Source organism: Bradyrhizobium ontarionense, assembly GCF_021088345.1.
GTDB lineage: Bacteria > Pseudomonadota > Alphaproteobacteria > Rhizobiales > Xanthobacteraceae > Bradyrhizobium > Bradyrhizobium ontarionense.
In genome coordinates this window covers 862,545-1,319,827 of sequence record NZ_CP088156.1, presented here as the reverse complement: position 1 = coordinate 1,319,827, position 457,283 = coordinate 862,545, and the positions used below count along the sequence as shown (strand labels likewise).

The 457,283-nt window shown below is 64.9% G+C and carries 418 protein-coding genes, 7 tRNA genes and 2 pseudogenes (2 of these 427 cut by a window edge); 199 read left to right on the top strand and 228 right to left on the bottom strand.

What is annotated here, in order from left to right; all coding sequences use genetic code 11:
• Together LQG66_RS05855 and LQG66_RS05850 are read right to left on the bottom strand one after the other, a co-directional pair.
• A protein-coding gene (locus LQG66_RS05855; RefSeq protein WP_231327705.1) for an HWE histidine kinase domain-containing protein crosses the window boundary here: on the bottom strand, positions 1-1,048 show its 5' portion. It extends 446 nt beyond the left edge of the window; only the first 1,048 of its 1,494 coding nucleotides appear in the window; its start codon is at positions 1,046-1,048; its stop codon lies beyond the left edge, outside the window.
• 14 nt (positions 1,049-1,062) lie between these two features.
• Positions 1,063-7,359: a HAMP domain-containing protein gene (locus tag LQG66_RS05850; RefSeq protein WP_425601292.1), complete on the bottom strand. Its 6,297-nt coding sequence runs from the start codon at positions 7,357-7,359 to the stop codon at positions 1,063-1,065.
• A 703-nt stretch (positions 7,360-8,062) separates the two neighbouring features.
• On the opposite strand from LQG66_RS05850, the gene LQG66_RS05845 reads away from it, so the two are divergent.
• Both LQG66_RS05845 and LQG66_RS37235 read left to right on the top strand, forming a co-directional pair.
• Positions 8,063-8,257, top strand: a complete 195-nt coding sequence (locus tag LQG66_RS05845) for a hypothetical protein (protein ID WP_231324364.1) — start codon at positions 8,063-8,065, stop codon at positions 8,255-8,257.
• Between the two features lie 23 nt (positions 8,258-8,280).
• Positions 8,281-8,412: a hypothetical protein gene (locus tag LQG66_RS37235; protein ID WP_256460606.1), complete on the top strand. Its 132-nt coding sequence runs from the start codon at positions 8,281-8,283 to the stop codon at positions 8,410-8,412.
• Positions 8,413-8,427: 15 nt separating this feature from the next.
• Here LQG66_RS37235 and LQG66_RS05840 read toward each other — a convergent pair whose 3' ends face one another.
• Positions 8,428-9,441 (bottom strand): SDR family oxidoreductase, encoded by a 1,014-nt coding sequence (locus LQG66_RS05840; RefSeq protein ID WP_305879314.1) that lies wholly within the window; start codon positions 9,439-9,441, stop codon positions 8,428-8,430.
• Between the two features lie 458 nt (positions 9,442-9,899).
• On the opposite strand from LQG66_RS05840, the gene LQG66_RS05835 reads away from it, so the two are divergent.
• On the top strand, positions 9,900-10,268 hold the full coding sequence (locus tag LQG66_RS05835; protein ID WP_231324362.1) for a PRC-barrel domain-containing protein: 369 nt from the start codon (positions 9,900-9,902) through the stop codon (positions 10,266-10,268).
• Between the two features lie 156 nt (positions 10,269-10,424).
• Here LQG66_RS05835 and LQG66_RS05830 read toward each other — a convergent pair whose 3' ends face one another.
• Together LQG66_RS05830 and LQG66_RS05825 are read right to left on the bottom strand one after the other, a co-directional pair.
• Complete coding sequence (locus LQG66_RS05830; RefSeq protein WP_231324361.1) at positions 10,425-10,694, bottom strand: hypothetical protein; 270 nt, start codon at positions 10,692-10,694, stop codon at positions 10,425-10,427.
• Positions 10,695-10,973: 279 nt separating this feature from the next.
• Positions 10,974-11,129, bottom strand: coding sequence for a hypothetical protein (locus LQG66_RS05825; protein ID WP_231324360.1), 156 nt, complete (start codon positions 11,127-11,129; stop codon positions 10,974-10,976).
• A 1,689-nt stretch (positions 11,130-12,818) separates the two neighbouring features.
• Between LQG66_RS05825 and LQG66_RS05820 the strand changes: the two genes are divergently transcribed.
• Both LQG66_RS05820 and LQG66_RS05815 read left to right on the top strand, forming a co-directional pair.
• Positions 12,819-13,292: a hypothetical protein gene (locus tag LQG66_RS05820; protein ID WP_231324359.1), complete on the top strand. Its 474-nt coding sequence runs from the start codon at positions 12,819-12,821 to the stop codon at positions 13,290-13,292.
• Positions 13,293-13,386: 94 nt separating this feature from the next.
• Positions 13,387-13,659, top strand: a complete 273-nt coding sequence (locus LQG66_RS05815) for a hypothetical protein (protein ID WP_231324358.1) — start codon at positions 13,387-13,389, stop codon at positions 13,657-13,659.
• Between the two features lie 54 nt (positions 13,660-13,713).
• Here the strand turns inward: LQG66_RS05815 and LQG66_RS05810 are convergent, their stop codons facing one another.
• Positions 13,714-13,875: a hypothetical protein gene (locus LQG66_RS05810; protein ID WP_231324357.1), complete on the bottom strand. Its 162-nt coding sequence runs from the start codon at positions 13,873-13,875 to the stop codon at positions 13,714-13,716.
• A 389-nt stretch (positions 13,876-14,264) separates the two neighbouring features.
• Here LQG66_RS05810 and LQG66_RS05805 point away from each other — a divergent pair, with 389 nt between their 5' ends.
• Complete coding sequence (locus LQG66_RS05805; protein WP_231324356.1) at positions 14,265-14,459, top strand: hypothetical protein; 195 nt, start codon at positions 14,265-14,267, stop codon at positions 14,457-14,459.
• A 74-nt stretch (positions 14,460-14,533) separates the two neighbouring features.
• Here the strand turns inward: LQG66_RS05805 and LQG66_RS05800 are convergent, their stop codons facing one another.
• Both LQG66_RS05800 and LQG66_RS05795 read right to left on the bottom strand, forming a co-directional pair.
• Positions 14,534-15,241 carry an FkbM family methyltransferase gene (locus LQG66_RS05800; RefSeq protein WP_231327703.1) on the bottom strand — a complete coding sequence of 236 codons (708 nt, stop codon included), beginning with the start codon at positions 15,239-15,241 and terminating at the stop codon, positions 14,534-14,536.
• Positions 15,242-15,413: 172 nt separating this feature from the next.
• A tRNA-Arg gene (locus tag LQG66_RS05795) sits at positions 15,414-15,490 on the bottom strand.
• Between the two features lie 445 nt (positions 15,491-15,935).
• On the opposite strand from LQG66_RS05795, the gene LQG66_RS05790 reads away from it, so the two are divergent.
• The 6 genes from LQG66_RS05790 to LQG66_RS05765 all read left to right on the top strand — a co-directional run bounded on the left by LQG66_RS05790 (position 15,936) and on the right by LQG66_RS05765 (position 27,184).
• Complete coding sequence (locus LQG66_RS05790) at positions 15,936-21,164, top strand: alpha-2-macroglobulin family protein (RefSeq protein WP_231324355.1); 5,229 nt, start codon at positions 15,936-15,938, stop codon at positions 21,162-21,164.
• A gap of 218 nt (positions 21,165-21,382) precedes the next feature.
• The gene (gene pbpC, locus LQG66_RS05785) at positions 21,383-23,428 is read left to right on the top strand and encodes a penicillin-binding protein 1C (protein WP_425601291.1); all 2,046 of its coding nucleotides are present in this window, start codon (positions 21,383-21,385) and stop codon (positions 23,426-23,428) included.
• 51 nt (positions 23,429-23,479) lie between these two features.
• A complete protein-coding gene (locus LQG66_RS05780) occupies positions 23,480-25,222 on the top strand; it encodes an ArnT family glycosyltransferase (RefSeq protein ID WP_231324353.1) in 1,743 nt (580 codons plus the stop codon).
• Complete coding sequence (locus LQG66_RS05775) at positions 25,223-26,014, top strand: phosphatase PAP2 family protein (RefSeq protein WP_231324352.1); 792 nt, start codon at positions 25,223-25,225, stop codon at positions 26,012-26,014.
• Positions 26,015-26,108: 94 nt separating this feature from the next.
• Entirely contained in the window at positions 26,109-26,846 is a 738-nt protein-coding gene (locus LQG66_RS05770) for a glycosyltransferase family 2 protein (RefSeq protein ID WP_231324351.1), read from the top strand.
• On the top strand, positions 26,846-27,184 hold the full coding sequence (locus LQG66_RS05765; protein WP_231324350.1) for a lipid-A-disaccharide synthase N-terminal domain-containing protein: 339 nt from the start codon (positions 26,846-26,848) through the stop codon (positions 27,182-27,184). The genes LQG66_RS05770 and LQG66_RS05765 overlap by 1 nt, the downstream gene beginning before the upstream one ends.
• Positions 27,185-27,426: 242 nt before the next feature.
• Here LQG66_RS05765 and LQG66_RS05760 read toward each other — a convergent pair whose 3' ends face one another.
• Both LQG66_RS05760 and metC read right to left on the bottom strand, forming a co-directional pair.
• On the bottom strand, positions 27,427-29,115 hold the full coding sequence (locus LQG66_RS05760) for a Na/Pi cotransporter family protein (protein WP_231324349.1): 1,689 nt from the start codon (positions 29,113-29,115) through the stop codon (positions 27,427-27,429).
• Between the two features lie 123 nt (positions 29,116-29,238).
• Positions 29,239-30,432, bottom strand: a complete 1,194-nt coding sequence (gene metC, locus LQG66_RS05755; RefSeq protein ID WP_231324348.1) for a cystathionine beta-lyase — start codon at positions 30,430-30,432, stop codon at positions 29,239-29,241.
• Between the two features lie 313 nt (positions 30,433-30,745).
• Between metC and LQG66_RS05750 the strand changes: the two genes are divergently transcribed.
• From LQG66_RS05750 to LQG66_RS05735, 4 genes are read left to right on the top strand one after another with little or no spacing between them, the layout of a single operon-like run.
• Positions 30,746-31,762 (top strand): amino acid ABC transporter substrate-binding protein, encoded by a 1,017-nt coding sequence (locus tag LQG66_RS05750; protein ID WP_231324346.1) that lies wholly within the window; start codon positions 30,746-30,748, stop codon positions 31,760-31,762.
• A gap of 27 nt (positions 31,763-31,789) precedes the next feature.
• Positions 31,790-32,995 (top strand): amino acid ABC transporter permease, encoded by a 1,206-nt coding sequence (locus tag LQG66_RS05745; protein WP_231324344.1) that lies wholly within the window; start codon positions 31,790-31,792, stop codon positions 32,993-32,995.
• Positions 32,996-33,008: 13 nt separating this feature from the next.
• On the top strand, positions 33,009-34,529 hold the full coding sequence (locus tag LQG66_RS05740; RefSeq protein ID WP_231324341.1) for an amino acid ABC transporter permease: 1,521 nt from the start codon (positions 33,009-33,011) through the stop codon (positions 34,527-34,529).
• 11 nt (positions 34,530-34,540) lie between these two features.
• Positions 34,541-35,284 carry an amino acid ABC transporter ATP-binding protein gene (locus LQG66_RS05735; protein ID WP_231324338.1) on the top strand — a complete coding sequence of 248 codons (744 nt, stop codon included), beginning with the start codon at positions 34,541-34,543 and terminating at the stop codon, positions 35,282-35,284.
• Positions 35,285-35,373: 89 nt separating this feature from the next.
• Here LQG66_RS05735 and LQG66_RS05730 read toward each other — a convergent pair whose 3' ends face one another.
• From LQG66_RS05730 to LQG66_RS05715, 4 genes are all read right to left on the bottom strand, one after another.
• On the bottom strand, positions 35,374-36,408 hold the full coding sequence (locus tag LQG66_RS05730) for a cysteine synthase A (protein ID WP_231324336.1): 1,035 nt from the start codon (positions 36,406-36,408) through the stop codon (positions 35,374-35,376).
• An 81-nt stretch (positions 36,409-36,489) separates the two neighbouring features.
• On the bottom strand, positions 36,490-37,722 hold the full coding sequence (locus tag LQG66_RS05725; RefSeq protein ID WP_231324334.1) for an SAM-dependent methyltransferase: 1,233 nt from the start codon (positions 37,720-37,722) through the stop codon (positions 36,490-36,492).
• Positions 37,723-37,831: 109 nt separating this feature from the next.
• Positions 37,832-38,677 carry a DUF1365 domain-containing protein gene (locus LQG66_RS05720; protein WP_231324332.1) on the bottom strand — a complete coding sequence of 282 codons (846 nt, stop codon included), beginning with the start codon at positions 38,675-38,677 and terminating at the stop codon, positions 37,832-37,834.
• Positions 38,678-38,684: 7 nt separating this feature from the next.
• A complete protein-coding gene (locus tag LQG66_RS05715) occupies positions 38,685-39,995 on the bottom strand; it encodes an NAD(P)/FAD-dependent oxidoreductase (protein ID WP_231324330.1) in 1,311 nt (436 codons plus the stop codon).
• Between the two features lie 299 nt (positions 39,996-40,294).
• Here LQG66_RS05715 and LQG66_RS05710 point away from each other — a divergent pair, with 299 nt between their 5' ends.
• The 6 genes from LQG66_RS05710 to LQG66_RS05685 are packed head-to-tail and all read left to right on the top strand — an operon-like array spanning position 40,295 to position 50,484.
• Positions 40,295-41,818, top strand: a complete 1,524-nt coding sequence (locus LQG66_RS05710; protein ID WP_231324328.1) for an efflux transporter outer membrane subunit — start codon at positions 40,295-40,297, stop codon at positions 41,816-41,818.
• On the top strand, positions 41,808-43,208 hold the full coding sequence (locus LQG66_RS05705; protein ID WP_231324326.1) for an efflux RND transporter periplasmic adaptor subunit: 1,401 nt from the start codon (positions 41,808-41,810) through the stop codon (positions 43,206-43,208). The genes LQG66_RS05710 and LQG66_RS05705 overlap by 11 nt, the downstream gene beginning before the upstream one ends.
• Before the next feature lie 30 nt (positions 43,209-43,238).
• Positions 43,239-46,367 carry an efflux RND transporter permease subunit gene (locus LQG66_RS05700; RefSeq protein ID WP_231324324.1) on the top strand — a complete coding sequence of 1,043 codons (3,129 nt, stop codon included), beginning with the start codon at positions 43,239-43,241 and terminating at the stop codon, positions 46,365-46,367.
• Positions 46,367-49,471, top strand: coding sequence for an efflux RND transporter permease subunit (locus LQG66_RS05695; RefSeq protein WP_231324322.1), 3,105 nt, complete (start codon positions 46,367-46,369; stop codon positions 49,469-49,471). The genes LQG66_RS05700 and LQG66_RS05695 overlap by 1 nt, the downstream gene beginning before the upstream one ends.
• A 39-nt stretch (positions 49,472-49,510) precedes the next feature.
• Positions 49,511-50,254, top strand: a complete 744-nt coding sequence (locus LQG66_RS05690; protein WP_231324319.1) for a tRNA-uridine aminocarboxypropyltransferase — start codon at positions 49,511-49,513, stop codon at positions 50,252-50,254.
• A gap of 50 nt (positions 50,255-50,304) precedes the next feature.
• Positions 50,305-50,484 carry a hypothetical protein gene (locus LQG66_RS05685; protein ID WP_231324317.1) on the top strand — a complete coding sequence of 60 codons (180 nt, stop codon included), beginning with the start codon at positions 50,305-50,307 and terminating at the stop codon, positions 50,482-50,484.
• 53 nt (positions 50,485-50,537) lie between these two features.
• Here the strand turns inward: LQG66_RS05685 and LQG66_RS05680 are convergent.
• Positions 50,538-50,611, bottom strand: a tRNA-Cys gene (locus LQG66_RS05680).
• A gap of 487 nt (positions 50,612-51,098) precedes the next feature.
• On the opposite strand from LQG66_RS05680, the gene LQG66_RS05675 reads away from it, so the two are divergent.
• Both LQG66_RS05675 and LQG66_RS05670 read left to right on the top strand, forming a co-directional pair.
• Positions 51,099-51,677: a QcrA and Rieske domain-containing protein gene (locus LQG66_RS05675; protein WP_231324315.1), complete on the top strand. Its 579-nt coding sequence runs from the start codon at positions 51,099-51,101 to the stop codon at positions 51,675-51,677.
• 93 nt (positions 51,678-51,770) lie between these two features.
• On the top strand, positions 51,771-53,528 hold the full coding sequence (locus LQG66_RS05670; protein ID WP_231324313.1) for a methanol/ethanol family PQQ-dependent dehydrogenase: 1,758 nt from the start codon (positions 51,771-51,773) through the stop codon (positions 53,526-53,528).
• A 230-nt stretch (positions 53,529-53,758) separates the two neighbouring features.
• Here LQG66_RS05670 and LQG66_RS05665 read toward each other — a convergent pair whose 3' ends face one another.
• The 6 genes from LQG66_RS05665 to LQG66_RS05640 form a co-directional block, all read right to left on the bottom strand.
• Positions 53,759-53,938, bottom strand: a complete 180-nt coding sequence (locus tag LQG66_RS05665) for a hypothetical protein (RefSeq protein ID WP_231324311.1) — start codon at positions 53,936-53,938, stop codon at positions 53,759-53,761.
• 223 nt (positions 53,939-54,161) lie between these two features.
• Positions 54,162-54,578, bottom strand: a complete 417-nt coding sequence (locus LQG66_RS05660) for a response regulator (RefSeq protein ID WP_231324309.1) — start codon at positions 54,576-54,578, stop codon at positions 54,162-54,164.
• Positions 54,557-55,021 (bottom strand): response regulator, encoded by a 465-nt coding sequence (locus LQG66_RS05655; RefSeq protein ID WP_231324307.1) that lies wholly within the window; start codon positions 55,019-55,021, stop codon positions 54,557-54,559. The genes LQG66_RS05660 and LQG66_RS05655 overlap by 22 nt, the downstream gene beginning before the upstream one ends.
• A 216-nt stretch (positions 55,022-55,237) precedes the next feature.
• Positions 55,238-56,083, bottom strand: coding sequence for an EamA family transporter (locus tag LQG66_RS05650; protein WP_231324305.1), 846 nt, complete (start codon positions 56,081-56,083; stop codon positions 55,238-55,240).
• A 4-nt stretch (positions 56,084-56,087) separates the two neighbouring features.
• Positions 56,088-56,591, bottom strand: coding sequence for an NUDIX domain-containing protein (locus tag LQG66_RS05645; RefSeq protein WP_231324302.1), 504 nt, complete (start codon positions 56,589-56,591; stop codon positions 56,088-56,090).
• Positions 56,592-56,810: 219 nt separating this feature from the next.
• A tRNA-Asn gene (locus tag LQG66_RS05640) sits at positions 56,811-56,885 on the bottom strand.
• Positions 56,886-57,142: 257 nt separating this feature from the next.
• Between LQG66_RS05640 and LQG66_RS05635 the strand changes: the two genes are divergently transcribed.
• The 5 genes from LQG66_RS05635 to LQG66_RS05615 all read left to right on the top strand — a co-directional run bounded on the left by LQG66_RS05635 (position 57,143) and on the right by LQG66_RS05615 (position 64,127).
• Entirely contained in the window at positions 57,143-57,328 is a 186-nt protein-coding gene (locus tag LQG66_RS05635; RefSeq protein ID WP_231324300.1) for a hypothetical protein, read from the top strand.
• A 147-nt stretch (positions 57,329-57,475) separates the two neighbouring features.
• The gene (locus LQG66_RS05630; RefSeq protein WP_231327702.1) at positions 57,476-58,141 is read left to right on the top strand and encodes a protein-L-isoaspartate O-methyltransferase family protein; all 666 of its coding nucleotides are present in this window, start codon (positions 57,476-57,478) and stop codon (positions 58,139-58,141) included.
• Between the two features lie 285 nt (positions 58,142-58,426).
• Positions 58,427-59,812 (top strand): TolC family outer membrane protein, encoded by a 1,386-nt coding sequence (locus LQG66_RS05625; RefSeq protein ID WP_231324298.1) that lies wholly within the window; start codon positions 58,427-58,429, stop codon positions 59,810-59,812.
• Positions 59,813-60,196: 384 nt separating this feature from the next.
• Positions 60,197-60,952, top strand: a complete 756-nt coding sequence (locus LQG66_RS05620) for a PopZ family protein (protein WP_231324296.1) — start codon at positions 60,197-60,199, stop codon at positions 60,950-60,952.
• Positions 60,953-61,259: 307 nt separating this feature from the next.
• Complete coding sequence (locus LQG66_RS05615) at positions 61,260-64,127, top strand: valine--tRNA ligase (RefSeq protein ID WP_231324293.1); 2,868 nt, start codon at positions 61,260-61,262, stop codon at positions 64,125-64,127.
• 70 nt (positions 64,128-64,197) lie between these two features.
• On the opposite strand, the gene LQG66_RS05610 is transcribed toward LQG66_RS05615, so the two are convergent.
• A complete protein-coding gene (locus LQG66_RS05610; RefSeq protein WP_256460605.1) occupies positions 64,198-64,833 on the bottom strand; it encodes a DNA-3-methyladenine glycosylase in 636 nt (211 codons plus the stop codon).
• A 135-nt stretch (positions 64,834-64,968) separates the two neighbouring features.
• Here LQG66_RS05610 and lipA point away from each other — a divergent pair, with 135 nt between their 5' ends.
• Both lipA and LQG66_RS05600 read left to right on the top strand, forming a co-directional pair.
• Positions 64,969-65,928 carry a lipoyl synthase gene (lipA, locus tag LQG66_RS05605; RefSeq protein ID WP_231324291.1) on the top strand — a complete coding sequence of 320 codons (960 nt, stop codon included), beginning with the start codon at positions 64,969-64,971 and terminating at the stop codon, positions 65,926-65,928.
• Between the two features lie 10 nt (positions 65,929-65,938).
• On the top strand, positions 65,939-66,412 hold the full coding sequence (locus LQG66_RS05600) for a type II toxin-antitoxin system RatA family toxin (protein WP_231324288.1): 474 nt from the start codon (positions 65,939-65,941) through the stop codon (positions 66,410-66,412).
• Positions 66,413-66,793: 381 nt separating this feature from the next.
• On the opposite strand, the gene LQG66_RS05595 is transcribed toward LQG66_RS05600, so the two are convergent.
• The 4 genes from LQG66_RS05595 to LQG66_RS05580 form a co-directional block, all read right to left on the bottom strand.
• On the bottom strand, positions 66,794-68,059 hold the full coding sequence (locus LQG66_RS05595; protein ID WP_231324286.1) for a methyl-accepting chemotaxis protein: 1,266 nt from the start codon (positions 68,057-68,059) through the stop codon (positions 66,794-66,796).
• Between the two features lie 770 nt (positions 68,060-68,829).
• Entirely contained in the window at positions 68,830-69,063 is a 234-nt protein-coding gene (locus LQG66_RS05590) for a hypothetical protein (RefSeq protein WP_231324283.1), read from the bottom strand.
• Positions 69,060-69,380, bottom strand: coding sequence for a hypothetical protein (locus LQG66_RS05585; protein ID WP_231324281.1), 321 nt, complete (start codon positions 69,378-69,380; stop codon positions 69,060-69,062). The genes LQG66_RS05590 and LQG66_RS05585 overlap by 4 nt, the downstream gene beginning before the upstream one ends.
• Positions 69,381-69,402: 22 nt before the next feature.
• Positions 69,403-70,374, bottom strand: coding sequence for an alpha/beta hydrolase family protein (locus LQG66_RS05580; RefSeq protein WP_231324279.1), 972 nt, complete (start codon positions 70,372-70,374; stop codon positions 69,403-69,405).
• Positions 70,375-70,915: 541 nt separating this feature from the next.
• On the opposite strand from LQG66_RS05580, the gene LQG66_RS05575 reads away from it, so the two are divergent.
• Positions 70,916-71,353, top strand: a complete 438-nt coding sequence (locus tag LQG66_RS05575) for a hypothetical protein (RefSeq protein ID WP_231324277.1) — start codon at positions 70,916-70,918, stop codon at positions 71,351-71,353.
• A gap of 273 nt (positions 71,354-71,626) precedes the next feature.
• On the opposite strand, the gene LQG66_RS05570 is transcribed toward LQG66_RS05575, so the two are convergent.
• From LQG66_RS05570 to LQG66_RS05555, 4 genes are all read right to left on the bottom strand, one after another.
• Positions 71,627-72,688 carry a hypothetical protein gene (locus LQG66_RS05570; protein ID WP_231324275.1) on the bottom strand — a complete coding sequence of 354 codons (1,062 nt, stop codon included), beginning with the start codon at positions 72,686-72,688 and terminating at the stop codon, positions 71,627-71,629.
• Between the two features lie 599 nt (positions 72,689-73,287).
• Positions 73,288-73,665 carry a hypothetical protein gene (locus LQG66_RS05565; RefSeq protein ID WP_231324274.1) on the bottom strand — a complete coding sequence of 126 codons (378 nt, stop codon included), beginning with the start codon at positions 73,663-73,665 and terminating at the stop codon, positions 73,288-73,290.
• A 166-nt stretch (positions 73,666-73,831) separates the two neighbouring features.
• Positions 73,832-74,443: a CinA family protein gene (locus LQG66_RS05560; RefSeq protein WP_231324273.1), complete on the bottom strand. Its 612-nt coding sequence runs from the start codon at positions 74,441-74,443 to the stop codon at positions 73,832-73,834.
• A gap of 438 nt (positions 74,444-74,881) precedes the next feature.
• Positions 74,882-76,063, bottom strand: a complete 1,182-nt coding sequence (locus tag LQG66_RS05555) for a bifunctional 2-C-methyl-D-erythritol 4-phosphate cytidylyltransferase/2-C-methyl-D-erythritol 2,4-cyclodiphosphate synthase (protein WP_231324272.1) — start codon at positions 76,061-76,063, stop codon at positions 74,882-74,884.
• Positions 76,064-76,526: 463 nt separating this feature from the next.
• Between LQG66_RS05555 and dusB the strand changes: the two genes are divergently transcribed.
• The 5 genes from dusB to LQG66_RS05530 all read left to right on the top strand — a co-directional run bounded on the left by dusB (position 76,527) and on the right by LQG66_RS05530 (position 82,807).
• Complete coding sequence (dusB, locus tag LQG66_RS05550) at positions 76,527-77,480, top strand: tRNA dihydrouridine synthase DusB (RefSeq protein ID WP_231327700.1); 954 nt, start codon at positions 76,527-76,529, stop codon at positions 77,478-77,480.
• Positions 77,477-78,664: a two-component system sensor histidine kinase NtrB gene (locus LQG66_RS05545; protein ID WP_231324271.1), complete on the top strand. Its 1,188-nt coding sequence runs from the start codon at positions 77,477-77,479 to the stop codon at positions 78,662-78,664. The genes dusB and LQG66_RS05545 overlap by 4 nt, the downstream gene beginning before the upstream one ends.
• Before the next feature lie 9 nt (positions 78,665-78,673).
• On the top strand, positions 78,674-80,116 hold the full coding sequence (gene ntrC, locus LQG66_RS05540; protein ID WP_231324270.1) for a nitrogen regulation protein NR(I): 1,443 nt from the start codon (positions 78,674-78,676) through the stop codon (positions 80,114-80,116).
• A gap of 445 nt (positions 80,117-80,561) precedes the next feature.
• A complete protein-coding gene (locus LQG66_RS05535; RefSeq protein WP_231324269.1) occupies positions 80,562-81,881 on the top strand; it encodes an MFS transporter in 1,320 nt (439 codons plus the stop codon).
• Positions 81,878-82,807: an amidohydrolase family protein gene (locus tag LQG66_RS05530; protein ID WP_231324268.1), complete on the top strand. Its 930-nt coding sequence runs from the start codon at positions 81,878-81,880 to the stop codon at positions 82,805-82,807. The genes LQG66_RS05535 and LQG66_RS05530 overlap by 4 nt, the downstream gene beginning before the upstream one ends.
• A gap of 14 nt (positions 82,808-82,821) precedes the next feature.
• On the opposite strand, the gene LQG66_RS05525 is transcribed toward LQG66_RS05530, so the two are convergent.
• From LQG66_RS05525 to LQG66_RS05510, 4 genes are read right to left on the bottom strand one after another with little or no spacing between them, the layout of a single operon-like run.
• Positions 82,822-83,742: an SMP-30/gluconolactonase/LRE family protein gene (locus LQG66_RS05525; RefSeq protein ID WP_231324267.1), complete on the bottom strand. Its 921-nt coding sequence runs from the start codon at positions 83,740-83,742 to the stop codon at positions 82,822-82,824.
• The gene (locus LQG66_RS05520; RefSeq protein WP_231324266.1) at positions 83,739-84,680 is read right to left on the bottom strand and encodes an amidohydrolase family protein; all 942 of its coding nucleotides are present in this window, start codon (positions 84,678-84,680) and stop codon (positions 83,739-83,741) included. The genes LQG66_RS05525 and LQG66_RS05520 overlap by 4 nt, the downstream gene beginning before the upstream one ends.
• A 1-nt stretch (position 84,681) precedes the next feature.
• Complete coding sequence (locus tag LQG66_RS05515) at positions 84,682-86,019, bottom strand: MFS transporter (RefSeq protein WP_231324265.1); 1,338 nt, start codon at positions 86,017-86,019, stop codon at positions 84,682-84,684.
• Positions 86,020-86,051: 32 nt separating this feature from the next.
• Positions 86,052-87,032, bottom strand: a complete 981-nt coding sequence (locus tag LQG66_RS05510) for a hydroxyacid dehydrogenase (protein ID WP_231324264.1) — start codon at positions 87,030-87,032, stop codon at positions 86,052-86,054.
• A 235-nt stretch (positions 87,033-87,267) separates the two neighbouring features.
• On the opposite strand from LQG66_RS05510, the gene LQG66_RS05505 reads away from it, so the two are divergent.
• The 6 genes from LQG66_RS05505 (at position 87,268) to hflX (ending at position 94,705) form a co-directional block, all read left to right on the top strand.
• A complete protein-coding gene (locus tag LQG66_RS05505) occupies positions 87,268-87,948 on the top strand; it encodes an RraA family protein (RefSeq protein WP_231327699.1) in 681 nt (226 codons plus the stop codon).
• Between the two features lie 91 nt (positions 87,949-88,039).
• Positions 88,040-88,759 (top strand): IclR family transcriptional regulator, encoded by a 720-nt coding sequence (locus LQG66_RS05500; protein ID WP_231324263.1) that lies wholly within the window; start codon positions 88,040-88,042, stop codon positions 88,757-88,759.
• 288 nt (positions 88,760-89,047) lie between these two features.
• On the top strand, positions 89,048-91,387 hold the full coding sequence (locus LQG66_RS05495) for a sensor histidine kinase NtrY-like (protein ID WP_231324262.1): 2,340 nt from the start codon (positions 89,048-89,050) through the stop codon (positions 91,385-91,387).
• Between the two features lie 17 nt (positions 91,388-91,404).
• Positions 91,405-92,775, top strand: coding sequence for a nitrogen assimilation response regulator NtrX (gene ntrX, locus LQG66_RS05490; RefSeq protein ID WP_231324261.1), 1,371 nt, complete (start codon positions 91,405-91,407; stop codon positions 92,773-92,775).
• Between the two features lie 274 nt (positions 92,776-93,049).
• Positions 93,050-93,298 (top strand): RNA chaperone Hfq, encoded by a 249-nt coding sequence (hfq, locus tag LQG66_RS05485; protein WP_006613906.1) that lies wholly within the window; start codon positions 93,050-93,052, stop codon positions 93,296-93,298.
• 27 nt (positions 93,299-93,325) lie between these two features.
• Positions 93,326-94,705 (top strand): GTPase HflX, encoded by a 1,380-nt coding sequence (gene hflX / locus LQG66_RS05480; protein WP_231324260.1) that lies wholly within the window; start codon positions 93,326-93,328, stop codon positions 94,703-94,705.
• A 119-nt stretch (positions 94,706-94,824) separates the two neighbouring features.
• On the opposite strand, the gene LQG66_RS05475 is transcribed toward hflX, so the two are convergent.
• Positions 94,825-95,205 (bottom strand): winged helix-turn-helix transcriptional regulator, encoded by a 381-nt coding sequence (locus LQG66_RS05475; protein WP_231324259.1) that lies wholly within the window; start codon positions 95,203-95,205, stop codon positions 94,825-94,827.
• Positions 95,206-95,349: 144 nt separating this feature from the next.
• Here LQG66_RS05475 and LQG66_RS05470 point away from each other — a divergent pair, with 144 nt between their 5' ends.
• Complete coding sequence (locus LQG66_RS05470) at positions 95,350-95,736, top strand: DoxX family protein (protein ID WP_231324258.1); 387 nt, start codon at positions 95,350-95,352, stop codon at positions 95,734-95,736.
• A 91-nt stretch (positions 95,737-95,827) separates the two neighbouring features.
• Complete coding sequence (locus LQG66_RS05465; protein ID WP_231324256.1) at positions 95,828-96,211, top strand: MAPEG family protein; 384 nt, start codon at positions 95,828-95,830, stop codon at positions 96,209-96,211.
• A 68-nt stretch (positions 96,212-96,279) separates the two neighbouring features.
• Here the strand turns inward: LQG66_RS05465 and LQG66_RS05460 are convergent, their stop codons facing one another.
• Genes LQG66_RS05460 through LQG66_RS05450 form a run of 3 tightly spaced genes read right to left on the bottom strand, consistent with a single transcriptional unit; the run spans position 96,280 to position 101,109 of the window.
• Positions 96,280-98,046 carry a thiamine pyrophosphate-requiring protein gene (locus LQG66_RS05460; protein WP_231327698.1) on the bottom strand — a complete coding sequence of 589 codons (1,767 nt, stop codon included), beginning with the start codon at positions 98,044-98,046 and terminating at the stop codon, positions 96,280-96,282.
• Positions 98,030-99,715 carry an FAD-dependent oxidoreductase gene (locus tag LQG66_RS05455; protein ID WP_231324254.1) on the bottom strand — a complete coding sequence of 562 codons (1,686 nt, stop codon included), beginning with the start codon at positions 99,713-99,715 and terminating at the stop codon, positions 98,030-98,032. Before LQG66_RS05455 ends, LQG66_RS05460 begins: the two co-directional genes overlap by 17 nt.
• Positions 99,716-99,735: 20 nt before the next feature.
• Positions 99,736-101,109 carry an MFS transporter gene (locus tag LQG66_RS05450; protein ID WP_231324252.1) on the bottom strand — a complete coding sequence of 458 codons (1,374 nt, stop codon included), beginning with the start codon at positions 101,107-101,109 and terminating at the stop codon, positions 99,736-99,738.
• Positions 101,110-101,235: 126 nt separating this feature from the next.
• Between LQG66_RS05450 and LQG66_RS05445 the strand changes: the two genes are divergently transcribed.
• Positions 101,236-102,138 carry a LysR family transcriptional regulator gene (locus LQG66_RS05445; RefSeq protein ID WP_231324250.1) on the top strand — a complete coding sequence of 301 codons (903 nt, stop codon included), beginning with the start codon at positions 101,236-101,238 and terminating at the stop codon, positions 102,136-102,138.
• 23 nt (positions 102,139-102,161) lie between these two features.
• On the opposite strand, the gene mazG is transcribed toward LQG66_RS05445, so the two are convergent.
• On the bottom strand, positions 102,162-102,980 hold the full coding sequence (gene mazG, locus LQG66_RS05440) for a nucleoside triphosphate pyrophosphohydrolase (protein ID WP_231324247.1): 819 nt from the start codon (positions 102,978-102,980) through the stop codon (positions 102,162-102,164).
• A 131-nt stretch (positions 102,981-103,111) separates the two neighbouring features.
• Here mazG and queC point away from each other — a divergent pair, with 131 nt between their 5' ends.
• A complete protein-coding gene (queC, locus tag LQG66_RS05435; RefSeq protein ID WP_231324245.1) occupies positions 103,112-103,828 on the top strand; it encodes a 7-cyano-7-deazaguanine synthase QueC in 717 nt (238 codons plus the stop codon).
• 61 nt (positions 103,829-103,889) lie between these two features.
• On the opposite strand, the gene LQG66_RS05430 is transcribed toward queC, so the two are convergent.
• From LQG66_RS05430 to nthA, 4 genes are all read right to left on the bottom strand, one after another.
• Positions 103,890-104,633, bottom strand: a complete 744-nt coding sequence (locus LQG66_RS05430; protein WP_231324243.1) for a hypothetical protein — start codon at positions 104,631-104,633, stop codon at positions 103,890-103,892.
• A gap of 192 nt (positions 104,634-104,825) precedes the next feature.
• Positions 104,826-105,215 carry a nitrile hydratase accessory protein gene (locus LQG66_RS05425; RefSeq protein ID WP_231324241.1) on the bottom strand — a complete coding sequence of 130 codons (390 nt, stop codon included), beginning with the start codon at positions 105,213-105,215 and terminating at the stop codon, positions 104,826-104,828.
• On the bottom strand, positions 105,212-105,871 hold the full coding sequence (gene nthB, locus LQG66_RS05420) for a nitrile hydratase subunit beta (protein ID WP_231324238.1): 660 nt from the start codon (positions 105,869-105,871) through the stop codon (positions 105,212-105,214). Before nthB ends, LQG66_RS05425 begins: the two co-directional genes overlap by 4 nt.
• Positions 105,871-106,506, bottom strand: a complete 636-nt coding sequence (gene nthA / locus LQG66_RS05415) for a nitrile hydratase subunit alpha (protein WP_231327697.1) — start codon at positions 106,504-106,506, stop codon at positions 105,871-105,873. The genes nthB and nthA overlap by 1 nt, the downstream gene beginning before the upstream one ends.
• A 207-nt stretch (positions 106,507-106,713) precedes the next feature.
• Between nthA and LQG66_RS05410 the strand changes: the two genes are divergently transcribed.
• From LQG66_RS05410 to LQG66_RS05400, 3 genes are all read left to right on the top strand, one after another.
• Positions 106,714-108,174 carry a GH1 family beta-glucosidase gene (locus tag LQG66_RS05410; RefSeq protein ID WP_231324236.1) on the top strand — a complete coding sequence of 487 codons (1,461 nt, stop codon included), beginning with the start codon at positions 106,714-106,716 and terminating at the stop codon, positions 108,172-108,174.
• Positions 108,175-108,272: 98 nt separating this feature from the next.
• Entirely contained in the window at positions 108,273-109,385 is a 1,113-nt protein-coding gene (locus LQG66_RS05405; protein ID WP_231324234.1) for a S1/P1 nuclease, read from the top strand.
• Between the two features lie 271 nt (positions 109,386-109,656).
• Entirely contained in the window at positions 109,657-110,562 is a 906-nt protein-coding gene (locus tag LQG66_RS05400) for a hypothetical protein (RefSeq protein ID WP_231324232.1), read from the top strand.
• Positions 110,563-110,606: 44 nt separating this feature from the next.
• Here LQG66_RS05400 and LQG66_RS05395 read toward each other — a convergent pair whose 3' ends face one another.
• On the bottom strand, positions 110,607-111,431 hold the full coding sequence (locus tag LQG66_RS05395; RefSeq protein WP_231324230.1) for a hypothetical protein: 825 nt from the start codon (positions 111,429-111,431) through the stop codon (positions 110,607-110,609).
• 252 nt (positions 111,432-111,683) lie between these two features.
• Between LQG66_RS05395 and LQG66_RS05390 the strand changes: the two genes are divergently transcribed.
• The 7 genes from LQG66_RS05390 to LQG66_RS05360 all read left to right on the top strand — a co-directional run bounded on the left by LQG66_RS05390 (position 111,684) and on the right by LQG66_RS05360 (position 120,572).
• Entirely contained in the window at positions 111,684-112,613 is a 930-nt protein-coding gene (locus LQG66_RS05390) for a DUF2167 domain-containing protein (RefSeq protein WP_231324227.1), read from the top strand.
• Positions 112,610-113,335: a site-2 protease family protein gene (locus LQG66_RS05385; RefSeq protein ID WP_231324225.1), complete on the top strand. Its 726-nt coding sequence runs from the start codon at positions 112,610-112,612 to the stop codon at positions 113,333-113,335. The genes LQG66_RS05390 and LQG66_RS05385 overlap by 4 nt, the downstream gene beginning before the upstream one ends.
• 382 nt (positions 113,336-113,717) lie before the next feature.
• Positions 113,718-115,697 carry an alkaline phosphatase family protein gene (locus LQG66_RS05380; protein WP_231324223.1) on the top strand — a complete coding sequence of 660 codons (1,980 nt, stop codon included), beginning with the start codon at positions 113,718-113,720 and terminating at the stop codon, positions 115,695-115,697.
• Positions 115,698-115,980: 283 nt separating this feature from the next.
• Entirely contained in the window at positions 115,981-117,213 is a 1,233-nt protein-coding gene (locus LQG66_RS05375; RefSeq protein ID WP_231324221.1) for an ABC transporter substrate-binding protein, read from the top strand.
• A gap of 73 nt (positions 117,214-117,286) precedes the next feature.
• Positions 117,287-118,162 carry a branched-chain amino acid ABC transporter permease gene (locus tag LQG66_RS05370; RefSeq protein ID WP_231324219.1) on the top strand — a complete coding sequence of 292 codons (876 nt, stop codon included), beginning with the start codon at positions 117,287-117,289 and terminating at the stop codon, positions 118,160-118,162.
• 2 nt (positions 118,163-118,164) lie between these two features.
• A complete protein-coding gene (locus tag LQG66_RS05365) occupies positions 118,165-119,094 on the top strand; it encodes a branched-chain amino acid ABC transporter permease (protein ID WP_231324217.1) in 930 nt (309 codons plus the stop codon).
• A complete protein-coding gene (locus tag LQG66_RS05360) occupies positions 119,091-120,572 on the top strand; it encodes an ATP-binding cassette domain-containing protein (RefSeq protein ID WP_231324214.1) in 1,482 nt (493 codons plus the stop codon). Before LQG66_RS05365 ends, LQG66_RS05360 begins: the two co-directional genes overlap by 4 nt.
• 57 nt (positions 120,573-120,629) lie before the next feature.
• On the opposite strand, the gene LQG66_RS05355 is transcribed toward LQG66_RS05360, so the two are convergent.
• Positions 120,630-121,469, bottom strand: a complete 840-nt coding sequence (locus LQG66_RS05355) for a hypothetical protein (protein WP_231324212.1) — start codon at positions 121,467-121,469, stop codon at positions 120,630-120,632.
• 458 nt (positions 121,470-121,927) lie between these two features.
• Between LQG66_RS05355 and LQG66_RS05350 the strand changes: the two genes are divergently transcribed.
• The 3 genes from LQG66_RS05350 to LQG66_RS05340 are packed head-to-tail and all read left to right on the top strand — an operon-like array spanning position 121,928 to position 126,546.
• Complete coding sequence (locus LQG66_RS05350; RefSeq protein WP_231324210.1) at positions 121,928-122,956, top strand: TRAP transporter substrate-binding protein; 1,029 nt, start codon at positions 121,928-121,930, stop codon at positions 122,954-122,956.
• 31 nt (positions 122,957-122,987) lie between these two features.
• The gene (locus LQG66_RS05345; protein WP_231324208.1) at positions 122,988-124,874 is read left to right on the top strand and encodes a TRAP transporter large permease; all 1,887 of its coding nucleotides are present in this window, start codon (positions 122,988-122,990) and stop codon (positions 124,872-124,874) included.
• A 28-nt stretch (positions 124,875-124,902) separates the two neighbouring features.
• Positions 124,903-126,546, top strand: coding sequence for an acyl-CoA synthetase (locus LQG66_RS05340; protein WP_231324206.1), 1,644 nt, complete (start codon positions 124,903-124,905; stop codon positions 126,544-126,546).
• A gap of 429 nt (positions 126,547-126,975) precedes the next feature.
• On the opposite strand, the gene LQG66_RS05335 is transcribed toward LQG66_RS05340, so the two are convergent.
• The 7 genes from LQG66_RS05335 to LQG66_RS05305 all read right to left on the bottom strand — a co-directional run bounded on the left by LQG66_RS05335 (position 126,976) and on the right by LQG66_RS05305 (position 134,569).
• A complete protein-coding gene (locus LQG66_RS05335) occupies positions 126,976-127,614 on the bottom strand; it encodes an antibiotic biosynthesis monooxygenase family protein (RefSeq protein ID WP_231324204.1) in 639 nt (212 codons plus the stop codon).
• A 203-nt stretch (positions 127,615-127,817) separates the two neighbouring features.
• A complete protein-coding gene (locus LQG66_RS05330) occupies positions 127,818-128,615 on the bottom strand; it encodes an MBL fold metallo-hydrolase (RefSeq protein WP_231324202.1) in 798 nt (265 codons plus the stop codon).
• A complete protein-coding gene (locus tag LQG66_RS05325; protein ID WP_231324200.1) occupies positions 128,612-129,403 on the bottom strand; it encodes a TatD family hydrolase in 792 nt (263 codons plus the stop codon). Before LQG66_RS05325 ends, LQG66_RS05330 begins: the two co-directional genes overlap by 4 nt.
• Positions 129,403-131,517, bottom strand: coding sequence for a methionine--tRNA ligase (metG, locus tag LQG66_RS05320; RefSeq protein ID WP_231324198.1), 2,115 nt, complete (start codon positions 131,515-131,517; stop codon positions 129,403-129,405). Before metG ends, LQG66_RS05325 begins: the two co-directional genes overlap by 1 nt.
• Positions 131,518-131,587: 70 nt before the next feature.
• Positions 131,588-132,628 (bottom strand): DNA polymerase III subunit delta', encoded by a 1,041-nt coding sequence (locus LQG66_RS05315; protein WP_231324196.1) that lies wholly within the window; start codon positions 132,626-132,628, stop codon positions 131,588-131,590.
• Positions 132,625-133,305 carry a dTMP kinase gene (gene tmk / locus LQG66_RS05310; protein ID WP_231324194.1) on the bottom strand — a complete coding sequence of 227 codons (681 nt, stop codon included), beginning with the start codon at positions 133,303-133,305 and terminating at the stop codon, positions 132,625-132,627. Before tmk ends, LQG66_RS05315 begins: the two co-directional genes overlap by 4 nt.
• A gap of 4 nt (positions 133,306-133,309) precedes the next feature.
• Complete coding sequence (locus LQG66_RS05305; RefSeq protein WP_231324191.1) at positions 133,310-134,569, bottom strand: D-alanyl-D-alanine carboxypeptidase family protein; 1,260 nt, start codon at positions 134,567-134,569, stop codon at positions 133,310-133,312.
• Positions 134,570-134,736: 167 nt separating this feature from the next.
• Here LQG66_RS05305 and LQG66_RS05300 point away from each other — a divergent pair, with 167 nt between their 5' ends.
• Positions 134,737-135,693 (top strand): alpha/beta fold hydrolase, encoded by a 957-nt coding sequence (locus LQG66_RS05300; protein ID WP_231324189.1) that lies wholly within the window; start codon positions 134,737-134,739, stop codon positions 135,691-135,693.
• A gap of 8 nt (positions 135,694-135,701) precedes the next feature.
• Here the strand turns inward: LQG66_RS05300 and LQG66_RS05295 are convergent, their stop codons facing one another.
• The 4 genes from LQG66_RS05295 to LQG66_RS05280 form a co-directional block, all read right to left on the bottom strand.
• Positions 135,702-136,178, bottom strand: a complete 477-nt coding sequence (locus LQG66_RS05295; RefSeq protein ID WP_231324187.1) for a GNAT family N-acetyltransferase — start codon at positions 136,176-136,178, stop codon at positions 135,702-135,704.
• Positions 136,179-136,239: 61 nt separating this feature from the next.
• Positions 136,240-136,788 (bottom strand): phage tail protein, encoded by a 549-nt coding sequence (locus LQG66_RS05290; protein WP_231324185.1) that lies wholly within the window; start codon positions 136,786-136,788, stop codon positions 136,240-136,242.
• A gap of 63 nt (positions 136,789-136,851) precedes the next feature.
• The gene (locus tag LQG66_RS05285; protein ID WP_231324183.1) at positions 136,852-137,379 is read right to left on the bottom strand and encodes a phage tail protein; all 528 of its coding nucleotides are present in this window, start codon (positions 137,377-137,379) and stop codon (positions 136,852-136,854) included.
• Between the two features lie 130 nt (positions 137,380-137,509).
• The gene (locus tag LQG66_RS05280) at positions 137,510-138,052 is read right to left on the bottom strand and encodes a phage tail protein (RefSeq protein WP_231324181.1); all 543 of its coding nucleotides are present in this window, start codon (positions 138,050-138,052) and stop codon (positions 137,510-137,512) included.
• Positions 138,053-138,594: 542 nt separating this feature from the next.
• Here LQG66_RS05280 and LQG66_RS05275 point away from each other — a divergent pair.
• Complete coding sequence (locus LQG66_RS05275) at positions 138,595-144,117, top strand: IPT/TIG domain-containing protein (protein WP_425601328.1); 5,523 nt, start codon at positions 138,595-138,597, stop codon at positions 144,115-144,117.
• A 76-nt stretch (positions 144,118-144,193) separates the two neighbouring features.
• On the opposite strand, the gene LQG66_RS05270 is transcribed toward LQG66_RS05275, so the two are convergent.
• Complete coding sequence (locus LQG66_RS05270; protein ID WP_231324177.1) at positions 144,194-145,114, bottom strand: septal ring lytic transglycosylase RlpA family protein; 921 nt, start codon at positions 145,112-145,114, stop codon at positions 144,194-144,196.
• Positions 145,115-146,054: 940 nt separating this feature from the next.
• On the opposite strand from LQG66_RS05270, the gene LQG66_RS05265 reads away from it, so the two are divergent.
• Positions 146,055-146,144, top strand: a tRNA-Ser gene (locus LQG66_RS05265).
• 391 nt (positions 146,145-146,535) lie between these two features.
• Here the strand turns inward: LQG66_RS05265 and LQG66_RS05260 are convergent.
• The 6 genes from LQG66_RS05260 to LQG66_RS05235 form a co-directional block, all read right to left on the bottom strand.
• A complete protein-coding gene (locus LQG66_RS05260; protein ID WP_256460632.1) occupies positions 146,536-147,912 on the bottom strand; it encodes an FGGY-family carbohydrate kinase in 1,377 nt (458 codons plus the stop codon).
• 76 nt (positions 147,913-147,988) lie between these two features.
• Entirely contained in the window at positions 147,989-149,095 is a 1,107-nt protein-coding gene (locus LQG66_RS05255; RefSeq protein WP_425601327.1) for an autoinducer 2 ABC transporter substrate-binding protein, read from the bottom strand.
• A 74-nt stretch (positions 149,096-149,169) separates the two neighbouring features.
• Complete coding sequence (locus LQG66_RS05250; RefSeq protein WP_231324127.1) at positions 149,170-150,150, bottom strand: ABC transporter permease; 981 nt, start codon at positions 150,148-150,150, stop codon at positions 149,170-149,172.
• Positions 150,151-150,155: 5 nt separating this feature from the next.
• Positions 150,156-151,145: an ABC transporter permease gene (locus LQG66_RS05245; protein ID WP_231324125.1), complete on the bottom strand. Its 990-nt coding sequence runs from the start codon at positions 151,143-151,145 to the stop codon at positions 150,156-150,158.
• A complete protein-coding gene (locus LQG66_RS05240) occupies positions 151,142-152,698 on the bottom strand; it encodes a sugar ABC transporter ATP-binding protein (protein WP_231324123.1) in 1,557 nt (518 codons plus the stop codon). Before LQG66_RS05240 ends, LQG66_RS05245 begins: the two co-directional genes overlap by 4 nt.
• Entirely contained in the window at positions 152,695-153,507 is an 813-nt protein-coding gene (locus LQG66_RS05235) for a DeoR/GlpR family DNA-binding transcription regulator (protein WP_231324121.1), read from the bottom strand. The genes LQG66_RS05240 and LQG66_RS05235 overlap by 4 nt, the downstream gene beginning before the upstream one ends.
• Positions 153,508-153,688: 181 nt before the next feature.
• Here LQG66_RS05235 and LQG66_RS05230 point away from each other — a divergent pair, with 181 nt between their 5' ends.
• Entirely contained in the window at positions 153,689-155,785 is a 2,097-nt protein-coding gene (locus tag LQG66_RS05230; RefSeq protein WP_231324119.1) for a bifunctional rhamnulose-1-phosphate aldolase/short-chain dehydrogenase, read from the top strand.
• A gap of 24 nt (positions 155,786-155,809) precedes the next feature.
• Positions 155,810-157,105: an L-rhamnose catabolism isomerase gene (gene rhaI, locus LQG66_RS05225; RefSeq protein WP_231324117.1), complete on the top strand. Its 1,296-nt coding sequence runs from the start codon at positions 155,810-155,812 to the stop codon at positions 157,103-157,105.
• 90 nt (positions 157,106-157,195) lie between these two features.
• On the opposite strand, the gene LQG66_RS05220 is transcribed toward rhaI, so the two are convergent.
• The 5 genes and pseudogenes from LQG66_RS05220 to LQG66_RS05205 form a co-directional block, all read right to left on the bottom strand.
• Positions 157,196-157,918, bottom strand: a complete 723-nt coding sequence (locus LQG66_RS05220; RefSeq protein ID WP_231324115.1) for a FecR family protein — start codon at positions 157,916-157,918, stop codon at positions 157,196-157,198.
• Positions 157,919-158,011: 93 nt separating this feature from the next.
• A pseudogene (locus tag LQG66_RS37385) lies at positions 158,012-158,116 on the bottom strand (FecR/PupR family sigma factor regulator); the annotation flags it as partial.
• Positions 158,100-158,519: a TonB system transport protein ExbD gene (exbD, locus tag LQG66_RS05215; protein WP_231324114.1), complete on the bottom strand. Its 420-nt coding sequence runs from the start codon at positions 158,517-158,519 to the stop codon at positions 158,100-158,102. The gene exbD and the pseudogene LQG66_RS37385, both read right to left, overlap by 17 nt.
• A gap of 4 nt (positions 158,520-158,523) precedes the next feature.
• The gene (gene exbB / locus LQG66_RS05210; RefSeq protein ID WP_231324112.1) at positions 158,524-159,510 is read right to left on the bottom strand and encodes a tonB-system energizer ExbB; all 987 of its coding nucleotides are present in this window, start codon (positions 159,508-159,510) and stop codon (positions 158,524-158,526) included.
• A gap of 427 nt (positions 159,511-159,937) precedes the next feature.
• Positions 159,938-160,600, bottom strand: coding sequence for a TetR/AcrR family transcriptional regulator (locus LQG66_RS05205; RefSeq protein ID WP_231324110.1), 663 nt, complete (start codon positions 160,598-160,600; stop codon positions 159,938-159,940).
• Between the two features lie 113 nt (positions 160,601-160,713).
• Here LQG66_RS05205 and LQG66_RS37380 point away from each other — a divergent pair, with 113 nt between their 5' ends.
• Positions 160,714-161,160 (top strand): DUF6130 family protein, encoded by a 447-nt coding sequence (locus LQG66_RS37380; RefSeq protein WP_425601290.1) that lies wholly within the window; start codon positions 160,714-160,716, stop codon positions 161,158-161,160.
• Between the two features lie 110 nt (positions 161,161-161,270).
• Here the strand turns inward: LQG66_RS37380 and LQG66_RS05195 are convergent, their stop codons facing one another.
• The 3 genes from LQG66_RS05195 to LQG66_RS05185 are packed head-to-tail and all read right to left on the bottom strand — an operon-like array spanning position 161,271 to position 165,234.
• Complete coding sequence (locus LQG66_RS05195; RefSeq protein WP_231324106.1) at positions 161,271-161,702, bottom strand: RidA family protein; 432 nt, start codon at positions 161,700-161,702, stop codon at positions 161,271-161,273.
• A gap of 9 nt (positions 161,703-161,711) precedes the next feature.
• The gene (locus LQG66_RS05190; protein WP_231324104.1) at positions 161,712-162,899 is read right to left on the bottom strand and encodes an acyl-CoA dehydrogenase family protein; all 1,188 of its coding nucleotides are present in this window, start codon (positions 162,897-162,899) and stop codon (positions 161,712-161,714) included.
• Positions 162,900-162,915: 16 nt separating this feature from the next.
• Positions 162,916-165,234, bottom strand: a complete 2,319-nt coding sequence (locus tag LQG66_RS05185; RefSeq protein ID WP_231324102.1) for a bifunctional salicylyl-CoA 5-hydroxylase/oxidoreductase — start codon at positions 165,232-165,234, stop codon at positions 162,916-162,918.
• 290 nt (positions 165,235-165,524) lie between these two features.
• Here LQG66_RS05185 and LQG66_RS05180 point away from each other — a divergent pair, with 290 nt between their 5' ends.
• Positions 165,525-166,031, top strand: coding sequence for a MarR family winged helix-turn-helix transcriptional regulator (locus tag LQG66_RS05180; protein ID WP_231324100.1), 507 nt, complete (start codon positions 165,525-165,527; stop codon positions 166,029-166,031).
• Between the two features lie 13 nt (positions 166,032-166,044).
• Here the strand turns inward: LQG66_RS05180 and LQG66_RS05175 are convergent, their stop codons facing one another.
• From LQG66_RS05175 to LQG66_RS05145, 7 genes are read right to left on the bottom strand one after another with little or no spacing between them, the layout of a single operon-like run.
• Positions 166,045-167,703 carry an ATP-dependent acyl-CoA ligase gene (locus LQG66_RS05175; RefSeq protein ID WP_231324098.1) on the bottom strand — a complete coding sequence of 553 codons (1,659 nt, stop codon included), beginning with the start codon at positions 167,701-167,703 and terminating at the stop codon, positions 166,045-166,047.
• 15 nt (positions 167,704-167,718) lie between these two features.
• On the bottom strand, positions 167,719-168,876 hold the full coding sequence (locus tag LQG66_RS05170; protein WP_231324096.1) for an ABC transporter substrate-binding protein: 1,158 nt from the start codon (positions 168,874-168,876) through the stop codon (positions 167,719-167,721).
• Positions 168,877-168,933: 57 nt separating this feature from the next.
• On the bottom strand, positions 168,934-169,716 hold the full coding sequence (locus LQG66_RS05165; protein ID WP_231324094.1) for a cyclase family protein: 783 nt from the start codon (positions 169,714-169,716) through the stop codon (positions 168,934-168,936).
• 34 nt (positions 169,717-169,750) lie between these two features.
• A complete protein-coding gene (locus LQG66_RS05160) occupies positions 169,751-170,992 on the bottom strand; it encodes an SDR family NAD(P)-dependent oxidoreductase (protein ID WP_231324092.1) in 1,242 nt (413 codons plus the stop codon).
• A complete protein-coding gene (locus LQG66_RS05155) occupies positions 170,989-172,167 on the bottom strand; it encodes a thiolase family protein (RefSeq protein WP_231324090.1) in 1,179 nt (392 codons plus the stop codon). Before LQG66_RS05155 ends, LQG66_RS05160 begins: the two co-directional genes overlap by 4 nt.
• A 25-nt stretch (positions 172,168-172,192) precedes the next feature.
• Positions 172,193-172,621, bottom strand: a complete 429-nt coding sequence (locus tag LQG66_RS05150) for an organic hydroperoxide resistance protein (protein ID WP_345778933.1) — start codon at positions 172,619-172,621, stop codon at positions 172,193-172,195.
• A gap of 21 nt (positions 172,622-172,642) precedes the next feature.
• Entirely contained in the window at positions 172,643-173,434 is a 792-nt protein-coding gene (locus LQG66_RS05145; RefSeq protein ID WP_231324088.1) for an aspartate/glutamate racemase family protein, read from the bottom strand.
• Between the two features lie 629 nt (positions 173,435-174,063).
• Here LQG66_RS05145 and LQG66_RS05140 point away from each other — a divergent pair.
• The 4 genes from LQG66_RS05140 to LQG66_RS05125 are packed head-to-tail and all read left to right on the top strand — an operon-like array spanning position 174,064 to position 178,774.
• Positions 174,064-175,212, top strand: a complete 1,149-nt coding sequence (locus tag LQG66_RS05140) for an ABC transporter substrate-binding protein (protein ID WP_231324086.1) — start codon at positions 174,064-174,066, stop codon at positions 175,210-175,212.
• Positions 175,213-175,254: 42 nt separating this feature from the next.
• The gene (locus LQG66_RS05135; protein WP_231324084.1) at positions 175,255-176,298 is read left to right on the top strand and encodes a branched-chain amino acid ABC transporter permease; all 1,044 of its coding nucleotides are present in this window, start codon (positions 175,255-175,257) and stop codon (positions 176,296-176,298) included.
• Entirely contained in the window at positions 176,295-178,064 is a 1,770-nt protein-coding gene (locus tag LQG66_RS05130) for a branched-chain amino acid ABC transporter ATP-binding protein/permease (RefSeq protein ID WP_231324082.1), read from the top strand. The genes LQG66_RS05135 and LQG66_RS05130 overlap by 4 nt, the downstream gene beginning before the upstream one ends.
• On the top strand, positions 178,061-178,774 hold the full coding sequence (locus LQG66_RS05125; protein WP_231324080.1) for an ABC transporter ATP-binding protein: 714 nt from the start codon (positions 178,061-178,063) through the stop codon (positions 178,772-178,774). Before LQG66_RS05130 ends, LQG66_RS05125 begins: the two co-directional genes overlap by 4 nt.
• Before the next feature lie 6 nt (positions 178,775-178,780).
• On the opposite strand, the gene LQG66_RS05120 is transcribed toward LQG66_RS05125, so the two are convergent.
• Genes LQG66_RS05120 through LQG66_RS05100 form a run of 5 tightly spaced genes read right to left on the bottom strand, consistent with a single transcriptional unit; the run spans position 178,781 to position 183,062 of the window.
• A complete protein-coding gene (locus LQG66_RS05120; protein ID WP_231324078.1) occupies positions 178,781-179,491 on the bottom strand; it encodes a hypothetical protein in 711 nt (236 codons plus the stop codon).
• Positions 179,488-179,925 carry an acyl-CoA thioesterase gene (locus LQG66_RS05115; protein WP_231324076.1) on the bottom strand — a complete coding sequence of 146 codons (438 nt, stop codon included), beginning with the start codon at positions 179,923-179,925 and terminating at the stop codon, positions 179,488-179,490. Before LQG66_RS05115 ends, LQG66_RS05120 begins: the two co-directional genes overlap by 4 nt.
• Positions 179,925-180,833, bottom strand: a complete 909-nt coding sequence (locus tag LQG66_RS05110) for a fumarylacetoacetate hydrolase family protein (RefSeq protein WP_231324074.1) — start codon at positions 180,831-180,833, stop codon at positions 179,925-179,927. Before LQG66_RS05110 ends, LQG66_RS05115 begins: the two co-directional genes overlap by 1 nt.
• Before the next feature lie 38 nt (positions 180,834-180,871).
• The gene (locus LQG66_RS05105; protein WP_231324072.1) at positions 180,872-181,978 is read right to left on the bottom strand and encodes a cupin domain-containing protein; all 1,107 of its coding nucleotides are present in this window, start codon (positions 181,976-181,978) and stop codon (positions 180,872-180,874) included.
• A gap of 55 nt (positions 181,979-182,033) precedes the next feature.
• Complete coding sequence (locus LQG66_RS05100; RefSeq protein ID WP_231324069.1) at positions 182,034-183,062, bottom strand: carbon-nitrogen hydrolase family protein; 1,029 nt, start codon at positions 183,060-183,062, stop codon at positions 182,034-182,036.
• 127 nt (positions 183,063-183,189) lie between these two features.
• Between LQG66_RS05100 and LQG66_RS05095 the strand changes: the two genes are divergently transcribed.
• The 4 genes from LQG66_RS05095 (at position 183,190) to LQG66_RS05080 (ending at position 188,043) form a co-directional block, all read left to right on the top strand.
• On the top strand, positions 183,190-185,349 hold the full coding sequence (locus LQG66_RS05095) for a thiamine pyrophosphate-dependent enzyme (RefSeq protein WP_231324067.1): 2,160 nt from the start codon (positions 183,190-183,192) through the stop codon (positions 185,347-185,349).
• Complete coding sequence (locus tag LQG66_RS05090; protein WP_231324065.1) at positions 185,346-186,911, top strand: indolepyruvate oxidoreductase subunit beta family protein; 1,566 nt, start codon at positions 185,346-185,348, stop codon at positions 186,909-186,911. Before LQG66_RS05095 ends, LQG66_RS05090 begins: the two co-directional genes overlap by 4 nt.
• 155 nt (positions 186,912-187,066) lie before the next feature.
• Positions 187,067-187,561: a MarR family winged helix-turn-helix transcriptional regulator gene (locus LQG66_RS05085; RefSeq protein ID WP_231324063.1), complete on the top strand. Its 495-nt coding sequence runs from the start codon at positions 187,067-187,069 to the stop codon at positions 187,559-187,561.
• A complete protein-coding gene (locus LQG66_RS05080; protein ID WP_231324061.1) occupies positions 187,561-188,043 on the top strand; it encodes a MarR family winged helix-turn-helix transcriptional regulator in 483 nt (160 codons plus the stop codon). The genes LQG66_RS05085 and LQG66_RS05080 overlap by 1 nt, the downstream gene beginning before the upstream one ends.
• Before the next feature lie 10 nt (positions 188,044-188,053).
• Here LQG66_RS05080 and LQG66_RS05075 read toward each other — a convergent pair whose 3' ends face one another.
• The 7 genes from LQG66_RS05075 to LQG66_RS05045 all read right to left on the bottom strand — a co-directional run bounded on the left by LQG66_RS05075 (position 188,054) and on the right by LQG66_RS05045 (position 196,226).
• Complete coding sequence (locus LQG66_RS05075; RefSeq protein ID WP_231324059.1) at positions 188,054-188,782, bottom strand: SDR family NAD(P)-dependent oxidoreductase; 729 nt, start codon at positions 188,780-188,782, stop codon at positions 188,054-188,056.
• A 20-nt stretch (positions 188,783-188,802) separates the two neighbouring features.
• Positions 188,803-190,419 carry an ATP-dependent acyl-CoA ligase gene (locus tag LQG66_RS05070; protein ID WP_231324056.1) on the bottom strand — a complete coding sequence of 539 codons (1,617 nt, stop codon included), beginning with the start codon at positions 190,417-190,419 and terminating at the stop codon, positions 188,803-188,805.
• A gap of 7 nt (positions 190,420-190,426) precedes the next feature.
• Positions 190,427-190,903: an aromatic-ring-hydroxylating dioxygenase subunit beta gene (locus LQG66_RS05065; protein WP_231324054.1), complete on the bottom strand. Its 477-nt coding sequence runs from the start codon at positions 190,901-190,903 to the stop codon at positions 190,427-190,429.
• Complete coding sequence (locus tag LQG66_RS05060; RefSeq protein ID WP_231324051.1) at positions 190,900-192,240, bottom strand: aromatic ring-hydroxylating dioxygenase subunit alpha; 1,341 nt, start codon at positions 192,238-192,240, stop codon at positions 190,900-190,902. Before LQG66_RS05060 ends, LQG66_RS05065 begins: the two co-directional genes overlap by 4 nt.
• 16 nt (positions 192,241-192,256) lie before the next feature.
• Positions 192,257-193,207, bottom strand: coding sequence for a PDR/VanB family oxidoreductase (locus LQG66_RS05055; protein WP_231324049.1), 951 nt, complete (start codon positions 193,205-193,207; stop codon positions 192,257-192,259).
• A 587-nt stretch (positions 193,208-193,794) separates the two neighbouring features.
• Positions 193,795-195,033 carry a hypothetical protein gene (locus tag LQG66_RS05050; protein ID WP_231324047.1) on the bottom strand — a complete coding sequence of 413 codons (1,239 nt, stop codon included), beginning with the start codon at positions 195,031-195,033 and terminating at the stop codon, positions 193,795-193,797.
• 461 nt (positions 195,034-195,494) lie between these two features.
• Complete coding sequence (locus tag LQG66_RS05045) at positions 195,495-196,226, bottom strand: Spy/CpxP family protein refolding chaperone (RefSeq protein ID WP_425601289.1); 732 nt, start codon at positions 196,224-196,226, stop codon at positions 195,495-195,497.
• Between the two features lie 404 nt (positions 196,227-196,630).
• Between LQG66_RS05045 and LQG66_RS05040 the strand changes: the two genes are divergently transcribed.
• From LQG66_RS05040 to LQG66_RS05015, 6 genes are all read left to right on the top strand, one after another.
• Positions 196,631-197,971, top strand: coding sequence for an ABC transporter substrate-binding protein (locus LQG66_RS05040; RefSeq protein WP_231324045.1), 1,341 nt, complete (start codon positions 196,631-196,633; stop codon positions 197,969-197,971).
• 123 nt (positions 197,972-198,094) lie between these two features.
• Positions 198,095-199,033: a carbohydrate ABC transporter permease gene (locus LQG66_RS05035; protein WP_231324043.1), complete on the top strand. Its 939-nt coding sequence runs from the start codon at positions 198,095-198,097 to the stop codon at positions 199,031-199,033.
• Positions 199,033-199,944, top strand: a complete 912-nt coding sequence (locus tag LQG66_RS05030) for a carbohydrate ABC transporter permease (RefSeq protein ID WP_231324041.1) — start codon at positions 199,033-199,035, stop codon at positions 199,942-199,944. Before LQG66_RS05035 ends, LQG66_RS05030 begins: the two co-directional genes overlap by 1 nt.
• A 14-nt stretch (positions 199,945-199,958) precedes the next feature.
• Positions 199,959-201,059 (top strand): ABC transporter ATP-binding protein, encoded by a 1,101-nt coding sequence (locus tag LQG66_RS05025; RefSeq protein ID WP_231324038.1) that lies wholly within the window; start codon positions 199,959-199,961, stop codon positions 201,057-201,059.
• Positions 201,060-201,094: 35 nt separating this feature from the next.
• Positions 201,095-202,093, top strand: a complete 999-nt coding sequence (locus LQG66_RS05020) for a hydroxyacid dehydrogenase (RefSeq protein WP_231324036.1) — start codon at positions 201,095-201,097, stop codon at positions 202,091-202,093.
• Positions 202,094-202,307: 214 nt separating this feature from the next.
• Complete coding sequence (locus tag LQG66_RS05015; protein WP_231324034.1) at positions 202,308-202,709, top strand: hypothetical protein; 402 nt, start codon at positions 202,308-202,310, stop codon at positions 202,707-202,709.
• A 162-nt stretch (positions 202,710-202,871) separates the two neighbouring features.
• Here LQG66_RS05015 and LQG66_RS05010 read toward each other — a convergent pair whose 3' ends face one another.
• Positions 202,872-203,372, bottom strand: coding sequence for a DUF1993 domain-containing protein (locus tag LQG66_RS05010; RefSeq protein ID WP_231327694.1), 501 nt, complete (start codon positions 203,370-203,372; stop codon positions 202,872-202,874).
• Positions 203,373-203,489: 117 nt separating this feature from the next.
• Here LQG66_RS05010 and LQG66_RS05005 point away from each other — a divergent pair, with 117 nt between their 5' ends.
• From LQG66_RS05005 to LQG66_RS04985, 5 genes are all read left to right on the top strand, one after another.
• Positions 203,490-204,281, top strand: a complete 792-nt coding sequence (locus LQG66_RS05005) for a transporter substrate-binding domain-containing protein (RefSeq protein WP_231324032.1) — start codon at positions 203,490-203,492, stop codon at positions 204,279-204,281.
• Between the two features lie 92 nt (positions 204,282-204,373).
• Positions 204,374-204,817 carry a hypothetical protein gene (locus LQG66_RS05000; protein WP_231324030.1) on the top strand — a complete coding sequence of 148 codons (444 nt, stop codon included), beginning with the start codon at positions 204,374-204,376 and terminating at the stop codon, positions 204,815-204,817.
• A 177-nt stretch (positions 204,818-204,994) separates the two neighbouring features.
• Entirely contained in the window at positions 204,995-205,567 is a 573-nt protein-coding gene (locus LQG66_RS04995; protein WP_231324028.1) for an Ada metal-binding domain-containing protein, read from the top strand.
• 16 nt (positions 205,568-205,583) lie between these two features.
• On the top strand, positions 205,584-206,054 hold the full coding sequence (locus tag LQG66_RS04990) for a PaaI family thioesterase (RefSeq protein WP_231324026.1): 471 nt from the start codon (positions 205,584-205,586) through the stop codon (positions 206,052-206,054).
• Between the two features lie 812 nt (positions 206,055-206,866).
• Positions 206,867-209,113: a hypothetical protein gene (locus tag LQG66_RS04985; RefSeq protein WP_231324024.1), complete on the top strand. Its 2,247-nt coding sequence runs from the start codon at positions 206,867-206,869 to the stop codon at positions 209,111-209,113.
• Positions 209,114-210,305: 1,192 nt separating this feature from the next.
• On the opposite strand, the gene LQG66_RS04980 is transcribed toward LQG66_RS04985, so the two are convergent.
• Entirely contained in the window at positions 210,306-211,325 is a 1,020-nt protein-coding gene (locus LQG66_RS04980) for a 1-aminocyclopropane-1-carboxylate deaminase (protein WP_231324022.1), read from the bottom strand.
• Between the two features lie 162 nt (positions 211,326-211,487).
• Here LQG66_RS04980 and LQG66_RS04975 point away from each other — a divergent pair, with 162 nt between their 5' ends.
• Positions 211,488-211,964, top strand: coding sequence for an Lrp/AsnC family transcriptional regulator (locus LQG66_RS04975; protein WP_231324020.1), 477 nt, complete (start codon positions 211,488-211,490; stop codon positions 211,962-211,964).
• A 91-nt stretch (positions 211,965-212,055) separates the two neighbouring features.
• A complete protein-coding gene (locus LQG66_RS04970; RefSeq protein ID WP_231324018.1) occupies positions 212,056-212,931 on the top strand; it encodes a DUF2147 domain-containing protein in 876 nt (291 codons plus the stop codon).
• Positions 212,932-213,014: 83 nt separating this feature from the next.
• Here LQG66_RS04970 and LQG66_RS04965 read toward each other — a convergent pair whose 3' ends face one another.
• Both LQG66_RS04965 and LQG66_RS04960 read right to left on the bottom strand, forming a co-directional pair.
• Positions 213,015-213,422, bottom strand: a complete 408-nt coding sequence (locus LQG66_RS04965; protein WP_231324016.1) for a (R)-mandelonitrile lyase — start codon at positions 213,420-213,422, stop codon at positions 213,015-213,017.
• A gap of 54 nt (positions 213,423-213,476) precedes the next feature.
• Positions 213,477-214,175: a ribonuclease activity regulator RraA gene (locus LQG66_RS04960; protein ID WP_231324014.1), complete on the bottom strand. Its 699-nt coding sequence runs from the start codon at positions 214,173-214,175 to the stop codon at positions 213,477-213,479.
• Positions 214,176-214,421: 246 nt separating this feature from the next.
• On the opposite strand from LQG66_RS04960, the gene pxpB reads away from it, so the two are divergent.
• From pxpB to LQG66_RS04945, 3 genes are read left to right on the top strand one after another with little or no spacing between them, the layout of a single operon-like run.
• On the top strand, positions 214,422-215,153 hold the full coding sequence (gene pxpB / locus LQG66_RS04955) for a 5-oxoprolinase subunit PxpB (protein WP_231324012.1): 732 nt from the start codon (positions 214,422-214,424) through the stop codon (positions 215,151-215,153).
• A complete protein-coding gene (locus tag LQG66_RS04950) occupies positions 215,150-216,184 on the top strand; it encodes a 5-oxoprolinase subunit C family protein (protein ID WP_231324010.1) in 1,035 nt (344 codons plus the stop codon). The genes pxpB and LQG66_RS04950 overlap by 4 nt, the downstream gene beginning before the upstream one ends.
• Positions 216,185-216,233: 49 nt before the next feature.
• Entirely contained in the window at positions 216,234-217,007 is a 774-nt protein-coding gene (locus tag LQG66_RS04945; protein ID WP_231324008.1) for a LamB/YcsF family protein, read from the top strand.
• Here LQG66_RS04945 and LQG66_RS04940 read toward each other — a convergent pair whose 3' ends face one another.
• The 5 genes from LQG66_RS04940 to LQG66_RS04920 form a co-directional block, all read right to left on the bottom strand.
• Entirely contained in the window at positions 217,008-217,160 is a 153-nt protein-coding gene (locus tag LQG66_RS04940; protein WP_231324006.1) for a hypothetical protein, read from the bottom strand.
• 159 nt (positions 217,161-217,319) lie between these two features.
• Entirely contained in the window at positions 217,320-218,927 is a 1,608-nt protein-coding gene (locus tag LQG66_RS04935; RefSeq protein WP_231324004.1) for a sulfite reductase subunit alpha, read from the bottom strand.
• Complete coding sequence (locus tag LQG66_RS04930; RefSeq protein WP_231324002.1) at positions 218,924-220,711, bottom strand: NirA family protein; 1,788 nt, start codon at positions 220,709-220,711, stop codon at positions 218,924-218,926. The genes LQG66_RS04935 and LQG66_RS04930 overlap by 4 nt, the downstream gene beginning before the upstream one ends.
• Before the next feature lie 341 nt (positions 220,712-221,052).
• Positions 221,053-222,207 carry a CmpA/NrtA family ABC transporter substrate-binding protein gene (locus tag LQG66_RS04925; RefSeq protein WP_231324000.1) on the bottom strand — a complete coding sequence of 385 codons (1,155 nt, stop codon included), beginning with the start codon at positions 222,205-222,207 and terminating at the stop codon, positions 221,053-221,055.
• Entirely contained in the window at positions 222,204-222,794 is a 591-nt protein-coding gene (locus tag LQG66_RS04920; RefSeq protein WP_231323998.1) for an ANTAR domain-containing response regulator, read from the bottom strand. Before LQG66_RS04920 ends, LQG66_RS04925 begins: the two co-directional genes overlap by 4 nt.
• 116 nt (positions 222,795-222,910) lie before the next feature.
• Between LQG66_RS04920 and rimO the strand changes: the two genes are divergently transcribed.
• Complete coding sequence (gene rimO, locus LQG66_RS04915; RefSeq protein ID WP_231323996.1) at positions 222,911-224,236, top strand: 30S ribosomal protein S12 methylthiotransferase RimO; 1,326 nt, start codon at positions 222,911-222,913, stop codon at positions 224,234-224,236.
• Positions 224,237-224,249: 13 nt separating this feature from the next.
• On the opposite strand, the gene LQG66_RS04910 is transcribed toward rimO, so the two are convergent.
• Positions 224,250-225,377, bottom strand: coding sequence for a DUF2336 domain-containing protein (locus LQG66_RS04910; RefSeq protein WP_231323994.1), 1,128 nt, complete (start codon positions 225,375-225,377; stop codon positions 224,250-224,252).
• A gap of 421 nt (positions 225,378-225,798) precedes the next feature.
• Here LQG66_RS04910 and LQG66_RS04905 point away from each other — a divergent pair, with 421 nt between their 5' ends.
• On the top strand, positions 225,799-226,995 hold the full coding sequence (locus tag LQG66_RS04905) for an acetylornithine transaminase (protein ID WP_231323992.1): 1,197 nt from the start codon (positions 225,799-225,801) through the stop codon (positions 226,993-226,995).
• A gap of 31 nt (positions 226,996-227,026) precedes the next feature.
• Here LQG66_RS04905 and LQG66_RS04900 read toward each other — a convergent pair whose 3' ends face one another.
• Positions 227,027-228,013, bottom strand: a complete 987-nt coding sequence (locus LQG66_RS04900) for an LLM class flavin-dependent oxidoreductase (RefSeq protein WP_231323990.1) — start codon at positions 228,011-228,013, stop codon at positions 227,027-227,029.
• Positions 228,014-228,277: 264 nt separating this feature from the next.
• On the opposite strand from LQG66_RS04900, the gene LQG66_RS04895 reads away from it, so the two are divergent.
• Both LQG66_RS04895 and LQG66_RS04890 read left to right on the top strand, forming a co-directional pair.
• A complete protein-coding gene (locus LQG66_RS04895; protein WP_231323987.1) occupies positions 228,278-228,559 on the top strand; it encodes a hypothetical protein in 282 nt (93 codons plus the stop codon).
• A gap of 121 nt (positions 228,560-228,680) precedes the next feature.
• Positions 228,681-229,433 carry a hypothetical protein gene (locus tag LQG66_RS04890; protein WP_231323985.1) on the top strand — a complete coding sequence of 251 codons (753 nt, stop codon included), beginning with the start codon at positions 228,681-228,683 and terminating at the stop codon, positions 229,431-229,433.
• A gap of 44 nt (positions 229,434-229,477) precedes the next feature.
• Here LQG66_RS04890 and LQG66_RS04885 read toward each other — a convergent pair whose 3' ends face one another.
• From LQG66_RS04885 to pcsA, 3 genes are all read right to left on the bottom strand, one after another.
• Positions 229,478-230,452, bottom strand: a complete 975-nt coding sequence (locus LQG66_RS04885) for a quinone oxidoreductase family protein (protein ID WP_231323983.1) — start codon at positions 230,450-230,452, stop codon at positions 229,478-229,480.
• Between the two features lie 177 nt (positions 230,453-230,629).
• Positions 230,630-231,355, bottom strand: coding sequence for a TerC family protein (locus tag LQG66_RS04880; RefSeq protein WP_231323981.1), 726 nt, complete (start codon positions 231,353-231,355; stop codon positions 230,630-230,632).
• The gene (gene pcsA / locus LQG66_RS04875) at positions 231,352-232,086 is read right to left on the bottom strand and encodes a phosphatidylcholine synthase (RefSeq protein WP_231323979.1); all 735 of its coding nucleotides are present in this window, start codon (positions 232,084-232,086) and stop codon (positions 231,352-231,354) included. Before pcsA ends, LQG66_RS04880 begins: the two co-directional genes overlap by 4 nt.
• 117 nt (positions 232,087-232,203) lie before the next feature.
• Between pcsA and LQG66_RS04870 the strand changes: the two genes are divergently transcribed.
• Positions 232,204-233,403 carry a UbiH/UbiF family hydroxylase gene (locus LQG66_RS04870; protein ID WP_231323976.1) on the top strand — a complete coding sequence of 400 codons (1,200 nt, stop codon included), beginning with the start codon at positions 232,204-232,206 and terminating at the stop codon, positions 233,401-233,403.
• Between the two features lie 6 nt (positions 233,404-233,409).
• On the opposite strand, the gene LQG66_RS04865 is transcribed toward LQG66_RS04870, so the two are convergent.
• Positions 233,410-234,363 (bottom strand): AEC family transporter, encoded by a 954-nt coding sequence (locus tag LQG66_RS04865; protein ID WP_231323974.1) that lies wholly within the window; start codon positions 234,361-234,363, stop codon positions 233,410-233,412.
• A 129-nt stretch (positions 234,364-234,492) separates the two neighbouring features.
• Between LQG66_RS04865 and hspQ the strand changes: the two genes are divergently transcribed.
• On the top strand, positions 234,493-234,825 hold the full coding sequence (gene hspQ, locus LQG66_RS04860) for a heat shock protein HspQ (RefSeq protein ID WP_172108970.1): 333 nt from the start codon (positions 234,493-234,495) through the stop codon (positions 234,823-234,825).
• A gap of 112 nt (positions 234,826-234,937) precedes the next feature.
• Here the strand turns inward: hspQ and LQG66_RS04855 are convergent, their stop codons facing one another.
• Positions 234,938-235,723, bottom strand: a complete 786-nt coding sequence (locus LQG66_RS04855; protein ID WP_231323972.1) for an invasion associated locus B family protein — start codon at positions 235,721-235,723, stop codon at positions 234,938-234,940.
• A 261-nt stretch (positions 235,724-235,984) separates the two neighbouring features.
• Between LQG66_RS04855 and LQG66_RS04850 the strand changes: the two genes are divergently transcribed.
• The 3 genes from LQG66_RS04850 (at position 235,985) to LQG66_RS04840 (ending at position 240,730) form a co-directional block, all read left to right on the top strand.
• Entirely contained in the window at positions 235,985-237,811 is a 1,827-nt protein-coding gene (locus tag LQG66_RS04850) for an extracellular solute-binding protein (protein ID WP_231327693.1), read from the top strand.
• A gap of 51 nt (positions 237,812-237,862) precedes the next feature.
• Positions 237,863-239,371: an AMP-binding protein gene (locus LQG66_RS04845; RefSeq protein ID WP_231323970.1), complete on the top strand. Its 1,509-nt coding sequence runs from the start codon at positions 237,863-237,865 to the stop codon at positions 239,369-239,371.
• Positions 239,372-239,497: 126 nt separating this feature from the next.
• The gene (locus LQG66_RS04840) at positions 239,498-240,730 is read left to right on the top strand and encodes a GGDEF domain-containing protein (protein ID WP_231323968.1); all 1,233 of its coding nucleotides are present in this window, start codon (positions 239,498-239,500) and stop codon (positions 240,728-240,730) included.
• Positions 240,731-241,252: 522 nt separating this feature from the next.
• Here the strand turns inward: LQG66_RS04840 and mfd are convergent.
• Positions 241,253-244,768, bottom strand: a complete 3,516-nt coding sequence (gene mfd / locus LQG66_RS04835; protein WP_231323966.1) for a transcription-repair coupling factor — start codon at positions 244,766-244,768, stop codon at positions 241,253-241,255.
• Positions 244,768-245,055, bottom strand: coding sequence for a succinate dehydrogenase assembly factor 2 (locus tag LQG66_RS04830; RefSeq protein WP_231323964.1), 288 nt, complete (start codon positions 245,053-245,055; stop codon positions 244,768-244,770). Before LQG66_RS04830 ends, mfd begins: the two co-directional genes overlap by 1 nt.
• Positions 245,056-245,252: 197 nt before the next feature.
• Between LQG66_RS04830 and recG the strand changes: the two genes are divergently transcribed.
• Positions 245,253-247,355 carry an ATP-dependent DNA helicase RecG gene (recG, locus tag LQG66_RS04825; protein ID WP_231323962.1) on the top strand — a complete coding sequence of 701 codons (2,103 nt, stop codon included), beginning with the start codon at positions 245,253-245,255 and terminating at the stop codon, positions 247,353-247,355.
• Between the two features lie 213 nt (positions 247,356-247,568).
• Here the strand turns inward: recG and LQG66_RS04820 are convergent, their stop codons facing one another.
• Positions 247,569-248,423, bottom strand: a complete 855-nt coding sequence (locus LQG66_RS04820) for an NAD(P)-dependent oxidoreductase (protein WP_256460631.1) — start codon at positions 248,421-248,423, stop codon at positions 247,569-247,571.
• Positions 248,424-248,571: 148 nt separating this feature from the next.
• The gene (locus tag LQG66_RS04815; RefSeq protein ID WP_231323960.1) at positions 248,572-250,449 is read right to left on the bottom strand and encodes an autotransporter domain-containing protein; all 1,878 of its coding nucleotides are present in this window, start codon (positions 250,447-250,449) and stop codon (positions 248,572-248,574) included.
• A gap of 278 nt (positions 250,450-250,727) precedes the next feature.
• On the opposite strand from LQG66_RS04815, the gene LQG66_RS04810 reads away from it, so the two are divergent.
• A complete protein-coding gene (locus tag LQG66_RS04810) occupies positions 250,728-251,108 on the top strand; it encodes a VOC family protein (RefSeq protein ID WP_231323958.1) in 381 nt (126 codons plus the stop codon).
• Here LQG66_RS04810 and LQG66_RS04805 read toward each other — a convergent pair.
• The 3 genes from LQG66_RS04805 to glmS form a co-directional block, all read right to left on the bottom strand.
• Entirely contained in the window at positions 251,105-251,902 is a 798-nt protein-coding gene (locus LQG66_RS04805) for a DUF502 domain-containing protein (protein WP_231323956.1), read from the bottom strand. The genes LQG66_RS04810 and LQG66_RS04805 overlap by 4 nt on opposite strands.
• Positions 251,903-252,096: 194 nt before the next feature.
• Entirely contained in the window at positions 252,097-252,711 is a 615-nt protein-coding gene (locus tag LQG66_RS04800) for a LysE family translocator (protein WP_231323954.1), read from the bottom strand.
• A 116-nt stretch (positions 252,712-252,827) separates the two neighbouring features.
• On the bottom strand, positions 252,828-254,654 hold the full coding sequence (gene glmS, locus LQG66_RS04795; protein ID WP_231323952.1) for a glutamine--fructose-6-phosphate transaminase (isomerizing): 1,827 nt from the start codon (positions 254,652-254,654) through the stop codon (positions 252,828-252,830).
• A gap of 230 nt (positions 254,655-254,884) precedes the next feature.
• Here glmS and LQG66_RS04790 point away from each other — a divergent pair, with 230 nt between their 5' ends.
• On the top strand, positions 254,885-255,112 hold the full coding sequence (locus tag LQG66_RS04790) for a hypothetical protein (RefSeq protein ID WP_231323950.1): 228 nt from the start codon (positions 254,885-254,887) through the stop codon (positions 255,110-255,112).
• Between the two features lie 22 nt (positions 255,113-255,134).
• On the opposite strand, the gene LQG66_RS04785 is transcribed toward LQG66_RS04790, so the two are convergent.
• Together LQG66_RS04785 and glmU are read right to left on the bottom strand one after the other, a co-directional pair.
• Entirely contained in the window at positions 255,135-255,326 is a 192-nt protein-coding gene (locus tag LQG66_RS04785; RefSeq protein WP_231323948.1) for a hypothetical protein, read from the bottom strand.
• Between the two features lie 22 nt (positions 255,327-255,348).
• Positions 255,349-256,695 carry a bifunctional UDP-N-acetylglucosamine diphosphorylase/glucosamine-1-phosphate N-acetyltransferase GlmU gene (glmU, locus tag LQG66_RS04780; protein ID WP_231323946.1) on the bottom strand — a complete coding sequence of 449 codons (1,347 nt, stop codon included), beginning with the start codon at positions 256,693-256,695 and terminating at the stop codon, positions 255,349-255,351.
• A gap of 147 nt (positions 256,696-256,842) precedes the next feature.
• On the opposite strand from glmU, the gene LQG66_RS04775 reads away from it, so the two are divergent.
• Both LQG66_RS04775 and LQG66_RS04770 read left to right on the top strand, forming a co-directional pair.
• Positions 256,843-258,174, top strand: a complete 1,332-nt coding sequence (locus tag LQG66_RS04775) for a hypothetical protein (RefSeq protein WP_231323944.1) — start codon at positions 256,843-256,845, stop codon at positions 258,172-258,174.
• Between the two features lie 107 nt (positions 258,175-258,281).
• On the top strand, positions 258,282-258,662 hold the full coding sequence (locus LQG66_RS04770) for a hypothetical protein (RefSeq protein ID WP_231323941.1): 381 nt from the start codon (positions 258,282-258,284) through the stop codon (positions 258,660-258,662).
• On the opposite strand, the gene LQG66_RS04765 is transcribed toward LQG66_RS04770, so the two are convergent.
• Positions 258,622-260,178, bottom strand: coding sequence for a glycoside hydrolase family 17 protein (locus LQG66_RS04765; RefSeq protein WP_231327691.1), 1,557 nt, complete (start codon positions 260,176-260,178; stop codon positions 258,622-258,624). The genes LQG66_RS04770 and LQG66_RS04765 overlap by 41 nt on opposite strands.
• Before the next feature lie 452 nt (positions 260,179-260,630).
• On the opposite strand from LQG66_RS04765, the gene LQG66_RS04760 reads away from it, so the two are divergent.
• From LQG66_RS04760 to LQG66_RS04740, 5 genes are all read left to right on the top strand, one after another.
• Positions 260,631-261,212, top strand: a complete 582-nt coding sequence (locus LQG66_RS04760) for a beta-1-3, beta-1-6-glucan biosynthesis protein (RefSeq protein WP_231323939.1) — start codon at positions 260,631-260,633, stop codon at positions 261,210-261,212.
• Positions 261,213-261,569: 357 nt separating this feature from the next.
• On the top strand, positions 261,570-264,281 hold the full coding sequence (locus tag LQG66_RS04755) for a glycosyltransferase (RefSeq protein ID WP_231323937.1): 2,712 nt from the start codon (positions 261,570-261,572) through the stop codon (positions 264,279-264,281).
• 608 nt (positions 264,282-264,889) lie between these two features.
• Positions 264,890-264,965: transfer RNA gene (locus tag LQG66_RS04750), tRNA-Lys, on the top strand.
• A 380-nt stretch (positions 264,966-265,345) separates the two neighbouring features.
• The gene (locus LQG66_RS04745) at positions 265,346-266,191 is read left to right on the top strand and encodes an Ntn hydrolase family protein (protein WP_231323935.1); all 846 of its coding nucleotides are present in this window, start codon (positions 265,346-265,348) and stop codon (positions 266,189-266,191) included.
• On the top strand, positions 266,181-266,375 hold the full coding sequence (locus LQG66_RS04740; RefSeq protein WP_231323933.1) for a hypothetical protein: 195 nt from the start codon (positions 266,181-266,183) through the stop codon (positions 266,373-266,375). The genes LQG66_RS04745 and LQG66_RS04740 overlap by 11 nt, the downstream gene beginning before the upstream one ends.
• 316 nt (positions 266,376-266,691) lie before the next feature.
• Here the strand turns inward: LQG66_RS04740 and LQG66_RS04735 are convergent, their stop codons facing one another.
• Positions 266,692-267,114 (bottom strand): hypothetical protein, encoded by a 423-nt coding sequence (locus tag LQG66_RS04735; RefSeq protein ID WP_231323931.1) that lies wholly within the window; start codon positions 267,112-267,114, stop codon positions 266,692-266,694.
• A 648-nt stretch (positions 267,115-267,762) separates the two neighbouring features.
• On the opposite strand from LQG66_RS04735, the gene LQG66_RS04730 reads away from it, so the two are divergent.
• The gene (locus tag LQG66_RS04730) at positions 267,763-268,446 is read left to right on the top strand and encodes a hypothetical protein (protein WP_231323929.1); all 684 of its coding nucleotides are present in this window, start codon (positions 267,763-267,765) and stop codon (positions 268,444-268,446) included.
• Between the two features lie 167 nt (positions 268,447-268,613).
• Here LQG66_RS04730 and LQG66_RS04725 read toward each other — a convergent pair whose 3' ends face one another.
• The 3 genes from LQG66_RS04725 to LQG66_RS04715 form a co-directional block, all read right to left on the bottom strand.
• Positions 268,614-269,078 (bottom strand): hypothetical protein, encoded by a 465-nt coding sequence (locus LQG66_RS04725; RefSeq protein ID WP_231323926.1) that lies wholly within the window; start codon positions 269,076-269,078, stop codon positions 268,614-268,616.
• Positions 269,079-269,389: 311 nt separating this feature from the next.
• Positions 269,390-269,695, bottom strand: a complete 306-nt coding sequence (locus LQG66_RS04720; RefSeq protein WP_231323924.1) for a hypothetical protein — start codon at positions 269,693-269,695, stop codon at positions 269,390-269,392.
• Positions 269,696-270,791: 1,096 nt separating this feature from the next.
• On the bottom strand, positions 270,792-272,429 hold the full coding sequence (locus LQG66_RS04715) for an isocitrate lyase (RefSeq protein WP_231323922.1): 1,638 nt from the start codon (positions 272,427-272,429) through the stop codon (positions 270,792-270,794).
• Positions 272,430-272,573: 144 nt separating this feature from the next.
• Here LQG66_RS04715 and LQG66_RS04710 point away from each other — a divergent pair, with 144 nt between their 5' ends.
• The 6 genes from LQG66_RS04710 to LQG66_RS04685 all read left to right on the top strand — a co-directional run bounded on the left by LQG66_RS04710 (position 272,574) and on the right by LQG66_RS04685 (position 277,971).
• Positions 272,574-274,049, top strand: a complete 1,476-nt coding sequence (locus LQG66_RS04710) for a helix-turn-helix domain-containing protein (protein ID WP_231323920.1) — start codon at positions 272,574-272,576, stop codon at positions 274,047-274,049.
• 43 nt (positions 274,050-274,092) lie between these two features.
• A complete protein-coding gene (locus tag LQG66_RS04705) occupies positions 274,093-274,704 on the top strand; it encodes a LysE family translocator (RefSeq protein WP_231323917.1) in 612 nt (203 codons plus the stop codon).
• A gap of 573 nt (positions 274,705-275,277) precedes the next feature.
• On the top strand, positions 275,278-275,688 hold the full coding sequence (locus LQG66_RS04700; protein WP_425601288.1) for a hypothetical protein: 411 nt from the start codon (positions 275,278-275,280) through the stop codon (positions 275,686-275,688).
• Positions 275,689-275,814: 126 nt separating this feature from the next.
• Positions 275,815-276,804 (top strand): glycerophosphodiester phosphodiesterase family protein, encoded by a 990-nt coding sequence (locus LQG66_RS04695; protein ID WP_231323915.1) that lies wholly within the window; start codon positions 275,815-275,817, stop codon positions 276,802-276,804.
• A 194-nt stretch (positions 276,805-276,998) separates the two neighbouring features.
• Positions 276,999-277,412 (top strand): response regulator, encoded by a 414-nt coding sequence (locus tag LQG66_RS04690; protein WP_231323913.1) that lies wholly within the window; start codon positions 276,999-277,001, stop codon positions 277,410-277,412.
• Positions 277,413-277,548: 136 nt separating this feature from the next.
• Complete coding sequence (locus LQG66_RS04685; RefSeq protein ID WP_231323911.1) at positions 277,549-277,971, top strand: group II truncated hemoglobin; 423 nt, start codon at positions 277,549-277,551, stop codon at positions 277,969-277,971.
• 11 nt (positions 277,972-277,982) lie between these two features.
• Here LQG66_RS04685 and LQG66_RS04680 read toward each other — a convergent pair whose 3' ends face one another.
• The 5 genes from LQG66_RS04680 to LQG66_RS04660 form a co-directional block, all read right to left on the bottom strand.
• Positions 277,983-278,177 (bottom strand): hypothetical protein, encoded by a 195-nt coding sequence (locus tag LQG66_RS04680; RefSeq protein ID WP_231323908.1) that lies wholly within the window; start codon positions 278,175-278,177, stop codon positions 277,983-277,985.
• Positions 278,178-278,235: 58 nt separating this feature from the next.
• Positions 278,236-278,622: an NUDIX hydrolase gene (locus LQG66_RS04675; RefSeq protein WP_231323906.1), complete on the bottom strand. Its 387-nt coding sequence runs from the start codon at positions 278,620-278,622 to the stop codon at positions 278,236-278,238.
• A 194-nt stretch (positions 278,623-278,816) separates the two neighbouring features.
• Positions 278,817-279,677 (bottom strand): hypothetical protein, encoded by an 861-nt coding sequence (locus LQG66_RS04670; protein WP_231323904.1) that lies wholly within the window; start codon positions 279,675-279,677, stop codon positions 278,817-278,819.
• 265 nt (positions 279,678-279,942) lie between these two features.
• Entirely contained in the window at positions 279,943-280,119 is a 177-nt protein-coding gene (locus LQG66_RS04665; RefSeq protein ID WP_231323902.1) for a hypothetical protein, read from the bottom strand.
• A 12-nt stretch (positions 280,120-280,131) separates the two neighbouring features.
• A complete protein-coding gene (locus tag LQG66_RS04660) occupies positions 280,132-280,377 on the bottom strand; it encodes a hypothetical protein (protein WP_231323900.1) in 246 nt (81 codons plus the stop codon).
• A gap of 308 nt (positions 280,378-280,685) precedes the next feature.
• Here LQG66_RS04660 and LQG66_RS04655 point away from each other — a divergent pair, with 308 nt between their 5' ends.
• The gene (locus tag LQG66_RS04655; protein ID WP_231323898.1) at positions 280,686-281,039 is read left to right on the top strand and encodes a DUF6481 family protein; all 354 of its coding nucleotides are present in this window, start codon (positions 280,686-280,688) and stop codon (positions 281,037-281,039) included.
• Between the two features lie 127 nt (positions 281,040-281,166).
• Here the strand turns inward: LQG66_RS04655 and LQG66_RS04650 are convergent, their stop codons facing one another.
• A complete protein-coding gene (locus LQG66_RS04650) occupies positions 281,167-281,415 on the bottom strand; it encodes a pentapeptide MXKDX repeat protein (protein ID WP_231323896.1) in 249 nt (82 codons plus the stop codon).
• Positions 281,416-281,770: 355 nt separating this feature from the next.
• Here LQG66_RS04650 and LQG66_RS04645 point away from each other — a divergent pair, with 355 nt between their 5' ends.
• The 3 genes from LQG66_RS04645 to LQG66_RS04635 are packed head-to-tail and all read left to right on the top strand — an operon-like array spanning position 281,771 to position 284,697.
• Positions 281,771-282,793: a TRAP transporter substrate-binding protein gene (locus LQG66_RS04645; RefSeq protein ID WP_231323894.1), complete on the top strand. Its 1,023-nt coding sequence runs from the start codon at positions 281,771-281,773 to the stop codon at positions 282,791-282,793.
• 3 nt (positions 282,794-282,796) lie between these two features.
• Positions 282,797-283,342 (top strand): TRAP transporter small permease, encoded by a 546-nt coding sequence (locus tag LQG66_RS04640; protein WP_231323892.1) that lies wholly within the window; start codon positions 282,797-282,799, stop codon positions 283,340-283,342.
• Entirely contained in the window at positions 283,339-284,697 is a 1,359-nt protein-coding gene (locus LQG66_RS04635) for a TRAP transporter large permease (protein ID WP_231323890.1), read from the top strand. The genes LQG66_RS04640 and LQG66_RS04635 overlap by 4 nt, the downstream gene beginning before the upstream one ends.
• A 51-nt stretch (positions 284,698-284,748) precedes the next feature.
• Here LQG66_RS04635 and LQG66_RS04630 read toward each other — a convergent pair whose 3' ends face one another.
• From LQG66_RS04630 to LQG66_RS04620, 3 genes are read right to left on the bottom strand one after another with little or no spacing between them, the layout of a single operon-like run.
• Positions 284,749-285,660, bottom strand: a complete 912-nt coding sequence (locus LQG66_RS04630) for a hydroxymethylglutaryl-CoA lyase (RefSeq protein WP_231323887.1) — start codon at positions 285,658-285,660, stop codon at positions 284,749-284,751.
• A 22-nt stretch (positions 285,661-285,682) separates the two neighbouring features.
• The gene (locus tag LQG66_RS04625; RefSeq protein ID WP_231323885.1) at positions 285,683-287,689 is read right to left on the bottom strand and encodes an acetyl/propionyl/methylcrotonyl-CoA carboxylase subunit alpha; all 2,007 of its coding nucleotides are present in this window, start codon (positions 287,687-287,689) and stop codon (positions 285,683-285,685) included.
• Positions 287,690-287,691: 2 nt separating this feature from the next.
• Positions 287,692-289,299 (bottom strand): carboxyl transferase domain-containing protein, encoded by a 1,608-nt coding sequence (locus LQG66_RS04620; protein ID WP_231323883.1) that lies wholly within the window; start codon positions 289,297-289,299, stop codon positions 287,692-287,694.
• Between the two features lie 349 nt (positions 289,300-289,648).
• Here LQG66_RS04620 and LQG66_RS04615 point away from each other — a divergent pair, with 349 nt between their 5' ends.
• A complete protein-coding gene (locus LQG66_RS04615; protein ID WP_231323880.1) occupies positions 289,649-290,293 on the top strand; it encodes a TetR/AcrR family transcriptional regulator in 645 nt (214 codons plus the stop codon).
• A gap of 15 nt (positions 290,294-290,308) precedes the next feature.
• On the top strand, positions 290,309-290,794 hold the full coding sequence (locus LQG66_RS04610; RefSeq protein WP_231323878.1) for an Lrp/AsnC family transcriptional regulator: 486 nt from the start codon (positions 290,309-290,311) through the stop codon (positions 290,792-290,794).
• 65 nt (positions 290,795-290,859) lie between these two features.
• On the opposite strand, the gene LQG66_RS04605 is transcribed toward LQG66_RS04610, so the two are convergent.
• Positions 290,860-291,165 carry an ETC complex I subunit gene (locus tag LQG66_RS04605; RefSeq protein WP_231323875.1) on the bottom strand — a complete coding sequence of 102 codons (306 nt, stop codon included), beginning with the start codon at positions 291,163-291,165 and terminating at the stop codon, positions 290,860-290,862.
• A 222-nt stretch (positions 291,166-291,387) separates the two neighbouring features.
• On the opposite strand from LQG66_RS04605, the gene LQG66_RS04600 reads away from it, so the two are divergent.
• Complete coding sequence (locus LQG66_RS04600) at positions 291,388-292,530, top strand: OpgC domain-containing protein (RefSeq protein WP_231323873.1); 1,143 nt, start codon at positions 291,388-291,390, stop codon at positions 292,528-292,530.
• 174 nt (positions 292,531-292,704) lie between these two features.
• Positions 292,705-293,109: a translational machinery protein gene (locus tag LQG66_RS04595; protein ID WP_231323871.1), complete on the top strand. Its 405-nt coding sequence runs from the start codon at positions 292,705-292,707 to the stop codon at positions 293,107-293,109.
• A gap of 471 nt (positions 293,110-293,580) precedes the next feature.
• Here LQG66_RS04595 and LQG66_RS04590 read toward each other — a convergent pair whose 3' ends face one another.
• Complete coding sequence (locus LQG66_RS04590) at positions 293,581-294,576, bottom strand: hypothetical protein (RefSeq protein ID WP_231323869.1); 996 nt, start codon at positions 294,574-294,576, stop codon at positions 293,581-293,583.
• An 83-nt stretch (positions 294,577-294,659) separates the two neighbouring features.
• Between LQG66_RS04590 and LQG66_RS04585 the strand changes: the two genes are divergently transcribed.
• Complete coding sequence (locus LQG66_RS04585; RefSeq protein WP_231323867.1) at positions 294,660-295,220, top strand: hypothetical protein; 561 nt, start codon at positions 294,660-294,662, stop codon at positions 295,218-295,220.
• A 6-nt stretch (positions 295,221-295,226) separates the two neighbouring features.
• A complete protein-coding gene (locus LQG66_RS04580) occupies positions 295,227-295,664 on the top strand; it encodes a hypothetical protein (RefSeq protein WP_231323865.1) in 438 nt (145 codons plus the stop codon).
• A 64-nt stretch (positions 295,665-295,728) separates the two neighbouring features.
• Here LQG66_RS04580 and LQG66_RS04575 read toward each other — a convergent pair.
• From LQG66_RS04575 to LQG66_RS04565, 3 genes are all read right to left on the bottom strand, one after another.
• Positions 295,729-295,805, bottom strand: a tRNA-Pro gene (locus LQG66_RS04575).
• A 158-nt stretch (positions 295,806-295,963) separates the two neighbouring features.
• Positions 295,964-296,617, bottom strand: coding sequence for a cold-shock protein (locus LQG66_RS04570; RefSeq protein ID WP_231327689.1), 654 nt, complete (start codon positions 296,615-296,617; stop codon positions 295,964-295,966).
• A 200-nt stretch (positions 296,618-296,817) separates the two neighbouring features.
• Positions 296,818-297,579: an SIR2 family NAD-dependent protein deacylase gene (locus LQG66_RS04565; RefSeq protein ID WP_231323863.1), complete on the bottom strand. Its 762-nt coding sequence runs from the start codon at positions 297,577-297,579 to the stop codon at positions 296,818-296,820.
• Between the two features lie 369 nt (positions 297,580-297,948).
• Here LQG66_RS04565 and LQG66_RS04560 point away from each other — a divergent pair, with 369 nt between their 5' ends.
• On the top strand, positions 297,949-298,113 hold the full coding sequence (locus LQG66_RS04560) for a hypothetical protein (RefSeq protein ID WP_231323861.1): 165 nt from the start codon (positions 297,949-297,951) through the stop codon (positions 298,111-298,113).
• Positions 298,114-298,225: 112 nt separating this feature from the next.
• On the opposite strand, the gene LQG66_RS04555 is transcribed toward LQG66_RS04560, so the two are convergent.
• Positions 298,226-298,507 (bottom strand): hypothetical protein, encoded by a 282-nt coding sequence (locus LQG66_RS04555; RefSeq protein ID WP_231323859.1) that lies wholly within the window; start codon positions 298,505-298,507, stop codon positions 298,226-298,228.
• 54 nt (positions 298,508-298,561) lie between these two features.
• Here LQG66_RS04555 and LQG66_RS04550 point away from each other — a divergent pair, with 54 nt between their 5' ends.
• Positions 298,562-298,789 carry a hypothetical protein gene (locus LQG66_RS04550; RefSeq protein ID WP_231323856.1) on the top strand — a complete coding sequence of 76 codons (228 nt, stop codon included), beginning with the start codon at positions 298,562-298,564 and terminating at the stop codon, positions 298,787-298,789.
• A 431-nt stretch (positions 298,790-299,220) separates the two neighbouring features.
• Here the strand turns inward: LQG66_RS04550 and LQG66_RS04545 are convergent, their stop codons facing one another.
• Positions 299,221-299,523, bottom strand: a complete 303-nt coding sequence (locus LQG66_RS04545) for an HU family DNA-binding protein (protein WP_231323854.1) — start codon at positions 299,521-299,523, stop codon at positions 299,221-299,223.
• 588 nt (positions 299,524-300,111) lie between these two features.
• Here LQG66_RS04545 and LQG66_RS04540 point away from each other — a divergent pair.
• Both LQG66_RS04540 and LQG66_RS04535 read left to right on the top strand, forming a co-directional pair.
• On the top strand, positions 300,112-300,564 hold the full coding sequence (locus tag LQG66_RS04540; RefSeq protein ID WP_231323852.1) for a VOC family protein: 453 nt from the start codon (positions 300,112-300,114) through the stop codon (positions 300,562-300,564).
• A 274-nt stretch (positions 300,565-300,838) separates the two neighbouring features.
• Entirely contained in the window at positions 300,839-301,480 is a 642-nt protein-coding gene (locus tag LQG66_RS04535) for a glutathione S-transferase family protein (protein WP_231323850.1), read from the top strand.
• 13 nt (positions 301,481-301,493) lie between these two features.
• On the opposite strand, the gene LQG66_RS04530 is transcribed toward LQG66_RS04535, so the two are convergent.
• The 4 genes from LQG66_RS04530 to LQG66_RS04515 all read right to left on the bottom strand — a co-directional run bounded on the left by LQG66_RS04530 (position 301,494) and on the right by LQG66_RS04515 (position 302,883).
• Positions 301,494-301,748, bottom strand: coding sequence for a porin (locus tag LQG66_RS04530; RefSeq protein WP_231323848.1), 255 nt, complete (start codon positions 301,746-301,748; stop codon positions 301,494-301,496).
• 84 nt (positions 301,749-301,832) lie between these two features.
• Positions 301,833-302,090, bottom strand: coding sequence for a PilZ domain-containing protein (locus LQG66_RS04525; protein WP_231323846.1), 258 nt, complete (start codon positions 302,088-302,090; stop codon positions 301,833-301,835).
• 170 nt (positions 302,091-302,260) lie between these two features.
• Positions 302,261-302,335 (bottom strand) — tRNA-Glu (locus LQG66_RS04520).
• Positions 302,336-302,550: 215 nt separating this feature from the next.
• Positions 302,551-302,883 carry a monooxygenase system ferredoxin subunit gene (locus LQG66_RS04515; protein WP_345778953.1) on the bottom strand — a complete coding sequence of 111 codons (333 nt, stop codon included), beginning with the start codon at positions 302,881-302,883 and terminating at the stop codon, positions 302,551-302,553.
• 222 nt (positions 302,884-303,105) lie between these two features.
• On the opposite strand from LQG66_RS04515, the gene LQG66_RS04510 reads away from it, so the two are divergent.
• A complete protein-coding gene (locus LQG66_RS04510; protein WP_231323841.1) occupies positions 303,106-303,858 on the top strand; it encodes a hypothetical protein in 753 nt (250 codons plus the stop codon).
• A 267-nt stretch (positions 303,859-304,125) separates the two neighbouring features.
• On the opposite strand, the gene LQG66_RS04505 is transcribed toward LQG66_RS04510, so the two are convergent.
• The 6 genes from LQG66_RS04505 to LQG66_RS04480 all read right to left on the bottom strand — a co-directional run bounded on the left by LQG66_RS04505 (position 304,126) and on the right by LQG66_RS04480 (position 308,762).
• The gene (locus tag LQG66_RS04505; protein WP_425601287.1) at positions 304,126-304,299 is read right to left on the bottom strand and encodes a hypothetical protein; all 174 of its coding nucleotides are present in this window, start codon (positions 304,297-304,299) and stop codon (positions 304,126-304,128) included.
• Between the two features lie 124 nt (positions 304,300-304,423).
• The gene (locus LQG66_RS04500; protein ID WP_231323836.1) at positions 304,424-305,002 is read right to left on the bottom strand and encodes a hemerythrin domain-containing protein; all 579 of its coding nucleotides are present in this window, start codon (positions 305,000-305,002) and stop codon (positions 304,424-304,426) included.
• 146 nt (positions 305,003-305,148) lie between these two features.
• Positions 305,149-306,378, bottom strand: a complete 1,230-nt coding sequence (gene hemA, locus LQG66_RS04495; protein WP_231323834.1) for a 5-aminolevulinate synthase — start codon at positions 306,376-306,378, stop codon at positions 305,149-305,151.
• Positions 306,379-306,541: 163 nt separating this feature from the next.
• Positions 306,542-307,123, bottom strand: a complete 582-nt coding sequence (locus tag LQG66_RS04490) for a peroxidase-related enzyme (protein ID WP_231323832.1) — start codon at positions 307,121-307,123, stop codon at positions 306,542-306,544.
• The gene (locus LQG66_RS04485; protein ID WP_231323830.1) at positions 307,120-307,605 is read right to left on the bottom strand and encodes a CMD domain-containing protein; all 486 of its coding nucleotides are present in this window, start codon (positions 307,603-307,605) and stop codon (positions 307,120-307,122) included. Before LQG66_RS04485 ends, LQG66_RS04490 begins: the two co-directional genes overlap by 4 nt.
• Positions 307,602-308,762: a PLP-dependent cysteine synthase family protein gene (locus LQG66_RS04480; protein ID WP_231323828.1), complete on the bottom strand. Its 1,161-nt coding sequence runs from the start codon at positions 308,760-308,762 to the stop codon at positions 307,602-307,604. The genes LQG66_RS04485 and LQG66_RS04480 overlap by 4 nt, the downstream gene beginning before the upstream one ends.
• Positions 308,763-308,889: 127 nt before the next feature.
• On the opposite strand from LQG66_RS04480, the gene LQG66_RS04475 reads away from it, so the two are divergent.
• The 4 genes from LQG66_RS04475 to LQG66_RS04460 all read left to right on the top strand — a co-directional run bounded on the left by LQG66_RS04475 (position 308,890) and on the right by LQG66_RS04460 (position 313,130).
• On the top strand, positions 308,890-309,867 hold the full coding sequence (locus LQG66_RS04475; RefSeq protein WP_231327688.1) for a LysR family transcriptional regulator: 978 nt from the start codon (positions 308,890-308,892) through the stop codon (positions 309,865-309,867).
• Positions 309,867-311,345, top strand: coding sequence for an NAD(P)-binding domain-containing protein (locus LQG66_RS04470; RefSeq protein WP_231327687.1), 1,479 nt, complete (start codon positions 309,867-309,869; stop codon positions 311,343-311,345). Before LQG66_RS04475 ends, LQG66_RS04470 begins: the two co-directional genes overlap by 1 nt.
• Positions 311,346-311,375: 30 nt before the next feature.
• Positions 311,376-312,680 carry a citrate-proton symporter gene (locus tag LQG66_RS04465; protein WP_231323826.1) on the top strand — a complete coding sequence of 435 codons (1,305 nt, stop codon included), beginning with the start codon at positions 311,376-311,378 and terminating at the stop codon, positions 312,678-312,680.
• Positions 312,681-312,890: 210 nt separating this feature from the next.
• Positions 312,891-313,130, top strand: a complete 240-nt coding sequence (locus LQG66_RS04460; protein ID WP_231323824.1) for a hypothetical protein — start codon at positions 312,891-312,893, stop codon at positions 313,128-313,130.
• A gap of 15 nt (positions 313,131-313,145) precedes the next feature.
• Here the strand turns inward: LQG66_RS04460 and LQG66_RS04455 are convergent, their stop codons facing one another.
• Both LQG66_RS04455 and LQG66_RS04450 read right to left on the bottom strand, forming a co-directional pair.
• On the bottom strand, positions 313,146-313,403 hold the full coding sequence (locus tag LQG66_RS04455; RefSeq protein WP_231323822.1) for a hypothetical protein: 258 nt from the start codon (positions 313,401-313,403) through the stop codon (positions 313,146-313,148).
• Positions 313,400-313,891 carry an RNA polymerase sigma factor gene (locus LQG66_RS04450; protein ID WP_231323820.1) on the bottom strand — a complete coding sequence of 164 codons (492 nt, stop codon included), beginning with the start codon at positions 313,889-313,891 and terminating at the stop codon, positions 313,400-313,402. Before LQG66_RS04450 ends, LQG66_RS04455 begins: the two co-directional genes overlap by 4 nt.
• Positions 313,892-314,120: 229 nt before the next feature.
• On the opposite strand from LQG66_RS04450, the gene LQG66_RS04445 reads away from it, so the two are divergent.
• From LQG66_RS04445 to LQG66_RS04430, 4 genes are all read left to right on the top strand, one after another.
• Entirely contained in the window at positions 314,121-314,987 is an 867-nt protein-coding gene (locus LQG66_RS04445; RefSeq protein ID WP_231323818.1) for a protein-L-isoaspartate O-methyltransferase family protein, read from the top strand.
• A gap of 389 nt (positions 314,988-315,376) precedes the next feature.
• A complete protein-coding gene (locus LQG66_RS04440; protein WP_231323816.1) occupies positions 315,377-316,405 on the top strand; it encodes a PrsW family glutamic-type intramembrane protease in 1,029 nt (342 codons plus the stop codon).
• 138 nt (positions 316,406-316,543) lie between these two features.
• Positions 316,544-317,131 carry an HdeD family acid-resistance protein gene (locus tag LQG66_RS04435; protein ID WP_231323814.1) on the top strand — a complete coding sequence of 196 codons (588 nt, stop codon included), beginning with the start codon at positions 316,544-316,546 and terminating at the stop codon, positions 317,129-317,131.
• A gap of 231 nt (positions 317,132-317,362) precedes the next feature.
• Positions 317,363-318,448, top strand: a complete 1,086-nt coding sequence (locus LQG66_RS04430; RefSeq protein ID WP_256460604.1) for a 3-deoxy-7-phosphoheptulonate synthase — start codon at positions 317,363-317,365, stop codon at positions 318,446-318,448.
• A gap of 54 nt (positions 318,449-318,502) precedes the next feature.
• Here LQG66_RS04430 and LQG66_RS04425 read toward each other — a convergent pair whose 3' ends face one another.
• The 3 genes from LQG66_RS04425 to epmA are packed head-to-tail and all read right to left on the bottom strand — an operon-like array spanning position 318,503 to position 320,928.
• Positions 318,503-318,760, bottom strand: coding sequence for a hypothetical protein (locus LQG66_RS04425; protein WP_231323812.1), 258 nt, complete (start codon positions 318,758-318,760; stop codon positions 318,503-318,505).
• Positions 318,761-318,796: 36 nt separating this feature from the next.
• The gene (locus LQG66_RS04420) at positions 318,797-319,879 is read right to left on the bottom strand and encodes a lysine-2,3-aminomutase-like protein (protein ID WP_231323810.1); all 1,083 of its coding nucleotides are present in this window, start codon (positions 319,877-319,879) and stop codon (positions 318,797-318,799) included.
• The gene (gene epmA / locus LQG66_RS04415) at positions 319,876-320,928 is read right to left on the bottom strand and encodes an EF-P lysine aminoacylase EpmA (protein ID WP_231323808.1); all 1,053 of its coding nucleotides are present in this window, start codon (positions 320,926-320,928) and stop codon (positions 319,876-319,878) included. Before epmA ends, LQG66_RS04420 begins: the two co-directional genes overlap by 4 nt.
• 150 nt (positions 320,929-321,078) lie before the next feature.
• Here epmA and efp point away from each other — a divergent pair, with 150 nt between their 5' ends.
• The 4 genes from efp (at position 321,079) to LQG66_RS04395 (ending at position 324,733) form a co-directional block, all read left to right on the top strand.
• On the top strand, positions 321,079-321,645 hold the full coding sequence (efp, locus tag LQG66_RS04410; protein ID WP_231323805.1) for an elongation factor P: 567 nt from the start codon (positions 321,079-321,081) through the stop codon (positions 321,643-321,645).
• A gap of 118 nt (positions 321,646-321,763) precedes the next feature.
• The gene (locus LQG66_RS04405; RefSeq protein ID WP_231327685.1) at positions 321,764-323,365 is read left to right on the top strand and encodes a M23 family metallopeptidase; all 1,602 of its coding nucleotides are present in this window, start codon (positions 321,764-321,766) and stop codon (positions 323,363-323,365) included.
• 161 nt (positions 323,366-323,526) lie between these two features.
• A complete protein-coding gene (locus LQG66_RS04400) occupies positions 323,527-323,706 on the top strand; it encodes a hypothetical protein (RefSeq protein ID WP_231323803.1) in 180 nt (59 codons plus the stop codon).
• A gap of 319 nt (positions 323,707-324,025) precedes the next feature.
• On the top strand, positions 324,026-324,733 hold the full coding sequence (locus LQG66_RS04395; protein ID WP_231323801.1) for an outer membrane protein: 708 nt from the start codon (positions 324,026-324,028) through the stop codon (positions 324,731-324,733).
• Between the two features lie 54 nt (positions 324,734-324,787).
• Here the strand turns inward: LQG66_RS04395 and LQG66_RS04390 are convergent, their stop codons facing one another.
• Entirely contained in the window at positions 324,788-324,970 is a 183-nt protein-coding gene (locus LQG66_RS04390; protein WP_231323799.1) for a hypothetical protein, read from the bottom strand.
• A gap of 60 nt (positions 324,971-325,030) precedes the next feature.
• Entirely contained in the window at positions 325,031-325,507 is a 477-nt protein-coding gene (locus LQG66_RS04385; RefSeq protein WP_231323797.1) for a carboxymuconolactone decarboxylase family protein, read from the bottom strand.
• 53 nt (positions 325,508-325,560) lie between these two features.
• On the opposite strand from LQG66_RS04385, the gene LQG66_RS04380 reads away from it, so the two are divergent.
• Positions 325,561-326,124 carry a MarR family winged helix-turn-helix transcriptional regulator gene (locus tag LQG66_RS04380; protein WP_231323795.1) on the top strand — a complete coding sequence of 188 codons (564 nt, stop codon included), beginning with the start codon at positions 325,561-325,563 and terminating at the stop codon, positions 326,122-326,124.
• 49 nt (positions 326,125-326,173) lie between these two features.
• On the top strand, positions 326,174-327,394 hold the full coding sequence (locus LQG66_RS04375) for a lytic murein transglycosylase (RefSeq protein ID WP_231323793.1): 1,221 nt from the start codon (positions 326,174-326,176) through the stop codon (positions 327,392-327,394).
• Positions 327,395-327,576: 182 nt separating this feature from the next.
• Here the strand turns inward: LQG66_RS04375 and LQG66_RS04370 are convergent, their stop codons facing one another.
• Entirely contained in the window at positions 327,577-328,392 is an 816-nt protein-coding gene (locus tag LQG66_RS04370) for an NYN domain-containing protein (RefSeq protein ID WP_231323791.1), read from the bottom strand.
• Between the two features lie 472 nt (positions 328,393-328,864).
• Here LQG66_RS04370 and LQG66_RS04365 point away from each other — a divergent pair, with 472 nt between their 5' ends.
• Positions 328,865-329,914, top strand: a complete 1,050-nt coding sequence (locus LQG66_RS04365) for a hypothetical protein (RefSeq protein WP_231323789.1) — start codon at positions 328,865-328,867, stop codon at positions 329,912-329,914.
• 176 nt (positions 329,915-330,090) lie between these two features.
• Positions 330,091-330,492, top strand: a complete 402-nt coding sequence (locus tag LQG66_RS04360; protein ID WP_231323787.1) for a hypothetical protein — start codon at positions 330,091-330,093, stop codon at positions 330,490-330,492.
• A gap of 37 nt (positions 330,493-330,529) precedes the next feature.
• On the opposite strand, the gene LQG66_RS04355 is transcribed toward LQG66_RS04360, so the two are convergent.
• The 4 genes from LQG66_RS04355 to recJ form a co-directional block, all read right to left on the bottom strand.
• Positions 330,530-331,060 (bottom strand): 2'-5' RNA ligase family protein, encoded by a 531-nt coding sequence (locus LQG66_RS04355; RefSeq protein WP_231323785.1) that lies wholly within the window; start codon positions 331,058-331,060, stop codon positions 330,530-330,532.
• An 11-nt stretch (positions 331,061-331,071) separates the two neighbouring features.
• Entirely contained in the window at positions 331,072-332,079 is a 1,008-nt protein-coding gene (locus tag LQG66_RS04350) for a serine hydrolase domain-containing protein (protein ID WP_231323783.1), read from the bottom strand.
• Between the two features lie 126 nt (positions 332,080-332,205).
• Positions 332,206-332,679 (bottom strand): hypothetical protein, encoded by a 474-nt coding sequence (locus LQG66_RS04345; RefSeq protein ID WP_231323781.1) that lies wholly within the window; start codon positions 332,677-332,679, stop codon positions 332,206-332,208.
• A gap of 797 nt (positions 332,680-333,476) precedes the next feature.
• Entirely contained in the window at positions 333,477-335,318 is a 1,842-nt protein-coding gene (recJ, locus tag LQG66_RS04340) for a single-stranded-DNA-specific exonuclease RecJ (RefSeq protein ID WP_231323779.1), read from the bottom strand.
• Positions 335,319-335,616: 298 nt separating this feature from the next.
• On the opposite strand from recJ, the gene LQG66_RS04335 reads away from it, so the two are divergent.
• Positions 335,617-336,705, top strand: coding sequence for a methyl-accepting chemotaxis protein (locus tag LQG66_RS04335; RefSeq protein ID WP_231323777.1), 1,089 nt, complete (start codon positions 335,617-335,619; stop codon positions 336,703-336,705).
• 10 nt (positions 336,706-336,715) lie between these two features.
• Here the strand turns inward: LQG66_RS04335 and LQG66_RS04330 are convergent, their stop codons facing one another.
• The 5 genes from LQG66_RS04330 to LQG66_RS04310 all read right to left on the bottom strand — a co-directional run bounded on the left by LQG66_RS04330 (position 336,716) and on the right by LQG66_RS04310 (position 341,734).
• Positions 336,716-337,435, bottom strand: coding sequence for a haloacid dehalogenase type II (locus LQG66_RS04330; protein WP_231323775.1), 720 nt, complete (start codon positions 337,433-337,435; stop codon positions 336,716-336,718).
• Between the two features lie 15 nt (positions 337,436-337,450).
• Complete coding sequence (gene glpX, locus LQG66_RS04325) at positions 337,451-338,452, bottom strand: class II fructose-bisphosphatase (protein WP_231323772.1); 1,002 nt, start codon at positions 338,450-338,452, stop codon at positions 337,451-337,453.
• A 204-nt stretch (positions 338,453-338,656) separates the two neighbouring features.
• Positions 338,657-339,976: a homoserine dehydrogenase gene (locus LQG66_RS04320; RefSeq protein WP_231323770.1), complete on the bottom strand. Its 1,320-nt coding sequence runs from the start codon at positions 339,974-339,976 to the stop codon at positions 338,657-338,659.
• Positions 339,977-340,012: 36 nt separating this feature from the next.
• Positions 340,013-341,233 carry an LL-diaminopimelate aminotransferase gene (locus LQG66_RS04315; RefSeq protein WP_231323767.1) on the bottom strand — a complete coding sequence of 407 codons (1,221 nt, stop codon included), beginning with the start codon at positions 341,231-341,233 and terminating at the stop codon, positions 340,013-340,015.
• A 207-nt stretch (positions 341,234-341,440) separates the two neighbouring features.
• Entirely contained in the window at positions 341,441-341,734 is a 294-nt protein-coding gene (locus LQG66_RS04310; protein WP_231323765.1) for a hypothetical protein, read from the bottom strand.
• Between the two features lie 247 nt (positions 341,735-341,981).
• Between LQG66_RS04310 and LQG66_RS04305 the strand changes: the two genes are divergently transcribed.
• Entirely contained in the window at positions 341,982-343,787 is a 1,806-nt protein-coding gene (locus LQG66_RS04305) for a PHA/PHB synthase family protein (RefSeq protein WP_231323763.1), read from the top strand.
• A gap of 74 nt (positions 343,788-343,861) precedes the next feature.
• Positions 343,862-344,260: an MAPEG family protein gene (locus LQG66_RS04300; RefSeq protein ID WP_231323761.1), complete on the top strand. Its 399-nt coding sequence runs from the start codon at positions 343,862-343,864 to the stop codon at positions 344,258-344,260.
• Between the two features lie 63 nt (positions 344,261-344,323).
• On the opposite strand, the gene LQG66_RS04295 is transcribed toward LQG66_RS04300, so the two are convergent.
• The 6 genes from LQG66_RS04295 to LQG66_RS04270 are packed head-to-tail and all read right to left on the bottom strand — an operon-like array spanning position 344,324 to position 350,187.
• On the bottom strand, positions 344,324-345,373 hold the full coding sequence (locus LQG66_RS04295; protein WP_231323759.1) for a LacI family DNA-binding transcriptional regulator: 1,050 nt from the start codon (positions 345,371-345,373) through the stop codon (positions 344,324-344,326).
• Positions 345,370-346,014 (bottom strand): ThuA domain-containing protein, encoded by a 645-nt coding sequence (locus LQG66_RS04290; protein ID WP_231323756.1) that lies wholly within the window; start codon positions 346,012-346,014, stop codon positions 345,370-345,372. The genes LQG66_RS04295 and LQG66_RS04290 overlap by 4 nt, the downstream gene beginning before the upstream one ends.
• Positions 346,015-346,024: 10 nt before the next feature.
• The gene (locus LQG66_RS04285; protein ID WP_231323755.1) at positions 346,025-347,122 is read right to left on the bottom strand and encodes a Gfo/Idh/MocA family protein; all 1,098 of its coding nucleotides are present in this window, start codon (positions 347,120-347,122) and stop codon (positions 346,025-346,027) included.
• 21 nt (positions 347,123-347,143) lie between these two features.
• A complete protein-coding gene (locus LQG66_RS04280) occupies positions 347,144-347,992 on the bottom strand; it encodes a carbohydrate ABC transporter permease (RefSeq protein WP_231323753.1) in 849 nt (282 codons plus the stop codon).
• Positions 347,985-348,926: a carbohydrate ABC transporter permease gene (locus LQG66_RS04275; RefSeq protein ID WP_231323751.1), complete on the bottom strand. Its 942-nt coding sequence runs from the start codon at positions 348,924-348,926 to the stop codon at positions 347,985-347,987. The genes LQG66_RS04280 and LQG66_RS04275 overlap by 8 nt, the downstream gene beginning before the upstream one ends.
• Position 348,927: 1 nt before the next feature.
• The gene (locus tag LQG66_RS04270; protein ID WP_231323749.1) at positions 348,928-350,187 is read right to left on the bottom strand and encodes an ABC transporter substrate-binding protein; all 1,260 of its coding nucleotides are present in this window, start codon (positions 350,185-350,187) and stop codon (positions 348,928-348,930) included.
• Positions 350,188-350,350: 163 nt separating this feature from the next.
• Between LQG66_RS04270 and LQG66_RS04265 the strand changes: the two genes are divergently transcribed.
• Positions 350,351-351,109, top strand: coding sequence for an SDR family NAD(P)-dependent oxidoreductase (locus tag LQG66_RS04265; protein WP_231323747.1), 759 nt, complete (start codon positions 350,351-350,353; stop codon positions 351,107-351,109).
• A gap of 111 nt (positions 351,110-351,220) precedes the next feature.
• On the opposite strand, the gene LQG66_RS04260 is transcribed toward LQG66_RS04265, so the two are convergent.
• From LQG66_RS04260 to LQG66_RS04230, 7 genes are all read right to left on the bottom strand, one after another.
• Positions 351,221-352,348 carry an RNA ligase gene (locus tag LQG66_RS04260; protein WP_231323745.1) on the bottom strand — a complete coding sequence of 376 codons (1,128 nt, stop codon included), beginning with the start codon at positions 352,346-352,348 and terminating at the stop codon, positions 351,221-351,223.
• Positions 352,349-352,388: 40 nt separating this feature from the next.
• Positions 352,389-353,615 (bottom strand): threonine ammonia-lyase, encoded by a 1,227-nt coding sequence (locus LQG66_RS04255; RefSeq protein WP_231323743.1) that lies wholly within the window; start codon positions 353,613-353,615, stop codon positions 352,389-352,391.
• Between the two features lie 120 nt (positions 353,616-353,735).
• Complete coding sequence (argC, locus tag LQG66_RS04250; protein ID WP_231323740.1) at positions 353,736-354,728, bottom strand: N-acetyl-gamma-glutamyl-phosphate reductase; 993 nt, start codon at positions 354,726-354,728, stop codon at positions 353,736-353,738.
• Positions 354,729-354,738: 10 nt separating this feature from the next.
• A complete protein-coding gene (locus LQG66_RS04245) occupies positions 354,739-355,389 on the bottom strand; it encodes an FMN-binding negative transcriptional regulator (protein WP_231323738.1) in 651 nt (216 codons plus the stop codon).
• Between the two features lie 239 nt (positions 355,390-355,628).
• Positions 355,629-356,084: a hypothetical protein gene (locus LQG66_RS04240; protein WP_231323736.1), complete on the bottom strand. Its 456-nt coding sequence runs from the start codon at positions 356,082-356,084 to the stop codon at positions 355,629-355,631.
• Between the two features lie 14 nt (positions 356,085-356,098).
• Positions 356,099-356,389, bottom strand: coding sequence for a hypothetical protein (locus LQG66_RS04235; RefSeq protein ID WP_231323734.1), 291 nt, complete (start codon positions 356,387-356,389; stop codon positions 356,099-356,101).
• A 323-nt stretch (positions 356,390-356,712) separates the two neighbouring features.
• Positions 356,713-357,243 (bottom strand): DedA family protein, encoded by a 531-nt coding sequence (locus LQG66_RS04230; RefSeq protein ID WP_231327684.1) that lies wholly within the window; start codon positions 357,241-357,243, stop codon positions 356,713-356,715.
• Positions 357,244-357,502: 259 nt separating this feature from the next.
• Between LQG66_RS04230 and parE the strand changes: the two genes are divergently transcribed.
• The 4 genes from parE (at position 357,503) to LQG66_RS04210 (ending at position 361,747) form a co-directional block, all read left to right on the top strand.
• Positions 357,503-359,566 (top strand): DNA topoisomerase IV subunit B, encoded by a 2,064-nt coding sequence (parE, locus tag LQG66_RS04225; protein WP_231323732.1) that lies wholly within the window; start codon positions 357,503-357,505, stop codon positions 359,564-359,566.
• A gap of 232 nt (positions 359,567-359,798) precedes the next feature.
• Positions 359,799-360,578, top strand: a complete 780-nt coding sequence (locus LQG66_RS04220; protein ID WP_231323730.1) for an outer membrane protein — start codon at positions 359,799-359,801, stop codon at positions 360,576-360,578.
• Between the two features lie 186 nt (positions 360,579-360,764).
• Positions 360,765-360,950: a hypothetical protein gene (locus tag LQG66_RS04215; RefSeq protein ID WP_231323728.1), complete on the top strand. Its 186-nt coding sequence runs from the start codon at positions 360,765-360,767 to the stop codon at positions 360,948-360,950.
• A 29-nt stretch (positions 360,951-360,979) separates the two neighbouring features.
• Positions 360,980-361,747 carry an SDR family NAD(P)-dependent oxidoreductase gene (locus LQG66_RS04210; RefSeq protein WP_231323726.1) on the top strand — a complete coding sequence of 256 codons (768 nt, stop codon included), beginning with the start codon at positions 360,980-360,982 and terminating at the stop codon, positions 361,745-361,747.
• A gap of 9 nt (positions 361,748-361,756) precedes the next feature.
• Here LQG66_RS04210 and LQG66_RS04205 read toward each other — a convergent pair whose 3' ends face one another.
• Positions 361,757-363,256 carry a caspase family protein gene (locus tag LQG66_RS04205; RefSeq protein ID WP_425601286.1) on the bottom strand — a complete coding sequence of 500 codons (1,500 nt, stop codon included), beginning with the start codon at positions 363,254-363,256 and terminating at the stop codon, positions 361,757-361,759.
• Between the two features lie 513 nt (positions 363,257-363,769).
• Between LQG66_RS04205 and LQG66_RS04200 the strand changes: the two genes are divergently transcribed.
• Both LQG66_RS04200 and LQG66_RS04195 read left to right on the top strand, forming a co-directional pair.
• Positions 363,770-365,200: a DEAD/DEAH box helicase gene (locus LQG66_RS04200; RefSeq protein ID WP_231323722.1), complete on the top strand. Its 1,431-nt coding sequence runs from the start codon at positions 363,770-363,772 to the stop codon at positions 365,198-365,200.
• 382 nt (positions 365,201-365,582) lie between these two features.
• Positions 365,583-366,650, top strand: coding sequence for a GGDEF domain-containing protein (locus LQG66_RS04195; RefSeq protein WP_231323720.1), 1,068 nt, complete (start codon positions 365,583-365,585; stop codon positions 366,648-366,650).
• A gap of 20 nt (positions 366,651-366,670) precedes the next feature.
• Here the strand turns inward: LQG66_RS04195 and LQG66_RS04190 are convergent, their stop codons facing one another.
• The gene (locus tag LQG66_RS04190; RefSeq protein WP_231323718.1) at positions 366,671-367,231 is read right to left on the bottom strand and encodes a TfoX/Sxy family protein; all 561 of its coding nucleotides are present in this window, start codon (positions 367,229-367,231) and stop codon (positions 366,671-366,673) included.
• A 127-nt stretch (positions 367,232-367,358) separates the two neighbouring features.
• On the opposite strand from LQG66_RS04190, the gene LQG66_RS04185 reads away from it, so the two are divergent.
• Complete coding sequence (locus tag LQG66_RS04185; RefSeq protein ID WP_231323716.1) at positions 367,359-367,832, top strand: hypothetical protein; 474 nt, start codon at positions 367,359-367,361, stop codon at positions 367,830-367,832.
• A 123-nt stretch (positions 367,833-367,955) separates the two neighbouring features.
• Here LQG66_RS04185 and LQG66_RS04180 read toward each other — a convergent pair whose 3' ends face one another.
• From LQG66_RS04180 to LQG66_RS04150, 7 genes are all read right to left on the bottom strand, one after another.
• Positions 367,956-368,360 carry a HesB/IscA family protein gene (locus tag LQG66_RS04180; protein WP_231323714.1) on the bottom strand — a complete coding sequence of 135 codons (405 nt, stop codon included), beginning with the start codon at positions 368,358-368,360 and terminating at the stop codon, positions 367,956-367,958.
• Between the two features lie 61 nt (positions 368,361-368,421).
• Complete coding sequence (locus LQG66_RS04175; protein WP_231323712.1) at positions 368,422-368,793, bottom strand: SUF system Fe-S cluster assembly protein; 372 nt, start codon at positions 368,791-368,793, stop codon at positions 368,422-368,424.
• The gene (locus LQG66_RS04170; protein WP_231323710.1) at positions 368,790-370,037 is read right to left on the bottom strand and encodes a cysteine desulfurase; all 1,248 of its coding nucleotides are present in this window, start codon (positions 370,035-370,037) and stop codon (positions 368,790-368,792) included. The genes LQG66_RS04175 and LQG66_RS04170 overlap by 4 nt, the downstream gene beginning before the upstream one ends.
• Positions 370,034-371,356, bottom strand: coding sequence for a Fe-S cluster assembly protein SufD (sufD, locus tag LQG66_RS04165; RefSeq protein WP_231323708.1), 1,323 nt, complete (start codon positions 371,354-371,356; stop codon positions 370,034-370,036). Before sufD ends, LQG66_RS04170 begins: the two co-directional genes overlap by 4 nt.
• A gap of 20 nt (positions 371,357-371,376) precedes the next feature.
• Complete coding sequence (gene sufC, locus LQG66_RS04160) at positions 371,377-372,129, bottom strand: Fe-S cluster assembly ATPase SufC (protein WP_231323706.1); 753 nt, start codon at positions 372,127-372,129, stop codon at positions 371,377-371,379.
• A gap of 127 nt (positions 372,130-372,256) precedes the next feature.
• Positions 372,257-373,753 (bottom strand): Fe-S cluster assembly protein SufB, encoded by a 1,497-nt coding sequence (gene sufB, locus LQG66_RS04155; RefSeq protein ID WP_231323704.1) that lies wholly within the window; start codon positions 373,751-373,753, stop codon positions 372,257-372,259.
• An 84-nt stretch (positions 373,754-373,837) separates the two neighbouring features.
• On the bottom strand, positions 373,838-375,001 hold the full coding sequence (locus LQG66_RS04150) for a cysteine desulfurase family protein (protein WP_231323702.1): 1,164 nt from the start codon (positions 374,999-375,001) through the stop codon (positions 373,838-373,840).
• Between the two features lie 212 nt (positions 375,002-375,213).
• Between LQG66_RS04150 and LQG66_RS04145 the strand changes: the two genes are divergently transcribed.
• Positions 375,214-376,044, top strand: a complete 831-nt coding sequence (locus LQG66_RS04145; RefSeq protein ID WP_231323700.1) for a LytTR family DNA-binding domain-containing protein — start codon at positions 375,214-375,216, stop codon at positions 376,042-376,044.
• 329 nt (positions 376,045-376,373) lie between these two features.
• A complete protein-coding gene (locus LQG66_RS04140) occupies positions 376,374-377,021 on the top strand; it encodes an alpha/beta hydrolase (protein ID WP_231323698.1) in 648 nt (215 codons plus the stop codon).
• Between the two features lie 196 nt (positions 377,022-377,217).
• Here the strand turns inward: LQG66_RS04140 and LQG66_RS04135 are convergent.
• Positions 377,218-377,895 (bottom strand): annotated as a pseudogene (locus tag LQG66_RS04135) (glutathione S-transferase family protein).
• 82 nt (positions 377,896-377,977) lie between these two features.
• A complete protein-coding gene (locus LQG66_RS04130) occupies positions 377,978-379,081 on the bottom strand; it encodes an anhydro-N-acetylmuramic acid kinase (protein ID WP_231323696.1) in 1,104 nt (367 codons plus the stop codon).
• Positions 379,082-379,278: 197 nt separating this feature from the next.
• Here LQG66_RS04130 and tyrS point away from each other — a divergent pair, with 197 nt between their 5' ends.
• Together tyrS and LQG66_RS04120 are read left to right on the top strand one after the other, a co-directional pair.
• On the top strand, positions 379,279-380,532 hold the full coding sequence (gene tyrS / locus LQG66_RS04125) for a tyrosine--tRNA ligase (RefSeq protein ID WP_231323694.1): 1,254 nt from the start codon (positions 379,279-379,281) through the stop codon (positions 380,530-380,532).
• Between the two features lie 56 nt (positions 380,533-380,588).
• Positions 380,589-381,857: an MFS transporter gene (locus tag LQG66_RS04120; protein ID WP_231323692.1), complete on the top strand. Its 1,269-nt coding sequence runs from the start codon at positions 380,589-380,591 to the stop codon at positions 381,855-381,857.
• A gap of 132 nt (positions 381,858-381,989) precedes the next feature.
• Here the strand turns inward: LQG66_RS04120 and LQG66_RS04115 are convergent, their stop codons facing one another.
• Together LQG66_RS04115 and LQG66_RS04110 are read right to left on the bottom strand one after the other, a co-directional pair.
• Positions 381,990-384,746 (bottom strand): autotransporter outer membrane beta-barrel domain-containing protein, encoded by a 2,757-nt coding sequence (locus LQG66_RS04115; RefSeq protein ID WP_231323690.1) that lies wholly within the window; start codon positions 384,744-384,746, stop codon positions 381,990-381,992.
• Positions 384,747-384,966: 220 nt separating this feature from the next.
• The gene (locus LQG66_RS04110; protein ID WP_425601285.1) at positions 384,967-388,671 is read right to left on the bottom strand and encodes a YhdP family protein; all 3,705 of its coding nucleotides are present in this window, start codon (positions 388,669-388,671) and stop codon (positions 384,967-384,969) included.
• A gap of 522 nt (positions 388,672-389,193) precedes the next feature.
• Here LQG66_RS04110 and LQG66_RS04105 point away from each other — a divergent pair.
• The 4 genes from LQG66_RS04105 to LQG66_RS04090 all read left to right on the top strand — a co-directional run bounded on the left by LQG66_RS04105 (position 389,194) and on the right by LQG66_RS04090 (position 394,401).
• Positions 389,194-389,940, top strand: coding sequence for a peroxiredoxin (locus LQG66_RS04105; RefSeq protein ID WP_231323688.1), 747 nt, complete (start codon positions 389,194-389,196; stop codon positions 389,938-389,940).
• 104 nt (positions 389,941-390,044) lie between these two features.
• On the top strand, positions 390,045-391,409 hold the full coding sequence (locus LQG66_RS04100; RefSeq protein ID WP_231323686.1) for a M23 family metallopeptidase: 1,365 nt from the start codon (positions 390,045-390,047) through the stop codon (positions 391,407-391,409).
• A 179-nt stretch (positions 391,410-391,588) separates the two neighbouring features.
• Positions 391,589-391,930 (top strand): DUF2946 family protein, encoded by a 342-nt coding sequence (locus LQG66_RS04095; protein ID WP_231323684.1) that lies wholly within the window; start codon positions 391,589-391,591, stop codon positions 391,928-391,930.
• Positions 391,931-392,106: 176 nt separating this feature from the next.
• On the top strand, positions 392,107-394,401 hold the full coding sequence (locus LQG66_RS04090) for a TonB-dependent receptor (protein WP_231323682.1): 2,295 nt from the start codon (positions 392,107-392,109) through the stop codon (positions 394,399-394,401).
• A gap of 67 nt (positions 394,402-394,468) precedes the next feature.
• Here LQG66_RS04090 and LQG66_RS04085 read toward each other — a convergent pair whose 3' ends face one another.
• A complete protein-coding gene (locus LQG66_RS04085) occupies positions 394,469-395,635 on the bottom strand; it encodes a trans-sulfuration enzyme family protein (RefSeq protein WP_231323680.1) in 1,167 nt (388 codons plus the stop codon).
• 124 nt (positions 395,636-395,759) lie between these two features.
• Positions 395,760-396,896 carry a pyridoxal phosphate-dependent aminotransferase gene (locus tag LQG66_RS04080; RefSeq protein ID WP_231323677.1) on the bottom strand — a complete coding sequence of 379 codons (1,137 nt, stop codon included), beginning with the start codon at positions 396,894-396,896 and terminating at the stop codon, positions 395,760-395,762.
• Positions 396,897-397,007: 111 nt separating this feature from the next.
• Between LQG66_RS04080 and LQG66_RS04075 the strand changes: the two genes are divergently transcribed.
• On the top strand, positions 397,008-398,444 hold the full coding sequence (locus LQG66_RS04075) for an aminotransferase-like domain-containing protein (RefSeq protein WP_231323675.1): 1,437 nt from the start codon (positions 397,008-397,010) through the stop codon (positions 398,442-398,444).
• 351 nt (positions 398,445-398,795) lie between these two features.
• Here LQG66_RS04075 and LQG66_RS04070 read toward each other — a convergent pair whose 3' ends face one another.
• On the bottom strand, positions 398,796-401,984 hold the full coding sequence (locus tag LQG66_RS04070; protein ID WP_231323673.1) for a tetratricopeptide repeat protein: 3,189 nt from the start codon (positions 401,982-401,984) through the stop codon (positions 398,796-398,798).
• A 475-nt stretch (positions 401,985-402,459) separates the two neighbouring features.
• Positions 402,460-403,662, bottom strand: a complete 1,203-nt coding sequence (locus tag LQG66_RS04065; RefSeq protein WP_231323671.1) for a LysM peptidoglycan-binding domain-containing protein — start codon at positions 403,660-403,662, stop codon at positions 402,460-402,462.
• Between the two features lie 193 nt (positions 403,663-403,855).
• Here LQG66_RS04065 and LQG66_RS04060 point away from each other — a divergent pair, with 193 nt between their 5' ends.
• Entirely contained in the window at positions 403,856-405,676 is a 1,821-nt protein-coding gene (locus LQG66_RS04060; protein WP_231323668.1) for a protein kinase domain-containing protein, read from the top strand.
• A gap of 633 nt (positions 405,677-406,309) precedes the next feature.
• Here LQG66_RS04060 and LQG66_RS04055 read toward each other — a convergent pair.
• From LQG66_RS04055 to LQG66_RS04035, 5 genes are all read right to left on the bottom strand, one after another.
• The gene (locus tag LQG66_RS04055) at positions 406,310-407,128 is read right to left on the bottom strand and encodes a DNA adenine methylase (protein WP_231323666.1); all 819 of its coding nucleotides are present in this window, start codon (positions 407,126-407,128) and stop codon (positions 406,310-406,312) included.
• 164 nt (positions 407,129-407,292) lie between these two features.
• The gene (locus tag LQG66_RS04050) at positions 407,293-408,063 is read right to left on the bottom strand and encodes a phage head morphogenesis protein (RefSeq protein WP_231323664.1); all 771 of its coding nucleotides are present in this window, start codon (positions 408,061-408,063) and stop codon (positions 407,293-407,295) included.
• A complete protein-coding gene (locus tag LQG66_RS04045) occupies positions 408,056-409,663 on the bottom strand; it encodes a DUF935 domain-containing protein (protein ID WP_231323662.1) in 1,608 nt (535 codons plus the stop codon). Before LQG66_RS04045 ends, LQG66_RS04050 begins: the two co-directional genes overlap by 8 nt.
• Positions 409,663-411,315: a terminase large subunit domain-containing protein gene (locus LQG66_RS04040; protein ID WP_231323659.1), complete on the bottom strand. Its 1,653-nt coding sequence runs from the start codon at positions 411,313-411,315 to the stop codon at positions 409,663-409,665. The genes LQG66_RS04045 and LQG66_RS04040 overlap by 1 nt, the downstream gene beginning before the upstream one ends.
• Complete coding sequence (locus tag LQG66_RS04035; protein ID WP_231323657.1) at positions 411,312-411,695, bottom strand: hypothetical protein; 384 nt, start codon at positions 411,693-411,695, stop codon at positions 411,312-411,314. The genes LQG66_RS04040 and LQG66_RS04035 overlap by 4 nt, the downstream gene beginning before the upstream one ends.
• Before the next feature lie 55 nt (positions 411,696-411,750).
• Between LQG66_RS04035 and LQG66_RS04030 the strand changes: the two genes are divergently transcribed.
• Positions 411,751-412,476: a hypothetical protein gene (locus LQG66_RS04030; protein ID WP_231323655.1), complete on the top strand. Its 726-nt coding sequence runs from the start codon at positions 411,751-411,753 to the stop codon at positions 412,474-412,476.
• Here LQG66_RS04030 and LQG66_RS04025 read toward each other — a convergent pair.
• The 25 genes from LQG66_RS04025 to LQG66_RS03905 all read right to left on the bottom strand — a co-directional run bounded on the left by LQG66_RS04025 (position 412,473) and on the right by LQG66_RS03905 (position 425,918).
• Positions 412,473-413,090 carry a DUF3486 family protein gene (locus LQG66_RS04025; RefSeq protein WP_231323653.1) on the bottom strand — a complete coding sequence of 206 codons (618 nt, stop codon included), beginning with the start codon at positions 413,088-413,090 and terminating at the stop codon, positions 412,473-412,475. The two genes, LQG66_RS04030 and LQG66_RS04025, sit on opposite strands and share 4 nt — an antisense overlap.
• 6 nt (positions 413,091-413,096) lie before the next feature.
• Positions 413,097-413,393: a VpaChn25_0724 family phage protein gene (locus LQG66_RS04020; protein ID WP_231323651.1), complete on the bottom strand. Its 297-nt coding sequence runs from the start codon at positions 413,391-413,393 to the stop codon at positions 413,097-413,099.
• Positions 413,393-413,773 carry a DUF2730 family protein gene (locus LQG66_RS04015; protein WP_231323650.1) on the bottom strand — a complete coding sequence of 127 codons (381 nt, stop codon included), beginning with the start codon at positions 413,771-413,773 and terminating at the stop codon, positions 413,393-413,395. Before LQG66_RS04015 ends, LQG66_RS04020 begins: the two co-directional genes overlap by 1 nt.
• A gap of 3 nt (positions 413,774-413,776) precedes the next feature.
• The gene (locus LQG66_RS04010; protein WP_231323648.1) at positions 413,777-413,962 is read right to left on the bottom strand and encodes a hypothetical protein; all 186 of its coding nucleotides are present in this window, start codon (positions 413,960-413,962) and stop codon (positions 413,777-413,779) included.
• On the bottom strand, positions 413,916-414,494 hold the full coding sequence (locus LQG66_RS04005; RefSeq protein ID WP_231323646.1) for a hypothetical protein: 579 nt from the start codon (positions 414,492-414,494) through the stop codon (positions 413,916-413,918). The genes LQG66_RS04010 and LQG66_RS04005 overlap by 47 nt, the downstream gene beginning before the upstream one ends.
• The gene (locus LQG66_RS04000) at positions 414,491-415,372 is read right to left on the bottom strand and encodes a glycoside hydrolase family 108 protein (protein WP_231323644.1); all 882 of its coding nucleotides are present in this window, start codon (positions 415,370-415,372) and stop codon (positions 414,491-414,493) included. The genes LQG66_RS04005 and LQG66_RS04000 overlap by 4 nt, the downstream gene beginning before the upstream one ends.
• A complete protein-coding gene (locus LQG66_RS03995; protein WP_231323642.1) occupies positions 415,369-415,530 on the bottom strand; it encodes a hypothetical protein in 162 nt (53 codons plus the stop codon). The genes LQG66_RS04000 and LQG66_RS03995 overlap by 4 nt, the downstream gene beginning before the upstream one ends.
• Before the next feature lie 130 nt (positions 415,531-415,660).
• On the bottom strand, positions 415,661-416,086 hold the full coding sequence (locus LQG66_RS03990) for a helix-turn-helix domain-containing protein (RefSeq protein ID WP_231323639.1): 426 nt from the start codon (positions 416,084-416,086) through the stop codon (positions 415,661-415,663).
• A complete protein-coding gene (locus LQG66_RS03985) occupies positions 416,083-416,349 on the bottom strand; it encodes a hypothetical protein (RefSeq protein WP_231323637.1) in 267 nt (88 codons plus the stop codon). Before LQG66_RS03985 ends, LQG66_RS03990 begins: the two co-directional genes overlap by 4 nt.
• Positions 416,350-416,358: 9 nt before the next feature.
• Entirely contained in the window at positions 416,359-416,919 is a 561-nt protein-coding gene (locus LQG66_RS03980; RefSeq protein ID WP_231323635.1) for a GcrA family cell cycle regulator, read from the bottom strand.
• Positions 416,920-416,959: 40 nt separating this feature from the next.
• Complete coding sequence (locus LQG66_RS03975; protein WP_231323633.1) at positions 416,960-417,364, bottom strand: hypothetical protein; 405 nt, start codon at positions 417,362-417,364, stop codon at positions 416,960-416,962.
• Positions 417,365-417,366: 2 nt separating this feature from the next.
• Positions 417,367-418,071, bottom strand: a complete 705-nt coding sequence (locus LQG66_RS03970) for a regulatory protein GemA (protein WP_231323631.1) — start codon at positions 418,069-418,071, stop codon at positions 417,367-417,369.
• Positions 418,071-418,406: a hypothetical protein gene (locus tag LQG66_RS03965; protein WP_231323629.1), complete on the bottom strand. Its 336-nt coding sequence runs from the start codon at positions 418,404-418,406 to the stop codon at positions 418,071-418,073. Before LQG66_RS03965 ends, LQG66_RS03970 begins: the two co-directional genes overlap by 1 nt.
• 143 nt (positions 418,407-418,549) lie before the next feature.
• Complete coding sequence (locus LQG66_RS03960; RefSeq protein ID WP_231323627.1) at positions 418,550-418,924, bottom strand: LexA family protein; 375 nt, start codon at positions 418,922-418,924, stop codon at positions 418,550-418,552.
• On the bottom strand, positions 418,921-419,490 hold the full coding sequence (locus LQG66_RS03955) for a host-nuclease inhibitor Gam family protein (protein WP_231323625.1): 570 nt from the start codon (positions 419,488-419,490) through the stop codon (positions 418,921-418,923). The genes LQG66_RS03960 and LQG66_RS03955 overlap by 4 nt, the downstream gene beginning before the upstream one ends.
• 6 nt (positions 419,491-419,496) lie before the next feature.
• Positions 419,497-419,823 (bottom strand): hypothetical protein, encoded by a 327-nt coding sequence (locus LQG66_RS03950; protein ID WP_231323623.1) that lies wholly within the window; start codon positions 419,821-419,823, stop codon positions 419,497-419,499.
• The gene (locus tag LQG66_RS03945) at positions 419,820-420,095 is read right to left on the bottom strand and encodes a hypothetical protein (RefSeq protein WP_231323621.1); all 276 of its coding nucleotides are present in this window, start codon (positions 420,093-420,095) and stop codon (positions 419,820-419,822) included. The genes LQG66_RS03950 and LQG66_RS03945 overlap by 4 nt, the downstream gene beginning before the upstream one ends.
• On the bottom strand, positions 420,092-420,484 hold the full coding sequence (locus tag LQG66_RS03940) for a transcriptional regulator (protein WP_231323619.1): 393 nt from the start codon (positions 420,482-420,484) through the stop codon (positions 420,092-420,094). The genes LQG66_RS03945 and LQG66_RS03940 overlap by 4 nt, the downstream gene beginning before the upstream one ends.
• Positions 420,481-421,107: a hypothetical protein gene (locus tag LQG66_RS03935; protein ID WP_231323617.1), complete on the bottom strand. Its 627-nt coding sequence runs from the start codon at positions 421,105-421,107 to the stop codon at positions 420,481-420,483. Before LQG66_RS03935 ends, LQG66_RS03940 begins: the two co-directional genes overlap by 4 nt.
• A 2-nt stretch (positions 421,108-421,109) precedes the next feature.
• Entirely contained in the window at positions 421,110-421,898 is a 789-nt protein-coding gene (locus LQG66_RS03930) for an AAA family ATPase (protein WP_231323615.1), read from the bottom strand.
• Between the two features lie 36 nt (positions 421,899-421,934).
• On the bottom strand, positions 421,935-424,085 hold the full coding sequence (locus LQG66_RS03925; RefSeq protein ID WP_231323613.1) for a Mu transposase C-terminal domain-containing protein: 2,151 nt from the start codon (positions 424,083-424,085) through the stop codon (positions 421,935-421,937).
• 18 nt (positions 424,086-424,103) lie between these two features.
• The gene (locus LQG66_RS03920) at positions 424,104-424,625 is read right to left on the bottom strand and encodes a hypothetical protein (protein WP_231323611.1); all 522 of its coding nucleotides are present in this window, start codon (positions 424,623-424,625) and stop codon (positions 424,104-424,106) included.
• A 32-nt stretch (positions 424,626-424,657) separates the two neighbouring features.
• Entirely contained in the window at positions 424,658-425,101 is a 444-nt protein-coding gene (locus LQG66_RS03915) for a hypothetical protein (RefSeq protein WP_231323609.1), read from the bottom strand.
• Positions 425,102-425,260: 159 nt separating this feature from the next.
• Positions 425,261-425,470: a hypothetical protein gene (locus tag LQG66_RS03910; protein ID WP_231323607.1), complete on the bottom strand. Its 210-nt coding sequence runs from the start codon at positions 425,468-425,470 to the stop codon at positions 425,261-425,263.
• 193 nt (positions 425,471-425,663) lie between these two features.
• Positions 425,664-425,918, bottom strand: a complete 255-nt coding sequence (locus LQG66_RS03905; RefSeq protein WP_231323605.1) for a helix-turn-helix transcriptional regulator — start codon at positions 425,916-425,918, stop codon at positions 425,664-425,666.
• Between the two features lie 63 nt (positions 425,919-425,981).
• On the opposite strand from LQG66_RS03905, the gene LQG66_RS03900 reads away from it, so the two are divergent.
• Together LQG66_RS03900 and LQG66_RS03895 are read left to right on the top strand one after the other, a co-directional pair.
• Complete coding sequence (locus LQG66_RS03900; protein WP_231323603.1) at positions 425,982-426,629, top strand: LexA family transcriptional regulator; 648 nt, start codon at positions 425,982-425,984, stop codon at positions 426,627-426,629.
• Positions 426,626-427,105 (top strand): hypothetical protein, encoded by a 480-nt coding sequence (locus tag LQG66_RS03895; RefSeq protein ID WP_231323601.1) that lies wholly within the window; start codon positions 426,626-426,628, stop codon positions 427,103-427,105. Before LQG66_RS03900 ends, LQG66_RS03895 begins: the two co-directional genes overlap by 4 nt.
• 272 nt (positions 427,106-427,377) lie before the next feature.
• On the opposite strand, the gene LQG66_RS03890 is transcribed toward LQG66_RS03895, so the two are convergent.
• Positions 427,378-427,590 carry a hypothetical protein gene (locus LQG66_RS03890; protein WP_231323599.1) on the bottom strand — a complete coding sequence of 71 codons (213 nt, stop codon included), beginning with the start codon at positions 427,588-427,590 and terminating at the stop codon, positions 427,378-427,380.
• 10 nt (positions 427,591-427,600) lie between these two features.
• The gene (locus LQG66_RS03885; RefSeq protein ID WP_231323597.1) at positions 427,601-428,896 is read right to left on the bottom strand and encodes a hypothetical protein; all 1,296 of its coding nucleotides are present in this window, start codon (positions 428,894-428,896) and stop codon (positions 427,601-427,603) included.
• 202 nt (positions 428,897-429,098) lie between these two features.
• Between LQG66_RS03885 and LQG66_RS03880 the strand changes: the two genes are divergently transcribed.
• The 23 genes from LQG66_RS03880 (at position 429,099) to LQG66_RS03775 (ending at position 446,895) form a co-directional block, all read left to right on the top strand.
• Positions 429,099-430,091 carry a phage protease gene (locus LQG66_RS03880; RefSeq protein ID WP_231323595.1) on the top strand — a complete coding sequence of 331 codons (993 nt, stop codon included), beginning with the start codon at positions 429,099-429,101 and terminating at the stop codon, positions 430,089-430,091.
• A 40-nt stretch (positions 430,092-430,131) separates the two neighbouring features.
• A complete protein-coding gene (locus LQG66_RS03875) occupies positions 430,132-430,554 on the top strand; it encodes a hypothetical protein (RefSeq protein ID WP_231323593.1) in 423 nt (140 codons plus the stop codon).
• Between the two features lie 59 nt (positions 430,555-430,613).
• Complete coding sequence (locus tag LQG66_RS03870) at positions 430,614-431,519, top strand: Mu-like prophage major head subunit gpT family protein (protein WP_231323591.1); 906 nt, start codon at positions 430,614-430,616, stop codon at positions 431,517-431,519.
• Between the two features lie 11 nt (positions 431,520-431,530).
• Positions 431,531-432,016 carry a hypothetical protein gene (locus tag LQG66_RS03865; RefSeq protein WP_231323589.1) on the top strand — a complete coding sequence of 162 codons (486 nt, stop codon included), beginning with the start codon at positions 431,531-431,533 and terminating at the stop codon, positions 432,014-432,016.
• Complete coding sequence (locus LQG66_RS03860) at positions 432,013-432,312, top strand: hypothetical protein (RefSeq protein WP_231323587.1); 300 nt, start codon at positions 432,013-432,015, stop codon at positions 432,310-432,312. The genes LQG66_RS03865 and LQG66_RS03860 overlap by 4 nt, the downstream gene beginning before the upstream one ends.
• A gap of 129 nt (positions 432,313-432,441) precedes the next feature.
• Positions 432,442-433,209, top strand: coding sequence for a hypothetical protein (locus tag LQG66_RS03855; protein ID WP_231323585.1), 768 nt, complete (start codon positions 432,442-432,444; stop codon positions 433,207-433,209).
• 7 nt (positions 433,210-433,216) lie between these two features.
• Positions 433,217-433,342: a hypothetical protein gene (locus tag LQG66_RS37230; RefSeq protein ID WP_256460603.1), complete on the top strand. Its 126-nt coding sequence runs from the start codon at positions 433,217-433,219 to the stop codon at positions 433,340-433,342.
• A 28-nt stretch (positions 433,343-433,370) separates the two neighbouring features.
• Positions 433,371-433,799, top strand: coding sequence for a gp436 family protein (locus tag LQG66_RS03850; protein WP_231323583.1), 429 nt, complete (start codon positions 433,371-433,373; stop codon positions 433,797-433,799).
• Positions 433,799-434,356, top strand: a complete 558-nt coding sequence (locus LQG66_RS03845; RefSeq protein WP_231323581.1) for a phage virion morphogenesis protein — start codon at positions 433,799-433,801, stop codon at positions 434,354-434,356. The genes LQG66_RS03850 and LQG66_RS03845 overlap by 1 nt, the downstream gene beginning before the upstream one ends.
• The gene (locus LQG66_RS03840; RefSeq protein WP_231323578.1) at positions 434,353-434,796 is read left to right on the top strand and encodes a phage tail terminator protein; all 444 of its coding nucleotides are present in this window, start codon (positions 434,353-434,355) and stop codon (positions 434,794-434,796) included. Before LQG66_RS03845 ends, LQG66_RS03840 begins: the two co-directional genes overlap by 4 nt.
• Positions 434,793-434,948 (top strand): hypothetical protein, encoded by a 156-nt coding sequence (locus tag LQG66_RS03835; protein ID WP_231323576.1) that lies wholly within the window; start codon positions 434,793-434,795, stop codon positions 434,946-434,948. The genes LQG66_RS03840 and LQG66_RS03835 overlap by 4 nt, the downstream gene beginning before the upstream one ends.
• 3 nt (positions 434,949-434,951) lie before the next feature.
• A complete protein-coding gene (locus tag LQG66_RS03830) occupies positions 434,952-435,884 on the top strand; it encodes a phage tail tube protein (RefSeq protein WP_231323574.1) in 933 nt (310 codons plus the stop codon).
• 64 nt (positions 435,885-435,948) lie between these two features.
• Entirely contained in the window at positions 435,949-436,278 is a 330-nt protein-coding gene (locus LQG66_RS03825) for a hypothetical protein (RefSeq protein ID WP_231323572.1), read from the top strand.
• A gap of 65 nt (positions 436,279-436,343) precedes the next feature.
• Positions 436,344-436,718 carry a DUF1799 domain-containing protein gene (locus LQG66_RS03820; protein WP_231323570.1) on the top strand — a complete coding sequence of 125 codons (375 nt, stop codon included), beginning with the start codon at positions 436,344-436,346 and terminating at the stop codon, positions 436,716-436,718.
• Positions 436,718-439,048, top strand: a complete 2,331-nt coding sequence (locus LQG66_RS03815) for a hypothetical protein (RefSeq protein ID WP_231323568.1) — start codon at positions 436,718-436,720, stop codon at positions 439,046-439,048. Before LQG66_RS03820 ends, LQG66_RS03815 begins: the two co-directional genes overlap by 1 nt.
• On the top strand, positions 439,048-439,680 hold the full coding sequence (locus LQG66_RS03810) for a hypothetical protein (RefSeq protein WP_231323566.1): 633 nt from the start codon (positions 439,048-439,050) through the stop codon (positions 439,678-439,680). The genes LQG66_RS03815 and LQG66_RS03810 overlap by 1 nt, the downstream gene beginning before the upstream one ends.
• Complete coding sequence (locus LQG66_RS03805; RefSeq protein WP_231323564.1) at positions 439,677-440,348, top strand: hypothetical protein; 672 nt, start codon at positions 439,677-439,679, stop codon at positions 440,346-440,348. Before LQG66_RS03810 ends, LQG66_RS03805 begins: the two co-directional genes overlap by 4 nt.
• Before the next feature lie 125 nt (positions 440,349-440,473).
• On the top strand, positions 440,474-440,827 hold the full coding sequence (locus LQG66_RS03800) for a GNAT family N-acetyltransferase (protein ID WP_231323562.1): 354 nt from the start codon (positions 440,474-440,476) through the stop codon (positions 440,825-440,827).
• A 1-nt stretch (position 440,828) separates the two neighbouring features.
• Positions 440,829-443,777 carry a phage tail protein gene (locus tag LQG66_RS03795; protein ID WP_231323560.1) on the top strand — a complete coding sequence of 983 codons (2,949 nt, stop codon included), beginning with the start codon at positions 440,829-440,831 and terminating at the stop codon, positions 443,775-443,777.
• Positions 443,774-444,805 (top strand): hypothetical protein, encoded by a 1,032-nt coding sequence (locus LQG66_RS03790; protein ID WP_231323558.1) that lies wholly within the window; start codon positions 443,774-443,776, stop codon positions 444,803-444,805. Before LQG66_RS03795 ends, LQG66_RS03790 begins: the two co-directional genes overlap by 4 nt.
• On the top strand, positions 444,802-445,032 hold the full coding sequence (locus LQG66_RS03785) for a hyaluronate lyase N-terminal domain-containing protein (RefSeq protein ID WP_231323556.1): 231 nt from the start codon (positions 444,802-444,804) through the stop codon (positions 445,030-445,032). Before LQG66_RS03790 ends, LQG66_RS03785 begins: the two co-directional genes overlap by 4 nt.
• Before the next feature lie 44 nt (positions 445,033-445,076).
• Positions 445,077-445,460, top strand: a complete 384-nt coding sequence (locus tag LQG66_RS03780; protein ID WP_231323554.1) for a hypothetical protein — start codon at positions 445,077-445,079, stop codon at positions 445,458-445,460.
• A 1-nt stretch (position 445,461) separates the two neighbouring features.
• The gene (locus LQG66_RS03775) at positions 445,462-446,895 is read left to right on the top strand and encodes a hypothetical protein (protein ID WP_231323552.1); all 1,434 of its coding nucleotides are present in this window, start codon (positions 445,462-445,464) and stop codon (positions 446,893-446,895) included.
• 6 nt (positions 446,896-446,901) lie between these two features.
• On the opposite strand, the gene LQG66_RS03770 is transcribed toward LQG66_RS03775, so the two are convergent.
• Positions 446,902-448,950 (bottom strand): acyltransferase family protein, encoded by a 2,049-nt coding sequence (locus LQG66_RS03770; protein ID WP_231323550.1) that lies wholly within the window; start codon positions 448,948-448,950, stop codon positions 446,902-446,904.
• Between the two features lie 629 nt (positions 448,951-449,579).
• On the opposite strand from LQG66_RS03770, the gene LQG66_RS03765 reads away from it, so the two are divergent.
• Positions 449,580-451,730, top strand: a complete 2,151-nt coding sequence (locus LQG66_RS03765) for a methyl-accepting chemotaxis protein (RefSeq protein ID WP_231323548.1) — start codon at positions 449,580-449,582, stop codon at positions 451,728-451,730.
• A gap of 12 nt (positions 451,731-451,742) precedes the next feature.
• Here the strand turns inward: LQG66_RS03765 and LQG66_RS03760 are convergent, their stop codons facing one another.
• Entirely contained in the window at positions 451,743-452,264 is a 522-nt protein-coding gene (locus LQG66_RS03760) for a DUF3124 domain-containing protein (RefSeq protein WP_231323546.1), read from the bottom strand.
• A 64-nt stretch (positions 452,265-452,328) separates the two neighbouring features.
• On the opposite strand from LQG66_RS03760, the gene LQG66_RS03755 reads away from it, so the two are divergent.
• From LQG66_RS03755 to LQG66_RS03745, 3 genes are all read left to right on the top strand, one after another.
• Entirely contained in the window at positions 452,329-454,056 is a 1,728-nt protein-coding gene (locus LQG66_RS03755) for a cation:proton antiporter (RefSeq protein WP_231323544.1), read from the top strand.
• Positions 454,057-454,124: 68 nt separating this feature from the next.
• Complete coding sequence (gene upp, locus LQG66_RS03750; protein WP_231323542.1) at positions 454,125-454,760, top strand: uracil phosphoribosyltransferase; 636 nt, start codon at positions 454,125-454,127, stop codon at positions 454,758-454,760.
• Positions 454,761-454,770: 10 nt separating this feature from the next.
• Complete coding sequence (locus tag LQG66_RS03745) at positions 454,771-456,927, top strand: carbamoyltransferase C-terminal domain-containing protein (RefSeq protein WP_231323540.1); 2,157 nt, start codon at positions 454,771-454,773, stop codon at positions 456,925-456,927.
• Between the two features lies 1 nt (position 456,928).
• Here LQG66_RS03745 and LQG66_RS03740 read toward each other — a convergent pair whose 3' ends face one another.
• Positions 456,929-457,283 carry the 3' end of a DMT family transporter gene (locus LQG66_RS03740; protein WP_425601326.1) on the bottom strand. Its footprint extends 569 nt past the window's final position, so the window shows 355 of its 924 coding nt (coding positions 570-924); its start codon lies off the right edge, out of view; it ends in the stop codon at positions 456,929-456,931.

The following is a 457,283-nucleotide window of genomic DNA, read 5'->3' as shown; positions in this document are numbered from 1 at the left end:
GCCTGCTCATCTCCGCGCCCTGCCAGCTTGAAAGCGACAGGATCGTATGAACGCGGGCCAGCGCGCTGATGCGGCCTTCCACCGCGCTGACATAGGCTTTCACACTGTCGGCTTTGGTCAGCCTCACGATCGATTGGGCGAGCGTCAGCGCGTTCTTGGCGCGATGATCGACCTCGCGGGTCAACAGATTCTGACGTTCCTCGGCGCGCTTGCGTTCGGTGATGTCGATGGTGACGCCGCTGACGCGGATGACGCGGCCGGCCTTGTCCTTGGTGGCCGCCGCCGTGCCGACGCACCAGCGCTCCTCTCCATCGGGACGATGGATTCGGAACTCGGCTTCGTACGAGGTCATACCGCGGCCGAACTCGGCGACCACTTGGCGTGCGCGCTCCGTATCATCCGGATGCAGCAGAGCCATGATGTTCACGGAGTTGAGTTCGAAGCTCTGCGGTGTGACGCCGAAGATGCGATACTGACCCTCGTCCCACATCCAGTCGCCATTGGCGCCGTCCCAGTCCCACGATCCCATCTTGCCGGCCGCAATCGCCATGCTCCGCCGCTGCTCGCTTTCGACGAGCTGGGCCGTCGATCGCTCGAGTTCTGCCGTGCGCGCGCGGACTCGGTTCTCAAGCTCCAGGTTCAAATGCTCCAGCTCCCGCGTCTTGCGATAGAGCTCGGCGAAGACCTTGATCTTCGCGCGCAGCACCTCGGGCACGACGGGAACGGGCACGTAGTCCACCGCACCCATCTCATAGCCGCGCAGCCGGTCGAAATCGCTGACTTGAACCGCTGAAATGAAGATGATTGCGATCTTCTGGAACCTTGGATGCTCACGGATCATTTGCGCAAGCTCGAAGCCGTCGAGCTCGGGCATGCAGACGTCGACGAGGATCACCGCGATCTCGTTCTTCAGCAGGATCTCCAGTGCTTCGCGGCCTGAGGTCGCGACCACGAGAGTCTCGCCGAGTTCCTTCAGGATGACTTCATAGGCCAGCAGCTTCGCCGGCTGGTCGTCGACCAGGAGAATGTTGACCTTCTCATGTTCCATCATGATCAACCGTTTCAGCGGTGCAGCCACATGCGAATCGCAAGGAGCAGCTGCTCGGTGTTGACGGGTTTTGCTAGATAGTCGGATGCGCCAGCTTCGAGGCACTTCTCGCGGTCTCCCTTCATGGCCTTCGCGGTCAACGCGATGATGGGGAGCCGGACGAACGTCGGATTTTGACGGATGACGCCGATGGTCTGGTAACCATCCATCTGCGGCATCATGATGTCCATCAACACGATCGCAATCTCCGGATTGCTCTGCACGAGCTCGATGGCTTCACGGCCCGTGGTGGCGGTCAGCACCTTCATGCCGCGGCGCTCCAGCACGCTCGACAGCGCAAAGATGTTGCGCGCGTCGTCGTCCACGAGCAGCACCGTCTTGCTGATCAGATCCTCGTCGGAACTGTTCAGCTTCTCCAGCATGCGCTGCTTCTCGACCGGCAGTTCCGTGATCACGCGATGCAGGAACAATGAGGTCTCGTCGAGCAGCCGTTCGGGCGACTCCACACCTTTGACGACGATGCTGCGTGCCATCGTATGGAGTTCCGCGTCCTCCTCAGCTGACAATTCACGTCCGGTGAAGACGACCACCGGAACGCCCGCCAACGTTTCGTCGGAGCGCAACTGATCGAGGACGTCGAAACCGCTCATGTCGGGCAGACGGAGGTCGAGCACGACGCAATCGCAAGGCGCGCTGCGCAACGCGTCGAGTGCGTCCGCGCCGGTGCCGGCTTCGACGATCTCGATGTCGTCGTGATCGAGCAACTGGCGGATGCTCAGCTGTTCGGCTGCGTTGTCCTCCACGATCAGCAGCCGCTTGCGCCGCGGCTTGGCGTATTCCTTGATCTGCGACAGGGCGGCGCTGACGCCTTCCGTCGTCGTGGGCTTGCTGACGAAGGAGAAGGCGCCACGCGCCAGCGCATGCTGGCGGTCTTCGTCCAGCGTGATGATCTGCACCGGGATATGCCGCGTCAGCGGATTGTGCTTGAGCTGGCTAAGGACCGTCCAGCCGAGCATGTCGGGCAGGAAGACGTCCAATGAGATCGCGGCTGGTTGATATTGCTTGGCCAGTTCGAGCGCTTCCGCGCCGCGGGCGGCAACCAGGACCTTGAATCCCTTGTCGCGCGCGAGGTCGATCAGCACGCGGGCGTAGTGGGGATCGTCCTCGACGATCAGAAGGATCGTATCACCCGGTTCGAGATCGAGCCGATCATCCGCCAGCTGCTCGACGACGCGCTCGGGTGCCGTGGTCTGCTGCAGGACAGGGGTCTGGACGTAGGGAACAGCCGGTGTTGGGCTGACGCGCGGTGTTGTCGCGGGACCCGAATATTTGAGCGGCAGGTACAGCGTGAAAGTGCTGCCCTTGCCCGGCGCGCTCTTGAGATGGATCTCTCCGCCCAGGAGGCTGGCGAGCTCGCGGCTGATCGCAAGGCCGAGACCGGTGCCTCCATATTTGCGGCTCGTGCCCGCGTCGGCCTGCTGAAATGCCTCGAAGATCAGTTTCTGCTTGTCCTGGGGAATGCCGATACCGGTGTCGGAAACTTCGAATGCGATCACGGCCGGTGCTGTGTTGAGCACGGGATGCTCGGTGCTCCAGCCGCCAAGTGCGGCGGATACTTTCAGGCGAACGCCGCCCTCGGCGGTAAACTTGAACGCATTCGAGAGCAGGTTCTTCAGGACCTGCTGCAGGCGCTTCGAATCCGTGACGATGCTCCGCGCGAGGCTCGGATCGACATCGATGTTGAAGGAGACCAGGCGATTTTCGGCCTCGTGCCGGAACGGCCGTCCGACCGTCTCCAGGAGGTTGGCGGTGAGGATTTCCTCGGCATCGACGGTCACCGTGCCGGATTCGATCTTGGAAAGATCGAGAATGTCGCTGATCAGGTTGAGCAGATCGGTGCCGGCGCCATGAATGGTGCGGGCAAATTCGACCTGCTTGACCGTGAGGTTGCCGTCGGGATTCTCGGTGAGCTGCTGACCCAGGATCAGGATGCTGTTGAGCGGCGTACGCAGCTCGTGCGACATGTTGGCCAGGAATTCGGACTTGTACTTCGACGTCAGCGCGAGCTCGGTCGCCTTCTCTTCGAGCGCGCGACGGGCCTGTTCGATCTCCTGGTTCTTGCGTTCGACCTCGACGTTGCGCTCGGCGAGCTGCTGCGCCTTCTGTTCGAGCTGCTCGTTGGTCTGCTGCAGCTCGCGCTGTTGCGCCTGCAGCTCGGCGGCGAGCTGCTGCGACTGCTTCAAGAGACCTTCGGTCTGCATCGTGGCCTCGATCGAATTGAGCACGATGCCGATCGAGTCGGTCAGCTGTTCGAGAAACGTCATCTGTGACGTCGTGAACGGGCTCAGCGACGCCAGCTCGATCATCGCCTTGACCTGGTTCTCGAACAGCACCGGGAGCACGACGATGTTTTTCGGGACGGCGCGCAGCAGGGCGGAGCCGACCGGAATCACATCGGATGGGATCTCGGACACCAGCCGCTGGCGCTTGTCGATCACGCATTGTCCGATCAGTCCCTCGCCGAACTGGACGAACTGGCGGTGCGGGTAGACGCCGTCATCTGCATAGGAGGCGAGCAGGCGCAGCTGCGGCGTGTGCTCGGTGTCGACCTGGTAGATCACGCCACGGTGCGCGTTCACCAGCGGCGTCAATTCGGTGAGGAGCAGGCGGCCGACGGTGGTCAGGTCGCGCTGGCCCTGGAGCATGTTGGTGAACTTGGCAAGGTTGGTCTTGAGCCAGTCCTGCTCGGTGTTGAGGTCGGTCGTGAGCCTCAGATTGGTGATCATGGTGTTGATGTTGTCTTTGAGCTCGGCCACTTCGCCGCGCGCATCGACCTGAATGGAGCGGGTGAGGTCGCCCTTGGTTACGGCGGTCGCGACCTCTGCGATGGCGCGGACCTGGGACGTCAGATTGGCGGCCAGCAGGTTGACGTTGCCCGTCAAATCCTTCCAGGTACCGGATGCGCCGGGAACATTGGCCTGGCCGCCGAGACGGCCCTCGACGCCGACCTCGCGCGCGACGCTGGTGACCTGGTCGGCGAAGGTCGCGAGCGTTTCGGTCATGTTGTTGATGGTTTCCGCAAGGGCGGCGACCTCGCCCTTCGACTTCACCGTCAGGTTCTGCTTGAGATCGCCGTTGGCCACGGCGGTCACGACCTTGACGATGCCGCGAACCTGTTCGGTGAGATTGGCGGCCATGAAGTTCACGGTATCGGTGAGGTCCTTCCAGGTGCCGGCGACGCCCGGGACCTGCGCCTGGCCGCCGAGCTTGCCCTCGGTGCCGACCTCGCGCGCGACGCGGGTCACTTCGCCGGCGAAGGCGTTGAGCTGATCGACCATCGTATTGATGGTGTTCTTCAGCTCCAGGATCTCGCCCTTCACGTCGACGGTGATCTTGCGGGAGAGATCGCCGCGGGCCACCGCCGTCGTCACCTCGGCGATGTTGCGCACCTGCGTGGTCAGGTTGGCCGCGAGCAGGTTGACGTTGTCGGTCAGGTCCTTCCAAGTGCCGCCGACGCCGGGCACGACCGCCTGGCCACCGAGGCGGCCTTCGGTGCCGACCTCACGCGCGACGCGCGTGACTTCGGCTGCGAAGGAGCGGAGCTGCTCGACCATCGTGTTCAGGGTGTCCTTGAGCAGCAGGATCTCGCCGCGCACGTCCACCGTGATCTTCTTCGACAGGTCGCCGCCGGCGATGGCGGTCGCGACCTCGGCGATGTTGCGGACCTGCGCGGTCAGGTTCGAGGCCATGAAGTTGACGCTGTCGGTGAGGTCCTTCCAGGTTCCGGCCACTTCGGGCACCTGGGCCTGACCACCGAGCTTGCCTTCGGTGCCGACCTCGCGGGCCACCCGGGTGACCTCGGACGCGAAGGCGTTGAGCTGGTCGACCATCGTGTTGATGGTGTTTTTCAGCTCCAGGATCTCGCCCTTCACGTCGACGGTGATCTTGCGCGAGAGATCGCCGCGCGCCACCGCCGTCGTCACCTCGGCGATGTTGCGGACCTGGGCAGTCAAATTGCCAGCCATCGAGTTGACGCTGTCGGTGAGGTCCTTCCAGGTGCCGGCGACGCCGGGCACGTTGGCCTGGCCGCCGAGCCGGCCTTCGGTGCCGACCTCGCGCGCGACGCGCGTCACTTCGCCGGCGAAGCGGTTGAGCTGATCCACCATCGTGTTCAGCGTTTCCTTCAGGCTCAGAATCTCGCCGCGCACGTCGACCGTGATCTTGCGCGACAGGTCGCCGCCGGCAATGGCTGTCGCCACCTCGGCAATATTGCGGACCTGGGCGGTCAGGTTGCCGGCCATCGAGTTGACGCTGTCAGTGAGGTCCTTCCAGGTGCCGGCGACGCCCGGCACCTCGGCCTGGCCGCCGAGCTTGCCGTCGGTACCGACCTCGCGGGCCACGCGCGTGACCTCGCCGGCAAAGGCGTTGAGCTGGTCGACCATCGTGTTCAGTGTTTCCTTCAGCTGAAGGATCTCGCCGGACACGTTGACCGTGATCTTCTTCGACAGGTCGCCCTTGGCGACCGCGGTTGCGACCTCGGCGATGTTGCGAACCTGACCAGTCAGGTTCGAGGCCATCGAGTTGACGCTGTCGGTGAGGTCCTTCCAGGTGCCGGCGACGCCGCGCACCATCGCCTGGCCGCCGAGCTTGCCCTCGGTGCCGACTTCGCGCGCGACGCGGGTCACCTCGCCGGCGAAGGCGTTGAGCTGGTCGACCATCGTGTTGATGGTGTCCTTCAGCTCGAGGATTTCGCCGCGGACGTCGACGGTGATCTTCTTGGACAGGTCGCCATTGGCGACCGCGGTGGTCACGTCGGCGATGTTGCGGACCTGCGCCGTCAGGTTCGAGGCCATCGAGTTGACGCTCTCGGTCAAGTCCTTCCAGGTGCCGGCCACACCCAGCACGTTGGCCTGGCCGCCGAGCCGGCCTTCGGTGCCGACCTCGCGCGCGACGCGCGTGACCTCGCCGGCAAAGGCGTTGAGCTGGTCGACCATCGTGTTCAGCGTTTCCTTCAGCTGAAGGATCTCGCCAGAGACGTTGACCGTGATCTTCTTCGACAGGTCGCCGCTTGCGATCGCGGTGGCGACATCGGCGATGTTGCGCACCTGGGCCGTGAGGTTCGACGCCATGAAGTTGACGTTGTCGGTGAGATCCTTCCAGGTGCCGGCGACGCCGGGCACCTGGGCCTGGCCGCCGAGCTTGCCTTCGGTGCCGACCTCGCGCGCCACGCGCGTCACCTCGGATGCGAAGGCGTTGAGCTGGTCGACCATCGTATTGATGGTGTCCTTCAGCTCCAGGATCTCGCCGCGCACGTCGACGGTGATCTTGCGCGAGAGATCGCCGCGGGCCACCGCCGTGGTGACGTTGGCGATGTTGCGGACCTGGGCCGTCAGGTTGCCACACATCGCGTTGACGGAGTCGGTGAGATCCTTCCAGGTGCCGGCGACGCCGGGAACGATGGCCTGGCCGCCGAGCTTGCCATCGGTCCCGACCTCGCGCGCCACGCGCGTCACCTCGGAGGCGAACGAGCGCAGCTGATCGACCATCGTGTTGATGGCTTCCTTCAGTTGCAGGATTTCGCCGCGGACGTCGACCGTGATCTTCTTCGAGAGGTCGCCATTGGCAACCGCGATCGTCACCTCCGCGATGTTGCGGACCTGGCCGGTGAGGTTGTTGGCCATGGAGTTGACGCTCTCGGTCAGGTCCTTCCAGACGCCCGTCACCTCCGGAACCTGAGCCTGGCCGCCGAGCTTGCCCTCGGTGCCGACCTCGCGCGCCACGCGCGTGACTTCCGAAGTGAAAACGCTCAGCTGCTTGATCATCGTGTTGACGATGTTGGCAGACTGCAGGAATTCGCCCCCCAGCGGCCGGCCATCGACGTCGAGCTTCACGGTCTGCAGCAGATCGCCCTGGGCCACCGCGGCGACGGCGCGCGTCACCTCGCGCGTCGGCCATAGAAGGTCATCAATCAGGGTGTTGACGGAACTCTCCATATCAGCCCACGAGCCGCTCGCGATGCCGAATCTCACGCGCTGACGCGTCTTGCCTTCCCGGCCGACGACCTGGCCGACAAGTTCGAGCTGCTGGGCCATCCGCTCATTGGCTGCGATGATCTCATTGAAGGTATCCGCGATCTTGCCGTCGATACCAAGATAGTCGCCGCCCATGCGTACGGAGAAATCGCCGGATCGCATTGCCTGCAGGGCCCGGAGCAGGTCCTGGCTGGCATCGGGTATCTCAGTTCCGTTCCCGTGACGGCTGAGGCCTTGCCGTATCGGCGACGGACCGGCAGCGGAATCGAGATCGCTCATAAAGTTCCCCCGAGGCAGAACGTCCGCCGGCAAGAATCCGAGACTCAAAGACCTGCGGCAATAGAAGCTGCGGCAATTATTCAAATCAAGCCGGATGCCGATTTCTGCGGCGAATGGAACCGGCCTTCACTGGCACGAGCACATCAACTCCATCCCGGCCTAAACGTTTCAAATTTTTCGTCCCCCAGACGAGCGGGCCGATCGTGCACTCGGAACCGGGGGGATCCCAGAGGTTATTTAATAAGGATGAACTCACGAAAAGACCATTTCCTTCACTCTTCCGGGCAATGCGGCGCAGCGGGCGCCGTGACCGGCGACCCCCGCCGCAAGCTCCGCAAATCCGCGGTCGGCGCCGACGATCGAGGCCGCCAGCGGAAATCCGAGCGGCGGCGGCACTCGTCCTCCGGAGGCCGGGACGATAATGGAGACCAGGGCAGGGACGAGATACCGGGAAGCAGCGCGTCAGACCGCTTGAAGAGCAGAACCGTGGCGGGCGCTGAAGAGCTCCCGGTCTTTCATTTGGTCTGTCGGCGGCTCCACCTCGGATCGCGAGGAGGCCGGGTGGCCAGGACGGTTTCATAACTACCTAGATGCGTAGGATGGCTGGTCGACACCGGCTGTCCTGCAGTTCCGGCCCAAACATGGCACATTAATATCGTGTAACGCGGTTGCGGCGTCCTGTTGCGGCCACCAGCTAATTTCAATGAAACAGTCAGATCTTTTCAGAGAAAACGCGGACAACTGTCTCCAACTCGCTCAGCGAGCGGAGGGCGAGCCGGCCTTGAGGCGCTATGAGCGCATGGCCCAGAGCTGGAGCGCGCTGGCGCTCCAGCAGGATTGGCTCGACGGCGAAGTCACGCCGGTCGCGGACCGGAAGGTGGATTCTTTGCAAGAGTAATCTTTCGAATGGAGGACTTTTCCATGGCCCCTCGTACGGTGCTCATTGCGCTGCTGACCGCCTTCAGCGTTGCTTCGGCGGTCGCCGCATTTACGACGATCCGCCAGGTGCATACCGAAGCCTATTCGCTTCCGCAGCCGGTCACGCGCATCTGAGCCCAAAGGGCAGCCTCACGGCTGCCCGGACCCACCGGATGATCCATTGACCTGTCCGTTCGCGTAGCTTGCATCCGCTGCAGCCAGCTGAACGTAGATGGATCCGAGCTCTGCCGGCTGGCCGGGGCGGCCGAGCGGAGTCTGACCGCCGAATTTCTCGAGCTTCTCCATGGTTGCGCCGCCGGAGACCTGGAGCGGCGTCCAGATCGGTCCCGGAGCGACGGCGTTGACGCGAATGCCTTTCGGCCCGAGCTGCTTGGCCAGCGACTTCACGTAGTTCATGGTCGCGGCCTTGGTCTGCGCGTAATCATACAGGTCTGGTGATGGATCGTAGGCCTGCTCGGACGATGTGCCGATAATGACGGACCCGGGCTTGAGGTGCGGCAGAGCGGCCTTGATGATCCAGAACGGCGCATAGATGTTGGTCTTCATCGTCGCGTCGAAATCCTCCGATGAAACGTCCAGGATCGATTGACGGGCCTGTTGCCGGGCCGCATTGTTGACGACGATATCGAGTCCACCGAGCGCTTCAACGGCCCGTTGTACGAGCTGCCGGCAAAAGCCCTCGTCGCGGAGATCGCCGGGAAGCGCAACCGCCTTCCGGCCCTCGGCCTTGATCAATGCGACCACCTCCTGTGCGTCCGGCTCCTCCGTCGGGTAGTAGTTGATGGCGACATCCGCTCCTTCCCGCGCATAGGCGATGGCAGCGGCGCGCCCCATTCCGGAATCGCCACCGGTGATCAGCGCCTTGCGTCCGGCGAGGCGACCCGAACCTCTGTAGCTGGTTTCGCCATGGTCGGGCCGAGGAGACATCTTGCTGGCGAGCCCGGGCCAGGGCTGAGACTGCCGTTCGAACGGCGGCTTCGGAAATTTGTCGGTGGGATCGACGAGTTGTTCGGTCGTCATGGAATCACCAGCCATTGTCTCACGTCCTTTCGCCGTTGCAGGGGCCAACGAGGCAGCCGCCAGCGTTGCAGTGCCTCCGACCATCTGACGGCGGGACATCGACGTCGTGCGATCGTCTGCCATGCTGTCTCTCCTCTTGAGGTTCTCCTTAACGGTCGGCGCCCACCAACGTTTCTTTGGGACGGCTCAAACGGGCGTGTTGTTCTCGGCGGCGCGATCGGCTCTGCGGCGTGTCGGCTCAGCAACGGAACGAACGGGCGCTGCTGGCGTCGTCCCGATCGAACCCCATTGGCGTCGGCGCTATCCGGCGCGACGCACGCCGTGGATCACAATCGAAGGGAACCCCGATGGCGAAGCAGGATCATGGGATCGTCAAGAATGGACGCGGCGAGGATCAGCCCGCCGATAAGGACCGTGCGCAGCAGGCGGATCAGAGCACATCCGGGGATGCACCGTCCCGGGAAGCGACTGGCCATCCCGAGCACGACCGCAAGCGGTCGGAGTCCGATTGAGAGTGTGGGCTGTGGGAACGGCGGGCAGCGGCCGAACGTTGCCAATCGTCTAGCGCAACGGAGGCTCACATGACATCGATGCTCGATGAGCAGGAATATGGCAACCTGATCGGCAGCGACAAGGTTGAAGGCACCGCGGTCTACGGCGCCGATGACACCAAGATCGGCACTATCGAACGCGTGATGATCGACAAGCTGAGCGGCCGAGTTTCCTACGCCGTTCTCGGCTTTGGCGGCTTTCTCGGAATGGGCAATGATCACTACCCGCTTCCGTGGCAATCCTTGAAGTACGACACCCGTCTCGGCGGATATGTCACCGGAGTGACCGAGACTCAGCTGCGTGCTGCGCCGAAATATTCCGATGAGCGCGAATGGGATTGGGGAGATCTCGCCACCGGACGCAAGGTGAACGATTATTACGGCGTTCCCGTCGCCTGACGCGATTTGATTCGTCGTCAGTTCATTGCACGAAGCCGCGGGCCGCGGTGCGCGACCGGCCTTTGGCTTGCGGCGACGCACCCGCAAGCGCGGTGCGGCGCCCGGTCATTGAGACCATGCCGGACGATCGAGACCGTGTCGGGCGAGAGGCGGGCGTCAGGCGGCCGGCGTCTGGATGTCGGCCGCTGATCCCGCCATCATGCTCCGCCGGCTCGACAGCCAGATCGGAATCTCGCGGTAGCAGGTGCCCTTCTCGTTCATTTCGGCAATCGTCCACCGGCTCGGATGCCGTTCCTTGCCGACGAAGATCCAGTCATCGGCCGCCGGCGGCGGCTCGTTGGGCCGCGTCCTCAGCCATGCCGAACGGGCTCCCGTCGGCAAGCGGTCCTGCTTCATCTGATAGAGATCATACACTGGCGAACGCATGACGCTACTCGTCCTCAAAACCCCAATTCCTCACACCCTCAGCGTGTCGCGTCGTCGCGGCGGAATTGTGGGAGCAGCGCGGCCAGGCTGTGCAAAGACTGCAGCAAGCCTGTGATGGCGAGCGTCTGCCACATTCATCGCGTGACGCGCGTATCGGGGCGCGTCTTGCAGAGGCGGCGCGCGGAGCCCTGCGAAGGGCCCGCGAGCCGGAAGACCGACGAGCTACCAATGCGTCGATCAGTGAAGAGCCCGCCGACTTCGACCGGCGGGCTTTCCTAATCAGAAGAAGGCATAGCTGAGATCGAGGCCATATGTGGCGTGAAGAATGAAGCCAAACGCCGTGGCGCCGCAGAGCATCAGGATCGTCCGCAGCTTCTCGGAGTCGAAGCGGGTCGCTTCGAGATGGGTCGGGAGAGCCTTTGTAAGTGTTGTCATTGTGGACCTCTGTACGCGAAACGAAGACGGAGATTTAGCGATGAAAAGTATAGGTCGGCTTTTTAGAACCGGAGTCCGGGAGGTAGTTATTTAGGGCCCCAGACGAGTTCTAATTGTGAAAGAGGAACCCAGCATCGTGCAGTTTTTGGGGCAAAGTTAAGGAAAGTAAATGATCGGTAAATTAAATCTCAGGTTGATGATAGTTGCGCCGAAGTATTGTTGCACGTCTTGGCTGTTGAATGAAGTTGCCAGGTTGTTGAAACCGGCTGCCGCACGTTTTTAAGCTTAACTTCCTGCAGATCAGGGCTTGCAGCTCTTTGTCGCTCGCGACAAGGCCGTTGCAACGACTGTCTCGCAGGCGTCGGCGAGGCGGTTGTAAAGGCAACTCCAAGTATAGGTCCGGGCCATCGCGGCCTCGGCCGATATGTGGCGAGAGATTAACGCTTGTGGCGCCGCTGCCCTGGAGTCGCCGGTATCATTGCCATGACTGGTATCATATGAATGACGGCAACGGAAGTCGGCCGGTCGATTCTCGTTGTGGATGCGCATGTCAAACAACGGCCGCACAATCATCGACGCTGCCACGCGCTCACGCCTCGCGACGCGCCAATTTCGGACGTCGACGTGACGGGCGCGCGTCGGGCGATCGTCGACGTTCTCGCGGCACGCCGTGCCCGAGTGATGGCGTTCGAATGGCCCTCTTTGGAAGAGAGGGCGCAGGGAAGGCCGGGTATCCGCTGACACCCGCGGCCCCCGTGCGGAAAGATTGCACGGGGCAGGAACCACAGGTGTAGCCGGATGCTCCGGCCTTCCCCGCGCGATGGTTTTGACGGTTTATACGTACTCTCCCCGGGGACCGGCTGTTTTGCCCCCGTGACCGGCGGATCATCATCACCACCGGCTTGGCATCAGCATCGGGATGCCAGGACCATACGACTTCACCGGCGCATCGGGCTGTTCGTCCGCATGACCAGCATGCTGCAACCCGCTGCGCCCACCACATCCCGCACCCAACGCTCGTGACGATCGCGATGCGCCCCTCTGCTGCGAGGCGGGACGCAGCCAGAGAAACACGAATTCTGTAAAAACGAAACAGGAATATTTTTGCGCGCAGGACTGGACAGGCCAAATCACGTTGAGCGCATTCGCGAAATCAGTTTTCGCGCGCAGACCGTTTTGGTCGGCCGGCGCGGCTCGCGAAGCGAACGAAGCGGCGACGTCGCAGGGGGATTTGGTCGACGGGCATTTTTCGGTCGCGGGTCGCTTTGCGCTTCGTACGCCGCAGCGCGCGCCGCCGTCTCTGGAGGTGCGTGGGCTTCAACGATTGCCGCGCCCTTGCAGCTCAATGCCTCGGACAAGCCGGGGAGCAACTTCAGGAATCGAAATCAGTCCCGCGCTTGCGCTGAACCTCGCGTCGGGGCCGGCCGAGCAGGGCCGCTACGTCAGCGCTGGAGCGGGAGCGCGCCGGTGGCGGCTGACCACGACCGCGTCAGGCTTGGCAGGACCTGGTTGGGCAGGACCGGGGTTGGGTAGGACTGGCGTGCCGCCCGGACGCGGAAATGCTGTCGGCCGTGAACCTTGCGGCGATGATGCGCGTTCTCTTCGGCTGATGTCCGGGGGGACTGCCTTCGCACGGCCGTGAAGGCCGGTTAGCCTCGCATCTTTCCCAAGCCGTTCGGGACGACAGACATGAACTCGATCATCAAGGCTGTGGCGCTGATCGCCGGCGTGAACTGCTGGAGCGCTGCCGCGCAGGCTGAGCCGGCGCGCTGGACCACCTACAGGATCCCGGAGACCGGAACCTCGGTCGACATTCCCGCCTCGATCTTCAGCGAGACGGCGGGGCGCCCCGACGGCTACGGCCGACGCTTCGAGGGCGCCGACGGGCGCGCCAATCTGACCGTGCAATCGACGCGCAACGACGCGGGTGACTCTCCGGCACGGTTCCTCGCCAAGAAGAACCCGCCGCCGAACATCCAATACAAGCGCGTCACGTCGCGCTTCTTCGCCGTGTCGAGCTACAGGGGCGACTATGTCTGGTACAACCGCTGCAACTTCGCCGGCGGCTACGTGCACTGCGTGCTGATCAACTATCCCAAGGCCTGGGAGCGCGACTGGGACGGCATCGTGACCCGCATCAGCCTGTCGTTGAACCGGAGCTGAGCGGGGAGCCGACATGCTCTGCGGCTTGGTGCCCGGCTCCTGCAGCCGATCGACCGCCACCGGTCCGTTTGATCCACCTCAATGATACCGTCGGGTGCCGTTGCATAAGCTGTGGTTTCAGTTCAGCCGCTGCTTGCAACCGGGCTTGTCGTTCATGGCCGCCGCGCAGTTCACCGTCAGGGCCGAGAGCGCCAGCGCGATGGCCACCATCAGGTGTAGCAGCGCGCAGGACGCGCTGCTCACGGCCAACACCTACCTGCGCCTCGGGGCCGCCTGCGTCAGCATCGAGACGCCGGGCGGCCAGAGCATGAGCCCAGACCGGTTCGACGCCCTGATCAACGAGACAAGGGGACACAGCGGCCTGTGACGCCCGGTGCCCCGCGCCCGGCCGGCAATGACAGCGTGGTCAGGACGCCACGGGTCAGGACGAGGATGCTTCGATGGCGTCGTCGCGCCGTGCCTGATGCCGGGACGCGTCCTCGATGTAAGGTCCGTAAAGCACGTCCTGCCGCCGCTGATAGATGGTGACGAGGGCGACGGCGGCAATGAAACAGATTGCGGTCAAAACAGCCAATTCGAACATGTCAAAGCTCCATCGCCACGACGTGGCGCATGAAGGCGCGGGCGTCAAACGCAAGCGGCAGTTAAGCTGAACAGGAAAGCTTAACGCGGGGCCGGGCACTGCGCCAGCGCGGCTATCACTGCGCGGCGGTCCGGTGATCCTGATCGAGCTCCGGAAACATCGCCTGGTAGCTCAGGCAATAGGACTCGAAGATGAAGCTCAGCAGCGCGGACATCGGTAACTCCCACCGGTCGGTTTGATGGTCGGACCGTGCCGGAGGACTGTTTCAGGACGTCTTCGTGTGGCATGGGAAATGGTTTCACGCGGTGCGCGGCAGGTTTCACCCGGCGAACGCGGGTGTCTGCGGGACGACCGGTAATCGCGGCATCCAAGGCCGATGGAGGGGGGGGGTGATCCGGAGGCCGTCGTCGAAGCAGATCGAGGCTGCCGCGCGCGTCCTGTTCGAGGCGGGGCGGCATCATCATTGGTGGGCGCCATATCGAAGGACGTATGACGAGATGGCGGCGACCGATCCGATCGGCAAAGAGGAGTTCGACGGTCTCGTCGAGCAGATGTTGTTGGCGGCTGCGGCGACGGGAGATTAGGAGTTCATTAGAATGCAGCCCAGCTCTCCGTTGGTCTCGGGCGGGGCGCCGTGCCGGATCAAGACCTTCAGCTGTCAGGACGTTCGCGCGTCCATGCTCCGGAAAATGAAGTTGTTGCAGTAGTCCTTCCGCTTCCAGAACCATTCGCCGTCGGCTCGCTGGTGAACGTCCGGATCGAATGCGGACAGCGGAAGCAGCTTGCCGCGGCTCAGGAACTCGCCCTGATAGCCAAGACCGAGCAGGAGTGAAAAGGTCTCTTTGACCCGGTCGAGCGTCGCGAGGCGGCGATCGCATTCGACGATGATCAGAGGCCGGCATCGGCGCAAGGTGCGCTCGGCACCGCGCAGCACGTCCAGCTCCGCGCCCTCGACATCGATCTTGATCGCGGAGACGGTCCCGGTCTCCGGGAGATAGTCGTCCAAGCAGATGGTCTGCACCTCGATCGCCTTGGAATTTTCGGCGGGTTCGAGAAGCGAGGCGCCTGGCTGATGACCCTCGGGAACGAACAGCGTCTTCGTGCTGGACGACGAATAGACCGCCCGTGGCTCGACCACCACGTTATCCAGGGAGAACCGGCGGCAGAGCCGCGTCAGGCCTTCGGCCAGATCCGGCTGCGGCTCGAACGCGATGACGCGCCCCGGCGCAGACCATCGCGCCAGCCAATAGAGAAAGCTGCCCTTGTTGGCGCCGACGTCGCAGACGATGTCGCCGCGCCGGATATGCCGCCGTAACTCAGAAAGCTCGGTCTTGTGATCGCGGAATCTGGACCGCAGGATCCTCACCAAGAACCGAGACGCCTCACGCTTCGCCAATCCAGCCCCCCAACGGCACCATGACCCCTCGCCCGGCAGACGAAGGCGAGCAGCCTTGGGCGGCAACAGCCTGTCGTTTACGGTAACGAATGGACATGAACAAGCGGCGCGGCGGCAAGATGACAAACCGGGCGGTGACGACTGGCGATCCCAGCAGGACTCGAACCTGCAACCCGCGGAGTAGAAATCCGCTACTCTATCCAGTTGAGCTATGGGACCGTGGTCGCGCGAGAAACGTCACGGGTATGAACGTTACGGGATGACCGCCCCGGGCGAAGCCGGTCGGCGGCCATCCTTACCACGGGTCATATGAAAAATCTTCCGTTTCGCCAAGAGCGGCCGAACCGGATGTGGATCCGGCGCGACCAAGCGGAGGCGGAGGAGGGCTGATGGCCTCCTTCGCGCGTCGGCGGCGCCGGATGAACGGTTGCCGCGGCCTTTGCCGGTATGCCATGTCCTGTGAATTGCCGTTGATGAACAGATTTTCCGGCTGCGCGCACCTGCCGATGGCAGCCCCGGTGACCGGCCGTCATCCGGCCTCATGCAACCTCTGCCATCAGTCCGTCACCATTTCGCGTCCATTCTCGCCACGAATCGGCCAAACACGGGCATCGTTCCCGGTGTCCCGAGGGGCCGTTCAAAGAACCGTCCAAGGAGCCCTCGCATGATCGGTCTGGTTCGCGCCGCCACCATCTGCGCCATCATGGCGCTCGGCCTCGTCTCCTCCGCCGGTTCGGCGCATGCCGCCGACAAGGCGTTCAAGCGCGACGACCTGGCTGACGCCGCGATCAAGCTGGAGGCACAGATCAAGACCGAAGCGGGAGCGGTCAACAAGCCGCTCGCGACCTTGCGCACCGATGCCGATGCGGCGCTCCGTCGCAACGACATGCGCACCGGCCTGCAGATCCTGGGGCAGATCGCGACCGCGGCGCCCGATGATTCCGGCAACTGGCTGCGGCTGGCGCGCACCGTGCTCACCCAGATCAGGCCGTTCAATGCCTCGGAGCAGACCTTCCTGCTGGAGCGGGCCTCGACCGCGGCCTACATCGCCTACCAGCGCGCCGGCAATGCCGGCGAGGAGGCCGAAGCGCTGGCCCTGCTGGGCAAGACCATGGCCGAGCGCAAGCTGTGGCGCCCGGCGCTCGATACGCTCAGGATGTCGCTCGACCTGCGCGAGGTCGCCGACGTCCGTGGGCAATATGAACGGATGCGCGACGAGCATGGCTTCAAGCTGCTCGACTACACCGTCGATTCCGACTCCGCGAGCCCGCGCGCCTGCTTCCAGTTCTCCGAGGATCTCGCCAAGCGTACCGACTTCGCGCCGTTCGTGGCGCAGGCCGGCACCGACAAGCCGGCGCTGACGTCGGAGGACAAGCAGCTCTGCGTCGAGGGCCTCAAGCACGGCGAGCGCTACAACATCAATTTGCGCGCCGGCCTGCCGTCAGGGGTCAAGGAGACGCTGCCGAAATCGGCCGAGTTCAACATCTATGTCCGCGACCGCAAGCCGTTCGTGCGCTTCACCGGCAAGGCCTATGTGCTGCCGCGCACCGGGCAGAAGGGCATTCCGCTGGTCAGCGTCAATACGCCCGCGGTCAACATCAATGTGTTCCGGATCGGCGACCGCAACCTGATCAACACGGTCATCGAGAGCGACTTCCAGCGGCCGCTGTCGAGCTACCAGCTCAGCGATCTCGGCAACGAGCGCGGCATGAAGGTCTGGACCGGCGAGCTGTCGACCGCGATGACCCTGAACCAGGACGTCACCACCGCATTCCCGGTCGACCAGGCGCTCAGCGACATGCAGCCCGGCGTCTACGTGATGACGGCGGCGCCCAAGGGACCGACCAGCGGCAGCGACGAGGACAGCGGCCAGCTCGCCACGCAATGGTTCATCGTCTCCGATCTCGGCGTCGCTGCGTTCTCCGGCAATGACGGCATCCATGTGTTCGTCAATTCGCTCGCGTCCACCGATCCGGTGGCGCGCGCCGAGGTCCGGCTGGTGGCGCGCAACAACGAGATCCTGGCGACACGCAAGACCGACGAGGCCGGGCACGCGCTGTTCGAGACGGGGCTCGCGCGCGGCGAGGGCGGCTTGTCGCCGGCCATGCTGACGGTGTCCGGCGAGAAGACCGACTACGCCTTCCTCAGCCTGAAGACGACGGCGTTCGACCTGTCGGACCGCGGCGTCGCCGGCCGCGAGGCGCCGGCCGGGCCGGACGCTTTCGTCTATTCGGAGCGCGGCGTCTACCGCTCGAGCGAGACAGTCTATCTCACCGCGCTGCTGCGCGACGGCAAGGGCAACGCCATGACCGGCACGCCGCTGACGCTCGTCGTCGAGCGCCCCGACGGAGTCGAGTTCCGCCGTGCCGTGCTGCCGGACCAGGGCGGCGGCGGGCGTTCGTTGAGCGTGGCGCTGAATTCGGCGGTCCCGACCGGGACCTACCGCGTGCGCGCCTTCACCGACCCGAAGGGGGCGGCGGTCGGCGAGACCACCTTCATGGTCGAGGACTACGTTCCCGAGCGGCTGGAATTCGACCTGAGTTCCAAGGACAAGCAGATCAAAGCTGAGACTCCAGTGGAGGTGAAGGTCGACGGCCATTTCCTCTATGGCGCGCCGGCCTCCGGCCTGCAGCTCGAAGGCGACCTGCTGGTCACCACGGCGTCCGAGCGGCCGGGCTTCCCGGGCTATCAGTTCGGCGTCGCCGACGCCGAGAGCGCCTCCAACGAGCGCACCCCGATCGAGGGCATGCCCGAGACCGACGACAAGGGCGCCGCGACCTTCCCCGTGAGTCTCGCCAAGCCGCCATCCTCGACCCGCCCGCAGGAGGCGCAGATCTTCGTGCGCCTGGCCGAGACCGGCGGCCGTGCCGTCGAGCGCAAGCTGGTGCTCCCCGTGGCGCCCAGCGTGGCGCAGATCGGCATCAAGCCGTCGTTCTCCGGCAGAAGCGTCGGCGAGGGCGACAAGGCCGAGTTCGACATCGTGTTCGTCTCGCCGGAAGGCAAGACGCTAGCGCGCAATGGGCTGCGCTATGAACTCCTCAAGATCGAGTCGCGCTATCAGTGGTACCGGCAGAATTCCTATTGGGAATATGAGCCGGTGAAGTCGACACGCCGCGTCGGTGATGGCGACGTCACGATCGCGGCCAGCAAGCCGGCGCGGCTGAGCTTCCAGCCGGAAGCCGGGCGCTACCGGCTCGACGTGAAGTCGGCGGATGCCGACGGTCCGGTGACGTCGTTGCAGTTCGATGTCGGCTGGTACACCGACGGTAGCGCCGATACGCCGGACCTCTTGGAGACATCGCTCGACAAGCCGCAATATCAGTCGGGCGACACCATGGTGGTGACGGTCAATGCGCGCACCGCCGGCAAGCTCACCGTCAACGTGCTCGGCGACCGGCTGCTGACGACGCAGACCACGGAGGTCAAGGAAGGCACCAACCAGGTCAGGCTGGCGGTCGGCAAGGACTGGGGCACCGGCGCCTATGTCGTCACCACCTTGCGCCGTCCGCTCGATGCCGCCGCGCAGCGCATGCCCGGCCGCGCGCTCGGCGTCGCCTGGTTCGGCATCGACAAGTCCGCTCGCACGCTTAATGTCGCGCTGACGCCACCGGCGCTGGTGCGTCCGGGCTCGGCACTGAAGATCCCGGTCAAGATCGGCGGACTCAATCCCGGCGAAGACGCCAAGATCGTGATCGCGGCGGTGGATGTCGGCATTCTCAATCTCACCAACTACAAGCCGCCGGCGCCGGACGACTATTATCTCGGCCAGCGCCAGCTCTCCGCGGAGATCCGCGATCTCTACGGCCAGCTGATCGACGGCATGCAGGGCTCGCGCGGCCAGATCCGCTCCGGCGGCGATAGCGGCGGCGCCGAGCTGCAGGGCTCGCCGCCGACCCAGAAGCCGCTCGCGCTGTATTCCGGCATCGTCACCGTCGGTCCGGACGGCACGGCGGAGGTCGCGTTCGACATTCCGGAGTTTGCAGGGACAGCGCGGGTGATGGCGGTGGCGTGGAGCGCCACCAAGCTCGGCCGCGCCAATATCGACGTCACCGTGCGCGATCCGGTGGTGCTGACGGCGACCCTGCCGCGCTTCCTGCTATCAGGCGATCGCGGCACGCTGTCGTTCGACGTCGACAACGTCGAGGGCGCGCCCGGCGACTATGTCGTCAGCGTCAAGGCCAGCGACCCGGTCAAGGTGTCCGGCAATGCGTCCGTGACGATGAAGCTCGCAGCCAAGCAGCGGGCGTCGTCGACCCTGCCGCTGGAGGCGAGCGGCACCGGCACGGCGCAGCTCGATGTCGACATCAAGGGCCCGAACGGAGTGACGCTGGCGCGGCACTATCAGCTCGACGTCAAGCCGGCCACGCAAGTGCTGGCGCGGCGCTCGATCCGGACGCTGGCGAAGGGCGAAAGCCTGACGCTGACGTCGGACATGTTCTCCGATCTCGTGGCCGGCACCGGCACGGTGTCGCTGTCGGCGGGGCTGTCGACCGCGCTCGATGCGGCGACCATCCTGAAGGCGCTCGACCGCTATCCCTATGGCTGCTCGGAGCAGATCACGAGCCGCGCCATGCCGTTGCTCTACGTCAACGAACTCGCGGCCGGCGCGCATCTGGCGATGGATACCGAGGTCGACCAGCGCATCCGCGACTCCATCGACCGGTTGCTGGCGCGGCAGGGCTCGAACGGCTCGTTCGGGCTGTGGTCGGCCGGCGGCGAGGATCCCTGGCTCGATGCCTATGTCACGGACTTCCTGACCCGCGCCCGCGAGAAGGGCTTTGCGGTGCCGGACGTGCTGTTCAAGAGTGCACTCGACCGCGTCAGGAACTCGGTGGTCAATGCCGCCGAGCCGGAGAAGACCGGCGGCCGCGATCTCGCCTACGGCCTCTACGTGCTGGCGCGTAATGGCGCGGCGCCGATCGGCGATCTGCGCTATCTCGCCGACACCAAGCTCGGCAACCTCGCCACGCCGATCGCCAAGGCGCAGCTCGCCGCGGCGCTGGCGCTGGTCGGCGACCGCGCCCGCGCCGAACGGGTCTATGCGGCGGCGGCCGACAGCCTCGCGCCAAAACCGGTGCTGGTGTTCGGCCGCACCGACTACGGCTCCGACCTGCGTGACGCGGCGGCGTTGGTGTCGCTGGCGGGCGAGGGCAACGCGCCGCGGGCGACCTTGACGCAGGCGGTGGCGCGCGTCGAGGCCGCACGCGGGCTGACGCCGTATACATCCACGCAGGAGAATGCGTGGATGGTGCTGGCGGCGCGCGCGCTCGCCAAGGAGACCTTGACGATCGACGTCAACGGCCAATCCGTGAAGACCGCGCTGTACCGCAGCTACAAGGCTGCGGAGCTTTCGGGCCAGCCGCTCAAGATCACCAACACCGGCGATGCCCCGGTGCAGGCGGTGGTCTCGGTGTCCGGCTCGCCGCTGACGCCGGAGCCGGCGGCGTCCAACGGCTTCAAGATCGAGCGCAGCTACTACACGCTCGACGGCAAGCCGGCCGACATCAAGACTGCGAAGCAGAACGACCGTTTCGCCGTGGTGCTGAAGGTCACCGAGGCCAAGCCGGAGTACGGCCACATCATGGTGTCGGACTATCTGCCTGCGGGGCTCGAGATCGACAATCCGCATCTGGTGTCATCGGGCGACAGCGGCACCTTGGACTGGATCGAGGACGGCCAGGAGCCGGTCAATACCGAATTCCGCGATGACCGCTTCACGGCCGCACTAGACCGTGCCGCGGATTCCAAGGCGGTGTTCACGGTCGCCTATGTCGTGCGCGCGGTGTCGCCCGGCAAATACGTGCTGCCGCAGGCCTATGTCGAGGACATGTATAATCCCTCGCGCTACGGCCGCACCGGCACCGGCTCGGTGGAGGTCCGCGCGGCGAAATGAGCGAGGGTGAGACGAGCGGTAATGGACGCATGACGGAGTCACAAACTCCGTCGTCATGGCCGGGCTTGACCCGCCTGCGCGGCCGAAGCCGCTTCGGCGCGGCGAAGGCCCGGCCATCCACGGCCGCACGCGAGGACGACGTGGATGCCCGGGACAAGCCCGGGCATGACGAGAGGAGAGGGCGCGTCGCAAAACGTGTAGCTGCGATTGCGCTCCTTATGATCGTCTTCCTGGCGACCGCCCTCACCGCCTGGACCATCTCGCTCGGCCCGTTGCCGCTGCAACAGGCCAAGGCGGTCTCGACCACGGTGGTCGACCGCCACGGCAAGCTGTTGCGCGCCTATGCGATGGCCGACGGGCGCTGGCGGCTGCCGGTCCATGCGAACAAGGACGTCGATCCGACCTATCTGAAGCTGCTGCTGGCCTATGAGGACCAGCGCTTTTACGACCATCACGGCGTCGATCCGCGCGCGCTGGCGCGGGCCGCCGTCCAGCTCGGCGCGCACGGCCACATCGTGTCGGGCGGCTCGACCATCACGATGCAGCTGGCGCGCCTGCTCGAGCCGCGAGCCCAGCGCTCGCTGCAGGCCAAGCTGCGCCAGATCGTACGCGCGATCGAGCTCGAGCGTCGCATGAGCAAGGACGAGATCCTCGATCTGTATCTCACGCTCGCGCCCTACGGCGGCAATCTCGAAGGCATCCGCTCAGCCTCGATCGCCTATTTCGGCAAGGAGCCGAAACGGCTGTCGCTGGCCGAGGCCGCGTTGCTGGTGGCGCTGCCGCAATCGCCTGAAACGCGCCGGCTCGACCGCCACCCCGAAGCCGCGCGCCGGGGCCGCGACCGTGTGCTCGATCGCATGGTGTCGGAGAACGTGATCTCGGCCGATGACGCCGCGCAGGCCAAAGCCCAAGCCGTGCCGGCGCTGCGCAAGCCGATGCCGATCCTGGCGCCGCATGCCGCCGACCAGGCCACCTCGCTGGTGAAAGATCAGCCGGTCATCCAGCTCACGCTCGACGCCACCCTGCAGAAAGTACTGGAGCCGCTGGCGCGCGATCGTGCCATCGCGTTGGGTCCGAACATCTCGGTCGGCATCATCGTCGTCGACAATGACAGCGGCGACGTGCTCGCCCATGTCGGCTCGGCGGATTATTTCGACGAGAGGCGGGCCGGGCAGGTCGACATGACCCGCGCCGTGCGCTCGCCGGGCTCGACGCTGAAGCCGTTCATCTATGGCCTCGCCTTCGAGGATGGCTTCGTGCATCCGGAGAGCCTGATCGAGGACCGCCCGGTGCGATTCGGCTCCTACGCGCCGGAGAATTTCGACATGACGTTCCAGGGCACGGTGCCGGTGCGCAAGGCGCTGCAGTTGTCGCTGAACGTGCCGGCGATCGTGCTGCTGGATCGCGTCGGCGCCAGCCGGCTGTCGTCGCGGCTGAAGCAGGCCGGCGCCAATCTGGTGCTGCCGAAGGACGAGGCGCCGGGTCTCGCCATGGGGCTCGGCGGCGTCGGCGTGACCTTACAGGACCTCGCGCAGCTCTATGCCGGCTTTCCGCGGCTCGGCACCACGAGGCGCTTGCGTGAGATCATGGCCGGTGACGGCGCGCAGGAAGAAGCACGCGAGCCGATGCGGCTGATGGATTCCGCGGCCGCCTGGCAGGTCGGCAACGTGCTGCTGGGCACGCCGCCGCCCGAAAACGCGGCGCGCAACCGGATCGCGTTCAAGACCGGCACCAGCTACGGCTATCGCGACGCCTGGTCGGTCGGCTTCGACGGCCGGGTGACGATCGGCGTCTGGGTCGGCCGCCCCGACGGCGCACCCGTGCCGGGCCTGATTGGGCGTGTCGCGGCCGCGCCGATCCTGTTCGACGCATTCGCCCGCGGCGGCAAGCTGCCGGCGGCGCTGCCGAAGCCGCCCAAAGGGGCGCTGGTCGCCAGCAATTCAAAGTTGCCGTTGCCGTTGCGCCGGTTCCGTCCACTCGGTGAGTTGGTGCGGACGGGCGCGGAGCAGGCGCCGCACATCCAGTTTCCCCTGAACGGGTCTCACATCGACGTCGATCGCGCGGCTGGCCTCGAGGCTGCCGCGATGCCGGTGAAAGTGTCGGGCGGCGTGCTGCCGCTCACCATGCTGGTCAACGGATTGCCTGTCGGCGAGATCGACAGCCGGCGCCAGCGGCTGATCGATCCGCCCGGGCCGGGCTTTGCCCGCCTCACCGTGATCGATGCCACGGGCGCAGCGGACACAGTTGTGGTCAGAATCCAGTGACCGTTCGCTAAGCGGTTGTCGACATGGCGGTTTCAGCGTATTCGGAACCCCATGGTCGAGACCTATGCCCGCCCCCGTTTTGGAGAGCCGCGCGAGCCGAAGAACCTGGTCAATCCGGGCAATCGGCTGGTGCGGATGATCGATGCCGTCACCGTCAGCCACGCCAGGGCCGTCGCATTCCTGCTGGTGTGCGGGCTGCTTTTGTTCCTGCCGGGCTTCTTCACGATTCCCGCCATTGACCGTGACGAGGCGCGCTTCGCCCAGGCCACCAAGCAGATGGTCGAGAGCGGCGATTACGTCGACATCCGCTTCCAGGACGACGTGCGCTACAAGAAGCCGGCCGGCATCTACTGGTTGCAATCGGCTGCGGTCGAGACCGCGTCCGCGCTCGGACTGCCGCGCGCGCAGCTGCGCATCTGGGTCTATCGCATTCCGTCGCTGATCGGCGCGATCGGCGCGGTGCTGCTGACCTATTGGACTGCACTCGCCTTCGTCACGCGGCGCGGCGCGGTATTCGCGGCGCTGCTGATGTGCTGCTCGGTGCTGCTCGGCGCCGAAGCGCGGCTCGCCAAGACCGACGCGATGCTGCTGTTCACGGTCGTAGCGGCGATGGGCGCGCTGGCGCGCGTCTATCTGTCCTGGCAGCGCGGCGAGGATCCGGAACATCCGCCGTGGGGACCGCCGGCGATCTTCTGGACGGCCTTGGCCGTCAGCATCCTGATCAAGGGCCCGCTGATCCTGATGCCTGCGGGGCTCGCGATCATATCCCTCGCGATCATGGACCGCGGTGCGAGCTGGCTGTGGCGCCTGCGCCCCCTGTGGGGCCTGATGTGGATGCTGGTGCTGGTGCTGCCCTGGTTCGTGCTGATTTTCCTCCGCGCCGGCGATGCCTTCTTTGCCGATTCCGTCGGTGGCGACATGCTCGCGAAGATCGGGGCGCAGGAGTCCCACGGCGCGCCGCCGGGTCTCTATCTGCTGTTGTTCTTCGTCACCTTCTGGCCCGGCGCGCCGCTGGCCGTGATGGCCGCCCCGGCCGTGTGGCGCGCGCGCCGCGAGCCGGGCGCGCAGTTCCTGCTGGCGTGGCTGGTGCCGTCCTGGATCGTGTTCGAGGCCGCGCTGACCAAGCTGCCGCACTACGTGCTGCCGCTATATCCGGCGATCGCGATTCTCACGGTTGGCGCGCTGGAACGGCGCGTGCTGTCGCGGTCCTGGCTGCAGCGCGGTGCGGCCTGGTGGTTTGCGATTCCCGCCATCACCTCGGTCGTTGCGGTGATCGGAGCCATCATCGTGACGCACCAGCCGGTGTTCCTGGCCTGGCCGTTCGTGGCGGCGTCGCTGATCTTCGGCCTGTTCGCGTGGTGGCTCTATGACGACAGCCGTGCCGAGCGCTCGCTGCTGAATGCCGCAGTGGCGGCGATGTTTCTTGCCTTCGTGGTCTACGGCGCCGTGCTGCCGGCGCTGACGCCGCTGTTCCCGAGCGCCGAGATTGCGCGCGCGCTGCGCAATGTCGTCTGCGTCGGGCCAAAGGCGGCTGCGGCCGGCTTCCACGAACCGAGTCTCGTCTTCATGGCGGGCACCTCGACCCAGCTCACCGATGGTTCGGGTGCTGCGGATTTCCTCAGCCAGGGAACATGCCGCTTCGCCCTGGTCGAGCAGCGCACCGAACGCGCCTTCGTGCAGCGGGCCGAGGCCATCGGCCTGCGCTACAACGTCGCCAGGCGGATCGACGGCTATAACATCTCGCAGGGCCGTCCGGTCTCGATCGCGATCTACCGTTCGGAGGGCACCGAATAGATGTCGGCCCCGGACAGTTCCTCGTCACCTTCAGGTTACTTCTCCCAGCTCGCACTGGTGGGGAAATTCTCACTTGGCCGGCTGGTGCGCCGGCCGCAGACGGCGCCTGACACCGCGACCTGGCCACGTCAGTCGCGCCAGCTGCTCCTGCTCGGCGCGATCGGTCTATGCACGATCCTGGTGCTGATGTTCGCGGTCGATGCCTACGAGATCGGGCTGATGCCGGCCCGCGGCACGCCGGGCTTGTGGCCCTGGCGCATCGTCACCGACTTCGGCCAGGATCAATACGTGCTGGGTGTCCTGGCCACTGCCGTCATCCTGACGATCCTGATCGCACCGCTGTGGCCGGAAGCCTCGCGCAGTCGCCTGCTCAATTTCGCGACCCACGTTCAGTATTTCTTCTTCGCGGTGCTGACGTCCGTGCTTGCCGCGCAGGTGCTGAAATACATCATCGGACGCGGACGTCCGTTCGTGGGCGGTGAAGCGAACGCCTTCAACTTCGTCCCGTTCAACGGCACGCCGGCCTATTTCAGCATGCCCTCGGCGCATGCGGTGACGGCGTTCGGGCTGGCCTTCGCGGTCGCCGCAGTCTGGCCGCGGCTGCGCGTTCCGATGTATATCTACGCCGTTGCCATCGCCGTCAGCAGGCTCGTGCTGCTGGCGCATCATCCGAGCGATGTGGTCGCGGGAGCCGTGGTGGGATTGGCCTGCGCCATGCTCGTCCGCTATTGGTTCGCAGCACGGCGGCTCGGCTTTCGCATCGGCAAGGACGGCCGAATCGTACCGCGCTAAAGGGGTTGATAGCCGGCCCCAAGCCCCATAAGAAGCCTCCGCCGGAGCACCCCGGGGCGGGAACCGGTCCGATCACGCCCTCACGAGTATCATTTTGTCGACCGAAACCCCCGTTGCCGTGTCCATCGTCGTTCCCGTACGCAACGAGGCCGGCAATATCACGCCCCTGATTGTCGAGATCGCAGCCGCGCTCGATGGTCTCTGGTCGTATGAGATCATCTACGTCAATGACGGCTCGACCGACGACACCGCGGCGCGACTCGCGGAGGAGATGGCGCGGCGGCCGAACCTGCGGGTCCTGCGGCATGAAAGATCGACGGGACAATCGGCGGCGGTCCGAAGCGGCATCCGCGCCGCGCACGGCGCTGTTGTTGCGACCCTCGACGGCGACGGACAGAACAACCCGGCCTTTCTTCCCGACCTCATCGCTGCCCTCGAAAAGGGCGGTGCCCGTGTCGGTCTGGTGGCCGGACAGCGAGTCGGCCGCAAGGACACCGGCTTCAAGAAGCTGCAGTCGCGGTTCGCCAACAGGATCCGCAATGCGGTGCTGCATGATGGGACGCGCGACACCGGCTGCGGCCTCAAGGCGGTTCGCCGCGACGTGTTCCTGATGATGCCGTATTTCGATGGTCTGCACCGCTTTCTGCCGGCGCTGGTGCGGCGTGAGGGATACGACATCGCCTATATCGACGTGATCGACCGTCCCCGCCATTCGGGCGTGTCGAATTACGGATTCTTCGACCGGCTCTGGATCGGGATCATGGATCTCGCCGGTGTGTGGTGGCTGATCCGCCGCAAGAAGCCGACGCCGATCGCGATCGAGGTGAAGTGATGCTGATTCAGTTCGGGCAGGCGCTCAACAACTATCTGTACGACATTTTCATCGCGAAGTTCGATTTCTGGCTCGTGTTCGGCCTCGCCGCGCAGCTCGCCTTCGCGGCCCGCTTCCTGGTGCAATGGATCGCGAGCGAGCGGGCCGGCAAGAGCGTGGTCCCGCTCGCGTTCTGGTTCTTCTCCATCGGTGGCGGGCTGATGACCCTGATCTACGGCCTCGTCAAGCGCGAGCCGGTCATCATCTTCGGCCAGCTCCTGTCGAACATCATCTACGTCCGCAATCTCATGCTGATCTTCAAGAGCCGTCAGCAGGGATCGCAGACGCTGAGCAACTGATCCGACCGCTGGGTCCTCAGACGATCATTCGCGCGTCATAGTCACCGTCATTCCGGGGCAAGGCCGCAGGCCTTGAACCCGGAATCTCGATATTGTCTTGCGTCCATTCTAAACAATGTCGAGATTCCGGGTTCAATCGCCAACGTGCAGCCGCTTCGCGTCTGCGCATTGGCGATTGCCCCGGAATGACGGCGATTTTGATGCAGCAAGAGTAAACAGGCGAGTAGGCTGCGCGTGCTTAGCTAGCGCGGCAGTGGATGTGCCTCAGACGCGGGCAGCGTGGCGATGGCGCTGTCGGCCGTCTCGCGGCGGGGCGCGATCTGGCCCGCTGCATCGAGCACGGGATAGGCGACCGAGCAGATGTGCGAATGGATCCGCCTGAGATCGCGCAGCACGTCGAGATGCAGCGAGGTCGTTTCGAGCGTCTCGGAGCGGCCCTCGCGCAGGCGTTCCAGATGCCGCTCGGTGGCACCGAGCTCGGCATTGCGGAGCTCGGCCTTCTGATCCAGCAGACGGTGAGCCTGCTGGGCGTTGCCTGACATGAAGATGCCGAAGGCGATGCGCAGCGCCTCCATGATCTGGCGGTGGAACGCCTGCAGATCCTCGGCGCCCTCAGTCGAGAACTGGAACCTGCGCTTGATCTTCTTGGTCGCAAGCTCGCTCAGGTTCTTGTCGATGATGTCGCCGATATGCTCGAGGTTGATGGCGAAGGAGATGATCTCCATCGCGCGCTTGCCCTCCCGTTCGTCCAGGCTGCCGCGCGTCAGCTTGGTGATGTAGAGCTTGATGGCCTCGTCGAGCCTGTCGACGATGTTGTCCGCGCGCGAGACCTGGTCGACGAGACCGCGATCATTGGTCATCATCGCGGTCATCACGTTGCGCAACATGGTCTCGACCTGATCGCCCATGCGCAGCGCCTCGCGCGCCGCATCGGCGAGCGCCAGCGATGGGGTTTCCAGCGCGGTCTCGTCGAGGTAGCGCGGCTTGGCCGGATCGATCTCGGCCGGGCGATCCGGGAACAGTCTCGTCAGCAGCTTCTCCATGCCGCCAAGCAGGCCGATGAAGACCAGCGCCGTTCCGATGTTGAAGGCCATGTGGAACTGCGCGGTGAGCTTCGACAGGTCGGGCTGCCACAGTTGCAACTGCGCCGCGAGCGGATGCAGGAATGGCGCGATCAGGGCCACGCCGATGATGCGGTTCAGGAGATTGCCGACCGGCAGCCGGTAGCTCGCCGGATTGTCGCGGCGGGCACCTTCGAACACCGGATTGAGGGCGCTGCCGAGATTGGCGCCGAGCACCAGCGCCATCGCCGCCTCGGCCGAAATGAAATGCGCGTAGGCGAGCGACATCACCAGCAGCACGCTGGCGACGCTGGAGTGCACGATCCATGTCACCGCCGCGCCGAAGATGACGCACAGCGTCACATCGGCCGTGATGGCCTGCATGAACACGCGCATGGCCGGCGCGTCCTCGGCCGGGGCCAAGGTGTCGAGCAGGATGTGCAGTGACAGCAGCATCAGCCCGAGGCCGATCGACACCCGGCCGAGGTCCTTGATCCGTGACCGCGGACCGCTGCGGAACGCCACCAGTCCGAGCACGAACAGGACCGGCGCGACGGCGGCGACATTGAACGACAGCACCTGGACGATCAGCGTGGTGCCGATATTGGCGCCGAGCATGATGGCGAGTGCGGGGACCAGGCTGACCAGGCCTTCCGCAGCGAAGGAGGTGGTGATCAGGGCGGTCGCCGTGCTGCTCTGCAGCAGCGCCGTGAGGCCCAGTCCGGCAACAAGCGCACTGAACCGGTTTCGCAGCGCCCGCGACAGCAGCAGCCGGAGATCCGGGCCAAAGGCGCGCAGGATGCCGCTGTGGACCATGTGAAGGCCCCACAACAGCAACGCCACGCCGCCCATCAGATCGAGCAGAACCATGATTTCCGTTCGTTTCCACTTCCGTTCACAGGAAGGCTACGCCCAAACGGCTTGGGATCAACGACATTCTGTCGGCTCCGCCTGCCTGATCGGGAGGCGTTTTGCCTGCCGCTGCGGACGGGCTCAGGCCGCGTTGAAGGCCGCAAAGCCGCGATCGAGATCGGTCTTGAGATCCTCGACGTTCTCGAGCCCGATGTGCAGGCGCAGGGTGGGGCCGCCCGGTGCCCAGCTGGTGGCGGTGCGGTAGCTCGCGCAGTCGAACGGAATCGCGAGGCTTTCGAAGCCGCCCCAGGAATAGCCCATGCCGAACAGCGTCAGCGCGTCGAGCATCGCATCCACTGCGGCTTGCGGCTTCGGCTGCAGCACGATGCTGAACAGGCCGGAGGCGCCGGTGAAATCGCGCTTCCAGATGGCATGCCCTGGATGGCTTTCCAGCGCCGGATGCAGGACCTGGATGACCTCCGGGCGGGCTGCGAGCCAGCGCGCCATCTCGACGCCGGACCGATGATGCTGGGCCAGGCGCACACCGAGGGTCCGCACGCCGCGCAGAGCCAGGAACACATCGTCCGGACCGGCGCAGACGCCGAGCAGCCGGATGCCTTCGACGATCAGCGGCCAGGCCTTCGCATTGGCCGAAATCGTCCCGAACATGATGTCGGAATGGCCACCGATATATTTGGTGGCGGCCTGCATGCTGATGTCGACGCCCTGATCCAGGGAGCGGTGATAGAGCGGCGTGGCCCACGTGTTGTCGTCGATCACGAGTGCGCCATGGGCATGCGCGACGGCCGCGATCGCCGGGATGTCCGGCATCTCGAAGGACTGCGATCCGGGCGCCTCGACAACCACCGCGCGTGTATTCGGCTTGAGCAGTTGCTCAATTCCTGTGCCGATCAATGGATCAAAATAGGTCGTCTCGACCCCATAGCGCGCCAGCATACCGTTGCAGAAATTGCGGGTCGGACGATAGACGCTGTCGCAGACCAGGAGGTGATCGCCGGCCTTGAGCACCGACAGCAGCGTCGTCGAGATCGCCCCGAGACCCGACGGCGCGATGCCGACACCGGCGCATTGCGGACCTTCGAGCGCCATCAGCGCCTGCTGCAGCGCCTTGGTGGTCGGGGTGCCGTGACGGCCGTACTGGAATTCACCGCGGTGCGCGTGCAGGTCCTCGGCGGTGGGGTACAGAACGGTCGAGCCATGAACGACCGGAGGATTCACGAATCCGTGCTGCGCCTTCGTATCCCTGCCCCCGGTGATCAGCCGTGTCTCGACGTTTTGTCGCACCGCCGCAGCGGGGTCGTTCGATGATGCCATTCGCGTGTCTTTTCTCTTTTCAGGCTGCCAAAGCTCAAATCGGGCAGGACTGCGGTCGTTAATAACAGAATGCAGAACAGGGCCGTCAACCCCTTGACCCGGACAGCCAGTCGTTCTGTGATGCTGGCGCAATTCGATCGCTGCACGTTGAGGGGCTTGTCGCGATTTCCGCTCCATTCTGCATGCACGGCTTTGTTGTGCATGGCGGGCGCCATATTGTTGGTATGGCGTTTGCAATGGCGGATTCAGGTCGGCCCACCCACGCGCGGAGATTTCATCGCTCCCCAAGGAACGACCTCGAAAGGCTGTGCTTATGAAACGCGTCACTCTTGCTCTTACTCTTGCTCTCGCCCCGGTCCTGGCGAGCGTCGGCGCTCAGGCCGAGACGCTCAAGACCGTCAAGGATCGCGGCATGGTCGCCTGCGGCGTCAGCCAGGGCCTTCCTGGCTTCTCGTCGCCTGACGACAAGGGCAATTGGACCGGGCTCGACGTCGACGTCTGCCGCGCCATCGCGGCTGCGATCTTCAACGATCCGACCAAGGTCAAGTTCGTGCCGCTGTCCGCCAAGGATCGCTTCACCGCGCTGCAATCCGGTGAAATCGACGTGCTGTCCCGCAACACGACGTGGACGCTGTCGCGCGATACCTCGCTGGGCGCCAATTTCGCCGGCGTGACCTATTATGACGGCCAGGGCTTCATGGTGAAGAAGGCCCTCAAAGTGAATTCCGCGCTTGAGCTGAACAGCGCTTCGGTCTGCGTGCAGACCGGCACAACGACCGAGCAGAATCTCGCCGACTACTTCAAGGCCAACAAGATGAAGTACGAGGTGATCGCGTTCGCCGGCCAAGACGAGACGATAAAGGCCTACGAATCCGGCCGCTGCGACGTGTTCACCACTGACGTCTCGGGCCTCTACGCCGAGCGGCTGAAGCTCGCCAATCCGGCCGATCACGTGGTGCTGCCCGAGGTGATCTCGAAGGAGCCGCTGGGCCCCATGGTCCGCCACGGCGACGATCAGTGGTTCGACATCGTGAAGTGGACCTTGTTCGGGCTGGTGACGGCCGAGGAGCTCGGCGTGACCCAGGCGAACGTCGACGAGATGGCCAAGTCCGACAAGCCGGAGTTCAAGCGCGCCTTTGGCACCGACGGCAATCTCGGCGAGCAGCTCGGCCTCACCAAGGATTGGTTCTCCCGCATCGTCAAGGCGGTCGGAAATTACGGCGAGATGTATGACCGCAACGTCGGCGCCGGCTCCAAGCTGCAGATCGCGCGCGGTCTGAACCAGCTCTGGAACAAGGGCGGTCTGCAATACGCGCCGCCGATCCGCTGATACCTGCACCATAGCGGGGCTGCGGCGATGAGCATCGAAGCGAGGTTACCGCCTCCGCAATACGCGCTTCGGCTGAAGCGCGTATTGGGGGGGAAGGCAGGATGGAACGGCATCATCCTGCAAATCCTGTTCGTCGCAGCCCTGGCGTGGTTTGGCTACGAGATCGTGGCCAACGTGCGTACCAATCTCGCGGCACAACGCATCACCTCGGGCTTCGGGTTCCTGAACAATACGGCCGGATTCGACGTCAACCAGACCCTCATCAGCTATTCCGGGTCGGACAGCTACACCCGGGTGCTGATCGTCGGCATTCTGAACACGTTGCTGGTCTCCGTGATCGGCATCGTGCTGGCGACGATCCTCGGCCTGATGATCGCCTTGGGGCGTCTGTCTCCCAACGGGCTCCTGTCCAGGGTTGCCGGCACCTATGTCGAGCTCATCCGCAACCTGCCGCTGCTGTTCCAGATCACGTTCTGGTATCTCGCGGTGCTGGCTGCTCTGCCGGGCCCACGGCAGAGCATCTCGGTGGCCTCGACCTTCTATCTCAATAATCGCGGCTTTATCGTTCCGCGTCCGGTCGAAGAGCCCGGCCTGATGCCGTTCCTGATCGCGCTCGGCGTTGCGATCGTAGCTTGCATCGGCCTGCGCTACTATGCGCGGCGCGAACTGTTCGTGCGCGGGCATGCGATGCGGATCTGGCCCTATGTGCTCGGTCTGCTGATCGGGCTGCCGGTGATGTCGATGCTGGTGTTCGGGGCGCCGGTGGTCTTCGAGGTCCCGGTACTGAAGGGCTTCAACTTCGCCGGCGGCTCGCGCATCATTCCCGAATTCGTCGCGCTGACCCTGGCGCTGTCGATGTACACGGCCTCCTTCATTGCCGAGGTCGTGCGCGGCGGCATTCTCTCGGTCCACAAGGGGCAGATGGAGGCGGGCCTCTCGCTCGGCCTCAGCCGCGGTACGGTGCTGCGGCTCATCGTGGTGCCGCAAGCGCTGCGCGTCATCCTGCCGCCTTTGACCAATCAGTATCTGAATCTGACCAAGAACTCATCGCTCGCGGTCGCCATTGGCTATCCTGATCTGGTGTCGGTGTTCGCGGGAACGACGATGAGCCAGACCGGTCAGGCCATCGAGATCATCGGGATTACGATGGGCGTCTATCTGGCGCTGTCGCTGATCACGAGCGCGATCATGAGCTTCTATAGCTGGCGGCTCGGCAAGAGGCTTGGCGCATGAAGAGACTTGGCGCATGACCGACATCACGGCTTCCAACTTCATCCGTCAGGACCTGGCGGGCGAGCGGCCCGCGCCGATCAAGACCACCGGCTTCGTGGGCTTCGTCCGCACCCAGCTCTTGAACTCACCGACCAACGTTCTGCTGACGCTGCTCAGCGCGCTTCTGATCTGGTTCACGGTGATCCCCGCGCTGCAGTTCCTGCTGGTCGACGCGGTCTGGGTCGGCAAGGACCGCGAGGCGTGCCTGGCGCAGAATGCCGGTCATCCGGTCGGGGCGTGCTGGCCCTACATCACCGCGAAGTTCAACCAGCTCATGTACGGCTTCTATCCCGAGGCCGAACGCTGGCGGGTCGACCTGACCTACGTCCTGTCGGTGGTGCTGCTGGTGCCGCTGCTGATCCCGCGGCTGCCAGCCAAGGGGCTGAACGCCGGGATCTTCTTCTTCGCTCTCCCGGTGGTCGCGTTCTTCCTGTTGTACGGCGGCGGCCTGGAGGGCTTCGGCGTGAGCTGGACCGCCAGCGCGCTGTCGGTGTTCACCGACAGCATTGATACCGCCGGCAATGCGCTCGTTCGTGCCGGCGCGAACGTGCCGGTCGTCGGCATGCTGTTCTGGCTGCTCGGCAAGCTCGTCGTGCTGATCGGAACGGTCGCCTCGCTGGTGATCTGGCCGCTGCTTTGGATTCGCGATCAACTGCAGGCGTCGCATCAACCGGTCTGGATCGATCTCGCACTCACCGCAATCGTGGTCACGGGTTTGGTATTTTTTCTCGGCGGCGGGGCGCGGGCGCTGCGGACCGTGGTCGGCACCGCCGCGACCTTCGTCGGCATCGCCATCGTGATTGCGATCATGGGCCTGGATCGGCACGGTCTTGCCATCGTCGACACACGGCTGTGGGGCGGCATGCTCGTGACGCTAGTCGTCTCGGTGATCGGCATCGTCGCGTCAATGCCGATCGGGATCGCCCTGGCGCTCGGCCGTCGCTCGACGATCCCGCTGATCCGCTTCTTCTCGATCGCCTTCATCGAGCTGGTGCGCGGCGTGCCGCTGATCACCGTACTGTTCTTCGCGACCTACATGCTGCCGTTGTTCCTGCCCGGCAACATGCGCATCGACGGCCTGGTGCGGGCACTGGTCGGCGTCGCGCTGTTCTCCGGCGCCTACATGGCGGAGGTGATCCGCGGCGGCCTGCAGGCCATTCCGCGCGGTCAGGGGGAGGCGGCGAGCGCGCTCGGCCTGTCCTGGTGGAAGACCACATCGTTCATCGTGCTGCCGCAGGCGCTGCGCCACGTCATTCCCGGCATCGTTAACAGCTTCATCTCGCTGTTCAAGGATACCTCGCTGGTGTCGATCGTGGCGCTGTTCGACCTGCTCGGCAGCCTGAAGGCATCGTTGGCCGATCCGGTCTGGGCGACGCCGACCACGGCATTCACCGGCTTCGCCTTCACCGGGATGATCTACTTCGCCTTCTGCTTCGGCATGTCACGCTACTCCCTGCTGGTCGAGCGCCGTTTGAACGCGCACCGGCGCAATTGAGCATGAGAACCATGACTGCAAATTCGATCGTCGGGATTTCCGGCCTCAACAAATGGTATGGCGAATTCCACGTGCTGCGGGACATCAACCTGTCCGTCGGCAAGGGCGAGCGCATCGTGATCTGCGGGCCCTCGGGCTCGGGCAAGTCGACCCTGATCCGCTGCATCAACGCGCTGGAGGAGTTCCAGGAGGGCGAGATCAATGTCGATGGCATCGATCTCGGTCCGACCCTCAAACGGGTCGACGAGGTCCGCCGTGAGGTCGGCATGGTGTTCCAGAGCTTCAACCTGTTTCCGCATCTGACCGTGCTGGAGAACTGCACCTTGGCCCCAATCTGGGTGCGCAACATTCCCCAGAAGGACGCTGAGGCGGCCGCGATGAAGTACCTGGAGCGGGTCAAGATCCCGCACCAGGCGCACAAATATCCGGGGCAGATGTCGGGCGGTCAGCAGCAGCGCGTCGCGATCGCGCGCGCGCTGACGATGAGCCCCAAGGTCATGCTGTTCGACGAGCCGACCTCGGCGCTCGATCCGGAGATGGTGAAGGAGGTGCTCGACACCATGGTCGATCTCGCCCAGGAGGGCATGACGATGCTCGTCGTGACCCACGAGATGGGCTTCGCGCGCGAGGTCGCCAACCGCGTGGTGTTCATGGATGCCGGGCAGATCATCGAATCGAACACGCCACAGGAGTTCTTCGCCAACCCGCAGCATGCGCGCAGCAAGCTGTTCCTGAGCCAGATCCTGCGGCATTGATGGGTGAGCGAATAGGGAGTTGCGAATAGCGAATAGAGGGGTTTGCTGGCCTACTCGCTACTCGCTACTCGCTACTCGCTACTCGCACCTCAAACGAATGGCGGCTTGATGCCGCTGCGCCGCTCCAGCCAAGCCGGGACGGGCAGGTTTTTCGATCGCATGAACTCGGGGTTGTACAGCTTCGACTGATAGCGATTGCCGGAGTCGCACAGGATCGTCACGATCGTATGGCCGGGGCCGAGCTGCTTTGCCAGCTGCACTGCGCCGGCGACGTTGACGCCGGTCGATCCGCCCAGGCACAGGCCCTCGTGCTGCAGCAGATCGTAGATCGTATTGACGGCGTCCTCGTCCGAGACCAGGAACGCGTCGTCGACCTTCGCGGTCTCGATAACCGGCGTCACGCGGCCGATCCCGATGCCTTCCGTGATGGAATCGCCGGGCGTGGATTTGACGACGCCGTTCTTGAACCATTCGTACATCGCAAAGCCGTGCGGATCGGCACAGGCGGTGACGATGTCCTTGTTCTTTTCCTTCAGATAGCGACTGGTGCCGGCGAGCGTGCCGCCGGTGCCGACCGCGCAGATGAAGCCGTCGACCTTGCCGCCGGTCTGGTCCCAGATCTCCGGGCCGGTCGATTCGTAGTGCGCCTTGGCGTTGTCGAGATTGTTCCACTGATCAGCGAACAGCACGCCGTTGGGCTCGGTCTTGCGCAGCTCGTCCGCGAGCCTACGGCCGACATGCGCATAGTTGTTGGGATTGCTGAACGGCAGCGCCGGCACCTCGACCAGCTCGGCGCCGCAGAGCCGCAGCGTGTCCTTCTTCTCCTGGCTCTGGGTCTCCGGGATCACGATCAGCGTGCGATAGCCGCGCGCAGCTGCGACCACGGCGAGCCCGATGCCGGTATTGCCGGCGGTGGCTTCCACCACGAGGCCGCCCGGCTTGAGGTCGCCGCGCTTCTCGGCCTCGAGGATCATCCACTTGCCGGCGCGATCCTTGACCGACTGGCCGGGGTTCATGAACTCGGCCTTGCCGAGAATGGTGCAGCCCGTCGCTTCCGAGGCGTGCTTGAGCTTGATCAGGGGCGTGTTGCCGATCGCCGCGACGACGTCATTATGAATGGTCATGTTGCAGATACCGTAGGAGTTTCCTCAGCCAGACTTAAGAGGACCCTAGCCTGATATCCAGGGGAGCGTAAGCCGCCCGCGTCACGACCCTGACTTGGCGAAAACGACCTGCCTGACGTCGATGTTCCCCGAGAGGAAACCTGCTTCGCAGTAGGACAGATAGTATTCCCACAGCCGTCGGAAGCGTTCGTCGAATCCTGAGGGCGTGAGGTTCGGCCAGGCTGCGCGGAAATTGTCCCTCCAGATCGCGAGCGTCTTGGCATAATCCTCCCCGAAGATGCGCTCGCGGATGACGGGCATTCCAAACCGTTCGCCGAACGATTTGAGAATTTGCGGAGTCGGCAGCATGCCGCCGGGGAAGACATAGCGCTGAATGAAGTCGACTTCGCGCCGATAATGCTGGAACAGGTTGTCCTGGATGGTAATCGCCTGGACGCCAACGAGGCCGCCGGGCTTGAGGCGATCTCGCAATTGCGAGAAATATTTTGGCCAGAACTCTTCGCCGACCGCCTCGATCATCTCGATGGAGGCGATGCGGTCGTAGCGGTCGCGCTCATCGCGATAATCCTGCAGCCGGATCTCGACCTTCTCGGCGAGCCCGGCCTCGTGAATGCGGCGCTGCGCGAAGTCGCGTTGCTGCTCGCTGATCGTCAGCCCGACGACCTTGGCGCCGAACGTCTTGGCGACGTATTCGGCGAAGCCGCCCCAGCCGCAACCGATCTCGAGCAGCGTCTGCCCCGGCTTGAGATCGATCGCCTCGGCGAGCCGCTTGTACTTGTTGGTCTGCGCGGCGGTCAGGTCCGTGGTGTGCTCCTCGAACAGCGCCGAAGAGTAGGTCATGCTCGAATCGAGCCAGGCCGAGTAGAACGCGTTGCCGATGTCGTAATGGGCATAGATGTTGCGCCGCGCCTGTCGCCTAGTATTGCGGTTGAACCAGTGCCGCACCAGCTGGGCAAACCGGATGAGCGGCTTGTCCTCCAGCATCGATTGCAGGAGGTGCTGGTTGACGCAGAACAGATAGAGAAACTGCGTCAGGTCGGGCGTGTCCCAGTCGCCGTTCAGATAGGCCTCGGCGATGCCGATGTCGCCGCCGTTGATCAGGCGTGATGCGAAGCCGTAATTGGCCAGGATCATCGCGGCCGCCGGTCCCGGCTCGGCGCCGCCGAGCCGGATGACGCGACCGTCCGGCAGGGTGACGTCGAGCGTGCCTTTCCTCAATCGGGAGCCGAAACCCAGGGCCAGCCGGGGCAGGCGGGGCAGATCGGCAAGCACCTTGTCGATGTTGTCAGGAGTGACAGGAATTACGTCCGGCATGGCAGGTCCATTCACGCAAACGGCTCGGCGTCCAAGTCCCCGTTCGGTGGCCGCTCGGGCACCCGTTTGGGGTCGGATGACTGGAACAGAGCGCACCGACCCTTTCCGGTCAGTGCCGTGATATATAAGCGTGGCTGTCGTTTCCCGCCAAGCCGGTATCGGTTCCAGGGCTGGCGGTGATTGCGCCGCGGGGGACGAGGCGGGCGCCCTTGGCCCAGAGCCGCAGCGCCTCCCAATGGATGGCCGCAAAGATCTTGAGGGTGACAAGCGGAAGCGAGACGAAAGCCGCGAGCAGGGAACGCGAGGTCAGGGCGCGTCGGCGGCCGAAGAAGGTCGCGGCGAGCAGCGGGCCATCGGCGCCGGTTTCGAGAATCCGCAACCTCACATTGTCCCCTGGAGGCGTGACCCGGAAATGGTAGCGCATCGCCATGTCGATGAACGGGGACACGTAGAAGGTCTTGTCCTGCGCCTGGCGCAATCCGGCTTCCGTCAGTTCACCCGGCCCGACCGGCAGCACGTAGGGCTTGATCTCGCCGAAGGTGTTGCTGACCTCGTAGATCATGAGCGTCAGGGTGCCGTCGCCGCGATAGCAGAAATACACCGACAGCGGATTGAACACGTAGCCCAGCAGTCGCGGATAGCACAGCAGCAGGACGCGTCCATCCGCGAGATCGATGCCGTGTTCTGCCGCACGGGCCTGGACATAGGCGAGCAGCGAGGAGCCGTCGCGCCGGCCATGGTCGGTCTCGTGGAAGGTGTAGAGCGCGCGGCGGTTGACCCCGAACAGCGGTGATTGCCGGTCCGCCTCGCCAAGCCGGCCGAGATCGATCAGCAGGCTCATCACGCGATACTGGAAACGGTGGGCGGCGGGTCGCATGCGGGCATGCATGACCTCGCCGACATAGAGCGAGGCGGCTGCCGTCCGATTCTCTTGTCCCGGTTTGTCCGTGTCCATGTCGCGCCTATTCCGCGGCTTCGGCGAGCGCTGGCGGCGCCCGCCACGGCACGCCGGCACCGAGCGCCTCGGCAACCGCCAGCCCCGAGCGGAGGCCGTCCTCGTGGAAACCATAGCCGGTCCAGGCCCCGCAGAACCAGGTGTGGCGGCGTCCCTGAATGTCCGACAGACGCTTCTGCGCTGCGAAGGCTGCGGCCGTGTATTGCGGGTGCTCGCAGACATATTTGCCGAAGGTGAGCTCCGGGTCCGGCGCGAACGGCGGGTTGAGACTGACGAACAGCGGCTTGTCGTCGTCGATACCCTGCAGGTTGTTCATCCAATAGGTCACCGCGACATCGTTCATGGGAGCGCCCTCGCGCTGCCAGCGCAGGAAATTCCAGGAGGCCCAGGCGCGGTGCCGCTTCGGCATCAGCCTGCTGTCGCGATGCAGATAGATCGTGTTGGGGGAATATTTGATCGCGCCGAGCACCTCGCGCTCCTGCTCGTCCGCATCGTCCAGCATCGACAGGGCCTGATCGCTGTGCGCGGCGATCACGACGTGGTCGTAGTTGTCGCTGCGGCCGCTACTGTCCTGGACGATCACACCATGCGCCGTGCGCTCGATGTTCGTCACGGCGCTGCCGAGCCGCATCTGGTTGCGATAGGCCGATGTCAGCTTCTCGACGTAGCGGCGACTGCCGCCCTTCACCGTGCGCCAGACCGGGCGGTCGTACTGCAGCAGACGATGGTTGCTGAAGAAGGCGACGAAGTTCTCGGCCGGGAAGTCGAGCATCTCTGCGGCCGGGGCCGACCAGATCGCGGCGCCCATCGGGGCGAGATAGTCGGTGAGGAGCCGGGGCGCGAAATGGTTGCGGCGGAAATAGTCCCTCAGCGTGAGTCCCTCGAGGCGGCCGGCCTTGAAGTCGGCGAAGCTCTGTTGATTGAAGGTGAGGATGTCGCGCAGCATCCAGAGGTAGGACGTCGACAGCAGGTTGCTCGGCTGCGCGAACAGTCCCTTGGCCGTGTCGAGCCAGGTGTGGCCGCCGCCTTTCCACTCGAAGCGGCCGGCATCGGCCGTGACCGCGAAGCTCATGCTGCTTTCGACCGTCTCCACCCCAAGATGATCGAACAGGGCCGTGAGCTCCGGATAATTGAGCTCATTGTAGACGATGAAGCCGATGTCGACCGCGATGGGCGTCCCTTCGTAGTCGATCGTCACTGTGTGGCTATGACCACCCGGGCGAAGTTCGCGCTCGTACACGGTGATGGGATAACGCTTCGACAAGGACCAGGCTGCGGCATTGCCCGCAATACCCGTTCCGATCACCGCAACTCGCATGAATGCCCCCCTGTAGACGATGGTCAAGTTACGGGGCGCCCGCGAAAGGGTTTCAGACCGCGTTCCCTGCGTCACACCGCCGCTCAAAACGCCGATTGACAGATGAAATCTTGGTAAGATTGCCGCATGGGCCGTGAGCTCCTGCGCGTGCAGAAACCCGCTGAATTACGGAGGATTCGTCGATTTTGCCGCATATATCGAGGCCCTCGCGAGGCGGGGATAGGGCTGGCGCAGGACTGTCCGGCGCCGTGACCTGCGGCTAGTATGATTCCCAAGAATTACAGGGAAGCATCACGCCAGTGTCCAACGTGCCGATCGCCGTCGACGAGCCTTGCCGCGCGTCCGCTGACACGCGGAGCCTCGCGGGGAAGCGGGGGAGCCGGGCGTCGGTCGGCCTGCAGCGCTTCGCGCGATGGCTGGCTGCGATCGGATTGGCGGCGAGCTCGGCCGGCTGCCTCCTGACCCAGGACATTCCCGATCCCGCCCTCGACATCCCCAGACGCTACAAGGCGGCCTCCGGCGCTGATACGGCCGTGCCGCCGAGCCTGGACTGGTGGCGGGGCTTCGGCTCGCGCGAGCTGACCCAGCTCATGGAAGAAGCGCAGAGCGTCAATCTCGATATCGCCGCAGCCGTGGCGCGGTTCAGGCAGGCCGACGCCCTGGCGCGGCAGGCCGGTGCGGCGCTGCTGCCCAGTTTGTCGGCCACCGGCCAGGAAACCTATTCGCGCACGTCCGGCTCGAGCTCGAGCGGGCTCACCAACGGCGGTCGCGAGGTGGTCAATTATCAGGCCTCGCTATCCGCCAGCTATCAGCTCGATTTCTTCGGCCAGAATCGCGATGCGCTGCAGGCCGCCGAGGAGACCGCGGTCGCCAACCGCTTCGACCGCGACGTCACCCAGCTGACGACCCTGGCCACCGTCGCCAATGCCTATTTCCAGGTGCTGGCGGCGCAGGATCGCCTGCGTACCGCCGAGCGCAATATCGCCAGCGCCACCCGCGTGCTCGATGCCATCCGCGAGCGTCAGAAGGCCGGCACCGGCAACGACCTCGACGTTGCCCAGCAGGAGAGCGTGCTCGCCAATCAAAAGGCGGCGGTGCCGCCGCTGCGCCAGACGCTCGACCAGAATCGCAACGCTCTCGCCGTGCTGGTGTCGCGACCGCCCGAGAGCGTTCGCGTCGCCGGCGGCTCGCTGGACGACATCAGGACGCCGCGCGTGACGCCGGGGCTGCCGTCCGAGATCCTGACCCAGCGGCCGGACATCCGCCGGCAGGAGGCGGAGCTCGCATCCGCGACCGCCAATGTCGGCAGCGCGCGGGCGCAGTTCTTCCCAAGCATTCAGCTGACGGGGAATGGCGGCTATCAGAGCTCGGCCCTGGTGTCGCTGTTTCAGCCGCACGCGGCCTTCTTCAGCCTCGCCGGCAGCCTGACCCAGCCCATCTTTGACGGCGGCCGGATCCTGGGTAATTTCGAGAACGCGAGGGCACGTCAGGACGAACTGCTGCAGACCTACCGCAAGACGGTGATCCAGGCCTTCACCGACGTCGACAATGCGCTGTTCTCGATCAAGCAGACGACGCTCAGGCTGCAGCTGCAGCGGCAGGTCGTGACCGCTTCCCGCCGCGCATTCCAGCTGTCCGAGCAGCAGTTGCGAGCCGGAACTGCCGACATCGTGACCGTCCTGAATACGCAATTGACGCTGTTTCAAGCCGAGGACGCGCTATGGCAGGCCCAGCTCGCGCGCCTGCAGGCGATCGTGAGCCTGTACCAGGCGTTGGGGGGCGGCTGGGAACCGCGCATGGAGAAATCGGCCGATGCTCTTTAAACCCGATGAGAAGGGGGCAGGGACGGCGAAGCGCGCGCGATCGGGCTTCGGCCGCCGCTTGGTGTCGATCACGCTCACGCTCGTGATCCTGGGCGGCCTCGGTTACATCGGCTGGACTGCGATGCAGCAGAAGCAGCAGAACAATCGCCTCGCACGTCCAGACCTGCCGGTCCCGGTGCTCGCCGCCACGCCTGTCATCAAGGACGTGCCGGTCTATCTCGACGGTGTCGGCGCGGTCCGCGCGCTCAATACCGTCACCGTTCGATCGCAGGTCGACGGCAAGCTGATGGCCATCAATTTCGTCGAGGGCCAGGACGTCAAGAAGGGCGACGTGCTCGCCGAGATCGATCCGGCGATCTATCAGGCCCAATACGACCAGGCCGTCGCCAAGAAGGCGCAGGACGAGGCCCAGCTCGCCAACCAGAAGCTCGATCTCGCTCGCTACGAGCAGCTCGCGGTCAGCAATGCCGGCTCCAAGCAGCAGGCCGATACGCAACGCGCCGTCGTGGCGCAGCAGCAGGCGCTGATCAAGGCCGACCAGGCTGCCATCGACAATGCGGCAGCGACCTTGAGCTACACCAAGGTCGTAGCCCCGATCTCGGGCCGTGCCGGTCTGCGCCAGGTCGACCAGGGCAACATCATCCACGCCTCCGACGCCACCGGCCTTGTCGTCATCACCCAGCTGCAGCCGATCGCCGTGCAATTCAGCCTGCCACAGCAGCAGATCATGCGGGTCAATGCCGCGGCCGGCAAGGGACCGCTTGCCGTCGACGTGTTCGGCAATGACGGTGTGACCGTGATCGACACCGGCACGCTGAAGGGCATCGACAACCAGGTCGATCAAACGACCGGCACGTTGAAGCTGAAGGCCGAATTCCCCAATGCCAAGTTTCAGCTCTGGCCCGGCCAGTTCGTCAACGTCCGCCTCAAGGTCGAGACTTTGTCGCAGGCGACCACGGTGCCGACGTCCGCCGTGCAGCGCGGGCCCGCGGGCACTTTCAGCTACGTGATCGGCGAAGGCGACATCGCCTCGGCGCATCCCGTCACAGTCGTCCAGCAGAACGAGATGGAGGCGGTGATTGCGAGCGGGTTGAGCCCTTCGGACCGGGTGGTGACGACCGGCTTTGCCAATCTCGCCGACGGCGTCAAAGTGGTCGTTGGCCGAGCCGAGCAGACCCCGCAGGCCGATCTGGCGCCGCGCAAGCGCGGCCGCAATCCGCAAGGCAAGGATCAGGCGAAGGAGAGTGGCGCGGCGCAGGAGGGCGGACCGAAGGACGGCGAGCGTCGCCGGCGTCCGCAAGGTGAGGGCCAGAACGGACAGCAGACCGCTCCGGGCAGCACACCGCAGGGGAGTGGCGAGTCGGGTCGTGGCGCGAAAGCGCAGCCGTGACATGAGCGAGAGATTGACGAGCAGGTCGTGATGAGCGTCTCCGAACCCTTCATCCGCCGTCCCATCGCAACGTCGCTGCTCGGCGTCGCGCTCCTGATGGGCGGCCTGCTCGGCTATCTCGCGCTGCCGGTCTCGGCCCTGCCGCAGGTCGACTTCCCGACCGTGCAGGTGACAACCCAGCTGCCGGGGGCGAGCCCCGACGTCATCGCCTCGCTGATCACCGCACCACTCGAGCGCCAGCTCGGTCAGATCCCGTCGCTCTCGGCCATGAACTCGACGAGCTCGTTCGGCGTCAGCCAGATCTCGCTGCAGTTCGATCTTGGCCGCGACATCGACGGCGCCACGCAGGACGTGCAGGCGGCGATCAATGCCGCCGCCGGCGTCTTGCCGAAGTCGCTGCCCTATCCGCCGACTTACGCCAAGGTCAATCCGGCGGATGCCCCGGTGATGACGCTCGCTCTGACCTCGGACACGATCTCGCTGCGCGCGATGAGCGACTTGGCCGACACGATCATGGCGCAGCGGCTGAGCCAGGTCGCCGGCGTCGGCCGCGTGTCGGTGCTCGGCGGCCTCAAGCCGGCGGTACGCGTGCAGGCCGATCTGGCCCGGCTCGCCGCCTATGGCATCTCGATGGAGGATCTGCGCAACGCGATTGCGGGGGCCAACGTCTCCGGCCCCAAGGGCTCGCTGGACGGTGCGCAGCAGGCCTATCTGATCACGGCCAACGACCAGATCGCCGCCGCCGACGCCTACAGACCGATCATCATCGCCTACCGCAACGGCTCGCCGGTCACGATCGGCGACGTCGCCACGATCGTGGACGGGCTCGAGAACGACCGCACCGGCGGCTGGTACCAGGGCGTCCCCGCCGTCGTCCTCGACATTCAGCGCCAGCCGGGCGCCAACGTCATCGAGGTTGTCAAGCAGATCCGCGCCGAGATCCCCAAGCTGCAACGGACGATTCCGGCCGGCGTGAAACTCGCCATCGTCAGCGACCGCACCATCACGATCCGCGCCTCGGTCCACGACGTGCAGTTCACGCTGGTGCTGAGCGTGGTGCTGGTGACACTGGTGGTGCTGCTGTTCCTGCGCTCGCTGCGCGCCACGATCATCGCCGGCGTGGCGCTGCCCTTGTCGCTGATCACGAGCTTCGGCGTGATGTATTTCGCCGGCTTCAGCCTCGACAATCTGTCGCTGATGGCGCTGACCATCGGCACCGGCTTCGTCGTCGACGACGCCATCGTCATGATCGAGAACATCGTGCGCCACATGGAGAATGGCGACAGCGCGATGAATGCCTCGCTGCGCGGCGCGCGCGAGATCGGCTTCACGGTGATCTCGCTGACGGTGTCACTGATCGCGGTGTTCATTCCGCTCCTGTTCATGTCCGGACTGGTCGGCCGCATGTTCCGCGAATTCGCGTTGACGCTAACGATCGCGGTGGTCACGTCGGCGGTGGTGTCGCTGACGCTGACGCCGATGATGTGCTCGCGGCTGTTGAAGCATGCCAGCGAGGAGTGGGTGCTGCCGGGGCTGAATGCGGTCAGCCGCTTCATCGACCGCACGGTCGCGCTCTATCAACGCAGCCTGCTCTGGGTGCTGGAGCGCCAGACCGAGACGCTCGTCGTGACCTTCGCGACGCTGGCGGCGACGCTGGCGCTCTACGTTGTCGCACCGAAGGGCTTCCTGCCGCTGCAGGACACCGGCTCGATCACGGCGGTGACCGAGGCCGGGCCCGATGTTTCGTTCGCCGAAATGAAGAAGCGCCAGGCGGATGTGGCCGCTGCGATCCAGGCCGATCCTGACGTGGTCGGCGTCGTCTCGGTGATCGGCGCCGGATCGGTCAACCCAACCACCAATGTCGGCCGTCTCGTGATGACGTTGAAGCCGCTCGGCGAGCGGCAAGACGGCGTTGCTGAGGTCATCGACCGGCTGAAGCAGAAGACGTCCGGCGTGCCCGGCATGACCGTGTATTTCCAGCCGGTCCAGGACGTGCAGATCTCGACCCAGGCGAGCCGCTCGCAGTACCAGTACACGCTGACCGGCGCCGATGCCGCCGAGGTGTCGAAATGGGCAAGCCAGCTGGTGGCGGAGATGCGGCGCGATCCGTTGTTCCGCGACGTCTCGTCCGAGGCCCAGGAAGGCGGCCTGCGCGCCGAGCTGACGATCGACCGTCAGCGCGCCGGCCAGCTCGGCGTCAGCCTGCAGGGCGTCACCGATACGCTGAACGACGCCTTCGCGCAGCGCCAGATCTCGACGATCTACGGCCAGGCCAATCAGTACCGCGTGGTGCTGGAAGCGCTGCCGATGTACCAGCGCGATCCCTCGATCCTGTCGAAGCTCTATCTGCCGGGGGCAGGCGGCCAGGTCCCGCTGTCGGCGGTGGCGACCCTGAAGCGCACCACGGCGCCGCTCGCGATCTCGCATCAGGCGCAATTTCCTGCCGTGGCGCTCAGCTTCAACCTGGCGCCGGGCGTCGCGCTGAGCGAGGCGGTCGATGCGCTTCGCGCCACCGAAAATCGCATCGGCATGCCCGGCAGCATCCTCGGCGTCTACTCTGGCGATGCGGCTGAGTTCGCCAAGTCGCTGGCCGGCCAGCCCTGGCTGATTCTGGCCGCCATCGTCACGATCTACATCGTGCTGGGCGTGCTCTACGAGAGCTACATTCATCCGATCACGATCCTGTCGACGCTGCCGTCGGCGGGCGTCGGCGCCATCCTGGCGCTGATGCTGTTCGGCCAGGATCTCTCGGTGATCGGGCTGATCGGCATCATCCTGCTGATGGGCATCGTCAAGAAGAACGCGATCATGATGATCGACTTCGCGCTCGAGGCCGAACGGCACGAGAGCCGCACGCCCTATGACGCGATCGTGCAGGCCTGTCTCTTGCGTTTCCGGCCGATCATGATGACCACGCTCGCCGCGTTGTTCGGCGCGCTGCCGCTGGCGATCGAGAGCGGCACCGGCTCGGAGCTGCGCTTCCCGCTCGGCATCTCCATCATCGGCGGCCTGCTGCTCAGCCAGCTGCTGACGCTGTATACGACGCCGGTGATCTATCTGGCGCTCGACCGCATCAATCGCCGCATGGAGCGCGCACTGCCACCGGCGCCTGACCTGCCATCACCGCCGATCGCCGGTGCGACCGAAGGCATCCAGTGATGTTTTCGATCTCCGAGCCGTTCATTCGCAGACCGGTCGGCACCACGCTGCTCTCGATCGGCCTGTTCCTGGTCGGCATCGTCGCCTACATCTTCCTTCCCGTCGCGCCGGTGCCAAACGTCGATTTCCCGTCGATCTTCGTCTCGGCATCGCGTCCCGGCGCCGATCCCTCCGTCATGGCAGGTACGGTCGCAGCTCCCCTGGAGCGGCGGCTCGGCGAGATCGCCGGCGTCGACCAGATCACCTCGACGAGTTCGCTCGGCACGACCAATATCCAGATCCAGTTCACGATCGGCCGCGACATCGACAAGGCCGCGCGCGACGTCCAGGCCGCCATCAATGCGTCGCTGTCGGACCTTCCGAGCGACCTGCCGGCTTTGCCGCGCTTCCGTAAGGCGAACACGGCTGCGGCTCCGGTGTTCGTGCTGGCCTTGACCTCGAAGACGATGACGTCGAGCGCGATGTACGACGTCGCTGACACCGTGCTCGCGCAGCGCCTGTTCCAGGTGCCCGGCGTCGGCAATGTCACGGTGAGCGGCGCCGATCAGCCGGCGGTGCGCATCGCGCTCAATCCTGTCTCGCTCGCCAATGCGGGGATTTCGACCGACGACATCAGAACGGCCATCATCAACGCCAATCCGATCGGGCCGGTCGGCATCTTCGAAGGTGGACGGCAGAGCGAGACCATCGCCATCAATCGGCAGATGCGGACCGCGGCTGAATTCCGCGACATCCTGATCAAGAGCAATAATGGCAGCTTCGTCCGGCTGTCGGATGTCGCCGATGTCGAGGACTCCGTGCGCAACGTGCGCTCGATCGCCTGGTTCAACAAGCAGCCGGCGGTGCTGATCCAGATCGCCAAGCAGGGCGATGCCAACGTGATCGAGACCGTCGATCGCGTGAAGGCGCTTATCCCCGAGCTCAAACAGTGGATTCCGGTCGGCATCGAGATCTCGACCCTGGTCGACCGGACCGGGACGATCAGGGCCTCGGTCGAGGACATGCAGTGGACCTTGCTCGCGACCGCCGTGCTGGTCATGCTCGTGGTGTTCGTATTCCTGCGCCGCTTGGTGCCGACGGTCGCGGCGGGCGTCTCGGTGCCGCTGGCGCTGGCGGGCACTTGTGCTGCGATGTGGCTCGCGGGGTTCTCGATCGACAATCTGTCACTGATGGCGCTGGCGATTTCCGTCGGCTTCGTCGTCGACGACGCCATCGTCATGATTGAGAACATGTACCGCAATCTCGAGCACGGCCTGCCGCCGATGCGGGCCGCGCTCGACGGCGCGCGCCAGATCGGCTTCACGGTGCTGTCGATCAGCCTGTCTCTGGTCGCGGCCTTCGTGCCGCTGATCTTCATGGACGGCGTGATCGGGCGTCTGCTGCGCGAGTTCTCGCTGACGCTGACCTTTGCGATCGTGGTCTCGACCGTTGTGTCGCTGACGGTGACGCCGATGATCTGCGCGCACTACATCAAGGAGGCGATCTCCGATCGCGCCACCTGGTTCGACCGCATCGTCGAAGGCACGCTGTCGCGCATGGTCCGCTTCTACGCCTGGACCTTGCGGGGCGTGCTGGTCTTTCCGTTCCTGACGCTGATCGTGTTCTTCGCCACCATCGCGCTGACGGTCACGCTCTACATCAAGGTTCCCAAGGGCTATTTTCCGACCGACGATTCCGGCTTCATCATCGGTGCGACCCGCGCCTCCGCCGACATCTCGTTCCAGTCGATGCTGGGGCTGCAGCAGCGGCTCGCCGACATCGTCATGGCTGATCCGGCCGTGGCCGGGATCGGCTCGACGATCGGCGGCGGGGGCGGGCCGGGCGGCGCGACGTCGAACCGCGGCACCATGTTCATCAATCTCAAGCCGCCGGCGGAGCGGGACGGCGTCTCGACCCAGCTCGTGATCGACCGTCTCCGGCGCAGCCTGGCAATGGTGCCGGGCATCCGGCTGTTCATGTTTGCCGCGCAGGATGTCCGCGCCGGCGGCCGCCAGAGCGATTCCGACTATCAGTACACGCTGAGCAGCCCCGATCTGGATCTCCTGCAGAAGTGGGCGCCCATCGTCGCCAAGCGGATGGAGACGGTGGAGGGCATCACCGACATTTCGAGCGACCGCGATCCCGGCGGACTGCAGCTCGCGCTCACGATCGACCGCCAGAAGGCGGCGAGCCTCGGCGTCCGTGTCCAGGACATCGACAATGCCCTCAATAACGCCTTCGCGCAGCGCCAGATCTCGATCGTCTACAGCCAGCGCAACCAGTACATGGTGGTGCTGGAGATCGATCCGAAATTCCAGACCGACCCCTCGAACCTCGAACGCATCTACGTCGCCGGGGCAGGGGACGCGCAGATCCCGCTGTCGACGCTGGTCAAGGCCGAGCGCGGCCTGTCGCCGCTCGCCGTGTTCCACTCGCAGTCGTTCCCTTCGACCACCGTCTCGTTCAACCTGCTGCCCGACGTGCCGCTGCAGGCCGCGACGGCCAACATCCAGCGCGCCGTTGACGAATTGCACATGCCCGAGGGCATCCGCGGCAGCTTCGACGGCAACGCCGGCGACTTCAACAAGAGCAGCGGCCGCCAGCCGCTCCTGATTTTGTTTGCGCTGGTTGCGATGTATATCGTGCTCGGCGTGCTCTATGAGAGCCTGGCGCATCCGCTGACCATCATCTCGACCCTGCCGTCGGCGGGGCTCGGCGCGCTCCTCGCTTTGCAAGTGACAGATACGCCGCTGACCGTGATCGCCTTCGTCGGCATCATCCTGCTGATCGGCATCGTCAAGAAGAACGGCATCATGCTGGTCGACTTCGCGCTCGAGGCCGAGCGCCAGCGCGGCATGTCCTCGGCCGACGCGATCTTCGAAGCCTGCCGGGTGCGCTTCCGTCCGATCCTGATGACGACACTCGCCGCGCTGTTTGCCGGTCTGCCGCTGGTGATCGCGACCGGTCCCGGCACCGAGCTGCGCCGGCCGCTCGGCATCACCATCATTGGCGGCCTCCTGGTGTCGCAGATCCTCACTCTCTACACCACGCCGGTGATCTATCTCCTGATCGACCGGCTGCGTCGCCGCTCGGCGCCGGCGCCGCTGGCAGCTCCGGCCGAATGAGCCGTTGTCGCGCTGTCCGCGGGCGCGTATAGCCGCGCCATGTCCGACCTGCCACACGACCACCCGCCGCCCGCCGCTGAGGCGCCTCCCGACTGCCCGCGCTGCCAGAAGCCGCTGCCTTTGTGCATCTGTGACAGCGTGACGCCGCTCGAGAGCCGGCTGGGGCTCCTGATCCTGCAGCACCCGCAGGAGCAGGACCGCGCGCTCGGCACCGCTCGGCTCGCCGCGCAGCATTTCAAGAATGCAGTGGTCAAGGTCGGGCTGTCCTGGCCGAGCCTTGCCAAGGCGCTGGGACGGCCGGTTGCCGATCCCGCGCGCTGGGCGATTCTCTATCTCGGCTCAGCCAAGGCGGCCGATCTGGATCCCGAGAGCGAGGTAGTCGCGCTGACCCGCAAGGGCGAAGTGGCCGACAACCAGCGCGCCATCCTCAAGTCCATCGAGGGCGTGATCCTGCTCGATGGCACCTGGAGCCAGGCCAAGGCGCTGTGGTGGCGCAATCCCTGGATGCTGAAATGCCAGCGCGTGATCCTCGGGCCGCGCCAGCCCTCGCGCTACGGCCGGCTGCGCCGGGAACCGCGGCGGGACGGGCTGTCGACGATCGAGGCGGCGGGCATGCTGATGGCGGCGCTGGAGCGTCGACCGGAAATTGCCTCCGCCCTCGATGCGAGCTTCGAGCGCATGCTGACGCGGTATCGGGAGGTGGAGCAGGAGCAGCCGGAACTCACGCCGCGGCCGAAACCGCGCCCGAAAGCAGATTGGCGCAGCCGTAAACGCCGGAGTTAGGAACTCTGGGTACGCTTCTTGCATTGCAGCATGGCACAAGGATGCGAGCTATGCAGAACGCTGAGAAGTCGAACGTGGTGCAGTTTCGGGATTATGCGAGCCGGCGAGTCAGCCGCACGGGAGCCGAGCCATCGGCAAACTCTGTTGCGGCGGGGCAGCAGGGCGCCATTCTGGCATGGCCGCGCGGCCAGGCGCTCTATCCCGGCGGGATCGACGACCTGCCGATCTAGGCCAGCCAGAACGCCCGGCGCCGTCGGTGGTCCAACTGCTTGATTTGATTGAGTGGAGGCCACGACCAGAATTGAACTGGTGTAAACGGTTTTGCAGACCGCTGCGTAACCACTCCGCCACGTGGCCCCTGTGTGCGGAGCATTATAGGCAATCCCGCGCTTAGGCAACCTCTCTCGTTGGCGCTGCACACCAGCCGCGGATTGGCCTGAAACCTCCGTGCGCGGGGTCAGTTCCGCCGTGCCCGAAGCTCTCTGCCCAAGCCGCCACCGACGATTCGGACTCCTCGATACGGACCCGAGCTTGTCCTCGTGGAGTTGCGCGGCCAGACCCCCCGCATGGAGAGCACGAGGATCCATGGTTGCCACAGGACGCGGTCGTCTGAACACACAACGGCGCGTTCGTGCTGGACGGATGAGACGGACCATCGAATCGGCTGTTGCACCAGCGATGACGCGCAGCAGCGACGATATTTGAAAACACCGCGGCGAAAACACGCCGTGCGCCTTGATTTCGACGGGTTGCGTTTTTCTAATAATTCTACGTTAAGGTGCGCTGCGGGGGCAGCGAGCTGCACAGCAGCATTCACATACAAGATCACACGCGAAGACGTCTCATGGACGATCATCCGACACGTCGCTCGGTGGTTTTCGGCACGCTTACAGCCTGCGCGTCGGTCGCGGTCGCCGCGGCGGCTGACGACGATGATCCACGCAAGGAAAAGCAGCCGCAGAAGGGCGATCTGCTCGTGTTCTCGGAAGGGGAACGCGAAGGACAGACGATCACGCCCGCCGATCTGAAGATCGGCGAGCCGCCCGTTCATGCATGGCCGAAGGATCCGGCGAACGCCATCGTGCGTGACGGGTCACGACTGAACGAGGTGCTGATCGTCAGGCTCGATCCGAACGAGTTCGACGAGGACACGCGTCCGCGCGCAGTAGAGGGCATCGTCGCCTACTCGGCGATCTGCTCGCATGCGGGATGCCCGGTGACGGCCTGGATCAAGGCCACGGAGGGCAACGACGATGTCTTCAAATGCATGTGCCACAACTCTGAATACGACCCGAGGCGTGGGGCCCAGGTCGTGTTCGGTCCCGCGCCGCGGCGGCTCGCTGCGCTTCCCCTCGTGATCAAGGACGGCGAGCTGGCGATTGCTGCACCTTTCATCGGAAAGGTGGGTGGCCAGCAGGGCTGATGAGATCTCGTGTGCCTATCGGAACTCGCGTCGTCACGACAACTGTCACGACAAGTATTGAAGCGAAAAAACGTAAGCAGGGGAGGTTTGTCCATGACCATCAAGTCCACAACCGTCACGTCGAAGACCGTCAAGCAATGGCTGTTGTCGAGCTCCGTCGCGCTCACCTGTCTCGCCGCCCCCGCCGCCATCGCCGGGCCGATCGAGAGCTACAGTTCCGTCACCAGCGCGCGGCTGGAGAATCCGGAGCCCGGCAACTGGATGCTCTATCGCCGGACCTATGATGGCCAGGGCTACAGCCCGCTCGATCAGATCAACACGACCAACGTCAAGAACCTGGTGCCGGCATGGACCTTCGCCACCGGCGTAGTCGAGGGGCATGAGGCTCCGCCGCTGGTCAACAACGGCGTCATGTTCATCACGACGCCGATGGGGCAGGTGATCGCGCTCAATGCCAAGACCGGTGATCAGTACTGGCGCTACAAGCGGGAGCTGCCAGAGGATCTGTTCCAACTGCATCCGACCAATCGCGGCGTCGGCCTGTGGCAGGACAAGCTCTATCTCGCCACCACAGACGATCATCTGGTGGCGCTCGACGCCAAGACCGGCAAGGTGCTGTGGGACAAGAAGGTCCAGGACTACAAGAAGGGACAGTATCTCACGCTGATGCCGCTCATCGTCGACGGCAAGGTGATGGTCGGCGGTTCGGGCGGAGAGTTCGGCGTGCGCGGCTATGTCGCGGCGTACGACGCCGAGGACGGCAAGGAGCTCTGGCGCACCTTCACGATCCCTGCCGAGGGCGAGCCGGGGCATGACACCTGGAGCGGCGATGACTGGAAGTCCGGTGGCGGATCGGCCTGGATGACCGGCACCTACGACAAGGACACCAAGACGGTCTACTGGGGTGTCGGCAATGCGGCGCCCTGGCCCGGCGGGATGCATCCCGGCGACAATCTCTACACCAGCTCGGTGATTGCGCTCGATCCGGCGACGGGCAAGATCAAGACGCATTTCCAGTATCACCAGAACGATTCCTGGGACTGGGACGAGGTCGATGCGCCGATGCTGGTCGATCTGCAGCGCGACGGCCGCAGCTTCAAGAGCCTGATCCATCCCGGCCGCGACGCGATCTTCTGGGTGCTGGAACGCACGCCGGAGCGCATCAACTACGTCAGCGGCTGGAATTTCGTCCACACCGACGTCTGGAAGGGCATTGAGCCGGAGACCGGACGGCCGATCGTCGATCCCGCGCACAAGCCGACGCTCGGCAAGCGGGTCGATTTCTGTCCGTCGCTCTGGGGCGGCAAGGACTGGCCCTCCGCCGCCTACAGCCAGAAGACACGCTTCGTCTACGTGCCGGCGAACGAGAATTTCTGTGGGGGCTTCACCGGTGAGAAGCTGCCGCTCGTTCCAGGACAATTGTGGCTCGGCACGAAGGCCGAGGACATCGGGCTGACGGTGCGGCCCGGCGCGGATCATTTCGGCGAACTGCAGGCCTGGGATCCTGCATCAGGCAAGAAGGTCTGGTCGCACAATTTCCCGAAGTCGCAGCTGTTCGGCTCGGTGACGGCCACGGCCGGCGATCTCGTTCTGGTCGGCGGTACCAACGACCGGATGTTCCGGGCGTTCCACGCCAAGACGGGAGAGCTACTGTGGGAGCAGAAGACGAATTCGGGAATCATGGGTATGCCGGTCGCCTATGAGGTCGACGGCGTCCAGTACATTGCAGTGCAGTCAGGCTGGGGCGTCGACGCGCAACGTATCCAGGATGCCCTTGCGAAGGGCAACACCGGTGTTGAGGACAACGTCCCGCAAGGCGGCGTCGTCTGGGTGTTCGCAGTCAAGCAATAGGCGGCATCCTTCGGTGTGGCGGCGGTCTTGTACCGTCGCCGCACGGAGCGAACACCAGCATCAGGCGGAGGTTTCGTCCGTTTTGTAGGCGAGCGCGGTGACGACACGAGCCTGCCTGAGCCCAGCCAGGCGGTTCAGGGCGTTTCCGTCAGGGCGTCTCCGTATCGGCGCGAGCGGCGGATCGGGTCTTGGCAAACCAACTTTGGCCGCACGCGAATCGCGCAAACGAATCAGCAGGCAGCAAACCATCCGTCAGGGAATGGCAGCAGCGGCCAAGCGCCAAGGTTGTCGTTGGCGGCCTTGGGGAAATTCAGAATCGAGAACATGCGGGCCATGGAATCAGTCTCGGGCTCGGGCGCAATAGCCGTTCTTACAACGTCCAGCAACAATTCGTATTCGGCTTCGCTCATCGTGCCCTCGCGCAAACTGCGAGCCACGATCGCAAAACTCCACTTTGTCCAAATTGAGCGGATCGCTCAAATTGTAGCGATCCGGGACGAAAGACCTAATTGGTTACCGCTGTCTTTCGCTTCTGCGAAAATAGCCAGGTCTGCGAGGTCGGCTTGTGAACGACGTCACATTCCCGATGACTTATATCGCCTCGATGTCTCTGTCATCGATCTCACCACCGGATCACTGCCGGAGCATCGTCGCAACGGCGAGGGAATCCGCGTCGTGAGGGAGAATGTCCCGCATCAACTGCGCGAGGTCGCGCGGTTTGAACGGCTTCGCCAACCGATGAAGGCCGCTCACCTTGGCGGACAGTCCCAGGAAATCGGGTGTCCCGCGCCCGGACTCCAGCACCAGGCCCGACATCAGAACGATCGGCATGTTCGGCCGGGCTGCGCGTGCCGCCCGGATGACGTCATTGCCGTCCATGTCAGCGAGGTTGAGATCGATCAGCGCGGCAGCAAAATCACCGCGGGTTACCGCATCCATCGCCAACCGGCCGTCCGTTACCGCCGTGACCGCGTAGCCTTCGCGGACCAGAAGATGCTGGATCACGCAGCAGACGCCGACTTCGTCATCTACGACAAGGATGTTCGCCATGAGGCCCTCCGCACGGATGCTGGCGTGGAGCGGGGTTGCCGGGCCTCGGCAAGGAGGCGTTGCCTGACCTCGATCGCACGATCTACCGCTTCGAGCAGGTCGAGGATGTCGAAAGGCTTCTGCAGTGCCGCCGTGGCGCCGAGCTTGATCGCCATCCCGAGGAAATCGGGGGCTCCCTGCTTCTTGTCGGTGAATGCGTAACCGGAGATCGCAACGAACGGTACCGTGACATCAATCTTGATCAGTTCACGGATAGTCGCGATCCCATCCATGCCCGGCATGAACATATCGATGACAACGGCATCGAATGAAACGCTGCCAATCAGCCGGATACCGGTAGGTCCGTCCGGCGCAAGAAAAACGCAGAACCGCTTCTTCTTCAGCAATGTTTCCAGCGCAGCGCGCGTGGCATGATCATCATCAATAATCAGGACAGTAGGCACGGGCCACCTCAGTATCAGCGGAACTGAAGGACGCTCACGCTACAAACACAGTGCTTCAAGACTCAGAATGGCAAACTAATTGACACTGAATTAGTTATCTTAAATTTGCAACCAGCAGTTTTATCGGAATCTTTCGCCGTTTGTTGCGCGAGTGGACGTCAATGCACAATGCGATGAACATGGAACTATGATCGCCCGCCGTGAAGTGCGGCCGCTTCAGGCAGCCCGCAGCATCGCGATCAGCACGAGACCGGCAGCCACCAGCGCGGCGCAACCCAGGCGCCATGTGGTTGCGCGTTCGCCGAGAAAGAAGATTCCGATCACAGTCGCAAAGAGAACGCTGCATTCGCGGAAGGCCACGACATTCGCGATCGGATTCCGACTCAGAGCCCAAAGGAAGACGGTGAATGAGGCCAGGCCCAGAACGCCGGCGATGAGCACCGGAATGAAGGCTTCGCGCATATCTGACAGGATGGCTGCACCGCGGTGTGTCGCCGCGACGATGAAGAAGAAGAGGCTGTCGAGCACGACCATCCAGGCGGTGAACGAAGCCCATCCTTCCGCCTGTCGGGTGCCTGCGGCGTCGATGACTGCATAGGCGGCAACCATTGCCGCGGCAAAGATCGCAGCCCAGAAGGCGCGGCGGTCGATCGGACCATGCCTGCGGTCGCGGGCCAAGCCGAGAATGCCGAGGACGACGACGGCGATGCCGATGAACTGTGCCGGCTGAGGCAACTGCTGCAGTCCCACATAGGCAAACAGCGTTGCGAACAGCGGCACCGTGCCCCGGGCGATCGGATAGGAACGCCCAAGTTCGGACGAGCGGTAGGCGATTGCGAGGCTTGCCTTGTATCCTGCGTGCAAGACCAGCGACACGAGGATGATGGGCCAGGTGGATGGTGCCGGGACTGGAACCATGAGCAAAAAGGGCAGCGTGAGCACGCTGCTCACCAGACCCATGCCTGCCAGGATCGACAGACCGCTGCCGGTCTTGACGATCGCGTGCCAGCTTGCATGGAGCAGACCGGCGATCAGCATGAGACTCGCGGCGACGGGGTCCAACGGATCAGCTCTCGGGCCGCCAACCCGCCGCAGCGAAGTAGGGCGCGGGGTCATGATTGAAAGCCTGCCGCGAGATGATTCGGCTCGACGGCGATAACTCGAGCCGTTCCCACTCAAACCGGTCGACGAAGCGCAGGCTCGCGATCTCATCTCCGTCGGGGACGAGCGCGCCGCCAACGAGGGCGGCTTCGAACGCGATCACCGTATAGTAGGTCAGATCGCCATTGGGATAACGGACGAGGAACTCAGGCCCGCCAAAAACGCCGAGCAGGCGCTGTGGCCGAACCAGCAGACCAGTCTCCTCGAAGCATTCGCGCGTGGCTGCGTCGGCCGGGTGCTCGTTTGGATCGATGGCGCCGCCGGGCAGCGTCCACAAGCCCGTTTCGGCGTCGCGCCCGAGCAGGATGCATCCCTGGTCGTCGAACAACGAGATCGAGACCGCCGTGGTGGCCAGCAGATCGTGGCCGATCTTGCTGCGGACGGCTCTGAGATGATCGGAAATGGGCATCGCGGTTCGTCGCTCGCAAGAGGTGGGCCTCGCTTGCCCGAGCACTCATGCGCCGTCAAGGCGGGCAGCCGCGTGCGTCCCATCCGGCCGGGACGCCCGTGAACGGCGGGATTCGCGACGTCGATATGGCCACATCCGCAGCCAACCGGTCTGCGCCAAACGTTCAGAGGCGAAATTGATGGGTGTTGGAGAAGAAGAACCATTCGGCATGGGCCAGAATGGCTCCCCGGGCTGGATTCGAACCAGCGACCATTCGATTAACAGTCGAATGCTCTACCGCTGAGCTACCGAGGAACAGGCGAAGCAATGTTCGCGAGCGGGCAGCGTATAACAAAGCCTTTTCGCCTTGCATAGAACCAAATCGCGTCCTCGCGACGATTGCCCACATATGGGTAAAATCGAAGGAGATCATGCACTTATTCTGTCTTTGAACGCTTGATGGGCAATCGTCGCCCACAATTGGATGACAGGAATTTCACTAGAATGAGGGCAATTGGCCGGGGATAGTCGGCAGGAACTCGCCAGCGCCGGACGTCATGGAGTGTTTTCAGATGTCAAACACCATCATCCAGTTCACGCAAAGCGTCTCAGCCCCATCCTTGATTCCCGATCAGGTCGACCGTCTCTCCGATGACGAATGTCTCAACCGTCTGGTCAACGCTGTGACCCGGGGTGATTCCGAGCACCTGGACGAACTCGCGCAGCTGATCGGCCGTCTGGTTGTGGTGATCGAGTAATCCGTTTCGGCGCATCGACGTCTCCGGGGAGCGCATCGGTGCATTGCGGCGCATCCGTTTGAACCGCGTGTTGCGTTTTCGGAAGCCTTGTACCAAAAGATGACGCAGATCGTTCGCGGTCCATCCGCTTTGCATGCAGGTCTGCTCATGTCTTCCTTCGCGACGGCGCGCCAGAAAATGGTCGATGGTCAGGTACGCACCAACGACGTCACCGATCAGCGTGTGCTGGATGCGATGCTGACCGTGCCCCGGGAAGCCTATGTCCCGTCGGATCGACGGGCGCTGGCCTACCTTGACCTGGACCTCGATGTTGCGGAGGCAGGTTCTGCGAAGCGCTTTCTGATCAAGCCGATGCTGATTGGCAAGTTGCTGCAGGCCGCCGAGATCAAGTCGACCGATAGCGTGCTGATCGTCGGGTGCGCGACAGGTTATCTCGCCGCGCTTGCGGCAAAGCTTGCCGGTAGCGTGACGGCGACCGAGGTTGATTCTGGCTTGGAAGGGCGGGCCAAGCAGTCGCTGGCCGGCGTTGAAGGCTGCCCGGTTACGATTCGCGTCGCGCCGGCCGTGCAGGGCGATCCGGCCGACGGGCGCTTCGACGTGATTCTCCTGAACGGGGCTACCGAGATCGCCGTGGACGGCCTTTGTCGCCAGCTCAAGGAGGGCGGCCGGCTGGTCGGCGTTTTCGCGAAGACCAGGCCCGCCCGCGCCATGATCTTTACGCGATCGCATGATGATATCGGCAGCAGGGTCCTGTTCGATGCTGCGGCACCGGTTCTTCCCGGTCTCGAGCAGGTTCCTGAGTTCGTTTTTTAGATCGCCTGCACGACGTTCTTCGTGGACTCACGGGACTGCGCGGTGATTCCGTAGCGCAGTAAGGTCTCGTCGAGTCGTCTTCGCGGCTGCAGGTCGGCAAAATTCTGTTTCAAATCAGAAGTGTGGCCCGGATGCTGCACGTTGACAGTTTTCCGCACGAGTTCCAGGCTAGGGTAGTTCCGTTGCGCTTTCATGGGGAATAAGGTGCGAGGCGCGCGGGAGTCTCTTCAACAGGTTACGGCCCGGCTCTGGCGTTCGAGCCGGTAACAAATGAATGGAACAGGGATGTTTGGGGTGAAGCTCGTCACCGCAGCGGCGGCTGCGGTCCTCGTGATGGCTTGTGCAGGCCCGATGCCTGCGCTGGCCGACACGATCGAGGCTGCGCTGGTTCGCGCCTATCAGAACAATCCGCAGCTGAACGCGCAGCGGGCTCTCGTTCGCTCGACTGACGAAGGCGTGCCGCAGGCTCTTTCGGGATATCGGCCGAAGGTCAACCTCACTGCGACGGCGGGCTATCAGTATCAGGATGCGCAAGCCGCGCCAGCTACTCCGGGAGCCCACGGTGTGCAGAGGCCGCGAAGCGTCGGACTGAACGTGACGCAGACGCTCTACAACGGTCAGCAGACCGCGAACGGCGTTCGGAAGGCAGAGGCGCAAGTCTCGGGACAGCGCGAAGCGTTGCGCGTGCTCGAGCAGACCGTGCTGTTTCAGGCTGCCCAGATCTACATGGACTACCTGCGCGACTCTGCGATCGTCGAGGTTCAGCGCAGCAACACCCGCGTGCTCGAACAGACGCTCAAGCAGACCCGCGATCGCTTCAATGTCGGCGAGGTGACTCGAACCGACGTGGCCCAGTCGGAGGCGCAGCTGGCAGCCGGCCGTACCCAGCAGTTGACGGCCGAATCCAACTTGACGACCACCCGTTCGAATTTCCGTCGCATCATCGGCAACGATCCGGAGAACTTGGCTCCGGGTGCGCCGGTCGATCGTTTCCTGCCCTCGACATTGCAGCAGGCGATCAGCACCGCCCTGACCGAAAATCCGAACGTCACATCCGCGATGTACGGGATCGATGTCCAACATCTGCAGGTCAAGATTCAGGAAGGCGCTCTGCTGCCAACCGTCACAGTTCAGGCCTCGGCCCAGCAGTCCTACGAACAGAGCCTCACAGCCTATCGCTCGTTCGGTGCGTCTGCCGTAGCGCAGCTCACCGTCCCCATCTATCAGGGGGGAGCTGAGTACGCGCTGATCCGGGCGTCGAAAGAAAGCCTGGCTCAGCAGCGCCTCAACCTCGAAACCACGCGTGACCAGGCTCGCTCCGATCTGGTGTCCGCTTGGGGCAATCTGCTCGCCGGCAAGGCCCAGGTGGCGTCGGCCCAGGCGCAGGTCTCGGCCTCGGAGATCGCGCTCAACGGCGTGCGGGAAGAGGCCAAGGCGGGACAGCGTACGACCCTTGACGTGCTCAACGCCCAGCAGGCGCTGGTCAATGCGCGGGTGTCGCTGGTGACCGCGCAGCATGACCGCGTGGTCGCGTCCTACAACGTGCTGCAGCGCGTCGGCCGGCTGTCACCGCAGGTGCTGAACCTGTCGACGACCACCTACGATCCGACCGTGCACTACCAGCAGGTCCGCGACAGCTGGGTCGGCGTGCGCACGCCAGACGGTCGCTAGTCGAATCTTAACTAACCTCGGTCTCAATCCCTCGGCCATTGGCCGAGGGATTTTGCGTTGTGGCGCATGTTCCGGTTGTGGGGGATGGGTGACGCTTCTCCGTTGAAATCCGTGCTCCACCTGCTTGGCGGCTGGCGTTGCTTGCATTCTTGTTGCCATGACATAGCCTCAAAATGGCCGCGGAACGATTCGCAGTGCGTCGGATGTTGTTCTAAGAATAGTCTCCGATCTGGTCAGTATCGTTCCGTTGTTTTGTATCGATCAGGCCTCGTCTGGAGACAAAGTCGGCATGTCCGAAGAGAAGTCCGAGCCGCTTGGATCCGGCACCCGGGGCAGTTGCGCTGAGACGACGCGTGCGGTGGCGTCGCTGATTTGGAGTCGGAAATGACGCAGCCTGCGAAGGTCCAAGAACCCTCCATGGAGGAGATTCTGGCATCGATCCGGCGCATCATTGCCGATGACGAGGGCAAGCCGCCGGTAGCCGAGAAGGCTGCGGCTCCCGAACCGGTCAAGGCAGAGAAGCCCGCGGCTGCTCCGCCGGCGCCGAAGCCGGTCATGAACGACATTCCTCCGTCCAAGATTGCTGCGGCTCCTGCGAAGCCGGCGCCACCGCCTCCCGCGCCACCGCCACCGGCCGCAGCGGCCGCCAGCAACAACCAGGACGACATCGACGCATTGCTGGCGGGTTTGGATGAAACGACTCCAGCCGCAGAGATTCGACCGGTCCAACCGGAGCCTGATCCCGAACCTGAAGTACTCGAGTTGACGGACGACATGGCAGTGGCACCACCGACCCCCGCTCCAAGCCCGGCCGCGGCATCCTTCCGCAAGGTGGAGCCGCAGGACGACATCGAGTTCATCGAGTCCGGGCGGCTCAACCAGAGGTCTTCGAGCTTCGAGACCTCGTTCGAGCCGGCGCCGCCGAAGCAACCGATCCTGGCGCCGACCACGGTCAACGCCGTCGAATCGGCTTTCAATGCGCTCGCCAACACCGTGTTGAGCAACAACGCCCGGACGCTCGAGGATCTGGTCAAGGAGATGCTCCGTCCGATGCTCAAATCGTGGCTGGACGACAATCTGCCGGCTCTGGTCGAGCGGATCGTCAAGGCCGAGATCGAGCGGGTCTCCCGCGGCCGCTGATTCCCGTCGGCTTGGTCGGGCCAGCCGGACGGACTCGGAACAGGGCTCCCGGCGTTCCAGACGCCATCAATGTTGGCCGCGACAGTTGACTTGCCCCGCCGCGGCGGCTTTCTAGCCCTGTCAGGCTGATGCCCGCCGGGGCGGATCGCGGAGTGCTCTCCGAAAGCGCGGTCAGCGACCTGGGAATCAGCCCAAAAGAGCCCAAGCACCAACAGCTTGCGCGAGCTTTTTCAGGTCGCGACGAAAGACCGGGACGAGTTCGCAACATCCCGAATTGGAAAGCGGCCCCGTGCCCGCTGGAAATGCCATGATCGAGAAGAATTATCAGCCCGCCGACCTCGAAGGTCGCATGTCCCTGATCTGGGAGGATGCCCGGGCGTTCTCCGCCGGCCGTCCCGACCGCCGCGAGGCCGATCCCTTCACCATCGTGATCCCGCCACCGAACGTGACCGGATCGCTGCACATGGGGCACGCGCTCAACAACACGCTGCAGGACATCCTGTGCCGGTTCGAACGCATGCGCGGCCGCGACGTGCTATGGCAGCCCGGCACGGACCACGCCGGCATCGCCACCCAGATGGTGGTCGAGCGCCAGCTGATGGAGCGCCAGCAGCCCGGCCGCCGCGAGATGGGACGCGAGAAGTTCCTCGCGCGCGTCTGGCAATGGAAGGACGAGAGCGGCGGCACCATCATCAACCAGCTGAAGCGGCTCGGCGCCTCCTGCGACTGGGGCCGCGAGCGCTTCACCATGGACGAGGGCCTGTCCAAGGCCGTCGTGAAGGTGTTCGTCGAGCTGCACCGCGCCGGCCTGATCTACAAGGACAAGCGGCTCGTCAATTGGGACCCGAAGCTGCTGACGGCGATCTCCGATCTCGAGGTCCAGCAGATCGAGGTCAAGGGCAATCTCTGGTATCTGCGCTATCCGATCGAGGGCAGGACCTTCAGTCCCGAGGACCCGGCGAGCTTCATCGTGGTCGCGACCACGCGCCCCGAAACCATGCTCGGCGACAGCGCGGTCGCGGTGCATCCCGACGATGAGCGCTATCAGCACCTCGTCGGCAAGCGCGTGATCCTGCCGCTGGTCGGCCGCGAGATTCCGATCGTCGCCGACACCTATTCCGATCCGGAGAAGGGCACCGGCGCGGTCAAGATCACCCCGGCGCACGACTTCAACGATTTCGAGGTCGGCCGCCGCCACGGCCTGCCGCAGATCAGCATCCTTGACCGCGAAGGCTGCGTCGCGCTGGCCGACAACGAGGACTATCTGCGCGGCCTTCCCGAAGGCTCGGAGGAGTTCGCCCGTGAGTTCCACGGCGTCGAGCGCTTCGCTGCGCGCAAGAAGATCCTGGAGCGGCTGGAGGCCTTCGGCTTCCTCGAGCGCGTCGAGCCGAACACGCACATGGTGCCGCATGGCGACCGTTCCGGCGTCGTGATCGAGCCGTATCTCACCGACCAGTGGTATGTCGACGCCAAGACCCTTGCGCAGCCCGCGATCGCAGCGGTCAGGTCGGGTGCGACGACATTCGTGCCGCGCAACTGGGAGAAGACCTATTTCGACTGGATGGAGAACATCCAGCCGTGGTGCATCTCGCGCCAGCTGTGGTGGGGCCATCAGATCCCGGCCTGGTACGGCCCCGACGGCAAGGTGTTCGTCGCCGAGACGGAGGAGGAGGCCGTCGGCCACGCCATAGGCTACTACGTCGAGCAGGAGGTCATCACGGCGGAGCAGGGCCGCGAGATGGCGCTCGACCGCAACAAGCGCGCCGGCTTCATCACCCGCGATGAAGACGTCCTCGACACCTGGTTCTCCTCGGCGCTGTGGCCGTTCTCGACGCTCGGCTGGCCTGATGATGCGCCGGAGGTGAAGCGCTACTATCCGACCAACGTGCTGGTCACCGGCTTCGACATCATCTTCTTCTGGGTCGCCCGCATGATGATGATGGGCATCCACTTCATGAAGGAGGTGCCGTTCTCGACCGTCTACATCCACGCGCTCGTCCGTGACGAGAAGGGCGCCAAGATGTCGAAGTCGAAGGGCAACGTCATTGATCCCTTGGCCTTGATCGACGAGCACGGCGCCGACGCGCTGCGCTTCACGCTGGCTGCCATGGCCGCGCAGGGCCGCGACATCAAGCTGTCCACCCAGCGCGTCGACGGCTACCGCAAGTTCGCCAACAAGCTCTGGAACGCCAGCCGCTTCGCCGAGATGAACGGCTGCGCGGTGCCGGAGGGCTTTGATCCGGCCGCCGCCAAGGAGACGCTGAACCGCTGGATCGCGCACGAGGCGGCCGCCGCGACGCGCGAGGTCACCGAGGCGCTCGAGGCCTATCGCTTCAACGACGCGGCCAACGCGATCTACCGCTTCGTCTGGGACGTCTATTGCGACTGGTATGTCGAGCTGTCCAAGCCGACGCTGTTGGGCGAGGACGGCCCGGCCAAGGCCGAGACCCGCGCCATGGTCGCCTGGGCGCGCGACGAGATCCTCAAGCTGCTGCATCCCTTCATGCCCTTCATCACCGAGGCGCTGTGGGAGACGACCGCCAAGCGCGACAGCCTGCTGACCTTGTCGCCCTGGCCGCATCGCACCGACGCGCCGACCGTCGCAGAGATCGCCGCGCTGTCAGCGGCAAGCTTCGGCGATCCGCTGGTGCCGCCGCTGCTGATCTCGTTCGATGCCGCCAGCTTCAAGGACGAGGCGGCCGAGGCCGAGATCGGCTGGGTGGTCGATCTCATGAGCTCGATCCGTTCTGTCAGGGCCGAGATGAACATCCCGCCGTCGACCCTGATCCCGCTGGTCCTCGTCGGCGCCTCGGCCGAGACCAAGGCGCGTGCCCCGCGCTGGCTCGAGGCCATCAAGCGCATGGCCCGGGTCGCCGACATCTCCTTCGCCGACACCGCGCCTGAAAGCTCCGCCCAGCTCGTCGTGCGCGGTGAGGTGGCCGCGCTGCCGCTCAAGGGCGTCGTCGATCTCGCTGCCGAACGCACCCGCCTGGCCAAGGAGATCGCCAAGGCCGAGGCCGACATCGAGCGCGTCGACAAGAAGCTCGGCAACGAGAAGTTCGTCGCCAACGCGCCCGAGGAGCTCGTCGAGGAGGAGAAGGAGAAGCGCGACGCGGCGCTGGCCCGCAAGGCCAAGTTCCAGGACGCGCTCGCCCGGCTGCAGGGCGTGGGGTAATTCGCACTCTCTCGTCATTGCGAGCGAAGCGAAGCAATCCAGAGCTCCCGCGCAGCCCTGGATCGCTTCGCTACGCTCGCGATGACGGAGCAAACGGCTTGCTCAGGTATCGCGAACCCTTCAGCCCGTAGCGCCAGGGCAGCTCGACTGCCTTGGTGATGCCGATGCGCACGCCTTCCACCACCTCGACCGCGCCGCTCCGCGCGAACAGCTCGATCGGCGTGCCGTCCAGCGCCATGCCGTTGTGGGCGATCGTGATGCCCATCGCCTCCGTCAGCTTACCCGGCCCGGAGCACAGCGCACGGACGTCCTCCAGCCTGCGCCGCCGCCGCATCTCGTCCACGCCCAAGGTCGGCTCGATCGCCCGGATCAGCACCGCGCTCGCCGATCCCTCCGCCTCGCAGACGAAATTCACGCACCAGTGAATGCCGTAGGAACGGTAGACATAGGCAAAGCCGGGCGGCCCGAACATCACCTGGTTCCGCGGCGTTGGCCCCCGGAACGAATGCGCCGCCGGCTCGGTGTGGTGATACGCCTCGACCTCGACGATGATCCCGCCGACACCGTCGACCAGGAAGGTGGCGCCGATCAGGTCCGGCGCCACTTCGAGCACGGGGCGGCCGAAGAACGCCCGCGTCAGCCGCTGGCCTGCGCCCGGGCGCCGGGGCCGTGAAACTGCGGGAGCTCGTGCGGGTTTTTGCGCCATTTTGAGGGGATTCAGTCGGAACGAGCGCCCGTGGGCGCTGCCCATATCTGCCATGCCCTGATAGACTCGGCCAGCCGGTTGCGGTGCGCCGCGGCACGGAATAGCTAGGGCTCAGCAGAAACTGCAAGAATCCCCATGGTCACCATCGTCGACACGCTCTCGAACACGCCGCTGCGCCCCCGCCATCCCGAGAAGGCGAATCGGCCGGATTCCATCTCGCCGGCAAAGCCTGCCTGGATCCGGGTCAAGGCGCCGACGACGCGCGGCTATGCCGACACCCGCAACATCGTGCGCGAGAACGGCCTGGTCACCGTGTGCGAGGAGGCCGGCTGCCCCAACATCGGCGAGTGCTGGGACAAGAAGCACGCCACCTTCATGATCATGGGCGACACCTGCACGCGGGCCTGCGCCTTCTGCAACGTCAAGACCGGCCTGCCGGCCGCGCTCGACGCCGGCGAGCCCGAGCATGTCGCGGAGGCCACCTTCAAGCTCGGCCTGGCCCATGTCGTCGTCACCTCGGTCGATCGCGACGATCTCGCCGACGGCGGCGCCGCCCACATCGCGGCGACCATCCGCGCCATCCGTGCCAAATGCCCGACCACGACGATCGAGGTGCTGACCCCCGACTTCCTGCGCAAGGACGGCGCGCTGGAGCAGGTGGTCGCGGCCAAGCCGGACGTCTTCAACCACAATCTCGAGACCGTGCCGTCGCACTATCTGTCGGTCCGTCCCGGTGCCCGCTATTTCCACTCGATCCGGCTGCTGCAGCGGGTCAAGGAGATCGATCCCACCATCTTCACCAAGTCCGGCATCATGGTCGGCCTCGGCGAGCAGCGCCACGAGGTGCTGCAGGTGATGGACGATCTGCGCTCGGCCGAGGTCGATTTCCTCACCATCGGCCAATATCTGCAGCCGACCAGGAAGCACCACGCGGTGATGAGCTACGTCACGCCGGAGGAGTTTTCCGGCTACGAGACCGTCGCCTACACCAAGGGGTTCCTGATGGTGTCCGCGAGCCCGCTGACGCGCTCCTCGCACCACGCCGGCGAGGATTTCGCCAAGCTGAAGGCCGCGCGCGACGCCATCGCGCGCTGATCGAGACGAGATGCAGAGATTTTCCAACAAGCGCCGCGTGTCGCACTCGGCTGACCAGATGTTCGACCTCGTCGCCGATGTCGAGCGCTACCCGGAGTTCGTGCCGCTGTGCCAGTCGCTGGTGGTGCGCCAGCGCAGCCAGAAGCCCGACGGGCTTGAGGTGATCGTCGTCGACATGACGGTGTCGTTCAAGCTGGTCAAGGAGACCTTCACCAGCCGCGTCACGCTCGATCGCGCCGGCCGCAAGATCCTGGTCGAATATGTCAGCGGGCCATTCTCGAGCCTGGAGAACCGTTGGGGCTTCGAGCCGCGCGAGCAGGGCGCCTGCGAGGTGTCGTTCTTCATCGCCTATGAGTTCAGGAGCCGCGTGCTGGCGATGCTGATGGGCTCGATGTTCGATACCGTGTTCGCGCGCATGTCGGCGGCGTTCGAGAAGCGGGCCGATGCAATCTACGGCCGCAAGCCCGCGGTATCGTCGACGTAAGGCGTTCTTGCTTTTTGTCGTCCCGGCCAACGGTGGGCCAAAGCTGTCGCTTTATCCTCAGCTGTCATCCCCGCGAAAGCGGGATCCATACCCACAGGAGACCGTGTGGTGGCACGCCCGTGGTTCCGAGCTCCTCTCGCAACGTCCGCCGCGGCGTATGGATCCCGGGTCGGCGCCTCGACGACGCTTACGCGCCGTCCAGGCTTGCCCGGGACGACAGCGGTGGGTGGGGATGCCGCCCCATCTCCTCGCTGCCGCCTCTCGACCGCGAGGCCGGGCGAGTGTTGCGTTTCCTATCCACGTCTTCAAACAGCTGCTCCGGGAGCTGAGCTCACGGAGCCGTCCTGATCGCCAACGTCTGCCGCGGAGGCGATTGAAAAACTACGCCGCCTGCACGGCGGTCAGAAAATCCTTCACCTTGCCGCGCAGCGCGTCGGCGTGCTTGGCGAGCTGGCCGGCGGCGCCCAGCATCTGCCGCGCAGCGCCGCCCGCGGAATCGACGGTCTGGCTGACGGCGCCGATGTTGGTGGCGACCTCGCGGGTGCCGCTCGCGGCCTGGCTGACCGAGCGGGCGATCTCCTGCGTGGCGTGGCCCTGCTGATCGACCGCGGTCGCGATGGTCTTGGCGATGTCGCTGATCTGGCCGATGGTGCCGCCGATGCCTTGGATCGCGGCGACGGTATCACTGGTGGCGCGCTGCATCGCGCTGATATGGGCTGATATCTCCTCGGTCGCCTTGGCGGTCTGGCTCGACAGGCTCTTGACCTCCGATGCGACCACGGCGAAGCCGCGGCCGGCGTCGCCGGCACGCGCCGCCTCGATGGTCGCATTGAGCGCCAGCAGGTTGGTCTGGCTCGCGATCGCGTTGATCATGTCGGTCACCGCGCCGATCTTGGCGGCGGCATCGGCCAGGCTGTTGACCAGGTCGTTGGTGCGCGCAGACGCCTCGACCGCTTCGCCGGCGATCGTCGAGGAGGTCGCGACCTGACGGTTGATCTCGCTGACCGAGCTCGACAGCTCCTCGGTCGCGCCGGCCACCGCCTGCACGTTGGAGGAGGCGGAGTTCGACGCTGCCGCCACCGTCGCCACGCGTTGCGCGGCCTGGTCCGCCGTCGTCGTCAGCGAGGCCGCGGTGGTCTCCACCTCGCGCGAGGCGCCGGAGATCGCATTGGCGATTGCGCCGACCGTGGTCTCGAAATCCTTGGCGAGCCGGTCCAGCGCGCGCTTCTTCTCCTCGCGGGCCGCCAGAATGTCGGAGATGTCCCGGCGATAGCTCAGCAGCACCGGCTCACCGTCGATCTTCGCAGGCACCAGCGTGACCTGAACCGGCGTCTGCGAGCCGTCGGCACGGCGCGTGACCCATTCGAAGCTGGTATGGCCGTCGCGGGTCGCCTTGGCGTTGTTCTCCTTGGCGACGTCGGCGGAGCGGCGCCCGTCCGGCTGGAATTCGGGTGCAATGTCGGCCGGGGAGCGTGACAGCAGATCGGATTTGTTGCGGAAGCCGCCGAACCGGACGGCCGCCTCGTTGCAGGCGATGATCTTGCCGTTGGACAGCACCAGAATGGAATCGCGGCTGCGTTCGAAGATCTCGTTCAGCAATAGATCGTGCTTTTGCTGTGCTGCAGTCTTGCCGGAGAAGAAAGCCATGCGTCCGAATCCACCGTCAGAGAACAATGTCCGAGAGCTAGCAGGACAAAATTAACCAAAACCTTTCGGTTTGCGGTCGCGGTCCGTAATTGTTCGGCGCCTGATCTGGACGATCATCGACATGCCCATGCGGCCGCATCTCCCGCGGCGACGATGCGCCCGGGTCATGAAAGACGCCCACCCTCTCAAACGACGAGGGCGCAGGGAATGCCGGGAGCTGGCCGCCCCCATGGCCCCCGTGCGTAAAAGAGTGCACGGGGCAGGAACCACAGGTGCCGCCGAGACATCCCGGCATTCCCTGCGCGATGGTCTTCACGCTTATACGCAGTCTCCCCGGGGACCGGGCTTGATTGCCCCCGTGACCGGCGGATCATCATCACCACCGGCGTGACACCAGCATCGGGGTGTCAGGACGCTGCGACTTCACGTCCGCCAACTGCCGTTCGTCCGCACGTCATGAGACGTGCTGCGGCATGTCCGCGGCCATCGCTCCCCACCTCGCGTGTCGTGACGATCGCGATACGCCCCTCGTACCGAGGCGGGATGAGGAGAGACAATCACGAATTCGGCAAAAGCGAAAGTGAATTATTTCTGCCTCCAGGACTGGACAGCGAGTCGGGTGTTGAAAGCGCTGGCGAAATTCGTGTTTTGGCGCCGGCTGGTTGGATGCGGTTTCGGTACGCGCGAGGCACTCGGATCGCCATTGCTGCGCGCTTATTCGACCTGATTTGCCCGACGAGCACGGCTGGTAGATGTTCGGTGTCCGGCGCCTAGCGGAGAAGAAGGCCGAGCCAGAACAGCAACAACAGGATCAGAACCAGAGGCCACAACAGGATCAATGCAAAATTGAGCTCTGCGGCCACGAGGAAGTCCACGGGCGTATGCGATCGGCTGAAGCCCCCATTATCGTAGATGTTCCAGAGCATCCAAAGACCGAACGCAATGACGCCGATGACATAGATGCCGAGCGTCACCTTCTTCCATCGTGCCGAGAAGCGGATCATGGGGCAGAGCGAAGGCCGAGGTCGCCAACGCAATCCAGACAGAAGACGGTCCGGCCTGCCAGGCGATCATAGGCGGCCTCGTACAATTGCCAACGTCCATCGTCGACGTCGATGGCTTCCTCGATCGGCATTTCTGTCAGGCTGGCGAAGCGATCGAAGCCCAGCTCATCGAAGCAGGCGTCGCAAACAAAGAGATGACCCAGAATGGTCAGGCGATGTCCGGTCGGCGCCATCCGTTGCTCGATCTGCTGCGCGACATGTCCGCAGGTTTCGATGATCGCGGCTCGGCCGTGCGTCTGGCAGATGATGAGGCCCATTTTCTGTCAACATTGCGCGCGGCTACTTGCTCAGCAGCTTGTCGGAGAAGAACCTGACGACCTCGGCGTCAAACTGCCGGTGGAACGTCGCGCGATCGAAATCTGTGGGCGTATCGGCACAGATCCGCGGCACGGCGGCGGCAAGCTCCGCGGAGCAGGGCGCGAGGAAGGCGAAATGCGCGGCAGGTACGGTGTGGACCTCGGGGCTGCCCGGAAGGCTCGCGGTGACGCGTGCCGTGCCTTCCGGATCGACGCCATTGCCGCCGAGCTCCGAGCGCCAGACCTGGAGGGGAATCTTGATGCTCGCAAGATTAGCCTTCGTGAACCCGACCGTGTGTGCGGCGTCGGCCAGCACGGCCGCCTTGATCCTCGCGTCATGCGGCCAGCTTCGGGGAAACTCGCCATTGCGGACCTGTTCGCAGAACGGGTTCTGTTGCGTGCAATATTGAGCGACCCTTTGAAAGTCCGGGTCGACGCCGGCGAGAACGGTTCCAGTGTAGCCGCCGCGCGAAAAGCCGAAGAAGCCGATCCGGTCGGGATCGATCGCCGCTCTGCCTGTCCAATCATCCACCATGAAATCGATCAGATACATGATGTCCTGCGGCCGTGAGAGCCAGACCGACAGGCTGTCGCGCTGCGCCAGGTCACCGACACTGTCGCCGGGATGGTTGATCGCCGCGACGATGAATCCGGCGTCCGCCAGCGCTTCCGCAACGTCATGGTTGCCACCGATCCAGCCGCCGCGGCCGTGGGACATGACGATCAAGGGCAGCTTCGTGCCCTTGATTGGACAATTCTTGACCCCGGGCAGTGTCTCCAGCCCTGGGATCGCGAGGCTTCCAACCGGCACGCTCCCGGCGTCTGCTGCGCACGGCGTCCAGATGATGCCGTGGAGGCCATGATCGGCCTCCAAGAACTGGAGGCCCGCGGCGTGGGCGGAGGAGGTCAGGAGTAGCAGGGGCAGAGCGAGAGTAGCGAGTGTCCGGGGCAGCAAGCGCGACCTCCTCAAGATGAGATCCAAAACAGCACGTCCACGTGAACGTTGTGTAGCTCCACCGCCAGTGGCAGCACCTCAACAACAGACGGAGGATGGACGATCACTTCGGCCGTCACAAGATCTGTCTCGACTGCTTCCTCTCGGTTCATCGCCAGTTCGCAAACGCCAATGACAAAATGAATTGATCCCGCCTTCGAGTTGCGCCAAGTCGAAGTCCGTCAGCAAGATCAAATGATGCGGTGTTGCTATGACTGGCGGGGCACGAGCAGTCGACGGTTGGATGGATTCAGAAGAGATTGCATCTTGGCCGCCTCTCGGGCCTAAGCCGAGCGCCACGAGTTCGTGGCCGACGCCGAGGTCTGCGCCATCTGGGGCCAGCCCGAAACCTCTTGTGCGGTAAAGCGGCCTCCATCGCGTCAAGTCGTTGTGGCAGAAGATGCAGCGGGATTGTGTCGCCGGCTGCTCAGGAGAGCGATTCACGATGAGGCGATTCGGATTTGCAATTGGTCTCTTCTTACTCGGACTATTGACGGGGATCGTGACCTGGCGCTTCGCGATGGCGCATCCTGCGAACGAGGATGTGGCGGCTCGATTCAAGATGAAGCGTGACGGCTTCGAACGGCTACGCGCCATGCTTCTCGAGGACGAGAAGGTCGGACAAGTTGCGCCGTGGGGCGTTCGGACGATGTCGCATGGCTTGCCCCAGCAACCGCCAACCCCTGAGATTTCGCTGGAGCGGTACCGCCTCTATCGATTGATCCTTTCAGATCTTGGAGCGCTCGGTGTGACCCGCTCGGATGGTCTCGGGCCAAGCATATGTATTCTGGTCTGGGCCTCAGGGTGGGCAGGTGACGCAATTCACGTCGCGGTCTGCCGCTTCGAGGGCGATACATCGCCGTTCGCGTCGGATCGATCAGCCAGATACAGCTATTTCTCGCTGGGTGATCATTGGTACGGGATGCGGGACGATATGTAGGCATGTCATTCAATAACGTCGCCCCGCGCATCGATGTCCGCGCTTGGCGCAACGGGACCGCTTGTCGAACGAGTCAAGACCGCCTCCGCGGGGCGCGCCGCCTAGCGCGGAAGAGAGCCGAGCCATCGTGGCGAGAAGCGGATCATGGGGCAGAGCGAAGGCCGAGGTCGCGAACGCAATTCAGACAGAACACGGCTCGGGCTCGGCGATCATGGACGGCCTCGTACATTTGCCAACGTCCATCGTCGCCGTTTGCCAACGAGGCGATGTCCGCTACGTCTGTTCGTTCGCAGTGTCGCCGGGATCGCCGATCACGGCTACGACGAGGTCGGCATTGGTCGTCGGCGGCTCTTCGACGTCAAGGAGGCCCAAAATCTCGGCCGATTCGTAGACCCGTACCGCCTCACGGACACGCTCCTTATGCAGGGTGAGGAGAATCCGATGGCGGAACAGACACAACACGAAACTTGCTGATAGCGGCAAGAGCAAGGCTGACAGGTCGTCGTTGGGCGGGCGCCACGCCCGTGTCATCATGAGGACATAAAGCACAATCAGGAAAAAAAGAATGAGCAACCATACTTGCGTCGCCACATAGAACGTCGATGCGAGAAGTCTATTTTGCGCTTCGAGCTGAATGATCGAACGGTACACGCTGGGAGAACTGATCTCTATCCGCGTCTTGATCGCGTTGAAATTGTCCAAATCCATGCCGTGCTGTCTTTGTACCCTTCTGTGGGCTTGTGCATATCTGTAGAACTCATGTTCATCGGGGGAGCTGGGCTCCCACCTGATATGCCGCGCGATGTTGGGAAGTCCTATTCGCTTGAGGTAGTCCCGCAGGTCGTCATAAGGAAATTCCACAAGCGGCATATCCTTAACTGAGATGCCGAACGCGAAGCGTGGACTGTCGAATAATTTGAATTGTAGATAGGCACATAGTTGTTCAAGTGTCCAAAAACTGGTTGGTGGCTGTCGCGCCTTGCGAGGACGTGTGACAGGACTGTGGTGACGCGGGTTTGAAAATGCGTCCACGGTCTCCGCATAGTAGTAGCTCGCAGTGTCCGCCCATGCGACGGATCGTTTCGAATACGTGATGCCGATCAGATAGGCGACGACGAGTGCCAGAACATCGCCCAACGTGGTGGTCGATTGGTCGTGTAATCCCTGGATCGCACCACAGATGGCGTGGTAGTGGGTTCCCCAGGTGCAGTACAATATGTCTATAGGGTAGAGAATTCCGACATAGATTCCGACCAGCAGCAGCACGCCCGGAAGCAGTGAACCAAAAAAATCGACTGTGAAGGCTTGGACAAAGGACACAAGATTTTCACTCACGAGCGTCCGTCCATGGTTAGAGTCGCTTGAAATCGCGCTGCGACGTTCAGGAAGGTTGGCGACGATGGGAGGCACTACTCCGGCACGCCGCTTTCACGTTCAGCCAGAGGGTTTCCCAAAAGATGCAACTAGAGGTTGATCTAAATCAAACTGCCACGAAATAGCGAAAAACCGATACGCGCGCTGACCACTCCCGCCAAGCCGTTATCTCCTCGCTTGGAGAAAACAATCCCGGCGGGATCGATCGAAGCTCTGTCCTTCCAGAACCTCGAGCACGACATCATGCAGGTGCGCGATGTCCGCAGGCCGAGAGCACCGGACCGACCGGGCATCACGTTGTGACAAATCGTCGGGATGATTGATTGCCGCGACGATGAGTGCCGACCGTACAGCCTGCGAGGCTTAATGACCGACCGCGGAACGGACACTCCATTGGCAGATCACTTCGCGGGGCAGAGGGTCTGTCGTGCCGACCATCTTTGAGTTCACGACTGGCTCGCTACGCCGACGACAAGATTACTTGATCAAGCCTTCGAGGTTCTGCGGCTACTCCCAGCCGATGAACAGGATCGATTGGCGCGGCGCTCATGGTCGCCGTTTCATCGTCTGAACGGATTGACCTCGTACAGTTTTTGGGCGTCGAGCAGGGCATGCCGTTCGTTCGCGGTCAATCGACCCGCGTCGGGGTCCTTGGACGTGCGGCAGCGTCGATCGTAGCCAAGCAAGGCATCGCGGATGTCGTCCGGAAGCGGCGCGACCGAGTCGATCGTGCAGACTGCGCCGTCGGCTTCAAAAGGAATGCTCACGCCGCTCCTTCGGTCGAAGCGGAAGATTTCCTGGGTCGTCAGCGCCCGTGCCGTAAAGGTGCTGTCGTCCCGCGCCGTCACGATACAAATACGGACGGCGTCGTTCGAAAACGCCGCATGGAAGAGATCGTCGACCGTCAGGTCGGAGACGGATGCCTTGCGCTCTTTCATTGTTGAATCGCTGGTACGTTCATCTGATTGAAATCTACCGCTCCATCCACGTCATTGCGAGGCGCCGTTGCGCCGAAGCAATCCAGAGTCTTGAAGCGGGAAAGGTCCTGGATCGCGTCGCTGCGCTCGCGATGACGGTGCGGCGAGAGCGGCGCTTCACTTCCGACTACGTCCGCGGCCGCCGTGGCCGCTTCACCGGATGCAGCCTTGGCGCCCGCGCGACGCGCGGGCGGAGCCGCGTCGCGGCGGCGCGCTTCGGCTTGGCGGCGACCTGGGGGCGGGCCAGCTCCATCAGCAGGCGCAGGGCTTCCAGCACGGAGCGGTTGCGGACGGCGCTGCGGCCGATGGCACCGAAGCGATGCTCGCGGTGGGTGATGCGGCCGTCGCGGGCGGCGACGGCGAAATACACCAGGCCGACCGGCTTGCCGGGCGTGGCGCCGCCGGGGCCGGCGATGCCGGTGATGGCCACCGCGAGATCGACGTCGGCGCGCTCCAGCGCGCCGACCGCCATCTGGATCGCGGTCTCCTTGGAGACGGCGCCGAAGGTCTGCAAGGTCGAGGCCTCGACCCCGAGCATGGCGCGCTTGGCCTCGTTGGAATAGGTGACGAAGCCGCGGTCGATGACATCGGAGGAGCCGGGGATGTCGGTGAGTGCGGCCGCGACCAGGCCGCCGGTGCAGGACTCCGCGGTCGCGATCATCAGCTTGCGCGACCGGCAGAGATCAAGCAGCGAGCGGGCCAGCGCACTGGTGGAGCCGATTTGTCGTTCGCTCGCCATCTGCCGCGTTTCCTCGTAACCGAGAGCAACCTCAGAATTCAACACACCGAAGCGGATGACGTTCGATGGACTCGACGCGCCGCCGCGGTTTTTCACCTCTCCCCGCTCTGGTCCGCCGTAGCTCGAAGAGCGAAGCCGGATGCGAGGTCGCGACGAGCTTCGCTCGCGCTGGAAGCTGGGATTGCATCGCAAGATGCAATTCGGGTGAGGGGGGGTACAGGTCTCACCAAGCACACCACCCGTGCGGCTGCCCCTCACCCCAACCCTCTCTCCGTAAGAACGGGGAGAGGGAGCGCGCCGCGGTTGCGGCGAGAATTCGACTCCAACTTCCGGAATGCTGAGAGTTCAACTCCAAACTTCAACGGACGTGTCAAGCTCGTCGGCCGATGAGGATGGTCGGCGTTCTCTGCCGCGTCAGCTCAACCTCGTCTCATCATGCTACGCGCTCCACGGCAGCCGGATGGTCGCGCTCGCGGTCGCCGCGATGCCTTCCTCGCGGCCGGTGAAGCCGAGCCGCTCGCTGGTGGTCGCCTTCACCGCGATGCGCGAGATGTCGACGCCGGAGATCTCGGCGATGCGGGCGCGCATCTGGTCGCGCAAGGGACCGATCTTCGGCCGCTCGCAGATCATCGTCACTTCGAGATTGGCGATGCGGCCGCCGCGCGCGGTGACGCGCTCGATGGCGTATTTCAGGAACTGGTCGGACGCGGCGCCCTTCCACTTCATGTCGGACGGCGGAAAGTGCGAGCCGATATCGCCATCGGCCAGGGCGCCTAAAATTGCGTCAACCAGAGCGTGCAAACCGACGTCGCCGTCGGAGTGCGCCAAAAACCCCCTGCTATGCGGCACACGCAGGCCGCACAGCCAGACGTGGTCCCCCTCGCCGAACGCGTGGACGTCGTAGCCGGTGCCAGTTCGGATGTCGCCGAGCTCGGCTGCGAGCCGCGCCTCCTCGCGCACGAAATCTTCGGGGGTGGTGAGCTTCATGTTGGCAACATCGCCCTCAAAGGTCGCGACGGTCAATCCCGCCCATTCGGCAATCGCCGCATCATCTGTGAACTCGGTGAGACCCTCGCGCGCGGCGCGCCGATGCGCCTCCAGGATCACCTCGAACTTGAAGGTCTGCGGCGTCTGCGCGATGCGTAAGCGCGCGCGCTCCGGCGTCGCGGTGATGTCGCCGCCCGCCGTGACCTCCTTGATCGTGTCGGTGACGGGCACGACGGGAATCGCTGCGCCGGTCTTGCCGACTGCTTGAATCGCGCGCGAGATCACGGCCGGCGTCACGAAGGCGCGCGCGGCGTCGTGGATCAGTACGATGTCCGGCCTTTGCGGAACCAGCGCTTCCAGGCCCGCCAGCACCGAGGCCTGACGGGTCGCGCCGCCATGCGCGGGGGCCTCGTGACGCAGGCCGCTGACGGCCGCATTGAAGACGTCGATGTCATCTGGGTTCACCACCGGCTGCACGACGGCGACCTCGGGATGATCCGCGAAGGCCGCGAGCGCGCGATGGATGACGGTGCGGCCGCCGATCGTTCGGTATTGCTTCGGACCGCCGGCGCCGGCGCGCAGGCCGCGTCCGGCCGCGACGAGAATGGCTGCAGTCCGCTGAGAAGTCGTCATGGGAACAGGTTATCGATGCTGATGAGAGAGGTGGGGTTCGCGGTTTCTTACATCTGCAGAGATTGTTAAGCGAGCGCGATCACACAGCGGGCATGAGGCCCGTGCGAGCGCCTCGCATTCGGGGAACGCGGCAGCGCGGGCCCTGGTCGCGACAGAGCCAAGCGCGACCGCCGCGTGGCCCATGGGATCGGCCGAGCCATGCAAAAATCCGGCGGCTGCGGGGTTTACCATGACTGCCGAACAAGCATATTTTGCTGCACTGCACTTGAAATGCTGTTGGTTTTGGCTAAAGTGTAGGCATGGCGCTTGACTGCCCAAGAATTGTGCTCAAGACTGAGCGGGCAGGCGCAAATGATGCGTCCGATGAGCTGATGAGTCGTCTGTGACCGGTCCGGCCAATATACCCGCCAAAGTGTTGAAGATAGGCGACGTTTCGCTCGCCAACCGGGTTCTCCTCGCGCCGATGTCGGGCATTACCGACGCGCCGTTCCGTCGACTCGCGGCCGAGCTCGGCGCCGGGCTGGTCGTCTCCGAGATGACCGCCAGCGACGATCTCGTCAGGGGCCGCTGGATGTCGCGTTTGCGCTGCGAAGCCAGCGGCATCGGGCCGCATGTCGTCCAGCTCGCCGGCTGCGAAGCGCATTGGATGGCCGAGGGCGCCAAGGTCGCCGAGGATGGCGGCGCCGACATCATCGACATCAACATGGGCTGCCCGGCGCGCCACGTCACCGGCGGCCAGTCCGGCTCGGCCTTGATGCGCGATCTCGACCATGCGCTGAGCCTGATCGAGGCGACGGTCGAGGCGGTCGACGTGCCCGTGACCCTGAAGATGCGGCTCGGCTGGGACGAGCATTCGAAGAATGCGCCGGAACTGGCGCGCCGCGCCGAGGCCGCCGGCGTGCAGCTGGTCACCGTGCATGGCCGCACAAGGCAGCAGTTCTACAAGGGCGAAGCCGACTGGGCCGCGGTACGCGCGGTCAAGGATGCGGTCGCGTTGCCCGTCGTCGTCAATGGCGACATCACGACTTACGAGGACGCACGCGGAGCGCTCGACGCCTCCGGTGCTGACGCCGTCATGATCGGGCGCGGCGCGCAAGGCGCCCCCTGGCTTCCCGGGCAGATCGGCCGCCGTCTCGACGGCGGCGCGGAGGAGGGCGCGCCGGAGCTCTCGCGGCAGCTCAGCTTGCTCACGACGCTTTACGATGAGATCTGCCGCCACTACGGCGAGCGTGTCGGCCTGCGCCACGCCCGCAAACATCTCGGCTGGGGGCTCGACGTGGCCGCCCGGCATGCCCAAGCGCCGGCCGAAAAACTAAGGGCATGGCGTGAAAATATCCTGACGTCCGAGCAGCCATCTTTGGTGCATCGGGCGCTGTCCGATGCCTTTGACGATTTTGCCTGGAGTGCAGCCGCATGAGCCCAGCCGCAGAACAGCGCAAGCGACTTCCTTCGGATGGCGACGCCATCCTCAACGCGTTGCCGAATCCGGTCCTGGTGATCGGCCCGGACGGCATGGTCATGGACGCCAACATGGCGGCCGAATCGTTCTTCGATTCCTCGACCCAGTTCCTGCAGCGGCAATCGCTGAAGAAGCTGGTGCCGTTCGGCAGCCCGTTGCTGGCGCTGATCGACCAGGTCCGCACCACCAGCGCCCCGGTCAACGAGTACAAGGTCGATCTCGGCACGCCGCGCACCGGTGCAGACCGCCTCGTCGACCTGCATGTGGCGCCGCTGCCGGAGCGGCCCGGCCACATCGTGGTGATGCTGCAGGAGCGCACCATCGCCGACAAGATGGACCGCCAGCTCACCCATCGCAGCGCCGCGCGCTCGGTGATCGCGCTGGCCGCGATGCTGGCGCACGAGATCAAGAACCCGCTGTCGGGCATCCGCGGCGCGGCACAGCTGCTGGAGCAGCAGGCCTCCTCCGAGGACCGCATGCTGACGCGGCTGATCTGCGACGAGGCCGACCGCATCGTGACGCTGGTCGACCGCATGGAGGTGTTCGGCGACGACCGCCCGGTGGCGCGCGGGCCCGTCAACATCCACTCCGTGCTCGATCACGTGAAGCGGCTGGCGCAGTCGGGCTTCGCCCGCAACATCCGCTTCGTCGAGGACTACGATCCGTCGCTGCCGCCGGTGCTCGCCAACCAGGACCAGCTGATCCAGGTGTTTCTGAACCTGGTCAAGAATGCCGCCGAGGCGGTGGTCGACCTCGGCTCGGATGCCGAGATCCAGCTCACCACCGCGTTCCGCCCGGGCGTGCGGCTGTCGGTGCCCGGCAAGAAGTCACGGGTGTCGCTGCCGCTGGAGTTCTGCGTCAAGGACAATGGCCCCGGCGTACCGGAAGACCTGATGCCCAATCTGTTCGATCCGTTCGTGACCACCAAGCCGACCGGAAGCGGCCTCGGACTTGCATTGGTTGCGAAGATCATCGGCGACCATGGCGGGATCATCGAGTGCGAATCGCAGCCGCGCAAGACGACCTTCCGGGTGTTGATGCCGATGTACAGCCCAACCAGACACCCAGACCACAGCCCAGACAAGAGCCATGGCGATGACGTTTCGGGGACGCCGTTGCATGCCGCACAGGGATCAAGATGAGGACCACCTATGCCTGCAGGTAGCATTCTCGTTGCCGACGACGATACGGCCATCCGCACGGTCCTGAACCAGGCGCTGTCACGCGCCGGCTACGAAGTGCGGCTGACCGGCAATGCCGCCACGCTGTGGCGCTGGGTGAGCCAGGGCGAGGGCGATCTCGTCATCACCGACGTGGTGATGCCCGACGAGAACGCGTTCGACCTGCTGCCGCGGATCAAGAAGATGCGGCCGAACCTGCCCGTGATCGTGATGAGCGCGCAGAACACCTTCATGACCGCGATCCGCGCCTCCGAGCGCGGCGCTTACGAATATCTGCCAAAGCCGTTCGACCTGAAGGAGCTGATCGCGATCGTCGGCCGCGCATTGGCCGAGCCGAAGGAGCGGGCGGCGAGCCAGCCCGACGACAGCGAGTTCGAATCGATCCCGCTGGTCGGCCGCTCGCCGGCGATGCAGGAGATCTACCGCGTGCTGGCGCGTCTGATGCAGACCGACCTCACCGTGATGATCTCCGGCGAGAGCGGCACCGGCAAGGAGCTGGTGGCGCGCGCGCTGCACGATTATGGCAAGCGCCGCAACGGCCCGTTCGTCGCGGTCAACATGGCGGCGATCCCGCGTGACCTGATCGAATCGGAGCTGTTCGGCCATGAGCGCGGCGCCTTCACCGGCGCCAACACCCGCGCCTCCGGCCGCTTCGAGCAGGCCGAGGGCGGCACCCTGTTCCTGGACGAAATCGGCGACATGCCGATGGAGGCGCAGACGCGGCTGTTACGCGTGCTGCAGCAGGGCGAATACACCACGGTCGGCGGCCGCACCCCGATCAAGACCGACGTGCGCATCGTCGCGGCCTCCAACAAGGATTTGCGCATCCTGATCCAGCAGGGCCTGTTCCGTGAGGACCTGTTCTTCCGCCTCAACGTCGTGCCGCTGCGGCTGCCGCCGTTGCGCGAGCGGATCGAGGACCTGCCGGACCTGGTCCGCCACTTCTTCGCGCTGGCCGAGAAGGACGGGCTGCCGCCGAAGAAGCTCGACACGGCCGCGCTGGAGCGGCTCAAGCAGCACCGCTGGCCGGGCAACGTCCGTGAGCTGGAAAACCTCGCCCGCCGCCTCGCCGCGCTGTATCCGCAGGACGTGATCACGGCCTCGGTGATCGACGGCGAGCTGGCGCCGCCGGCGGTGACCACCGGCTCCAATGCGCCGACCTCGATCGACAATCTCGGTGGCGCGGTCGAGGCCTATCTGTCCTCGCACTTCCAGGGGTTCCCGAACGGCGTGCCGCCGCCGGGCCTGTATCACCGCATCCTCAAGGAGATCGAGATCCCGCTGCTGACGGCTGCGCTGGCCGCGACCCGCGGCAACCAGATCCGCGCCGCCGACCTGCTCGGCCTCAACCGCAACACCCTGCGCAAGAAGATTCGCGACCTCGACATCCAGGTCTATCGCAGCGGCGGCTAGCCTGCCGACGGGTTCCCCCGGCTGTCTGCCGGGGGACACCCGCGGGCTGCGGGCGCGAAAAGATGTCGCGACGAAGCGTACATGTCGTCGACGACGGGCGTTCGCCAGAACGGCGCCAGCGTCCGCGCCGGCTGCGCGGCATGGCGGCCCCTTCAGCTGCTTCGATTGCTGACCTCCTGTCCGCTTGAGGCGGGACACCTTCCGCGGCTGCCGTCAGAACCTCGGCCTGCGGCCATTCACCCGTGACATATCGATGCTGCCGGTTCCAAGCCGGCGTGCGCTTCGCGCCCGTCCATGTGCGGGTTCGGCTCCGCTCGACCGTCGGGCGCGGTGGTCGACGATGCGTCAATTCTAAAATGAAACGTCGTTGCATAAATTTCGTTCGCCAAATATGGTGCTGCCGAACAGGCCGAAAGAGGCCGAAGACGTGCCAGGGAGGAACGGAATGGAGAGCGAGGCCGCGCCCGCGGCGCCGGCGGTCGACATCACGCCAACAATGACGAAGGTGATGCGGCGCATCATCCCGTTCATCTTCGCCTGCTACGTCGTCAGCTATCTCGACCGCATCAATGTCGGCTTCGCCGGCCTGCAGATGAATCGCGATCTCGGCTTGACGCCGTCGCAGTTCGGCTGGGGCGCGGGCTTGTTCTTCCTCGGCTATTTCCTGTGTGAAATTCCGAGCAATCTGATGATGCAGCGGGTCGGTGCGCGGCTGTGGATCGCGCGCATCATGATCAGCTGGGGTCTGCTGTCGACCTTCACCTGCCTGGTCACCGGGCCGACGAGCTTCTCGGTGATGCGGCTGCTGCTCGGAATGGCGGAAGCGGGCTTCACGCCGGGCGTCTATTTGTATTTCACCTACTGGTTTCCCGGTGCCTGGCGTGGCCGGGCGACCGCGGCTTTCCTGGTCGGCATTCCCGTGGCCAACATGATCGGCTCGCCGATTTCCGGTGCCCTGCTGACGATGGACGGTTTCGGCGGACTGGCCGGCTGGCAATGGTTGCTGATCATCGAGGGCCTCCCGGCGGTGCTGCTCGGCGTCGCCTGCCTGTTCGTGCTGTCGGACGGACCGGCCGACGCCAAATGGCTCGATGAGAACGAACGTCGCGACCTCGGCGCGCAATTGTCCGCAGAGCAGGCGACGCTAGCCGCACGTCACGGCAACACGCTGCGCGACGCCTTCGCCAATCCGAAGGTGTTCGTGCTGGCGCTGGTCAATTTCTGCGGCATCTGCGGCTCGCTCGGCGTCGGCCTGTGGCTGCCGCAGATCGTGCGCGGCTTCGGCGTGAGCTACGTCGCCGTCGGCTTCATTTCTGCGGCGCCTTACGCGCTGGGCGCCATCTGCATGTTGCTGTGGGCTCGCCTCGCCAACCGGGCCCGGCACCGACTCTGGTTCGTCTGCGGCGCGCTCGCCACCGCCGGCGTCGCGCTGTCGGTCAGCGCGAGCTTCAGCGCACCGCTGACGGCGATGCTGGCATTGACCGTCACGGTGGTCGGCATCCTGTCGTTTCAGGCGACCTATTGGGCGATCCCGTCAGGCTTCCTCACCGGCCGCGCCGCCGCCGCCGGTCTCGCGCTGATCGTGTCGATCGGCAATCTCGGCGGCTTCGTAGGGCCCTACATGATCGGCTATCTCCGGGAATCGACGAAGAGCTTCTCGACGCCGCTCTACGTCCTCTCGGCGATCCTGCTGGTTGGCGCGACCGTGATGTTCCTGCTCGGCGACCCCGCCGGTGACAAGCCCGCCCTTAAGGAGGCCGCATGATCAGCCGTCGTAGCCTATTGGCCGCCAGCGCAATCGTCCTGGCAGGTGGCAGGACCGCGGCAGCAGACTCCGTCCCGAACTCCGCAGGCACGGAGGCACCCAAGCTGAAAGCGCCGGCCAATGCCTGCGACAGCCATCACCATATCTACGATGCGCGGTTTTCCGTCTCGCCGCATTGGCGCGGCGGGCGGCCCGATGGCGCCACCGTCGCCGACTATCGCCTGCTGCAGAAGCGGTTGGGCGTTACGCGCCACGTGATCGTGCAGCCCTCGACCTATGGCGTCGACAACAGGTGTTTGCTCGATGCGCTCGAACAGTTCGGGGACGAGGCACGCGGCATCGTCGTCATCGACGAGACGACCAGCGACGATGAGCTGAAGCGGATGGACGGGCTCGGCGTGCGCGGTGTCCGCGTCAATTTCCTGACGCCGCAGTCCTGGGGCGTGACGACGGCCGAGCGTCTGGTGCAGACCGCCAAGCGGATCGCCCCGCTCGGATGGCACGTTCAGGTGCTGATGTCGGGTGACCAGATCGCCCAGCACGAGGCGGTGCTTGCGGGTCTTCCCGTGACGGTCGTATTCGATCACCTCGGGCGCATTCCGCAACCCGCAGGGCTTGCTCATCCCGGCGCCCAGGCGATGCTACGTGTGGTCAACAAAGGCGGCGGCTGGATCAAGCTGTCGGAGCCTTATGCCGACACCAAAATCGGTCCGCCGGACTATCCGGACACGAGCGCAGTTGCGCGCGCCTGTGTCCTGGCCGCGCCGGACCGCGTCATCTGGGGCAGCGACTGGCCGCATCCGACCGAAAAGGACAAGCCGGACGACGCCGTGCTGTTCGACCTATTGTCCGATTGGGCGCCGGATCCCGCGGTCCGCGAGAAGATACTCGTCACCAATCCGGCGAAGCTGTTCGGCTTCGCCTGACGGCGCGGAGGGTCTCACGCGTGCGAATACATCGGCAGGCCCGGCGTCTCGAGCTCAGCCCGCAGGATCGAGCCGGTCCGGCTCTCGGTGATGAACAGGCTGCGATTGCCGGCGCCGCCGAACGCGAGATTGGTGGTGCCGACGCCGGCGTATGACACGATGCGGTCGAGCGGTTCGGCCACGGATGACACGCGCCACACCGAGCCGAAGCCGGTGTGGCAGATCAGGAGATTGCCGTCGCGGTCGAGCGCCAGACCATCCGGACCGCCGGGGCCACCATGCAGGTTGACGAACACGCCGACCTTGGTCGTGATGCCGCTTTGCGACAGCGGAATGCGCCACACTTGGTTGGCGCGGGTCACGGCCACCAGAAGGAAGGTCTCCTCGGGATCGACCACGATGCCGTTCGGACTGGGGATCGTGTCGACCAGGCAGGTCAGACGGCCGTCCGTGCCGAGGAGCCAGACGCGGCCGGTCGGGTCGTGCATGCCGGTCTGGCCCTGGTCGGTGAAATAGAGCGTGCCGGAGCGTCCGAACACCAGATCGTTGACGCCCTTGAAGCTCTCGGTCGCAGCGGTCTCGAGGAACGGCGTGACTTGACCCGTCTCGGGATCGAGCAGCATCAGGCCGCGTTTGTAGTCGGTGATGAAGATGCGTCCGTCGGCGTGGATCTTCAGGCCGTTCGGCCAGCCGTCATATTCGGCGATCTGAGTCCACGCACCGTCCGGACTGATACGAAAGATCCGGCCGAACGGAATATCGGTGACGTAAAGCCGGCCGTTGCGATCGAAGGAGGGGCCTTCGAGAAAGCTGTCGATGGCGCGGCCGCCCTGATTGGCGTCGGCCCAGGCGCTGCGCCTGGCGTTGCGGAAGTGATCCGGCAGCCGGGTGAAGATTTGGGTGTCGATACGACGGGGCGGTGCGAACCAGCTCATGTCGCAAATCCATAGAGCTCCGCCGGCGAAGAGACCAGGACCCGCTGCAGCGCGGCCTGGTCCGGCATCGCGTTCGCCATCAGATCGAACAGCTCCGCATCGTCAGGCTTGTCGTCGGCCTTCCGGGTCGGGTGCGGCCAGTCGCTGCCCCAGACCACGCGTTCGGGGGCGGCGCGGACATAGGCCGCAGTGATGGCGGCACTTTGGACATAGGGCGACTTGCTGCTGAGATAGGCACCGGAGAGCTTGACCCAGGTGTTGCCCTTGTCGAGCAGCCTGCGAATGATTGCATAGGATGCGCTGTTGAGGCCGTCGGCCGGCAGCGCACCAAGATGATCGATCACAATGCGCGACGGCAGCCTCGAGAGCATGTCCTGCGTCGCTTCGAGCTGCTGCGGCCGCATGTTGATCTCGCAGTGCCAGCCAAGCGCCGCAAGCCGCGGCGACAGTTTTTCGAGCGAAGCGACCGAGAGCGGACCGGGGAAGGGCAGGTTGAAACGGACGCCGCGGGCGCCGAGCGAGTCGAGCCGCCTGAGCTCGGCATCCGAGACATCCTCGGCGACCACCGCCACCATCCTGAAATTGTCGGGGCCGAGCGCCTTCATGGATGCAAGCTGCAGGCTGTTGTCCGTGCCGTAGGTCGACGGCGTCACCAGCACGCCCCTGATAGTGCCGATACGCCGCTGCAGCGCCATGTAGTCATCCGGCGAAGCGTCAGGTGGGGTGAGCGTCGCGCCGGGCGCGGCGGGATAGTTGGAATCGTAGGTATGGAAGTGACAGTCGGTCGCCTTCGGCGGCGCCTTTGCCGCAGGCGAGGCCGTTCCTGCCGACCAACGGACGGCTTCCGTCGATTGGGCCGTTCCAAGGCGCGGCAGCGTGGCGGCGGCAGCAGCGCCGATCAACAGGCCGCGGCGCGAGATGGTGGCGCATCTGCTCATGTCATGCCCCCTTGGCGACGACGGTGCTCAAGGTCTCCGCACGCCGCGGTCGGCTGATGAGGAGGATCAGCGAGGCACCGACGATCGTCACGATCGCGATCGGCAGCAGCGCCAATCCATAGTTGCCCGTGGCTTCGAGGACGCTGCCGTAGATGTTCACCATCAGGCCGCCGCCGATCAGGTTCGACACGGCATTGATCATGGCCAGGCCCGCCGCCACCGATCCGGCACCGAGCCAGCCCGACGTCAGCGCCCAGAACGGACCCTTGAATGCGTAGGCGCCGACGAGCACGAGGCTGAGCAGAATGACCGTTCCCAGGAGGGAATGAATGACGAAAACGCCAAGGAACCCGCACGAGATCAACAGCAGCGTCAGCGCCGTATGCCAGCGCCTTTCCTTGGTCTTGTCGGAGTGACGGCCCCACAGCACCATCAGGATGCAGGCAACTCCGTAGGGGATCGAGTTGATCAATCCGGTCTCGAGGTTGGTGAGCCCGAATGATTTCAGGAATTGGGGCTGCCAGACCCCCAGCACGGATCCAGCCGCCGAAGCGCCGGAACAGGCAAGCGCCATCGCCCAGACATAGGGATTGCGTAACAAGTGTACGAAGGAGCCCCATCCGGTTTGTCCTGTTGTCGCCGGGCGGCTCGCCGTCTCCCGTTCGAGCTCGGCACACAGCCACGCCCGCTCGTCATCACGCAGCCAGCGCGCCTGTTCCGGCCTGTCGGTCAGGATGAACAGACAGACCAGACCCAGCAGCACCGAGGGAACGCCTTCGACGATGAAGAGCCATTGCCAGCCGCGCAGACCCAGCATGCCGTCGAGACTCAGCAGCAGGCCGCCGAGCGGAGAGCCGATGAAGGTCGCGGCGGGAATCGAAATGCCGAACAGGGCGATCAGGCGACCGCGATAGTTGGCCGGCAGCCAATAGGTGAGGTAGAGCAGCACGCCCGGAAAGAAGCCGGCCTCCGCTGCGCCGAGAACGAAGCGCATCACGTAGAACGAATTCTGGCCCTGCACGAACGCCATGCCGGCCGAGATGATGCCCCATGTGATCATGATACGGGCGATCCAGCGCCGTGCGCCGAAGCGCTGCAGAGCGAGATTGCTCGGCACTTCCATCAGGAAGTAGGAGAAGAAGAACAGGCTGGCGCCGAAGCCGAATGCCGATTTCGACATCCCGAGATCCTGGACCATCTGCAAGGATGCCATGCCGACATTGCCGCGATCGAGGATCGCGAACAGATAGCAGATCATTATGAACGGCATGATGCGCCAGGTTACCCGGCGCATGGTCGTCTGCTCGAGCGCGCTCGGCGCCGTCATGGCTTCTGCCATCGTCTCCTCCCAGTTTTGTTTATGTGCGCCGTTCAGGCGACGCGCAGTTGCTTCTTGTTGACCATCGCACGAATGTCGACGGTCTTGCCTTCCAGGACATCCATGACGTGATTGACGGCGATGACGCCCATGGCATCGCGGGCGGCCTGAGTGCTGGCGCCGGCGTGCGGCGTGACGACCACGTTCGGCAATGTCAGCAGCGGAAGATCGGGTCGTGCCGGCTCCTCTGCGAAGGAATCCAGGCCGGCGCCGGCGATGACACCGTCGCGCAGCGCCTCGAACAGCGCGGTCTCGTCGATGAGACCGCCGCGAGCGGTGTTGATCAGGATGCCGTCGCGACGCATGCGGGCGATCTGATCGCGGCCGATCATGTTGCGCGTCTGCGGCGTCAACGGGCAGTGCAGGCTGATCACGTCGCTCGACGCCAGGATCTCGTCGAGGCTGCCGACGCGCTCCGCACCTTCGATGCCGATGTCTGCCGGCATGTATGGATCAAAGACGCGCACCTGCATGCGCAGCGGCTGAACCAGGCCGACCAGGATCCGGCCGATCTCGCCGAACCCGATCACGCCGAGGCCGCGGCCGAAGAGTTGCGCGCCCTTGGTCGTCGCCTTGTCCCAATGCCCGGACTTCACCCGCGCGTCGAGATGCGGAATTTCGCGCGCGACTGCGAACATCAAGGCGAAGGCGAGTTCGGCGACCGATTGCGAATTGGCGCCGCGCGCGACGAAAACGGGAATTCCGCGGCGGTCGGCCGCGTCGATGTCGATATTGTCGTAGCCGACGCCGTGTTTGGCGATCACCTTGAGCTTCGCCGACGCGCCGATCACCTGATCGTCGATCCTGCCCTGACGCACGATGATCGCATCGGGTTGTTGAACGGCTGCGACGTCGGCCAATTCCTCGGAGCTCACGTAGTGAGGGTGGTCCACGAGCGTTGCGCCGCGCCGGGCGGCGGCTTCGGTCGCTTCGCGAGTCAGAGCGGGGCCGGTGATCAAGATCTTGTAGCGCATGTCGCTGCCTTCACGTCTGGCGGCAACGCCCTCGGCCGTTGTGCGATGTCGCACGGCCGAATCCTGCGGCAACCCGAGCCGCCCGACCCGTCCTTTTGACGAGGCGTTGACCGTTTCCCGTATCGCCATTTTAAAATTGAAACGGCGTTGCATTTTTTGTAGGTATCGCGCCGATGGCCCGTATTGTCAACCGCCGATCGGCAGGGCCGCTGGGATGACCCTCAAGGAGCACGCCATGACCGTCGGTTTCCGCATCTATCCAAACCCGCAGCAGAAGGCCTCGCCCGATCTTGTCGAGCGCTATCGCAAGCTGCCGGTCGCCAATGTGAGCGACAGCATGTCGCGAATGAATGCTGCAGGTGCGCGCCTGCGTCCGATGCACGGCAGCGGCGTTCTCGCCGGTCCTGCGATCACGGTGAAGTCGCGTCCCGGCGACAATCTGATGCTGCACAAGGCGCTGGACATGGCGGAGCCCGGCGACGTGGTCGTCGTCGATGCCGGTGGGGATCTCACCAACGCCCTGATCGGAGAACTGATGATCGCGCATGCGGTGCGCCGCGGCCTTGGCGGCGTGGTCATCAACGGCGCGATCCGGGACGCGGCCTCGGTCCGTGCCGGCAAATTCCCGATCTTCGCTGTCGGCGTCACCCATCGCGGTCCGTACAAGGACGGTCCCGGCGAGATCAACGTTCAAATCGCGATCGATGGCATGGTCATCAACCCCGGCGATCTCATTCTCGGCGACGACGACGGGCTCGTATGCATTCCGCTGGTCGACGCAGAGGCCGTCTACGCCGCGACCAAGAAGAAGCACGACGCTGAGACCGCACAGCTGGAAGCCATCGCCGCGGGGCGCAATGACCGCACCTGGGTCGATGAGGAGCTGAAAAAGCGCGGCGTCGAATATATGGGCTGAACATTCGTCGCCGACCCGTGAACTTCGCAGCGGGGATGTGTATACCGTCCCGAAACGGCCGCCTGACCGGCGGCCTGTTCGGGATGAGGACGTGGCGAAGACATCGAGCAAACCCCGGAAGACCGTCAAGCCGGAGAAGTCGCCGGGACTGAAGGGCGTATCCGCCGTCGATCGCGCGCTGAGCGTCCTGACGGCGTTTCAGCGCGGCGACGGAGAGGTCAGTCTTGCCGAACTGACCAAGCGCACCGGCCTCGTCAAGACGACGGTCATGCGCATGGCGCTTTCATTGGAAAGCTTCGGCCTGATCCGACGGGTGGACGATGGCGGCTACCGGCTCGACGCGGAGGTGATGCGCCTTGCCGCCTGCTACCAGCATGCGTTCGGTCTTGGCGATCACGTTACGCCCGTGCTGGAGCAGCTGGCGCGCTCGACCGGCGAAACCGCGTCATTCTACACGCGTCGCGGCGACCAACGCCTCTGCCTGTTTCGCGTCGAGAGCGCCAATCAGATTCGCATGCATGTCCAGCCCGGTGACCTGCGCCCGATGGACAAATCGGCCATCGCCCAGGTGCTGCGACACTTCGATCGTGGTCGCGCAGCGGCGGCGATCGACGTGCCGATCTTCACCAGCGGCGTCACGGACCCCCACGCCGCGGCGCTCGCGACGCCGGTGTTCGGGCCCAGCGGCGCGTTGCTCGGCGCTCTCGCGCTGTCCGGTCCGGTCACCCGGTTGACGGCGGCGCGGGCCGACGAAATCCGTCCACAGTTGAGGAATGCGGGTGTCGATTTGACGAAGGCATGCGGTGGCTAGGGCCAGCAAGTGCGAGCCCCACGCCACTGCGCGTGATGACGCCTTTTTCCGCGTCACGGTCCCCGAGCGCGCCCTGACGGCTCCAGGGCCGTGCGGACCGGCCCAAAGAGCACATGAATTCGGTATTAAAACACCCTCAACTGGATTGACCTGACCCCGCAAGTGTATGCAAACAAATTTGTGGCGTCGCCGTTCGCCGCGGATTTGTCGCAATTTGGCAACAGCGTGGTAGGAATGCATCAGTCCGATTCCCGGACGTGCCACGTTCAGCATCACCCCACTGCCGGAATGACCAGCGCAGAGACCTCGGCCACACCTTTCGATTCGTCCACCGCCGAGGCCCGGCGCTGGACCTGGCGTACCTGGCTGGCGCCGGCGGCGGTGGCGCTCGCGTTGCTGTCGGCTTTCCTGACCTTCATCGTCCTGGTGGGCTTAAGCCCGATCGAGCCGACGCCTGAGGTCGTCAGCACCTTCCTCCTGATCGACGCCGGAACGATCCTGATCCTGGTCGGGATCATCATCCGCGAGGTCTGGCAGATGGTCCAGGCGCGGCGGCGGGGCCGGGCGGCGGCGCGCCTGCACGTCCAGATCGTCAGCCTGTTCTCGGTGATCGCGGTGCTGCCGGCGGTGCTGGTGTCGCTGGTGGCCAACGTCACCATCGACCGCGGCCTCGACCGGCTGTTCTCCGGCCCGGCCAAAGAGGCGATCCAGAACTCGCTGACGGTCGCGCGCGCCTACACCTACGAGCACGCGCAGCTGATCCGCGGCGACATCTTGGGCATGGCCAACGACGTCGCCCATGCGCGGCCGCTCTACGACCAGGACCGCGGCACCTTCCGAGAGCTGCTGACCGCCAGCGCCGCGTCGCGCAACCTGCCCGGCGCGATGCTGATCGACAAGGATCGCACCGTCCTGGAGACGGCCGAGACCGGCATCCAGCAGACGTTCCAGACGCCGCCGGCCGATTTCCTCAGCAACGTCAACGAGACCGAGCCGCAGATCGCGGTGTTCCCCGACGCCAACTACGTTGCGGCGGTGATTCGCCTGCGCGCCTTCAACGACACCTTCCTCTACGTCGCCCGGCTGCTCGATCCCCGCGTGATCGCGCAGCTCAAGCAGACCGAAACCTCGGTCGCCGAATACGCCCAGGTGGAGGCGCGCCGCTTCGGCATCCAGGTCGCCTTCGCACTGATGTTCGCGGTGATCGCGCTGACCATCCTGATGGCGTCGGTGCTGATCGGATTGAACTTCGCCAACTGGCTGGTGTCGCCGATCCGCCAGCTGATGAACGCCGCACACACGGTGGCGACCGGCGACCTCAACGTCCAGGTTCCCGTGCACAGATCGGAAGGCGACCTCGCCCAGCTCGGCCAGACCTTCAACAAGATGACGCAGGAGCTGCGCACGCAGCGCGACGAGCTGGTCAGTGCGAGCGAACTGATCGACAGCAGGCGCCGCTTCATCGAGGCGGTGCTGTCGTCGGCATCCGCCGGCATCATCGGCGTCGATGCCTCCGGAAGCGTCGCCATCCTCAACCGTTCGGCCGAGAAGCTGATCGGGCATGCCGAATCCGAGACGCTCGATCATCCGCTGTCCGACGTGCTGCCCGAGCTCGACGACATGATGAAGACGGCGCGCGAAGGCAAGCAGCGTCTGGTGCAGGGACAGGTCACGGTCCAGCGCGACGGCAATGAGCGCAACCTCTCGGTCCGTGTCACCGCCGAGCAGACCAACCAGGCGCGCGACAGCTACATCATCACGCTCGACGACATCACTGAGCTCGTCTCAGCGCAGCGCACATCGGCCTGGGGCGACGTCGCACGCCGCATCGCGCACGAGATCAAGAATCCGCTGACGCCAATTCAGCTGTCCGCAGAGCGCATTCGCCGCAAATTCGGCAAGGTCATCACCGAGGACAAGGCCATATTTGAGCAATGTACCGAGACGATCGTGCGGCAGGTCGACGACATCAGGCGAATGGTCGACGAGTTCTCGCGCTTCGCGCGGATGCCGAAGCCCGTGATGGAAGGCGAGGACGTCGCCGATGCAGTGCGGCAGGCTGTGTTCCTGATGAAGGTCGCGCATCCCGAGATCGACATCGAGACCGAGCTCAGGCAGGACCCGCTGCGCGCGCAGTTCGACCGCCGGCTGATCTCGCAGGCGCTGACCAACATCATCAAGAACGCCACCGAGGCGATCGAGGTGGTGCCGCCGGAGGAGCTTGGCAAGGGACGCATCGACGTCGTGGCCTCGCGCGAAGGCGACGACGTGCTGATCGACGTGATCGACAACGGCATCGGCCTGCCCAAGGTGGCGCGGCAGCGGCTGCTCGAGCCTTATGTCACCACGCGCGCCAAGGGCACGGGCCTCGGGCTCGCGATCGTCGGCCGCGTGCTGGAAGACCATGGCGGCAAGCTGGAGCTGAAGGACGCTTCCGATTTCCGCGCCGGCCAGCGCGGCGCCTGGATGCGGCTGCGCTTTGCCGTGTCCGGCCAGGCGGCAAAGCCCGGCAAGGAGCCGGCGACCGCTACGGACAATGTGCAGAAGACCGAGGCGAGCGGGGAAACCGCGAGCACGGTTCAAACGACCAATGACCAACCAAAAGTCCAAGCCGCAACAGGCAGCTGACGAGACAGGCGTGACCCATGGCGAGTGATATTCTGATTGTCGACGATGAAGCCGATATCCGGGAGCTGGTAGCCGGCATCCTGGATGACGAGGGCTTCACGACGCGAACCGCTCGCGACAGCGATTCGGCACTGGCCGAGATCGCGGGCCGCCGACCGAACCTGGTATTCCTCGACATCTGGCTTCAGGGCTCAAAGCTCGACGGCCTGCAGCTCCTGGAACAGATCAAGAAGGATCACCCGGATCTGCCGGTCGTCATGATCTCGGGCCACGGCAACATCGAGACCGCGGTCGCCGCGATCAAGCGCGGTGCCTATGACTTCATCGAAAAGCCGTTCAAGTCCGACCGCCTGATCCTGGTCGCGACGCGCGCGCTGGAGAATTCGCGGCTGAAGCGCGAGGTGCGCGAGCTCAAGCAGCTCGCGCCGACCGCGAGCAGCATGACCGGTCGCTCGCCGTCGATGAATCAGCTGCGCCAGACCATCGAGCGCGCCGCCAAGGCCAACAGCCGCATCCTGATCGTCGGTCCTCCCGGCTCCGGCAAGGAGCTTGCCGCCCGCACGCTGCATACCCAGTCGCCCCGCGCCGAAGGTCCATTCGTCGTCATCAACGCGGCCGCGATCACGCCGGAGCGGATGGAGGAGGAGCTGTTCGGCGTCGAGCAGTCCAACGGCGAGCATGCCCGCAAGACCGGTGCGCTCGAAGAGGCGCATGGCGGCACGCTGTTCGTCGACGAGATCGCGGACATGCCGCGCGAGACGCAGAACAAGATCCTGCGGGTCCTGGTCGACCAGACGTTTCAGCGTTCGGGCGGGACCACCAAAGTGCACGTCGATGTACGCATCATCTCCTCCACGGCACGGAACCTGGAGGAGGAGATCTCGGCCGGCCGCTTCCGCGAGGATCTCTATCACCGCCTCTCGGTGGTTCCGATCCGTGTCCCGCCGCTCTCGGAGCGGCGCGAGGACATTCCCGAACTGATCGACTACTTCATGGAGCAGATTTCGGCGACGACCGGCTTGCCGAAACGGCAGATCGGCCAGGATGCGATGGCCGTGCTGCAGTCCCATGTCTGGCCGGGCAACGTCCGCCAGCTCCGCAACAACGTCGAACGCGTGATGATCCTGGCCGCCGGCGGGCCGGAGGTGATCATCACGGCCGACATGCTGCCGCCGGACGTGGGATCGATGGTTCCGGCGATGCCGACGAGCAACAATGGCGAGCACATCATGGGCCTGCCGTTGCGTGAGGCCCGCGAGGTGTTCGAGCGCGACTATCTGATCGCCCAGATCAGCCGCTTTTCCGGCAACATTTCGCGCACGGCGGAGTTCGTCGGCATGGAGCGATCGGCCCTGCATCGCAAGCTAAAGGCGCTCGGGGTCGGCTGAAATTGCCGACCTGGACCAAGGCCGGCACGACTGGACGAATTTACATTGGAAAATTCGTCCGATCCCGGACTTTTACGGACGAATCCGGTTCTTTTGGAACCGGGTTCCGTGCAATCGGCTTGCCTAATATGCTCGCCTGTCTTCTAATCCGGCATCTCATGATCCCTCGAGGGGGATCTCAATGGATCATGGGCCACCGCGACGAGTCCGCGACCTGCAATCGGACCGCCGACGGTTCAATAAGAAAAAGCAACAAGACTGCGAGATAACAACAATGGCGGCAGACCGCGCACAAAACCTACAAGACACTTTTCTCAACCATGTCCGCAAAACCAAGACGCCGCTCACGATCTTTCTGGTCAATGGCGTGAAATTGCAGGGGATTGTCACATGGTTCGACAATTTCTGCCTGCTGCTCCGGCGCGACGGTCACTCGCAGCTCGTCTACAAGCATGCGATCTCCACCATCATGCCGGGCGCCCCGATCCAGCTGTTCGAGGGTGGCGAGGACGCCTCTGCGTGAGAGTAACCTGACGTGAGAGTGACCTGATTGGAACCCCGCGATCGCGAAGGGGGCATCGGCCTTTCCAGGCCGGATGACATCAAGACGACAGGGCTGGTCATCGTGATCGGCCCTTACTTGCGGGCGCGCCGTGGTGACGACGGCGCGCAAGCTGGTCATTCCGACATGCGTGATTTCGAGGCGCGGATCGATGAGGCCGCGGGGCTAGCGCGCGCCATCGAGCTGACGGTGGCCGAATCGATCCTTGCACCGATCCAGCAGATTCGTCCCGCGACCTATCTCGGCAAGGGCAAGGTTGACGAGATCGGGGGCGTGATCGCAGGCCACGGGGTCGAGCTCGTCGTGATGGATTGCGCGCTGTCGCCGATCCAGCAGCGCAATCTCGAGAAGGCCTGGAATACCAAGGTGCTTGATCGCACCGGCCTGATCCTGGAGATCTTCGGCCGCCGCGCCAAGACCAAGGAAGGCTCGCTGCAGGTCGAGCTCGCGCATCTCAACTATCAGCGCAGCCGCCTGGTGCGCTCCTGGACCCATCTCGAACGCCAGCGTGGCGGCTTCGGCTTCATGGGCGGCCCGGGCGAAACCCAGATCGAGGCCGACCGCCGGCTGATCGGCGACCGCATCACCCGGCTCGAGAACGAGATCAAGAAGGTCCAGGCGACGCGGCGGCTGCACCGCGCCGGCCGCCAGCGCGTGCCGTATCGGGTGGTGGCGCTGGTCGGCTACACCAATGCGGGCAAGTCGACGCTGTTCAACCGCCTGACCCGCGCCGACGTGCAGGCGGCCGACATGCTGTTCGCGACGCTCGACCCCACCTTGCGTGCGATCGGCCTGCCGCATGGTGGCAAGGCGATGCTGTCCGACACCGTCGGCTTCATCTCCAACCTGCCGACGCAGCTCGTCGCCGCCTTCCGCGCCACGCTGGAGGAGGTGCTCGAGGCCGACGTGATCCTGCACGTGCGCGACATGTCGCATGAGGATGCCGAGGCGCAACAGCACGACGTCGAGCTGGTGCTGAGCCAGCTCGGCATCGATCCGGAGGCCAACGACACCATCATCGAGGTCTGGAACAAGATCGACCGGCTGGACGAGGCGGCGCGCGAGAACCTCGTCAACATCGCAAGCCGGCGGCCGCCGGAGCGGCCATGCCTGCTCGTGTCGGCCGAGACCGGGGAGGGCGTCGCGCCGCTGCTGCAGGCGATCGAGGACCGGCTCGCCGCGGCGCGGACGACGCTCGATCTCACCATCGACGCCGCCGACGGCGCCGGCATCAGCTGGCTGCACCGCAACGCCGAGGTCCTCGCCAAGGAGCTGCACGAAGGTCATTACGACATGACCGTCCGCGTCGACGCGACGAAACGCGACATCGTGGTCGAGCGCTATCACGGCGTGCCGCGGGTGGCGTGATTTCGAGCGGCTCGCCAACTCTCAGACAAACGCCGCAGCCAGATGGATCTGGACTCCGGGTACGCGTAAAACGTCACGACGTGGCGTAAGGGGAGCTGTATACGGCCGCTCTGCACGGTTCAGCCGTGCTTCGCCTTGCGGCCGCGTCCGCTCGGCTTTGCCGGGACGCTCTTCCCGTACTTGGTCCACCAGGCAGTCAAGGCCTTCATTGTAGGGCCAAGGCCTCGTGCCTTTTCGGTGATCTTGTATTCAACCCGAAGAGGCACTTCCGCGAACACCGTGCGCGAAACCAGGCCGTCTGCCTCAAGTTCGCGAAGCTGCGCGGTCAGCACGTGCTGGGTGATGCCGGGAATTGCCTTCCGCAGCTCCCCGAAGCGGTAGATCCGCTGGTCCAGCAGCCACATGATCTCCAGCTTCCACTTGCCTGAGAGCAGCGCGAATGCGCGCCGCATCTCCGCGTGCATGTTGGCTTCCTTGCCGGCCATGGTCTGCTTTTCCATACTTGGTGCAAATAATTCATCCTACTTGCGAAAATCAATCTTATTCGACATTTTCCGTGTCAGCCGCGCGCAAGTGAATGCGCGCATCCTGACAGACCAAGATGAAACAGAGATTGCTGCTTCAACAGCGATCAAAGAGAACCCATGCCTGCAATCTATACCTACTGGATCAGCACGGCGCTTCTGTCGCTGCTGTATCTGACTTCCGCCTATGTGTACGTCGCCAAAGGAGATTGGGTCCGGCAGGTTCTCGCCGAGTTGGGCTATCCGGGCTACCTCGTGCCGTTCATGATCGTCGTGAAAGTCTTGGGCCCGGCCGCAATCCTGCTGCGCATCAGCACGGCGCTCAGCGATCTCGCCTATGCAGGCATGTTCTATCACCTGCTGCTGTCCGGCTTGGCGTATATCGGCGTCCGAAAGCCCAGTGGCGCCCTGCCAGCCGTAGTTGGCCTCGTCCTGTTGGCCGCCTCGTTCATCACGCAGAACGCTGCCCGGGTAGGCCCATCACCCTATGTGCAGACGATGTTCTGACGCGCCGGATTCAATCAAAGATGTTGCACTGCCGGCGGCAGTGCAATCGTCGACAGTGTGCGGAAAATATGAACGGAGCGTCTCGACGACCATGCTTCCTATTACATCGATCTTTGTGGCGATCTTCGCCATCGCTCTCGTCGTTCTCTCGGTCCCAGTTTCTGTTCTGCGAGCGAAGGTGGGAGTCATGGTGGGTGAAGGCGCGGACGAGTCTCTGCGCCGCCGTATCCGGGCCCAAGGCAATTTTACCGAATACGTGCCGCTCGGGGTGATTTCTCTCGGTTTGGTGGAAGCGCATGCCGCTCCGGCCTGGATGGTAATCGGAATCGGGACAACCCTCGCTCTTGGGCGGCTGGTGCATGCGATCGGGATGCTTGGCGGATCTGCGCCGGTGCGCGGCTTCGGGATGCTCTTGACCTATCTGGCGCTGCTCGTTGCAGCCGGACGCCTCGCGATCGACGTGGTCCCCCTGTGAGTGCGCAGACGGCCTCGGCACGAGCGCCCTTTGGACCACCCGGCGCGGTTCTGCGTCGGTCGCTACGGCTACAACGGCGTGATGTCGACGTGCAGCACTGCGGCGCGCCCACCGTCGAGGATTGCGAGGCAGCGTTCGATCGCGGCATCGAGCTCGTCCGGGTCATCAACCCGTTCGCCGTAGGCGCCGAACGCGCTTGCGATGTCGGCGAGACGCCGCTGCTCATCCTGGCGTCCGGTGCGAAGCCTGGAGAGGAAGGCGTCCGTCCGCTGCGCGGCGCCGTCCGGATAGACGCGTTGCACCGAGGCCTTCACCGCCTGCCATCCATTGTTGTCGAGGATGACGGTCAGGATCGGCAGCTGATACTGCTGCGATACGGCGTAGACGGAATCCGGCGCGGCGAAGTGATAGGCGCCGTCGCCGACGATCTGCACCACGCGGCGCGAGGGATTGGCCAGCTTGAGCCCGAGCGCCATGCCGCCGCTGAAGCCGAGGCCGCCGCCAGCCAGGCCCACATAGGTCATCGGCTTGGTTCGGCGAAGCTGCTGCTGCAGCACCGGCGCGTTGCGGACGGCTTCGTTGACGACGATGTCGTCCTCAGAGAGAAGCGCCTGCAGCCGCGCAAACAGATAGGCCGGATTGATTGCGCCGGGCCGGCCCTTGTGGGCAGCCGCCGACATCCGTTTCGCCTTCGCGGCTTCGCGTGCGGGCTGCCAGCTCGCGATCCGGTCACGCACTTTCCTCAAATAGGCGTCGTCGCCACGGGCGACGACGATCTCCAGCACCTGGCGAAGAATGACAGCTGAATCGCCCTGAATGCGGAGGTCGGTGGCAAATCCCCACATCGGAATGTCCGCCTTCAAGGCGTCGATATCGATCTGGACCCAGCGCAGTCGATCGGCGGCCTTCAGCATCTGCGGAATGAATGGCACGTCTATATCGATCAGGAGCCCAAGGTCGGCGCCTGCCACGAGCTCGGCCGGGTCGGAGCCGGCGAAGCAAGGCGAGTCCTGGCAGATGTTCATCGTGACGGGATTGAACTCGGCGACACGGATGCCGCAGATGAGCGCCAGCCGTTCCAGCACCGAAACGGCGTCGGCGCTGCGTCCGAAGTAGGCGGTCAAGGCGATCGGGTTGTCCGCCTTCATGAGGGCGTCCGCTATCGCCTGGGCGCGCTGCGGCTCGATGCCGCCGGCTTTGACGCTGCCATAGCGCGCGGGCAGGTAGGCCGGCATCACCTCGTCGTCCCAGGTCTCGGCGAGGGTTTCGCGCGGCAGCATCATGTAGACCGGGCCGGGCGGATCGCTGTGCATGAAGGCGGCGGCGCGGGCCAGCGCTTCCTTGACGACCACGCCCGACGGCAGCGTGTAGTCCCATTTCACGTAGGGACGCACGATGCTGGCCTGGTCAAAACTGTCCTGGACGAAGTGGACGTAGGTATCGCGCCCTCCCGGCAGCTCGCCATGCACCGCGAACGGAGCTCGTCCGGCAAACAGCAGCACCGGCAACCGGTAGCGAAAGGCATTCTGAATCGCCATGCACGCGTTCGCCGTGCCGGCGTCGACATGGACGAACACGGCCTGGCCGCGGCCGGTGGTGATCGCATAGCCCATTGCCATGTGCACCGCGACCACCTCGTGGGGACAAAGGATCACCTCGGGATGCCGCCGACCTTCGCCGTCCCAGCGCGCAATTTCCTCGATCAGCGACACATGATCGGTGCCGAGGTTGGCAAAGATGTAGTCGACCCCGAGATCGACGAGGGCCTCGAGGAAGTAATGCGCGGTGGTGTGGCTGGTCATGGCGCGGTGACGCGGATCAGGCAACGACGGCATCGTCACGGCGCATGGCCTCCGGCTGCGTTACGATGCCACGCAGGCGATCGAACAGTTTGTCGGGCTCGTGCGCTGCTGTCGTGCCGCGCCAGGCGATATGCGAGTCCGGCCGCACCAGGAGCAGGCTTTCCGCGAAGCCATAGGCGGCCTTGGCGCGATCGACGTCCACGAGCGTCAAGGGAACACTCTGTCGTGCCGCAGCGTCGATCAGCGGCGTGACATCGACAGCCGGATCGAACCGGACCAGCGTGTAGGCCGGGCCGATCACGTCCAGCAGCGAACGTCCGTCGGACAGCCAGACATGCGGCGCGCGTGCGCCGGGCACGGTGGACGCCGTGAAATAGCCCATGCCGTAGGCCGGCGGGGTTTCGCCATCATAGGAGATGGCCGGCGAGCGGTCGTAGTAATAGCCGAAGTTCAGGCCGGCGCAGCAATATTGCTGCACGTTGAGATCGTAGGCGGCCTTGCCGACCCTGTCCCGCGCCGCGTCGCCGACGGGACCATCGATCTCCACCTCGGCAGGCACGGCGCGCCGCTGGCTCATGACGGCGAGCGCGTGGTTCATCGCGAAGTGCGACACCTGCTCGGTGATCGGCTGCCGCTCCGCTTCATAGGCGTCGAGCAGGGCAGGGGCGGCCCATCCCGTGATGACGCCGGCGAGCATCCAGCACAGGTCGACCGCATCGGCGATCCCGGCATTCATGCCGTAGCCGGCATAGGGGATCCACAGGTGCGCCGCATCGCCACAGATGAAGGCACGACGGTCCCGGAAGCGATCGGCCACCAGGCGACGGCCGATCCAGTCCTCCTTGCTGATGATCTCATACTGGAAACGGTCGTCGACGCCGAGGATGGTGCGCAGGGCCCAATCGCGGTCGACGCTGTCGAATTCCACTTCCTCCGCAGCAAGGTGGTTGTGGATCAGCCAATTGTCGCGACCGTCGATGGAGACGGTAGTGCCGCAGCGGCGCGGATTGAGCGACATCGTCATCCACGCCGGCTTCTGGGCGATGAGGTCCTTCAGCGCCGGAGCGTGGATGTAGGTGGACTGCACCCGCTGCACTACGTCGGTGCCGCTGAGCCGTGAGCCGATGAGCTTGCGCACCGCCGAGCGGCCGCCATCGCAGCCAATCAGATAGTCGGCGGTGATGGTGATGTCCTGGTCGGCGTCGAGATCGCGCGCCCGCGCGACCACGCCGTTGTCATCTTGGTCGAACTCATCGACCTGGACACGGTTGAGAATCGTGACGCCGCGCTGCGCCTCGGCGCACGCGAACAGGATGGGCTCGAGATAGATCTGATTGATGCGATGCGGCGGCTCGGGCGTCGGCCAATCGGTGTCCGGCCCTCCGGTCGCCGTGTAGCGGTCCTGGCGGGATGGAATCGGGATGCGCGTCAGCTCGCGGCCGACGACCGCAGTCCGATAGGCGCAGTCATTGGGAAAATCGGCCGGCAGGCCACCTTCGCGCACCTCGCGGACGATGCCGAGGCGGCGAAACACCTCCATCGACCGCGCGGAGACGTGGTTGCATTTCACGTTGGGCGGCTCGCCGGCGCGTCGGATCTCTGCGACCACGACGTCGATGCCGCGCGAGGCGAGATCCATGGCGGCGGTCAGTCCGACCGGGCCGGCGCCCACGATGAGCACCTGGGTTTGAATCGTCTTCATGTCAGTTCTCTTGCTTTGATCTACGCACGCTCGGGAGTGGAGAGCGCATCCCGCTGTGTGTCGTCGGAGGTCGGAAGACTGCCGCGCATGCCGAGGACAGCGAGGCCGAGGATCACCAGTGCCGAGCAGAGCTGCGGCACCGCGCTCGCCTGAAACAGCGAGGAGACGTCCCATTTTGCGGCGAGCATCAATCCACCGAGGGTGACGCCGAGGATCGAGCCGAAGCGACCGATGCCCAGCGCCCAGCCGATGCCGGTGCCGCGGATGTAGGTCGGGTAGATCCGTGCCGCATAGGCGTTGCAGCCGATCTGCCCGCCGATCACGGCCACGCCGGCAATGAAGACGGCCGGCACGAGGATCGGCAACGAGGCCCCTGCGAAACCGACGGTGATGATCGAGAGGAAGCCGGCAATGTAGGTCGCGAACAGGACACGATCGAAGCCGAACTTTTCAATCAGCAGCCCGAGCCCGACGGTGCCAAGCATGCCGCCGAACTGGAACGCGATGCCGACGGCGATCGCCGCCTGGACGTCGAGCCCGACACCATGCGTGAGCGTCGGCAGCCAGCTATTGAGGAAATAGATGTCCATCATGTTCATGAAGAACATGACCCACAGCAGCAGGGTCGGCAGCAGACGCCGCTTGGTGAACAGCTGTGGCAACAGAAAGCCCTTGCCGCTCTCCTCGACGATCGTAAAGCGCGCGTCGGCCGGAAGGCGAGCCGAAGGATCGATGCGCATCAGCAGCGCGCGCACGCGATGGCTCTTGCCGTTGTCGAGCGCCAGCAGCGAGAGTGATTCCGGCAGCCAGACGATCAGGACCGGACAGAGGATGAGCGGGAGGATGCCGCCGATCAGGAAGATGATCTGCCAGCCGTAGGCAGTGATGAGCTTGGCCGCGACCGCTCCGCCGATCGCCGATCCCAGTGAGACCGTCATGAACATCAGCATGATCAGCAGGGTCCTGCGGCGCTGCGGCGCATATTCACCGGTCAGGGCGATGGTGTTGGGCAGGACGCCGCCGAGCCCGAGGCCGGTGAGGAACCGGATAGTAACGAGGTCGGATACGCTCGTTGCCTGGGTGGTCGCCAGCGATCCGAGCGCGAACACGAGGACGCCGGCGACGACGAGCCATTTGCGGCCGAGATAGTCGGCGAGGGCGCCGAACACCAGCGAGCCGATCATCACGCCGAACAAGGACGCGCCAAACACGGGCCCCAGGGCTCCCGGCTGCAGATGCAGGTCCTTGCTCAAGGCCGGCGCGACGAAGCCGAGCGCCTGGGCATCGAACCCGTCCAGCCCGACGACGAGCGCGCACAGGCAAATGACCCGAATCTGGAAGCCCGACAACGGGCGCTCGTCGACGTAGCGCGCGAGATTGATCCCCTGCGTCAAAGTGTTCCTCCCCCTTGCTTGTTGCTGCGCGGCCGGTTCGCTGCGGCCGCGCTATTTGCAAATATGTTGCATGATCAAACTCTTTCGATTAGCCACAAAATTCTCATTCATTCATGAGGAAAGCTAATGCCCCCCAGCTTGCGGCAATTGGAGGCCCTGGTCGCGGTGTATCGGCTCGGCAGCATTACTAAGGCGGCAGCCGAACTGCGCGTCACCCAGTCGGCCATCAGCCTGCTGATTCGGCAGATCGAGGAGAACTTTCAGCTCAGGCTGTTCGATCGGACGACGCGGGCGCTGCACCCAACGGCGGCTTGTCGTGAGGCGATCACGGCGGCGGAACGCATCCTGAGCGGTGCGCAAGGGCTGTCCCGCAGGATGCGCGATCTCGCCGAGATCAAGGCCGGCCGGATCTCGATCGCAGTCTCAGCAGGGGTCGCTTCCGCGCTGCTTCCGCGCGTCTTCGCGGCGTTTCGATCCCGCCATCCCGAGGTGAGCATCGACTTGCGTGATGTTGCGCCAGACGAGCTGCTGACCGTGGTGATGGCGGGGCATGCGGAATTCGGCCTCGGCAGCGTCGAGGACGAGGGCGTGCCGGAAGTGAGGATTGATCCCCTCATGCAAAGTCCGCTTTCGGCCATCGGGATCAAGGACGGCCGGTTCGAGAAGCACCGCCGTCTGTCGTGGGACGCCATCATGAGCTCCGACCTGATCACGATGCGCCATGGCACGCGAATCCGCCGTCAGATCGATGAGGCACTAGCGCAAACCGGGCGAGCACTGAAGCCGGCCTGGGAGGTGTCGCTAATCACGACCGCGCTGGCGCTCACCGCCGAAGGAGCGGGCATCAGCATCCTGCCCGGGCATATGCTGCCGAAGACCCAATTCCCGACGCTTACCGCCATCCCTCTGTCGCAGCCGACGATCTACCGGCACGTGTCGCTGCTGAGCCGCGCCGATTTCGGATTGTCGCCTGCCGCGCAACGCTTCGTCGACATTGCCAAAGGCGTGCTCTCGACCAAAGGCGGCTGATCTCGATGCTGGAGCGGGTCAGGCTATTTCTCCAGCGCCTTCGCCTCGTTCCACAGCTCGTCCATCTCGTCGAGCGAGGCTTCCTCGAGCGTGCGGCCCTTGGCGGAAAGTGCGCGCTCGATATGGCCGAAGCGGCGCTCGAACTTGGCGTTGGTGCCGCGCAGCGCCGTCTCCGGATCGACGTCCGCGTGGCGGGCGAGGTTGACCAGGGCGAACAGGAGATCGCCGGTTTCCGCGGCGAGCTCGGTCGCGTCCTTCGCGTCGAGCGCGGCCTCGATCTCGTCGGCCTCTTCGCGGATCTTCTGCAGCACCGCGCGCGGATCGTTCCAGTCGAAGCCGACGGTGGCCGCCTTGCGCTGCAGCTCCATCGCGCGCACCAGCGCCGGCTGTCCAGCCTTGACCCCCGCCAACAGCGATGACCGGCTGGTCTGCTCCTCTGGCGGCCGCCGCGCCGCGCGCTCGGCCTTCTCCTCGGCCTTGATGCGATCCCAGGTGCCTTTGCTGGGCTGGGTGACGTTGCCGTCCTTGTCCGGAAACACATGCGGATGGCGGCGGATCATCTTCCTGGTGATGCCTTCGACGACGTCAGCGAACGCGAACGCGCCTTGCTCCTCGGCGATGCGGGCGTGATAGACGACCTGCAGCAGGAGGTCGCCGAGCTCCTCGCGCAGATCGTCGAGGTCGTTGCGCGTGATCGCGTCCGCGACCTCGTGGGCTTCCTCGATGGTGTAGGGCGCGATCGTCTGGAAGGTCTGCTCCACGTCCCACGGGCAGCCGGTGACGGGCGTGCGCAGCGCCGCCATGATCTCGATCAGGCGTGAGATGTCGCGGGAAGGGGTCATTGCAAGTCCTGACAGCGTCTTTCGGTTGGGTCCTGTATGCCCCAAGCGGCGTGCGGGTCCCAGCAAAAACGGCCACGAAGCCGGCTGCCCCGCGGTTGGCCGGACCGGACGATGATGCTAAGCGGGGTGCCATGATTGAGCAGGACATGACAGCCCTGGTGCTATTCTCAGGCGGGCAGGATTCGACGACCTGCCTGGCCTGGGCGCTCGACCGCTTCACGCGTGTCGAGACCATCGGCTTCGCCTATGGCCAGCGCCATGCGATCGAGCTCGACTGCCGCGACCGCCTGGTCGAAGGGCTCGTGCATGTCCGTCCCGATTGGGCGGGCAAGCTCGGCGACAGCCACACGCTGGACATTCCGACGCTGGCGGCGATTTCCGAGACCGCGCTGACGCGTGACGTCGCAATCGAGATGGGGGCTGACGGCCTGCCCAACACCTTCGTGCCGGGCCGCAATCTCGTGTTCCTCACCTTCGCCGCCGCGCTGGCCTATCGGCGCGGCATTCGCCACATCGTCGGCGGCATGTGCGAGACGGATTATTCCGGCTATCCGGATTGCCGTGACGAGACGATCAAAGCCCTGCAGAACGCGCTCAGCCTGGGCATGGCGCGGTCGTTCGAGCTGCACACACCGTTGATGTGGCTGTCGAAGGCGGCGACCTGGCAGCTCGCGCATGATCTCGGGGGCACCGGCCTCGTCGATCTGATCCGCGACCAGTCGCACACCTGTTATCTCGGCGAACGTGGTGCGCGCCATGACTGGGGCTACGGCTGCGGCCATTGTCCCGCCTGCGAGCTGCGCGCCAGGGGATGGCGGGAGTACGCCGCAGCTGGCGGGCCGTCCTGAAACGGATGCGGGGCCGCGAGGCCCCGCATCAGATCGGCGATGATGTCTGCGATATCCGGCGTCAGGCCGCTTCGTGGTCGGCCGGCTCGCGCTGGCTGACGATCACGAGATCGGCGTCCGCGACATCGTGGCCGTCGTCGGTCGCGTTGGCAGCGGCAGACGCTGCCTGCGCCGCCAGCCGTGCGGTGATGTCTTCCCCGGCATCGCGGCCGCCCTTTTCCCATCCCGGCGCATTGAGCACGACGATGTCGTCGTCATGGTCGGTATCGGCGTCACGGTCGGCCGGCACGATGGAGGGCGATTTGACCTGCGTCTCGACAACACGCAGCGTCGGCGCATCGGCGGCGACCGGCTCGGGCGTCGTGTCTGCATCGTCCTCTGGCTCCGGCACCTGCTCGTCCTCGGGCTCGGACTGCGCGACCGTGTCGGCGCTCTCGACGGACTGAACTTCAGTCGTCGCAGGGCTCGTCTCGGCCACTGCATCGTCGGCGGCGGCGGCGAGGCCGAGATGCTGCGAGATTTCCTTGATCACCTTGTCGATGGCCATGAGCACACGGTATTCCGGAATCGAGGCCATATGCTGCTCGAACCGGGTGCGCGCATATTGCAGCGAATCGATCACGTCCGTGGCGATCGATGACGACGACGCCTCGGTGCCGTGCAGGGCCCCGGCGGCCTTCTCGGTCGAGCTCTCGATCAGCAGGAAGGCCTCGTATTGCGGGATCGATTTGAGCTTTTCGTGATAGTCCTGACGCACGCCGGCGAGCGTGTCGACGATGTTGGCGAAAGACTCTGGCGCGGGCATTTCGACGTCCCCTCAACTCCATCAAAGTAGATGTGCGGGACGCTACGGACGCACTGATGAATGTTCAATTTCGAACGAATACGGCTCTTCGCATCATGAATACTCAGCCGTTAAGGCCTGAACGCCAAAAGCAGCGCGAGCCGGTCACGCAAGTTTAACGATCGACGCCCGCCGTACGCCGCGGTGTAGCGCTCAGCCCGCGAAGTCCTCGGGCCTGAGTTCGATCGGCTTGCCGTGCGGGGTGCGGTCGGCGGCGTGATCCCAGGCGTCGCGATAACGCGTCAAGGCCTCCGCGGATGCCACGCCCTTCTCCGCAACGAGACGCTCCAGGGTCGCGAGCCAGTGCCGGTAGTAGGTATCGCCGCAGTCGGCGTCTCCCGCGGTCTGTGCGCGGGAAATCTCGTCGGCGAGCGCGGCAGCCCATTCGGGCCAGGTGAAGAGCCCGCGGGCGTGGAGCGTGACGGCCATCGCGAACGCGTGCGCTTCCCAGGGCTCGCGAAACACCGGCCCGTCAGTGTCGATCGGAAGATCGGGCAGGGCGCGTGCGGCCGCGAGCGCCGCCGCTCGGTCGGGCATCATCATGCAGGCTCCAGATAAGGCTCGAAGGCGTCGACCGTCACCTCCAGCAGCGGATCGGGCGCATCGGCCCACAGCTCCGACCCGCTGAACGACACGGTGTAGAGCCATTGCGGGTCTTCACCTGCGCCCTGCGCGTTGCAGTCGGGGAAGACGTGCACGCCTCTGACGGCCTCGATGCGGCCGAGATGGCCGCGTACATAGCGCGGCAGCCGGGTATGCGTCGGCGGATGCATGTCCCTGGCGCGCACGCGGTCGCCGACCGCAAACAGCGCCGGCTTCGTTGCCGCGCGTTCGGTCGGGCCGCCCCGATGCAGCATCGCGGCAACACCTTCGGCGGTCAGGATCTTCGCCACGGGCTTTGCTGGATGCAGCACCTTGCCGGCAGCGAGCTCATCGGCTTCGACCAGGTGCCGCTCCTGCATCAGGCGCTCGAGGCCTGCGAGCCAGATCTGGTAGTAGCTCATGGCGAGATAGTCGGCCGGTGGACGGTTCTCGCGCGCGAAGCGCGACATGTCGATGTTCCAGCCACCCGGCATGGCCATCGCCAGGGTGATGGCCAGAGCGCGGCGCTCCCATGCGGCGTGAAACACCGGTTCGTTCGGCTCGGGGCGGACCGGACCAAATCCGGCCACGCCGCCCATGTCGTGTGCTCCGTCCATCAGCCGGTCACCTTCGCAGGCTGCTTCGGCAGACCGGTGCCGATCATGCTGTCGCGCGTGACGAGCTCGGCGAGCTCTGCCTCGCTCCAGCCGTCCGTTCCTTCCGGGCGCATCGGCAAGACGAAGTAGCGGATCTCGGCCGTGGAATCCCAGACCCGGATCTTCGTCGCCGGCGACAGCTCGAAACCGAAATCCTTCAACACGCCGCGCGGATCCTTGACCGCCTTGGCACGATACGGCGCGGATTTGTACCAGACCGGCGGCAGGCCGAGCACCGGCCAGGGATAGCAGGAGCAGAGCGTGCACACGACCATGTTGTGCAGCTCCGGGGTGTTCTCGACCGCCACGATGTGCTCGCCCTGGCGGCCGGCATAGCCGAGCTCGCCGATCGCTGGCGTGGCATCGGCGAGCAGCCGCGCCCGGAAGGCCGGGTCGGTCCAGGCCCGCGCCACGACGCGGGCGCCATTGCGGGGGCCGACCTTGCTCTCATAGGTTTCAATGAGCACATCGAGTGCGGCCGGATCGATGTAGCCCTTCTCGGTCAGGATGCTCTCGAGGGCACGGACGCGCAGATCGGTCTCGGACAATTCCGAGTGATCGTGCTGATGGTCGTGATGGTGATCGTGATCGGTCATGACGTCAAAATAGGGGTATCCCCCTGCGCTGTCGAGCGATGCCTGGCGCAGGTCGTGACGTGGACCGGAAGCACGCCAAGCATGTAACTTCAATTCGCCCGGTTCCATCGGTTCAAATCGGCGCCGAGATGTGGTTCCTGGTGACATCTTGCCGGCCGCGCCGGGGGCGAAATGCTGGCCCGAACACGAGCTGATTGAGGTTCATCAATGCCGAACGACGTCTCCCGCCGTGATCTTGCGAAGCTGGCCGGACTGGCTGCCCTCGGGGCCGCCAACGGGCCCGCGCAGGCTGAGGAGGGCGCCGTGAAAGAGGATACCGGGCGACGTTTTCCCGCCGATTTCGTGTGGGGTACGGCGACGTCGTCGTACCAGATCGAGGGCGCGGCCACCGCCGATGGCCGCGGGCCGTCGATCTGGGACGTCTTCACCCATCGGCAGGGCAATATCGAGGACGGCAGCACCGGCGACGTCGCCTGTGATCACTACAACCGCTACAAGGACGACGTGCGGCTGATCAAGGAGCTCGGCTGCCGGGCCTATCGGTTCTCGATCGCCTGGTCGCGGCTGTTTCCTGACGGCGGGCTGACGCCCAATCCGAAGGGCCTCGACTTCTACAATCGTCTCGTCGACGAACTCATGGCAAACGGCATCGAGCCCTATGCGACGTTGTATCATTGGGACCTGCCGCAGGCGCTGCAGGACCGCGTCGGCGGCTGGCGCTCGGCCGAGACGGCGAAGGCGTTCGCGCATTATGCCGGCTATGTTGCACAGCACCTGAGCGACCGGGTCAAGACCATCTTCACCATCAACGAATGCGGCCGGTTCGTGCCGTTCGGCTATGGCCTCGGCATTGACGCGCCCGGCTTGAAGCTGCCGCAGGCCGAGGTCAACCAGGCGCGCCATCACGTGGCGTTGGCGCACGGCCTTGCGGTGCAGGCGATCCGTGCCAAGGGGCGGGCCGGCACACGGGTCGGCATGGCCGAGAACATCACCGCCTGCCTGCCGGCGATCGATACGCCGGAGAACATCCTCGCCGCCGAGATCGCGACCCGCGAGATGAATGCGGGCTTTCTCAACGTCATCCTCGAGGGTCGCTACACCGAGCCCTTCCTGGCCGGGGCCGGCAAGAATGCGCCGACATTCACCGCCGACGAGCTGAACACGATCTCGGCGCCGGTCGATTTCGTCGGGCTCAACATCTACGCGCCGCAAGCCTATGTCGTCGCGTCCAATCGCGCGCCGGGCTTCGACGTGCTGCCGATGCCGTCCTCGTTCCCGCACATGAGCTCGCCCTGGCTGCTGGTCGGTCCGGAGACGGCCTATTGGGTGCCGAAGCTCGCGGCCAAGATCTGGAATCTGAAGACGATCTACATCACCGAGAACGGCACCTCCTCGGACGACAAGGTGACCGCGGACGGCAAGGTCAACGACCTCGACCGCGTGATGTATCTGCGCAACTATCTCGCCCAGCTGCAGCGCGCGACCTCGGAAGGCGTGCCCGTGAAGGGCTACTTCCTATGGAGCCTGATGGACAATTTCGAGTGGGTGTTCGGTTACAAGCAGCGCTTCGGCATCTACCACGTCGATTTCGACAGCCAGGTACGAACGCCAAAGCTCAGCGCAGCCTACTACCGCCACGTCATCACCAGGAATGCCGCCAGCGCCTGAGGCGCCACAACGATCGTCACGATTCGCGCGCAAGATGTTCGTCTGGCGCTGCAGCTCTGAAAGTTGCATGCTGCCCGGCATCGTCCCGGAGGTCCGTCATGGCGCGCATCACGACGCTCGTTCTCGTTCTGCTGGGGGTCCTGGTCCTGCATACGGAGCGGGCTGTTGCCTGGGGCTATCAAGGCCATGAGGTGGTCGGCGCCATCGCCGACGCGCTGATCGCCGACAATGCCAACGCGAAAAAGCAGGTGCGCGACGTCCTCAATGGCCCGCTGCCGCCGGAAGCTGAGATCAAGCTGCAAAAGGAGTTGCGGGTCTGGCGCGAGCTCACCCTGCGCGAGGCCGGCCCATGGCCGGACTGCGTCAAGGCCGTCGTCCATCACGACGGCAACCGTTTCAAATACGAGGTTGATCCCGAGCATCCCGAATATGAGACGCCGTGCATTCCGTTCAACTCGGCGTTCGAGCGCGCGCGCATGGAGGATTATGCCAAGCGCAACTGGACCTCATGCTCCTACGTCACCGGCGGCGTCGAGCGCGGCTGCCACAACACGTTCCATTTCACGGATGTCGCGATCCAGCGCAAGGACTATGCGCTCGGTGAGGCCGGCACCAACGACCACGACCTCGTCGCCGCCGTGAATGCCTGCATCGCCGTCCTGATGGACAGGCCGGCGCCGGGGCCGTTCTCGATCCGCGACAAGAAGGAGGCGCTGCTGCTGCTGGTGCACTTCATCGGCGACCTGCATCAGCCGCTGCATGTCGGCGCGGTCTATCTCGACAGAGAGGGCACGCGGGTTGATCCCGATGCTACCGCCCACCCGTATGATGCCGCGACCGAGACGGCCGGCGGCAATCTGATCTGGGACGAGAACGTCAATCTCCATGCGGAGTGGGACGACATCCCGTTCGACATCGGCCGCAAGGCCAACCGCGACCTGCTCAACGCGGCGCGTGCCGTGCCGGCGACCGGCGCACCGATGGAGGATTGGGCGAGGCTGTGGGCCACGGCCTCGCTGAAGGCCGCCCAGGACGCGTTCGAGGGCCTCACCTTCGCGCCGAGCGTGGCGCCGATTCCGCCGAAATGGACCGTGACGCTGCCGGATCGCGCCGCCTACCTGCAGCGCGCCGACGCGGTCAAGCGTCAGCAACTCGCCAAGGCAGGGGCGCGGCTGGCGCAGATCCTCAATACGATCTGGCCGCGCAATTGAGGCTCGTGCGCGAGGCGGTGCATGCAAGGCCGCTCCAAGGTTGAGGGCGCGTCCCTCGTCTAGCAAGACGGCCAGGATCGTGGATCGGGGCGAGCGCGTCAGCACCGGACTTCGATTGCCGGCACGCTCGCCTTCACGCGACGATTGCAAATGCATGATGCGGAAAGCACACCGCGTGCGACTCTTTTGCGCGCGCGAGGTTTTCGAGGGGAAAGCCCGGGAGATTTGACGTAAACGGCAATCTGCTGGTCCTTCAACCGAGATCTTCTGCATGCACATGTCCGTTGTTCGTTCGCCTGCCGTCGTTCTGTGCGCCGGCATCCTTTTCTGTGTGGTCGGCGCGATCGCCAGCCCCGGTGCGTGGGCGCAGGGCTCCGCGAGCGATGCGGCCAAGCCCGCCACTGAGCAGCCCTCGGAGCCAGCTGCCAAGCCGGCGGCCGAGTCGGAGAAGGCTGCGGCCGAAAAGCCGACCGAGCCCGCCGCGACACCGGCAGCTGCCGAGGAGGCCAAGCCGGTTCAGGCCGAAGCGAAGCCGCAGGCTCCCGATACGCCGGCAGCAACCGAAAAGGCTCCCACGGAAACGGCTGCAGACAGCAAGCCGGCCGAGCCCAAGATTGAAAACAAGGTTGAAATCAAGGCCGAAGAGAAGGCTGAACCGAAGGCCGACACCGACGTCGGTCAGAAGCCCGCCGTGACCGAGGCAAAGCCAGCGGAGCCGGTCGTCCAGCCGCCGGCCGTCGCCAAGGACGCGCCGGTGCAGGAGAAGGTCCAAGAAAAGGTTCAAGAAAAGGTCGAAGGGAAGACGGAAGAGAAGGCTGCCGAGAGCAAGCCTGCCGTCGCCGCACCGGCCGACAAGCCGGCCACTGCTGAGGCGAAGACTGCGCCGGCACCGACCGAGACCAAGAAGCCCGAGCCTGCGGCGGCGTCCACCGCTGCCGCCCAGGACAAGTCCGGCGCCAAGCCGCCCGCGGCGCGCCCATCAGCCGGGCATGAGCATGCCCATGCACATCGTCACCGTGCCCACGACGAGGACCGGCCCGCCAGGCGCAAGCACCACGCCAAGCCTGAGGATGAATCGAAGCGTGAAGCGAGGAAAGGCTGCAGGAGCTTCCGCACCTATGATGCGGAGAAGGCCTCGTATCGCGGCTACGACGGGCGCATTCACGCCTGCTCGTAGGTATAGACGTCTCGATCCTGCCGGGGACGCTGCTGATCGCGAGATCAGCGCGGCATCGGCGACTGGATGCCAGAGGTATTGCGGGTCAGGAACGTCCCGAGCGATGATCCCTGCGACTGCGTCGTTTGCGGCCGGGCCAAGCCGGTCGTGGTCCGCTGCGGCGTCACGATGATCTGCTGAGGCGGAGGCGGGGGCATCGTGCCGCGCGCCTGTGCGGCCTGGTTCGACATGCGCGACACCAGGCGCATCAGCTGGTCCTGCCCAGCCTGCAATTGCTCGATGGCGCGGGTATGATCGCGGCTCGCCTGATCCTGCGTGGACTTGATCTGCTCGATGCCCTGCTGCAACTCGGCGATGTCGCGCGCCATGCGCTGCATCAGCGTCGTCGGACCGCCCGAGCCGTTGGTCGCGCCGTCTTCCGTCGCTCTCAGAGAGGCGTTCGACATCATGGTGTCCTCATTGCCCGGCTGTGCGGACGCCTCATCCTGCGACGTCTCCGTCGTCGACGACGGCATCCAGCGGTCCATCAGCGACGATCCGACATCGCGCTGCGACCAGGCGACAGAGCCACCGACCAGCACAACCAGCAATGCGAGACCCACCGCGTTGCGTCCGCGGAGCTTGCCCAGCGGCGCCTTCATGCGAGCCCAGCGGCCGCCCACGGCTGCCGCGTCGCTGGTGCTCGCTGCTGCTGCGGCGTCTGCCGCCACACCTGGCTTCTCGATCGCCGCCAGCCGCGTGTCGATCCGCGTCAGCACCTCGCGCAGGACCCGCCGATACAGCTGGTCGTAGCTGGCCTTCTCCGGCTTCCCCGGGGCGAGACCGACTTCGCTCGGATCAATCTGTTGCACATTCTGTGTGGACTGCATTGGTGATCCCCAAACCCTTGCGCCCGCCGCGACGCCGCTTTTCTCTTTGAATTTTCAAACGTGACTCGACCCGCCGCTTTGGCCGAAAGCAAGACAGCGTCGTGACGAGGAGGGGGCCTTTTCGGACATTCTTCCTCTCGTCGCAGGCGTCCGCAGATCAATCGGCCCCGGGAAAAGCGGCCTTTCTTGCGTGACGTCGAACCTTCGCGGTACTATCCGACCAATTATCTTGGGGTTGAAGGATTGGGGCCGGTGCAAAGTTTGATGATCATCGCGCGCGCAGTGTTGTGCGCAGCATTCGTGGGTCTGTCGGCACAGGTGCAGGCTGCGCCACCTGATGAGGCCGCGCTCAAGGCGGAATTGACGGCTGCCTGGCAGGCGGCGAGCACAGCGGGCACCGACGGACCGAGCGACATCGCGCTGATCGATCAAGGCACACTGAAGCTGCCGGCCGATTATTTCTACGTGCCGAAGAGCGAGGGCCTGCGGGTGCTGCGCGCGCTCGGCAACGTCGTCAACGACGCGACGTTCGTCGGCCTGATCGTCGGCAAGCGCCAGGACGACCACTGGATGGTGGTGATCAAGCACATCAAGGACGGCTACATCAAGGACGACGACGCCAAGAACTGGAACGCCGACGAGCTCCTGAGCAGCCTCCGCGCCGGCGCCGAGGAGGCGAACCAGGATCGTGTCGCGCGGGGATTCCCCGAAATGGCCGTCATCGGCTGGATCGAGCCGCCGGCCTACGATGCAGGCACGCATCGTCTGGTGTGGTCGCTGCTCGCCAAGGACAAGGGCCAGCCCGACGATGCGCCGAAGAACGTCAACTACAATACCTTTGCGCTCGGACGCGACGGCTATTTCAGCCTGAATCTCCTGTCCGGCTCCGAGCGCATCGCCGGCGACAAGGCGGTCGCGCATGAGCTGCTTGCCGATCTCTCCTACAATCCCGGCAAGCGCTATGAGGATTTCAGCGCGGGCACGGATCGGATCGCCGAATACGGACTGCTGGCTCTGGTCGGCGGCGTCGCCGCGAAGAAGCTCGGATTGCTCGCGCTGGCCGGCGCCTTCGTCCTGAAGTTCGCCAAGATCATCATCTTCGCGGTGGTCGGATTCGGAGCTGCGGTGATGAACTTCTTCCGCCGCAAGCCGCGCAGCGACAACGCTGGCGGGCCTGCGTGAAAGCGCTCCTGCTGATCCTGTTCTCCAGCCTGAAATGGGGCAAGCTCGCCATGAGCGGCGGCACCATGCTGCTGTCGCTGGTGGTCTATGCCGGCATTTGGGGCTGGCGCTATGCGGCAGGCTTCATCGCGCTGCTGTTCGCCCACGAAATGGGGCACTACATCGCGGCGCGGCAGCGCGGCCTGAATGTCGGTGCTCCCGCCTTCATCCCGTTCGTGGGCGCGTGGATTGCCTTGAAGGAGCAGCCGGTCGACGTGGAGACGGAGGCCTATGTAGCGCTCGCTGGCCCGCTGGTCGGGACAGCGGCGGCGCTGGCCGTCTATTTGTTGGCGAGGTCGGAAGACAGCGGTCTGCTGCTGGCGGTCGCCTATTCCGGCCTGTTCCTCAATCTGTTCAATCTGCTGCCGATCTCGCCGCTCGACGGCGGTCGGGTCACGAGCGTGCTCAGCCCGCGCATCTGGCTGCTCGGCGTCCCCATGCTGCTGGCGTTGATGCTGTACCGCCCGAGCCCCATGCTCATCGTCATCGCGATCCTCGCAAGCCCCCAGCTGATGAAAGCCTGGCGCTACGATCCCAACGCGCCCGAGAACGTCGCCTACTACGGCGCGACGTTACAGACCAAGCTCGAATATGCCGGCACTTATCTTGCGCTGGCGGCGCTGCTCGCCGTCATGACGTACGACGTCCACGAGATGCTGAGCCATTTCAGGCAGCCTGCGTAATCCGCGCGTCTAATTCGAGACTGGAGCAGGGGAGGAGGACGGGCGGTGTCGTGCCAAGATGCACGGGCATCCCGCTATCCATCGTGCTTATGATGCGATCACTGCTTTACCAGAACGCGTATCGCCCCGAGACTTGTCTTCATCGACACGCCGGCGAACGCTGAAGGCCGATGCGTTGGCATCCGGAGCGCTAAATCGCGACCTCTCGATCAAGGAGGGATGTTGCACACCGATCATCCCCGAGTCGCATCACTGCGCGGCTCCGCACGAACTGCGGTTCGCATTTAGGTTGTCAGGTATCCACACGTCACAGGCTTGTTGCGTCCGAGCGGTAAGCAGTCACCGGTTGTTTTGGCGACTCTAAGCTCGAGGACTACAAACAATGAGAATTCGCAGGATAAAGGATCGGCTTGTTCGGTCGCTTGCAATTCCGATTCTTTCCCGGATCTGGCGTGTTACGCCCGGCGGGACCATTCTTGTAGCTGGCCTTGCGCTTATCCAGACATCGGCTGCCGTGAATGCGGAACCAAACAACGGTCGGACCGAGACGCCGATCAAGCACCTGCTCGTCATCATCGGCGAAAATCAGAGCTTTGATCATGTTTTTGCCACCTATCGTGCACCTTCGGACGATCATGTGTCGAACCTGCTGTCGAAGGGCATTGTCGATATCGACGGCCGGCCGGGTCACAATTTCGCTGCAGGTGCGCAATCGAGCGCCGTTGAGACGGGTACTTTCCAATTGGCGCCGGGAAGCAAACAAGCCTACGCATTGCTCCCACCGCAAACCACAGGCAACTTGCCACTAGGTGGGAGCGACACGGCGGGTCCGCCCTTTGCGACTGATGCCGGTGCGCTTGCGTGGGAGACGATGTTCTATCATCAGTATGCGCCGCTGTTTGATCCGCACGATATGACCATCGGCACGAATCCGTTTCCCAAATATGTGCTCGATGGGCGTATCGCCAACGTGAATAATTTGCCGAACGGGCCTTTTCAGGTCACCGGCTTAACGCCCTATGATTTCTACATGTCCGATCCCAACCATGGATTCTTTCCAGAGTGGCAACAGGCGGATTGCGACATCACCCACGCCACGGCAGACAACCCGAGCGGCTGCCTCAATGATCTATTCCCATGGGTCGAAGCAACCCGCAACGCCAACGGCATTGGTAGCGGTGGCGTCGCGCTTGGATTCTACAACGTAGCGCACGGCGACGTTCCATATTTTCACGCGCTTGCACGCGAGTATACGTTGAGCGACAACTACCATCAGGCCATGCGTGGGCCGTCGTCGCCCAACTGGAACTTTTTCGGTACTGCGGACGAAATCTACTTCAGCGATGGTTACGGCAATCCGGCAACCCCGGATGCCAGCCTCATCATGAATCCCAATCCAAAGCCTGGCGCGAACAATACGCCGATCAACGACGGAGGCACCTTCGTCAATTGTTCGGATCTGAACCAGCCTGGTGTGGCGACGATCCGGTCCTATATTGCTTCGCTGCCATATCATCCTGATCCACATTGCGTGCCGGGCACTTATTATCACGTCGCCAGCAGGCATCCGGCTTACTTTCCGGATGGAACAATTGACACTCTTCCCAACGCTTTGCCGCCCTCGAGTGTGCCAACGATCGGAGAACGGCTAAGCGAAAAAGGAATTTCCTGGGCGTGGTATGCCGGTGGATATAATCGCTATGTAGCCGACCCCAATCATACGGCTTCTCCGGGCTATTGCGATAATTGCAATCCGTTCCAGTTCTCGACTGCGGTCATGTCGACGGCCGAGAGCCGTGCGGCGCATCTGCATGACGCGGAGGATCTGATCCGGGACATTCGCAACGGCAAATTGCCGGAAGTCGCCTTCCTTCGTTCGGAGGATGCTCCGAGCGGTCACCCGGACAGCTCCAAGCTCTCGTCCTTCGAAAATTACGCAAGAGTGTTCATCGAAGAAATTCAGTCGCAACCAGAACTTTGGGCTCACACCGCCATTCTCATCACGTTCGACGAAGGCGGCGGCTTCTGGGACTCGGGCTACGTCCAGCCGGTTGACTTTTTCGGGGATGGCGTCCGCGTTCCTGCGATTGTTGTATCGCCTTATTCGCGTGGTGGTCACGTTGGGCATGTCTACGCTGATCATGCGTCCGTCGCGAAGTTCATCGAGCGGAATTGGCATCTCGACACGCTGTCATCGCGGAGCCGTGACAACCTTCCAAATCCAATCACTGGACGTAATCCCTATATTCCAGTCAATGCGCCCGCGATCGGTGACTTGATGGACCTATTTCGGTTCGGCCACGATCGCGAGGACGCCCCCCGCAAGAACCGACTTGATGGACAGAACCACGATCGAGATTGACGGCAGTCACACCTCGCGCGCCAACCCACGGATGGGATATCCGCGGGTCGGCGCTCGTGGTGCGGCGGAGGCTGACCTCGGGAGAGGACACCGCGCCGCTCAGGCGGCGAGGGTCGGTGCCCTGCCGCTGAGATTGTGCAACGCAGCAATCCGACACGCACTGCAACCATGATCATGCAGGGAGTGCAGGGCAGGGCCTGTACGGAGCACTTGCGCACGCCAGGATGCACGATCACAATCCCAGCAGCCCGTGAGAGGCGCATAAAAGATTCGGGAGGTACCCATGTTTTCGCTCAAGTCACTCTTGCTTGCGAGCTGCGCGACCGCGCTCGTCTCCTCAGCCGCATGGGCCGCGGACCCGATCAAGATCGGTGTCATCGCCGAAGCGCAAGCCGTCGCCGGTTCGTCGATTGCGCCCGCCGCCCAGCTAGCCGCGGAGGAAATCAACGCCAAGGGCGGCGTCGACGGGCGCAAGATCGAGATCGTCGTCTACGACAATCATTCCTCCTCAGCCGAGTCGGTGCGCGCGTTCCAGCGCGCCGTCAGCGAGGACAAGGTCAATGCGGTCATTGCGAGCTACATCTCCGAGGTCGTGCTTGCGCTGGAGCCATGGGCAGGGCGTCTCAAGACGCTGATGATCACGCCTGGCGCCGCCTCCGACGTCATCACGCAGAACATCGCCAAGAATTACGACCAGCTCAAATACACCTTCCACGGCTATCTGACCTCGACGTCGCTCGCCGGCCTCGTCTGCGACGCCGCCAAGGATCTGCTGGTCGAGCCCTACAAGATGAAGACCGCCGTGATCATGAGCGAGGACGCGGCGTGGACGACGCCGCTCGACGCCGGCTATGAGAAGTGCCTGCCGGAGATCGGCCTCAAGGTCGTCGACCATATCCGCATGTCGCCGGATACGACCGACTTCACGCCGATCTTCAACAAGATCGAAGGCCTGAAACCGGACGTCATGATCACCGGCATCTCGCATGTCGGCACCCAGCCGACCGTGCAGTGGAAGAGCCAGCAGGTGCCGATCCCGATGTTCGGCATCTCCTCCCAGGCCACCAACTCGACGTTCTGGAAGGACACCAACGGCGCCGTCGAAGGCGTGTTCTACAATGCCGTGTCGGGCCCCGGTGTCGCGGTGACGCCGAAGACGCTGCCCTTCGTCGAGGCCTATCAGAAGAAGTTCGGCAACTTTCCGTCCTATGCCGGCTACACGTCCTATGACGACGTCTACATGATCGCGGACGCCATCCACCGCGCCGGCGGCACCGACCCCGACAAGATGGTCGAGGCCATGGAAGCCACCGACTATGTCGGAACGATCGGCCGCATCGCTTTCAAGCCCAAGGATGATCCGAACCCGCATGCGCTGCGGACCGGCAAGGGCTACATCACCGGGTTGATGCTGCAGTGGCAGAGCGGCAAGCAGGTCAACGTCTGGCCCAAGGAGCTTTCGGCCGGCACCATCGCATGGCCATCGTTCATCAAGCTCAAGGCGGCCAGCAACTGACGCATCGTGGGGCCGCTCTCATGGAGCGGCCCATTTTTTTGGTGCCTCAGTCCGACGTTCAGGTCGATTTTCAATGCTTTTCTGGCAGATCTTGATTGATGGCTTTGCCATCAGCGCGCTGTATGCCCTCGGCGCGACCGGCTTCACGCTCATCTTCGGTGTCTCGGGCGTGCTCAACCTTTCGCACGGTGCCATCATGGTGGGCGCCGCGGTCGCAGCCTGGGCCGCCGCCAGCGAGTTCGGCGTCGGGCCCTACACCGGCGCGCTGATCGGTATCATCGCCGGCTTCATCCTGGCCTTCGCCACCTACTTCATCGCCGTGAGGCCGATCCAGCGTTCCAAGGTGATTGCTGAATCGGAGAAGGAGATCTTCATCCTGACCGCGACGCTGCTCTGGGGCATCATCATCCAGGAGGCGATCGCGTATCTCTTCACCAACAACGCCAAGACCGTGCTGCCGATCGTCGACGGCGTCACCACCTGGTTCGGCGTGCGGACGCCGAAGAACGAGTACTTCACGGCCGTGGTGTGCTGGGTGGCGATCGGGCTGTTGTGGTTCCTCGTCAACCGCACGCGGCGCGGCAAGGCCGTCATGGCCGCCTCGATGAACCCGCGCGGCGTCACCTTGCTCGGCATCGAATTGTCGTCGATCTATCTCACGGTCTGGGCCATCTACGGGCTGCTGGCGGGCGTGGCCGGCATCCTGCTCGGCATGTTCCTGGGCGTCAGCTCCTACAGCGTCGGGCCGCTGACGGCGAGCGCGTTCTCGATCGTCGTGCTCGGCGGCCTCGGCAGCGTCTCCGGCTCGCTGATCGCGGCCTATGTCGTCGGCTATCTCGAGACCGGCACAGCGTATCTGATCTCACCGGCCTATCGGACCATTCCGGCGCTGCTGCTGCTCGTCATCGTCATGTATCTGCGCCCGCAAGGGCTGTTCGGACGGAGGTGAGCATGCCGAAATTCGTATCGTCCCGGCTGTTCTGGATCGGCCTCGTCACCGTCATCGTCGCCCTGGTGCTGCCGACCTATGTCTCGGGCTACGTCCTCGGACTGCTGACGGTCGCGTACTACACGGCCGTGTTCGCGATGTCCTGGGACCTGCTGTTCGGCTTCGCCGGCGAGGTCAATTTCGGGCCAACCTTCCTGATCGGCGTCGGCGCCTACACGGCCGGCATTCTCGATGCGCATTTTTCGCCGGGACTGTCGATCTGGCTGTGCATCGCCGCCGGCGCGCTGGCGGCCGTCGTCGGCGGCGTCGTGCTCGCGTTGCCGGCGCTGCGCGTCAGCGGGCCGTATTTCGGCCTCACCACGCTCGTGGCCGTTCTGATGCTGCAGAACTTCATCGTCGTCGCGGCCGGGCTGACCGGCGGCGAGATCGGCCTCGCGGTGCCTGACGTCATCTCGATCGATGCTAAGACCAACTACTGGATCGCGCTCGGCTTCATGCTGGTCAGCGGCGCGATCCTCTTTGGCCTGTCGCGCAGCGCCATCGGCCTGATCCTGCAGGCGAGCGGGCAGGACAAGATCCAGGCCGGCGCGCTCGGCTTCAACGTCACCAAGCACAAGCTCGCCGCCTTCGTCGTCAGCGCATTCTTCTCGGGGCTCGCCGGCGCGCTGATGGTGTTCTACATGGGCACGGCGTCGGTCTCGACCTTCGTCGATGTCGGCGTCGGCGTGCAGATCATCATCGCCGCCGTGCTCGGCGGCCGGCGCACCGTGATCGGCGCCGCCATCGGCGCGATCTTCCTGATCGGCATGGGCGAGCTGCTGCGGCCGCTCGGCGAGCTCGCCACCCTGATCGTCTCGGTGATCGCGCTCGTGGTCATCCTGTTCTTCCCCGATGGATTCCTCGGCATGATCAGGGGAGGGGCCAAAGCATGACCCAACAGGGCATGAGCGCCCCGATGCTGGAGGTCAGTGGCCTGACCAAGCGGTTCGGCGGCCTCGTCGCGGTCAAGGATCTGAGCTTCTCGATCCGGCCCGGCGAAATCCTCGGCCTGATCGGGCCGAACGGATCCGGCAAGTCGACCGCGATGAAGAGCGTCATGGGCGTGGAGCGGCCGACCGCGGGCTCCGTGAAACTCGATGGTGTCGAGCTGGCAGGCCTGCCGTCGCATCGCATCGCGCGCATGGGCGTGGGGCTGGTGTTCCAGCATTCGCGCCCGCTGGCGCGCCAGACCGTGCTGGAGAACATCAAGGTCGCGCTGCTGCCGGACAAGCTGACGCGGCTGTTCGCCGACAAGGACGTCGATGGCAGAGCGCGCGCGATTGCCGAGCGCGTCGGCCTTGGGAACGTGATCGACCGCCGGCCGCCGACGCTCGCCTTTGCTGATCTGCGTCGGCTCGAGCTCGCCAAGGCGGTGGCGCGCAGCCCGAAGCTGGTGCTGGTCGACGAACCCTTCGCGGGGCTCACGGCCTCGGAGGTCGCCGACTTCTCCAACCTCATCCGTGAATTCCGCGACGACGGCCGCGCCGTGCTGCTGGTCGACCACAACGTCAAGAGCGTGTCGGCGCTAGTCGACCGCGTGCTTGCGATGTATCTCGGCGAGAAGATCGCCGAGGGCAGGGCAACCGAGGTAATGCAAGACGAGACCGTGCGGCGCGTCTATCTCGGCGGCGCGCTGGTCTCCACCGCGCGGCCGGAGGCGAGCTTCAAGGACACCACGCCGGCGCTGCAGGTCGACAATGTCGGCGTCGTCTACGGCAAGGCGCTGGCGCTGCAGGACGTGTCGCTGCATGTCCACGAGGGCGAATTCGTCTCGGTGGTGGGCCTGAACGGTGCCGGCAAGACGACGCTGTTCAACGCGATTTCCGGCCTCGTGCCATATTCAGGCGCGGTGAAGTGGGCAGGGCGCAGTCTCGCCGGCGGTACCGCGGCGCAGATCGCGCGCTCCGGCATCGTGCAATGTCCGGAGACGCGTGAGCTGTTCGGCGATATGACGGTTCGCGAAAATCTCGAGCTCGGCGGCAATGCGCTCGATGATGCGGAGCGCGCCGAGCGGCTCGACTGGCTGTTCGGGCTGTTTCCGATCCTCAAGTCCCGGCAGCCGCAATCGGCGCGCACGCTATCCGGCGGCGAGCAGCAGATGCTCGCCATCGCGCGCGCCCTGATGATGAAGCCGAAGCTCCTGATCCTGGACGAACCGACGCTCGGCCTCGCGCCGGTCATTCTCGAGACCTTGTCGAAGGCGCTGGACCGGCTGCGCGAGACCACCAAGATCACCGTGCTGCTCGGCGAGCAGAACGTCACCTTCGCGCTGCCTCATGCCGACCGCGTCTACGTGCTCGATCATGCGAAGATCGTCTGGGAAGGCCCGCCGGACCGCTTCGAGGCGGAGGCCGCGGCAAACTATCTGTGAGAGGACGGGCAGGGAGCAGGGCGTCCCTGCTCCCTGCCCGCGGGTCGCTGCTCCGGTCTACGGGAACCGAGGCGGGCGCGCCTGAGGCGGGCGCGGCGCGAGGCGGGCGGCCGCGCCAACCGTCGTCTCGTTCTTCGCAGCCCGGACAGCGCGCGCCAGCTGGTCCTGGCTGGCTTGCAGCTGCTCGATCGCCTTGGTGTGATCGCGGCTGGTCTGCTCCTGGCTGGCCTTGAGGTCTTGAAGCCCGGCCTGCAGCCCGGCAACGTCATGCGCGATCTTCTCGATCAAGGGCACGAGGTCTCGCTCCGGGGCGGACGACACGTCGCGTTCGGGCGTCGCCTCCGCCATCGCCGACGACGGATCGCTTGACGGCGCTGGTGTCGCGTCTGGGAGTGGTAAGGGAGGGAGTGCTGCTGAGGAGGGAGACGGTGATGGCGAGGCAGGGGCCACCAGCACTGCCTCGGACGAGCTCGACCCGCTCATCGCCGTCTCCGGTTCGCGGGTTGAAGCCGTCTTCGGAAGGTTCTCACGAACGGACTGAATCGCGGCATCGATCCGGTCTGTGACGGACGTGATGGCCTGTGTATGGTCGCGCGCCAGGGTGACGACGGCTCCGGCGAGTCCTGCTGACGCCACGAGAGTGATCGCGGCACGCAACACTGGTCGGCGCCGGGGTGCTCGAGGCACAGCCGTTTGCTCGGCGCTGTCCGTAGCCGGTTCGTCGACTTCCACCAACTCGGTGGCCGCCGCCTTGGCTTCGATATCTGCAATCCGCTGATCGATACGGGCGCGCACTTCACCCAGTACCCGCTGATAGATCTCCTCGCAGATATCGTCATCCGGCGACAGCGCGACATCACCCGGATCAACTTCCTTCGGCGTCGTCTGAACTGGCATGTCCTCGGGTCCCATACGCGATACGCCCCGTGCCCAATCCTAGGGAAGCGCTTTGACCCGGGGGCTTTGACCAAACGAAGACTGAGCGGTGACAAGCCGGAGGCGATTTCGCACAGCCGCGGCACCGCGTGTTGCGTGTCGCGGTGGCGGTTGCCAACGATCGGGAGCACCCATATCTGATTCGCATAAGGTATATTATGGAATATTTATATGTATAGGGAATTCAGAGGCTTGCGACCAAGACCTCAAAATCCTCCGCAGCCGCAGATCTGTATCGGCGTCCTGCCGGGCCGTGCTGGCGGCGTTCCGAACATCTGCAGCGAACGCCGATATTGCTGCTGCGGCCCATCGCTGCAATAAACGCTGATGACGCCCATGTGGTATCGCGGGATTCGGCTCGCGCCGTCCATGCGGCGGGCACGATGCAACAAGAACAAGCTTCTCAGGGAGAAACGAGCATGAGCCTGTCACGACGCGCGCTGCTGAAGGCCTCCGCAGCGTCAGCCGTTCTGGGTGGGATCGGAACCGTCGCTGCGCCGCATGTGGCGCGGGCGCAGAGCGCCGAGTTCACCTACAAATACGCCAACAACCTGCCCGACTCCCATCCGCTCAACATCCGCGCCAAGGAGATGGCGGCGGCGATCAAGGCCGAGACCAACGGCAAGTTCGACCTGCAGATCTTCCCGAACAACCAGCTTGGTTCCGACACGGACATGCTGAGCCAGATCCGCTCCGGCGGCGTCGAATTCTTCACGCTGTCGGGCTTGATCCTGGCGACCCTGGTGCCGGCGGCCTCGATCAACGGCATCGGCTTTGCGTTCCCGGACTACGATACGGTCTGGAAGGCCATGGATGGCGATCTCGGCGCCTATGTGCGCGGCCAGATCAACAAGGCCGGCCTGATGGTCATGGACAAGATCTGGGACAACGGCTTCCGCCAGACCACGTCGTCGACCAAGCCGATCAACGGTCCTGATGACCTTAAGGGCTTCAAGATCCGCGTGCCGGTGTCGCCGCTGTGGACCTCGATGTTCAAGGCGTTCGAGGCGGCGCCCGCCTCGATCAATTTCAGCGAGGTCTATTCGGCGCTGCAGACCAAGGTCGTCGAGGGCCAGGAAAATCCGCTCGCGATCATCTCGACCGCCAAGCTCTACGAAGTGCAGAAATACTGCTCGCTCACCAACCACATGTGGGACGGCTTCTGGTTCCTGGCCAACCGCCGCGCCTGGGAGGCCGTGCCGGAGAACATCAGAACCGTCGTCGCCAAGCACATCAATGCTGCCGCCGTGAAGGAACGCGAGGACGTTGCCAAGCTGAATGCCGGGCTGCAGCAGGAGCTCGCGTCGAAGGGCCTGACGTTCAACCAGCCCGGCGCGGCGCCGTTCCGCGACAAGCTGCGCTCCGCCGGCTTCTATGCCGAGTGGAAGGGCAAGTATGGCGACGAGGCCTGGGCGCTGCTGGAGAAGGCGGCCGGCAAGCTGTCGTAGTCCATGGCTTTGCGTTGGGTCGGGTGATGTCATGGCGCATGTCGAGTTCACCGAAATCGTCGTCAGCGAGATCGTCGTCGAGACCCCTCGCCGCCGCTCGCTGATCGGCAGGATCGAATCAGTCCTCGGCGGACTGGTGGAGATCCCCGCGGCGCTCTTGGTCGTTGCCGAGATCGTGATCCTGTTCACCGGCGTGGTGGCGCGCTACGGGCTGCACCAGCCGCTGATCTGGTCGGACGAGTTGGCGTCGATCCTGTTCCTGTGGCTCGCGATGCTCGGCGCCGTCGTTGCGTTCCGCCGCGGCGAGCACATGCGCATGACGGCGATGGTCGCGATGGCCGGCCCGCGGCTGTGGGCCTTTCTCGACGTGGTGGCGACGGCAGCGGCGCTGGCGTTCCTGCTGATGGTCGCCTGGCCGGCTTACGAATATGCTTATGAGGAAAGCTTCATCACCACGCCGGCGTTGCAGATCGCCAATATCTGGCGCGCGGCGGCGTTGCCGGTCGGCATCGGCCTGATGGTGCTGTTTGCGCTGCTGCGGCTGTTGCGCGCGGCTGACGTCAGGACGCTGCTTGCCGCGGTCCTGACGGTTGCCGCCGTCGTTGCGCTGTTCTGGGTGGCGCAGCCGGTCCTGAAGCCGCTCGGCAACATCAATCTCGTGATCTTCTTCGTCGGCGTGGTCGGCTTGTGTGTCTTCGCCGGCGTGCCGATCGCGTTCGCGTTCGGGCTCGCCATCTTTGGCTATCTGGCGCTGACGACCCGCACGCCGCTGATGGTGCTGGTCGGCCGCATGGACGAGGGCATGAGCCATTTGATCCTGCTCTCGGTGCCGCTGTTCGTGTTCTTAGGCCTGTTGATCGAGATGACCGGCATGGCGCGCGCCATGGTCGCGTTCCTCGCGAGCCTGCTCGGTCACGTCCGTGGCGGACTGCATTACGTGCTGGTCGGCGCGATGTATCTGGTGTCGGGCATTTCGGGCGCCAAGGCGGCCGACATGGCTGCCGTTGCGCCGGTGCTGTTTCCGGAGATGAAGGCGCGCGGCGCCAAGCCCGGCGATCTCGTCGCCCTGCTCGCGGCCACCGGCGCGCAGACCGAGACGATTCCCCCGAGCCTGGTGCTGATCACCATCGGCTCGGTGACGGGCGTGTCGATCGCGGCGCTGTTCACCGGCGGGCTGCTGCCGGGCGTGGTGCTGGCGTTCACGCTGTGTACGCTGGTGTGGTGGCGCTATCGCAACGAGGACATGAGCGGTGTCCGCCGCGCGACTGGCGGTGAGATCGGCAAGGCCTTCGTGGTCGCAGTCCCTGCGCTCGCCCTGCCCTTCGTGATCCGCGCCGCGGTGGTCGAGGGGGTCGCGACGGCGACCGAAGTCTCCACCATCGGCATCGTCTACGGCGTGTTGGCGGGACTGCTAATCTACCGTCGCTTCGACTGGCGCCGCCTGAGGCCGATGCTGATCGAGACCGCGGCGCTGTCCGGCGCGATCCTCCTGATCATCGGCACCGCGACCGGCATGGCCTGGGGCCTGACTCAGTCGGGCTTTTCGCGCGCGCTGGCGGCCGCCATGACCGGGCTGCCCGGCGGCTCGGCCTCATTCATCGCGGTGTCGATCCTGGCCTTCACGATCCTCGGCAGCGTGCTGGAGGGTATTCCCGCCATCGTGCTGTTCGGGCCGCTGCTGTTCCCGATCGCGCGGGCTGTGGGCGTGCACGAGGTGCACTATGCCATGGTGATCATCCTGGCGATGGGAATTGGCCTGTTCGCGCCGCCTTTCGGGGTCGGATATTATGCCGCCTGCGCGATCGGCCGGGTCGATCCGGCCGACGGCATCCGCCCGATCTGGGGCTACCTGCTGGCGCTTCTCATCGGCCTCATCGTGGTTGCGATTTTCCCGTGGATTTCGATCGGCTTCCTGTAAACTCTTCAGATAACGAGGGAGGACAGCGATGAGCACGAACCAGTATCAGCTCGGCCTGGACAAGACGCCGGCCAACTACGTGCCTCTGACCCCGCTCAGCTTCCTGGCGCGCAGCGCGGCCGTCTATCCCGACCATGCCAGCACGGTCTATGAGGGCCGCAGCTTCACCTGGCGCCAGACCTATGAGCGCTGCCGCCGCTTCGCGTCCTATCTCGCAGGCCGCGGCATCGGCGAGGGCGACACGGTGGCGGCGATGCTGCCGAACATCCCGGCGATGAACGAGGTCCATTTCGCGGTGCCGATGGCCGGCGCCGTGCTCAACACGCTCAACATCAGGCTCGATCCGCCGTCGATCGCGTTCCAGCTCGATCACGGCCAGGCCAAGATCATCCTGGTCGATCCCGAATTCTCGGGCGTGATCAGCGAGGCGCTCAAGCTGATGACCGGGACGAAGCCGTTCGTGATCGACGTCGACGATGCGTCCTATGCCGGCGGCAGCCGTATCGGCGAGATCGAGTACGAAGCCGCCGTCGCGTCTGGCGATCCCACCTTCGAGCCGCGCCGCCCCAAGGACGAGTGGGACGCGATCGCGATGAGCTACACGTCGGGGACGACCGGCAATCCGAAGGGCGTCGTCACCCATCATCGCGGCGCCTATCTCAACGCCGTCAGCAACATCCTTGCGGGCGGACTCGGCCAGCATCCGGTCTATCTGTGGACGCTGCCGATGTTCCACTGCAACGGCTGGTGCTTCCCCTGGACCATGGCGGCCGCCGCCGGCGTCAATGTCTGCCTGCGCAAGGTCGAGCCGACCAAGATCTTCGAGCTGATCAGGACGCAAGGCGTCACCCACATGTGCGGCGCGCCGATCGTCTACAACGTGCTGATCAACGCGCCGGATGCGCCAAAGGGCAAGCGTGAGAAGCCCGTCGTCGGCCTGATCGCGGGCGCGGCACCACCGGTCGCCGTGCTGGAAGGCGCCGAGAGCATCGGCATCAAGCTGACGCATGTCTATGGCCTGACCGAGGTCTATGGCCCCGCCTCCGTCTGCGCCGAGCAGCCCGGCTGGGATGATCTGCCGCCGGCCGAGCGCGCGCGATTGAAGCGGCGCCAGGGCGTGCCCTATCCCTTGCAGGAAGCCGTCACCGTGCTCGATCCGGAGACGATGAAGGAAGTGCCGCACGATGGCGAGACCATCGGTGAGGTCATGTTCCGAGGCAACATCGTCATGAAGGGCTACCTCAAGAACGAGAAGGCCACGCAGGAGGCTTTTGCCGGCGGCTGGTTTCACACCGGCGATCTCGGCGTCCTCGACGAGCATGGCTATGTCATCATCAAGGACCGCTCCAAGGACATCATCATCTCCGGCGGCGAGAACATCTCGTCGGTCGAGGTCGAGGACATTCTCTACAAGCATCCCGCCGTGCTGTTTGCCGCCGTGGTCGCCAAGCCCGATCCGAAATGGGGCGAGGTGCCCTGCGCCTTCGTCGAGCTGAAGGAGGGCGCGGAAGCGACCGAGGCTGAGATCATCGCCTATTGCCGTAGCCACATGTCCGGCTTCAAGACGCCCAAGGCCGTGGTGTTCGGCCCGATCCCGAAGACGTCCACGGGCAAGATCCAGAAATTCCTGCTGCGCAGTCAGGTCGACTCGGCCAAGGCGATCTCGGCGTAAGTAAGAGGCGCGATATCAGCCAGGCCGTCATTGCGAGCGCAGCGAGGCAATCCAGGACCGAGCAAGGACTCTGGATTGCTTCGCTGCGCTCGCAATGACGAAGATTATCAACTATCAAACGTCTCACCCGCCGTCATTCGAGCAACCGCCGCGACGGGTGACGCTCCGAAGCGCCGTCCTACATAACTTAGCCCATTCGATCGGCAAGCTCGGTGCCCCCTCTCCCCTTGCGGGAGAGGGTGGCTTCGATGCGAAGCATCGAAGTCGGGTGAGGGGTTGCCACGGGCTCGGACCTGAATGCGTGGCACCAGCCGCTCACCCGGGTGAGTTTGTAGTTGGCAGCTGTGATGCCCTCTCCCGCAAGGGGCGAGAGCGCATTCATGAGCACCGCGGTGGGGCAGGCCTTTAGACTGTCGCGCGCCGACAGGATCAGTCCGATGCGTCGCTCCTGCTCTTCTCCGGATAGTATTGCGGCGCCTCGCGGCGGTCGTACATGCCGTAGTCGCGCGTGACTTCGACGACGCGGATGTTGTCGGCGCCTGGCTCGCCGTGCAATCGCGTGCTCAGCGCGAGGCCGGTCGGCTCATCCGGCAGTTCGACCAGATGCGCGAAGCGCCCTTCCCGGTAGACGCTGGAAAAGCTGGCGACCGGCAGCTCCTTCACGCCGCTCAACTGCGGCCCGGCCGTCTCGACGGCCAGCACGTAGCTCGGCGCGCGCCGCTTGGGATCATTATAGGTGCTGCGCCACTCCGGCTGCCACGCCGCCTGCCCCGGCCTGACCTCATGGATCAACTCGGCGACGCGCAAACGATAGTCCGAGAACACCTTGTCGCGGCCGAGCGTCTGGATGTCGTGATGATGGGCATGGACACGCCAGGCGGTCATGGCACCCTCGTCCTGCCAGATCTGGTAGGACAGGATGAGGTTGTCGCGCGACAGGCTCCTGTAGCGATCCAGGAACAGGCAGCCGCCGAGCGCATCGAGCTCGGGCCGCAGCGCCGCCGCCAGCTGCAGATATTGGTCGAGCCGGCCCGGCTTGACCTCGACCTCGAAGAACAGCGACATCATCGCAAGGCCGCTCCTTGTTAGTTTAACGCGGATCTACGTTGCTGCGTAGGGTGGGCAAAGCAGCCGTCGTAGGCGGCAGCGTGCCCACCGTCGAAGCGGCGGACTCCTCAGCAAGATGGTGGGCACGGCGCCATCGCGATCTTGCGCGGCGAAAGAGCAGGGTCGCGCCTTTGCCCACCCTACGCATCTACGATACGACGTTCCTACCCGATCTCCAACTGCATGCCATCGTAAGCCGGCACCACGCCGTCGGGCAAGCTCTGGCGCAGCACCTCGTAGTCGAGATCGGCGGTCATATTGGTGATGACGGCGCGCTTCGGCTTGAAGCGCTCGATCCAGGCGAGCGCGTCATTGACCGAGAAATGGCTCGAGTGCTGGGTGTAGCGCAGACCGTCGACGATCCAGAGATCGAGGTCCGCGAGCGCGGGCCAGCTCTCCTCCGGAATGTCGTTGAGATCCGGCGTATAGGCGGCGTTGCCGATGCGATAGCCGAGCGCCGGGATGTTGCCGTGCTGAACCAGGAAGGCGGACAGTTTCAGCTCGCCGCCCTTGCCCTCCACCGCCTGGGTCTCGCCGGCCTCGATCGCATGCTGGGTCAGGATCGGCGGATAGTCGCTGCCCGGTGGCGAGATAAAGCAATACGAGAACCGGTGCATGATGTCCTTCGCGGTCGACTGGTTCAGGTAGACCGGAATGCGCCGCCGCTGATGCATCACCACTGAGCGCAGATCGTCGATGCCATGGGTCTGGTCGGCATGCTCATGCGTCAGGAACACCGCGTCGATGTGGTCGACCTCGGCGTCGATCAGCTGCTCGCGCAGATCGGGCGAGGTGTCGATCACGACGCGCGTGACACCATGGGCGCCGCGGCGCTCGGCCAGCAGCGAGCAGCGCCGCCTCCGGTTCCTGGGATTCTTGGGATCGCAGGCACCCCACCCGAGCGCCGGGCGCGGCACGCCCGCCGATGAACCGCAGCCGAGGATCGTGAGCGTCAACGTCATGCAGCCTCCTGTGGCCGCGGCACCTTGGCGAACAGCCTGAAGAAGGTCTCGGTGGTCTGGCGCGAAAACTCTTCGAACGAGACGCCGCGCGTCTCCGCCAGCACCTTCGCGGTCTCGACCACGTAAGCGGGCTCGTTGCGCTTGCCGCGAAACTTGCCGGGCGCGAGATACGGCGCATCGGTCTCGACCATGATGCGATCGGCCGGCACCTCGGCGGCCAATGCGCGCAAGGTGTCCGACTTCTTGAAGGTCACGATGCCCGTGAACGAGATGTGCAGTCCAAGATCGACCGCCTTCATCGCCAGCTCGCGTCCGCCAGTGTAGCAATGTAGCACGGCCTGGAAAGGTCCACGCGCCATCTCCTCCTCGAGGATGCGGCTGCATTGCTCGTCGGCCTCGCGGGTGTGGATCACCAGCGGCAGGCCCGTGGCGCGGGCGGCCGCGATATGCGCGCGGAAGCCGCGCTCCTGCGCGTCCTTGGAGCCGTGGTCGTAGAAATTGTCGAGCCCGGCCTCGCCGAGCGCGACCACCTTCGGATGCTTGGTCAGCGCGATCAGCTCCTCGGCCGGGATGCCATCCTCCTCGTCCGCATTGTGCGGATGGGTGCCGACCGAGCAGTAGACGTTGTCGAAGCGCTCGGCGATGGCGAGCAGCTCAGGCAACCGCCGCACCCGCGTCGAGATCGTCACCAACCGGCCGACGCCTGCGGCGGCAGCACGCGCGACGATGCCATCCAGATCCTCGGCGAAATCCGGAAAATCCAGATGGCAATGGCTGTCGACCAGCATCACGCCGCCGTCGGCTCGATGTAGCGCGGGAACACCGCCTGCGGCGCGGGCAGCTGCGTGCCGGCCGCGATCCTGACATCGCCGCCGAGCCGCGCGAACGTCCGCTGGTCGTCGGGAATGCCGAGGCTGTCGAGCAGCTTCGCGGAGGCCGCGGGCATCACCGGCTGGGTCAGGATCGCGACCTGCCGGATCACCTCGGCGGTGACGTAGAGCACCGTGCGTTGCCGCGGCGGATCGGTCTTGGCCAGCGCCCACGGCGCCTCGCCCGCGAAGTAGCGGTTGGCCTCGGCCACGACCGACCACACGGCGTTGAGCCATTGGTGGATCTGCTGAGTCGCCATGGCCTTGCGCGCGGCACCGATCATCGCGTCGGCCTCCGCCAGGATCGCCTTGTCGTTGGCCGAGAATTCGCCGGGCTCAGGCAGCACGCCGCCGAGTTGCTTCGTGATCATCGACAGCGATCGCTGCGCGAGATTGCCGAGGTCGTTGGCGAGATCGGCATTGATGCGGGCCACGATGGCCTCGTGATTGTAGTTGCCGTCCTGGCCGAACGGCACCTCGCGCAGGAAGAAATAGCGCACCTGGTCGACGCCATACTGGTCGGCGAGATTGAACGGGTCGACGACGTTGCCGACCGATTTCGACATCTTCTCGCCCCGGTTGAACAGGAAGCCATGGGCGTAGACCCGCTTCGGCACGGGCACGCCCGCCGACATCAGGAAGGCCGGCCAGAACACCGCATGGAAGCGGATGATGTCCTTGCCGATGACGTGGACGTCGGCCGGCCAGTACTTCCAGTTGGCATCGCCCTCGTCGGGGAAGCCGACGCCAGTGATGTAGTTGGTGAGCGCGTCGACCCAAACATACATCACGTGCTCGTCGTCATGCGGTACCCGCACGCCCCAGTCGAAGGTGGTGCGCGAGATCGAGAGGTCCTTCAGCCCGCCCCTGACGAAGCTGATGATCTCGTTGCGCCGCGCATCCGGTCCGATGAAGTCGGGCTGGCTCTCGTACAGCGACAGCAGCCTGTCCTGATAGGCCGAGAGCCGGAAGAAATAGCTCTTCTCCTCGACCCATTCGACCGGTGTGCCCTGTGGGCCGCGGCGGACATTGTCCTCGCCGACGACCGTCTCGTCCTCGGCGTAATAGGCCTCGTCTCGCACCGAGTACCAGCCGGCATAACTGTCGGCATAGATGTCGCCGTTCTCGCGCATGCGGTTCCAGATCGCCTGGACCGAGCGATGATGCGCGGGTTCGGTGGTGCGGATGAAGCGGTCGAACGAGATGTTCAGCCGCTCGTCCATGTCGCGGAAGCGGCCGGCATTGCGGGTGGCGAGGTCTGATGGCGTCAGACCCTCGTTCTGCGCGGTCTGCACCATCTTCAGGCCGTGCTCGTCGGTGCCGGTCAGGAAGAACACGTCCTTGCCGTCGAGCCGCGCGAAGCGCGCGATCGCGTCGGTCGCGATCGCCTCATAGGCGTGGCCGATATGCGGAATGCCGTTGGGATAGGCGATCGCGGTCGTGACGTAGAACGTGTTCTTGTCGACCGGCGCGGCCGTGACGGGAGTTGCAGCTTCCGCGACTTCGGGAACCTCGATCTCGGCAACCTCGACGTCAAGAACCTCGACGTCAAGAACCACAGTAGCCTCGACCTTCGGCTTGCGCGGCGCCTTGGGCTTCGCGGCACGCGGCGGCTTCGGCGCGTCCGCAACGGCGGGCGCAGCCGTCTTCGGCGCAGCCCGCGGTTTCGTTGCGGCGGGCTTCTTCGCTGTTGCCGCCGGTTTGTTCGCAGCTGCCGGCTTGGCGGCCGCCTTCTTGGCTGCAGGTGCAGCAGGCTTTGCCGCGACCTTCTTGGCAGGAGCCTTCACGGCCTTCTTGGCCGCACCTTTGGTCGCCTTGGTCTTCGGGGCTTTGCTCTTGGCTTTGGCCGGCGCGGTTTTGGCTTTGGCGGCCTTGGCCTTCTTACTCGCCTTGTCTTTGGCGTCCTTGTCCTTCGCCTTGTCCTTTGCCTTGGTGCTCGCCTTGGCCTTCACGGGCGACCTGGCGGCAGCCTTCTTCTTCGCGGCGCCCGCGGGCTTGCCCTTCTTCACGTTAGTCTTGCTGGCCTTGGCCACGGCAAATTCCTCTTTGACGACGTCGGTCGACGGATTAATCCTGACGATCTCGGGATGATGGTCGGCGCGGTCAGCGCGTGGCTTCGGCGAGCATCCCGAACACCGAGAAAACCAGCGGTTTTCGTTCCAGATTATAGGATTCGGTGTCGCGCGCGGCGCGGACGATCTTTTCCCATACCTCCGCCAGCCGTGCAAGGCGCGGCAGTTCCGCATTGGCGTCGCCAGCTCGGAGCCGCTCCGCCACCCAGCGCTCGATGCTGTCGAGGAAGCTCGCCAGCGCGACGCGATCGCTGGTGCCGAGCGCGTCGCCCAGGGCATGCAGCTCGCTCGGATCGATTCGCGGCAGGGTCGCGAGCAGCGCGGCGGTCCGGGTCTGCAGCTGCAGCCCGTCGCCGCCCAGGAGCATCAAGGTGCGCGCGACGCTGCCCTCGGAGGCCTTGGCCGCCTCCCGCAGCGCCGGATCGGCCGCATCCATGCCGGTGGCCTCGGCCGCAGCCCTGATGACGTCGTCGGTCGAGAGCGCCCGCAGCGCCAGCCGGCGGCAGCGCGATTTGATGGTGGCGAGCACCCGCGCCGGTGCGTGGCTCACAAGCAAAAACAGCGATTGTTGCGGCGGCTCCTCGAGGATCTTCAGCAGCGCGTTGGCGGCATTGGGATTGAGCTCGTCCACGGTGTCGACGATGCAGACGCGCCAGCCCTCGACCGCCGCGGTCGAGCCGAAGAACGAGATGGTCTCGCGCGTCTCATCGACCGTGATCACGGTACGCAGCACGCCCTTGTCGTTGGCCGAGCGCTCCAGCGTCAGCAGCCCGCCATGAGCTTCCGACGCGATCAGGCGCGCGACATGGTCGTCCGGAGGCACGAACAGCGAATCGGCCGCGCGCACCGCCGCTGCGGCCGGATCGCGGTGCGTCAGCACGAAACGCGCCATCCGGTAGGCGAGCGTGGCCTTGCCGATGCCCTGGGGGCCGCCGATCAGCCAGGCATGCGCCATCCGTCCGCTGCGATAGGCCGCCAGCAGCGCGGCCTCGGCCTCGCGGTGCCCGAACAGAGCGGTGGTCTCGCGCGGGTGGCGGACCGCGATCTCCGGCTCGACCTTGCGCGCGCTCATGATGCCGCCGCCACCGCCGTGAAGAGACGCTCGCGGACAGCGTCCCAGACGACGTGCGAGACCGAATCGGCGCTTCCCTCCGCGTCGATCAGCACGCAGCGCTTGGGCTCGTCGGCCGCGATGCGGTGGAAGGCGTTGCGGAGCCCTTGGTGAAACTTGGCGTCCTCGCTCTCGAAGCGATCCGGCGCGCCGCTGCCGCGGCGTGCCGCGGCCCGCTGCATTCCGACATCGACCGGGACGTCGAGGATGACGGTGAGGTCCGGCTTGAGGTCGCCGATCGTGACCCGCTGCATCGCGTTGAGCACGTCGGGGGCGACCTTGCCGAGGCTGCCCTGGTAGGCCCGGGTCGAATCGAAGAAGCGGTCACACAGAACCCAGCTGCCCTGATTGAGCGCCGGGAGAATCACCCCGCGCACATGGTCGTCGCGGGCGGCTGCGAACAGCAGCGTCTCGGCCTCCGGGCCGAGCAGCTTGCCCATGCCGGAGAGGACGAGGTGGCGCATGATCTCGGCGCCGGGCGATCCGCCGGGCTCGCGGGTCAGCACGACGCGCACGCCCTCTTTCTCCAGACGGTCCGCCAACATCTTGATTTGCGTGGATTTTCCGGCGCCTTCGCCGCCCTCGAAGGTGACAAATCGGCCGCGGCCAGGACCGCGTTTCAAGGCAGCTTCCGCCATGTCTCTAGAGCTTCTCGGCGCCGGCGCGGAACATCCCGATCACGAGCTCGCTGGCCCCATCGATCGCGCGCCGCATCGTCGACCCCCTGTCCACCGCTTCCGCAGCATAGACGGGTGCCTCCATGGCGATATTGGGGCCGCGCCAGACTCTGACAACCCCGACCTTCTGCCCCGACTCGATCGGCGCCTTGATCGGACCGCTGTAGACGATGCGCGCGATCAACTTGTCGCCGCCGTTCTTCTGCACCATGACCTTGACCGGCACGGGGCTCGACAGCTTGACCGAGCGGCTCTCGCCGCCGAACACCTTGGCGTAGCCGATCGGTTGGTCCGCAGCGAACAGGGTGCGCGTCTCGAAATTGCGGAAGCCCCATTCCAGCATCTTCTTGGCTTCGGTGGCACGATCCTCGGAATCCTCCAGGCCGTTGACGACCACGATCAACCGCGTGCCGTTCTGTACGGCGGAGCCGACCATGCCGTAGCCGCCCTCCTTGGTGAACCCGGTCTTCAGACCGTCGGCGCCCTCCATCGCGTTCAGCAGCGGGTTGCGGTTCTGCTGCCGGATCTTGTTCCAGGTGAACTCCTTCTCGCCGAAGATCTTATAGAACTCCGGAAAATCCAGGATGATGTGGCGGGCGAGCATCGACAGCTCGCGGACGGTCATCTTGTTGCCGGGATCGGGCAGACCATTGGAATTGGCGAAGGTCGATTTGGCGAGGCCGAGCTCGCGCGCCCGCTTGGTCATGAAATCGGCCGCGAAGATCTTCTCGTTGCCCGCCATGCCCTCGGCGAGCGCAATGCAGGCGTCGTTGCCGCTCTGGATGATGGCGCCATACAGGAGATCGCTGACCGACACCTTGCTGTTCAGCGCGGCGAACATCGTCGAGCCGCCGGCCGGCGCCCCGCCCTTGCGCCAGGCATTCTCGCTGATCCGATATTCGTCGTTGAGCTTGATCGTGCCCTGCTTGACGGCGTTGAAGACGACCTCTGCCGTCATCAGCTTCATCATGCTGGAGGGTGCGCGCAGCTCGTCCGCGTTCTTCTCGAACAGCACGCTGCCGCTGTTGGCCTCGATCAGGATTGCCGTGGGCGCGTCGCCGTCGAAGCCGGCGTCGTCCTTGCGCGCACCCTGCACGCTCTGGTTGGCGGCGTAGAGCATGCCGCTCCAGCCGACCGCAGCCACCGCCACCAGGGCGACGAGCGCGCGCGTCGTCCGTCCGGACAAGAAACCGGAACCGCGGAACGGTAAAGTCATGAAACCCATCGGCCAAGCCCTGGAGCGCGCAGTGGTTCTACCAGCTGGGCAATGCGCAAACAACTCGGCAAGTCTGCGGACGCGCCCCCATCCCGGGGATTTGCGCAGGCCCTGTGCACGGTGCGATACAGGATCGGGACAGGGCACATAAAATCAGAAAAACAGGGATGGAAACGATGTCCTCGACGCGGACCATCAAGGCCAATGGGATCAATCTCTTCGTGCAAGAGGAGGGCGACGGGCCGTTGATTCTGCTCTGTCACGGCTGGCCGGAACTGTCCTATTCGTGGCGGCACCAGATCCCGGCGCTGGCCGCGGCGGGCTATCGCGTCGCGGCGCCCGACATGCGCGGATTCGGGCGGTCCGAGGCCCCTGCGGACATCTCCGCCTATACGATCTTCGACATCGTGGGCGACATGGTGGCGCTGGTCGGAGCACTCGGCGAGCGCCAAGCGGTGATCATCGGTCACGACTGGGGCGCACCGGTGGCCTGGCACGCCGCGCTGTTCCGGCCCGACATGTTCACGGCCGTCGCCGGTTTGAGCGTCCCTCCGCCGTTCCGCGGCCGCGGCCGCCCGCTCGACACGCTCAGCGCCGGCGGCATCGACAATTTCTACTGGCAGTATTTTCAGGCGCCGGGGGTGGCCGAGGCGGAGCTCGAGCGCGACGTGGCGCTGACGATGCGTACGGTGCTGGCACGCGGCTTCTCCGATCCGCAGTCGCTGTTCGTCGCACCGGGCAAGGGCTTCCTCGGCGCTGCGAACTCCGACCTTCCCTTACCATCGTGGCTCAGCGAGGCCGATCTCGCGGAGTTCATCGCAGCATATCGCGCCTCCGGCTTCCGCGGCGGCCTGAACTGGTACCGCAACATCGATCGCAACTGGGGACTCACCGCACCGTGGCAGGATGCCCAGATCCGGCAGCCCGCGCTGTTCATCGCAGGCAGCGAGGATGCGGTCGTGACCGGGCTGATCGGCGCCAAGCGCGTTCAGGAGATGGAGCGCGTGCTGCCCGATCTCAGGCGCAAGCTCATCATCGACGGCGCGGGGCACTGGATCCAGCAGGAACGCGCGGCCGAGGTGAACGCGGCGCTGATCGCATTTCTGCGCGAGGCGGCTCCGCGGACGGCGTGACAGCCCTCTCAATCGCCGAGCGGCAGCTGCATCCTCAGATGCGACGCAGTGGCATCGCTCTCCATCTCGGTAAAGCCGAGCCGGCGATAGAATCGTCTGGCGCCCTCATTCGTCGTCGCCACCGCGAGCGTCAGCACCGCAACGTTCTGCTCACGCGCCGCAGTCGCGACGGCTTCCATGACCGCATGTCCGACGCCCATGTTGCGCGCGGACGGCAGCAGCGCCACATCAACCACGTGCCACTGCTGCGTCCCGCAGTCGAGCAGCAGGCGGCCGATCGGGATGCCCTGCTCCAGGACGATGAGCGATCGCGCCGCGGGAAACTGCGCGGCATAGCCGGCGACTTGCGCGCCATACTGCTGCGCCAGAACGAGATCGAGCATGGCGGGCGGAAGGCCGCCGGCGGCGAGTTGCACGCCTTTGACCGTCCTGAACAGATCACGCAGAAACGGCTCGTCGCCGGGCTCGGCAAGCCGCAGCCGCAATCGCGTGTCTCGCGGTCCAATTTCGACTGCGATCGTGATCACGGCGATCGCGCCAGCCGGGTCAGGAGTTGTTGAACGACGGGAAGATCCCGGCATAGGCGATGCACCAGATCAGCGCCTGGGTCGGCTGCGTGTTGTCATGGGGCAGCCCCTGCCCGGTCAACGTCACGGCGTTCGGTGCAAGCGTGGTCGTGCTCGGCAGCGGCACGAAACCATTGAAGATGGGATCGATGGCAACCATGTTCGCGGCCGTGCCGGGACCAGGCGCCGCATTCGCCGCTGTCTTGTTTCCCAACTGTAAACCGTGGGTGTGCATTGCCATCTCACTGGTGACCAGGCCGACCGTGCTGCTCCCGATCGATTCGCCGATCACGCGCGGCTCGAGACCCGGACCGTCGCCTTGACTGTTGGTGACGCAGCCGCTCAGGTTGGGCAGTTGAAAATTGGTGGTCCCGTTGCCGCCGAAGGCGGTACCGATCAGCGCGAACAGTGGTGTGAATTGCTGGATCGGCAGCAGCTGGCCGAAGCACGGCAGCCAACCCTGGTTGAAGCCCTGGGCCGCAAAGGGGAACGGAAAGGCCTGGATTTCGCCGATATACGGGTCTGACACGTGGTCTCTCCTCAAATCCACTGAAGCGCGAAATCTACCGACGTGAGGTGGCGGCAGGCGTGATCAGCCCGATGACGGAAAGATGCCGCTGAAGCAGATGCAGTAGTTGCCCACGACCGTCGGCATGATGTTGTTGTGCGGCAAATTGTTGCCTGCAAGCGCGACGCAGGCTGCCATCGTCTCATACGGCGCAGCGTCCGCCACCGGCGCGTAGAGATTTCCGGCTGAGGCCGTCGCCAAGTGCACCGTCGCCCCCGGCGTCGGCGTTGCGGCGGTGGCGGTCGACGACATCAGCGCATGGCTGTGCGTGGGCATCTCGTTCTCGATCAGAACGTGCCCGTCCTCGCCCGCGATTTGGCCGAGCACGTACTGCGGCAGCCCCGGCCCCTGGCCCTGGCCGATCGGCACCCGGCCGCGCAAGTCCGGCGCATTGAAGGTCTGCACGCCATCGCCGCCATAGGTGGTGCCGATGACGGCATAAAGCGTGTCGTATTGTGAGATCGGCAGGCTTTGTCCGCTGCAGGCCAGCCAGCCGTCCGGCACCCGTGAGAACCCGAACAGCCGGATTTCGCCGATAAAGGGGTCTGACATCGCCGAAGTCCCTTTCAATCATCAATTGCAAATCAGCATCAGGAACGTCTCGCCTCTCACGAAGCGCAGTTCGGGAGAAGCTCAATCGTGGAAGCGGGTTACTGGAGCTGAACGCTTCGCGGTCGAAATCTCAGTTGCGGGACGGAAAGATGCCGTTGATCGCAATCATGTAGTTGACGACAAGGTAAGGCTGCATGTTGTTGTGAGCTTGATTGCCACCTTCATCGACAATATTCGTGCCCGGCGCGAGCGGTACTTCTCCGCTGCCTGCGGTCAGGAAAATAGACTTTGGACCGGCTGGCGGAACTGTGTTGGTGCCGAACAGATTATTGGCCGGAGCAGCTCCCCTTCCCGATCCCTGCGTTGTTGATGCCTGAATCATGTGATTGTGGCTGGGAAGCTGTTGCGTGTTCAAGATCACTGAAACCGTGCCGCTGGTCATGCCGGCAGGAAAGTCACCGCCGCCGCCGGTTGACCCGAGAATCGCGCGGCCGCGTAAGTCGGGTAGCGCGAACGTCCTAATGCCATCACCGCCGTAGTAGGTCCCGAGCAATGAAAACAGCGCCTGATTGGTCTGGATTGCCATGAGGGCGCCGTTGCACGGCGCCCACCCTCTCGGCACCGTCGTGCCGGCAAAAGGCATGATCTGCCCCAAGATGGGCTCTAACGGCATGCTCCCCCCTCTTCCTGCAGGCGATGGATCGCCTCTTCATTGATGCGCGGAATATTGACGCGCGGTGGGTTAGAAACGCGGTGCGTCACGATGCATATGCTCGCAAAGATTGTTAGTGGGCGGAACCGGAACAGTCAAGCCCGCACGCGCAGTCATCGAGAGCAACAACTTCTGGCAGTGTCGCGCTCGCGCAGCGGGCGCCGCTGAGTCGGCTGCAACGCAACACGCCAGTGCGGGAGGGCGCGCCTAGGCCGTTCCACTACACACTGCTCTGTTGCCGAGCTGCAACTGATGGTCGAAAAAGCGCTGGCACTGACTGGGTTTTGCCGGGAACAATCGTCTGCATGCTTGCTCGCAGCGCCCAGTCACGGCCTAATGCACGCAAACGACCTAATACACGCAATAACAGTCGAATTTTTGATCAATGACTTTGTAGCGGCCTCGCCCAGTTCGAGGACGGGCCGCGAGGGGGCGTAGTGAATTTCACGATTCGGACCGGACAGAGCTGTGTCACGGTGTTGCGCGCGGCCGCATGGCAAGCGATGCGACTGGTCTGTGTCGCTGCTGCGCTGCTGGTCGGCTCCATGGCCGCTGCGAATGCAGCCTGCACTGTCACAACCGGATCGACCAGCGCCGCCGCGATTACCATCAACGGAACCGGTGGCGGCAACACGGTTGGTCTCTGCGTGACCGACGACCACGTCGTGTGGGGCCTCTACGGCACGTCGAATGGAGCGAACCCAAACGCTGACGCCAATGTCACTTATCCAGTGACCGGTGCTGGGACCAATACCAATCTGAACTATTCGAGTAGCAAAGCCACCTACACCATTGCGCCGGTGCAGGATTCCGGCAATCTCACTTTCCCAGAATACGACATCACATTGAATACGGTCTCGGGATCGGGCACCGACACCATCACGCTCTGGTATGCGCACAACTGCTCATTCTCCGGCAATTGTTCCGCGCCATCGACGACGGACACGACCTTCACCATCACCGTCACCCTGCCGTCGCCGACGGTGACGGCGGTCTCGCCGACATCGGGCCCCACGACCGGCAACACCACGGTGACGATCACCGGCACCGGCTTCACCGGCGCCACCGCGGTCAAATTCGGCGCCACGGCTGCGACCGGCTTTACGGTCAACTCGGCCACCTCGATCACCGCGACATCGCCCGCCGGGACCGGCACCGTCGACGTCACGGTGACCAGTGGCGGCGCGACATCGGCAACCTCGGCGGCGGACCATTTCACCTATCTTCTCATACCGACGGTGACCTCGATCTCGCCGACGGCGGGACCGACAACCGGAGGCACGTCAGTATCGATCACCGGGACCGGCTTCACCGGCGCCACCGCGGTCAATTTCGGCGCGACACCTGCGACCGGTTTTACTGTCAACTCGGCCACCTCGATCACGGCAACGTCGCCGGCCGGGACCGGCACTGTCGACGTGACCGTCACGACCCCCGGCGGGACCTCGGCAACCAGTGCTGCCGATCAATTCACCTATGTGGCCGCACCGACCGTGACATCGATCTCGCCGACCACGGGTCCTGGTGCTGGCGGCACTTCGGTGACGATCACCGGCACCGGCTTTAGCGGAGCGACCGCGGTCAATTTCGGCGCCACGCCGGCCACCGGCTTCACGGTCAATTCGGCCACCTCGATCACCGCGACCTCGCCCGCGGGGACCGGCACCGTCGACGTCCGCGTCACGACCGCCGGCGGCACATCGGCGACCTCGGCTGCCGACCAGTTCACCTACATTCCCGCGCCGACCGTCACTTCGATCTCGCCGACAGCGGGTCCAGTCGCCGGCGGTACGACGGTGACCATCACCGGCACAAGTTTCACCGGCGCCACAGCGGTCAATTTCGGCGCCACGCCTGCGACCGGCTTCACGGTCAATTCCGCCACCTCGATCACCGCGACCGCGCCGGCTGGCACCGGGACCGTCGACGTCCGGGTGACCACTGCCGGCGGCACCTCGACCACTTCGGCGTCGGATCAATTCACCTATGCCGCGGTACCGACCGTGACCTCGATCTCGCCGACAGCAGGTCCGACGGCCGGCGGCACGACGGTGACCATCACCGGTACCGGCTTCACCGGCGCCACCGTGGTCAATTTCGGCGCGACGCCGGCGACCGGCTTTACGGTCAACTCGGCCACCTCGATCACGGCAACGTCGCCCGCCGGGACCGGCACTGTCGACGTGACCGTCACGACCGCCGGCGGGACTTCGGCAACCAGTGCTGCTGATCAATTCACCTATGTCGCGGCACCGACGGTGACCTCGATCTCGCCGACATCGGGGCCGGCGGCCGGCGGCACCTCGGTGACGATCACCGGCACCGGCTTCAGCGGCGCAACCGCAGTCAATTTCGGCGCCACGCCTGCGACCGGCTTCACGGTCAACTCGGCCACCTCGATCACCGCGACATCTCCCGCCGGCACCGGCACCGTCGACGTCCGGGTCACGACCGCAGGCGGCACTTCGGCGACCTCGGCGGCCGACCAGTTCACCTACATCGCGGCACCGACGGTCACCTCGATCTCGCCGACATCGGGTCTCGCGGCCGGCGGCACGACGGTGACCGTGACCGGCACCGGCTTCACCGGTGCGACCGCAGTGAATTTCGGCGCCACGCCTGCCACCGGCTTCACGGTCAATTCGGCGACCTCGATCACCGCGACCTCTCCCGCCGGGACCGGCACGGTGGACGTCCGGGTCACGACCGCAGGCGGCACCTCGGCGACCTCGGCCGCTGATCAATTCACCTATATCGCCGTACCGACCGTGACCTCGATCTCGCCAACGGCAGGTCCGACGGCCGGCGGCACGACGGTGACCGTCACCGGCACCGGCTTCACCGGGGCAACGGCTGTCAATTTCGGCGCCACGCCTGCGACCGGCTTCACGGTCAACTCGGCGACCTCGATCACCGCGACCTCTCCAGCCGGGACCGGCACGGTGGACGTCCGCGTCACAACCGCCGGCGGCACCTCGGCAACCAGTGCTGCTGATCAATTCACCTATGTCGCGGCACCGACGGTGACCTCGATCTCGCCGACATCGGGGCCAGCTGCCGGCGGCACTTCGGTGACGATCACCGGCACCGGTTTCACCGGTGCGACAGCAGTGAATTTCGGCGCCACGCCGGCGACCGGCTTCACGGTCAACTCGGCCACGTCGATCACCGCGACATCGCCGGCCGGCACCGGCACGGTGGACGTCCGCGTCACCACCGCCGGCGGCACGTCGGCCACCTCGGCGGCGGATCAATTCACCTATGTTGCAGCACCGACGGTAACTTCGATCTCGCCGACCTCGGGCCCGGCGGCCGGCGGCACCTCAGTGACCATCACCGGCACCGGCTTCACCGGCGCGACGGCGGTGAATTTCGGCGCCACGCCGGCGACCGGCTTCACGGTCAACTCGGCCACCTCGATCACCGCGACGTCGCCGGCTGGCACAGGTACAGTCGACGTCCGGGTCACGACCGTGGGCGGCACATCCGCCACCTCGGCCGCCGATCAGTTCACCTATATCGGCCCGCCGACCGTGACGTCGATTTCGCCGACATCTGGGCCTGTCGCAGGCGGCACCTCGGTCACCATCACCGGTACCGGCTTCACCGGCGCGACCGCGGTCAATTTCGGCGCGACACCCGCGACCGGCTTCACGGTCAATTCCGCCACCTCGATCACCGCGACCGCGCCGGCTGGGACCGGCACGGTGGACGTCCGAGTGACCACCGCGGGCGGCACCTCGGCGACGTCCGCGGCCGACCAGTTCACCTACTCGCCGGTGCCGACGGTGACCTCGATCGCGCCGACCGCCGGGCCGTTGGCGGGAGGCACCTCCGTGACCATTACGGGCACCGGCTTCACCGGCGCAACCGCGGTCAATTTCGGCGCCACGCCGGCCACCGGATTCACGGTCAATTCCGCCACCGCGATCACCGCAACCGCGCCGGCCGGAGCCGGCACGGTGGACGTCCGCGTCACGACCGCAGGCGGCACCTCGGCGACCTCGGCGGCGGATCAATTCACCTATACGACAGCACCGACCGTAGCCTCGATCGCACCGACCTCCGGACCTGGGATCGGCGGCACATCGGTTACCATCACCGGCTCCGGTTTCACGGGGGCGACCGCGGTCAGCTTCGGCGCCACCGCCGCGACCGGCTTCACGGTCAACTCGGCGACGTCGATCACCGCCACATCCCCGGCCGGCACCGGCACCGTCGACGTCAGGGTCACCACCGCGGGCGGCACCTCGGCGACCTCGGTAGCCGACCAGTTCACCTATATCGGCGCGCCAACCGTGACCTCGATCTCGCCGACATCGGGAGCCGCGGCGGGCGGCACCACGGTGACCATCACCGGCACCGGATTCGCCGGGACCACGGGTGCGGCAGGCGTGAAGTTCGGCGCCGTCAATGCGGCGAGCTACACCGTCAATTCCGCGACCTCCATCACGGCAATTTCGCCTGCCGGCAGCGGTACGGTCGATGTCACCGTCACCAACATCGGACAAACCTCAGCCAGCTCGGCTGCGGACCGGTTCACGTATTTGTCGGCCGCGACGCAGACGGCGCTCGCCTCGTCGCAGAACCCGAGCCAGGCCGGTCAACCCGTGACGTTCACGGCAACGGTCACCGGATCGGGTGGCACGCCGGCGGGCACGGTCACGTTCAGCGACAACGGCACGCCGATCGGGACGGCCGCATTGAGCGGCGGCGTTGCGGCCTTCACGACATCGGCGCTGGCGGTCGGCAGCCACACCATCATCGCAAGTTATGGCGGCAGCCCCAGCTTCGCGGCCAGCACCTCACCCGGCCTGGCGCAGACCGTGAACGTGCCGCTCGACAGCGTCAGGCTGCGCGCCCTGCAGCTCAACGTCACCAAAATGGTGGCACAGAATTCGGGACAGGCCATTTCCGGGTCGATCGACGATGCCATCGCCGATGGCTTCAACGATGGCGGTGCCTTCCTGACACCCGGCAACGGCCGCATGCGCTTCAACTTCTCTGCTGACCCGCGTGACCAGGACGACGCTGCGGCCCTCCCCGGCGCGGCCAATTTGGGCAGCAGCGCCTATGGCTCTGATCGCGGCGGCGGCGCCCTCACGGATGGCAGATCCGGTCGAGGCCGGTCGCGGATCGATAATGCTTTCGCGGCGATCGACCAGCAGGTGCCGAAGAAGGCCGTGCCCAGATGGCATGAGGACAAGCAGTGGCTGCTGTGGGCCGATGTGCGCGGCACGGGCATTGACCGTTGGGGCACCACGACCACCGCCGGCGTCACCCAGGCCAGCCAGTCCTCGCTCTACGGCCAGCAGCTCAACGCGCTGATGGGGCTGACCTACAAGGCTGCACCGAATTTCCTGATCGGCGCGCTCGGGGGGTATGAGACCTTCAGCTACACCGAGCAGGACATCAACGGAAAGCTCAAGGGAGACGGCTGGACGGTGGGCGCCTATCTCGGCTGGAAGATCTCGCCAACGCTTCGCTACGATGCGGCGGTGGCCTATTCCGGCATCGGCTATAACGGCACCGCCGGAACCGCGCAGGGCAATTTCAATGGCCAGCGCTGGATGCTGGCAACCGGGCTGACCGGCATCTACCAAACCTATGGTTTCCTGCTCGAGCCCTCGGCCAAGGTCTATGCCCTGTGGGAGCACGAGAATGCCTATATCGACTCGCTGGGCACCCAGCAGGGCACCCATGACTTCGCCAGCGGCCGCGCTTCCGGCGGCCTCAAGGCCGCCTACCCCGTGGCATGGCTCGACAGCGGCATCGTGCTGACGCCGTTCGTCGGTCTGTATGGCGACTACTATTTCAACAAGGAGGATGCCGCGACGCTCGCCGGCATCGGTCTGGCCTCGACCCCGCTGTTGCAGGGCTGGTCGGCGCGCGCCACCGGAGGGCTAGGCATCCGGACGCCGGGCGGGGCCAGCCTTGGGCTCGGCGCCGAGTTCGGCGGCCTTGGCGGCACCACCCACGTCTGGACCTACTCGGCAAGAGCGCGTGTGCCGTTCACGGCCCAGTAGGCCTTGCTGATCCCGCGAATCAAAACCGCCCCGGAATGGGGCGGTTCACGCGAGCCCGTCGTCTTCGGTGGCGGGATCAGTACAGGCCGCGGCCGCTCATTATGTCGCGGGCTTCGTCGGCGCCGTCGGAGGCCTCTGCCCTGCCCTGCGAGACATAGCGGCCGTCCTGGTCATAGGACACGGCGCGCGCATTATCGAGGCTGCGCCCCCTCGTCCTACTAGAGGCCGACATTTCCGACGTCGCAGTGATCGAGGCCATGTCGGCCGAGGTGTTGCCGAGCGTATAGGGGCGGCCTTCCGGCAGCGGGATGTCGCCGCGAATCGGCCGGCCGGTGCCGACCTCGGGCACGAACGGCTTGGCCGAGGCGACGCGCACCAGGGACGGTGCCGGGGCCGGGATGCCGGTCCGCAGCGTAGCCATCAGTTGGACGTCGTCGGAGCCCTCCAGCGGGGCCCGGCCGACATATTCGACACGCACCTTGGCAATGCCACTGCCCTTGAACTCGAGCAGATCTGCGGCCTTGTTGGAGACGTCGATCAGCCGGTTGCCGTGGTAAGGGCCACGATCATTGATGCGGACGATGAGCGATTTGCCGTTGGCGAGATTGGTGACGCGGGCGTAGCTCGGCAGCGGCAGGGTCGGATGCGCGGCCGTCAGCGACGCCATGTCGAAGACCTCGCCATTGGCCGTCAGGCGGCCGTGGAAATCGTCGCCATACCAGGACGCCATGCCCTCGGCGCGATAGTTCGTATCCTCTTCCGGGACGTAGACCTTGCCGGCGACGGTATAGGGCTTGCCGATGCGGTACACGCCGCCGCCCTTCGGCACCGGCTCGCCGAAACCCACGACGCGCGGACTGGACGACACGCCGTATTTCGGATCGACCTTGCTGGCGAACTTGTTCGACGAGGCGCAATTGGCGACCATCAGGCAGGCGAGGACGGCAACGGCGCTGCGCACCGCTCTCTCGACCGGATCTGTTTGACGAATCCCCATCGCCCCCAAGTACCACTGTGCCGGTGACCGCCCGAGCCGTACGATCACGCTTCGAGCTGTCCCGGCCTATCCCCGAGTCGCATCCCCGCAACTCAACGCACAAGAATAACGCAACCCGAACACGGCGGAAATGGGGTGGGCGGCGCCGTGGTTAACCGGAGCTTTCCAGTACCGTCTGTCGGTTGTCCGCCGGTAGGAGAATCTCTCGATGCGAGCATGAATCGTCCGTTCTGATGTTTCGAGTGCACCCTTTTGGACACATATGTTGCGCGAAATCCTCACTTACACGGGTTCTCATTTTCCGGGACATGAATCATTTTGACTGTGCGGGGTTGCACGTCGTTTCCTTCTCGCGGGGCGCAACAGGGTGTGTTCGCTATGATCGAAGCAATGACGGCAGTGATGGGCTTGGTTGGCGCCGGGATCTTCCTTGCTCATGCGTTCGAGGGTGTTCGCTCGCGAGCCTGAGATTCGGCAGGCTCGCCAGCCGAGCCTGGTTTGCTTCAAGCAAGACTTGTTCAGGCAAGACGACTTGAAGCTCCACTTTTGCGAGCAGGCTGTTTTCGAACGACCGAACGGGTTCGGACAGGCGACGAAGCGCAGGAGATGGTCGATGCAACATCAAGACATGCTTTCGGGCGGATTCCTCGCCCTGGCAGCGGTGAGCACGGCAGTTCTGTGCTCGGGCCTGATTGCACTGGCTTTCGGGTGAGATGAGGCCGGGACGGCCCGCTGGGGCCAACTCCCGATAAGGTGGTCCCTTGTCGACACGCGATGTCGGCGGGGCTCTGGGTTCAAACAGATTGATTCGTGACGAATAAGCCCGGCGCCCGCGTGCAGCGCCGTTGACGAGCCGCAAGCTAGCACCCTAAACAGTTGTGGCGACGATGCCGCGCAGCGATGGCGTGGCATTGCCGCTGTTTCCGGAGCAATGCCGGATGGAAGGGTGGCCGAGTGGTTTAAGGCACCGGTCTTGAAAACCGGCGTGCCCGCAAGGGTACCGTGGGTTCGAATCCCACCCCTTCCGCCACTATATTGTTCTCCGTTGCCGCGCCGCCGACAGCAGACGTTCATTGCCCTTGGCTCATGGCCGCTCGGTCGAGAAGCCGACGTCCGGCTTTGGTCGGTCAGCGCCGAGGGCATCGGGCTCCGACGGTGACCCACCGCAATTGACGTCGGCGTTGAAAACCGGAGCCACACCGATAGTGAGTAGCTGCCAACCAAAGCAGACTGTTGGTTGGTGCCCACAAGACGGCGAGTTGCTCGGCACGGCACCGCGCGCAGCCGGTAGTCGGCGATGCGGCGCACTGGATGCCGGCCGGCGTATCCGGCCACGGCGCTGGCCTGCGCGCCAACGAGGTCGTCTCGCTCAAGATCTCTGATACCCGACAGCAAGCGCATGATGATCGCGTCGAGCAGGCTTACGGCTGCTCACGATCGGACAAGGCTCGGGCCCATGCCTGTCGATAGGCATGCAGACCTTCGACCGCTCGCGGTTGCACGGCGGTCAATGGCGGCGCTTGACACGGAGTCCGCCACGTCGCGAGCATAGCCGCGCCTCGCGCGGTCCCCGCAGCATCGGTGCTCACAAAAACCGGCTGGGTCGGGCGCAACGCGGCGATTAGCATTCCGTAGCAGGGGTCGGCGGCGAAACTGCCTTCAACGATGATGTCGCCGCTGACAACGCCGAGGCGCGTCAGCATCACGTCGCTCATCAGGGCAACATAAAGCGTCGCCAAAGCCGCCCGGTCGACGGACGCGACGTCGCCGAGAATTTCACCGCTATAGCGCGCGAACGGGCCACCTCCGCCCTGCCCGGCAAAGCTCGGCAGCGCCATTGCGCCCGACGCGATCACGCGCGCCAGCGAAGCCGGATCCGGATTGCCCTGCGCGCCGGCGAGTGCAGCATATTCACGCCCGCCCATGAAACGTCCGGTGGGGACAGAACGTCCCTCGACGTCGACATTGACCAGCATGTCATCGGCTGGATCGAGATTGTCCGGGTTCAGGCCGGGTGCCATCAGGATCACCCAGGTGCCGGTCGACAGCAGCGTGAACGGTTGCCGGCGCGAACCCAGATGCGGCAGCAGCGAGGCGTTCGAGTCATGCACACCGCAAAGCACGTCGGTGTCATCGGCCAGTCCCGTCGCGGCGGCGATGTCGGGCTTGATCGGCGCGAGACGCCGATAGGCCGGATGCAGCGGCGGCATCAATCGACTCAGATCGAGGGCCGAGACCACGCTGGAAAACCGGCCGTGCAACGGCTCCCACAGGTCGGAATGTGCGCCGATCGACGTCACCTCGGCCGCCGCGACACCCGACAACCGCCACGCCCAATATTGCGGATAGGCGAGAAGATATTTTGCCCGCGCGAACGGCTCCGCAAAGTGCCGCCGCTGCCAGGCCAGTTGCCGGGCGATGTTCTGCCCGGCGGGCAAAGCCGGCGAGAACGTTTGCGAGAATGGCGGCCGCAGGGGCGCGTAAAGCGGTTCGATCTCCTCCACCCCGGCAAATTCGTAGTCCATCACCGGCAGCACCAGGCCGTCCTCGTCGATCAACGCCGCCGCGCAGCCATGAGTGGTCGGAACGATGGCCGCGATCGGGCTGACTTCGTTGGCATCGGCCAGCGCGCCCAGCAGAAACCTCCAGATCTGCTCGACATCCGCATGCGCATAGGGCGGTCCGGGCACCACGCGGTTGGACATGGCGCGCTCCCACACGAGCGCGCCATCAGAGCTGAAGGTCGCCGCCTTCACGTTGGTCTTGCCGATGTCGAGGACCGCGGTGACGCCACTCATGCTGCCCGCCCCCGTATCTGCTGCAAACGCATGGCCACGCCGGCCTCCCGTTACGAGAGACCGGCGCGGGGTGCGATCAGAAATCGAAGTCCTTGATGTTGTCCTTGGTGAAGATGAACGGCGATCCCAACAGGATTTCGCTGCCATTGATGACGTTGAGCTTGCCGAGCTTGCCGGCCTCGACCGAGGTTGCGCCGGGCTTGAGCTTGCCGTCGACGACGGCACGCATCACATAGGTCGCAGCGTAGCCGAGATCGACCGGATTCCACAGCACGACCGACTTGACGCAGCCTGCGTTGACGTAGGGCTTCATTGCATTCGGCGTGGCCAGGCCGACGACGGCGACCTTGCCGCACAGACCCGCCTTGGTGACGGCCTCGGCCGAAGCAGGCGTCGCGACCGAGGTCATGCCGAACAGGCCCGCCAGCCTGTCACCATGTTTGTTGATCAGCGTGGTGGCCTGGTTGAACGACAGCACGTTGTCCTCCTGGGCCTCCACCGTCTCCAACCACTTCAGCTTGGGATGGCATTTGGCGGCGTAGACTGACATTTCAGCGATCCATCGCGCCTGATTGGGCGTGGTGAAGGTGCTGGTGACGATGGCAAATCCCTTATCCTCGCCAGCTTCCTTGGCCATCGCGTCGATCATGGCCTTGGCAATGCCGTTGAACTCGGCCTGGTTGACGAACCACTCGCGCGCGTCGGGCTGCGCATTGGCATCGTAGCCGACCACGTGAATGCCCTTCGACAACGCCTTCTTGAGAACTGGGGCGATCGCAACCGGATCGTTGGCGGCGAACAGGACGCCGTCGACCCCACGTGTGATGGTGTTGTCGATGAACTTGATCTGCTCGTCGATCTTGGCCTCGGTCGGTCCGTCGGTGGTCACCTTGACGTTGCCGATCTCCTTGGCAGCCTCCTGCATGCCCTTGGTGGTGGCATTGAAGTAGCCGATGCCGATCAGCTTGGGCACGTCGACCAGGGTGATCGGCTTGCCGGCCTTGTCGGCTGCGCCGGTGACCTTGCCGCCGTCATAAGGCTTGGCGGCAGCCGCGGCGGGCGGACTGGCATCGCAGGACAGCGGGTTGGTCGGAAGATCGTCGGCTCCATCCCATTTGTCCGCCGCAAAAGCGGAGCCGCTCGCCATCGCCGCGCCGAGGATCAGCAGCGCGGCCGTCTTCATCCTACGATGTTTGATGGTCGTCTTCATGATGACTTCCTCCCCTACATACCGCTTGGTTGCGGCCTATCACCCCATCAGCTCGCGACCTCGCGGCGTCCATGGAGAGAGCTTGCGATCAGCGTGGATGCGATCAGGACCGCACCGATGACGATGATGGTGGCGTCACCCTTGACCCCGGTCAGCGCCAGCCCGTTCTTCAACAGCTGGATCATGACCAGGCCGATGACGGTTCCCCAGATCGTCCCAACCCCGCCGAAAATGCTGGTGCCGCCAAGAACCACCGCGGCGATGACGTCGAGCTCGTAGCCGGTTCCCATGTCCGAGCGCGTCGTGGTCACGCGCGACACCAGCACCCAGGCCGATACCCCCGCAGCCAAGCCGGACAGCGTGTAGACAATGAGCTTCACCCGATCGACCGGCAGTCCGGAAAACCGGGCAGCGGTCTCGTTGTTGCCGATGGCATAGAGCGTGCGGCCGAAGGTGGTGCGGTCCAGGACGATGCCGGCGGCAACGATCCCGGCCAATAGAATCCAGAGCTGCACCGGAACGCCCAGCCATTCGCCCTGCCCCGTGAAGAAGAACCATTCGGGATAGTTGCGAACCGAGCGGGCCTGACTGATGCCTTCGGCCAGTCCCCGATAGAGCGCAAGAGTTGCGATGGTCATGATCAGCGGCGGCACCCGAACGCGGGTGATCATCAATCCGTTGACGAACCCGGCCACACCTCCGACGCCGATGGCGAAGACGATGGCCAGCGGCAACGGAAAGCCCAGGTTCTTCCACGAATAGCCAAGGATGATCGCACAGAGTCCGACAATCGACCCGACCGACAGGTCGATGCCGCCGGTGATGATGATGAACGTCATCGGCAGCGCGAGCAGGCCGACCTCGGTCATCAGGCGGCCCTGGTTCAGGAGATTGTCGACCGTCAGGAAGTTCTCGTTGAATACGCAGAGGATCGCCAGCGCGACGGCGAGAATCCCCGCCAGCAACGTCTCGTGGCGAACGAGCCAACGCGGGGCGGCAGATCGGATCTCGGGTGCGAGCACCGCCATCGCGACTATCCTCCCACTTGACGGCGCCGGCGCCGCAGGATGTCGGCAACGACCGTGACGAGGATCAAGCCGCCTTGCACAGCGTGAATCCAGTATGGCGACACATTGATGAAGATCAGCGCGCTGGCGATCTCGGCAATCAGGATCGTGGCCAGTGTCGATCCGACCACGGTGCCGACACCGCCCAATATGCTGACGCCGCCAACCACCGCAGCGGTGATCACCGTCAACTCCAGATTGGGCGGCACGGTCGACTGGATGACCTTGAGCTGGGTCGCGAACAACAGCGCCGCGATCCCGGCGAACAGCCCGTGCAGCGCGAACACCACGAGGACGGTGCGTCGCGGCGATACGCCGCACAGCCGCGCGGCTTCGGCATTGCCGCCGGTGGCATAGATCGCGCGTCCGGTCGCCGAGTAGCGCATCCACAGCGCGGCCAGGATCGTCGCCGTGACCATGATCAGCACCGGCATCGGCAAAATCCCGAACAACCGGATATCGGCCAGATGGAACGCCTGCGGCAGGTCGGTGATCCACCGACCGCCGGTGACGCTGATTAGTCCACCCTTGAGAATAGACAGCATCCCGAGCGTCACGACGATCGACGGAATTCCCAGATAGGCAATGACAGCGCCTTGCAGGGTCATGACGAGAGCGCCGACCACCAGGGGCGTGAGCCAGACCAGAATCATCGGCGCCCCGGCGACGGCCAGCGATCCGCTGATCGTGGCGAGAACACCGATGAGGGAGCCGACCGAAATATCGATGTTGCCGGATACGATCACCAAGGACATGCCGACCGCCGCCACGGCGATGTAGGCGTTGCCAAGCACGATGTCAGTGAGGTTCCGCGCCGCTAGAAAGCGCGGATTATAGAGGCCGACGACCACCGCGATGAGAATGATTGCGAACGCCAGGAGCGCCTCCTGCGAGGCAAGCCAGCGGAGCGCGCGGCCTTCCCCGGATCGCGCCGCCGAAATCGCGAGGGTGCTCATGCCGCCCTCCCCGCGTCAGCGCCATGGCTTCCCATCATAGCCGCACCAACGGCCTCGGGTGTGGCTTGCACGCGCGCAAATTCAGCGACCAGCCGGCCCTCGCGCATCACCAGCACGCGGTCGCTCATGCCGAGCACCTCCGGTAGTTCGCTGGAGATCATCAGGATGGCGAGGCCCTGAGCGGCGAGCTGACACATCAAGCGGTGGATTTCCGCCTTGGCGCCGACATCGATGCCGCGGGTGGGCTCATCGAGTACGAGCACTTTCGGCTCGTTGGCGAGCCACTTCCCGAGTACGATCTTCTGCTGATTGCCTCCGGACAACCGGCCAACCACCTGCTCGATCGAACCTGCTCTGACGCGAAAGCGGTTGACGCCTGCCTCGGCCATGCGCGTTTCCGCGGTGGAATCGATGAACCCGAAACGCGCCACTCTGCCGAGACTGGCGAGAGAAAGATTCTCGCGCACGGTCATCGGACGGACCAGCCCCTGGGTGGCGCGATCTTCAGGGACATAGGCAATGCCGAGCGCCCGTGCCGCGCCGGGCGATCGGATCTGCACCGGCTGGCCGGAGATCAGGATCTGGCCGGACTCCGCCGGTGTCGCGCCAAAGATCGTCTGCGCCAGTTCGCTCCGCCCGGAGCCGACCAGGCCGGCAAGGCCGACGATCTCCCCGGCTCGCACAGTGAGGCTGATGCCTTTGGTCAGAGGACGCCGCACCAGATCCCGCACCTCCAGCACCGGCATGCCGATCGGCACGTCGACCTTGGGAAACAGGCTCTCGATCTGCCGACCGACCATCATCTGGACCAGTTCCGCCGATGAGGTCTCCGCGACCTTGCGGGTGCCGACATGGGCGCCATCACGCAGCACCGTCACACGATCGGCGAGCTGGAATATCTCGTCCATGCGGTGGCTGATATAGATGATGCCGGCGCCCCGTGATTTTAGCCGCCGCACCAGATCGAACAGCCGCGTCACGTCGTATTCGGTCAACGCAGCGGTCGGCTCGTCCATGATCAACAGCCGCGCATCCTGCGACAACGCGCGCAGGATCTCGACGCGCTGGCGATTGCCGACGCTGAGCGAGCCGACGATCCGCCTCGGTGCGAGGTCGGTAATCTCGAGCGAGGCCAGCAGCGCCTCGGTCTTAGCCGTCATCGCCTTCCAGTCCAGCCATCCGCCACGGCTGCGCGGCGCGTGACCCATGAAGACGTTTTCGGCGACCGACAGATCGCGAAACAACAGCAATTCCTGATAGATCGTCGCGATGCCGGCGCGGCGTGCGTCATCGGGAGACGAGAAGCGAAGCGGCTGGCCGTCGACGTGAATGGTGCCCGCCCCCGGCTGATAGACACCGGAGATGATCTTGATCAGGGTGGATTTGCCGGCGCCATTCTCGCCCAGCAGCGCATGAACCTCACCCGGCGCGACCTCGAACGAGACGTTGGACAACGCGCGGACCCCGGGGAAGGATTTTTCGATGCCCGAGACCGCCAACAGCGGCGGCGCTGGGGCCCCCACTCGGAGAACTGTGCTACCTGCCTCGCTCATGCGGCCACCACCTCATCAGGTGTTTCGGTCGCAACCATCACCTCGACACCGGCATCGCGAAGCATGTCGAGCGCGTGCTTCGGCGCTTCTCCGTCGGTGATAACAGTCGATATCCGCGACAGCGGACAGACCACCAGGCTGCCGCGCGGCGTGAATTTGGAGCTGTCCGCCAGCACAACCAGCTTTTCGGCGCGCTTGATCAGCTTGGTCTCGGCGCGGGCGATCAGGGGATCGCCTTCGATGACGCCGAGCGGACCGATCGAGATCGCGCTCATGAACATGCGCGAGGCCGAATAATGCTGAATCGCGTCTTCCTCGAACGGCGAAACAATCAGCTTCTGTTCGCGATAGACCTCTCCACCGGGCAACGCCACCCGACAACTGGAATCGTGGATCAAGATCTCGGCGAGGGGATAGGAATTGGTGAGCACCTTGAGACGGCGCTCGCGCAGGAACTCGCCCATCTGGAACGTCGTGGTGCCACCATTGATGATGATGGCGTCACCGTCGCTGCACAGCGCCACCGCAGCGCGGGCGATTGCACGCTTGGCGGCAACGTTGAGCGTCTTGCTGATCTCGAAGGAGCGGGTCGCCAGTGCCGGCGCGTCGCCAGTCCCTGTTGTCGGACCAGGCATCGCCTCCAATCCGCCGCGCACCCGGATCGCCGCCCCCATCGCGGCGAGCCGCGCAAAATCGCGCCTTGCCGAAGCTTCGGAGGCGCCGGTGGCACGGCAGACATCGGCAATACGAACGAGCGGCTGCTGCTTCAGCATCGCCTTTATTAGTTGCCAGCGCTCGCGTTCGTGCACGGCCCTGTTTCCTCCCGAAGCCCATAGCTAGTCACGAAGTTTGGGAGTGGTCAACGCAAAACCTCCAGTTTCATGCATGATCAATCACGCTGCACAGCAACATCGCTCAAGCGGTGATTGACCATGATCGATTGCGATACTATCGTCTCACGCAACCAAAGAGATCAGGGGGGAGAGGTTCATGACCACGGCGACGGCCGAGCCGCTTCCCGATCTCTGGAACGATACTCACGCGGCGGAGCTGGATGAGCCGGGGTTGCTGCTCTACCGCTCTAACCTGCTTGGCAGTGATCTTCGCATCACGAATTTCGGCGGCGGCAATACCTCAGCCAAGATCACCATGACCGACCCTTTGACGCAGGAGCCGGTCACGGTGCTCTGGGTCAAAGGCTCCGGCGGCGACTTGGGATCGATGAAGCGCGATGGCTTCTCCACGCTCTATCTCGACAAGCTGTTAGGTCTCAGACAGCTCTATCGCGGAATCGCCCATGAAGACGAGATGGTGGCGCTGTTCAATCATTGCACCTTCAATCTCAACCCGCGAGCGACCTCGATCGATACGCCGCTGCACGGCTTCGTGCCACACCGTCATGTCGATCATGTTCATGCCGACGCTGTCATCGCCATCGCAGCCTGCGCTAACGCGGAGGAGTTGACCAAAGAAGTGTTCGGCGGCGCGATCGGCTTTCTGCCCTGGCAGCGGCCCGGCTTCGACCTCGGCCTGAAGCTCGGCGCTGTCGCGACGGAGCATCCCGAATATGTCGGCGTCGTGCTCGGCGGCCACGGGCTGTTCACCTGGGGCCCGACGTCGAAAGCGGCCTATCAAATGACACTGCGGATCATCCGGCAGGCGGCGGACTGGCTCGCGCAGCACGAAGAGCAGCCCGCCTTCGGCGGCCCACGCTACGATCCCGCCACGCCCGAAATGCGCCGCGCCGTCGCGGCGGCCCTGATGCCGCTGATCCGCGGCAAGATCTCGCGCGACGAGCGCAAGGTCGGGCATTTCACCGACGCGCCCGAGGTGCTGGAGTTCGTCAATTCACGCGCGCTGGATGAACTGGCGCCGCTTGGGACCTCTTGCCCCGATCATTTTCTGCGCACCAAAATTCGTCCCTTGGTGCTGCCTCATGCCGGCCAGAGCAACGACGTCGACAAGATCGCGAGCTCGTTGGACGCACTGCTCGAGGCCTATCGCGCCGACTACTCTGCCTATTATCAGCGCTGCAAGCGGCCGAACTCGCCCGCCATGCGCGATCCCAACGCGGTGATCTACCTGGTGCCGGGTATCGGCATGTTCTCCTTCGCGAAGGACAAGGCGACGGCGCGCATCGCCTCGGAGTTCTACATCAACGCCATCAATGTCATGCGTGGCGCGTCCGGCGTCAGCACTTATGTCGGCCTGCCGGAACAGGAGGCCTTCGATATCGAGTACTGGCTGCTCGAAGAGGCCAAGCTGCAGCGCATGCCGAAGCCGAAATCACTGGCCGGCAGAATCGCCTATATCACTGGCGGCGCCGGCGGGATTGGTAGCGCCACCGCATTCCGGCTGCTCGACGAAGGCGCCTGCGTGGTGCTGGCCGACATCGACCAGGACACGCTCCACGCTCGCGTCCAGTCGATCGTGCAACGCTTCGGCCGCGACAGCGCGGTCGGCATCATCCTGGACGTGACCGACGAGGCCAGCGTCGCCGCGAGCTTCGAGCGAGCCATTCTCGCCTACGGGGGCATCGACATCGTGGTCTCGAACGCCGGCATCGCCTCCGCCTCCCCGATCGAGGACACCAGTCTGGCGCTCTGGCAGAAGAACATGGATGTGCTCGCCACCGGCTATTTCCTGGTGGCCCGCGAGGCATTCCGGCTTATGCAGCGGCAGCAAAGCGGCGGCGCAATCGTGTTCGTCGCCTCCAAGAACGGCCTCGCCGCCTCGGCCGGCGCGTCCGCCTATTGCGCGGCCAAGGCGTCGGAAATCCACTTGGCGCGCTGTCTCGCACTCGAAGGCGCGCCGCACGGCATCCGCGTCAATACCGTCAACCCGGATGCGGTGCTGCGCGGCTCCAAGATCTGGGCCGGCGAGTGGCGCCGGCAACGCGCCGCCTCTAACAAGGTCGCGGAAGACGAGCTCGAAGAGGTCTATCGGCAGCGGTCGATGCTGAAGCTCGCGGTGTTGCCTGAGGATATCGCCGAGGGCGTCTATTTCTTTGCGAGCGATCTTTCGGCGAAGTCGACCGGCAACATCCTCAATGTCGACGCCGGCAATGCGCAGTCCTTCACGCGGTGAAATGCCGATCCTCGGGAGATGAACATGACCGGCTTCTTCATCAGCGAGGATCTTCTCCAGAGCGAGAATGCCGCACGAAGAAGCGTGCTCGACGAGGATTTTGCGGCGTTGTCGCGCGCGCTGGCGCGGCGCGGCATCGACAGTGAGACGCTCACACGCAGCGTCATGGCCTTTGGCGTCGCCATTCCGACCTGGGGCGTCGGCACTGGCGGCACCCGCTTTGCGCGCTTTCCCGGTCCCGGTGAGCCGCGCCATCTGTTCGACAAGCTCGAGGATTGCGCCACCATTCACCGCCTCTCCCGGGCAACGCCGACGCTGTCGCCGCATTTTCCCTGGGACACGACCAGCGACTACGCCGCCCTGCGCGACGTCGCCGCCGGCTACGGCCTCGCGTTCGATGCAGTGAATTCGAACACGTTTCAGGATCAGCCCAACCAGGCGCATTCTTACAAATTCGGTTCGCTCTCCCACGTCGACGGCGCCGTTCGCGCCCAGGCGATCGCGCACAACATCGACTGCATCACCATCGGGCGCCAGCTCGGCTCCGAGGCGCTCACCGTGTGGATCGCCGACGGCTCCAACTTCGCCGGCCAATCGAACCTGACCCAGGCGTTCGATCGCTATCTGGAGTCGATGGCCGAGATCTACGCAGCGCTCCCTGGGGATTGGCGGGTGTTTCTGGAGCACAAGCTGTACGAGCCGGCGTTCTACTCGACTGTCGTCTCCGATTGGGGAACCAGCCTCGCGGCCGCGCAGGAGCTCGGCCCGAAGGCGCAGTGCCTGGTCGACCTCGGCCACCACGCGCCCAACGTCAACATCGAGCAGATCGTCGCCCGCCTGATCCGCTTCGGCAAGCTCGGCGGATTCCACTTCAACGATTCGAAATATGGCGACGACGATCTCGACGCCGGCTCGATCGAGCCGTTTCGCCTGTTCCTGGTGTTCAACGAGCTGATCGACGCCGAGCTGCGCGGGGCAAAGAATTTTGCCCCCGCCTATATGCTCGACCAGTCGCACAACGTCACCGACCCGATCGAGAGCCTGCTGCAATCCGCAATCGAGTTGCAGCGCGCCTATGCCCAGGCGTTGATCGTTGACCGCGCTGGCCTGGCCGTGGCGCAGGCAGCAAACGACGCCCTCGGCGCCCATCTCGAACTCAAGCGCGCCTTTACCACCGACGTGTCGCCGATCCTGGCGATGGCGAGACTGCGGGCTGGCGGCGCCATCGCGCCGATCGAGACCTATCGCGCCTCGAACTATCGCAAGCACAAGACCAGCGAGCGGCCGCCGGTGGCCGGAACCTCGGCGGGGATCGTATGACAGAAGCAGGCCTGAGCTTTGGATGATGTCTCCGAGACCATTGTCGGGGGAGGCTTCACAATGGGTCTACCGTTGAACGGCGCGTCCTTCTCAGAACAGAACAACATAGCCGGGCAAGTGCATGACTCTCACGCCCTGGGACACCCGTAACGCATCCAACCAGGCATCGACATAGTCGAGATCGACGACCCCGCCGACGCGCCGCTTTCCGATCTCGCTCCCGAGCAGAATGACTCGGGCCGCGGAGGAGCGGTTCAATTCGTCCACGACCTCGTGCAGCGAACGATCTTCCAGGATCAGCCGGCCCGAGATCCAGGCAAGCTCATCGTTGACATTGGTCGGCTCGACCGGGCCCGTCCGATGCTTGCCGGAGCGAACCCGCTGGTTCGGCACTAAGACGACAGGCGCGGTGCGGCCAGTGACCTCGACCGAGCCGCGCTCGACCACGACCACGATCTCGTCGCTACCGTCGAGGCGAACCGAGAATGCGGTCCCGATATCGCGCACCGACCCGCCTTCCGTCTCAACCAGGAATGGCCGCTCTGCGTCATGGACCACATCGAAATAGGCCTCGCCACGCACCAGCCTTACCCGCCGCATCCCGACTTCATATTCGACGTCGATAGCGCTGTTGCTGCCTACCTGCACGCGACTTCCGTCCGGGAGCGACACCAACTCGCGCTGCCCCCGCATCGTGACATGGTCGTGCGGCAAGCCAATCATCGACCGCACGCCGACGCCGATCAACAACGCGATGGACGCCGCCAGCAGAGCGAACGACGTGACCCTCGATCGCGGTCGCGCGGCCGTCATAGGCCGGCTATCGAGCGCTGATAACGCGACGTGCGCGCGCCGTATTGGCATTGGAAAAACGTCGCCCAGTCCAACCCATAATTTTCGGGCCTCTTTGAAAGCCCGCTCATGCTCCGGGTTTTGGCTATGCCATGCTTCGAACGCGTTGCGTTCGGCAGCGCTCGCATCGCCCGACGACAGATCACTGAGACGTTGCAAGCCCGACCAACGCGACTTTCAAATAGCCGGCATCGCGCAGCCCGCTCATGACATCCATCAGCGCTCCGTAGTCGACCTTCTTGTCGGCGCGCAGAAACAGCCTTGTGGTCTTGTCACCCTTCGTCGCCATGTCGAGCGCCTGACCGACCCCTCCCGGCTTCACCGGGGTCTCTCCAATCGACAAGGTGTGATCGACCTGAACCGTGACGAACACCGGATCGGACTCCGCCGGTTGCGGCTGAGCCCTCGATACCGGCAGTTCGACCGGCACGTTGACCGTGGCGAGCGGTGCTGCCACCATGAAGATGATCAGCAGCACCAGCATGACGTCGATGAAGGGTGTCACGTTGATCTCGTGGTTGACCGCGAGATCATCATCGGCATCGCTTATCTTCATCGCCATCGGGCTACCCCGCAGCCGTTGCGCGGCGGTCGAGATCCCGACCGGCCATGCATAGAACGAGCGTCGCAGCGTCGCCGAACAGGCCACGATGGCCGGCGATGATGCGTGCAAAGGCGTTGTAGATGACACCAGCCGGGATCGCAGCGATCAGGCCGAACGCCGTGGCGAGCAGAGCTTCGGCGATGCCGGGCGCGACCACTATCAGGTTGGTGGTCTGCGCCTGCGAGATGCCGATGAAGCTCGCCATGATCCCCCATACCGTGCCGAACAGCCCAACGAACGGCGCGCTCGATCCGATGGTTGCGAGAATATTGGTGCCTATCAGCGCTCGTCGCGCGGCGGCCGCCTGCACCCGCTCCAGACGCGCCGCGATGCGGCCGCTGACATTGACATCCGGAAGACCGGCGGATTGCGTGAGTTCGAGATTGGCTTCCGACAGCAACGCATCGACGGTCCGGTCGCCGGTCCTGGTGACATCAGAGAGCGAGGTCGCCGCGGACAGCATCGCAAGCGCGCGACGCAGACTGCGGTTCGAAATGCTGAGCTCCAGCGCCTTTGCCAGCCAGACGGTCCAGGTGACGACGGAAGCCAGCAGAAGACCGATAATCACGCCCTTCACGACCGGCGCCGCTTCCAGGAACATTCCGACAAAGGTGAGGTCGTGGGGCAGCGTCGGCGCGGATGCCACAGGGTTCGACGATGGCGGCGCCGCAGGCGGGGTCTCGGCGCCGGCTGCGGCGGCTTTCGGAGCGGCCTCTGCTGCGCCGGAGGCCGCGCCCGGCTCCGTCGGTTCGAGGCCTGACGGTTTCGAGAGGGCAAGGGCGTTGGGCGCCGCGGGCTGTATGGCAGCCGGCGGCACGACCGGCGCGGGAGCGTCAGCAGCGCGTGCCGGAGCGGTCAAGGTGGTGGCGCTGCCGGCCTGTTGCGCGCAGGCCGCGAACGGCGCCACCGTCAGCAGCGGGATGCCAAAGCCCAGGAGCCAAGCCATCATCGGCAATATCGCCGTTCCGCGCTTGTTCGTCAGTCGCAGCGCCATTCGCATCGTCGAAGAGCCTCCATGATCGCGGCCAGCGGCCGACGAACCTGCCTGATGGTATCAGGCCGTAATATCGATCAGCGCCTGCTCGCTAGGTGCTGATGCGCGACCTCGCGCGCTCCGGCCGGCTGCGGCGGATCTCGGTGGCCGTTCGCGACCTGCGGGGGCAGCTGCGCGGGTGGCGACGGAAGTCGCAGGTGCCGGCGCCAAAGTCCGCGCCGCCGCGTAGGCTGACGCGGTGTCTGCCGGACAGCCTCTTCGCCGGCGGAGGCCGGCATCCGACATCTCCGAGGCATCAATCGCCAGCCCGCGGCGACCTCAAAAGGCCGTAGTCGAAACAGTGGCTTTGATGGCCAACACCGATCGGATTCGAATTAATCGCTCAGGCGGCGATCGAGGAGATGAACAGGTCGAACATTCCAATCACCTCCTCGAGTGGGTCTGCGCCTCGCAGCCCCCAACTTGGAAATTGACCATCAATGTACATCCGCGCAAGGCCATAGGCCAGCGCACGGCCCGCCACCGCGTGGCGAGCGGCATCGCTACTCCGGAGCAGTCCCTCCGTCTCAGCGTCACGCATCAGGCGGACCATGACGGCACGAATCTCGCCATTGCGATGGACCAGCGAAGAGCCTTCGAAGTCGATCGCGGTGCGTGTGGAAATGACCTGGAAATGCACCGGGTTGGTGATGGCCCAACGGAAGAAGCCGATCCCGATCGCCCGATATCGCATTAAGGAATTCTCGCCGTCCGCTGCGGCAAGCGCCTTGTCGATTTCCACGATCAACCGGTCCATCGCCTGTTCCGCCACTGCCGTCAGCAGCGCGGTCCGGCTCGGGAAATGGCGGAAAGGCGCCCCGGGCGATACTCCCACGATCTTGGCAACGTCGCGCACGCTCACCTGATCGAGGCCCTTGGTCTCGATCAACAGCACCGCTGCATCAAGAAGAGCCTGGCGCAGATTGCCATGATGATAGCCTGGGCGGGCTGCCGACTTCCTTGGCGATGAGTTGCGCGGGGCCATGATCCGAAGATTATAGCGCAATCAGCGAAGCTTGTAATCGCCGATTACATTTCTCTGGACAGCGGCTCTCGCTCAATGTAATCAGCGCTCACATCGGGGCGTATCCGTTCCCACAGAAGGCTTGGGTGAAACCTATGACATCGCGTGGTGCCTTTCTCTGTTTCGCCCTTGCTCTATCGATATTTGATCCGATCGGATGGTCTGGGGCCCTCGCTCAGGAGCATATGACACAGGCTGTGTCAGCGGCGCCGCAGCCCGCCGCGCACCTCGTTGTCAATCAGCCGCTCGCGGGTCCGCTCTCCGCCGGGCTGGTGATCATCACATTCCGAACCGAGAACCTGAAGATCGTGCCGGTCTACGGCGAGACTGCGAGTCAGGTCGTCCCACGGCTCGGCCACCTTCACATCACAGTCGATGACGGCCCGTGGCATTGGCTTCACGCCAGCGAAGAACCGATCATCCTCCAAGGTCTGCCGTCGGGACCTCACCGCGTGCTGATCGAACTTGCCGATGCGAGCCACAAGGTCCTCGACGCCGAAACCCGAACCTTCGAGATTCCACAGCGGCCCGCATCGCACTGAGACGGCCGTTCGCCGCATGCGCGCGCATCTGGCGCAGGCCTTCGTGTCTGCCCGAGCGCGGCCGCGCGGCGATCTCGTTTGTCTTGCGCTACAAGGCGCGCGCGCCCTCGTCAGCGTGGGACGACGGCGGTCGCTTCGATCTCGACACGCGCTGATGGCTCGACAAGACGCACGACCTGCACGAGCGCCATGCAGGGATAGTGGGTGCCGATCACCTCGCGATAGACTTTGCCGAGCGCCTTCAGATTCGAGACGTATTCATCCATGTCGACGACATACCAGGTCAGGCGCACGAGATGGCCCGGCCGCGCGCCACCTTCGGCCAGAATCGCCACGATGTTTTCGAGGGCCTGCCGGACCTGTGCGACAAATCCATCCGCAAACCGCCCGGCAACGTCCCAGCCGACGACACCACCCGTCACGACAAGGCTTCCTTCGGCCATGACGCCGTTCGCATACCCCTTCGGCTGCGGCCAGCCGCTGGGCTGAAGCACTTGCAGACCGCTGGTCGCGGCGGCCTCCGGCTTTCTCATCGTGCTCATGCGGAATTCTCAATCCTCTCTGCGCGGCTTCAGGAGCTCGCGCGCGACAATCAGTTTCTGGACCTCGGTCGCGCCCTCGTAGATGCGCAACGCCCGGATTTCGCGGTAGAGGCTTTCGACGATTTCACCCTTGCGCACGCCGCGGCCGCCGAACATCTGGACGGCGCGGTCGATGACGCGCTGCGCGGTCTCGGTGGCGGTCAGCTTCGCCATTGCGGCTTCGCGCGTCGTCGGAAGCCGCTGGACATCGCGGCGCCAGGCCGCACGGTAGGTCAGCAGCGCGGCAGCATCGGTGTCGGTCGCCATGTCGCCGAGCGCGGCCTGAGTCAGTTGGAGATCTCCCAGCGTCGCACCGAACATGTGCCTGCTGCGCGCGTGCGACAACGCCTCGTCGAGTGCCCGCCGAGCAAAACCGAGGGCAGCGGCCGCGACCGATGCGCGGAAAATATCCAGCGTCTGCATCGCGAGCTTGAACCCGCCGCCGGGCGCGCCGAGGCGACGGCTGGTCGGGATCCGGCAATTGGTAAAGCGCAACGTCGCCAGCGGATGCGGCGCGATGACATCGATGCGCTCGGCGATGCCGAAGCCGGGATCATCCGGAAAGACCACAAAGGCCGAGATGCCGCGCGCGCCCGGCGCCTCGCCTGTTCGCGCAAACAGCGTGTAGACGTCGGCAATGCCGCCGTTCGAGATCCAGGTTTTCTCGCCATCGATGACGTAGTCGTTGCCGTCGGCGCGCGCCGTGCAGGACATGGCCGCGACGTCCGATCCCGCCTCCTTCTCAGACAGCGCGAAGGCCGCAAGCCATTCGCCGGAGCGAACCTTGGGCAGCACGGCCTTGCGCAGCTCGGCCGAACCGCCGAGCGCGATCGCGCCCGAGCCGAGCCCCTGCATGGCGAAGGCGAAATCGGCGAGGCCATCGGCATAGGCGAGCGACTCGCGCGACAGGCAGATCGAGCGGGAATCGATCGTCGTCGCATCTCCGTCGGGGGCCGCAACCGCGCAATCGAGCAACCCCGCCTCGCCCATCGCGCGGACGAGCCTGCGGCAAGCGCCGTCGACGTCGTCGTGATCGATCTTGTCGAAGGCCCCCGACCGCGCGAAGCGGTCGAGCGCCTCGGCGATCGCATGATGGCGCGGCTCGAAAAACGGCCAGTCGAGCCATTCGCGCCTGATCACCTTTGCCACGGAGCTCATCTGCCCCCTCCTCCGCTCACTGCGCGGCCGCAGCCGCGGCGCGCGCCAGATTGGTTTCGTATTGCCCCTTGGCGGACAGATACTGCTTCGGCCAACTGACCGCAGTGATTCCGATGCGCGCGGCTTCGTGCAGCGTCCAGGCCGGGTCGGCAAGATGCGGCCGCGCAATGGCGCAGAGGTCGGCGCGGCCGGCCGCGAGAATCGAGTTGGCGTGATCGGCCTCGGAGATCGCGCCGACTGCAATCGTCTCGATGCCGACCTCGTTGCGGATCAGGTCGGCGAACGGCGTCTGGAACAGGCGTCCATAGACCGGTCGCTCCTCCTTCCAGACCTGCCCCGAAGAACAATCGATCACGTCGGCCCCCGCCTCCTTGAACATCGCAGCGAAGATCGCCGCATCGGCCGGGGTGTTGCCGCCGTCGGTCCAGTCATGACAGGACAACCGCACCGACATCGGCCGATCGGACGGCCACACCGCGCGCATCGCCTCGAACACCTCCAGCGGAAAGCGCGCGCGGTTCTCGTGGCTGCCGCCGTATTCGTCCGTGCGCTTGTTGGTCAGCGGCGAGAGGAAGCTCGACAACAGATAACCGTGGGCGCAATGGAGTTCGAGCCACTCGACGCCGGCTGCTGCCGCACGGCGGGTGGCCGTGACGAAATCGTCGCGCACGCGGTCCATGTCGGCGCGGTCCATCGCCCGCGGCAACTGGCTGTGGGGCAGATAGGGCAGCGCCGACGCAGATATCAGCGGCCAATCCCCGGACTCCAGCGGTTGATCGATTCCCTCCCACGGAACCCGGGTCGCACCCTTTCGCCCGGCATGGCCGAGCTGAATTCCCACCTTGGCGTGTCCGACACTGTGAACGAGATCGACCAGGCGGCGCCATTGCGCCTGCTGCGCATCGTTCCAGAGCCCGAGGCAGCCCGGCGTGATCCGCGCATCCGGTGAGACGCAGGTCATCTCGGCAAAGATCAGCCCGGCGCCACCCATGGCGCGCGCGCCGAGATGGGCGACGTGGAAGTCGTTGATGAGCCCGTCCTGCGCCGAATACATCGCCATCGGCGAGACCATGATGCGGTTCGCAAGCGGAAGGCCGCGGACGCGATGCGGCGTCAGCATCGGTGGCGGCGCCCGCTCGCCATCCTTGACCGCAATGCCCGAACGCGCGGCGAACCAGCGTTCGAATCCTTCCAGCCAGGTGCGATCGCGCAGACGAAGGTTCTCGTGGCTGATGCGCTGAGAGCGCGTCAGCATCGAATAGAAGAATTGCGGCGGCTCGAGCCTGTCTGCATAGCGCCGACCAACCACCTCGAACCATTCCATGGCGTTGCGCGCAGCATTCTGGATGCGCGCCACGTCGACGCGGCGCACCTCTTCGTAAGCCTCCAGCACAGTCTCGATCTTGTCGCGATCGTGACCATGGCGATCGAACTGGTTGGTCAGCTCGATGGCGTCGTCGAGCGCGAGCTTGGTGCCCGAGCCGATCGCAAAATGCGCGGTGTGCGCAGCGTCTCCCATCAGCACGACATGAGACTTGCCGTTGAATACGCTCCATTTGCCGCAGATCAGGCGGCTGAAATTGAGCCAGGCCGAGCCGCGCAAATGGCGGGCGTTGGTCAGGAGCTTCGCGCCATCGAGCGTCTCGGCGAACATCTTTTCGCAAAATTCGATCGACGCCTGCTGATCGAGCTCGCCCAGCCCGTGGGCGTTGTAGGCCTCTTCCGTGGTCTCGACGATGAAGGTCGAGGTCTCCGCATCAAACTTGTAGATGTGCGCCTGGAACCAGCCGTGCTCTGTTCTTTGAAAATCGAACGTGAAGGCGTCGAACGCCTTCTTGGTGCCAAGCCAGATGTAGCGGTTCGGCCGGATCACCATGTCGGGCTGGAATTGCTCGGCATAGCGGGCACGGATCCTGGAATTGATGCCGTCGCAGGCGACGATCAGGTCGGCGTCGGGAAATTCGAGATCGGATTCGACCTCATGATCGAAGGCGAGCTCGACACCCAGCGCCTCGCAGCGCCTCTGGAGAATGTTGAGCAGATGCTTGCGCCCGATACCGATGAAGCCATGGCCGCTCGTGCGCTGGCGCGTCCCCTTGAACACCAATTCGATGTCGTCCCAGTGATTGAAGGCATCCTCAATCTCGGCAGCGCTCTCGGGATCGGCAACACGCATCGCCGACATCATGGCATCGGAGAACACGACGCCCCAGCCGAACGTATCGTAGGGTTTGTTGCGCTCGACGACCGTGATGACGTGCTCTGGATGTCGACGTTTCATCAGCAGGCCCAGATAGAGGCCGGCCGGGCCGCCGCCGATACAGACTATGCGCATGATCCCTCGCTTTCGCGCGTCGCGCCGTGTGCCGAGCTTTCACCCAAATTACTTTAAGCATAAAGTATTTCGTCGACGCATGCCTTGTCAAGGTGGTTCTGCCCGTCAGGGGGCGACGGGCTCAACTCCGCCGCGTCGATCTTGAGATACCGCGAAAATTGGACACATGTCGGAGCCGATTCCGAGCCCCTCGGGCTCAGTCTTGAATCTACTTTTGGTACGAACTATCTTGGCTGCGTTCACGAGAGCTGCATCAGCTTTCAAAAGGCCACGAAGCCCGGGAGATTCGATTGGCATTCGCGAAGGAGTCCACGCCTGTTTCAGCCAGGAATGCGATGGATCAGGAAGCCGAGTACAGGGCTCAAACGCGACTTTGGCTCCGGCTGCTCGCCTGCACGACCCTGATCGAAGGCGAGCTGCGGCGCCGGTTTCGCGAAGAGTTCGATTTCACGATGCCTCGCTTCGATGTTCTCGCTCAGCTCGACCGCGAACCGAGCGGGCTCGTGCTGGGAGAACTGCCCAAGCGCCTGATGGTCTCGGCCGGGAATCTCACGCCGATCGTGGACCGCCTGGTCGAGGACGGATACATCACCCGCACGCCGTCGAACCTCGACCGCCGCGTGCAGATCGTGTGCATGACGGCCGAAGGCCGCAAGACCTTCAGGCGAATGGCCAAGAGCCACGGCGCATGGCTTGCCGAGCTGCTGGCGGACTTCCCGGCGGATCGGTTCGACGGGTTGATCGGCGAGCTCGACGAGCTCAAGAGCGCCGTCCGGGACGCGCTGCAAAAACCCTGAACGGACGCGACGGTCAGCGTCGCAACGTCACTCCGGCCGCCTCGCGATCCCACGTATCCGTGGTTACGCCCGCCTCACGCAGCACGCCCTTCTTGATCTTGCCGTTCTCCGTCAGCGGCATCTGGCTCAGAATGCGCACATAGCGCGGGATGGCGAAATAGGCGATCTGCCCGTCGCAATGCCTGACGATGTCGACGGGCTCCAGCGATTGGCCCGGCTCCAGCAGGATCGCAGCCGCGACCTCGTCCTCTCCCAACTCCGACGGCAGCGGGTAGATCGCGCAGGCGGCGACCGCGGGATGGGACTGGATGGTCTGCTCGACCTCCCACGAGGATACGTTCTCGCCGCGCCGCCGGATCGAATCCTTCATGCGGTCGATGAAGCGATAGTGTCCGTCGGGATCCCGAACGACCCGATCGCCCGAATGGAACCACAGATTGCGCCAGGCCTCGACCGTCTTCTCCGGCATGCCGAAATAGCCGGTGGCGAAAGCAAAGGGTTCGCTGGCGCGAAGCAGGAGCTCTCCGGCCTGTCCGTCAGGCAGCGCTGAATCATTTTCGTCGGCGATCCGCGCCTCGACCCCGTCGGCCAGATAGCCCATCGTCCCCGGACGACCGGACGGAATCGCACCGGCGAACACGAAATTGGTCTCGGTCGATCCGTAGCCGTCGACCAGCGGCACGCCAAACCGCTCGAGGAACGGAGCGTGGATTTGTGGCGGCACGCCGCCGCCCAGCGCAACGCGAAGGCGATGCGTGGAATCGTCGGCGCTCTTCGGCTGCGCCAGAAGCATCGACGCCATGGCGCCAAGCAGATAGCCGACCGTCGCATTGTGCCGTCGCGCAGCGGCCCAAAACCCGGAGGCGGAGAATTTCGGCTCCAGCACGTAGGTGCATCCGTTTAGGAGCGCCTGATAGAACGCATTCAGCGCGTTGGTGTGGAACAGGGGCAACGCCGTGAACAGCACGTCCCCCTCGCGGATGCCGAGCGCCCGCGCCGAATAGATGCCCCACCAGAACAGTTGCGCCTGCGGGCAGCACACACCCTTTGCAGGCCCCGTGGTGCCCGATGTGTAGAGGATCGCAACGGTGTCGCCGGGACGGACCGCGCCCGTCGGAGCCGCGGCTGCGAGAGCCGGCAACGGTGACACGCGAAGCCTGGCATCGATTGTCCCGGCGGTAGCTCCGATGACCCAGCTCCGAGGCGGCAGCTCGACGCCCGCCTCGACACCATCGATCGCGCCAACGAACTGAGCCTCGACGACCAGGAGCGCGGGGCGCGAGTTGCGGAAGATGTGGGAGAGCTGGAAGCCGCGCAGCGCTGTATTGATCGGGACTGCGATGGCCCCGAGCCACGCACAGCCGAGATAGACCTGCAGGAACTCCGCACGGTTCGAGCACATCAGCGCGACCCGATCGCCCGGCTTGATCCCGGCATCGACGAGCGCCTGGGCCGACGCGGCCGCGATCGAGGCGGTCTGCGCGAAGGTCCAGCGCGTCTCCCCCGCGACCAGCAGGATGCGCTCGGCGTAGCGCTCCGCCTGCCGCGTGAGGATGGTGGAGAGAATCCGGTCCGACGGCGGGAACGATGTCACGGCACGCCCCCAGGCCGGCGTCACGTTCTCCCCGCCGCCCGCTTCGCTGATATTGGCCGGCGCGTCATCCTCCGTCACGAACGGCCTCCCGCCTCACGGCAACAGCTTGTATTTGCCGTCCTCGATCTGGACCATGATGCGCGAACGATCGTCGACGCCATGCCGATCCGCCGGCGTATAGGTGTAGACGCCCTGCGTTCCAACGACCTCCTTGGTCGCAAACAGCGCCTGACGAAGCGCAGTACGGAATTCCGGCGTGCCGGGCTTGGCGCCGGTTGCCATCGCGCGCTTGGCGGCGTCGGCGAACACCAGCCAGCCGTCGAAGGAATAGGACGAGAATGCATCCGTCGGCGCCTCGCCGTTCGCCTTCTCGAAGGCGGCCCGGAAATCCAGCGCGACCTTCTGGATCGGATTGCCGGCCGGAAGCTGCTCTGCCGCGATCACCGGTCCGGTGGGACATATGATGCCATTGGCGGCCTTGCCGGCCAGACGCAGAAAGTCGGCGCTGATCATTCCATTGTTGCCATAGAGCGGGCCCTTGTATCCGCGCTCGGCCAGGGCAATGGCGGGCAACGCACCAGGCGTTCCGGTACCGCCGAGCATGATGGCGTCGGGACGAGCCGCAAGCGCGCGCAACACCTGCGCGGTCACCGACGAATCGGATCTGGCGTAGCGCTCGTTGGCGATAACCTTGATATCCGCCGCCTTGGCACTTTGCGACAGCGAGTCGTACAGGAGATCCCCCAGCGCATCCGTGAACCCGATGAACGCGACCGTTTTCAATCCGTGCGCCTTCATGTGATCGACGATGCCCTGGACCAGCAGCGGCATCGGTTGCGGCGTCTGCACCACCCAGGGCCCGCCCTCGCCGTTCGAAATGGCTGCGATCGGAGACACCGCGATCATCGGCACCTTCATCTCGATCGCGGCGGTCGCCATTGCGAGCGTCTGCGGCGCGCCCGACGTTCCGATCAGGATGTCGACCTTCTCCTGCTCGACGAGCTTGCGCGCGTTGCGTGCCGAAGCGGTGGCATCTGAGGCGTCGTCAAGCTGGATGACCCGCACCTTCTCGCCACCGATCTCGCCGATATAGGCCTGCCCTGCCGCGATCCCCTTCGCGTTCGGAATGCCGATCGAGGAGACCGGTCCGCTCAGACCGGTGACGAAGCCGACAAGGATATCGGCTTGCGCAACGTGCGGGGCGGCAACAAGCAATGCAGAGGAAACCAGCAGACCCTTGATCAAATTCATTGCACCTGTCTTTCGTGAGAAGTTCTTGTTCCGATTGGCAAGCGCAACGAATTCACGTCAGACTGGCGCAACCAGCGCGATGACGCGAAGCGGACTGCCCGAGCCGTTCTGGATCTTCAGCGGCGAGGCGACGATGACGGCTCCGGTGGCCGGAAGCTGATCCAGGTTGCACAGGCACTGCAGGCCGTAGCGGCCGGCACCGTGCAGGAAGTGATGCGCCGGATAAGGCGGCTCGAAATGTCCGGCCTGCCCCGCATCAGTGCCGATGGTCTCGGTGCCAAACCCGATGACGCCGCGCTCCTCCACCAGCCACTTCATGACGGCCGGGTTCGGGCCCGGCGTGTGCGCGCCATCGTCCCTGAGATTGGCGTAGTCGCGCCAGCCCTTCTTCGACCAGTCGGTCCTGAACAGCACCCAGTTTCGCTCGGGAATCCGGCCGTGCTTTGCTTCCCAGGCTTCGACGAGCGGGACCGTCAGCAGGAAATCCGGATCCTGGGCCGCCTGCGCGGAGCAGTCGATGACGCAGGCCGGCGCGATCATGTCCTTGGCCGGCATCGTGTCGACGGCATTGTTCGGCAGGTTCTTGCCGGTGAACCAGTGAATCGGCGCGTCGAAATGGGTCCCGGTGTGTTCGCCGAAGGTGACATTGTTCCAGTACCAGGCCGGGCCGCGATCGTCGTATCGCGAGATTTCCTGGATGCGAACCGGCGCCGCCTGGCCGAACTCCGGCGGCAGCACGATGACCGGAAAATCCGGACTGAGTGTGAAGGTCAGGTCGACGACGCGCACCGCGCCGGAGGAAATCGCGCCCGCCAGTTCCAGCAGATGGTTGCTTTGCATCGTCACGTCCTCCGGCTTGGTTGAAAGCTCGATGTCACCTGTCGAGCTCGCGTTCGAGCGCTTTCGGATTAGCCGCGAGACGTTGCCGGATCTCTTGGGCGACATCTCCGACATACATCTCCTCGAGCCCACCTCTCAGTCCCGACACGATCGCCTGCGCGATTGCGCGCGGCGCGACCTTCGGCGGCGGCACGGTCTGGAACCACTCGGTGTCGACGGGCCCGGTGAACAGATTCATCACCCTGACGCCGCCGGGCCTGAGCTCGGCGCGCAGGCAGTGCGAGAGCGACAGGCACGCGGCTTGCGAGGCCGAATAGGCGCCAAAGGCAGGCCAGTTCGCCAGCGCATAGACTGAGAGAATGTTGACCCACGCGGCACTGTTATTGATGCCGTCGGCGCCACGCATCCGCATCGCGGGGCCAAAGGCTTGCGCGAGGTTGATGAAACCGAGATAGGCTTGGTCGATCTCGTCCCGTGCGATGCTCGTGCCCCTGCGGTCGAGCAGGCCGCCCGGCCGCACATACTCCGTCGTATTGACGAGGATATCGACCTTGCCGCCGATGTCGGCTGCGAGATCGGCCGCAGATTTCTCGTCAGCCGCATCCAGGGTAACGATCTCGATCCCGTCCTGACCGCGCAGCAGCTTCTCGCCAGCGAACGGCCGCCATGGTTCGGCGACGCCGACGAAGACCGTCTTGGCGCCGGCCCCCTTCAAGGCGGCGACCGTCTCCTGGCCGATCACGCTGCGGCCGTTGGTCACGAGCACGCGCCGGAATTTCGGATCGGCCGTCATTTCCCGCCACTGCTTGTCGTCGGCCATGTTGGGAGTTTCCCCCTCGGGATGGGCAAAGGCCACCGCCTGACCGCTCTTGTCCAGTTGAAACGACATGCGAACCGGCGCGCCCTCCATACAGTCGGCATGGAGATGCGTGACGATCGTCGGACCGCAGTCCATCTTGACGAGGCCGATGCGCCAGGGCGCCCGTTCGCGGAAATAGACGTCGCTCGGCACACGCGCCGTCGTCTCGGCGAGAAGGGCGCCTCGCCGTGGCGCATCGACGAATGCAAGGCTGGCCGACAGGCAGGACGGGCAGGCCTCACGCGCCGGGTAGGCAAAGGCACCGCAGGCCTCGCAGCACTGGAGGACGAAGCGGCCTTCGGCGGCTGCACGCGTAAACCCATGCGACGTCCTGCTGCGCGGTCGCGGTGGCGAAGCAGGCAGCCGCGTCCGCAGCAGCGGGTTCTTGCGCCGGGGCGGCTTGATCGGCTCTATCATCGCGAAGGCCCTGCAAGGATCGCGGCGCCCGAGGCGAGACCGCGGTCATAGTTGATCATACCGAACCCCGAGGCCAAGGCGAGGCTCGCACTGCTGACCTGGGTGGGACCAGCGATCCCCAGAACCTGCCGCACTCCCTCGACGAGGCCGAGATAGGCGCCGGCGGCGCCAGCCTGCCCGACCGAGAGTTGCCCGCCCGACGTGTTGTGCGGAAAGTCACCGTCGATCGTGAGATCGTGCTGCTGAACGAACTCGGCCCCTTCCCCCTTCTTGCAGAATCCGAGATCCTCGAACTGCATCATCGTGATGACGGGATAGTCATCATAGGTCTGCACGACGTCCAGATCGTCAGCCTTGACGCCGGCCATCGCATAGAGCTCGCCTGCGTCCATCGCCCAGCCGCCGCGGACCTGCATCGGATCATCGGCAAAGGCATTGTGCCGCTCGATCGTCGAAAGAAGTCTCGCGGCTGCCAGCCCAAGCGACGCTGCGGTCTCGTCCCGCATCACCAGGAAGGCCTCGGCGCCGGCGCATGGCATCACGCAATCGAAGAGATGGATGGGATCCGAGATCGGCCGCGCAGCCAGATATTGCTCCATCGTCAGCGGCGTCTTCATCAGCGCATGCGGGTTACGCAAGGCATTGGTGCGCTGGGCGACAGCGATCCTTCCGACATCCTCACGCGTGACCCCGAAGCTCCGCATGTAGTTGCGCGCAATCAGCGCGAAGCTGGAATTGGCGCCGCCCGCACCATAGGGGTAGACGGCATCCTGGTTGAAGCGCGAGAAGTTCTCCAACGTCAGCCTGAACGAATCGACATGGTTGGTATCGCCGGCGACGCACGCCACGATGTCGGCGTCGCGCGCCTGAACCGCGCGCCCCGCCTTTCGCAGCGCTGCGACGGCGCTGGCGCCACCGAGCGGGATCGTATCCAGCCATCGCACGCAGAGCCCGAAATGCTGCGTCAATCCGATCCCGCTGTCCGTCCCCATGGTGAAACTGGAGACGCACAGACCGTCGATGTCGGAGGCCTTGATGCCGGCTTGCGCGACGAGCGCACTCAAGGCACGGCCGATCCACCATTGCGCGCTTTCGATGGAATAGCGCACATAGGGAATCGTGACGGGAGCCGCAATCACGACGCCATCATACGGTGTGCGTAAGGTATGGGTCACCGGCCGCCAGCCTCGTTCATTCGCCTCAGACCACCGTCAGTTTGACGTCGATATTGCCACGGGTCGCGTTCGAATAGGGGCAACGCTCGTGCGCGCCGGCGACGATCTCTTCGGCCATTGATGTCTCGACGCCGGGCAGATTGACCTTCAGTTCAACGGCGAGCGCATATCCGACGGGGACCGGCCCCATCGCAACCTTTGCCGTCACCGAGGGCTCGGCGGATGGCGCAACCTTGCGGGTGCGCGCCACGAGCTTGACCGCACCGAGAAAGCACGCGGCGTAGCCCGCCGCAAACAGCTGCTCGGGATTGGTGCCTTCGCCGCCGGGACCGCCCAGTGATTTCGGCACAGACAGCGACACCGACAGCAGACCGTCGGCACTGGCGGCCTTGCCGTCCCGACCTCCGGTCGCCGTCACCTCGGTCTCGTACAGGATCTTTTCAGGAGTCATCATGACTTGTTCTCCAACGCCAGTTCACACGGACGAGCGGCTGTTGCGGGCAAGCAGCGCGCGGAAATCGGCGCGCGCCTGGGCGCTGGCCCGCTTGAAACTCGGCCCGCGGCTAGGTTCGGTGCCGTTGAGCTGCCGGAGCTGCACCCACATCTCGGCACTTTTCAGCGCCACGGCCGCGCAGTTGACCACCGGCGCGTGCCCGACCTTCAGGCCATGCTCCCTCCCGATCAGGAGGCCCGGCAGCACACCGGCGGGGATCACGACATCGGCGCCGCGCTCGACCAGCGGACGTGCGCAGGCGACAAAATCCTCGATCATGCGGGCTTGCGCGGCATGATTTCCGGCGAACGCGTCGGCGAAATCCTCAGGCTTGCAGCCGAGGCCGGTCACGTGGACCACGCGACTACCGAGGCCGTAACGTTCGGCCTGCTCGTAGTGCCAGACCTCGAACACAGGATCGAGCGTCACAAGGCCGAGTCGCCGGCCGAGTTGTGAAGCCGCCAGCAGCGTCGCCTCACCGGTCCCGATCACGGGAATTTCGAGCGCCGAGCGCAGCTCGTAGAGTCCGGGGTCCTGGAAATGCCCCATGACAAAGGCGTCGAACCCGCCCTCCTCCGCCGCGATTCCGTTATCGATCGCCTGGACGGCGCAGCGCAGTTCGGCAAGCCGCCCGAACTCGCGGTCCGGCGGCGTGATGCCCTCGACATGGACCGTCGTGCCGGGCGCGGCGATGTTGTTGAGGTATTCCGACAGCCGCGCCATGTAGGGCGCGTTCACACTCGCATCAACGAAGCTCTGCCAGAAGATGCGCATCGTCCTTCTCCTCAAGCGGTGATCAGAGGATCGGTCGTCGGCTGCCGATGAATATACTTCAATCATAAACTAATTCACGCGTCAAATGCGCACGGCAGCGCCAACGACGGGCACGGTCGGGGCAACGGCGAGCACGGCCTCTCCGGACGGTCGAGCAGCAAGGAAACGGCGCACTCTGACGAAATTGTATGCAACGACATTTTTTTCTGACAGCGCCGTGACACGTGTTGACGGCCCCACCGATAATACTTTAGGCTTTAAGTAATTCCTCGCCGGCCAGGGACCGGTGACCATGACAATGATGCTGCAGGGCACCGATTTTGAGAGACTCGATCGTGTGGACAGTCGCCGTGCTCGAACAGCCGGCAGCAGCAGCGCCGGTCGCGCATCGCGGCCGTGTCAACGACCTTTCGACGCTTCAGGACAGGCCCGCTCGCATTCGCCGATCGGCCCGTTGTTCGAGCGGCAAGCGACATCATGGCTGCTGAACGCCCGGCTCGCAAACTCTCTTCGGTCGCGCCCGGAATTCGGCGCTGCAGCAAACCTTTCAATCGGTTCGTTCGTCGTTCGGGCTCCCCGCGCGGCAGCTTCGAGGCATTCCTATCCAGCACCAACGGAGGAGAACGCAAATGCGCAAGACGCTGAGCCTACTCGCACTTGTCGCCGGGGTCTTTGCAGCCCCGGCGGCGCAGGCTGAGATCATCATCGGCTTCGTCACGTCGCTCAGCGGCAACGGTTCGTCGATCGGAATCCCCTATGGACGCGGCATCAACGCCGCCTACGAATACAAGAAGACCATCAACGGCGAGACCATTCGCCTGATCCAGCTCGACGACGGCTCCGACCCGTCGGCCGCGACCCGCAACGCGCGCAAGCTTGTGGAGGAGGAGAAGGTAGACCTTCTCATCGGGACAGCCACCGCACCCTCGACGATCGCCATGGCGGCGGTCGCGAGCGAGCTGAAAGTGCCAATGATCGCCGTCTCGCCGATCGGCAAGCTGCCGGAATCGCCCGAGCAGTGGGTGGTGTCGGTGCCGCAGCCCGCCTCCCTTCTCGTCAAGATCGTCGCCGATCGCATGAAGCGCGATGGCGTGAAGAACATCGGCTATATCGGCTTCTCCGACGCGTGGGGCGACCTCGTCTACAACGGCGCCAAGGCTGCCGAAGCCGCCGGCGACATCAAGATGCAGACCAACGAGCGATATGCCCGCACCGACACCTCGGTGACCGCGCAGATCCTGAAAGTGCTTGCGGCCCGACCGGACGCCGTGCTGGACGGCGGCTCGGGTACGCAAGGCGCGCTGCCGCTCCTGAGCCTCTCCGAGCGCGGCTTCAAGGGCAACACCTACGGCACCGTCGCGCTGGTCAATCCGGATTTCGTGAACGTCGGCGGCAAGGCGGCCGAAGGCATTCAGGTCTCCGCCGGCCCCGTGATCGTTGCCGAGCAGCTTCCCGATGAGCACTTTGCCAAGAAGATCGCGCTGGATTTCCGCGCAATCTACCAGAAGACCCACAACATCCCGACCACTGACGGCTTCTCCGCCTACTCCTTCGACGCCTGGCTGATCTTCGCCAACGCTGCGGAGCGCGCGCTCAAGACCGCGAAGCCCGGAACGGCGGAATTCCGCACCGCGCTGCGGGACGCGATCCTCAGCACCAAGGAGCTGCCGGGCGTGCATGCCGTCTACAACTTCAAGCCCGGTGCGGTGACCGGCGTCGATGAGCGCTCGCTCGTCGTGGTGCGCCTGACCGGCGGCGCCTGGAAGTACGCGCCGTAGCCGAAAGACGTCAGGCAGTCAGAACGGAGGAACGGCGTCTCAATGACGAGCGACATCGCAGCCATCCTTGCGATCGACGGGATCGCCACCGGCGCAGTCTATGCGCTGGTGGCGATCGGGACCGTCCTCATCTTCACGGTGACACGGGTCATCTTCATTCCCTTTGGCGATATCGCCGCGTTTACCGCGCTGACGCTGGCTGCCCTGGATGCGAAGCGGTTTCCAGGCACGGGGGCGCTGGTCGTCATCCTGGCCTGCCTCGCAACCCTGATCGAGATCATCTCCCTCGCGCGCTCCGGCGAATTCCGGCTGCTGCCCCGCGCGCTGTCCTTCTATCTCGTGCTTCCGTTGGCCGTGGTCGGTGTGGCCTGGCTTGTCATGCTCCTGGATCCTCCGCTTGCCGTCAGGCTCGTACTTGCGCTGATGCTGATCACGCCGATCGCCCCGCTGCTGGATCGGATCGTGTTTCGTCCTATCGCGGACGGAACGGTGCTGTTGCTCCTGACCGTCTCAGTCGCGCTGCATTTCGCCCTGGTCGGCCTGGGGTTGCTGTTCTTCGGACCTGAAGGTGTCAGAACCGAACCGCTGACGTCGTTCTCGACCGAGATTGCCGGCGTCCTGGTCTCGGGCCAGACCATGCTGATCGTGATCGCAGGGCTCGTCTTCAGCGGCCTCCTCTATCTGTTCTTCGACTTCACGCTGGTCGGAAAATCGCTGCGCGCCACGGCCGTGAACCGGACCGGCTCCCGCCTGATGGGGATACGGCCCGCCCGCGCCGGCACGATCGCCTATCTGCTGGGGTCGCTGATGGCAGGCGTATCGGGAATCCTGATCGCGCCGGTCAACACCGTGTTCTACGACTCCGGCTTTCTGATCGGCCTCAAGGCCTTCGTCGGCGCCATCGTCGGCGGCATGACCAGCTATCCTGGTGCGGCGATCGGCGCCGTCGGCGTCGGCATCCTCGAGAGCTTCGCATCGTTCGAGAGCAGCGCACTGAAGGATGTTATCGTGTTCTCGCTTCTGATCCCGATCCTGATCTGGCGATCCCTCGCCTCGCTGCATTCCGAGGAGGAGATCGAGGAATGACGCGCCTTCACGTTCAGCTTGCGGCAATGGCGGCGGTGGTGTGCCTCGCGCTCGCGCCTCTCGTGCTGAACCCCTTCAGCATCACGCTGATGAACTATATCGGCATCTATTCGCTCGTCGCCATCGGGCTGGCACTCCTCACCGGCGTCGGCGGCATCGTCTCCTTCGGTCAGGCGGCGTTCGTGGGCGTCGCGGCCTATGCAACCGCCTGGGTCTCCGCGTTGAACGGCTACTCCCCGTGGCTCGGCCTGGTCTTTGGCGTCGCGTTGACCTGTGCGGTCGCCGCCATCCTCGGCGTCGTCACCCTGCGGCTTCAGGGCCATTTCCTTTCGCTCAGCACCGTCGCCTGGGGTCTCGCCATCGGATTCCTGTTCGGCAATGTCGAAGGACTCGGCCGCTTCAACGGCATCTCGTCGATCCCGCCGATCCGCTTCGGCTCGCTTGCACTGGTCTCGAGCGCTCAGATCTATTTCCTGATCTGGGGCATCGTCGCCGCGGTCCTTTTCCTCGGTTACAACCTCCTGGACTCCCGGCTCGGCCGCGCCATGCGCGCGCTGCGCGGCGGCAACACGCTGGTCGAGAGCCTCGGCATCAACGCCTTCCGGATCAAGCTCGTGACCTTCGTGATCGCGGCCTTCCTGGCCTCGCTCTCCGGCTGGCTCTACGCCCATATGAGCCGCTTCATCAGCCCGGGTCCGTTCGATGCCGGCATGGGCATCGAATATCTGATGATGTCGATGGTCGGCGGCGCCGGTAGCCTTCTCGGCGGTGTCGTCGGTGCCGCCGTCGTCACCCTGCTCAAGAACAGCGTGCAGGATTATCTGCCGCTGATCGCCAAGGGCGCGTCCGGGCAGCTCGAGATCGTCGCCTTCTCCGCACTGTTCATCCTGTTCCTGCAATGGGCGCGGCAGGGCATCGTGCCGTTCGTCGCGCGCTATCTGCCGAAAACCAAGCGCGAGCGGCCGCAACCGGCGCCGCCCCTGCCCCGTCGCGCACAAGCGACGCCGGGCGAGCTTCTTCTGAAGGTCGAAGGCGCTGAGCGCCGGTTCGGCGGGCTGGTTGCAGTCAACAATGTCAGCTTCGAGGTACGGTCCGGCGAAATTCTCGCCGTCATCGGCCCGAACGGCGCCGGCAAGAGCACGATGTTCAACTGCCTGACCGGCGCGCTCCGGCTCAACAAGGGCGAAATCGTCTTTGCGGGGCGTCCGATCACGCGCGACGCACAGTCGCGCATCGCCAAGGCCGGGATCGCGCGGACCTTCCAGCATGTGAAGCTGAGGCCGCGGATGAGCCTGCTGGAAAACGTGATGCTCGGCACCTACGCCCGCACCCGCGCCGGCCTGTTTGCCGGCACCTTCCGCCTCAACCAGCGCGAGGAGGCCAGCGCGCGGCACGAGGCCTTGGTCCAGCTCGAGCGCGTCGGGCTTGGCGAAAAGCCGTTCGAGCTCGCCGGCAATCTGCCGCTCGGCAACCAGCGCATTCTGGAGATCGCGCGCGCGCTCGCCGCGGACCCGGCGCTCCTGGTGCTGGACGAGCCGGCGGCGGGCCTTCGCCGCCAGGAGAAGCTGCGGCTTGCGGAACTGCTCAGGTCGCTGCGGGCGGACCATCTGACCATCCTGATCGTCGAGCATGACATGGAGTTCGTGATGTCCCTGGTCGACCGCATCGTGGTGCTCGATTTCGGCTCCAAGCTCTGCGAGGGCGCGCCAGCCGCGATCCGCAGCGACGAGCGGGTTCAAGAGGCCTATCTTGGAGGCGTCGCGTGAGCTCGATGTTTTCCATGACGGATGTGACCGTCTGCTACGACAATGTCGAAGCGGTCCGCAACGTGTCGCTGTCGGTCGAAGAAGGGCAGATCGTCACCGTGATCGGCCCGAACGGTGCCGGCAAGACCACGCTGCTGATGGCAGCCATTGGGCTGCTCGCCTCCCGCGGCCGCCTCGTCTTTCAAGGCAACGATATCGGAAAGATGTCCGTCGAGGACCGCGTCGAGCGCAGGCTGTGCCTCGTCCCGGAAAAGCGAGAGCTGTTCTCCGACATGTCGGTCGCCGACAATCTTCTTCTTGGCTCGTACAGCCTGCGCGACCGTTCGGGCGTCCAGAAGACCCTGGACGACGTCTATGATCGCTTCCCCCGGCTGAAGGAGCGGCAGCGCCAGGCCGCCGGCACACTCTCCGGCGGCGAGCGCCAGATGCTGGCGCTCGGGCGCGCGCTGATGGCCAAGCCGAAGCTTCTCATGCTGGATGAGCCCAGCCTGGGCCTCGCCCCCCTGATCGTGCGCGAGATCTTCCGCACCATCGCATCGCTGCGCAACCTCGGTGTGTCGATCCTGCTGGTCGAGCAGAACGCCCGCGCCGCGCTCGAGACGGCCGACTACGGCTATGTCCTCGAGACCGGCGAGATCGTGCAATCCGGCCCCGCAAAGGATCTCATCCACGATTCCAGGCTGATCACGGCCTATCTCGGCGGACACTAGAGCCGGTCAGGATTTCCCGGGCCGAACCGTTCTCGTCAGCATCGGAAAATGCTTGTTGCCGCCCGAGAATGGCGGGAACTGGACGAAGTCCGCGCGCATGCGCGCGATCACGTCGGAGCTCAGCGCGTGCGAGAGAGCTTCAGGGCTGTCGAACACCAGCTTGTTGCGCTGCATATGCTCGACGCGTTGCGACGGAAGGCGGTCGACCCAATCGATCCGCGTGTAGATCTCGACCTGGCGGACATTCGGAAACGTCCGCATGATCGCCGGATGGTGCTCCAGATAGTGCAGGTTCCAGGCATTCATGTCTTCCGCAGGACCGGGATAGTGCACGAGGTAGCTGCAAGGAGTTTCCGTGCCTGCCGGATGCGCCGCGACGTCGACGGGAAATGCGCGCGTCAGCATGACCTGATGCGTGACGTCCGATCCGGACAGGCCCGACAATCCGACACCCGTCGCGAGGCCGGCAAGGATGCTGTCGCGATCCATCGCCGCCTCGCACGCGAGCAGGCGCGGAAACCGCAGTTGAAGCGCGAAGACGGGCCCGGAGCCGTCAGCCTTGTAGGGATGATCGACCGACCGTTCCAGCGGCGTGAACAGCAGGCCCTCGGTCATCCCGGGGATCGATCCGACCAGTACTGCGACGGCATCAAGATCATCGGACCGGACCCGTCGTACGCCCGTCGGATCGGAGAATGTCATGAACAAGGAGATCACGACAGCGCCGCCTCGGTTTTCTCATCCGCGTTCAGATGCGCCACAAGGGCCGCGCGAACGTCATCGGGCCATGGGATCGCGCGGTGATCGACCAGCGACGTCGCGGCAAGGACCTGGCGGGCGCGCCAGCGCATCCCATCCGCGCCCGAGACCACATGAGCCAAATGGAGCGACGATCCGCCCACCCGGGCGATGCGCAATTGGAACGTCAGGACGTCGCCAAACATCGACGGTCTGGCAAAGTCGCAGGTCAAATGCACCGTGGGCGTCCCGATTTTCCGGATCTTGATCAATCCCGGCCAGGGCATCCCGATCGTCGCCCAAAACTCCTCGACGACGCCGTTGAGGATGTTCAGGTAGGACGGGAAATACGCGATGCCTGAGGGATAGCAATCGCCGAATCTGAGTTCGCGATCGAACGAGAACGTCGTCATCAGATCGCAACGACGGGATGCCTGATGACACCGATGCCATCGACCCCGGCTTCGACCACGTCACCCGGCCACAGCCATTCCTGAGGAGTCATGCCGGCCCCTACGCCCTCCGGTGTTCCCGTTGCAATGATGTCGCCCGGCTCCAGCGTCATGCCCGATGAAATGTCCGCGATCAGAACCGGGATGTCGAAGATCATGTATTTGGTGTTGGAGTCCTGCTTCATGACCCCGTTCTTCGTCAGCCACAGACGCAGATCATGCGGATCGGCAATCTCGTCCGCGGTCACGATACACGGGCCGAATGGCGCATAGGTATCCATGCCCTTGGAAAAGATCCACTGGCCGGCGCGACGATTGTCGCGTGCGGAGACGTCGATCATCACCGAATAGCCGAAGACGTGATCCATCGCCTTGTCGGTCGCGATGCGGGTCGCCGTCTTGCCGATGATGACGGCAAGCTCTACTTCCCAGTCGAGCTGCTGCGTCATCTTCGCATTGTGCTGGATCGCCGCACCTGGCCCGATCACCGAGGTCGGCGGCTTGGAGAAGACCACCGGCTGCTTCGGCAGATCCTTGTCCGTATCCAGGCTCTTGGCCGACTCGGCAACATGGGCCCGGTAGTTCAGCCCGATGCCGAAGATGTTCTTTCGTGGACGCGGGATCGGAGCCTGCAGCCTCACATCCTCGACCGGAACGGCTGAGCCGACCGGCAAGCGCCCGTTGCCATTGTCCAGGTACTCCCTGAGTGCCGGCAGCAGTGTCGCACTGTTGTCGATGAATGATAGCATGTCGCTCGGCCAGGCAAGGCCCTCCGACGCACCGAGGCGTTCGACATCGACGACCAATCCGTTGACGAGGACCCCGAGCCGCGCACCGCTGGAGCCCAAGGTGTAGGTGACAAGACGCATGATAGCTTTATCCGGCTCTTTCGGTTGAGTTCTGAACGTCAGGCAGCCACTGACTGGTGGCCGGCATTGTCGCCGTAGGCCTCTTCCCGGTAGAGGCCGAGACCTTCGATGACAGGCAGGTCATTGAAACAGAACAGGCAGGCATCTTCGCTCTCCGATGCATTGCCGTGCTCGTGCCATGCCCAGGACGGAACGCAGAAGATGTCGCGCTCTTCCCATTCGAACCGTTTGCCGCCGATCACCGAGTAGCCGCGGCCCTTGGCGACCTGGTAGATGAAGCTGCCGGTGTGCCGGTGCGATTTCGTCTTCTCGCCCGGCCGCAGCAACTGCATGCTGGCGCCGATCGTCTGCATCACGTGCCCGCCGGTGATCGGATTGACGTAGTTCATGAGAATGCCGTCATAGGGCGAGCCGTCGGTCGCGGCGGCATATTTGCGCAAGGAGTCGTAGGTCGGTTCCCACTCATATTTGAACATGGGCGAATAGCCCTTCGACCATTTCGAGTCGGCCGGCCGAAGACCGGGATTGCCCCAGGTCCTGGTCATGTCGTCCACGGGATAGCCGGACTCGTCCTGCTGGATCTTCGGATGCACGACGAAGAAATTGGCCTCCAGCGCATTGACGAGCGGGATGTCGAGACCGTCCTGCCAGATGCAGACCGAGCCGTTGCCGTCAACCCCGTGCTCGTGCCAGGTGCCGTTCGGCGTGAGCACGAAGTCCCGCGCGCCCAGCGTCATCTTGTGGCCGTCGACGATGGTGTAGGCGCCCGAGCCCTCCATGATGAAGCGCAGAGCTGACGCCGAGTGCGCGTGCGCCGTGGCGACCTCGCCGGGATGCATCACCTGTAATCCGGAATAGAGCCAGCCGACGGCGGCCGACACGTCGCGGCGACCGGGATTATTGAGATAGATCACCCGCCGTCCCGCCTTCTCCGGCGAGACCAGCTCGACCGAACGCAGCACGTGTTCGCGCAGATCGTTGTAGCGCCAAAGGACGGGTACGGAAACCGATTGCGGTGCCCAGGGCTCGATCTTGTTGGCGACCGTCCACAGGGCGCCGGCCTCGTATCTTTCGAGGTCCTTGTAGTAGGCCTTGAGTTCGGGGGTGTCTTCGACATTGGCCCGACCGATGATGTTTTCGCGCATCCTATCCTCCAAGTCGCCGTCCGTTGGTGCCGCGAGATCGACGCGTGCCCAATCCTCAGTCCGGTCTGGCTGGGATCGACGTGAAGCCGGCCTGCTCCGTAGCATCCGCCGCAACGCGTTCACCGTCCGTCAGCCCGAGCGGCGCCAATGGACGGCGATCGACCCGCAGATCAAAAATGTCGAACCGGTTGTAGTGCCCGACGATGTCGTGCATCTGCTTTGGCTGGATGCAGCGCTCGAGGTCGATATCGGCGTAGACGATGCCTTCGTCGTCGATCAGCGGCTCGCCGACCACGCGGCCATCCGGCCCGATGATTCCGGAGAACGCGCTCGATTTGCGTTGCAAGCGCGCACGCGCGTCGGGGACCACGGTTTCCATGGCTGCGATGATCTCCTCCGACATGGTCGAGCAGGAGACGACGGTGAAAATCTTGCCTTCAAATGAATGGGCAATCGCGCGCAACTTGATCGCCTCCGCCATGTCGTAGTCGGGGGGCGCGACGGGAAGCGAGATGTAGCTCGCGACATGCACGAGCTCACCCTGGCCCAACAGCGCGAAGCGCGCGAGCGTGTTGGTGTTCTCGCCGCAAGCCAGGCCTCCGAGGCGCCCGATCTCGGTATCATAGACGCGCAGGCTCGACCCGTCACCGCCGGTCCAGGTCAGCTTCTCCGCCCAGGTCGGCACCAGCTTGCGGTGCTTGCCGAGCAGCGCGCCGTCCGGGCCGATGAAAACCAGGGTATTGTAGATCGCTCCCAGCGAGACTGGGCTGCGCTCGTTCACGCCGAGGACGACATAGCATCCGGTCTCGCGCGCAGCTTTCCGGACGACGTCAACCTCCGGACCCGGCACAAGCACCGACGCCTTGGCGAGCTTCTCGAACCAGGCACTGCCCGTGACGGGGTCAGTGATCCAGTTCCAGTAGGGATAGCCGGGAACGAACGCCTCGGGGAACGCGACGAGCTTGGCACCGTTCGCTGCGGCTTCACGGACCAGTGAAGCCGCCTTGTCGGCCGTCGCGCTGGCGTCGAGATAGACCGGTGAAGCCTGGACGGCGGCAGCTCTAAAGCGAGGCAGCTTCAGCATTGGCCCTACCCTGTCGCCGGCTTCATGATCGCGCTCCGGAGCAGAGATCCGCAAGCGTGATAGAGTGGTGCGGCGTTGACTTACTTTATATGTAAACGTATGCTATCGCATATTTCTGGAGGGTGCAATGGCTGAACGGTCTTTTGCTCGCGAAGTCGAGGATCTCCGGCTCGGCGATGGCGATACGTTTCGCGGCGAAGGCATTCTCGCCATCACCAAGGCACTGCTGCAATCGGGCGTCGCCTATGTCGGCGGCTACCAGGGCTCCCCGATCTCGCATCTGATGGACGTGCTCGCCGACGCCAAGGACGTGCTCGACGATCTCGGCGTCGTGTTCCAGAGCTCCGCCAACGAAGCGGCCGCGGCGGCGATGCTGTCGGCCTCGGTGATGTACCCTCTGCGCGGCGCGGTCGCGTGGAAGTCGACCGTAGGCACCAACGTTGCCTCCGACGCACTCGCCAATCTCGCCTCGGGCGGCGTCACCGGCGGAACGATGATCATCGTCGGCGAGGACTATGGCGAGGGCTCCTCCATCATGCAGGAGCGCACCCATGCCTTCGCGATGAAATCGCAGATGTGGCTGCTGGACCCGCGTCCCGATCATGAATGCATCGTCAACCTGATCGAGAAGGGGTTCGAGCTCTCCGAGTTCTCGAACACGCCCGTGATGCTGGAGGTGCGTGTGCGCGCCTGTCACATGCATGGAAGCTTCATCTGCAAGGACAACCTCAAGCCGGCGCACACCATCAAGGACGCGCTCAATAATCCCAGGCGCGACGTCAACCGCATCGTGCTGCCGCCCGCCGCCTATGAGCACGAGCAGGAGAAGATCAAGACGCGGATGCCCGCGGCGATCGGTTTCATCCGCGACAACAGGCTGAACGAATGGATGGGGCCGAAAGAGGGCAAGGTCGGCATCATCATGCAGGGCGGGATGTACAACAACGTCATCCGCGCGCTGCAATATCTCGGGCTGTCGGACGCTTATGGCAACACCCAGGTTCCGCTCTACGTCATGAACGTCACCTACCCCGTGATCGACACGGAGGTCGCGGAATTCTGCCTCGACAAGGAGGCCGTCCTCATCGTCGAGGAAGGCCAGCCGGAATATCTGGAGCAGGCGATCAACACCGTGCTGCGGCGCAAGGACATCAACGCGCGCATCCACGGCAAGGACGTGCTGCCGATGGGCGGCGACTATACCGCGCAGATATTGCTCGGCGGCGTCCGCGAGTTCCTGGAGAAGACCGAGCCGCGACTGCTCGGCAACCGGCCGCCGGCGCCGGACGCCGCCCCCGTGCTCAATCACCCCGCCGTCGAGAAGTTGAAGCAGGTCGTGCCGGCGCGTCCGCCCGGTCTCTGCACCGGCTGCCCTGAACGGCCGATTTTCGCTGCGATGAAACTCGTCGAAGAGGAGCTCGGCCAGCACCACGTCTCGGCCGACATCGGCTGTCATCTGTTCTCGATCCTGCCGCCGTTCAATATCGGCGCGACCACCATGGGCTTCGGCCTTGGTCCGGCCTCGACCTCGGCTTTCAACGTCAAGGCCGACAAGCGCTCGATCGCGGTGATGGGCGACGGCGGCTTCTGGCACAACGGCTTGACGAGCGGCATCGGCAATGCCGTGTTCAACAAGCATGACGGCGTCTTCCTCATCGTCGACAATTACTACACCTCGGCGACCGGTGGTCAGGACATCCTGTCGTCACGCGCGACCAACACCCGGCGCGACACCAACAACTCGATCGTCAAGGCCGTGAAGGGCATCGGCGGCCAATGGGTCCGCCAGATCGACCGGACCTACGACGTCGGCAAGATGCGCGACACGTTGAAAGAGGCGCTGACGACCAAGGACGAAGGCCCCAAGGTCATCGTCGCCTCCTCCGAATGCATGCTGAACAAGCAGCGCCGCGTGAAGCCGCAGATGAACAAGGCGATCAGGGACGGCGTCCGCATCGTCAAGGAGCGTTTCGGCGTCGACGAGGACGTGTGCACGGGTGACCATGCCTGCATCCGGCTCTCCGGCTGCCCGTCGCTGTCGGTGAAGCAGCTCGACGATCCGCTGCGCGACGATCCGGTTGCGGCGATCGACAATTCCTGCGTCGGCTGCGGCAATTGTGGCGAAGTCGCCGAGGCCGCCGTGCTCTGCCCCTCGTTCTATCGGGCTGACGTCATCCATAATCCGACCCGCTGGGACACGTTCAAATCCAGGGTCGCCATGGCCGTGATCGCCTGGCTGCAGCGCCGGCGCGATCGCCGGCGTCCGGCGCTCGAGGCGCTGGCATGAGAGACGAGACCATCCGGCTGGCCCTCCCCGCCGCGGGCGAGGCGACCGAGCGACCCATCTCGATGGCGATCGTCGCGATGGGCGGCCAGGGCGGCGGCGTCCTGACGGACTGGATCGTCCAGCTCGCCGAGAACCATGGCTGGGTCGCGCAGTCGACCTCGGTGCCGGGCGTCGCCCAGCGCACCGGCGCCACGATCTACTATATCGAGGCGATGCCGCCGCTCGGCGGTCGCAAGCCGATCCTGTCGCTGATGCCGACACCCGGCGACGTCGATGTCGTGATGGCGGCGGAATTCATGGAGGCCGGCCGGTCGATCCTGCGCGGCCTGGTGACGCCGGACCGCACCACGCTGATCGCTTCCAACCACCGGTCGCTCGCGATCGGCGAGAAGATCACGCCGGGCAACGGCATTGCCGACGGCGGCGCCGTCACCGGCGCCATCGGGGTTGCCGCGAAAACCGAGATCATCTTCGACTTCAACGCGCTCGCCATCGCGCACGGCAGCGTTATCTCGGCTGCGATGTTCGGCGCGCTCGCTGCGGCCAGCGTGCTGCCGTTCGACCGCGAGAGCTATCTCGACGTCATCCGTGCCGGCGAGAAAGGTGCCAAGGCCAGTATTCGAACCTTTGAAGCTGCCTTTGACCGGGTCAAGACCGGCTCGCCGGACGTTGTTGCGCCGGCGCAACCGAAACAGTCCGACAATCCCCCCTCTCCCGTAACGGCCGATCCTCGTCTCGCCGCGCTTGTCGCAAGGTTGAAGCAGGAGCTGCCCGAGCCCGCGCTCGCGATGGCCCGCGCCGGCCTGAAGAAGGTGGTCGATTTCCAGGACGTCGCCTATGGTGCCGAATATCTCGACATCCTCAAGACGCTGCACGCGGCCGACCGAATCGCCGGCGGTTCCGCCCGGGGCCATGCCTTCACGCAGGCCGCGGCAAAGTATCTCGCCAACGCGATGACCTATGATGACGTCATCCGCGTGGCCGACCTCAAGACGCGCGCCGGTCGCCGCGCCCGCATCGAGGACGAGCTGGAGATATCGCAGGGCCAGCTGCTCCAGACGACGGAATTCATGCATCCCCGCATGGAAGAGGTCATGGGCATACTGCCGGTGGGCTTCGGTCGCTGGCTGGGCGCGAGGCCGCGCCTCCTCGGCTGGCTCGATCGCCGCGTCAACAAGGGGCGCCGGGTGCGGACCTACTCGCTGCCCTGGTTCCTGACGCTCTATGTTGTGGGTGGGCTGCGCGGCCTGCGCCGCCGCTCACTGCGTCACGCCGTCGAGACGGCTCACCGCAACGAATGGCTCAAGGCCGCGTCCGACGCGGTCGGCACCAACTACCAGCTCGGCGTCGAGATCCTGCAATGCCGCCGCTTGGTGAAGGGCTATTCCGATACCCACAGCCGGGGGCTGTCGAAATTCGACAAGACGCTGGCGGCGATCAAGCTGATCGAGCGCCGCGATGATGCCGCCGATTGGGCGCGCCGCCTGCGCGAGGCCGCACTGAAGGACAGCGCCGGCAAGGAGCTGGATGGCGTGATCCAGACCATCAAGAGCTTCGCGTGATGCGGGTCGAGCCCGGCACAGGATTCGATTGCCGGACGGTCCGAACGACGTCAGGATCAGGCGGCTTGACGACGATTCTCAGGTTGCTAATCGGAGCGAAAGACCCGCGATAATCCCTCCAATCGACGAGACGCTTTGTACTCGATGGTCATGCAATGCCGGCAGCACTCAAAGAGAACATTGTTCCCGTCCCTGGGCAGGTTGAAACCCGGCTTTGGCTGCAATTGCTGTCTCTGCATGGCGAGCTGTTCGCGTCGCTGAATGCGATGCTGAGTTCGGAGTTCGGGCTCTCGCTCGCGAAGTTCGACGTGCTGGCTCAGCTTGACCGCTCCAGGGACGGACTTGCGCTCGGACAATTGTCGCAGAACCTGAAGGTCTCCGGCGGCAACGTCTCGGGGCTCGTGCAGCGCCTGCTCGCCGACGACCTCATCAGCAGGGAGATGTCGAGCGAGGATCGCCGGTCGTTCATCGTGCGTCTCACTCCCAAGGGCGAAGCGCTATTCACGAAGGCCGCCGCCGTTCACAAGAAGCACCTCAGCACGCGGCTCGAGAACATCCCGCCCCATGAGCTCGACACCGCGCTGTCCGTGCTGCGGTCTCTCTCCTCGAAACTTCGCTCCGAGAGCAAGAAGCAAAGTCGCAAGAAATAATGACCAAAGAATCCAAGAGCAGATGGAAATCGGGTCCGCCGAGGACGAAAGAGCAGCTGCAAACCTACATCCCGTATCTGTTCAACCGGCTCTCCAATCGCTGGAACCTCGATCAGAACCGCGACCTGAGCGAGCATGGCGTCAACAATGTCGTGTTCCGGACGCTGTCGGTCCTGTTCATCTACAAGACGCTCACCGTCAACGAGATCGCCGTTCTCGCAGTCACGGAGCAGTCGACCGCCAGCCGCATGGTCGAGTCCATGGTGTCCTCGGGATTCGTCAAGCGCGAGATCGCGGAGGAGGACCAGCGTCGTCGGGTGGTGGCGTTGACGCCGGACGGCGAGGCGCTGCTGCGAACGATCTGGCCGATCATGGCGAGCAATTACGAACGGCTGATTGCGGGGATCGACCCCGACGACATCGAGGTCTGCGCGCGCGTGCTTGCAAAGATGGTCGAGAATATTCGACAGAACCAGATCTAGGTTGCTGATATCACGGACCGAGGCCGACGAGGCTGGTGCCGCCGCAGACATAGAGAACCTGGCCGGTCACGAAATCGGACCGCTCGTCGAGGAAGAATTCGATCGCGTGCGCGACATCCTCGCGCGAGCCGAGCCGCCCGACCGGCACGTTGCGGGCCATCCGCTCCTGCTGCTCGGAGCCTTTCGGGATGATGCCCCAGAAATTGTCGGTCAGGATCGGCCCCGGTGCGACGACGTTCACGGTGATGCCGCTCGCGGCGAGCTCCAGTGCCCAGGTCCGCGCCAGGCCATGCACGCCGGCCTTGGTGGCCGAATAGGCCGAGCGTGTGGCCGCGCCCATCGCGGCACGCGAGCTGACGAACACGATGCGCCCGAAGTGCCGCGAGCGCATCCCCTCGAGCGCCGCCTGGGTCAAGAGCATCGGCGCGCCCAGGTGCAACTGCGCCAGCACCAGAATGTCTTCCGGCTTCGCATCCGGCATCAGGTTCGGCAGGATGACCCCCGCATTGTGCACAAGGCAATCGACGGCGTGATCCCGGCAAATCTCCTGCGCGATCGCGCGCGTCTCCGCGATGTCGGTCAGATCGGCGCGGTAGGCCGCGAGCAGATCGTGGGTCCAGCTCGGCTTCTCCAGCCCGACCGAGATCACGCGCTGCCCCTTCTCGACGAGCTTTCTCGCCAGCGCCTCGCCGATCCCCGAATTGCCGCCCGTGATGAGTGTCGTGCGGACCTCGCCCATGATCGCCTCCATGCCCGGTGTCAGACCTGACGCCGCTTGAGCTCGCGCAGATCAAAGAACGCGCCATCAGACATCAGCTTGGCGACAAAGTCCTTCAGCCCGCCGCGCTGGATCTTCTCGGTTGCGGTCAGCGGCAGGCTGTCGACGAAACAGATCCAGCCCGGCGCCTTGTAATAGGCCATCTGCTGCAGGCTCCAGCGGACGATGTCTTCAGCGAGCGCGCGGTCGGCACCGGCCTCCTCAGTGATGATGACCGCTGCAACCTCGTCACCGCGCATCTGGTCCGGCGTCGCCGCGACCGCGGCCTGCCGGACCGAAGGATGGCGGTTGAGAACGGACTCGACCTCGACCGCCGCAATGTTCTCGCCGGACCGGCGGATCACGTTCTTCTTGCGATCGACGAAATGGAGATCGCCGTCCGCGTCGCGCGACACGATGTCGCCGGTATGCAGCCAGCCGCCGTCCCACGCCTCGGCGGTGGCGGTCGGATTCTTCAGGTACTCGCGGAAGAATCCGTAACGCGGGTCCGCGCCGGCTCGCCGCACCAGCAGCTCGCCCGGCGTCCCGACCGGCGCGTCGTTGCCGCTGTCGTCGACGATGCGAACGTCGACCTCGGGGGCCGGACGTCCAAAGCAGCTCGTGCCGATCTTGCGCGGCTCGACATTGGCGGCGATGACGCCGCCGCTTCCCGTCTCGGTCATCGCCCAGGCCTCCAACAGCGGAAAGCCGAAGCGGTCCTCGAACGGCGCGTGCAGCAGCTTATCGACGCCGGCGCCGAACCCGAAGCGCACGATATGCGCACGGTCCTGAGCCGCCGGCGGCGCGCTCATCAGCATCGAGGGCATGACGCCGAGATAATGCAGGCACGTCGCACGGCTGTCGCGCACGGAAGCCCACCAGGTGCGCGGATGGAAGCGATCGAGCATGGTCAGGCTGCCGCCGACCGACAGCATCGCCATCAGCGATACCGCCATCGCGTTCATGTGAAACAGCGGCAGCGGCGTGATCATGCGCTCGCAGTCCGGCTTGAGATCGATCAGCCCGCCGACATCGCGATACCAGTTACCGGAATGCAGGAAATATGTGTTGGTGAGCACGCAGCCCTTGGGCTGCCCGGTCGTCCCTGACGTATAGAGCAACGCGCATTCGGTCGAGCCGTCCGCCGTGCTCGCCGGCCGCACACCACCGAACGGCGCGGGTGCGTCGTCGTCGCTGGTCACCACCGGAATCGGCCGGCCGGCCTGACGCGCCGCCATCTCCACCTCGTCGCGCCGCTCGGCGAGGACGAACGCAGCGTTCATCTCGGAATGCGCGATGATGTATTCGAGTTCGCTGACCCGCAGGTCCGGATTGATCGGCACCACGGAGACGCCGAGCGCGTTGAGCGCGAACCACAGCTCGACGAACACCGGCCGGTTCTGAAGCAGCAGCCCGACCCTATGGCCTTCGCCATAGCCGCAGGCAGCGAACGCCGCTTGCCGGCGCTCCACGCGGTCAAGCATGGCGCGATAGGAGATCTCCCCCGCCGCGATGCCGTAGATGCCGGCCGTCTCCGGCAGCACGTTGAGGAAGCCCGCCTCGCCACGGCGAAGGGCGGTCTCGCGAAAGCGGGCGTAGACTGTGGTCGCAGCGGTCAAGGTCGTCTCACATGAAGAGCTGGATGTTGCCGAATGGCGCGTCGAAATTGACGAGATCGACGCGTTTGAGCTTGATCTTGAGGGTATCGCCGACCTGAACGATTTCATGCGACGCCCATCCCGAATAACGCTCCAGCATGTCACCGCGCGTTTCGGTGTAGATGTAGGAGGTCCGGGCCTTGAACACGCCGGCCACGGCGTCGCACGCGACGATCCGCGGCGCCTGGAGCAGATGATGGCAACGGCTCTTCGGCTTCTGGCTGAAGGTGCGCTCGCCGGCCAGACGCTCGACCCGGACCTTCAGCAGCAGCAGGTCCTCGTACATCAGCGACGGCTGGAGCACCGGATCCTGCTGCTGCCACTCGAGCGGCATCCAATAGTGTCCTTCGGGGTGAAACAGATCGAGCCAGGCCTGCCATTGCATCGTGTCGAGAAGCTCGGCCTCCCGGTAGATGAAGTCGGCGATCGTGTTTTCGGTGATCATTCGGCGGCCTCGACGTGCTTGTCCATGTCCATGGTCATGAATTTCGCCCAGGCATGAAACTGGTTCCGCATCTGGCGCTCGGAGGTGCCGTTGATCACCGCCGTGACGTCCTGCTCTTCGTTGCCGTCGTAGAGCCGCCGCAGGTTGATCCATTGATTGCCGTTGGACTTCAACCCTTCCTGCGCCCGCTCATACATCTCGAGGTCGTCATGGCCCACGATCGAGGTCGGCGCGTTGATGAAGCGGTTGTACATCAACGCACGCTCGTAGAGCTTGTCGGGCGCGCCGACCAGGCGATAGACCCAGCTCTCGACCAGCGTCCTGTCGACCGCGATCGGGATGAAGTTGCGCAGGATCTGGACGGCGCCCTTGACCATGATGTTCGGGAAATACACGGTGTTGTGCCGGACCTCGCCGAGGATCTCGTGCGCCCGCTTCTCGCCATAGGCTGCGACCATCTGGTCGAGATAGCCGGGGACATCCGAGTAGTTCGAATGGATGGAGTTGGCGACGCCGGTGTGGCCATGGCCGTTCGGCCAGATCCTGATGCCGCTCTGCTCGTAGAACTCGTACGGGCTCATGAAGGGACCGTAGAGCTGCACCGCCATCGGCGTCTCCGTGGCATCGCCCTGCTCGCGCTTCCAGACCTTCACCGCGGTGCCGGCCGAGCTCTCATGCGCCACCATCGGATGGCAGGTGTCGGTCTGGTTCTCGACCAGCATCTTCCAGTTGCAGGTATGCATGTAGCGGATCGGGGTCGCCATGACGGCGAGCTTCCCTTCCGGCGAGCGGTCGACCATATTGTCGATTGTTGAAAGGCTCTCGCCGAAATAGTCCTCGAAGGAGACGCCGTTGTCATTCAGCCGCGCGAAGATGAAGTCGCGATAGATCACGACGTTCTTGACCTTCGACAGGCCCTCGTTCGCCTGGGTGTCGCCAAAGCCGGTGCCCTCGTAGCCTTTCTTCAGCGGGATCGCGAGCAGCGAGCCGTCGGTCTTGAAAGACCAGGCGTGATAGGGGCACCGGAAGAATTTTCCGGTGTTGCCGCAGGGTTCGGATGCGATCTTCACGCCCTTGTGCGGACAGCGATTGTAGAACACGTGGATGGAGCCGTCGGTATGGCGGCTTGCCAGCACCGGCTGCCGGCCGATATTGGCGGTGATGAAATCGCCGGGCTTCGACAGCTGGCTCGCATGCCCGACATAGACCCAGCTGTTCGGGAACAGATGCTCCATCTCGAGCTCGAAGATCTCGGGGTCGACGTAGACGTCGCGGTGAACCTCGGCCTCGCGCACCAGCGCGGCAATCGCGTGGGCATTGCTTCCGTATTTCGTCATGGCGTCCCCGCCTCCCTCATAAATCCAGCACCAGACGTTCCGACTTCGCGCGCGACACGCAGATCTGCATGACCTTGTTGGAGGCCTTCTCGTCGTCGCTGAGGATGACGTCGCGATGGTCGGGCACGCCCGCGACCACGCCGCACTGGCAGATGCCGCAATCGCCGCGCTGGCAATCGTAGAGCACGTCGAGACCTGCGGCCTCCAGCGCCTGGATGATGGTCTGATCAGCTGCGACGCTGACGACCTGCCCGGTCGATTTGAGCTCGACCTCAAACGGCAAATCGGGCGAGGACGGCTGCTCCGCCTTAAAAAGCTCGTAGTGGACGCGCTCCGCCGGGACGCCCCCGGCAAGTGCGGCCGCCTTCACCGCATCGATCATCCCCGCCGGACCGCAGACGTAGATGTGGGAGTTCGCGGCGGCTTCGCCGAGCGCTGCCGCAATGTCCAGGCGGGACTCGTCGCTATCGTAATGAACGGACAGCCCGTTGGCGCAAATCTCCTGCAAATGCGGCAGGAATGCCAACAGCCCTTCCGAGCGGCCCGCATAGTGCAGGCGATACGGACTTGCGCGGGCCGTGAGCTCTGCCGCCATCGACAGGATCGGCGTGACACCAATCCCGCCGGCAAACAGCAGCGCGGGCGCTGTTCCCTCGTGCAGATGAAAATTGTTCACCGGCTCACTTGCCTTCACGACGTCGCCGATCTTCAGCGCATGCATGAACCGCGAGCCGCCGGTCGAAGCCTCCTCGCGCAGCACCCCGAGCGCCAGCGCCCCCTCGGGGAGGTTCGGTAGAGCCATCAGCGAGTACGGCCGGTCGCCTCCATTCGGGAGCGCCACGCGGATATGTGCACCGGCCTGCCATCGCGGCACGACGCCCTCCTCCACGTCAAACACCAGGCTACGTATGAACGGCGTCTCCGCCGCATACGATCTCACCTTGAGCTTGAGCGGATGCGCGTCCATTCAGGCATCTCGTAAATTATATGAATTTGCATATTTTTAGACATGTAATAATTGCCTGTCAATCGCCAGGACAGCGCCAAGTCAGGTCCAGGCTCGGATTGGACGAGCCGGTCGATGATCCGCGCGGGCCGGAGCATCGCCGACTATGACGCGGTGATGCCCCCCTCCGTGCGGCACGTCAGGCGAAAAGTGGCAAGCAGCCCGGCGATCCAGCCAAGGCCGCGCAGGCGCTGTGAAGCTGGTCGGGTCCGATCACCCGCCGGTGCGACTCTATCTTGGTGCAGATGCGTTCAAGCTCGTCGAGGACAGGATCGCGGCGATGAAGGCGGAGATCGCGGAATAGGAAATGGTCTCCCGGTCCACCGACTTTGCATGAGCGAGACAAGACTGAACATGACGGAGTCCTGCGTACGGCAGGACTCCGTGTGAGATGGCTGATCGAACAACCCGCCATGAACCAGCTGACGGACACACGGGCCGGCCAGCGCGGGCGGGCCCCGGCCGCGCTCGGTCACAGATCGTCCTACACTTTGGCCGACATGCGCAGAGCCGGTGGGGCCATGGGGGGCGCTATGGGCATCGTCGGATCAATTGCTCAGGCGTGATCCGCTGCGCCGGCGCGGGGCGTCCTGCTCCTGATCATTCGAGAGACCTTCCGTCTCCACTCCTGCACCGACACGCTCCATCAGTTCGCGAACGTCGTCGATACGGTTGTTGAGAACCCCATGCATCTCCCTCAGCGTCCAGCGCAGCTCATCGAGCGCGCCGGGCGCCGCGTCGGGAAAATGGGACAGATGGTAGATCATCTCGTTGAGGACCTGCCTCAATCCGTAGAGATCGTCGTGCGCAAGCTTCTGGACGTCGAGCTGGCCCAACAGCCGCTGCACGAAGCTGCGACGATCGACCGGCACATGGCGCAGATCGACGAACCGGTTGACATGGAAGGCGCGCGGCGCTGCGGTGCTGCCGGCAGCGTGAGCCAGCGCGGCGCGTACGCTGTCTGCGCTCAGGTCCTCCGTGTCGACGGCGAGCGTATTCGGAAACAGGCTCTTGTGTTTTTCGATGAGGGCGTGGGTCTTATCGTAGTACCACCCGAACTTGGCGGCCTGCGACAGCTTCGTCCATTGCTCCCTGGACATCTCTCCGAAATGGAAAGCGGTCGGCCGCTTCCGCTGCGCTGCCGGCGAGTCGGCGTAGTAGACATGGTTTTGCGGCGACAGCTCTGCGTTTTCGGTCAGACTTGCGATGCAGGCCGCGCGATCGCGGCGGCGCAAGTGCACCAGAGTCACCTGATCACCGAGCAGCTCGGCGATGACCGGCAGAACGGCCGCAAAGCCGTTGCCGACGACGCACGCATGGGGACAGTTGAGGATGGTCTGGCGGATCTGATCCTCGAAGCTGCGATCGCCCGTCTCCTTGAGCTGGCAGAACAGCTCGTTCAGCTCACTCGACGCCCATTCATGCACGGCCGCATCGCCGTCGCCCTGGATGTCGAAGACGTCCTGCATCATCCGTGTGAGAGACGTCGTTCCATCGCGCCCGGTGCCCACGCACAACACCCGCAGGGCGGACGAATGAGATTTCCTCAAGGCCGGCCCGGCATGGCCGTTGGCCGTGCGGTTCGCCAAACCCTTGCCGGAGGCCGGGACAGCTCTTGGCCGCGTCAGCCGCCGCAACTCCGCGGACACGGACTCCCGTTCGAGCTTGTGGTGGTCGCGCTCGTCGCGCAGCCGGCCCATGATCACGCCCATCTCTTCGGTGATCCGCTTGTACCGCAGGGCATCATCCTTGGCGGCTCTCAATTCCGATTGGAGAGAATCGATCATGAGTGTCACGTCCGGGTCCAGGCGGTCCGCCGCTCTGGTCTTGCCATCACCCATCCGAGCTTCAATCCAACGCCGCATTCTCGACAACAATCATCCCCCATACGCCCAAGCTGAAAGGTCTTCTGGCCCGCTCTCGGGCCAATGCGAATTTTGGCTGCCGTTGGTCGCCAGCAGCAAAAAATCCCGCCGGTACAATTCACATATGACGGCCAGCCGCAACGCCCATCAAGATGCACTGAAACAGCAGCTTCAATTACAGCAGCTTCAATTGATGTGCCAGAATTGTGGCCGTGATCGGACGGGGTCTACATTCTGAAACATGCTTGCCAGCCCGCTGACGCGGGAGCATCCTCGCTGCGCCAGCCGCCTGGACGATGCCCTTCTGGGAAGCACCGTCGAGGTGCGCTTGGCGTAGGCCGCGCTCTTGGCTCAACGTCGGCTCTCCTGATTCCAGCGCCGGCTCAGTCGAGCCCGCGCTCGTGACTGAGTCGCACCATCTCGTCGATGAAGGTCTGCTTCTGCTTGTCGTCCAGGCTGGTATAGAGCGGCTCGGCCGCATCGGAGACCGCGCGCTGATCGGCGGCGCGATCGACCAGGAACTGCGCCTCGTTACGCATCTGCTCGATGATGTCGTCCGGCGGATCACGCTTCGCCCGCGCAATGCGCAGGTTCAGGCGATCCGCACCTTTGCGGCCGAGCGCGTGCATCGCGTTGGCGAACGGGCTCCAGCTCTTCTCCTGCTCCGCCGTCAGGTTGAGCCCGCCCTTCAGACGCTCGACATTGGTGTCGCTGTTGGCGACGATCTGCTCGGCGGTCAGCTCCGGGACACCTTGCTGCGTCAACATCGGTCCAGCCTTGGCGGACTTGCTGGCCTTGGTCGTCTTGGACGATTTTGACCTCTTGCCTTCGGCCGGCGCTGCCCCAGGCTGCGCACTCTGCTGGCCGTTGTTTCCGGTGAGCACGCCCGTGACGCCGGTGACGACCCCGACCACTCCGCCGATTGCGCCGCCCAGCACGCCGCCGACCGGACCCGCCGCCTTGTTGCCCTCGCGGGCTCCCTGTTCGACCCCCTTGAACAGTCCCTGCGCGTCAACCTGACGCGGCGGGCCCGTCAAGGCGCAGATCACCACCAGCGTTCCTGCTGCGATGCAAAGCCGACCGCGCGTCCTTATGGCCCGTCCACGTGCCGTCATTAGTTCAGGCTCCCCTGTGCAATGGTGGCGGGCCGTCGGCGGCGACATGACCTGACGGCCCGCGAGTCGGTCGAATTCTATCGTTGCCGCAACGCGCAAGTCCATCTGCTGCACCTGGATCGAACGCGCATTCATGCGCAGGCCTTTCGTCCCCGGCCAGACCGGCGGCTCGATCGCATTGCGTCGCAGCAGCTCATCGCTGCGTTGCAGCCGGCGCGGCGCCTGCGACAAATTGCGTACGCCGTTAGTTCCAAGTTTCGCCTCACCTGCTTTCTCGACAGCTGCATACAATTCTGCTCTGATTACATCCGAACGAAATCCGCGCGCGCACGCCTCGCGACGCAATAACTAACAAATCGGATTCGTGGTCGTCAGAACGCTTGGCTCACCAGGGAGGGAACGCCATGTCACGGAGGAAACTGAACCGCCGACAATTCGTTGCTGCGACGGCCGCCAGCTCGGCGGTTCTGATCACCGCACCCTATGTGCGCGGTGCTTACGCTGCCGGCAAGCTCTCGATGGGCTTCTGGGATCACTGGGTACCCGGCGCCAACCAGGCTTCGACCGATCTCGTCAACGAATGGGCCGCCAAGGAGAAAGTCGAGGTCCAGATCGACTACATCACCAGCCAGGGCAAGAAGATCGAGCTGACGATCGCCGCCGAAGGCGCCGCCAAGTCCGGACACGACCTGATCGCGATGCCGACCTGGTGGCCGCACGCGCATGCCGAGCTGCTCGAGCCGGTCAACGACATCATGGAGCCGATCATCCAGGAAAACGGCGCCGTGAACGGTACCGTCAAATATCTCGGACAGTCCGGCGGCAAATGGCTGGCCGTACCGGCCTGCGTCGGCAGCCAGATCAAGGGCCCCTGTACGCGCATCGATCTCATGAAGAAGCACGCCGGCATCGACGTGCAGGAGCTGTATCCCGCGGGCGGTCCGCCGAAGGCGGACAGCTGGACCACCGAGACCTTCCTGAAGGCCGCCGAAGCCTGTCAGAAGGGCGGCGTGCCCTTCGGCATAGGCCTCGGCGAAACCACCGACAGCGTCGACTCCGCCGGCGCGTTCTTCCAGGCCTTCGGTGCCGAGCTGGTGAATGCGAAGGGTGACGTCACGGTGAAGACCGACGCCGTTCGCCAGTCGCTCGAATTCTACAAGCGGCTGATCGCGGCGTTGCCGCCGGATGTCGCCTCGTGGGACGACGCGTCCAACAACAAATGGCTGGTCTCAGGCAAGGGCGCGATGATCATGAACCCGCCGAGCGCCTGGGCGGTCGCCAAGCGCGACGCGCCGCAGATCGCAGAGCAGTGCTGGACCCACGGCTTCCCGGCCGGGCCCAAGGGCCGCTTCGCACCCTTCCTACCCTACTTCTGGAGCATCTGGTCGTTTTCCAAGAACAAGGAAGCGGCCAAGAGCCTGATCGTGCACCTGTCGAAGCCGTCATCGATCGAGAAGATGGTGGTGGCGAGCGGCGGCTACGACCTGCCCGCCTACGAAAAGCTGACGACACTCAAGGTATGGCAGGAACAGGGACCGCCGACGGGGACGCTCTACCACTATCCCAATCCCTACAATCACCAGACGCTGTCGATCGCGGCATCGCCTGCGCCGCCCAAGATCGCGCAGCAGATCTATGCGCAGGCGACCATGACCAAGATGTGCCTGCGCTACGCCCAGGGCGAGAAGATGGAAGCGACCCTCGCCTGGGCCGAAGGCGAGTGTGAAGGCTTCATGCGCAGCTGAACGCGCTTCATCCCAGTGATGGCGGCCCGCATCCGGCGGGCCGTCGCCATCAGCGCCGTCTCTTCGCCCCGCCCGGTGAATGCCCGGCTGCCCGGCCGGCAGAGTCACGAGGAGCCAGCTTTCATGGTCGATGCCGTAATCGGCGAAAACACCGTCGCTCGCCCCCGCAGGGCCGCGGGCCGCAAGGGCCTGCGTCATGCGTTGAAGCGCAAGTCGACCGCCGCCTTCCTGATGACGCTGCCGTTGATCCTCCTGATCGTGCTGCTGGTGGTCTATCCGGCGCTGTATTCGGTGCATCTGGCGACCCTGAACAAGTCGATGCAGCGGTTCGTCGGCCTCGGCAATTTCGAGTTCCTGTTCAAGCGCGACACGTTCTGGCTGGTCGTCAAGCAGTCCTGCATCTTCGCGATCACGGCGGTGGTGTTCAAAGCCCTGATCGGCTTCATCGTCGCGCACTTCGTGCACAACATCCCGGCCAAGGGACAGCGCAAGTGGCGCGGCATGCTGCTGGTGCCCTGGGTGATCCCGCCGGCGATGAGCACGCTGGCTTGGCTGTGGCTGTTCGATCCATCCTACAGCGCCTTCAACTACACGCTCGCCTTCTTCGGCATCGGCCCGATTCCCTGGACCGGCGATGCCGCCTGGGCGCGGTTCTCGGTGATCCTGGTCAACGTCTGGTACGGCGCGCCGTTCTTCATGATCATGTATCTGGCGGCGCTGAAGTCGGTGCCCGAGCAGCTCTATGAGGCCGCGGCGATCGACGGCGCCAATTGGTGGCAGCGCATCTGGTACGTCACCCTGCCGATGATGCGCAACATCATCGCGATCACCACGCTGTTCTCGCTGATCGTGACGTTCGCGAATTTCGATATCGTCCGCATCCTCACCGCCGGCGGCCCGCTCGACAAGACGCACATCTTCGCGACCTGGGCGTTCCGGGTCGGCATCGAGGGCAGCGACATCCCGCTCGGCGCCAGCGTCTCGCTGTTCATGGTGCCGATCCTGGCGGTCGCCGCGATCTTCATCCTGCGCGACGTCTCCAAGCGGGGGAACGAATCCTGATGAGCACGCTCACGATCGACAAGGCCGGCCCGACCCGCAATGTCAAATACGGCTCGATGAGCCGCGACCGCGCCTGGGCGCTGCGCTGGTCATACTTCTTCCTGACGCTGTTCGCGATCTTCTCGCTGGTGCCGCCGCTCTACATGCTGATCACCTCGCTGAAGGGCAGCGCGGAGATCTCGGCCGCGACCAATCCGTGGTGGGTGTTCCATCCGACCCTGGAGAACTACGTCGGCCTGCTGACGTCCAACCAGTTCATGCGCTTCTTCTTCAACTCGGCCATGGTCTCGATCGTCGTGGTGATCATCACGATGCTGATCAGCATCCCCGCCGCGTTCGCGCTGTCGCGCATGAAGTTCTGGGGCTCGGCCACGCTCGCGACCGGCGTCTTCCTGACCTATCTGGTTCCGGACAGCCTGCTGTTCATTCCGCTGTTCAAGATGTTCGCGCTGATCGGCGACGTCACGGGGATCCAGCTGATCAACCGCTGGTACGTGCTGCTGCTGATCTATCCGACCCTGACGGTGCCGTTCTGCACCTGGATCATGATCGGCTATTTCGCCTCGATTCCGAAGGAGCTCGACGAGGCCGCCATCATCGACGGTGCCTCCTGGCTGCAGACGCTCATCCGCATCTTCATCCCGGTCGCCCTGCCCGGCCTGATCGCGGCGACCATCTTCGCCTTCACCGTGTCCTGGGCGCAGTTCCTCTATCCGCTGGTGTTCACCACCTCGACGGACCAGCTGGTGCTGCCGGTCGGCATCGTGACGAGCCTGATCAAGGGCGACGTCTTCAACTGGGGGCAGATCATGACCGGCGCCCTGCTCGGCGCCGCGCCGCCGCTGATCATCTACGCGTTCCTGATGGACTACTACATCGCCGGGCTGACGGCCGGCGCGACCAAAGGCTGAGACGAGAGGACGACATGGCTGAAGTGAGCTTGCGCAAGATCGTGAAGCGCTACGACGACGTCGAGGCCGTCCGAGGCATTGATCTCGACATCGCCGACCACGAATTCGTCGTGCTGGTCGGTCCGTCCGGTTGCGGCAAGTCGACCACCTTGCGGATGATCGCGGGGCTCGAGGACATCTCCGACGGCGACATCACGATCGGCGGCGACGTCGTCAACGACGTGCCGCCCAAGGACCGCGACATCGCCATGGTGTTCCAGAACTACGCGCTCTATCCGCACATGACGGTGGCGGAGAACATGTCGTTCGGGTTGCGGCTGAAGCACTACCCCAAAGCCGAGATCAAGAACCGCGTCGCGGAAGCCGCGCGCATGCTCGACATCGCCGACCTCGTCGACCGCAAGCCGAAGCAGCTGTCCGGCGGCCAGCGCCAGCGCGTGGCGATGGGACGCGCCATCGTCCGCAATCCCAAGGTGTTCCTGTTCGACGAGCCGTTGTCGAATCTCGACGCCAAGCTGCGCGTGCAGATGCGCATCGAGATCAAGAAGGTGCATCAGAAGGTGCGGACCACGACGGTCTATGTCACCCACGACCAGGTCGAGGCCATGACGCTCGCCGATCGCGTCGTCGTCATGAACAAGGGCCGCATCGAGCAGATCGGCACGCCGAACGAGCTGTATCACAATCCGGCGACGCGATTCGTCGCGGGCTTCATCGGCTCGCCCGCCATGAATTTCCTGCCGTGCCGGCTCGAGGAGGCCAGCGGCCGGCTCCACATCCGGCTCACCGACCGCACCGCCTTCCCGCTGCCGCCGGCGCGCGCCGCCCGCTATCAATCCGTGTCGCGGAATGAGCCGCTGCTGCTGGGGATCAGGCCGGAGCACATCACCGAGATCAGGCCGCATGCCGAGCCCGGAATCGAGCCGTTCGAGGCCGTCCTCGACGTCACCGAACCGATGGGCATGGAGACCCTGGTCTACTTCACGCTCGACGCCACGCCGGCCTGCGGGCGCGTCAACCCCAATGCCGGCGCCCGCGATGGTGCTCCCCTGCGCATGGCGATGGACCTCAACAACATGCACCTGCTAAACGAGACCACGGGCGTCGTCATCTGACGAGGCCACAAGAACACGTGGTTCAAGGGCAGGACATGAGCACCAGGACGGCAAGCAACAAGAACAAGATCCTCGTCACGGAATCCTTCTCGGCCAAGGGCCGCGCGCTGCTCGCGGCGCGCGACGACGTCGAGATGATCGAATTCCCCAACATGATCTCGGCGGCCGATTTCTCTACGCTGCTGACCTCCCACGCGCCGGTGCATGGCGTAGCCCTCGGCGCCACCCGCTTCGGCGAGCCGGAGCTGCTCGCCGCAGGCGACATGAAGGTCGTGACCCGGATCGGCGTCGGCTTCGACGCGGTCGACGTGCCGGCACTGAGCAAACACAGGGTGCCGCTGATGGTGGCGGGCACTGCGAACTCGCCGTCGGTCGCCGAGCAGGCCCTGTTCATGATGCTGACGCTCGCCAAGCGCGCCAACGAGATGCACGCCATGGTCAGGGACGGCACCTGGGGCGCGCGGCTCGGCGTGCTGCCATTCGATCTCTATGGCAAGACCGTGCTGATCATCGGCTTCGGCCGGATCGGAACCCGCACCGCCAAGCGCTGCCTGGCGATGGAAATGCAGGTGCTGGTCTACGATCCCTACAAGCCCGCCGCCGACATCGCCGCGGCCGGCTGCGAGCCGGTCACTGACCTCGACGCGGCGCTGCCGCGCGCCGACTTCGTCAGCATCCACTGCCCGAAGACACCGGAGACCATCGGCCTGTTCAACGCCGCGCGTCTCAGGCTGATGAAGCCTTCGGCCTATCTGATCAACACCGCGCGCGGCGGGCTGATCGACGAGGCGGCGCTGCACGACGCGCTGGTGTCCGGCCGGCTGGCCGGCGCCGGGCTCGACGTGTTCGAGCAGGAGCCGCCGCCGGTCGGCCATGCGCTCCATGGCCTGCCGAATTTGATCATGGCCCCGCACGTGGCCGGCGTCACCCGCGAGGCCGTCGACCGCATGAGCGAGCAGACCGCCCGCAACATCCTCAGTGTGCTCGACGGCGACCCCATCCGGCAGAACGTGATCAATCAGGACGTGCTGTAAGGGCTCCATCGGCGCTGGTGGCGGGATCGGCCCGCCCCGGCGCTGTGGCCGTATCCGAGCGCCGGCGGTTGGCAAGGACACAGCTGGCTTCGGACCTGCGTCCACCGCTTTGTCGCCCAAATTTCAACGCATTCTTGCATCTTGCCCAGATCCCGCTACAACTGTGACTATTGGCGCCGGAGTTTACGCGTGCCAGTAGGGAACAGGGGTGGTCATGAGTGTTGCGACGGAGCACGCGCTCGCAACGATAGCGAGCATTCTGGATCAGCCGGAAGCGGCCAAGCCGGCCGACAGGACGACGCCAGCCAAGAGGGCCAGCGCGACGGTCGTGCCGTTCGATCAGGCTGATGGATATACCAAGGTCGGCCCCGGCCCCATTTCGGCGATCCGTTTCCGTTGGACGGCACGGCGCGGCGACGATGGCTATTATGTCGACGAGACCGTCGGGCCGACCTCGATCGCCGTCAGCAGCGGCCCGATGACCGCCGAGGCCGCCGTCGAGCTGGTCGATACCCGCGCCCGCGAAGCCGCGGAGCGCTTCGAGGCGCTGAAGAACGAGATGACCGGCAAGGGACCGACCGCGCCGTTTCTCCCAAACGGTACCGGCGAGAAGTAGCCGCCCCGGCCTCATGGTTCGAGACGCGCCGCAAGCGGCGCTCCTCATCCTGAGGGCCCATGGTTTCCCGGAGAAGCAGCCCTCGTCCCGAGGACGCCGCTAGGCGCGCATCTCGAAGGACGCCGCACATCGTCGACATCGCATGCGATCGTCCCCCGCGCGCTATCGCGGCGGCCCGAGATAATCGGGCTTCGCCAGCGGCACGCCGGCGTGGCGCAGGACGTCATAGGCGGTCGTGACATGAAAAAAGAACTGCGGCAGGCTGAACGTCAGCAGCAATGAGCGGCCGCTGAAGGTGCGCGTCGCGCCGCTGCGGAAGGTGAACACCACCTCGCGGTCGCCACTGCCCGCGATCACGTCCCGCGGCACGCTCTGGACAAAGTCGACCGCCGCCGCGATCCTGGCCTTCAGCCCGGCAATGTCCGTATCGCTTTCCGCGACCGCAGGCTGCGTCTGGCCGGCCAGCAGCGCGCAGGCGATGGTGGCGTGGCGGTTGGCCTCGCAGACCTGCCGGATCAGGGTGAACATGTCGGGCGCAAGCCGTGCCTGCAGCAGCTCCGCCGGATCGATCTGGCGGGCCTCGGCAAAGGCCGCCGCCTTGTCGAGCAGCGCCGACAGGTTGCGGAGATAGGGCACGAACACCTCGACCGAGGCCTCTACCATCGTGATACTCAACGGACTGTCCTCACGGGCTCACCGACCACCCTCTTCCGCCTATCGTCGGGCGGCGCGACCTCGGGTAAAGACTAGCTCGGTCCATCGGAACGAGGGTATTGCAATATGGGACTTTTCAACCGGACGCTCGCCGCCCTGACCGGCGTGGCATTGGTCTGCAGCCTCGCGGCCCCCGCCGTCGCAGAACAGGCTTCCCGCCTCGACGAGATCATGCAGCGCGGCGCTCTGCGCGTCGGCATGACCGGCGACTACAAGCCGTTCACCTATCTCGACAAGGCGACGGCCAGGTTCTCCGGCTTCGACGTCGACATGGCCGAGGCGCTCGGCAAGGCGCTCGGCGTCAAGGTCGAGTTCGTGCCGACCAGCTGGCCGCAGCTGATGAAGGATTTCGAGGCCGACAAGTTCGACGTCGCCATGGGCGGCGTGTCGATCACGCTCGACCGGCAGAAGAAGGGCTACTTCACGACGCCGATCATGCGCGAGGGCAAGACCCCGATCGCCCGCTGCACCGACACGTCGAAGTACCAGACGCTGTCCGACATCGACAAGCCCGGCACCCGCATCATCGTCAATCCCGGCGGCACCAACGAGCGCTTCGCCCGCGCCAACGTCAAGGCGGCCGAGATCAAGGTCCACAACGACAACGTCACCATCTTCGACGAGATTGCCAAGGGCGACGCCGACCTGATGATGACGGACGCCTCCGAGACACGCTATCAGCAGAAGCTGCATCCCGGCGTGCTCTGCGCCGTCCACCCCGACAAGCCGTTCGACTTCTCCGAGAAGGCCTACTGGCTGCAGCGCGACATGGCGCTGAAGGCCTTCGTCGACCAGTGGCTGCACATCTCGACCGAGAACGGCAGCTATCAGGCGATCTACAAGACCTGGTTTGATTGAGAAGCGCGCTCGGATCCAGGCGCAACAGCAAATCCCGATGGCGAGGAGCGCCGTGCGCGGCGTGCCTCGAACCATGACGCCCCGAGCGATCGATGTCCAGCCTACCAGACCATCTCCGGCGCTACCCTACGCGCGAGGCCGTGAACGCGTTGTGCCGCCGTTTCGGCTTTCCGTACCATCCTCAGATGCAGGACTGGGAGTGGGAAGTGGCAGATGCGATGAGGATCGACGAATTTCTCTCTGCATATGAAAGCGGGGAGCTGAGCGAAGACGAGCGCTTCGTACTCATGGAGACGATCCTTCAGTCATTCGAGGATCTGCGGTTCTTGGAGGATCGCCCCGATCCTGACCCGCGATGGCAACGTGTCCTCGATATCCTCGACCGGAACATCGATCTCCATGCTCATACTGTCTGGTATTGGTCGGTGCTCGATGCTGAGGACTTCGACGATCCCGAACAGCAGTTCTGGGTAACGCCCTTCGTTCGTGTCATTCTCGCCAAGCACCGATCCCGGCTTGAGAGAGCACCAATTTAGGCTACGCTGGAATAGCAACTTTCTCAGCAACTCCAAAAAACCAGTCATGTGGTTCTGGCGTCCCGAAGCTGGTGCCAAGCCCTTCGATGAGGATCCCGCGGGGGCGGAGCGGTCGTTTTCGGACCTGATCATCGGCCGCTGCTCGCGACGAATGGGCAATCGGGGTACATGGACGTCATGCGTGATCCTGCAGCCCTCTACCAGGCGCTTTGCCGTCGCGACGCCGCGCTCGACGGCATCGTCTTCGTCGCCGTCAGGACGACCGGCGTCTATTGCCGGCCGGTCTGCCGGGTGCGGACGCCGCTGGCGCGTAACGTCCACTTCTACCGCAGCGCTGCGGCAGCCGAAGGCGCCGGCTATCGCCCCTGCCTGCGCTGCCGCCCCGAGACCGCGCCGTTCTGCCCGGCCTGGAGGGGAACGCAGAGCACCGTGGATCGCGCGCTGACCCTGATCGAGGCCGGTGCGCTCGACCATGACGGCATCGATGCGCTGGCGGATCGACTCGGTATTGGCGCGCGTCATCTGGCCCGCTTGTTCGCGGCGCATCTTGACGCGTCGCCGACGCAGATGGCGCAATCGCTGCGCATCCAGCGCGCCAAGCGGATGCTCGATGAGACCGAACTGCCGATTGCGCGGATTGCAAGCCGCGCCGGCTTTTCCAGCCCGCGCCGCATGAGCGCGACTTTCGTTGCTCTCTACGGTCGTCCGCCGTCGAGGCTGCGCCCACGCAGGCCAAGAGCTTCGCAGTAACGACAAAGGATTCGAAATGTCAGGCAAGCTGTACGGGACAGTCGAAGACAGCAGGCGCAAAGAGATGAGCGGCCTTGAATTCGTCCAGGGGCTCGTGGACGGGACGCTGCCGCTCAACACGATTGCGCGTACGCTGGGCTATGACGTTGCCGAAGCGACGAAGGGGCGCGTTGTCGTGACCGCGAAGCCAACCGAGGCTCACCTCAATCCAGCCGGCACCGTGCACGGCGGCCTCTCCGCGACGTTGCTCGATAGCTGCATGGGCCTCGCGATCTGGTCGATGCTGGACAGAGGCGTGACTCAGACGACGCTGGAGTTCAAGATCTCGTTGTTGCGGGCTATCACGCCAGACACGGGAGTGATCCGCGCCGAGGGGACCGTCCTCACCTGCGGTCGTCGCGTCGGCACTGCCGGGGGCCGGATCACCGACGCAGGCGGCCGCCTGCTTGCGCATGGCACGACGACCTGCCTGATCTATGACGCTTGATGAACCTCTCGTCCTAGTTCATTTGTGACCCAAGGCAGACCTTTGCGACCGAGTCACCGGCGTCGCATTCAGCCCATTACGGACGTCGGCCGGCTATCGGTGAAGGGCGGCTGTGGCGGGCCGGCGGATGGCACTGCCGGGCGACCCCGGCTCCGGAGATCCCACGTGCTCGCCATCAGTCGCGCTATGCGCCAAAAGCACAACAACAGGATCTGTGAGAATGATCTGAGGGACTACAGCGCATCGTGGTTGTGGATAGGTTGCCCGATGCCTTGACCACACACAGCGATGTGGTCCCCGCGAAAAACGATGGTGCGTGAAAAGCATCGGCTGTAGCTCCCGGTGCAAATATTACCTGAGCAATTGGCACGCGCGCTATTATTTGGCTCAAACAGTTTAGTGCCGCGAAAGCCGACGAAGAGGAGCGCGGCTCCTTTCTGGCCCCCGGCCCCGTGAACCCACGCGCACCCTACTATTGCAGAAGGCAGAAGGGGAAAAACCTGGGTTGAAAGGTTGACAGAATTGACACCCGGGTTGTGTATAGCGGATATTCCTAAGCGAGTTTTGTCATCGTGTCCGAACTCACCGCCGAAATTAGACTCAGACCGACTCGGATCGGATTTCTTGTTCGACCGTCGGACCTCGCGTCGTTGCGCACGATCATGCGCTTATGCACGTGCCTTTGGGGCGGAATCTACAATCCAATTATTCCCGTGTTCAACAGGCCGCCGGCGGATTGGAAGCCTGGAGCACACGAACGGTCCAAAGGACCAGACGTTGCGAAGGGTTACGCTCGGTTCTTCGAGCCGGACGTGTATGTCGAAGCGGAAGAAGGCCTATTAGAAAAGGCTGGCCTTGGTGGCATTCGCCAGAAACACGCTATGCACGAGCAAATAATACCCCTTAAGACGCTTTTCGCCCCCAAGGACGGACGCAGTTATGCCGAGTCGGCATTTGGTCTAAATATCGTTGATGTGTTTCAGCATGTCTATGAATCGGAGCAGAGATTTGTCCTTCGCGACAAGAAAGATTGCATCACCGTCAAACCTCAGCGGGGCAACGCGCTAGTCGAGTGCATATTCGGCGTGTATCCGACGTCGGCCGACCTGACCTATGCTCAGAACGCGTACGTAGAAGTCTATAAGCCAGAACGGGCAGAGGCTTCGCCCGAAACCTGGAGACGCGTTTATGGCGAAGGAGCAAAGACTCCGCTCCGCGCGACGCGCTATGGACTAGACGCGCAGCGCTATTGGCACCACGATCCTGTGCTATTTATTTTTGATCCGACAAAATCCACTGACCTTATTGACGTCTGGAATTTGAGACTCGAATCCAGCCCAGTGCTGCCCGTTCCTCTGAATTGGTTCGAGGCGCTGTCGAATGACATCTTCGAATTCGTAAAATCTCAGCATCTTCCGGTCATCGGAAATCCACACGGTATAATGCACAGTGCAACGATCGAGTTCAGTCGTTCTATAGATAAAGCGACTTCAGAGGCTCTGATAGGAAAAATCAAACCGGGTCTTCCGGCGGGAGCTCTTTCAGTTAAGCTCTGGCGCAGTCCCATCTGGATCGATCACTATGACCCGTTCGTTCTACGCAACACGCGCCTAAAGGTCACCGCTGATGAAAGTAGCGTGGACCTCGTCGTCAACGAGGAGGCGCAAAATTCGATTACAGCGTTCCAACCGCTGGCACCCAAATTCGCGAGCCGCTATGGCGGAGGCGATCATCGGTGGGTTAATGTGCTAAAGGCATCCAGCTATTCGGACCAACGCGTGGCCACGGTGCTGCCCTTCAATACGTTCGATCGCTCGTGGCCCTTTCTCGGGATGCGCGGCGAGCAAATACCGATTGGAAGCGAGGGTTGGGTCTTTCCGCAGCAATATAAGAACCTCGCGCAACATGTCTCACTGCTTAGGGCCGAGGAAGCGATCATTGGTTCGCTAGAACAGTTGGGCGTTACCGCCTGCCTTTCCGAACCCGGGCACATTGCTAAACAGATACTTGAGCATTTGGGTGGCCTTAGAAAACTTGGTATTTTGGCTGATCTCGATACGCTTAAGCTATTGAACAAAATGGCAGGTGGCCTGCGACGCAGGCGCATTGGGGACAATGCCATTGAAGAGAGCTTTGAACTACGCGCCGCCCCGGTGAAGGATTGGCGAGACCTCGTCGCAAAGCGAAAGCGAGAGCTTTTTCGTGGCCCAGACCTGAAACACTTCACTGATGCGAACGTCGTACGCTTAGGTCTGGAAACGGAGTGTCCGACCTGCAAAGCCACAAACTGGAGTTCGCTGACATCGGTCGATTATAGCCTGACTTGCCAACGCTGTTTGAACTCGTACGAATTTCCGCAGGCCGAGTTGCGCAGTCAAAATGGCAACTGGAGCTACCGTGTCGTCGGCCCCTTCTCTGTTCCAGACTATGGGAGGGGTTCCTATAGTGCTCTTCTAGCAATGCGGGTTGTGAGTCGTGCACTCAACTCATTCGATAGGTTAACCTTTGCTACCGCGATGAACCTCACGTTTGATGGAATTTCATACGAGGTGGATTTTATAGCGTGGCACAGCGACGATGGCTTGCGCGAAACGCAACGTCCTCCCCAGCTAGTGATCGGCGAAGCAAAGTCGCTCGGTCAGGGCGAGCTTATAACGGCGAACGAGTTGGCAAAGCTAAAGGCTGTCGCAACAAAGCTATCTGAAACGGTGATTGTGATCGCCGTTCTCCGCGACCATTTTACGCCTGCCGAAAGCAAAATCCTGCGGAGATTCGTGACCTGGGGAAGACGCGTCAACGCGTACGGCGATCCGATAAATCCTGTATTGCTGCTCACTTCGCACGAACTAACAATGGACTATAATGTCTGGCATGTGTGGAAAGAGCTTGGAGGTAGGCACGCTCAGTTTGCCAACTCCAACCAAATCCGAACGCTATCCGCGCTTGCGGACGCGACACAGCAGTTATATCTCAACATGAAGCCATTTCATGTCGAACGACGCGACTACTGGCAAAAGCGGCACGCGCGTCGTCAGGCCGACGCTGCTGGGGCTAAGTAGACCATAGGCGCCGCAACGAGCGGTCCAATCAAATCGATCATCTTGCCTCCCGACAGCGGTCCAACCGAATCAGTGCCTGTTTCAAAAGACAAATCTAACTGCGTCATGTCCGCTCTTCGCCCTTAAGGGACATTCCCGGACTCTGATGAGCGGTGCGTTGTCGGCCCGGAGCAGCGATACGACGGACGACTGCGACCTTCGATGGGACATCGTAGATGGGCCTATCACGCGGCGTTGGGACTGCTACGCAAAAATACCCCAAATGACTTGCGCCAAAACGCGATGTTCGCCAGCGTTTTCAACGCGAAGACCCCTGTCCAGTCGTCTCGCTAAAAATATTTCTGTTTCGTTTTATCAGAACATGTGATTGACTGTGCGCATCCCGCCTCATCGAGAGGGGCGTTGCGCGCGATCGTCACGACACGCGAGGTGGGGAGGCGATGGCCGCGACATGCCGCAGCGTGCTTGCACGCGGACGAACGGCATGGCGCGGACGTGAAATCGCAGCGTCCTGACACCCCGATGCTGGTGTCCAGCGCAATGCGCGCAAGCGCATTGTCGCCATGGTGGCCAACAAGCCCGGCGCACCAGGGAGACTGCGTATAAGCGTTAAGACCGTCGCGCAGGGAATGCCGGATGACCGGCTGGACCTGTGGTGACTGCCGCCTGCTTTTCTTGTTGCAGGCGGGCCATGGGTTGCGGCCAGCACCCGGCATTCCCTGCGCCCTCTTCTATTCGAGAGGGTCGAACTGATGGATCACTCGGATGCGGATGCGTCGCGAGAAGGTAACGTCATGGGTGGATCGCTCTTTCCACACACTCGCCGTCATTCCGGGGCGCGCGACGCGCGAGCCCGGAATCCATACTCCGTGACGCGCTTGTTGGAACGAGATGGAGCAGCCGACGTGCCCGATACGAGCGTTCGTGGTTATGGATTCCGGGCTCGCGCGTCGCGCGCCCCGGAATGACGAGACCATGTGTAGGTCGCTCGTGGGACACATTCGGTGTCGTCCCGGCCTTGAGCCGGGACCCCATACTCACAGGCCGTGGTTCGTGGCAGGCCAGGAGATGCAGCCCGACCAGACCAGCACCGCCGGTGGTTATGGGTCCCGGCTCGGGGGCCGGGACGACAGCGGAGTGTGTTGTTGGAGCTCGGCTCACCGCTACGCTGCGGGGGAAGATGAAACCGCCCTCACCCGTTCCGATACGTGTAGCTGTAGCCGTTGAGCGCGGGCGCGCCGCCGAGATGGGCGTAGAGCACCTTCGCGCCCTCCGGGAAGTAGCCCTTCTTGACCAGGTCGATCATGCCCTGCATCGACTTGCCCTCGTAGACCGGGTCGGTGATCATCGCCTCGGTGCGCGCGGCCAGCCGGATGGCCTCGTTGGTCTCGGCGCTCGGCACGCCATAGGCCGGATAGGCATAGTCCTCGATGATCACGATCTCGTCGTCGCGCACCTCGCGGCCGAGCTCGACCAGCTCAGCGGTGTTGTCGACGATCTCGCGCACCTGGGCGCGGGTCTGCGCCGGCGTGCCGGAGGCGTCGATGCCGATCACGCGGTCGGCGCGGCCGTCGGCCGCGAAGCCGACGATCATGCCGCCCTGGGTCGACCCGGTGACCACGCAGACGATGATGTAGTCGAATTTGAAGCCGAGCTCGGCTTCCTGCTTGCGGACCTCCTCGGCAAAGCCGACATAGCCGAGACCGCCGAACTTGTGCACGGAGGCGCCGGCCGGAATGCCGTAGGGCTTGCCGCCGGCATCCCGCACCGACTGCATCGCATCTTCCCAGCTCTTGCGGATGCCGATGTCGAAGCCGTCGTCAACGATGCGGCTGTCGGCGCCCATCAGGCGCGTCAGCAGGATGTTGCCGACGCGGTCGTAGACGGCGTCCTCGTGCGGCACCCAGCTTTCCTGCACGACCACGCACTTCATGCCGATCTTGGCGGCGGTCGCCGCGACCATGCGGGTATGGTTGGACTGCACGCCGCCGATCGAGACCAGCGTGTCGGCATTCGACTCGATCGCATCCGGCACGATGTATTCGAGCTTGCGCAGCTTGTTGCCGCCCATGGCGAGTCCCGAATTGCAGTCGTCGCGCTTGGCATAGATCTGCACCTTGCCACCGAGCGCCGCCGTCAGCCGCGGCAGATGCTCGATAGGCGTGGGACCGAAGGTCAGCGGATACTTCTTGAACTTGTCGAGCCGAAGCACGGGATCTCTCCGTGGGTGATTGAAACTGTGGGTGGTTGAATTGGTCGCCTTCAGCATACGAAAAAGCCTGAGAAAGGTGCTCTCTTTATTGGCGCCGGTTTTCATGCTTACGTCGGCATACGGCGCATTCGACGATATTTCCTCTCACACGATATGCATTCAATGAAAGAACCTTCCGAACACGATCTCGACCGCGTCGACCGCCGCATCCTGCAGCTGCTGCAGAAGGACGGCCGCATGACCAATGCCGAGCTGGCGGCTTCCGTCCATGTCAGCCCGGCCACCTGCCATCGCCGCACCCAGCGCCTGTTCGACGATGGCTACATCAAGGGCGTGCGCGCCCAGATCGCGCCCGAGAAGGTCGAGCGCAGCGCGCTGGTCCTGGTCGGCGTCGTGCTCGACCGTTCGACGCCGGAGAGCTTCCGCACCTTCGAGGCCGCGATCCGCAAGCTGAAATTCGTACTCGATTGTCATCTCGTCGCCGGCGATTTCGACTTCTTCCTGAAAATCCGCGTCCGCGACATCAACGACTTCAACCGCATGCATGGCGACCAGCTGATCTCGCTGCCTGGCGTGCGCCAGACGCGCACTTTCTTCGTGATGAAGGAGGTGGTCGACAATGCGCCGCTCGATTTCTGAGCAGGTGGCGCATTGAACCGAGGCCGCCGCGCGCGCGACTCACCAGCGCGTGAGCTCGCTCACATCAGCAACCGGCATGGCGGAGACCCTGATGAAGAGGCTGTTGGCCGTTGCGGCTTTGGTGCTGGCAAGCAGCGCCGCGCAGGCGCAATACGTCATCGAGTACGGCGGCAACACGATCCGCATCGATCCCGATCGCGGCACCGTGCAGATCCCCGGCGTCTACGACAACACCGAGCAGAAGAAGGCCAAGAAGACCAGGCGCGATCAGGATGGTCAGCGCAAGCAGCCGTCGGCAACGGACAAGCCGGCCGCAGCGCCCGCAGAGGCCGCTGTGACGCCGGCTCCGGCCGCGGAAACTCCGGCGGCGCCAGTTCAGGCCGCCCCGGCTGCGCCCTCGACAGCGGCCGTGCCCGCCAGCCCGCCGCCTGCGGCGGTCGCACCTGCGCCGGTGCAGGCAGCCGCACCTCCGGCTCCCGCGCCGGTGGCCGCAACGGCTGCACCGGCAGCGCCACCGGTCGCCGCGACGACGACCGCGACGGCCCCTGTTGCTCCACCCACGCCTGCGGCCGCGCAGCCCCCGCGGCCGGCCCAGGCGCCAGCCACCGTTGCCACGACCGCAGCCCCCTCTGCAGCAGCCGTCGCACCCCGCGATCCGAACTCCCCCGTTGGCATCTGGCTGACGGAGGAGAAGGAAGGCAAGATCCGCATCGAGCCCTGCGGCACCAATCTCTGCGGCTACGCCGTCGACGCCAAGACCAACCAGAACGGCGAGCAGATCCTGATCAACATGCGTCCGAGCGACAAGACCCAGGAGAAGAAGTGGAGCGGCCGCATTTTCGACCCCAGCAGCGGCAGCACCTACGATTCGACCATCGCGCTGAAGGGGGCAGACAATTTGAAAGTGCAGGGCTGCGCGTTCGGCGGCATGTTCTGCGGCGGCCAGACCTGGACGCGGGTGAACTGAGCACGGCGCCGGCCGTCGAAGCTCATTCAAATGACAAGCGCGCGGCCTTGCGACCGCGCGCTCAAGCCGTTCTTAGTCCGGCATCAGCCGACCGGCGTCGCGTATTCCTCGTCGGTCACGTGCTCCATCCACGTCACGTGCTCGCCGTTGAGCGATTCATGCATCGCGACATGGACCATGCCGGTGCTCGGCGCAGCGCCGTGCCAGTGCTTCTCGCCCGGCGGAATCCAGACCACGTCGCCGGCCTTGATCTCGCGCACCGGCCCACCCTTGGCCTGCACCCGGCCGACGCCCTGAATGACATAGAGCGTCTGGCCGAGCGGATGGGTGTGCCACGCCGTGCGCGCGCCGGGCTCGAACCCCACGCGCGCCGAGGCGACGCGGGCCGGAGCCTGCGGTGTGATGATCGGATCCTGCCACACCGTGCCCGTGAAGCTTTCGGCCGCCGCGCGGCGCGTCGGGCGCGAGCCCGCGAGATAAACATCCACCATTGTTCTGCCTTTCCTGAATCTGTGCTGTCGATCGATCGGCGCGTCGGCGACGACCTACTTCTTCGACGCGGCGTAGCGCGCCTTGGTCTCGGCGTTCATCGGATAGAGGCCCGGCAGCACGGCGCCCTTGTTCACCTCGTCGACGATCCAGGCCTCCATGCGCTCCTGCTCCGGACCTTCGGCGAGCACGTGGTCGAGCATCGCCTGCGGGATCAGGACCGCGCCGTCCTGGTCGGCCACGATCACATCGTTCGGGAACACGGCGACGCCGCCGCAGCCGATGGCCTCGCCCCAGCCGACGAAGGTCAGCCCCGCGACCGACGGCGGCGCGGCGTAGCCGTCGCACCACACCGGCAAACCGGTGCCGAGCACGCCTTCGAGGTCGCGCACGACGCCGTCGGTGATCAGCGCCGTGACGCCGCGCTTCATCATGCGGGCGCAGAGAATGTCGCCGAAGATGCCGGCGTCCTTGACGCCCATCGCATCGACCACGGCGATGCAGCCCTCGGGCATGGCCTCGATCGCGGTGCGGGTCGAGATCGGCGACGACCAGGATTCAGGCGTGGCGAGATCCTCGCGCGCCGGCACGAAGCGCAAGGTGAAGGCGGGACCAACCAGCCGCTTCTGTCCCGGACGCAGCGGGCGTGCGCCGCGCAGCCAGACATTGCGCAACCCCTTCTTCAGCAGGACCGTGGTGATGGTCGCGGTGGTGACCTGGGACAGGGTGGCGATGGCTTCGGGAGTGAGGGACATCTTGAGACTGGTGCTCCAAAGGGCTTGCGGAAAAGCAGGCGCATCTTGCGAGCGACGAACGCCGCGTCAAGGGCTCGCAGAGTGCGTGGGGCGCATGCAGGGTTGCGCGCGCCCCGATAACGTCTTCTTATCGCAAGACATCCGATTAATTTATTGAATTTCCGAGAGATTTTGCCCCCGACCCAATTCCACCGGCGCTCAAAAACGATTAGATCAAGAGCATCACCCGAGAACGTTTCCGATCTCATGGCCGATCCTTTTCCATCCCCTCGCCTCCTGCCTAGCGGCGACAGCGCTGTGACCGTCGAGTTCAGCCGGACCATCGACGAGACCGCCAATCGCCGTGTCCTGGCGCTCGACCATGCGCTGGCGGCGGCTGCGATCGACGGCATCACCGAGACGGTGCCGACCTATCGCTCGCTGCTGGTGCACTATGATCCCTGCGTCATCGATCACGATGCGCTGGGCACGCGGCTGCTGGCGCTGTCGGCTGGCACGCTGGCGCCGGACAGCGAGGTCAGGCGCTGGCGGGTTCCGGTCTGCTATGGCGGCGAGCATGGCATCGACCTCGAGGATGTCGCCAAGGCGCTCGCTCTGACGCCGGATGAGGTGGTCGCCCGCCATGTCGCCGGCACCTATCGTGTCGCCATGATCGGCTTCACGCCTGGCTGGTCCTATCTCTCGGGACTGGATCCCACGCTGCAGATGTCGCGCCGGCACAATCCGCGGCTGCTGACGCCGCCGGGCATCGTCGCCATCGGCGGCATCCAAACCGGAATTCAATGTCTCGCGGGGCCCTGCGGCTGGCATCTGCTCGGCCGCACGGCGATGCGGACGTTTCAGCTGCACCGTGCGCCGACCTTCCTGCTCGAACCGGGCGATGAGGTCAGCTTCACTGCGGTGGACGTGAAGACCTTTGCCGAGCAGGAGCGCGCCGCCGAGGGTGGCGAGCTCATCGCCGAGCGGATCGCCCCATGACCACGCTCGTCGTTTCCAGCATCGGTCCGGCGAGTTCGGTCCAGGACGGCGGGCGCTTCGGCGCGCAGCGCTATGGGCTGACGCCGTCCGGCGCGATGGACAAGCTGTCGCTCGCTGCTGCGAACAGCCTGGTCGGCAATGAATTGATGGCCGCCGCGATCGAGATCGGTCCATTCGGCGCGACGTTCACTGCGAAGGGCGGCGCCGTGCGCCTTGCTCTTGCCGGCGCACCACGCCCTGCCGACGTCGCCAAGCGTGCAGTCGAGATCAACACGTCGGTGACGCTGGCCGATGGTGAGATGCTGACGCTCGGCTTCGCGCGCGGCGGCTCGTTCAGCTATCTCGCCATTGAAGGCGGCATCGCCGGCGAGCCGATGTTCGACAGCCTTTCCGTCAATGCCCGCGCCGGACTCGGAAGCCCCTACCCGCGCCCACTCCAGGCCGGAGACGTGTTCGACGTGCAGCCCGCCAGCGGCGCCCCGGACATGCGGATCGACCTGCCGAAGCCGAGCGGCGCGATCCGCGTGGTGATGGGGCCGCAGGATGACGAGTTCAGCGACGAGATGAAGGCGTTGTTCCTCGGCAGTGACTGGACGATCTCCGCGACCAGCGACCGCATGGGCTACCGCCTCGAGGGCCCGCCGCTTCGTCATCTGCACGGCCACAACATCGTGTCCGACGGCACCGTGGACGGCAGCATCCAGGTTCCCGGCAACGGCGCGCCGATCGTGCTGATGTCGGACCGCGGCACCAGCGGCGGCTACCCGAAGATCGCGACCGTCATCACGGCCGATTTCGGCCGGCTGGCGCAGACGCAAGCAGGCACGCCATTCCGCTTCAAGGCGGTCACGATGGCCGAGGCGCAGGCCGAGCTGCGCAGGTACAAGGACTTGCTGCGCGGCCTGCCCGGCCGCGTCAGCGAGATCGTGACCAATGAGTTCGACATCGATGCGCTGTTCACGGCCAACGTGGCTGGACACGCCGTGAGTGCAACCGACGTCACCACTTGGCTTGGAGTGACGCCGGATTAACCTGACCGCCCCTAACCCTGCTTCGACCTATCAACGCGCGGACCATCACATGACCAGCACCGTCGATCTCAATTGCGACCTCGGAGAAAGTTTTGGCCCGTGGGAAATGGGCAATGACGCCGCGATGATCGAGCTCGCGACATCGGTCAACGTCGCCTGCGGTTTCCATGCCGGCGATGCCGACATCATGCGCAGGACCGTCGAGATGGCGAAGGCCAAGGGCGTCAGCGTCGGCGCACATCCCGGCTATCGCGACCTGCACGGCTTCGGCCGCCGCGCGGTGCCTGGGCTGAAATCATCCGAGATCGAGAACCTCGTCGCCTACCAGATCGGTGCGCTGCAGGCGATCGCGACCGCGGCCGGCCACAAGGTCACGCATGTGAAGGCGCATGGTGCGCTGTCCAACGTCGCCTGCGAGGACGACATGACGGCGAACGCGATCGCCAAGGCGATCAAGGCCGTCGATCCCAGCCTGACCTTCGTCGTGCTCGCCAACTCCAAGCTGGTGACGGCCGGCGAGAAGGCCAATCTGTCGATGGCGCATGAAGTGTTTGCCGACCGCGCCTATGGTGACGATGGGCTGCTGGTGTCGCGCAGCAAGCCCGGTGCGGTGCTGCATGATCCCAAGGTGATCGCCGATCGCGTCGTGAGGATGGTTCAGGACGGCGCGGTCGTCTCTGTCACCGGCAAGGTCATGAAGATGCGGACCGACACCGTCTGTATCCACGGCGACACCGCGGGCGCCGTGGAGATTGCGCGCGAGGTCCGCATCGCGCTCGACGCGGCCGGTATCCGGGTCGCGCCGTTCAAAACGGGAACGTGATCAGAACGGGTGGATGGACATCGTGCCCAGGGTGATGGCCGCAATCAGCGCCAATGCGCTGTAGAATGCAACCAGCGCCGCCGTTGTTCCCCGCTCGCTGAAGGCGCGAGCCCCCTCGGGCATCTGTCGCAGGGACGTCGGTATCGTCTGCATGGCCGGTCTCCTGAAGTTCCGGCCATGAGAAAAGCGTTCTCGCAGCCGGGCGCAAGGCAACCGGCGAAATAACGACAAGACCCCTGTTCGGGGTCCACCTGGAGCCAAAAAATTCTCGACCGTCGGCGCGGCCGAGAATTTTATCCGCAGGGTACCCGCTCAATAGACGTCGAGCTGGAACCGGCCCTTCTTCTTCAGATCGGCCACGAAGCTGACGGCCTCGTCCGTCGAGCGCGCGCCGAACTGGGCGACGATGTCGACCAGGGCACGCTCGACGTCCTTGGCCATGCGCTTGGCGTCGCCGCAGATGTAGAGATGGGCGCCATCTGCGAGCCAGGTCCAGACCTCGCGGCCGACCTCGCGCATGCGGTCCTGGACGTAGAACTTCTTGTCGCCGTCGCGCGACCACGCCAGCGACAGCCGCGTGAGAAGGCCTGCGGTCTTCATCGCGTTGAGTTCGTCAGCGTAGAAGAAGTCGCAGTCGCTGCGCTGATGACCGAAGAACAGCCAGTTCTTGCCGGGTGCACCGGTCGCCTTGCGATCGAGCAGGAAGGCGCGGAACGGCGCGACGCCGGTCCCCGGACCCACCATGATGATCGGCGTCTTCGGATCGGCGGGCAGCGCAAAACCATGCGCTTTCTGGACATAGACGCGCAGCCGGTCGCCGGGATTGATCCGCTCGGCGAGGAACGTCGACGCCAGTCCGAGCCGCTTGCGCTTGCCGATGACGTAGCGGACGCAGTCGACCGTCAACGACAACTTGCCGGGCGTCGAATTGTGCGACGACGAGATCGAATAGAGCCGCGGCTGCAGCGGCTCCAGCGCCTCGACGAACGCTTCGGGATGCGGCCGCACCCCGGAGAACTTCTGCAGCACCGCCATCACGTCGAGCGTCGCCGCATCGCCATCGGGATCCTCGCCCTGTGCGAGCCGCCGCGCCTTTTCGCGTGTCGCGCCGCCAGTGATGAAGGAGATCAGCTCGAACAGCGAGTCGGGCGCGGGCGACAAAGAGACGTCCTCCAGCAGACACTGCCGCAGCGTCTTGCCGTTCACCTCGGTCATGTGCGATGCGCCGAGCAGCGCGATGATCTGGTCGACGAGCCCGAGATCGTTGTTGGCGAAGATGCCGAAGGAATCGCCGACGACGTAGTCGAGCCCGCTCTCGGCGAGATCGAACTCGATATGCCAGGTCTCCTTCTCCGAGCCGGGCTTGTTGAGCAGGCGCCGCGACAGGAACGTCGCTTCAATCGGATTGTCGCGCGAGCGGCCGGGCTCGCTGACGACGACGGACACGGTGGCCGGTGTCGCTGACGCCGCAGCGGGCTTCGCGGCGGCGGGTGCTTTGTCGAGCTCCTCATGGAGCGCCTTCAGCATCCGCGCGGTCTCCTTGCCGCCGGGGACGCAGAGATTGAGGCGCGCTTCGCTACGCGTAGCGATCGCATCGGAATAGTCGCTGCAATTGTAGCCGCATTGGCCGCAATCCTGCTGCGCCATCGCTGCCATCAGGCGCCGTCGCAGGGGACGGCCTTCAGCCAGCTTCATGCGCTCGCCGATAGGCAGGGTCTGATCGTGCCAGGGCGCTTCGCCATCATCGCCGTCGCCTGCTGGCGCGAGCACGACGCCATTCTGCGCCGACGACAACGGCGTCGAACCGTCGAGGCCGAGCGCGCCGGCCAGGAAGCCGTTGAGCCAGGAACGCTGCGCGTCGGAGAACGGCGCGTTTGCGGGAATGATTTCAATCTTCGGCATGGGGGTGATCTGGTTCATGCGGATACCTCCGACGACGTCTGGACTTCGGCGAGCTTGCGCAGGGTTTCGCCGTCGTGGCGGCGGGCAAAGGACAGGAAGGTTTCGTCGGGCGAGGCGCGATGCATGAGGTAGGCTTTGAGCAGCTTCTCGACGGTGCGGGGCGCATCCTCAGCCTTGAGGTCGTGATAGACCTCCTGGCCGATCTCGGCCTGCGGGCCGAAGCCGCCGCCGGCGAACAAATGATAGCCCTCGACGGTGTCGTCGCCATCGCCCACGGGCACCTTCGCCCCGATCAGGCCGATGTCGCTGATGTAGTGCTGGGCACAGGAGTGATGGCAGCCGGTCAGATGGATGTTCAGCGGGGTGTCCACGTCCACCCTACTCTCGCACCAGTCGCCGATCTCGGCGGCGTGCCGCTTGGTGTTCGATGCCGCGAACTTGCAGCCGGCATTGCCGGTGCAGGCGATCAATCCGGCGCGGATATGCGAGGCCTTCACCGACAGCCCGATCTGCTCGATCGCCGCGCAGGCCAGCGCGACGTTGTCGTCGCGAACGCCCGACAGGAGGAGGTTCTGCCAGACCGTGAGGCGGATCTCGCCGTCGCCAAGATCCGCCGCGATCTTGGCGAGCGCGCGCATCTGATCGGTGGTCAGCTTGCCCAACGGCAGCACGACGCCGATCCAATTCAGGCCCTGCTGCTTCTGCTGGTGCACGCCGATGTGGGCCATGCGGTCGGACTCGGGACGCTGCTGCAGCGCCTCGTCCGGCACGCGGGCGAGCTTGCGGCCGAGCCTCGCCTCGACAGCTTCCATGAACTTGTCATGGCCCATGCTGTCGAGCACGTATTTGAGCCGCGCCTTCAGGCGATTAGTACGATCACCGGTCTCGATGAAGACGCGCACGATGGCGTCAGCCACCTCGGTGGCGTGCTGCGGCTCGACGATGATCCCGGTCGGCTTGGCAAAGTCCTTGTGGCCGGTGATGCCGCCGAGGCCGAGCCTGAACCACACGCCCGGCGCGGCACCGAAGCCGTCCTTCACCTCGACCGCCGAGAACGCGACGTCATTGGTGTCTTCGAGCGCAGCAATACGGCCCGCGCCGTCGAAGGCGACGTTGAACTTGCGCGGCAGACCATAGAGCGATCGATCGTTGAGGATGTGGAAGTGCCATTCGCGCGCATAGGGGCGCGTATCCAGAAGCTCCTGCGGATCGATGCCGGCGGTCGGCGTCCCCGTCACGTTGCGGATATTGTCGGCGCCGGAACCACGCGCGGTCAGCCCGAGATCCGAGAGACCCTCCAGCAGCATGACCGTGTGCTTCGGCGGGATTTCGCGGAGCTGCAGATTGGCCCGCGTCGTGACGTGGCTGTAGGGGCCGCAGAGCTGGTCGGCGAGATCGGCGAGGCCTGTGAGCTGCCAATGCTTGAGAATGCCGTTAGGGATCCGTAGCCGGCACATGTAGGAGTCCTGCGCCGGCGCCACATGGAACAGCCCGTAATAGCGCCAGCGGAAGTTGTCGGCGGTGGACGGCGGGGTATCGGTGCGGGCCTGCTCCTTCAGCCGCTCGTACGCATCGAAGGGATGCAGCTCGCGTTTGACCTTCTCCTGGTCGGCGAGCTTCCGTCCCGACGCGACCACCTTGTCCTGCGCCTTGAGGTGGATAGCGTCGGGCCCCGTCGGTTCTGCCGCGGCCCTACTGCCCTGTCCCTGCACTCCCAGGTTGACCTTGAGACCGGCGGCCAAGCCCTCGAGATAGCGCTTCTGCTCGTCGTTGAAGTCGACAGACAAAGGTTCGATTTTCATGATGGCGGACGAAGCTCCAGCGGCCACGGAGATTGGCGTTTGCGGATGGGATGAGGATCGCCACGTCAGAGCCGCCAAATCGGCGGAGTTCAGATGAGCGATCCGACCAGCTTCGTTGCTGCGGAATCCAACTTGGATTGCAGTCAGCGGCGTCTGCGGCGGCTGACTGCAGCGCAACATTCAAGTTGCGTGCCAGCTGACGCAGTCCGAAATTGCTAGATAAATCAAATGGGTGATCGAATCGTTTGAGGTCTGGTCGAAGGCCAAAGCCTCGAAAAGCAGGCAACTCGCCCAAAAAATGGTCCAGACACGGCGATGCCCAAACTTCACGCCACGGCGAGCTACGCGCGCCAGCGCCCGATCTTGAATGCCCGGAGATGTCCGATCACGTCGTCGGCCGAAAATGCCGGGCCCGCGAACGCGCCGATCTCGGCGCCGCCGGCAGGCGCGGCCGTTCCCGTCGCCGCATCATAGATATCGGGCCTGAAAACGCCCATGGCCGTGTTCAAGGCCTCCTCGCTCAAGGGGATCTGGCCCCAGCGCACCATCTGCGCGTACAGCCAGGCAGCCTGGATCGGCTCCGGGCGCGCCGCTCCTTCACGCCCGACCAGCAGATAGCGCGGGCTCTCGCGGAAGGTGCCGTCCGGAGAGATCTTCAGCCGGCCGTCGAGCGTGCGCTTGATGACCTCCGCATCCACGTCGATCCGTTCCGGCTTGGCCAGGATCTGCGCCGCCTCCACATGGCTCTGCTCGATGAAATCCGCCGCACGGCCGCACGCGCGGACCAGCGCGGCCAGCGCGTCGGGATTCTTGTCGGCCCAGCTCTGCCTCACCGCCAGTACCTTTTCAGCAGCCCGCACCAGGATATCCGACACGAAGTGCAGGATATGGCCGATGCCGAGATCAACGGCGATCGAGTTCCAGGGGGCCCCGACGCAGAACGCATCGACATGACCATTGGCAAGACTGTCGACCATGTAGGGCGGCGGCAGCACCACCAGCCGGACATCCTCGTCGGGGTCGACCCCACCCGCGGCCATCCAGAACCGAAGCTGGTAGTTGTGCGTGGAGAACGGAAAGGTCATGCCGAAGGTCAGCGGCTCGGCACCTGCCTTGCGGCGCGCGGCGACGACGCGCGCCAAAGCGAGCGCTGTGGCCATCGGATCGAACCGATCTCCCTCCAGCTCCGCCATGAGGGCGGCGTGCAGCGCCGGCGTCACGGTGATGGCGTTGCCGTTCACGCCGAGATTGAAGGGCGCGACAATCGGGACCTTGACGTGGCCGATGCCCAGGCTGGAGGCAATGGCGACCGGGGCGAGCAGATGTGCCGCGTCGAACAGGCCGATGTTGAGCTTGTCGCGGACGTTCGACCACGACACCTCGCGGACCAGCGTGACGTCGAGCCCTTCTGCTGCGGTGAAGCCCTTGTCGACGGCGACGATCAGCGCGGCGGCATCGACCAGCGGAATGAAGCCAATGCGAAGCGGGCCGGTCATTTCAGCATCTCCGAGGCGGTCAGGATCGATTGCGCGATCTCGCCGATCTTCTTCTTCTCGCGCATCGCGGTGGAGCGCAACAGAACGTAGGCTTCCTCTTCGGTGAAGCCCTTCATCTTCATCAGGATGCCCTTGGCCCGGTCGATCACCTTGCGGTCTTCGAGCGCCGACTTGGTCCGCTCGAGCTCGTCCTGCAGCTTCGAGAAGGCATTGAAGCGGGAGATGCAGAGGTCGAGGATCGGCTTGATCCGCTCCTTCTTCAGGCCGTCGACGATGTAGGCCGACACGCCGGCCTCCACCGAGGCCTGGATCGAGGCCGCGTCGCTCTGGTCCACGAACATCGCGATCGGCCGGCGGACGGCGCGGCTGACCTGGAACATCTGCTCGAGCACGTCGCGGCTGGGATTCTCGAGATCGATCACGATGACGTCCGGGTCCAGCGCATAGATCCGCGCCAGAAGGCCCTGCATCTCGCTGACTCGCACGACGCCGGTAAAACCCGCCTCCCGCAAGCCCTCCTCCAGGATGGCCGCGCGAATCGGGCTCTCATCGACGATCACGATCTTGGGTGATTGCTCGGCGCTCATCGATCACCAGGTTGGTCCGGGCCCTCACCCATAGCACGGAGACGACCGGCTTAAAGCCTTGTCTTTCGGGGTAATTCGGACTAGCTGACCCCCTAACCTCATCAGGCAGTTCCAGGATGCAGCAGGGTTCGGCGCCCAAGATCAGCTTTGTTTCGCTCGGATGTCCCAAGGCGCTGGTCGATTCCGAGCGCATCATCACGCGGCTGCGAGCCGAGGGTTACGAGCTCGCCCGCAAGCATGACGGTGCTGACGTCGTGATCGTCAACACCTGCGGCTTCCTCGACAGTGCCAAGCAGGAATCGCTGTCTGCGATCGGCTCGGCCATGGCCGAGAACGGCAAGGTCATCGTCACCGGATGCATGGGGGCGGAGCCGGAGCAGATCGAGCAGGCCTATCCCGGCGTGCTGTCGATCACCGGGCCCCAGCAGTATGAAAGCGTGCTGGACGCCGTCCATCGGGCCCTCCCCCCGGTGCACAACCCGCATCTCGACCTGGTTCCACCGCAGGGTGTCAAGCTGACGCCCCGCCACTATGCGTATCTGAAGATCTCGGAGGGCTGCAACAACCGCTGCACCTTCTGCATCATCCCGAAGCTGCGCGGCGATCTGGTGTCGCGGTCCGCCGCGGACGTGCTGCGGGAGGCCGAGCGTCTGGTCGAAGCCGGCGTCAAGGAGCTCCTGGTCATTTCGCAGGATACCTCCGCCTACGGGCTCGACCTGAAATATGCCGAAAGCTCCTGGAAGGACCGCAGCGTCAGGGCACGCTTCATCGATCTCGCCCGAGAGCTCGGTGATCTCGGCGCCTGGGTGCGGCTGCATTACGTCTATCCCTACCCCCATGTCGACGAGGTGATCGGTCTCATGGCCGATGGCAAGGTGCTGCCCTATCTCGACATCCCGTTCCAGCATGCCAGCCCGAACGTGCTCAAGGCGATGCGGCGGCCGGCCGCGCAGGACAGGACGCTGGACCGGATCAAGGCCTGGCGCGCGCAATGTCCAGATCTGGCGCTTCGTTCGACCTTCATCGTCGGGTTTCCCGGCGAGACCGATGCGGATTTCGACTATCTGCTGGAGTGGCTGGACGAGGCCGAGATCGATCGGCTCGGCTGCTTCAAGTATGAGCCGGTGGCTGGCGCGACGTCCAATGCCCTGCCCGACCAGGTCCCAGCCGAGGTCAAGCAGGAGCGCTGGAACGCGCTGATGGCACGGCAGCAGAAGATCTCGGCGCGAAGGCTGAAGCGCAAGGTCGGGAGCCGTCAGCAGGTCATCATCGACGAGGTCGGCCCGACCGTCGCCAAGGGCCGCTCGAAGGCGGACGCGCCCGACATCGACGGGGCCGTTTACGTCTCGAGCCGTCGCCCCCTGCGCGTCGGCGAGATCGTGACGGCCAAGATCGACCGCGCCGACGAATACGACCTGCACGGAACGGTTGCAGGGTTCTGATCCGTGCGTCGGGTCAATTCCCGTTTGCCGGGGAGCCGGTCCTCACGCTCCACAGCTTGAGCAGGCGTTGCGCCTCGTCCGGCGTCAGCTCGAGATATCTGTTCTTGAGTTTGGTCAGCTCATCGGGCTTCGTCGCGCCCGAGACGAACCGGCTATCGAGGATGGCCGCGACAGTGGTCCAGCTGAGCCCGGCGGCCTTGCACGGCACCAGAATGCCGTCGCTCCGCAGGCTCTGCATCAGTGGCCTAACCAGCTCGATGCTGCATTTTGCGAGCTCCGCGATGGCGGCAATCGTTTCCGTATAGCGCCGCTGGCGGGCAAAATCCTGCAACAGCGCCTCGTTCAGCCGGCCTGTCTGCTTCAACTGCCCGACCGCCAGCTTGGCGCTGCCGAAGTCACGGCAACGCGACATGTCCCGCTCCGCGTCGGCCGCGGCTGCTGCGATCGCGCTGCGGATTTCCTCGTAGAGATGCGGCGGCGCGGCCGCGAGCAGCCTGGCCCTGACCGCCTCGGTGGCCCCCTCCAGCAACGTCCTGCGCAGGGCTGCCGGAAGATCGGCCCGGATACCGGCGGCGATCGTGAGGTCCGCATCGCCCGCGGCCTGGGCAACGACGGCCGCAAACCCAGCCGGCGACACCCGCGCCCCCGGGTTCTTCATCAGCTTTCGGCTCACGCTCGGATAGCGTCGCGCGAGCAGCGCATCGGTGACGATCTCCTGCAGCCACCAGCGGCCGGCGATCGCGATCAGGTGCTTCTCACCGCGGGTCTCGGCGATCTCGACCAGATCCTCGGAGCTGAGCCGCGGCGACTCCGACAGCACGGGCCCGGCCACGGTGATGTCGTCGTGATGGGCCAGCCGCCGGATCACCTCGACAGGTGCTTGTGGCACCGGCGCGAGCTGGGCGCTGAGTTCGGCGAGCGCAATACGCGCGCCGACATCGGCCAGCGCGCGCAACTCGATCGTGTTGACGAGGCGCTCGAAGACGTCGGTAAACAGGGCATGCTGCTCGACATCCAGGCTGCCCACCGATGCGATGAACAGGGATGCAACCCGCTCGGCCACGCCGGAGCAGCGTTCGGCTGAGCCGGTGGCAATCGCCGCCTGCACTTCGTCGGCGATCGTGAGATGGGCGTTCGACATCGCTCGTCCTGAGCGCTCGCATTTCAGGTTGGGGGCCAAGGTAAACGCTGCCGCTAAATGTTTGGTAAAGTTATAACTAAATGGCTTCCCCGCTGAGTTGAGCCCATCCGCTCATCGCCCGCTGCCCGCTTCCGACGCCGCCGTGCCCAACCAAGTCTCGCAACGGCTGACCGACGGCCGTCTTGACACCGGTCGCGTTTTACCTGTATGGGGCCGCCCCATGATCTTCAACCGGACCAACCGCCGCGCCGCCGTTTGCCGTCGTCACCGCCGTGACGATGCCGGGGCGCGCCGTGTCCGAAGACGTTGCTGATCAGCTAACTCATCAGCTCCTGGTTTTCGAGAAGGCCGCTCCCGCAAAGGAGCGGCCTTCTCGCTTTTCGGCCCGTCGTCTTCCCCCCTGAGCATAGGAGACTTGAACATGCTGACCGTCCCCCATCCGTACGACGCCCTGATGGAGATCACGGCGCGTCCGCGCACCGTCTTCGTCCAGGGCAAGGGCTCCTGGCTGTGGGACGACAACGGCAGGCGCTATCTCGACTTCATCCAGGGCTGGGCAGTGAATGCGCTCGGCCACGCCCCGCCCCAGCTTGCGAAGGCGCTTGCCGACCAGGCTACGCGGTTGATCACGCCGAGCCCCGCCTATTTCAACGATACGAGCCTGCAACTGGCGAAGGCACTCACCGAGCGCTCGTGCTTCGATCAGGTGTTCTTCACCAATTCGGGCGCGGAGGCCAATGAGGGCGCCATCAAGCTGGCGCGCAAATACGGTGCTCTGCGCAAGAACGGCGCCTATGAGATCATCACCTTCGAGGGCGGCTTCCACGGCCGCACGCTGGCGACGATGTCAGCCTCGGGCAAGAAGGCCTTCGAGCCGCTGTTCGAGCCGAAGGTGCCGGGCTTTCCCAAGGCGCGCCTGAACGACATCGCCTCGGTCGAGGCGCTGATCTCCGACAAGACGGTTGCGATCATGCTGGAGCCGATCCAGGGCGAGGCCGGCGTATGGCCGGCGACGACCAAGTTTCTTCAGCAGTTGCAGACGCTCACGACGAAACATGGGCTGCTGCTGATCGTCGACGAGATCCAGACCGGCATGGGCAGGACCGGAAAACTGTTCGGCTATGAGCACGCCGATGTCCTTCCGGACATCATGACCTTGGGCAAGGGCATCGGCGGCGGCGTGCCTCTGGCTGCCTTGCTGGCGACGGACGAAGCGTCCTGCTTCGAGCATGGTGATCAGGGCGGCACCTTCAACGGCAATCCGCTGATGTGCGCAGCCGGGCTTGCGGTGCTCGATGTCATCGAGAAGCCGGAGTTTCTCAAGACGATCGCCGATAACGGCATCTATCTCGAAAGCGAGCTGCAGCGCATCTCGGCGCGACACGGCCTCGGCGAGGTACGTGGTCGAGGCCTGTTGCTTGCGCTCGACGTCGTCAGGCCGATCGCGCCGTCGATCGTCGCCCACGCGTTCGAGCTCGGCCTGCTCCTGAATGCGCCGCGACCGGATGCGCTGCGCTTCATGCCGGCGCTCAACGTCACCCGGGACGAGATCACAGCGATGATCGACACCCTGGATGGAATCCTGACCAAGGCCGGCGCCGCGCGCTGCGTCGCGTAGCGGCTTGTTCGAGGAAGGCCGGCGCGGGCATCTATCCGTCCGGCCGGCCTTCCAGGATATGCCTCTGGAACGTCGCAAGCAGATCACAGCGTCGGGTGGCATCCACGCTGGTTGGGACCAGCAACACGCTGCGCGCTCCGCTCGCCGCAAGCTCGGCCAGCTTGGATCGGACCTCGTCATGACTTCCGATCAGAGACCGTGCGAGGAAGCCCTCGATGTTGATCGGCGGCACCGCGGCGTGACGCCCCGCGGACAGCTGCCGCCTGCGATCGAAGAACTGCTGCAGGAACGGAGCCGCCTCGGCGTTCGCCGCGTCCCGGGTCGGCGCGCTGCAATAGAAGCGCGACACCACGAGCCGCGGATCCGAGCTGCGGTTCCGCTCCCGGTAGCTCCGCAGCATCTGCGCGACGTCATCGACGGTCGACGTCAACCCGGCCATCAGGCCATGGCCGTGCGCCGCTGCGTCGTCGAGCGCGGCCTCGCTTGCTGACGCGATCCAAGTCGGCACTGGCTGCTGGAGCGGGCGCGGCGTCAATTGCAGACGATCGACATGGAAGTACCGGCCCTGGTGGGAGACCTCATCCTCGACCAGAAGACGCTGGATCAGATGCAGCGCCTCCAGCATGCGTGGCCGCGCGTCGTCGGACGAAACGCCGAAATTCCGGTTCTGTTCAGGAAACGGCCCGCCTCGCGCGACGCCGAAATCGAACCGCCCACCACTGAGGATGTCGATCGTGGCGATGTCCTCGGCCACCTCGATCGGCGGACGGAACGGCAGCAGCACGGCGGCCGTGCCGAGCCGGATCCGCGCCGTGCGGGCGGCGAGATAGCCGAGCAGCGCGAAGATCGACGGGCTGGAGCTGCCCGCGTCGAAATGATGCTCGGAAATCCAGGCCTCGTCGAAGCCGAGCGCCTCGGCCTTCAGGACCAGATCGGTTTCGGCCTGGATGGCGGAGGGGTGGCCGAGACCATGATTGTCGTAGGGGCAGAAGACACCGATGCGCAGACGGGAAGCCATGATGACGGAATCTATCCGCATCGCGTCTGGTTTTCCAGACTTCGACGCGATCTCCGCCCCGATTGACTTAAATCAAAGACACCCGCCCCAATGAACGCCGATCTTGGCCCGGCCGAACACCTGCGATCCGATGACTTACGTTATATCACCCTAGATATAACGTTGTACGGGAATGTGATCAGCTCGGAGGAAAGAGGCTTGCCGGGACCAAGCTGATGATCATTCCGCCGACAACGAGGTCGGCACCACAAAGGAGATGCAAGAATGGCGAAAGACAATCTGGCTCGGGTGCGGCCCGTCGAAGACACCGGGAGCCACATCGCGCCGGCCGCCGCCACTGAGGAAGTGCTGATTCACGTCCGCTTCTTTCCGAATTCTGACATCAACTCGATCGGCGAGAAGCCGGCCAGCCTGACCGCCAACGAATGGTACGAGCGGCTGCTCGACATGGCGCGTCCGCATTATCAGACCTTTGCAGGCGGCCGCGGCTTTTTCCGTATTCCCCGCCCGTGTTTCGAAGCGATCCTCAAGGACGTCGCGGCCTGAACCCAGGCGCTCTCTGGACGGGGCAGCGAGCGTCCTCTCTGCCCCATCCTTGTCGACCGCGGTGCCCGGGTAGCACCGCGGTCGATGGCGTTTCGTGCGTGCGCGGCATCGGAGGACAATCTTGAGCGAAGCGGCGTTCATCGGACTGCAGCGGATCTTCAGCTCGCTTCTGGCGTCATCGTCGGCATCGCGGAATTTGACGGACATGCTCGCCGACCGGGCGTTCGACCTGTTCGAAGCCAACATCGAGGCCCAGACGTCGCATCTGCCTGCCCTCGCCTGCGCCAAGGGATGTCCCTCCTGCTGCGCGCTGCGCGTCACGGCGACCGCACCGGAGATATTTCTGCTGGCGCGCTATGTCCGTCAGATCGACGAGCGCATGCCCGCAACGGGACTGGGCCTGCTGTCGCGCCGGGTGAAGCTCGCCAATCGCGCGACGCGGGGCTTGAGCGAGACCGCGCGGATGAAGCTGCGTCAGCCCTGCCCGTTCGTGGTCCGCGGCGGCTGTATCATTCATCCGGCACGCCCCCTTGCCTGCCGCGGGCATGCGTCGTTCGACCGGCGTGCCTGCGCGCAAGCGATGACCGGGCGCGATGTCGACGTCCCGGTCTCGGCGCCGCACGCCGCGCTCCGAGCCCTGGTCCAGGACGCGCTGAGGGCGGCCCTCGACAGCACCGGCCTCGCCTCAGACCTCTATGAGCTGAATCAGGGTATCGTCCTCGCACTCGACGTTCCCGACCGCGAGCGGGCCTGGCGCGACGGAGAAGACAGCCTCGCTCCGGCTCGGATCGAACGGACGGCGGCGGCTCAGCCTGATGCGGCGCTCTGGCGCCGCGCGGCCGGTCATGCTGCAACGGCCCAGGACGAGGCTTAGAGACGCGAGGCGGGGATCAGCAGCGCTGGCTCACCACGCGCCGATCACGGCTTCAAGATCGACGCCCCTGTGGTGGCCCGGCTCTCCAGATCGGCATGAGCTTTCGCCGCGTCCTTCAGTGCGTAGGCGTGATTGATGGGAACGTGCAGCTTGCCGCTGATGATCGCGGAGAACAGCGTATCGGCGCCATCCAGCAGCTCCGAGCGCTTGCCGATATAGTCGTTCAGCTTCGGCCGGGTCGCGAACAACGAGCCGTGACTGTTGAGCTCGGCGATCGAGAATGGCGGCACCGGCCCCGACGCATTGCCGAAGCTGACGAACAGGCCGCGCGGCTTCAGGCAGGACAGCGAGCCCGGAAAGGTCGACTTGCCGACGCCGTCATAGACCACGTCGCACAGCTCGCCCCGGCTGACCTGCTTGACGCGGGCCACGAAGTCCTCCTCGTTGTAGAGGATGACGTGGTCGCAGCCGTTGGCGAGCGCGAGATCGGCCTTGGCCTTCGAGCCGACCGTGCCGATGACATGCGCACCGAGCGCCCGTGCCCACTGGCAGGCCAATAGGCCGATGCCGCCCGCCGCGGCATGGATCAGCACGCGATGATGCGGCTCGACCTTGAACGTCTTATGCAGCAGATACCAGACCGTCAGGCCCTTGAGCATCAGCACCGCGCCCTGCTCATAGGTGATGTGGTCGGGCAGCTTGACGAGGCGCTGCCAGGCGATGTTGCGCTCGGTGGCGTAGCCGCCGAGATTCTCGTAGTAGGCGACACGGTCGCCGGGATGGAAATTTGTCACGCCGGGGCCGACCGCGATGACCTCGCCGGCCGCCTCGTTGCCGGCGATGAAGGGCAGGCTCGGCGCCTTGTACAGGCCGGTGCGATAGTAGACGTCGATGAAGTTCAGCCCGATCGCGTGCTGGCGAATGCGCACCTCGCCGGGACCGGGCGCGGCAACATCCACCGCCTCATAGACGAGCGCCTCCGGGCCTCCCACCTTGTGCACGCGCACCGCCTTGGCCATCCCGCGATCTCCCTTTCGGACGCTCTGGGGCCGCATCTCGAGAATCCGACCCAACAACCTTCGACAATTACCTGATTCTCATCGGACACTCGGCCCCGTCGAACGAGCCTGACCGCGGTCCGCGCGCAATGCGCAGATGGCAACAAAAGCGAAGGCGATCGGGCCCTCCTTGTCAACTCAGCCGTTGCGCTTCCTGCGGTTGCGCGATGCCATCACGTTGAAGGCCTCGACTGCGAGGGCGAAGACGATCGCGAAGTAGATGTAGCCGCGCGGGATGTGGAACTCGAAGCCGTCGGCCACCAGCGCGACACCGATCAGCACCAGGAAGGCGAGCGCCAGCATCTTGGTGGTCGGATGGTTCGCCACGAAACGCGCGACCGGTCCCGAGGACACGTACATGATGGCGACCGCGATGATGACCGCGGCGATCATGATCTCGAGATCCTGGGCCATGCCGATCGCGGTGATGATCGAGTCCAGCGAGAACACGAGATCAATCACGATGATCTGCAGGATCACCCAGAAGAATTTGTTCGCGCCACCACCCTGCGGCCCGTCGTCTTCGCGCGCCTCGACCTCGGCATGGATCTCATGCGTGGCCTTGGCGATGAGGAACAGGCCGCCGCCAATCAGGATGAGGTCGCGCCAGGAGAAGCCCAGACCGCGGATGGACACCACCGGTTGCGTCAGTCCGATCAGCCAGACCAGGACGCTGAGCAGCACGATGCGGAAGATCAAGGCCAGCGCGAGACCGATCTGCCGGGCGCGTGCGGCCTGGGGTTGGGGAACGCGCGAGGTGATCACCGACAGGAAGATGACGTTGTCGATGCCGAGAACGATTTCCAGCGCGGTCAACGTCAGCAGCGCGGCCCATGCTTCGGGACTGGTCAGAAGGTCGATCATGCTTTCAAGGATCTCAACAGGCGGATCGCGGAGTCGCTCGCGACGATGTAGAGGCCGATCGCGCACAACAGCGCCGTCACGATCGGACCCACGGCAAAATTCCTCGACAGCGCATCGATGACCAGAACGCCCCAGAGGGCGACGAGCGGCAGTGTCAGCCAGCGCAGCCGTTCGACGCGCACCGGATGGATGACATGGAAGGGCACGAAAGTCAGCGCGATCAGGATCGCGAGGCCCAGCGTCGCCAGCAACGGCGACGGATGCAGCAGGAACAGGTAGAAGGCCGCGATGTTCCAGAGGCCCGGAAAGCCGCGAAAATGATTGTCGTCGCTCTTCATGCGGCGGTCGGCAAAATACAGCGCGCCCGTCACCGTGATGCCGACGCCGATCAGGGGGGCCGCCAACGGCAGCAGCATGCCGCTCGCCGTGATCGCATAGGCCGGCACGAACACATAGGTCGTGAAGTCCACCACGAGATCGAGCACGTCGCCCGACCAGTCCGGTTGCACATGGACGACATCGAGCCGGCGTGCCAGCGGTCCGTCGACGCCGTCGATGATCAGCGCAACGCCGAGCCACCAGAACATCGCCGTCCAATGCTCACGCACGGCCTCGAGCATCGCGAGCAGCGCAACGCCGGCACCGAGCGCGGTGAAGACGTGCACCGAAAACGCGGCGGCGCGACGCACCCGCGTGGCTGATGCCGGGCTCTCTGGTCTCAACTGATCCATGCAGATCCAGTGCTATCAGGAATCGCGGCCGATTGCATATCGCCGATTGCGGCGATGCGCCGCGCAGCCATCCGCATGACCCTTGAAAAAGCCTGCAGGAAGGTCAAATGTTCCGGCATGACCAACGCAGACGCCAGCTTCGATGTCATCGTCGTCGGTGGCGGGCCCGCCGGGCTCGCAGCCGCCATCGCCCTGTCGCAGACGGGGGCCAGGACGGCACTCATTGCCCGCCAGGCGCCCTATGCTGACAACCGCACCACCGCCCTGCTCGGCGGCTCGGTCGACTTCCTCGACGAGCTCGGCGTCTGGGCATCGTGCCGCGATCGTGCCGCCGGCTTGAAGGCGATGCGGCTCGTCGACGATACCGGGCGCCTGATCCGGGCGCCTGAGGTCCGCTTCGTTGCCGACGAGATCGGGCTGGACGTATTCGGCTACAACGTCGCGAATGCTGTGCTGGTCGAGGCGCTGGAACAGCGCGCAAGCGAGATCGACGGACTGGTGCGGATCGCCGAGGACGCCGAAAGCGTCCGCAGCGCTGGCGACGGCGTGACAGTCACGAGCGCATCCGGCCGCGTGCTCACTGCGCGGCTCGTGGTCGGTGCGGACGGCCGGCATTCGCTCTGCCGCGAGGCCGCAGGCATCGGCGTGAGCCGGCGGACGTTGCAGCAGGCGGCGTTGACCTTCAACATCAGCCACGCGCGGCCGCACCACAACGTGTCGACGGAATTCCACACGCCTCAGGGACCGTGCGTATTCGTGCCGCTGCCGGGCGATCGCTGCAGCGTCGTCTGGGTCGCCGCACCGAAAGAGGCCGACCGGCTGCTTGGTCTCGATGACGACGCGCTGTCCGCGGCCGCCGAGCGGCAATCGCATTCGATCTTCGGCCGCGTGCGTGTCGAGCCCGGCCGCCATCTGTTTCCGCTCGCGATCGAACGGCCGCACCGTTACGCCCAGAACCGGATCGCCCTGATCGGCGAGGCCGCGCATGTGGTGCCGCCGATCGGCGCGCAGGGACTGAACCTCGGCTTGCGCGACGGCATCGACATTGCCGACGTCGTGCGCGGGGCCAGAGCGGCCGGCGAGGATCCCGGTGCGCCGCAGGTGCTCTCACGCTACGGCGCGGCGCGGCGCGCCGACATCCTGAGCCGCACCTTCGCGATCGACGTCGCCAACCGCTCCCTGCTCAGCGATCTCTTGCCGATGCAGTCGCTGCGCGCGGTCGGCATGCATCTGATCGGCGGCATCGGTCCGCTGCGACGGCTTGCCATGCGCGAGGGGCTTGCGCCGTCCTGGCGGGCGGCCCGCGGGGCCGGCTGAACGCGTTCACGGAAAGACGAGCCGGCCGCTCTGGATCAGCCACATCACGCTGGTGAGGGTGACGACCGAGGCGAAGGTGCCGATCAGCACCGCGCCCGAGGCCGGCTCGATCCAGCTGTCATGCTGGCGCGCGATCACGAACACATTGAGCGCCGGCGGCAGTGCCGCCATCAGCACTGCGGTTGCCGCCCAGGGCTGCGCGAACGGTCCGAACAGCACCATCAGGCCGAACGACAGCAGCGGGTGGACCACGAGCTTCACGACCGTGAGAACCGGCACCTCCCACGGCAGCCGCTCGAACGGACGCAGCGCCACGGTCACGCCCAAGGCGAACAGCGCGGTCGGCGCGGCGGCATTCTGCAGAAACTGCAAGGTGCGCTCGATCGCCGCCGGCGGATGGAACTGGATTGCCGCTGCCACGATGCCGGCACTGGTCGCCATGATGAGCGGGTTCTGCAGAATCTGACGCAGCACGGTGCGGAGCGCGTGCGCGAGCGAGGCATGATCGCGTTCGGTGAGTTCCACGAGCAGCGGCACGATCGAGAACAGGAAGATGCTGTCGCAGCAGAAGATCAGCGCCGTCGGCGCCGCAGCCTTGGCCCCGAGCACCGCGAGCGCAAGCCCCGGCCCCATGTAGCCGATGTTGCCGTAGCCGCCGGCGAGCCCGGCCATGGTGGCCTCACGCAGGGACAGCCGGCCAATCACCTTGCCGAGCACGAGCGCCAAGGTGAAGGTGAGCATCGTCGCGAGCGTCGTTGCAACCAGGAAGGGAGGGTTGCTCAGCTCCGCAAACGGCGTGCGCGCGATGAGGTTGAACATCAGCGCGGGCAGCGACACGTACAGCAGGAAGAAGTTCATCCAGGACAGCCCGGCCTCGGGCAGCCTCTTCCATTTACCGCAGGCGAAGCCTATGAAAACGACGCCGAAATACGGCAGGGCCAGATTGAGAATGTCGAACATGGGCCTCGGAATGACGGCCCCGTGCGGGCCGGATCTGCGACCCAAGGGCATTGCGGGAATCGGACGGTCTGGATCAAATCGCCCCCGGGGGCACTAGCATCGCTCCCGGTCCTGGTCTATTCGACTAGAATGATCAAAGCGCGTACCGCCAAGTTCCAGATCGGCCAGATCGTCCGGCATCGGGTGTTCTCGTTCCGGGGCGTGATCTTTGACATCGACCCGGAGTTCAACAACACCGAGGAGTGGTGGCTGTCGATCCCGGAGGAGGTTCGGCCGCACAAGGACCAGCCGTTCTACCACCTGCTGGCGGAGAATGCGGAATCCGAATACGTCGCCTACGTCTCCGAACAGAACCTCGTCCCTGATGACACTGGCGAGCCGATCCGGCACTCGCAGGTTGCAGAGATCTTCATCAAGGACAAGTCCGGCGGCTATCGTCCACGCAATCCGCTCTTGAACTGACGAACCCGCGATCCGCCTGCTGTTGCGGCCAGCGACTTCACGGCCAGCTCAATACAACTGCCAAACGAAAAAGGCGCTCCGATCGGAGCGCCTTCGTTGTTCGGGGCCTGCTTTATTTGCCGGCTTGCGGCTGGCCGGGCTGGGTCTGCTCGAGCTTCTTGCGCTGCTCCTCGGCGCGCTTCTGCAGCTCTTCCTGCAGCTTCTTCTGCGTCTCTTCGAACTGCTTCGGATCGGTCGGCGGGCCGTCATAGGCCTTGGCGAAGCTGCTGTTGCCTTCCTGCAGCGGCAGCGGCAGCGTCAGCGCGGTCCCGTTCGAGTTGATCGCCTGGACATACAGGTTCTGGCCCTTCTTCAGGCTGGCCAGGAAATCCGCGGTCGCCTCGTAGTCCGACATGCAGCCGTTCTGGAAGCAGATGACGTAGCCGCTCTGCAGCGGCTGATTGTTGTCGACCACAATGCGGGTGCCGGGCTGCAGCTGCATGCCGAGCGGCAGGGTCACGCGCAGGATCTTCTTCGGCTCGCCTTCGGGCTCGATGATCACGGCAGCAACCACAGGCTGGCCGGATTCGATGCGGCCGTCCTTGCCGATGAAGCAGACCTGCTTGGCATTGGCGTCCTGCCCCTTCAGGCAGAACTTGGTCCAGGGCGCGTAGATCAGCTGCGGCATCTCTTGTGCCTGCGGAGCCTGAGCCTGGCCGCCGGCGGGAGGGGTGGCAGGGGCCTGCGCGGCCGGAGCGGGAGCCTTGGGAGCGGCAGCTGGCGCCTTCGCCTTCGGCGCGCCCGGAGCCTGCTGCGCTTGCGCGGCCGAAGCGAACGGAACAGCCAGCGCGGTGACCGCCAGCAGAGCGAAGAGCCGCCCACGCGGCCCAACCGGCGAGGCCAAGTCACGGAAATTCATTGCGGAAAACCCTTTCTGAACGGCAGCGCCCGAGACCGCCAAAGGCGCCACACCAAGCCGTTGAAGCGGCTGTCTCCTCAGGAAATGAGGCGGTTAAGTGACAGGCGTTGCCGCCGTAACTCAATCGCCCGCTTTCATAACGCGGTGCGCGGAAAGATCAATGCCGCGAGACCACGACATGGTCGCGATCTAACGCCGGCGGGCCTGTGTTAAAAGCCTGTCGTGACCTGTTCCGAATCAAGCGCTTGCGCCCTGATCCTGATGTTGCAGCGGATGTTCAGCGCGGCGATGCGATGGAGCGCCGTGATTCTGGCATTGTTGCCGCCGGTCTACATATCCGGCGCGGATGCTGCCGAAACTGCGGCAATCGCGATGCACGGCAATCCTGCATTGCCGGCCGACGTCCAGCACATGCCGTACGCGAATCCCGATGCCCCCAAGGGCGGCCGTCTGGTCTGGGGGCTGCTCGGCACCTTCGACAGCCTGAACCCGTTCATCGTCCGCGGTGTCGCAGTGCAGCAGATCCGCACCTATGTGGTTGAAAGCCTGCTCACCCGCGGCAATGACGAGGCTTTCACGCTGTACGGGCTCCTGGCGAGAAGCGTCGAGACCGACGACAGGAGGACCTACGTCACGTTTCGCCTCGATCCCCGCGCCCGCTTTTCCGACGGCCGGCCGGTGCTGGCCGAGGATGTCGCGTTCTCCTTCGCGCTGCTGCGCGATCACGGCCGCCCCAACCACCGGCAGTTCTACGCCAAGGTGGCCAGGGCTGAGGTGCTCGATCCCCTGACGGTCCGCTTCGATTTCGGCGGCGCGGAGGATCGCGAGCTGCCACTGATTCTCGGCCTGATGCCGATCCTCCCGAAGCACGCGACCGACGCCGCGAGCTTCGAGGACACCACGATGACCGCCCCGGTCGGCTCCGGACCCTATCGCGTCACGGCGGTGCGGCCGGGATCGAGCGTCACCCTCACCCGCAATCCGGATTATTGGGGCCGCGACCTGCCGGTCAACCGCGGATTGTGGAACTTCGATGAGGTCAGGCTCGATTACTATCGCGAGGCCAACGGCCAGTTCGAGGCCTTCAAGCGTGGGCTCTACGACTTCCGGGTCGAGAACGAGCCGCTGCGCTGGCACGACGGCTACGATTTCCCGGCCGCGCGCAGTGGCGAGGTCATCCGGGACAGCTTCACCTCGGGAATGCCGCAGCCGTCACAGTTCCTGGTGTTCAACACACGGCGCCCGGTGTTTGCCGACGTGAAGGTGCGTCGCGCGCTCACGCTGCTGTTCGATTTCGAATGGATCAACCGCAATTATTTCTTCGGGCTCTACCGCCGCAGCGGCGGATTTTTCGCCGGCTCCGAGCTTTCCGCCTATGGACGCCCGGCTGACGCCACCGAGCGTGAGCTGTTGGGGCCGTTCGCGGCGCAGATCCCGGCCGACATCATGGATGGCAGCTACCGTCTGCCGACATCGGACGGTTCGGGCCGCGATCGCGCCACGCTGAAGGCCGCGCTCGATCTGCTGTCCGAGGCCGGCTACGGCTTCGACGGCAGCCTGTTGCGGCACCGGGCGACGCAGGTACCGCTCGCATTCGAGATCCTCGTCACGACCCGCGATCAGGAGCGGATCGCACTGGCCTATGCCGGCAGCCTCAAGCGCGCAGGCGTCAGCGCATCGATCAGGGTCGTCGATCCCGTCCAGTTCGACCAGCGCCGGCTCAGCTTCGAGTTCGACATGATCCAGAACCGCTGGGATCAGTCGCTGTCGCCCGGGAATGAGCAGGCGTTCTACTGGGGCACCGAGGCGGCCGACCGGACGGGAACTAGGAACTACATGGGCTCCAAGGATCCGGCCATCGATGCCATGATCGCCGCGCTGTTGCGCGCTCGCGACAGGCCCGAATTTATCTCGACGGTTCGCGCATTGGACCGTACCCTGATGGCCGGGTTCTACGCTATTCCAGTGCTCAACGCCGCCGAGGAATGGATTGCGCGGTGGAATCGTATAGAACGGCCAAAGAGGACGGCTTTGACGGGAGCGCTCCCGGAGAGCTGGTGGCAGCGGCCGGAGCCGGCACAGAAGTGACCAATCGGGGCAATTGGTCGTGGCCGGGTCCGTGAAAGTACGGGGCAACAGGTGAATCAGGCCAATACGTCGCCGACGCTCGACGCGTTGTTTCAACGCATCCTGGCGCGCAAGCCGGATGCGGTCGCGCTGATCGATCCGATCAACAAGCAGCGCATCACCGGGCGGCCGCCGCTGCGCCTGACCTATGCCGAAGCCGATCGCGCCATCTCGGCGCTGGCTGCGCACTTCATCGACGCCGGACTTCCCGCGCATTCGGTGATCGCGGTGCAATTGCCCAACACGATCGAGTTCGTGCTGACGGTGCTCGCAGCGCATCGTGCAGGTTTGGTCGTGGCCGTGTTGCCGCTGCTGTGGCGGCAGTCGGAGCTGGTGGCGGCGCTGAACCGCACCAGCGCGCGGGCCATCGTCACGATGTCCAAGATCGACGGCGTCAGCCATGCCGATCTGGCGATGAACGCCGCGGCCGAGGCGTTCTCCATCCGTCACGTCTGCGGCTTCGGCAACGATCTGCCCGAGGGCATGTTCTCGCTCGACCACTCCATGGCCAAGCCGTCGCGCACGACGCGGGGGCTGATGCCCGACGGCCGCAAGGCCGCGATCGTATCGTTCGACGTGACCGCCGAAGGCTTCCGTGCGGTGCCACGTACCCATCTCAGCCTGATCGCAGGCGGACTCGCAATCTCGCTCGAAAGCGACCTGCCGCAAGGCGTGAACATGATGTCGGCATTCCTGCCGTCATCCTTCGCAGGGCTCGCCGCCTCGGTGGTGACGTGGCTGCTGTCCGGCGGCAGCCTCGCCCTGCACCACCCGTTCGATGCCGACGCGCTGGAGCAGCAGCTCGCAGAGCTCGGGTGCGATACCTTGATCGCACCGGCACAGCTCGCCTTGCGCCTCGACGACAACGATCTCGCGGCCCGGCTGCCGAACCTGCGCTACGTGCTCGGGCTGTGGCGCGCGCCCGAGCAGGTGGCCTCCAGTCCCGCCTGGAAGACGCGCGACATCGAGCTGACCGACGTCTATCTGTTCGGCGAAGCCGGCCTGTTCGCCGTGCGCCGCACCTCGGCCGACGGCGGAGCGGGTCCGGTCAAGCCGGGACGCCAGGGCGCACCGCGCGAGCAACCGGGATCGTCGATCGCCGGCGAGGTCCTGGTGACGCCGAAGGGCACGCTCGGCCTGCGCGGGCCCATGGTGGTGCTCGCGGCCTACGCGCCGCCATCGCAGCCGAGCGACTCGCTGATGCCGGCGCCGCCGCGCGATTACGTCGACACCGAATATGCCGTCCGCCTCGACCGCGCCCAGGACACCATCTCGATCACGGCGCCGCCGGCGGGCGTGATGGCCGTGGGCGGCTACCGCTTCCTGGCACAGGACCTCCACGAATGGTCGCGGCGGCTCGGCCAGGGGGCACTGCTGACGGCGCTGCCTGACCGGCTCAGCGGGCACCGGCTCGCCGGGCGCGCGATGGACAATGCCCGCGCGCGCGAGGCGCTGGCCGAACTCGGGCTCAATCCGCTGATGGTCGAGGCCTTCCGCGATCGCGCGGGGTCGGGCGGCTGACGCCGCCGATGCGGCGGCCCGGTCATGGGCAATGTGGAACCGGTAACTTGGAACAGTGTTGACGCCGCGTTAACGCGAGGGACCTAGGGTTACGCGTTGTCATCAGCGTATCCTGAGTTCCCCTGGATGTCCCAACAAGGCCCGCTTCTCATCGTCTCCACGTCTACGCGGCCTTCGCTGTCAGCGGCCCTCGCGGTGGCGCAAATCCTCCCCTCGGTCGAGGCCCGCTGGGCCGACGCGGTCAATGCGATGTCCCGGCTGCAACCCGCGGCGGTGCTTGCCGTGATGGACGGCGCCGCCGCAGCGGACGTCGCGGCATTCTCGCGCCATGTCGGCGCGCGCAAGCCCTATGTTCCGCTGATCGCCATCGCGCCGGCCGGCGTGGCGCTGCCCGAAAATGCCATCCCCATGCACGGCAGCGACAACAGCGACCGACTGACGGCGCGGCTGCGCGCCGCGCTGCGCGTCCGCACCTTGCACACGACGGTGCTGCGCCGTCTCGCCGAGAAGAAGACCGACGGCGCGACGCTGCCCGACACAAATCCGCTCGACGACGCGACCGTGCTGCTGCTCGGGCGTGGCGCCTCCTTTCCTGCGCTGTCGGTTGCCCTCGGCGAGCGCATCGCCGTCGTCGGCGCCTTGAGCATCGAGGCCGCCGCCAAGCACCTGTCGAGCCGCGACATCGACGGCATCGTGCTGGGCGAAGGCTTCTCACCCCGCGTCGTCGACGCCTTCCTGGCGGTGCTCGCCGAGGACACGCGCTTCCGTAATATTGCCGTCGTCGTCACCGCCAATCAGCCGGCGCCGATGCAGGAGCTCGCCAACCTCGAGATCATCGCCGGCGATCCCGCGCTGATAGCGATGAGCGCTCTGCCCCTGATCCGGCAGCACGCTTTCGAGGCGAGGCTCAACAGAACTCTGCGCGCGATCGAAGCCGGCGGCATGCTCGACCCGCACACCGGCCTGCTGACGCGCACCGCATTCGCCCGTGACTTCGCCACCGCCGTCAGTCAGACCCAGAAGAGCGGCGGCGGCCTTGCCGTCGCACGCTTCGCCTTCGACCCCGTCAATCCGCGCGCCCAGTATGACGGCGCGCGCATCATCAGCCGGCTGATGCGGCGGATGGATTTCGGCACCCATGAGGACAACGGCTCGGTCGTCGTCGTGTTCGCCGAGACCGATCTGCGCTCGGCGCATGCGATCGCGCGGCGGCTGTCGAGCGTGATGCGCCATACCTCGCATGGCAAACGCGACACGCGCATCGAACCCACCGTCACCGTCGCCGCGCTGCAGCAAGGCGACACGGCCCGCAGCCTCCTGGCCCGGGTCTACGGCGAGCCGCACCGCGCGGCGTCTTGAGGCTTTGGGCAGCCCGAGGACATACACGAACTACGAGTCGTGGTCCGTAGGGTGGGCAAAGGCGCATACACGGTGTTACCACATGCGAGATCGCGGATAGCGCCGTGCCCACCATCTCGCTGCTGAGCACGTTGATCGACGGTGGGCACGCTGCCGCCTGACGGCGGCCGCTTTGCCCACCCTACGCAATGAGCGCGTATTCGCATCTACTGATACGGGACCTTGTCTCCCGCTTGGTCACGATCTCAACCCAATACTTGCATCTCGAGATCGCGCATTTGCCCTACTCGTGTGGTGCCATCACGCTGATGGACTAGGGGGCGTCTGACGAAGCGGAGTATGGCGCGATGCAAAACCCACAATCTCGCGATGAGACCGACTGGGTGAGCGTGGTCGCGATCGTCTCAGTCTTCGTGATCGCCAGCCTCGCGCTGCATTTCGGCTGGCAGCTGCGATAAGGCGTGGCTGAACAAACGCTTGTCCAGCTGACCCGGTAACTTCAGCGAGCAGCGATAGCCGCTCCTACGCCGCCTTCTTCTTTTCCGCGAGCTCGGCAAGCTCCTTGAGGATGTCGGTGGTCCCGGCGAGGCGTTCCTCCGGCGTCTCCCAAACCTGCAGGAACACCACCTTCATGTCGGGGCGCACCTTGGCGGCCTGGCCGTGGCGCTTGATGAAGGCGACGAGGCGGTCAGGATGGGCGAAGCTGTTGTCGCGGAAGGCGATGACGGCGCCCTTCGGGCCGGCATCGACCTTCTCGACATTGGCCCGGCGGCAGTAGTTCTTGATCGCGGCGACCTTGAACAGATAGCGCGTCTCGTCCGGCAGCTTGCCGAAGCGGTCGCGCAGCTCGGCGGCGAAGCTCTCGATCTCGTCGTCGGTCTCGAGATCGGCGAGCCTGCGATACAGCGACAGCCGCACCGAGAGATCGGAGACGTAGTCCTCCGGGATCAGCACGGGCATGCCGATCGTGATCTGCGGCGACCAGCGGTCGACGGTCGGTTCGGTGACGCCGGCCTTGAGGTTCTCGATCGCCTCCTCCAGCATCGACTGGTAGAGTTCGAAGCCGACCTCCTTGATGTGGCCGGACTGCTCGTCGCCGAGGAGGTTGCCGGCGCCGCGGATGTCGAGGTCGTGGCTCGCGAGCTGGAAGCCGGCCCCTAACGTCTCCAGCGACTGCAGCACGGTGAGGCGCTTTTCGGCCTGGGCGCTGATCTTGTGCGTCGACGGCAAGGTGAACAGTGCATAGGCGCGCAGCTTGGCGCGGCCGACACGGCCGCGCAGCTGATAGAGCTGGGCGAGGCCGAACATGTCGGCGCGGTGCACGATCAAGGTGTTCGCGCGGGGAATGTCGAGGCCGGATTCCACGATCGTGGTCGACAGCAGGATATCGAACTTGCCGTCGTAGAACGCCGAGATGATGTCCTCGATGATCGTCGGCGCCATCTGGCCATGCGCGACCGCGACCTTCATCTCGGGCACGGTCTTGTCAAGGAACTCCTTGACCTCGGCGAGATCGTCGATGCGCGGCACCACATAGAACGCCTGGCCGCCGCGATAACGCTCGCGCAGCAAGGCCTCGCGGATCATCACGGGATCATGTGGGGCCACGAAGGTGCGCACCGCCAGACGATCGACCGGCGGCGAGGCAATGATGGACAATTCGCGCACGCCGCTCAATGCGAGCTGAAGCGTGCGCGGGATCGGTGTCGCCGACAAGGTCAGCACGTGCACCTCGGCGCGCAGCTGCTTCAGACGCTCCTTGTGGCTGACGCCGAAATGCTGCTCCTCGTCGACGATCAAGAGGCCGAGGTCGCGGAACTTGATCGCCTTGCCGAGCAGCGCATGGGTGCCGACGACGATGTCGATCGAGCCGTCGGTGAGCCCCTTCTTGACCTGGTTGAGCTCCTTCGTCGACACCAGCCGCGACGCCTGCGCCACGTTGACCGGGAAGCCATGGAAGCGGTCGGTGAAAGTCCTGGCGTGCTGGCGCGCGAGCAAGGTGGTCGGCACGACCACCGCGACCTGCTTGCCGTCAAGCGCCACAGCAAACGCCGCGCGCAGCGCCACCTCGGTCTTGCCGAAGCCGACGTCGCCGCAGATCAGCCGGTCCATCGGACGCCCCGATTCGAGATCGCCGAGCGTCGCCTGGATCGCGGCGAGCTGGTCCTCGGTCTCGTCATAGGGGAAGCGGGCGCAGAACTCGTCATAGACTCCGGCCTGCACCGGCAGCTTCGGCGCCTCGTGCAGCATGCGCTCGGCCGCGATCTTGATCAGCTCGCCGGCCATCTCGCGGATGCGGTTCTTCAGCTTGGCCTTGCGCGTCTGCCAGCCCGAGCCGCCGAGCTTGTCGAGCTCGACATTGGTCTGGTCGGAGCCGTAGCGCGACAACAGCTCGATGTTCTCGACCGGCAGATACAGCTTGGTCTCGCCGGCATAGCGCAATTCGAGACAGTCATGCGGCGCGCCGGCGACTTCGAGCGTCTGCAGGCCGACGAAGCGGCCGATGCCGTGATCGACATGGACGACGATGTCGCCGACGCCGAGGCTCGTGACCTCCGAGATGAAGTTGTCGAGCTTGCGGCTCGCCTTGCGAGGCCGCACCAGCCGGTCGCCGAGAATGTCCTGCTCGGAGATGACCGCGATCTGGTCGGTCTCGAAGCCGGACTCCAGCCCCAGCAGCGCCAGCATGGTCTCGTTGCGCGGGGTCGCCTGCACCACGCGCCAGGTGTTGACGCTGGTGACGTGGATCAGCTTGTGATCCCGCAGCATGCTCGCCATGCGGTCGCGCGAGCCTTCGCTCCACAGCGCGATGACGACCTTCTTGCGCACCGACTGCAGCGCCTGCACATGCGCCACCACGGCCTCGAACACGTTGACCGCGGCGTCGTTACGCTCGGGGGCGAAGTTGCGCCCCGCGCGGGCGCCGATGTCGACGACGCCGGCATCCTCGGGTACCGCGAACGGCGTCAGACGCGCCAGCGGTACGGCGCCGAGCCTTTCAGCCCATTCGCTCGCGGTCAGATACAGCCGGTCGACCGTCAATGGCTTGTAGATCGCGCCGCCGCCGGGATGCTCCATCGCCTCGCGGCGTGCGTCGTAATAGTCGATGATCTGCTTGAACCGCTCGCGCGCGGCGTCCTCGCCCTGCGGCTCGATCACGATGGGCGTGTTCGGCAGATAGTCGAACAGCGTCTCCATCTTGTCGTGGAACAGCGGCAGCCAGTGCTCCATGCCGGGATAGCGCCGGCCTTCGCTGACGGCCTCGTACAGCGCATCGTCGCGCTCGGGCGCGCCGAACTCGGCGACGTAGCCCATGCGGAAACGGCGGATGGTGTCGGTGACCAGCTGGAATTCCGACACCGGCACCAGGTCGAGCGCGCGCATGTCGAGCATCGTGCGCTGAGTCTCGGCATCGAAGGTGCGGATCGACTCCAGCGAGTCGCCGAAGAAGTCGAAGCGCACCGGCTGGTCGAGGCCGGCCGGAAACAGATCGAGGATGCCGCCGCGGACGGCATATTCGCCGCTCTCGCGCACCGTCGAGGCGCGGTTGTAGCCATTGTGCTCGAGCCAGGCGACGACGGAATCCATCGGCACGACGTGACCGGGTGCCACCGACAGCGCCTGCCCCGCCATGGTGTCGCGCGCGGGCACGCGCTGCACGATCGCATTGACCGTGGTCAGCACGATCAGCGGCTTGTCGCTGCCGGCCAGCCGCGACAGCCGCGCCAGGGTGGTCACGCGCTGGGCCAGGATGCCGCCATGCGGCGAGACGCGATCGTAGGGCTGGCAGTCCCAGGCGGGAAACTGCATGATCGGGAGATCCGGCGCGAAGAAGTCGAGCGCCCGCGCCAGTTGCTGCATCCGCGCGCCGTCACGGCAGACCACCGCGAGGCTGACCGCCGGCGGTTTCGGTTTGGCCGCCACGGCACGCGCGAGGTCCGACACGACGAGGCCTTCCGCCCCCTCCGTGACGTTGGCGAGCGTGAGCGCCCGTCCCGGCGCGAGGTGCTCGGCAGGCGACTTGACCGGGCTCTTCATCAATCGGCATCCACGGCACGGAAGGCCTTGATGCGCGCGAACAGCGCGCCGGCCTGCTCGGGCGGCAGCGGCCGGGCGCCGGTCACGGCGGCATAGAAATCCGGGTCCGGAATTTCGAGCAGCAGCTCGAGCTCGGCCAACTCGCTCTCAGCCAGCGTCCCGATCTCCGAATCGGCAAAACGACCCAGAATCAGGTCCATTTCACGGGTGCCGCGATGCCAGCAGCGGAACAGCAGCCGCTTGCGGCGGTCGTCTAGGCCTTGGCTCGATCGGGTGGTCCCTGTCATCGCGGTATCCCTGCAGTACAACGCCGAAAGCCCGGACGGTGCCGGGCGCGGTTCGATATAGCGGCGCGCGGGGCCCGTGTCAGCCCTTACGGCCGCAGAACCGGCATGTCCGTCCCGCCAGAAACCGGTGAAAAAAGAGGTGGATGTCGCGACGGTTACGGCTATTCCGGCTTTCAAACCGCTTTAAGTGTTCGTCCATGCGCCCTGCCGTCCTAAATCCGCTGTTCGCGCCGGTCACGACCCTGTCGGGGGTCGGGCCGAAGCAGGACAAGCTGCTGCGCTACCTGCTCAGCTGCAGCGACACGCCGCGCCTGGTCGACCTGCTCTTGCATCTGCCGGCCAGCGTGATCGACCGCCGCCACCGGCCCAAGGTGCGCGAGGCCGCGGCCGGGACCATGGTGACGCTGGAGGTCACGGTCGACCGACACCGTCCGTCGCGGAACGCGCGCGCCCCCTATCTGGTTTATGCCAGCGACGAGACCGGCGACGTCGTGCTGACGTTCTTCCGGCCCAAGGGCGACTACATCGAGAAGATCCTTCCCGTCGGCGCCAAGCGCTACGTCTCCGGCACCGTCCAGATGTATGACGGCATCCCGCAGATCGTTCATCCCCACCCGATCCTGGACGAAGCCGCCTTTGCCAAGCTGTCAGGAATCGACCCGGTCTATCCGTTGACCGAAGGCCTCGCGCTCGGCTCGCTGCGCCGCGCGATCGCTCTGGCGCTGACCAAGCTGCCGGACCTGCCGGAATGGATCAGCCCCGAGGTGCTCAGCCGCTGCGGCTTCCCGCCGCTGAAGGAGGCGCTGACGCGGGTGCATGTCCCGCAGGAACTGACGGACATCCTCCCGGAGAACCCGTTCTGGTCGCGACTCGCCTTCGACGAGCTGCTCGCCGGCCAATTGGCGCTGGCGCTGGTGCGGGCGCAATTGCGCCGCCCCGCCGGCAACCGCCATGCCGGCGACGGCCACCTGCGCCACCGGATCATCGACGCCCTGCCTTACGCGCTGACGAACTCGCAGGCCCAAGCCATGGTCGCGATCGCCGAGGACCTGGAGAAGCCGGTGCGCATGCTGCGGCTGCTGCAGGGCGATGTCGGCTCGGGCAAGACGGTGGTGGCGCTGCTGGCGGCTGCTGCCGTCGCCGAGGCCGGCAAGCAGGCCGCGCTGATGGCGCCGACCGAGATCCTGGCGCGCCAGCATGCCAAGACCATCGCGCCGCTGGCCGAGCGCGCCGGGATGCGGGTCGCCATCCTGACCGGCCGCGAGAAGGGCAAGGAGCGCCGCGACATCCTCGCCCGTCTCGAGGCCGGCGAGATCGACATCCTCATCGGCACCCACGCGCTGATCCAGGACGACGTCGTGTTCAAATCGCTGGCGCTTGCCATCGTCGACGAGCAGCATCGCTTCGGCGTCCGCGAGCGGCTGGCACTGACCTCCAAGGGCGAGGCCGTCGACGTGCTGGTGCTGTCGGCGACGCCGATCCCGCGCACCTTGGTGCTGACCTATTTCGGCGACATGGACATTTCCGAGCTGCGCGAGAAGCCGGCCGGCCGGCAGCCGATCGACACCCGCGCGGTGGCCGACACCCGGCTCGGCGAGGTCATCGACGCCGTCGGCCGCGCGCTCGATGGCGGCAAGCTCGTCTACTGGATCTGCCCGCTGGTCGAGGAATCCGAGGCCGAGGGCACCGATCACCTGACCAACGCGACCGACCGCTTCGAGAGCCTGCGCGAGCGCTTCGGCGACAAGGTCGGCCTCGTCCACGGCAAGATGAAGGGCAGCGAGAAGGACGACGTCATGGGCCGGTTCGCGGCCCATGAGCTCCGCCTGCTGGTCGCGACCACCGTGGTCGAGGTCGGCGTCGACGTGCCGGCGGCCAGCATCATGGTGATCGAGAATGCCGAGCGCTTCGGCCTCGCCCAGCTGCACCAGCTGCGCGGCCGCATCGGCCGCGGCTCGGAGGCCTCGACCTGCATCCTGCTCTATCACGAGCCGCTCGGACAGATGTCGAAGGCGCGGCTCGCCGTCATCCGCGAGACCACCGACGGCTTCCGCATCGCCGAGGAGGATCTCAAGCTGCGCGGCGAAGGCGATGTGCTCGGCATCCGCCAGAGCGGCCTGCCCGGCTATCGCATCGCCCGTCCCGAGGTGCATGCCCAGCTGATCACCCAGGCGCGCGACGAGGCGCTGCGCATCCTGAAGGAGGATCCGAAGCTCAAGGGCCCGCGCAGCGACGCGCTGCGCTGCCTGCTCTATCTCTACGAACGCGACGAGGCGATTCCGCTGCTGACGGCGGGATGATCAAGTCGTCATCGCTTCGTAGGGTGGGCAAAGCGACGCCGCAGGCGTCGCGTGCCCACCGTTTATCGGCAACAACAGCGCAAGAAACGGTGGGCACGCCTCCCCGCGCGCTGCGCGGTGCGCCTTTGCCCACCCTACGCAGCGGTCAAATTAGTTCGTCATTGCGCTGGATTGCTTCGCTGCGCTCGCAATGACGCGTGGAGCGAGTTTGGCCTACTTCTTCGCCTTGCAGCTCTCGGCAAACGCCACGAGCTGCGCCGCATCTGTGCCCGCGCCCTCTACGTCGGCCGCGATGTGCTCGAACAGCCGCGCGAAACCTTCATAGATCAGCGCGGCCGGATGATCGTCCCCCAGGAAGCCGGCGATCTCGCGCATCTCGGCGACCCAGCGATAGGCCTTCGGCAGCATGTCCGGCAGCGCATTGCCAAGCCGCGCGTGGATATGCGGCGCGCTCAACGCCAGTTCGTCGCGCAGCGCGTCCGCGGCGCCGGCGCTGACAGCCGCGAGCACCATCGCGGCGCCGAGCCCCGTCAGGCCCTTGTTGATCCCGGCATAGGACATCTTCAGCGCCGAGGCCGCGCCGATCGGCCCGTCGATCCGGCGCAGATCGAGCCCGAGCTCACCCAGCACGGTGACGTCGGCCGCCGCCTCGCCGCTGACATAGAACGCCGGGCCCGTCGTACCGGGCTTCGGCGGCAGGCCGATGATGGCGGCGTCGACGAAGTGGGCGCCGGACGACAGCACGACGTCCGCGATCGTCCGGATGGTCTCGACGTTGACGGCATTGCAGTCGACGATGACCGGCTTCTTGGCACTGCGGTTGATCAGCGTGGCCAAATGCTCGGCCAGCGCCACGGCCTCGCCGGGCGGCACGATCGACAGGATGATGTCGGCATTGGCGATCTCGGCGTCGCCGGCGCTGACCATGCCGGAAGCGGCCGCCCTCTTCCGCGTCGTCGCGCTCCGTCCGTCGAGCGAGGTGAGCACCTTGCAGCCATGTTCGGCAAGACGAGCGGCGATTGCGCTGCCCATGGCACCGGGCGCGATGACGGCGATGGTGGGGATCATGATGGCGAGCTCCGGGTCCGGACAGAGATCGAACACTACGCGCATCGGATGCGATTGTTGAACCCACGAAAGCGAAGGGCAGCTCTTCCGAGCTGCCCTCGCGTCCGCCGTCGCGGCAGCGCCCCCAGAACCGCCGCGACGGCTGACCTCAGAACGAGATCTTGAGCCCCCCGGTGCCGAAGAAATCGTCACCGCCGGTGCGCCCGATCGTGCGTGACACGTTGGCGGTCAGCGCCACGTTGCTCCAGAGCGGCGCCACCACGCCGGCGCTCACCCGCCCATAGACGTTGTGCGACGTGCCGTTCGGGATCGTCCAGTTGTTGACGATCAGGGGCGCCGAGGTCGCGCTGTACTGAATGATGCGGCCGTTGCCGATGATGTCATCATCAAGCGTCAGGTTCAGATAGGGATTGATGGCGGCGCCCAGCAGCTGGAACGGCGTCCGCAACTGCACGCCGACGCTGCCGATCAGGGTCTCGGCGGTCTGCGGGCCGACGGTGAGCGCCAGTGCCGGATCGCCGGTTTCGGTGAAGCCGTCGACGCGGGCGCGGGCATAGGTCAGTCCGCCGATCGGGCCGAGCTTGGCCGTGCCGGCGTCGAACAGATAGCCGGCCTTGCCCGCCACGACGAAGGTCGTGCCGCCGGGGTTCGAGGTGATGGTATCGACCACGCCCGGCCGCGTGTTGCGATAGTCCTGGTGACCGATCGTGGCGAGCGCCTCCGCAAACAAGCTGCTGCTCGCCCAGGCGCCGTAGAGGCCGAACTGATAGGAGTTCGCGTCCGTCGTGCCGGTGTTGTTGAACAGCCGCGCCTTCGGATTGGAATAGTCGAACGCGGTACCGATGAAAGCATTCGGCGACAGCCGGTACTCCACGCCGATGGTGCCGCCGACGCTGTCGAGATTGAAACCGTTGGAGGCGACGTTGCCCTGGCGGTCGCTGATGCCGCCATTGCCCTGCATGTAGAACGACCACGGACTGACGGCTGCGAGCGGCGGCGCCTTGGCGGAAGGTGCCTTGGTCGCGGCGGCAAAGGAATTCATCGTCGACGGCGCGAAGCCCGCGGTCTCGCGGAACAGGTCGAGCTTGCCGAACAGCGTCGAGGCGAAGCCCATCGCCGTGATCGACGCCACCTCGCCCTGCGGCGCGAAGGTCAGCGGCGCGTTGAGGCGGTTGACGATGTACTGCCCCAGCACCTCGAAGCCGTGCGATGTCAGGTGCACGCCGTCGACATAGAACAGATACTGTTTCTGCAGCGCCGGATTGCCGATGCAGGCTGCCGTGCAGGCGAAACCTGTGAAGCCATAACGCGAGGGATTGGCCTGGATCAGCGTCCCCACCAGTCCGGTGTCGACATATTCGACGCGCACGCCCGACCTTGCCACGCCCGCCAGCGAGGCCTGCATCAGGCTGTTGTAGGTCTTGCTGTAGGCGGCGCCGGCCGCCGCATTGGCATTGCCGATAGCTTCCGGCAGCGTGCTGACGTCGCCGACCGTGAACACGATCGTGCGCGCGCCGTCCCCGACCAGCGCATTGACGCCGGCCATCGCCTGCTGCGCCGTGACAGCCGCGGCGACCGGCGCACCGGCCAGCGAACCGCCGGCGCGGTAGTAGGCCCGCGCGTCGTTGCCTCCGACCGACAGCTCGACCAGGTCGGTCGCCGCGATCTTGCCGGAGAACCCCGTCAGTCCGCTCCATTCCTGGAAGAAGCCGGGAATGCCGGGCGCGACCACATTGGTGGCGCCGGCCATGGCGCCGCCGATCGCGTAGTTGAGCTGGGGAATGCCGAGCAGCGTCGACGTCGTGTCGACGAAATTGGTGCCGCCGCTGAAGCGGCCGGTGGGATAGAGCGGCAGCTTGCCGGCACCGCCGGTGAAGGTCCAGAGGTTGCCGATGTCGGCGTAGCTGTCGCCAAACGCCTGAATGCGTGTGTAGGTCGTCTGCGCCGACGCCGGTCCTATCAGCTGCAACCATGCTCCGGACAGAGCGATTGCGCACAACAACGTCTTCGGGCTCACAGGTCCCATCACGCGCCTCCCCAAGGCCTTACATTTGTTTGCCTGATGTTTCCATGGTGGCCGATCCGAAGACCACCGCCTTCCGGTTGTAGCGACGACAGCGGCGGCGGATGTGCCTTTCAGGCATCATCGTGCAACGCGAAACGCCGCTCTGCGCACGTCCGCTCGCTCGCCGCACCAGGCCGGTTGGCGCAATGGGTCGAAGACTGCTGACAGAATCTGGCAAGAGGCCCGGCTAATCGTGCTGGGCGATGCGGCGCCGCCGGTGCCGCCACGGGAGAACGACGATGCCCGACTTCAGCTTCCTGATCCTTTATGTCGACAAGCCGCCGAACAGCGCGGCCTTCTATGCAGGCCTGCTCGGCCGACCCATCATCGAACAGTCGCCGACCTTTGCGATGCTGCCGCTGCGCGATGGCGTCATGCTGGGATTGTGGTCGCGGCACACGGTCGAGCCGGTTGCGGCTGGCGCCCCGGGCGCGAACGAGGTCGCATTCACGGTTGCGGATGCCGGCGAGGTCGAGAAGCTCCACGACGACTGGAAGGCCCGCGGCCTGCCGATCGCGCAAGCGCCGACACGGATGGATTTCGGCACGACCTTCGTGGCGCTCGACCCCGATGGGCATCGCCTTCGCGTGTTCGTGCCCGAACCCGCAACGACGCCCTAATCGACCTTGGCTGGTTCCGGCTGAAGCTGGGATGCAGACGCAGCGTCCGAATTGGCGAGACGCGCGGCGTTGGCGACGTTGGCCAGCGCCGCGACCTTCTTCTGCTGATCGGATCCGGGCTGCACCACACCGCAGGACATGATCAAGGTCGCCGCATCCTCGGCGCTCATGTCGACCTCGATGATCTTGCTCTTCGGCAGATAGAAGAAGAAGCCGGTGGTCGGGTTCGGGGCGCAGGGCAGGAACACCGAGATCTGCTCATCGTCGCCGGGCAGCCGGCTCGCGACCTCCGTGCTCGGCGGCTGCGATATCAGCACGATCGACCACATCCCGGGCGACGGAAACTCGACCAGGCCGACACGGCGCAGGCTGGAGCCCTTGCCCGAGAACAGCGTCTCGAACACCTGCTTGAGGCCGCGATAGATCGCGCGCACCGCCGGGATGCGGCCGAGCAGCCGCTCGCCGAGGTCGACCAGGGTGCGGCCGATCAGGTTGGCGGTCAGGAAGCCCAGCAGCGTGAGCCCGACGACGGCCACGATCAGGCCGGAGCCGGGCACGCCGAACGGCAGATAGGTTTCAGGACGGTAGGCGGTCGGCACGAACGGGCGAACCAGCCCATCCACCCAGGTCACGAACCACCAGGTGATGTAGAGGGTGATCGCGACGGGGCCGGCCACGACCAGGCCGGTCAAAAAATAGTTGCGAAACCGAAACATCAACCCGTGGTGGGGCGTCTCGGCCTGAAGCTCAGGCAAGGAATCGGTCTCGGGCGGCACGTCGTCGCGGGAACTCATGCGAACTTCCAGGTCGGATCAAATCTCAGCTAAGGGTCTTAGCAGATTTTTGGAAGGGCAAGGCCCACTTTCCGACACACGCGCGCTTTGCCGCTGGCCTGTGGCCGGCCTGTCGGGCACCGGCGCGGGGCCGGAGGCGCCCTCGGTCCCGCTTGCGGCAAAGGCCCCTCACCTCAAACGTCAGATTCGTCGCGCTAGGCGCTGCGCAGCGGCAGGGCAAGACCAACGGCCACGAAGATGCCACCGCAGACCTGGTTGAAGCGTCGTCCCACCCGGGCAAGCCATGGGCGAACCCGGGCAGCCGCGCTGGCGATGGCGTACTCGGTGACGAACTCCGTGATCGTATAGGTCATGGCGACGATGCCGAACTGCACCGCGAGGCTGCGATCCGGATCGATGAATTGCGGCAGCAGGGCGCTGAAGAACAGCAGGCATTTCGGGTTCGTCGCCGCGGTCAGGAAGCCCTGGCGAAACAGCGTCTGCCCGCCGGCCTTCGGGCCTTCGGTGCGCACATCGACGGCCACCGGCGGCGATCGCCACAGCTTGATGCCGAGCCAGGCGAGATAGAGCCCGCCGATCCATTTCAGAACCACGAGCCAGGTGATCGACGACTGGACCAGCGCGCCGATGCCGAACATGCAGAGCGCGATGACGAGGACGAAGCCGATCAGGCCGCCCGCGATCGTGAACAGCGTCTTGCGTCCGCCATGCAGCGCGCCATGCGTCAAGGCGAGCAGGCCGTTCGGTCCGGGCGTCAGCGAGATTCCCACCGACGTCACGAAGAACAGCAGCCAGGTGTTGAGCGCCATCCCGATCCCCGTGTCGAAGCGGACCAACCGATCCGCTGCCGGGGGTCATCGCCACTTGCTGATGTCGGATCTCGGATCCAATGGCAAGATGGATGTGCGGAACCGACCGCCCTCGCCTACTCGACCGTCACGGACTTGGCGAGGTTGCGCGGCTGGTCGACGTCGGTCCCCATCACCACGGCCGTATGATAAGCCAGCAGCTGCACCGGGATGGCGTAGACGATCGGCGTGAACGTGGCCGCCATGTCGGGCAGGATGATCGTCACCAGCGACTCCACGGTCGCCTCCTGGGCTCCCTTGGCGTCGGTCATCAGGATGATGTTGCCGCCGCGCGCGGCGACCTCCTGCATGTTGGACACGGTCTTTTCGAACACCCGGTCGTAGGGGGCGATAACGACCACCGGCATGGTTTCATCGATCAACGCGATCGGGCCGTGCTTGAGCTCGCCTGCGGCATAACCTTCGGCATGGATGTAGGAGATCTCCTTCAGCTTCAGCGCGCCCTCCAGCGCCAGCGGATAGGATGTGCCGCGGCCGAGATAGAGCACGTCCTTCGACTTCGCGATTTCGCGCGCCAGCTTCTCGATCTGCGGCTCAGTCGTCAGCGCCGCCGCGATCAGCCGCGGCACCTCGACGAGGCCATGCACCAGCTTGGTCTCGTCCGCCTCCGACAGTTCGCCGCGGCCGCGGCCGGCGGCGATGGCGAGCGCGGCCAACACCATCAGCTGGCAGGTAAAGGCCTTGGTCGAGGCGACGCCGATCTCGGGGCCGGCCAAGGTCGGCATCACGATCTCGCTTTCGCGGGCGATCGTCGAGGTCGGCACGTTGACGACGGACAGCGTATGGGCGCCCTGGGATTTCGCGTAGCGCAACGCCGCCAGCGTGTCGGCGGTCTCGCCGGACTGCGAGATGAAGATGGCGAGATCGCCCTTGCGCAGCGGCGCCTCGCGATAGCGGAACTCCGAGGCAACGTCGAGCTCGACCGGAACCCGCGCGAAGCGTTCGAACCAGTATTTGGCGACGAAACCGGCGTAGCTCGCGGTGCCGCAGGCGGTGATGGAGATACGCTGGACGTCCTTGAAGTCGAACGGCAGCCGTGCCGGCAGCACGACGCGCTCGGTGCCCATGTCGACATAGCGCGCCAGCGTATGGCCGACGACCTCCGGCTGCTCGTGGATCTCCTTGGCCATGAAATGGCGGTAGTTGGCCTTGTCGACCAGCGACGCCGTCGGGCCGTGCTTGACGATCTCACGATCGACGATCGCGTTATTGCGATCGTAGACGGTCGCGCCCTTGTGCGTCAGCACGACCCAATCGCCATCCTCGAGATAGCTGATGTTGTCGGTGAAGGGTCCGAGCGCAATTGCGTCCGACCCCAGATACATCTCACCTTTACCGTAGCCGACCGCAAGCGGCGGACCATTGCGCGCGCCGATCAGGAGATCGTCGTGGCCGGCAAAGATGAATCCGAGTGCGAAAGCGCCCTTCAGTTTCGACAATGTGTCGCGCACGGCATCGACTGGGGCAACGCCCTGACTCAACAGCTCATCCACGAGATGAACAACGATCTCCGTGTCGGTCTCGGTCGCGAACACCGTGCCCTTCTTTTGAAGGGCTTCACGCAGTTCGTGGAAATTTTCGATGATGCCGTTGTGCACGACAGCGACGCGATCGGTCGCATGAGGATGGGCGTTGTTCTCAGTCGGCTTGCCGTGAGTGGCCCAGCGCGTGTGACCGATACCGGTGAACCCCTTGAGCGGCTGCGCCTGCAGTCTCGCTTCGAGATTCTTCAGCTTGCCTTCGGCGCGCCGGCGTTCCAGGACACCGCCCTCCAGGGTGGCGACGCCGGCAGAGTCATAACCGCGATATTCAAGCCGCTTGAGCGAGTCGACCAATTGCTCGGCGACCGGCCCGCGTCCCAAAATGCCGACAATTCCGCACATGCCGAGCTATTCCCCAAATCGTCGAGAGAGATTCAAATGCATGGCAATGTCTTAACGAAAACCGCGCGCTTTCAGGATTCAATAATTATTGCGGATTGCGACAGGGTTAAGTGGAACGCCCAAAGGTGCCTGGCTGCGCAATTCCGGGACGATACGGAGGCCCGGTTCAGAATGGACTTAACCTCCGGTCAAGGCTTTCGCACAAGACTGTCGGGTCGGAGATGATCCCCATGACCACTACCCGTCGCCCGTCTGATCCAAAAGGCACCGGCCCGCTCAGCCTGTCACACCCCACGTCCGGGAGCCATCTGGCGCACTGGCCGCCGCCGAGCATGGGGCACGAGCTCAAGCCGATGCCGATCAAGCATCGCAGCGCCGAGCCGATCAAGCACGCCTCCCGTCGCGGCTGGCGCCTGACCCGCGCGATGTTCGCCGAGTTCCAGGACGACGAGGAATAAGGCCTCTCGAGGATTTCTGGCGTCAGGACAGCCAAGCCCAATACGCGATCGCACCGATCAATGCCCATAGGCTGAGCCCGGTCAGGAACATGATGTCCGGAGAGGGAGTGAGGCCGAGCGCAGCGTAGAGCATGCGTCCAGACAGCGTGCCCAACTGCCTGATCGCGATCAGGACCTCAACGACCAGATCGAGAAAGAGCTGACCGAACTCCAAGCTGCCCTGCCCGGTCTCGCGCCTACTTCTTGTGGCGTGACTTCGCATTCCGGAAGCGCGCGGCAGCACCTTCGCGGGTGGTCTGCGGGCTGCGTTCGAGCGCCAGCGCATCATCCGGCACATCACGCGTGATCACCGAGCCGGAGCCGATATAGGCGCGCGCGCCTATCTTGATCGGCGCGACCAGCGACGTGTTGGTACCGATGAAGGCGCCCTCGCCGATCGTGGTCTTGTGCTTGGAGAAGCCGTCATAGTTGCAGGTGATCGTGCCGGCTCCGATGTTGGAATTGGCGCCGACATGGGCGTCGCCGATGTAGGAGAGATGGTTCACCTTGACGCCCGCCTCCAGCACTGCAGCCTTGGCTTCGACGAAATTGCCGATCTTGGCGCCGTCGCCGAGCGAGGTGCCCGGCCTTAGACGCGCATAGGGGCCAAGCTGCGTGTTGCGACCGAGCGTGGACTGCACGATGTGCGAGAAGGAGTGGATCACGGCGCCGTCGCCGATCGAGACTCCGGGGCCGATCACGACGAACGGCTCGATCGTCACATCCGTTCCGAACTTGGTGTCGGCGGCGAGATACACGGTCTCCGGCGCAATCAGCGTCACGCCGGCATCCATCGCCGCGCGGCGCAGCCGGTTCTGCATCACGGCTTCAGCCTCGGCGAGCTGCGCCTTGGTGTTGATGCCGCGGACCTCGTCCTCGGAGGTTTCGATCACCACCGCCTCGAGACCAAGCTCGCGCGCGATCGCCACCGCGTCGACGAGATAGTATTCGCCCTTCTTGTTCGCATTGCCGATCTTGTCGAGAATGGCCAGCGCGTGCCGTCCATCCATCGCCATGACGCCGGCGTTGCACAGGGTAATGGCGCGCTCCGCTTCGCTTGCATCGGCCTGCTCGCGGATCGCGACCAGCCTCGCGCCGTCCATCAGCAGGCGTCCGTAACCGGTCGGATCCGCAGCGCGGAAGCCGAGCACGGCCAGCGCTGCGCCCTGCGCCAGCGCCGCCCGCAATCGTGCGAAGGTCTCCGCCGAGATCAGCGGCGTGTCGCCGAAGGCAACGAGCAGGTCGTCGGCGCCGCGCGCGATCGCCTGCCGGGCGGCCAGCACGGCATGGGCGGTGCCGAGCCGTTCGCGCTGGACGAAGATGTCGGCCTCAGGGCGCAGGCGCTTCGTCTCCCGCTCGACTGCTTGGTGATCGGGACCGACCACGACCGCGATTCCGGCGCCCTCCCCTTTGGGCGCGGCCGCCAGCACGTGAGCAAGCAACGATTCGCCGGCGATGGGGTGCAGTACCTTCGGCAGACTCGTGCGCATCCGCGTGCCCTCGCCCGCCGCAAGCACGATGGTCAGACTGGATCGAGCGGTCATAAAACACCTTGAAAGAGCGAGCGGAAAGAGTGAGCGGCACACGTATCGCTGTCATAAATCGTTTTCTGCCCGCGGCAAACGGTACCGACTGAAGCCCGTCCTGGTTTTCCTGTTAATGTTTGCCCGTGATTCGATTAAGGCAGGTTCATGGCTAAGGACTCCCACAAATCGACCGGCGCGCATGGAGCTGAGAAGACGAGCGCGACACTGTCCGGACTGTTTGCGGACGAAAACGAGCTCGATCGCCGCGCGCTTTGGCGGCTCGGCTGGTGGGGTGCGGGCGCCGTCGGCGCTGTCGCGCTGGCCGTTTTTACCAATCAGACCGCGCAGGGATGGCGCCAGGACCGCATTTCCGCGACCGATCTGTCGCGTCAGGCGCAGCTGATCCAGTCGCTTGCGCGGGAGACACAGGGCGAGGCGCGGCAGCTCGGCGCGGCCATCGAGACGCTGAACACCGACCGCGACCGGCTCTACGCACGTGTCACCGTGCTCGAGCAGGGACTCGATTCCGTCACCGGCGCACTTGCCAAGCAGAGCTCGCAGGCGGTGCCGGCCCCGCCACCCGGCAGCAGGGCCGTGCCTGCGCCACAGATCGCCGCGGCCGAGTCGCAGCCGGTTCCCGCGTCGAATTCCCCGAATTCCTCGCCAGCTTTCGCCGGCATGTCGCCGTTCGTGGCGGCGCCGAGCGGGGTGCCTGGAACCAACGCCGGCCAGCCGGGCGTGCTGGCCGCGCCATCCCCGCTGCCATTCCAGGCCGGTGCCGCGGCCGCACCTGCTGTCGTCGCGGACAAGACCCGGCCGGAAGCTTCGAAAGCTCTGTCTAGCGCTGCAGCCGCGTCACCTTCCTCATCCTCGGCGGCATCGGAACCCGTCGCCGGCAAGCCGGCAGATTCGGACAAGCTCGCCAAGGCGGATCCCGCGGAGACCGCCGGCGCCAAGGGAACCGAGAGCGCGGAAGGCTCGGCCACCGGGGTCCAGAAGACCGAGTTCGCGGTCGATCTCGGCGGAGCCAATTCCATCGGCGGCCTGCGGGCGCTGTGGCGTGGTCTCGCCAAGTCCAATGCCGACCTCGCCGCGCTGCGGCCGATCATCATCCTGAAGGAGGGCCAGACCGGCCCGGGCATGCAGCTGCGACTCGGTGCCGGACCGCTGAGCGACGCGGCGGCGGCAGCGAGGATCTGTGCAGCTCTCGCCGAGAGCCAGCGCTCCTGTGAGACCACGGTCTATGACGGCCAGCGCCTCGCGGTCCGCGACGAACCCGAAGGCTCCGATGCCGGAAAGGCCGCGGCACCGGCGGCTGCCGTACAGAAGCCGTTTCCGGCGCAGCGCCGACGCACCTTCCAGCCGCAGGCCCCGCAGCAGCGCCACGGCAAGCGCGAGGAGCCGCCGCCGGCGGCGGCAGCAGCTCCGGCGCCACCAGCCGAGGCGCCGAAGCCCGAACAGCCCTCTGCCCTGTCGTCGTTCTTCCGCCGCTCCTGAGCCCGAATCATCTCGCGGCGAAAGCCGGTTGGGGCGGGTTGTGAAGGCAGTCCGTGAAGTGCCCTTGCGGCTTGTCGGCGCGGGCTTTCCGCAGCATAGTCCCGCACATGAAAAAGATCCCGTTCCGCCTCTCGCCCTATCAGGTGCAATGGCTCCTGATCGTCGGCTTCGTCACCGTCGGCTATGCCCTTTACCTGCGCTATCTCGCGATCGAGCTGTCGAGCGTCGCCCTGGCCTGCGATGCCGGCCTGCAGACGCTGGCCTGCAAGAGCCGGGCGGTCGCGACCACGCTGTTCAAGAACTCGGTGTTTGGTGCCACCGCGCTGGTCATCGGGGTGCTGCACGTGATGCGGCCGTCGATCGTGCTGCTGACCGGCGGACTGATCGCCGCCGGGCTCGGCATCGTGCTCTACAACATCGTGCTGTCGGGGCTGGCGATCGGCCTGCTCATTCTCGGATTTGCGCGGCCCGCGCCCGCCACAGCGTAAACGCCAGCACCAGATACATCGCGCAGGTCCACAGCGCCTGCCAGTTGTCGCGGCCTTCGTTGTAGATGACGTAGACCGCGGAGATCGCCAGCAGCCCGGCAAAGCTCGCCTCGGCGATCGGCCGCGGGCCCTGCGCCGGACGGTTGCCCAGCAGCATCGCGAACGGCACCACCGCCATGGTCAGGCTGGCGAACGGGAAATCGCGGTAGCGCGGGTCGAACACGAAGCCGAGCGCGGTCTCGGCCGCAATCAGCACGGTCACGATCAGGACCAGACCGAGCACGTAAGTGATCTTGAGCTGCTTGCGGCCGTCATTCGGTCCCAGCAGATCGAGGAAGGTCGGCAGCGGCCGGCCCGCCATCGCCGCATTGGCGCTGAGGATCGGCGCCAGCACGCCGGCGGCGAGCAGCGCGCCCCATTGCAGCCCGCCGCCGAAGCCCAGGCTCTCATAGAACATCTTGTCGGCGGCCATGCCGAACAGCACACCGGCCGTCGTCGCCGAGATCGCGACCCCGATCCAGGCCGACAGATGCGGTGGCCAGGGCCGGCGGCGCACCGTCAGCCAGCCCGCCAGGAACACCACGAAGGACAGCATCATGCCGCCGCCCATCTGCAGCTTCCACAGCGGATAGTTGCTGACGGGCTGGCCCGGCGGATATTTCAGCGCGCGCTGGTCGTCGCTGATCAGGCCCCAATAGCCGCCCACCGTGCCCTCGAGCTTGCGCTTCCAGGGCTGGTCATAGGCCTCGATCAAATTGACGCGAAAGTTCTCGCGCTTGGCCAGGCTCAGGATCTCCGACACCACGCGAGCCTGGTTGGCCCGCGACGGCAGCGCGCCCTCGCGCATCCGGCCTTCGCTCGGCCAGCCGGTCTCGCCGATCAGGATCTCCTTGCCGGGGAAGGCCACGCCGACCTGCTGGCGGATCGCGTCGACATGGGAGGCGGCGAATTTGGCCCGGACCGGCACGTCTTCCCAATACGGCAGGATGTGCACGGTGACGAAATCGACGATGTCGTAGAGCTCGCGATTGCGCAGCCAGTACTCCCAGACGTCGGCATAGGTGACGGGAACGGTGACCTGCGCCTTCACGCTGCGGATGGTCGCGGCGAGATCGGCGGTCGTCATCTCACCGCGCAGCAGCACCTCGTTGCCGACCACGGCCGATATGATCACGTTGGGGTAGCGCTTGATCAGGTCGACCGCGATTCCGATCTGCTGCTGGTTCTTCAGCTTGTTGGAGCCGAGCCAGATGCCCTGGATCACCTTGATCCCGACCCGGGCGGCGATCGCCGGCACCTGGTCGAGCCCGTTCTCGATCGAATAGGTGCGCACGCATTCCGAAATCTTGGCGAGCTGCACCAGGTCCTGCTCGATCTGGTCCGCCTCGATGTGCGTGGTCGGATCGAGCGGGCTCTGCAGGCCGCGGAACGGGGCGTAGGAGACGCATTGCAGCTTCGAATCGAGTTCGATGGGCGCGCGCGCCAGCGTGATGGGCTGGGCCAGCCACCACCACATGGCAGCAATGACACCCAAGGAAATGAGCAGAAGCGCCAGCGGTGTACGAAGAGATTTCAGTTCCATTCTCCAGGCAGCGTGGTGTCGATTAGCCGGTCAGCGGCGATCTGCCAAGTGCCGGCTGGAAAGTGCCGGCTTCCGCGCGCCCCCGCACCCGACCTGACGATGTGGAGAACGCGGGCGGGGCGGGGGCCGCCGTCGTTCCCGAATCGCGCCTTTACGATGACACGAGAAAGTTGGGGTGTTGCTGGACAAAATCCGAGATTCCGGTCATTGGGAATCCCCGGATGATCCGGCCGTCGCGCCCCAGGTTTCCCGGGAGCGGCGCAAGCGCCCGTCAGGAACGCGATGCGAAGGTCGGAAGCAATCTCCCGCCGCAATCGGGGCCGATTTGATCGGCATCAACACTGCGTCCGTCGCGGGACGGCATGAAGGCAACACTCGGGGAATTTATGGGTCGACGCGTGCTCCAGTCCAAGTTTTCGGTTTTGCGCCTGTTCGCGTCGCTGGGCCTCGTGGCCCTCATCGGCGTCCCCGGCGCCCTCGCCCAGAGCGGCAACGACCATCCCCAGGACCAAAAGCCGCAGGCGGCCAATCCGGCCGACGTGTCGAAGGACAATCAGCGCAAGACCGACGAGTTCACCGAGGCCGCCCAGGCGCTCAATGGCGGGCCGGCCGGCAACCCCGAATGCGTCTGGCTCGGCCGCCGCGTGGTGCAGCTGCTGTACACCGACGACCTCGATACCGCGTTCCGCCATCTCGACCTGTATGACCGGTTCGGCTGCCCCGGCGGCCACGTCCAGGCCTCGTTCCGGTGCCTGACCCGCTTCATCGCCCAGATCGACGACAAGGTGCCGAACTCGCTGCGCAACCACGTCCACGCCTGCTGGGTCAATCCGGACGCCAAGCCGCAGGTCGCCGCCGCCCCGGCTCCAGCGCCCGCCGCGCCGCCGGCTCCGGCGGGATCGTCGCCCCAGCCTGCCCAGCCGGCCGCGCCGCAGGCGCAGCCGTCGCCGCAACCCGCCAAGCCGTGAGGCGACCGCCGCTGCCGCGCGCCTTCGGAGCGCGGCGCCGGCAAGGCAGCCCGTTCAAGGCAGCCCGTCGCGGATTGCAGCCCCGCTGCTGTTGTTTAATTGCGCTGCAGCGCTATCGTGTCGCAGTGGTTCGGTTCCGATCGGTCCGGCGGTTCAGCCCTCGTTCAGCGATGAACCGGCCTTAATGCGGTCACCGGTACGGCGCCAGTGACGGACCTGCCGGTGTCTGCTCGAAGCCGCGCTTCGCCTGACGTGCCTGGGCAGCACGCGGCGAGGTGCCGTGGCGGTGCGCCGATCGTGTTTGCGTCGTCGTATCCGCTGCTCCTCGTTCTCCAGCCCGCCATGGTGTCCTGACCGATGCGCTTGATCGCGGCCGTCATCCTGTTCGTCACTGCCGCTCATGCCGGGCTGTGGGGCCTCCTCCAGCAGAAGCAGAGCGCGCCGGATTTCACCGGCATGCTGCCGAGCGTGTCCTACGATCCGCACGAAGGCACCGCGCATCCCGACGTCGACACCGTCGCGTCGCCGGAGCGCATCCGCGCCGACATGAAGAAGCTCGCGACGATGACGCGCGCGATCCGGCTCTATTCGTCCACCGGCGGGCTCGAGCAGGTGCCGCCGCTGGCGGCCGAAGCCGGGCTGAAGGTCACGCTCGGCGTCTGGCTCGACAAGAACACCATCCGCAACGACAGCGAGATCGCGACCGCCATCAAGCTCGCCCGCCGCAACAGCAACGTCATCGGCATCGTCGTCGGCAACGAGACGCTGTACCGCGGCGAGCTCAAGCCGGACGAGCTGATCGACTACATCAAGCGCGTCAAGAAGTCGGTCACCGTTCCCGTCACGACCGGCGAAATCTGGAACATGTGGCGCGACTATCCGCAGCTCGCGCCGAACGTCGACTACATCGCCGCGCACGTGCTGCCCTATTGGGAGTTCTTCAACAGCACCCAGGCCGTCGACCAGGCCGTCGACCGCTACCAGCTCTTGCGCGAAAAATTCCCCGGCAAGCGCATCGTGATCGCGGAATTCGGCTGGCCGAGCCAAGGCTACAACCGCGGCATCTCCGATCCCGGCCCGTTCCAGCAGGCCTGGGTGCTGCGCAACTTCGTCACCCGCGCCGAAGCCATCGGCATGGACTACAACATCGTCGAGAGCATCGACGTGCCATGGAAATATTTCGAGGGCGGCGTCGGTCCCTATTGGGGCCTGCTCACCGCCGCGCGCGAGCCGAAATTCGCCTGGACCGGGCCGATCGTGAACCCGGACTACTGGAAGCTGGCGACGATCGCGCTGCTGGTCGGCGTGCTCCTGTCGCTGCCGATCCTGCGGCTGCACCGGCCCACGGTGCTGCAGGCGATGGTGCTCGCCGCCACCGCGCATGGCGTCGGCGCCTGGATCTCCACCATCTTCGCCTATTGGAACGTGCACTATTTCGTTTGGGGCTCGACCTTCGCGCTGACGCTCGGCCTTACCTTGCTAGTACCCTTGATCCTGATCGCGATGGCGCGCATCGAGGAGATCGCCGCGATCGCCTTCGGCCGCGAGCCGCGCCGGCTGCTGAGCCGCGCCAAGGCCGCGCGCGACCGCGCCGCTGCCCCGGAGGGCTATTGCCCGAAGGTCTCGATCCACGTGCCGGCCTATTTCGAGCCGGTCGACATGATGAAGCAGACGCTCGATGCGCTGGCGCGGCTGGACTACCCAAACTTCGAGGTCGTCGTCATCATCAACAACACGCCCGACCCGGCGTTCTGGCAGCCGATCCAGGATCACTGCCGCATGCTCGGCGAGCGCTTCAAGTTCATCAATGCCGAGAAGGTCAAGGGCTTCAAGGCCGGCGCGCTGCGCATCGCGATGGAGCGCACCGCCGTCGACGCCGAGATCATCGGCATCATCGACGCCGACTACGTGGTCGAGCCGGACTGGCTGAAGGATTTGGTGCCGGCGTTCGCCGACCCGGCCGTTGGCCTGGTGCAGGCGCCGCAGGAGCATCGCGACGAGCATCTGTCGCTGATGCATTACATCATGAACGGCGAATATGCCGGCTTCTTCGACATCGGCATGGTCCAGCGTAACGAGGAGAACGCGATCATCGTGCATGGCACGATGTGCCTGATCCGACGCGCGGCCATGGACATGGCCGGCGGCTGGTCGAGCGACACGATCTGCGAGGACACCGATCTCGGCCTCGCCATCCAGGAGCTCGGCTGGCAAACCCACTACACCAACACCCGCTACGGCCAGGGCCTCTTGCCCGACACCTACGAGGCGTTCAAGAAGCAGCGCCACCGCTGGGCCTATGGCGGCTTCCAGATCGTCAAGAAGCACTGGCGCCGCTTCCTGCCCGGCAAGAGCCGGCTGACATCGGACCAGAAGCGCGAGTTCTCGCTCGGCTGGCTCAACTGGCTGGGCGCCGAGAGCCTCGGCGTCGTGGTCGCGATCCTGAACCTGATCTGGGTGCCGATCGTGGCGTTCGCCGGCATCGCCATCCCCGACAAGATCCTGACCATCCCGATCATCGCCGCCTTCGTGGTCTCGCTGGCGCACTTCCTCATCCTCTATCGGCTGCGCGTGCCGGTGCGGTCCTGGCAGATGCTGGGCGCGATGATCGCGGCGATGTCAGTGCAATGGACGGTCAGCCGCGCCGTGGCGCAGGGCCTGATCACCGAGCATCTCGCCTTTGCCCGGACCTCCAAGGGCGGCCTGTCCAGGATGTCGATCGAGTTCCAGGCGTTCTGGGAGGCCGTGATCGGCGCCCTGCTCCTGATCGGCGCCACCATCCTGATCGTGACCAACACGCTCGCCATCACCGAGCTCTACATCTTCGCCGCCGTCCTGATCCTGGAGAGCCTGCCGTTCCTCTCGGCGGTCGCGATCGCGCTGTTGGAGATGTCCCGCATCAACTCCTTCGAGTTCTGGCGCTACACCACCGTCCGCACCGCCGAGCTGATCGGCCTGCGCCCGGTCTGGGTGCCGGAGCTGGCGGCTCCTGGGATGCAGCCGGCGGCGATCACCGCCGCGCCCAAGGTGGCCGTGCCGGCCGCGGCGAAGGTGGCGGAGAAGGTGTAGCGGAGAGGCCGGCGCACCCCGCGGGCAAAACCGCCGTTTGAGCCAGCCTCCCCCACACCGTCATGGCCGGGCTTGTCCCGGCCATCCACGTCGGCATCGGAGACGAAGACGTCCGTCAAAGCCCCGCTCGCCGGTCCCCCCGCGGCCATTGGACAAGCATCCCGCCCGCGGCCATCCTTCGAGACGCCCGCCTCCGGCGGGCTCCTCAGGATGAGGACGGCGTGCGCGGCCCGAGCGATCTGCGGCGAGGTCTGAGCCCTTACCCCAACGACGCAGGCTCCTGCCGCGAGCCGACCCTTCAACCCTCATGGGTGAGGAGCGCCGCCGTCAGGCGGCGCGTCTCGAACCACGAGGCCTCCCCCGGCGCGGCAAACTCCCGCCCGCCACCTCCCCAACCCGCGCCCCTGTGGTTTCACCCGCCCGCCCTATTGACCGGAACGAACCCACCCCCTACACAGCCCACACGACAGCATGCAGCCCACGGGTCAGGGGTTTCCCCCCGTTCCCGCAGCCCGCAGTGAACCACAGCCCCGCCGCAAGCGTTCTGATGGTCACCTGCCGACGATCCGGACAGTGACGGCCAGCCGTCACATCGCTTCCTTGGGAGCGAGCGCGTAGCTCAGCCGGTAGAGCACGTGACTTTTAATCATGGGGTCCCGGGTTCGAGTCCCGGCGCGCTCACCAACGGAACAAAATACTTAGCTACGATCTCCACAAGCCGCCAAGGCTTTTCTTCAGGCGCATTGCCGCGGTCCGTTTGCATGATGACTGTTCGCAACGCAGCCCTGGGCGCTGCCGTCTCGGCCGATCCTGGGCTCGTGATGCCGCCGAAAATCCGAGCAAAAGCCCTCCTCGCGGCCGCGGTCGCGCTCGTCGCCGCTTTCCTCGCCCTAGCGGTCATGTAGCCGGCACGATGCGATGGCAGCGAGGTGGTGCAGATCGGGGACTCGATACTGATGGCTGGTTGCATCCAGAGATAGTCGAGCACGCGACCTAATCCCTTCCATTGCGACTCTGCCCAAATTCCGATAGTTCGGATGTAGAAAATACTCGGGGGGAGCATCGTGACGGTTGTGGTCACCGCCAAAGTGAACGATGGCATCGTTCTAGCGGCCGACAGCGCAGCGAGTTTCTTCGATGCGGAAGGGCACCCCATCAAAATCTACAACAACGCCAATAAGATCTTCAACTTAGTGAAGGTTTGGCCGATAGGTGCACTCGTCTATGGGAGCGGCGGTATCGGATCGGCATCGGTTGAAACTCTCACGAAGGATCTTCGCAAGAAACTGTCGGATCAGGCGGATAGCGAGTATTGGCTGAATCGCGAAGCATACACTGTCGAGGAAGTTGCAACTAAGGCTAGGATGTTTCTGTACGAGACCTGCTACAAGCAGGCTTATCCCGAACCTCTCGCAAATTTTGTTATGGGTTATCGAGTTTGCGGCTATTCGGCTCAGTCTTCGAGTTCAGAAATTTGGGAGTTTATGATCCTCGGCGGCGAGTGCGGCCCACCGTACAAGGTGCAAGGCGAATTGGACTATGGCTTGCGTTGGGCGGGAGAAAATGAAGCCTTGGACCGGCTTGTTTTGGGTACCACCGGTAAGCTCCGCGATTTCTTTATTCAGCACGGGATCGCAAATGCCCAAGCCGCAGAAGCGCTTCATTTGGAACTTATTAACCAAGTCGGTCTTGGATGGATCATTCCGGCGATGCCGATTCAGGATGCAATTGATGTTGCTAGGTTTGCGGTCGAAACTTCAGCGAAGTTCGCTCGATACGGTTTGCGTGCCGAGACCATAGGTGGTCCAACAGAAGTTGCAGCAATTACAAAGCACGAAGGCTTTAAGTGGGTGTCACGAAAACACTATTATCATGCCGACCTCAACAGGGAGACTAACCATGGCCAATGATGTGATGGCTCGCTACGCCGCAGCAGCCCAGGCCACGGCCAAAGTTTCGCCGGCTGCAATGGAATCTGTTCGACGTGGGGACTATGTCGCCCAAGCCCAACTGGACTACACCGCCGACAAGGTTGTTTCGAAAGTCCCGCATACGGCGGACAAAAAAGTTCCGGTAAAGGATCAGAGCCGTTAGGCGCGGAATCCGGCACTCGGCCATGTCTCACTCGACTTGGCGAGCTACGACCGCGCATCGCCACCCTTCTTAAGCCTGCGAGCGACTGCCTTTTTCGCGATTGCACCACGCAAACGCTAGAACCTTGTTATGGGGCACCAGCGTTTGCCACTTGGTAGTTTCGTGACCGTGCTGGGGGATTGCAGTGACAGTGCCGTTGTGCATGCCCAATCGATGGACAGATTGAATACCTAATCGCACCCTCTTGGTGGTAAAGAGTGGTCCAGCGAACGAGGACTCCAGGCCAACTTAGCTAGAAGTGGGGATGGAGCAAAAGCTAAGCTCTAAGCTCAACCAACATTCGAGCAGCTATTCCTATCACTGCAGCCAAGCCCAAATGTATGGTTCCTGCCACGCCGGGTGAGAATCCGTAGAGGTATAACAAAAGTGCGATCGCACCGCCGAGAGCTATAGCCGCCGCGATCCGGAACGCAGTGTTTTCTTGTTCAGATGAATCGTCTGGATCAACTTTCTGAATGTTAGGCGGCGGGCCAAGAACGTCGTATTTCAGGGCGATTTCAGGGGGCGCTTCTAAAAAGCTCGGTTCATCTCGATTGGACGCTTGAGACCGTGTAGCCCTTTCAGCGTAGGCAGCGGCAACAGCCTTCTGAGCGATGGCTTCTGACTGCTCCAATGTCCTGCGCATTGCAGCAAGCATCTCGTCTGTCGGCACCGGCGGTTTTGCGTCTTCGTCAGACATTTAAGACCTCGAGCCCAGATTGACCGGCATTCCAGCGGCCGTCATCTGCTTCTTCCAAAACGACCATTCCACAGAAGTGGCACGCCATAGTAGGCCGCTAAGGCCATGAAAATGTCCGAGGCGCGAGTGGGATCAAGGAATTCTGGACCAAGATGGAACACCTGAGCTCCTGTGGCGAGGAACGCACCCGCAGCAACCGCTCTGCCGAGAATCCGACCAGCGGCGTCGGCATATGCAAGCCACCTTTGAGGGGGCGTCATTTCCTCCCAAAGCTGAATGCTGGTCTTCTTGGTCTTAGATTCTTTCGCCAACGGCTCTCACCCCGCCCGACCACAATCTTAGATGGCGGAACCAATGAAAGCTAGTGCAAGATGAGGAGGGTAGTCTTCGAGGCCGTCCTATGAAGACGTCAATGACTCATCAGACATGGAATTACGGTGACAGTGCTAGGACTGCACCCCTCCTTGTCCACATCGTATTTTATGTACTGCAGCACCGTAACCCCGAAGTTCGGGAGCAAGCATGTAGGCTCGTTAGCACACTTGCTGCGGTCTCGATGTCGACAATCTACATAAGCGCCTTGATTCACAGACTTTTCTTGCTCTCTCGTCAAAGTTGCGTTTGAATGTCGCTCTTTCGGGGGCATGCATGTTTATTCGCAATTGCACAATGATGGCCGTTTTGGTCGTCGTCCTAGCCGGATGTAGTGCCCAAAAGGTATGGGTTAAGCCGGGTGCAGGAACGGAGGAATTCAATCAAGCGAAATACGAGTGCCTTCAGCAGGGGCAGCAGCCCTATTCAACCGCTGTTGTGAATCGCTATGGGGGCTCTGCATCTGGTGGAATGACAACGAACCAGGTTCTGTATGGCGCGTGCATGGAAGCAGGCGGCTGGGCGTTGGTCGACAACGCGCAAGTTAGCTCACCTGAATATGCCGCCGTCATCAAACAGATCAATGATGATAATCGGGCGCTCTGTCGGAAGCCAGAGTACTATCCATATTATTCTTGGGCGCCATGCGACGGGCGTGAGGCTACTGCCGAACAGCTGAACGATCGATTGCGGATTACGGCTGCTGAAAAGGCCGTCTTCGAGAAATTGAAAACTGAGCTTAATGATCTCAACGCAAGGATCGTCGCTGCGCATCGTCAGTACAATGCCAAAAACGGTGAAGCTTTGGCTGTGAACATCGAGCAGGCAAGAGCAATGGCCGACATTTTGCGACAAGAGTACCTTGCCGGTAAAATCACGCGTGGCGAATACAACAAGCGGCGACGAGATATTGTCATCGGCAGTGATGCGGAAGCAATACGTATAATGAAAGGTGCCTGAGAGAGCAGATAGTACTTTGAGTACCGATCGCGCGTCCGCCCGGCCTCTTTGTCACTGCCGCAGCGCAGGGCGTCCCCACGCTACGGTCGGCGTTTTGGCCAAGTCCGAACGTCCCCTGCCTTAGCCGCTGCGTTTGCCAGCTTCGGTCCGAAAGAACCGTCCCTTCCCTACCGCGGGGCATCGGCCTCCAGCACGACCTTCGCCACGGGATAACGCCAGTCGTTCTTCGTGTTGTCGGCGGCGGCATCGATGCCTGCCACGATCACCGCACCAAGGATCCCGCCATTGGCGCCGCTGGCCAGACGAGCCTGGCGCGTGGAATCAAAGGGCGCGACCGTGATCATCCGCTTCTGATAGCCAGGCTTCTGGCAGGTCACGGCAAGCGTGCTCGACTGTCCGCGATAGAGCGGCACGCGTACCTTTGCGGGGCTCGTCATGGTTGCGGTGAAACCGGTGGCTTCCAGTGAGCAAGCGGCCCCGGCCATCTCGACCTCGCCCTGGCCGGGATTGTGAAAAGTCCGCACTTCCACAAGCTGGTCACCCGCGAACTCGGGCACGCTTGCGTCGGTTCGGCGCTTCGGCTCGTAGATGTCGATCCCTCGGCTGCCCGTGCTCGACCTGATGTCGGTCACGTTGTTGACCGCAAGCGGCGCAGCACACCCTCCAAGACACGCCCCTCCAAGGATGGCCAGCCAGGTGGCAAGCCAACGCAAACAGTTCATTTGAGCCCCCACAGCATCCCACTGTCGTTGACTAGCGGTAGCAGGGGCCGATTTGACGAACAATAGCCGCAACCTCGGGGGGAATAGAGCGACTATCAAAAACCGACTACGTTGCGGGCAGGACACAGTCGCTGTCGTCCCCCCAGTATCAATTAGGAATTACGGTGACGCTGCATAAAATTGTCGCTGCGTGCCCGGCCCGCCCACCACCACCACAGCCCTCACCCAGCCACCGCAAATCCAAGCACCAACTGCTTCGGGCTCTGTTTGAATTCCTTGATCACCGCGGCCCGGACCTTCTCCGACAGCTCCGGCAGCGGCTTGGCTGTATAGAGCTTGGGGAAGGTCACCATCACGGATGTCAGGGTGCCGTTGTTCCAGTTGAAGCCGACCGCGGGCCGCACGCCGGTCTCGGCGAGGAGGTCGGCTTCGACGGCCCTGCTGTAGGCAAGTCCGTTTTGAACGGCGTCGATCATCCCGCAGCCGGCGAGGCATGCGATCAGGGGGATCAGCACGAGGGATCTCATGGCATTACACTCCAGGGGTTTAAGTCGTGTTCGGCGACGCGGGCCGCACGCTTGGCGCCCGCCGAGGTTGCAGCGGCCGGCCGGCATGAATGGGGCAGAGACCGGATCATGGCGCGACGGCGCAACGCTTTCCAGCGTGACGTGCCGGGATGCGTGCGCCGAAAACCTCATTTCACCTGCCGCCTCAACACGATCACCCCTGTCCAGTCCCCTCGCGAAAAATATTAAGCTTCCATTTTTCCGAATTCCATGTTTCACTCCCTCATCCCGTGCTCCTCGAGAGGGGCGGATCGCGATCGTCACGGACGTTGGGTGCGGGGAGCGGTGGCCGCAGGTGGGTCGCAGCGTGCTTTGCGCGCGGACGAACGGCTCTTTGCGGACGTGAAATCGCGTGGTCCTGGCGCCCCGTTGCTGGCGCCAAGTCTTTGGGGATGATGACCCCCTTGGGCGACGGTGGCTATCAAGCCGGACACCGGGGAGATCGCGTATAAGCGTGAAGACCATCGCGCGGGGAATGCCGGATGATGCGGCTGAACCTGTGGTGACTGCCGCCTGCTACTTCTTCTGCAGGCGGGCCATGGGTGAGGCCCTCACCCGGCATTCCCCGCGCCCTCTGTTTGATTGGGGGCGAAACGAACTGAATAGCTCGGGCGCGAAACGCGTCGCGACGATGAACGAGCGCGCCCCCTACTCGCGTTTTCTCTGGCGTTGTCACAGGGTCCCAATGACCGACCAATTCCCCGTCATTCTGCGGCACTAAGAACATGACGAGGCGCTCACCTTGGGGCCTCATGGTTCGAGACGCGCCGCAAGGGCGGCGCTCCTCACCATGAGGGTCTTAGTCGCGATATGGGTTTTTGATCGCGCCTCAAGTGTAGTCCTCGTCCTGAGGAGCTCGCCGCAGGCGGGCGTCTCGAAGGACGGTGAAGGCCGCGCTGCTTCTTCAAGCGCCAGCCAGATGCGATTGCGCTGCGTTCTAACGGGACGCGGTCGGACGCACCACGACTTGAGCAAGCCTTCCAGCAAAAGAGAAACCCGCCTGGAGCGATGCCGCCCCAGACGGGTCTTGTCAGTTCAGCAATTCACCAGATCCGGCTCAGCCGAACTGGTTCATCGTGTTGTGAGCGCCGCCCGCCTTCAGCGCGGCTTCGCCCGCAAAGTATTCCTTGTGGTCGTCGCCGATGTCGGAGCCGGCCATGTTCTGATGCCTGACGCAGGCGATGCCCTGGCGGATCTCGGCGCGCTGGACGTTCTTGACGTAGCCCAGCATGCCCTGCTCGCCGAAATATTCGCGGGCGAGGTTGTCGGTGGACAGCGCGGCGGTGTGGTAGGTCGGCAGCGTGATCAAATGATGGAAGATGCCGGCGCGCTTGGCCGAATCCGCCTGGAAGGTGCGGATGCGCTCGTCGGCTTCCTTCGCCAGCGGGGTGTCGTCGTACTCCGCCTTCATCAGCTCGGCGCGGTTGTACTTGCTGACGTCCTTGCCCGCCTCCTTCATCGCGTCATAGACCTGCCAACGGAAGTTGAGGGTCCAGTTGAACGACGGCGAGTTGTTGTAGGCGAGCTTGGCGTTCGGGATCACCTCGCGGATGCGGTCGACCATCTTGGCGATCTGCTCGATGTGCGGCTTCTCGGTCTCGATCCACAACAGATCGGCGCCGTTCTGCAGCGAGGTGATGCTGTCGAGCACGCAGCGGTCCTCACCAGTGCCGGGACGGAACTGGTAGAGGTTCGACGGCAGTCGCTTCGGACGCAGCATCTTGCCGTTGCGGTTGATGATGACGTCGCCGTTGCGGGCGGTCTCCGGGGTGATCTCCTCGCAGTCCAGGAAGCTGTTGTACTGGTCGCCGAGATCGCCGGGCTTGCTGCTGACGGCGATCTGCTGCGTCAGGCCGGCGCCGAGCGAGTCGGTGCGGGTGACGATGATGCCGTCCTCGACGCCGAGCTCCAGGAAGGCGTGGCGGCAGGCGCGGATCTTGGCCAGGAACACCTCATGCGGCACGGTGACCTTGCCGTCCTGATGGCCGCACTGCTTCTCGTCGGAGACCTGGTTCTCGATCTGCAGCGCGCAGGCGCCCGCCTCGATCATCTTCTTGGCGAGCAGATAGGTCGCCTCGGCATTGCCGAAGCCGGCGTCGATGTCGGCGATGACCGGGACGACGTGGGTCTGGAAGTTGTCGATGCTTTCGATCAGCTCCTTTTCCTTGGCCTTGTCACCGGCCTTGCGGGCTGCGTCGAGGCTGCGGAAGGTGTTGCTCAGCTCGCGGGAGTCGGCCTGACGCAGGAAGGTGTAGAGCTCCTCGATCAGCGCGGGCACGGAGGTCTTCTCGTGCATCGACTGGTCCGGCAGCGGACCGAACTCCGAGCGCAGCGCCGCGATCATCCAGCCGGACAGATAGAGGTAGCGGCGGTCGGTGGTGCCGAAGTGCTTCTTGACCGAGATCAGCTTCTGCTGGGCGATGAAGCCGTGCCAGCAGCCGAGCGACTGGGTGTACTTGGTGGGATCGTTGTCATAGGCGGCCATGTCGGCGCGCATCAGCGCGGCGGTGTAGCGGGCGACGTCCAGGCCGGTCCGGAAGCGGTTCTGCAGGCGCATGCGCGCCACGGCCTCGGCGGTCACGCCGTTCCAGGTCGGCTGAGTCTCGAGCAGCGCGCGCGCCGCCTCGATCTCGTTCTGGTAGGACGACGGTCCCTGGATGGCCCGGTCGCTGAGTCCACGCGGTTGGAAGTTCATGTCCGTGATCCCTTCGGTGAAGACAACCTGGGACCTGTTGTAAGCACCCGCGGCGGGCGGACCAGACATTGCGCGGAAAACTTGTCACACTTTACAAACTTCTCGTGTATAGCTGTAAGGAGATTACAAAACCGGGAACCGGCCATGACCACCGCCACCGCCCGCTCGATCTTCATGGGCCCGCGCCTGCGGCGTCTCAGGCGCGAGCTGGGACTGACCCAGGCCGACATGGCCGCCGACCTCGAAATCTCAGCGCCTTACGTCGCACTGCTGGAGCGCAACCAGCGGCCGGTGACGGCCGACATGCTGCTGCGCCTCGCCCGGACCTACAAGATCGATCTCGCCGACCTCGCCGGCGACGGCGGCGCCGACCACACCGCGCGGATGCAGTCGATCCTGAAGGACCCGATGTTTTCTGACATCGACATCCCCGCGCTCGAGATCAGCGACCTCGCCGTCAGCTATCCCGGCATGACCGAAGCCTTCCTGCGCCTCTACACGGCGTATCGCGAGGAGCAGCTGGCGCTGGCCGAGCAGCGCGCGCCGGCGATCTCAGGCAGCACGCCGCGTCCGGGCCAGGAGACGATCGACGCCAACGACCCCGTCGCCGACGTCAGGCGCTTCCTGGCCGCGCGCCGCAACAACTTCGCCAATCTCGACGATGCCGCCGAGCGGCTGGCCCAGGCCATGTTTCAGGGATCGTCAGCAGGGTCTCCCCAGGTCTCGGCGGGGCCGGCCGGCTTCATCGAGCGGTTTCGCGTTCGCCACAACCTTCAGGTCCGCTACATGCCGCCGAACGTCATGCTCGGCTCGCTCCGGCGGCTCGACCTGCACCGCCGCCAGCTCCTGATCGAGGACTCGCTGGACAGTGCGAGCCTCAAATTCGAGCTCGCCCGGCAGCTCGCCTATCTCGAGCTGGACACCGAGATCGGCGCCGCTCTGGAAGACGGCAAGTTCGCCAGCAAGACCGCCGAGTTGCTGGCGCGCCGGGCGCTCGCGGCTTACGCGGCGGCCGCGATCATCATGCCCTATTCGATCTTCGCGAAGGCCGTCGACACGAGGCAATATGATCTGGAGGCGTTGGCGCGGCAGTTCGGCACCAGCTTCGAGCAGACCGCACACCGCGTCACCACCCTGCAGAAGCCGGGTGCCGAGAAGATCCCGTTCTTTCTGATCCGCGTCGATCCCGCCGGCAACATCTCGAAACTGCTCGACGGCGCCGGCTTCCCGTTCGCACGCCACGGCGGCGCCTGCCCGCTGTGGTCGGTGCACGATGTCTTCAAGACGCCGCGCCAGATCGTCACGCAATGGCTCGAGCTGCCGGACGGCCAGCGCTTCTTCTCGATCGCCCGCACCGTGACCGCCGGCGGCGGCTCCTACGGCGCCGTCCGGGTCGAACGCGCGATCGCGGTCGGCTGCGCCGCCGAGCATGCCGGGCAATTGATCTACACCCGCGACGGCCACGGCCCTGATGCCAACGAGCCGACCCCGATCGGCGTCGCCTGCCGGGTCTGTCATCGTCCGAAATGCGCGGCACGCTCGGCACCGCCGATCGGGCGCGAGATCCTGCCCGACGATTTCAGGACGTCGGCCGTTCCGTTCGGGTTTTCAGCGGATTGAGAATGGGCGATGCTGGGCCTGCATTGAAACAAGGAGCCTGCCGATGTCCGCAGCTTTCCTCCTGACCTCGCTGATCGTGGTCGCCTCGCCGGGTACCGGCGTGCTCTACACGCTGGCGGTGGCGCTGACGCGGGGATCGCGGATGAGCGTCGCCGCCGCCTTCGGCTGCACGCTCGGGATCATCCCGGCGATGCTGGCTGCCATCGTCGGGCTCGCCGCCGTGATGCACACCAGCGCGCTGGCCTTTGCCGCGCTGAAATATTGCGGCGTCGCCTATCTGCTCTACATGGCCTGGCAGACGCTGGGCGAGCGCGGCGCGCTGTCGGTCGAGGGCCGCACTGACGCGCGCTCGGCCGGGCGTGTGGTGCTGACGGGCTTCCTGATCAACATCCTCAATCCGAAGCTGTCGATCTTCTTCCTCGCCTTCCTGCCGCAGTTCATCGCAACTGACGAGGTGCACCCGCTGGCGACCATGCTGGAGCTGTCGGGCACGTTCATGGCGATGACGTTCGCGGTGTTCGTGCTCTATGGGCTGTTCGCTGCGGCCGTGCGCGACCGCGTGGTGAGCCGGCCCCGCGTCATGGTCTGGCTGCGCCGCGCTTTCGCCGGCGGCTTTGCGCTGCTCGGCGCGCGCCTCGCATTGGCGGAGCGATGAGGGAGCGGGCTTGCGCCGGCGCAACAACACCTTACACGATGAAATCGAACCTTCGCAAAACCGCCCTGTCTGCCGCGTGTCTTCGAGCGCGCTGCAGCACCCGGTCTGCGAGGTCCCCCTCGCGGTGCAGCCTCGACCGTCCCCCCAACGGGCATATCCTGAGGCTTCTCGATGTCATCAACAAAGCGAAGCGAGCGACGCGCCGTCATCGCGATATTGGCCGTTCTCGTCCTCGGAAACATCGCCGCCATCATCGCCTGGCCGTCGCACTGCGCGACGGCTCATCGTCTGACGATCGGCAGTACGATATGGATGGCAGGCTGCAACGCGCACTGAGTGGGCGGCGTGAGGGCCGGTCCATGACCGTGAGCCTCTCGTTTCACAACTTGGCGCCCGGCCTGCGCCGCTGCCGCGGCGCCGGCGCGCCCCCCCTGAGGGCAGCAAACGGCACAGCCAGAAAGCCGGAAAACCCGCAAAAACCTGCTCCGAACCGGCCTTGGAGGTCGCCGCTCTTGACGAACCAGCCATAAACCGGACAAAGATTGCGCCAAAATGTCGCGGCGGAGGTGGTCCATGAGATACGTCGACGGCGCTGTGATGTTCTTCAGCCTATGGCTGCTGGCATCCATGCTTCTTGACGCGCTGACGCCACCCGAACTGAATTTCTACATGATCGGCCCGATCATCGCGCCGGCCGCGGTCATCACCGGGCTCATGTACTGGCTGCGCGTCCCTGCGCTGGAGTTCTCGCTGGTGTCCGCGGCGGTCTGGCTCGTCTGCGAGATGGCGATGGAGATGATCACCCCGAAGCCGCTCTCCCCGCTGATGGCAGTGGCAGCCATCGCGCCGCTGCTCCTGGCGGGAATCCTCCTGAACGTCCAGCACTGGCGCGGATCGGGCCGCCGATCGGCCCCCGTCCCGCCGAAATCGATCACGAACCTGCCGGCGTCCTCCGACGCCATGCCAAGCCGCCGGCTGCTGTGATCTGATCGGCTCCCGGTCGGCAGCGACTGGCTTCCCGCACGACACGACAGCGGCCGCACCCGGCCGAAGCGCCGTGTCCGACGAGCATCGGCCGCGGACCTCACGAGCGCAGCTAGGAACCGCAGATTGCCGACGTCGCGGAAGCTGTCTGGTCTGCTCGCGTTGGCGGCATGCGGCGTCGGGCTCATTTTCGTCAACAACTCGAATCTGTTCGTCGCAGCGGTGCCCAGGCGCCCCGTGCTGCTTGCACATCGCGGCCTGTCGCAGGATTTCGATCGGACGAACCTGACCAACGAGACCTGTACCGCGCGCCGCATGCGGCCGCCGACGCACGCCTATCTCGAGAACACGATCGCCTCGATGCAGACGAGCTTCGCCGCAGGCGCGGACATTGTCGAGTTCGACGTGCATCCGACGACGGACGGGCAGTTCGCCGTGTTCCACGACTGGACGCTGGATTGTCGCACGGATGGCCGCGGCGTGACCCGGGAGCGCGCGATGCCCGAGCTGAAGGCGCTCGACATCGGCTACGGCTACACGGCCGACGACAGTCGGACGTTCCCATTCCGCGGCAAGGGCGTCGGACTCATGCCGTCATTGAACGAGGTCCTTGCGGCCTTTCCGAAGCAGCGGTTTCTCATCAACATCAAGAGCAATGATCCGAACGAAGGCCACCTGCTCGCATCGGCGCTGACGAACCGACCGATCGGCGAGATCGATCGGCTGATGGTCTATGGCGGCGATGCGCCGATCGCGACCTTCCGCGCCGAGATGCCGGCCGTCCGCGCGATGTCCCGCAGCAGTCTCAGATCGTGCCTCGTGTCCTACGTCGTCATTGGCTGGAGCGGTCGCGTGCCGTCGGCATGTCGCGGCAGCCTCGTCTTCGTGCCGGTCAACGTCGCGCCCTGGCTCTGGGGTTGGCCCGGCCGCTTCCTGGGGCGCATGAATGCAGCGGGCAGCGCGGTCTTCGCCATCGGCCCCTACCATGGCGGCGACTTCTCATCGGGCCTGGACTCGGCCGACGACATCCGCCGCCTGCCCTCGGGCTATACGGGCGGCATCCTCACCCAACGAGATTCAGACCATCGCGCCCGTCGTGAACGGCCTGGTGGCTAGGTAGGGAGAGCCGCGCGCGCATGTGAGCTCTCCCCAAGATCAGCGCCGCTGAAGACCTGCATCTTCTCGCACGCGCACGACAGCGTGCAGATACGTCGGTAATTCTACGGGACCAAGAATTTACGCTCAACTCAGACACCAGCTCTTAAGCTGTTGGGGTCCATCAGAAGCCGACACAAGGACGCGCGGGGACCATGCTGAACGAACTTCTCGTGATCGAAGATGCCGACGTTCATCTGTCGATCCTGCGCAAGATCGCCGTGCAGGCGGGCTTTGCGACGACCGGCGTGAACTCGGTGGACGGCGCGATCAACGTGCTGCGCCGGCGCAACTTCGAGTGCATCACGCTGGATCTGAACCTCGGCGAGCGCTCCGGCACGGAAGTGCTGCAGCTCCTGGCGGATATGAGATCGCGCACGCCGGTCCTCATCATCAGCGGCTCGGACGATCACACCCGCGACGTCACGGTCCGTGCCGGCAAGATCCTCGGCCTCAACGTCCACCCGCCGTTCTCCAAGCCTGTCGATCTCGCGCTGTTGCGCCAGACCCTGCGCCAGATCGCCGCCGACACCGACCGCCAGCGCCTCGTCAAGGCCAGCATCCGCTAACGCGACCGGACAGGGCGTCTTTACGCCGGCGGCGAATGCCGCAGGGCGTGCATCGATGTTTCCTCTTTGATTCAGATCAAGGCGTTCCCCGCCTGCCCCTTGTTGGTTGCGTGGGGGCGAGTGGAAACGAGATGCAATGACGGCAGCCAATTCAGCCAGCGAAGCAACGATCATCGAGGCCACGCCTTACGAGCTCATCGGCGGCGAAACAGGGGTGAGGCATCTCGCCGAGCGCTTCTATGCGATCATGGACGAGGAGCCCGGCGCGAGCCGGATCCGTGCCATGCATGGCGCCGACCTCGCTCCGATCAAGCAACTGCTGTTCGAATTCCTCAGCGGCTGGCTCGGCGGCCCTGCTCTCTATTTCGAGCGGCCCGAACATCGCTGCATCATGTCCGCTCACCGTCCCTATCCGATCGGCGATGCCGAACGCGATGAATGGATGATGTGCATGCGGCGCGCGATGTTCGATTGCGACATCACGGGCGACATGCATGCGTTGCTCGACCAGGCGTTCCTGCGGATGGCCAACGCATTCCGGGCGCGTCCGCCGGGCTGACCCGGCCGGCTTCAGCCGCGCTTCTCGGCAGACTCCCGCGCCAGCCGCTCGGCCCTGAGGCGCTCTCGATTGGCTTTGAAGGCCCGCTGAGCCTGCTCATGTTCACGCATGGCCTGTTCGGCGTCGGCGCGGCGGGTGGCGTCACGCGCCCTGCGCTCTTCCGGCGTCAGGACGCGAGGCGATCTGGCTGTGCTGTCGTACGTCATGGCGCATCAACGCCCGAGACAGCCAGATGTTCCCGCCAGGCCGGTCGCTGCCGGTACTTTAGTCGGCTTTGCGCGGAAACAGCCGATCGCGGATATAGCGCGAGGTCGGCGTCAGAGTAAGCCCGTAAGGCTTTTGCCAGACCGCGCGGTCGATCTCCTTCTTGTCTCCGATCTCCAGCCGCCCTTTGGCGTATTTGGCGATGAAGATCGCGTCGCTCATCTTGCGGCCAGACCGCTTGTTCTTGGCGGTCACTTCCTTCCACAGCCGGAGACGGCCGAGCTTCAGCTTTGGAAGCTCCTCCTTGATCTCGCGCTTGAGGCAATCCTTCGCGGTTTCCTGGGATCGCTTGCGGCCGCCCGGAAACATCCAGCGTCCGTCGATGCGGCGCCGAACCAGGAGAACCCTTCCGCCCTTGGCGGCAACGAGCTTGGACGCCTTGGTCATGGCCTCTCAACTCTAACCTTAAACGAGCAATGAAGCAGAGCGTATCAGGATTCGTTCCAAGTCGTGCCCCGGACATTTGCGGCCCCGCGTGGGCGCCAACGCCGCCGACGACGTGACCGTGCGTGGTCGCCGCTGCTGATCATTCTGCGCCGCCGCCGAGTGCCCCATGACGCATCTCGGCAGCGCGCGTCGGATCAGTAGCAGGATCGTGGATCGACCGCGACGTACTCTCCGGACGGATAGCGATAGTAGCAATTGCCTTGCGACAGATAATAGCCCGGCCGCGACGCTGCGGTCGCGCCTGCGATCGCACCCGTCGCGCCGCCGATCACGGCGCCGGCGGCTGCACCGCCAGCCTTGCCGGTCAGGATACCGCCCAACACCCCGCCGATGATGGCACCGCCGAGAGCGCTGGCGCCGGGATCCGGATCAGCTGGCGGCGGCGGAGCCGGTTCGTAGGCAACCGGCGGAGGCGCGGCCTCGTAGGCTGTGGCGGGCGCATAGACTACGTCGTCAGCGTAATCCTCCGATACGTAGGTCGGCGGTCCCTCCATCGGCTCGGGATAATAATACCAGACGCCGCCGACATCCCACCACCAGCCCGGCCGGCCGTGATGGACCTCGTGACGCCAGCGGCCGCCTTCCCAGCCGACGCGGCCACGATAAGCGTGTCCACCATAATCGCGCATTCCGATGGCGCCGCGGGCGAACCGCGCATCGGGGCCGCGGCCCGCGGTTACCGGTCCTGGTCCCGGCGGACGCCCCTGAACGACGGGCTGTGGCGGACGTCCCTGGGGCGCAATAGCGGCCCGTGGCGGCGCTCCACCCGGCTGGCCTACCATGGGGCCGCCTTGGCGCGGGCCCAGCGCGTGGGGCTGGCCACCGGGCTGCCCACCCGGAGCCTGTGGCTGGCGAACAACGCCCGGTGGACGCCCCTGCGGCGGATGACCGCCGGCTCCTGGGCCGGCCTGATCCTGCGCCTGGGCGGGCAGCGAGATCAAGGTCAGGACCGCCATCGCCGGCAGCCACAATCTGGTTTGATCGAACAACGTCATTCTTGCCTACCCCCTCGCTCGCCCGCCATCTGCAATGTTGCTGCGCTGGGCAGGGCCTTGGCTCGCTGATATCCGGCCGGACCACGCGCCGGGCAATTCGGCCACACCACGCTCTATCCGACAAACCGGTAGAATCGCGACAATTTTGCGGCGCGGGTCCGCGACCCGTGTCCAGGGTATTGCAAAGAGGGCCTGATTCGCCGCCCGGATCAGCGAAAAAATTGTCGCCGCCGCAGCCACCAGCCGGCCGGTGCGTCGCCCGCGCTCAGCGCGCCGGCTCGATCACATTGCAGTTGGTACGACCCGACATCAGGCAATCCTGCATCCTGCTCGCCGATGTGAGGCTATGGGCCAGCCACAAGCCCACCCCGACCATGACCGCCGCGAAGACGAGAGCCGCGATCGCGCCCCCTCGCCCATTGCCTGTATCCTGCTTGCTCATAGGGCCTCACGTCTACACCGGCCGCAAGCCACCCGCTTCGCCATAGGGCTGACGGCGCGATGCCGGCGTGATCGTTTCGATCCGCGTGCAGCTCGTGACCCAGAACAGCTGGCCGCATTCCCATTCCGCCCCCAGCGCGCCCCTCGGAGGCGCCGAAGGACGGGCGAGGACCGCAGTCATCACAAATGCGCTGACCACAAGACCGAGAAGCGCGAGGACGAGCACCATGCGCCCGCGGCTGCGAAATACAGAGGTCATACCGGTAAACTCCGCTGGAGGGCGCACCGGACGGGGACGCCAGTCCCCGTGGGGTGTGAGGCAATTCACACCCGGCCGACCTTCGCCAGCACGACGGGGAGGCTTACATAGCGTCCGGCGCCAGCCATGCAAGCGCCAAAGGCGGCGGATGTGGAGGAGTGACGATAAAGCATTTGTCATTTGCGCGTGCGATCCTATACACACGGCGTCGCGCCGGCCTTTGCCCGTGTTCACGACATCGTGGAAGAGTTGCGTGGCGGCGCGTGCAGCCTTGACCAAACCCCAAGTAGTGAAGTGACGACGTCTCCATGAGATCATTCAAGGAACCCGGATTTGCCGATCGGCAGAAGGCTGCGCAGCAGGCGCGCCGGAGCATAATGGACAAATTCCGCTCGCAGCCGGGACCGGATGATCCCGAAGTCGTGAAGCGACGGCAGGAGCGCGAGGCTGCTGCGGCCCGCCGCGAGCAGGCGCGTCTCGAGCGCGAGGCGGCCCGCGCCGAGCAGAAGCGGCTCGAGGAAGAGATGAAGGCGAGCGAGGCCGAGCGGCTCGCCCGCGAGGCGGAAGAACTTACCGCTCGTCTCGCCGAGCAGGAAGCCGAGCAGAAGGCGAAGCGCGATGCGCGCTATGCCGCGCGCAAGGCGCGCGGCAAGAAGAAGTGACGGAGCGGGCGCGTTGGCCGCGCCCCGCTCTCTGTCGGTCGTGAGCTGAACGGCAGGGCTTTACCAAATCGAGAGCGGGGCGATGGGCGGTGATCCGATCCCATCGCCCGAACTTGATGGGATCGGCTCAGTTCTTCTTCATGCCGTCGTCTTTCTTCATCCCGTCCTTGGACATCCCGTCCTTGGACATGGCGTCATTCTTCATGCCGTCCTTGGCCATCGTGTCCTTCTTCATACCGTCGTGTGACATCGCATCCTTCTTCATCGCGTCATCCTTGCCCATCTTGTCTTCGGCGAAGGCGACAGGCGCCGCGGCCATGTTGAGTGCGAGTGCGGCGGCGGAGAGGCTGAGGACGAGGCGGCTACGATAGGTCATGATGATCGCTCCTTCAGAGACCGGGTTGGACGGCGATGAGACGCCGTTCCTCAGTCTCGACGTTCTGACGGAGGCTGTTGTTACGGGCGAACGGGATATTTTAATCGATCAATTTTGATTTGAGCTTCGCCGTGATCGGTAAGGCCGACACAATTTTGCCCGGCAAGCCCATGTTAGTACAACCTGCGCAAGGGATTCACAGACCGACATTTGCGCCGCAGCAATATGTCGCTTCCCGCGCATTTGACCTCGAACGAACTGTATTGTTCAGCTAGAGGTAAATCCAGCAAGCCGGCTCCAGTGCGCCAACGAACCGGATCGGGAACCCAATCAGAAGTTGTCCAGGGGATATCTCATGCTTTCACGCCGTCACGTCATCGCGTCCGCTCTCGCCGCGCCGGCCATTCTGCGTCTCGGAACCGGTACGGCCCAGGCTGCAACCACGCTGAAGATCTCGCACCAGTTTCCCGGCGGCACCATCGACAAGGGTGACTTCCGCGACCGGCTGTGCCGGGTGTTCGCCGAAGAGGTGTCGAAGCGTTCGGGCGGCGAAATCGCGGCCGAGATCTATCCGAATTCGTCGCTGATCAAGACCGTCGCGCAATTCTCCGCGATGCGGAAGGGTGCGCTGGACATCAGCCTCTATCCGATGCCCTATGCCGGCGGCGAGGTTCCCGAGACCAACATCGCCCTGATGCCGGGGCTGGTGACGACCTACGACCAGGGCATGCGCTGGAAGAACGAGCCGGTTGGCAAGGCGCTCAGCGACTTCCTCGCCGACAAGGGCATCATTCTGCTGACCTGGGTCTGGCAGGCGGGCGGGGTCGCCAGCCGGTCGCGTCCGCTGGTCACTCCCGACGATGCCAAGGGCATGAAGGTGCGCGGCGGCTCGCGCGAGATGGACATGGTGCTGCAGACCGCCGGCGCGTCCGTGCTGTCCGTGCCGTCGAACGAGATCTACACCGCGATGCAGACCGGCGCCTGCGACGCCGGCATCACCTCGTCGACCAGCCTGATCTCGTTCCGCCTGGAGGAGGTTTCGAAGGCCCTGACCTCCGGCGCCAAGGCGTCCTACTGGTTCATGCTCGAGCCGCTGATGATGTCCAAGGCAACCTTCGACAAGCTGCCGAAGAACCAGCAGGACATCATCCTGGCCGTCGGCAGCGAGCTCGAGGCATTCGGACGCAAGGGCGCGCAGGACGACGACGTCGAGGTCGCCAAGGTGTATGAGAAGGCCGGCGCGAAGGTCAGCGAACTCGACGTCGAGACCGTGGGCAAATGGCGCGACATCGCCCGCGATACCGCCTGGAAGGATTACGGCGGCAAGACTGCCAACGCCGCCAAACTGTTGAAGCTCGCTTCCGACGTCGCGGCCTGATTGATGCACGCTCCCGTCTCCGATAGCGAGCCCGCGCCCACCACCGGCGCCGGCGGACTGCTGGCGCCGCTTCAGCGTGTCGTCTCGCTGCTCAATCGCATCATCGTCGTTCTGGCCGCGATCGCATTGGTCGCGGCCTGCATCATCCTGAGCTACAGCGTGGCGGGTCGCGCGCTGTTCAAGGCCGCCAACTACTGGCAGGACGAGGCCGCCGTCTTCCTCCTGGTTGGCGCAACATTCATGACGGCCGCCTACGTCCAGGAAAATCGCGGCCATGTCAGCATCGAGGCCTTCGTCGGTCTGATGTCGCCGCTGGCGAACCGTATCCGGCTCTGGCTGGTCGACGTCGCGAGCTTCCTGTTCTGCGCGTTCTTCACCTGGAAATCCTGGACCCTCACGCACGAGGCGTGGGAAGATGGCCAGGTCTCGAACTCGATGTGGTCGCCGCCGCTCGCCATTCCCTACGGCCTGATGGCTGCCGGCATGACCCTGCTCTGCCTGCAGATGCTGCTGCAGATCGTGACACCGTTGACCGGAGCGCGTCGATGAGTGTCTTCGGAATTGGGCTTTCCTACGGACTTGCGACCCTGTTTGCGATGTTCGCGGGCATGCCGATCGCATTCGCGCTTGGCGCGGTCGCGGTCGTGTTCATGGCCATCTACATGCCGACTGCGTCGCTCGATACGGTGACGCAGAACGTCTACGAGGAAATGGCGTCGATCACGCTGCTTTCGATTCCTCTGTTCATCCTCAAGGGCGCTGCGATCGGCCGCTCCCGTGCCGGCCAGGACCTCTATTCCGCGCTTCATGCCTGGCTGCACCGCGTGCCCGGCGGCCTCGGCGTGGCCAACGTGTTTGCCTGCGCGCTGTTCGCAGCGATGGCAGGATCGTCCCCCGCCACCTGTTCGGCGATCGGCTCGGCCGGCATCCCGGAGATGCGCAAGCGCGGCTATTCCGGCGGCTTCGCTGCCGGAATCATCGCGGCCGGCGGCACGCTTGGGATTCTGCTTCCGCCCTCGATCACGATGATCCTGTTCGCGGTCGCCGCGGAGAAGTCGCTCGGCCGGTTGTTCCTGGCCGGGATTGGTCCTGGACTGCTGCTGGTCACGCTGTTTGGCGCCTATGCGGTCGTGCGCTTCCGGCACGAATATGCCAGCGCAAAGACCGCGTATGAGAAGGCGGGCACCTGGTCGGACATCCTGACCAAGGACGAATACACGATGGCCCAGCGCTTTTCCGTGCTGCCGCGCGTGATTCCGTTCGTGTTGCTCCTGACCGGCGTCATGGTGGCGCTCTATGGCGGGTTGGCCACGCCGTCGGAGACTGCAGGTCTGGGCGGCATTCTCGCGCTCGTCCTGATCGCGCTGATTTATGGCGTATGGCGCCCGACCGATCTGGCGCCGATCATGAAGGCGACAGTGCGGGAATCGACCATGCTGATGCTGATCATCGGCATGTCGCTCCTCTACTCGTACGTGATGAGCTACCTGCACATCTCGCAGTCAGTGGCGGAATCCATCGTGGCGATGCATCTGCCGCGCTGGGAACTGCTGGCCGCGATCCTGCTCATGGTCGTCATGCTCGGCTTCTTCCTGCCGCCGGTCTCGATCATTCTGATGACCGCGCCGATCATCCTGCCGCCGCTGCGGGCCGCGAATTTCGACATCATCTGGTTCGGCGTGGTGATGACGATCGTGATGGAGATGGGCCTGATCCACCCGCCGGTCGGCCTGAACATCTTCGTCATCAGGAACGTCGCGCCGGACATTCCCCTGCGCGACGTGATCTGGGGCACCCTGCCCTTCGTGCTGCTGATGATGGCCGCGGTGCTGCTGCTCTGCTTCGTGCCGCAGATCTCAACCTACCTGCCGGATGTCGTGATGGGCCCGGATCTGAGCCGCTGAAGAAAAGCGAACGGTGAATAGGGAGTCGCGAATGGAGGATTGATCCACTCGCTACTCACCATTCGCCCTCTTAGCTCTCGCATTCAGCGCGGCGGCGACGCGGCTGACCGGCGGACGGCCGAGCAGCCGACTCATCTCGTTGGTGGCGGCCAACAGCTTCGTCATGTCGACGCCGGTCCTGATGCCCATGCCCTCGAGCATGTAGACGACGTCCTCGGTCGCCACATTGCCCGTTGCGCCCGGTGCAAAGGGACAGCCGCCGAGACCGCCGGCCGCGGTATCGATGACCCGCACCCCCTCCTCGATCCCTGCATAGAGGTTGGCCAGAGCCTGGCCGTAGGTGTCGTGGAAATGCATCGCAAGATGCGCAGCCGGCACGTCTCCGGCGACCGCGCGCAGCATGTGCTTGGCCTTGAGCGGGGTGCCGACGCCGATCGTGTCGCCGAGCGAAATCTCATAGCAACCGAGGTCCCACAGGGCCTTCGCTACATGAGCCACGGCCTGTGGCCTGATCTCACCCTCATAGGGACAGCCGAGCGCGCAGGAGACATAGCCGCGCACCCGGATGCCGTCAGTCTTGGCGTGGGCAACGACCGGCTTGAAACGCTCGAGCGATTCTTCGATCGAACAGTTGATGTTGGCGCGCGAGAAACTCTCCGAAGCCGCCGTGAACACCGAGATGACCTTGGCGCCGGCGGCGTGCGCGGCCTCATAGCCCTTCACGTTGGGGACCAGGACGTGAAATTCGCCGGGAAGCGCGGCCACGCTGCGCATGACCTCGTCCGACCCCACCATCTGCGGGATCGCCTTGGGCGACACGAACGCGCCGACCTCGACCGTGGTCAGCCCGGCGTCCACCAGCGCGCGGACGAACGCGATGCGATCGGCGACGCTGACCAGCGCCTTCTCGTTCTGCAGGCCGTCGCGCGGGCCCATTTCGATGATGCGCACGCTATCGCTCATGCTGATCTCTTCCGTTCGAGGGTCAGGCGGACGGTTCGACTTCCGCCAGTTCGACGCCTTCCTGCACGATGTCGCCGACCTTGCACTTGATCGCCTTGAGCCGGCCTGCGAACGGCGCCCGCAGGGTCTGCTCCATCTTCATCACTTCGAGCGTCAGGATCGCTGCGCCCTTCTCCAGGACGGCACCTTCCTGTGCGAGCAGTGCCACCACGGTCCCCGGCAGCGGCGCAACGATCTTGTCCTCGCCGGCCTGCTCCTCGTCGTCACCGCCGAACGGATCGATCCAGTGAAGATCGAAACGGCCGTTGCGGGTCCTGAGATAGAACTCATGGCCCTCGATGACGGCAACGACATGGGATTTGACGCCATCGCGCACAAGGTCGAAGCCGCCATCGGCGGTCGGAACGGCCGAGAACGACGTCACGCGGCCCTCGACAGACAAGGTCTGCACGCCCGGACCATAGGACAGTGTGACCGTCTGCGTCCCGCTCCCGTGTCCCCGGCGGAACGAGAACACGCGTTGCCGCAAGCCCACCGGCATCCAGCCTGACGATCGCCACGGCGATCCCTGCTCCATGGCGGCCGTCTTCCGCTCGTCGATGAGAATGGCCGCAACCGCCGCGCACAATTCGAGATCGGAGGCGCCAGCAGCGACCTCGGTCAGTTTCGGCAGCTCGCGCTCGATGAAGCCGGTATCGATGGCATTCGCCGTGACATCAGGATGCGTCAGCAGCGCCGACAAGAACGGAATGTTGCTGACGATGCCGCGGACATCGCTGTCCTCCAGGCCGCGGTTGAGCCGCTCGATCGCGACCTCGCGCGTGGGGGCCCAGGCAATCATCTTGGCCAGCATGGCGTCATAATAGGGCGAGACGGCATCGCCCTCGCGATAGCCGGCATCGATGCGCAGGCCCCCGGTCTCCGCGGGCAGCCGCCAGGTCTTGATGGTCCCGACCGATGGCATGAAGTTCCTGGCGGGGTTTTCCGCGTAGACACGCGCCTCGATCGCGTGGCCGTTGAGCCGGATCTGTTCCTGCTTCAGCGGCAGCTCTTCACCAAAGGCGACCCGCAGCTGCCATTCCACCAGATCGACGCCCGTGATCAGCTCGGTGACGGGATGCTCGACCTGCAGGCGCGTGTTCATCTCGATGAAGAACACCTCGCGGCCATCGGAGACGAACTCGATGGTTCCGGCGCCGACATAGTCGACTGCGCCTGCCGCGCGGCGCGCCGCAGCGCAGACCATCTCTCGCTGGGCGGGCGTGAGCGTTGGCGACGGTGCTTCCTCGATCACCTTCTGATGGCGGCGCTGCAAGGTGCATTCGCGCTCGAACAGCGAAACCAGATTGCCGTGGCTGTCGCCGACGATCTGCACCTCGATGTGGCGCGGGTTCTCGACGTACTTCTCGATCAGCACGCGATCGTCGCCGAAGGCGGCCTTGGCCTCGCGCTTGGCGCTGGTGATGGCGCCGATGAGCTCGCCGGCGGCATGGACGACGCGTATGCCGCGGCCGCCGCCGCCGGCGGAGGCCTTGATCAGGACGGGAAAACCGATCCGGGCGGCCTCGTGAGCCAGCGTCGCCTCGTCCTGCGCCTCGCCGTGATAGCCCGGCACCAGCGGCACCCCGGCCTGCTCCATCAGGAATTTGGAGCCGGACTTCGAGCCCATTGCGGTGATCATCGCCGCTGTCGGGCCGACGAAGACCAGCCCCGCATCGAGGCAGGCCTGCGCGAACTCGGCGCTCTCGGACAGGAAACCGTAGCCGGGATGAACGGCCTCGGCCCCGGTCTGCCTCGCGGCTTCGAGCAGCCGCTCGATGTTGAGATAGGAGTCGCGGGCGCGTGCGGGGCCGAGCAGCACCGCCTCGTCGGCGAGCGCGACATGCAGCGCGTTGCTATCAGCCTCGGAGTAGACCGCGACGGTCTTCAATCCCATCGCTTGCGCGGTGCGGATGACGCGCACAGCGATCTCGCCGCGGTTGGCGACCAGGAGCTTGCGGAAGCGACGATACAATCCGGGACGAACCATGATCACATCCTGAACAGGCCGAATTTGGTCGGCTCGACCGGGGCATTGGCGGCGGCGGACAGTCCGAGCCCGAGCACCAGGCGGGTATCGGCCGGATCGATCACGCCGTCATCCCACAACCGGGCCGTCGCGTAGTACGGATTGCCCTGGGCCTCGTACTGGGCGCGGATGGGCGCACGAAATTTTTCTTCGTCCTCGGCCGGCCAGCTCTCGCCCTTGGCCTCGATGCCGTCGCGACGCACCTGGCTCAGCACCATGGCCGCCTGCTCGCCGCCCATGACCGAGATGCGCGCATTCGGCCACATCCAGAGGAAGCGCGGCGCATAGGCCCGGCCGCACATGCCGTAATTGCCGGCACCATAGGAGCCGCCGATCACGACCGTGAATTTCGGCACCGAGGCGGTCGCGACTGCCGTCACCAGCTTGGCGCCATCGCGCGCGATGCCGCCGGCCTCGTATTTCTTGCCGACCATGAAGCCGGTGATGTTCTGCAGGAACACCAGGGGAATGTTGCGCTGGCAGCACAGCTCGATGAAGTGCGCACCCTTCAGCGAGCTCTCGCTGAACAGGATGCCGTTGTTGGCGATGATGCCGACCGGATAGCCCCAGATATGCGCGAAGCCGCAGACCAGCGTCTGGCCGTAGAGCTTCTTGAACTCGTCGAACTCGGAGCCATCGACGACCCGCGCGATGATGTCGCGCACGTCGAACGGCTTGCGACCGTCGACCGGCACGACGCCATAGATCTCCTCTGCGGCATAACGCGGCTCACGCACCTCGTGCATGTTGAGCAGGTTGCGCGCGCCCGGTGGTTTCAGGGTGCCGACGATGCGCCGCGCGATTCCGATCGCATGGGCGTCGTTCTGCGCGTAGTGATCGGTCACACCGGACTGGCGCGAGTGCACGTCGGCGCCGCCGAGCTCTTCGGCGCTCACCACCTCGCCGGTCGCGGCCTTCACCAGCGGCGGCCCGCCGAGAAAGATCGTGCCCTGATTGCGCACGATGATGCTCTCATCCGACATCGCCGGGACATAGGCGCCCCCGGCGGTGCACGAGCCCATCACGATGGCGATCTGCGGAATGCCTACCGCCGACATCTGCGCCTGGTTGTAGAAGATGCGGCCGAAATGCCGCTCGTCGGGAAAGATCTCGTCCTGCAGCGGCAGGAACGCACCGCCGGAATCGACCATGTAGACACAGGGCAGATTGTTCTGCCGCGCGATGTCCTGGGCGCGCAGATGCTTCTTCACCGTCATCGGGTAGTAGGTGCCGCCCTTGATGGTGGCATCGTTGGCAACCACGACGCATTCGCGCCCGGCGATACGTCCGATCCCCGTGACGATGCTTGCCGAGTGCACATCGCCACCATAGAGCCCGTGGGCCGCCAGCGGCGACAACTCCAGGAACGCCGTACCGGGATCTAGCAGCAGGTCGACGCGTTGGCGCGCCAGCATCTTGCCGCGCGCCAGATGCCGCTTGCACGAGGCCTCGCCGCCGCCTTCGGCGACCTGGGCCAGCCGGCCGCGCAGGTCGGCGACGAGCGCGCGCATCGCGTCGGCATTGCGCGCAAAATCGGAGGACGATGGATCGATCGTGGAATGAAGCGTCATGATCGGCGTTTTCGTTGCGGGAGCTGGATGGAGAGCCGCTGATGTCCCGGCCCTGGAGCGAGCACGCGTCAGATCGCGCGCGGCCGTTCGGGCCGCTGCGGGCTCGGATGTAACATCTTTGCCGGCATGCTGTCCTCCCTGCCCCGCGGCGGCGGTCGCTGCCGACCGTCCATCGTTCTCGAATTAAACGATCATACGTTTTTAAATTCTATTCTCAAGCGGATTGTTGTATGGTTTGGGCCGAGCATCAGCTTCTTGAGAATACGAGCGTTTTCAGACCCCCACCACGGACGCTGCTCGTGTCAGGTCGTTCCGACCGGCACCCGCGGGACGATCCGGCGAGGATGAGATGGCACGAACGATCGGGTCGCATGGTCCGACGACGATGGAGGCGATCCGCAAGGCCGGCCTGCGGCTGATCTTCCAGCACGGCTATGAGGCGATGAGCCTGCGCCAGCTCGCCGCCGAGGTCGGCATCCAGCCCGGCTCGCTCTACAATCACATCAGCACCAAGCAGGAGCTGCTGTCGGAGCTGATCCAGGACCACATCAACGACCTCCTGCGCGAGCTCGAAGCGGCGCTGCGCGACAGGCACGGCGCGGTCGAAAGGCTGCGGGTCTTCGTCGCCTTCCACGTCGGCTATCACATGACCAGGAAGCGCGAGGTGTTCATCGCCAATTCGGAGCTGCGCAGCCTCGATCCGCGAAACTATGAGGCGGTGGTGGCGCTGCGCGGCGCTTACGAGCGCCGGCTCGCGGACATCCTCACCGACGGCGTCGCCGAAGGCGTGTTCGACGTGGTCGACGTTCAGGTCGCGACCTTCGCGATCCTGTCGCTGCTGACCGGACTGTGCAGCTGGTATCGTCCGGGCGGCCGCCTGACCAAGGACGCCATCATCGCGGCGCATGAGAAGCTCGTCCTCTCCGGCGTCATGCCCCGGAGCGCTGAGCCTGCACCGGTCGGTGGCGGCCAGTCCGGCCACACCCCCGGCTGAACGGGCTCGACCCCGATGGCGGAGCGCCCTGACCTCGACGAGATCGACCGCAAAATCCTGGCAGAGCTGCAGGCTGACGGCCGGCTGCGCAACAATGAGCTCGCCGACCGGGTCGGGATCTCCCATCCGAACTGCCTGCGCCGCGTCCGCGCGCTGCGCAGCAGCGGCGTGATCAAGTCGATCCGCGCCACGATCGATGAGCGCTCGCTCGGTTACGGGGTGGTCTCGTTCGTCTCGATCCAGCTCGACAGCCAGCATCAAAGCGCGCTGGAGGCGTTCGAGGCCGCGATTGCGCCGCTGGCCTGGGTCCAGCAATGCTGGCGGCTGTCGGGCGATGCGGATTTCCTGCTGAAATGCGTCTCGACCGGCGTCGAGGGCATGAGCCGGCAGCTTCGGCAGTTTGCCGCGCTGCCCGGCGTCCGCGCCATCAGAAGCTTCCCGGTGCTGGGTCAATCCAAGGATGCGCCGCTGCCGATCCCGAGCGGACCGGCGGCCGGATAATCGTATGGACCGAGGCGCCGGCGCCGCACGGCGGGTCAATGCGTCCCGCTTCAGTGAGCCGCGATTCAGTGCGTCCAGGGCTCGCCGCGACGGAACGAGAAGTTGTCGGCATAGGCGATCTGCCGCTTCACCGGCTCCTTCGGCTCGATCACCTGGTAGGGAATGGCCTTGCGCTCGCAATAGGCCACCGCCTCTTCCTTGGTGTCGAAGCGCAGCGTGACCTGCTGCTTCATGTCCGAGGAGGAGGTCCAGCCCATCAGCGGCTCGACGGCGCGAGGCTGCTCCGGCTCATAGTCCAGCTGCCAGTCCCGGGTCTTAGCCCTGCCGGATTGCATCGCGTTCTTGGCGGGCTTGAAAATGCGTGCGGTCATGGCTGGAAGGGCCCTCGAAGCAGCGGTCGTGATGCGTTTGGCGGAAGCGGCCGGGATGGGGTACAGGCAACTTTCGGCACGAACGGTGATTCCCATCCTGGACGTGACCGTCTATCGTGCTCCGTATAGTCATTCTGCCGTCCCGTGACAATCTCGGTCGACTGCCACGGCGCCTCCCTGCTCCCGAACGTTTTCCATTCAAAACAGCGCGTTGAAGCGGCCATGAAAATCAATGCCACGCTGCCCGACAGAGGTCGCGACCTTCGGCTCGACCTGTTTCGCGGCATCGCCAACTGGGCGATCTTCCTCGATCACATCCCGGACAACGTGGTGAACTGGATCACGACCCGGAATTACGGCTTCAGCGACGCCGCCGACCTGTTCGTGTTCATCTCGGGCTACACCGCGTCTTTCGTCTATGCGCGCATGATGATCGACCGCGGCTTCCTCGTCGGCGCTACGCGCCTGTTCAAGCGGGTGTGGCAGCTCTACGTCGCCCATATCGTGCTGTTCGTGATCTACATCGTGGCGATCAGCTATCTTGCGACCCGGTTCGGGGTTTCCGAGATCATCGACGAGTTCAACGTCGCCGGCCTCGTCGATCATGCCAGCGATACGCTGGCGCAGGGCCTGATCCTCAAGTTCAAGCCCGTCAATCTCGACGTGCTGCCGCTCTACATCATCCTGATGGGCTTCTTCCCGCCCGTGCTCTGGATGATGCTGCGCCAGCCCGACCTGACGATGATCGCCTCGATCGTCCTCTGGCTCCTCGCCCGTCAGATGGGCTGGAATTTCGCCGCCTATCCGGCCGGTACCTGGTACTTCAATCCCTATTGCTGGCAGGTGCTGTTCGTGTTCGGCTCATGGTGCGCCCTCGGCGGCGCCCGCCGCTCCATGGGCATCATCATGGCACCGGCCACGCTGTATTTCTGCGTCGCCTACATGCTGCTCGCGCTCGTCATGACCATGGCCGGACGATTCCCGGACTTCGGCGCGATGTTTCCGCAGTGGCTCTACGGCGCGTTCAATCCGAACGACAAGACCAACCTCGCGCCGTACCGCTTCGTGCACTTCGTGGTCATCGTCATCCTGGTCATCCGCTTCGTGCCGAAGGAATGGTCGGGCCTGGAATGGAAGGCATTCGATCCGCTTGTGGTATGCGGCCAGCAGTCGCTCGCGGTGTTCTGTGTCGGCGTGTTCCTGTCCTTCATCGGCCACTTCACCCTGATGCTGAGCTCGGGCTCGCTGCTCGCCCAGATCCTCGTCAGCGCAGCTGGTATCGCGATCATGACCACGGTGGCCTATTACATCTCGTGGTCGAAACGGCAGGACAAGCCGTTGCCGAAGCCACCCGCGCCGAAGTGAGCCCGAACGTGAACGCGCCGCGCGACGAGGCCGCGTGTCGGTTGACCTGCATCAAGCTGGCCTCGATCCGGGCTCGGTAAGGTTCGCATCAGAAATGGCGCCGCCCTCGGCGGCGCGCGTTCTCACCGAGCGCGCCTGCCGCCAACGCGGCGACTTGCTGACAAGGACCAGATCATGCCGACCCATTTCCACGCCGTCGTGTGGCTCGATCACAGCCAGGCCAAGCTGTTTCATATCGGCCTGACGGGCGCCGACGAACTGACGCTGCATCCGCACCTGCAGACCCAGCATCTGCACCACAAGGCAAACACGACGGGCAGCGGCCACGCAGCGCCCGACAAGGATTTTCTCGAGGCGATTGCGAGCGCGCTGAATGACGCCGGTGAGATCCTCATCATCGGCCCGGCGAGCGCAAAGACGGAGCTTGCCAAGCACCTGCGCGAGAAGCACCCTGCGATCGGGAAGCGCATCGTTGCAGTGGAAGCCGCCGATCATCCGACCGATCACCAGATCGTCGCCTATGCCAAGCAGCACTTCAAGATGGCGCCGCCCCGCGTGGCGACGGGCACCGCGGGCTAGCATTCCGGGACTGACGTTCGTATCGGTTCGCAGCGGATTCCTCTACGACCCCTGCGGCGTCCTGACTGCACTGACAGGGTGAGCCGAGACATGGTTCGCGCACCGCGCCTGTGGTGCGCGGCCGGAGCGTCGCCGGCACGAAGGTGGGACATGCCGATGACGCCTGGCACGCGCCTCTGTCGGGCCGCCCGCAGGCCGGGCGTCTGATTTGATTTAGCGCAAAGACGCGAGATTTGGATTCAGATGATGTGAAGCCCGGCGGATGTTCCTTCCCCGGATTCACCCGCACCACTTCGGATGCTCCCGGGTCTTGCCGCTGCGGGAGCATCCGAATTTTTATTGGCCCTGCCATTGCAGCAGCCACGAACCGGCTCACGGCTCCGGCCTGCATCTGCGCGAGCGCTGCGGCGGCCGGCCCGAGCGCTACTACCCCGTGCGCCAAAGCGATGCGCCGGGTTTTGCGAGAACGTTCTAGCGGGCCGGCCGAAAGGCCGTGACCTGCGGCGGCGCGGCGCCGAGGCATGTCTGCGGCATGTGATCGAGCGCGCGCAGGAACGCCGCCGAGAAGCGCTTCGCGCTCCAGTACGACAGATGCATCCCGTCGACCAGGGTCAGATCGTCGCCGGTGTCGGCATCGATGTACACGGCCCCGATGGCGTCGGCGATCCGCTTGACCGGATCCGGCTTCGGCCAGATATCCGGGAGAGGCATGGGCACCAGCACGACGCAATCGGGTGATATGCCGATCCGCGAGAGGAAGCGCTTGGCCGTCCGCGCGTCGCGCCGGACGTCGACCTGGAAATCGCGGGCGCGCGTCTCGTGCGGCCGCGGGTGCTCAGCATCGGGCATCAGCACGTCGCGCCACACGAAATAGCCGTCGCTGGCCGATCGGAACGCGGTGTATTGCACCGAACTGCAATCGATCATCTGCCACTCGCAGAGCGTCGATCGATAGGCGATCTGCGCCTGCTTCACCAGGAGATGCCCGACCTCGAGCCAGTCATAGATCGCCGCCGAGGCGGCCGGACTTAAGCGCCTGCTGAAATAGGGGTCGACGCCGATCACGAGCATGCGTGGGTGCAGCTGATGCCTCACCGCCAAGCGGGCGAAGAAGGCCTGCCCATCCTCGCCGCTGAAGCCGAGATTGAATTGGCGCAGGCCACGCGCGGCGAAATACGATTGCACCTCGGAGGTCGAGAACGCGAACATGGTACGGCTCGAGCCGGTGAAAACGACGTCCGCCGCCTTGAGGTTCTCCAACGCGGCCGGCTCGAGCCCAAACCAGAATGCGTCGTGCTCGTAGTCACCGAATTTCGGAGATCCGCACAGGCTGATGAAGTGGCCGGGCGGCGCGACGCGGCAGCCTGCGATCGAGATGCCCCTGGCGCTATAGGCCACGGCACCGGTTAAATACGCCAGCACGACCAGGACGATGCAATAGGTCGGCAGCCCCCCGTTACGTTCCATGACTCGTTCGCCTGTCCCCTGATACCTCAGCGGTATCATGTGGCGCCAAGCTGGGAAACCCTGCGTTAGGAGGTTATGGTACAATGATGCCCGAGCGCGGGCCCTTGTCCAGCGTTCCCGCGGCGCCAGAGGCCTCAGGCCGCCGCAGTCCAGAAGCCCAAGGAGACCGAGCAGAAGGCCCTGTGCCGCGAGCTGCTCGATATCCGCTGTATATGGCCATCGGCACGGCGGCGTTCGAATTGATGCTGCGCCAGAAGGACATCATCGGCGACCGGCTGTCGCGCCGCGCCGCGCCGATGGCCGCCATCCCTCTGGGATTTCGTTGCTGCATCTCGACGAAGGGACCTGGCGCGGCTTCTTCACCTGGGACGCCACCCCGGCTGGCGTTGGCGCACGCGCACCTCAAAGTCGAAATATCGCGCCGCGGTCGAGTTCGACCTGCAGGTCTACGACCTATTTTGTTTCGGCTGATGCAGATGGTACCGGTCGAGCGGTGCATCGGCGTCATCATCAAGGACGAGTACGGTCTGCCGATCCGCTACCGCTCCTACGCAGATTGGTGGCGCCAGGTCGCGACGGCGGCCGGCATTCCGGGTGACGTGCAGAGCATGGACGCGCGCGTCGGCGGCATCACCGAGACCTAGGAAGCCATGGTCGATATCGACCTGCTCAAGGCCAGCCTACCCCATACGCAGGAGTCGACGACGGTCCGCTACATCCGCGCCGTCGCAGCAACAAGATCAAGGCGCCGGCCGAGGCGCGCAAGCAGTCGCGAACGAGCGGAGGTTCAGATGGAGAAGTTTGATGCAAGCGATCCTGCCGAGCGCGAGGCCGATCCGTTCCGCAAGCAGGTTGCCGAGTTGCTGCTCAGCATGCGGCAGAACTCCGACTTCAGGGCGCTTAGTATTTCGGAGCAGGCCTTCTCGTTCACAGTCGGCACGAGCATGGGTATGATGGGCGCTTGCCTGTGCTGTTTCGACCAAGGCAGCCACGACCAAGTCATGGACGTCATTCGGAGCTACCTTCCGACCGCTCGTCTGCAGGCCGAAGCCATCATTGCAACCTTCAAGACCGAGGGAACGGCGTAAGAACCGCCCGTCAGAATCACGTCGGAATCGCATGGAGAAAGTGGAGGAGATTCAAAGGCCGAAGTGGTCGGGGCAGCTGGATTCGAACCAACGACCTGCAGTACCCAAAACTGCCGCGCTACCAGGCTGCGCTATACCCCGATGTTCTCAAGGACCACTGTCCTTGGAAGGCCACGTCACTACACGGTCGCGGCCTCCGCAGCAAGACCGCGGACACGCCGCGGATTGCCGCCCGAACGAAAAGGCCCCAGGCAGGGCGCCTTGGGGCCTCGATATCTCTGGGTTTGGGGCCGTTCTGCTCAGTGCGAGGACAGCGCCGGCGACCCCGCCTCAGGATGGATTTCCGCCGCCATCATGCCCTTGGAGCCCGGCCCGTAGCGGACCAGCACCCATTGGCCGGGGCGCAGCTCGGTCATGCCGAACCGGCGCAGGGTCTCCATGTGGACGAAGATGTCCGGGCTTCCCTCGCCGCAGGTCACGAAGCCGAAGCCACGCAGGCGGTTGAACCACTTGACCTGGGCCCGCTCCAGCCCGCTGGTCGGCGTCACCGTGACATGGGTACGCGGCGGCAGCATCTGCGCCGGATGGATCGCCGTCGACTCGTCCATCGAGACGATACGGAAGGCCTGATAGCCCTTCGCGCGCTGGATGCACTCAACCACCAGACGAGCCCCCTCATAGGCGGTCTGATAGCCATCGCGCCTGAGCACCGTGACGTGCAGCAGCACGTCGGGCCAGCCGTTGTCGGGAACGATGAAGCCGTATCCCTTCGACGCGTCGAACCATTTGATGACGCCGCCGATTTCGACGAGGTTCTCGCCGAGACCAGTCAACGCATCGATTGCCGAGTCGCGCTCAACGCCGCCCTGAAACTCCGCTCCGAGCCGGGATGGTGCAGATGCACCAGCCACCGGTACTCCAAGCTTTTTGGACTCAAATCCGTCCGACCCCATAACCCCGGACCTCACAGATGAATTATCAGCCGCCACCCCTGCAACGGCGTCCTCATGCGCGCACTCATCATTTGTACCCCGACGAGTCACGCGAATCTCTCGAATCAAAAGATAACATTCCCTTGTGCCGCGCATAGACAAAAATCGGATTCATTGAGGCATATGAACAGAGTTGCAGGCAAAAATGCATCAATTTCCGTTCAATTACGGACGAATGGTCCGAGTACTTCGCCGATGTCCTGATGGATGACGAGGTCGGCAACGTCGTCCTGATCGGTAGGTTCCCGATTGATGACGACGAGTCGCGCGCCTGCCTGCTTTGCCATCAACGGAAAGCCCGCAGCCGGCCATACAACCAGCGATGAGCCAATCGCGACGAACAGATCGCAATGCTGCGCGAGCTCGGCCGCGCGCTGCATCTCGTCTTCCGGCATCGCCTGACCGAAGGACACCGTCGCCGTCTTCACCGGCTCGGCGCAAACAGGACAATCCGGCGCGGCACCATCGCCGTCGAAACGCTGGCGCACCCAGGCAAGCTCATAACGTTGCCCGCAGCCGATGCAGCGCGCGTAAGTGGTGTTGCCATGCAGCTCAACGACGTGATCCGGCGCAAAGCCGGACTCCTGGTGCAGATTATCGATGTTCTGGGTGATCACGGCTGGGATCTTGCCGGCCCGGTACAGCGACGCGAGCGCACGATGGCCGCGGCCGGGTCGCGCCGCGGCAAACGTCTCCTGCATTGCGAAACGCCGGCGCCATGCCTCGTCGCGCGCATCCCGGCTGGCGACGAATTCCTCGAAATCGATCGGCCTGTTGCGGGTCCACAGCCCTCCCGGCGATCGGAAGTCGGGAATCCCGGCCTCTGTCGAGATGCCGGCGCCGGTGAACGGCACGATGACCCGGGCGGCGGCGATCATATCGCCCAGTCGGTCCACTGCGTCCTGGAGATCAGGTGCAATCATCGGGCACGACCTTGAACATGAGGGACCTCGCATCAAGTCCTGTCATCCTACCATGGTCTCGCCGGCGAAACCTCCGCGACGTTGACGGGCCGTGCGTCCTTGAGCCACCTCGCGTGCGCTGGAACCATTCGGGCATGGGCCCAGTGCACGCGGCGCGAGTCGATCGCGCCGGCTGCCACCGCGAGATGTTTGCGATGCTTCATTTCACGGAGCTATCCCCACCCGAACGCGCGGCTGCACGCCGCCACATCCGCTCGTCCGCAATCACGCCTCAATCGCGCACGCACATCACGCCAGCGATTCGCCAGGTAGTTTGTCATGCGTCTCATGGCGAGGCTCGCCGGACATCGACCGGAGCAGAGAGGATCCGTGGGACAGAACGAGACGCAGGACGATCGGCGCGCCCAGGAGCGCGCCGACATCACGGCAAGGATTGCCGTATTCAAATCGACGCAGGAAAAGTTCGCACGCGAGCGCGAGGAATTCGCGAGCCGGGCCTGGCGCAAAGCGAATCGTGGCGAGGCCGCGGAGTAGCCGGCCCGCGCACCTCCTCGAGACAATCAGACCCGCGAGGATCAGAGACACAGAAGAAGAGCCCGGAGGCATGTGCCGTCCGGGCTCTTCCGCCGCCGCGTCGTGTTCGCACTCACCAGTGATGGCGCCAGTGGTGATACCGATGATAGTACGGACCGCCATAATAGGCGTACGGACCCGGCCCATACGCATAGCGAGGGCCGTCGTCGTAGTAGCCGTAGCCCGGGCCGTAATAGTAGGGATGCGACGCTGCGAGCGCACCCGCCGTCAACGCGCCCGCAGCCAAACCGAACGCTAGGCCGGGGCCGATGCCACGCGCCTGTGCCGGCGCCGGAGCGGCGAGAGCGGTGGCGACGGCGCCGGCAGTCGCGAGAACGGCCAATGCTTTTCTCATGACCGATGTCCTCCAAGTCACATGCGTCCAATCAACGCGGAGGCCTCGAAATCGTTGCAGGACCCCACCCTGCCCGTGCGGCGCCGGAACGTTCGCCCCGTCAAGGGGTTCATGAGCAAGGGTAGGATCGCGATGGAATCTTGGCTGGAACTTCTGTTCAATATCCTCGGCTATGGTGGCTTCGTTGTCCTCGCCTCGCGTCATCACGGGCCTGAGATGATGGCGACCGGATCGGAGGGGGTCGCGGACGCCGCCCAAGATCCCGGCTCCGGCGGCGTATGAAACTGAGCCGCGCCGTTTATCCCCGGAAAATCCGCAGCATATCCACAGCGCGCCCGAGCTCGGTATCCAGGCTGGGATCAACGGCTTGCCGCGCAGCATGCGCGGGCTTGTCCCCAAGGGGCTCAAAGGCGCTCCGAAAATGCTTTCTCGCCTGGAACGCACGTCCAGCGCGGGCCACCGACGTGGTCCGCCGGCTCGTCGATCTTACCGCGACTTCTCTTGAACCTTCTGGCGGCTGGCCAAGACAGATGAGTACTGGGGATTTCAGGGCCCAGTCTACGAGGGTGGCGCCAGGCGACGAAGATATTCCGTCGCGCTGGCGCTGCTGTCGTTTCAGCATGCGATCGCCTGACTGGGCCCGGCCTTGCGCATGAAAAAAGGCCCCCTTCGCAGGGGGCCTCTGATCTCGATCAACCACCGTGACAGTGTGATCAGGCGACCGCGTCCTTGGCGGCCTTGACCGGGCGGGCGCGCACGATCTTGCGGGCCGGCTTGGCCTTGAACATCATCTCTTCGCCGGTGAAGGGGTTGGTGCCCTTGCGCGCCTTCACGGCCGGCTTCTTGACGACGACGAACTTCGCAAAGCCCGGAACGAGGAACACGCCGTTCTTCTTCAGCTCCTTGTGGCCGACGTCGGTGAGCGTCTCGACGACGTTCTTGACGTCGCGCTTGGACAGTTCGGTCGTGGTCGCGATCTTCTCGATCAGCTGCGACTTGGAAAGTTGGGTAGCCATCGTATCTCCTTAGGATTGGTACCGATGAATGACGAGACGACTTCGCGGCTATCAGCGCATTGCTGCGCAGACGGGTCGGGGCTTTCTGGCTGCATTGCACAGCCGTGACTTTGAGTCGTCTGGTGGCGTATCACCCCGCGTTTTTTCGGGATTCTCCTGCATTTCAAGGGGCCCCGAAGCACCCAGAGCGGCGCCAAAATTCCAACGGAGCGCGGAGAAGTCAAGCTGCGATGCTCGTCGAATGGATCACGTGATTCATTTTTCCCTATATTTCTAGGCATTTTCGACTTTCATGCGTGATTTTGGCCGCACATGACAGTCGAAAAGCCCCAAAAAACCCTGATGCGGCCGTATCGCGCCGATGCGTGGACACCGCGAATCACTGCCAAAATAGGGATTCGCGGTATGCCAGGGGACGCCCGAAACCTCCTGCAACGAGCGGGACCTTTGCCCGACGACGACAATTCCGCGCGAGGCGAAGCCGGCGCGCGGTGAGCCCTGATGCGCCGGAGAACGATTTGCTGCTATGGATCGACGTCCACCGGCGGCGGTTGAACGTCCGCTTCAAGTTCAGGGAGAACAGAAACGATGCGTTATCTCCACACCATGCTGCGCGTGCGCAATCTCGACGTCGCGCTCAAGTTCTATTCCGATGCGCTCGGCCTCAAGGAAGTGCGCCGGATCGAGAACGACAAGGGACGCTTCACGCTGGTGTTTCTCTGCGCACCCGAAGATGAACACCTGCTGAAGGGCCTGCCGCCGACGCGCGGCGCTCCGCTGGTCGAGCTCACCTACAATTGGGACGAGGAGACCTATGGCGAGGACCGCTTCTTCGGCCATCTCGCCTATGAGGTCGACGACATCTACGCCACCTGCGATCGCCTGATGAAGCTCGGCGTCACCATCAACCGGCCGCCGCGCGACGGCAACATGGCCTTCGTCCGATCCCCTGACCTGCATTCGATCGAGCTGTTGCAGAAGGGCGAGCCGAAGACTCCCGCCGAGCCCTGGCTGTCGATGCCGAACACCGGACACTGGTGAGCGCTGCCCTGCGAACCCTGACGGAACATCGAGGCCCCCCTCGCGTTGTCGCTCCGATCGAATGACGGAGAGATACGAGGAGGCCGAGATGGGTCGAGGACTTCTGTTGTGGTTGTTGGGCGTGCCGATCCCGGTGATCATTCTGCTGTGGCTGTTCTTCGGCCGCTGATCACCGTAAGCTATTCGCTCAACCGAAAGGCCCCGCCCATGGCGGGGCTTTTTGCATGGGATACGCTATCAACGAGAACCATTGCGCAGAGAGCAGGAGCCGCACATGCCCGCCGAAAACCGACTGATCATCTGGGGACGCCCGAATTCGGTGAACGTGCAGAAGGTGCTGTGGTGTCTCGACGAGCTTGATCTCGATTTCGAGCGGATCGACGCCGGCATGCAGTTCGGCCGCAATACCGAGGCCGACTACCTCGCGATGAATCCGAACGGCCGGATTCCGACGCTGGTCGACGGTGATTTCGTGCTGTGGGAGAGCAACGCGATCATGCGCTATCTCTGCCTCGCCCACGGCGGCGATACCCCGCTCTACCCGCCGATGCCGCGACACCGCGCCGCGGTCGAGCGCTGGCTGGACTGGACGCTGTCGACGGTGCAGCCGGTCGAGCGGCCCTTGTTCTGGGGCCTCGTGCGCACCCCGCCCGCACAGCGCGACATGGTGGCCTTGCAGAGGAGTGCCGACGAAGCCGCGGCGACGTGGCGCATCCTCGACACGCATCTGGCGACTCGACCGTATGTCGAGGCCGAGAGTTTCACGCTGGCGGATATCGCGCTCGGCGCCTATGCGCGGCGCTGGTTCGGAGTCGAAGGCGTGGCCAAGCCGGAGCTGCCCAACATGACCCGCTGGTATCAGCAGATCGAACAGCGTGCCGGCTTCGTCCGGCATATTGCGCCGCCGCTGTCGTGAGGACGCCGCCCGCTCAGTGTCGGACTGAACTGCCCATCTCGACGCGCGCAGCCCCTCCCACCTTCACGCAGGTGTCGGTGCCCTCGACCCGCACGAAGTCGGCGCCGTAAGACGCACAGGGGTTGGTTGCGACTGCGCTGCGACGTGGTGCCGACTTGTTCGTGCCCGCGGCTTGCGGCGACGGCAGGGGCGCGCCGGGCGAGCCGGCAAAGGCGACAGCGACGACGATCAGCCAAGCGGTCGTGCCGAGAGCGAGAGATCTGAACATGGCTGCTTGTTAGCGCATCTTCGCCGATGGCGCTGCCCGAAAACGTCGGACGTCCTGGTCCGACACCGGGATGGCAGATCTGTCCTACTTGCCGATGAACTTGACCCCGGCCGAGGCGCGGCGCCGCCAGACCACCTGGCACAGCCGCCCGGTGCGCGCATCGCGGGCGAAGGCCAGTCGGATCGTCGCCGGCAGGGCGGTCGCATCCTCCAGGGTCAGCTTGGCGCCCGCGCTGGAAATATCCTGCACCACGCAATGGCGCACGGCGAACCCGCCATCCAGCGTGATCCACGCCGGCTGCTTCATCGATTTGCGGGCTTCCCGCTTCTTTGGCGCGGCCATCATCCTGCTCCTGCTCGCCCGCTGCAGTAAGCCAAGGACCCTAATGGACGGTTGATCGGATCAAACAGACGCCGCGTTGCGTTGGCGCAAGCCGGGATGGATCGTGGTCCGTCTCAGAGACGGGCCGTCATTCGAGGGTCTCGAGGGGGGCCGAGAAGGCCGGCGCTGAGTGGCGCTCCCTAGCGGAATCGAACCGCTCTCTCCACCGTGAAAGGGTGGCGTCCTAACCGATAGACGAAGGGAGCAATACGCACGATCGCGTGGAGCAACCTGCCCCGGCGCCATCGCCGTTTGCACGCTCTTGGCAAAACCTTCAGCAAATCAGCGAGTTGAAGCGATGATTTGCGAGATCGGCTGAACCATAAGCGATGATTCCGTGCCGCGCGCGCCGAACGTATAGAGGCGTTTTGCCGGCCGGGCAAGCGCCCGTGAGCATCTTGCTCGGGCTAGGCGCCGGGGATTAACGCGCCGCAAACAACGGCGAGATCCCGTCCGTGTCGATGTAGACCACGCCGTCCTCGACCTTCACCGGATACTCAGCCAGCGCGCTCTCCTGCGGGTGGAGCGGCGTGCCGGTGAGCGCATCCCACGTCCAATTGTGCACGGGACAGCTGAGCACACGGCCGTCGAAACCGGCCTCCTCCATCGGCGCCGCCGTATGCGGACAGACGCCCTGGAACGCCTTCAGCTCCCCATTGTCGGGCCAGGTGAGGACGATGAGCTGGGCGTCGGCGATGACGAGGCGCATGCCGCCTTCGTCGATCGTGTCGGCCCTGCAGACGCGCGTGAACATCATTGCCCCTTCGAGTGCGATTGACCTGCGATCCTAGGCCGTGCCGGCGCAATCGCGCGAGCACGGAAAAGCGGCAGCGCCGGATCTCCGGCCCGCAGCCTTGCGATGGCGGTGGCCCCCTTCTTGCTAACCTGTCCCTACAGACCCCGTTGGACGCGCCGTCGTGTCGTGAAAGCGACAGAACGATCGGCACGCCGGCGAGACGCGGCGACGGAGTGCGACATGACCGACATGGCGGAGCTGAGAACGCGCAAGGAGCCGCTCAATCTCGCAATCGTGCACGTCGATCCCGACGCCTTCGTCGCCAACCTGATGGGGTGGCTGGAGATCACGGCCTTCATCAAGGCGCAGCGCGCCGGCGAAGCGACGCCGCCGCCGGATGGCAAGACGCCGACATTATCGGCCGCACAACTCAAGAACGGCGGCGTCCACGAGGTCGGCAACGACGCGCTGTTCGCCTTCGCCATGACGGCGGCGCTGAAAGGCGACAAGGCTGCCGTCGACAAGGTCGAGACCGCGCTGCTGGACAGCATGGGCAAGGATTTTCCGGGCTCGTTCGCGTTGTGGCATTTCCGCGCCACCATCGACGCGCCGACCACGCTCGACGACTTCGTCGGCCAGGCCGGCAAGAAGATGCTGCTCGGCGACCTGCCACCGCCGCCGCTGCGCGCCAAGGAAAACTGGAGCGCCGGGCTGCGCTTCTTCGAGAAGGCGCGGAAGTCGAACTTCGTCCACGAGATCATGTATCCGCTCGCGAAATGGACACGCGCGCGTTGGACCGAGACCGCCGAGAAGGGCGTCGCCTTCCTGCACCACATCGAGGACAACGTGCCGGTGTTGCGCGAGGTGCTGGAAGAATCCCGTAACGACCAAGCCTTCATTGCCAACGTCCTGCAGAGATTGGCGCCTGCCGTCGATATGGAGCTGAACGAGGAATATCAGGGTTTTCTGCGCTCGCTGGCGCGGCGCAATTGATGCGGTGAGTTGCCTCATGCCGGGCCCAGCAAAAAGACCGGCGGGCGTTACGCCGCCGGCCTCTTGTCGCGACTGCCGGCTCCGGCCGTCCGGTTCCGCCGCACTCCTGGGGGGAGCATGCGTTCAGGGTCGCGCGACCTGGCTAACGATAGGTTAACGCGGGGACACCGGAATAACCACGATCACGACCTCCATGACCGTCACGGGCGCAGAGATGCATCCGGTGAGGGACCATCATCTTAAAGGGTTTAGAACGCGGCGGGAGCGTCAGCTCAGCAGCAGCGCGCGCTTCCTGTCACTGCGGAGCTTGAGTTCCTGGCATCCCGAGAGCCGCACGAACTCCTGCGGGTGCATGTCGTAGCCGTGGCTGCCTAAGACGTTCTGCTGCGACATCGGGACCTGCGCGGGTGTGTCGGCCGCGTCCGCGGCCCCCGTCGTCAATGAACCTCGGACTGGTTCGGGTCCTGTGTCCAAAGCGGCCATAGCCAGCTCCCGCAAAAGAGTGCCTGCCCCCGGACCGGAATTATAGTCCTCCGCCTGCCCGGCGCAATCGGGCAAAACGCCATCAGCCGGTGGCCGCACGCCCCTGCTCCGCCTCCTGCTCCCAGCGCAGGATGGTCCGCTCCAGATTGTGGAATTTCTCGGCGACGTCGCCGTCGAACAGCGGATCTTTCCGGTCGGACATGCGGGCGTCGATGTCGGCCCAATCCTCCGCCTGCAGTGCGCGCAACGCAGCCGGAAACAGCAGCGTCTCCTCCTTGCGCAGATGCTCGCGCTGGCTGTCGATGAACTGATGCACCGCGGCGTGAAAGCTTTCGCGCAGGATTTCCTGGTCGGCGAGAACCGCGTTCACGGCAGCAGCAAAGTCGCGCAGCCGCTGCGCCTCGGTCTCGTGCTCGTCGTCGACGTCACCATAGGCGGCGGCAGCGGCAGGATCACGCGCGCGGAGCTTGCCGAAGATCATCTCCTCCTTGGGATGATGACAGCGCTGCGGATAGTCCTCGAAATAGGCGATGATGCTCTGCAGGATATCGTAGTCCGGCCGCCGATCGTGATCGAACAGCTCCAACTCATGCTCGAGCACCGAAAGGAGCTTCTCGAGATTCTCGTGCTCCTGCAGCAGCGCCTCGATGATCCTCGCCATGGCAGCCCTCGCCTGTGCACCGGCCGGGCCCGGCCGAACCGGCATTTTCCCTGATCGCAAACACTACGCCCGCGCGGGCACGGGCGGCATTGCGGCAGATCAAACCGACAGATCGACGTGACAGCCCGGCAGGACAGGCGAAGCCGTCACTCCGCCGCCAGCGCCTGCGGCGCGCGCGCCAGGCTGAGCCGGTCCCAGACATCGACCAGGGCCTCGGCCAGCGCGTCGATCAGGCCGTCATCATGGTAGGGGGATGGCGTGATCCGCAGCCGCTCCAGGCCGCGCGGCACGGTCGGGTAGTTGATCGGCTGGATGTAGATACCGTGCTCGGACAGCAGCAGGTCGGAGGCCGCCTTGCACTTCTCGGCATCGCCGACATGGACCGGCACGATGTGGGTGTCGGAGGGCATGACCGGCAGGCCGGAGGCGTTCAGCACCGCCTTCAGCCGCGCCGCACGATCCTGGTGGCGGTCGCGTTCCCATTGCGAGGTCTTCAGGTGGCGGATCGCCGCGGTCGCGGCGGCGCAGACCGGCGGCGGCAATGCCGTGGTGAAGATGAAGCCCGGAGCATAGGATCGCACGGCATCGATCAGGTTCGCATTGGCGGCGATGTAGCCGCCGAGACAGCCATAGGCCTTGGCGAGCGTGCCTTCGAGGATGTCGATCCGGGCCATCACGCCGTCGCGCTCGGCGATGCCGCCGCCGCGCGGGCCGTACATGCCGACCGCGTGGACTTCGTCGACATAGGTCAGCGCGCCGTAGCGTTCGGCGAGATCGCAGATGCGGTGCAGCGGCGCGACGTCGCCGTCCATCGAGTACAGGCTCTCGCAGATGATCAGCTTGGGACGGTCCGGATCGGCCGCACGCAGCAGCTGCTCGAGATGATCAAGGTCGTTGTGGCGCCAGATCTGCTTCTCGGTGCCCGCCTTGCGGACGCCCTCGATCATCGAATTGTGGTTCAGCGCATCCGACAGCAGAAGGCAGTTCGGCAGCAGCTTGGCGATGGTCGAGATGCCGGTCTCGTTGGAGACGTAGCCCGACGTGAACACCAGCGCCGCCTCCTTGCCGTGGAGATCGGCGAGCTCGCGCTCCAGCTCGATCAGTGGATGGTTGGTGCCGGCGATGTTGCGGGTGCCGCCGGCGCCCGTGCCCATTCGCGCGGCAACGTCGACCATGGCGCCGATCACCTTCGGATGCTGGCCCATGCCGAGATAGTCGTTGGAGCACCAGATCACGACGTCCTTCGGACCATCCGGGGCGTGCCAGATCGCGCGCGGAAAGCGGCCCGCGAGCCGCTCGAGATCGGCGAAGACGCGATAGCGGCGCTCCTGATGCAGCTGGTCGAGGGCCCGGTCGAAATAGCTGTCGTAATCCATCACCTGATCCGTCCTTCCCCTGCCCGCGGCGCGAAGCCAGAGTTCCAGCGGCCCCTTAAGGGTCTGTTGCAGGTCGGGACGAAAGCGCAATTCTGCGCCCGCTTCGTTGATCCAGATCAGGTATTGGGCACAATGCCGGGCGTCGGGCGGGCCGTCCCCGGCGTCAGCCCTCCGCGGCGAGCGGCTCGCCCAGCGTGTGCATGAGACGGTTGGCCCAGCCGAAGATCGCCGCCGACAGGATCAGGTCGAGCTGCTCCAGCTCGCTGAGGCCGGCTTCCTTCAGCACGCCTGCGTCGGCAACCGTCGCCGCGATCGGCGTCGTCGACAGCCGCGCGGCAAAGTCGAACACGGCCTGGTCACGCGGCGGCAGCCTGGCCTGCAGCTCGTCGGCGAAGACCGTCTCGATCAATTCGGTCCGCTTGGTATGGGCCAGGAACCGCGAGGCATGCACTGCCGTGCAATAGATGCAGCGATTGACCACGGAGGCCGCGATCGCGCCGAGCTCGCGCTCAGCGGGGCTCAGGCCGTCCTTGCCGTACATGATCAGGTTGAACAGCGGCGAGCGCACCTCGAGCGATTCCGGATCGTGCGCCAAGGTCAGCACATACGCCGACACGCCCTTGTTGGACGGCGTGACCTTCATCGCCGACAGCTGCGCGGGCGTGGCGCTGGCGAACTCGACCGGGGTCACATAGGGCGACCATTCCGGGACCTTGGCCGTAAAGTCGTGGACCGGCTTGCTCATGACGCATCCCTCAGCAGCACCAGGCCCGCGACCACCCGCAGCTGGTAGTTCACGAACGCCGCGAGCTCTGACAGCCGCACGATGTCGGGCTCGCCGACACCGGCGGACCTCAGCGCCTCGATGTCGCCGCGCGTCGCGTTGCGTGGCGACAGCGTGAGCAGGTCGGCATGCCGCGCCATGGCGTCCTGGCGGGGATCGCCGCTCACGCCGCCGGGCTGCGCGAGCGCCGCGACGTCGGCATCGCCGGAATGAGCCAGATAGCCGTCGTAATGCGCGACCAGCGCGGCGCTGCCGAGGTGCCGGCACATCCGTGCTGCCAGTGCCGCACGCAGCGCATGGCTGAGCCCGCCGGGATCGCGCGGCACCAGCACGGCATCATGCGCGGCCTCGCTGAGCCGCAGCACCTCGGCGCGCGTCTTCAGCGCGGCACCGAGCTTCGAGCCCGTGGGGATGCCCGCGAGCTTCTCGATCAGCGTGGTCATGCGGCACCTCGCATCTGGCAGGGATTGTCGGCATCCAGGATATCGAGGCCCATTGGCGTGCCGGTATCGAGGAAGGCGGTGAGCACAGCCTCGACCGGCGCCGGATCGAGGCCGCGGGCGGCGAGCCATTGCGGCTCGTAGTAGGTCTGGCGATAGCGTTCGCCGGAATCGCAGATCAGCGTCACCAGCGAGCCGGTCGTGCCGGCCTCGCGCATCTGGGCCGCAAGCCGGCACAGCGCGAGGAAGTTGGTCCCGGTCGAGCCGCCGACCGGCCGGCGCAGCCGCCGCGTCAGCACGTTCATCGCCGCGATCGAGGCCGCATCCGGCACCTTCATCATGCGGTCCACCACACCCGGCACGAAGGACGGCTCGCAGCGCGGACGGCCGACGCCCTCGATCAGCGAGGGACGCTCGCAGGTCTGGGCGCAGTCGCCCTTGCAGAAGGCATCGAAGAACGCGGAGTGCTCGACATCGGCGACGCACAGCCGCGTCGGATGGCGGCGATAGCGCAGGTAGCGGCCGATCGTGGCCGAGGTGCCGCCGGTGCCCGCGCTCATCACGATCCATTCCGGCAGCGGACAGCGCTCGCCCTGCAGCTGGTTGAAGATCGACTCGGCGATGTTGTTGTTGCCGCGCCAGTCGGTGGCCCGTTCGGCGAAGGTGAACTGGTCCATGTAGTGGCCGCCGAGCCGCGCTGCGAGCGCGGCCGCCTCGGCATAGAGGAACCTGCCGTCATCGATCAGGTGGCAGTTGCCGCCGTAATGCGTGATCGCGGCGATCTTCTCAGCCGACGTCGTGCGCGGCATCACCGCGTAGAACGGCACCCCGATCATCTGCGCGAAGTAGGCCTCCGACACCGCGGTGGAGCCCGAGGAGGCCTCGACCACCGGCGTGCCCTCGCGGATGTGACCATTGCACAGCGCGTACAGGAACAGCGACCGCGCCAGCCGATGCTTGAGGCTGCCGGTCGGATGCGTCGACTCGTCCTTGAGGTAGATGTCGATGCCGGCGAGCGCGGGCACGATGAGGCGGATCAGATGCGTGTCCGCGGTGCGGCACTGGTCGGCCTCGATGGCCGCGACGGCGTCGTCGACCCAGCCGCGGCGATAGCGCGGCGGGCCCATCATCGCCGAATGGGGAGCAATCGGAGGGGTCATCCGCGCAACCGACCATAATCCACTTTTCACATCAAGATTATTTCGTCATTCTTCTGATGAATAATAAGCCATCGGCCGCGGAAACTTTATGCTTCAAGCAGATTGAAGAGGATGCATAATGCCGGGAATGCATGATGATGTGATCGATATCAGGCTGCTGGAAGCCTTCTCCGCCGTGATGTCCGCCGGCAGCATCACTGCGGCTGCGCGCCTGCTCGGCCGCTCGCAGCCGGTGGTGACGCGGCAGATCCAGGATCTCGAGACCGACGTCGGCTACCTGCTGTTTGCGCGCAACGGCCCGCGCATCGCGCCGACGCCAAAGGGGGTGCTGTTCCACGCCGAGGTCGAGCGGCTGCTGCTCGGCCTCAGGCACATCCGCGCGCGCGCCACGGCGATCGGCGCCGGCGCCCTGCCCGTGCTCAGCCTCGCCGCGATCTCCGCGCTCGCCGCAGGCGTGGTGCCGGCCGCGCTCGCCGCCATGAGCGGCGACCTGCTGCCGCGCCAGGTCCATGTGCAGTCGCTGTCGGCGGAGAACGTCGTGCAGTCCGTGCTGGCCCAGTCGGCGGATTTCGGCCTCGCCAGCCTGCCGATCCAGCATCCCGGCCTCGACGTGCAGTGGGTCTGCGAGGTGCCCTGCGTCGCCTGCGTCGCCGCCGATCACCCGCTGGCGAAGAAGAAGGTGATCCGCCTCAAGGATCTCGGCGGCCGCCGCCTCCTGACCATGGCCAATCCCTATCGCCTGCGCCGCCGCGTCGACGAGGCGCTCGAGCGTGCCGGCGTCAGGCCGCAGGAGGTGATCGAGACCAACGCCTCGCTCAACGCGGTGGCGATGGCCCGGCAGTCGCTCGGCGTTGCGATCGTCGAGCCCGTGCTGACCTCGCATCTGGAGATGACCGGCATCGTCACGCGCAAGCTCGATGTCGCCATTCCGTTCCTGTTCGCCGCCATCACGCCCGCCGGGCGCGAGCTCACGCCGACCGTTGCCGCGCTCAACGCGGCGCTGCGCGCGGCGGCAAGCCTGATGCCGGGCGCGAGGCTCCACGACGGCGCCGCCGCGTTTGCCGAGGCCGCCGGCGAGGCCGTCCAAGTCGAGAGAACCGCATGATGAGCGATCCCTGTCCGAACGCGACCGGCCTGGCCGCGCTCGAAGCGCGCCTCCGCCAGGATCTGGCGTGGCTGGAATGGCCGGCGAAATCCTGGGTGCCTCGCCGCACCGTCGATGGCGTCGCGGTCCACGATGTCGTCATTGTGGGCGGCGGTATGGCCGGCCTTGCGGCCTCGGCCATGCTCAAGCGGCTGGGCGTCGACAACCACATCGTGCTCGATCGTGCCACGGCAGGCTCGGAGGGCCCATGGGTCAGCTATGCCCGCATGCTCACGCTGCGTTCGCCGAAGGAATTGACCGGGCCCGCGATCGGCCTGCCGGCGCTGACCTTCCGCGCATTCTATGAGGCGCAGCATGGGCGCGAAGCCTGGCAGCGCCTCGACCGCGCCCCGCGCACGCTGTGGATGGACTACCTCGTCTGGTACCGGAAGATGCTGGAGCTGCCGGTGCAGAACGAGGTGACCGTCGTGCGCATCGACGCGCGCGCTGAACAGTTGCTCGCCCTTGATCTCCGCAGCCCCGAGGGACCGCGCCGGATCCTGGCCCGCCACGTCGTGCTCGCCACCGGCCGCGACGGCCTCGGCGGTCCGTTCGTGCCCGAGATCGCCGACAGCATCGACCGTCGCTACTGGGCCCACACCGCTGATACGATCGACTTCGACCGCCTGAAGGGCAAGCGCGTCGCCGTGGTCGGTGCCGGCGCCTCGGCCATGGACAATGCGGCGGTCGCGCTCGAGACCGGCGCCGCGCGGCTCGACCTGTTCATCCGCCGCGCCGACATTCCGCGCATCAACAAGTTCACGGGCATCGGCAGCCAGGGCGTCGTGCACGGCTTTGCCGGCCTGACCGATGAATGGAAATGGCGCTTCCTCGATCACACCATCAAGGCCCAGACGCCGCCGCCGCGTCCGAGCGTGCTGCGCGTGTCGGCGTTTCCGCAGGCGCAATTCCACTTGGCAAGCCCGATCCTCGCGCTGGAGGAGCACGACGATCATGTGGTCGTCACCACGCCCAAGGGGCGCTACCCGACCGACTTCATCATCTTCGGCACCGGCTTCAAGGTCGACCTCGCGCTGCGCCCCGAGCTCGCAGCGTTCGCTCCCCACATCCGGTTCTGGCGCGACCGCTTCCCGGCGCCGGCCGGTATGGCCAATGAGGAGCTGTCGGACTCGCCGGATCTCGGCGACGGCTTCGAGTTTCTCGAGAAGGTGCCGGGAACGTGCCCTGCGCTATCCCGGCTGCACGGCTTCAACTACCCGGCGACGCTGAGCCACGGCAAGCTCTCGGGCGACATCCCGGCGATCAGCGAGGGCGCCGACCGGCTCGCGCGCGGCATCGTCCGCGCGCTGTTCGTCGAGGATCGCGAGCGGCATTTCGAGAACCTGAAAGCCTTCGCCACGCCGGAGATCATCGGCGACGAATGGACCGACGCCGATGCGCCGGTCCCACGTCAGCCTGCTCCGATCACGTCCACCTGACCAACGCCGAGCGAACGAGGGACCGCACAGATGCAGACGAAGAGCAGGACGGCCATGATCGCGGCAATCGCCGGCAACGCGATGGAGTGGTACGACTTCACGGTGTTCGCGCTGATGACGCCGGTCATCAAGACCCTGTTCTTTCCGGTCGACCCCAAGGTGCCGGGAAGCGAGATCAACGCGCTGCTGCTGACGACGGCGCTGTTCGGCACCGGCTTCTTCATGCGTCCGGTCGGCGGCCTCGCGCTCGGCTATTTCGGCGACAGGCACGGCCGCAAGGCGGCGATGACGCTCGGCATGGCGCTGATGGGCCTGTCGGTCGCGCTGCTGGCGCTGACGCCGACCTATGCCACGGCCGGCTTCGCCGCGCCCTTCATCGTGCTGATCGCGCGCCTCCTGCAGGGCTTCTCGGTCGGCGGCGAGTTCGGCACCTCGACCGCCTATCTGATCGAGGCGGCCCCGCCCGGCCGCACCGGCTTCTTCGGCTCCTGGCAGATCGCCGGCCAATTGATGGCCAACGCGCTCGGCGCGACGCTCGGCGCCGGCATCACGATGATCTTCACCCAGGAGCAGATCAACGCCGGGGCCTGGCGCATTCCCTTCATCGTCGGCCTCCTGATCGTGCCGATCCTGTTCGTGATGCGGACCAAGCTGGTCGAGCCCGAGGCGTTCGTCCGCGTCAAATCCGCAGGCCATGGCGACCGCTTCGTGGCGGCGCTCAAGCACCCCGGCCGCAACTATCTGATCGGCATGGGCATGGTGGTCGCCAGCGCCGTGTCGTTCTACGTCACCTTCGGCTACACCGTGACCTATGCCAAGGACGTGCTGAAGCTGCCGCTGATGCAGAGCTTCCTGGTGCAGCTGATCGCCGCCGTGGTGATGACCATTGTGGTGCCGATCGCCGGCGCCGTGTCTGACCGCTACCCGCGCAAGCCGCTGTTGCTGGTCTCGCTCGCCGGCTATTTCGTGCTGCTGTATCCGCTGTACGCCTGGGTCATCGCCGCGCCGTCGATCGGCAGGCTGTTGGTCTGCCAGGTCGTGATCGGCTGCTTCAGTGCATTCTTCCTCGGCGTCTATTGCACCACCCTGGTCGAGCTGTTTCCGGTCCGCGTGCGCTCCACCTCGCTGTCCATCGTCAACAACGTCGCGGTGCTGATCTCAGGTGGCTTCGCGCAGTTCTTCGTGACGTGGCTGATCGCGCTCACCCATTCGCCCCTCGCCCCGATCTTCTACGTGATGATCGGCGTAGGCCTCGGCCTGATCGCGGTGATCGCGATGCGCGGCGACCCACGCGATGCCGTCACTGCAACGGAAACCGTGACCGCAAGCAGCTGATCGTCGATCTCGGCCGAACGCGCCGCAACCACAACGATCATATACATAGCATTCACGCAAACGATGTCTGCTGTGTGCCATCCCGACAACAGACATCTTGAAACTGAAGGCGAGAATGGCCAAAAAAAAGCGCCTTTTCACGGCAACACCGCAGCAGCCTCGGTGATCGACTCGCTCGGGGCACTTCAATATGGCCGCCGGGTAAGCTTCATGAGACGCATTCCTATCTTCCTCGCCGCCTGTGCGCTCAGCCAAACCGCCTTCGCCGAAGGCTTGGAATGCCGGCGCGTCGCCGATCCCACCCCGCGGCTGAGCTGCGTCGAGAAGCCCGCCACTGCCGAGGCACCGGCCCCCTCTCGAACCGACGCCTGGACGCCGCCAGAGCCGCGGCGTGAGACGCCGGCGCGTGACGGCGACGGCAGCGTGCCGAGAAGCTCCCGGACACGCTGATATCGCCGAGCGGCATCAGTGTCGCTGTTGATGCGACGGCCGTCGAGCTGCTCCAACCGGCCGCAGGCCGGAGCCGGGATCATTCAGACCCGCCATCGCGCCGCTCCCCTTATCGGCTCTCGCCGCCTTGACGAGCCGCTTCACCTCGCGCGCCGCGCCGGCGACGGCACGTCCGTGCAGCTGCCGCACCTCCTCATCGGTCGCAGCGATGATGTCCTCGCTCAGGGCGTCGAGCAGCCGGGTGAGCTCAAGGCGAGGGTGCCAGCGTGTCACGGTGCGCTCCAGTTCGGTTGATGGCGCAGCAGCGTGCGCCGCATCCGCCGCCGGGCGGTGTCATAGTCGAGCGCGGAGATGCCATAGGCCCTGCAGATATCCCTGGCCACGAGCCCGTTGGCCAAGCCGTCGATGATCTTCAGCACGACTGGGTCTCCCGCGAACAGCCGCATCACTTCGGCCAGCCCTGCGACGGCGACAGCCACCCGCTCAGGGTCGGCCAATTCGTCGATCGGATCGGCCGATGAGCTGCCTTGGCCCTGACCATCGCGACTGACGAGCAGCCGCTGCTCGCGGCGGACGCACCGCCAGTAATCGTCGCAGATGCTGCGCATGACGCCGGACAAAAACGCCAGGATCGGGACCCCAAACGGCCAGACGCGCGATCCGTCGAGAACGCGCACGATCGCCTCATGCAGCACATCGGCCCAACCGAGCCCTCCCGGCAGTCCGCGGCTCCACAGTTGCGCCAGGGCCTTCAGCCGCACCAGGTCGGTCTCGGACAGCGCATCGATCGCCGACGCTGCGTCGGCGGTGGTCCGACCAGCCGCGGTCGCGACTCCAGAAGTGACAGTCGATCGTTCCATGTCCCCCATTATGCGGACCAGCCGGCGCAGCGCGGACAGCGCCTTGCGAAATATTTTGGTCTGTCCGCGCCGGCGACCCGGGACCGCATCATCTCCATCGGCAACAGGAGAAAGAGCCATGGACGACACATTGGCGGCGCGCCGTTGGTATGCCGAAGATCTGCGCTGCAAGACCCCGGTGCTGCGCAACCTGCGCGTGATCGACGCCTTCGCCGCTGTCCCGCGCGAGCCGTTTGTCGGCCCCGGTCCCTGGCGTATCATTCCATACCCCTACCAGGAGCCGTTCGTGACCCCGGACAGCGACCCGCGCTGGCTCTATCACGATGTTCTGGTCTCGATCGACCCCAGCCGCAATCTCAACAATGGCATGCCCAGCTTCTGGGCACGCAATTTCGAACACCTCGACATCGCCGGCGGCGAACGCGTGCTGCAGATCGGCGCCGGGACCGGCTACTATTCGGCCGTCCTCGCCGAGATCGTCGGCCCCACCGGTCACGTCACGGCCGTCGAGATCGATCCGGGTCTGGCGGTTCGGGCTCGTGACAATCTGACACCCTGGCCGCAGGTCGACGTGGTCCCGAGCGATGGCCGCACGACGGGCGCCGGCGCATTCGACCTCGTGATCGTGTTCGCAGGCTGCACGCACCCTGCCCCGCAATGGCTCGATGGTCTGGTCGAAGCCGGCCGGCTGCTGCTGCCGCTCACCACCGACACATGGTCGGGATTTCTGCTGCGAGCGACCCGGCGGGGCAAATCGTTCGTGGCCTCATCGCTCGGCGGGGTCAGCATCTACCCCTGCGTGGACGGCCGCGACGAACACGCCAGCCAACTATTGAAAGCCGCGCTCGAGGGCCTGGCGGCGGGCGAGGTCCCGATCAACGCCCTGCACATCGGCGATCCCTCACCCGCCGACGCCGAGCGGGTCTGGTATCAGGCACCGGGCTCCTGGCTCGAGCGTAAGACGGCGGCGCCGGACGTGGCCGCGCAAACGGACTGAGTTGGATATCGGCTTGTACGACCCACCACGCTCCAGCACGCGATCGCGCCGGGCGGTGGGAACCATAGCAATACACTCGCTCCGCAAAAGACCGGTCAAGCCTGCACGGCAAACGATCCGTCCGCGCGCCTCCCGAATCATCCCGCTCGCCGCGGGACCTGCGCCTTCGGCCGTGACCATCCCATCGCGAACCGAACCTTTGCGGCCTCCCAGGCAAAGCCGGGGGCCGTCCCCTGTCGGGCCGGCCGCGAGATCTGGTCCCTTGATAAGCAGGTCGTTTCTGCCGACATGTAGCTCTTGCCCCGCGGCCGCCCATCGATGTCAAATCCATGCCATTGACAGGAGGCGGAGAGCGCGGTTCCGCCGGCGGCATCGGATGATCGGAGAACATGGCCTACCTGCCTTCCCAAATGAACCTGCTCGAAGCCCTTCCCACCGTGATCGGGACCGCGGCCATTGCGCCCGCGCTCCTGATCCTGTGGCTCGTGGTCGCCGCGGGTGACAATTCTGGTCCGCCGCTCAAGATCTGGACCGCGTTCCTGCTTGGAGCCGCCAGCGTGCTGTTGCTCGGCATCGTGCGGGCGCCGTTTCGCGACATCGGATTGTCGCTGGAGGCCCCCTGGGCGGCGCAGCTGACCCGGGTCTTGTTCAGCGTCGCCATCCCCGAGGAGATCGCGAAAATCGCGGTGATTGCCGCGATCTCGTCGCGGCGCCGGCAATTCGGCAATGCCATGGATACGGTGTTCTACGGCGCCGCCGTGGGCCTCGGCTTCGCAGCCTACGAGAACCTCGCTTATCTGGTCCAGCATGCCGAGATGTGGCGCTCGCTGGCGGCGCTGCGCAGCGTGCTGACCGTACCATTCCACGGCGCGCTCGGCATCATCGCCGGCGCCTATCTCGCGATCGCGCGCGCCGGAACGGCGCTCGGCGCCCACCGCCATAATCGCGACTGGGCGCGGATGTCGAGCTGGGCGCTGGTGGTGGCTGCGCCCGTCGCCCTGCATGCCGCCTTCGATTATCCGCTCCTGATGCTGCAGAGGGTGCCAGATCTGGACCCGATCGTGCGGCTCTGGCTCGGCGGCGCCAGCGTGCTGATCGGATTCTCCTCGATCGGGGTCGCCATCCGCCTGGTCCGGAAAGTCGCTCATCACCACACGCCGCGCACCGACCTCGCGCGAGCCCGGCTGAGCCAGCTGCGCCGAATGTGGGCGCTGCTGCTGCTCGGCGGTGCCGCGGGCTTCATCGGGCTCGGATTCGTGCTGACCTCGATCCGGCACTGGCTGCTCAACCCCGACCGCAACGTCACGATGGTGCTGGTTCCACTGGGACTGACGGCGATACTGCTCGGCGCCGCCCTATTGATTGTCACGACGACGATCTACATTCTCGGCCGCAACCGGATGCGAACGACAGCTTGAGTCGGCATTCGGCTGAGGTGGGCAGGCAGGAATCGGCAACCAAAAGCGCATCGCGCGCTTGTCCGGGCTGCGGTTCCTAACCATGTTCCTCACGTGCGCGCACGCGTCCTGCGCGCGACCTCGCCGGGAGTTACGATCATGACCCTTCCCCAGGATACGATTCCCCCCGAGCTCGAGCGCATGAGGTCCGCGATGAGCGCGGCGGTCCGCGCGCATTGGAAGGCCTTCCTGATCGAAGGCATCCTGCTCGCCGTTCTCGGGCTGGCCGCGATGATACTGCCCTGGGCGGCCAGCCTTGCCGTGACGATCTTCCTCGGCTGGATGTTCCTGATCTCGGGCATCGCGGGGCTTGCGCTGACCTTCTGGGCGCGCGGGATGCCTGGCTTCTGGTGGTCGCTGCTATCGGCCGCGCTCGCGATCGTCGCCGGCATCATCCTGATCGCACAGCCGGTGCAGGGCACCGTGACGCTCACAGTCGTCATCGGCATCTATTTCCTGGCCGAGGGCGTGGCCACCATCATGTACGCGCTGGAGCATCGGCGTGAATTGTCCGGGCGCTGGTCGTGGCTCGCGGCCTCAGGCGTCGTCGACATCGTCATCGCCGGCATCATCATCTCCGGCCTGCCCGGCACGGCACTCTGGGCGATCGGCCTCCTGGTCGGCATCAATCTCCTGTTCGGCGGACTGTCGATGATCGGCATGGCGCTCGCGGCACGGAACGGCTGACCCGAAGGGGTTGCGATTTTCGAGATGACAAGCCGGCGTGAGCCGGCTATAGAGCAGCCATGATCAACGCCGCCACCAGCTTCTATTGGTACTTTAGCTACGACAGCTCGCTGGCGGCGGGAGGATCGCGCTCAATCTGACAAATTGCAGCAAGATATCCGAACAGCCGCCAGATCCTGGCGGCTTTTTTTATGGCCGGCAGGTGCCCACAACGCAACGCAGGAGCCCGCCGTGCTGAGTACGACAGACGATCTTCGCATCAAGGAAATCAAGGAATTGAGCACGCCTGCGGAGGTGATGGGCGAGATTCCGCGCACCCTCACCGCCACGCGTGTCGTGATGGCGGCGCGCAACGCGATCCACGCCATCCTCACCGGCACCGATGACCGGCTGCTGGTGATCGTCGGCCCCTGCTCGATCCATGATCCCGACGCCGCAGTCGACTATGCCGCGCGCCTCGCGGCCCTGCGCGAGCGCCTTGCCGACAGGCTCGAGGTCGTGATGCGGGTCTATTTCGAGAAGCCGCGGACGACCGTCGGCTGGAAAGGCCTGATCAACGATCCGGATCTCGACAACTCCTTCGACATCAACAAAGGCCTGCGGCTCGCCCGCAACGTGCTGTCCGCCGTCAACAATCTCGGCCTGCCGGCCGCAACCGAATTCCTGGACATGACGACGCCGCAATACATCGCGGACCTGGTCGCCTGGGCCGCCATCGGCGCGCGCACGACCGAGAGCCAGATCCATCGCGAGCTCGCCTCCGGCCTGTCCTGCCCGGTCGGCTTCAAGAACGGCACCGACGGCAACATCCGCATCGCCACCGACGCGGTCAAATCGGCCGCCCATCCGCATCACTTCATGGCGGTGACCAAGGGCGGGCGCTCCGGCATTGCGGCCACCACCGGCAATGAGGATTGCCACATCATCCTGCGCGGCGGCAGCGGCCCCAACTACGATGCCGCCCATGTCGAGCAGGCTGCAGTCGAGCTGGTCGCCTCCGGCCTGCCGGCGCGGCTGATGATCGATACCAGCCATGCCAATTCGAGCAAGAAGCCGGAGAACCAACCTCTCGTCGCCGCCGACGTCGCGCGCCAGCTGGCCGACGGCGAGCAGCGCATCATGGGCGTGATGGTCGAGAGCCATCTCGTCGCCGGACGGCAGGACGTGCGGCCGGGCGTGCCGCTGACCTACGGCCAGAGCATCACCGACGGTTGTATCGGCTGGGACACGACGGTCGAGGTGCTGGAGCAGCTCGCCGACGCGGTCGCTGCCCGGCGGGCCACGGGCTGCGACAAGTTGCACGAACGCTCGGCGTAACGCGTATCAAGGATCGGGCGGCGCGCCTCGGCGCGCGCCGCTTCTGCGGCTTCTTCAGCAGCCGCGGCAGATGCTCTTGATCTTGCGGTCGAGCTCGCGGTCTTCCTTGGTCATCCCGCTCATCGAATTCTCTTCGGCCTGCTCGGCCTTCGGCAGATCGGCCGGGCGCACCTGACGGTGGCCGACCGGCGCCTGTGACGACGTGCCGCCTTTCGATCCGGCACCGCCGGCGGAGCCGGCGCCGCTCTGCGCCAGCGCTCCGCCACTTGCCACGAGCATCAGGAGCCCCATCGCGATCGAAAATCTGTTCATGTTGCTCCTCCGTGTCAGCGGAATCGGCGCGTCACGTCATTCGCCAGCGGGCGGATAGAGGTGCGCCTCGCCGCAATAGTCAATCACACGATAGCGCGTTTGCGCACCCGCCGCATGATCCTGCTCAACAGAATCCTCGGCACTGATGTATTGCGGCCCCGCCGGCGCCTTGCCATAGCCGCCGGGAATGTCGAGCACGTAGTCCGGCTGGCACAGGCCGGAGACTCGGCCACGCAACGCCCGAATCAGCTCCTGCCCGTGCGCCAAGGTCGTGCGCAGATGCGCCGTGCCCGGCGCGAGGTCGCCGTGGTGCAGGTAATACGGCTTGATACGGGTCTCGACGAAGGCGCGCATCAGGGCCTCCAATGTCGCTGCATCGTCATTGACCCCGCGCAGCAGCACGGACTGGCTCACGAGCGGAATTCCGGCGTCGACCAGCCGCGCGCAGGCGGCGCGTACCTCCGTGCTCAGCTCGCGCGGATGATTGGCGTGCAGCGCGACCCAGGTCGCCGCGCCCTGCACCCTGAGCGCATCGACCAGCGCGGGGGTGATGCGCTGGGGATCGGCGACCGGCAGTCGCGTGTGGATTCGGATGATCTTGACGTGATCGATCGCGGCGAGATCGGCCATGATCTCCTTCAGCCGGCGCGGCGACAGCATCAGGGGATCGCCGCCGGTGAGGATGACCTCCCAGATCTCGGCTCGGCCGCGGATGTAGTCGATCGCCCCGCGATAGGCCTCGTCCGACAGCGCGTTGTCCTTGCCGGGTCCGACCATCTCGCGGCGGAAGCAGAAGCGGCAATACACCGCGCAGACATGAACGAGCTTGAGCAGCACGCGATCCGGGTAGCGGTGCACGATGCCCGGGACCGGCGCATGCGTATCGTCACCGATCGGATCGCCGCGCTCGCCGGGACCTGCGTTCAGCTCGTGGGGGCTCGGCACGAACTGGCGCGCGATTGGATCATCGGGATCGTTGGTATCGATCAGGTCGGCCAGATGCGTGGTCACTGCGACCGCATAGCGCTGCGCCACACGCTCCAACACCGGCTGCTCGGCCGGGTTCGCGACGAGATCCGCGGCGCTCCGCAGAGTCGCAGGACGTTCGATTCTGTTCATCGCTCACCTGCCGGCGGCGTCCACACCACCTGGTCGATTCGAACAGCGCCGGCTGCCAGCATCACCAGCCGGTCGAAGCCGAGCGCGACGCCGCTCGCCTGCGGCATCTCAGCCACAGCGGCGAGGAAATCCTCGTCGAGCGGATAGCGCTCGCCATAGCGCCGCTCCTTCTCCGTCATCTCGTCCTCGAAGCGGCGGCGCTGCTCGGCGGCGTCGGTGAGCTCGCCAAAACCGTTGGCAAGCTCGACGCCGCAGGCATAGACCTCGAACCGCTCGGCCACGCGGGGCTCGCCGGCCTTCACCCGCGCCAGCGCGGCTTCCGGCGTGGGGTATTCGTACAGCACCGTCAAACGTCCCTGCCCGAGCCGCGGCTCGACATGCTCGACCAGCACCTTGCTGAACAGGTCCGACCAGGTGTCATCGTCGCTGATCCGGATCTTGCCCTGAACCCCCGCCGCCAGCGCGTCGCGGTCGCCCGCGCCGTCGCGGATGGTCGCCAGCAGGTCGATGCCGGCGTATCGGGCGAACGCATCCGCAACCGTCAGCAGCTCGGGCTCGGCGAACGGGTCAGCGGTCCGGCCACGGAAGGCGAACTGCCGGATCCCGGTGGCCTGGGCGGCGTGGGCGATGATGACGATCGTGTCCGCCATGATGGCGTCATAGGGCGCGTCTGCCCGGTACCACTCCAGCATGGTGAATTCCGGCAGATGCAGGTCGCCGCGCTCGCGGTCGCGGAACACACGGGCAAACTCGAAGATGCGACGCTCCCCGGCGGCCAGCAGCTTCTTGCAGGCGAATTCCGGCGAGGTTCTCAGATACCGCCTGGCTCGGGCCCCGTCCGCGCCGGTCAGCTCGGTGGCCGGCGCGTGCAGATGGGTCTCATTGCCCGGCGACACCTGCAGGATGCCGGTCTCGACCTCGGTGAAGCCCTGCTCGTCGAACCAGGCCCGCAGCGCGCGGGTGATGGCGGCCCGCGCGAGCAGGAACGGCCTGACATCGGCGTGCCGCTGCGGCGACCACCAGGGCGAAGGCGCAGGCTCGCGGGACATCAGGGAATCGCCCGTGCGGGCCGCAAAAGACTGGCCAAAAGACTGGCAACCCCGGACAAAATCAGTATGTTGCCGCCCGAAACCGCATTCCGCGTCGCGCGGCGCCCCGGCTCAGTCCGGCGCCCCCTTTTCAGTGTCAGGAAAACAGCTTTGAAAGTCATCGCCAGCTCTATTCGCAAGGGTAACGTCATTGAGCAAGATGGAAAGCTCTATGTCGTCGTGACCGCCGAGAACATCCATCCGGGCAAGGGCACGCCGGTCAGCCAGATCGAAATGCGCCGAATCAGCGATGGTGTGAAGATCTCCGAGCGCTACAAGACCACCGACCAGGTCGAGAAGGCGACGATCGAAGAACGCAACTTCACCTTTCTCTACGAAGATGCCGACGGCTTCCACTTCATGAACCCGGAGAGCTACGATCAGGTCCAGGTTCCGAAGGACGTCGTCGGCTCGCAGGCGGCCTATCTGCAGGAGAACATGACCGTCAAGCTGTCGATGCACGACGTGGTGCCGGTGTCGATCACGCTGCCGCAGCGCGTCACGCTCGAGGTGATGGAAACCGAGCCGGTCACCAAGGGTCAGACCGCGTCGTCCTCCTACAAGCCCGCCGTGCTCTCCAACGGTGTCCGCACCGGGGTGCCGGCGCACATCACCGTCGGCACCCGCATCGTCGTCATGACCGAGGACGGCTCCTATTGCGAGCGCGCCAAGGACTGAGATCTCGGAACGCGCCAAGGGCGCATAAAGGGCGGGCACATGAGCGGGTGGATGGTCTGACGCCGGGGGGCGCGGGGGATTGGGGGCAAGGGTCACCATCGTCGTCGCCGTTCTGGCGATGATCATCACGCTGGCCGCGTCGTCCGGGGGACGTGCGGCCGATGCGTTCGTCGCGCCTGCCGTCACGGTCAATCGCGCCGACTGGCGCGCGGCGATGGACCAGCTGCGCTCCGAGCTCAACGCGGCGCCCGAGGTCGCCGCCGACTTTGCGCTGTCAGCACGCCGGCGCAGCGTAGGGGCCGATGATCCGCGCCGGCGGCCCGCGCTCACCCAGCTCAATGGCGTGACCTCGGCGATCTTCACGGGGATCGGACGCAGTCCGGTCCCCGTTTTGCTGCCGTTCGACACCACGGCCTATCTCGCCGCGCGCCGTACGACTGCGATCGACCCGGCAGCCCTGCCGCGCTTCCAGGCCGACTTCCAGACGGACCTGTTCGATGCCGGCCCTTCCGGTTACGACGCCGTGTTCTCGTTGCCGCCAGAGGCCGTCTCCGGCCTGCCATCGCGGACTTTCGTGAAGCCGGTCGAGATCCAGATCACCGGCTCGCTGATCAGCTACGATGTCGCCGATCCCGCTGGCCTCAAGGGCGAGCCCGTCAAGGCGCTTGCCGCTGTCTATCCCGATCTGCGCCGCTTCATCCGCGAGGGCTATGTCCGCTACGCCTTCACCCGCTTCGGCGTGCCCTATGTGGTCTCGATCCAGTGCCTCGACAGCGCGCCGCGGCCGCGGCGCCTGGCCTGTCGCGAGGCGTACCCGATCGCCGAGCGCTTCCTGAAATCGTTGCGACTGGCCGGTGGCCTGCCGGCGCGAACTCCGCCGGACATCGCGCCGGTTGCCACCGAGCGGCCGCTCGCGCTCGACGCCGACTTCACCTATCGCCCCACCGGCGACATCGTCGCCAACAGCGGCGCGCGCGGCCAGAGCGGGCGCGCCGACCGCACCGCCTATTCGCAGATCCGCTTCCCGCTCGACTCGCCGGCCTATGTGCATTCGCAATCCTTCGGCCGCCGGCGTGCGAGCGACAAGCTCGAGCAGCCCTGGAGCCAGTATCCCTGGCGCGACAATTTCTGCGAGGCGCGCAGCTTCAATGTCGGCCAGTGTGCCAGCGGCTTCGGCCATCAGGGCCAGGATCTGCGTCCCGGCGTCTGTCCGGTGCGCCGCGACGGCGCCGACGGCTGCGATCCCTGGCGGCAACGCGTGCTCGCGGTGCGCGACGGCGTCGTGATCCGCTCGACCAGGCAGCAGGCGGTGACCGTACAGGTCAACACCGGCACCGAGCACATCCGCTTCCGCTACATGCACATGAACCCCGCGGCCATGGATGCGGACGGCCTGCTCAACGGCCGCATGCTGCGTGAAGGCGAGCCGATCGGCGTCGTCTCGAACTATCTCGACCACCCCAACGGCACCACCCGCCACCTGCACTTCGACGTCCAGGTGTTCACGCGCGACGGCTGGATCTGGGTCAATCCCTATACGACCTTGATCGCGGCCTATGAGCGGCTGATCGGCGGTCGCGGCAGCGAGATCGGACCGGACATGGCGTCCTCGCCGCTTGCCATCTCGTCAGCGGTCAGCTCACCGCCAGCCACCACGGGGACGCTTCCACTCGTCGCGAGTCCCCAGGCCGATGCGGCTGCAGGCCACGACCGGAACTGATGCCGCGGGGCGCACAACCGCGCACCCGGAACCGCCGCCGGCCACTCCGGGTTAGCCTCCCACAAGGAGGATGACCGATCGTGACAAGCAAACCTCAGAGCAGAACCGGAGCCGCGCTCGTGGCAGCCGTGATCGCAGTGGGCTGCGTGGGAGCGTTGACCATGCTGGTGCGCGACCGCTGGCATCCGCCCGAGATCAAATCCGCTGACGAGGCGCGCCATTCGATGACCGGCCACGTCACGCAAGCCGCCGGAGCGCGCGTGCTGCCCACCGACCCCAGCCTCGCCGTCGAGCCGAAGCCGGAAGGCCCCAAGCGTGCGCAGCCGGCCAACCCGTTTTGAGGGGCTGACGCAAATTGAGGAGCCATTGGATCGACGTCTCGCTTGGCGCGTCCTGAGATCAGCTCGATCTGGTGCCGCGGGATCACAGCTTCGGTGAGTCGTAGCGATCGACTTGCCGTCCTAATCGATACGCCTCGATGATCATCGTGTGGCGGCAACTCGCCCTGCGAACACAGGGGCAGCCTTCGGACGGCCCGGCAATGTGTCGTCCCAAAACCACACAACCCTGGAAACATTTCGTCACAACCGCGCCGATGTGTCGCGGTCCGCTCGGCCATGAAAAAACCTTGCTGAGAGAGACGGGGGTCTTGGGGGAAACATGTTGAAGATCGGTTCGATCCTGGCGGTTGTGTCCACCGTGACGTGTGCGCATGCGGCCGACCTCCCGCTCAAGGCTGTCACGAAGGCGCCCGCTGTGGCGAGCTTCTCCTGGACCGGCTGTTTCATCGGCGGTCAACTCGGAGCGGCGATCAGCGACGACAAGATCCGAAGCTCCGGCGATTTCAGTTCTGTTGGTGTTGCAGCGGGTGGACAGATCGGTTGCGACTATCAGCTTGCATCGCCCTGGGTGGTCGGGATCGAGGCGCGAGCGTCCTGGCTGGGCCTGACGAGCGACACACAAGGCCGGCTGACGGATTTTGCAACGGGGCTGACCGTGCCCTCGCACTTCACCGTGCGCAATGATCTCCTGGCCTCCACCACCGCACGCCTCGGCTACGGTTTCGCAAGCGGTTGGCTGGCCTATGCCAGAGGTGGTGCGGCCTGGACGCGCGAAAAATCCGATATTGTGTTCGCGCTTCCGGGGCGCCCGACCGTCGACCCGAGAGGGAGCAGGATTGTGTCCGGCTGGACCGCGGGCGCAGGCGTGGAATGGGCCTTTGCGCAGCATTGGTCGGCGAACCTCGAGTACAATTTCTATTCGTTCGGCGACAATGCTTTCAGGCTCACGGACGCCAACGCGTTCGCGACCGGAAGCCTGAAGGACCGTATCAACACGGTCAATATTGGCCTGAACTACCGGTTCTGATGGCGGCAGACGCGCCCGGCGAGCGCATGGCTCGCCGGCTCGTGCCGCGACCGATCACGCCGACCACTTGTCCTCTTCGCGGCGCTGTTCGTCCGCGTTGAGGCGCTCGGCGATCTCATGCGCCATCGCGTCGGTGTTGGTCCGCGCGATCGGCTTGCCGTCCTGGCGACAGACGCGCCCCTGCTCGGCCTCGAGCGGAAAATCGTTCGGCTTGAGCGGCTCTTTCTGCTCGGTCATGCGTGCCTCCAGAAGCTTTCCACGTACAACACGCCGGGTCGCGCCAAAGTTCCCGGCGCCTCAGGACGAGGCGGCGGCGCGTGCCGGCCGCTCGGTCGGCGTCCAGCGGAAGGCTGCGCCGAACCGGTTCCAGAGATTGATCACGCCGATCGCCGACGTGAGAAACACCAGCTCAGTCTCGGAGAATTCAGCCCTCGCCTGATCATAGACATCGTCGCTGACGCCATCCTTCAGCGTCGTCAGCGCCTCGGTGAAGGCCAGCGCCGCGCGCTCGCGCACCGAGAATTGCGGCGCCTCGCGCCAGACCACGACGAGGTTGATCTTGTCGGCGGAGACGCCGAGCTTCTCCGCCAGCAGCACGTGATGCTGCACGCAGAACGCACAGCCGTTGATCTGCGACGCCCGGATCTTGACGAGCTCGAGCAGCTGCTTGTCGAGCCCGGCTTTCGCGGCCTGCTGGCTGACCGCAAGAATGGCCTCATAGAGCTCCGGCGCCTGGCTCCTGAAGTCGGTGTACTCGCTGCGTGCATGTGACATGGATCATCTCGTATGTTATCAGTGCACTGACAACTTATCAGAGCTTTGATTTCATGCGCAAGACGACGACACGACCGCCGTCCCGGGCGACGGCCACGCCCGCATGGCCCCCGAAGGGGACCGCACGGCGCGGACGCCTGGGCGTGGCCGCCGCCGTTCCGGTGCGGCCGCCAGCGCCCGGCGAGGGCAAGCGCGGCGAGGACGGCCATCTTGCCTACCTGTTGCGCCAGGCGCAGGCCGCGGCGCGGCTGTCGCTCGACCGCGCGCTCGCGTCGACCGGCCTCACCCATCCGCAGTTCGTGGTGCTGACGATGCTGAAGGCCTATCCAGGGCTGTCCGGCGCCGACCTCGCGCGCGTCGCCTTGCTGACGCCGCAGACCGTGAACGTGATCATCGGTAATCTCGAACGCGACGGCGCCATCCGAAGGACGCCGCATCCCGTGCATGGGCGGGTGCTGCAGTCGAGCCTGACCCGCCGCGGGCTCGCTCTGCTGGCCACGGCACGGCGCCGGGCCACCGCGCTGGACCAGCGGCTCGCCGGCGGCCTGAACGAGCGGGAACTCGCGACCATCCGCCGCTGGCTGGCGCGCCTGGCCGCCGAGTTCCACCAGGATTGACCGCTGCGGGGCCTGCCGTCGGCCTGCGTCAACGGATAGACTGCCGGCCATGACCCAGTCCGAATCCATGACCCGCCGCGCCTTGCTCCGCTCCGGCATCAGTGCCGCCGCCCTGCTCGCCCCCACCTTCCCTGCCGCCGCCGCGCCCGCCGAATTCGACGCCTGGCGCGACGGGTTTCGCGGCCGCGCGCTCGCCAAGGGCATCTCGCAGGCGACCTGGACGCGGGTCATGGCGCGGCTCGAGCCCGACATGACCGTGTTCAAGGAGATGCGCAACCAGCCGGAGTTCAAGGAGCAGCTCTGGCAATACATCAACCGCCGCGTCTCCGACTGGCGCGTCATCAACGGCAAGATCGCGCTGCAGAAGAACGAGGCGCTGTTCGCCCGCATCGAGAAGGATTTTGGCGTCGAGCGCGGTACCCTGCTCGCGCTATGGGGCGTCGAGTCCGCGTTCGGCGATCCGCTGGTGCAGCAAAACCACATGCGCCCGGTGTTCCCGGCGCTGGCCGCGCTGGCCTGGAACGAGCCGCGCCGCAAGGCCTATTGGGAGACCGAACTCGCCAACGCGCTCAGAATCGTCGACCGCGGCTGGAGCACGCCCGAGGAGATGCGCGGCTCCTGGGCCGGGGCGATGGGCCACACGCAGTGGATGCCTGAAGTCTGGCTCAATGTCGGCTTCGACTATGACGGCGACGGCAAGATCAACCCGTTCGGCAAGCCCGATGACGCGCTCGGCTCGACCGCGCGCTATCTCGTCAACCGCGGCAAGTATCACCGTGGCGAGCACTGGGGCTACGAGGTCCGCGCGCCCGGCAACATGTCGGGCAGCCGCAGCTACGCGGCCTGGCAGGCGGCCGGCGTCACGCGCGCCGACGGCCAGCCATTTCCGCAAGCCAACGCCTCGGCGCAGCTGTGGATCCCGGCCGAGGGCGGTCCCGCCTTCCTGCTGGGGCCGAACTTCTACTCGGTGAAGTCCTACAATCCGGCGATGAGCTACGCGCTCGCGATCTGCCATCTCGGCGACCGCATCCTCGGCGCGCCGCCGTTCCTGCAGCCGTTCCCCGGCTCCGAGCGCGCGCTGACGCTTGCCGAGGTGCAGGAGATGCAGAAGCGCCTGACCGCGGCCGGCTTCGACACCGGCGGCACCGACGGCCGCGTCGGCAACGACACCATGAAGGCGATCCGCGACTTCCAGGCCAAGGCCGGCATCCAGCCGGCCGATGGATATGGTGGCTTGAAGGTGCTGGCGAAGCTGCGGCAGGGCGGCTGAGCGGCGAAGAAATGTAGGGTGGGCAAAGGCGCGGCCGTGCTCTCGCCACCCTGAGAGCTGGTAGTGGCGCCGTGCCCACCATCTCACCGCTGAGCACGCCGCCCGACGGTGGGCACGCTGCCGCCTTCGGCGGCTGCTTTGCCCACCCTACCTGTCCGCCGTTGTTGCGAGCAGGGCGACGCTCAGTTCGGCGTGGCCTTCATCACGGGCTTGACCGCCTCGCGCTGGCCCGTCCTCGGCGCCTTCGCTTTGGGCTGCGATCCGCTCACCGCCCTGACGCGGATGCGCACCGAGCCGCCGCCCTTCGTCTGCTCCTCGATCTCGAAGGCGCCGGTCTTGCGGACGAGATCGCTCAGCTTGCGGCAGCCATAGGTGCGCGGGTCGAAGTCGGATACCAGGTTGGAGAGCTGCTTGCCGACCTCGCCGAGCGCGACCCAGCCATCCTCGCTGTCCATCTGCGTGATGACCTTCTTGATCATCGGCGTGGCCGCGTTGATCGGTAGCAGAGACTTCGGCGCCGCAGCGCTATCGGCATCCTTGCTGCTCGCAGCGTCGCTGCGAAGGTTTTCTGTATAGACGAACCGGCGGCAGGCCTGCCGGAAACTCTCCGGCGTCTTCTGCTCGCCGAACCCGAACACGTCGACGCCCTGCTCGCGGATGCGCGCCGCAAGCCTCGTGAAATCGCTGTCGGACGACACCAGGCAGAAGCCGTCGAAGCGGCCGCTGTGCAGCAGGTCCATGGCATCGATCACCAGCGTGATGTCGGAGGCGTTCTTCCCCGTGGTGTAGGCGAACTGCTGCTGCGGCACGATCGCGTGGCGCGCCAAGGTATCGGCCCATGGCTTCGAGCGCGGGCTGGAGAAGTCGCCATAGATGCGGCGCACGCTGGCCTCGCCGATCTTGGCGATCTCCTCGAACAGCCCGTCGACGATCTTGGCCGAGGCGTTGTCCGCGTCGATCAGAACGGCAAGACGCGGCGAGCGAGGTTCGGACGGCATCACGGGATCTTTCGGTTGGCCACGGTCTCGTTCGTATATACGGGTGCCGTGCTCCCGTCAGACTAATTTTCTTAGGGCGCGGCCCGGGACGCGGAGGCAGATCATTTACCACGGCGACGACCATGCGTCTCGCATGGGCTGACCCAGCTCAGATCGTTGGCCGGATCTGATAGGCTTGCCACCCGTCATTCCTCGCGAGAGCAGGCAGCGGCCGATGCCATCACCGTCCGATCCTTCAAAGACAGTGCACTTCGTAATCCGCCCTCGGCCCACCGGCGGCCCTGCCTCGCCTGGGTTCGTCCATCCGCACGCATCCGTGCCGCGGCTCGGCGATCCCGTCCGCGTCTGGCTGTCATCCGAATTCGTCGATCCAACCGAACATTTCCGCTTCGATTCGCCGACCGCGGTTTACGAGGCGGCGCGCTGGCCGCTCGGTCTGACGCCTGGCCGCAACAAGGAGGAACAGATCGCCATGTCCGGCATGTCCGATGGCGATTTCGACTGGCATGTCGGCTGCGCGCTGCAGCTGCCACACCGGTACAGCGGCCTGCGCTTCGGTCCACCTCTACGGCGGGATCATGCCAATCTCTGGATCCAGCATGTCGGACATTGGAATGGCGACACGAACCGGTTGGCGGACATCATCGCTGGACTTGCACGGCTGCCGAGCGCGCGTGACCCCAGCTACACTTATCATTCGCTGTATGCGCTGACGCCGTTCGCCATTATCGGCCAGACCTGGTGTCAGCCCGGCCCTGCCTCTCCGGCATTCATTACGGACACCTCGATTGCATTCTTCTACACCTTCGAGACGTTGCTCCAGGAATGCTTGATCATCGAGTCCCTGAAGGCCGGCACGCGTACTCTCGATGTCGTGCCCCTCTATGAGCATCGCTACAACCGTGTCCGTGGGCAGCCCAATCTCCTGATCGATGATCTCTCCACGTTGAAGCTCGTGCGTCATGCCCGTTCGCCGATCGACTGGGAGGGGCTCCGGGCAACCCGCGAGAACGCGAGACGGGGTAGCGGAGGTCGGGGATGGGAAGCCCGTCATTGCCGCGAATTCCTGTTTGTGAGCCGTCTGCAGACGCATCTGATGATCGCGATCACCGCGGCCTGTCATGGGCTCGCCAATTTCGCCACCGGACAGATAAGCTCCCCCCTCGTCAAGACGCTGGACCTGCCGCCCACCCTCGGTGCGCTCGCGCCGCACTGGCTCGGGCATGTAGCGCACGGCTATGATCACGCAACGGCCTGCGCAGACCTGCTCGAAAGCCTCGCTCAATTCTACGAGCAGGACCTCGCATCCAACCATCTGCGCGGCATCCCCATTCCGCCACCTCAACAGCTGAGCGATCCGGTCGAGCGGTCCATCGCGACAACGCCTCCGTATCTCTGGGGATGCACGGTCGACGAGGCTATCGACGCTTATCGCTGGAATCTGTTCGATGTTGGTCTGGATGACACCTCAGTCATCCAATGGAGTCGCACGGCCTCCGATTGGGTCGAAAACTGGAAGTGACCTGGCGCCCAGATGGCGAGCCGTTGCCGGACGATCGGGCCAGACCCGGATTCGTTCACAACCATTTGTACACGAACAAATTTCGGTTCCTGGTGCCATTCACGCGGTGGCTTTCACCTTCTCTTAATTTGCGCCGCACAACGATGCGCGAGACCCAACGACGGGATCTGCGGCAGATGATGAAAGAAGGCACCTATTCCGCCTGGTTCAAGACCCCCAAGGGCCAGGGGACGGGTATCGTCCAGCTGGTGGGCGGCAAGGTCTGCGGCGGCGATACCGTGCTGAGCTACACGGGATGCTACGAGGCCGACGGCGATCGCTTCACAGCCATCGTCAAGACGAAACGTCACGCCCCGGGACAGCCGTCGCTGTTCGGCCCGGATGAGCTGACGCTCAGCCTCGAAGGGTGCTGCAGAAGCACGCCCCTCACGTGCTGGGGCTACGCCGCGGAGGCCCCCGACGTGCCATTCGAGGCAATCCTGCTGTTTTCCGCATCCGACGATGCCGCGGCTCCACCAGCGCCTCGGTCGGTCCCGAAATTCAATCCCGACCAGTTGCCGAAGCCGTCCTGGCGCTGAGCTTCATTTCGGTACAACCGGGATCGTCCGTGGGCGCTCATGCCAGCTTCCGCTCCGCGACGATCTGCACGGGCGGAAACACCACGCAATCGATGACGTCGAACACGACGGTGAAGCGACGGTCGAACGAGCGCGCAAAAGCGATGGCGTCGTCGCGGCGTCCGTCCATGATCCGCGTGCCCAGAGTACAGTGCGGCACCCACGCGCCGGGGCGATAATGCGGACGACAATGCGCCGGGTCGATCGCCGCCGCGATCGAGGCGTGCCATCTGAAGAGCGTCTCGTTCATCGCCGGCTCGGCCCACAGCACGAACTGGGGATGCGAGAACCAGCGGATGCGGCTGAACTGAACCTCCAGAGCAGCGCCGCCCTGCGCGGCCTCGCGCATGGCGTTCCATGCGGTGTCGACGTCGATCTCGGGCGATTCGTAGATGGCAAACGTGACGTGCGGCCGATAGCCGAGCGCATGCATCGACGGCACCTCCTCGAACGCCGCGACCTGATCCCACAGACCCTCGATCTCGGCTGCGGAGAAATGATCAGATCGAAGATTGATCGCTATGGCCATTGGACGCCTTGTTACGGCACCGATACGCTGATTTTTCTCACGAGATCGAGAAAGCGCTGCGTCCGAACCCCTTGCCTGTTCGCAGCGAGATCCACAAGTTCGACCAACACCAGGCGTTTCGATGGAACGACCACGACCAGTTGGCCGCCATAGCCATTGGCAAAGAAGGCGCTGAGGTCCGACCTTGCATCGGCGAACGTCCACCAGAGATAGCCGTAACCACGTTCAGGCTGTTCGGTGTCCGAAAGACGGGTCGTCGATTCCGTGACCCACTGAGAAGGGACCAGCTGCGTCCCGTTCCAACGGCCACCGTTGAGGAACAGCAGGCCAAACCTCGCCAGGTCTCGGGCGCTCACCCGAAACACATAGGCCGGATGGGACGACGAGGCTTCCTTCAGATACAGACCATCCGATGCGGAGAAATCCTCCATGCCGATCGGCCGCGCAATCCGCTTCTCGAAGCTCGCAAAGACGTCGTCCACGGATCGACGATAGATCGTGCCGAGCGCGTTGAAGTCCCAATTATTGTAGTACCAGAAGCTGCCGGGCGTATGGCTTTCGCGCGCAGGCCGCCCCTGCTTCATCTGACCTGTCTCATACGCGGCCGGATGATAGACGCCGGACCGTGCCATCAGCAACTGGCGAACCGTCGCTGTCTTTTCTGCCGGCGAGAGAGCCGGCGGAACATCGTCGATCTCGAGCTCGGCAAGGGTGCTGGCAAGGTTGATCCGGCCCTCCTTGACGGCAATGCCATACAGCGCACTCAGCAGGCTCTTGCGCACGGATCTGACATTGACCTTCGCGCTGACATCCCCAAAGGAGGCAACGATGTGGTCGTCTCTGACAACCATGATCGCCGTCGGCTTCTGCTCAACGGCGAATTCCTGCACCTCGCGTGAGATGGGCTCAGACCAGGATTTGTCGCCGGGGCTTGCCGTCCGCCAATGCAGGCCCGGCTCAGCGAGAGCACACGACGCCCACACCAGCAGAGGCCCGAGCACGGCAAGCAAACGTCGCATGGGCACTTCAACTCCGGCTCGTCCGAACGACCTTACGTCGCAACGATTGCAGAGATCCTGGAAAAAACAGAGGCGAGAGATCGTAGCCTCGTTTCAAGGCGCACCGGTCGAGCAGCGGCTGCGCCGTCACTGCGGCTTCTTCCTTCGCGAACTCAAATATCCGCCGAGGGCGGCCAGCGCGGGGCTCACCGCGATCAACGCAAGTTGCACGACCAGATGGCGAGCGCTGCGGCCGCCAATTGTCGCGTATACGCCGAAGCCGATGCACAGAACTGACGAGAGAGCCCCGTTGAGGATCTCATCGTGCTTGGCAACCCTCCCCGAAACGTAGCCGCCCAATACGGAGCAGAGTGCTCCGAAAGTCATCATGAGAGCTTTGAAAAGGCCGCTTTCCATCAGAGCGCGAGGGTTGGAGACCGCAAGCTCCGCAGCAGATCGGGAATAGATGAAGATGATGATCGTCGCTGGAAAGATAGCGAGGTTCGTCGACAGGATGTCCACGATGTTGCCGATCACGACACCCTTGAACGATATCCGCTTCATCTCACGCAACCCTTCCCGCACCCCGCGCAACTTGCCGCGCAGACCGTGAACGCGCAAGCGTTCTGCGCGTGTGCGCCTTTTAACATTCGCCAGAGTGTCCCGGTGGTCGAGCAGCCTCGACGCCGATCGACCGATTTCGCAAGCCGCATCAGCGACCTGCCTCCGCTCAGTCGCCGGGTCTCAAATTTTCCGCTTGCAATTATTCCGAAAATCAGAAACAATGCCGTCGTCCCGTCCTCATGAGAGGGGCGCTTCGCGATCGTCATGAACGTGGAGGGCGGGATGCGGTGGCCGCGATCGTGTCGCAGCGTGCTTCGATGTGCGCGGACGAACGGCAGGTTGCGGACGTGAAGTCGCGTGGTCCTGGCGCCCCGATGCTGGCGCCAAGCTCTTGGGGGATGATGATCCCCAAGGGCGACGGTGGCTATCAAGCCGGACACCGGGGAGATCGCGTATAAGCGTGAAAACCATCGCGCAGGGAATGCCGGGATATCCGGCTGGACCTGTGGTTCCTGCCCCGTGCACTTTTCACGCACGGGGGCCATGGGTATCAGTCGATACCCGGCATTCCCTGCGCCCTCTTTCTTGAGAGGGTTTTTGAACAGGCATCACTCGGGGCGCGATGGCGCTGCGAGGACGTAACTGCATGCGCTTCCATGAGAGACGCGACCGCCGCCTCACCCTCCGCTGTCGTCCCGGCCTCCGAGCCGGGACCCATACGCCGCGGCCGTCGTGTGAGGCACCGTCGGCATCGCATCCTCACAACATCTGCTGCGGCGTGGGTCCCGGATCTGCGCCGCGCCGACGCAAGCGTCGGCGAGGCTTGTCCGGGACGACAGGGGATGTTGGGGCTACTACCTGATCATCGCCGGTCCGTGGTCCGGCACCGCGACATCGAGCACGCGCAGTTGCACCCGCTCGACGCCCTGGTAGCGGTCGACCGTGAGCGTGCCGGCGACATGCAGGATCTGGCCGCGATGCTGAAGCAGCGCATTGCCGAGCTTCTGGCCGACCGAGCGGAACGCGATGGCATTGACGGTGGCGCCGTCGCCGGATTTGAAGCGCAGCTTCAGATGCGCCTGCCCGACCTCGTCGGCATAGACCAGCTGGTGCGACGGCAGCGCCACGATCGGCTCGGGATTGCCGCTGCCGAACGGACCGGCCCGATTGAGCGTCGCGACCAGTTCCGGCGTCGCCGCGCGTGCGCTGATCGCGCCATCGATCAGGATCTCGTTGACGTGGCGCGCATCGGCGACGTCGGCGGCGAGCGCGCTTTCCAGAAAAGCGCGGAATTCGGCGAGCCGCTCCCTGCGCAGGGTGACGCCGGCGGCCATCGCATGCCCACCGCCCTTCATCAGGATGCCCTGCTCCACCGCGTGGCGCACCGCGCGGCCGAGATCGACGCCGGGAATCGAGCGGCCCGATCCGGTGCCGATGCCGCCGGGCTCCAGCGCGATCGCAAACGCGGGACGGGCAAACTTTTCCTTCAACCGCGAGGCAACGAGACCGACGACGCCGGGATGCCAGCCTTGGGAGGCCGTCACGATCACCGCGCCCTTGTCTTCAAGCCCCAGCGAGGCCAGCGCCTCCGCCTCGGCCTGCGCTTCCGCCGCCTGCTCGATGACGCGGCGCTCGCTGTTGAGACGATCGAGCTCGGCGGCGATGCGCGCCGCTTCCGAGATGTCACCTTCGAGCAGCAGCCGCACGCCGAGATCGGCGCGGCCAATGCGGCCGCCGGCATTGATACGTGGGCCCAGCATGAAGCCGAGGTGCCAAGCCTCCGGCGGCCCGTTGAGCCGCGCCACGTCCATCAGCGCGGTATGGCCGACATGGTCGCGCCGGCGCAGCGCGATCAGGCCCTTGGCGACGAAGGCGCGATTGAGCGCGATCAGCGGCGCGACGTCGGCGACGGTGCCGAGCGCAACGTGATGCAGCATGCTGAGCAGGTCGGGCTCCGGCCGTTCCGCAGTCCAGAAACCACGCTTGCGCAGCTCTCTGTTGACGGCGACCAGCGTCACCAGCGTCAGCCCGACCGCGGCGAGATAGCCGAGGCCGGAGAGATCGTCGGGCCGGTTCGGATTCACCAGCGCGTCGACCTCCGGCAGCTCCTCGCCGCATTGGTGGTGATCGATCACGACTACGGACATGCCGAGCCGTCGCGCCTCGGCGAGCGGCTCGAGACTCGTCGTGCCGCAGTCGACCGTCACCAGAAGCGTCGCGCCCTTGGCCGCGAGCGCGCGGATGGCTTCGACATTCGGCCCGTAGCCTTCGAAGATGCGATCCGGAATGTGGATCAGGGGATCGAGCCCGCAATGGCGCAGATGCCAGGCGAGCAGCGCCGCCGACGTCGCGCCGTCGACATCGTAGTCGCCGAAGATCGCAACGCGTTCGCCCTTCGCCGCAGCATCGGCGATGCGGCCGGCCGCCGCCTCCATCTGCGTCACCGTGAACGGATCCGGCATCAGCTTGCGGATGGTGGGATCGAGGAAGTCGTCGACCTGATCGATCTCGACGTCGCGCCCGGCGATCACCCGCGCCAGCATCTCCGGCAACTCATAGCGCTGCACGATGGCGAGCGCCCGCGCCGCGCCGCGCGCATCCAGCCGGTCGCGCCACAATTTGCTGGTCAGCGACAGCCGTACCCCCAGAAACGCTGGCGGCGCGCTCAGGGGCAGTGCAAGGGCCGATGGTGCCATGATGCGGGGAGCCTCGCTTGCAGCGCAGCGATTCGAAACGGACGGCAGCGAACCTACAGCAACTCTCTGCCATCGGCGGGTTCCATCCAGGGAACCCACTGGAATCGAATGATAGCCGCCGGGAACTCCAGGAACCTGACAGCATATTCGGCTGGTTGCCTAAAATTACAGCTGTGTCCAAGGGCGTGCATTAAACAGCCGTTAGGCGAACTTCGTACAATTTCAATCAAATATTACGCCTGATTTGTTCGCGCGCTCCGTGCCGACGGAGCACGCGGCAACACGGAGTTGATTGCCGATGCCGATCGCGCCCGAATTGAAGACGTCGCCCTCCATTGCTCCCTCACACGCGGCTCAGAAGGACGACGAGACCGACGTCTCGGCGCTGATCGCGCGGCTCACCGGCGAGGTCAATCAGATCGCCTGCGAGAAGACCAAATCGATCCAGCAGATCACCAACCAGATGAAGATGCTGGCGCTCAACGCGCTGATCGAAAGCTCGCGGGTGGGCGCGCAAGGCGCAGGCTTCGCCGTGGTGGCGCAGGAGGTCCGTGCGGTCGGCCAGCTCGTCGAGACCATCGCGCGCGAGCTCGAAGGCCAGCTCACGACGCGCACCGGCAATCTCAAGAGCTCGATCGAGCGCATGACCGACCGTGCCCGCGGCGAGCGCATGGTCGATCTATCACTGAATGCGATCGAACTGATCGACCGCAATCTCTACGAACGCACCTGCGACGTGCGCTGGTGGGCGACCGATTCAGCCGTCGTCGACTGTGCGGCAAACCCGGATGCGACAGGGGTCGCGCATGTCTCCGAGCGGCTCGCCGTGATCCTGTCGGCCTACACGGTCTATCTGGATCTGTGGCTATGCGATCCCAGCGGCAAGGTGATCGCAAACGGCCGCGCCGATCGCTTCAACGTTGTCGGCCAGAGCGTGGCCGACACCAAATGGTTCCGGGAGGCGCGCGGCCTGCGCTCCGGCGACGACTACACAGCCGGTGACGTCGAGTGCCAGCCGCTGCTCGGCAATGCGCAGGTCGCCACCTATTGCGCGTCCGTGCGCGAGCATGGCAAGGCCAACGGCAAGCCGCTCGGCGTGCTCGCGATCCATTTCGACTGGGAAGCGCAGGCGCGCGCGATCGTCCAGGGCGTGCGCGTCAGTGAAAACGACCGCGCGCGCGTGCTGCTGGTCGATTCCAACTTCCGCGTCATCGCCGCGTCCGACGGCCAGGGCATCCTGAGCGAGCGGCTGTCGCTCAAGCTCGACGGCAAGCCCAGCGGATTTTATCAGGACGCCTCGGGGCGCATGGTCGCGTTCCATGCCACACCGGGCTACGAGACCTACAAGGGGCTCGGCTGGTACGGCGCGATCGTGTCGGGCGGGTGAGGCCGGCGGGTCAGCAGCCCACGCGATCGGCGATGCCGCCGAAATCATTGGCTGTGATGTCCCAGGCGCCGGTGGCCTCGAAGTCGCGGCTCTGCAGCGGCCCGTATTCGGTCGGGCGGGCGACAAAGGCGGTCTTGAGACCGTACCGCTGCGCAGCTTCGAGATCATTGTTGTGCGCGGCGACCATCATGACCTCGCCGGGCGCAAGACCCAGCAGACGCGCGGCGCCGAGATAGGTTTCGGGGTCGGGCTTGTAGTGCGCGAACAGCTCTGCGGAGAGGATGAGGTCCCAGGGCAGACCCGCGAACTTCGCCATGTTGGTGAGCAGCGCGACATTGCCGTTGGAGAGCGGCGAGATGATGTATTTGGACTTCAGCCGGGACAGCCCGGCGACGCTGTCGGCCCACGGATGCAGCCGGTGCCAGCCGCGGGCGAGATGATCGAGGTCGGCCTCGGTGAGGCCCGCGATGCCGAGCCGCGCCACCAGCGTCTCCAGCGAGCGGCGGTGCAGCACATCGAGGATGACGTAGCCGCGCTCTGGATTCTTGCGGACCTCGTCCATCGAGCCGACATAGAGCCCGCGCCAGCCGTCGACCAGCGCGGTCCAGTCACCCTGGATGCCGCGGGTCTTCGACCACGCGGTGAAATCATTGATCAGGCTGGTGCGCCAGTCGACGACGGTGCCGAACACGTCGAAGACGAGCGCCTTGACCATGGACAGATCGGACATCACGGCGCTCCGACGTCAGTCGAGGTGGAACTTCTCCAACTGGCGGTGCTCGGCGCGGATGTAGCGCACAGTGCCGGTGACCGAGCGCATGACGACGGTCTCGGTCTCGATCACGCCGTCCTTGCGGAACTTGACGCCGGAGAGCAGCGAGCCGGTGGTGACGCCGGTAGCCGCGAACAGGCAGTCGCCACGGGCCATGTCCTCGATGCCGTAGATCATCTTGGGGTCGCCGACGCCCATCTTGTGGGCGCGCTCGCGCTTCTCCTCGGTGTCGAGAATCAGCCGGCACTGCATCTGGCCGCCGATGCAGCGCAGCGCCACAGCCGCCAGCACGCCTTCCGGTGCGCCGCCGGTGCCGAGATACATGTCGACGCCGGTGTTGTCCGGGTCGGCGCAGTGGATCACGCCGGCGACATCACCGTCGGTGATCAGCCGCACTGCCGCACCAGTCGAGCGTACGCCCTGGATGATGTCGGCGTGACGCGGACGGTCGAGCACCAGCACTGTGATCGCACCGGGCTCCACGCCCTTGGCCTTGGCGAGCCGGCGGACATTGTCGGCCGGCGTCGCGTCGATATCGACGACGCCCTTGGCGTAGCCGGGGCCGACTGCGATCTTCTGCATGTAGACGTCGGGAGCATGGAGGAGCGTGCCGCCATCGGCCATCGCCATGGTCGCAATCGCGCCGGGCATGTTCTTGGCGCACAAGGTCGTACCCTCGAGCGGGTCGACCGCGATGTCGACCCTGGGACCGGTGTTGAGACCCACCTTCTCGCCGATATACAGCATCGGCGCCTCGTCGCGCTCGCCCTCGCCGATCACGACCGTGCCTTCGATCGGCAGCTTGTTGAGCTCGCGACGCATCGCATCCACGGCCGCCTGGTCGGCCGGCTTCTCCTGGCCATGGCCGCGCAGCCGCGCCGCCGACACCGCCGCCCGCTCGGTCACGCGCACCAGCTCGAGCGTCAGGATGCGCTCGAGCAACAACTGCTGCGGGACAGAAATCTGCGTCGACATCGGTCAACTCCTCAAGACGTCACGGCGGACACCCGCCATCAAAATCTACCGCTCAAACGTCGCCCCCACGGACGACGCACCGATCAGGCGGTCGGCCCGGATGGCCGCTCCCCGCCTGTCGATTCCCCCGGTTTGAGCATGAAGTCTGGGCAAACGCCATGCGTTTGTTTGAGCAGGGACAAACGGTTCCCTGGGCATCATGCCCTAATTTTTCTCGATCCGGATGACCTGCGGCTTGCCGCTGATGACCTTGTCGCGCTGCACCGCCTGGAGTGCGCGATGCACCGCGTCTTCATGGGTCGCGTAGGTAATGAGAATGACAGGCACGGGCGCGCTCTTGCCCGCGGATTTCGGCGGCTCGCTGCCGTTCGGGTGGCGCTGCACGATCGATTCGATCGAGATCTTCTGCTCGGCCAGCCGGGTCGCGATCGTCGCGGCCGTGCCGGCATGGTCGCGCGCCATCAGGCGGATGTAGTAGCCGCCCTCGTGCCGCTCCATCGGAGCTTTCTCGGTCGCCTGCAGCTTCTCGACCGGACGCCCGAACGGCGCGACGCGAATGCCGCGTGCGACGTCGGCGATGTCGGCAACGACGGCGGACGCCGTCGCCGCGCCACCGGCGCCGGGTCCGACCAGCGTGATCGGTGGAATGCCCTCGCCGTCGATCGTCACGGCGTTGGTGACGCCCATCACTTGCGCGATCGAGGACGATTTCGGCACCATCGTCGGATGGACCCGCTGCTCGATCCCCTTGGCGGTGCGCATGGCGACGCCGAGCAGCTTGACGCGGTAGCCGAGCTCGGCAGCCGCCTTGAGATCTTCCGGCGCGATCGAGGAGATGCCTTCGACATAGATGGAGCTCTGCGCCACCTGGGTGCCAAAGGCGAGGCTCGCCAGGATCGCGAGCTTCTGCGCGGTGTCATGGCCATGGATGTCGAACGACGGATCGGCCTCGGCATAGCCGAGGCGCTGGGCGTCCTTCAGGCATTCATCGAACGACAGCCCTTCCTGCTCCATCCGGGTGAGGATGTAGTTGCAGGTTCCGTTGAGGATACCATAGACCCGGCTGATGCCGGTGCCGGCGAGCCCCTCGCGCAAGGTCTTGACCACGGGAATGGCGCCACCGACGGCGGCCTCGAAATTCAGCGCGCCGCCATGCTTCTCAGCAGCCTTGGCGAGCTTCAAGCCGTGCTTGGCGATCAGCGCCTTGTTGGCCGTCACCACCGACTTGCCGGCCTTGAGCGCGGTGTCGATCGCCGACAGCGCGGGATCGCCGGCGCCGCCCATCAGCTCGACCAGGCAGTCGACCTCGGGATCCCCAGCGAGCGCCAGCGCATCCTTGGCCCATTTGAAGCCGGACAGATCGATGCCGCGCTTCTTGGCCTTCGACCTCGCGGTCACAGCGACGACGCGCACCGGCCGTCCCGTCCGCTCGGACAGCACGCGCCCTTGCCGCTCGATGAGACGAACGACCTCGACACCCACGGTGCCGAGGCCCGCGATACCCACTCTCAGGGGTGCGACCATGAGATCAATGAACCTGCAGAAAAGAACCTGGGAGACTCAGCGCCGATTGGCGAGAGGAACCACGTTGTGCAACGTTTCGATGCCGCTTTCAAGGAAGCGGCGGACGCCGCGCGCGGCCTGCCGGATGCGCTGCTCGTTCTCGACCATCGCGATGCGGACATAGCCTTCGCCGTGCTCGCCGAAGCCGACGCCTGGCGACACCGCGACACCGGATTTCTCGACCATCAGGGTCGCGAACTGCATGCTGCCGATGGTCTTGAACGCTTCGGGCAGCGGCGCCCAGGCGAACATCGACGCCTCCGGCGACGGGATCTCCCAGCCGGCGCGGCCGAAGGCTTCCACCAGCGTATCGCGACGCTTGCGATAGACGTCGCGCATCTCACGAATGCAGTCGTCGGGGCCGTTCAGCGCGGCGGTGGCCGCGACCTGGACCGGCGTGAACGCGCCGTAGTCGAGATACGACTTCACGCGCGCCAGCGCAGCGATGATGCGTTCATTGCCGACCGCAAAACCGATGCGCCAGCCGGCCATCGAATAGGTCTTCGACATCGAGGTGAACTCGACCGCCACGTCCATCGCGCCTGGCACCTGCAGCACCGACGGCGGCGGATTCTTGTCGTCGAAATAGACCTCGGCATAGGCGAGGTCCGACAGGATCAGGATCTCGTGCTTCTTCGCGAATGCGACGAGGTCGCGATAGAAGTCGAGACTTGCGACATAGGCGGTGGGATTGCTCGGATAGCAGACGATCAGCGCGAGCGGCTTCGGGATCGAATGGATGATGGCGCGCTCGGCCGCCTCGAAGAACTGCGGCGTCGGCTCCGACGGCACCGAGCGGATCACGCCGCCCGCCATCAGGAAGCCGAAGGCATGGATCGGATAGCTCGGGTTCGGGCAGAGAATGACGTCGCCCGGCGCGGTGATCGCCTGCGCGACGTTGGCAAAACCTTCCTTCGAGCCCAGCGTCGCCACGATCTGCGTATCGGGGTTCAGTTTGACCCCGAAGCGGCGGTCGTAATAGGCCGCTTGAGCCCGGCGCAAGCCGACGATGCCACGCGATGCCGAGTAACGGTCGGTGCGGGGCTTGCCGAGGGTCTCCTTGAGCTTCTCCAGCACATGCGGCGGCGCCGGCAGGTCCGGATTGCCCATGCCGAGGTCGATGATGTCGGCGCCGGCGTTCCGTGCGGCCGCCTTGGCCCGGTTGACCTGCTCGAATACGTAAGGCGGCAGACGGCGGATGCGATAGAAGTCTTCCATGGGTCTCTCGGCTCCGGCAACCGGGGGCGGATTCGCCAGCATGGCTGGCGCTGCGGCGCCGCGGGCCTTGCCTTGAAACCGGTGCTGGATCAAACGCTTAGCACGGGCTCACAGCTTGGCTGGCGACGACACGCGGAGGTGTTGATTCCGGTGTTTTATCATGGACACTGCGCCGCGCCAGACAATTACGCCGGTCGGAGCCGCCGATCACTTGTCCTTTGCACCCGTTCCGGCCGAGGCCTGACGGTCGCGCGCAGCGAGCAACTCCTTCTCGATCCTGGCGCGCTCTTCCGGCGAGATGGTCGCGGCGTCGCGATCGCGCGGGACGTCGTTGACAGGCAGATAGCCACCCGGCTCCTTGGGCCGCACCAGGGCTTCAGCCTCGAGCGAGGGCATGTCCGCGATCGGACTGGAGCAGCCGGCCAGCGTGAGCGTGCCGCAGAGGACGCCGGCCGCAGCAAGAGCTCGCGCCCTCGACTTCCAGCTTCGATCCACCGGCATCACACGACGTCCCCTCGGTCTCCGCACCCAATCGACCGCAGCCCGGCGCATTTTGCCGCAGCACAACCAATTGTCACCCAAAACGTTAGCGGGTTGAACAGGAATTCCGACCGCTACGAGCTCGATATGACCGAAGCAAGAGTCTTTTTCGCAACGCAACACGCAAGAATCGAATTAACCGCAAACTCGCGGATTATTGATCGATTGCGGTGACGAAACGCTCCCGACGCGATAGTGTGATCAGGCCATGACTGACGTTCAGACCGACACCCGATCAGCAAAGACCTTCGACGCAGAAGCTTTCGCGATGAACATCGCGAAGGCCATGGAGACCAGCGGCAAGGCGCTTGCCGCCTATCTGAAGCCACGCGAGAACGGCGAAGTCCAGGACCGGCCGCCGACCGAGCTTACTGAAGTTGTGAAGTCGTTCACTGCGGTTGCCGACTATTGGCTTTCGGACAAGGATCGCGCGAGCGACATTCAGACCAAGATCGCCAAGGGCTATCTCGATCTGTGGGGGTCGGCTTCACGACGCCTCGCCGGGGAAGAGGCGCCGCCGGCGATCTCGCCATCCCCGCGCGACAGGCGATTTGCCGATCCCGAATGGAAATCCAATCAGTTCTTCGACTTCGTGATGCAGGCCTACCTGCTCACGACACAGTGGGCGCAGGACCTCGTCCACAATGCCGAAGGCCTCGATCCGCACACGCGCAAGAAGGCGGAATTCTACGTCAACCAGATCACGAATGCGCTCGCGCCATCCAACTTCGTGCTGACCAATCCAGAAGTGTTGCGCCAGACCATGTCGTCGAGCGGCGACAATCTGGTGCGCGGCATGCAGATGCTCGCAGAGGACATCGAAGCCGGCAAGGGCTCGCTGAGGATCCGCCAGTCCGACCCCGGCAATCTCGAGGTCGGCGTCAACATGGCGACGACGCCCGGCAAGGTGATCTTCCAGAACGAGATGATGCAGCTGATCCAGTACACGCCCTCGACGGAGAACGTGCTGCGCACGCCGCTCCTGATCGTGCCACCCTGGATCAACAAGTTCTACATTCTCGATCTGCGCGCCGAGAAATCCTTCATCAAGTGGTGCGTCGATCAGGGGCTCACCGTGTTCGTGATCTCCTGGGTCAATCCCGACAAGAATCTCGGGACCAAGACCTGGGACGATTACATGAAGGAAGGGCCGCTCACGGCCATGGACGTCATCGAGAAGGTGACGGGCGAGATGAAGGTGCATACGCTGGGCTACTGCGTCGGCGGCACCATGCTCGCGACCACGCTGGCCTGGCTTGCCGACAAGCGGCGCCAGCGCGTGACCTCGGCGACCTTCCTCGCCGCCCAGGTGGACTTCACCCACGCCGGCGACCTGCTGGTGTTCGTCGACGAGACCCAGATCTCGGCGCTGGAGCGCGACATGCAGGCCTCCGGCGTGCTCGAGGGCAGCAAGATGGCGATGGCCTTCAACATGCTGCGCTCGAATGACCTGATCTGGTCCTACGTCGTCAACAACTACCTGAAGGGCCAGCCGCCGTCGGCGTTCGACCTGCTGCATTGGAATTCGGACGCCACGCGGATGTCGGCAGCAAACCATTCCTATTACCTGCGCAACTGCTATCTCGAGAACCGGCTGACGTCGGGCACGATGGTGCTCGACAACACGCTGCTCGATCTCTCCAAGGTGAAGGTACCCGTCTACAATCTGGCGGCACGCGAGGACCACATCGCGCCGGCCGATTCCGTGCTCTACGGCTCGCAGTTCTTCGGCGGCCCCGTGAAATACGTGCTGTCCGGTTCCGGCCATATTGCCGGCGTCGTCAACCCGCCCTCCTCCGGCAAGTATCAGTACTGGACCAACGACCAGATCAACGACATCTCGCTGAAGGACTGGATCAAGGGCGCGCAGGAGCACAAGGGCTCGTGGTGGCCGGATTGGCGCGAATGGCTCAGCCAGCTCGATCCCGAGCAGGTTCCCGCGCGCAGCGTCGGCAGCGAGGCCTATCCACCGATCGAGGACGCGCCAGGGTCCTATGTCCGCGTCCGTGCGTAGCGCGATCAGCCGCGATTGACTATAACCGCCTCCGTCCCGCCGGGACGGGACGATATTCAATTGAGGGGATCTCGATGACGCGCGAACTGTTCTGGCTGACGCTCACGGTCATTCTGACCGGGCTGCTGTGGGTTCCCTATATCCTGAACCGTTGCCAGACCCGAGGCCTGTCGGGCGCGATGGCCAATCCCACGCGCAACGACAAGCCGCATGCGCCCTGGGCGACGCGACTGATGTTCGCGCACGACAATGCGGTCGAGAACCTCGTCATCTTCGCACCGCTGGTGCTGATTCTCAATTCGATCGACTACTCGACCAAATGGACCGTGCTCGCCTGCGCCGTCTATTTCTGGTCCCGCGTGGCGCACGTGATCGTCTATGCGCTCGGCCTGCCGGTGTTCCGCACGCTTGCTTTCGTGGTCGGCTTCGCGGCCCAGGCTGTGCTGGCGGTCGCCATTTTCGGCTGGCTGTAATCGATCGTTCAGGAGGATGTCGCGCCGCGACGTCCTCCACGCCCGCGCTCAGCTCTCGATCAGCTACGGCAGATTGTCCCGCAGAAAGATGTCGATCCGGATGCGCTCCTGGTCGGGACTGATCGGCTCACCCGAGCAATGCGCGAGCAGGACTCGCGCCGCGGACCGCGCCTCGTGGCCGGGATCCTGGTTGATGATGGCATCGAGCGTGCCGCGGACCAGGAAACGGCGCGTGTACTGGGTCAGCTCATGGGTGATCCAGACCACCTCGCGCGCGCGACCCGACGCCTCGATCGCGTCGGCGATGCCACGGTTTCCGGCGCCGCAGCAGTAGATGCCGCGCAGATCGGCATGGCGCGCGAGCAGCGCGGCCGTGAGCTCCCGCGTGAGCTCGCTGTCGTCGCGGCCCTCGATGACCGGCAGCGTGAACAGGTTCGGATACTCGCTGGACAGGATCTGGTGGAAGCCGAACTGCCGCTCGGCGTGATCGCGCAGCGACAACGATCCCGCGATCACGGCAACCGTCCCCTGGCGGCCGGCAAGGAAGCGTCCCATCAGCGTCGCCGCAGTCCGCCCCGCCGCCGGGTTGTCGATACCGACATAGTGCAGACGGCGCGCGCTCGGCGCGTCCGAGACGAGGGTCACCACGGCAACCCCACGCGCGGTGAGTTCATCGATCGCGGCGCGCACCCTGGGATGGTCGAGCGCGATGACGGCCACGCCCTGATAGGCCGGCGACAGGTTCTCCAGCGCGCTAGCCAGCACATCAGGATCGAACACATCGACGTGGAGGATATCGATGAAGCCGCGCTGGCCGGCCAACCACTCCGCAGTGCGTTGCACCTGCTCGGTCAGGTTCGTCATGAAGCTGTTTCTGCCGGTCGGCAGCACGAAGGCGAAGCGAAAACTCTGCCCGCGCGCGAGCCGTGCGGCCGCGACGTCGGCGCGGTAGCCGAGCTTGGCAACGGCGGCCTCCACGCGCGCAATGGTCTTGGCGCGCACGCCCTCGCGCCGGTTGATGACGCGGTCGACGGTGGCGAGCGAAACGCCCGCCGTCCGCGCGACGTCCTCGAGCGTCGCGCGAATTGCGGGCTGGATCGCACCAGTCGTCATTCGCGCGCCGCCCACAGCATGCCGCGGGTCATCAACGTCCGGATCTCCGGCACGTCGAGCTCGTAGGCGCGATGGCCGAGCGAGGAATAGAATACCCTGCCCGCGCCATATCGCTTCTTCCACACCACCGGCATCACCACCCCCTCGATCCAGGATGCGTGCTCGCCGCTGAAGGTCGTGGTCGCCAACACCTCGTTGGCCGGGTCGACATGCATGTAATATTGCTCGGAACGGTGCTCGAAACTCTTCAGCCCCTTCATGATGGGATCGTCCGGCCTGGTCAAGTCGACCTTGTAGTCGATGATGTTGCCGGGATGCGCGACCCACTGCCCACCGCACAGGAACTGGTAGTCGACCGAATCGCGGAAGGCATCGCACATGCCGCCATGATGGCCGGCGAGCCCGACGCCACTGCGCACCGCCGCGCACAGGTTGAGCGCTTCGGCCTTTTCGATCTTAGACATCGTATAGATCGGGATGATCAGCGACAGATCGTGAATCGCGGGATCAGCGAACGCCGACGTCGTGGTCTCGATCCGGACCTCGAAGCCTTCCGCCTTGAGCCAGCCGCGGATCATCGAGGCACAGAGGTCGGGATCATGTCCCGGCCAGCCGCCCCACACAATCATTGCCTTGCGCATGTGTCCGCCCTCAGTCGATCTGTCCGGTTTCGCATCCCACAGGCAGCATCGCCGGCCGCTCGACGCGGCTCTCGATCTTGACGCGCCGGCCTTCGCTGGCGGAGGTCTGGAACGCCTCCATCACCTCCAGCACATGGAACGCGAGCGCGCCGCTGGCACGATGCGGCCGGTTGTTCAGGATCGCGGAGGCCATGTCGGCGACACCGATGGAGCGGAATTCGCCGTCGACATGCGCGTGGGTCAACGGCACTGTCTCCCATTCGCCGCCAGTCTTTGCGACCTGCACCTCGCCGCCGAACCGGTTCGGGTCCGGCACCAGCATGCTGCCCTTGTCGCCGTAGATCTCGATCGGCGCGTGCCGGTGCTTCGGGACATCGAAGCTCATCGTGATCGACACGACCGCTCCGCTCTCGAATTCGAGCGTGCCGGCGACATGGGTCGAGACCTCGACCGGGATCAGCGTGCCACTGTTGGGCTGGCTGGTGACCAGGCGCTCGGATCTCGGGCGCGCCGTCGAGCCCATCACGCTCGCGACCGGACCGAGCAGCTGAACGAGATCGGTAATGTAGTACGGACCCATATCGAGCATCGGCCCGCCGCCGCGCAAATAGTAGAAACCTGGCGCCGGATGCCAGCGCTCATGACCGGGGCAGCCGAAGAACGCGCTGCCCGCCACAGGCGTGCCGATCGCGCCGTCGTCGATCAGCTTACGCGCGGTCTGGTGCCCACCGCCGAGGAACGTGTCTGGCGCGCAGCCGACACGGAGGTTTCTCTCGGCGGCGAGCTCCATCACCTTGCGGGCTTCCGCGACGTCGATGCCGAGCGGCTTCTCGGAATGGACATGCTTGCCGGCATTCAGCACCGCGAGGCTGACATCGGTGTGGGCGAGCGGCACGGTGAGATTGACGACGATCTCGACGTCATCGCGCTTGAGCAGTTGATCGACCCGCATCGCCGGCAGGCCGAAAGCGGCGCCCTGGCGCTCCGCGGCATCGCTGCGCATGTCGGCAAGCGCCTTGATGTCCAGGACGGGGAAACGCTGGGCGGCCTTCAGATAGGCGGTGCTGATGACGCCGCAGCCGATGATTCCGATGCCGACTTTTCTCATTGTGATCTCCGTGGATGCCGTTCATCCTTTGACCGCGCCCGACGTGAGGCCGGCAACGATGTGCTTCTGCGCCAGAAGGAAGAGAATGATCGTCGGCAGGATGGTCAGCGTGATGAAAGCCAGGATCAGATTCCATTCGGACGAATACTCGCCTTGATAGACCATGATGCCGAGCGGCCAGGGGTACAGCGCATCGGTGTTGAGCATCACCAGCGGCAACAGATAGGCGTTCCAGCTGTTGACGAAGGTGATGGTGCCGACGGTGGCCAGAATCGGTCGCGACAGCGGCAGCGTCACGTAGCGGAAGAACTTGATGTAGCTGCAGCCGTCGACCAGCGCCGCTTCGAGCAGCTCATAGGGAATGTCCTTGAAGAAGCGCCGGAGCAGCAACACGCTCATGGCGAGGCTGAAGGCGACCTGCGGCAGCGCAACGCCAAAATAGGTATCGAGCAGTCCGAGATCGCGCACCCTGATGAAGAGCGGCAGCACCGCGGTCGCGGCAGGGAACAGCAGGCCGAGCGTCAAATAGCTCAGCAGCATCGAGCTGCCGTAGAACCTGACATGGGCGAAGGTGAACGCCGCCATCGAGGCGACGATCAAAGTCAATGTCACCGTGAGCGTCGAGATGATCAGCGAGTTGCGCAGCAGCTGCCAGTAGCGACCGGAGAACAGGATGTCGGCATAGTTCTGCCACTCCCAGTGGTCAGGCAGTCCGAATGGATTGACCCGCAACTCGCCGAGCGACTTGAAGCCCCCGAGCAGGGTCGCGAGCAGCGGGACCAGCACGCAGACGGCGACGGCCGCGAGGAACACCGCCTTGAACAACACGGCTGGATCGAATGGCGCGCGGGCGGTCTCGTTGCTAATCATCGCGCATGAACCATCGCTTGTAGGTGAAGGCAAAGGTCACGCAGATCACGAACAGGATGACGCCGATGGCGCTGCCATAGCCGACCCGCATGCGCGAGATGCCGTTGTTGTAGAGGAAGCTCACCATCGTATTCGAGGAATCGGCAGGTCCCCCGCGCGTCAGCGGCATGACGAGGTCGAACAGCTGCAGCGAGCCGACGATGGCGAAGAACACGGAGAGCCGGATCGTCGGAGAGAGCAAGGGGATGACGACGTGGCGCAGGCTCTGCGCCCGCGTCGCGCCGTCGATCCGGGCGGCCTCGATCAGGCTCTTGTCGATGCTCTGGAGCGCTGCGATGAACAGCATCATGTGGAAGCCGAAATATTTCCAGACGATCACGATCAGCACCGCCAGCATCGCCGTGTCGGTCGAGGCCAGCAGATGCGGCGGCTCGGCGCCGAAGCTGCGCCAGATCGAGGCGACGAGGCCGTAATCGCCGTCATAGACGAAGCTGAAGATCAGCCCGGTCGCGATCTCCGCCAGGATATAGGGCATGAAGAACAGCATGCGCAGCGCAATCGCGCCACGAAAGCGTTCCGCAAGCATCAAGGCCAGCGTCAGCGCAAGCGGCAGCTGGATCGCGAGCGAGACCGCGATGATCAGGCCGTTGTTGCGGAGCGCGAGCCAGAACGCGCGCGTCTCCAGCACGAACCGATAATTGTCGAAGCCGATCCAGTTGGTCGGCTTGCCGAAGCCGTTCCAGTTGAAGGCCGAGTACCAGGCGGCCTCGCCGATCGGCAGCACCACGAACAGCGTGAACAGCAGCAGCGCCGGCGGCAGGAACAGGATCAGGACGGTGAAGCGGCCGTCCCAGCTCGGGCCGCGCATCGCGTGCGCGGCGAGTGGTGGCCGCGCAACGTCCAGCGCGGGCGAACTCGCGATCGGCCGCGCCACGTCAGTTGCCCTGCTTCCGCGCGGCCTCGATCGCCTTGGCGGCGTCCTGCGGGCTCATGCTGCCGCCGGCGATCTCCGCGGTGACGTCGTTGACGACACGACCGACCGAGGGGCCGAGGCTCTGATCGTAGAAGTTCTGGTGATAGTTCGATTTCGCCAGATTGGCCGCGATCAGCTTCATGAAGGAATTGTTGAGTCCGGCGTCCGCGCCCTGCACCACCGGGATGATGAAGTTGCCGGCCGCAAGCCGCGTCTGCACGTCCTTCGAGATGAAATATTTCAGGAAATCGACCGCCTCCTTCGGCGAGCCCTTGGTGACCAGCCAGCCGGTGATGCCGCCCAGCGTATCCGTGGGCGAACCCTTGCCGCCGACCACGGTCGGGAAATCGAACCAGCAGATCTTGTCTTCGCTCAATCCGACCTTGTCGGCGGCAAGCGCGCGCTGCAGATTGTAGACTGAGCTGATCGCGAGCGTCATTGCGGCCTTGCCGTCGCCGAAATAACCGACGGCCTGCGGATTCTTGAAGCCGAGAAAACCGTTCTGGAACGGCTGGAGATCGACGAGTTGCTTGAACAACTCGCCGGATTTCTGAAAGGTCTCGCCGGCGAAGCCGCCATTCTCGCCGCGCAATGCTGCCTCGAACGCCGGCTTGCCGCCGATGCGCACCGCAAGATGCGTCCAGTAGAAGTGCAGCGGCCATTTGTCGGCGCCGCCGACCACGATCGGCGTCACGCCGGCGGCTTTCAACGTCTTCACGGCGCTCAGCAGATCGTCCCAGCTCTTGATGGCGGCGGGATCGACCTTCGCCTTGGCCATCAGCTCCTTGTTGCAGAGAAAGCCGACCTGGGAGAGCGAGATCGGCAGGCCGTAAACCCGGCCATTGTCGGTGAATGCCGCGAGCGCCGCCGGTGTCAGGCTGTCGCTGTAGCCCTTCACCTGATCGGTGATGTCCTCGAGGACGCCGGCCTCGATTTGCGTCTTCAACACGCCGCCGGCCCAGCTGTAGATGATGTTCGGCCGATCCTTCGATTGCAGGATGGTCGGCAGCTTGGCCTTGTAGGCCTCGTTCTCGAGGAACTGCATCTCGACCTTGACGCCCGGATGCGACGCCTCATAGGCACGGGCCACTTCCTCCCAGATCTTGACCTGTGCCGGATTGACCTCGAGGTGCAGCCACTTCACCGTGGTGTCAGCCGCAGCGGCGCTGGCCCAAAGCAGGCATGCGGTAGCGGCGAGGCCCAGCTTCGCGAGCAATCTCATCACAGTCCTCCCAACCGGCTTCTTTTGTTGACGGTAATCCTGTCCTCAATTTCTGAGGTGCGCAACCAAAATTCTGACCTATACACCTCACGCTCGAGGCGACTAACCTCTGGGGACGAGTTGGGCAGCGCGTCGCCCGCGAGACAACATCGGGGAGATACCCATGGCCGCCACCTATTCCGATCTCGCGAGCAAGGTCGTTCTCGTGACCGGCGGTGCATCGGGAATAGGCGCTGCGATCGTGCGGCGATTTGCGCAGCAGGGATCCAATGTCGTGTTCTTCGACATCAAGGCCGATGAAGGCCGACGTCTGGAACGCGAGCTGTCGGATCGAGGTCTCAGCGCGCAGTTCCAGTACGTCGACCTCACCGACACCGCCGCGTTGCGCGCCGGCGTCGCCGAGGCACACAGCACGCACGGCGCGATCAACATCCTCATCAACAATGCCGCCAATGACGAACGGCACAGCACCGATGAGATGACGCCGGAGTATTGGGACGACCGCGTTGCGGTCAACCTGAAGCACCAGTTCTTCGCCGCGCAAGCCGTATTGCCGGACATGAAGGCCGCGAATGCCGGCGTCATCATCAATTTCGGCTCAATATCGTGGATGGCTGGACAAGGCGGCATGGCCGCCTACACGGCCAGCAAGTCAGCCGTGATCGGTCTCACGCGCTCGCTGGCACGCGATTACGGTCCCTACAATATCCGCGTCAACGCGATCGCGCCGGGATGGATCATGACCGAGCGCCAGCTCGAGAAATGGATGACCCCGCAGGGCGAGGTCGAGCTCATGCAGCGGCAATGCCTGAAGCGGAAGCTCATTCCCGACGAGGTGGCGAAGTTCACCGTCTTCCTCGCCTCCGATGAGGCCTCGGCCTGCACCGCTCAGCACTACATCGTGGACGGCGGTTGGGTGTGAGACGCACGGGGGGGTCGCCGTCCCCCCCAGCGGCAGTCCGACGTCTCGCGGCGCGCTCCCTCAGGTGCAGCGCGCCTTGAAGCCGCCCGGCGGCGGAGTCACCGTCGGCGCTCAGCCATCGAGGGCATCGATCAACGTCTCGTCCACCAGCGCGCGCAGGCTAAAATCGTCCTTCAGCCGTGTGCGTCCGTACCATTCGAGCAAGGTCACCTCCTTGCCGAGGTAGCGCTGCATCGCCAGACCGAACAACGGATGATCCTTGTTGGCGATCGCAAAGCTCTTGCGGTCGAGATCGCGGCCCCGCTCCCAGATGGCCTCGATCTCATCCACAAATCCGGAGAGCATGCGCTTCAGCCGCGCCTCAACCTCGTTCACGGCCGCAAGGTCGATGCCAGCCTCGACCAGCGCGCCCTTCACGTCGTCCAGCTCCTCGTTGAGCGCCAACCAGGCGATGTCGCGCTCGCGAAGGAACGAGAGACTGCGATGGATGCGCAGGTACCAGGGGCACTTGATCTTGACCATGTCGCCATTGGCGAACTGGATGACGTAGCCCTCCCTGCCCTGCATGTCGGCGAGCGAGTCGATCGCGGCTGAAAGCGACAAGCCGTCGAAGCGATGGACCAGCGGAATGCCGTGGCCCGCGATCAGGTCATGAACGACATGACCTCTGTCCAGCATGACATACTGGCCGGTGACGTTGTCCCGCACATGCAGCAGTCGCAGCTCAGGCTGCTCCTGCGCGACGACGATCCGGGCGTCCGGATGCGTGAGCTCGAAGATCGCCGTCAGGCCGGCGCTCGCGACCTCCCAGGCGAAGGCGTTGATGCCGCTATGCTCCGGCTGATCCAGCAACTGCGTCGCCAGATTGACGACCTCCGAGTTGAAGGACTTCTTCGATCGCCATTTCAGCTCGCCCTCGACCCAGGCGGTAGCGACCATGCTGCCGTCGAGCTTGTCGTAGATCGCGACGATGTCGTCGCGCAAGACCAGACGGTCCGGCGCCAGCCACTCCTTCTCGCCGGCATTGAAGAACTTGTGCAGCGGCCGCGATACGACGCGGCCCTCGCGATCGAACGCAATCCCGCGGCATTCCAAAGCCTCGGGGGAGTCGAAGGTCTTGGAATCCATGAACAGGTAGCAGCCGAGCGTGATGCCATTGGGCTGCGAGAGGAAGCGAATCTCCTTCTTTCCCGCGACGGCAGGCTCGACGTCGGAGATATGCTGAATGACCTTGAACATCGGAAGCGATCCAAACGAGTTATTCGGTACACACCATCTGTCAGGTGCAGCGCGCCTTGAAATTGGCTGAAGCGAGCTTCGCCATGACGTCGTTCAGATGCGCATGGTCGCGCGTTTCGATCACCAGCTCCAGCAGCGTCGCCTTCGCCGGCAGGTCCGAGAACGTGCGCTGGTGCGACACCTCGATGATGTTGGCGCCGGCATCGCCGAGCAGCGTCGACACGGCCGCGAGCTGTCCCGGGCGATCGACGATGTCGATCGACAGCTGCGTCAGCCGTCCCTCGCGGGCGAGCTCGCGGGTCAGCACCGAAGCGATGAGCCGCGTATCGATGTTGCCGCCGCTCAGCACCAGCCCGACATTGCGCCCCGCGAAGTCGCCGGGGTGTGCGAGCACCGCGGCGAGGCCGACGGCACCGGCGCCTTCGACCACGGTCTTCTCGATCGAGATCAGCGTTGCCAGCGCGCGCTCGATCTGCGGCTCGGTGACGAGCAGAACGTCGTCGACGAGATGGCGGATGATCTCGGTCGTGATCCGGCCCGGCGATTTCACCGCGATGCCCTCGGCTAGCGTATCGCCACGCATCGGCAGCTGAGCGCCACGGACGGCGTTGTACATCGACGGGTAGAGCTCGGCCTGAACGCCGACGATGCGTAAGGACGGCTTGAGCGCGCGCGCTACAACCGCCATGCCCGAGATCAGGCCGCCGCCGCCGATCGGCACGACCAGCGTGTCGAGAGCCGGCACCGCCGCGAGCATCTCCAGCGCGACGGTGCCCTGCCCTGCGATGATCAGCGGATCGTCGTAAGGGTGGATCATGGTCATACCGTGCGCCGCGCCGTGCTCGCGGGCGAACGCGCCGGCCTCCTCCAGGGTCGCGCCGGAGATGACCACCTCGGCGCCGTGCCGGCGGGTGTTCTCGACCTTCACCATCGGCGTGCCCACGGGCATCACGATGGTGGCGGGGATGCCGAGACGCCTCGCATTATAGGCCACGCCCTGCGCGTGGTTGCCGGCGGACATCGCGATCACGCCGCGCTCTCTCTGCTCGGCAGACAGTGCGTTCAGCCGGTTCAACGCGCCGCGCTCCTTGAACGAGGAGGTGAACTGCAGGTTTTCGAATTTCAGCCAGATGTTGCAGCCGCAGATCTCGCCCAAGGTTCGGCTCTGGTTGCAGGCAGTCGCGAGCACCGCGCCGCCGATCGTCTCGGCCGCAGCACGCACGGCATTCAAGGTGACGGGCAGTTCGTTCAGGTCATAAGCGGTCATGGGTCTGCCCATCGATGTCTGACGTGCGTCGTTGCACGGCGCGGCCGGCGGAAGCCGGCCGTCGCATGGTGTTGCCGATCGAGACGGCCGCTTCTGCGGCCGGATAGATCCTGACCGATTTCAGGTCCCGAGGTCGGGAAGCCCGAGCATCAGCCGCATGTTCTGCACGGCCGCGCCAGAGGCGCCCTTGCCGAGATTGTCGAGCCGCGCGACCAGCACCGCCTGATGATGCTTGTCGCTGGCGAACACGTAGAGCTCGAGCTTGTTGGTCTCGTTGAGCGCCTCAGGTTCGAGCCGGCCACTCTCGGCGACCGTTCCATCGAGCGGCATCACCGATACATATTTGCTGCCGGCATAACGGTTCGCCAATGCCGCCTGCAGGTCCGCCCCGGTCGGCTTGCCCGACAGCGTGTCGAGCTGCAGCGGCACCGAGACCAGCATGCCCTGACGGTAGTTGCCGACGGAGGGAATGAAGATCGGCCGCCGCGTCAGCTTCGAATAGAGCTGCAGCTCCGGCAGGTGCTTGTGCTCGAAACCAAGACCGTAGAGCTCGAACGCCGGCGCCGTGCCGTTCTCGTAGGCGGCGATCATCGTCTTGCCGCCGCCGGAATAGCCGCTCACCGCGTTCACGGTGACCGGATAGTCCTGCGGCAGCAGGCCGGCATCGACCAGCGGCCGCAGCAGCGCAATGCCGCCGGTCGGGTAGCAGCCGGGATTGGAGACCTTGCGTGCGTTGCTGATCTTGTCAGCCTGATCGGGGGCAAGCTCGGGAAAGCCATAGGCCCAGTCCGGCGCAACCCGGAATGCCGTCGATGCATCCAGCACCTTGGGCGCGGCATTGCCCATGCCGTCAATCAGCGCGACCGTTTCCTTTGCGGCCTCGTCGGGCAGACAGAGGATGACGAGGTCGACCTCCGCCATCAGCGCCCGCTTGGCCGCCGGATCCTTCCGCTTGTCCTCGGCGATGGTCTTGACGGCGATATCCGGCTGGTGCCGGAGCCGCTCGGCGATACCGAGCCCGGTCGTACCGGAGCCGCCGTCGACGAACACGGAGCGCGTCGGAGCGCCGGCTGCATTTTGAGCTTTCGGCAAGTTGCTGTCGATCACGGTCATCACACGCTCCTTAGGTCGGGGTTTCGCCGGCAAAGGCCTGAGGCCGCGCCTGCCGCATGAGAGAGGCAATTTGTTGCGAGCCGATGTCGGACTGCTCGCCAAGCCTGGTCGCGACTGCCGCGTAGTCGGCCTCGGACTTGTGCTGGTTGAGCTTGAAGCTGCCTTCGACCTCGTCGATCGTCATCACGACGCCCACGATCGCCTTGCGCATCGCCTCCAGGCGGCCGGCGGTCATCTTGTCGGAGGTCCACGGCTTTTTCGGCAACAGCCACTGCTCGAACTTGGCACTCACCGTATCCACCTGCAACGCGAGCTCCGCCTCGGACAGGACCCGTGCGGTGCCGGTCAGATGAACCGCCTGATAGAGCCAGGTCGGCACCTGGTCTGGCGATACGTACCAGTCGGCCGACACATAGGCATCGGCGCCGTTGACGGCGAGCAGCCACGACGTCGAGCCATCGGCAAGCCTGGCCAGCGGATTGCCGCGCGCGACATGCAAGAACGCCTGCGGCGTGCCGTCGTTCAGCGCGCCCAGATGAAACGGCACCGAGGACGCGATCGGCTTGCTCCCGTCCCACGCACAGACCGTACCGAAGCCGCGCGCCTCCGCAAAGCCGAGGCTCGCGGCGCGATCAGGCTTGAAGGGCGGAGGCGTGTACATCGGAAACTCCTGCTGGACGAAGGAGCCGCCTGATCAATCACGCTGCAAGGGGGGAGATTGCCGCGGGACCGGATCCGGCGGCAGGGGCTGTGATCTAGACGCAGATCATCGCCCACACCGCGAGGGTACGGCGGCGTACAATGGCGAACATATTGGTCGCTGCGTTGATCATGGGCGCAGGCCTATAAGGCCGGAACCGTCGCTCGTCAAGAGAGCCAGACCGTTGCGAGCCCAAGCGTTCAGGGCCCCGGGCCAGTGGCGACGGCCCATGCGGACAGCAAAGTCAGCAGAATGGCCAGCAGGAACCAGATCGCCGCCGCGAAGCAAAACACCTGCTTGGCGTAGAACATCGCAAAACGCAGCCGGTAGCGCAGCGATGAGACATCGTACTCGTTGGCAGCGTTCGGATCCGCCTCGATTGCGCGGAGCGTGCCCAGGCTGGAGAAATATCCGAACAGGAATTGCAGCCAGTCGCTCAGGATCGCGCAGAGCGCCAGGAAAATCGGACCGAGCAAATTCACTGCGGGAACCTTGATACCCCCGGTTTTGGGCAGTTCTCCGATGATGAAGGCCCAGCAAAGCGCGACGATCCCCAGCGATATGACGCGGGATCGATCGGTAAGCGCAGCCGTCGTGATGTCGAGGTCGTCGCTGACCCTCTTGCGAAAATCCTTGCGGTCACTCGCTGTCGTCATGTCGGCGTGCCCGCTCAACTGCCGCTTTTGCCACTCCCAGGCGCCGGCCGGCCGATCGCCGCGTTGAGCTCGAGATCGTCGGTCAACGCATCCGTCGACAAGGCCAAGCGTGTGCTGAACGGCCCCAGCTTCCTGATGCCGGCGCTGAGCGCCTCCGAACTGGCGCCCTTGCGCGAGGCTTGCTTGATCACATCGATCAGCTGGTCGTAGGCGATGAGCGCTTCATCCTTGTCTGCATCCGACAGGCGCTCGACGGGATTGATCTGCAGAATCTCTTTCAGGAGATGGGCGTGCTTTCCCTGCATCGCCTCCCTGCCCTGCAGCAGCTTCTTCGATATCTCGACAGGGACGAGCGGGCCAGGCCACCTGCTGCGCGGGCCCGGCCATTCGCTCCGCGGACCGGGATATTGGCTCGTTTGGCCGGGTCCGATCCGAGGGCCAGGATAAGAGCTGCCGGCCTGTCCCTTTTCGCCCTTGCCGCGACGACCTTGAGGCTTGCGCATGGTCCGTGCTCGCATGGCGCATCGAGAGGCTGCGGAGCTTCACAGATCCCTCCTCGCCCGTCAACCGGAGCGAGTAGCGGGACGATTCAGCACCTTCGAGGACGGCCGGACGCCATGGCACCGGTTCAGACCGCGCGCCACAGCCATTCCACGATCCGCCCGATCACATCACCGAACAGCAGCAGCGCCGCTGACCAGACCAGCGCCGAGACGAAATTGGCGACCTGGAACTGGAGGTAGGGCATCTCGAAGATGCCGGCGGCCAGCGGCACGGAGGCGCGCAGCGGCCCGAAGAACCGGCCGATGAAGATGCTCGGGACCCCCCAGTCGCGTACGAACGCCTCTCCGCGCAGGAGGATTTCAGGAAAGCGGGACAAGGGCCACATCCTGGCCACCCGGTCCTTGTAGCGGTAGCCGAACCAGTAGGAGACCCAGTCGCCCAGCGCCGCTCCGACGCCGCCGGCCAGCCAGACCGGCCAAAAGCTGATTCCGGTCACGCCGATCAGCGCGCCGATAGCCACCAGGGCACCCCAGGCCGGGATCAGGAGCGAGATGAAGGCCAGCGACTCGCCAAAGGCGAGCAGCAGGACGATCGGTGCAGCCCAGGCCTGATGGTCGCGCACGAAATCAGCAACCGCGCGACCAAAATCTTCCATCTGCTCGATGCCTTTCCCGCCCCGAAGCCTAAGTGCTTGATGGCTTTCACGGTTCCTTGCGTTCGACTGGTACGCCACGGAGCCGGCAGACTTCAAGTCACAACAACCGGCTGTAGCGCGTGAACAAGCCGGGGGACCCCGTCTCGGGAGACGCCTCGGGAAGGCCCCGTCCTGGCGAGGGTCATTGTTTTATGCCGGTCCATGGCATAGTCAGACTCAACGATTCGTTCCCTCTTGCGCAAGCGCAACATCAGATTCCATGGGCAAGCCATTGAAATCAGCTGCAAAAGCCAAACCCAAGGGCGTCAGCGACCCGTTGGCGGCGTTCGCCGCCAAGGGCAAGGCTCCCGCCAAAGCCGCCGCTCGCGCGGCAAGTCCCGAGGGCGATTATACCGCCCGTGACATCGAGGTCCTCGAGGGCCTGGAGCCGGTGCGCCGCCGTCCCGGCATGTATATCGGCGGCACCGACGAGAAGGCGCTGCACCACCTGTTCGCCGAGGTCATCGACAACTCGATGGACGAGGCGCTGGCCGGTCACGCCACCTTCATCGAGGTCGAGCTGGACACCGAGGGCTTCCTGACCGTGACCGACAACGGCCGCGGCATCCCTATTGATCCCCACCCCAAATTCCCGAAGAAGTCGGCGCTCGAGATCATCATGTGCACCCTGCACGCGGGCGGCAAGTTCGACTCCAAGGTCTACGAGACCTCGGGCGGCCTGCACGGCGTCGGCATCTCCGTGGTGAACGCGCTGTCGACCCGGCTCGAGGTCGAGGTCGCGCGCAACCAGAAACTCTACCGCATGATCTTCGAGCGCGGCCATCCGAAGGGCAAGCTCGAGGAGATCGGCAAGGTCGCCAATCGCCGCGGCACCAGGGTGCGCTTCCAGCCCGATCCGACCATCTTCGGCGCCAAGGCTACGTTCAAGCCGCAGCGCCTGTTCAAGATGGCGCGCTCCAAGGCCTATCTGTTCGGCGGCGTCGAGATCCGCTGGAAGTGCGATCCCGCGCTGCTGAAGGGCATCGAGGACGTCCAGCCCGAGGCGACCTTCCACTTCCCCGGCGGCCTCAAGGACTATCTCGCCGCGGCGATCCACGCCGACACGCTGGTCCATCCCGACATCTTCGCCGGCAAGTCCGGCCGCACCGGCGGCCATGGCGGCTGCGAATGGGCTGTCGCCTGGACCGCCGATGCCGACGGCTTCCTGTCCTCGTACTGCAACACGATCCCGACACCAGATGGCGGCACCCATGAAGCGGGCATTCGCAGCGCCCTGCTCCGCGGCCTGAAGGACCACGCCGAGCGCGTCGGCCAGGGCAAGCGCTCGGCCAGCATCACGTCCGAGGACATCATGGCGGGCGCCGCCATCATGATGTCGGTGTTCGTGCGCGAGCCGGAATTCCAGGGCCAGACCAAGGACCGCCTCGCCACTGCGGAGGCGCAGCGCATCGTCGAACAGGCCGTCAAGGACCCGTTCGATCATTGGCTGTCCGGCAACCCGGTGCAGGCGAATCGGCTGCTCGACTTCGTCATCGAGCGCGCCGAGGACCGCATCCGCCGCCGTCAGGAAAAGGAAACGGCGCGCAAGACCGCGACCAAGAAGCTGCGCCTGCCCGGCAAGCTCGCCGACTGCACCGATGCCGGCACCGAGGGCTCCGAGCTCTTCATCGTCGAGGGCGATTCGGCCGGCGGCAGCGCCAAGCAGGCGCGCGACCGCAAGAAGCAGGCGGTGCTGCCGCTGCGCGGCAAGATCCTCAACGTGGCCTCGGCCGGCAAGGACAAGCTCACCGCAAATGCTCAGCTCGCCGACCTCGTGATGGCGATCGGCGCCGGCACCGGCCCGTCCTATCGGGAAGAGGATCTGCGCTACCAGCGCATCATCATCATGACCGACGCCGATGTCGACGGCGCCCACATCGCCTCGCTGCTGATCACCTTCTTCTACCGGCAGATGAGGCCGCTGATCGACGAAGGTCATCTCTACCTCGCCGTGCCGCCGCTCTATCGGCTGACCCATGGCAGCAAGACGTTCTACGCCCGCGACGATGCCGACCGGGACGCCCTGCTGAAGCGCGAGTTCAACGCCAATGCCAAGGTCGAGATCGGCCGCTTCAAAGGCCTCGGCGAGATGATGCCGGCACAGCTGAAGGAAACCACCATGGATCCGGCCAAGCGCACCTTGCTGCGCGTGGTGCTGCTGGCCGAGGATCGCGACGGTACGGCGGACTCGGTCGAGCGGCTGATGGGGACCAAGGCCGAAGCCCGATTCTCCTTCATCTCCGAAAAGGCCGAATTCGCCAGTGACGAGCTACTCGACGTCTAGCTTTTGACCTGGCTCAAGCACTGATTGCAGGTTCCACGCGCTCGCGTGGAACCTGTTTCATTTGAAGTTACAACGACTTGCCGGAGACGCGGGGCTCGCAAACCTACTTTGCCTTGCGGTGTGTTCAACGTGCAACAGCTTTTGGGCGGCAATCGGCTATAGTTTGGCCACATCGGGCGAGGGAATCGCCACCGGCTACCACTGCCGACGACGCTCTTTGGGGATTTTGACAATGAAAAAGCTTTTGCTCGCTCTGACCGCAGTGGTGGCAATGACCGGTGTCGCGTCTGCTGCTGATCTCGCTGCAAGGCCCTACGTCAAGGCTCCGATGGCGCCGGTCGCCCCGAGCTGGACCGGCTTCTACATCTTCGGCGGTGCTGGTGGCGGCATCTGGGATGCCGACTCGAACAGCAACCGCACCGGGTTCGCATCGACGGTCAATCAGCGCGTTGGCGGCGACGGCTGGTATGGCACGGCCGGTATCGGATACGACTGGCAGGCTACCCCCAGCTGGGTGATTGGCGTCTTCGGTGATGGCCAGTTCGGCAGCCTGCGCGGAGACATTCAGGACCAGTTCGCTGCCTTCACCGGCCGCATCAAGCTGCAGGACAGCTGGGCTGGCGGCGTGCGCGTCGGCTATCTGGTTGCTCCCAACGTTCTGTCCTACGTCAACGGTGGTTACTCTGGATCGCACTGGTCTGGCACCACTCTGAACTCGGCATTCACCGGCGCAGCGTCGGGCTTCCACACCGACTCCTTCAACCGCAATGGCTGGTTCATTGGCGGTGGTGTCGAGAACAACCTGAACATCTTCGGTATCTCGGCCCCCGGCTGGTTCATGAAGACGGAATATCGCACGGCCTTCTACGGCAAGAAGGATATCGCCGTGCGCTTCGATGGCACCAATGCTCTGAGCACGGACTCCGTCACCTTCAAGCCTTGGGTCCAGACCATCAGCACCTCGCTGGTCTACCGCTTCAACTGGACCGGCCCGGTGGTTGCCAAGTACTGAGCAGTCCCCACTCGGCATTCTCGAATCTGCTGCGAAAAGCCCCGGTTGATCCGGGGCTTTTTGTTTTAGGTCCCAAAGTTCCGGCTCTGGTCATCGCGCCCGTCCGTCGCTACCCTTCTCTCCACAAAAAAGACGGCAGCGGCGTCTCCGATGCTGTGAAGCCAGTCGACGAGGGAGGGAACGGGCATGCGGAGGTTCTTGATGATCGGCGGCCTGTTCGTGCTCGCCATCGGCCTGCTCTGGGTCGGTCAGGGCACCGGCGTGGTGCCTTGGCCGCGCGCGAGCTTCATGATCAACCAGCTGCAATGGGCCGGCTATGGCGTCGGCATGGGCGCGCTTGGCCTGGTGATGATCTGGCAGGGCACCTGCTGACCTCTTTCGGATAGATTTGGAGACTACGCATGGCAGGCCCTTTCGACCTCCGCGGCAAGGTTGCGATCGTCACTGGCGGCAATGGCGGCATCGGCTTGGGCATGGCGCACGGGCTCGCCGACGCGGGCGCTGACATCGCCGTGGTCGGCCGCAACGAGGCCAAGTCGAAGGCGGCCGTAGCCGATCTCACCGGCCGCGGCGTGCGCGCCATCGCCGTCACGGCTGATGTCAGCGACAAGGGCGACGTCGCGGCGATGGTCGAACGGGTCGTAGGCAACCTCGGCCGAATCGACATCCTCATCAACAACGCCGGCATGAGCATCCGCAAGCCACCGCATCTGCTCGAGCTCGAGGAATGGCGCGAGGTGATCGACACCAATCTCACCAGCGCCTTCCTGTGCTCGAAGGCCGCCTACCCGGCCCTCAAATCCGCAGGCCGCGGCAAGATCATCAACATCGGCTCGATGCTGTCGATCTTCGGCGCCAGCTTCGCGCCCGCCTACGCGGCGAGCAAAGGCGGCATCGTCCAATACACGCGCGCCTGTGCCTGCGCCTGGGCGCCTGACAACATCCAGGTCAACGCCATTTTGCCGGGTTGGATCGACACCGATCTTACGCGTGCCGCCCGTAAGCAGATCGATGGCCTGCATGACCGCGTGCTTGCGCGCACGCCCGCCGGGCGATGGGGCGACATCGGCGACTTCGCGGGCATCGCCACGTTCTTAAGCTCATCGGCGTCGGACTTTGTCACGGGCACCGCGATTCCGGTCGACGGCGGCTATTCCGTGATGGCGTGAGCCAGCCCGTCAGCGCCGAAAGCTCTTGATCTCCGACACGCTGCCGTCGCGATAGGTCAGCTCGACCGAGATGAACTGGGTCGACGGCGGCAGCTTGAGATAGGGCGTGGCGTTGGAGGGAATCGAAATCGGATCGCGCATGTCGCAGCCCGGCATGTTCAGCACCTTGTCGGGGACCGCGGTATCGATGCCGATGCGCACCTCGCGAATCGCGCAGCGATACGACATCAGATGCGTGTAGTAGACCAGGAGACCATTGAACTCGCGGAACGACAGCCAGCTGGTCGCCGTCATGTCGAGGATCTTGCGCTGGTCACGGACCAGCGCGGCTTCCGGTTCGAACCTGATCGGAAACGGTCCCTGCATCTCGCCGCCGGCGTCGACATAGCGCAGCTGGATCGTCCCGGCCGGCGCGTCCGCGGGCAGCTGGATCGAGGGATTCGGCATGCGCTTGCGGGTGCGCGGATCGAGCACGTCCATGAAGCCGGTTTCGCGGAAATCTCCGGCGTCGCCCATGCGCCAGGAAATACCAAGTGTCGGATCGGCGATCGAGAACGTGACGGTCCAGCCGCCATTATGGCGCGAGAACATCGCGATCGGCGCGTTCAGCGTCTCGTTGGCCGGCGGGATGCGCGGGGCGGAGACCGGCGGCAGCGCGGCGAGTTTTGCAGGCGGCGGATCGGAGGGCCGGGTCCCCTCGGCCTGCGGCTTGACGGCACCGTTGAGAAAAACGTCATCCACCATCTGGTCGAAATAGACCGGGATCTGCTTGTGACGGACGGTCTCGGCGAGTTCGCTGACCACGCGCCGCGTGCGCTGCGCGACCTGCACCAGGTTGACGCCGGGCTGCGTCAGCTCCTTGGCGAAGGTGCGCGTGAACACGGAGTTGGGGTTGGCGTCCTCATTCGACAGCCGGTCGAGCGCCGTCTGCCGCGGCCCCGCCGAGAAGACCGAGAACACGCCTTCAGGCAATTGGGTCATCGGCGCGAGGCCACCGCCGCCGGCCACCGCACGCGTGCCCGCGCGCTCGAACGGATTGTTGCGGCAGGCATCGAAGACCAGGATCGAGGTCCGCGCCTTCTTGTTCTGCAGCCGCTCGATGACGCGGTCGGCGAGAATCGAGGCGTCGCGCACCAGCTCTTCCTGTCCTTCGATCGCGGCCGGCACATCGGTCGGCAGCAGGAAGTTCTGGCCCGCGATCTCGAAGCCATGGCCTGCATAGAAGAAGAAGGCGGTGTCACCGGGCTCGACCGCGTTGTCGAAGGCGAGCAGGGTCTGGCTGAATTGCTGGCGGTTGAGGTTTTCAGCGACCATCACGCTGAAGCCGAGCTGCTTCAGCGTATCGCCCATGGTGCGGGCATCGTTCACGGCCTTCTGCAGCTTGGGAACGTATCTGTAGTCATTGTTGCCGACGACGAGCGCAACGCGCTTCTCAGCATGAGCTGCCGGCGCCAACAACATCACCAGGATGGCCAGTCCGCTTGCCAACCATATCCGCATCGATGCCATGATCCGTCCCTGCTCTGCTGCGTCCGTGAAGCCGTCGCCACCACCGACCAGTCCTGCGATAGTCGGCCTCGTCGGGCCACTGGTTCACGCAAGGCGTTTGCGCCTCGTTGCAGCCCGCTGAGGCGCCCGACGACAGGCCACAATTCCGACGACAATTCGACGGGACGCTCCCGGTCGGGACCAGCCGTGCGGGCGTTCGGGCCGTCCGAAATGCGACGGCTCTACGACGAGTTGCCCGCAAATAATGCAAAAACGTTAAGCTTTTTCAGGACTTCAACCGTCACGTCCATTGACTTTGGGTGATTTGACCCTATTTTCTGCTTATCGCGGCTTGGAAACGCTACTCGATTCTACCAAGCACTGGCCGCGGGTCAGCGTCAGTCAGAGAACCCCCAGCTTCCTAAAGCATGCCGTTTCGGGGTTGAACGCGACCACAGCCTTTTACCCCTCGATTCCTAACGGCGGCGTCGAACAGAGGCCCCGTCGCCTGTAGGCGCGTGACACAGAGGCTCGATGTCATTTTCCAATCTCGGCTTGTCCGACAAGGTGTTGGCTGCAGTTGCGGCCACCGGTTACACCATCCCTACCCCCATTCAGGAGCAGGCGATTCCCCATGTTCTGGCACGTCGCGACGTGCTCGGCATCGCCCAGACCGGCACCGGCAAGACGGCCGCTTTTGTGCTTCCGATGCTCACCATCCTGGAGAAGGGCCGTGCCCGGGCTCGTATGCCCCGCACCCTCATTCTCGAGCCGACGCGCGAACTGGCGGCCCAGGTCAAAGAGAACTTTGATCGCTACGGCGCCGGCCAGAAGCTCAACGTCGCGCTGCTCATTGGCGGCGTCTCGTTCGGCGACCAGGACACCAAGCTGACCCGCGGCGTCGACGTTCTGATCGCGACACCAGGCCGCCTGCTCGACCATACCGAACGCGGCGGCCTGCTGCTCACCGGTGTCGAGCTCCTGGTCATCGACGAAGCCGACCGCATGCTCGACATGGGCTTCATCCCCGACATCGAACGCATCTGCAAGCTCGTCCCGTTCACGCGGCAGACCCTGTTCTTCACCGCGACCATGCCGCCGGAAATCCGGCGCATCACCGAGGCCTTCCTGCACAATCCGCAGAAGGTCGAGGTGTCCAAGCCGGCGACGGCCGGCGTCAACATCACCCAGTTGCAAGTGCCATCGGGCCGCGAGGCGCATCAGAAGCGCGACGTGCTGCGCAAGCTGCTGCGCGAGGCCAAGGACCTCAAGAACGCGATCATCTTCTGCAACCGCAAGCGCGACGTTGCAGTCGTTCACAAGTCGCTGCAGAAGCACGGCTTCAGCGTCGGTGCGCTGCATGGCGACATGGACCAGTCGGCGCGCACGGCCGCGCTCGATCAGTTCCGCAAGGGTGAGTTGCCGCTGCTGGTGGCGTCCGACGTCGCAGCGCGCGGACTGGACATCCCCGAAGTCAGCCACGTTTTCAATTTCGACGTCCCCCATCACTCCGACGACTACGTCCACCGCATCGGCCGCACCGGTCGCGCCGGCCGCACCGGGACTGCCATTTCAATCGTCGCTCCAGCCGATCAGAAGTCGGTCACTGCGATCGAAAAGCTGATCGGCCAGAGCATTCCGACGATCGAGGGCGACTACGAGGTGCACGACACCCCGCGTGATGAGGATGCGCATGAACGTCGTCCGCGCGACGGTGCGCGTCGCAGCCGCGGCAAGACGCCGCGTGAGCGCGAGCCGCGCGAGCCACGTCCGGCCGCTGCATCGCCGCGCGCTGCACAGGCTGCGGCTCCCCGGCCCGCCCCCGTCGCTCGCAACGAGCAGCCGCGCAATGAACAGCCGCGCAACGAACCACGCCGGCCACGGCGCGAGCCCGACAATGAGCCTGCCGATCATTCGCATCTTCCGGCTTTCCTGCTCCGTCCAGTGCGCGCGCCAATTCCGTGAGCGGCTTGAAGCTCCGAGCAGCGGCTCGGAGCTTCAATGCAAGACCGCGCCTCGCAATCACTGACGTGCGATTTTTCTTTGCTGATTTCGCTCGCGTCGCCGCCAGGTGCTTGCGCGGCTCGCCGCGACACCCTTTGGGCCCGTGGTACGCCACCCGCGCCTTTTTCGGTGCGCAATCAATGCCGCGGCGATCGCAAACGCCACCTCTTATGTAGATCATCGATCATAAGAAGACGCCGGTCCCGCAAGCGACGCGGCTTGCGCGCCCCCGTGACTCTACGGCCGTATTTACCCCTGATTCATGAACGTCCTTTAGCGTGCACGTCATTGTTTATTGATTGCTGTAGCGACGGCGACGCGGGCGAATTATGGGGGACCTGTGGTGGTCAATGCGCTTGACGAACACGAACGCACGATAGGCTTCGCCGAAGTCGCGCTCAGCCAGATCAAACTGCTGCGTCATTCGGCCAACCCGCGCAACTACGAGATCTGGTACGTCTATGCGACGGGCTACAATGCGCCGCTGAACGAGATCATCAACGAGACGCTCTCGCGCAACGGCAGGCTCTCCCAATCCGAGCTCGACGAGCTCTACGAATCCTATCTCACCCATCTGAAGACGTCGGACCGCATCGACAAAGTCGGGGCGCGCGTGGTCGGCGAGATCGACGACCTGATGGGCACGATCAACGACGCTCTCGGCAGGACGGCGAGCTACGATGCCAGCCTGGCCGGCGCAGATCAGAAGCTCGCATTGGCCACCAACCGCGAGCAGCTCGTCGAGATCATCGAGGTCCTCGCCCAGTCGACGCGCCAGATGCGTGAGACCAATCAGATTCTTGAGGAGCGTCTGTCGCTGTCGAAAGACGAGATCAGCGAATTGCAGCACAGCCTCGAAGCGATCCGCGCCGAGAGCCTGACCGATCCGCTCACGGGTCTCGGCAACCGCAAATATTTCGACCGCATGATCGAGATGACGGTGCAGGCCGGGCTCGCGACGAATCAGCCATTGTCGCTTCTGATGTTCGACATCGATCACTTCAAGTCGTTCAACGATTCCTATGGTCACCTCACCGGAGATCAGGTGCTGCGCCTCGTCGGGATGACGCTGAAGCATGCGATCAAGGGTCAGGACATCGCGGCGCGCTACGGTGGCGAGGAATTCGTCGTCGTGCTGCCCAACACGCCACTGCGGCAGGCGCTGACGGTCGCCGACCAGATCCGTCGCGCCGTCACGGCCAAGGAGCTCAAGAAGAAGTCGACCGGAGAAATCCTCGGGCGCGTGACGATCTCGGTCGGGGTATCCATGCTGAGAGCCGACGACGACACCGACGCGCTGATCGAGCGTGCCGACGCCTGCCTGTATGCAGCCAAGCGCAACGGCCGTAACTGCGTCATCTGTGAGACCGATCCGGAATATGCCGAGGAAGCGCGCGGACAGGTGGCGTGACGCCGCCCCTGGCGGCCATCTCAACGTCGCGCCGATGATGCTCCAGACCTCTTGCGCGGTTGCAGCGCCTTGCGGCTTCGTTTCGGGGTTGGCGGCGGCGCTGCAGCTTTGGCGGTGCTCTTGGCCGTCTTTCGCGCCTTCTTGACCGACTTCGCCGTTTTCGTCGCCTTGCCGGCCGTTTCAGGCTGCGCACCGCCGCGTGCTGCCGAGGGCTCCCGCCCGCTGCGGGACGATGTCGCCCTCTTCTTCTTGGTTCGCTTGGTCAGAGCCGCTCTCTGCGCCGCTGCCAACGCCTCCCGCGCCCACCCGGCGAACTCGTCGGTGTCGTCGAACAGATGCGCCGGCACCTGCCAATACGATCGCACCGTCATCGTCCGCGCCCGCGTCTCATAGGAGAACGGCTTGGACCCTGCAGCCTCGAACTTGGCAAAGCTGGCCTCATCAGCGCGCAAATAGAGGCCGCTGCGCAGCGCCAGTGCGAAGTTGATGCCGTCGGCGGAGATGCCGAAGCCGGAGAACATCCGCCGGATCGTGACCGGACCGAAACCGGCGAACAGGTCGATCAGGAATTCGCGGTCCATCGTCCCTCCTCAATTGGCGTAGACCGCCTCGTCCGCGAGCAGGCAATCCATTGGCGCGCTCGCCTGAACGTTATTAAAGTACCAGATTGCGAACACGCAGGGGGCCGACTTCATGTTTCCGAGACCGGTGGACCGCAAACTTGCGGACCTTGCCCGGTTCGCCGGGCAACAGTTTCGCTTTGCGTTCCAGCATATGGACACGCACGGCTTTGCCAATACCGCCCTGGGCACGACGATGACAGGCTGGTGGACCCCCAAATATCACTTGCAGGTCTTGCAGACCGACGATGCGGCGTTCGTCGAAGCCATGGCGATGAACTGGCTCGATGCTGATCATAGGGCATGGAAGTTCGCTGGCATCGTGATGAATGGCAGCATCACGGTCGACGGCAAGAGCCACAACAGCCTCATCCTGAGATCGCAAACGACCGACCACAGCCGCAGACTGGTCGCATATCATCCCTATTACGGAGAGGCGAACAAGGAGGAGCCTTGGCTCACGCCGTTCGTCGACTTCCCGGCCGACCGGCAGGTATCACCACGCACCCAGAAGGCCGTGCAGGACATCATGTTGAAGACGCGGCTGGGGATTGTCACCTAGCGCGATGTCACGGGGTCGAATGCCGATCAGCTTCGCCGTACCGCGAGAGCCGGGTTTGAACGCCGGCTTTCAATGTCTGGAACGCGACATATGTCGCGACGAGGGCAGACGGAAAACCGACGCTCAGACCTCGGCCGGCTTGAGCTGAACAGACTCGCCGCAGCCGCAGGCGCTGATCTGGTTGGGATTGTTGAAGACGAACTGGGCCTGCATCCTGTCGGCTTTGTAGTCCATCTCGGTGCCGAGCAGGAACAGCACTGCCTTGGGGTCGACCAGGATCTTGACGCCCTTGTCCTCGACGACTTCGTCGGTCGGCCGGACGTCGTGGGCGTATTCGACCGTGTAGGACTGGCCGGCGCAGCCGCCGTTCTTGACGCCCACCCGCAATCCGATGATCTCCGATTCGGCGCGCGCCGTCAGATCGCGGATGCGCGCAGCGGCAGCGTCGGTCAGGCGCATCACCTGCGGGCGGGGCCTCGGTTTCGGCTTGCTGACAACAGGCGTGGGTGCGTCGGTCATATTGGTCATGTGGTCAATCCCAGCGGTCGATCAATCCCCGCGGCCTATTCAAACTTCGTGCCTGCTTATCTCACCACATGTTCAGGACGAGGCGGGCCTCGTCGCTCATGCGGTCCGGCGTCCATTGCGGCTCCCAGACGATGCTCACATTCACGATGCCGACCCCCGGCACGCTGGCGATCGCATTCTCCACCATGGTCGGCAGCTCACCGGCCGCAGGGCAGTTCGGCGTCGTCAGCGTCATCAAGACGTCAACGCTGCGGTCGTCCTTGATGTCGACCTTGTAGATCAGGCCCAGTTCGTAGATGTCGGCCGGAATCTCCGGATCGAACACCGTCTTCAGCGCGGCGACGATCTCGCTCGACAGCCGTTCGGTCTCCTCCGGCGGCAGCGCCGAAAGCGTTTCGATAGTCTGGGTTTTGACGTCGGCCGTGTCGGTCATGCAAACAAATCCCGCGCCTTGATCAGTGCCTGTGCCAGCTGATCGACCTCTTCCCTCGTATTGTACATGCCAAACGAGGCCCGGCAGGTCGCCGTGACGTTGAATCTCTCCAAAAGCGGCATCACGCAATGCGTGCCCGCCCGTACCGCGACGCCCTGGCGATCGATGACGGTCGCGATATCATGCGCGTGCGCGCCCTTCATCTCGAACGAGATGACCGGGCCCTTGCCCTTGGCCGTGCCGATCAGCCGCAGCGAATTGATCTCGCGCAGCCGATCCTGGGCGTAGGTGAGCAGATCGTGCTCGTGCGCGGCGATCCGCTCCTTGCCCACGGAATTGACGTAGTCGATCGCGGCCCCCAGCCCGACCGCCTCGACGATCATCGGGGTGCCGGCCTCGAACTTGTGCGGCGGGTCGCCATAGGTGACGAGATCGCGCGTGACTTCGCGGATCATCTCGCCGCCGCCGTTGAATGGCCGCATTGCGACGAGGTGATCATATTTGGCATAGAGCACGCCGATGCCCGTCGGCCCATACAGCTTGTGGCCGGTGAAGACGTAGAAGTCGCAGTCGATGTCCTGGACGTCGATGGCGAGATGCACGGCGGCCTGGCTGCCGTCGATCAGCACCGGAATGCCGCGCGCATGCGCAATGCGGACGACCTCCTTCACTGGAACCAGCGTGCCAAGCATGTTCGACATCTGCGTGATGGCGACCAGCTTTGTCTTGTCGGTCAGCAGCTTCTCGAACTCGTCGATCAGGAAGTTGCCGTCGTCGTCGACCGGAGCCCATTTGATCACGGCACCCTGGCGTTCCCTGAGGAAGTGCCAGGGCACGATGTTGGAATGGTGCTCCATGATCGAGAGCACGATCTCGTCGCCCTCGCCGATGTTCGGTCCGCCCCAGGACGCTGCCACGAGGTTGATCGCCTCGGTCGCGTTGCGGGTGAAGATGATCTCCTCGGTCCGCCGCGCATTGAGGAAGCGCGTCACCCGCTCGCGGCCGCCCTCATAGGCTTCGGTCGCCGCATTGGCGAGATAATGCAGGCCGCGATGCACGTTGGCATATTCGCTGGTATAGGCCTGCGTCATGCGGTCGAGCACCGCGCGCGGCTTCTGGGCCGAGGCGGCATTGTCGAGATAGACGAGCTTCTTGCCATACACCTGCAGCGCCAGCGCCGGGAAATCCTCGCGGATGCGCGCGACGTCGTAGGAACCGTTGGTGACGGCCGGATGCGTGGTCATGCGCCCCCCTCCAGCCAATCCTGCGCTGCTGACATCACGCGCTCGCGCAATCCGTCGTCCTCGATCGCCTCGATCGCCTCACCGACGAAGGCCTGGATCAGCAGGGCCTGCGCTTGCTTCTCAGGCAGGCCCCGCGCGCGCAGATAGAACAGCAGGCTTTCGTCGAGCGCGCCCGACGTCGCGCCATGGCCGCAGGAGACGTCGTCAGCGAAGATCTCGAGCTCCGGCTTGCTGTCGGCCTCGGCCTCGTCGGACAGGAGCAGCGCCCGCGTCATCATCTTGCCGTCGGTCTTCTGCGCGCCGGGCTCGACGATGATGCGGCCCTGGAACACGGAGTGCGCGCGATCGTCGAGCACGGCGCGGAAATTTTCGCGGCTGGTGCAGCCGGGAACCGCGTGGTCGACGACAAGCGTCAGGTCGCCGTGCTGCCTGCCGCGCAGCAGGTTGACGCCGTTGACGATCAGCTCGCTGTCTTCGCCTGCCATCGTGATGAACGCCTGCAGCCGGCTGATGGCGCCGCCGCTGGTCATGTTGAAGAGGCTGAGCTTCGATCGGGCGCCGACGGTGATCAGCTCGGACGAAACGTTCACGGCATCGGCGGCGTCACACATCAACCTGACGTGCGAGAACGCAGCCTCGTCGCCGACCCAGATCACCGCGGCATCATTGGCCTGGTAGGCTGCGGCGCCATCGGCCGCCACGGAGCTCTCGACCAGGGTCGCGCGAGCGCCCTGCCCGACTCGGACATGCGAGCGGCTGTAGCGCGCGGCCTTGGCCGCGGTCGCGACATGAATGAGCTGCAGCGGGGTCGACAATTGCGCGCCATTGGCCACCGTGACGACGACGCCGTCGGTCGCCAGCGCCGCGTTGAGCGACAGCATCGGATCCGCCGCCTTGGTCAGCAGCAGATCACCGCGGGCATCATTGGCGTGGTCGTCCAGGACCGCGCGCAAGGTCCGCACGGTGACACCGGGCGGAAGCGCCGAGAGGTCCGACAGATCGGCTGAAACAACGCCGTCGACCAGCACGAGCTTCGTTGCACCTTCGATGGCCGTCGCAGCGATCGCCGCCTTGGCGCGTGCAATCGCGGCCGCATCGGGCGAGCCCGCGAGCGGCAACACCTCGCGCATCAGCGCGCGCAGATCGGTGTATTTCCATTCCTCGATACGCCGGTGCGGCAGACCGGTGCGCTCGAAGGCGGCAAAGGCCTCGCGCCTGATCTCGGCGACCTTGCCGGTGCCGGGCAGCCGTCCGGCGTCGGCGGAAAAACCGCCGCTTGCCGCCATCCCGGTGTCGTTCTTGACCAAAGCAACGTTCATCACAGATCCATTCACGGTCGTCAGGCCGCGTCCTCGAACTGGGCGTAGCCGGACGCCTCGAGCTCGTGCGCCAGCTCCTTGCCGCCGCTTTTCACGACGCGTCCCTTCGACATGACATGAACGACGTCGGGCACGATGTAGTTCAGCAGCCGCTGATAATGGGTGATCACGACCATCGAACGCTCGGGCGAGCGCAGCGCGTTGACGCCGTCGGCGGCGATGCGCAGCGCGTCGATGTCGAGGCCGGAATCCATCTCGTCGAGGATGCACAGCGACGGCTGGAACAGCGCCATCTGCAGCACCTCGTTGCGCTTCTTCTCACCGCCGGAGAAGCCGACATTGACGCCGCGCTTGAGCATGTCCTGCGGGATGCTGAGCGACTTCGAAATCTCGCGCACCTTCTTGAGGAAGTCCGGCGTCGAATATTCCTCCTCGCCGCGCGCCTTGCGCTGCGCGTTCAGCGCGGTGCGCAGGAAGGTCATGGTGGCGACGCCGGGGATCTCGACCGGATACTGGAACGCCAGGAACACGCCCTTGGCGGCGCGCTCGTCCGGCGCCATCGCCAAGAGATCCTCGCCCTTGAACAGGACCTCACCACCGGTGACCTCATAGCCCGGCTTGCCGGCGATCACGTGGCTAAGCGTCGACTTGCCGGAGCCGTTCGGCCCCATGATCGCATGCACCTTGCCGGCGTCGATGGTCAGCGTCAGGCCGTGGAGGATCTCACGCTCCTCGACGCGGACCTGCAGGTTCTTGATTTCGAGTAGTGCCATTGGTCTCTCTATCTGTCTGTTCCTCGTCCCGAGGAGCGCCGGAGGCGCGTCTCGAAGGCACGAGGCCAACAAAGCTTTCATCTCATCCTTGGAGGAAGCCGCTTGGCTGCCTTCTCGGGATGAGGGCTTATCCGACCGATCCTTCGAGCGAGATCGAGATCAGCTTCTGCGCCTCGACCGCGAACTCCATCGGCAACTGCTGCAGCACGTCCTTGACGAAGCCGTTGACGACGAGGCCGACCGCCTCCTCCTGGGAGAGGCCACGCTGGACGCAGTAGAACAGCACGTCCTCGGAGATCTTGGACGTCGTCGCCTCGTGCTCGAAGGTCGCCGAGGAGTTCTTGGCCTCGATGTAGGGCACGGTGTGCGCGCCGCAGCGGTCGCCGATCAGCAGCGAATCGCAGGCGGTGAAGTTGCGCGCGTTGGACGCCTTCCGATGCGCCGTGACGAGGCCGCGATAGGTGTTCTGCGAGCGGCCCGCCGCGATGCCCTTGGAGATGATCCGGCTGGTCGTGTTCTTGCCGAGATGGATCATCTTGGTGCCCGAGTCGACCTGCTGATAGCCGTTCGAGATCGCGATCGAATAGAACTCGCCACGCGAATTGTCGCCGCGCAGGATGCAGCTCGGATATTTCCAGGTGATCGCCGATCCGGTCTCGACCTGGGTCCAGGAGATCTTGGAATTGTTGCCGCGGCAGTCGCCACGCTTGGTGACGAAATTGTAGATGCCGCCCTTGCCTTCCGAATTGCCCGGATACCAGTTCTGCACCGTCGAGTACTTGATCTCGGCGTCATCGTGCGCGACCAGTTCGACGACAGCTGCATGCAGCTGGTTCTCGTCGCGCTGCGGCGCCGTGCAACCCTCGAGATAGGACACGTAGGCACCCTTGTCGGCGATGATCAAGGTGCGCTCGAACTGGCCGGTGTTGCGCTCGTTGATGCGGAAGTACGTCGACAGCTCCATCGGGCAGCGTACGCCCGGCGGCACGTAGACGAACGAGCCGTCGGAGAACACCGCCGAGTTCAATGTGGCGTAGAAGTTGTCCGAGGTCGGCACCACGCTGCCGAGATATTTCTGCACCAGTTCGGGATGCTCGCGGATGGCTTCCGAGATCGGCATGAAGATCACGCCGGCCTTCTTCAGCTCCTCCTTGAACGTGGTCGCCACGGAGACCGAATCGAACACGGCGTCGACCGCGATCTTGCGCGTCTCGGGACTGCCGGCGCCGGGAACGGGCTCGACGCCTTCGAGGATCGCGACCTCGCGCAGGGGAATGCCGAGCTTCTCATAGGTCTTGAGAATCTCCGGATCGATCTCGTCGATCGAGGAGAGCTGCTTCTTCGGCTTCGGCGCCGAGTAATAGTACAGATCCTGGAAATCGATCTTGGGATAGTCGACGCGCGCCCAGGTCGGCTCGGTCATGGTCAGCCAGCGGCGATAGGCCTCCAGGCGCCATTCGAGCATCCAGGCGGGCTCGTTCTTCTTGCCCGAGATGAAGCGGACGGTGTCTTCGGAAAGCCCCTTGGGGGCTTTCTCGGATTCGATGACGGTCTCGAATCCATATCGATATTGATCGACGTCGATCCGCCTGACGCGGTCGACCGTCTCTTGTACGGCTGGCATTCCATCCTCCGCTCGCGGTTTCAAGGACCGCGGTGGACATCTTCTGGAACCGTCTTACGACGTTTCGGCGACGAAATCACGCCCCTAGAATCGCTCAACGACGGTTTCGTCGCGTCCTTTAAGTAGGGTCAATGACAGCTTTCGCCAAGCCTTGACGCAGCGATCGACGTCCGCCTCGGCCGTGGACCAGCCCAGACTGAGGCGCACCGCGCCCTGGGCGGCTGCGGAACTCACTCCCATGGCCTCCAGCACGTGGGACGGCTGCACCTTGCCCGACGAGCAGGCCGACCCCGACGATACGGCGATACCCTCGAGATCGAAGCCGATCACGGCGGTCTCGGCCTTCAGCCCGGGCGCGGTGAACAGCGTGGAATTGGGCAGCCGCGCCGTCTGGGAAGAAAAGACCGTGACGCCCGGTGTCTGCCGCAGCCCGAGTTCCAACCGGTCGCGCAGTGCGCCGATTCGCACCTGGTCGGTTGCGATCCCGGCCAGGGCGGCTTTGGCCGCCGCACCCAGGCCAGCGATGCCGATGACGTTCTCGGTTCCCGCCCGGCGGCCCCGCTCCTGGCCGCCGCCGCGCAGCAGGGGCGCCACGTCGTCGACGCCGACTCCGAGTACGAGCGCGCCGACGCCCTTGGGACCGCCGATCTTGTGTGCAGAGATCGTAACAAGGTCGGCTCCCACCTCATTGATATCGAACGATATTTTTCCGAAGGCCTGGATCGCGTCGACATGCAGGAGGCCGCCCGCCTGGCGCACGAGATCAGCCGCCTGCGAAACCGGTTGAAGCACCCCGGTCTCGTTGTTGGCGGCCATGACGGAAACCAGGGCCGGCGGACCGCCGGCGAGGAGCGTTTTCAGGCGGCCAAGATCGACCACGCCGGAGGGGTCCACCGGGATGGTCTGGACCGCTGATAGCGGGAACCGGCCCCCGGCCAGCACCGAGGCATGCTCGACCGCGGACATCAGAAGCCGCCCGACCTTCCCGGCGGGCGCTTTCAGATCCGGGCTCAGCGCCAGCACGTTGGCCTCGGTCCCGCCGGATGTGAACACCACGCGGCGCGGCACTGTTGCCAGGCTGCGCGCGATCGCCTCGCGGGCATCCTCGACCAGCCGGCGCGCCTTGCGGCCTTCGGCGTGGACCGAGGAGGGATTGCCGACGAGATCCATAGCGGCGACCATCGCCTCGCGCGCCTCGGGCCGCAGCGGCGTCGTCGCATTCCAGTCGAGATAGATCCGGTCAGACATCGGTTCATTCTTATCAAGTTGCGCCACGACCGGCCATCGCGGCTATCCGCGCCGACGCACGGATTCACGCCGTCCGCGTGCTGCCCTGGCGCAAGGCGGCGTGGTACCGTCGCGCACCCGATTGAGATAGCGGCTGCGCCACCATGAACAAGCTCGTAGGTTCTGTCTTGGGTTCTGTCTTGGGTTCTGTCCTGAGTTCTGCCTCGGGTTCCGTGTCCCGCCCGAACGACCGCATCTTCTATGCCGCAGTCGCGGCGATCTCGCTCAGCACCGGTCTCGTCAACGCATTGTCCGCGGCCCAGGATGCCGCGAAGCGCGGCGCGATCTATGATGTCCGGACCCCGCTGTTGTGGGAGATGACGAGCATCCTCGTCATCATCCTGCTCGCGCCCCTGCTCCTCGTCGCCGTCCGAACCCTTCGCCGGTCACCGGCCTGGGCGACCCGGGCTGCGATCGCGCTCGCGGTCATCCTCGCCTTCTCTGCGCTCCACATCGCCGGCATGGTGATCTTGCGCAAGCTCCTGATGTGGTCGGCGGGCGGCAGCTATGATTTCCAGCTCTCGCTGGCAACGATCGTCTACGAGTTCCGCAAGGACATCATGACGGCCGTCCTCATCGGGGGCGCCATCTGGCTGTTCGATCGCGACGGCGGAGCCATGGAAGGGCCAGTCTCGTCACGCAGCCAGAGCGCGGCGCCGGCTCCCGCCGCGCTCTGGCTGCGTGACGGCACGAGCCGGGTGCGCATCTCGCCGGCCGAGATCCTGTGGATCAATTCGGCCGGCAACTACATCGAATACGACCTCGCCGATGGCAGGCAGCACCTGATCCGCGGCACGTTGGCGGCAGCCGAGACGGATCTCGCTGGCTTCAGCATTGTCCGGATCCACCGCGGCCGGCTCGCCAACCTCGCCCGGGTCACTGCGGTCGCGGTCCGGCCATCCGGCGATTTCGACCTCACCTTCGACACGGGGCATAGGGTCCAGGGCAGTCGTCGCTATCGGAGCGCCGTCGCCACGCTCGAGCGGACCTCGGAAGCGCGCTGAACCCGGCGTCACGACCGAGAAAAAATCAAACGCTTCCATTGGCTTATGCGGACATGCGGACGGCGCGCGGCGAAACGCGCGAGCAAATCGGATGGCGACCTGCGGGCTCACCCGACATCATGGCGCCACGGTCGGACGTTGAAAATCCTTGCTTTTTGCCCTGCGCTCCATGCTAGAAGGCGGCCTTCCAATCACGCCAGTGCCGCTCCATCCGAGCGAACGGATGGCGCTCGATCACCACTTTTCCTGCGGAATGCGTCGGCAAGGCGCCAGATGAAGCAAGGACGAAGTCGGTCGATGATCTGCCAAGGATTCTCAAGGATTCCCTGATGCCTGAAGTCATCTTCAACGGTCCGGCGGGCCGCCTCGAAGGCCGTTACCATCCGGCGAAGCAGAAGAACGCGCCGATCGCGATGATCCTTCATCCACATCCGCAGTTCCACGGCACGATGAACCACCAGATCGTGTACCAGTGCTACTACGCCTTCGCCCATCGCGGCTTCTCGGTGCTGCGCTTCAACTTTCGCGGCGTCGGCCGCAGCCAGGGCTCGTTCGACCACGGCACCGGCGAGCTGTCTGATGCCGCGTCCGCGCTCGACTGGGCGCAGACGATCAATCCCGAGGCGCGCGCCTGCTGGGTCGCCGGCTTCTCGTTCGGGGCCTGGATCGGCATGCAGCTGCTGATGCGCCGTCCCGAGGTCGAGGGCTTCATCTCGATCGCGCCGCCGGCCAACCTCTACGACTTCTCGTTCCTGGCGCCCTGCCCCTCGTCGGGCCTCATCGTCCATGGCGAGAAGGATGCGGTGGTGCCGCCGAAGGACGTCAACACGCTGGTCGAGAAGCTGAAGACGCAAAAGGGCATCGTGATCGATCAGCAGATCATCCCCGGCGCCAACCACTTCTTCGACAGCAAGCTCGAGCCCCTGATGGAAACCATCACGGCCTATCTCGACATGCGGCTTGCCAATGTGAGGTGACGTCAGTTCGTCATTCGGAGCGCGGCGTTCTGTAGGGTGGGCAAAGGCGCGCCCGACGCTGCTTCAGCACGAATGGTAGCAAGCGCGCCGTGCCCACCATCTCCATGAGTGGTGCTGAGACAATGGTGGGCACGTCCTCGATCGGCGCGTCGCGCCGATCTGCGGCTTTGCCCACCCTACGACCTACAAACTCTTCTCACGCTGCCTGCTTCAACAGATAGGCATCATGCCGCGCCAGGAAGGCGCGCAGAAGCTGCGGATAATCGACGCTGACGGCCGTTCTCACGCTCGGGCGCCGCGCCAACTGATCACGCTAGGCGCGGACCTTGGGCGTTGAGGCGAAGATGCCGAGATCGCCATAGGCATCGAACACGTCGAAGTAGCGGAAGACCGGCGCGAACACGGCATCGACCAGGCTGAAGCGGGCGCCGTCGAAATACGGCCCCTCGCCAAGCGCTACCTCGACGCGGGCGAACTTGGCCGTGAGGGCTTCGCGCTTGGCCGCGAAGATCGCGGCATCCTGCGTCGTCTCCAATCCCCAGAGATCGGCGAGGATCGCCGAACCGAACTCCATCCAGGCGCGATGCTGCGCGCGTGCCAGCGCGTCCTCCGGATGGAGCTTTGCACCAGGCTGCGTCTCCTCGATGTACTCACAGATCACGTTGCTCTCGAACAACGCCACCTCGCCCTTCGCCGTCGGCACGATCAGCACCGGCACCTTGCCGAGCGGCGATATTTTCAGGAACCAGTCGGGCTTGGCGGAGAGGTCGATGTCGATCCGTTCGAACGCGACGCCTTTCTCGGTCAGCGCGATGACGGCGCGTTGCACATAGGGGCAGAGCTTGTGGCTGATCAGCCTCAGGACAGGCGCCATGACATCCTCGGCAAGTTCGATGCAGATACATCAAACTAGATGCATCTGCATGAAGTTGTCAAGGTAGATGCATTTGCATCAATCAGGGCCGAGCGATCACGCCCCCGGTCATCGGGAACGGCACGCCGGTGGTGGTGGGATAGCTCAGCGGCAGGCCCTTCATGCCGCGCACCGCGAGGAAACCGAACGCCTGCGCCTCGATCGCGTCGGCCGACCAGCCCAGCGCATCGGCCGATTCCACGGTGGCGGGCGCCACGCGCTCGCGCAGCATCCGCATCATGGTGTGGTTGCGGGCGCCGCCGCCGCAGACGATCCAGCTCGCCGGCGGCTTCGGCAGCAGCGGCACGATGCGGGTGATGGCGGCCACCGTGAACGCCGTCAGGGTTGCGGCGCCGTCGGCCGGGGCTGCTTCGCCCAGCTTCAGCGCGGCGAAGTCGTTGCGATCGAGCGATTTCGGCGGCGGCAGCGCAAAGAACGGCAGCGCCAGCGCACTGGCAATCCACGCCTCGTCCGGCGTGCCCAGCTCCGCGACACGGCCATCCTGATCGAAGGCTTGGCCCGTGGTCCGGTGCATGAAGTCGTCGAGCAGCGCGTTGCCGGGACCGGTGTCGCAGGCGATCAGCACGTCGTCGCCATCGATATAGGTGATGTTGGAGACGCCGCCGATATTGACCACGGCGATCGGGCCCTCGCGCGACAGCGACTGCGCCAGCGCGCGGTGATAGACCGGCACGAACGGGGCGCCCTGCCCGCCGAAATCGACATCGGCGGCGCGGAAATCGTGCATCACCGGGATGTGGACGGCCTTGGCCAGCGCCCCGGCATCGCCGATCTGGACGGTCAGGCGCCGTTCCGGGCGGTGCAGCACGGTCTGGCCATGGAAGCCGATGATATCGATGTCCTCCGGGGTCAGCCGGTGCTGCGCCAGGAATGCCGAGACGGCCTCCGCGTGCGCTGCCGTCACTGCGAGCTCGGCGTCGCGGACCCGCCCGGGACGCGCCTCGCGCCGGTCGATCTGCACCGCATCCGCAAGCGCCTCGCGCAGCAGGCTGCGCTCGGCGGCGCTATAGGGCCGGTAGCCGGACGGACCGAGGCTCTTGATCTGCCGCCCATCGGTCTCGATCAAGGCCACGTCCACCCCGTCGAGCGAGGTGCCACTCATGAGGCCAAGTGCGGTCAGAATCATTGCAGTCGAACCTGAAAACCCTGGCCTCGCTTGCTAGTGCGGCGAATTTGAGGTTCCGCCGGAGCCGTGCACATGCTTGTACAAGCGCGGCGCATCTTATAATGCCACATCGCCTGGATCAGCGGCAGCCGCCCGGGCGCGCCGCGCCGAGACGAGCGGCCAATACCGTAAACGAGAATCCTCAGAGTCGCCGACAAATGACTGCCTTCAAGTCTGACTTCCTGAACGTGTTGCAGAGCCGCGGGTTCATTCATCAGTGCTCGGATTTCCAGGGCCTGGACGCCTTGGCGGCCAAGGGCCAGGCCACGGCCTATGTCGGCTACGACTGTACGGCACGCTCGCTGCACATCGGCAACTTCCTGACCATGATGATGCTGTACTGGCTGCAGCAGAGCGGCAACAAGCCGATTACCCTGATGGGCGGCGGCACCACCATGGTCGGCGACCCCTCCGGCAAGGACGAGACCCGCGCGATGCGCACGGTCGACGAGATCGAGGCCAACAAGGCCTCGATCCGTGGCGTCTTCGCCAAGGTGCTCCGTTATGGTGACGGGGCGACCGATGCCGTCATGCTCGACAACGCCGAATGGCTGACCAAGCTGAACTGGATCGAGATGCTGCGCGACATCGGCCGGCACTTCTCGGTCAACCGCATGCTGACCATGGATTCGGTGCGGCTGCGGCTCGAGCGCGAGCAGGAGATGAGCTTCATCGAGTTCAACTACATGGTCTGCCAGGCCTATGACTTCGTCGAGCTGTCGCGGCGCACCGGCTGCCGGCTGCAGATGGGCGGCTCGGACCAGTGGGGCAACATCGTCAACGGCGTCGAGCTCGGCCGCCGCATGGGCACCGAGCAACTGTTCGCGCTGACCACGCCGCTGCTGACGACCGCCTCCGGCGCCAAGATGGGCAAGACCGCGCAGGGCGCGATCTGGCTCAACGCCGACCAGTGCAGCCCGTATGATTTCTGGCAGTACTGGCGCAACACCGAGGACGCCGACGTCGAGAAGTTCCTCAAGCTGTTCACGACGCTGCCGCTGTCCGAGATCGAGAAGCTCGCCGCGCTGCAGGGAGCCGAGATCAACGAGGCCAAGAAGGCGCTCGCGGATGCGGCAACGACTCTGCTGCATGGCGAAGAGGCTGCGCGCACCGCCGCCGAAACCGCGCGCCGCACCTTCGAGGAAGGCGCCATTGCCGAGAACCTGCCGACGGTCGAGGTGACCAAGGCCGAGCTCGACGCCGGGCTCGGCGTGCTCAACGCCTTCGTCAAGGCCGGCCTCGTCGCCTCCAATGGCGAGGCGCGGCGGCAGATCAAGGGCGGCGGCCTGCGCGTCAACGACGTCGCGGTGACCGACGAGAAGATGGCGCTGACACCTGCGGAACTGACGAACGAAGGCGTGATCAAGCTGTCGATGGGCAAGAAGCGCCACGTGCTTATCAAGCCCGCATAGGCTCATTCGCTTTTGGCCGCTTGTCAGGGACCGCCGAAAGGCGCTCCCTTTCGGCCATGACGATCAGCGCGCCGCCAGAGCCTGCGCAAGCCGAGGAAACGCCGACCGCCGCGCCGCCGCCGAAGGCGGCGCGCATGGCATTCGTGGTGCTGAGCCTCTGTTTTGCGCTCTCGGTGGTCGGCCGCGGACTCGGCGAGAGCTTCACCGTCTTCCTCAAGCCGATCTCCGACGGCTTCGGCTGGGACCGCGCCGAGGTGGTCTCGATCTATTCGCTCACGGCGCTGGCGGGCGGTCTCGCAGCGCCACTGATCGGCCGGCTGTTCGACCATTCCGGCCCGCGCGCCGTCTATGCGCTGGGGCTTCTGCTGCTGGGTGCAGCGTTCACCTCTGCCGCTCATGCGCAGGCGCTGTGGCAATTCCAGATCAGCATCGGCCTGTGCGTCGGCATCGGCATCGCCCTGATCGGCAACGTCCCCAACTCGATCCTGCTGGGACGCTGGTTCGGCGCCAGGCTGCCGACCGCAATGGCCGTGATCTATTCGGCGACCGGCGCCGGCGTGCTGATGCTGCTGCCGGGCTCGCAGCTGCTGATCGACGCCATCGGCTGGCGCAGCGCCTATCAGTCGTTCGGCGCCGCGGCGTTCCTCCTGCTGGTGCCGCTGGCGCTGCTGCCCTGGCGCCTGTTTGCCGCCGGCGCGCCTGAGGTCATCAAGCCGCTGGCGGACGAGCTCGCCGACGATGCCTGGACCTTGTCACGTGCGCTGCGCCATCACGCCTTCTGGGCGCTGTTCGCGACCTTCTTCTTCACCGCTGTTGGCATGTACGCGATCGCGCCGCAGGTCGTGGCCTATCTGATCGATGCCGGCTTTCCGCCGCTGCAGGCCGCGACCGCCTGGGGCTTTTCCGGGGTCGTCCTGCTGTTCGGCATGCTCGGCGTCTCCTGGCTCGACGGGCTGATCGGGCGGCGGCCGTCGGTGCTGTTCTCCTACGCGGTGTCGATCGCGGGCATCCTGATGCTGTGGGCGCTGCAATTCGCGCCCAACATCTTTCTGCTCACCGGCTTCGTCGTCTGCTTCGGCAGCATGATCGGCTCGCGCGGCCCGCTGCTGTCGGCAACCGCGATGAAGATCTTCCGCGGCAGGCGGCTCGGCACCATCTACGGTGCGATCACCATCGGGGCCGGCCTCGGCGCGGCTTTGGGCTCCTGGAGCGGCGGCGTCATCCACGACCTCACGCACGGCTACGACGCGGTGATCCTGCTCGCGCTCATCAGCGTCGTCATCGGCATGATCCCGTTCCTGGTGGTGCCGGCGCTGCGGCAATGACCGGGTGGCGGGCGTGTGCGTCCTATCCCAGGTCCGCCCTCGTCGGCATGGCCCGGGGGCGTTCAAACATGAGCAGGCGAACGGCTACGCGCACCGCAACGCCTACATTCGCCAACCGGCAGCGACCGACGGTTACCACGCGTAGCGCACGACGGCCTTGCCGGCATACGAGCGTGTGGTATCCGAAAACTCTCCTTCGAAGGTCGCGGCCGCCGACCAGCCGGCCGTCCAATGCATCTCGACAGCGGCGCTGGTCAGCGCGGAATTTCTGGCTTGCGCTGCCCCGTTGACGACAAAGCTCGCCCCCGGCACCGCCTGGAATGTCGCTGCAGCCGCGCGGTCGGGATTGAAATCATGCGCCCAGGCAAGACGGCCGCGAAGCGAGAGCACGCCATTTGTCGCAGTGAACGATTTGTCAGTACGGAAGCCGAGCTCGCTGCGGGTATCGGTCGGGCTCTTCGCGGCGTAGTTCAAGGCGAAGTTTCCGGCACCGGAGACCACCTGCTCCGAATAGGACGGCAGAGCGATGGTGGTGACCTGCGCCGCTGCATAGGGCGCAATGCCGACGCCGCCGCTCCAAGGTCCGATAAGGCGGTAGCCACCTTCGACCCGGCCCGAATAGGCGTTCGCGTTGAACTCCGCACGGAGATGGTCGACGCCTGCGATCGTCACGTAACGATCGGTCGTGATGTCCTGCCAACCATAAGCCAGCGCTGCGGAGACGTAGGCGGGTCCGTCCGTGTGGCGCATATACGCACCGATCTGAAAAAGATCGGAGCGTCCTGAACCGAGTCCATTGATGTTGAAATTCGTGCCACCCCCGGCGAGCGAGAAGCCCGCCAGCGTATTCGGTGAGAACAGGTAGTCTGCACCGGCAGCCGCGCCGTAGATGCGGCTCGTCGTGTCATTCGATCCAACGCTCGCATTGCCGTTGCTCGACTGCGAGCCGCCGAAGCCTGCGGTCCACACGTTCCAGCGCTGCGCGAACGGCACCGGTGGAGCTTTGGTGAACATCGCGAACGCATCGGTCCGCCGATCCGCCTGGTAGGCGTTGCTGTCGCCCGCAAACCCCGCCGGACCGGACGACGAAGCCGACGCGGTCGTGCGTTGTATCAATGGGTCGGTGAGCAGCCCCAGGAACTGGCCCATCGCATCGAACGTGGTGTGCTGCGGCAACGTGCCGACCTCACCCGATGCCTGCGTCAGCCCATTCGCCGTCAGCCCGGCATAGACGAATGGAATACCATTACTATTGAACGCGTTGATCAGCGTATTCCCAACTGCCGCCTGGTTGCCGTTGAGCCCGCCGGGAAGCCCGTAATTGAGGATCAGATCAAGGTAGACGTCTTTGGGGGTGTAGCTCAGCGCAGTGTGAAAATTCGCGGGCAGGTTCGTCTCCACCAATGTGGAGAATCGCGTGTCGTTCAGACCGCCTGCCGCGGACAAGATCGTGTATCTCTTGGTCACGTAGGAGGCGGGGCTGAAAACCGCATTCACCGTACCCGACAGTGCTGCCGTTCCCGACGCGACGATCTGATCGGACGCGGTGGGCGATACCTTGACCAGATAGGTTCCGCCCGAATTGAGGATCAAATTGCCGCTGAGGTTGGTCGTCTGTATCGCGGTGCTTCCGCCGGGAGCAAGCACTCCACTGTTTGTCAGCGTCATCCCGTCGCCGAGGACAACCGACGCGCCCGGCGCGAACACGGCCCCCGCAAGATTGTTGAAGCTGTTGGCTCCGGTGCCGAGCTTGACGCTGCCGATGATCGTGCCGGAATTGTTGACGATGGTGTTTCCGGTATCGCCCAGGATCGCGCTTCCTGCGGTGCCGGCTGCGCTTGTGATCGTCCCATAATTCGTCAGGACGTTGGTGCCTCCCTGCAAGTAGACGCCGGCGCCCGCGCCCTGCCCTCCTGAGATGGTGCCTGCCAGGTTGGTTACGGCGGTGTTGCCTAAACTGGACGTGAAAGTATGGATTCCATAGGAGCCGTCGCCGGAGGCCGTGATATCGCCGTTCGAGCGGATCGATGTGTGTTGGACGAAGTAGCCTGATCGCGCGAAGATGCCATCCGACCCGCTTCCGTTCGTGACGATGCTGCCGATCGAATTGATGGTTATATCGTTGCCGGACGCGGTGATCCCTGAAGCGTTGCTTCCCGACGTCGTCAGGTTGCCTTGGGACGAGATCGTCACGGCGCCGCCGCTGAATGCCGCGATGGCGGCCGAGTTGTCGCCTGCGGTCGTCACGTTGCCTTTCGACGTCACCGCGCTCGAGAAGGCTTGCGCCTGCGCGACAAGGCCGTAGGCGCCGCTCCCATTCGTCGAGATGTCTCCGGTCGATTCGAGCGTCACAACCCCGCAGCAACTCGTGAAGGCAGCGATACCAGACGCGCCGACCCCACGGGTCGAGATGTTTCCTGTCGATCTGACATGGACATCGAAGCTCGGCTCACCCGCGCTGGACGCAGCAATCCCCGCTCCCCCGTTGGTGGAGATCGTCCCTTTGAACGTCAGATCCACACTCCGCGCACTGAGGAAACTCACCCCTCCGGCGCCGGAGGTGATGATTTGAAATGCCCCGAGATCGATCGTGCCGGAAATGTCGGAGGCGAATTGCCCTGTCGAAATGCCGGCGGTGCCGGAGGCCGGAGATATGTTGGTCGTCAGTGTATTGACCAGAAGCGTGTTGACGGAGGGATCGACCGCAACGCCTGCCGACAAATTTCCGGTGCAGGTCTGGACGGTGCCGCCGGTTGAGCAGCCGGCGCGAGCTGAACCGGGCGCAACGATCAAACCCAACAGCGCAAAAAAGCCGGCACACGGTCCGGCCAGGACAAGCGGGTGTTTCAAAATATCGCCCCAAGAAAAGTAAGAAATTACCTGAAACATAACCTCCGGCCCGCGCGCGCTGCAATCTGATCGTGCGTCGGATGTGTGCTGAATCCAGAAGGTGTGCCAAGGCAGCCACAGACAAATCCGCGGGCGCGGGCCGTCCGATCGCTCTCTCGATCAGCTTGGGCGAGGCGTCGCGTGTCTCGTGCGCCCACCACAACCAAGAGCGTTCATCGGGGAAGCGGCCTCAAACCCCGAACCGGAGCCGCCAGCCGCCTCAATTGTTCGGCGGCAGCTCCGCCGGCGGATAGGGCTGCTTGCCGGTGTTGAAATCCATGATCTTGCGCGTCACGCCCGGCAGCATCGCCGAGATCGGATTGATGCGCACCACCGGCTGGCTCGGCGTGCCGACCACCTCATAGGTCACGCCGAACAGGCCCTCATTGCTGCCGCCGAGGAACAGGCCGACGATCGGAATCTGGTTGAACATGTTGTTCAGCCCGTACAGCGGCACGATCGTGCCCGAGGCCCGGACCTGGTTCGCGTTGTAGTCGATGCTGCCCTCGATGGTGAGGCCGAGCGTCGGTCCCTTGACAATGCCTTCCCTGAACGAGAGCAGCCCGTTCTGCCGCGTGAACTCCGCGCGCAGCATGGTAAAGGCGATGCCTTGCGAAGCGCCCTGCACGGCGCCCGAGGCGGCGCGGTCCAGCGCCTGCTCGCCCCTGACCGTGAAGTTGCGAACGACCGCAAGCCCCTCTTTGGGACCCGGATCGGCCGTCGGCGGCTCCATCGCGAGCTCCAGCTCGCCGCCGGCCATCTTCGAATAGGTATCGGAGAAGCGCAACAGCGCACCGGCGTCGCTGGTCACGAGAAAGATCACCTCGCGTCCCTGACGGCGCACGCGCGGATCGGAGCTCGGCGCCTCGCGTCCGACGCGAAGGTCGGCCGTGACGGGCGTATCGCGGCCGACCTTGCCGGTGAGATTGAAGCTCTTGAAGGCGCCGCCGCGCCTGGAGAGCTTGGCGTCGACGCTGCGCAGCGCCTCGCCGTTGAACCCGGCGACGGCGCCGAGCTTGACCTCGGCGTCGAAGTCGAGGTTCGATCGCGCCTTGTTCTTTTCGGCGTCCTTGTTGGTGCCTGATATCGCCGACTTGAGGAAGCCGCGCCCGTCGAACACGTCGCCCCGCATCGACAGCTTCAACACGCCGTCCGGGCCGCGCTCGGCCTTCAGCTGCGTCTTGTCGCCTTCGGACGGCGAATAGGTCGGGAAGTTCGCATTCATCAGGTCGCCGTTCTGGTCGACCTCGAGCGAGCCCTTGATGGCGACGCCGCCGCCCTCGATGTTGATGTCCTCGAACCGCGTCGATTGCTGCTTCGCGACGACGTTGAAGGTCGCCTTCCCCGCCTTGCCCGGATTCTTGACCCAGCCCGGCAGCAGATTGTCGAGACGGAGCTGGGTCAGATCAGCCTCCACACCGATCCGGCTGTCGCGATCGCTGGAGCCGGCGATCTTGCCGTTGAGCTTGAGCGGGACGTTGCCGGTGATGGCGGTGCCGAGATCCATGCCGAGCCGTGCCCGGCTGGCGTCGTCGAGGATCGCCTGCATCTTGATGTCGGCGTCGCCCTCGGCCGGCTTGCGATAGTCGAGCGTCGCGGGCTGGCCGTTGATCTTGACGTCGCCCTTCACCTGGTAGCCGGAATTGTTGGCCACGATCTTGAGCGTATTGGCCTCGAGCTTCTGGCTCATCACCAGCTTGTCGGCGGCAAAGCCATTGAGGTCAGCCGTCACCGTGTAGTTGGTATCGGCCTTGGTCAGCTCGCCCTTGACCGGCAGCGCGAGATTGACGCTGGCCTGGAACGTTCCCTTGGTCTGGTTGGGGTCGATCGGCATCGACGACAGATCGTTGAGCCGGTCGGACGAGAGGATCTCGGCGGCGGCCGCGACCTGGCCGTCCACGCGCATGCGCACGCGCGACGGTGACGGCTTCGGCGCCATGTCGGGCACCTCGAACACGACGTCGGAGAAGTTGAGCTTGCGCCCGGCCGGGGTGTCGGCGACGCCCTGGCCGATCGCGACCGTCGCGGTGCGTCCGGTCACATGCACCTTCATGTCAGCGTCGCGCACCGACGGCAGGCCGTCGACCGGATGCACGGTGACATTGGTCGCCACGATGTTGACGTCGAGCCCGTCGTCGGGAATTGGCGGCCCCTTGCGCGGCAGGTTGCGCGTCGGCGAATTGACGGCGACGTCGATACGCTGCACCGAGGCGCGCTCGATGCGCTCGATGATCCAGGCCCGCACCTCCGGAACGATCAGCGCCGGCCATATCCGCTTCAGGGCGAGCGCGGGCATCGGCGTCGCGGCGAAGCCGAGCTTCAGCCGCGGCTCGCCGGCATAGTCGACGCTGCCGGTCCCGGCCACGCCGACCTCGCCGTTCGACACCTCGGCCTGCGTCAGCAGCACGCGCTTGCCTTCGGTGTCGAAGCGCATGTTGATCGAGATGCGGTTGAAGATCAGCGGCGGGTCCTTCTCGATCGCACCGAGCAGGATGGTGCCGCCGCTCAGACCGAGCCGCCAATCGTTGACGCCGTCGTTCGGCGGCTCGAGGTTGGCGATCAGCGTGACCCGGTTGGCGCCGGAGACGACCTTGAACGGCGCCACCAGCACGCGGCGGCCCGCATCCCAGTCCATGGTCAGTTCGGCGGAGTCGATCGCCATCGGATAATCGGGCGTATCGGTATCGATGATGCTGCCGGCCCCGATATTGATCTTGCCGCGCAGAAAGGTCGGCAATCCATCGCGGCCGAGCTCACCCTTGACGTCGCCGGTGAGCGGCAGGTCGGCCATGTAGGTCAGATCCTTCAGCCGCAGCGCGAGCAGGATGTTGCTGGTGGAGACCTTGTCGGCCTTGATCTCGATCGTCCGCACGCCGTTCGACTGCGGTCCCACCTGAACCCGCAGCAGCCATGGCTTGGCGCCCTCCTCGCCGAGGCTCAGCGCGACCCCGCCGCCGGACGGCCGGCGCAGGCTGAGGCTGATGTTCTCGAAGGTCCATTTGTTGCCGCGCTGCTGGTCGTCGACGATCAGCACACCGTTCTTCAGGCCGATCTCGTTCAGGTTCTGGCCGTCGAGCCCGGTCAGGCTGAGGCTGTCGAGCCAATCGAGCCCGGCCAGCAGGCCGTTCGGGGCGCTGACCGGCACGGCCGTCCCGGCGGGGGCCGTCGCGGCCGGTGCGGCTTGCGGCGAGCTGCCTTGCGCCCCTGCGGGCGCCGGTGCGGCGGCCGCACCTGGACGCGGAAAGGTCGGCGGCAGGCCGGCGTCGCGCTTGGACGCCACACCGGTGGCCAGCGGCTTGTTGCTCGAACCGGTCGAGACGGTGACGGTGCCGTCCGGCGTGATCCGGATCGCGAGCTCGGCATCGACCAGCTTGAGGCTCTCCGCCCGCAGCTGGCCCATCATCAGTGCAACGCCGGACAGCCTCACCTCGGCCTTCGGCGCGCTCGCGACGACCGCATGATCCTGATCGCGGACGACGACATCGCGGACCCGCACCGCAATGTGGATTCGGCCCGCACGCTCGATCTGGGTGCCGCCGACCTCGACCGTGTTGCCGTGACCGATATTGTCCTCGATCGCGGCCGCAAGCCACGGCGTCGCCAGATCGAGACTGATCGGCCCGGCGCCGAGCCGCAGCCACAGGCCGGCGAAACCGACGGACAGGATCAGCGCCAGCAACGTCAGCGCCATCGCGACCCGTTTCACCCAGCGCCGGCCCGACATGCGGGGACGCAGGCCGTCCGCCGTTCCGCGCAAGCCGGAATCGGAGCGCTCCAGCAGACGGCGGGCGCGCTGTTCGGCGACCTCGTCGTGCTCGGCAGCGTCCTCATGCTGGTCAGCCAAATCCAAGTCGGCGTCATCCCATTGTTGGCCCTGGGTGTCCGCTTGCAGATGGGGCCGGTGGGGTGATGTCTGTCTTGCCATTGCCTCTCGGTGCTGGCCCCTGGTGTCCGATACGTTGGTGCCAACCTGGCTTCGGCCAGATCGGTCTCCGGTGTGGCCCCGCCCGTTCACGGCCGCGGGCGCTTACTGGCCGGCATGGCCCGCTGCCGCTCCCCGTCGATCGCACCCCGCTTCGACGGTCGCTGTCGACACGCCCGCCGACACCTCTGCGGCGCGGGGCGGACGACGCGTACAATCCTTGCCACTATACCCTGCCGCCGCCAGGTTTGCCCACCTGCTCGTGCCAGCGCACCGGCGTCTCCCCAGAACCGATCGAATGTCTGGCCGGGACGTCTGATCCGGAGGACGTCTGATCCGGAGAAGGTACGAGAATCGTCATTGCAATGGTACTCACGAGTGCTGGTACCCACGATTTACGGAACGTCGCAAGAGGTGTCGCCCCCGCGCGCATCGCAGCACAGATGCCAGATCGATCCCGGGACACCGGACAAGAACCGAGACAGTGTCATGATTGAGCCGCCGAAAGCGACGAAAGGAAGGCGTATGTCAAAGGAATCACGAAAGAAATCCTCCAACCCGTCGTCGTACGGTGTGTCCGTCGGGAACCGGCCGGCTATCGCGGCCAAGAAGACGACCGCGACCAAGACATCGGCCAAACAGGCGACGATGGCCGCCAAGAAAACCACCGCCAAGACGAATGCCAAGATCAGCCCCAAGATCAGGCCCAAGACCAGCGCGAAGACTGGAGCCGCGGCTGCAAAGTCCGTGACCGGCAAGCCCAAAGCCGTCGCACCGGCCAAATCGGCCACGCCCGCCACCGGTGGAACCGGACTCGCCGAGGGCGCCAAGGCCCCCGCCTTCCGGCTGCCGCGCGACGGCGGCGGAACCGTTTCGCTGGCCGACCATGCCGGCCGGAAGCTCGTGCTGTTCTTCTATCCCAAGGCCAACACGCCCGGCTGCACCAAGGAGGCGATCGACTTCACCCGCCTGTCGAAGGATTTCGCCGCCGCCGGCACCGCGGTGCTCGGCGTCTCCGCGGATACGGTCAAGGCGCAGGACAGTTTCCGCGACAAGCACGGCCTCGCGGTGCCGCTGATCTCCGACGAGACGCACGAGATGCTGGAGGCCTACGGCGCCTGGGGCGAGAAATCGCTCTACGGCCGCAAATTCCTCGGCATCATCAGGAGCACCGTGCTGATCGGCGCTGATGGCCGGGTCGCCAAGATCTGGCGCAACGTCAAGGTCGACGGCCATGCCGACGCGGTGCTGGCGGCGGCCCGGGATCTCTAGAACACACGGCATGACGTTGGGGAAAAATTAACCATGCCCGGGTCAAATCCCTCCCGTAAATGACGCCGTGAGGAATGCATGTTCCGATCGGCGCGGGAGTGCCGATGTCGCATCGTTCCGGCCAGTACGCCGAATATCCCCAGCACCATGCTCATGACCGCGGGCACGCCTTGCATCAGAGGCGCGCTCCGGTCAGCCATCCGGCGCCCACTGCCGCGGCCTCGCAGAGCGACTACACGCTGGTGCATGCCGGCAAGCAGGTTCGCATCGGCCCGATCGTGTTCTGGATCGTGGTCGGCACGGTCTCCTTGCTTGGCCTGTGGTCGGCGGCGACCGCCACCTATTTCGCGTTCCGCGACGACGTCCTGACCCGGCTGATCGCGCGCCAGGCCGAGATGCAATACGCCTATGAGGACCGCATCGCCGAGCTGCGCGCCAAGGTCGACCGCGCCGCCAGCCGGCAGCTGCTCGACCAGGAGCAGTTCGATCAGAAGCTCGACCAGATCCTGAAGCGCCAGACAGCGCTCGAAGGCCGCGCCACCGCGCTCGGCAGCATGCCCGACGTCACCGGCTCGATTCGCCTGCCGGCACGCGCACCGGCCGCGACCGAAGCGCCGGCGACGCCGGCCACGCCAAAACCGTCGCCGATCAGCGACACCGTGATCTTCACCGCACCGCCCGACCGCGAGGCCCGGCTCGAATCGCGCAGCCCCGTCATGGCCAACGCGCAACCCAACCAGTTCGCCAAGCTCGCCGGCGTCGACAACGTGCTGACGCGGCTGACCCGCTCGCTCGACCAGGTCGAGGCGCGGCAGATCGCGATGCTGTCGTCAGCCGAAGAAACCATGGAATCGAAGCTGCGCCGCATGCGTGGCGTGATCACCGATCTCGGTCTCGACATGGGCCAGCTCGAAGCCGCGGCGCCCAAGGGCGGGATGGGCGGACCGTTCGTTCCGGTGAAGCTCGGCGCCGAGTCCGGGCCGTTCGAACGCCAGCTCTACCGCATCAGCATCACCCGCGCGCAGGTCGAGAAGCTGAACCGCACGCTGTCGCTCGTGCCTTATCGCAAACCCGTCATCGGCGAGGTCGAGTTCACCTCCGGCTTCGGCGTGCGCTCGGATCCGTTCCTCGGCCGCCCCGCGATGCATACCGGGCTCGACTTCCGCGCCGCGACCGGCGACCCCGTCCGCGTCACCGCCAATGGCAAGGTGGTGAACGCAGGTTGGGCCGGCGGCTATGGCCGTATGGTCGAGGTCGACCACGGCAACGGCCTCTCCACGCGCTACGGCCATCTCTCCGAGATCAACGTCAAGATCGGCCAGCAGGTGAAGATCGGCGACATCGTCGGCGAAGTCGGCTCGACCGGCCGCTCGACCGGTCCGCATCTGCACTACGAGACCCGCATCGATGGCGAAGCCGTCGACCCGCAGAAATTCCTGCGCGCCGGCGTGCGGCTGAGCGCGGGCTAGCTGGCTGCGGTCGCGCACGCCACACGATCGATCGCGCTCCGCGAGGAACGACACCCTGGCTTGAGCGATCGCAACTTGCCGCCGCGCGAAGGCATGTTAATCATGCCGGCGGGGGTTCACGGGTCGTGCGTCGCAATCGCTCATATCGCCAGCATCTGACGGGCACGATCGCCTGTGCGATGGCCTATGTCATCGCGCTGCAGCTCACGCTGGCGGTGAGCCTGAATGCGTTGCTGCCGCCGGGTCTTGCGTTCGGCTTCGGCGAGATCTGTCACGCAGAGGCGGGCGTGGGCTCCCAGGACCGCCAGGACGCGTTGCCAGGCACACCGGCAGCAGCATCTGCTGCTCATTGTCCGCTGTGCGTGACGCCCGGCTTCGCGTTGCTGGCGCCGCCCGATGCGCCCGCGATCACGCTCCGGCGCGTGCTCGGGATCAAGTTCGAACCGATCGCCGCGCCGCGCATCGATGTCGCCGATATCCATTTTGCGCACCGCGCCCGCGCGCCGCCCGTGCACGCCTGAGCGACGTTGCTCGCTTCATCATCTCGGATTTTCGCTGCCTGACGATCCGCGCCTGACCGCGCCACGGTCGGTCTGACACGCACACCGTTCCTCGCATCACTGCCGGGCGCCGTTCGCGCGCGCCCTGCTCCCGTCTCATGCGCAGAAGCTGCGCAACCATCCTTCAGAGTTCATTCATGTCGAACCGCACACCAAGCCAACGACGGCGCATCTCACCCGTCATCTCCGGGCTGGCACCACCCGCCCTGCTCGCGGCAACCCTGCTCGGTCCCGTCACGGACCAAGCCATCGCCCAATCCAATCCGTTGCTGCCGACGGTGACCGTCGATCCACCGCGTCCCCGCACGGCCAAACCGAGGCCTCGGCCCACTGGACAGCAGGAGACCCGCGCTCCGGCACAACGCGCCACCGGACCCGCCGCCGAGCACAACGACACCGCTCCGAATGCCGCGGTCCGCACGCTGCCGCCACAGGCCGGCTTCGATCGCGCGCTCTCGTCGAGCGACTCGGCGAGCCTCGTCACCGATCTGCCGGGCGGTGCGGCCTGGGGCGCCGGCGGCGTCTCCAGCCTGCCCGCCGTCAACGGCTTCGGCGCCGACCGGCTGCAGGTCGCGATCAATTCGATGCTGATCTCCCCGGCCTGCCCGAACGAGATGAATCCACCGCTGTCCTTCGTCAATCCGGCGATGATCGCAAAGATGCGCGCCTATCTCGGCATCGGGCCGGTCTCGGTCGGCGGCGACTACATCGGCAGCCGCATCGACGTCACGACCGCGCCGCCGGCCTTTGCACCGGGCGATGGCTGGATCGCCAGCACGCGCGTCTCCAGCTTCTTCCGCAGCAACGGCAACGCCTATGGCGTCGATGCGACCGCCACCGTCGCCAATCGCGACACCAGCGTGACCTATAGCGGCGGCTGGGTGCGCGCCCGCGACTACAAGGCCGGCGACGGCTCGACCGTGAAGTCGACGTTGTACGAGACCCAGAACCACGCCATCAGCATCTCCAGCCGGACCTTCGGCAACCTCTTTACCTTCCAGCTCGGCGGCCAGTTCATCCCCTATCAGGGCTACGTGAACCAGTACATGGACATGGTCTACAACCGCGGCCTGTTCGCCAATGGCCGCTACGAAGGCACGTTCGACTGGGGCATGCTCGAAGCGTCCGCCTTCGTGCACCAGATCCGGCACACGATGGGCTTCATCGCCCCCGACAAGGTCGCGTCCATGCCGATGGACACCAAGGGCCTCGACGGCGGCTATGCGATCAAGGCGACGCTTCCGGTGTCGGGCCAGGATCTGCTGCGCGTCGGCAACGAGCTCGCGCTCAACCGGCTCGACGACTGGTGGAATCCGGTGGCGGGATCGATGATGATGGGCCCCAACGCCTTCATCAACATCAATGGCGGACGGCGCGACCGCGTCGGCACCTTCGTCGAATGGGAGCGGCACTGGGACCGGCAATGGACGTCGATCATCGGCCTGCGCAACGATGTGGTGTGGATGAACACCGGCAATGTCGCCGGCTACAATGCGATGATGTACGGTGCCGATGCCGCGGCGTTCAACGCCGTCGATCACGCGCGGACCGACGTGCATCTCGACGGCTCTGCGCTCGTCCGCTACGAGCCGAACGCGATCAGCCAGTATGAGCTCGGCTTCGCCCGCAAGACGCGCTCGCCGAACCTCTACGAGCGCTACGCCTGGTCGACCAATGCGATGGCGATGAACATGATCGGCTGGTTCGGCGACGGCAACGGCTATGTCGGCGACCTCGACCTGAAGCCGGAGAAGGCGCACACGGTCAGCTTCACGGCCGGCTGGCATGATGCCGCACAGAAGCTATGGGACGTGAAGGTGACGCCCTATGCGAGCTACGTGCAGGACTACATCGACGTCGACCGCTGCGGCACCGCGACCTGCCTCGCCAGCAATCCGACCAACCTGACCGCCAACACCGGCTTCGTCTATCTGCGCTTCGCCAACCATGACGCGACGCTATACGGAGTCAACGTCGAGGGTCGCCTGACGGTGTGGGACGATCTGACCTATGGCCACGGCCAGATCCGCGGCCTGGTCGGCTATGTCCGAGGCCGCCGCACCGACGGCGTCGACCTCTATCACATGATGCCGGTCAACGCGAAGCTCGCGCTCGACCATCACCTCGGCGGCTGGACCAACTCGGTCGAGCTTCAGCTCGTCGGATCGAAGCACATGGTCAGTCAGGTCCACAACGAGCTGACCACGCCGTCCTACGCGCTGGTCAACCTGCGGACCGGCTACGAATGGCAGCACGTGCGGCTCGATCTCGGCGTCGACAACCTGTTCAACCGGACCTATGACCTGCCGCTGGGCGGCGCCGATCTGGTCGACACCAAGGTGGTGTCGATGATGGGCTCGTCCGCCGCCTACGGCTATTCCGTCAAGGGCCCGGGCCGGTCGCTGAACGCGCGGCTGAGCGTCAGCTTCTGACGTTGCCGTCGACGAGCTCGCGGCCGCTTGCCGCGGGCTCGTCACGACTGGCTTCGCCGATCATACGTTACGCGGCGGCAAGCGCATCGAGAAAGCGCGACAGATCCTGCCACAGCTCGCCCGGCTCCTCGAGGCCGATGCTGAGCCGCACCAATCCCTCCGCTGCATTCCACGGACTTACCGTGCGATCGGCCGCGACATCCATCGGCGCGATCAGGCTGTGGGTGCCGCCCCAGGAGGCGCCGATCGCAAACAGGCGAAGCCGTCCGAGCGCCGGATCAATTCGCTCCTTGAACTCCGGCTTGATGACGATACTGAAGACGGCGCTCGAACCGGCGAAATCGCGCGTCCAGACCTCATGACCCGGACACGACGGCAGCGCCGGATGCAGCACGCGCGCGACGGCCGCCGCGCTTTGCAGCCGCTCGGCGAAGTCGCGCGCGACGCGGCCGCTATGCGCCATGCGGACGCCCATGGTCTCGATGCCGCGCAGCGCCAGCGCCGCCTCGTCCGGCGACACGCCGATGCCGAGCACGCCGAGCACCTCGTTGATCGCCTTGCGCAAGGCGAGATCCCTGACCGTGATCGAGCCGAGCAGCAGGTCGGAATGGCCGCCGACATATTTGGTGAGCGCTTCGATCGCGAAGTCGACGCCGTGGGCCAGCGGCTTGAACAGCAGCGGACTGGCCCAGGTGTTGTCGCAGCCGGTGAGCACGCCCCGCGCCTGCGCGGTGCGCGCAATCGCCGGAACGTCCTGCACCTCCATCGTTCCCGACCCCGGCGACTCCATCCAGATCAGCTTGGTGCCGGCGTCGATCAGGTCGGCGATGCCGGCCCCGATCAGGGGATCATAGACCGCATGTGCGATGCCGCGGGACGCGAGATAATCGGCGCACAGGCTGCGCACCGACGGATAGACGTGATCCGGAATCAGCACCTTGTCGCCGGGCTTGAGCACGGCGAGCATCGTGACCGCGACCGCGGCCTGTCCCGAGGGAACGAGCACGGTGCGCTCGCCGCCATGCAGCGCCGTCAGTTGCGCCTCGAGCGTCCGCGTCGTCGGCGTGCCCTGCAGGCCGTAGATGTAGTCATCGAGGCCGCGCTGGTGTCGTTGCGCGAACGCTGCGGGATCATCGTAGACGATGGTCGAGGCGCGATAGGTCGGAACCGCCAGCGACGAAAAACCTTGGTGGGACACGGCAGGATGCTGAACGCAGCGGGTGAGATCGTGCATGGAACCTCGCAATGGGAACGCTGCGATCATCGTAGCCCAATCCCATCGCCGGAAAAGGCTGCACGCGGCATGACTGCAGCGCGCTCACGTTGCGGTCAGCACGTCGCGATCTGCGCCCGCGGCGTCACGCCGCCTGCCGCAGCGCCTGCGCGATACGGCCGAGCGCCTCGTCGAGATCCGGCAGCGTGAGCAGGCCGAAGCCGAGCCGGAAGACGCGCGGCTCGTCGCCGAACCACGATCCCGGCCCGACGCGCGTCTCGCGCGCCGCAAGCTCACCGTGAAAGCGCACGACGGCTGCGTCATCGAACACGTCGCGCCTCAGCCGGACGCAGCACAGCGCGCCGGCATCCGGCCGGACCCATTCGATCATGTCGGCGTGCGCCTCGACGAAGGCCGCCGTTCGCGCCAGCCCCGCAGCGAGATGGCGACGCCGGTCGCGCATCATGGGATCCAGCGTCTGCATGATGCGCAGCGCGATCGCCTCGTCGACGACGGAATTGGAGATGGTCGTGTTGAACTTGGCGAACTCGAGCTGCGCGCGCAGCGCCCGATCCTGCGTGATCACCCATCCGGTGCGGATGCCGGGCGCGCCATGGCATTTGGAGAACGACGCGCAGCTGACGATGCGGCGATCCAGACCGACGAGGCTCGGGCGTGCGTCGCCGTCGCCATGCACGGCCTCGCGATAGGTCTCGTCGACCAGCAGGAACGCGTCCGGGCAGATCTCCTGCATGCAAGCGAGCACGCCGCGCACCTCCTGCCCGGTCAGCGCAACACCGGAGGGGTTTTGCGGCGAGGCGAGGCTGACCAGGCGGGTCCGCGGCGTCAGCAACGATCTGAGACGATCGACGTCGAGCCGGTAGCCGTCGTCGAAGCGCATCGGCAGCTCGACGACATCCATGCGCACCGCATCGAGCACGCTACGCGCATTGGGAAACACCGGACGTCCGATCACGACACCGGCGCCGGGCTCGCCGAGGATGAAGGCGATCAGGAACAGCGCCTGCATGGCGCCGACGGTGGTGATCACGTCGTCCGCGTCGACGCCGTGGCGCGCGGCGATCAGCTGGCGCAACGCCGCACTGCCGTCGGTCGGGCCGTAGGCGAGTGCGAGATCCTCCAGCTCGGCCCCGAAGCCATCAGCAAATATCTGGCCCAGCCTGAGATCCGGACCGAGGCTTTCGGCGAGGTCGAAACGGACCGCTGATGACGTCAAGGTCATGATGTCGTTGTGCGGGAAACGGCTGGGCACGTGAGGCATTGGCGAAACTCCGGAGCAGAGGCGCCCTACGCTACGGCCGCAAGGCCAGAGGATGACAGATACAGACGAGATGAATTGTCACCAGAACAGATTTCGTGTTGGATGGCCTGTATGGACCAGCGCACACCAGATCTGCCGCTCTACGAAGCCCTCGCAGGCCGGGTCGTGGCGCTGGTTGACGACGGCGTTCTGCGCGTCGGGATGCGCGCGCCCTCGGTGCGTGCCTTTGCCGCGCAGCACGGCGTCAGCCTGACCACGGCCCTGCAGGCCTACCGGCTGCTGGAGGACCGCGGCGTGCTCGCGGCGCGGCCGAAATCCGGCTTCTATGTCACCAGCCGGACCCACACGCGGCGGCCGCCGCCGGCGGCCTCGCAGCCGCCGCAGCGCGCCACGCAGGTCTCCGTCAGCAATCCCGTGTTCAGCGTGCTCGCCTACGCCACCGATCCGTCCTACGCGCCGCTGGGCTGTGCGGTCCCGAGCGCCGGCCTGCTCGCGGCCGAGCGGCTGGACCGCCATCTCGCCCGCTGCGCGCGCGTCCATGGCCGGAACTACAACGTCTATGCCGATCCGCATGGCGATGCCGAGCTGCGCGGCCAGATCTCCGAACGCGCTTTGCGGCTCGGCCACGCGGTGCCGCCCGATGGAGTCCTGATCAGCAATGGCTGCACGGAAGCGCTGAACATCGCCCTCAGCGTCACCACCAAGCCCGGCGACACCGTCGCGATCGAATCCCCGACCTATTTCGGCCTGCTGCAGGTGCTCGAGGCCCACGGCCTGCGCGCGCTGGAGCTGCCGACCGACCCGACCAGCGGCATCGACGTCGCAGCGCTCGACAAGGCGCTCGGCGCGCGCCGCGTCGCCGCCTGCCTGCTCGCATCGAGCTTCAGCAATCCGCTGGGCTACCGCACCGACGATGCGCGCAAGGCTGCGATCACGAAGGTGCTGACGCGCCACGGCGTGCCGCTGATCGAGGACGACATCTATGGCGACATCAGCTTTGGCGCGGACCGGCCGCGCCCGTTCGCCGCGATCAGTCCGAAGGCCGACATCATCCTGTGCAGCTCGTTCTCCAAGACCATCGCGCCAGGCTACCGGATCGGCTGGCTCGCCGCCAACCGCCGCCACGACCAGATCCTGGCGGCAAAATTCGCGCTGTCGCTGAGCGGCGCGGCGCTGCCGCAGAAGGCGATGGCCGATTTCCTCACATCAGGCGGCTACGACGCCCACCTCCGGCGCATCCGAAAACTGTTCGCCGACAACATCGACCGCATGCGCCGCACCGTCGACCGCAGCTTCCCGCGGGATACCCGCATGACCGACCCGAGGGGCGGCTTCGTGCTGTGGCTGGAGCTGCCGCACGGCTTCGACGCCGACGCGCTCTATGCCCGCGCCATCCGCGAGCGCATCTGCTTCGTCCCCGGCAGCCTGTTCACGGCCAGCGGCGGCTATCGCAACTGCCTGCGCCTGAGCTGCAGCCACGACTGGAGCGCCCGGATCGAGCGCAGCGTCGAGCGGCTGGGCGAGCTGGCGGATGAGCTACTCCAGTAATCCTCCAGGAGGGAGCCTGCGGGGCTCGACAGTCCGACAACGAGCAGCGCGTCGTGCACCTTGCTGCCGGACGGGAGCAGCGCGGCGATCTCTTGCCCCGCGCAATCAATTTGACGTTCAAGTCCCCTTGCCGCGAGATCGCGACGCAACGTCAATTTCCACGCTACACTAGCGACAATCATTCGGCTCGTGTTCCTAAGGCGCCAATGCGACATCCTCGCTTCGACCGGCCTCAAGGATTCAAAATCAGCAGCTACGTGCCACAACAGACATCGTAGATGCGCGGACCAAATTCGTAGCTATTCGGCTTCCAAACATTTTGGGCGATGGCTCGCACTTCCGACTAGTATTCTAGTTCGAGTTCGACTCTCTCCACTGAGCCCGCAGTCTTTCGATCTCAGGTCTAGCTATAAGTGTTGAATTGAGGTTCTGAATTGTCAGATCGAACATAGCTTCATTGCGAGCAGCTATCGCAAGGCGCGCTCTCGTCACTTGTATCGGGACATTCTTTCGCCAGCGCTCGGGTATTGAAATTGCCAGCGCGTCCCGGACGGCTCGTTGGCGCCCTTCTGTGTCGGGTGACTTGAATATTTCCTGGATAAGGGCTTCCATAAGCAGGCCAATGAGATGCTCGTCGCGTACCGCCGCCGGCCGCAAGAGTTCAATCGCTGATCTGGGTCGGCCTTGGGCCATTAGAACCTCCGCCTCGGCAGAAATCAAGAATGGCTTCATCGCTACAGACACATCGGTCCTGGCTCGCTTCAGCACCGCCTCAGCGCCAGAGATATTTCCTTCCCGAATACGCACTCGGATTAGTGCCAGCGCGGCTCGGGTATTTTGGGGAGTAGCCTCAAAGAGAGGAAGTAGGATTTCGATTGCCTCCTCGTCCAATTTCATCCGCTCCAAATCAGCCCCGAGGGAGGTCAGGATAGAGACGTTTTCCGGATAACGCTTGCGCGCTTTGCGGAGAATCTCGATTGCACCCTCGAGATCGCCAAATTGCTGAAGCGCGCGGGCGAGATAAGTAAACCAATACGGATTCGAAGTACTCCCGGAAAGCAATTTCCTGAAGATTGCGATAGCCTCCTCGTAGTGATGGAGGCCCAGATGTGCTCTGCCCCACTGCTGCGCCACCCACTCGCTTTTGTCCGGAGATAGATCGTAGCTAGTCAGAGTGTCGATCGCGGCCTGATCCTCACAAACGCTCAGCAGTGCGTCCACGTGTGAGGTGCGAATGCCGTTATTGTTGGGGTAGGTCTGCGCTAGGCGCCTATATTCCTTTTCGCCTTCGCGATCACCGGCCCGGATCATGCAGGACGCGCGCCACATCTGGGACGTTTCGTCCAGATCAGATAATGACATTGCAGCCTCAAAGAGCTCCAGAGCCGTGAAATAATCGCGCTTCCTGAAGCAATATGCAGCCGACGATTTTAGTTCTGGAAAATAGTATTGCCCGACAAAACCGACCAAATCTTCCGAATTTATCGATCCGGATAGCATCCTATGAAAATAGCTCTCTCTGATCCATTTCGGATCGTCGTCGCTGCGGTAAATTCTGTCGTATGCATCAGCTATGTTTGAGTTTTCGGATTTGTCTGCTGCATCTTGCTCATTCAGCGAGGCGAGCGTCATATCGTCGACGGTCTGCCTCCTGAATAAACCAAGTGATGAGATCAGCTGTTGCCAGCGTCTATCTGGAATAGTGTACAAGACTTCAGCAGCCCTGGCTCGATAAATTGCTTCGTTTGGGGCGAGTCGTTCAAGCATGGGAACCGGGACTGGCACCCGCAGCTTTGATGCGATCTCGACAGCGGGGAGGGATTGATCGTCAATCAAACGGCTCGTTAGTTCTGCCTGAAGCTTTTGTCGGACCTCAAAAATGAAGTGGTCGTTTAATAGCACCCCTTGTCCGTTTCGATTGAGGACATGCCCAGCCAAAGTCGCGATCAGAGGGTGCCTATCAATCGCTTGAATGAGTTTTTCTGGGTATTCCGATAAATTCGCCTTTCCTCGATCGAAATGGTCGTCCAGCACATTAACGACCGTCTCATCGGTCCCGTATCGCCCGAGCTTTACCTTAGGCAGTAGACCGGAAATTCCTGCGTATTGAAGGGCAGGAGGCAAATATTCGCCTCTTGAGGTTAGAATCACCTTCACTGTCTCTTTCGATACGATATATTCCAGCAGATCCTCAATATCTCGGTCAAAAATGACACCGTTCGAGTCGACAAACTCATCAAAATTGTCAACTACAAGCACCATTCGCGCGGCGAACTGATTGAAGAACTGCCCGATAGCCGCTTTGATCCTATCAAAATTTATATCTCCGAGGACACTAAGTGCTTCAGCGGCTAGGTTCAGCCCAACTTGAGCGAACAACTGTTCTACGATGGGCCAAAATCCGCGCGAAGCTCGTCCGTCGATCATGACAAACGTCTTCTCGTAAAGCCGCTCTTTCAGCAGATGGTTGACGAAGGTCGTCTTCCCGGTGCCGCGGCCGCCAAATACAAGCGCTAAGCGTTCTGGCCCCCGCAAGAAAGCTTCCATAGTGTTAAGCTGTTCGCCGCGCTCGCGGAAGTGCACGCTCACCTCGGGTGTCCGCTTCACCAAATTATTCGCGCGTACGAACGCATCCACGCGACTGGTGAATTCAGCCGCCCGAACGCGGCGAGCAACATCTTTGTCGAGGCTGAGGCTAAGAGCCCCCGCGTTCCGCAATTGCCGGGTGAGAGAAACTAGCTGAAGATCTAGATCGAGCGCTGTTATTAATTCCGGGCGGTCAGGAAGGCTCCGCTGATCGGCCTGATCAAGGGCAGACCACAATTCCCATTGCTGCTGTCGTGCTGAAACGACCATCTGCTCCGACTCAACGCGCGTAGGCACGTCTTGCAGACGGTTCTTTGCAACTATGTTCACCCAGGCGTTTCCGCTGCGAGAGCCCTGCTGCACCGCACTCACCGTCTCGAAGCCGTGGCCTTTGACGCAGCTGGATAACTTTTCCGTAAGCCAGCATGCATGGTGCCGTTCACTCTCGGGAAAGCGGAGCAAATCCTGGATAATGAATTCATCTTTAGGATCGAGATTGCTGGCAACATGTCTTAGGAGCCGGGCAGTTTCAGGCATCGTGAGTTCATGCAGAACGTTTCTGCAGACCACCAGCTGAGGCGAGCCGTGTCTGGGCCAAGCCTCGTAGAACCTCGCGAGTGAGATCGGCTCGACCCGACGACTTATTCCGAGATGCCGTGTAAGACGGGCTATCTCATCGAGTTTATCCTCCTCGTCGATCGCGGCATAGGTCCAAGTCATCTGGTCCCGAAACTGCGGTAATTCAGCCATTCTACTGAGCAGCGTTCCATGGCCGCAGCCAACGTCGAGGATCACACCCTCTCTGTCATCAGACAGACGCTCTGCGATTTTGCCAATAATCGTAGCAAGCTGTGGATCGGCGCTCGCGTCAGCCGAAGATTGAACGATCTCGCGAGTGACATAGCTGCGCACGTAACGATCAAGTTCGTTCTGCAATTTGTCAGTATTGGCCAAAAGTGCCTCCGACCAATAAGGGTAAAATAGTACATTTCGCGCCCAACGTCAGTACTTTTGGCCTCGCTTGAGAATAGCAAAGAAATTCAAGCATTTTGTCGGGCAACGCGAGTGCGATAAACATCAATCACCGACGCAACCTATGAAAGAAATTCTTCAATGACAATATCATTTGGAAGCCACAAATGCTTGGGGGGTGCTGAGTCGGCAAAGGGTCAACATTCACGACTGGATCGAACTGCCTCGTCAGGTCCAGAGCTCGCCCTCCCCGGACTCTGATGAGTGGTGTATTGTCGGCCCATCGCAAAATCTTCTACAACGCAAAGCTCGATAGCTATCAGGTGCAATGCGGACATCGACCGCCGTACAATCAAGATCGATGCGATAAGCACGCGCCCTCGTCCGAAAAGAGCCCGCCTCGTGTTGAAGCCCGGACAGTCGACGGAGCTCCCCCGATCAAACCCGCTAAAGCCGCCTACCGCTTGACCGGAAGCACGAAGACCTGGCCCGGATAGATCAGGTCCGGGCTGCGGATCTGCTCGCGGTTGGCCTGGTAGATGACGGCATAGCGCGTGCCGACGCCGAGGAGACGGCGGCTGATGTGCCACAGGCTGTCGCCGCGCGAGACGGTGAAGGTCTTGGCGCCGGCGCGGGCAGATGACGTGCCCATATCCTTCAGGTCGGCGCCCGGCGCGGCCGCCAGCTGCGTGCGCGGGACGGCAGCGACGGTCCCCTGGCCAGCCGCCGCCACGCGTGTCGCAACGGATGCCGTGGTCGCATCCTCGGGACCATTCAAGGGCACCTCCGCGCGGGCCAGAACGGTTCCGGATGCAGCGTCCACCTCATCGAGCCGCAATCGGTCCTTGCTGGACCATTTGGCATCCTTGATGGTCGCGGTGAGACGTCCGTCGGGCCCTGCGACGGCGGAGCCGACGAGGCGGTCGTTGAGATAGAGCCGCACGGTCGCGCCGGGGCGCGCGCGGCCGCTGACGCGCAGGAGTCCGTTCGGCTCGATGTCGACCGCGTCCACGGCAACGGCCTGAGGCGACGATGCACCGGGCTTCGACAGCACGCGGGTCGGCTGGTCCGGCGTCAGCAGCGCCACCGTCGGCGGCCGCTTGCCGGCCTCCACCACGACGGCGACGCTCTGCCTGGATGACACCTCGCGGCCGTCCGGCTGCCGGGCTCGCAGCGTCAGGTCGGAGGCGCCGGCAGGCAACCGGCGCGGCACCATCGAGAACTGTCCCGATTGATCCGCAACCACGCGATCATGCGGCTCGCCATTGCGCAGCAGCTCGACGGTCGCACCGGGCGCAGCCCGGCCGGCGACGACGGTCTCGCCCGAGGGCTCCACGCTGACCACGTCGAACGACGGGCTGTCGCTGTCCGCGGCCAGCGGCGTGACCGGCGCCAACAGCGCGGCCAGACTGCTGGCCTGTTGTTGTGCGGTCGCGAGCGCGGCCGCGGCTTGCGTCGAACCAACCTTGTCTGCCGCCCCCTGCTCTGACCCAGCGCCCGGTCGCGCGGCCTCTTCCTGGCTGGCAGCGGGCTGCCCGCGCTTGAAGATCGAGCCGCCGAGATCGATGCCGGGCACAAAGGCGATCAGGAGAACAGCCGCCGCCAGCGCCGCGAAGGCGCCGCCCGCCCAAAACAATCCTTTGCCGCTCACGATGGTCATGCGAAGGTTCGTCCCTGGTCGTGGCGAACACGGAGACGACGGCTCCGTCAGCAGGATGGTTGGCATCGCTGATACCATCAAGCGCGTCGAAACGCCATCGCGCGGCGCAAGCGAGGACTCCTAGCGGTCGGACCAGACGTCCTGGATTCGATCACAAGTCCTTACGTCTGTTCCGCTGCGCAGGAGGTTTGCGGTGACCGACGTCCGCTACACCTTTCTCGCTCGGCCCGAGACCCGTCTGGCCACGGTGTTCAAGGGGACCCTGGCCGGGCGCCGGGTCGAGGATACGGTCATCCTGGACCGCACCGTGCTCGCCGCGCCTGCGCCGACGATCATCCGTCCTCGGACTGGACCAGCAGCAGACGCGGCGGGAGCACCACGCCATGCACCGCGCCCGGCCGCATTTTCCGACCTGGCCACGATCGTCGCCGGCCGATCGGAGACCCGAAGCACGGACGATCATCGACCGCTCGTCCGCAAGTCGCTGCCGCCCGGCTGTATCGTCCACCGCTACCGCATCAACAAGGTGATCGGAGAAGGCGGATTCGGGATTACCTATCTGGCGGAGGATACGGTCATTCGCCGCCGCGTCGCCCTGAAGGAACTGTTCCTGAGCGGACGCAGCTACCGCACGCATGCGAACGACGTGCGCTGCCCGGATGGCGACGACGGAATCATGCAGTGGAGCCTGTTCTATTTTTCGGAGGAGGCGCGCATCACCTTTGCGCTGCGCCACGAGGGCATCGTTCGGATCCACGATTTCTTCCGCACCAACAATACCGCCTACATCGTCTACGAGCTGCTCGACGGCTCCGACATGCGGCTCTGGGGAGACGCTGCGCGCCGCAGCCTCGGCCACGGCGAGGTGCTCGATCTGATGCGCGCGACATGCGATGCGCTCGACCATGTCCATGCCTCGGGCTTCGTGCACCGCGACTTGAAACCGGGCAACATCTTCGTCGTCGGTCCGCGCCGTCTCCCCGTGCTCATCGACTTCGGCGCGGCCACCGCGCGAGACGTCGCCGGGCATGACGGAGGCCTGATGGTAACGCCGGGCTTCTCGCCACCCGAGCAGTACCGCACCGATGCGCTGCCCGATGTTCGGTCCGACGTGTATGCGCTGTGCGCCAGCTTTTATTGGCTGCTGTCGGGCGAGGCGCCGCCCGAGGCCACGCAGCGCCTGGTCTCGGACAATTTGCAGCCGCTCGCTGCGGCGATCGACCCTGCGTTCCGCTTCAGCGACCGGCTCTATCGCGTCATCGGCCAGGGGCTGAGCCTCGATCCATCGCAGCGCTACGACAGCGTCGCGCGGCTGCTCGACGATCTCGTTCCCAAAACCACGCTCGCGGCGACCGGCTATGCGCCGCAGCCACGGGGCGCCAGAATTTTTCTGTCCTATCGCCGTGCCGAAAGTCCGCATTTCGCCGGCCGTCTGCTGGACGCCCTGCAGATGCGCTTCGGCACCGATGCGGTCTTTCTCGACGCCCATTCGATTCCGCCCGGCACGGATTTCTGGGATCACATCAAGGACGTTCTCGGCGACTGCGCCATCCAGCTGGTGCTGATCGGACCTGCATGGACGCGGTTGCTGCACGCGCGCCGGCGGCGCTGGTATCAACGCGAGAGCCGCGAAGACCATGTCGTGCAGGAGATTGCAGCGGCGATCGAGCTTGGTCTCCCCATCCTCCCCGTGCTGTTCGACGGCGCCGCGATGCCGCGGCCGAAGGACCTGCCGCCCGCGCTCCGATTGCTGCCTGGCCTCAATGCGAGCCTCGTCGGCTCGGCCGACAGCTTCAGGCTGGCGGTGGATGGCCTGTGCGATCACATTGCCCACCTGCGGGCCGCGCATGACGTGCGGCGCACAACGATCCGCGCGCTCGGGTCGGCATTCCCCCCTGACTATGCCTTGTCGGCCGGCTCGTTTGCGACGGTTCTTGCTCCGCCACCTCCAACCGCGCCGAAGACGCCGACATCCGGCGCGGCGTTTCGCGGCTCCGGGATCGTGGGCGGGTAGAAGGATCTGACAAGCGCGGACAGCTCATCGCGACGTTCCAGCGCGTCAAGTCGCTGCGTCCAGGCGATTTGGCCCGCGCGCTCAACAGCATCACCTTGTCCAGAACTGCGATAGATTTTTCTATTTCGCTTTTCCAGAATTCATGTATGATCCTCCCCGTCCCGCCTCGTTGCGAGGGGCGTACGCGTCGTCACGGACGTTGAGGCGGGATGCGGTGGACGTGGGCGGCGATGCACGACGGGCATGGCGGCTCGCGAACGGAGAAGTCGCGTGGTCCTGACCTCCCGATGCTGAGGCCAAGTGTGACGCGCAGTTTCATATGGCACTCCCCGGGATTGGCCGGGAATATCCGGGACGCGGCGGGAAGTGCTTGATTTCCATGGGCTTGGCCGCAACTGGGCGGGCCTGGCGATCGGCGGCCCTCGCGCAAGTTCAAATGACACCCGGGCGGCGGCCCGTGCGCGGAAACACTAAAAAACAAGCGGGCAGCTCCCGAACTCGGACTCTTTTCCCGGGGGTGACGCGGCGGGAGTCCGAGTTCGGCGATTTCGGCATAAAGTGTTGAGTTTCCGAGGGTTGTCCCCGTGGCGACGCCGTCCACCGTGGCGAACTCGGACTCGGAACTCGGACTCTTCAGCGACGCCTTTTCGGGCCGGTTATGATCAGCTCCCGGGCCGCCTTGGCGTTGGTGCTGGCCGCCACCGAATAGGTCAGCCGCACGGGCCGCAGCGCGAAGCCGTGGAAGGTTTTCCGCACCTCCGGCGTGTCGTTCAGCGACAAGATAAAACGGCCTTTCAGGCGGCTTAAAACGTCCGCCATGAGCCCGTATTCCGAGCGCTCGAACATCCCGGCGCCGTAGTCCTTCTCGCCGCCGAAGTATGGCGGGTCGAGATAGAACAGTGTGGCCGGCCGGTCGTAGCGGGCGATGAATTCGGCCCATGGCAGGCACTCGATCGTGACGCCCGCCAGGCGCTCGTGCAGTTCGTCCAGCATGGGCGCAAGCTTCGCGACGTTGAAGCGAGCGCCGAGCGGATTCACACCGAAGTTGCGGCCCGCGACCTTGCCGCCGAATGCCGTCCGCTGCAGGTACAGGAAGCGCGCCGCGCGCTCCAGATCGGTCAGCGTCGACGGATGCGCAGCCTTCAGCCTCTCGAACTCCTGCCGTCCGGTGATCTGCCATTTCAGCATGTCCATGAAAGGCACGTAGTGCCGTTGCAGGATACGAAAGAACGTCGCGACATCGCCCGACCGGTCGTTGATGATCTCGCCCTTCGCCGCGAGCCGCCGCCGCAGAAAGACGCCGCCCATGCCGACGAACGCCTCTGCATAGGTCTCGTGCGGAATCCGCTCGATGCTCGCGACGATTGTCCTCGCGAGCTGCTTCTTGCCGCCGATATAGCCTGCTGCCGGTGAGACCGGTTGAACCTGCCTGTAGACAACCTTCGAACCCATCTCCTCAATCACTCCCCGCCCGCCTAAGGTCGCCACGCTGCGCAGCAGCGGCGGGTCGGCGGGTCGAGATCACTCGTCGTGCGGGTCAGTCTGCCAGGATAGGCCCGCGGTTGCAGCGTTTGCGCGCTGCGGCCCCCGCCACTATCGCGGCGGAGGTGAACTCCTCATTCCTTCAGCGCGTCGTCGATCGAGGCCGGCATCTCGCCGGGCCGATAGGCGAAGCCTGGGTCGATCCCTTGCGGTACCTCGACCGTCTTCAGCGTGCCGTCCGACAGCTCGACCGTGCGCTTGATCAGCGGCGATGGCGGCGCATCCTTGGATACGCGATAGCCATAGCGCCTGAGATCGTCGTCGGAGAGGCTCTCGGCCCAGCAATGGCAGCCCCAACCGTTCGGCGGATAGTGCGTCTTCCACCACGGATGCTCGACGGGCAGAATCGTGCCGTCCCAAGACTGATGAATCGGCCGCGGAAAGCGCTGGCCTTCGAGATGACGATACATCAGATACGGCCGCGTGCGCTTGACGCGCTGGATCTGGTCCCAGCGGCCCGCGGCATAAGCCGTGCTCATGTTGGTGTCGAAGATGACACGGCTACGCCAGCCGCGCGTGCCGTTGTAGCTCCATCCATGGGTGTCGACGATGCTGTCGAAGTCCTTTCGGAACGTCTCCAGCGTCTCGCCTTGCTCGATCGCCTTGACGACGGCCTTGTGGAAGTCGGCGACCAGGTCATCGGTCATCGCGCCGGCGACAGTGAAGCTGCGCGAGTGCTCCTGCTGCCACAGATCGGTCCACGTTTCCGTTGGAACGGCCGTCTTCTTCTTGAGGAAGTTGATCGCCTCGATCGGCGCGACCGAAAACGGCAGGATTTCGGCCTGCGGAGCTACACCGATGCAGCCGCAGCCTCGAAAAACCGGCGTGCCGTGCGCTTTAAGCATCGGGGATGTTCGCCCGCCCGGTGAGATTAGCCATGACGCGCGCCATGCGCATCAGTCCGGCGAGATTTCGCTCGGCGATACCTGGCTTGAGCTTCAACAGTTCGTCACGCACCTGCTGCAGCGACGTCGCATGCTCGACGACGGCGCGGACTTCGTTGATCAACGCGTCCGTCCCCGGCCCACAGAGCTTCTCGGCCTGGTCGGCGAGCGCCACGATGGGATCATCGACCTCGCGCATGCGCTGCGACGTGTTCAATGCGGGAAAATCGGACCCGGTGTTGCCGAATCCGGCCGGCGCCGGCGTTGCCGGTGCTATCAGCACGTCAGCGCCGGTTTTCGGAACGGGAATGCCGAGTAGATCGTTGAAGAAGCTGGTCTCGACCTTGAGGCCCATCGGAATGAGCTTCACCGCGCTCTCGACCGTGAGCTGGACGTTCTTGTCTTCGGGACGGCCGACGCGCAGCCGCGGATACAGCAGTTGCTTGCCGAACTGCAGGTCGATCCACGGCCGCACGAGGTCGCGGTTGAGCACCGCCGACAACGCCTTCGCATCGGAGCGCTCGATATCCTCCTGCACCTGGCGGTGCTCCTGGCCGACGGCGTGACCGCCGGCGATGGCGTCCGTCGTCGCGGTCTGTCCGAGCACCGCCTTCGAGATCTGTCGATCGAGCCAGTCGCATCGCTTCTCGTAGAGGTCGGCGCCCTGGCCGACGTTCTTCGATTCGATGAACTCGATCAGCATCGTCTCGGGGATGATCGCGGCGCAGTCGCCGGCGATGTTGGCCACGGCGCTGAACAGCGTGCTCTTGTCGCTCTCCGTCGATCCTGCTGGGTATTTGCCGACACGGACCGGCTGCCCGAACGTCTGGCTGAAGATCGCCCAGTCGCGCTGGGTGAACGCCTTGAACATCCATGCCCATGCGACCAGGCGCGAGACGCCGGCGCGCACCGGCAGGCCCGACTTGGCCTTGATGGCGGCGACAACGAACTTGAACGGTGCCAGCGGCGACTCGCCTGACGGCGTCGAAGGAAGGTTGACGGATCCGACGCCCTCGGCGTCGTAGGCGCCGATCAGCAACGGCGTCGCGCCGTCGTAACGATCGAAGCGAAACCAGCGCGGATCTCGCCAGGCCAATTGACCGACGTTCCAGTCGCCCTCAGACGTGTCCCACACGATCTCGGTGAAGCTGATGCCCTTGCCGATCGCATCGAGCATGTCGAACAGCTCGGCCTGCAGCGTGTCGCGCTTCAGGCCCGCCTCGATCCAATCCGCATGCGCCTTGGCCTCGGGCGTATCCTCTGCGGCATCGACCTGGATATCGAGCTGCGATACCGAGCGCTTGCGTGTGCCGAGCACGCCTGCGTAGTGCAGGTCGCGCTCTTCGATCAGCTCGGCCAGCTCGAAAAAGCGCAGCGGATCTCCGGCATCGGCGGCGCGCAGGATGTTCGCGAGCCGGATCGGATCGAGACCATCGGCCGGATAGCCCGAGACGGGCGAGCGCACGCCGCCGATGCGCGGGCCTGCGACCTCGCGCGTCAACAGCTCGCGTTGGATCGGCCGGCCGAACTGATCGACGATCGGTGAAACGGCGGTCGCCATCAAAGTCCTCCACGAATGCGGGCGCCGAGCGGCGGACGCCACCACCGGCTCTGGTCGCGATCTTCGTCGTCATCATGCGACGGCCCGCCTTTAGCGGGATTGTTCGCGTCGCGGCTGTTCGGCGAGCGGTAGCCGAACTCGACCAGCTGCGCGCGCGTTTGCGCATAGGCGAGCACGAGCGCGATCGCGACGTCGCCGTGACGCTTCTTTCCGTCCGCACCCTTGGTGCGGATGTCGGGCACGCGCGGAATGCCGCGAATGGTCTGCACGAGCGCGAGATCATCGGCGCCGTCGGCATCCATCGGCAGCAGGATGGTCCCGTCCTCGAACGCCGATTTCAGCGGCGGGAAGTTTTCGAGATACCACTCCGCGCTCATCTTGACCTGTTCGATCCGCATCGGCCCATAGCGCTGCGCGGCGACTTCCGCGAGATAGGCACCGTTGCCGGAGGCGTCCATCTTGCCGCCGATGAAGCGTGGCAGCCGATCGCACATGTAGAACAGCACCTGACGCTGCTGTTCGAACGGGATGTTGGACATCTCGATCCAGAACGGCACCGTACGCTTCAAGGTCTTGCCGATCTCGATCGGCGCCAGCACCGACAGGTCGCAGTTGCGCGCGAAGTCCTGGCCGAAGCCGTGCTGCCGGTCGCCGTCGAGCTTCTTCAAGACGGGATCAAGCTGCTTCTTGCACCAAGCCAGGATGTCGGCCTCGCGGTACTCCTTCGTCTGGAACGTGAACTCCGCCGGCCGCGAGAGCCGCAGCACCGGGCCGTCGACGATCATGCGGGCTTCGATCAGCGCGCGCGCCAGGTAGACGCCGCCGCCCTGGCTCGGGATGCAGAACAGCTCTTCGTCAGCGTCATCGCCATATGAGGCGATGATCTCGGCGCGCCATGTCGCTTCGGCCTCCGGCGACCACTCTTTGCCGGTCACCAGGCAGATGCGCTGATACAACCCGGCCCGCAGCGCGTCGTCGAACGTATAGCGCTCGACGTGGTACGGCTTCCGCCCGGCACGGGCATCCTCGATCAGCCGATTGAAGGCGTTGGCAACGCCGAGATGGGTTGAGATCACGAGGACCCTGCCGCCCCACATCAGCAGCGCGAGCGCGGCCTTCATCATGGCGTCGAGATCGTCGTGGAAGGCGGCTTCGTCCAGGATGACGAAGCCCTGCATGCCGCGGAGCGACCGGGGTCGCGATGGCAGCGCAATGATTTCGAACCCGGACGCGAAGCGGATGCGGAACGCCTGAATGCTACTGTCGGGCTCGCCATCGTCAAAGACGAACTCCTGCACTTCCGAGGCGGCCTCGCTGAAGCTCTTGGCCCACATGGCGCAGACGTCGATGAATTCCCGCGCCATCTCCTTGTTGTAGCCGATATAGAACACGTCCATGCCGCCCGCGGATTTCACTGCGGCGGCGGTCAGCGCGGCGTCCGATGCGATGCCCCAGGTCGCACCGATACGACGGGACTTCTCGCAGAGAGTCACTGCATGATGCGACGTCGAGGCGAGCAGCTCCTTCTGGTAATCGAGCAGAACGCCTTCGATGCCGCCGGCGTCGCGCGCGAGCTGCGCGCTGGCCAACAGGCCAGCGCGCCGCGTCGCGGCCCATTCGGCATCAGAAATCAGGCGAGTGGGATCGGTCACCGGTACTCTTCATCCTCGTCGTCATCCGTGGCGAGGACCTCGGCACCCTCGCGGTCTGCGCCATGGTCGACCGGGTCCGAGGTGCCGTGATCGCGGTAGGGCAGCGCGGGCGTGTAGGTTCGCTGCGCATAGTTCATCACCGTCTCCTGATCGGTGATCGTGTAAGAAAAGATGGAGCTGCCGCCGTAGAAGTGACTCGACCAGCTGATTTCATCCGTGCCTGGCCCCAGCTTCGGCACGTCAATCCGAAGCATCTTCGACCCAAAGCGCTCCTCTTCGCGGGCCTTGCCCACGTGACGGCGGTGGCCGAAAATTTCGACGATCGCCCATTCCCAGCTGATATCGACCTCCAGTATTTCCGTCGGCGTTGCGTCATTCATGACCGTCTCCTGACATTGAGATATAGGGCGGATTCCTAAGGCCGGACTCGACAGCTTGGACGGGTTCGGCCATGCTTCTCGTATGGGGAAATGGGATCAGGGACTCGGGGCAGTTGGGCTGATCGGTCTCGCTGTCAGCTTGACGGTGCTGGTCACCCTCGGCGCTCCGTATGTGGCCTCGCACACCACCCAGGAGATGAAGGATTGGGGTGGGGCCATCGTCAATGTGCTCGCGCCCAGCGTCACTTTGTGGGCCGCGTACATCGCCTATAGCTCGGTCCAGGAGCAGATCAGGGCGCAACGCGATGGTAGTCTGTTGCAGGTGCTTAGCCGAGAACAAGAGCGCCTTGAGGAAGAGCTTCTTGGGCTCCGGGTATGCATGGAGCTGATCGCGGAGGCTTTTGCGGCAGGCGTCCAGCCGCAGCATCACGATGTGCTGGCCGGTAAGTTGCACGAACTCGGTCTTTCCTCCAACGAGACCGACATCGCCTCTGCGATCCAACGCAAGGTTGGCACCAAGGTACCCCCAACCTTGCTTCACCCCGTTGCAGAATGTTTGCGTGCCTACCACGACAGCGTAGTCGAGGCTCAGAATCTCCATTACGGTCCGCCGCCTAGCCAGGATAAGAAGGAGCGCACTCTGGCTCACATGGCTAAGAGACACCAAGACCTTACAAATATGCGGTGGGAATTGAACTCGCGCGAAATTCGGATCGCAAGCGGATTGCTTCCGGCCTGCCGCAATCAAATCGAACAAATTGTAAGCAGGCTGCACGATTAGGCTCCCCGGCTCTCGATTCCCAGAATTCGCGCCTTGATCGCATCGACGGTTTCGGCGGAGAGCCCGGAGGCCTTCGCGACGGCGTCGACGGCCTTGGTAGCCTTGTTCTGCATCTCGGCCTCGATCTTGCGGCGGCCATCCGCCGAGATCCGCTTGGCCTCCTCGGCGTGCTTCAACGCGCGCGAGGTCAGCATCAGCATCTCGGCGGTGTCGCCGTCGGCGGCTAGCTCGCCGGCGTTGCCGAGCATCTCGGCGATCAGCGTCTTGAGCGTCTCGGCGACCATCAGGGTCAGCGAGTTGTCTCCGGCCTCATTCAGCTTCGGCGCGATGACAGCTGCGATCTCGCGCGTCTCCTCGAGCCGGCGTCCGAGCAGCGCGATCTTCAGCGCGGTGCGGTTGAACGCCGAGCGCGAGATCTCCGGCGGCTCGGCTGCCGCGTCCTCGGCCAATGAAGCGGCCTTCAAACGCGCATTGAAGCCGTCGAGGATTTCGAGCTGCGATAGCTTGCGCTCCTTGAGCTGTCCGAACGCCCATATCTTCGCTTCGTCGGCCCAGTCCGGAAGCTTGTCGATTTCCGACAGTCGTCCGCGCCGCGCCCTGGGATGATGCGCCATGGTGCATCATCGCTCCGGCGGGCTCGGACGCTTCACGCCCTCGATCACGAGCCGGCGCTCGACGTGCTCGACGCCCTTCGGCTCCAGCGTCGCAACGACGACGCTGCCTATCGCCGTCTTGGAGATCGCGCCGACATTGCTGAGATAGTTCAGCTCCTCGCGCACCCAATCACGCGACCTCGCGATGCCGAACAGCTCCAGCGTCTGCTGCAGCAGGTTGTCGTTGAGCGCATAGTTCGTCTGGGTGTGCAGCTCGCGCAGGATGATCAGCCGCGCGTCTTCCCGAATGATGTCCCGCCCCATCAGCTCATCACCTTTTCGAGCATGGCTTCCTGAATCCGATCGGCCATCGCGGCGATCGGCTTGACCTTCTCGTTCAGCCCGCGCATCTCCGTCTGCATCGACGCCAGCGCCATTTCGAGGCGATGCGTGACGTCCTTGTCCGGCAGATGCGCCATGTCGGCCTCGACGCGCGTGAGCCGATCCTTGACCTGGTCGACCTCGGCCTTCACTCCGGCAAACCTGATCGCGACGGAGTCGTAGCTTTCCTTGTTGCCCCGATTGATCGCGGCGATCTCTTCATCGATCTTCTTCGTGCGGCCGTTGAGGATCGCATAGACCAGGGAGCCGATGGAGACGGCGACGGCGACCCAGGGGGCCAACTCGCTGAGATTGACGTTCACAGCTCACTTCCCCTTGCCGAAACGCTCGCGCTGCCGTCGCTGGCATTCGCGGGTCGCGTCGATGTTGCCGTTGGCCTCGCCGAGCGCGACCGCGTATTCGCCGATTGCGCGCCAGGGATCGCTGGTCTCGCCGACCGTGGGATCATCGACGTTCCTCGCCAGTTGCTCGCAGTCGCGCGGCAGCGCCACGACGCGCGCCGAAGGCGCCGCCAGTGGCGTGCGGTCGACGCTGGAGCTGGTGCACCCACTCGACCACGCCAGCGCGAGGCCGACACAAAGCAGCGTTCGGATCGTCGCCGAACTTCGCCTGATACTCACTGAGCTTGCCTCTCGCATCGGACGCGCTCGCATCCGCCTCTCGTTTCAGCGTCTCGGCGTCTTCAGCCGCGCGCTCCTGTGCACCCAGCTGAAACTGCGTCCAGACCAGGTCGTTCTTGACGCGCTTCAACTCGGCGCGTGTATCGGATGCCTTGTAGCCGACCAGATAGAGCAGCGCGGCGAAGGCAAGGATGGCGACGATCGAGGCCGCCTTCTCGAACGCCGCGAGCGGCGGATAGAGCCGGTCGACGAACGGGAAATGCGCGACCGCGAAGCTCACGACGGCGACTGCGGCGATGATCACGAGCACCGGCGTCGAGGTGATTGCCTGCCAGAAGATATCGGCAGTGAAGCCGTTGACGGCGTCGACCAGGTCGACCAGCTTTTGTGCGAGCCAACTCATGCGGGTTGGCCCTCGGGCACGGTTGCGACGATGTCGCCATCGATCGCGCGGCGCGCCTTCTTGGCCTTCATGCTCGACCACAGCGAATAGAGCACCGCGCCGACGCCCGCGCCGACGCAGAGCACCGTGATCGCGGTGTAGACGTGCATGATCCAGTCGGCGCTCTGCGCGATCGGCTCGATCTGCTCCTTCACGCTGTTCAGCGTCGCGCCGATGGTGCCGGAGCCGACCGCGCCCTTGATGGCGTCGCCGGAATCGACGGCCGGCTGCGCGACGTCGCTCGCATAGGCCTTGGCGTCGCCCTGGTCCTCGTGCGCCGCAATCGGCGCCGGCCCAACGGAGCCCGTCGCCCAGGCCTGGCCGATAGCCTTGACGTTGGCCACGCGCTTCGCCCAGCCCTTGCCGAACGCGTCCCAGGTCGACAGCTGCTGCAGCATGCCGAGACGGCGCGCGCAGATATCGGCGATCAGCTTGTCATGATCGGGATGGTGCTGCACGGCTGCCAGCGTGGTTTCGCCAAGATGGCCGTCGCCGCTGAACCCGAGCGCGCGCTGCAGCCACTTGATCGACTGATAGGGTCCGGAGTTGACCGCGCCGTCGAACACGACCAGGTCGATGCCGGCCGGCAGCTCATCGCCGCGGATCGCCTTCCAGTATTGAGCCCGGAAGATCTCGTCGCGCTCGCGCTTCCACTCCGCCGTGTTGCGCATCTCCGGCTTCAGCGGACGGCGCGGCTTACCCTGCCGATCACGGTATCCGTCATAGACGCGCTGGATGATGCCTTCGAGCGTGACGCCGCCGGGATCGCGCGGATGGTTCGACCAGCCGCCTTCGTAGGCGAGGATCCTCGGCATGCACTTTGCGAAGTCGGTCTTCATCGCATGACGCTCCCGGCCTGCTCGACCGCGGCGGGCGCCTTCAATGGCCTGGTGTGATTGACGCGCGGGCCGATAACCCATGCGGTCAGCAGTGCGCCGGCGATCCCGATGATCGCGAAGGCGCGGACGGCGACGATGAGCTTGGCGAGGGGATGCAACGGGAGGCTCCTGACGCGAGGTCAGGCGACAATCCCGTAATTGCTCGAAATTCCCGACCCTGACAGATGTCAGGGCGCGCGGATCAGGAATGAACGGATGAGTGTGACTTTGGCACAGCCGGCGCAAATGTCAAAACAGGTTGCCCTGCTTGTTGCCTCTGGCACTGCCCCGATGCCGCGAGCGATGGCGATGCACGGTGCGCTGGGTCAGGCCGAGCGCCTGGGCGATCTCGGTCGAAGACTTGCCTTCATCCTCCAGCTCGTGAACGCGCTGCGCGATCTGGCGCACGAACTGGCGATAGGTGCCGCCGACATGCAGCGGGATCTCGATGCGCTGGCCGCGGCCGTCGACCTCGAAGTGCTTGCAGATCTTCGTCGCCGCCTCCAGGCCGACGCAGGCGATCAGCCAATAGTTCTCGTGGCCGTCGACGTGCAGGCGGTCGGACGACGGAAAATAGACGCGCCGGCCACCATGCCGCGCGGCAATCGACAGCGCCGCGGCTTCACCCGCGACGTCGGCGATCTCCTGCAGCACGGCTGGCAGCGGGTGCTTCATCGGGACTTCCCGGGCCGCCGCGTCTGACGCTTCGCCTTCATCTCCGGCGAAAGCACCGTCACGACGACGTTCTTGACGACGATGTATTTCAGGCCATCGGCAACGATGACCATCTCAGCGGCGCCGATCGCCGCGGCGACGCCGCAGCAGCGATTCAACGAGCCTTCAAGGCTCTTTCGCAGGGCCTCGACGTCGAGGCCGCCGACCCGCTCCACGAAGCGGAGCAGCGCGTGATCGCAGACCCGCAGGCGGCGTGAGGACATGGGAGCTCCTCAGCTGAAGGACAGAGCTCGGTGGCTCTTGTTCGGCGACTGCCACTGCGAGCGCCGCTCCGGTGCCGTGGCTCGCCTGGTGTGCGCCGGGCAATACGGGAGGCCGTCATCGGGCTTCGGGGTGCCGCAGAAGAAGAAGCCGGGCTCGCCGGGATTGCCGACCGGCCATTTGCAGCAGGTATCGGTCAGCTGCATCAGCGTCTTGCGGTGCTCGCTCGGAGTGGTCTGGTCGACGATCTGGTCGGGCACGATCGGCCGCGGTACATCCGCCTTGATCTTGGCACGCTCTGGCGCGCGAAGCCTCGGTGCAGGTCTGATCACGGTTTCGGCCGTGGTCCGCGAAGCGAAACGGGTGCTGCTCCGCGCGGGAGGCTGGCGATCGGGCAGCGCGCCGGCATCGCGGTGCAGCTTGCCGATGACGGCATTGCGCGAGACGCCACCAATCAGGCAGGCCACCTTCGCCGCCGAGTCGCCGCTGTTGTAGAGGGCGAAGGCGATCCGGGTGCGGTGATCGGTCCAGCCGACCTCGGACCTTGCGCGCGCGAGATCGGCTTGGGTCACTCTGCTGCTTTCAGTCATGGTGCTGGTGATGACCACGGTGCTACGCCTCGCTCTTGACGTCTTCGACGGCCCAGGCGGGCAGCGTGACCTCGATCAGGTCGAGGTTCTCTTCCGGATTGACGATCTCGGCCGCGCACCTCTCCTGCTTGTGGCGCGTCATTCCGAACTTATCGAAACTGGGAAATCGGAAGACAGCCAAATGCTCGGTGAGGCGCGGCGTGTAGAGACCGTCCTCGCTCCGCTTCAGCAACACGACGCCCTTGTCCTCCTCCGTTCCAACGAGAAGGTCGTAACGATCGGTGCTCTTGATCTCAGCCTCGGCGGCGAAGGCGGCCCTGAACGAGATCGTCAGGCAGGGGAGCTTTGAGCCCCCGTTGCTCACTAGCGCAACCTTTGCCGGCAGGCCGGAGAGCGACTTCTGGTCGACATGTTTGACGAAGGGCATTGCTAGTGCTCCTGGTTGACGGTGTCGGTTAAGGAGATCTTCGCGAGGGCGGCGCGCAGCTTGTTGCCGAGCGACTTTGCGACCTGGTCGTAGTCCTCGCTCCGGAGCGAGTCCCAGCGGTTGCAGCGCGCGACGCGTGTGGCGTAGGCTTCGAGGTCGAGCATGGGATCGACGGCCTGGCCGATCGGCTTGACGGCGCCGAGCTCGATCAGCTTGCGCCATTGCGCGTCGAGCACGGCGCGCTTGGCGTCGATGACGTCGTCGCCCTGGAGCGGCCACTCAACCCCGCCGGCGCGCGACAGCCAGGTCTTGAGGCCCTCGATCGCCGCGGAGCCGGAGCCAGCCGCCTGAAGGAAGCGGACGTGAGAGACGCCGGTCTGCCGCTGCAGATAGGACAGCATCGCCTTGTCGGTCCGGTCGCGGACGATGCCGAGATTCCAGCCGGCGATCCACAGCGCGCGCAACTTAGTGCCGATCGCGCCGTCGAGTCCGGAGACGGCGCCCGCTGGGCCCGGCTCGCCCGCGGCGGTGCGCAACTGGTCGATGACGCGGCCAGCCTCGCGCACGGTCAGATCCTTGGCCGAGCGCTTGCCGGTCTCGCGCACCAGGAAATCGCGATAGGTGTCGTCGTCGAACGCGGCCTTCGCCTTAAGGACGTGAATGGTCGAGATCATGGACGTGGTCGCGCGTTCGGTTGAGAGCTTCATCAGTCCTGTCCTTTCCGTCGTCGTTGAAGAAATCCGTTCGCGTCGCGCGAGCCGCGCGGCACGATCGCCAGCTCGAGATCCAGCGATCCGAGCGCAGCTTCGATGATGTCGAGCAGCGGCATGTGCTTGCGCCAGCCGGCGATGGTGTCGGCGGAGATGCCGGCCTGCCGGGCGACCCGCTGCATCGAAGCCTGGTGTGCCCGCAGCTCGGCGAAGAACCCGCGCACGATCGGATGAGCATGCGCGGGCACTTCGATATCGCCGCGCGGGCGGCGGCGGCTGATGCCGTCCAGGTTGCGCGCCCGGAACGTCGGGTCGGCATTCTGCTTGCGCATCTGGGCGCGCTTCTGCGCCTTCCGGTCCTCCGACCAGGCCGCGCGGTTTCGCTTGGCCTGGAACGACGCGTCGTTGTTCTGAGACGTCATCAGCGCCGCCTGCCTGGCGCGGCGCTCCGGAGTCCAGCCTGCCGACGTCCCGGTCATGACGCGACGATGCCTCCGGCCTGGTCGAGGAAGAGGTTGACCGCATCGGCAACGATCGCCGCCGGATCGGGCTCGCCATGCTCCGCGCAATAGGTGCGGAGCTGGGACTCCAGCTCGGCAGACAGCGTGTAGCCGCCGATCGGCGCGGCGAGCGTGATCGAGCGGGCGCGATGCTCCACGAAGTGGACGTAGCCGCGCTCGCGCAGCGCCCGCACCATGCGCATCACGCCGGTCTTGGAGTGGATGGCCAGCGCGTTGGCGAGCTGGTGATAGCTCGGCGAGGCGCCGGTGCGGGCAATGTGCGCGACGATTGCGTCGTAGCAGTCGCGCTGGCGCCGGGTCAGGCCGACGCGGAGAGCTGGCCTGATCATTCGGCCGCCTCCGAGATCTCGGCGCCGAACGGCTCGATCTCGAACTGCTCACCGCCGCTGCCGATCGTCACGCCATCGATCGTGCGCGCGAGGTCGGCATTCTTCAGCATGTTCTCCTTGTCGACAGTCGAGGAGACGCGGATGAACGCCTTGTAGCTCAACGCCGCGACCGCATCGTCGCGGTTCAGCGCGGCCTGCGCCTTGGCATAGATGCGCTCGACGATCACCTCGACATCGCCGCTCAGGGAGACCTTCGCTGGCTTGTGCCGCCACGACACCTTGCCGGTGCCGAGGTCGGCGGTCTTGAGGCCGCTGTTGCCGAGCAGCACCTGGCGGTTGGCCTCGCAGTAGATCTGCAGGCCCTTGAACAGCTCAACCGCCTTCTTGCTGTGTGGCTCGGCGTCGAGCTCCGCCTGCTTCTTGATCTTGGCGAGGCTTTCGAGCATCGCCAGCTCGATCACCGAGATCTCGCGGATTGTGGCGCCGTACTCGGCGATCATCTCCGCGGCCTCTTCCTTCGTCTGCGGCACGCGCACGTTCGCGGCTGCGGCTTTACGCTTCACCATGGTCTACTACTCCTCTTCTTGCTGCTGGGCGACATCGCCGTAGCCGAGCGCTTCGAGCGAAGCGCCGACGACGGAAATCTTCAGGCGGGTCTCGCGCAGGAGTTCGTCCTGCGCCACGCTGTCCAGGCGGTCGGCGGCCTTGAACATGTCGTAGGTGAGGTCGGTGATGGCCTTGAGCCTCATCACCAGCAGCGCCATCGCCACGATCTCGACCGTCGAGGCCGCGATGGCGGCGCGCGCGCCCTGCTTCTCGATGCGCGCCGCGGCGGCGAGCGGGTCGGCCGACAGCACCTGGTCGGCGAAGCTCGGCAGCTTCAGGGAGTGCGCGGTCATGCCGGCTCTCCCTCGTTCACCGCGCGTTGAACGATGCGCTCGATACGATGCATCGACAGCAACACGACATTGCTGTCGGGCGCGCAGGCCGCGGCCACCGCATCCATCGTCGCGCTGTTGAGGCCGATCTCCAGGAGGCCGACCTGGGCGATGGCCTTGCGTAAATCGCGCTTGAAGGTCAGCGCCTCGGCGACGGTGAACTGGATGCGGCCGTTGATCCAGGCGTCATACTGGTCGTACAGCCGGAGCAGCTCGTGAGAGACATCGCTCATCGCTGGCCCTCCGGGATGCGCGAGTTCGGGCACTTCTCGACGCCGCCGAGGCCGCGGCAGTGGCGATAGAGCCGCGCTCGTACCGACGATGCGCCGGTGTCGCCGATCTTCTGCTGGTCGAGGCAGTAGTCGCGGTCCATCTCGCCCATGACGGGACACATGACCTTGGCGCCGAGCAGCGCACCGCGGACCTTCTCCGCGACGCGCTCGACATCGCCCGGATATTTGTTGGCGATGACGTAGCTGACGACGGCGTTGGAGTAGCCGATGCGTTCGGCGACACGGCGGGCGTTGGTGCGATCGGCCTCCTCGGCGAGCGCCTGGACCCAGTCCGGCAGCGCATCGCCCCAGGCCGTCTTGGCCTTGGCGTGGTAACTCTGTCCGTTCATGGTGCGACCTCTCTCGCTTCCGGCGCGTCGCCGAAGAAGCGCTTCAGGTTGGGATCCCAGACCACGCGAACGTCGAACAGCTTGCAGCTCGGCGGCTGCGGCCCAGTGTTCATGTCCGGCTTGAGGCGGTAGCGGATCGGCTGGCACTTCCCGACGCGGACCAGGTAGCCGGCGCGTTCGATCAGCATCACGTAGCGGCGTGTGGCCGGCTCCTTCGGCTTCACCTGGTCGGTCGTGGCGGCGAAGATCAGCTCCGGAACGTTGAACTGCTTCAGCGTGCGCATCGCGTTCCAGACGCATTCCTGCGCCGTGGCCGGGATCAGGCTGCCGTCATCCCGCACGCGCGGTGCGAGGACGGGCGTCTTCACGAGCCTGTAAAGCGGCGAGGCAAACTGGCCCTTGGCCTTCGGTGGCCGCTCGCCGACCTGCTCGGCGATGCCGGCGTTGAGCAGGCCAGTGAGATACTTGCTGACGTTCTGAACACACGAGCACGTCAGCTCGTCGATATCGCCCACGGTGAACTCGCCGTTGAGGATCTGCAGGTGGTTCATGATCAGCCAGAAGCCCTCGTTGCCCTTGGGGACGCGGACGTCTAGCTTGGCCTGTTGGTGGAACATCGCCATTGTCAGGCCACCGCCTTGCCGCCCGCGCGACGCGGATAGGCCTCGACGTGACGCGGCGCCGGCGGCTCGCCGGTGTAGAAGTCCTCCGCTCCCCAAAGCTTGAGATCGAGCGTCTTGAGGCCGGCGTTGCGCGCGACCACCGCGGCATGGTCGAGATTGACGACGATGCGCCGGGCTCGGCCGCCCGAGCGCATGCGGATGGTGTCGAGCAGATCGTCCTTGATCTCGACCTTCGGCGCGAAGGCGCCGGCCAGCACGCGCGTGTCGTCCAGGTCGCAGGGCTCGGCCGAGAACCAGTGCAGCACGCGGTTGTGCATGCGCTCGACCGCGAGCAGCTTGGTCGGCAGCTTCTCCTCGCCGATCAGGATGACAGGCGCGCCGCTCTCCTCCTGCAGCTCGCGCAGGATCTCGATCATGCCCTTGTCGACCAGCTTGTCGGCCTCATCGACAATCAGTGGCCGGCTGGAGTCCTGGCCGAGTGCGCCGCGCGCCATCTCCGCCAGCTCGGCGATCGGCGTGCGCTCCTTCGGACGCTCGCCGAACTCGCGCAGCACGCGATGCAGAAGCGTGCGGCGCGTCCAGCTATCGCCGACCTCGATGCGCGTGGCCTTGACGCGGTTCTGCGCGAAGATCGACGCATAGGTCTTGCCGAAGCCGGACGGGCCGTGGCAGACGCCGAAGCCCGGCAAATGCGGCGACCGTTCGATCAGCCGCGTCGTCATCGCCATGAAGGCGGCGACGTTCTTCAGCGCGACCGGGCCTTGGATTTGGTTTGTCTGATGGTTGCTCATGAGAGGGTCCTGACCTTTCGTTGAGTGGAAGACGAACTAACTGCTCACGCGAGACTCATCCTTGTCAGCGGGCTCGCCATAGGTGGCGAGGAAGCCGCGGTACTCGTGACCTTCGCGATACCCACCGAGCCAGACGAGATCGTCCGGCTCGACGAATTGTCCGGCGCGCAACGCAGCGTCGATCGCGCGCGCCCTGTTCCAGCGTTGATGCGCGGTCTCGGCCTGGCGCAGCGGCTTCACGCGCGAGTCCGGCTTCGGCTCGGCGCGCAGCTGCTCGGCGAGCGCTGCGATCTCGGCGGAGTGCGTCGAGGTGTCGCTCTGATGCGCAGAGCGTGCGGCGGTGAGAGCCGGTGTCTCGTGCGCCGTGACCGGCTTGGGAAACTCGATCAGCTTGCCGGCGTCGGCCAGCGCCTGGCGGTGGATCGCGCCGGCGAAGTCCTTCGCCTTGATCTGGCGGGCCTCGCGCTTGACGTCGGCCATGCGATCGTTGATCAGGCGCTTCTGCTCGGCGCGTGCGCGCGCAATCGCCTCGGCCGGATCGATGCCGGCGAGATCCGGCGCGATGGCTTCGCCGAGGTAAGACTCGCCGTCGGCCGCGTACACGAAGACGCGGCCCATGTCGCTTTCGTCCATGCGGACGAGCACGGTCTCGCCGACGGTGAGGAAGCCTGCGATGTAGTGGGCGCCGTCGACGCGCAGGCCGGTTTTGGTGACGGTGCGCAGGCCATCCTTGCCGGGCACAGGCGCCAGCAGCATGTCGAGTGCGCGGACGTCCTCGATGCGCCTGATGCCGCCCGGTGCCATCGCAGCAACCGCGAACGGCGTCTGGCCCTTGAGGCTGGAATGCGGCTTGTTGCCGTAGACGTCGGCGCACCAGTCGTCGAGGCGCTGCTGCAGCTCGGCTGAGGAGATCGAGACCTCGAACATGTCCTCGGCCGTCTCGCCGAGCCGTGCGGCGAACGCCTTGCGGCCCTCGATCTCCTTGCGGTCGGCGACACTGTGGCCGACGAAGCCCGGCAGCGTGCGCATCAGGCCGCGCTGGACCGTGCCGATGCCGCGTTCGATGTGGCCCTTCTGCTCCGGGCTGAACGCGGCCGACGTCTCGTTCTCGATGCCGAGCGCCGCAAACAGGCGGCGCGTCGCGTGTGCGATGAAGTCCGAACCGTTGTCGGTCTTGATGCGTTCCGGCACGCCCCAGGTCAGGATGGCCTTGCGGATGAGCAGGCCGACGGCCGAGGCGCGCGGCGTCTTGGACACGGTGCCGACCATGCGGCGCGAGTAGATGTCCTCGCAGATGTAGATGGTGTAGCGGCCGTCGGTGGTGAGCACGTCGGCCGGCGAGGCGTCGATCTGCCAGACCTCGTTGAGGCGCGCAGCCGGATTTGCGACGCGCGCCGCGAACCGCATCCGCGATTTGAAACGGTCCGGATTGCGGATCGACTCGATCTCGACGCGATAGCTCTCGCGCCACGATTTCAACGCCGCTTGAAACGTCCTGATCGGCGGCAGTGCGATCGGCCGACCGCCGACGTCGATCTGCGGGAATGCGTCTGCGACCAGTGCGCGGATGTGGTGCGCGGTGAGCTGCGGCTGCTTGGCGACCAGCGCCAGGATGTGGATGCGGATCTTGCCGTCATTGGCACGATCGAGCACGCCGGTGCCGCGGCGCGCAGCGGAGCGATCGACGGCGAGCTTCGACTTCTGGCCGGCCTTGGCGGCGGCGCGCCAGCGCGCCAGCGTGCGCGGCGTGAGATGCTTGACCTCGCCGCGGATCCACGGCGCGATGTCGAGCGATCCTGCGTTGTAGAGATCACAGAGGTGGCGGTCGGCGCGCTTCTGGCCGATCGCGGCCTCCTTGGCCAGGCGCTCGACCTGGCCGAGCAGCGCCAGGCGCGCGTCGCGGGCGTCGGCCGCGCTGCCGGTGACGTTGACGGCTTCCGGCTCGGCTGCGGCCTCGCGCGCCATGGATGCGGGAATCTCGACCGCGTCGATGTGGCGGCCGACATAGGCGGCGCGCGCCTCCGCCGGCAGCGAGTCGAGCGCATACTCCAATCCGCCGCCGCGGCCCTGGCGCGAGCGGGCCTGCCAGCCGCCCTTGGCCGCGGCGCGCTTGATGGCGCGCTCCGCGGCCGGCAGGCCCGGCAGTTGCTCGCTCGCGATCTCCGCGGCTGACAGATACGTCTTCACTTCCGGAGGTCCCCTAGCTCAGCACTGCTGATTGCGGATGGCGTCCATGGCGGCGATCCCGGCGCCGTAGACATCCTTGCCAAGCTTCGCCTCGACGACGCTGCGACCCAGCTGCGTTGCATCGCAAATCCCGGGGCGGCTGACCGAGCAGAGCCCGCTATCAAACAGCGACCGGATCGCCGTGTGCCGATGCGTGATCGTGCCGTCCCACCCATTGAGCGAGCGTTCGATGCCACCGCGCGCGACGACGTCGATCAGCGCCATGCGCTCCCAGGACCCGAGCTGCTCGAACAGATCGAGAGGTCTGGTCATTGGACCCGGCGCCGTGGGCGTCAGCTCGACGCGCGTGGTGTCCGCCTTGCCCTCGATAATCCATGACACCGGCACGCCAGTCTGTGCCGCAACCGCGAGCACCACATCGACGCGCATGTCGCTGGCCTCGCGCCACAGCCGCAGCGTCTTCTCGTTGCGGCCGAGGCGAGCGCGGTCACGCGGAGAGATCAGGCGCAGCGCCCATTGGAAGCGTTCGCCGATGTCCATCCTTGTGCAATCTGGAAGCTCTTTTCTGATCGTCACTTCGCTGCCCTCCATTCCGCGTCGGCGGATTCGATTTCCTGGCGGATCTGCTCCAGGCGCTCCTTCGCGACCTCGCGTCGGATCAGCGGCTCAAAGCGCTGCTCGATTGCGATGAAGCTGGTGTCCTGGAGAGCGGCGTTGAGGATGCGGACGTCGCCGGTGACGGCGACCAGCGCCATCAGGCGATGCGCCGGAATGTTGTTGCGCTCGTTGGCCGGCGACGAATACTGATAGAGCACCTCCACTGTGACGCGCTCGCCGAGCACCTGCGACATCGCGTCGGCGATCTCCTCGCGCGAGCGGCCGTCATCCTTGATCGCCTCCGTCATCGCCTGCGCGATGCGGATCGAGGTGCGCGTGGCGCGCACGCGCTCGGCCGCGAAGCGCTCGACGATCGCGTCTGGCTGACTGGAGGGCTCGGTGTCGCGGCGCCTGGTCACGGGGCGATCCTCGCGACGTCTGTCGTCGACGCGGCGCGCACGATGCGCGGGCCAGGTGCCTGGTGACTGACTGAGCTGAGACCCGCGATCAAAGCCGCGACCGAAGCTGCGCTCAGCAAGAGCGCCGCGATGAAGGTGCGGAGAGTGAGTGCCTGGCGCTCACGCATTGGCGACACCATGAAGGATGGCGAGCGTGCGCGGCATGATCAGCGTGTAGCCGGAGCCCTCATCGCTGGCGCCGATCTGGATGTCGTCGCCAAAGGCAATGGTGTGCTTGCGGCCGTCGGTGTGATCACGCACCGTCAGGCAGAAGCGATCGACGTCGACGAGATCGACGGTCAGTCGAATGGTTGAGGGCGACCAGGTCATGGGGCGGTGCTCGCAGGTTGCAGGGCTGCGGCAACGCGAGACGAAAGGCCGTGAGGAGCCCGGTTGAAGGTGACTTCAGATTTGACGGACGTTTCTGAGTCGACGGCACGGCCGCCGATCGGGAGAGTGACGGCAAGGTAGTTGCGTAGGAGCCGACGATGCCTGGAGCGAACGGATGTTGAGGGAGCCAGGGTCATGCCGCACGACTCCCCTCGGCCAGCAGCAGAGCGTCATCCCACGCGAGGCGGCGCTTGCGCGCTTCCGAGCGAATGCGGCGCATGTGCCGCAGCGACGGATCCGTGAGGCCAGCTTCCCACCGCGAGATCGTCGCTTGGCGGACGCCGGCGATCTTGGCCATCTCTTCCTGGGTGACCCCGAAGAGCTTGCAGCGGATATGCTTGATAGCGTTCATCCATTTATGGATATCCATAAAAGGATAAAAAAGCAACAACGAAATCCCGCGATGGATTGGAATCCGGTTTATACAGAAATGTATATTCAGGACATGAGAATGAGTGATCTGATTCAGGCACTTCTGCGGGTCCGGGCCTGGACGCAGGAAGACCTCGCCGAAGCGGTGGGCACCAAGCAGAACAACGTCTCGCGCTGGATCGGCGGTGTCGAGCCGCGCGGGCAGACGCGTGACCGCCTCCTGGAGCTCGCCCGCGAATCGGGTCTGATCGAGGAGCCGCGCGGCGACCGCAGCGTCATCGGGATCATGGGCGACATCGGCGCCGGCGCGAAGATCGAGCCGGACTACGAGCAGGCGCCGCCGGATGGCTTCGATCAGGTCGAGCTGCCGTTCACGCTCAACGGCGACGTCATCGGCTTCCGCGTCAAGGGCGACTCGATGCTGCCGAAATACGAGCCCGGCGCCGTGATCGTGGTGTACCGCAACCAGACCCGCGCGACCTCAAACCTTATCGGCGAATTCGCGGCGGTTCGGACGTCCGACGGCCACCGCTACCTGAAGCGCATCATGCCCGGCCGCAAGGCCGACCTCTACAATCTGGAGAGCTTCAACGGCGCGACCAGGCCAATCATCGGCGTCGGCATCGTGTGGGCGAGCGAGATCATCGCCAGCATCGAGCCGCGTCACGTGAGGAGCATCGAGGCGCCGCCAAAACTGAAGTCGGCCGGCCGGAGGTCATCATCATGAGGCGGCTCTGCATTCCGGCTGGCCTGGTCTGCCTGTTGCTGCTGTCGATCCCGGCGCAGGCCGATTGGACCATTGCCTCTCACAAGGACCGGCTCACCGACAAGGAGACCAGGACCGCAAGCCTTTCAGCCAGGCAGCCCGATCACGGCATCGCCGCGCGGCTGACGGTGCACTGTCTCGACCATGAGCTGGTCGGAGGGCTGATCATCTCGATCGAGACGGCCGCGACCTTCACCCGCGGGCGGATGGGCTTGAGGTTTCGCGTCGATGATAGCGAGGCGCAGCTGCGGTTCATGCCGGTCAACGCGCAGGGTAATGGCATGGCCCAATGGACCGATCCGGAGGATCTGCGCGGTGCGCGACGGCTGCGGGTCGAGCTGGAGCCGGCGCGATCCCCGAATCTGTTCTATGAATTCGACCTGGCAGGGGTCGATAAGGCGCTCGATCGCATCCCCTGCACCAGGACCAGGTCATAGCTTTAACCGGTCGCCCGCAGGGAAGCCCGCCCGTGCGTCTTGGGCGCTGGCCGGTCCATCCCGCGCCCGAAGCCATTTAAACTCAAATTGAAACGGTTGTGGCCCGGCGCGGGGCCATCGAAGCCGGCTGCGCCGGTCTGAAGTGCGGCGGGGAGCCCGATCTAGGCAATTCGAGGTGATTCCGGGGTTTTAACCCCGGGTCCGGGCCGGCCTGCGGTCCGGGGCTCAGCGCCATGGTGACCCGGACCAGGGGATCGCCAGGCCGCCGGCGATCAATCGGACGGCGGTTGGGGAGACTGGCCGACATAGTTGAAGCCGTCCGCCGCCTTGCCCTGCGCATCGACGTAGGCGCGGATGGTATCCGTCGAGAAGTCCTCCTCGCCGGGAGAGGCGGAGTTGCCGTCGTCATAGAACCATGTTGCCGGCGGGTTCGAGTTCGGCTCGACCTGCCGAATGCCCTTCTTCATGATCTGCCAGACAGCCATTGTTGCCTCATCAGGTGTTGTAATGGAGATTCACGATGACGTCCCCGGCCGCAAGAGCCGTAGTGTCGCTGTCTGCAGCCGCACCCGTGATCGCATAAGCGAGACCCGTTGTGAGGCGCAGCCCGGCGGTTCCAATCAACTCTGCGACCGGCAGGAATCCGCCCGCCGGAATCCCCCACGTCTCGATGGGAACATCGGTGCCGACCGTTGGCGCAGAAGCCTTGTTGTACAACTTGAAATACTTGACGCTGGCGCTGGCGTTGAAGATCTGTCCGCCAGTGACGACGGCGGCGGCGTTGCGAACAGACGTCGGATTTGTGGTCGCCGCGGCAATCGCCTTGTGGTAGTTGGTCACGCCAGAGCCGTAGGCCGTGCCCCAAAGCGTATAGATGGTTCCGAGCACCGACCCGGACCCGTTCGCACCGACGAGGATGACTGGTATGCCCTTGCTCGCGAGCTGATCGCCTTCTCCCGTCGAGATCTGGACGCGCTGCTCGAAATTGTTGACGACCAGTGCGCGCTGCACGGTCACCGTGGTGGCCGAACCGGGCGCCGTCACGTTCCGAAAGCGCATCACGAGCTTGTAGAGCTTTTTATCGTTCGGGCACTGCGTCGAGACGCGCGACCCCTGAGATCCTTTCGCGGACACGGTGTCGACGGCAGACGTCTGCGTCGTGATATCACGGCTGTCGATTTCGATCAGGCACTCCTGCGCCGTGGTCCAGGCAACCGCGGCGTTGCCGATGCCGCCGGCCGCCTTGTTGGGTGAGCCGTCACCAATGGCCTCGGCTTGAAATGCCGTGTTCGTCGCTGTCAGACCGAATTCGACGCCGCCGCGATTGGTGAACTCCATGGAGCCGTTGCCGTCTGCCGCGAAGTTCGGATTGAGCAGCGGAATGCCCGTCGCGGCATCGACCTCGATGAGGCCAACGAAGATCGAGTTCGCCGCGAGCGCCTGGGACTTCGACAGGACGACGAGGATATCCTCTTTGCCGAGGAAGGTGTCGCGTGACAGATACCAGCGCTCGGCGCCGACGATCGTCCCCATGTTGACCGTGAGCGCGGAGCTTGCCACGGCATCGGTGATGCCCGTGATGCCCGAGCCGATCTTGGCCTGGCTGACCTTCGCAGCCGGCAAATCGGCCAGCGCCGCGACCTTGGTGTTTGCGACGATCGCAGGCAAACCGCCGTCGATCACGTCCCAATTCAGCGGGTTGATGGCGCTGCCGCCGAAGTCGTCGATGAAAAGCGTGTCGAGGGATGTGTTGACCGTCGCCCGGTCCGTCATCCGAAATCTGTCCACCATGCCGCGCGCTCCCGCAATGAAGGCGCATCAGTAGGACATCGGAGGCAGATCACTCACCCTGACAGGTGTCAGAGTTACTGATCCCGGTGGCGTGGCCCAGTGTGGCCGCATGTCGGGGAAACACACAAGCAAAACTTTTGCGGTCAGCGGAGCCGGCGTTGAAATCTCTTTCAACGCGCAGGCCTCGGCACCCGAATGGATCATGTTGTTGCCGATCGGCCAGGGCGGCGTCGTGGCCACGATCGACGGCCGCGGCCCTTATCGTGTGCGCGATGCGGCCAAGCTCGCGGCCGATGCGCTCGCGCTGCATGCGGGCCGTATTCCGATTGACGAGAACCATGCGACCGATCTCGCCGCGCCCGAAGGGCGGCCGGCGCCGGCGCGCGGCTGGGCAACCGAGCTCGAAGTCCGCGCCGATGGCATCTATGGCCGCGTCGAGTGGTCGAAGCCGGGCGCCGCGCTGATGGAAGAGCGCGCCTATCGCTTCATCTCGCCGGTGCTGATCCATGACAAGGCCGGCACCGTGCTCGACCTGCCACGCGCGTCCCTCACCAACACGCCCAACCTGCGCGGAATGGCCGCGCTCAATGCGACACAGGAGAACGACCCGATGGATCTGCTCGCCAAGCTGCTGGAGCTACTCGGCATGCCCGCTGATGCGGGCGCGGAGTCCGCGCTCACCAAGGTCAAGTCGATGTGCGGCACCGACACCTCCATGAACGCGATCGCAACGGCTGCGGGGCTCAAGGCCGGCGCGAGCGCGGAGCAGATCGTCCAGGCCGTGACCTTGCTTGCGACACCCACCCCCGATGCGGCAACCACGATTGCGGCCCTCCAGAGTGAGGTGCGCGACCTCGGCACGCGGCTCGCATCGCAGACGGCGCTTGCCGCCACCGAACGTGCGACCGCCTTCGTCGACAACGCGATCCGCGAGAGCCGTGTCGGCGTCAAGGCGCTGCGCGAGCATTTCATCAGCCGCCACGCCGCGAGTGCTGCCGGCGCCGCCGACGTCGAGAAGGAGATCGGCGCGCTGCCGAAGCTCGGTCCGTCGGGCGCGACTGGCGAGCTGCCGCCGCAGATCAAGGACGGCAAGATCGCGCTCAACGCCGAGCAGAAGAACATCGCGGCGTTGCTCGGCCTCAGCGAGGACGCCTACGCCAAGACGCTCGCGGCTGAAGCCACCGCAGCTTCCTGATCCTTCATCCCTCGATCTGTAATCCGAGACGGAGACCGACATGACTGCTCTCACCGCCGACCGCGCCACGCCGCGCCGCGAGAAGCCGATCCACGCCTACGACGTCGCGGCTTCGACGAAGATCTGGGCGGGCGCGCTCGTCGTGCTGGCCTCGGGCTATGCCAAGGGCGGCGTCACGGCGACCGGCCTTATCGCTGTCGGCCGCTGCGAGAAGTACGTCGACAATTCGAGCGGCGCCAACGGCGACCTGCAGGTGACGGTGCAGTCAGGCGTGTTTCGCTGGAATAATTCCGCATCGACCGACCTGATCGCACGCACCGAGATCGGGTCGGATTGCTACATCGTCGACGACAACACGGTCGCCAAGACCAACGGCTCCTCGACGCGATCGGTCGCCGGCAAGGTGGTCGACGTCGATGCGCTCGGCGTCTGGGTCGCGACCGGCCCCGGCAACATCCTCTGATCCAGCTTCTTTGATCTTGGGCGGCGTGGTCACACGGCCCTTCGAAAGGTAGTTCATCCATGCTCATCAATCGCCAGAACCTCGACGGGCTTCGCGTCGGCTTCAAGACCACGTTCCAGAACCAGTTGCAGCAGACGGCGACGCTGTATCAGCGCGTCTCGACGGTCGTGCCGTCCACCACACAGAGCGAGGCTTACGGCTGGCTCGGAAAGATTCCGAGCGTCCGCGAATGGCTCGGCGAGCGCGTCGTGCAGAACCTGTCGGAGTGGAACTACGCGATCAAGAACAAGACGTTCGAGCTGACCATCGGCGTCGATCGCGAGCACATCGAGGATGACATCCTCGGCATGTACACGCCGATCTTCCAGTCGTTCGGTGAGTCCGTCGCGGCCTGGCCGGACCAGCTGGTCTGGCCGCTGCTCAATGCCGGCTTCACCACCAACTGCTACGACGGTCAGTTCTTCTTCGACACCGACCATCCGGTGATCGCGGCCGATGGCGTGACCGTCAACCAGGTCGCCAACACCGACGGCGGCTCCGGCACGCCATGGTTCCTGCTCGATGTCTCCAGGGTGATCAAGCCGATCATCTGGCAGCTGCGCAAGAAGGGTGATTTCATCGCGCTCGACCGGCCCGACGATCCGAACGTCTTCAACAAGAAGGAATTCCAGTACGGCTGGGACGGCCGCGGCAACGCCGGCTATGGCCTGTGGCAGTTCGCCTGGGGCTCCAAGCAGACGCTCAACAAGGCGAACTACGCGCTCGCCAAGCAGTCGTTGATGGGCTTGAAGGGCGACCACGGCCGCCCGCTCGGCATCTTCCAGTCCGGCAAGCCTCTGCTGGTCTATCCCTCATCGCTCGATGGCGCAGCCAAGGCGCTGATCAACGCGCAGCAAGATTCCTCCGGTGCTTCGAACATCTACTACAACGACGCCGATCTGCTCTGTTCCACCTGGCTCGGCTGATCGGGTGAGCCATGAGCAGGAAGCCGAAGTTAATTGACGCGACGCCGCAGATCACGATCTCGGCGGATCAAGCGGCCGTCGCGGCCATTACGGCCAAGGCCGACGCCGAGCGCCTGGCCGCGGAAGCCGCGGCAAAGGCCGATGCCGAACGTCTCGCCGCCGAGGCGGCCGCAGCGAAGGCGCAAGCGGAGCGCGCTGCCGCGGATGCGTCTGCCGCTGGTGTGACCGTGTCGTCGCCTCCAACCGTGATGCTGTCACCGGAAGCGGCCGTTGCGACGTTCGCGCTCGCGCTCGCGCCGGACGGCTGGTCGATCAAGGTCGCCACTCGCAAGGGCCGGACGCAAACGCGCTATCGCGTGGGCCGCGCGTTCGGCCCGGAGGCCGTGACGATCAAGGTCGATGATCTCACCGGCGATGAGCTGAAGGCGTTGCACGACGACGCGGAGCTCATCGTCACGATCAAGGACGAGAGCGAGAACGAGGAGAGCGGCAATTGAGCTATTCATTCGGCGTTTGGGCTAAGTCGAAGGCGGAGGCGAAAGCCGCCGTGGCTGCAAAGCTCGATGAGGTCATCGCGACGCAGGCGATTCACGCGCGAGACAAGAGCGCCATCCTGGCCAATGCCGCGGCAGTCATCGATCTGCTGGGCGACGCCGTTCCGGACGGCCATGAGATCCATGTCGGCTGCAACGGCTCCGTCAGCTGGATCGAGGACGGCAGCAACGTTGCGGACATTCCGCTCCGATCGGGGTCGATCTCGGCATCCGCCACGTACCATCGACCCCTGACCTAGAGCGGCAACTCGAGTTCGAATTCGCACGCCGGCCCGATGAGGGTCCTGACACCGGCGCGCGGATCTCGCCCTTGCCGCGGACTCACACCGCGGCAAGGGCCTCGGCTTTCTACCAAAGGGCAATGCACGATGGCGAAGAAGACGATCCAGCTTCCACTCGGAAAGACCGCGGCGCGCGCCGGTGCGATGTCGTTCAAGCTCTCGGACTACATCGACAAGAAGGCGCTGCCGAAGCCGCCCAAGCAGTTCGGTCACGAAGGCCTGGTTCCGGCGAGCTGGGGCATGCTCGGCAATGATCGCTACGGCGATTGCGTGTGGGCTGGCGCGGCGCACGAGACCATGATGTGGAACGCCGAGGCCGGCCGTAAGGTCGCCTTCACCGATGCGGGCGTGCTGTCCGACTATTCGGCCGTCACCGGCTTCAACCCGCGGAAGCCGTCGACCGACAACGGCACCGACATGCAGGTCGCGGCGTCGTATCGCCGCAAGACCGGCATTGTCGACGCCGGCGGTAAGCGCCACCCGGTCGCGGCCTATCTTGCGATCGAGCCGGGCAACATCAACGAGCACATGACCGCAGTCTATCTGTTCGGCGCGGTCGGCATCGGTATTTCATTTCCCGCCTCGGCGATGGATCAGTTCAACGCCGGCAAGCCGTGGGATGTGGTGAGCCGCACGTCGATCGAGGGCTGCCACTACATCCCGCTGGTCGCGCGGCGTGAGCAGCTCGACGTCGTGACCTGGGGCCGCCTGCAGGCGATGACCCCGCGCTTCTTCCAGAAATACAATGATGAAAGCGTCGCTTACGTCTCGCTCGAAGCGCTCACCAAGAACAAGTCGCCGGAAGGGTTCGACGCCGCGCAGCTGCAGGCGGACCTCGCCGCGCTGGGAAAGTGAGGCGGCCATGAAGAGGATCGTGATCAGGGTCATCGCCGCCATCGCCGCAGCCGCGATGATCTGGCATGCGCTGCCGAGCCAGTCGAACAGCGGCATGGTCAAGCCGTCGATTATCGTGGGTGGCGCGGCATGAGCGAGCTGCGCAAGCGGTACCATCGCGCATGAGCTATGCCGCCCAGTCCGACCTGGTCGCGCGCTACGGCAACGAGATGTTGCTGGAGCTGACAGACCGCGCCGATCCGCCGGCCGGCGCGATCGACGGCACGGTCGTGACGCAGGCGCTGAACGATGCCGACGCCGCGATCAACGGCTACCTGCTCGGACGCTACGCGCTGCCGCTGTCGACCACGCCGCCGCTGCTCAAGGATCTCGCGGTGCCGATCGCGGTCTACAAGCTTCATCGCGACACGGTGTCCGAGAAGGTTAGGCTCGATTATCTCGACGCCTTGAAGATGCTTTCACAGATTGCGAGCGGCGCCGTCCGGTTGGCGGTCGCCGGCATCGAGCCCGCGGCGTCTGGCGCGAGCGGCGTGCGGACCACCGATCGCGTCCGCCCGCTGACGCCCGAGAACCTGAAAGGGTTCATCTGATGAGCGGCGCGCTTCTCAGGATCGACCTCGCGGGCCAGGACAAGGTCGTCGGCCGCATTGCCGAGGCGATCGGCCGGCTGTCCGATCCCAGGCCGATGTTCGAGGACATTGGCCTGGCGCTCGTGACCTCGACGCATCACCGGTTCGATCAACAGCGTGCGCCGGACGGTTCGCCCTGGCCGCCGAGCCTGCGCGTCAAGCAGCATGGCGGCAAGACGCTGATCCTGTCGTCGCGGCTCTATCGCTCGATCACGTTCCAGGCCTCGACGGCACAGGTCGAGGTCGGCACCAACGTCATCTATGCGGCGATCCATCAGTTCGGCGGCGACATCGACCAGGCGGCGCGCGAGGCCGTGCTGCATTTCAAGACCAACAAGCGCACCGGCCGATCGCGGTTCGCCAAGCCGTCGAAGGCCGACCGCGCGCGCAAGGCCATGATCGGTGCGCGCACCATCCACATGCCGGCGCGACCGTTCCTCGGCCTCGATCAGGATGATCCGCGTACAATCACGACGATCGTCGAGAACTTCCTCGCCGCCGGAGGGCAGCTGTCATGACCACGCTGGTCGACAACGTCTCTACGCGGATCGACGCCGTCGTGCCGGCCCTCAAGGACCGCATCGAGGGCATCGCGGATCTCGCCGCGCTCATCGCCGCCGGCGCGCTGCCCCAGCGCGAGGTCGCGGCCTTCGTTGTGCCGGTCGGCTTCGACGATCGCGGCGGCGAGTCGGCAACGTCGGTACATACGCAGGTGCTGGAAGAGTCCATCGCCGTGATTCTCTGCGTGAAGGCGCTCGGCGACGCCAAGGCGCGGCGCGCGCTGCCGACCATCGAACAGCTCACCGGCGCCGTCATCGCTGCCGTTGCCGGGTGGGCGCCAGACGATGTCGCCGGCGTCTTCCGTGTCGTCAGGGGGCGGCTGCTCTCGGCCGAGAAGGGCCTCGTGCTCTATCAGCTCGACTTCGCACTGCTCGATCAGTTGAGGATCGTTTTATGAGCAACGACACAACGCCCGAGACGCTGCCGCAGCCGGCCGGCGGCGGCAGCTGGATCCGCAAGCCTGACGGCTCGCTGGTTCCGAACGTGCCGCCGGTCGACGCCAGTGCCGAGTCGGCCGAGGCGCCGAAGCCCAACAAGAAGGGGAAGTAAGCGATGCCGATCTTTTGGCGCAAACAGGTCCTGCTCGCGAAGATCGAGACCACCTATGGCACCGATCCGACATTGACCGGCGCGCTCAACGCGATCCTCGCGAAGAATGTCACTATCTCGCCGATGGACGGCAGCGACGTCTCGCGCGACCTGGTCACGCCCTATTTCGGCAACCAACCGTCGATCCCGGCGGAGCTCCACGTCACCATCAACTTCGACACCGAGCTTGCAGGCTCCGGCACGCCCGGAACGGTGCCGGCCTGGGGCGTTCTGTTGCGCGCCTGTGGCTGCGCCGAGGTGATCACGGCCAGCACATCGGTGACCTATACGCCGATCACGGACAACATCGAGAGCGCCTACCTGAAGTTCTGGGTCGGCGGCACGCTCCACGCCATCAAGGGCGTACGTGGCTCGGTCAAGCTCACGGCGAATGCCCAGGGCATTCCGATGATGAGCTGGAGCTTCATGGGACTGTGGGTGGCGCCGGCCGAGGCAGCAGCAGCCGTGCCGACGCTCACAGCATTCAAGAAGCCGGTCATGGTCAATAAGACCAATACGCCTACCTTCAACGTCAACTCCGTGTCGCTGGTGATGCGCAACTTCTCGTTCGACCTCAACAACCAGGTCGAGCCGCGCATGCTGGTCGGCACAGAGTCCGTTCTGATCACGGACCACCGCGAGCAGATCGAGTTCACCTGCGAGTCCGTTCCGGTCACCACCCTCGATCCCTACGGTCTGGCCAATGCGCAGACCACCGTTCCGGTCTCGCTCGTGCACGGCACCACGGCCGGCAACATCATCACGCTTTCTGCGCCGACGTCGGAGTTCAAGCGGCCGACCGGCTACCAGCAGAATCAGGGCGTGGCCGAATGGCCGCTCTCTATGCTGGCGCTGCCGAATGCCGGCAACGACCAGTTCTCGCTCGCATTGACCTGAAGGCGTCGCTCCGACCGGAGCGGCGCCTCTCGACCACGATCATCTGTCAGGAGGATTTGAAGCCATGTTCAAAGTCGTCACCAACCGCACCTTCACCCACGACGTGAAGGTGCAAATCCCCGCCGATGGCGGCCATGTCGAGGAGACGCTGAAGACGACGTTCGTCTGTCTGCCGTCAGAGCAGCTTGCGAATTACGACCTCAGGACCGAGGGCGGCGCGAGCGTGTTTCTCGAAGCGTCAGTCAAGACGTTCCACGATCTCGTCGACGACGACGAGCAGCCGATCGAATGCACTGCCGAGCTGCGCACCAAGCTGCTCTGCGACCCGAACATCCGCCTGGCGCTGTCGACGCACTACTTCCGCGCCGTGACGAAAGCTCCGGAGGGAAACTGAGATGGGCTGCCCGGCGCTGGGTCCGCGGCGCACCGGCAGCCGCGGACGTTTCCGAAGAGACGCGTGTGCTGATCGAGGATGCTCGGCGCGCCGGCATGGATGCGCAATCGCTCGACCATCTGCGGCAGGCGCTGGCGACCGAGGAGCCGGAGACCGATGCGGATCAGGAGTTCGACGGGCTATGGCCGGAGAACGTTCCGATCGTGCGCGCCTTCCTTGCGGTCGCCTCGCAATGGCGGATCGTGCCGCGCTCGGCCGGCGGAATGATCACGCCGATGGGCGGCACCATCGCACCGACCGTGCCCGTCGTCATCGGGCTCGACTATGCCGGCGTGCGCGCCGGTCTCGATGCGGAGGGTTTTGCGATCACGCCGGAACTGTGGCGCGGTCTGCGCACCATGGAAGCCGCGGCCTGCGCGGCGTTTAACGAGGATCGTTGATGCGTGTCTCTCTGGTCATCGCGGGTGATGCCTCCGGCGCCAAGCAGGCGGCGCAGCAGGCCAAGTCCGCGCTGTCGGATCTTGGCAAGCAGGTCGACGTGCTCGGCGCGCTGGAGAAGGAGCTCGACCGCGCGGTCGCGGACGTTAACGTCGGCATGGTGGCGGCGCGCAACGGCACCACCGCGCTTGCCAGCGCGCATGGCGGCCTGTCGGCTCAGGCAATGTCCGCGCAGCACTCGATCCGCAGCATGGTCGAGCAGCTCGTGATGGGCGCTCCGCCGACGCAGATCCTGGCCGGGCAGCTCAATCATCTGTCGTTCGCCGCCACCGGACCAGGCGGCATCACGGGCGCCTTCAAGGAAGCCGCCGGCGCGGTGACGGGACTGCTGACGCCGGCGCGCCTGATCGGCGGTGCGGTCGGCATCGCCGTCGCGGGGTTCGCCGGCGCGGCACTCAGCATCACAAAGAGCAGCCTGGCGCTCGACGATCTCTCGCGCTCAACGGACGAGACGATCACTAAGCTGCACGGGCTGGAGCAAGCGGCGTCTTTCAAAGGGATCGATACCAAATCGTTTAACGAAGGCATCACCGGCTTTGCCGACCAGGTCTACCAGGCAAAGCAGAACGCCGGGTCGCTCAATGGGCTGATGATCGCCAACGGCAAGAGCGCCAAGGACTTCGCAGGTTATCTCGGCGGGGTCGCCGATCTCGTGGCGCGCTCGACCAGCGACATTCAGAAGCAGAAGATCCTGCGCGAGGCCGGACTGCCGGCCGACATGGCCTGGGTGCGTTTCATGGAGCAAGGCAGCGCAGGCATCCAGGCCGCCGTTGCCGGCACGATCAAGTTCAACGATTCGGCTGAAGCCAACCTGATCCGGAAGGCGCGTGAGTTCGATGACGCCTGGAATACGGCAACGACCAAGATGGTCAACGGCTTCAAATCGGCCGTCATCGATATCGTCGGCGCGATGTCTAGCGTGAAGGTGCCGGACTGGCTGATGCGTCTCGGCGGCGGTGCCGCGACCGCGGCATCCACCATCCCCGTGCTCGGTGCCGTCGTGTCCGGTGCCAGGCTCGCGGCCAGTGCAGTGAGTAGCAGCGACTCTCCGAACTTCGCGGACCGCTATGGCTCGTTCCAGAAGGCGGCCAACGATAGCGCGCTGCAGGCCGGCTACGGCCGCAAGGCCGCCGAGCTGCGCGGCGAGAAGGATCCGATCACTCTCCAGAAGGCAATGAACGACAACCAGCAGGCGCAGCAGCGCATCGGGCTGCTCGGTCAGCTCGCGACAGTCGAGGACCAGGTCAAGTCCAAGGAGCTTGAGCTGCAGGCAGCCGCACTGCAAGGGGTCGGCGTCAGCGCGAAGCAGCGCGATGCGATCCTCAACGTCGTGCGGGCGCAGGCCGAGATGTCGCGCGTCAGCCAGCAGGCGTCGATGGGCATCTACGACCAGGCCAAGGCGGCGCAGGCGGCGAAAGATCAGCTGCAGAGCTGGATCGATCAGAAGCTGGTCGATCCCACGAACAGCGAGCAGATGGCAGGGGCGCAGACGGCGCTCGCCAAGGCCATGCGCGACGTCGCCGATGCGGCAAAGGTCGCCGGCTCGAGCCTACCCGGCGTTCAAGCGGCGTTGAACGACATCGGTAACGCCAACAAGCAGCTCGACTCGCTGGCGCTGGAGAGCCGGAGCACGTTCAGCAGCATGTGGGTGGAGTTTGGCCAGGGCCTCCGCAACGGCGCGACCGGCTTCGAAAGCCTCGCCAAGGCAGGTCTGAATGCGCTCGGCAAGATATCGGACAAGCTGATGAGCATGGTGGCGGACCAGCTCTGGGCGTCTGCCTTCGGCGGCAGCTCGGGCGGCGGGCTCTTGTCGCTGCTCGGCATCGGCTCCGGCGGCAGCACCGCATCGGCCGGCGGCTCGACGTTCGGCGTCACCGGCGCTCTCTACGACGTCGGCGGCTATACCGGTCCTGGTGGTAAGTACGAGCCGGCTGGCATCGTCCACAAGGATGAGTTCGTGTTCGAAAAGGAGGCGGTCGGACGGATCGGGCTGCACAATCTGAGCCGGCTACGGCGCGGCTATGCCGGCGGCGGCCTGGTCGGCCAGGATGGCGTCACGGCGGGCACGACTGGCGCCGGCACCGCGGGTGGCGGCGCCATGAAGATCGACATCGGCGTCAGCGTCGACGACGACGGCAAGCTCAATGCCTTCGTCAAGAAGGTGTCGACGCAGGCCGCCAACGATTCGGTCGCCGGCTTCGCGTCGAGTCCGCAATTCGTCGACCACGTCGCCACCGCGTCGCGCACGGCGCAGAGCTATAGGAAGCTCTGATGTCCATCACATATCCACGCACGGACATCCTAACCGCGGTGGGCTTCTCGCCGCCGTTCGCGTTCGAGCCGATGCAGCGCCAGGAGCAGAGCCGCGTGGCGCTCGGCAAGACCTTCGTCAAGGATCTCGGGCCGGCACTGTGGACGGCCACGTACACGACGGAGGAGCTGATCAACGACGCTGTTGTCGACTACCAGGCGATGCTGGCCTCGCTCGACGGCGCGATCGGGACGTTCGAAGCCTGGGACATAAGGCGGCCATGGCCGCGGCTCTATCGCACCGGCGCGGCGGCCAACGGCACCATCGCTTCCGTCAATTCGAACAACAAGGCGCTGGCGCTCGTCGGCCTCAACGCCGGCCAGGTCGTCTCGCGCGGTGATTATCTCTCGTTCGACTATGGCGGCAAGCGCGCGCTGCATCAGGCGATGGAAACAGCGACGGCCAATGGGTCAGGCGCGGCCCCGCAGTTCGAGGTGAGGCCGTACATCCGCGCTGGCTGGAGCGCGGGCGCGGTCGTCAATCTCAAGGCGCCGCGCGGCGTGTTCGCGCTCGTGCCCGGATCTGTGCAGCCGACGCAGACCCGTGGCGCATTCGGCAGGGTCACGTTCCAGGTGGTGGAGGCGCTATCGTGACGCGGTCCATCTCCTCTGCCAACTACACGTCTCTCCAGAACCGAGTGCTGATCGCCCGCGACTTCATCTGGTTTGTGGTACGCGACCGCTCGACCGGCGCGCCGGTGACGGATGGCTACTGGTCGGACCTCGGCTCGATCAGTGCCGACGTGATCGACCCCGATACCGGCAGCATCGTGACGCGCACCTTCGCGAGTGGCGCCGGCCTGGTCTCGGTATCGGCGATTCCGCTGGTCTCCAACCTGACAGTGCAGACGGTCACCGTGAAGCTCTCGCAGGTGTCGGATCGCGTCAATGATCTGATCCGCGGCTACGACTGCAAGCAGGGCAAGGTCCAGGTCTTCCGCGGCATGTTCGATCCCACGACACGCGCGATGGTGGCACCGGCGATCCCGCGCTTTGCCGGCACGATCGACACGGCGCCGATCAAGACGCCGCCGGAGGGCGAGATCGGCGACGTCACGTTGACCTGCACCGGCAACACACAGGAGCTGATGCGCTCCAATCCCGACACGCGGTCGGACGCCTCGCAGCGGCTGCGCGATTCGATCGACGAGTTCTACCGCGACACGGCGACCGTGATCGAGTGGCAGATCTACTGGGGGAAGAAGAGTGGGACGATCGACATCGTCGGCGCATCCCGTGAACTCATCGGGCAGCCGTTCTGATGCGTGGAATCGTTCGTCAGGCAACGGCTTCGGACACTGCGCGCTCTGTCGAGATGCTCCGTTCTTTTCACCGCGTCTGGAAGACGAACGTCGGAATTCGGATCTCCGGAGCGCGCGACGGAGATTTGTCATTCCGGCCGGACTACGCCGAGCGCCTGTTCCAGGCCCATCTGCGCGGCGGCTTCGCTTGTGCCCTCGTGCTCGACATCGCAGGCATTGCGCAGGGGCTGCTGTTAGCCGCCGCGTTCGAGCACGGTTTCGCTCCGATCTGGATGGCGAAGGAGACGGCGTGGTGGATCGAGCCGGACCACCGCGGCCGATCGGCGCTCGCGATGCTCGATGCCTATGAGGCGTGGGCGCGCGGCCGAGGCTGTATCTTCGCGGGCATGGCCGGCATGGGCGACGATCCGGACGTTGCCGCGCTCTATCGCCGTCGCGGCTATCTGGGCGCCGAGACCCACTATTTGAAGGCGCTTTGACATGGCGATCTTCACAGCAGCCGCAATCGCCGCCGCAATCGGCATCTCGCAGGGCTTCATCGCCACCGCGGTCGCTTTTGCGCTCAACGCTGCCGTGTACGCCGCGGCGTCGTTCGGCCTATCCTATGCGGCGAAGGCGATCTCGGGCCAGAAGGAGCAAAAGAACACCGACAATTTCGGTGTCCAGGGCAAGCTCACCGGCGGCGGCGCCGTGCCGCGCTCGTTCGGGCTCGGCTATCACATGACGGCCGGATCGCTGACCTATGCGAACCATCACGGCAATTTCGGCGACACGCCCAACGCCTATGTGACGCAGGTCATCGCTCTGTCTGACCTGCCGCGCGAGCGCCTGGTTGGCGTGTGGGTCAACGGGCAACGCATTACGCTGGCCGCTGGCGGCGCGGATGCCGGCACCTGGGGATCAAGCTCGATCGGATATCCGGTGCCGGAGTTTATCCGCCCGCACAACGGCGAGGGTGGGGCCACACCGCATCTCTGGATCAAGTACTATGGCGGCACACAGACGGCGGCCGATGCCTATGTGATCAATGCGGCGTCCTCCGCCGACCGCCCCTACGGCGTCAATCGTATCGGCCGCGGCATCTGCTACGCCGTCGTCACCTACCTTGCCGACGAGAATCTCTGGAACGGCTTTCCCGAGTTCAAATGGGAGCTGTCCGGGGTGCCGCTCTACGATCCGTCGAAGGATTCGACGGTCGGCGGCTCCGGCTCGCATCGATACAACGACGAGAATACCTGGGGCGGCGACGGCGACGACTATCCCGTGGTACATGCCTTCAATATCCTGCGCGGCTTCCACTACAACGGCGTGTGGCTCTACGGGCTGCAGAACATGGCGCCGGCGCGGCTGCCGGCAACGAACTGGATCACACAGGTCGCCAAATGCCGCGCGACGATTGCCGCGGCCGGCGGCGCGGAGCCTGTCTATCGCTGTGGCGGGCAGATCAACGTCGACACACAGGCAGCGAATGCGCTGGAGACCATCCTGACCTCGTGCCAGGGGCGTCTGTCGGAGATCGGCGGCTTCTACAAGGTCCACGTCGGCGAACCGGATACACCGACCTTCGCGTTCTCCGACGACGACATCCTGTCGACGGAGGCGCAGCTCTACAAGCCGTTCTTCTCGTTGTCCGAGAGCGTGAACGGCATCCAGGCGCGCTATCCGTCGCCGGCACAGGGCTGGAACTACGACACCGCGCCGGCCTACTATCGCACCGATCTCGAAATGCGCGACGGCAACCGGCGCCTGATGGCGTCGCCGCAGTTCGACTTCGTGCCGTACGCCGAGCAGGTACAGCGGCTGCAGAAGTCCGCGATCGAGGAGGCGCAGCGCGCGCGCACCCACACGCTCGTGCTGCCGCCTGCATTCTGGATCGTCGAGCCCGGCGACGTCGGCGCCTGGACGAGCGTGCGCAACGGCTATGACGCCAAGCTGTTTCGGGTCGACTCGGCGATCGACCAGGACAACCTCGACGTTACGCTCAATCTCACCGAGGTCGATCCGGCCGATTACGACTGGCATACCGGGACCGAATTCGTTCCCGTCATCGGCGGTGTCGTCGGATCGATTCCGCCCCCCGCACAGGGGATCGCAGACTGGAGCGCGCAGCCCTACGCGCTGCTCGACGATACCGGCTTGGCGCGACGCCCGGCGATTCTGATCAGCTGGGCCGGCGATACGCTCGGGGTGTCCGCTGTGCAGTTCGAGGTGCGGCTCGCTTCCGACGGATCGCATGTAACGCGCGGCCGCACCGAGCGTGTGACCGCCGGCAGCCTGATCATCACACAAGGCATCCTGCCGGCGACCACCTATCAGGTGCGTGGCCAGTTCATCCCGTCGACGCCGCGGGATATGTTGTGGTCGTCGTGGATCGGGGTGACGACGGAGGACATCCGGCTCTCACTCGCAGAGTTCGACGCAGCGGTCGCGGCGCAGGTGACCGCGCTTCAGCGGCAGATGGAAGATCGGATTACGGACCGGCTGCAGCAGATTGAGGCCCGGCTTTCGGAGGCGATGTCGCGTGGATGGATCGACAAGCATGAGATCCGCTCGCAGATTTTCGCGCAGTTCGGCGCCGCCTATGCGGAGATCGGGCGTGTCGACACGGTCGCCGTCGATGCTCACACGGCCGTTGCCTCACTTGAGACCACGGTGACCGCCCGGTTCGGCGACGTCGACGCCTCGATCACCGAGACGGCGCAGGCCGTGGCGACGATCGAGGGCTGGGCCAATGCAAGATATTCACTGGCGCTGACGGTCGACGGCGTCGCGACCGGCTTCGATCTGTTCAACGGCGGCGCGGGCTTTACCTCCTGCACGTTCCGCGCTGACAAGTTCGAAGTGCAGTTTCCCGGCTACAATGGCAATAGTCCGCTGCCCGTCTTCACGATCGGGACGCTCAATGGATCGCCCGCAATCGGCATCGCCGCCAACATGTTCCTCGACGGGACGCTCAATGCGCGGGTGATCCAGGCCGGCTCGATCTCGACGCTTCAGCTCGCTGTGAACGGCGTCGATCTGCCTAACATCATCAATGGCGCGGTGAGCAACACACAACTGTTCGATACGCCGCCAGCTTCATCTTCGATCGGAACGACGTTGTTGAGTCAGAACGTTGCGATCAAGTCGGGCAAGGCGACGATGATGCTCTCGGCGGAGTGGGCGAGCCCGCCTGCAAATTATGCCGGCTCGCGTCCGGCCTCCGCGATCGCATTCTACGTGGATGGCAGTTTGGTTCGGCAATTTACTTGGTCGTATACGCTCTATGGGACCTCGGGTCTCCATGAGCTGTATACACCGTTCTCCGTGCATCACACGCAAAAGAACCTGTCGGACGGCGTTCATAACTTTCAAGTCAGGATCGTGAATTACGGCGCCAACTATAGCCTGCTGGCCGGCCAGCTCTACATCACGGACTTCAGACGATGACGCTTTCGAACTACGGCACCGGCACAATTTCGATTGCAGCGAATGGCACTGCGGCGATTGGCACAACCACGCTTTGGTTCACCAATGTCCTACCGGGAGACGTGCTGCAGGTCGGACAATATCAGTCGGTCATCATCGACGTTGTCGACGACACGCATGTTGCGATTCCGCAGTGGGGCGGTGGCGCGATCAGTGCCGCGGCCTACAAGATCTGGAAACTGCCTGGCTCGCGCAACACGACGCAGGCCAACGAAGACGTCGAACGGCTGGTCGCGCTTCTCAACGGAATGGGTACCTTTTATTTCGTCGCCGGATTAACGCCTGATCCAGCGATCGGCGACGATGGACAATATGCGCTAAAGACCAACACCGGACTTTGGCAATTGTGGTTCAAGACCGGTGGCGTGTGGGTTCCACAGGGCAATCCGGCCGGCACGAGCACCAATCGTGGCACATGGGATAGCGCGATTGCCTACGTCATCAGCGACACGGTCTCGCGCCTTGGGTCGAGCTACCTTGCCAAGGCGCCGAGCACCAACAAGCCACCGGAGTCCAACCCGGCGTTCTGGGATTTGGTCGCGGCAGCCGGCATCAAGGGCGACCCGGGCAACAAGGGCGACCCGGGCGCGCCCGGCACGGCGGCAACGATCGCGATCAATGCGGTCACGACGCTGCCGGCCGGGTCAAGCGCGACGGTCACCAATCTCGGCACCAGTGGAGCCGCCAGCCTGGCGTTCGGGATTCCGCAAGGCGCTCAGGGGCCGCAGGGTATCCAGGGCATTCAGGGTGTGGGCATCGAGCCCGACGCATCGGGCACGCTGGCCCAGCGCTCGATCTATGACGGTCAGGCGCAAGGATTCAAGTATCTCCAGACCGACGTCTTGCCGTTCCGACTCTGGGTGAAGGCTTCGAACACGTCGGCCGACTGGGCCGGACCACACTTCATCGGAGGTACGGCCGCAGTCGGCGACCTCGGTTCGACCTCAGATCCCGTCCTTCAGATCGTTGACTTGGGAGTAGCAGCATGACGACGGCAACACAGCTCCAGCTTCGCCGCAATAACGCGGCGGGTATCGCAGCATTCACCGGGGCGCCTGGAGAGGTCACTCCAGACATGACTAATAAGCGGCTCTATCTGCACGACGGTACCACGGTCGGCGGCTTCGCGCAGGCCTCCAAGGCTGATCTCGACGCGGCCATCGCCGGAGTCAGTGCCGGCGCGAACGCTTTTCTGCAGTGGTCGAGCTGTAGCTGACGGTCTCTCCCCACCAACATCTGCTCTTGAAAGGGATATGATTTATGGCATCGGCACCCGTCTTCGTCGGAGTACCCAAGACCTGGCAGGCCGCGCTCTCGGCCGCAAACACCAATCGCGACGGCACCGGCTTGCTGGTGACGCTGGTCAGTGCCGGCGCATCGGGGTCGCGGGTCGACAGTCTCGCCATCATCGCATCGGGCATAACCACCGCCGGCGCCATCCGGTTCTTTCTGAATGACGGCACCAACAAGTATTTGCGCAAGGAGCGCCTGGTGTCCGCGATCACTCCGTCGACGGCAATCTCGGTGTTCGAGGATGAGGTCAACTTCTCCAATGGTCTGGTGCTGCCGTCCGGCTGGTCGCTGATGGCTGCCACTCACAATGCGGAGGCGTTCAAAGTGTTCGCGCAGGGCGGAGACCTCTGACATGTCGAACCGCGCATCCTCGTTCCCGGCGACGCCGCAGATCCCTCCGCTGCATCGCTATGGTGGCGTGCTGGCGTCTACGCCCGAGCTCGCCATCCATGCGCTCGGCGACGCCTATTGGGTCGAGGGCACCGGCACCGTCCGCGGCCTGCCGGGCTGGCCCAAGGGGCCGCCGATCCATCTCTATCTCGTCGGGCGACCGACCTTTTTGAGCTCATCAAAACTTCTGATGCCGGGCGGGCAGAACTACACGTTCTCGCCGGGGGATTCTTGCTGGGCGCTGCCGCTTGGCGACGGAGCGTGGCGGGTTATCTCTATTGACGTTGCCGCGCTTAGCCCGGTCGCCGGGTGGCGCAACAAGCAGTCCGCAGCAAAGACCGCCACATACCCCGTTGTCGCCAACGATGCTGGGTCGACCCTGAGCCTCGGCACCAACACCTTTTTCGAACTGACGTTCGGCCCCGCGTCGAGCTATCCCTCGGATTTCGCGGTCATGGTCCGCAACACCGACTCATATTCCGGAATCGGCACGGGCCGCGGTAGGCGGATCAATCTGAACGGCACGAAGTCGATACTTTACCCCGGTCAGAATGTGCAGGTCTTCAGCGCTGATGATGGATCTGGACCTGTTTGGGATTGGACCCCCAAAAAACAGCGATGGGTGCAAGGAACTGTCTTTGCCTGTGTCGATAGTGGCGGCGGCGCTCTGGGGACGGTGGACGGCTTAGCGACCGGCGCAGGCGCGTTCTCGCAGCTTCAAGATGCGGCATCCTTCATCTGGTACGGCGTCGATCAGGCCGGTAGTAGTGCAACGATCTACCCGACAGCCGGCCAAACATTCGTTCAGTCCCTCAGCTTGGGTGGACAGCCGGTCGGTTCGAACGTCGTCTATCTCAAGGGAAACGGCGGCCAAGCGACCATGCTCGGCTCAAACGGTACTGATCTGGTGTCAGTTGGCGATAACGCCGAGCTTATTATTCAGGACATGTACTTGCAGTCCCAAAATAACACTTTTGGGAAAGCTGTTCTCAAGATGCACGGCAATGGACTCATCGACACCTTCTCGGGGGTAACGATTCAGGGCGGTGGCGCGAACGACGTCGGCGTTTACCTCGACAACGGCGCCTGCATCTTCGCCATCTTCAACATCCTGACGTTCACCAACACGTTCAAGAACATCATCCGGACTGATCGCGGTGGACAAATATCGCTTGGTCCCGGCATGCAGCCGACCGGCGCCCTCGCCATCACGAACTTCATGGAGCTGTATGGCCCTGGCTTCACAACAGCCGGAACGGCGATCACGGGCAACGCTGCGGCTTGGGGTACGCCAGGAAACATTATTGTCGATGACGGTCATACCTTCAAGTATAACGCCGCGGCGCTACCTGCCGGCCTCACAGTCAGCAGCGCCAGAGGCGCATATGCCTATTAGCGCGGCTCACTCGCCAAGCCGCTCCGTGATCAAGGGAGCAAGCTGCTGACGCGCTAACCAGACGGACGCCAACGGCCGCAGATGGACTGTGTCTGCGGTGATAAGCCCCTCCTTGGGATCGGTTCCAAGATAGCTCAGGCAGCCTTCCGCGTTGCAGAACTGCTTCAGCTCGTCGACAAATTCGAATGGCTCATCGGGCTGCAGTTGCGACTGGAACGTCTTCGTGAAAGCCATCAGATCATCGTCCAGATGGCCCTGGATGTAGCGCGGGACGGAAGGCCAATAATTGTCGAGGACAACCTTATAGAGGAACGGCTTCCAGTGTGGCCGCTGCCCAAGGACAAGCACATGTTTCACGCCGAAACTCTTCACCATCTTTGCGAACCGGCGGATGTAGGCAATGTCGAAGGAGTTATTGGACGACAACAACAGGACCGTAGGCGGGTCGGCCTTGATGCGCTGCAACGCAAAGTAGTTCGCCATGTGGCAGTGATTGGTGTCGATGATGCGCTCGATCACTTCGCTGACCTGACATCCCGAGCTCCAGATCAAGAGCAGCGAAATGGCTTTCGGCAGAACCTCGTGGAGCCCATAGTAGAGGTCGGATGCGTTGGAATCTCCAATGATCATCACGCTTTGCTCGGAGTGGCGAGTGTAGCAGCTCAGATCGATGGCGCTGCGAGGGGCGATCGATGGAACCGTGGCATCCCATGGGTAGAAGTTGCATTGGTTCTGCGAGATAAAATTGATGTACTCGGCCTGCAGCCTTGGCGAACCCACGTTGAAATAATCAGCATAGGCAGCCTTGTCCTGCTCAAGTCGGCCGGGAAAGCCCTTACTGACGACATCCACGATTCCAAACACACCGATCGCGACCATTGCGGTCATCAAGGCGGGGATAGAGACCCTCCTCGTTCGTTGCCCAAACCGGATGGGCTTTTCTATGAACTGATAGGTGAGCCAGGCGAGCACGACGGAGAGCGCGACCAGGACGGCCAAAAGCTGCGGCGGGGGCGAAATATTGCCGAAGTGTATCCTCGCGAATGTCAGCAGTGGCCAATGCCAGAGATAAAGCGGGTAGCTGATGAGCCCGAACCACACCATAACCTTGTTGGACAGAACCCACCTGTTGAGCCAGGCCTCGGGACCAGCCAGGATAACGAGATAGGCGCCGGTCACCGGCAGCAAAGCCCACCAACCCGGGAACTCATGACGTCGGGTGACCACAACGGTCGACGCCAGGACCAAGGACATGCCCAGGGTCGAAAGCACGTGGCGGTAGGCGCGATCGGCGTCGACATCGCGCTCGAAGAATATGGCCGCGAGAACTGTAGCGATCGCGCGCTCGGTCCAGGCCATGGCACGGGGCGGAAAGAGCGTCAGGTTCGCCAGGCTTGCGCCAGCCGCAAGCTCCCACAGCCGGGAGGCGGGCGAGTAAAACGCTGCGACTGGATCTGTAGCAGTCGCCTTGACGCCATAGGTCAGGGAAGATGCAAGAACGGTTGCGATCAACACAAATCGATTGAGGCGGCCGCGCCAGGCCAGCAGCATGAGAGCGGGCCAGACCAGGTAAAACTGTTCTTCGATACCGAGGGACCACAGGTGCAGCAGGATCTTGGAGTCCGAAGCGACATCGAAATAGCTCGCTTCCTGCCACAGTGCGAGGTTTGCGATGAACCCTGCTCCGGCGGCGGCGTGCTTGCCGAGCCGGGCGAAGTCATCCGCCCAAAGCAAGAAGGCGCCTGCGATCAGGCAACAGGACAGCACGACGATGAGTGCTGGGAAGATGCGGCGTACGCGGCGCGTATAGAAGTTCGCAAGGCTGAAACGTTCAGCGGCGAGATCGGTCAGGATGATGGTCGTGATCAGGTAGCCAGAGATTACGAAGAAGACATCCACCCCCACAAAGCCGCTGCGCAGCGTCTGTGGGAACGCGTGAAAGATGACCACCGACATCACCGCGATTGCGCGCAGGCCGTCAATATCGGGGCGATAATCTCCCACATGGGTCGCGATGCGGCCATCGACCGCGCTGTGTCTGTCGGTTCCGTGCATCTCGGATGGCCCCCCAGCCCCGGCCAGCCGGCGGTCGCCGGCAAGGCGATCGATATTACCATCACAACCTAGGGGGTGTCGATGTTCCCCAGGGCGGCCCGGGCCGGTTGTTTAGAGGCAATACCCCGGGGGGACAGGGGGTGACATTTGAACTTGCGCAGGGTGTCATTTGAAATTGCGCGCTACACCAAGTTCGTGCCGGTGCAGATGCAATCGGCGCGGATGACGGGGGCAAGAAAGCCCGGTCCCCGGGGAGATCGCGTATAATCCGTAAAGCCATCGCGCAGGGAATGCCGGTTGATCGGCTTAACCTGTGGTGACTGCCGCCTGCTTTCTTGTCTGCAGGCGGGCCATGGGTGAGGCCTTCACCCGGCATTCCCGGCGCCCTCGTTTCGAGGGCTCGCTGCCGAAAGCTCGGGCGCAGGCGCGCCGCGGGGCGCATTTCTGTATGTTGAATCAGATGCTTAGCTGCCAGCGCAGCGTCGGGCGGCATCAAGACCGCGGTGCACAGCGCGTAGTCTTACGGTGCCTAGATTTTATGCAACCTTTAACCATTCCAGGCCCTGTTAGCAGGTCCCGTTCGCCGTACTCGATATCCGTAGTCAAGCGGGACAGCTGGAGCTCACGCCGTGCGCAAGAACCTGCCCGTCACGAACACCGAATACCCGATCACCGATGAGACCCTGATCGTCTCGCGCACCGACCTCAAGGGCAAGCTGACCTATTTCAACGACCAGTTCGTCGCCGCCGCGGGCTTCACCCCCGACGAATTGATGGGCCAGCCGCACAACATCATCCGCCATCCCGACATGCCGCCGGCGGCGTTCGGCAATCTCTGGGACACGCTGAAGCAAGGCAAGCCATGGGCCGGCGCGGTCAAGAACCGCCGCAAGAACGGCGACTTCTACTGGGTGCAGGCCTCCGCATCGGCAATCCGCGAGAACGGCGAGGTCACCGGCTACACCTCGATCCGCACCAAGCTGCCGGCCGAGCAGCGCGCCGAGGCTGAGAAGGTCTATGCGCTGCTCAACCAGAACAAGGCGCAGGGTTATGAGATCAGCGCCGGCGTCATCCGCCGCCGCTCGGTGTTCGACCGCCTGTCGTTCTTCACCGGCACGCTGAAGGCGCGTCTGATCACGCTGGTGGCGCTGCTGGGCGTGTTCATGCTGATCATCGGCGTGGCCGGCATCCTGTCGACGCACACCGGCAATGTCGGCATGAAATCGATGTACGAGGACCGCACAATTCCCCTCTCGCAGCTGTTCGAGATCAACGACCGCACGCTGCAGAACATGTCGTCGCAGCAGGCCGCGGCGGCGAACGGCAAGGCCGGAAAATCCATCGACGGCATCGGCGCGGTGGTGGACGAGAACAGTGCCAGGATTTCGAAGCTCTGGACCGACTACATGGCGAGCTACCTGACGCCGGAGGAGAGGGCCGTGGCTGACGCCTATGCGATCAGGCGCAAGGCCTATCTCGAGGAAGGTATCAGGCCGGCGCTGGCCCTGCTCCAGCAGCACAAGTTCGACGAGGCAAGCCAGCATATCGCCACCAAGGGCCACGATCTGTTCGTCGAGGGAAAGAAGGAGCTCGACAAGCTCGTGGCGATCCAGGTCAAGGAAGCCAAGGCGCTCTACGAGGAAGCCGAGCGCCAGTATGTCGTCGTGCTGTTGCTCGTCTCCGTCCTGATCCTCGCCGGTGTCGGATTTGGCGCCCTGCTCGGAATCCAGAGCATCCGCGCGGTGCTGCGGCCGCTCAAGGTGCTCAACGACGCCATGCAGAACATCACCGCGGGCAAGCTCGACAACCGCATCCCGGTCGAGCGCGACGACGAGATCGGCGAGGCGCTACGCAACCTGCAGACCGTGCAGGCCATCGTCCGCTTCAACAGCGAAGAGGTGAAGTCGATCCAGCGCACGGCGGAGGTCAAGCGCAAGGCCGAGATGGACAAGCTCGCCAGCGAGTTCGAAGGCGCAATCGGCGGCATCGTGCAGACCGTGTCGGCCGCCTCCTCCGAACTCGAGAGCTCCGCCGGTACGCTGACGTCGAACGCGACGCGCTCGCAGGAGCTGGCCACCACCGTGGCCGCAGCCTCCGAGGAGGCCTCGACGAACGTCCAGTCGGTCGCCTCGGCCACGGAAGAGCTGACCTCGTCGGTGACCGAGATCAGCCGCCAGGTGCAGGAATCGGCGCGGATCGCCACCGGCGCCGTCGACCAGGCGCGCACCACCAACGACCGCGTCAACCAGCTGTCGAAGGCCGCCGCCCGTATCGGCGACGTCGTCGAGCTCATCAACTCGATCGCCGGCCAGACCAATCTGCTGGCGCTGAACGCGACGATCGAGGCGGCGCGCGCCGGCGACGCCGGCCGCGGCTTCGCGGTGGTGGCGTCCGAGGTCAAGGCGCTCGCCGAGCAGACCTCGAAGGCGACCGGCGAGATCGCCCAGCAGATCTCCGGCATCCAGTCGGCGACCCAGGATTCAGTGACCGCGATCCAGGAGATCAGCACCACGATCGAGCGGCTGTCGGAGATTTCCTCGACCATCGCCGCCGCCGTGGAGCAGCAGGGCGCGGCCACCCAGGAGATCTCGCGCAACATCCAGCAAGCCTCGCGCGGCACGTCGGAGGTCAACACCAACATCGTCGACGTCCAGCGCGGCGCCGCCGCGACCGGGTCCGCCTCGGGCAGCGTGTTGTCGGCAGCACAGTCGCTGTCGCAAGAGAGCAGCCGGCTGCGGAGCGAGGTCGGCAGGTTCCTCAGCAATGTGCGGAGCGCGTGAGCCGCGGTCCTTTCACCTCCCGGCCGACCGGATCGGGCGGCCCTGGCTGATGAAGGCGTAATGGCCGGCGCCGATGCCGCCGACCATCAGCGCCTCGACGACGGGCTCGGCGATCTCGCCGGTCGCGGCCCAGTCGATGACGAAATTGGCGCCGGTGCCGCCGCGCACGTCCTTGGTGGCCACGAAGATCTCGATGGTGGCGAACGGCTTCAGCGCCACCGGCTCGCGCAGATAGGTTTCGACCAGCGCGCCGGCCGTGTCGTAGTAGTTGATGCGCCGGATGATCAGCGGCCGCTGCTCGGAGGCGTTGTGGATGCTCAGGGTCACCGAGAAATCGGCCTGGATCCTGCCGGGCGTCATCGCGACGCTGGAATAGACCGGGACGTAGACGGCGCCGGTGACGGAGGCGGCTTCCGCCGGAACCGCGGTCAGGGAGCTCGCGAACGTCGTGGTCACTGCGTCGGCGGCCCGCGCCTGCGTGCCGCCCGCAGCGAGACAGCCGGCGAGCGCCAGTGCGAAGACGACAGCCCGCATGTGACAGATTGCGGGTTTCCTTGCGCGGCGGCGCGACATAAATTGCCGCCCCGGGGGTTGCTTCATGCATGAACTGATCGGCGACATCACGCTCTGCATCCTGTTTGCGTGGGTGCTTGGACTGGCCGCGCACAAATGGCGCCAGCCCTCGATTCTCGCATATCTGGTCGCGGGTTTCGCCATTGGCCCCTTCGGCACCGGCTGGGTCAAGTCCCAGGAATCGATTTCGGTGATCTCGGAGCTCGGCCTGATCTTCATGCTGTTCATGATCGGGCTCGAGATCGACCTGAAGAAGATCATCCGCGCCGGCCCGGTGATCCTGATCGCGGGCGGCGTCCAGCTGCTTGGTGGCGCGGCGCTCGGCATCCTGTTTTTCGTCGCGATCGGCATGCGGATGGGCGCCGAGAGCTACGACGCGCTCTATCTCTGCGTCGCCTGCGCGCTGTCCTCGACGGTCATCATCGTCAAGGTGCTGTACGAGAAGCGCGAGCTCGACACCCTGCCCGGCCGCATCACGCTCGGCGTGCTGGTGCTGCAGGACGTGTTCGCGATCCTGTTCCTGGCGGTGCAGCCGAGCCTCGACGACCTCCATATCGGGGTGATCCTGCTGTCGTTCGCTCGCGCCGGCGCGCTGGTCGCGATTGCGCTGCTGCTCAGCCGCTACGTGCTGCCGGCGCTGTTCCACCGCATCGCGCGCACCCCGGAGCTGATCCTGCTGGGCGCGCTGGCCTGGTGCTTCCTGATCGGCGAGATCGCCGAGCAGCTGCATTTGTCGCGCGAGATGGGCTCGCTGATCGCGGGCGTCTCGCTCTCGACCTTTCCCTACGCGCTCGACGTTACCGCCAAGGTCACCACCTTGCGGGATTTCTTCATCACCCTGTTCTTCGTCGCGCTCGGCATGACCATCCCGATTCCGACGATGTCCGTGGTCGGGCTCGCGCTGGTGATCGCGCTGTTCACGGTCGTGAGCCGGCTGCTGACGACCTTCGCGCCGCTCTACATGATGCGGCAAGGCCTGCGCGCGAGCCTGCTGCCCGCGCTCAACCTCGCCCAGATCAGCGAGTTCTCGCTGGTCGTGATCCAGACCGGCGCCGCCGCCGGCCACCTCAAGAGCGGCACGTCCAGCGCGGCCTCCTTTGCCTTCGTGCTGCTCGCGGTGCTCTCGACCTTCGTCATCGTGCGCTCCGACCCGATCGTGCGGCGGAGCATCCCGCTGCTGAAGCGGATGGGCTTGCGCGACCTCGACGCGACCAAGGACGGCGAGGCAGGCCACGACGGCGGACATGGCGCCGGACGGCCGATCGTGCTGCTGGGATTCTTCCGTACCGCGAGCGCCCTGCTCAGCGAAATCGAGCGCAACCAGCCGGCGCTGCTGGAGCAGATCGGCGTCGTCGATTTCAACCCGGTGGTGTTCCGCACCCTCTCCGACCGCGGCATCCAGGTGACGTATGGCGACATCAGCAATGTCGACACGCTGGTCCATGCCGGGGTCGGCCAGGCCGAGTTGATCATCCTGAGCATCCCAGATTCGCTGCTCAAAGGCGCCAACAACGAGAAGCTGGTGCGTCACGTCCGCAGCATCAACACCACAGCCAAGATCGTCGCCACCGCCGACCTGCTGGCGGACGTCAATGACCTCTATGACGCCGGCGCGGACTATGTGACGGTGCCGCGGCTCAGCGATGCGCAGGTGCTGCTCAACCTGATCCAGGATGCCACTGCCGGCCTGCTGTCGGAGCGGCGCAACCAGGCCGAGGCCATGCTCGCCGACCGCCGCGAGGTGCTGCCATGAAACTGGCAAAGCCATCGCGCTGCGCGACCCATCTGGAACAAAACCCGAGATCCCGCTAGACAAGGGCCATGGCAAACTCCCAAGTCCACGTCGTCGATCATCCGTTGGTCCAGCACAAGCTCTCCTTGATGCGCGAGCGCGACCGTTCCACCAAGGGCTTCCGCGAGCTCTTGAACGAGATCGGCATGCTGCTCGCCTATGAGGTCACGCGCGATCTGCCGCTCGAGCTGGTCGACATCGAGACCCCGATTGCGCCGATGAAGGCGCCGAAGATCGCCGGCAAGAAATTGACGCTCGCGCCGATCCTGCGCGCCGGCGTCGGCTTCCTCGACGGCATGCTGGCCTTGATGCCGTCGGCGCGCATCGCCCATATCGGGCTCTACCGCGATCCCAACACGCTGCAGGCGGTCGAGTATTATTTCAAGGCGCCGCAGGACCTGACCGACCGCACCGTGATCCTGATGGACCCGATGCTGGCGACGGGCAACTCCGCCTGCGCCGCGGCTGAGCTCCTGAAGGCGCGCGGCGCCCGCGACATCCGTTTCGTCTGCCTGCTGGCGGCGCCGGAAGGCATTGCGCGGTTCAGCAAGGAGCATCCGGATATCCCGATCTGGACCGCGGCGATCGACGAGCGGCTCAACGATCACGCCTACATCGTGCCCGGCCTCGGCGATGCCGGCGACCGCATGTTCGGCACGAAGTGATCGCGCGCGCGTGGGCTCGCCGCAGCGCATCGGCCCCAAGCATCCGCGGCTCGGCGCGATCGCGGCCGGTGCCGCCGAATGGCTGGCGGCAAAATTGTTCGCCCGCGCCGGCTTCCACCGGCTCGGTTCGGCCTTCGCGCAAGCGCGCATCGCGGAAGCGCGCGAACGCCTGGCACGCGGGGAGACGCTGTATCTCGCTGGTCTCGGCCCGCCCGGCACGCATAATTCCGGCGTCGCCCTGATCGAGGTGACGCAGGCGGCAGGTCCCCGCCTGATCCTCAACAACGAGGAGGAGCGGTTCTCCGGCAACAAGCACACCACCGAATATCCGCGCGCCTCGATCGACGCGATGGTCGCGGCGCTGCGCGGCATCGGGCGTGATGCTGGCGACATCTTCGCCTGGCTGACCACCTGGGACTATCCGGCGCTGGCCGGCACGCTCGCCCGCAGCATCCTGGAAGAGGCGCCGCAGAGCCTCAAGCTGCTGCGGAGCACCGAGGCCGCGGGCTTCGACGCGCGTCGCATGGACCAGATGACGCGCACGCCTAAGATCCTCGCCAAGCAGCTCGGATTATCGGATCGCGTGCCGCTGATCATGATGCCGCATCACGACAACCACGCCTGGTTCTCCTATGCAGCCTCGCCGTTCGCCGCTGACGACGCGCCGGTCGCCATCGCCGTGCTCGACGGCACCGGCGACCGTGGCTCGGTCTCGCTCTACGAGGCCAAGGGCGACGCGATGCGCCCGCTGTTCTGCAATGACAGCATGTTCGAGTCGCTCGGCGCGTTCTACAGCGTCATCGCCTCAACCCAAGGCGGCTGGACCTGGCTGTCCTGCGAGGGGCGCTACATGGGCGCGGCGGCCTGGGGCAACATGGATCGGGCCACCAATCCCTATTACTCCCGGCTCAAGGACGTATTGATCCTCGCCGGGGACGGTCAGGTCAGGATCAACCGCCGATTGGCGAACTGGTACGCTGACCCGTTCGAGCGGCCTTATCATGCCGCGCTGATCGACATCCTCGGCGAGCCGCTGCAACCATCGCAGCTGTGGAATCCCGATGCCGTATTGCGGGTCGAGGACATCTCTCATCGCCCGGGCACGCAGGACCGGCTCGACAAGGCAGCGGCGACGCAGATGGTGTTCGAGGATGCGATGATCCACGTCGTCGACCACTTGCTCCGGCGCACCGGCGCCAACCGGCTGATCCTGACGGGAGGCGTCGCCCTGAACGCCGTCGGCAACATGCGGCTGCTGGAGCATTTCGACGAGGCTTGGTTCGCGCGTGCGCAAGGACGCAAGATGCCGCTGCACCTGTGGGTGCCGCCTGTGCCCGGCGACCCTGGCGTTCCCATCGGCGCCGCCTGGCTGTTCGCCCGTCTCGCCGACGCGCCGCGCAGCGCGCCGCTGCAGCACGCTTTTTACTGCGGCCTGCCGCCTTCGCGCGATGAGATCGAAACCGCCGTCGCAGCCGACGACGTACAGGCAGAACTGATCGGCGAGGTCGCGACCAACGAAGGGCGCGATGGCGTCGCAGATCTCATGGCCTTTGCGGTCGCGCAAGGCGGCGTCATCGCGCTCTATCAGGGCGCCGGTGAGACCGGCCCGCGCGCGCTGGGCCATCGCTCAATCCTCGCCAATCCCTGCGGTGCCGACGTGCGCGAACGCCTGAATGCGCGCGTTAAGTATCGCGAGGCGATCCGGCCGCTGGCCCCGATGGCCACGCTGGAAGCAGCGCAGGAATATTTCGTGCTCGAAGACGGCGCCTCCGACGCCGGCTATAACGCCTACAATTATATGGTGCTGACGGCGCATGCGAAGCCGCATGCGCGCGACAAGATCCCCGCCGTCGTTCACGCCGACGGGACAGGACGGATTCAGATCGTGCGCGCGGACGACGATCCCCTCACCTATGCCTACCTGAAAGCGCTCGGCCGCCACGTCGGCGTCGAGATGTCGGTCAACACCTCGTTCAATGTCGGCGGGCCGATCGCGCAGACTCCGGCGCAGGCCATCGAGACGCTGCGCCGTGCGAAAGGCCTGGATGCCGTGATCATGGTGGCGAGTAGCGGCGCGACCTACGCCGTCCGCCACGGCGCCGTGCGCGACAGCGGCCGCTTCGCCGTATGGCACGCGGAATGGAAGAAACGACGATCGCTCAGTTGAGCTAGGTGTTCGGCCGCGCCGCGACCCGCAGCACGCGGAAGATGCGGCCATCGATGATCAGCAGCCCGCTGCCAATCACCAGCGCACCGATGATCTCACGTGACGACAGGCTTTCGCCAAGCACGAGCGATCCCAGAAGGATCGCAGTGATCGGCACCAGCAGGGTCACCAGCATCACATTGGTCGCCCCAGAACGGCGCAGAATATTGAAGAACAGGATATACGCCAGGGCGGTCGACAGCGTCGCAAGCCCAGAGATCGCGAGCCACGTCGGCAGCCCCGGCATCGCCAGGGTCCAGGGCCGATCCGCCACGCCGGCGATCGCCAGCATCATCACGCTGGAGGCGACGAGCTGG

Bases quoted from the DNA above. Each gene is read 5' to 3' on its own strand.
- LQG66_RS04810 (WP_231323958.1), top strand. From the start codon at position 250,728: ATGCCCGACTTCAGCTTCCTGATCCTTTATGTCGACAAGCCGCCGAAC.
- LQG66_RS04710 (WP_231323920.1), top strand. From the start codon at position 272,574: ATGACCACCGCCACCGCCCGCTCGATCTTCATGGGCCCGCGCCTGCGG.
- LQG66_RS04855 (WP_231323972.1), bottom strand. From the start codon at position 235,723: ATGAATTTCCGTGACTTGGCCTCGCCGGTTGGGCCGCGTGGGCGGCTC.
- rhaI (WP_231324117.1), top strand. From the start codon at position 155,810: ATGACCGGCTTCTTCATCAGCGAGGATCTTCTCCAGAGCGAGAATGCC.
- LQG66_RS05300 (WP_231324189.1), top strand. From the start codon at position 134,737: ATGTCCTCGACGCGGACCATCAAGGCCAATGGGATCAATCTCTTCGTG.
- LQG66_RS03855 (WP_231323585.1), top strand. From the start codon at position 432,442: ATGGCGAAGAAGACGATCCAGCTTCCACTCGGAAAGACCGCGGCGCGC.
- LQG66_RS05600 (WP_231324288.1), top strand. From the start codon at position 65,939: ATGCAGAGATTTTCCAACAAGCGCCGCGTGTCGCACTCGGCTGACCAG.
- LQG66_RS04180 (WP_231323714.1), bottom strand. From the start codon at position 368,360: ATGACCAATATGACCGACGCACCCACGCCTGTTGTCAGCAAGCCGAAA.
- LQG66_RS04500 (WP_231323836.1), bottom strand. From the start codon at position 305,002: ATGGCGAGGATCATCGAGGCGCTGCTGCAGGAGCACGAGAATCTCGAG.
- LQG66_RS05170 (WP_231324096.1), bottom strand. From the start codon at position 168,876: ATGAATTTGATCAAGGGTCTGCTGGTTTCCTCTGCATTGCTTGTTGCC.
- LQG66_RS05055 (WP_231324049.1), bottom strand. From the start codon at position 193,207: ATGGACGCGCATCCGCTCAAGCTCAAGGTGAGATCGTATGCGGCGGAG.
- LQG66_RS04605 (WP_231323875.1), bottom strand. From the start codon at position 291,165: ATGACCGCACGCATTTTCAAGCCCGCCAAGAACGCGATGCAATCCGGC.
- LQG66_RS05190 (WP_231324104.1), bottom strand. From the start codon at position 162,899: ATGAGCTCCGTGGCAAAGGTGATCAGGCGCGAATGGCTCGACTGGCCG.
- LQG66_RS04320 (WP_231323770.1), bottom strand. From the start codon at position 339,976: ATGGTCGCACCCCTGAGAGTGGGTATCGCGGGCCTCGGCACCGTGGGT.
- LQG66_RS03790 (WP_231323558.1), top strand. From the start codon at position 443,774: ATGACGCTTTCGAACTACGGCACCGGCACAATTTCGATTGCAGCGAAT.
- LQG66_RS03770 (WP_231323550.1), bottom strand. From the start codon at position 448,950: ATGCACGGAACCGACAGACACAGCGCGGTCGATGGCCGCATCGCGACC.
- LQG66_RS03775 (WP_231323552.1), top strand. From the start codon at position 445,462: ATGTCGAACCGCGCATCCTCGTTCCCGGCGACGCCGCAGATCCCTCCG.
- LQG66_RS03930 (WP_231323615.1), bottom strand. From the start codon at position 421,898: ATGAGCAACCATCAGACAAACCAAATCCAAGGCCCGGTCGCGCTGAAG.
- LQG66_RS04975 (WP_231324020.1), top strand. From the start codon at position 211,488: ATGAAAGAACCTTCCGAACACGATCTCGACCGCGTCGACCGCCGCATC.
- LQG66_RS05005 (WP_231324032.1), top strand. From the start codon at position 203,490: ATGGGACTTTTCAACCGGACGCTCGCCGCCCTGACCGGCGTGGCATTG.
- lipA (WP_231324291.1), top strand. From the start codon at position 64,969: ATGGTCACCATCGTCGACACGCTCTCGAACACGCCGCTGCGCCCCCGC.
- LQG66_RS05810 (WP_231324357.1), bottom strand. From the start codon at position 13,875: ATGTTCGAATTGGCTGTTTTGACCGCAATCTGTTTCATTGCCGCCGTC.
- hspQ (WP_172108970.1), top strand. From the start codon at position 234,493: ATGATCAAAGCGCGTACCGCCAAGTTCCAGATCGGCCAGATCGTCCGG.
- LQG66_RS05150 (WP_345778933.1), bottom strand. From the start codon at position 172,621: ATGATGACTCCTGAAAAGATCCTGTACGAGACCGAGGTGACGGCGACC.
- LQG66_RS03840 (WP_231323578.1), top strand. From the start codon at position 434,353: ATGACCACGCTGGTCGACAACGTCTCTACGCGGATCGACGCCGTCGTG.
- LQG66_RS05515 (WP_231324265.1), bottom strand. From the start codon at position 86,019: ATGGCAGAAGCCATGACGGCGCCGAGCGCGCTCGAGCAGACGACCATG.
- LQG66_RS05230 (WP_231324119.1), top strand. From the start codon at position 153,689: ATGACCACGGCGACGGCCGAGCCGCTTCCCGATCTCTGGAACGATACT.
- LQG66_RS05105 (WP_231324072.1), bottom strand. From the start codon at position 181,978: ATGCGCGAAAACATCATCGGTCGGGCCAATGTCGAAGACACCCCCGAA.
- LQG66_RS04660 (WP_231323900.1), bottom strand. From the start codon at position 280,377: ATGACCTCTGTATTTCGCAGCCGCGGGCGCATGGTGCTCGTCCTCGCG.
- LQG66_RS05395 (WP_231324230.1), bottom strand. From the start codon at position 111,431: ATGCAGTCCACACAGAATGTGCAACAGATTGATCCGAGCGAAGTCGGT.
- LQG66_RS04895 (WP_231323987.1), top strand. From the start codon at position 228,278: ATGGCGAAAGACAATCTGGCTCGGGTGCGGCCCGTCGAAGACACCGGG.
- LQG66_RS04115 (WP_231323690.1), bottom strand. From the start codon at position 384,746: ATGTTTCAGGTAATTTCTTACTTTTCTTGGGGCGATATTTTGAAACAC.
- LQG66_RS05530 (WP_231324268.1), top strand. From the start codon at position 81,878: ATGATCAGCCGTCGTAGCCTATTGGCCGCCAGCGCAATCGTCCTGGCA.
- LQG66_RS03945 (WP_231323621.1), bottom strand. From the start codon at position 420,095: ATGAGCGATGTCTCTCACGAGCTGCTCCGGCTGTACGACCAGTATGAC.
- LQG66_RS04170 (WP_231323710.1), bottom strand. From the start codon at position 370,037: ATGACCACGCATCCGGCCGTCACCAACGGTTCCTACGACGTCGCGCGC.
- LQG66_RS05160 (WP_231324092.1), bottom strand. From the start codon at position 170,992: ATGATAGAGCCGATCAAGCCGCCCCGGCGCAAGAACCCGCTGCTGCGG.
- LQG66_RS05370 (WP_231324219.1), top strand. From the start codon at position 117,287: ATGCTTTTCTGGCAGATCTTGATTGATGGCTTTGCCATCAGCGCGCTG.
- LQG66_RS03950 (WP_231323623.1), bottom strand. From the start codon at position 419,823: ATGACCGCGCACTCCCTGAAGCTGCCGAGCTTCGCCGACCAGGTGCTG.
- LQG66_RS04555 (WP_231323859.1), bottom strand. From the start codon at position 298,507: ATGAGAAAAGCATTGGCCGTTCTCGCGACTGCCGGCGCCGTCGCCACC.
- LQG66_RS04075 (WP_231323675.1), top strand. From the start codon at position 397,008: ATGGACCAGCGCACACCAGATCTGCCGCTCTACGAAGCCCTCGCAGGC.
- LQG66_RS05585 (WP_231324281.1), bottom strand. From the start codon at position 69,380: ATGGGCCTCATCATCTGCCAGACGCACGGCCGAGCCGCGATCATCGAA.
- LQG66_RS05825 (WP_231324360.1), bottom strand. From the start codon at position 11,129: ATGACAACACTTACAAAGGCTCTCCCGACCCATCTCGAAGCGACCCGC.
- LQG66_RS04510 (WP_231323841.1), top strand. From the start codon at position 303,106: ATGACCGACATGGCGGAGCTGAGAACGCGCAAGGAGCCGCTCAATCTC.
- LQG66_RS05075 (WP_231324059.1), bottom strand. From the start codon at position 188,782: ATGGGCGAGGTCCGCACGACACTCATCACGGGCGGCAATTCGGGGATC.
- LQG66_RS05100 (WP_231324069.1), bottom strand. From the start codon at position 183,062: ATGCTGAAGCTGCCTCGCTTTAGAGCTGCCGCCGTCCAGGCTTCACCG.
- LQG66_RS04305 (WP_231323763.1), top strand. From the start codon at position 341,982: ATGACTGACGTTCAGACCGACACCCGATCAGCAAAGACCTTCGACGCA.
- LQG66_RS04035 (WP_231323657.1), bottom strand. From the start codon at position 411,695: ATGAATGACGCAACGCCGACGGAAATACTGGAGGTCGATATCAGCTGG.
- LQG66_RS04245 (WP_231323738.1), bottom strand. From the start codon at position 355,389: ATGTACACGCCTCCGCCCTTCAAGCCTGATCGCGCCGCGAGCCTCGGC.
- LQG66_RS04735 (WP_231323931.1), bottom strand. From the start codon at position 267,114: ATGTCTGACGAAGACGCAAAACCGCCGGTGCCGACAGACGAGATGCTT.
- LQG66_RS04585 (WP_231323867.1), top strand. From the start codon at position 294,660: ATGATGCCCGAGCGCGGGCCCTTGTCCAGCGTTCCCGCGGCGCCAGAG.
- LQG66_RS05725 (WP_231324334.1), bottom strand. From the start codon at position 37,722: ATGCCGGACGTAATTCCTGTCACTCCTGACAACATCGACAAGGTGCTT.
- LQG66_RS04790 (WP_231323950.1), top strand. From the start codon at position 254,885: ATGACCACTACCCGTCGCCCGTCTGATCCAAAAGGCACCGGCCCGCTC.
- LQG66_RS05685 (WP_231324317.1), top strand. From the start codon at position 50,305: ATGCAGAACGCTGAGAAGTCGAACGTGGTGCAGTTTCGGGATTATGCG.
- LQG66_RS05045 (WP_425601289.1), bottom strand. From the start codon at position 196,226: ATGACGGCACGTGGACGGGCCATAAGGACGCGCGGTCGGCTTTGCATC.
- LQG66_RS04525 (WP_231323846.1), bottom strand. From the start codon at position 302,090: ATGGCCGCGCCAAAGAAGCGGGAAGCCCGCAAATCGATGAAGCAGCCG.
- LQG66_RS04945 (WP_231324008.1), top strand. From the start codon at position 216,234: ATGACCAGCACCGTCGATCTCAATTGCGACCTCGGAGAAAGTTTTGGC.
- LQG66_RS03975 (WP_231323633.1), bottom strand. From the start codon at position 417,364: ATGCCCTTCGTCAAACATGTCGACCAGAAGTCGCTCTCCGGCCTGCCG.
- LQG66_RS05380 (WP_231324223.1), top strand. From the start codon at position 113,718: ATGAGAATTCGCAGGATAAAGGATCGGCTTGTTCGGTCGCTTGCAATT.
- LQG66_RS03875 (WP_231323593.1), top strand. From the start codon at position 430,132: ATGACTGCTCTCACCGCCGACCGCGCCACGCCGCGCCGCGAGAAGCCG.
- LQG66_RS04005 (WP_231323646.1), bottom strand. From the start codon at position 414,494: ATGAGTTGGCTCGCACAAAAGCTGGTCGACCTGGTCGACGCCGTCAAC.
- LQG66_RS05445 (WP_231324250.1), top strand. From the start codon at position 101,236: ATGCCCCCCAGCTTGCGGCAATTGGAGGCCCTGGTCGCGGTGTATCGG.
- LQG66_RS05620 (WP_231324296.1), top strand. From the start codon at position 60,197: ATGACGCAGCCTGCGAAGGTCCAAGAACCCTCCATGGAGGAGATTCTG.
- LQG66_RS04130 (WP_231323696.1), bottom strand. From the start codon at position 379,081: ATGATTCTGACCGCACTTGGCCTCATGAGTGGCACCTCGCTCGACGGG.
- LQG66_RS04055 (WP_231323666.1), bottom strand. From the start codon at position 407,128: ATGGGTTCGAAGGTTGTCTACAGGCAGGTTCAACCGGTCTCACCGGCA.
- LQG66_RS05050 (WP_231324047.1), bottom strand. From the start codon at position 195,033: ATGATCGATTCTCTCCAATCGGAATTGAGAGCCGCCAAGGATGATGCC.
- LQG66_RS05240 (WP_231324123.1), bottom strand. From the start codon at position 152,698: ATGAGCGAGGCAGGTAGCACAGTTCTCCGAGTGGGGGCCCCAGCGCCG.
- LQG66_RS05555 (WP_231324272.1), bottom strand. From the start codon at position 76,063: ATGACGACTTCTCAGCGGACTGCAGCCATTCTCGTCGCGGCCGGACGC.
- LQG66_RS04235 (WP_231323734.1), bottom strand. From the start codon at position 356,389: ATGCAGGGAAAGCACGCCCATCTCCTGAAAGAGATTCTGCAGATCAAT.
- LQG66_RS03895 (WP_231323601.1), top strand. From the start codon at position 426,626: ATGAGGCGGCTCTGCATTCCGGCTGGCCTGGTCTGCCTGTTGCTGCTG.
- LQG66_RS04700 (WP_425601288.1), top strand. From the start codon at position 275,278: ATGAGATACGTCGACGGCGCTGTGATGTTCTTCAGCCTATGGCTGCTG.
- LQG66_RS05475 (WP_231324259.1), bottom strand. From the start codon at position 95,205: ATGGAAAAGCAGACCATGGCCGGCAAGGAAGCCAACATGCACGCGGAG.
- LQG66_RS05065 (WP_231324054.1), bottom strand. From the start codon at position 190,903: ATGATCACCGAAAACACGATCGCCGACTTCATCTACCGGGAGGCCGAG.
- LQG66_RS05030 (WP_231324041.1), top strand. From the start codon at position 199,033: ATGAGCACGCTCACGATCGACAAGGCCGGCCCGACCCGCAATGTCAAA.
- LQG66_RS05525 (WP_231324267.1), bottom strand. From the start codon at position 83,742: ATGAGCTGGTTCGCACCGCCCCGTCGTATCGACACCCAAATCTTCACC.
- LQG66_RS04205 (WP_425601286.1), bottom strand. From the start codon at position 363,256: ATGGCATCGATGCGGATATGGTTGGCAAGCGGACTGGCCATCCTGGTG.
- LQG66_RS05145 (WP_231324088.1), bottom strand. From the start codon at position 173,434: ATGCGCATCTTCTGGCAGAGCTTCGTTGATGCGAGTGTGAACGCGCCC.
- LQG66_RS05745 (WP_231324344.1), top strand. From the start codon at position 31,790: ATGAGCATCGAAGCGAGGTTACCGCCTCCGCAATACGCGCTTCGGCTG.
- LQG66_RS04920 (WP_231323998.1), bottom strand. From the start codon at position 222,794: ATGAGCGCCGAGCAATCACCCAAGATCGTGATCGTCGATGAGAGCCCG.
- upp (WP_231323542.1), top strand. From the start codon at position 454,125: ATGGCAAACTCCCAAGTCCACGTCGTCGATCATCCGTTGGTCCAGCAC.
- LQG66_RS05400 (WP_231324232.1), top strand. From the start codon at position 109,657: ATGCACATGTCCGTTGTTCGTTCGCCTGCCGTCGTTCTGTGCGCCGGC.
- LQG66_RS04425 (WP_231323812.1), bottom strand. From the start codon at position 318,760: ATGAACAGATTTTCGATCGCGATGGGGCTCCTGATGCTCGTGGCAAGT.
- LQG66_RS04640 (WP_231323892.1), top strand. From the start codon at position 282,797: ATGCACGCTCCCGTCTCCGATAGCGAGCCCGCGCCCACCACCGGCGCC.
- LQG66_RS05035 (WP_231324043.1), top strand. From the start codon at position 198,095: ATGGTCGATGCCGTAATCGGCGAAAACACCGTCGCTCGCCCCCGCAGG.
- LQG66_RS05465 (WP_231324256.1), top strand. From the start codon at position 95,828: ATGCTTCCTATTACATCGATCTTTGTGGCGATCTTCGCCATCGCTCTC.
- LQG66_RS04535 (WP_231323850.1), top strand. From the start codon at position 300,839: ATGCCCGCCGAAAACCGACTGATCATCTGGGGACGCCCGAATTCGGTG.
- LQG66_RS04380 (WP_231323795.1), top strand. From the start codon at position 325,561: ATGCGCAAGACGACGACACGACCGCCGTCCCGGGCGACGGCCACGCCC.
- LQG66_RS05625 (WP_231324298.1), top strand. From the start codon at position 58,427: ATGTTTGGGGTGAAGCTCGTCACCGCAGCGGCGGCTGCGGTCCTCGTG.
- LQG66_RS04935 (WP_231324004.1), bottom strand. From the start codon at position 218,927: ATGAACCAGATCACCCCCATGCCGAAGATTGAAATCATTCCCGCAAAC.
- recG (WP_231323962.1), top strand. From the start codon at position 245,253: ATGCGCCCTGCCGTCCTAAATCCGCTGTTCGCGCCGGTCACGACCCTG.
- LQG66_RS05340 (WP_231324206.1), top strand. From the start codon at position 124,903: ATGAGCACGAACCAGTATCAGCTCGGCCTGGACAAGACGCCGGCCAAC.
- LQG66_RS04690 (WP_231323913.1), top strand. From the start codon at position 276,999: ATGCTGAACGAACTTCTCGTGATCGAAGATGCCGACGTTCATCTGTCG.
- LQG66_RS05365 (WP_231324217.1), top strand. From the start codon at position 118,165: ATGCCGAAATTCGTATCGTCCCGGCTGTTCTGGATCGGCCTCGTCACC.
- rimO (WP_231323996.1), top strand. From the start codon at position 222,911: ATGCAGCAGGGTTCGGCGCCCAAGATCAGCTTTGTTTCGCTCGGATGT.
- hemA (WP_231323834.1), bottom strand. From the start codon at position 306,378: ATGGATTACGACAGCTATTTCGACCGGGCCCTCGACCAGCTGCATCAG.
- mfd (WP_231323966.1), bottom strand. From the start codon at position 244,768: ATGAAGAGCCCGGTCAAGTCGCCTGCCGAGCACCTCGCGCCGGGACGG.
- LQG66_RS05780 (WP_231324353.1), top strand. From the start codon at position 23,480: ATGGTCGAGACCTATGCCCGCCCCCGTTTTGGAGAGCCGCGCGAGCCG.
- LQG66_RS05355 (WP_231324212.1), bottom strand. From the start codon at position 121,469: ATGCCAGTTCAGACGACGCCGAAGGAAGTTGATCCGGGTGATGTCGCG.
- LQG66_RS04595 (WP_231323871.1), top strand. From the start codon at position 292,705: ATGCCGACCCATTTCCACGCCGTCGTGTGGCTCGATCACAGCCAGGCC.
- LQG66_RS04265 (WP_231323747.1), top strand. From the start codon at position 350,351: ATGGCCGCCACCTATTCCGATCTCGCGAGCAAGGTCGTTCTCGTGACC.
- LQG66_RS05305 (WP_231324191.1), bottom strand. From the start codon at position 134,569: ATGGGTTTCATGACTTTACCGTTCCGCGGTTCCGGTTTCTTGTCCGGA.
- LQG66_RS03850 (WP_231323583.1), top strand. From the start codon at position 433,371: ATGAGCTATGCCGCCCAGTCCGACCTGGTCGCGCGCTACGGCAACGAG.
- LQG66_RS05090 (WP_231324065.1), top strand. From the start codon at position 185,346: ATGAGAGACGAGACCATCCGGCTGGCCCTCCCCGCCGCGGGCGAGGCG.
- LQG66_RS04815 (WP_231323960.1), bottom strand. From the start codon at position 250,449: ATGGGACCTGTGAGCCCGAAGACGTTGTTGTGCGCAATCGCTCTGTCC.
- LQG66_RS04830 (WP_231323964.1), bottom strand. From the start codon at position 245,055: ATGACAGGGACCACCCGATCGAGCCAAGGCCTAGACGACCGCCGCAAG.
- LQG66_RS05330 (WP_231324202.1), bottom strand. From the start codon at position 128,615: ATGACGTTGACGCTCACGATCCTCGGCTGCGGTTCATCGGCGGGCGTG.
- LQG66_RS05760 (WP_231324349.1), bottom strand. From the start codon at position 29,115: ATGGTTCTGCTCGATCTGATGGGCGGCGTGGCGTTGCTGTTGTGGGGC.
- LQG66_RS04460 (WP_231323824.1), top strand. From the start codon at position 312,891: ATGAGACGCATTCCTATCTTCCTCGCCGCCTGTGCGCTCAGCCAAACC.
- LQG66_RS04020 (WP_231323651.1), bottom strand. From the start codon at position 413,393: ATGGGGCGGGACATCATTCGGGAAGACGCGCGGCTGATCATCCTGCGC.
- LQG66_RS03965 (WP_231323629.1), bottom strand. From the start codon at position 418,406: ATGCGCAAGCAGAATGCCGACCCGACGTTCCGGGCGCGCAACCTGGAC.
- LQG66_RS05750 (WP_231324346.1), top strand. From the start codon at position 30,746: ATGAAACGCGTCACTCTTGCTCTTACTCTTGCTCTCGCCCCGGTCCTG.
- LQG66_RS05270 (WP_231324177.1), bottom strand. From the start codon at position 145,114: ATGGGGATTCGTCAAACAGATCCGGTCGAGAGAGCGGTGCGCAGCGCC.
- LQG66_RS03880 (WP_231323595.1), top strand. From the start codon at position 429,099: ATGTTGTTGCCGATCGGCCAGGGCGGCGTCGTGGCCACGATCGACGGC.
- LQG66_RS04100 (WP_231323686.1), top strand. From the start codon at position 390,045: ATGTCGCATCGTTCCGGCCAGTACGCCGAATATCCCCAGCACCATGCT.
- LQG66_RS05245 (WP_231324125.1), bottom strand. From the start codon at position 151,145: ATGAGCACCCTCGCGATTTCGGCGGCGCGATCCGGGGAAGGCCGCGCG.
- tmk (WP_231324194.1), bottom strand. From the start codon at position 133,305: ATGGCGGAAGCTGCCTTGAAACGCGGTCCTGGCCGCGGCCGATTTGTC.
- LQG66_RS04775 (WP_231323944.1), top strand. From the start codon at position 256,843: ATGGCTAAGGACTCCCACAAATCGACCGGCGCGCATGGAGCTGAGAAG.
- LQG66_RS04210 (WP_231323726.1), top strand. From the start codon at position 360,980: ATGGCAGGCCCTTTCGACCTCCGCGGCAAGGTTGCGATCGTCACTGGC.
- LQG66_RS05790 (WP_231324355.1), top strand. From the start codon at position 15,936: ATGATCGGTCTGGTTCGCGCCGCCACCATCTGCGCCATCATGGCGCTC.
- LQG66_RS05845 (WP_231324364.1), top strand. From the start codon at position 8,063: ATGAAACAGTCAGATCTTTTCAGAGAAAACGCGGACAACTGTCTCCAA.
- LQG66_RS04715 (WP_231323922.1), bottom strand. From the start codon at position 272,429: ATGAACTTCCAACCGCGTGGACTCAGCGACCGGGCCATCCAGGGACCG.
- ntrX (WP_231324261.1), top strand. From the start codon at position 91,405: ATGGCGAGTGATATTCTGATTGTCGACGATGAAGCCGATATCCGGGAG.
- LQG66_RS04240 (WP_231323736.1), bottom strand. From the start codon at position 356,084: ATGACGACAGCGAGTGACCGCAAGGATTTTCGCAAGAGGGTCAGCGAC.
- LQG66_RS04740 (WP_231323933.1), top strand. From the start codon at position 266,181: ATGGCCAATGATGTGATGGCTCGCTACGCCGCAGCAGCCCAGGCCACG.
- LQG66_RS05615 (WP_231324293.1), top strand. From the start codon at position 61,260: ATGATCGAGAAGAATTATCAGCCCGCCGACCTCGAAGGTCGCATGTCC.
- LQG66_RS04760 (WP_231323939.1), top strand. From the start codon at position 260,631: ATGGGTCGACGCGTGCTCCAGTCCAAGTTTTCGGTTTTGCGCCTGTTC.
- sufC (WP_231323706.1), bottom strand. From the start codon at position 372,129: ATGGCACTACTCGAAATCAAGAACCTGCAGGTCCGCGTCGAGGAGCGT.
- LQG66_RS05670 (WP_231324313.1), top strand. From the start codon at position 51,771: ATGACCATCAAGTCCACAACCGTCACGTCGAAGACCGTCAAGCAATGG.
- LQG66_RS04615 (WP_231323880.1), top strand. From the start codon at position 289,649: ATGGCACGAACGATCGGGTCGCATGGTCCGACGACGATGGAGGCGATC.
- LQG66_RS04405 (WP_231327685.1), top strand. From the start codon at position 321,764: ATGATCATCACGCTGGCCGCGTCGTCCGGGGGACGTGCGGCCGATGCG.
- glmS (WP_231323952.1), bottom strand. From the start codon at position 254,654: ATGTGCGGAATTGTCGGCATTTTGGGACGCGGGCCGGTCGCCGAGCAA.
- LQG66_RS05520 (WP_231324266.1), bottom strand. From the start codon at position 84,680: ATGAGCAGATGCGCCACCATCTCGCGCCGCGGCCTGTTGATCGGCGCT.
- LQG66_RS04850 (WP_231327693.1), top strand. From the start codon at position 235,985: ATGTTGCAGCGGATGTTCAGCGCGGCGATGCGATGGAGCGCCGTGATT.
- LQG66_RS03955 (WP_231323625.1), bottom strand. From the start codon at position 419,490: ATGGTGAAGCGTAAAGCCGCAGCCGCGAACGTGCGCGTGCCGCAGACG.
- LQG66_RS04375 (WP_231323793.1), top strand. From the start codon at position 326,174: ATGACCCAGTCCGAATCCATGACCCGCCGCGCCTTGCTCCGCTCCGGC.
- LQG66_RS05720 (WP_231324332.1), bottom strand. From the start codon at position 38,677: ATGGACACGGACAAACCGGGACAAGAGAATCGGACGGCAGCCGCCTCG.
- LQG66_RS04805 (WP_231323956.1), bottom strand. From the start codon at position 251,902: ATGAGTTCCCGCGACGACGTGCCGCCCGAGACCGATTCCTTGCCTGAG.
- LQG66_RS04645 (WP_231323894.1), top strand. From the start codon at position 281,771: ATGCTTTCACGCCGTCACGTCATCGCGTCCGCTCTCGCCGCGCCGGCC.
- LQG66_RS04900 (WP_231323990.1), bottom strand. From the start codon at position 228,013: ATGGCTTCCCGTCTGCGCATCGGTGTCTTCTGCCCCTACGACAATCAT.
- LQG66_RS03900 (WP_231323603.1), top strand. From the start codon at position 425,982: ATGAGTGATCTGATTCAGGCACTTCTGCGGGTCCGGGCCTGGACGCAG.
- LQG66_RS05765 (WP_231324350.1), top strand. From the start codon at position 26,846: ATGCTGATTCAGTTCGGGCAGGCGCTCAACAACTATCTGTACGACATT.
- LQG66_RS04310 (WP_231323765.1), bottom strand. From the start codon at position 341,734: ATGCCGGTGGATCGAAGCTGGAAGTCGAGGGCGCGAGCTCTTGCTGCG.
- LQG66_RS04925 (WP_231324000.1), bottom strand. From the start codon at position 222,207: ATGACCGGCCCGCTTCGCATTGGCTTCATTCCGCTGGTCGATGCCGCC.
- LQG66_RS04685 (WP_231323911.1), top strand. From the start codon at position 277,549: ATGACGGCAGCCAATTCAGCCAGCGAAGCAACGATCATCGAGGCCACG.
- LQG66_RS04820 (WP_256460631.1), bottom strand. From the start codon at position 248,423: ATGATCCCCACCATCGCCGTCATCGCGCCCGGTGCCATGGGCAGCGCA.
- LQG66_RS04335 (WP_231323777.1), top strand. From the start codon at position 335,617: ATGCCGATCGCGCCCGAATTGAAGACGTCGCCCTCCATTGCTCCCTCA.
- LQG66_RS04220 (WP_231323730.1), top strand. From the start codon at position 359,799: ATGAAAAAGCTTTTGCTCGCTCTGACCGCAGTGGTGGCAATGACCGGT.
- LQG66_RS04770 (WP_231323941.1), top strand. From the start codon at position 258,282: ATGAAAAAGATCCCGTTCCGCCTCTCGCCCTATCAGGTGCAATGGCTC.
- sufB (WP_231323704.1), bottom strand. From the start codon at position 373,753: ATGCCAGCCGTACAAGAGACGGTCGACCGCGTCAGGCGGATCGACGTC.
- LQG66_RS04600 (WP_231323873.1), top strand. From the start codon at position 291,388: ATGAAAATCAATGCCACGCTGCCCGACAGAGGTCGCGACCTTCGGCTC.
- LQG66_RS04315 (WP_231323767.1), bottom strand. From the start codon at position 341,233: ATGGAAGACTTCTATCGCATCCGCCGTCTGCCGCCTTACGTATTCGAG.
- LQG66_RS04865 (WP_231323974.1), bottom strand. From the start codon at position 234,363: ATGTTCGACATTCTCAATCTGGCCCTGCCGTATTTCGGCGTCGTTTTC.
- LQG66_RS05130 (WP_231324082.1), top strand. From the start codon at position 176,295: ATGACGCGCCTTCACGTTCAGCTTGCGGCAATGGCGGCGGTGGTGTGC.
- LQG66_RS04200 (WP_231323722.1), top strand. From the start codon at position 363,770: ATGTCATTTTCCAATCTCGGCTTGTCCGACAAGGTGTTGGCTGCAGTT.
- LQG66_RS04140 (WP_231323698.1), top strand. From the start codon at position 376,374: ATGCCTGAAGTCATCTTCAACGGTCCGGCGGGCCGCCTCGAAGGCCGT.
- mazG (WP_231324247.1), bottom strand. From the start codon at position 102,980: ATGACCCCTTCCCGCGACATCTCACGCCTGATCGAGATCATGGCGGCG.
- LQG66_RS37380 (WP_425601290.1), top strand. From the start codon at position 160,714: ATGACATCGCGTGGTGCCTTTCTCTGTTTCGCCCTTGCTCTATCGATA.
- LQG66_RS04395 (WP_231323801.1), top strand. From the start codon at position 324,026: ATGTTGAAGATCGGTTCGATCCTGGCGGTTGTGTCCACCGTGACGTGT.
- LQG66_RS05280 (WP_231324181.1), bottom strand. From the start codon at position 138,052: ATGCCGTTAGAGCCCATCTTGGGGCAGATCATGCCTTTTGCCGGCACG.
- LQG66_RS05260 (WP_256460632.1), bottom strand. From the start codon at position 147,912: ATGAGTGGCGTCACCGCGGTCCTCGACATCGGCAAGACCAACGTGAAG.
- LQG66_RS04465 (WP_231323826.1), top strand. From the start codon at position 311,376: ATGCAGACGAAGAGCAGGACGGCCATGATCGCGGCAATCGCCGGCAAC.
- LQG66_RS05195 (WP_231324106.1), bottom strand. From the start codon at position 161,702: ATGAGCACGATGAGAAAGCCGGAGGCCGCCGCGACCAGCGGTCTGCAA.
- LQG66_RS04995 (WP_231324028.1), top strand. From the start codon at position 204,995: ATGCGTGATCCTGCAGCCCTCTACCAGGCGCTTTGCCGTCGCGACGCC.
- LQG66_RS05470 (WP_231324258.1), top strand. From the start codon at position 95,350: ATGCCTGCAATCTATACCTACTGGATCAGCACGGCGCTTCTGTCGCTG.
- LQG66_RS37230 (WP_256460603.1), top strand. From the start codon at position 433,217: ATGAAGAGGATCGTGATCAGGGTCATCGCCGCCATCGCCGCAGCCGCG.
- LQG66_RS05835 (WP_231324362.1), top strand. From the start codon at position 9,900: ATGACATCGATGCTCGATGAGCAGGAATATGGCAACCTGATCGGCAGC.
- tyrS (WP_231323694.1), top strand. From the start codon at position 379,279: ATGACTGCCTTCAAGTCTGACTTCCTGAACGTGTTGCAGAGCCGCGGG.
- LQG66_RS03990 (WP_231323639.1), bottom strand. From the start codon at position 416,086: ATGAAGCACCCGCTGCCAGCCGTGCTGCAGGAGATCGCCGACGTCGCG.
- LQG66_RS04885 (WP_231323983.1), bottom strand. From the start codon at position 230,452: ATGGCCAAGGCGGTGCGCGTGCACAAGGTGGGAGGCCCGGAGGCGCTC.
- LQG66_RS04360 (WP_231323787.1), top strand. From the start codon at position 330,091: ATGATGAAAGAAGGCACCTATTCCGCCTGGTTCAAGACCCCCAAGGGC.
- LQG66_RS03845 (WP_231323581.1), top strand. From the start codon at position 433,799: ATGAGCGGCGCGCTTCTCAGGATCGACCTCGCGGGCCAGGACAAGGTC.
- LQG66_RS04905 (WP_231323992.1), top strand. From the start codon at position 225,799: ATGCTGACCGTCCCCCATCCGTACGACGCCCTGATGGAGATCACGGCG.
- LQG66_RS04625 (WP_231323885.1), bottom strand. From the start codon at position 287,689: ATGGTTCGTCCCGGATTGTATCGTCGCTTCCGCAAGCTCCTGGTCGCC.
- LQG66_RS05375 (WP_231324221.1), top strand. From the start codon at position 115,981: ATGTTTTCGCTCAAGTCACTCTTGCTTGCGAGCTGCGCGACCGCGCTC.
- LQG66_RS04190 (WP_231323718.1), bottom strand. From the start codon at position 367,231: ATGGACCGCGAATTCCTGATCGACCTGTTCGCCGGTTTCGGTCCGGTC.
- LQG66_RS05285 (WP_231324183.1), bottom strand. From the start codon at position 137,379: ATGTCAGACCCCTTTATCGGCGAAATCCGGCTGTTCGGGTTCTCACGG.
- LQG66_RS05690 (WP_231324319.1), top strand. From the start codon at position 49,511: ATGTCCGACCTGCCACACGACCACCCGCCGCCCGCCGCTGAGGCGCCT.
- ntrC (WP_231324270.1), top strand. From the start codon at position 78,674: ATGCCTGCAGGTAGCATTCTCGTTGCCGACGACGATACGGCCATCCGC.
- LQG66_RS05095 (WP_231324067.1), top strand. From the start codon at position 183,190: ATGGCTGAACGGTCTTTTGCTCGCGAAGTCGAGGATCTCCGGCTCGGC.
- epmA (WP_231323808.1), bottom strand. From the start codon at position 320,928: ATGTCCCGCGAGCCTGCGCCTTCGCCCTGGTGGTCGCCGCAGCGGCAC.
- LQG66_RS04965 (WP_231324016.1), bottom strand. From the start codon at position 213,422: ATGGTGGATGTTTATCTCGCGGGCTCGCGCCCGACGCGCCGCGCGGCG.
- LQG66_RS04940 (WP_231324006.1), bottom strand. From the start codon at position 217,160: ATGCAGACGATACCGACGTCCCTGCGACAGATGCCCGAGGGGGCTCGC.
- glpX (WP_231323772.1), bottom strand. From the start codon at position 338,452: ATGTCGACGCAGATTTCTGTCCCGCAGCAGTTGTTGCTCGAGCGCATC.
- pxpB (WP_231324012.1), top strand. From the start codon at position 214,422: ATGGCCGATCCTTTTCCATCCCCTCGCCTCCTGCCTAGCGGCGACAGC.
- LQG66_RS04295 (WP_231323759.1), bottom strand. From the start codon at position 345,373: ATGACGACTGGTGCGATCCAGCCCGCAATTCGCGCGACGCTCGAGGAC.
- LQG66_RS05025 (WP_231324038.1), top strand. From the start codon at position 199,959: ATGGCTGAAGTGAGCTTGCGCAAGATCGTGAAGCGCTACGACGACGTC.
- LQG66_RS04175 (WP_231323712.1), bottom strand. From the start codon at position 368,793: ATGACCGACACGGCCGACGTCAAAACCCAGACTATCGAAACGCTTTCG.
- LQG66_RS05250 (WP_231324127.1), bottom strand. From the start codon at position 150,150: ATGGCGGTGCTCGCACCCGAGATCCGATCTGCCGCCCCGCGTTGGCTC.
- LQG66_RS04930 (WP_231324002.1), bottom strand. From the start codon at position 220,711: ATGAAAATCGAACCTTTGTCTGTCGACTTCAACGACGAGCAGAAGCGC.
- LQG66_RS03935 (WP_231323617.1), bottom strand. From the start codon at position 421,107: ATGGCGATGTTCCACCAACAGGCCAAGCTAGACGTCCGCGTCCCCAAG.
- LQG66_RS04065 (WP_231323671.1), bottom strand. From the start codon at position 403,662: ATGACCATCGTGAGCGGCAAAGGATTGTTTTGGGCGGGCGGCGCCTTC.
- LQG66_RS05410 (WP_231324236.1), top strand. From the start codon at position 106,714: ATGCCGAACGACGTCTCCCGCCGTGATCTTGCGAAGCTGGCCGGACTG.
- LQG66_RS04990 (WP_231324026.1), top strand. From the start codon at position 205,584: ATGTCAGGCAAGCTGTACGGGACAGTCGAAGACAGCAGGCGCAAAGAG.
- LQG66_RS05135 (WP_231324084.1), top strand. From the start codon at position 175,255: ATGACGAGCGACATCGCAGCCATCCTTGCGATCGACGGGATCGCCACC.
- LQG66_RS05255 (WP_425601327.1), bottom strand. From the start codon at position 149,095: ATGAAGACGGCCGCGCTGCTGATCCTCGGCGCGGCGATGGCGAGCGGC.
- nthB (WP_231324238.1), bottom strand. From the start codon at position 105,871: ATGGACGGAGCACACGACATGGGCGGCGTGGCCGGATTTGGTCCGGTC.
- LQG66_RS04280 (WP_231323753.1), bottom strand. From the start codon at position 347,992: ATGATTAGCAACGAGACCGCCCGCGCGCCATTCGATCCAGCCGTGTTG.
- LQG66_RS05840 (WP_305879314.1), bottom strand. From the start codon at position 9,441: ATGGCAGACGATCGCACGACGTCGATGTCCCGCCGTCAGATGGTCGGA.
- LQG66_RS04620 (WP_231323883.1), bottom strand. From the start codon at position 289,299: ATGACGCTTCATTCCACGATCGATCCATCGTCCTCCGATTTTGCGCGC.
- LQG66_RS03985 (WP_231323637.1), bottom strand. From the start codon at position 416,349: ATGTCCTCACGCCGCCTGCGGGTCTGCGATCACGCGCTGCTCCGCTTC.
- LQG66_RS04675 (WP_231323906.1), bottom strand. From the start codon at position 278,622: ATGACCAAGGCGTCCAAGCTCGTTGCCGCCAAGGGCGGAAGGGTTCTC.
- LQG66_RS05830 (WP_231324361.1), bottom strand. From the start codon at position 10,694: ATGCGTTCGCCAGTGTATGATCTCTATCAGATGAAGCAGGACCGCTTG.
- LQG66_RS05015 (WP_231324034.1), top strand. From the start codon at position 202,308: ATGAGTGTTGCGACGGAGCACGCGCTCGCAACGATAGCGAGCATTCTG.
- LQG66_RS04800 (WP_231323954.1), bottom strand. From the start codon at position 252,711: ATGGCGCTCAACACCTGGCTGCTGTTCTTCGTGACGTCGGTGGGAATC.
- LQG66_RS04260 (WP_231323745.1), bottom strand. From the start codon at position 352,348: ATGTTCAAGGTCATTCAGCATATCTCCGACGTCGAGCCTGCCGTCGCG.
- LQG66_RS04330 (WP_231323775.1), bottom strand. From the start codon at position 337,435: ATGTCCGATCTGTCCATGGTCAAGGCGCTCGTCTTCGACGTGTTCGGC.
- LQG66_RS05430 (WP_231324243.1), bottom strand. From the start codon at position 104,633: ATGCCCGCGCCAGAGTCTTTCGCCAACATCGTCGACACGCTCGCCGGC.
- LQG66_RS05595 (WP_231324286.1), bottom strand. From the start codon at position 68,059: ATGGCTTTCTTCTCCGGCAAGACTGCAGCACAGCAAAAGCACGATCTA.
- LQG66_RS04590 (WP_231323869.1), bottom strand. From the start codon at position 294,576: ATGGAACGTAACGGGGGGCTGCCGACCTATTGCATCGTCCTGGTCGTG.
- metC (WP_231324348.1), bottom strand. From the start codon at position 30,432: ATGGCATCATCGAACGACCCCGCTGCGGCGGTGCGACAAAACGTCGAG.
- sufD (WP_231323708.1), bottom strand. From the start codon at position 371,356: ATGAACGTTGCTTTGGTCAAGAACGACACCGGGATGGCGGCAAGCGGC.
- LQG66_RS04530 (WP_231323848.1), bottom strand. From the start codon at position 301,748: ATGTTCAGATCTCTCGCTCTCGGCACGACCGCTTGGCTGATCGTCGTC.
- LQG66_RS05820 (WP_231324359.1), top strand. From the start codon at position 12,819: ATGAACTCGATCATCAAGGCTGTGGCGCTGATCGCCGGCGTGAACTGC.
- LQG66_RS05535 (WP_231324269.1), top strand. From the start codon at position 80,562: ATGGAGAGCGAGGCCGCGCCCGCGGCGCCGGCGGTCGACATCACGCCA.
- LQG66_RS04655 (WP_231323898.1), top strand. From the start codon at position 280,686: ATGAGATCATTCAAGGAACCCGGATTTGCCGATCGGCAGAAGGCTGCG.
- LQG66_RS05505 (WP_231327699.1), top strand. From the start codon at position 87,268: ATGACCGTCGGTTTCCGCATCTATCCAAACCCGCAGCAGAAGGCCTCG.
- LQG66_RS05510 (WP_231324264.1), bottom strand. From the start codon at position 87,032: ATGCGCTACAAGATCTTGATCACCGGCCCCGCTCTGACTCGCGAAGCG.
- LQG66_RS04390 (WP_231323799.1), bottom strand. From the start codon at position 324,970: ATGACCGAGCAGAAAGAGCCGCTCAAGCCGAACGATTTTCCGCTCGAG.
- LQG66_RS05425 (WP_231324241.1), bottom strand. From the start codon at position 105,215: ATGATGATGCCCGACCGAGCGGCGGCGCTCGCGGCCGCACGCGCCCTG.
- LQG66_RS04580 (WP_231323865.1), top strand. From the start codon at position 295,227: ATGGTCGATATCGACCTGCTCAAGGCCAGCCTACCCCATACGCAGGAG.
- LQG66_RS03920 (WP_231323611.1), bottom strand. From the start codon at position 424,625: ATGGACATCGGCGAACGCTTCCAATGGGCGCTGCGCCTGATCTCTCCG.
- LQG66_RS04370 (WP_231323791.1), bottom strand. From the start codon at position 328,392: ATGCCGTCCGAACCTCGCTCGCCGCGTCTTGCCGTTCTGATCGACGCG.
- LQG66_RS03885 (WP_231323597.1), bottom strand. From the start codon at position 428,896: ATGGTGGACAGATTTCGGATGACGGACCGGGCGACGGTCAACACATCC.
- LQG66_RS03870 (WP_231323591.1), top strand. From the start codon at position 430,614: ATGCTCATCAATCGCCAGAACCTCGACGGGCTTCGCGTCGGCTTCAAG.
- LQG66_RS04365 (WP_231323789.1), top strand. From the start codon at position 328,865: ATGTCCGGCATGTCCGATGGCGATTTCGACTGGCATGTCGGCTGCGCG.
- LQG66_RS05165 (WP_231324094.1), bottom strand. From the start codon at position 169,716: ATGCAAAGCAACCATCTGCTGGAACTGGCGGGCGCGATTTCCTCCGGC.
- LQG66_RS05080 (WP_231324061.1), top strand. From the start codon at position 187,561: ATGACCAAAGAATCCAAGAGCAGATGGAAATCGGGTCCGCCGAGGACG.
- LQG66_RS05545 (WP_231324271.1), top strand. From the start codon at position 77,477: ATGAGCCCAGCCGCAGAACAGCGCAAGCGACTTCCTTCGGATGGCGAC.
- LQG66_RS05715 (WP_231324330.1), bottom strand. From the start codon at position 39,995: ATGCGAGTTGCGGTGATCGGAACGGGTATTGCGGGCAATGCCGCAGCC.
- LQG66_RS04290 (WP_231323756.1), bottom strand. From the start codon at position 346,014: ATGCGCAAGGCAATGATTGTGTGGGGCGGCTGGCCGGGACATGATCCC.
- LQG66_RS04960 (WP_231324014.1), bottom strand. From the start codon at position 214,175: ATGTCCCTCACTCCCGAAGCCATCGCCACCCTGTCCCAGGTCACCACC.
- LQG66_RS04765 (WP_231327691.1), bottom strand. From the start codon at position 260,178: ATGTGGTGGTGGCTGGCCCAGCCCATCACGCTGGCGCGCGCGCCCATC.
- recJ (WP_231323779.1), bottom strand. From the start codon at position 335,318: ATGGCACCATCGGCCCTTGCACTGCCCCTGAGCGCGCCGCCAGCGTTT.
- LQG66_RS03795 (WP_231323560.1), top strand. From the start codon at position 440,829: ATGGCGATCTTCACAGCAGCCGCAATCGCCGCCGCAATCGGCATCTCG.
- LQG66_RS05000 (WP_231324030.1), top strand. From the start codon at position 204,374: ATGTCCAGCCTACCAGACCATCTCCGGCGCTACCCTACGCGCGAGGCC.
- LQG66_RS04270 (WP_231323749.1), bottom strand. From the start codon at position 350,187: ATGAGATTGCTCGCGAAGCTGGGCCTCGCCGCTACCGCATGCCTGCTT.
- LQG66_RS03810 (WP_231323566.1), top strand. From the start codon at position 439,048: ATGTCCATCACATATCCACGCACGGACATCCTAACCGCGGTGGGCTTC.
- LQG66_RS05350 (WP_231324210.1), top strand. From the start codon at position 121,928: ATGAGCCTGTCACGACGCGCGCTGCTGAAGGCCTCCGCAGCGTCAGCC.
- LQG66_RS04000 (WP_231323644.1), bottom strand. From the start codon at position 415,372: ATGAAGACCGACTTCGCAAAGTGCATGCCGAGGATCCTCGCCTACGAA.
- LQG66_RS03830 (WP_231323574.1), top strand. From the start codon at position 434,952: ATGCCGATCTTTTGGCGCAAACAGGTCCTGCTCGCGAAGATCGAGACC.
- LQG66_RS04755 (WP_231323937.1), top strand. From the start codon at position 261,570: ATGCGCTTGATCGCGGCCGTCATCCTGTTCGTCACTGCCGCTCATGCC.
- LQG66_RS05315 (WP_231324196.1), bottom strand. From the start codon at position 132,628: ATGAGCGCGCGCAAGGTCGAGCCGGAGATCGCGGTCCGCCACCCGCGC.
- LQG66_RS05010 (WP_231327694.1), bottom strand. From the start codon at position 203,372: ATGGTAGAGGCCTCGGTCGAGGTGTTCGTGCCCTATCTCCGCAACCTG.
- exbD (WP_231324114.1), bottom strand. From the start codon at position 158,519: ATGGCGATGAAGATAAGCGATGCCGATGATGATCTCGCGGTCAACCAC.
- LQG66_RS04150 (WP_231323702.1), bottom strand. From the start codon at position 375,001: ATGTCTGACCGGATCTATCTCGACTGGAATGCGACGACGCCGCTGCGG.
- LQG66_RS05645 (WP_231324302.1), bottom strand. From the start codon at position 56,591: ATGCCCATTTCCGATCATCTCAGAGCCGTCCGCAGCAAGATCGGCCAC.
- LQG66_RS05665 (WP_231324311.1), bottom strand. From the start codon at position 53,938: ATGAGCGAAGCCGAATACGAATTGTTGCTGGACGTTGTAAGAACGGCT.
- LQG66_RS04385 (WP_231323797.1), bottom strand. From the start codon at position 325,507: ATGTCACATGCACGCAGCGAGTACACCGACTTCAGGAGCCAGGCGCCG.
- LQG66_RS05560 (WP_231324273.1), bottom strand. From the start codon at position 74,443: ATGGCGAGCGAACGACAAATCGGCTCCACCAGTGCGCTGGCCCGCTCG.
- LQG66_RS04215 (WP_231323728.1), top strand. From the start codon at position 360,765: ATGCGGAGGTTCTTGATGATCGGCGGCCTGTTCGTGCTCGCCATCGGC.
- LQG66_RS04420 (WP_231323810.1), bottom strand. From the start codon at position 319,879: ATGAACAGAATCGAACGTCCTGCGACTCTGCGGAGCGCCGCGGATCTC.
- LQG66_RS03960 (WP_231323627.1), bottom strand. From the start codon at position 418,924: ATGATCAGGCCAGCTCTCCGCGTCGGCCTGACCCGGCGCCAGCGCGAC.
- LQG66_RS05110 (WP_231324074.1), bottom strand. From the start codon at position 180,833: ATGCGTCTTGTCACCTACACCTTGGGCTCCAGCGGTGCGCGGCTCGGG.
- LQG66_RS04670 (WP_231323904.1), bottom strand. From the start codon at position 279,677: ATGACGTTGTTCGATCAAACCAGATTGTGGCTGCCGGCGATGGCGGTC.
- LQG66_RS04435 (WP_231323814.1), top strand. From the start codon at position 316,544: ATGACCCTTCCCCAGGATACGATTCCCCCCGAGCTCGAGCGCATGAGG.
- LQG66_RS05590 (WP_231324283.1), bottom strand. From the start codon at position 69,063: ATGATCCGCTTCTCGGCACGATGGAAGAAGGTGACGCTCGGCATCTAT.
- LQG66_RS05635 (WP_231324300.1), top strand. From the start codon at position 57,143: ATGTCAAACACCATCATCCAGTTCACGCAAAGCGTCTCAGCCCCATCC.
- LQG66_RS05705 (WP_231324326.1), top strand. From the start codon at position 41,808: ATGCTCTTTAAACCCGATGAGAAGGGGGCAGGGACGGCGAAGCGCGCG.
- LQG66_RS04540 (WP_231323852.1), top strand. From the start codon at position 300,112: ATGCGTTATCTCCACACCATGCTGCGCGTGCGCAATCTCGACGTCGCG.
- LQG66_RS04880 (WP_231323981.1), bottom strand. From the start codon at position 231,355: ATGATCGACCTTCTGACCAGTCCCGAAGCATGGGCCGCGCTGCTGACG.
- LQG66_RS05040 (WP_231324045.1), top strand. From the start codon at position 196,631: ATGTCACGGAGGAAACTGAACCGCCGACAATTCGTTGCTGCGACGGCC.
- LQG66_RS04665 (WP_231323902.1), bottom strand. From the start codon at position 280,119: ATGAGCAAGCAGGATACAGGCAATGGGCGAGGGGGCGCGATCGCGGCT.
- LQG66_RS05085 (WP_231324063.1), top strand. From the start codon at position 187,067: ATGCCGGCAGCACTCAAAGAGAACATTGTTCCCGTCCCTGGGCAGGTT.
- LQG66_RS04635 (WP_231323890.1), top strand. From the start codon at position 283,339: ATGAGTGTCTTCGGAATTGGGCTTTCCTACGGACTTGCGACCCTGTTT.
- LQG66_RS03785 (WP_231323556.1), top strand. From the start codon at position 444,802: ATGACGACGGCAACACAGCTCCAGCTTCGCCGCAATAACGCGGCGGGT.
- LQG66_RS04285 (WP_231323755.1), bottom strand. From the start codon at position 347,122: ATGAGAAAAGTCGGCATCGGAATCATCGGCTGCGGCGTCATCAGCACC.
- LQG66_RS03970 (WP_231323631.1), bottom strand. From the start codon at position 418,071: ATGAAGCTCTCAACCGAACGCGCGACCACGTCCATGATCTCGACCATT.
- LQG66_RS04545 (WP_231323854.1), bottom strand. From the start codon at position 299,523: ATGGCTACCCAACTTTCCAAGTCGCAGCTGATCGAGAAGATCGCGACC.
- LQG66_RS04730 (WP_231323929.1), top strand. From the start codon at position 267,763: ATGTTTATTCGCAATTGCACAATGATGGCCGTTTTGGTCGTCGTCCTA.
- LQG66_RS04950 (WP_231324010.1), top strand. From the start codon at position 215,150: ATGACCACGCTCGTCGTTTCCAGCATCGGTCCGGCGAGTTCGGTCCAG.
- LQG66_RS04565 (WP_231323863.1), bottom strand. From the start codon at position 297,579: ATGATTGCACCTGATCTCCAGGACGCAGTGGACCGACTGGGCGATATG.
- LQG66_RS04085 (WP_231323680.1), bottom strand. From the start codon at position 395,635: ATGCACGATCTCACCCGCTGCGTTCAGCATCCTGCCGTGTCCCACCAA.
- LQG66_RS05345 (WP_231324208.1), top strand. From the start codon at position 122,988: ATGGCGCATGTCGAGTTCACCGAAATCGTCGTCAGCGAGATCGTCGTC.
- LQG66_RS04080 (WP_231323677.1), bottom strand. From the start codon at position 396,896: ATGCCTCACGTGCCCAGCCGTTTCCCGCACAACGACATCATGACCTTG.
- LQG66_RS05675 (WP_231324315.1), top strand. From the start codon at position 51,099: ATGGACGATCATCCGACACGTCGCTCGGTGGTTTTCGGCACGCTTACA.
- LQG66_RS04120 (WP_231323692.1), top strand. From the start codon at position 380,589: ATGACGATCAGCGCGCCGCCAGAGCCTGCGCAAGCCGAGGAAACGCCG.
- LQG66_RS04515 (WP_345778953.1), bottom strand. From the start codon at position 302,883: ATGTTCACGCGCGTCTGCAGGGCCGACACGATCGACGAAGGCGGCATG.
- LQG66_RS05735 (WP_231324338.1), top strand. From the start codon at position 34,541: ATGACTGCAAATTCGATCGTCGGGATTTCCGGCCTCAACAAATGGTAT.
- LQG66_RS05565 (WP_231324274.1), bottom strand. From the start codon at position 73,665: ATGAAAGAGCGCAAGGCATCCGTCTCCGACCTGACGGTCGACGATCTC.
- LQG66_RS05020 (WP_231324036.1), top strand. From the start codon at position 201,095: ATGAGCACCAGGACGGCAAGCAACAAGAACAAGATCCTCGTCACGGAA.
- LQG66_RS04470 (WP_231327687.1), top strand. From the start codon at position 309,867: ATGAGCGATCCCTGTCCGAACGCGACCGGCCTGGCCGCGCTCGAAGCG.
- hfq (WP_006613906.1), top strand. From the start codon at position 93,050: ATGGCGGCAGACCGCGCACAAAACCTACAAGACACTTTTCTCAACCAT.
- LQG66_RS04050 (WP_231323664.1), bottom strand. From the start codon at position 408,063: ATGCTTAAAGCGCACGGCACGCCGGTTTTTCGAGGCTGCGGCTGCATC.
- LQG66_RS05775 (WP_231324352.1), top strand. From the start codon at position 25,223: ATGTCGGCCCCGGACAGTTCCTCGTCACCTTCAGGTTACTTCTCCCAG.
- LQG66_RS03890 (WP_231323599.1), bottom strand. From the start codon at position 427,590: ATGGCTGTCTGGCAGATCATGAAGAAGGGCATTCGGCAGGTCGAGCCG.
- LQG66_RS05700 (WP_231324324.1), top strand. From the start codon at position 43,239: ATGAGCGTCTCCGAACCCTTCATCCGCCGTCCCATCGCAACGTCGCTG.
- exbB (WP_231324112.1), bottom strand. From the start codon at position 159,510: ATGATGGCTTGGCTCCTGGGCTTTGGCATCCCGCTGCTGACGGTGGCG.
- LQG66_RS05220 (WP_231324115.1), bottom strand. From the start codon at position 157,918: ATGACGGCCGCGCGACCGCGATCGAGGGTCACGTCGTTCGCTCTGCTG.
- LQG66_RS04650 (WP_231323896.1), bottom strand. From the start codon at position 281,415: ATGACCTATCGTAGCCGCCTCGTCCTCAGCCTCTCCGCCGCCGCACTC.
- LQG66_RS05060 (WP_231324051.1), bottom strand. From the start codon at position 192,240: ATGACGAAATACGGAAGCAATGCCCACGCGATTGCCGCGCTGGTGCGC.
- LQG66_RS04630 (WP_231323887.1), bottom strand. From the start codon at position 285,660: ATGAGCGATAGCGTGCGCATCATCGAAATGGGCCCGCGCGACGGCCTG.
- pbpC (WP_425601291.1), top strand. From the start codon at position 21,383: ATGATCGTCTTCCTGGCGACCGCCCTCACCGCCTGGACCATCTCGCTC.
- LQG66_RS04570 (WP_231327689.1), bottom strand. From the start codon at position 296,617: ATGGGGTCGGACGGATTTGAGTCCAAAAAGCTTGGAGTACCGGTGGCT.
- LQG66_RS05325 (WP_231324200.1), bottom strand. From the start codon at position 129,403: ATGCTGGTCGACAGCCATTGCCATCTGGATTTTCCGGATTTCGCCGAG.
- LQG66_RS05730 (WP_231324336.1), bottom strand. From the start codon at position 36,408: ATGACCATTCATAATGACGTCGTCGCGGCGATCGGCAACACGCCCCTG.
- LQG66_RS03815 (WP_231323568.1), top strand. From the start codon at position 436,718: ATGCGTGTCTCTCTGGTCATCGCGGGTGATGCCTCCGGCGCCAAGCAG.
- LQG66_RS04045 (WP_231323662.1), bottom strand. From the start codon at position 409,663: ATGGCGACCGCCGTTTCACCGATCGTCGATCAGTTCGGCCGGCCGATC.
- LQG66_RS37235 (WP_256460606.1), top strand. From the start codon at position 8,281: ATGGCCCCTCGTACGGTGCTCATTGCGCTGCTGACCGCCTTCAGCGTT.
- LQG66_RS03835 (WP_231323576.1), top strand. From the start codon at position 434,793: ATGAGCAACGACACAACGCCCGAGACGCTGCCGCAGCCGGCCGGCGGC.
- LQG66_RS05660 (WP_231324309.1), bottom strand. From the start codon at position 54,578: ATGGCGAACATCCTTGTCGTAGATGACGAAGTCGGCGTCTGCTGCGTG.
- LQG66_RS04680 (WP_231323908.1), bottom strand. From the start codon at position 278,177: ATGACGTACGACAGCACAGCCAGATCGCCTCGCGTCCTGACGCCGGAA.
- LQG66_RS04105 (WP_231323688.1), top strand. From the start codon at position 389,194: ATGTCAAAGGAATCACGAAAGAAATCCTCCAACCCGTCGTCGTACGGT.
- LQG66_RS05850 (WP_425601292.1), bottom strand. From the start codon at position 7,359: ATGAGCGATCTCGATTCCGCTGCCGGTCCGTCGCCGATACGGCAAGGC.
- LQG66_RS03755 (WP_231323544.1), top strand. From the start codon at position 452,329: ATGCATGAACTGATCGGCGACATCACGCTCTGCATCCTGTTTGCGTGG.
- LQG66_RS05405 (WP_231324234.1), top strand. From the start codon at position 108,273: ATGGCGCGCATCACGACGCTCGTTCTCGTTCTGCTGGGGGTCCTGGTC.
- LQG66_RS04490 (WP_231323832.1), bottom strand. From the start codon at position 307,123: ATGAGCAAGCCGGTCCACGACTTTACGGCCAAGGTCCCGGAATGGTCG.
- LQG66_RS04480 (WP_231323828.1), bottom strand. From the start codon at position 308,762: ATGACCCCTCCGATTGCTCCCCATTCGGCGATGATGGGCCCGCCGCGC.
- LQG66_RS03865 (WP_231323589.1), top strand. From the start codon at position 431,531: ATGAGCAGGAAGCCGAAGTTAATTGACGCGACGCCGCAGATCACGATC.
- LQG66_RS04255 (WP_231323743.1), bottom strand. From the start codon at position 353,615: ATGACCGCTTATGACCTGAACGAACTGCCCGTCACCTTGAATGCCGTG.
- LQG66_RS04400 (WP_231323803.1), top strand. From the start codon at position 323,527: ATGCTGGTGCGCGACCGCTGGCATCCGCCCGAGATCAAATCCGCTGAC.
- LQG66_RS04870 (WP_231323976.1), top strand. From the start codon at position 232,204: ATGACCAACGCAGACGCCAGCTTCGATGTCATCGTCGTCGGTGGCGGG.
- LQG66_RS04440 (WP_231323816.1), top strand. From the start codon at position 315,377: ATGGCCTACCTGCCTTCCCAAATGAACCTGCTCGAAGCCCTTCCCACC.
- LQG66_RS04300 (WP_231323761.1), top strand. From the start codon at position 343,862: ATGACGCGCGAACTGTTCTGGCTGACGCTCACGGTCATTCTGACCGGG.
- LQG66_RS03760 (WP_231323546.1), bottom strand. From the start codon at position 452,264: ATGCGGGCTGTCGTCTTCGCACTGGCGCTCGCCGGCTGTCTCGCTGCG.
- LQG66_RS03825 (WP_231323572.1), top strand. From the start codon at position 435,949: ATGTTCAAAGTCGTCACCAACCGCACCTTCACCCACGACGTGAAGGTG.
- LQG66_RS04840 (WP_231323968.1), top strand. From the start codon at position 239,498: ATGTCCCAACAAGGCCCGCTTCTCATCGTCTCCACGTCTACGCGGCCT.
- nthA (WP_231327697.1), bottom strand. From the start codon at position 106,506: ATGACCGATCACGATCACCATCACGACCATCAGCACGATCACTCGGAA.
- LQG66_RS05695 (WP_231324322.1), top strand. From the start codon at position 46,367: ATGTTTTCGATCTCCGAGCCGTTCATTCGCAGACCGGTCGGCACCACG.
- glmU (WP_231323946.1), bottom strand. From the start codon at position 256,695: ATGACCGCTCGATCCAGTCTGACCATCGTGCTTGCGGCGGGCGAGGGC.
- LQG66_RS05275 (WP_425601328.1), top strand. From the start codon at position 138,595: ATGCGACTGGTCTGTGTCGCTGCTGCGCTGCTGGTCGGCTCCATGGCC.
- LQG66_RS04705 (WP_231323917.1), top strand. From the start codon at position 274,093: ATGTCCGCAGCTTTCCTCCTGACCTCGCTGATCGTGGTCGCCTCGCCG.
- LQG66_RS05140 (WP_231324086.1), top strand. From the start codon at position 174,064: ATGCGCAAGACGCTGAGCCTACTCGCACTTGTCGCCGGGGTCTTTGCA.
- LQG66_RS05455 (WP_231324254.1), bottom strand. From the start codon at position 99,715: ATGAAGACGATTCAAACCCAGGTGCTCATCGTGGGCGCCGGCCCGGTC.
- LQG66_RS04095 (WP_231323684.1), top strand. From the start codon at position 391,589: ATGGCCTATGTCATCGCGCTGCAGCTCACGCTGGCGGTGAGCCTGAAT.
- LQG66_RS04485 (WP_231323830.1), bottom strand. From the start codon at position 307,605: ATGACCACGCTGATCGAGAAGCTCGCGGGCATCCCCACGGGCTCGAAG.
- LQG66_RS05740 (WP_231324341.1), top strand. From the start codon at position 33,009: ATGACCGACATCACGGCTTCCAACTTCATCCGTCAGGACCTGGCGGGC.
- queC (WP_231324245.1), top strand. From the start codon at position 103,112: ATGATTGAGCAGGACATGACAGCCCTGGTGCTATTCTCAGGCGGGCAG.
- LQG66_RS05630 (WP_231327702.1), top strand. From the start codon at position 57,476: ATGTCTTCCTTCGCGACGGCGCGCCAGAAAATGGTCGATGGTCAGGTA.
- LQG66_RS05460 (WP_231327698.1), bottom strand. From the start codon at position 98,046: ATGCCGTCGTTGCCTGATCCGCGTCACCGCGCCATGACCAGCCACACC.
- LQG66_RS04610 (WP_231323878.1), top strand. From the start codon at position 290,309: ATGGCGGAGCGCCCTGACCTCGACGAGATCGACCGCAAAATCCTGGCA.
- LQG66_RS05115 (WP_231324076.1), bottom strand. From the start codon at position 179,925: ATGACGACGTTCTCGTTCGATCGCGAACTCAGATTCGGCGATTGCTAT.
- LQG66_RS03940 (WP_231323619.1), bottom strand. From the start codon at position 420,484: ATGAACGGACAGAGTTACCACGCCAAGGCCAAGACGGCCTGGGGCGAT.
- LQG66_RS05610 (WP_256460605.1), bottom strand. From the start codon at position 64,833: ATGGCGCAAAAACCCGCACGAGCTCCCGCAGTTTCACGGCCCCGGCGC.
- LQG66_RS05360 (WP_231324214.1), top strand. From the start codon at position 119,091: ATGACCCAACAGGGCATGAGCGCCCCGATGCTGGAGGTCAGTGGCCTG.
- LQG66_RS05185 (WP_231324102.1), bottom strand. From the start codon at position 165,234: ATGCGCATAGTCTGTATCGGCGGCGGCCCGGCCGGCCTCTATCTGGGC.
- LQG66_RS04475 (WP_231327688.1), top strand. From the start codon at position 308,890: ATGCATGATGATGTGATCGATATCAGGCTGCTGGAAGCCTTCTCCGCC.
- LQG66_RS04110 (WP_425601285.1), bottom strand. From the start codon at position 388,671: ATGGCAAGACAGACATCACCCCACCGGCCCCATCTGCAAGCGGACACC.
- LQG66_RS04355 (WP_231323785.1), bottom strand. From the start codon at position 331,060: ATGGCCATAGCGATCAATCTTCGATCTGATCATTTCTCCGCAGCCGAG.
- LQG66_RS04090 (WP_231323682.1), top strand. From the start codon at position 392,107: ATGTCGAACCGCACACCAAGCCAACGACGGCGCATCTCACCCGTCATC.
- parE (WP_231323732.1), top strand. From the start codon at position 357,503: ATGGGCAAGCCATTGAAATCAGCTGCAAAAGCCAAACCCAAGGGCGTC.
- dusB (WP_231327700.1), top strand. From the start codon at position 76,527: ATGTCGGGCATTACCGACGCGCCGTTCCGTCGACTCGCGGCCGAGCTC.
- argC (WP_231323740.1), bottom strand. From the start codon at position 354,728: ATGACCGTGATCGACAGCAACTTGCCGAAAGCTCAAAATGCAGCCGGC.
- LQG66_RS05335 (WP_231324204.1), bottom strand. From the start codon at position 127,614: ATGATGTCGCTGTTCTTCGAGGTCGAGGTCAAGCCGGGCCGGCTCGAC.
- LQG66_RS04970 (WP_231324018.1), top strand. From the start codon at position 212,056: ATGAAGAGGCTGTTGGCCGTTGCGGCTTTGGTGCTGGCAAGCAGCGCC.
- LQG66_RS03910 (WP_231323607.1), bottom strand. From the start codon at position 425,470: ATGACCTGGTCGCCCTCAACCATTCGACTGACCGTCGATCTCGTCGAC.
- LQG66_RS04230 (WP_231327684.1), bottom strand. From the start codon at position 357,243: ATGGAAGATTTTGGTCGCGCGGTTGCTGATTTCGTGCGCGACCATCAG.
- LQG66_RS04025 (WP_231323653.1), bottom strand. From the start codon at position 413,090: ATGGCGCATCATCCCAGGGCGCGGCGCGGACGACTGTCGGAAATCGAC.
- LQG66_RS04910 (WP_231323994.1), bottom strand. From the start codon at position 225,377: ATGTCGAACGCCCATCTCACGATCGCCGACGAAGTGCAGGCGGCGATT.
- LQG66_RS05495 (WP_231324262.1), top strand. From the start codon at position 89,048: ATGACCAGCGCAGAGACCTCGGCCACACCTTTCGATTCGTCCACCGCC.
- LQG66_RS03780 (WP_231323554.1), top strand. From the start codon at position 445,077: ATGGCATCGGCACCCGTCTTCGTCGGAGTACCCAAGACCTGGCAGGCC.
- LQG66_RS04720 (WP_231323924.1), bottom strand. From the start codon at position 269,695: ATGAGATCCCTCGTGCTGATCCCCCTGATCGCATGCCTCGCCGGCTGC.
- LQG66_RS04350 (WP_231323783.1), bottom strand. From the start codon at position 332,079: ATGCGACGTTTGCTTGCCGTGCTCGGGCCTCTGCTGGTGTGGGCGTCG.
- pcsA (WP_231323979.1), bottom strand. From the start codon at position 232,086: ATGGATCAGTTGAGACCAGAGAGCCCGGCATCAGCCACGCGGGTGCGT.